This window comes from Streptomyces sp. AC1-42W, assembly GCF_003248355.1.
Lineage (GTDB): Bacteria > Actinomycetota > Actinomycetes > Streptomycetales > Streptomycetaceae > Streptomyces.
Genome location: NZ_QKWY01000001.1, coordinates 115,343 through 571,428, shown reverse-complemented (window position 1 = coordinate 571,428; position 456,086 = coordinate 115,343). Strand labels below are relative to the sequence as shown.

The window sequence follows — 456,086 nt, the reverse complement described above, 5'->3', positions numbered from 1 at the left end:
CGGAGTGCTCCATGGTTCCCCGCTCCTTCCTGTGTGGGTACGCCTGCGAGCCTGGGTCCTGACGTGACGTGAGGTGCAAGTCCACCCCGGTGCGGACGCGTACTCTTTGCCCCTTTTCACGGCTTTTGGATCGCTATGGTGTGGCGATGACGACCGATTCCGCCGTCGCCGAGCCGGCTCCCGCCCGCCGGCTGCTCGCGCTCATCGTGCCCGCCCTGGCCGTCGGGGTGGCCTCGGCCCTGGTGCTGCTCGGGGTCAGCCTCCTCGCGGAGAAGTTGCAGGACGTCCTCTGGAAGACGCTGCCCGACGCGCTGTCGGTCGGCCGGTACTCCTCGCTCTGGATGATCGTCATGCTCACCGTCACCGGCCTGGTGACCGGCCTGGTGGTCAGCACGGTGCCGGGCCGCGCCGGACCGGACCCGGCGACCATGGGCCTCGTCGACCCGCCGCTGCCCCCGTACGTGGTGCCCGGCCTGCTCGTGGTCACCGTCCTGGCCCTGGCCGGCGGCGTCAGCCTGGGCCCGGAGAACCCGATCACCGCCGCCAACATCGCCCTGGCCGCCTGGGCCGGCCGCCGGATCGCCCCCGGCGCGCCCGCACAGCTGTGGCTCGGGCTCGCCGCCGCCGGCACGGTCGGCGCCCTCTTCGGCACCCCGGTGGCCGCCGCCCTCATCCTCACCGAGACGCTGGCCTCCACACCGGGGCCCGGCGCGCTCTGGGACAAGCTGTTCGGGCCGCTCGCGGCCGGGGCCGCCGGATCGCTGACCATGTCGCTGGCCGAACACCCCAGCTTCGACCTGTCGCTGCCCGCGTACGCGCACACCGGCTGGGGCGACCTGCTCGCCGCCGCCGTGATCGCGTCCGCCGGAGCGGTCCTCGGCCTCGCGGCGGTGTACGCGTTCCCGCCGGCGCACCGGTTCTTCCGGGCCCTGCGGCACCCGGTGCTCACCCTGACCCTGGGCGGTCTGGCGCTCGGGCTGCTCGGGGCACTGGGCGGACACCTCACCCTCTTCAAGGGGCTGGACGAGGTGAAGACGATCGCCGCCGATCCGGACGGCTGGTCGGCCGCCGGGTTCGGGACGATGGCGGTGGTGAAGACGGCGGCCCTGGTGATCGCCGCGACCTGCGGCTTCCGGGGCGGCCGGATCTTCCCCGCGGTGTTCTCGGGCGTGGCGCTCGGACTGTGCGCCCACGCGCTGGTGAACGGAGTGCCGGTGGCGCTCGCGGTGACGTGCGCGGTGCTGGGCGTCCTGCTGGCCGTCACCCGGCAGGGCTGGCTCAGCCTGTTCACGGCGGCGGTGCTGGCCGGGGACACCGCCCTGCTCCCGGTGCTGTGCGTCGCCCTGCTGCCCGGCTGGCTGCTGGTCACCGGCCGCCCGCTGATGCAGCTGCGCGAGGACGGCACGCCGATGCGCTGAACGGGGGCCGGGGCGCGGAGCGGGCCGCGCCGGGGCCCGCGCACCGGACGGACCAGCATCGGGTGGCACCCGTACGGGCCGCCCGTATCGTCGGATTCGTCCGGTCTCGCGGGCGCGAGCCGAGAAGGGCAGGTCCGTGATGCCGCTCCACCGTGGCTCCGCGCACGAGGGCGAACCGTCGGCCGCGCAGCGCAGGCTCGCGCTCAACCCGTTCTACGGGGAGGCCGACCCGGTCGCCGGCATGGAGTCCGCGCCGCCCCGGCACCGGATGCCGGACGGACCGCTGCCGCCCTCCATCGCGTACGGGCTCGTCCACGACGAGCTGATGCTCGACGGCAACTCGCGGCTCAACCTCGCCACCTTCGTCACCACCTGGATGGAGCCGCAGGCCGCGGTGCTGATGGGCGAGTGCCGCGACAAGAACATGATCGACAAGGACGAGTACCCGCGCACCGCCGAGCTGGAGCGGCGCTGTGTGTCGATGCTCGCCGACCTCTGGCACGCCCCCGACCCCTCGGCGGCCGTGGGCTGTTCGACGACCGGGTCCAGCGAGGCGTGCATGCTCGCCGCGATGGCGCTCAAACGCCGCTGGGCGGCGAAGAACGCCGACCGCTACCCGGCGACCGCCCGTCCCAACCTCGTGATGGGGGTGAACGTGCAGGTCTGCTGGGAGAAGTTCTGCACGTTCTGGGAGGTCGAGCCGCGCCTGGTCCCCATGGAGGGCGACCGCTTCCACCTCGACCCACAGGCCGCCGTCGACCTCTGCGACGAGAACACCATCGGGGTCGTGGGCGTCCTCGGCTCCACCTTCGACGGCAGCTACGAGCCGATCGAGGAGCTGTGCGCGGCGCTGGACGGGCTCCAGGAGCGCACTGGCCTCGACATCCCCGTCCATGTGGACGGGGCGTCCGGTGCCATGGTCGCGCCGTTCCTCGACGAGGAGCTGGTGTGGGACTTCCGGCTTCCCCGCGTCTCCTCCATCAACACCTCCGGCCACAAGTACGGACTGGTCTATCCGGGCGTCGGCTGGGCGCTGTGGCGGTCGCCCGCCGAGCTGCCCGAGGAGCTGGTCTTCCGGGTGAACTACCTGGGCGGCGACATGCCGACCTTCGCGCTGAACTTCTCCCGGCCCGGCGCCCAGGTCGTCGCGCAGTACTACACGTTCCTGCGGCTGGGCCGGGACGGCTACCGGGCCGTGCAGCAGGCGGCGCGGGACGTGGCGACGGGCCTGGCCGCGAAGATCGAGGAGCTGGGCGACTTCCGGCTGCTCACCCGGGGCGACCAGCTCCCCGTCTTCGCGCTGACGACGAAGCCGGAGGTGACGGCGTACGACGTCTTCGACGTGTCGCGGCGGCTGCGCGAGCGGGGCTGGCTGGTGCCCGCGTACACCTTCCCGGCCGACCGGGAGGACCTGTCGGTGCTCCGCGTCGTGTGCCGCAACGGCTTCTCGTCCGACCTGGCGGAACTCCTCATCGAGGACCTGCGGCTGCTGATGCCCGAACTGCGCGCCCAGCCGCACCCGCTGACCCGCGACCAGAACGCCGCCACGTCCTTCCACCACTGAGGCGCTGTGGGGGCGACGGCGGGCTCAGCCCGTCGCGTACGGGTTCTCCTCGCCCTCGGCGAGCACCCCGATGAAGGGCTCCCCCTCGCCCGCGAAGACGTATGCCCCGCCCTCGATGCGCGCGATCAGCCCGCGCGTCCACTCCGCGCCGGCGTCCGCCGAGTGCACCCAGTAGTTCATGACCTCGCCGATGTGGCCCAGCGCCTCGGGCCCGCCCTCCGGGAGGTAGTGCCGGGTGACGGCGGTGCGCCAGGCGGCGAGGTTCTCCAGCCGCTCACGGAGCAGCGCGACCGCCTCGGCGCGCTCCAGGTCGACGATGAAGCCGATGCCCGCCGAGAGGACGTCCATGCGCTGGTCGTACGAGGTCAGCGAGGTGCGCAGCAGGGCGAGGTACTCCTCGGTGCCGCGCTCGGTGATCTCGTACTCGATGCGCGGCGGGCCGCCCGCCGTGCTCGGGGCCACCTCGTGGGCGAGGAGCATGCCCTGCTTCGCGAGCTGCTTGAGCGCGTGGTAGACGGAGCCGGGCTTGGCGTTGGACCACTCGTGGGCGCCCCAGTACTCCAGGTCGTTGCGGACCTGGTAGCCGTGGGCCCGGCCGTGCTGGCGCACGGCGCCGAGGACCAGCAGCCGGATCGCGGACATGCCCTCACCTCTCTGGTCAACCCGGTGACCAGACTAACGGGAGGGCCGGACAGGGTCAGAAGGGGAAGACGCTGCGGCCGTGCTGGACGGAGATCCACTTCTGGGTGGTGAACGCCTCCACCGCCGCGTCGCCGTTCACCCGGCCGAGACCGGAGTCCTTCTCGCCGCCGAAGGCGATGCCCGGATCGTCGTGCACGGTGGAGTCGTTGACGTGGAACATGCCGCTGCGGATGCGCTGGGCGAACCGGACCCCGCGCCCGGTGCGGGCGGTGTGCACGGCGCCGCTGAGGCCGTACGGGCTGTCGTTGACGATGCGCACGGCCTCGTCCTCGCCGTCGAAGGCGACCAGCAGCGCGACGGGCCCGAAGATCTCCTGGTTCAGCAGCGGGGAGCCCTCGGGCAGCCCGGTGAGCACGGTCGGCTCGACGAGGTTGCCGCGCACCCGGCCGCGGACCGGCGCCTCGGCGCCCTCGGCGATCGCCTGGTCCACCAGGACGGCCAGCGAGTCGGCGTGGAAGGTGTTGATGACCGGGCCGATGCGGGTGTCCGGCTCGCGCGGGTCGCCGGTCTTGAGGGCGGCCACCCGGGCGCAGAACTTCTCGGTGAACTCGTCGGCCACCGCGCGGTCCACGAGGATGCGGTTGGCGGCCATGCAGACCTGGCCGGAGTAGATGAACCGGCTGAAGACGGCGGCGTCCACCGCGTAGTCGACGTCGGCGTCGTCCAGGACCACCAGGGCGCTGTTGCCGCTGAGTTCGAGGATGGTGCGCTTGAAGAGGGCGCCCGCCGCGGCGGCGACATGGCGGCCGACGCGGTCCGAGCCGGCGAAGGAGATCACGCTGGGCACGGGGTGCTCGATGAAGGCGTCGCCTATCTCGGCGATGTCCGTGACGACGACGTTGAGCAGCCCGGCCGGCAGCCCCGCCTCCTCGAAGATCCTGGCGACCAGGCCGCCGCCGACGACGGGCGAGTTCTGGTTGGCCTTGACGACGACCGCGTTGCCGAGGGCGAGCGCGGGGGCGACGGACTTCATCGTCACCAGGAGCGGGAAGTTGAACGGGCTGATGACGCCGACGACACCGACCGGCAGCCGGTAGAGCAGGTTCTCCCGGCCGTCCGCGGCGGAGGGCAGGATGCGGCCCTCCGGGGACAGCGCCTGGCGGATGGCCTCCCGCAGGAACTCCTGGGCGAGGCCCAGTTCGTACTCCGCCTTGGTGCGGGTGCCGCCCAGTTCGTCGATGATCGCCTCGGTGATCTCACCGGCCATGCGCTCGGTGACCCGCAGGGCGCGTTCCAGAACGTCGCGGCGGCGGTACGGGCTGGTCGCGGCCCACTCGCCCTGCGCGCGTTCGGCGGCGCGGTACGCCTCGTCCACCTCGGCGGCCGTGGCGATGGTGATCGCGGCGAGCTTCTCCCCGTTGTACGGGTTGAAATCGATGATGTCCCAGGAGCCGGTGCCCGTCCGCCATTCACCGTCGATGTACTGGCCGGCCAGCTCTTGGAAGAAGGACATGCGATCCCTTAACAGCTCAGGTGCAGACTCCTGTGGGAACGTCATCCTACTGAAATTTCAGGAGAGTTGGAGAAGTCCTCGCAGCAGGTCACGACTCTCTTCCGGACCCGGACTGTCCTCGTGGAGCCGCGTCATCGCCTTTTCGTACTGGGCGACCTCCTCGTCCTTGTCCAGATAGAGCGCACTTGTCAGCTGCTCCAAATAGACAATGTCCGACAGATCGGATTCCGGGAATCGCAGCATCGTGAAGGAACCGCTCTCGCCGGAGTGGCCGCCGAAACTGAACGGCATCACCTGGAGCGTGATGTTCGGCTGCTCCGACATATCGATCAGATGCCGCAATTGCGCCCGCATCACCTCGCGGCCGCCGTACGGGCGGCGCAGCGCGGCCTCGTCCAGGACCGCGTGGAAGCGGGGGGCCCGCTCGGAGACGAGGACCTTCTGGCGCTCCAGGCGCAGGGCGACCCGGCGCTCGATCTCGGCGGCCGGCGCCCCGCGCATGCCGCGCGCGACGACCGCGTGGGCGTAGTCCTCGGTCTGCAGCAGCCCGTGCACGAACTGGACCTCGTAGATCCTGATGAGCGAGGCCGCACCCTCCAGACCGACGTACGTCTGGAACCAGCCGGGCAGTACGTCCCCGTAGCTGTGCCACCAGCCCGCCACGTTGGCCTCACGGGCCAGGGCGAGCAGGGAGTCGCGCTCCGCCTCGTCCGTGACGCCGTAGAGCGTGAGCAGATCCTCGACGTCCCTGGCCTTGAAGCTCACCCGTCCCAACTCCATGCGGCTGATCTTCGACTCGGAGGCCCGGATGGAGTAGCCGGCCGCTTCGCGCGTGATGCCTCGCGAGTCACGCAGTCTCCTGAGCTGGGAGCCCAGCAGGATGCGCCGCACCACGGACCCACTCGACTCGCCTGCCGCCACTGGTCCAACCCTCCCCATCGCTTCCTGGCATCGGGGCTCCCCCTGAACCCCAAGTGCCGGATTCTGCCATCAAAACGCTTCAGCCCGTACTCATTCGATTACGGAAATGGGAAGACCTTGGGAAGTGGGCGAAACACGGGCCGGGAAGAAATGACCCGTAAGGGACGGCGTCGGACAGGTCCGGCGCGTGCACGTGCATCTGCCCTTGCATCTGCTGTGCGCATTCGGAACCATGGAGCCCGCGCACCTGCGTGCTCGTTCGTGTTGTGCCGCTGTTCCCCGGTACGCAGTACCGATACAGCCGCGATTACCGGGAGTGCCTCGCATGGGGACGAATGGATCGACAATGCTCGAGCCGTTACGGCAGGGGCTTCCCCCCATCGATCCCTCAGCCGTCTCCGGATCAGCCACCTGCACACTGCCCGCCCGCTACGAAGCGGTGGGCGGGGCTCGGCAGTTCACCCGGGTGACCCTGGGGGGCTGGGGGCTGAGCGAGCGGTTCGACGATGTCGCGCTCGTCGTCTCCGAGCTGGTGACCAACGCGCTGCGGCACGCCCTGCCGGCGGCCGACGCACCGTGCGAGCCCCAGGAGCGGCCCGTGCGGCTGCATCTGATGCGCTGGACCTCGCGGCTGGTGTGCGCGGTGCGCGATCCGAGCCATGCCAGTCCGGTCGCCTCGGAGGCGGCGGACTCGGCCGAATCGGGCCGGGGCCTCTTCCTGGTGGAGTCGTTCAGCGACTGCTGGGGATGGCACCCGTCGCCCGTACTGAGTACCGAGAGCGTCGCGGGCACCGCCGCGGCGCGAGGCAAGGTCGTCTGGGCGCTGTTCCGGCTCGGCGACCCGGTGTGACGGGGGGCGGTGCGACCGGCCGGCGCACCGCGCAACACACCGCCCGAGAGCCGAACACCGCGGAAATCCGCGCGTGTTCGGCCCTTTGTGGTGTACGGAAGGCGGTTCAGCCCACCAGGTGGTCGAACTCGCCGTCCTTGACGCCGAGCAGCAACGCCTCTATCTCGGCCGGCGTGTAGACCAGGGCCGGGCCGTCCGGGTGGCGCGAATTGCGCATCGCCACTCCCCCGTCGGGCAGTTTCGCGAACTCCACGCAGGAACCCTGGGAGTTGCTGTGTCTGCTCTTCTGCCAGACGACTCCGCGAAGCTCTGTGGCCGCCATGCCGTTGTACACGTGGTGCACAGGACGCTCCCCGAGTTGCAAGGTGCAAGTGTCAACTGTCCGGGATCATAGCTGTGTTCAATTCCTCATGCATGAGCGGATGCACGGGCAGATGCACGTGCACGCGGGGTGTTCCCGCGATTACAGCTCCCTCCCGTAGAGACGCGGAAATGGCCTCTTCGGCTCCCGATCAAGCGAGTTGACCTCACAACAGGCCGTTCGGGCCGCTGATGGCTTGTGGACGGTCACTCAGGTGACCATTCCAATCACGGGGGGAAATCAACATGTACGGGAACGCGCGGACCGGCGCGATACTGACCGCCGGCCTGTTGGCCGCGGTGATGCTCACCGGTTGCGGAAGCGACGGTGACAAGAACGATTCGGGCGCCAAGGGGGCGGGGGACGTGAAGTCCCTGGCGGGCGGCTGGATCAGCCAGAAGGACGGCAAGCAGGTGGTGCTGTCCGTGAACGACGGCATGGCCGGCCTGGTCGCCGACGCCCATGTCTGCACGGGGAACGTCAAGGACGCGGACAAGCCGACGCTGAAACTGGAGTGCGCGGACGGCGACACCACCCGGACGGCGGGGACCGTCGAGTCCAACGACGGCAAGACCCTCGTCATCTCGTGGGACGGCGGGACCCGGGACGAGCTGAAAAAGGCCGCGGCGGGGGTCGACCTCCCCGACCTGCCGGATCTGCCCGACGTCTCCGGCGACATGGAGGACCCCGGCCTGTCCGGCGACCCGGCGGACATGGACGAGGTCCCGGAGGTGCCGGAGCCGTAGTGCCGTGGCGTCACGACGTCAGGCCGCGCGAGAAGTCCTCCAGGGCTTCGAGCAGCAGCCCGGCGCTGTTGCGTACGAGCGGGGCGGGGGCCGGTACGGCGGTCCCCGCCTCCTCGCGCGCCGCGCACTCCGCCTCCCAGCGCTCCAGCGCCTCGCGGACCGGGGTCCAGTCCGGCACCCGGCGCTCGCGCACCGCCTTCGCGCCCCGGTCCGTCGCCCGGCGCAGCGCCTCCGCGAGCCGGGCGGCCCCCGGTACGGGCGTCGCGCCACCGGGCGGGAGGTGGGCCTCCAGCAGCATGGCGACCCGGCCGAACTGGGCCAGGGCGTGCTGAGTGGCATCCGACGCCCCGTGCGACAGGCCCCGGTGGCGCACCGGTTCGTGGCGGGCGGTCGCCACCGCCTCCTGCCAGGCGACCCGTGCCTCGCGGGTGGCGAGCAGGGCCGCCCGTACGTCGTGGTGGCCGCGCGCGGCCGGGTCGCCGTACTGCTCGACGACGGCTGCGGCGTACCGGCCGTCCGCCTTGAGCCAGTCGCCGAGCCGGGTCCGCAGGCGCGGGGTCTCCCAGGCCGGGTAGACGGCGTACGAGATCATCGCCAGGAGTCCGCCCGCCAGGGTGAGGAGCACCCGCTCGAAGACGGTCTGGGAGAGGTCGTCGCCGGCCATGCCGAGCAGGAAGACGACGTACGCGCCGACGCACGCCTGGGAGACCGCGTAGCCGGTCCGCATCAGCAGGTACATCAGCAGGGCGCAGATCACGGCGAGCACGGCGAGGGGGCCGGTGCCGGGGTGGGCGGCCTGGACGATCGCCGAGGCGAGGAAGACGCCGACGAGGGTGCCGCCGAAGCGGGCGACCGCCCGGGAGTACGTCTGGGAGAACTCCGGCCGCATCACCATCACGGCCGCCATGGGCACCCAGTAGCCGTGGCCCAGCGGCAGCAGCCGGCCGACCAGGTAGCCGACCGCCGCGACGACGGCGATCCGCACCGCGTGCCGCAGGATCGGGGAGCCGTGGTGGGCCTCGCGGCGCATCGCCCGCACGATCACCGGCACCAGATGCGGCAGGCCGGGGCGCGGGTGGTGCTCGCGGGGCAGCGGCCCGTCCTCGATGGCCTCGGCGGCCTCCCGCGCCCCGGCCCGCTCCTCCTTCGTGCCGTCGCCCTCGGCGGCCTCGATCACGTCGGAGAGCAGGGCGGCGAGCCGGTCGGCGGCGCGCAGCGGCGGGCCGGCGAGCAGGGCCCCGGTGTCGGGGGTCCTGAGCGCGGCGACGGCCGGGGCGGGCAGCCGGACCGGGTCGCCCTTGCGGATGGCGCGCGCGGCGGCGTCGAGCAGCGAACCGGCGGCGGCCAGCAGTTCGCGTACGCGGTCGCGCTGAGGGCCTTCGGCGGGCACGCCCATGGCGGGGTCGGCGAGGGAGGCGAGGACGGGTCGGATGCGTTCGGCGACCCCGCGTGAGCCGTGGAGTTCGGCGGGGCGGCGGCGGGCCTCGCGGGCGGTGACGGCGGCGGCCCGGCGCGCGACCATCAGCGGTTCCGGGTCGAAGTGGGCGACCGGGTCGTGGCGCAGCCGCCGGGCGTAGTCGGCCTCGGCGGCCAGGGCGTCGGCGAGCGCGTCGCGCTGGGCGCCCCATCTGCGGATCGGGAAGAGCACGATCAGCGCGGCCTGGACGACCCCGCCGAACATGATCATCGCGCCGTGCAGTGCGGCCTGGGCGGCGGAGGTGGGCAGGGTGATGGTGACGAGCATGATCGCGACGTTGGACGCGGCGATGATGCCCCCGGTCGGACCGGCCGCCCAGGCGAGCCCGGCGAGGAACGTCCAGACGACCAGGAGCAGCGTGAAGAGCGCGAGATGGGTGCCGGTGACATAGCCGAGGAAGGTGGAGAGCCCGAGGCTGATCCCGGAGACCAGGGCGAGGACCGGGCGGGGGCGCCAGCTGCGCTGGAAGGTGGCGATGGCGGCCTGGAACGCGCCGAACGCGGAGCCGGCGGCGACCACGGGCCCGAAGAGGGCCAGGCTCACTCCGATGACGAGCGCGAGCCCGGCGGCGCCGCGCACGGCGACGAGCGGTTCGAGGCGCCGCCGCTCGATCGTCAGGCCGGAGCGGGCGGTCTCCTTCAGCGCCCGGAGCCAGCTCATGGACCGAGCCTAGCCGGAATTACCGTTTCGCCCGACTTGCCAGGTCTTGTGGAGTGCTCAGCGGGGGATGCGGCGGGGTTCGGTGCCCATCCGGGCGGCGTCGGCGGCCTCGGTGCCGTGGGTCCAGCCGGCCAGGTCCGTGGCGCCCCGGACGCGGGTGGTCGTGGTGTGCGGGAACAGCTCGTCGGCGGCGCGGGTGACCGCCAGGTCGCGGGCGGCCAGGGCCGGGAGGAGGGCGGGGATGTCCGCCGCGGCCTCGGTCCGGGTCGTCACCGATTCCAGGCGGGTGCCCAGGCGCTGGGCGTAGGCCATCAGGAAGGACTGCCGGAACGTCTTGGTGCGCTTGCGGCCGCCCGCGCGCTGGCCCGCCTCGGCGCGGGTCATCGCGGCCGTGCCCTGCACCAGGAGCGAGGTGTGCAGCAGTTCCACCGCTTCCAGGTCCGCCTCGAAGCCGATGACCGTGCTGAAGCCGAGGTCGCCGTTCCACACGGCGCGGCAGCGGTTCGCCGAGGCCACCGCGTCCAGCAGGATCGCCTTGGCGGTCTCGTAGGGGGCGTCCACGCCGATCCGGCAGGCGGCGGGGGTGCGGTCGCCGGGCGTCCGGGCGGCGAGCAGGGCCTCGTCCACGCTGTGCCGGGCCATCAGTTCCTGGGCCTTGGCGGTGAGCGCCTCCGCCTCCTCCGGGTAGCCCGTCGCCTCCGCCTTCGCCAGCAGGGCGCGGATGCGGGTGAGCATGCGGGGCTCGCCGGCCGCGGGCGGCCGGTGCGGGGCCTCGTGGGCGGCGCCGGGCGGGGGCCCGACCGGCTCGATGGCAGGCAGGTTCAGCAGGAGCCGGTGGAGGGCGAGGAGCGCGGAGGCGTAGGAGAACCGGTCCGGCCGGCCCGCGGGCGGCCCGGCGGGCAGGTCGGCGAGCTGGGCGGCCCAGCGCGGCGGCAGCCCGTCGTAGCCGCGGACCTCGGAGGCGATGAGCCCGGCGGCCAGCCCGGCGGCGTGCTCGCCGAGGTCGCGGCGGACGATGCGGACGACGTCGGCGGGGAGCCAGCCTCGCCGCCAGGCACGCCGGACGAACTCCTCACCCCGGCGCGCCAGCTCCGCGTCGACCTGCGGGGCGGCGGCGAGCAGCGAGGCGCCGGTGTCGAGGCCGGCGTCGCCCTCCGAGTAGAGGGCGGCCGCGAACGCCTGGTCGATCACCGATTCCATGGGATCAGCGTAAGCAACGCGCTGTCCGGGGGGTCTCCGTCCACAGCTGTCTCCACAGGCTGTGGATATCGAACGCGCGCACGAAGCCTTGGCTCCCGGCCGCTGTCAGTGCCGGGTGCCAGACTCGGCCGTATGACCGAACGCTGGGCGCTGGCCGTCACGGAGGACGGGGCCGCGCGCCTCGCCCCGCTGGACCGCGCCGGCCGTCCGTCGGGCCCGGTGCAGACCGCGCCGGACGTGGCGGAGGCGGTCCGCTCCCGGCCGGACGTCGCGCGCTGGGTGTGGCGGTCCACGGCCGCCGTCTACCCCCGGCTGCTGGCCGCCGGAGTGCGGGTGGAGCGCGCCTACGACGTGGAGGCGGCGGAGTCCCTGCTCCTGGGATACGAGGGCCGGCTCGGCGAGCCCCGGTCGGCGGCGGCCGCCCTGGCGCGGCTGCGGGGCGGCCCGGTGCCGCCCGATCCGCCGCCCCGCGCCGCGGAGCCCGGCTCCCAGTCCTCCCTCTTCGAGCCGTCGCCGGGCCCGGAGCCGCCCCTGGAGGCCCTGACCGAGGTGTACGCGGCCCAGCTCGCCCGGCACGACGCGACGGACCGGCCGGACCGGATGCGGCTGCTGACGGCCGCCGAGTCGGCCGGGATGCTGGTCGCCGCCGAGATGAACCGCGCGGGCCTGCCCTGGCGGGCCGACGTCCACCGCGAGGTGCTGCGCGAACTGCTCGGCGAGCGGTACGCGGGCGGGGGCGAGCCGCGCCGGCTGGCGGAGCTGGCCGACGAGGTGTCCGCCGCGTTCGGCCGCCGGGTGCGGCCGGATCTGCCGGCCGACGTGGTGCGGGCGTTCGCGCGGGACGGGGTGCGGGTGCGCTCGACGCGCCGCTGGGAGATCGAGTCGCTGGACCATCCGGCGGTCGGGCCGCTGATCGCGTACAAGAAGCTGTACCGGATCTGGACGGCGCACGGCTGGGGCTGGCTCCAGGACTGGGTGCGCGACGGCCGCTTCCGCCCCGAGTACCAGCCGGGCGGCACGGTGAGCGGGCGGTGGACGACCAACGGCGGCGGGGCGCTCCAGATCCCGAAGGTGATCCGGCGGGCCGTCGTCGCGGACGAGGGCTGGCGGCTGGTCGTCGCGGACGCCGCCCAGATGGAGCCGAGGGTGCTGGCCGCGATCTCGCGCGACCCCGGTCTGATGGAGGTGGCCGGTCATGAGGGCGACCTCTACACCGCGCTGTCCGACCGCGCCTTCCACGGCGACCGGGACCACGCGAAGCTCGCGCTGCTCGGGGCGGTGTACGGGCAGACGTCCGGGGACGGGCTGAAGAATCTGGCGGCCCTGCGCCGCAGGTTCCCGCGCGCGGTGGCCTATGTGGACGACGCGGCCAAGGCCGGCGAGGAGGGCCGTCTCGTCCGCACCTGGCTGGGCCGGACCAGCCCGCCCGCGGCGGGTCACGGGGAGGACGGGGAGGCCGGAATCCCGCAGGAGGAGCCGGTTCCGGCGGACGGGTCGGGCGGCGGCGAATCGGGCTACGGCCGGCAGCCGGGCTACGCCTCGGCGGAGGCGCGGGCGCGGGGCCGGTTCACCCGGAACTTCGTGGTCCAGGGCAGTGCGGCGGACTGGGCGCTGCTGCTGCTGGCGGCGCTGCGGCGGTCGATCGCGGCCGCCGGCCTCCGGGCGGAACTGGTGTTCTTCCAGCACGACGAGGTGATCGTGCACTGCCCGGAGGCGGAGGCCGCAGCGGTGGTGGCGGCGATCCGGGAGGCCGCCGAACTGGCCGGGCGGACGGTGTTCGGCGAGACCCCGGTGCGTTTTCCGTTCACCACCGCGGTGGTGGAGCGCTACTCCGACGCGAAGTGAACGCGCGGTGCGAGCGCGAGGGGGCCAGGGCCTGTATTGAGTTCCCCGTCGTCCGCCCGGAGGGCGGGCGCGGCGGCGGTCGGTGCGTGCGATCGGTGTGCGGCGGTCCAGGTCATGTGGCGGAGCCACCTGTCCTGGGGCGCCGTGCGGCGAGCGTGCGTGCCGGGCGTCGGGGCGCAGACGGGGAACTCAATACAGGCCCTGGGAGGAGGGAGAAGAGATGCGGCCCGAACCGAACCCCCTCCGGTCCGGGCCGTGCGCCCGCCGCGCCTCCGGGGAGAGAGCCCGGAGGCGCGGGGGCGCGGCGGTTACGGCCGCTCGGCCGGTCTGCTCGTCTACCCGCGTTCCCACAACGCGGGGACATTCGGCGGCTCCCAGCCGGTCAGAGCGGTGTGAGCCTGCAGACAGCGGTACGCGACCCCGCCGTATGTGACGCGGTCTCCCGCGGTGTAGGCCGTCCCGGCCGCCCAGGTACCGCCGGTCGGCGGGTCGGTCGGGTCCGGCGGGTCGGTCGGGTCCGGCTGCTGGGCGACGTTGAGGACGAAGTCGAAACTGCCCTGCTTGCCGGAGCCGGCCGTCCGGACGTTCATGAGCAGCGCGGGGTCGTACAGCATGTCGGTGCCGTTGCGCGGCTCGCCCGGGAAGTACAGCTGGGTGGTGAGGATGCCGGAGCCCGGCGCCTGCGCCTTGACGTGGATGTGGCGGGTGCGGCCCGGGTACAGGCCCGGCACGATCGTGGTCAGGGAGAACGCGCCGCTCTGGTCGGTGAACTGGTGACCGCGGAAGTTGTACCCGCTCATGTCGTACTCGCCGTTGTCGTCGGCCTGCCAGAAGTCGAGCAGCACGCCGGGGATGGGGCGGCACTCACGGCCGAAGACGTAGCCGCTGACGGTCAGCGGGACGCCGGGCGTCGAGGAGGTCACCAGGCTGGTGCGGAGGGGCGAGTTGGGCTTGAAGTACGGGCCCTCCATCTGGTCGTGCGTCGGCTCGTCGCCGTCGTCGCAGTCCGGCGTGGGGGCGAGCAGCTCGCCGCTCTTGCCGGCGTCGCGGGCGAGGGCGACCCCACCGCCCGCGAACAGCGGCACGGCGGTGGCCACGAGCGCGGCCTTGAGCAGGGACTTCCGGCTGATGGCCGGGCCGCCTGCGGCTTCGGCGGCTGCCGGTTCGATGGATTCGTTGGGCTCGGGGGACATGGCTGACGGTCTCCTCGGGACGGTGGGGAAGGGGCACGTGCGCGGTGCGGGGGGCCCGGAGCGACGCTGCTCCGGGCCCCGCTCCTCGATCCGGAGAGGGTGGGCCGGTAATGAGGGGTTGTCGCCCGCGTCGCAGGGCCGGTGTCACAGCACCTGCGACGCGGAAGCGGGTGTTACAGCGCCTGCCAGAGGGCCGGAACGTTCGGCGGGGTCCAGCCGGGCTGCGCCAGGTGGCCCTGGAGGCAGCGGTAGCTCGCCGAGCCGTACGTCACGACGTCACCGGCCGCGTAGTTGGTGCCGGCCGCCCAGGTGCCGCCGGGGTTCGGCGGGTCGGTCGGGTCCGGCGGCGGCGTGGTGGGGCCGCCGTTGGTCACCAGGGTCACGCCGTACGCCTGGAGCGCGGCGTTGATGGGCTGGAAGTACGTCACACCGCCCTGCGAGCAGTTGCCGGTGCCACCGGAGGTGACGCCCTGCGCCTGGCTGCCGGAGATGAACGAACCGCCGGAGTCACCGGGTTCGGCGCACACGTTGGTCCGGGTCACGCCGGAGACGGTGCCCTCCTGGTAGGTGACGCTGCTGTTGCGCTGCTGGATGGTGCCGCAGTGCCAGCCGGTCGTGGAGCCCGAGCGGCAGACGGACTGGCCCTCGATCGCCTCGGTGGAGCCGGTGACCGTGACGTCGGCGTTGCCGTAGCCGTTCACCAGGGGACGCGGGGTCCAGTTGGAGTTGGTGGCGACCCAGGAGTAGTCGCGGCCGGGGAACGTCGAGCCCTGGAAGGAGCCCTGGGCCTGCTGGTTGTAGCCGCTCGTGCTGGTGCCGGGGCGGCCGCAGTGCCCGGCGCTGACGAAGCCGCTCTGGGTGCCGCGCTTGACGGGGAAGCCGATGGAGCAGCGGCCGGAGCCGTTCATGTAGTACGCGTCGCCGCCGCGCAGGTCCGCGAAGGTGCGGGGCTGCTCGGTGGAGTGCGCGATCTTCACCAGGGCGCGGTCCACCCCGGCCTTGGCGAGGAACGCCTCGGCGGCGGCGGTCTTGCCGGCCTGGACGACGACCCGGTTGGTGCTGACGTCCACGTACCAGGACGGGACGTTCTTGGGGGCCTTGCGCAGTGCGACCCGGTCCAGGGCGGCCTTGGCGGTGTTCAGCTCCGCCAGGCTGTGGTCGACGACCTCGGCGCGGGCGCCGGTCTTCGCGATGCGGGCGGCGTCCGCGGCGCTGGTGGTGGACACGGTCAGCTTGGCCGTGTCACCGGAGACGCGGGCACCGGCGAAGTTGTCCCCGAGGGAGTACTTCAGCCCGGCGGTGACGGCGGTGGCCTGCGCCTCGTTGGCTATGCGGCTGCGGGCCTCGGACGCGGTCAGTCCGAGGTCCCGCTGCATGGCCTTGAGCAGACCCGGTGAGAGTTGGGCGGAGTCCGCCGCGTCGGTGGGGGCGTGGGGGGCGGGATCGGCGGACGCGGTGCCGGTCAGACCGGCGATCGCGAGCGCGCCGACGGCCACGGTGGCGGTACACGCGGCCAGGGCCCGTCTGCGGAGCATGGATCTCTCCACGGAACTCTCCTTGTTCTGGGGATCGCTTCGGGGGGAAGCAGTGCGGGGGAATTCGCCGCCAAGGTAGCCGCGTACACGTCATCTTCAGGAGATCCCGTCCTCCCCATCGCATCGCGTTATGGGGCCCCCGCGAGCCGCGCCCCGGCGGCCCGCCGGGCCCGGCCTCCCCTCCTGCCCGGAGCCCGAGTAGGTTCCCTTCATGCACATAGGCCAACTGCTGGGCAGCGGACGCAACGCGGATGTGTACGAGCTGGACGAGGCATGGGTGCTGCGGCGTTACCGCGACGGTATGGACGCCGCCCGCGAACTCCCCGTGATGTCCTATCTGTCGGCCTCCGGCTATCCGGTGCCCCGCCTCGGCCCGCAGCCGCCGTCCGCCGGGCCCGGCGATCTGGTCCTCCAGCGGCTGTACGGGCCGACGATGCTGGAGTCCCTGATGTCCGGGGACGTCGGCGCCGAGGAGGGCGCCGAACTGCTGGCCGGTCTCCTCGCCGAGCTGCACACCGTCCCGGCCCGCCTCTCGCCCGACCCGGACGACCGCGTCCTGCACCTGGACCTGCACCCGGACAACGTGATGCTGACGGCGGACGGGCCCGTGGTGATCGACTGGAGCAACACCGAGGAGGGGGCGCCCGCCCTGGACCGGGCGATGTCGGCGCTGGTCCTGGCCCAGGTCGCCGTGGACCCGGCGAACCCTGCGGCGGACGGCGCGCGGCTGCTGGTGACCGCGCTGGTCCCGCGCCTGGCCGCCGACGACGGCCTCCCCGCCCACCACCTCGCCGAAGCGGCCACCCGCCGCACGCTCAACCCGATGATGTCCCCGTCCGAAACGGCCCTGATCCCCGAAGCGACGGACCTGGTCACCGCCCTGAGCGGCCGGTAGCGGCGGACCGGGGGCCCGTACGGGTCACAGATACAACTGGCGGCCGCACTCACCGCAGTGGGTCTTGCCCTCGCGGGGTTCGATCCGCCGGTGCTCGCAGGCTCCGACCACCGTTGTCGCGTGGCGTCGGCGGGGCGCGGCGGCCGGGGCCGCGATGCCGTCCCGGACATGGGCCTGGAGGCGGACCATGCGGGCCAGTTCCGCGACGCACGGGCCGCAGGCGTAGACGTCGCCCGTCGCGCCCGGCGTGGCCACGGCGCCGACCCACAGCACCGCGACCTCCTCACGCCGGCAGTACAGCCAGCACGTGCCCGTCACCCACGCGTTCCCGTCGCCGGCCTGTGCGGCCAGGGGCCACGCGTCGCGCCAGGGGCGCTCGACGGCCGGAGGGAACATCACACCGCGCCGCCCGACCGGAGTGCCACGGCCAGCGCACGGGCCGTGACCACGTTGCACCGCCCCAGATCGATCAGCGCCGACGGGTTCGGCCCGGCGCACGAGATGGCGTCGATCCCCAGCGACGGCAGCTTCAGCCCCGCCTCGCCCAGCGCCTCGCGCAGCTCGTCGCGCGCCCGCTCGGCCTCCGCGACCTTCTCGTCCGCCATCCGCTGCCAGTCGTTCGTTGCCATGCCGTCTCTCCCGTACGCCCTCGTTGCGCCCGCTGCGCTCCGTGTGCGCCGCGTGCTCTCTGTTACCAATTACTCACACCATGACGCCGGAACGCGTACGCTCAACAGGTCTACGGCGATTCCAACGCCCGGTGAATGGTTGGGAGTTGAACAAGTGAGCGAACCTGTGGACCAGGACTGCGAACCCGCGAATGGCGCGGCGTTCTTCGGCGAGGAGGTCAGGGCGTTACGGGAGGCCCTGTCGCTGTCGCAAACGGGGCTCGCGGACCGGCTCCACTACCAGCAGGCGCAGGTCAGCAAGGTGGAGAACGGGGTCATGCTGGCCTCGGAGGCGTTCGCGCAGGCGATGGACCGCGTGGCGGGCACGCCGGGCACGTACAAGCGCCTCCGCGCCAAGCTGAGCAAGCTCGGTCACCCCGAGTGGTTCATCCCGTACATCCAGCTGGAGAAGACGGCGGCGAAGGTCGAGGACTATTCAAACGCCTTCATCATGGGTGCGTTGCAGACCCCGGAGTACGCCGAGGCCGTCTACCGGGCGGGGCATCCACGCGAGACGGACGCTCAGATCAAGCACAGGGTCGAGATCCGGCTGCGCCGTCAGGAAATACTGGAACGTGAGAATCCGCCCCTTCTGTGGGTGATCCTGCACGAGTCCGCACTCCGTACGGTCGTCGGCAGTTCCACCGTCATGGCGGGTCAGCTGGCGCATCTGATCGAAATGGCGGCCGAGCCCCATATCTCCCTGCAAGTACTGCCGTTCACAGCGGGTGCTCCCGCGTCCGGGCTCCCGTTTACCATGCTTACGCAAGCCGATGGGGCAACAGTCCTGTACTCGGAGACGACAGGGCAGGGGCGTGTGAACGACTCCACGGCGGCCGTGCAGGAGTGGACGGCCACGTACGAGCAGCTTCGCGCTTCGGCCGAGTCGGAGGCCCGGTCACTGCGCCTTATTCACTCGATCATGGAGGACCACGCGAATGAGCAGCACCCCGGACCCGCGTGACGTGCGTTGGGTCAGCAGCACCTACAGCGACGCCCAGGGTGGCCAGTGCATCCAGTGGGCGCCCGAACATGCCGTCGCCACGGGTGAGTTCCTCGTCCGCGACAGCAAGGCCCCCAACGGCCCGCACCTGACCCTCTCCCCCACCGGCTTCACCGCCCTCGTGAAGTACGCCAAGAACCACGCGTAACCCACAACCGCCACGCGCCCCGCCGGCCACTACGGCCGGCGGGGCGCGCGCCTGCTCCGGCCCAAGTGATCGGCCAGACCTGTACAAAACTTCAAGGGGCTGTGCATGTGCGGGCCGGGGCGAAGCAGCGGGGACGGCCTGACTTCGGCCTGTGGTTGTTCAACTCCCGGCTGCTACAGCGAAGGCGTGGGGTCGCCGGCCGGAGGCCTGAGCCTGGATCCACCGCGCGATAGTGGGTCTGTGGACGAGGAAATAAGAAGAGGTGCCTGCTGACCTGGGATGATGGGAGTTCCTAGGCTCTCATCAGTCCCACGAAGCAAGGCACCTCGTAAGTGAAAGTCTTCCACAGTCCGGCGGCGCTGTTCGCCGCGTTCGACGACCCCGACCTGATCGCGCATGCCGGGCTCATCCCCACGATCCGGCTGGCCGAGCGGTGCGGCCTGCCCGCCCTGGTGGCCGAGAAGGTGAAGCTCACCGGCGCCAAGAACGGTGCCGGGACGGCCGCCGACGCGAAGGCGCTGTCGATCGTGGGCGGGATGGTGGCCGGGGCGGACAGCATCGATGACCTGGATGTGCTGCGTCATGGTGGGCTGGCCCGGTTGTTCGGCGGGGTGCGTGCCCCGTCCACGCTGGGCACGTTCCTGCGCGCGTTCACCTGGGGGCACGTACGCCAACTGGAGTCCGCCGCCCGGGCGTTCACGTGCAATCTCGCCGCGCACACCGGCCTGGTCCCCACCGCGGACGAGGTGGTGTTCGTCGACATCGACTCCAAGGTCAAGCAGGTCTACGGCCCGGCCAAGCAGGGCGCCTCCTTCGGCTACACCAAACAGCGCGGCCTGCACTTCCAGATCGTCACCGTCAAGACGGGCACCTGCGCGCCGGTGATCGTGGCCACCAGGCTGCGCAAGGGCTCGGCGGGTTCCGGCAAGGGTGCGGCAAGTCTGCTGCGCGAGGCCCTTGCGGTGGTGCGGGCGATGGGCATCACCGCACAGATCATCGTCCGCGCCGACTCCGCGTACTTCTCCCACAAGGTCGTCGACGTCTGCCGCAAGGCCGGCGCACGGTTCTCGCTCGCGGTCGCGGTCAGGAAGAAGATCCGCGAGGCCATCGCCACCGTTCCCGAGGACGCCTGGACACCGATCAAGTACGCCGCCGCCGTCTGGGACGCCGACGAGGAACGCTGGATCTCCGACGCGGAGATCGCCGAGGTCCCCTTCACCGCGTTCACCAGCAAGAAGAAGGCGTTCCACACCACCGCCCGGCTGATCGTGCGCCGGGTGAAGCGCCTGAACCCCAAGAGCGTGCCCGAGGGGCAGGCCCAGCTCTTCGGCGTCTGGCGTCACCACGTCATCTTCACCGACAGCCCCTTCGTCCTGGCCCAGGCCGAACCCATGCACCGCGAACACGCCGTCATCGAGCAGGTCTTCGCCGACCTGGAAAACTCCGCGCTCGCCCACCTGCCGTCGGGGAAGTTCACCGCGAACGCCGCCTGGCTCACCCTCACAGCCACCGCCTACAACCTCACCCGCGCCAGCGGCCACCTCGCCTCCGCCTTCCACGCCAGGGCGAGGACCGGCACCATCCGACGCCACCTGATCAACATCCCCGCCCGGATCGCCACCGGCGCCCGCCGCGTCACCCTCCACCTGCCCGAACGCTGGCGCCGGGCCGACGACTTCACCGACCTGTGGACAGCCACCGGCCAGCGCATGCTCACCTGAACCACACGCTCGACCTGACCGCCCACGACCTGGAAGAACCTCGGAGACCCCGCACCGGACGGCCACCCGGCCCATCGCGCTGCCCGCACCCCGAAAGATCACCCCGAGCCCGCCCGATACCGAAGATCAGAATTCACGCGGTGGATCGAGGCTGAGACCGTGTCTGTGCTGCGTCCACCCTCGCCCGAACCGGGATGTCCCCAACCAAAGACGGGCCGGCACAGCACACCGGACGAAACACGATCATGCAACGGCCCCTGTCCTCTGAACAGAGCCGCAGACGACAACTACCGTGCTCACTCTCAGGCGGATTGCGCGCAACGAGTTCGCGGCCGGGCGGCACGCGCAATCTCCCGCAATCCTTGTGCAGGCGTGCGCGATCCGAAACATTCTGGGTCTCTCATCAGCCAGGACGGAGGCGGACAGATGACACTCAGGTTCATCGGTACGACGTCGGAGCACGGCAACTGCCCCACGCTGTACGAGGTCGTCGAGACGGGCGAGATCCTCGTACAGGGCGAGATCGAGACGGACCCCGAGCATCTCGCGCAGCTTCGGGACGTGAAGCCGAGCGAGACGTTCGTGCGCGTGCCGCGGGAATTACTGACGCGGTTCGCACCGAGCGATGACGAGCCGCAGGTGAAGGAGTAGCGCGTGCCTGGCCTGGTCTCTTTCGACGAGATCGCCCACCTGTTCACGGATTTCGAGCACACGGCATGGCGGTTGGAGACGCGCCGGGGGTATGCGTCGGACCGGGAGGGCGAGCGGTTCAAGGCGTTCGTACGGGGGGTATTGCCGGAGGTGGAGCCGGGGCACTCGTGGAATGTGAATGTGCGGGCACAGACAGCGGCGGGGAAGCGGTTCTCGCGGGTCCGGGTGGTCGACGATCCGCCGACGGATGGGCAGCTGTTCCTCATGGCGACCGCGCGCGGCAACATCGAGTCCGGGGAGGACATCCGGGTGTTGCCTCGGGCCGGGGCGAAGCGGCTCGGACTGCCTGACTTCGACCTGTGGTTGTTCGACTCCCGGGTGCTGGTCCGGTTTCACATCGACGACACCGACACGACGGTCGGTGTCGAGGTGACCGAGGACCCCGTGGAGGTGCTGGCCACGTGTCGGGCACGGGATGCTGCCTGGCATTTCGCGGTGCCTGCGGCGGAGGCGTGGGCACGGGTACGTTCGTCCACGTGAGCACCGACTTCCAGACGGCCCGTGAGGCGCTCGGCGCGCGGCTGCGTGAGCTGCGCGCCGAGGCCGGGTTCGACGGGAAGGGCGTGGCCGCGCTGCTCGGCTGGCAGCGGTCGAAGGTGTCGCGGCTGGAAAACGGGAAGCAGACGGCGACGCCTGCGGATCTCGAAGCGTGGGCCGCGGCCGTGGGATCGCCGGCCGAGGCCGCCGACCTGAAGAGTCGGTTGCGGGGGCTGGAGTCGCAGCACCGATCGTGGCGGCGGCAGCTCTCGTCCGGGCACCGGAGTGTGCAGGATCGGTACGTGGCCGAGTACCGACGTACGTCGACGGTGCGCGGCTACGAGGCGACCGTGATCCCGGGGTTGTTTCAGACTCCGGAGTACGCTCGCCATTTGCTCGTGGGAAACGCCGAGTTGATGCATTCGCCACGGGATACGGACGAGGCTGTCCGGGCGCGTATGAAGCGGCAAGAGGTGCTGTACGAGCCGGGTAAGACATTCCGGGTCCTGATCTGGGAGGGAGTGCTTCACGCCCTGGTGTGTCCGCCGGACGTGATGGCGGGGCAGCTCGACCGGCTCGTCGGGCTGATCGGCATGAGCACGGTCGGGCTTGGCATTGTGCCGTTCGGCGTGCGGCTCAAGCTCAGCCCGAAGCACGGTTTCTGGATGTTCGACGAGGAGAGAGTCGTCGTCGAAACGATCAACACGGAGTACACGTTGGAATCGGCCGAGGACGTCGCCCTGTACGGCCGGGTGTGGGACGGGCTCGACGAGGGCGCGGTGTACGGGGCGCCGGCGCATCGGCTCATCGCTCGCGCACGGGCGTCGCTCGACCTCGTGTGAGCAATCAGCCCCAACCCTGCGGAGGCTCACGCAATCCGGCCCAATCGGCGCGCGGGCGCGCCATCGGATTCCTTACGGTCCTGGTCATGGCCGCACGGACACGCAATCCGAGAACTTGTCATGCGTCCGGCGGCGCGTCCCGGCACGTTTCCCGGTCCGGAAGGAGGGCCACTGATGGCCCATGCTCTGATCGCTTCCCCGTTCCTTGACGGGCACCTACTCCTCAAGCCCGGTGCCCGCGCGGGGGCTCGCATCCCTGCCGATCACTATGAGCAGCTCCGGGACGCTGCTGTGGCTGACCAGGTCGTGCCGGGCTGGCTGTCCGACACCGCGTGGGCAAGCTGGGGCGTGGACGTGGCCGGGCTGCCCGCGCAGGGCACCGTCCTGGTCCGCGAGCCGTCCCCCTACGGCTACTGCCGGGCCTCTTGGGAGATCAACCTCGGCTGCAACTTCGGCTGCAAGCACTGCTATCTCGGTGAACGCCCCTTCTCCGGCCTCCCTTGGGAGGACAAGGTGCGGTTGCTGGACATCATGCGCGAGGCCGGCGTCCTCTGGCTCCAGATCACCGGCGGCGAACCGACCATGGACCCGCATTTCCAGGACGCCTACCGATACGCCTGGCTGTCCGGGATGATGCTCACCGTCTCGACCAACGGCTCGCTGCTGTGGCGGCCGGACCTCCTCGACCTGTTCCGTGACTGCCCGCCGTATCGGCTCGTCGTCAGCATGTACGGTGCGAGCGAGACGTCCTTCGACGCGCTCACCCAGCGGCGCGGCGCGTGGAAGGCGTTCCGGCGGGGCATGGATGCTGCGCGGGAGGCCGGCCTGCCACTGCGTATCAACGTCGTGGTGACCGAGGACAACGCTTCCGAGGCCGATGCGATGACTGCGCTCGCAAGCGAGTGGGACGTCGAGAACCACGCGTACACGAACATGACGCCCACCATCTACGGCGGCGGGGAGCCGCTCCTCGCCCAGTCGGCCGAACACCTGCGCCGACGCAAGCCGTTCGCCGGATGCAATGCCGGCCACACCTTTTTCCACGCCGACCCTCACGCCAAGGTGTCGATCTGCAAGGTCGGCCGCGACGACCGGATCGACCTCATGGCCGAAGGCATCGAAGGACTGCGACGGCTCGGCGCGATCGCCGACCGTCTGATGCTTCGCACCGGAGGGTGCGAGGGCTGCGCCCTGTCCGGCACATGCCGGGTCTGCCGCCCTCTGGCCAAGCACTACCAGAAGGCGAAGGCGCCGCTGCACAGCTACTGCCAGCACGGAGAAAAGGAGAAGGTGACCTCATGACCGGACCCGTACCGGTGCAGATCCTGACCGGTTCGCCCAGTAGTGCCCGCCGCGCCGCGCCCCCGGTGGCCTCGGCCGCCGTCACACTCGTCTCGGACCTGGACGACGTCGTCGAGAGCGCGGAGTGCTCCTGCGACGCGGGGGACGACAACCCCCATTAGCTCCATCCGGCCCGGCCGTGTTCCGGCCCGTCCCCGCCGACGGGCCGGAACACCTCTACGTCCAGCGGTGAGGTGTCCGTATGTTCTTTCGTTGGGAATGGCTGCGGCCTGCGCTCACCGCACCGGTCGTGCCCACCCTCGGGCCCGTTCATCCGCATGCCCTGACCGTCGACCTGTTCGAGGCCACCCTCGTCGCGGCAGCCGCAGGCCAGCATTTCCTGCCGTACGACAAGGACCGCCGCTGGGGCCCGGAGAAGCAGGAGGCCGTCCTTGCCGGGGACGTGGTGCACCACCGCGACCACACGCTCGTCCCCACTCTGGCGGCACGCGGCCGAGGGGCCGTCAGGGTCTTCGCCTACGGCCATCGCCGGGACGTCCTGGAGCAGGCCGCCGAGCTGGCCGCGAAACTCGCCGCCGGCCACGGGGCCGCCACGGCTCGCGTCGTCCGGCCGCTGGGCCCGGAGGCGCCGCCCCCGCACGGCGTCCGCATCCAGCTCCAGGACTTCACCGTGCGCCACTGCCCCGCGCCGGACGGTCCCGTGCGCCCGCTCGACGACTGGCCCGCCCCCGTACGCCGGACCTTCGGCGCCTTCGCCCAGGCCATGGCGGCCGACGGATTCGCCTTTCTCGACCGGCGGATGCGGGCCGGACGTTGCGGACCGGTCCTCACCGCGGTCCTGGGCAACCGCGTGGTCGGCGCGATCGGGCCCATGGAGATCCGGCCCGACCCCACGGGGGCGGCCCAGTTGATGCCGCAGTACTTCGCCGTCCTGCCCGACGCGCGGGGCCGCGGGCTGGGCCGCCTGGTGTGGCGCGCCGCCATGCACTGGGGCCACACACACGGCGCGGCCTACCAGTTGCTCCAGACCGGGATCGGCGGCGCGTCCGACCGGATCTGCCGGAGCGAGGGGCTCACCACCCTTGGTTTCGTCAGCTCTCGCCCAGCGTAAGAACGCCGCATGGCCGGGTGGAGGAAAGCGGCCGTCATCGTGTCGCCCAGCCGGCCGGGCGCCGTGTGCCGGGGCGCAGGCGGTGGCCCGTGCGGGACCAGGGGGCCGGGTGGATCACATCGGCCGGAAGGTCGGCGGCGCGGTGGCGGGCCAGGGCGTGCAGGACGGTGAGGACGGCGGCCAGTTCCTCGGGCGTGGGGTCTCCGGACAGGAGTCGGATGTTCATGCCGGCTGGTTCCCGTGCTTGCGGTGCGGGAGCGCCACCGTCTTCGTGCGGAGCATGGCGAGCCCGGCCGCGAGGACGGAGCGGGTGCGCGCCGGGTCGATGACGTCGTCCACGAGCCCGCGCTCGGCCGCGTAGTACGGGTGCATCAGCTCCGCCTTGTACTCCTTGACCAGTTGCCGCCGGGTGGCCTCCGGGTCGTCGGAGGCCGCGATCCGGCGGCGGAAGATGACGTTGGCGGCGCCCTCCGCGCCCATGACGGCGATCTCGTTGGCCGGCCAGGCGTAGGAGAGGTCGGTGCCGATGGAGCGGGAGTCCATGACGATGTAGGCACCGCCGTACGCCTTGCGCAGGATCACCTGAACGCGGGGCACGGTCGCGTTGCAGTACGCGTAGAGGAGCTTCGCGCCGTGTCGGATGATGCCGCCGTGCTCCTGGTCCACGCCGGGCAGGAAACCGGGCACATCGACCAGCGTGACCAGCGGGATGTTGAAGGCGTCGCAGAGCTGCACGAAGCGTGCGGCCTTCTCCGAGGCGTGGATGTCGAGCACGCCTGCGAGCACCAGGGGCTGGTTGGCGACGACGCCGACCGTGCGCCCGTCGATCCGGCCGAGGGCACAGAGAATGTTGCCGGCCCAGTGCTCGTGGATCTCCATCAGGTCGCCGTCGTCCAGCAGTTCACGGGCCACCCGGCCCATGTCGTACGGGCGCTGCGGGTCGGCCGGGACGAGATCGAGGAGGCTGTCGCCGGAGCGGTCGGTGGGGTCGTCGCAGGGGACGGCGGGCGGCTCCTCGGTGCTGTTGGCCGGGAGCAGGGTGAGCAGATGGCGGACCTCCTCCAGGCAGGTCTCCTCGTCGTCGTACGCGAAATGCGCGACGCCCGACGTGCCCGCGTGGACATCGGCGCCGCCGAGGCCGTTCTGTGTGACCTGCTCGCCGGTGACGGCCTCGATGACGTCGGGTCCGGTGATGAACATCTGCGAGGTGTCGCGGACCATGAAGACGAAGTCGGTGAGGGCGGGGCTGTATGCGGCGCCACCCGCGCAGGGGCCGAGCATGACGCTGATCTGCGGGATCACCCCGGAGGCGCGGGTGTTGCGCTGGAATATGCCGCCGTAGCCGGCGAGGGCGGTGACGCCTTCCTGGATACGGGCACCGGCACCGTCGTTGAGCGAGACGAGCGGGGCCCCGGCGGCGAGGGCGAGGTCCATCACCTTGTGGATCTTCGCGGCGTGCGCCTCGCCCAAGGCACCGCCGAAGATCCGGAAGTCATGGGCGTAGACGAAGACCGTGCGGCCCTCGACGGTGCCCCAGCCGCCGACGACGCCGTCGGTGTGCGGACGGCGGCTCTCCAGGCCGAAGCCGGTCGCGCGGTGCCGGCGCAGCGGCTCGACCTCCTGGAAGGTGTCCGGGTCGAGGAGGAGGTCGATGCGTTCGCGGGCGGTGAGCTTGCCCTTGGCGTGCTGGCGTTCGGTGGCTACGGCTCCCCCGGCCTCCACGGCGGCGTGCAGGCCGTTCAGTTCGGCGGTGCGGGTGCGGAGCGAGAGGAGCGCGGCGGGGGCCGCGAACTCCTGCTCCAGCTCTGCCAAGGTCTGGGTATCCACGGTTCGACTCCCTATTTCCGCGGGTCAGAGGCCGAGGCCGCGGTAGCGGCGCGGCCAGATTCCGTGCTTGCCGGGGGCGAGGATGCCCTCTGCGTCGAGTGCGTCCTTGATGCGTTCACCGAGCCTGCGCACGGCGTGGTCGTTGAAGCCGTACGTTTCGGCGACTTGGTCCATGAGCACCGGATGGGCGCGCTGTACTCCGTAACCGGCCGCCGCTGCCGCCCGGATCAGGGCCCGGCACAGCTCCAGGGTGAGCGCGCGGTCGTCCGGGTCGAGCGTGTCGAACACCGCCGTGAAGCGGTGGTGCAGCTCGCGGACGCCGACCGCGAACGCGCCCAGGTAGTCCTTGCCGTACGCGTGGGCGTGGTCGCGGGCAAGCGCGTACTGGGCGAGGGCGTCCTCACCGGTCGTGGGCGAGACGGGGGTGAGGTCGAGCCGGCCTCCGTTGGGCAGCCAGCGGTCGGGCTCGTCCGCCACCGGTACGCGGTCGAGCCCGTCCCCGGCGCCGCGGAACCGGGCGCCGGGGACCGCGGCCAGCGCGTCCCGGACGACGGACCACTGCGCGTCCATCACGGCGGGCGCCCCGGCCAGTTCCCCGTAGAGGTTCCAGTAGCCGATGCCCAGGTCCGCCCTCAGAGCGCGGACCGCGCTGTCGGGCAGCGGTCCGGGGCCTGTCCCGTGCACAGTCCGGCCCCCGGCCGCCGCCTGCAGGAGCACACTGCGGACGGTGAGGGTGCCGGTTACGGTGCGGTCCGCCAGCAGTGGGCGCAGCGCGTCCACCAGGGGCCCGAGGTCGTCCTCGCGGGGCAGGGCGACCGCGTACGCCCGGCGGGCGGCGGGTTCGAGGCCCAGCCGTACCCCGAGCTTGGTGACGATCCCGAACGCCGACCGGGCGAACATGGGCCCGAGGGCCGGTCCGCAGCCGTACGGCGTCCAGGGCCCGGATCCTGCACCGGTCAGGGCGGCCATGCCCGTGCGTACGACGTCGCCGTCCGCGAGGACGATCTCCATACCGTACGGGCCGGTGTCGGCTCCCTCGTACCCGGCACCGCCGGTGGATCGCTCCAGCGCCTCTCCGACGACGCTCGCCCATCGCGGGCCCCGGAGCTCCGCGGTCACGCGGTGTTCCGGGGCGAGCCCGGCAAGCCGGTCGGCCAGGTCCTGGAAGGTGACGCCCGGCTCGACGACCGCGTAGCCGCCGGCCGGGTCCACCCCGACGACCCGGTTCAGCCGGGCGAGGTCGACGGCGACGGCCCCCGGCAGCCGGGGCGCCGGGCCGCCGAAGCCGGGGTCGCGCCCCGGCAGCACCGGCGAGAGCGGCACCCCGAAGGCTCCGGCGATCCGGACCACCGCCCGGACGTCCTCGACGGTCCCGGGCATCAGAGCGGCGGAGGCGCTGAAGTGGCCGTCGTCCAGCACGGGTTGTGGGTCCGCGTAGCCCGGCAGCCCGACCGCGCCCTCGGTCAGGACCCACTGCCTGCCCAGGGCCACCCGGAAGGCGGCCAGGGCTCGGGTGAAGTCCCGGCCGTCCACTCCGGGCGGGAGCCGGCGGACCATCATGGCGTGTCTGTCCCGATCCGGACCGGGGACCGCTCCGAGGGAACGAACGCCCGGACGTCGACGCGTTCCCATACCCCGGACACGGCGAACGGGTCGCCGGTGGCGAACTCCTCCGCCTCGGCCCGGTCGGCGGCCTCGATCACGATCAGGCTGCCGACCGCGGTGGTGCCGTCCTCGGCCGTCAGCGGCCCGTACAACACGGGCCGTACGCTCGCGGCGCGCAGCCGCGCCGAGTGGGCCGGGCGCTGGGCGGCGCGCAGCTCCGCGCTGCCCGGTGCGTCGACGCAGTGGATCGCCCACAGCATGTTCCCGCTCCTTCCGTCGCGTTTCGAGAGGATGCGCTTATGGATGTCAGGCGGCGGCGCGTTCGGCGCTGACCGCGGGGGCGGACTGCTCGCGGAGCCGGGTCAGCTCGCTGACGACGGCCTGGCGGGCGGCGAGCTTCTCCTGCTTGACGGAGAACCGCTCCGGAATGACCCGGTACTCGGCCTCCACCGAGCTGGCCGGCTTCTCGCCGTGGAAGAAGCCGACCCGGCACCGGAAGACCGATCCGACCGGGCCGCGTCTGTGCTCCAGCAACTCGTACTGGGCGGTCGCGGGCAGCGGGAAGACGAAGCTGTGGAACTCGGAGCTGACCGCGCTGATGACGAAACGGGTGCGCTCGGGTCCGGTGACGAAGAACTGTTCAGTGACCACTGTCCACAGTTGGCGGGCAGCCTCCAGAAGGGTGATCGCCGGGATGTGCTGCCCCGTGAGGTGGTCCTCAAGGACCTCGACCCGCTCGTCGATGACGAGATCCGCGACGAAGCGCTTCTCCCCGATCTGGCCGACCGGGCCGATGAGGACGTTCTTCGCGTCGTGCTTGTGGGTGAGCCGGCGCTCGGCCGGTTCCGGAACGCCGCCCTTGCCCAGCGACACGGTGGACCCGTGCGCCGCGGCGAGGGTGCGTATCTCGGCGAGCTGGCCGGCGCTGAGGCCCTGACCGATGCTGACGGACAGGCTCTCGGGCAGTTCCCCGGCGCGCAGCCGGGCAATCAGCTCGGAGACGGGGACGGTGCCCCGGTTGGCCAGGAAGTCCTCGAAACGGTCCCCGACGGCGATGAGTGCTTCGTGCGACATGTCGATCCCTCCGGAGTTCGGGCTGATGGGTGGGGAGTGGTGCTCAGACGGCGGTGGCCGCCAACTGCTCGACCGTGCGGACGTAGGCGTCGGACAGGGCGCCGACCGTACGGACGTCGGAGATGACGTACTCCTCCTCGAACGGGTCCACTCCCAGCTCCATCTCCAGCTGGATGACCAGGCGGGCCAGCAGCAGCGAGTTGAGCCCCAGCTCGTGCAGGAACTCGGCGCCGGTGAGCGTCGGGTGCGTGGCGCGCTCGGCCTCGGCCAGCAGCGCGTTGATCTCCTGATGGACCACGGCGGTGATGTCGGCTGCGATCAGCATGTGATTCCTCCGTCTACGACGATCGACTGTCCGGTGATGAATGACGATGCGGGCGAGATGAGGTAGAGAACGGCGTCGGCGATTTCGTTCATGGTGCCGAGCCGCCCGAGCGGGGTGCGGTTCTGAATGCGCTCCCGGTTCCGGTCGGTGACGTCCTCGGTCATGTCACTGTCGAAGAATCCGGGCACCAGCGAATTGACGCGGATATTGAAGGCCCCGAGTTCGCGGGCCAGGCTCCGGCTGAATCCGTCGAGCCCGGCCTTGGTGGCGGCGTACACCGCCACGCCCCGGTAGCCGCGGATCGCGTTGATGGACGAGATGTTGAGGATCTGGCCGCCGCCCTGGCGGGCCATCGCGCGGGCGCATGCCTGGGCGATGGTGATCGGGGCGAGGAGGTTGCTCGCGATCAGCGTCTCGGTCTGCTTGCGGGAGGTGGTGAGGAAGAGTTCCTGGTGCAGCACGGCCGCGTTGTTGACCAGCAGATCGACCCGGCCGAAGCGGCGGACCGCCGTACGGACGACTCCGCGCAGTGCGTCCGGGTCGCCGAGGTCGGCGGCCTCCCAGAGGAAGCTCTCGCCCCGCTCGGCCTGGAGGCCCTTGACGAAGTCGTTGGCGGACCGGCTGAAGGTGGCGACCCGCCAGCCGTCGGCGAGGAGGCGCTCGACCAGGAGCCGGCCCAGGCCGCGGCTGCCGCCGCTGACGAGGGCGACACGGTCCTCGCCGGCCGCGCCCTCGGGCGCTTCGGCAGCTTCCGGCGCGCTCACGCGGCGCTCCGGATCTTCTTGTAGCGGTCCGAGTGCTGCGGGGCGGCGGAGACCTCGACCAGGACCGGCACCTTGTACGCCTCCAGGCGCCTGCCGCAGTACTCGCGCACGCGGCGGGTGACGGAGCGCCGGTCCTCGTCCTCGACCAGCCGCACGGTGGCCTTGACGACCATGCCGGTGACCGGGCTCGGGCGGCCGCTGACGGTGGCATCCGCGATGTTCTCGACCTCCAGCAGGACGCTCTCGACCTCGCTGGGGTAGACCTTCTCACCACCCACGTTGATGATCTCGGAGTCGCGGCCCAGGATGCGTACCCAGTCGCCGTCCACCTCCACCACGTCCTGTGTGTTGAAGAAACCGTCCTCGTCGAAGGGCGCGGGGGCGTTGAGGTAGCCGAGCATGGCCATCTCGGAGCGGATCCACAGGATGTTGTCGATGATCCGGTGCTCGAAGCCCGCCGTGCCGAGCTTCACCCACAGGGTGTCGTCGCCGCGCGAGCGGGTCGGCAGGATGCCCAGCTCGGACAGCCCGTACGTCTGCTTGAGCCGTACGCCCGGCAGCATCTCGCCGAGCCGGCGCAGCGTCTGGAGCGGCATGGGCTCGGTGCCGTACGTGATCAGCTTCAGCGAGTCGGTGGCGTACCGCTCGTGGGCGCCGGAGATCAGGACCATGTTCAGGAAGGTCGGCGTGGTCGGCAGGATCTGCACCCGGTGCCGGGCGATCGCCTCGAAAACGGCATCCGGGGTGCGCTCGGCGACCGTCACCACGGTCCCGCCCTGACTCAGCGTGTGCAGCAGGGTGTTGACGCCACCGATGTGGTCCAGGCTCAGGAAAGACAGAATGCGCGAGGGGCGGGTGGGCTCGCCGTAGCGGGCCAGGACCTTGTCGAAGTCGAGCACCGATGCCTTACTTCGGCCGGTCGTACCGGAGCTGAACAGCACCAGGCCGGGCCGAGCCGCGTCCCGCAGCTCCTGGTAGAGCGTGTGGTCCGCGACGCGGCCGGTGCGCTCGCAGCGGTGCACACCGCCCTCGTCCACCTGGATGACGACCTCGACCTCGGCCACGTCCAGGAACTCCGCGCGCTTGGCAGCCGGCAGGACAGTGAGCGGGACGACGACGACCCCGCGCTCGATCAGCGCCAGCAGACCGGCGCACGCCTGCGGCGAGTACGCCCCCTCCAGCGTGACGACCTCGCCGGGGCGAACCTCGTGCCGGTCCAGGAAGCGGCGCCACCCGGCGACGAGCGCGAGCAGGTCCTCGTAGCGGTAGCTGCGGCCCTCGAAAGCGACGGCCTCGGAATCCCGGAAGGATTCCAGTCGGGTCAGAAAAGGATGCGTCATCTTCTTCTCCTGGTGATGAATTCGTTTCGGTTCGTTCTCGGTTCGCTTTCGATGAATTCAAGCTAACCTGCGGTAATTCATCGCTCAATATGGCTTTTATGAGCCCTCGTACGGGGCGGTCGATCGGGGTAGCCGATCGGACATGTAGCGGAAGGGGCATCGACGGGCGCATAGTCGAAGGCGTAACGCACGACTGCCGTGACCTGTCCTGGGATGGCAGCGGGCCGCCGAATCCGGCCGGCCCCGGTGCGCCGGTTCTCCGGCGCGTTGCCCCCAGGAGCAGAAGTGATCCAGCAGATCCTGCCATCCGCCGTCGTCTGCGCCGACGCCACTGCCGACCTCCCCGGAGCCCGAGTGCTGCCGGAGGAGGAGCCGTTGCTCGCGAAGTGCGTGGAGCACCGGCGCCGCGAGTTCACCACGACCCGGCACTGCGCCCGCCGGGCGATGTCGGCGCTGGGCGTACCGCCCGCCCCGGTCCTGCCGGGTGCCAAGGGCGAACCGCGCTGGCCGGCCGGAGTGACCGGCAGCATGACCCACTGCGACGGCTACCGGGCGGCGGCGCTCACCCGCAGCGACCGTTTCCACAGCGTGGGGATCGACGCGGAGCGCCACGCGCCGCTGGAGGAGTCGATGGTGCGGCACATCTCGGTGTCCTCCGAGCGGGAGCACCTGGCCGCGCTGACCCGGGCCAGAAGCGAAGTGCACTGGCCCACGGTGATGTTCAGCGCGAAGGAGACCGTCTACAAGACGTGGTACCCGCTCACCGGCCGGTGGCTCGGCTTCCGGGACGTCCGGCTGGCGTTCGACGCGGAGGCCGGCACGTTCCGGGCCCGGCTGATGGTGCCCGGCCCGGTGGTGGACGGCTCCCGCCTGGGATGGTTCACCGGGCACTGGGCGGTGCGCGACGGGCTGGTGCTCACCGCGATCGCGCTGCGCCGGGGGCGGTGAGCCCGGCGGGCTCCCGGTCGGCGAGGCCGGTCAGCGCGGACGCCTCCCACGCTCCCGCCGTACGCAACTGGCCCGGCGCCGCCGAGAGGACCGGCCAGTCCAGCCGCTGGGCGTGCTCGATCAGGACCCGGTCGGTACCGCCGACGACCACGGGGCGGCCGACCGCGAGAAGCATGTCGAGGTCGCTCGCGTGGTCTCCGTAACAGCTCGACCCGGCGGCGTTCAGGCCACGTTCGGCGATGGTCTCGCGGACCGCGTCGGCCTTGACGGAGCCGATCATCGGACGCTCCACCTCGCCGGTGAGCCGCCCGTCCGGCCCAACGACCGGTTCCGAGCACAGGATCAGGTCCGCGCCCAGGTCCTCGGCCAGCGGTTCCAGGCAGCCCGGGAACGAGCCGGAGACCAGCACCACCAGGTCACCCGCCTCCCGGTGCCGGCTCGCGGCGGCCCAGGTGGCGACGGTGACGGCGGCGGGCCCGCGCCGGTACTCCTCGTACCAGGCGCGCGCGGCGGCCCACAGCTCGTCCCTCGGGACGCCGGCGAACCCGCGGTAGTAGCGGCGGTTGATCTCCGAGCGGTGCACCCCGGAGTCGGCGGCCTCGCGGACACCGGCCATCACGGCCGCGTGGCCGGAGCCGTCGTCGCCGTGGCGGGCCATCCAGAACCGCAGGAAGTCGAACATGCTCTTGGTGTTGATCAGCGTCTCGTCGACGTCGAAGAAGGCGGCACGAGCAGCGCCGTTGACGGGCTTCATCACGTTCCTCACCAGCCGGTTTCGTAGGCGGAGGCCGACTCGTGGGCAGCGGTCGGCGGGGCGTAGGGGTGCGGGGCGGCGGCCGGGCGGCCACACAGGCCCTCGCGCAGGGCACGGGCTGCGGCGAGCGTGCGGTTGGGGCAGTTGAGCTTGGCGAGGATGTTGGCGACCAGCCGCTTCGCCCCGTGCTCGGAGATCCGCAGCCGGCGCCCGATCTGCTTGTTGCTGAGCCCGTCCACGACGAGCGTCAGCGCCTCGCGTTCGCGCGGGGTGAGCCGGGGCACGGCCGGGATCTCCCGGGCGCCGCGCCCGGCGAGCTCCAGCAGGGACCGGGTCAGGGCGGCCGGTATGCGGACCTCGCCGGCCCGCATCGAGCCGAGCGTGTCGGCGAGGGCCGCAGCATCCAGGCCGTCCGAGAACAGCACCGAGGCGCCCGCCACGGAGGCGACCCGGTCGAGGTCCACGGACCGGGCGTCGGGCAGGAGCAACAGCACCCGCACCCCGTACGCGGTGACGCGGTGCAGCACCGAGTCGTGGTTCAGGTCGGCCGGCTCCGGGACGACGAGCAGGAGGTCGGTGCGCGGGTCGTGGACGGCGTCCACGGCGGCGGCCAGCTCCGCGAAGGACCGGCAGCCGGTACCCGGGTCCACGGCGCCGAGCATCCGCTCCAGGCCGTAGCGCTGGAGGTCGTCGCGGACGGAGAGGATGACGTGTGCCGCCTGCCGCGGGAGCAGCTGCGGCGAGGTGGTGCGGCGTACCGGTGGAGAGGCGACTGCCAGAGCCGCGCGATTCTGCGACATTGCCCTTACCCCCATGGGTCCTTGTCGGTGACCGCCGGGGTCACCCGTATGCAAGGAACGCTAGACGCGTCAAGGGCCTCCGCGGCCGTCACTGCCTCCTAGTCCGGGTGGCGGCGGACCGAAAGTGGTAGCCCGGATACCTCGGGGGTACCCGGTCGGTGGGAGTGCCCTCCGGGAGCGCGGGAACGCCCCCGGTGGCGGGAGCCCCTCATGCCGCCGGAGCCACGAGTGGCACGTCGGACAGGGCCTGGCGGGCGAAGGCGACGACATGGGCGCGTAGGTCCAGGCCGCCGGCCTCCGCGTCGGGCCCGAGGATCAGCCGGGCGAGCTGCGGCACCGCGTTGGGCCAGGCCGCGAGCCCGATCAGGCTCAGCAGACAGGCCGCGACGCGCGGTGACGCCTCGGTACCGAAGCTCGCGGCAAGGGCCTCGATCTTCTCCTCGTAGTGGCCCCGGCGGCCCTCCTCATTGGGCAGGACGGCGTCGCGGTAGTGCAGGCCCTCCCAGAAGAAAAGCCGGACCAGGACCGGGTTGTCCCGGTGGAAGTCGTACACCCGGCCGACGTACTCGGCGGGGTCGTCGCCCGCCCGGAGCGGGACGGCGGCGGCCAGCTCGTCCAGCGCACGCCCCACGACGGCGTCGAACAGCTTCTGCTTGTTACCGAAGTAGCCGTAGATCCGTTCCTTGTTCACGCCGGCCAGCTCCGCGATCCGGTCGACGCGTGCTCCGGCGATGCCGTGAGCTGCGAATTCCTCCTTCGCCGCAGCGAGGAGCCGTTCCTTGGTGTGGGTCGTGTCCGAGGTCATGCCACCAGCGTAGAACGGCTCCCCCACATTGCCAACCAACTGGATGGTTGACATCCAACTAGTTGGTTGGCATTGTGGAACACGTCGCCGCGGGCAGCACCACCGCCCAGGCCCCAGGACAGGACCAGCGACAGCGCCGCACCAAGAAGCCCTCACACACCACACAACCCGGATGGGACCCTTCATGACCACCGTCGCCCGCCCCGCCGCCGCTTCCTCCGCCGCCACCGCCACCGACCGGAATCAGCCCCGGACCGCCGCCCCCGCACAGCCGGCCACGCCGCCCTCGGTCCACATGCGCGCTCTGCTCACCTGGATCGCGGTCTTCGGCGCCCTCACCGTCGTCCAGATGCTGCTCGGCCCCTACGTCAAGGGCTTCCCGATGCTCCTGCGCACCCTGGTGATCACCGGCATCGTCGTCCCGGCGGTCGTCTACACGCTGATGCCGAACCTTCTCAAGGTCCGCGCCGCCGTGCGGCGCCGCCTCCGCTGAGCCGCAGGCCGCCTGGCTGATTCCAGCCATCACCGCCACGCAGTCCGCAAATCGGCTTATCCTGCACCGGTTCGGCGCTGGATGAACAGTTGAGCCCCGCGGGAGGAGAGCGTGATGAGAGAACCGGCCCACAGCCGTCTCGGCAGCCGCCAGGGCGGCCCGCCCGCGAAGCGTTTCAGGGCGTACGAGGACGAGGTCATCGCCCTCTACCAGACCCGGCTGCGCGGCATCAGCAGCCCGCTCGCCGCCGATCCGGAAGTATGGGCACAGTGCGAGTTACAGGGCCGGCGGGTCTTCCACGACTGCGCCGACAGTCTGGAGGCCGGCCTCACGGAGGTCTCCGACAGCCAGATCGCCGAAGTCGTCGACCTCGGCGGCACCCGTGTCCAGCAGGGCGTCCACCTCACCCACTCCGTACGGGCCGGTGTCATCCTCTTCGACACCGTCCTGGACCGCCTCCTCGAATGCACTGCGGGCGTCGAGGGCGCCGACCGGGCCTACTCGGCGGCCATCCGGGCTCTTCAGCGGGGCATCGGCCGGCGGCTGGAGGTCGGCTCGATCGCGTACGACTCGTTCATGCTCGCCCGCGTCCGCGAGGTGCACGACAAGGGACACCGCAGACTGGCCCGCGAGATCCATGACCAGATCGGCAACTCTCTCAGTCTCGCCATGCGCCAACTGGAGCTGTACGAGCACCAGATGACCCAGCTGGACACCGATGTGCCCAAGGAGGTGCGGGCCGCCCAGGACGCCATCCTGGAGACTCTGTCCCACACCCGCGAGCTGGTCACCGAACTGCGAAGACCCGCCGTCACCGGCTGCCTGGAGGCGGCGCTCGCCGACTTCGTCGCCTCCATGGGGGACGAGCGCGTCCCCGTACAACTGTGGGTACGCGGCCTGGACGAGTGGATTCCGGCTCCGGTCGCGGAGGAGGTTTTCGTCATGGTCCGCGAGTGCCTGCGCAATGCCTTCCAGCACGCGGAGGCCGGCAACATCGTCGTCCACATCGACATCGCCCCGCACGAGATCCAGAGCGAGATCATCGACGACGGCCTCGGCTTCGACGTGGAACAGGTCCTCGTCGGGGACCGCGCCAACGGCCTCACCGGCCTCCAGGAACGCACCGACCTCCTCGGCGGCACCCTGCACATCGGCTCGTCCACCGGCCGGGGCACTCACGTCACCATGTGGATACCGATCAAGGAGGACCCGTCCCTCCGATGAACACCACCGCCCCCGAATCCGTACGCATCCTCGTCGCCGACGACCACACGCTGCTGCGCGAGGCCCTGTGCGACCTGCTGCGTTCCGAGCCCGGCTTCGAGATCGTCGCCCAGGCGGGCAACGGTGAGGACGCCATCCGGCTCGCCGCCGCGCACCGCCCGGACGTCGTCCTGCTCGACATCGAGATGCCGCGCAACGACCCCCCGGTCACCGTCCGCCGACTGCTCCAGGGCGACCCCGGCCTCCGCATCATCGTCTTGAGCATGTACGACGGCCGTCAACTCGTGGGGGAGCTCCTGCACCTGGGTATCAGCGGGTATCTGCACAAGAGCACCGGCCGCGACACCCTGATCTCCGCCGTCCGCTCCCGCGAGGGCGGCGACGAACTGCGCACCGTCACGGTATCGGTCTCACCCGACAGCCTGCGTGCCCCGCTGCCCGTGCCCGACGGCGCGGGCGGCCTCTCGGACCGCGAATCCGAGGTACTGACCCTGGTGTCCCAGGCCATGAGCAACCGTCAGATCGCGGTGAGGCTCGGCATCGCCGAAGGCACCATCAAGCGGCACATGCGGAACATCTTCACCAAGCTGGACGCCGTCTCCCGGATCGACGCCGTCAACAAGGCCGTCGAACGGGGCCTGCTCCCCCAGCCCGAGCCGCCCCGCCGCCGCTTCTGACACGTCCGCGCCCCGCACACGAGGAGTGCGCGGGGCGCGGACATCCGGTCGGACCGCTTGGTCAGACGGCGAGGAACAGCCCTGCCAACAGGGTCAGATGAACCAGGTGCTGCGTCACCATGAAGGCGCGGTACGGGGTACGGCCCCGGTTCTCGTCACCCTGCGTGGTGGCACAGAGTACGGCCACCACCACGGCCCCGCCCGCCAGCACCGCGGCCGCCGGAATCAGCGGGGTGTACAGGCCGAGCAGCGCGGCGGCCGGGAAGCCGCCGCCGACCAGCAGGGCCCCGGCCCCGCCCACCAGCCGGGCGGTGGTGTCGCCCCAGGCGGTCACCGAGGTACGGCGGCCCGCCGCCGCGTCCCCCCGTACATGGGAGAAGTCCTTGGTCACGGCCCCCACCCCGCACATCCACAGCGACATCGCGGCGGCCAGCACCAGCACCGCCGCCGGCGGACGCCCCTCCTCCACCGCCGTCCAGCCCGCTGCGTAGGTGAGCAGTCCCATCAGCAGCACGGACCCGGAGGTGCCGGCAGCGCTGCGCTTGAGCTGGAAGGGTGCCGCCGAGTAGGCGTAGCCGAGGAAGAGGAACGCCAGGTCGAACGTGATCAGCAGGACGTTGTCGCAGGCCAGCGCGATGATGACGGAGCCGGCCGCGGAGAGCCAGGTCAGCCGGGCGGCGATGGCCGGAGCCAGGTCGCCCCGCGCGATCGGCCGACCGGTGCGGTTGAGCCGGTCCTCCTGGACGTCCGACACTCCATTGATGCCGTACGTGAACAGGGTGGCCAGCACCCAACTGACGGCCGGGGCGATGAGCCGGGGCGCCGCCCCCGCGAACCCGCCCCCGGTGGTGACCGCCGCAGCGGCCAGGAAACGCATCAGAAAGATGATCTGCACACAGACACGCGCCTCTTCGACGAAGAGAACGACGGCGCGTGCCGCACCTGCGATCCGCAGGGTGGAAGTAGGTGTCCCGGAATTGATCTGTGCGGTGTATGCCCCCATGACATGGGACACTAATGACGTGCCCAGGACACACACATGCCCCATCGGCGGTCCTTCCGATACCCCTTTTGGGTAAGGGGTCGTATCGGAAGGACCGCCGGCGGGGCATGTGCGGGGAGGGGCCTGCACGCGGGCCGGATCAGCGTTCCTGCTGGGCGCCGGTCACCGAGGGCAGGTTGACCAGGAGGGCGGCGAGCAGCCCGATGATGAGCCCCGTGAAGTGGACCTGCTGGGCGGCACCGATGTAGATCCAGTAGCCGAAGAACATGCCGCCGGAGAGAAACAACAGGAACAGCCCAGCAAAGGCGCCCAGCGCGATGTTGGCGCGCTGGGTGGTGACCATCCCGGTCTCCTGGCCGAGCGCCCGACGCCACAACCCGTACGCGGCGCGGGCCAGCAGGGCGACGATCAGGACCTCGTAGACGATGACACCGATCAGTGTCGGGGCAGCCATCGACTCGGGGAGCGCGCGCCACTCCAGGCCGTTGCCCCGGATGGGGTCGCTGACCAGGTCGTGCATGGTCAGCATGGAGCCGATGAGCGCCTTGTTGGTGCCGAAGTCGTTGAGGTTGTTGAGCGTGACGAGGCCGAGCCAGAGGGTGAGGCCACTCATCAGGAAGGCGTTGAGCGCGGCCAGCCGGGAACGGACAGCGAGGTCCGGCCGGCCGGTGGTCTGCGGGCCCGCCGTGCTCTTCGTCTCGGTGGGCCGGTCGGCGGTCAGTGCCATGGGAGGACTCCTCGGAGCAGAAGGGGAAGGGAGCGGTGCGATGGCTTCAGCGTGCCGGGGTCCGGGCCGCCCCGGCAGCTCCCTCTTCGAGCTGCCCGGCCGGGGTGGCCGGGCCGCGTGACCACGAGGGACACCCGTACGGGCTGCCCACGCGGGCACGGCGTACGAAGGGACGCACGGCGTACGGGGCGGGGCAGGGTGTGCAGGGCCGCGCTCGGGGGCGAATTCCGTTGCTCGGAGGGGGCTTCGTCCAGCAGGATCGACCCCCGTGACCCACGCAGACACCTTCCCCGCCGCATCCCGTCCGCTCGCCCTGATCACCGGCGTCGGCCGCACCGTCGGCATCGGCGCCGGGATCGCGCGTCAACTCGCCGCCTCCGGCTGGGACATCGCCTTCACCTACTGGACGCCCTACGACCGCCGGATGGACTGGGGCGAGGAGCGGGGCGCGGCCGGGGCCATCGAGGCGTCGCTCGCCGCGCACGGCGCCCGCACCGCCGCGATCGAGGCGGACCTGATCGACCCGGACGCCCCCACCCGGATCTTCGACGAGGCCGAGAGCCGCATCGGGCCGGTCACCGCGCTGGTGCTCAGCCACGCCGAGTCCGTGGACTCCGGCCTCCTGGACACCACCCTGGCGAGTTTCGACCGCCACTTCGCGGTGAACGCCCGCGCCACCTGGCTGCTCATCCGGGAGTACGCGCTGCGCTTCCGGGCCCCCTCGGGCAGCGGCCGGATCGTCGCGCTCACCAGCGACCACACGGTCGGCAACCTGCCGTACGGGGCCAGCAAGGGCGCCCTGGACCGCATCACCCTGGCCGCCGCGCGCGAACTGGCCCACCTGGGAGTCACGGCCAACGTCGTCAACCCCGGCCCGATCAACACCGGCTGGATGACCGAGGAGCTGGCGGAGGAGCTGCGCCTGGGCACCCCGCTGGGCCGGCTCGGCACCCCGCAGGACACCGCCCATCTGGTGGACTTCCTCTGCTCCCCGCAGGGCCAGTGGGTCAACGGCCAGCTCCTCAAGAGCAACGGCGGAGCCGCGTAGGGGCTCACCGGACGCCCCCTGGACCTCTTGACGCGCGCCGCGCCGGTGGCGCGGATCACCCCGGACACCCGCGCCTCCGGCGGCATCTACGCACCGACCCTCCGGCACCACGACGGCCGGTTCTGGCTGATCGTCACCAACGTCGAGGTGGGCAACCTGCTGTTCACCGCCACCGACCCGGCCGGACCCTGGTCCGATCCGGTCCCGCTCCCCGGTGTACCGGGCATCGACCCGGACCTCGCCTGGGACGAGGACGGCACCTGCTGGTGCACCGTCGCCGGGGTCTCCCAGGTCCGCATCGACCCGTACACCGGCGAGACCTTCGGCGAACCCCGGCGCATCTGGTCCGGGGCGTCCGGGGCGAAGGCGCCCGAGGCACCGCACCTCTACCGGATCGGCGACCACTGGTACCCGCTGATCGCGCAGGGCGGCACCCTGCGCAGAACACCGGCCACGGCGACCTGGTCCAGAGCCCGGACGGCTGCGGCGGCCTCGCGGTCCGCCTGGACGAGGCGCACCACTACGCGGTCGAGACGGACGGTGCCGAGATCCGCCTCGTCGCCCGCATCGGCTCCCTGCGCACGGTGGTCGCCGCCGTTCCGGCCCCCGCCGGCCCGGTCACCCCCGGCATCGACGTACGCCGCACCGCGCCGCCCGTCGCGCCGTGCACCGGGCCGGACACGATCACCCTGGGCCACGAGGACCCGGCACCTTCACCGCACTCGGCACGCTGGACGGCCGCTACCTCTCCACCGAGGCGACGGGCGGCTTCACGAGCCGGGTGATCGGCCTGTACGCGGCCGACGGCACGGTCCACTTCGACTGGTTCGCGTACGAGGGGCTGGAGGAATAGGGGCTCTCCTGTCGGATCCGTGGGTCATCGGTTCGCGGGTTGACGTCCTGGTAGGTGGGGTCGGTGTCCGCCGAGGCTGAGCATGGCGAGGGCGATGAGGGCGGTGGGGTTCTTGAAGCCGAAGGCGATGCGGGTGATGAGCCGGATCTTGGTGTTCATCGATTCGACGAGTCCGTTGGACAGGCCGTGCTCGGCCGCTGCGGTGATCGCGTCCCAGTGCCGGACGATGGAGCGTTGCAGGTCGACGAAGGCGTCGATGCGGCAGCGGCGGGCCCACAGCACCCAGTCCCACAGAGCCTCGGGGGTGTCGGTGCCGGACTTCAGGGCGAGACGGAGTCCCTCCTTCAGGAGGTAGGCGCGGTGGAGGACGGGATGGGCCTTGGCGACGAACTCCAGCTGGGAACGCTGGTACTGCGTGAGATCTTCGGGGTTCTTCCACAGCGCGAAGCGGGCCTTCTTCAGCGACTTCGATCCCGGCGTGGCCCGGCCCTTGCCCTTGCGCTCGGCGTTCCAGACCTCACGGCGCACGACGTCCAGGGCGTCGGTCGCCCACTTCACCGTGTGGAAGGGGTCCATCACGCGCACAGCGTCGGGGCAGTGTGCGGCAACCGGGCCGGTGACCCAGTCCGCCGCGTCGGCCGACACATGCGTGATCCCCGCGGAGCGTTCAGGGCCGAGGAGGTCGAAGAACTTGTTCAAGGTGGCCCTGTCCCGCCCGGGTTCGGCCCACAGCAGACGGCCCGAATCATGGTCCACGACGACAGTCAGGTACTTGTGCCGCTTCTTGTAGCTGATCTCGTCGATCCCGATCCGCCGCAGTCCGGCCAGCCGGTCGGCCTGCGCCTCGGCATCCGACCAGACCCGGGCGACCACGGCGCCGACCGTGCGCCATCCGATCCGCATCAGCCGGGTGACGGCCGTCTTCGAGCAGCAGGTGGCCAGCCAGGCGGCCTGCGCGTCGAAGGCGTAGGTGTGGCCGGCCCGGTGCCGGGCCCAGGGCACCGCCGCCACGGTCACCCCGTGCTCGGGGCAGGACACCCGCGGCGCGTCGGCCTCGATGAACGCCTTGAGTACCCCGACGTCCAGGGCCCGCCAGCGACGGCGTCCCTCTCCGGCGTCGTACTTCGCCGCCTTGCGGCCGCACACCCCGCACCGCTGCCGCCGTCCCCGAGCCGGACGGGCATGAGCGACGATCACCAGATCGTCGCCGCTGTCGGCCTCCTCGGCCTCGACCTGCTCGATCACCGTCTTTTCGACATCGAGCAGCCTGGCCCATATCCTCGTGTTCCGCACGCCGTACCTGGTTCTTCCGTTTCGTACCTTCAGCAGTCGAAACGTACTCCGGGTGCGGCGTGTTCTGCGCATACCCCCAGGTCAGCGACCCACGGAAGCGACAGGAGAGCCGGAATAGGGCGGCCGGCCGCAGGCTTCGCGGGGGCGGCTCCGCGAGGGGCGGCGCGCACCGGTTCCGCGCCGGGTAGCCTTCCGGGATGCGCTATTTCATTCAGTATCCCGCCGGTACCAGTGAGCTGGTCGCCGACGCCATGGCGCACTTCGTCGACGGCTTCCGCGCGGAGTACCAGGACGACAGCGCCATGCTCTTCTCCTCGACGTCGCCGATGGAACGCGTGGCCGCCATTCCCTTCGCGAAGAACGCCTTTTCGGTGATCAGCGAAATTCGCCGCGGTGACATCGACCAGAATATCGCGCAACTGGCCGGTTCGCTCAAGAAGTCGCAATTCCCGTCGCTGCCGGGTGAACGCGCGCGGGGTTTCCGGGTCATGGTCCATGTGGACGGCGAACTGGCCTCGGTCGGCGGCGCCGCGAAGCGGGAGATCGAGCGCACGGTCTCCGCGTGCACGGGGATGCGGCTGGAGCCCAGCGGCCGGGGCCAGGAGTACTGGGTCATCGGCCGCCTCGACATGGCCGACCTGATGTTCTGCGCCCGGCTGCCCAAGCAGGCGCGGCCCAAGAAGGCGCGCGGCGCCCTGTCCCACGAGCTGTCGTCGATGCTCGTCCTGGCGTCCGAGCCGCAGCCCGGCGACACCTTCCTGGACCCCTTCGCGGGCAGCGGCTCCTTCGTGGTCAGCCGCCTCGGCCTGCCGGCCCGCGAGGTCGTCTACTCCGACCTGGATCTCGCGGAGCACCGCGAGCAGTTGCCGGACGAGGTGCTGCGCGACCGGCGGCTGCGGCTGCTGGACGAGGACGCCATGACCCTGCCGTCCTTCGACGACGGCTCGGTGGACGTCGTGGTGACCGACCCGCCGTGGGGCGAGCACGAGGAACTGCCCCTCCCGTACGAGGAGTTCGCCCGCACCACGAGCGAGTCACTGGCCCGCGTCCTGCATCCGGAGCATGGCCGGTTCGTGCTCCTGTGCGCCCGCCGGGGCGCGGCCGTCTTCGACGCGGCGTTCTCGGACGCCGGTCTCTCGGTCCGCGCGACGCACGAGATCCTGGTCAACGGGCATCCCGCCACGGTCTTCGTCGGCGAGCGGAGCACCGGAGCCGCGGCGGCGGGGCCGAAGCCGGCAGGTGAGCCCCGCAAGCCCTCGAAACCCTCCCGCCCCCTCCTCATCGGCATGCACACCTACCGCCGCTCCCTGAACCGCTTCGCCCGCTGAACCCGGCCCGTGCCGACCTGCTGGATATAGCCGCGGTATAGATCCCCTCCACGCCGGTATAGAAGCCGCCCGCAAGATGGGGCTCGGCTCGACAGCCGGTGAACATCCCGCTGAACCACATGCCGTTGGGGGAGCGCGCCATGAGCGAGGGGCGAATCAGAGGTCTGGCCACTCTCGAAGACCACCGGGCCGCACCAGGCGGGGCCGTTCACCGCAGCTGAGGTGATCTCCGCGGCCGCCCCGTGCGGTGCGTGACACCGCGAGTAGTCACCTCCGGCAGCCCGCCCTCACCACCGGAGCCGCGCACGGCCCGCGATGAACACCCCCCTTCGCCTTCCCCGTATCGCTGTAGAGAAGAGGACGTTCGCGATGCACCAGTCCCCCAGGCACTACTTCGAGACGAGGCTGCGGCTGACCTCGGACCCCATGGTCGCCGCCACCCGTCTGGCGTCGTCCGGTCTGCACGCGGACTACGTCGTGTACGAGAACGGCGGCACCTGGTCATACGCGGGCGGCGCGCTGGCCCAGATCACCCTGGACCGCGACGGCGCACGGATGCGACAGGCGGGTGAGGTGCATCTGCCCTGGGACGGGCGTCCGTTGCAGCAGGTACGGAGCCTGCTCGACGCCGTCCGGATCAAGGACTGGCGCGCCTACGGCTGGGCGGCCTTCGAGTTGTCGTACGCCAAGGAGGGAGACGTCCAGCACGTAGGCGACCAACGGCTCCTCCACCTCGTCGTGCCGCACACCGAAGTCCGGATCGAGGGCGCGGAAGCGCATCTGCGCGCCGCTGACCAGGGCACCCTTACCGCTCTCCTGGAAGTGCTGGCAGCCGGGGGCACCGAGCGCGACTCCGTGCCGAGCCCCGTGAACGTGAGGCAGGCCGGAGCGGATGCCTACCGCCGGGCGGTCCTGCTCGCGGTCGACGCCATCAACGATCAGCGGCTGCAGAAAGTGATCTACTCGCGGGTGGTCCCGGTCGAGCACGAGGTCGACTTCGTAGGCACGTATCTGGCGGGCCGGCGCGGCAACAGTCCCGCCCGGTCATTCCTGCTCAGCCTGGGCGGCATCGAGGCAGCGGGCTTCAGCCCGGAGATCGTCGTCCATGTCGACCCGGATGGAAAGGTGACCAGCCAGCCCCTGGCCGGGACCCGGGCGCTGACCGGCGACGGGCCCGAGGACGAGCGGCTGTGCGCGGAACTCCTCTCCGACCCCAAGGAGATCTACGAGCACGCCATATCCGTGAAGATCGCGTGCGACGAACTGCTCGACGTGTGCGCTCCCGACACCGTCGACGTGGCGGAGTTCATGACGGTCAAGAAGCGCGGCACCGTGCAGCACCTGGCCTCTCGTGTGAGCGGCCGGCTCGCCGCAGGACGGCACGCCTGGGACGCCTTCCAAGCGGTCTTCCCCGCCGTCACCGCCTCCGGTGTGCCCAAGGACGCCGCGTACGACAGCATCCGCAGCAACGAGTCCGAAGCCCGCGGGCTTTACAGCGGCGCCGTCCTGACGGTGGACGGGGACGGATCAATGGACGCCACTCTGGTACTGCGCAGCGTCTACCGGCAGGAGGGGCGCACCTGGCTGCGCGCCGGCGCGGGCATCGTGGGGCAGTCCCGGCCCGAGCGGGAACTGGAGGAGACCTGCGAGAAGCTCGGCAGCGTCGGGCGATTCCTGGTGCCGGCCGCCGAGCACGTGGGTACCGGCGTGATGACGGGAGGTGCCCGGTCGTGAAGGTCAGCGGGATCCATCTCGCCGGCATAGCGACCCACCTGCCGGCGCGGTACCCGGCACGGCGCGCCGTCGAGAAGAGCCACTACGACGAGCAGGACCGGAGGGACGCCGGAATCGAGTCGGTACCCGTCGCGGGCGAAACACCGGCCCCCGACCTGGCGGTGGCCGCCGCCCGGGCGGCGGTGGCACGATCCGGGCACGCCCGCGAGGACTTCGGCGCGGTGCTGCACAGCAGCGTCCACTTCCAGGGACCCGACGGCTGGTCCGCGCAGCACTACGTACTGCGGCACGCACTGGACCGTCCGGTGACGGCCGTCGAGGTGCGTCAGGGCTGTCTGGGCATGCTCTCCGCACTGGAGATGGCCGCGTCCCGACTGATGGCCGGCGCCGAGGGGGACGCGGTGCTGCTGACCTCCGGCGACAACTTCTCCACCCCGCTGGTGGACCGCTGGCGGGCCTCGAAGCTCTTCCTGCTGGGCGACGCCGGGGCAGGCGCCGTGGTCTCCCGCCGGGGCGGCTTCGCCCGGGTGCTGTCCGTCGGCGCGGTGTCGACCCCGTCGATGGAGGAACTGCACCGCGGTGGAGAGACCTTGTTCCCGCCCGGCCCCACCGTGGGGGGCACACTCAACCTCGAGGAGCGCCGGGAGTTCTGGCGCCAGGAGTGGGCCCGCGGCGTCCCATGGGCGACTTCGGTGACACCGTCGCCACGGCCGCCGACAAGGCACTGGCCGAGGCCGGCCTCGTCATGGGGGACATCCGCCGGGTCTGTCACATCGGCTTCTCCCGGACGCCTCTGCGGGCATGCTTCCTCGACCCCTTGGACATCGACGAGAAACGGGGCGTCTGGGAGTTCACCCGCACGACCGGGCACCTGGGCGCCGCCGACCCGGTCGCCGGCCTCGAACACATCTGGCGAACCGGACAGGTGGCACCGGGTGACTTCGTGATGATCATCGGTGCCTCACCCGGTATGGAGGCGGGCTGCGCCGTCGTCGAGATCACCGAGGCCCACGACCCAGCGGTGGGGAGCGATCATGCTTGAGGGATGCACGCCGTGGCCCGGGGATCGGGCCCACCGCTACCGCACGGCGGGCCACTGGCGGGGCGAGGACCTCGCCGGCCTGCTGTCCGCCACCGTGGCGGACCACGGGAGGCGCACCGCCCTTGTGCAGGGCGGGCGCCGAGTGACCTACACGGAACTCAACGACCGGGTGGCGCGGCTGGCGGCGGGATTCGCCGAGCAGGGCATCGCCGCGGATGACCGGGTGATCGTCCAGTTGCCGAACGTCCCCGAGTTCGTCTCCGTATGCTTCGCCCTGTTCCGGCTGGGAGCCAAACCGGTGTTCTCGCTGGTCTCCCACCGGGCCAGCGAGATCCGTCACCTGGTCGCGCTCTCCGGAGCCGCGGCCTATGTGGTGCCCGGCGTGTACCAGGGCTTCGACCACACGCGCCTGGCCCTCGAACTCGCGGGGCAGTACGACACGCTGCGCAAGGTCTTCGTCCTGGACCCGGTCGCACCGGCAGCGGCCGACGCCCCCGCCGGGATGCTCGTCGCACTGGACGAGGTGGACGCGGAGCCCCGGGGACTGCCCGCGCCCGACCCGTCCGATGTCGCGTTCTTCCTCCTGTCCGGCGGCACGACGGCGCTGCCGAAACTGATCCCCCGGACCCACGACGACTACGCCTACCAGACCCGGGTGACCGCGGAACTGCTCGAACTGTGCTCTGACGACGTCTACTTGGCGGTACTCCCGGCAGAGTTCAATTTCGCCTGGGGCTGCCCGGGTGTGGTGGGTACCCTGTGCGCCGGCGGCACCGTGGTCTTCGCGGACTCTCCCATCGCCGACGAGTGCTTCGAAAGCATCGACCGCGAACGCGTCACGTTCACCTCCGTGGTACCGACCGTGGCCCAGTTGTGTCTGGAGGCCGCCGAGTGGAACGAGGCGGACCTGTCGAGCCTGAAGCTCCTGCAGGTCGGCGGGGCCCGGTTGCCCCGCTCCGTCGCAGAGCGCATCACGCCGGTGCTCGGCTGCCGGCTGCAGCAGGTCTTCGGAATGGCAGAGGGCCTGCTCACCCTCACCCGTGCCGACGACACCGACGAGGCCGTACTGACCACGCAGGGCCGTCCCGTCTCACCCGATGACGAAGTGCGGATCGTCGGACCCGACGGCACCGACCTGCCAACGGGCGACACGGGCGAACTGCTCGCCCGAGGGCCGTACACGCTGCAGGGCTACTACCGGGCGCCGGAGCACAACGCCCGCGCCTTCACCGAGGACGGCTTCTATCGCACCGGCGACCTCGCGCGGCTCACCGACGACGGTGCCCTCGTGATCGAGGGCCGCATCAAGGACGTGATCATCCGGGGCGGGGACAAGGTGTCCGCCGGAGAGCTGGAGGAATACCTCCTGGCCCACCCGTCGGTGGCCGAGGTCGCCGTCGTACCGGTGCCCGACCGGTTCCTGGGCGAGCGGGTCGGCGCCTTCGTCGTACCGGACGGTCCGGCCCCCACCCTGCTGGAGCTGAAGGAGGCGCTGCATGCCGCCGGTCTGGCCGACTACAAGCTCCCCGACTGGCTGGCGATCGTCGGGCAGCTGCCGCTGACCGGACTCGGCAAGGTCGACAAGAAGACCCTTGCGGCCGACGCGGCTGCCAGGGCCGGGGAGGTGATCGGCCCATGAGGCCGTCCGTCACCCGGGGGCCGTCCGTCGGGTCCGGTCCCGCCCACCCACACTCCGCCGACCTCGAAGGACGCAGAGCAACGATGAAAACCACAGCGGACAGCGCGGATCGCACTCCGACGGAGGTGTCCGCAGCGCTGCGCCAGGCCGTCGAGACCCTGATCGGCACCGAGCACGGAACGATCGAGCCGGACGCCAACCTCATCCATGTGGGACTCGGTTCCTTGGAGATGATGCGCCTCGTCAACCAGTGGCGACGGAACGGCCTGCCGGTGTCCTTCCGCGAACTTGCGGCCGAGCCCACGCTGGAGGCCTGGCAGCGGCACCTGAACGCCGTCGCACTGGGGTCCGGGAAGGCCACGGCATGAGCGGGGGCCCGCCGCTCGACGACGAGGGCCTGCCCGCCCGCCCGCCGGCGCTGCTGATCCACGGCGGTCACATCTGCACCGCCGATGCCGCAGGCCGGGTTCACCCCACGGGATCCGTTCTCGTCGTCGGCGACCGGATCGCCGCTGTCGGCCCGGTCGAGGAAGTGACGCGGGCCGTCGCCGGGCTCACCCCCGAGCAGCGGGCCGGTATGCACACGCTCGACGCCTCGGCCATGCTCGTCATGCCGGGCTTCGTGAACAACCACTGGCACGACATGTTCGCCGTCCGGCTCCCCTTCAGGGGAGCCCTGCGCGCACCGGACGACCACGCCGACGAGCCGGGCTTCATGGCCCTGGGCGGGAACATCGCCGAGGTGTCCGCCGGATTCGAGGGATTCCGCCGCCTGGTGGATGCCCTCGCACCCGACGAGGCGGATGCCGTCGCACGGTACGCGCTGTGGACGCAGCTGCGCTCCGGTACCACCACCCTCGGCGACGTCGGCTCTGTCAATCGCCCCGACTCGCTGGCCGACGCGGCCCTGGACCTGGGCATCCGTGTCTCTGTGAGCGCCTGGGTGGCGGACACGGTGTGCGGCACGGGTGGCGCCGCAACTCCCGAGCGGACCCGCGACGCCGACAGCGAACTGGAGTGGATCCAGCGGCTGCTCGACCGCTGCGCGACGGACCGCACCGGTCGGCTGCGTGCCTGGCCCACGGCCCCCTATCTCACCAATATGAGCGACGAGCTCGGCCGCGGACTGGCCCGGCTCGCGCAGGAATACGACGTCCCGTTCGCCACACATGTCTGCGCTCTTCGCAATGAGACGCAAGCGGTGCGCGCATACTTCGGGACCACGCCCGTGCGCCGACTGGACCGGCTGGGACTGCTCAATGAAAAGCTCATGGCGGTGCACTGCGCATTCGCCGACCCGGAGGAGCGGCGCATGCTGCTCGACGCCAAGGTTCATGTCAGCCATTCGCCCGCAAAGTACGGCCCCACCGGAGAGTCCACCCTGACCGAGACGGGGCTCATACCCGACTTCAGGAGGTCCGGGCTCGATGTGTCCCTGTCCACGGACGGAGGCGTGTTTCCGGTCATGGGCATGGCGGAGGAGATGCGGGCCGCCTGGCAGATGTACAACGAACTCGCGGCGGACCACACCGCCCTGCCCGCCAGCGGCGCCCTCGCCATGGCTACCCGGACCGCCGCACGCGGCCTCGGCTGGGAGCGGGAGGTCGGCAGCCTGGAGGTGGGCAAGCAGGCGGACCTCGTGCTCGTGCCTGTCGATGACTGGCGCTATCTGCTCAACCCCCGCCCGCTGGAGGGCTTTCTGACACTGGGCGGCACACCGGACGTGCATACCGTGCTGGTGGCGGGCCGGATCCTGCTGGAGAGCGGCCGCACGCCACATCTCGACGAGGCAGAGATGCGGGACGAATACCTGCGCGCGCTGCGGTCCTTCTCCGGCCGGGTGCTCGGCGTCGCCGACCAGGAGCTGACAGCCCTGTTCGACACCAATCCCCGACTGCGACAAGGGGGGCGGTCCAGGCCTGCCATCGGGTCTGACGCACGCCCCCTCCTCCCCCGCTCGCACTCCTTACGGAGGTAGCGCACACGATGTCCGACAACACCGCCCTGCTGCTCGCCGAGGACGAAGGCGCCGCTCTCTCCTCCGCCGAGATGCGCCGCTGGCGGGCGCTGCCGGCCCGGCAGCAACCCGACTGGCTCAACGATCCGCAACTCGAATCAGTACGCCGACTCCTCGCCGCCCGTCCCGGAGTTGTCAGCCGCGACGAAGTAGCGACGCTTCGCAGCCTGCTGGCCGAGGTCGCCCAGTGCCGGTTCCAGGTGGTGCAGGCCGGCGACTGCGCGGAGGATCCTGCGGAGTGCGCCGCCGGGCCCGTGGCCCGGAAGGCCGAGTTGCTCGACGAACTCGCCGAGGCGATGCGTGCCCGCTCGGGCAGGCCCGTACTGCGGGTCGGCCGGATGGCCGGCCAGTTCGCCAAGCCCCGCTCCCGGCCCTCGGAGCGGGTGGGCGGGCGCGAACTCCCCGTCTACCGCGGCCATATGGTCAACTCGCCCGAGCCCGACGATGTGGCCCGCCGGCATACGCCCGCACGGATGCTGGACTGCTACGACGCCGCCGTCACAGCCGTGGAGGCCCTGCGCCTTCGTGATCCCGGGCCGGCGACGGCGCCGTACGCCCATGTGTGGACCAGCCACGAAGCCCTCGTCCTCGACTACGAACTGCCCCTGCTGCGCCGCGACCGCGAAGGCGGGCTGCTCCTGGCCTCCACCCACTGGCCGTGGATCGGGGAGCGCACCCGGCAGACCGACGGAGCGCATGTGCGGCTGCTCGCCTCCATCCAGAACCCGGTCGCCTGCAAGGTCGGACCGACCGCCGACCCCGACGACCTGGTACGTCTGTGCGGCCTGCTTGACGCCGGACGCACGCCCGGAAGGCTCACCCTGATCGCGCGGATGGGCGCCGAGGCGGTTACCGAGCGGCTGCCCGCCCTGGTGTCCGCAGTGCGCGCCGCGGGCCATCCGGTCAGCTGGCTGTCGGACCCCATGCACGGCAACACCGTGACCGCACCCGCCGGCATGAAGACACGGCATGTCGAAGCGCTCGTGCGCGAGGTCGTCGGCTTCCAGGACGCTGTCGCGGCCGCGGGCGGCGTCGCCGGGGGCCTGCACCTGGAGGCGACCCCGCACTCCGTCACCGAGTGCGTGGCGGACGGATCCGAACCGACGGGCGCGTACACCACGCTGTGCGACCCCCGCCTCAACCCCTGGCAAGCGCTGGAAGTGGTCTCCGCGTGGCACGACCCGATCCGGTGAGGGACAAGGACACGAAGCGAAAGGAGCTCAGCCGATGAAGGACACGATCGCGGTGGTGACCGGTGCGGCAGGCGGCATCGGTGCCGCGGTGGCCGAGGCGCTCGCCGCGCGGGGCGCCTCGGTGGCGCTGCTCGACAAGGATGCCGACCGGCTGGAGAAGGTCGCCAGGGAACTCCGGGAAACCGGGCTCCCGGTGACGGCCTTCCCTGTTGACGTGACCTCCAGCGAGGACGTTGACGCGGTCATCGAGGCGGTCGAGGAGCGCCTCGGTCCGATCGACCGTCTCGTCAACGCCGCCGGCGTGCTGCGCACCGGCGCGGTCGACGGATTCATGGACGAGGACTGGCAGACCACGTTCGCCGTCAACACGGCGGGTGTCTTCCACGTTTCGCGCTCCGTCATTCGCCGGATGCGTCCGCGGCGGCGCGGCGCGCTGGTCACCGTCGCCTCCAACGCCGTGAGCACCGCGCGCATGGAGATGGCGGCGTACGCGGCGTCGAAGGCGGCCGCCTCCATGTTCACCAAGTGCCTCGGCCTGGAGAACGCCGCGTACGGAATCCGCTGCAACGTGGTCGCACCCGGCTCCACGGACACCCCCATGCTGACCGCCCTGTGGGACGACGAGGCCGCGGCCCGCGCCGCCTCGGTCGACGGTGTTCCGGAGGCCTTCCGCGTCGGCATCCCGCTCGCGAAGGTCGCACGCCCCCAGGACATCGCCCACGCCGTGGTGTTCCTGCTGTCCGACGAGGCGGCGCACGTCACCATGCACCACCTCACCATCGACGGCGGGGCCGCGCTCGGCGCGTAGCCCTCGCCATGGAAAGGAGGGGGTTGTGGCGATCCCCGCGATCGAGCCCTACCCGATGCCCGAGGAAGGCGACCTGCCCGCCAACACGGCCTCGTGGACCGTGAGCCCGTCCCGCGCCGTCCTGCTCGTTCACGACATGCAGAACTACTTCCTGCGGCCGTTTCCCGCCGGCCGGTCCCCACTCGACCCGCTGGTGCGCAACGCGGCCCGGCTTCGCCGGGCCTGCGCCCGGCTCGGCGTCCCTGTCGCCTACACCGCTCAGCCGGGCGACATGACCGAGAAGCAGCGCGGACTGCTCAAGGACTTCTGGGGCCCGGGAATGACCGCCGCTCCGCCCGACCGGGCCGTGATCGGGGAACTCGCACCGGGCACGGCCGACACCGTGCTCACCAAGTGGCGCCCGAGCGCCTTCTTCCGAACGAGCCTGCTGGACCTGCTCCGGGACTCGGGACGCGACCAGCTCATCGTGTGCGGCGTGTACGCGCATGTCGGCGTCCTCATGACCACGTGTGAGGCGTACGCACTCGACATCCAGACGTTCGTCGTGGGGGACGCCGTCGCGGACTTCAGGCTGACCGACCACCGTATGACGCTGGAGTACGTCGCGACACGCTGCGGAATGACGCTGGCCACCGACACTGTGCTGCGGCAACTGGAGGAGGTGAGCCGCTCATGACGTCCGGTGCCGACGAGCCGCCGACCTGCGGACCCGGCCCACTCCTGCGGCGGATCCTCGCCGGCGACCCGCCGCCCTTCGCCCTGCTGCACCGGCCACGAACCGCCGGGGCGGACCGGCTCGAACTGATGACGGGCACCGTGTCCGAGCCCGGGTCGATCGCCGAACTCCCGCTGCCGCAGGGCCCCGGCGCCGACCGCCACGACGTCCTCGCCGTGCTGCCCTACCGACAGCTGGCCGAGCGCGGTTTCACCTGTCCCGACGACGGCGCGCCCCTGCTTGCCCTGACGGTCGAGGACCAATGCGGCATATCGCGACAGGAGTTCCTCCGGGACGTCCCGGACCTGCCCATCAGGATGGACGAGCTCGGATTCGACATCGACGACGAAGCGTACGCCCGCACCGTCCGCCGGATCGTCAAGGACGAGATCGGCTGCGGGGTGGGTGCCAACTTCGTTTTCAAGCGCACCTACCGGGTGGATCTGGCGGACTGGTCTGCGGGCACGGCGCTGGCGGTCTTCCGCCGCCTGCTCCAGCGTGAGTCCGGCGCCTACTGGACGTTCCTGATCCACACCGGTGACCGGTGCCTCGTCGGCGCGACCCCTGAAGGGCATGTGAGCCTCGGCGGCGGCGACGTGACCATGAACCCCATCAGCGGCACCTACCGCTACCCGGCGGCCGGCGCCGACCCCGAAGGAGTGAGCCGTTTCCAACCTGACGGGTGGTTGGGCCGGCAGCCCCGGCGGCGGGCATGAAGAAAGCTCCTGGTAGACGGGTTCACGACCAAGATCACCAGTCTGCCAGGAGCTTTCGCGTGCTTGTCTACCCGTCCGGCATCGATCTGTCCAGCCGCGTGCTGCGGCATCTCTCCGGTGTTCTCGCTGGTCACCGCCGTCGGATCGGTTCGCGCTGGCGTCGCCTGAGCTGCGGCCGCCAGGCCCTGCTCGTCCTGGCCCACCTGCGGTGCGGCGACACCTACGCCCGTCTCGCCGCAGGCTTCCGCATCGGAATCGCCACGGCCTACCGCTACATACGCGAGGCCGTCGATCTCCTGGCCGCCCTCGCGCCCACGCTGGAGCAAGCCATGACGACCGTGCGGAAGAAGGCGTACGTGATCCTGGACGGCACCGTGCTGCCGATCGACCGCATCGCCGCAAACCGCCCGTACTACTCGGGGAAGAAGAAGCACCATGGGATGAACGTGCAGGTCCTCGCGGATCCAGCCGGCCGTCTGATCTGGGTCTCGGACGCGCTACCCGGAGCCGTGCACGATCTGACCGCGGCCCGGACCCACGGCATCCCCGCCGCCCTCGCTGCCGACGCCACCAAGTGCTGGGCGGACAAGGCGTACCAAAGCGCAGGTCCTGCGGTCCGTGTCCCGTTCCGGGGCAAGAATCTGCGCGGCTGGCGGCGGCGTCACAACCGCGATCACGCCAAGATCCGCAGCCTCGGCGAACGCGCTATGGCCACCCTCAAATGCTGGCGGCTCCTGCGGAAGCTCCGCTGCAGCACCACCCGGATCACCGCCGTCGTCCGAGCCGTCGTCGCCCTCGAACTCGCTACCTGATCAAGATGGAAAAGGCTCAGTATCGTCCTGGGTTTCTCTGCGACAGGTGAGAGGTCAACGTCGCTCGCTTAGTTCATGATCGCGTAGAGTCTCGGTCTTGTGCCGAGACTCTACGCGATCATGAACTAAGCGAGCGACGTTGGCCTCGAGCCTGCGCAGGCCCGGCGAATCCGTCCGGTGAAACCCCGGACGCGAGGTATTACGCAGACGACGCAGCGGCCGGCCGGAGGAATTTCACGGTCGCCGGTCGCTCGATAAAAGCAGCGCACCCCGCCCGGTAACGGCTCGTAACACCGAATGCTGTTGTGCCTAATCAGAGCATACGCGCCACATTGATCCGCGTTACCCCGTGCTGCACGGTCCAAAGGCGTCCGGTCACCCCTTGGCCGCTGCCCCGCTCATTCACGTAGCCCTCGGGCGAGCGCCACGTGGTGACGCATGACAGGCACGACGCCGGCGCCGGTCTCGGTCTGGTCATGCTCCTCACCGCACACGCAGGTGCTCCAGTCGTCGTTCTCGATCCGGTCGGTGACGGTGTCCACGAGTCCGGCAAGCTCGTCGCGAACTCCCACCGCGGTCTGGGCGGCTCCGTCGTCATGGGCTGCGTCGGCCGTGGGCCGATTTCCGCGACCGACTCCGGGGTCACCATCCGGCCTCGACTCCGTGGGTGAGGAGGACCGCGCTCGAGCGGCACGCTGTGAAGGTCCGTTGTGGCTTCGGGGCAGGGACGTGTCCGACGCCGTCGACCGACTCGAGTCTTCACGAGCCGGACGTGATAAGCGCCGCTCCGGGGCCCGCCCAGCCGTCGCCCTCGCGCCATGCCAGATTGACCGCGAAGGCACCGTCCACCGCTTCTGCAGCCCAAGTCTCGACCGGCGGTTCTCGCAGAACAATCACGAGGTGCTCGGCGCTCTCTCCAGGATGCAGATGAGCAGCCTCCAGGATGTGCAGAACGGCCTCCCGGATATGGGCATACGTACTCTCACCTGCGCCGACCACTCCGAAGAGGGTCAACCCATCCGGTCGCTCGCACCAGGCATCGACGAACTCTCCGCCCTCGCCGACCCCGGTGATGCCACTCTCATACAGATCGGCAAGGAGACGATAGCGCAGCGCTTTGTGCGATCCGTCTGCGCGGGCCTCCCTGATGCGCTGCGCGACCTGTGGCCCGAGCCCCTCGTGGGCGGAGGTGGAGCCCTGTCCCAACCCTGGGGCGGTCACGGTGCCCTTGTCCATCATGGTGTCCTTGTTCGCGGCGTCTGGGTCTGCGTTCGTTTCTTGCGGGTCAGGTACCTGATACCTGGCGGGCGTTCGCGCTTGGAGGACGTAAATGAGTGACCGGCCGTCCACTGCGAGATGCCACTGCAAGGACGCCCCATCGATGAGGATCCGGGAACCCGTCTCAATGACCGCGGCCTCCGCGAGGTCATTGGCCAGCGCAACCTGCATGCCCTGCACGAAATCATCATCGCTGAGGTGACGGCCATCATGGTTGAGGTGTTCGTAGGATTTACAGGCGGCAGCCGTTATGTGCATCTCGGTCACATCGAGGCGGCGCAACGCGCCCTCGTCGAGGGCCGGGCCCATCTGCTCGGCACGCGCGGGGGTGAGGTGGGAGCGGTGTCTCGCCCGCGCGTCCTTGCCTACACGCGAGACGACACCTGCGGAGTGTTGGGCGTAACTCCGCTCCGAGTGAACGGACTCATAGTTGGTGACCGTCGTTGCGTCGCGGCTGAGAGTGAGGCGGAAGCCGTCAAGGGTGAGTACCCACTGCCCGCTCGGCCGTCGGTAGTGGGCGCCCTTTGCGACGAAGGGCACCAGCATGGAGTGCAGTTCTGCGACGGCCTCAGCGGGAGTACCTCGATGGCGCGTCACGAAGGCGTTCCGGGCCCTGGCGCTCACCCGGGTCCTGGGCATCTCGGCCGACGGCAGTTCCAGCTTCACGTGCGAATCGCCGCCGGAGAGCACTGCGAGCTGCCGGAACAGCGGTGCGCCTGGGGGCTCGCTCGTTCGAAACCCCCCGCACGCCGGGGCACGGCACCAGCCGTCAGGCCGGCCTGTGGTTGCGCGGCACCGCGTCCCGTCCTCGTGATAGCGGCTGCACCGGCGCGGTTCCCCCGCTTCGGAGGCCACGCCGGAGGTGCTCGAGGACATCTGCAGTGGGGTTGGAGAAGCCGGAGCGGGGCCACCGAGAGCATGAGGCAGAGGAGCCTGGTGAACGATGGTCAAGGACTGGGTACACCGGGTCAGTGCCACATACAGGTGCCGCAGTCCGTACGGACCGGTGGCTATTGCGCTGGGCTCGACGACGACCACATGGTCGAACTCCAGCCCCTTCGCCTCTGCGGCGGTCAGCACCGCCAGGCCCGAGGGTGTCGCCTCAAAGGCGACAGCCGACGAGCCCTGCGCCGAAACGATCACACCGACAGAACGGCTGTCCGCCGCACCACCCTGGTTGCCAATGAGGTCACCAGCCACCTCCATGGCTCGTGCCATCGGCGCACCGTCATGGTGAACGACGACCTCTGCTGCGGTCTCCCGTACGGACGTAGGGACCGTTGGGCCATCCGCGCAGAGTGCGGCGAGCGGCGCCGCAAACTCCATCACGGCACGAGGAACTCGGAATCCCGTCCGCAGCTCTCTCACTTCCCACTCGTGCCTGCCGGCGAGCGTACTCGCCAACAGATCCCAGTTCTGGTGAGGGTGCACGCCTGTTGCCTGGGCCAGGTCGCCGAGAATGGTCATGGATCCACCAGGGCAGCGCCGAGCGAGCGACCGCGCCTCCATTGGCGTCATGTCCTGCGCCTCGTCAATGACGACATGCCCGTAGACACGCTCCGGACGGCCACTCAGTACGTACTCGAGTTCGTCGAGGCACACGAGATCCTCATGACTGAACTCTGCTGCCCGGCGTCGGCCGGGCTTCCCGCGATGAGCTGTCAGCGTGGCCTGTTCCTCGGGAGTGAGGATTCCCTCGGCAGCATCCGACATGGCCGCGGGTGAGGCCAGCAGGCTATGCAGAGCCTCCCGGCTCGTCAGGTCGGGACATATGCTCGCAAGTAGGTTCCGGACCGCACGGACCTCAGCGACGTGCGGGAGGTAATCGTCATCCGCCGGGCCGGGGAGAGTCCCGACGTACGCGTCAGTGAGTAGCTGGAGGATGCGCAGGACGCAGCCCTCCCGACGAACCGTGTAAGGGCCTTCCCTGGCGAGCGCTGTGACGGCGATGGCGGAAATCGCCTCTACGGACACCACGACCTCACGACGGTTGAGCTCAAAGGTGAACACCGGGCCGTCGACGATGTCCGTGAGCTGCTCCACCGAAGTTCGCGGCCTGCCGTCGACTGCTCTCTGGAGCACGTCCGCCATGCGCGAATCCGACTTCAGCCCAGCCACCGCAGCGTCATCATGGCGCGCCTTCGTCGCGTCCCAAAGCGCGGGGAACTCCAGCATGGTCACTCCACGAGTGCCGAGCTCGTCAAGCGCAGTGCCCACATACTCAAGGAATCCCCGGTTGGGTCCGACGATCAGGATGTCCTTGGCCGAGTTGTGCTCGTTGTGCAGCAACCACGTGACTCGATGAACACCAACTGCGGTCTTGCCCGTACCTGGACCACCCTGGATGACCAGGACGCCGTCAGGCTGGGCTCCGACCAAGCGAAGCTGTTCGCGCTGGATGGTCTCCACGATGTCATGCATGGAACCGTCGCGGGCCCGGTCAAGCTCTTCGAGCAGCGGGTCCCGTAACTCCGGCTCCGCCTCGTCGATGGAGTTCGGCTCCACACTCGTCACGAGGTGGGAGTCGGTCCCATGGACGTCAAGGTAGTTCTGCACCTTCCGCGACTGACAAGTGAGTCGACGCAGGAGGCTGACCTCACCGGGGTTGTGCTCGTCGGTCTCCTGCCACCTCATGGCGGCAGGAGTAGACCAGTGCACGACGATGCGATTACCTTCGTCATCGTTGATCCCGCGTCGCCCGATGTAGAATCTCTCGCGCTCTTCTCCATCACCGACGTCGGCTCTCGCTACGACGAGCGCCCGACCCTTGAGGTCGAGCGACTCGATCTGCCGGTCGTAGCTCTGCCGGAGAGCGATCGAGTCCTTCCCGCTCGCTGCGGCATCCGTGCCCTGGCCCTCCAAGGCCACGACCAGGGTGCGCTCCAGGCATACGTACGCGTGGTCGACCCCCATCTGCTCAGTGGCGATCACTGCCTTGCGACGAGCCTTATTCCCCATCCGTTCCCGCCCACTTCAGGTCGATTGACAATTGACTCACCGTCAGCTACTCGGCCGAGCGCTCCCAGTCAGCAAAGTCGGAGTGTCACTGTGTGGCAATGGCACAGACGCATTAAACGATATCCGCCCCATGGATCAGCGTGCTGCCCCGCTCCGAGGCGGAGCTCCTTCCCGACGGACCAGGTGAGGTGGGGAGACTCATGGGCAGCCTGAAGGCCTTCAAGGTCAGCGGCCGGAAAGTCAGGGATGGAGACCATGCTCGGCATCTGTTTCCAGGCCGTCGAGTACCGCACCGGGCGCCACGGGGGCCGGATCGACTCGCTTGGGCTGGACGAGAACGGCACGCCGGTCATCGTGGAGTACGAGCGGACCCTCGACGAGGCGGTCGTCGTCCGGAGGCTCTCGTACCTGTGCCGGCTCCAGGACCACCCGTATGAGTTCGAGGAAATGGTCAAGGCCCGGTTCGATGCGGAGGCCGCCGGAGAAATCGACCGGAGTGCCCGGGCATCGTGACGTGCGGCTGGAGCCACAGGTGTACTACTTCTCGTAACAGCGGATCAAGAACGTCGCCACGGTGTGCGTCCGGCCGAGGAACAAGCTGCTCGTGGTGAAGCTGCGCCTCGACCCCGACACCGTGGACCTCTGCGACGGCTTCACCCAGGACCTGCGGGGGCTCGGCATTCTGGGGCCGCAGGGCGATGTCGTCGAGGTGCGCGTCGCCTTGTACGAGGGCCTCGACCACGCGACCGAGCTGATCCGGCGCAGCGTCGCGGCCCTGCGGTCCTACCCTCGTTCTCGCCTCTCGGGCCCGGCCAACTCGCAGTCGCCCCGGGTGAGCACCCCACGCAGTCGTTCATTGGCAATGTCGGCGTCGTGGTCGGACAGTCCGATGCCGACGGGCTTCCGGGTGATGTGTACGCGGACCTTGCGGGGCTGGCTCGCGGTGCAGGGGCCGGGCAAGGTAGACCGGGCTCCGGTTGGCGTCGACCGGGCCCTTGGTGCCCCACACGATGTACTCGCAGGGCTGCTTGAGGCGACCGTTCCGCGGACGGGGGGACCGGCTTGCGTCAGACCGGCGTGGCGCGCCAGGTCCAGCCAGCGCAGGAGGCTGAGCCGGAAGCGGTGGGAACGCTGGTCGCGGTTCTCCCCAGGAAGTTGGCCAGGTCGTGTTCGGCGTCACCGGAGGTGTACTTCGCCCGAGGCTGCGGCCGGTGCGCCCGCCGCGCATACGGCGCTCCTGCGAAGAGGAAGAATCACCTCATGCCGTACACCCTGCACCGGGGTGACGCCCTCGCCGCCCTCACCGCTCACCGGCATCCCCGGCCGTTCATGCCGCGTCCGGCGAGACGAATGCATGGCGATGAACAGGCGCTGGATCTCGTTGCAGGTCAGCGGGATCAGGTCGTCCGGCGTGGGGCGGTGCTCGTATTCGACGGCGAGGAAGGGGTGGGCGAGCATGGCGAGGGTGACCCAGCGGGCCCAGGAGGGGTAGCGGCGGACCCGGTGCTCGTCCAGTCCGGCCGAAACCGTTGCCCCTTCGCACCGCGTCCGGCGGAGAGTTTCTGCCAGGCCCGCTCGGGCACCCTCTGCGCCAGGGCATCCACGCGGAACATGCCCGCGCCGACGGGGACTTCGGTCGTGCAGGCTACTGCGAGGACGCAACCGAAGCCGCGTCTCTCCAACGCCGCCCGCGGCTTCGGGTTGCCGCCGTAGACCTCGTCACCCGTGACCCGGCCCACGTGGTGTCTGGCGTCCAGGAGCCGTTCGATCACCACCTGGGCCAGTTCCGGCTTGGTCGCGAGGACCGTGTCCTCGCCGAGCCCTGCCGCCCGGCAGCGGGCCGGGACGCACATCCACGAGCGCGGGATGTACAGCTCCCGATCCACCGCCGCGCGCCCGCGTGCCCGCGTAGACGAGGTAGACCGCGACCTGGGAGTTCTCGATCCTGCCGGCCGTGCCGGTGTACTGGCGCTGAACACCGACGGTGCGGGAGCCCTTCTTCACATCCCCGACCAGCACCGCGGCCTCGTCATGGAGGTGCTCGACGACGGTCCGGCAGTTCTTGCGCGGCAGGGCCGACAGCGGACCCAGTACCGACCGCCCCGCCCCCAGGCAGGGTTCGTACCGCGCTAAGCGGCCCGCCGTCCGTCCCATGGCCACCTCGAACGCCTCCCGCCAACGAGCGGGGTCCATGCTGTGACCTGCGGCTACCGTCTCCTCGTAAGTCCACACAACTCACGATGACCCACGGGGCCACAACCCTGGGGTACCTCCTGTCAGAGCCGGACGAGACAGAACGGGTGACCTGCCGGATCCACGAAGACCCGCCCACCCCGCTTTCTCCCCATCGAGCAGTGGAGCGCCCAGACCGAGAACGTCTTCCTGAGCTTGGCCCAGGTCCTTGATCTCCAGGTCGAGGTGGAACTGCTGAGGCCGTGCGGGATCCGGTCACCGCGGTGTCCGATGGTCTTCCACCCGCTGGAGGCCGGCACGAGCCCGTCCGTGTGGAGCGTCGCCCAGGCCGCGCCGAGCGACCACCGCGGATCCGGCTGGTACACCACGCCACCGAGAAGCGACTGACGGAACCGGGACACTCAACGACATCGGCACAGCCCGACACCACACACTGCAGCTTGGCGATCATGCAAGGCATGCCTGGAGCAGCGCCGCGCACCGGGCTCTCACGAGCCTGACACATACAGCAAACAGATCACCCGTGGAGGGCGCTCTGGCATAAAACAAGAAAAAACACCAGGTCAGAGGGTCCCCTGTCCTGGTGTTTCACTGAGCCGCCTTCGGGATTCGAACCCGAGACCTACGCATTACGAGACCGAGAGCGATCATGTCGCATGGTGCCCCGTCGTAGTGTCCGGTGACGTTTTGCCTGATCAGAGCACGTTCAGCAGGTTGACCTGTGCCACCCAGTGATGCACCGTCCAAAGGCGTCTGTCCACCGGCTGTCCACCGACGGGGCCGCTTGGCCGGCAACCTCTCGCCGTCCCACCGCTTCCGACGAGACCCCTGGCAGGGGCGGAGCCTGACATGAGGACGACTGTCCATTTCTCACATGGAGCGACCGGGCGGTGCTTCACCACGAACGCCGCGGCCTCCATCCACGACGAGACCTCCAGGTCAAAACGATATCTTCCATGGTTGATAAATGGTATCGTTTCACTCGCGAGAGTATCTGCGAAGGGACCGTCCACATGGCCAGAACCGTCATCGACCTCGATGAAGACATGGTCATCGAGGCCATGCGCATCTTCGGGACCAAGACGAAGGCCAAAGCCGTCCGCCTCGCCATGGAAGACGCCGTCAAGCGATACCTGCGACAGGAGTTCTTCGACGCCATGGATGCCGGCGAGCTCGACTTCAGCGAGATCGTCGAAAGCACCGGCCCCCGCAACACCGACGGCTCCCTCAAGCACGACGGTGACCACAACGGGGGCCAGGCCGCCTGATGCAGGACCGCTACCTGATCGACAAGTCCGCCCTCGCCCGCTGGACGAAACCGAGCGTCAAAGAGGTACTCAAGCCCCTGCACGAGCGTTACCTCCTCGCAGTGTGCCAGCCCACCGAGTTCGAGATGATCCACTCCGCACGGGACAGTTCAGAAGCAACACGGATCAGCACCTGGCTCCGTGCCTTCGACTACCTCCGCACCGACGACGACACCTTCACCCGCGCGCTCGAGATCCAGCGCCATGCCCTCAACGCAGGCTTCCACCGCGCTCTGTCCCTCCCTGACCTGCTGATCGCCGCCACAGCGGAACTGAACCGGCGAACGGTCCTCCACTACGACGGAGACTTCGAAATGATCGCCTCCCTCACCGGTCAACCCACCGAATGGGTCGTACCGCCCGGCAGCGCCGACCGATAAGAAACACGGCCGGCCCCACCTCCGACGAACCACCGCCCGATGCCGCTGTCCCTCGTCGGATGGCCGCTGCCGGGCGATGCGGCGGTTGGGCCGCTTCAGTGCACTGATCACCTCGCGTGTCCGGGTGGCTCATGCGGGGGGTGAACGCCGAACGGCACTCTCCCTGGGGCAGATCAAGCCGTCCACCGGAGTCACCGGGTCAGGTGCGGGTGAGGTCGGACAGGAGTGCGGGCAGGAGACGTTCCTCCATGACCGTACTGCCCGACTCCTCCATGGCACGGGCCAGCTCGGGATCCCAGGGGCTGGCCGCGGGCGGCCCGGCGAGTGGCGTGGACTCGCCCTTGCCGAGTGCCGTCGTGTAGTCGGCGGCGGACATCCGCCAAGGGCGGGCGCCGTGTCGGGCCACGGCGTCCGCGGTGATGCGCAGGCCGGCCCAGTCGAAGTCGGCGCGCCAGTACAGCCGGGTGCCCGCGCGTGCGGCGTCGCCGAGCAGTCTGTGGCAGGCAGCTGACGGGACTCCCTCAGTGCACACGAGGGCGGCGCCGGTGTTCTGGAGTTCGCCGGCGGCGGCGCGCAGTACGGCCGGGTTCTCGCAGACGAAGATGGTGCGGGCGGCGGGGACGACGGGATCGGCGGCGAGCTGGTGGAGGGTGAGCCGGAAGGGGATGCCGAAGTCCGCGGCGTCGCGCAGCCAGTCGCAGACGACGGTGTCGCCCCTGGCGCCGATGTTGAGGACGAGGACCTGGCTGGCGAGGTCGTCGGCGATGGCTCCGGCGCTCTCCCACAGGGCGCGCCGCCCGGCCCGCTCGCGTGGGACGGCGCACCCGTCGCCGGCACGCTGGGCGAGGGCACGCAGGACGAGTTGTTCCAGCGGGGCGCCGGGCACGAGGGCCTTGGTGTCGCCGGTGGCCCGTTCGGCGAGCACCGGGAGCGGCAGGACCCCCGGGCCCCGGTTCGGGGAGCCCGCGGACCGGTCCCCGTCACCGGCCAGCGATTCCAGGACGCGTACCGCCGCGTCGAGGAGGGGTGCGTCCCCACGGCGTACCAGACGGGTGAGAGTGCCGTCGGCCGCGATCTGCTCCAGCCAGGCCGCGAACCACCCCTGCCCGGCGAGCCGGCTGGACTGGGCGGACTTCAGGGCCAGTTCGCGGCGGGCGTGCTCGTCGGCCCGTTCGGCAGGCCGGTCACGCAGCGGGCCGTGCAGTCGGCCGAGAGTCGTCAGGAGACCGGTGCCGTAGCGGTCGTGGAGATATCCGTCCAGGTCACGCAGGGGTACGGTGAGACGCCCCACGGTCTCGGGCCGGTAGCGGCCGGTGATCCCGATGACGGTGCGGCGCTCGGCGTCGCTGGGCCTCGTGAGCCCTATGTCGCCGTCGAGTACTCCTGATGTGCGCTCCAGTCTGCGGCGGGCGGCGGCGAGCAGCCGGGTCCATCCCTCGCCGCGCAGCTCGTCGTGCCCGTGGTCCTCACCCCGTTCAGCCGGCAACCGGGGCCTCCTCGGGCGCCGGGGCGCGGCGGGTGCCGGGCGAGCCGAGTGCGGTGGTGAGGTCGCCGGTGTCGTCGGCGAGGAGCCGGTCGCCGTCCCAGACGAGCAGCAGCGCGGAGACGGTGTGCTCGACGGCGCTGTGCGCGAGGTCGTAGTGCGCGGCGGCGGACACCGCGGTGTGGGCGGCCCACAGGTCGTAGCCGGTCATGAACAGGTCGAGGTCGAACTGCGCGGCCAGCGACATGAGTTCGCCGCGCCCGGTGTCGTCCACGCCCGCGAACGCCTCGTCGAGGGCGAGCAGCCGAGGGGCGTGCGGGTCGGCGGAGTTGAGCATGGCGTGCGCGGCGGCGAACAGCGGCAGGTGCAGCGACACGGACTGCTCACCGCCGGACAGCCGGCTGTGCCGGGCGCGGGTGAGCCTCTCCTCCGTCCGGTCGGGCCGTACGAGCTGGAAGGCGAACTGGCGCCAGCGCCGGTAGTCCAGGACCTCGGCGAGGAGTTCACGGTAGGGCTGGTCGCGGTGGCGGGCGCGGGCGGTCTTGATCTGCGCGGCGAAGTGGCCGCGCACCCGGGCGAGGCCGTCGGGGCCGAGGCGGGCGGCGTCGGCGTCGAGGAGGGCGCAGACGGCGCGCTGTTCGTCGTCGAGATGGTCGGCGAGCAGCCAGCTCACGCCGACCGTCGTCCCCGAGGACATCTGCCGCCTGCGCATGTCGGTGTTCATCCGCCGGATCAGGTCGCGGGCGTCGACGGTGCGGTCGTGGATCTGCTGGGCGAGCCGGGTGAGCAGGGCGTCCTCCAGGATGCGCTGCTCGGAATCGGAGAGCAGTTCGGCCTGGTCACGACGGTGCGAGGAGATCTTCTCGGCGAAGGCGGCGACGGGCAGCTGGCCTTCTTCGTCGGCCACGCGGACGAGGATGACGCCGTCGGAGCCGTCCCACTCGGGCCGGTAGTCCTGTCCGGCGGCGGCGAGCTGCGCCTGAAGGTCTTCCAGGGCCTTGGTGAGCCGGGTGACGGACTGCTTGAGACTCGTCTCGGTGGGGGTGAGGTCGCGGGTCGCGGAGAGGATCGCCTCGTGCACGCCGGCCGCGGCCGGCGGCAGTGCCCCGCCGGCCCAGTCGGCCTCCTGGGCGGGCCAGGCGAGGCCGGGCGGGCAGCGCAGGATGTCGAGGAGTTCCCGGGCGGCGTACGGACGCAGGGACCGGGCGGTGTCCTTCTCCTCCGCCGCGGCGACCCCCTCGGCCTCGGTCGCGGCCGTACGGCGGGCCTCGGCCGCCGCGGTGCCCGCGATCGCGCCGTGCTGGGCGGTGCGGGCCGCCTCGGCCTCCGCCACCAGGGCGTCGATGCCGTCCTCGGTCTCCCGCACCTGCCGCATCACCTCCTGCGCCTCGGCCCCGACGGATTCCTGAAGGGCCGCGAGTCCCGCGGCCTCCTCCGTGTGCCGGCGGCGCGCCGCGCGCTCGGTGTCCGCCGCCGCCTCCTCGTCCTCGGCGGCGGCGGTGAGCCGGTCGGCGCCCGCCTGGGCGGCGTCCGCCTGCCGAGCGTGCTCGCGGCGGCGGGAGACGAGTTCGCCGACCGCCGTCTCGAAGGCGCGGGTGGCGGTCTCGACGGCGTCGATCTGTTCCGGGCGCCCGGTTTCGATGCCGTGCTCGGCCGCCGTTCGGCGCAGGGCACGCTCGGCGACCGAACAGGCGGCCACCGACTCGTCGTACGCGGCCCGGGCGGTGTCGGCGGCGTCGCGGGTGGCGCGCAGCCTCGCCGCGGCCCGGTCGAGTTCGCGCAGTGCCTGGGTGATGGCTGTGGTGCGGGGCAGGGCGGCGCGGGCCGCGCTGTACGCGTCGAGGGCTGCTCCCGCACGGGCCTGGGCGCGCACCGACTCGTCGAGCCGGGCGGAGAGTTCGGCCAGCAGCGCCTCGCAGGCCGCGATCCGGGCGGCGCGCCGGCGGTCGCGGGCGGTCGCGCCGACGTACTCGGCGTGCTCCTTGATGTGGGCGCCGACGAGGACACCGGCCGCGTACCGGCCGTCGGGGCCGATGTGCGGGACACCGGCGCCGGGGTCGCCGGTGACGGCAACGGAACGCAGTACGGCGGTGACCCGCTCGGCGGTCGGGACGGCCGCCTCACCCGGGGGGTTCTCCGGGATCTCGGGGCGCAGGAGGCCGGCGAGACTCGGGCCGTCCACCGGGGCTCCGGCACGGAGGAAGCCCTCGCTGCGGCCGGCCGGCACGCGGCCGTCCTCGGCGGTGACGAGCGCGTCGAGAAGGCCCGACGCCTCCAGACCCGCCTCCAGACCCGCCCGCTGACTCTCCGTCAGCGCTTCGTCGAAGTCGACCAGCCGCCACAGCGGTACACCGTCGGCGGGCGCCCGGTCCGCGCCGCGTCCCCGGGCCGGGGGCGGGGCGTCGTCGTGTTCGGCGGCGATCCGGTCGCGTTCGGCCTCGGTCTCGGCGCGGCGGCGCTCGATGTCTGCGTGCCCGGCACGGAGGGAGGCAAGGGTGTCGCGCAGCTCCTGCACGGCGGGTGCGGTGGCCTCGGTGAAGGCGTCGGCGAGCGTGACCGCCTCGGCCTCGCCGGTGAGTTCGAGGGCCTCGGCGAGCCGGGCGGCGCCGGCTTCCGGGAGAAGCGTGCCATGCGCGCCCGTCCACCGGCCGAGTTCCGTACGGGCTTGCTCCCGGGCGGACTCCAGGGCCGACTCGGCCTCGGTCTCGGCTGTCTCGGCGGCGCCGACGGCCTCCTGCGCCCGGTCGAGCGCGGCCTGGGCGAGATCGCGGGTCTGCTCGGCGCCGCGTGCCGTCTGCTGGGCGGCGCGCACGGCCCGGACACCCTCGTGGCGGGCGGCTGCGCGTGCGGCGGACAGTTCGGCGACACGGTCGGGTTCTGCGTCGGCCGGAGTCCAGGGGAGGCCGGCGGCGTGGGCGTGGTCGGCGACGGCGGCGGCGTCCCGGGAGACGGCGGCGTCGAGCTCGGCGGCGAGCCGCGCCGCGTGTTCGGCCTCCGCGCGGGCGCGGCCCGTGGCCGCCGTACGGCGTTCACGTTCGGCGCCCGCCTGCCGGGCGGTCTGCTCGCAGGTGCGTACCAGGCGTTCCAGGTCCGCCAGTTGCTCGACGGCCTGATAGGCGGCGGAGGAGCGCAGCTGGTCGAGGCGGGCGCGCTGCGCGGCGAGTGCGGCGTCGGCCGACTCGGCGCGGGCCTCGGCGGCGGCCTGCCGCTCGCGGGCCGCCGCCAGCTCCTCGGTGGCGGTGCGCGACGCGGCGGCTCGCTCGGCGGTCTCGGTGCGGCGGGCGGTGAGGCGGTCCGCGGCGGCGCGGGCGTGGACCCGCAGGTAGGTGGAGTAGCTGGCGAGGAAGGCGCGGGTGGCGTCGTCCGCGGCGACCAGTCCCTCCAGGGTGCGCTGCACGGACTCCATGTCGTCGAAGGAGCGGGCCGCCTCGGCGATCAGGTCCTCGTCGAGCGGGCGCAGGCCGGCAGTGAGGGTGTCGGAGAGTTTGCCCGGGTCGAGGTTCTTGGCGAGCTGCGGGCGGCGCAGGGTGAGGATCAGGGTGAGCAGTTGCTCGTAGCGCTCCGGGCCGAGGGCGAACAGGCGCCGGTCGACGGCGGCGCGGTAGTCGGCCGTGGAGGCGATCAGCTCGTTTCCGAGTTCTGCTGCCAGTTGCTTCTTCGTCATCGGCCGGTCGTCGTGGGTGAGGAGGGAGAAGTCCTCGCCGACCCGGCCGTCGGTGACGAAGTGCCAGCGGGCCGGCGTGTCGCGGTGCCGCTGGGCGTGCAGCCCGATGCCGCAGGTGACGGCCTCGCCGGTGTCCTGGCGGGTGAACTCGATCCAGACGTAGCCGAGCGCGCTGTCCTGCCCGCGGAAGAGCAGGTTGGACTTCATCGTACGGTCCTCGGCGGCGAACGGGTTGAGCCGCTTGGGGTCGATACGGCCGTCGAGAACGAACGGGAAGAGGACTTCCAGGGCCTTGGTCTTGCCTGATCCGTTGGGGCCGCGCAGCACCAGCCAGCCGCCCGCGAAGGAGAACTCTTCGTCCCGGTAGTCCCACAGGTTGATGATCCCCGCACGGGTCGGAACGAACCGGGCCGCGGGGGCGGACGCCTCGGGGACCGAGGCGGGGGCAGGCGCCGGGGCCTGCGGGGGAGCGGGGGTGCTCACGGAGTGGAGTCCTTGGCGGTGTCGTCGGTGAACAGGGCGGTCTGGGCGGGCGGCTCGGCCGCCGCACGGGTCCTCACGCGGGCCGTCACCCCCCGGTAGCGGGCCAGCAGCGGGAGGGCGAGGGCGCCGCCGTCTACCCGGACGATCAGCGACATGGCGGCCAGCAGGTCGAGCGCCCGGCCCAGGAGCCGGTCCGGGTCGCCGCGCAGATCGGCGGCGAAGCCCGCGCCGTACTCGGCGATGATCTCCCTGAGCCTGCCCCGGAGCCAGGAGTGCGTGACGAAGGGGTAGCGGGTCTCCGCCGGCTCCGGCACCTCGCCGGTGGACGTCTCGTACGGAGGCGTCTCGTCCCGCTCCGCCGGATGGACGAGTTCGGCCACCAGCCCCCGTGAGGGCAGGGCCCCGTCGACCCGCCGGGCACGGTCCGCGAGGCGTTCGGCGGCGGTCGGCGCGGGCAGCGGTTCGAGGGCGTGCCGCCCGGAGCGTTGCGCGGCGGCGCTGATCCGGGCCGCGAGGAGCAGCGCGGCCTGCGCGACGGTGCCGCCGCCGGGGAAGCGGATGTCGGACAGCCGGCCGGAGGTGTCGATGAGCGCGATCCCCTCCGCCCGCCGCTCCACCGTCAGCCCGGTCAGCCGCTCCAGGTCCTCGGCGAGGGCGGGGGCCCGCAGCTGGCCCAGGAGTTCGGTGCCGGCGTCGGCGTAGTACGCGACCGGGTTCTCCAGCACCAGCCGGCGGGCCCGTCGGGCCTGGTCACGGCGCTGGGCGGCGCGGCCCGCGGACAGACCCAGCGCGCCGGAGGAGTCGAGGAGCGCGGTGACGGAGGTCAGGTGCTGCAGGACGCGGGTCGGATGGTGGACGGCGAGCAGGATCTCGCGGTCGATGTCGTACAGGGCCTCGGCGCGCTCGGGATCGCCGGCCCAGGCGGTGGCGGAACCGTCGGCGAGGGTGAGCGCACCGCGTTCGGTCAGCCAGGTGACGGCGTCGACGAAGGCGTCCCGGTCGGGTTTGCGCGCGGTGTCCAGGCCCAGCCCGTCGACGCGCACGGCGTCCGCGGCAACCGCGTCGGCCAGCTCACCCAGCGCCACCTGCGCGCCGTGCCGGCCGAGGGCCGCGAGGGTGAGGACGAGATAGGCGTAGCGGCGCCGGTCGAAGGGGCGGCCCGCCCGGGTGAGGGCCGGGCGGGTGGCGTCCAGACCGTCCTGGGCGCGCTGCAGCCGGGCGGTGTCGGCGGTGGTCACGAGCCGGTAGCCGAGCACCTCCATCAGGTCGGTGCGCAACTGCCCGGCCCAGCGGCGCACGGCCGCCAGCGCCGCCTTGTCCGGGTATACGGGCGTGACCAGCGGATGCCGCAGGACGAGCCGTACCGCCTTCTGGTAGTCGGCGAGTTCGAGCGGGGAGACTCCCTCGGCGACCCGGCTCATGCGGACCTGCCTCGACGACGGTTCATGCGATCCGGTCCTCCGTGACGGTTCGGACGGTCTCCTCCTCCGTGACGGCTCATGAGATCCGGCCCTCCGTGACGGTTCATGCGGAGACCTCCAGGCGCAGCCCGTCGAGGTGGAGACGCCCGCGCACCGTGTCGACGGTGGTGGAGCCCTCGGCAGGGGTGAGGGTGAGCCGCACCCCGTGGGCGGAGCCGGAGGCGGCGGTGACCAGGCGGCTGGCGGGGACCCGGGCGGCGAGCGCCACGTCCAGCAGGGCGAGCAGGGCCCGCGTCTCGGGCTCGTCGAGCGTCCGGCCGTACACGCCGTCCGACGCGAGGGAGTTCGCGGCGCCGCGGCGCTCTGCCTGTTCCTTGAGCTGTTCGGCGCGGAGCAGGGCCCGTCGCTCGTCGTCGCGGTCGATGCGTCCGGGCCCGTGCAGGGCGGGGGTGCGGCCGGACTGGACGAGGGTGCGGGCCAGCTCGACCGGTTCGGCCTCCCACCAGGACGTACGGGACGGGATCCACTCGGGGTCGGCGTAAGGGACGGCGATGTGGCGGGGCGCGCCGAGCCCGAAGACCGCTTGGAACAGGGCGTGCGCGTCCTCGTCGCTCTCGCACGAGGTGAACCACTGGGCGAGATGGCGCAGCTGGCTCTCCCGGCTCACCCCGCCCCGGCGCGCCTCGGTGACCCGGCGCAGCAGGGCGAGGACAGAACGGATCGCGGTGACGGTGGCGTCCTGCAGCCGCTCGGTCTCGCTGTGCTCGCGCGCCGCGAACCAGTGGACGATGCCGTCCCAGCGGTGCCGCCAGTCCGCGAGGCGCTCGGCTGGGCTGCGGAAGAGCCGCTCGTCGGCCTCGGCCGCAAACTCGATCATGCGGTCCACACCGGTGGCCGCGGCCTTCTCGACCGCCTCGGCCAGCAGCGGGGCGTAACGCCCCAGCTCGGCGGTGAACTCCCGCATGTGAGCGAGGAGCGTGTCCTTGTGGGCGAGGAACACCTCGGGCCGGGTGTCGTTGGTGCGGGCCAGGTCGCCCAGCATGAGGTAGAAACGGGCGGCGCGCTGCGCCATCTCGTTCAGCACGGAGTCGAGACGGCCGAGCTTGCGGTACACCTCCTCGCCGTCGCCCGCGACGTTGGCCTCGGCCAGCGTCCGCAGGTCGCCGAGGATGTCGGGGAAGACGAGGCGGGAGAGCTGGGCGTCCTCCAGGCTCGCGCCGAGCACGTCCTCCACCGCCCGGTAGGCCCGGTACCCGGCCTGCGTGAACTGGTACACGTAGTGCCGGTTGCGGTACTCGGCGAGGTTCGCGGCACGCGTCCCGTCGTACGACCTGTCCAGCACCTGCCACTCCGCGAGCGCGTCGAGCAGCGGCTGCACACCGGCCGACCCGCCGACGGCCCCCGCCGCGGGATGATCGGCGGCGAGCCGCTCCAGCAGCCCCACCACGTCCGAGGCGTGCAGCAGCACCTGGTAGTTGGCGCGTCCGCGGTCGAAGGCCCGCAGCAGCCACAGGTACGCGTGACGCTTCTCGGCGGCGGCGAAGTGGAACAGCCGCAGCCGGTCGTCGAGGGAGAACGCGTCGATTCCGAAAGCGCCCTCGTCGAGGGGGTCCGGGCCGTGAGACTCCGGGACGTCGGGCTCGTGTTCCTGTCCCCAGGCGTCGGAGTCATTACTCACGGACTGTGGGCTTCCCTTCTCCCTCTGTTTCGGCCGACGCAGGTCCGGCCGGATGTGTGCCACCGGTTCCACACCAGTGTGCCGCACTCCGACCGGTGTGTGTGAGCCGCTCCTCGGCCCATGCCGCTTGTGCTACCGTGTGCCCGTTTCACGCTCCCTGCCGGGCGGTGGCCTCGTGGGGAGCCGCCCTGCGGCCGGCTCAGCGCCGGAGCGCCGCGTACGCCCCGAGCCACCCCGTCCCCAGCCGGTCACCGCCCCTGGTGAAAACGGCCGCCCCGCTGTTGCCGGCCGAGTTGTCCGAGAGGTCGTCGGGCGGCAGGAGCAAGGTGGTCGCCTCACCGTCGCCGCGGTGCAGGGTGGTGGTCGCGCCGTTCCACAGCCGGATCACCGAACCGGGCGGAGCCGTCACCCGGACCCGGTCCTCCATCAGGTCCAGGCGGACGCCGGTGGCGCGCTCCGCGAGCAGCGCGCGGTAGCGGTCCGGGGGCAGGGCGCAGTCGTTCGGCGGCGCTGCCCCACCCCAGTCGGGGGCGTCGACACCACGGGCGCGGGCCGCGCGCCACATACGGGGGACGAGGTCGGGTGCGAGCGGGGCGGTGGCCATCCGCTCGCACATCCACAGCAGCCGTCCCGCCCCTCTTCCGGGCCCCAGTGCGCGCCACCGGATGCGCTGGGCCAGGTCACCGGCGACGACGGCCGCCCACGGGTGGACCGTGCCGATCGGGCCCTGCGCGCCGAGCCAGGCCAGATAGCGCCGGGCCTCCTCCAGGATGCCGGTCATGGAGTCGACGGGGATGCCCAGCACGTAACCAGGGCGACCGCGGAAGAGGCCCGGGCGGTCGGCGACGAGGTGGAGGACCGCGCGGGCGAGGTCCCCGGCCACCGGCTTCGGCTCGTCCCGCGCGGACTCGTCGGTCTCCTGCGGCTGCTCGTGCTCATTCTCCGCCTCGCGCAGTACGCGACGCAGTGCCGTACGCGCCCGGTCGGTGAACGGTGCCTGTTCCAGCACCGGGAGGCGGGTGCTGAGCAGGGCAGCCAGCGACCGCTCGGCGGTGAGGGCGTCTGCGGGCACCGGGGCCTCTCGCACCGCGGTGGCCAGGTCGTCGGCGAGGGCGGCGTCCACCATGAAGCGGCTGGTCAGCCTGCCCAGCGGGCTCGTCTCCCAGCGGCCCTCGTCGGCGGTGGCAGCACCGACGGCAGCCGCGGCACGCAGACAGCCCGCCGTCGTGAGGAACGCCGCCGCCTCGTGCAGGGGTTCGACGCCGGCGTTTCCCTGGTGGGCGGCCAGCGTCCCCGCCCACCACCGCTCCGCCTCCTCGACACCGGCCACCCGTCCCTGGACGGCCTCGGCCAGCAGGTGGTCGGGCAGGTGGTCGCCCAGCCGTGAACGCACCGTGTATCCGGCGGCGAGCCGGGCCTGCCAGTGCGCCCGCTCCTCCGGATCGGCGAGCAGGAACGCCCATCCCTCGCGCTCCCCTGCGCCGATCCGGCCCGCCCGGCCGAACATCTGCTGGACCATGGACACCTCGATACGGTCCAGGCCGATGGTGGTGTCGGCGACGATCACTGCCCGGGCGGGGAGGTTGACGCCTGCGGCGACGGTGGAGGTGGCGACCAGCACGTCCGCCTCACGGGCTCGGAATGCCTGTTCGGCCTCCCGTTTATAGGGCCAGTCCCGGTAGTGCAGCCGTACGCCTGCCTTGGTGCACAGCCTCTCGACGAGTTCGGCGTCGTCCGCGTCGACGCCCGTGGTCGGCACGCCCCGGTCGGCGGCGAGCGCCAGCGCGGTCGCGCGCACCCGTCTCTTGCTGCCGCAGAACACCAGCACACTGCCGCGGTCCTCGGCCACCCGGCGGGCGATCCGTACGGCGGCCTCGGTGCGGACGGCGGCCCGCGCCGCCCAGTCGGCCTCGTCGGCCGCCGGCAGGTCGGGCAGCTGCCAGGTCAGCCGGGCGGGCCTCCAGCCGGTGCGGATCAGCCGGGCGCCCAGCCAGTCGGCCACCTCGTCCGCGTTGGCGGCCGTCGCCGACAGCCCGACGATCCGCGCCCCCGCACCGTCCTCCCGCACTCGCGCGAGCAGCGCCTCCAGTACGGCTCCACGCACCGGATCGCCGAGGAGATGGATCTCGTCGACGACCAGACAGCCCAGCTCGGCGAGCGCGTCGCGCAGCGATCCCGCACGGCAGATCGCCTCGAACTTCTCCGTCGTCGCCACCCACACGTCGGCCGCCCGGATCAGCTCACTGTCCACCGCGGCCTCACCGGTCAGCCGAACCACGCGCAGACCCCGTCGTCGCCACAGCCGGAACTCCCGGTCGAGTTCGTCGGTGAGCGAGCGCTGCGGCACCAGCCAGGCGGCCTTGCGACCCCGGGCGTGCGCGTCCAGCACCGCGACCATACCGATCGGGGTCTTGCCCGCACCGGTGGGTGCCACCACCATCAGATGCCCACTGCCCTCCCGTACGACGGGCACGGCGGCCGCCTGGGCCGGGTTGAACGACGGATGCGGCAGCAGCACGGCCCACTCGGCGGGCACCAACTCCCCGACTGGCACGTACGTGTCACCGTCGCCCTCCGGCAACTCCTCCAGCGCGTCCCATTGCGCGGCGAAGGTATCCCGGGCCGCCACCGCCCAGGGTCCCGCGGCCGGAACGGCGCCACCCGGACCGACCGTGACCAGATCCGTATCGCCACCCGACTCGTTGATCGTGCCGACCTGTTCGACCTCCTCCCAGTAGCGGCTGACGCGGTACGGGACACCGAGCTCCGCGAGTCGGCCCCGCAGCCCGTCGTACTGCGAACCCTCCGGCAGGATCACCCGCGCGTCCTCCGCCGCCGCGACCGCCTCCTCGGTGGGGCACCAGTCCGGATCGGTCACCTTGCACCACAACAGGGCCCGCTTCTCGGCCTGCTCCGGCACGGCCAGGTCGTCCGGCCACGCCGGAGGATGTCCCCCGTGCATCGCCCCGGTGAACGGCCCGGGGACACGAATCGCGGTCACACTGACGCCGGGACCACTCGGGCAAGGCCCCACCGGCACGGACATGGCCGCCGAAGACGCGGCCGTGAGCTGACCGTACGTCTTCACCCCCAGGTCGGCGAGGCTGAACGCGGTGGGGCAGCCAGGACAGACCAACGCGGCATACCGGTACACCCGCCCCTGCGACTCGTACGGTCTGCGCAGCGCGTGCAGCTCCCCCTCACATACGGGACAACAGCGCTCCACCCGTTCCTCATAGGCCCAGCCGGACTCGGAGAACCGCGCCGGGAGCACCCCGCCCAGGGCGACACCCCACCGCCGTCGCACCACCTCGGCCACGGACCCCTCAGCGCCCGTCCCCGATTGGGCCGGGACACCCTCGTACGTCACTCCGTCCGCACCTCCCATACGCGACTGTGGCATGTCGTGATTCACACCCGCAGACGGTTTCCACGTCTTCCACCACTACGGGTTCCGCCGCCATGCGCGGCCCGCGCCCAGCCGGCCAGGGGAGTCACGACCGCGCCGAGGGCGCCGGAGCCTCCGCACAGCAGATCGCCAGGCCAGCCAACGACACGATCCAGTTCGGTTCGCCCTACTGGGGCGGCCGACAGTGAAGCAGCTTGTCGTCGCCCACGCCCCAAGAAAACCCGGCCGGTCGCACGATTGTCTGGATGGCACGACTCCCATGCGAAAACGGCGAGGCTGACCCAGGAGCCATCCGCACGACCTCTGCACGCCTGGCCGCCAAATGCCACCAGCTCGAACCGGACTGGGCCGGGGAGATCGACAGCCATGAACAAACTCACCGATGAACGTCGCACCCCGGCAGCCAGGACTCCCCCTCAGCCTGTTGGAAAAGCACAAGCCGTAAGCCGCCGACCACCCTTCCCAACGGCACCCGAAAACCCTCGGCTCCCCCGGGACTGCGAGGCGGTTCCGGCGGGCTGTCACGCACGCTTGTCCACCGGCCGTCCACCGGCACGTTCGCCCGTATGGGCATCCGAAGAGCTCGGTACATCAAAATCGCTGGTCAGAGCCTTTTCACGGCTAACTGGCAACCGAGAGCGAACCCGCGACCAACGCATTGCGATGCATAGACCACAAGTGTCCGATCTACCCGAATTCCAAGGTCAACGAAAACAAGAAACCCCAGGTCAAAGGCCCGACCTGGGGTTCACCATGGAGCCGCCTTCGGGATTCGAACCCGAGACCTACGCATTACGAGGGCCCGCAAGATCATCCCGGCTGGTGCCGGGCGGTGCCGCCGAATCCCGTTTCTCCAGGTCAGAGACCTACGCCCTGCAACCCACGTGCCGCCCAATCCGCCCTGTCCCACCCAGTCCGCTCACGCACCGCTCACGCAATGCCGTCGCCCCGGGCAGTCGGGCTGAGCTGCTTCTGGAGCTCCTCGATCCGGCTGCTCGTAGCAGCAGCACGCTGCTGCTGGCTGCGGAGCTGCGCCTTCGCCTTGGTCAGCTCGGCAACGACACGTGCCTGCTCCACTTCACCCCGGGCTGCCTCCACACCATCGTCGTTATATGCGGGTCCGAGCCGCTTGCTCTCGACAACCCCGCGCCGCGTCTGACACTCAGGGCAGTCGACCACTCGCCGGACGTAGGTGTTCTCCCGGTGCTGGATGAAGGTGGTCACGTGATCGCAGGTGAGGATCAGCTCCCAGGCGTCCAGGTCCTTCTTGCGTTCCTCGGCAGAGGGGAAGGACCCCATTCACGTGATCCGGGGCCAGCTGTACCTCAACGAACTACTCCTACTGTCCCTGGCCAAGGCGAACGGTGCCCAGCCCAAGGAGTACCGGGCATGGGCTGGGGAGTTTTTGCGACCCCACTCCCCGCAGTTGCCGGAGTAGCCAGCACTACCCCAACCCCGCTCCGATCGGCGACGCTGCCGAGAGAGCCCTCAACATCATCGTCGGCGGCAACGTGACGGTGAACCCCAAGGCGCACGCGGAGCGCGGCGCAGCAGCCGCCTCCGTCCGTTGTCAGTGTGCGCTGCTAGCCTCGGGCTTTCATGAGGTGGGCTGTCCGAAGCGTGATCGAAAACGTGAGAAGTGCTCCTGACCTGCAACGATGGGACTTGTCGAAGGTCCAGATCGTGCCGTGGAAAGAAGCACTTCTCAGGTGAAGAAGCGTATCGGGTCGTACCCGCGTATCCGCATCGAGGGCGGCGGCCGGGCGGTGGTCTCCCAGGCCGGGGGCGTGCTGCTGGTCGAGACGGTCCGCAAGGCCGGGCTGGACACCGCGATATCCGCGGCGCTGGCGCCGTGGCGGAAGGCTCGGGCGGTGCACGACCCGGGCAAGATCCTGCTGGACGTGGCCCTCGCGGTCGCGCTGGGCGGCGACTGCCTGGCCGATGCCGGGATGCTGCGGGCCGAGCCGGCCGTGTTCGGCCCGGTGGCCTCCGACCCGACCGTCTCCCGCCTCGTCGACACCCTGGCCGAGTCCGGCCCGAAGGCTCTGAACGCGATCCGGTCCGCGCGGGCCGAAGTACGCGAACGAATATGGAAGTTGGCGGGATCCTCGTCGCCGGACGCCTCCGGGCAGGTGATCGTCGACCTGGACGGGGTGCTGGTACTGGCCCACTCCGACAAGCAGGACGCGGCCGCGACCTGGAAGAAGACCTTCGGACATCACCCGCTGGTGGGCTTCGTCGACCACGGAAGCGGCGGCACCGGCGAGCCGGTGGCCGCGCTGCTGCGGCCCGGGAACGCGGGCAGCAACACCGCCGCCGACCACATCACCACGGCCCGACTCGCCCTGGCCCAACTGCCGAACAAGTACCGGCGCGGACGCCAGACGCTCATTCGTACCGACTCCGGCGGTGGCACCCACGAGTTCGTCGCCTGGCTCGCCCAGCGGGGCAGGTGGCTGTCGTACTCGGTCGGCATGACCATCACCGACGCCATCCACCAGGCCGTCCTCAAGATCCCGCCCGCCGCCTGGACAGTGGCCGTCGAACCGGAAGGTGAGATCCGTGACGGCGCCTGGGTCGCCGAACTCGACGGTGACGTCCTCAAGGGCTGGCCGCAGGGGATGCGGCTGATCGTCCGCAAGGAACGCCCGCACCCCGGCGCCCAGTTGCGCCTCACCGATGCCGACGGACTGCGGCTCACGGCGTTCGCGACCAACACCACCGGCGTTCCGATCGCCGCACTCGAACTCCGGCACCGCCAACGCGCGAGAGCCGAGGACCGCATCCGAAACGCCCGCGCCACCGGCCTGCGCAACCTGCCACTCCACGACGCCGCACAGAACCAGATCTGGCTGGAGATCGTCCAAATCGCCCTCGACCTGCTGGCCTGGATGCCCATGCTCGCCCTCACCGGGCAAACCCGCAGGTGGGAGCCCCGGCGGCTGAGGCTCCGACTGTTTTCCGCCGCCGCTCAGCTCGTCACCACCGCCCGCCGCCGACACCTGAGATTCGCAGGCCACTGGCCCTGGACCGACCTGATCACCGACGCCATCGCCCGACTCGAAGCTCTCCCGAACCCCGGCTGACCAGCACGTCCCCGCCCCTGCGAGCAGCACCACCCCGACCGGAGCCGTGGAACCCGGCGCCCACCCGACGCGACAGCCGGGCCATCAGCCTGCCCGCCACCCGCCCGAACAGCCGAAACGGCCCGCCGGAGGAACCGACGGACCGTCACGAAAGATCGAGGCTAGGGTCCCGCCAATTCAGCTACAGGAGTGAGGTGGGGTTGATGTCCCTCGGAGACGACATCCGGTCCGACTTGGGCAAGCTCGTTGGTACACCTTGGACGATCCGGGACGGCCGGGTGGTCCCCGGCACCGATGATGTCAAGCTGTTCTCCAATGACGCGGTGAAGCTCGACGCCGTCTATCTCTACGCCGACCTGCTCGGGTCTACGAAGCTCGCCCGCGACTTCCGCCCCGAGACAGCCGGCAAGGTGATCCGGGCCTCGCTCCGCACGGCATCAAAGATCATCAAGGCGCGGGAAGGCGAGATCCGAAGCTACGACGGCGACCGCGTCATGGCCATCTTCATCGGCGGCTCCAAGAACACCAATGCCGCCAAGGCCGCCCTCCAGATCAACTATGCGATGACGATCCCGTGGGCCGACCCCAACTGCCCGCCTCCAGGGTCCTCCCGCGTGCCCATCGGGTACGGCCCAGTGGTGTATCGAGTGCACTCGGCACACCACTCCACCGGTATACTCATCCGAAGAAAGCGCCTCTTCAGCTGAGGTGCTCGCCAGATTTTCGGTGACCATAGCGGCGAGGAAACGCCCGGTAACATTCCGAACCCGGAAGCTAAGCTTGCCAGCGCCGATGGTACTGCGAGGGGGACCTCGTGGGAGAGTAGGTCGTCGCCGAATTCAGCTTGAAAGGGCCGCTCCAAAACACATGGAGCGGCCCTTTCGTCATACGGCACTCTAAGGGTTGTCCCGTAAATGATCTTTGAGTCGCCTCGGGCATGGTGGGCTGCCGTACCGCCCGTCGGTCTATCCGGCGAGGGCGAGGTTGTGCATCCGGGCGATGCCGAGCATGGCGTGGTGGACGCCGTCGCCTCTGAGGCGGCAGTCGCGGAGGATCTTCCAGGTCTTCATCCGGGCGAAGACGTGCTCGACGCGGGCTCGGACCTGCTTGTGGGACTTGTTGTGTTCCTGCTTCCACTCCGGCAGTTCCTCGCCCTTGCGGCGGCGGTGGGGCATGACGAGTCCGGTGCCTGGATAGCCGCCGTCGGCGATCGTCATGGTCTTGCCGACAGCGGCTTTGGCGCCGGATTCCTCCCACGCCTTGCAGTCGTTGCGGTTTCCGGCGAGCGGCCGCCCGACCACGACGACCAGGCGGGTGTCGGCGTCGATGACGACCTGGTGGTTGGTGGAGTACCGGTAGTTCTTGGACCGCTCGGCGATGCTGTGGTCGCGGGTGGGGACCAGGGTGCCGTCCACGATGAGCACGGTGTCCTTGGCGAACCGCTTGCGGGGCTGGAGCGCGAGCATCGGCCCGAGGTGGTCGATGATCCGGTCGGCCGCCGACTTGGACACCCCGAACAGCGGGGCGAGCTGGCGCATGGTCAGGTTCGTGCGCCAGTACGCCGCCACCAGCAGGGCCCGGTCCTCCAGCGGAAGACTCCACGGCCGGCCCTTGCGGACCGCGTCCGCACCCTCGCGCCGCAGCACCGTCACCAGCTTGGCGAAGGCGCGCGGGCTCAGCCCGGTGAACGGGGCTATCCAGGACGGCTCCGACGCCGTGATCACACCAGTCACACCAAGATCATCTCACCCGTGACCAGCAGTTACGGGACAGCCCTTAGTTGTACGGCCCCAGGAAGCGCTCCCCATTAAAGTGGATCAGGTGCGTTGGATTATCCGCGCACCAAACGTCGGTCTCCCAAGCGATCTCTTTCAGGTATTTACGAAGCTCGACACGCGACGGCAACGCAGAAATGAAGACGAGGCCGGCCGAAGAGCCTCGGAATAGCTCACTGAGCTCCCTGTACCTCTTGGCATCCACTGGACCATGAGAAGACGCCGCCTCGATCAGGACGAGCCAATTCCGATCCCGGAGAAAGACAACAACGTCGGGCATTTTTCCGTGCGAATCAACCTCAACGCCGAGCTTCGCAAGCGATTCCTTTTCGAAGATCGCCCACTTATTGTCGGCGTCACCAATGTAGAGCACCTCACCGTTGGGCGTGTACCGTTCACAGAATTCACCAATGATCTGCACGATCAGGGTGTTCTGTCCGCCAGGGCTGAGGTCGATCTCCTTACCCCCGGGGAGCTGAACCGGGATCCTGTTCATTTCACGCTCCCGCGCATACATTGCCTGCAGGCCGGGGCGCTCTTCGAGGTATTCCGCAAGCCTCTCATCGAACCCATCCTGTCCGAATGATGCAATGAGCCCAAAGGCTGCGGGCTCTATCTGATAGCACCACTTAGGAGAGTTGACCGGCCGGTCCGGCTGATCAGGATTTTGCACAACCAGGCCCGCATCGACGAACTGGTGCAGCGTGAACCTGCGGATCGTCTCTCGACTATTTGCGGCGTAGTCCTTTTCGTAGACTTCGCGCAGCCACTGCATAATCTGGACGGTGCGGAGCATGGACCTTTCAGCCTGCGTCCAGTCCTGATCTGGGCCGAGTTCAAGGAGGGCTAGCAGCACATAAGCCGAACGCTCATTTGATCGCTCAGCATCGAAACCGAGCAGCTGGAGAAGATGACGCGCTTCCGTAAGCTTATCACCACGCGCTCCTCCATTAACTTCGATGACGGTCTGCTCAGACATTGAGTTGTTGGCTCCGATTCTAGATGTTTCGCTCTACAACTTCGTCGATCTTTTCCTGTGCTAGCCATGCACCGCCGTCCCAGCCTTGCCCCATCTTGGAAAGCTGCTCACGGCTCGGATAGCGGAGATTCCTCAAATCGGTGGCATTAACCTGAGTGTGCCCGCTGAACCGTCGAATGAGTCGATCCAGCAATGTAGAGTTCAGCCACAGACAAAGGCCACGCGCAACATCCTTAGGAAGTCCCTGCCCGCCGTCGTGGTAGACATTTACGTGGTTCTCGAATCCGATCCGCTCGCATTCGGTCACGTCTGAATCAAATACAACGGCTACCACACGACGCTTCTCCTCTTTAGAGGAAAGTCGCTTAACGACAACGTAGTGCCCAGAGGGGAAGGTCATCTTCTCGGTGTCGGCGTTAAGCATGATGGCGTTGTTCTTCTTCGCGCCGGGGACGGGCCAGAAGATTCCCCCTTCCCGCATATGGAGCGGGTAGATGAGAGGAACCGCCCCCTCCACCGGGTCGGGGCGCAAATGCTCCTTGCTCCGGAAGTCGACCACACGGCCGGTAGAAACTTGGAGCCCTACCTCGGGAAGTGCGGCTGCAAGCCCTGAGTGAGTTACAGCCAACTGGGTATCTTCCTCGTCGGCGCTGATATGAATGAAACACTCAGGGTCCGCCGGATGCACCATCTCCTCATATGGAACGACCCGTCTACGAACATCGCCTGAGTAGCTATGGCTTGTCGACACCGTCACCGGCCCACGGTCCAGGGAATCGGTTCGGGTCGCCGAGAAGATCACATTTTCCTGGAGCACGTCCGTGTCGGCGAATACCTTATTCCGGGCCTCGAAGACGTGTACGCGGTCGATGTGCATGCGATCGAGAAAGTACCTACGGAACGGTCGAAAATAGGGGCCATTAGCAAAACTGCGAGGCGTAATGGCCACCAGCTGCCCGCCTGGCGCGAGTAGGTGAACGCCGAGGGCCATGAACGCGGAGTAGAGGTTCGAAGTCTCCGTGCATGCTGCCGTGACTGCCCTGCGCGCATGCGAGCCTGCGGCGAGCTTCTTGTACGGCGGGTTCATGATCACAAGATCGAAAGGGCCAGGGGTCTCGCCGAACAGACCTTCGGCCTGAGTGGCCCACTCGATGAAGTCGCCCTGCACAAGGTTCGTCTCAACGTGGCCGCCGGCCTCCCGGGCGGTACTGGCGCAATCTCCAAGGGTGGTCGCCAGAGTGTCGTGCAGCTGGGGGTCGATCTCACAGGCAGTAACGCTGATCCGAGCTCCAGGCCGAAGCTGAAGGATTCGCGCCACCGCGGATGCAGTAAGAGAGCCGGCTCCGGCTCCAGGATCCAGAACCCGGATCGGCTCCGCCTCGTCCAGCCTGGCCAGAGAAGCAATGAAGTCCGCAGCGGGGGCCGGCGTGAAGTACTGCCCGAGCTTCGCGCGCTCCTTGGAGTCAAGCGACGCGGACGATTCCTGCCTCCGTGCTTCCGTTCGCGCCACAAGATCCATTACTGCCGCTGGTGCTTCTGTTGCCATAGGCACAGCCTAGCCAGCGCCCCTCCCGCCTCGGCGAGCCTGTGGATAAAGACATTGAGGCTTTTGTCTCATGGCTGGCTGCTCATCAGCGGGGATGCAGGCCGCTTGCCTGCTGGTTTGCGACGTCGACAACGAGCCCACGGATCAGCCACCTGATCCTCAGTTGCTCTCGCCGAGGGCCCTCAGGTGCACTTCGAAGGTGACGGTCATGCTTTCGAGCAGGGCCAATCCCTTCTCGACCGTGCCGAGGGACGAGAAGCCAACCCCTCCAGACTTGGCGCAGGCGCTCATGCCTTGGGCGAGGAACCAGTGGGCAGGCCCCCGCCATCGTCATCCGTGCGCTCAGACAGCAGAGGGGAGAGCCCGGAGGCGGTCGCGGAACTCTCGCACGGCTGGCACTGCAGAGTGCGGTTCGAGGTAGCGGCTGAACTTGGTCAGGCGGACGTGGGCCCGGTCGGAGCGGACTCGGTTCTCCAGCAGTTCCAGGCCGACGTTGGCGGCGTCCAAGGCGCCGTCCAGGTCCCGGGCGGCCAGTCGTGCGGTGGCAAGGCGGCCGGAGCGGACGGCCCGGTCGCGCGGTACCGCTTGGTCCACCGCGACCGCGAGGGCGCTGGTCGCTCGCTCGGGGAAGCCGGAGCGCAGCATGATCTTGCCCTCGGTCGACTTGAGCTGGGCCTCGCCGTACCAGCCGAGCCAGTCGGGGCGGTCGCCTTCGTGGTGGGTGCCCCACAGGTCGTAGGCGCGGTTGAGGGACTTGCCGGCCGCCTCGTGCTGGGTGTCTCGGGACAGGGCCTCGGCCTGGTGCAGGTAGAGGTACGAGGTCGCCGCCGGCGGGAGGGCCGAGGGGGCGTTGCCGATGGCGGTGTCGATCAGCTTCACGCGTGCGGCCGTGTCGCCGGAGTCGGAGATGTGGACGCCCATCTCGGCGAGGATGAAGGCGCCGAAGCCGTCGTCCTTCGCGCTGTGGGCGCTGCGGAGGGCTCCGACGTAGTAGCGCTGGCCGAGGGAGCGGAGGCCCTTGTCGTAGGCCATCCATCCGGCGAGGTACGACACGCGGGCGGCCGTGGCGTAGAGGCGGTGTTCGATGGCGTCGGTGTAGCGGCCGTGGTCGAGCAGGCTGGTGATCAGTGCGAGGTCGCTGGTGGCCTGGTCCAGGAGGCGGGCGCCGCCCATCTGGTCGTCGAGCGTGCGGAGGGTATCCACGCGCGTTTCGATGGTGGTCACCATCGCGTCGGTGACACGGTCGCCGTCGATGGCCGAGGCGAACGCCTCTGGCGCGGCCGCCCAGTTGGCGGCAACTCCCGTCAGCGCGACGCCGGTGATGGACAGGAAGCCCCGACGATCCATGTGACCGCTCCTGACCAGATCAGCGAATACCTTCACGGTGCCGGCCGGAGTCCACGGGGCCGCCAGGGCCGTCGACTCCCACGCCGGCAGCCACCGCGGCCAGGGCACCGAGCGTACGTGGTCCTCGGGGACGCCCAGCAGGTCGGCGAGCACCCGTTGCGCGTCCGCGTCGGGCGCCTGCCCCTGCTCCCACTTCCAGACCGTCGTCCGGTTGGTGGCCAGCGGTACGCCCAGCTCGGCTCCGCGTTCGCGCATGAGCCGGGCTAACTCGGCCTTGCCCCAGCCCTTGCCTTCTCGCACGTAGGTCAGCGGGTGCAGAGCCATCGGGTCAGACATCCCACCCTCCCCTCAGGTTGGTAGTCAGGAGGCTACTCCCCGTGCGTGCGAGAAACGGGGGTTTCTCTCGCTGGAGGAACCCCCTGGAAACGTTCCGGGCCTGTGGTCCACGGCCGTTCACTGGGCCTCACGCCGTTCGGAGCTGAGCACCCGGGTTAACCGGCTCCCCCGCCCCGCTCCGGACGGCTCCCAGGACCGCAGCCCGTCATCGACGTCCCTCGCGTGGGTGACGGGCTGCACCCCCCGAGGAGGTCGTGATGAGCCAGCCTTTGCCCGTCCGTAGGCCCGGTGCCAGCGGACGACAGCACACGGTTCCCGAGCCGTCGGCCGGTCCGAGCCCAGCCCTCCGCGCCCGCGCCGAGTCGGGATGGGAGAGATTCCTTCGTCGCGGAGCGAGCGACCGCGAGGAGTCCGAGCGGTGAATCCGGTCGATGCCGAAGGCCGGGAGGACCACCCCCTCCTTCACCGCCTGGTCCGCGACATCGCGAGCCGCGGTGAAGGGGAGCTGACGGCCGTCGTCCACGAGAGGCACGGCGGCCGGCTCATCCGTATCGCCCACATCCAGCCCGCGAACGGCATCGCCTGGTCGACGGCCGCCGACAACATCGGGCCCGCCCGATGAGGCAGCGCCTCGCTGTCGTGGCCTACGTGATCGTCGTCAGTGCGCTCGTCGTCACGTTGGCCATCGCCGGAACCCCGAACCACTGAGAAACGGGAGGAGCACCATGAGACGTACCGCGAACCGCGGCTTCAATCACCGCCAGGCCGTGACCGAGGAGTGGTTCCGCACCCAGGTCCTTCCTCGCGTGTCCGGCGTGCGGTTTCTCCCCTACCAAGTGCGGCAGCTGCGGAGCGAGCACCTGCAGGCGATGCTGCGCGACGAGGACAGGAAGAGCCTGGCCCGCATCACCGGGGACTTGGTGAAGGTCTCCGCGCGGTGGCGCTGCCTGCCCTTCCACTACTTCCGCTACGGCGGGTACCGGCGCGAGGTGTCTGCCGAGCGGGCCTGCTCGTACCTGCCGGAGAGCGCCCTGTTCCACCGGCTCCTTCCCCGCGTGAACCGGGACGCGATCAACCTGGACGACAAGACGTCCTGCAAGAGGATCCTCGCCTCCGCTGGCGTCCCGCAGCCCGCGCTCATCGCGAGCGGTGACCGCCGCACGGGTGTGACGTCCGGCGGTGATGTGGTGCCGCTGACGGAGGTCCTCGACCACGCTTCCGGACTCGGCCGCGTGGTGGTCAAGCCCTCCCGCTACTCCAGCGGTGGGTCCGGTGTTGTGATCGTGCGGCCTGGCGAGGACGGCTTCGACCTGCCGGCCTACGCGCAGCAGTGGGGTACGTGGCTGATGGAGCAGCACGTGCCGCAGCACCCCGACCTGGACGTGCTGAACCCGTACGCCCTCAACACGTTCCGCGTGATCACCCTGCTGCGGGAAGGCGTCGCCGAGGTCCTGTACGTGATGTTGAAGCTCGGCGGTACCGAGCGCACCACGGACAACTCGGCCGCCGGCGGCATGCAGATCCGTGTCCATCCGGACGGGCGACTCGACCGCCATGGCTACGACCGGTACCTGAATGCCCACACCCGCCACGGGGTCAGTTCGGTGCCGTTCGCCGACCACCGGATCTCCCGCATGACGGAGGTCCGAGAGCTGGCCGCGCGCTGTGCCCGCCTCTTCCCGCAGGTGCCCTTCATCGGCTGGGACATCGCACTGACGCCCGGCGGACCCGTGGTCATCGAGGGCAACAGCAGCCCCTCCCTCGCACACATCCAGCGCACCCACGGCGGCGTCGCGCTGGAGCTCGTTCCCGCGCTCCGCTCCGTGATGGATCGCCCGATCATCTGACCAAGGAGTTCCCGTGGAAAACCTGAGAACGCAGGCCCGCGCCGCTGCCGGAGGTCTGCTCGACACGCTCAAGACGATGCCCGAGGTCCAGGCGCTCTACGTCCTGTCCTCCTCGGCGGTCGCGCCCCGCAACGTCACCCGGTTCAGCACCGATTCCGACTTCGACCTGGCCGTCATCCTCGATGTCCCGATCAAGGAGGACGAGTGGAGGCCGCGGCCGGCGGACACGTACGCCCTGGTCCGCGACCGGCTCCCCGCCTGGATCCCGGAGTTCAGCTTCCACCTGCCGGTTCCCTGGGGACGCATGGAGGTCAACGTCCACCAGCTCCTCTTCCAGTACGAGGCCGACCCCCGCACGACGTGGAACAGCGACAAGTGCGACGCCTACGGGAACAAGGGCGAGCCGCTGTTCGACCGCGAGGAAGCCTTCGGGGCACTGATCTCCCACAAGACACGCGAGCAGCTCCAGCGCCTGGAGGGCGAGACCTACCGGCTGCACAACCGGCTCACCTGGGACGTGCGCGAGATCCCACTGCGCATGGCGCGGCGGGTCGGAGTGCCCACGGGCCACTTCGTCCTCTCGGGGGCGCTGGACGAGGTCGTGGACTGGATGTACGCCCGCTCGGGCCAACTGCTGCCGAACATGAAGTGGAAGCTGTACTCCCTCGGCGCACTCGGCCTGATCAGCAGCGAGCAGGAGAACCTGCTGATCGAGGCCCAGCAGTGCGACCCGCTATCGATGGCCGACCTGGAGCGGCGGTGCGAGGCCCTGAGCGAGTTCTGCCGCGTGGTCGGGATGGACCTCAGCCCCGGGGCGATCGAGGCCGTGCGGAAGGCGTACCAGCAGGCCAACCACCACCTTCTCGGGGAGGAGGCGTCGGTCTTCGCCACCCTGCCGTCCCCGCGATTCGTCCCCTGCGGCGAGCGCGGCGGTTCCAGTTAGACGCTTATGTCCAGGCGTCAGTACGCTGCGTGATCCGCTTACACAGGAGGCATGATGTCGATCAAGGTCCACAACACGCTGACCGGCCAGACCGAGGAGTTCCGCCCCGAGCGGGAGGCCGAGGTGCGGATGTTCGTGTGCGGACCCACCGTGTACGGCCCCAGCCACGTCGGGCACGCGAAGACGTACACGCAGTTCGACTTCATCGCCCGGTACCTGGAGGCGAGCGGGTACAAGGTCACGTACCTCCAGAACATCACCGACGTCGACGACAAGATCATCCGGCGGTCTGCGGAGCAGGGCGTCCCGCCGGAGGAGATCGCGGCCCTCTTCGAGAAGCAGTACCTGGAGGACATGGCCGCGCTGGGGAACACCCGTGTCGACGTCCATGCGCGGGCGCACGACCACATCGACGCGATCGTGGACCAGATCAAGCGGCTGATCGAGCGCGGCCACGCCTACCAGCTCGACGACGGCTGGTACTTCGACCTGGCCTCTTTCCCCGCGTACGGCAAGCTCTCCGGCCGCACCGATCTCCGCCCCGAGGACTCGGTGTCGCGGATCGACGACAACTCGAAGAAGCGCAACCCGGGCGACTTCGCCCTGTGGAAGGGCCGCAAGGACGGCGAGCCGTTCTGGGAGACCGACCTGGGCCAGGGACGGCCGGGGTGGCACATCGAGGACACCGCGATCACGGAGACCTTCTTCGGGCCCTCGTACGACCTGCACGGCGGTGCCGTCGACCTCATCTTCCCGCACCACGAGGCCGAGGTCGCCCAGATGGAAGCCGCCTCCGGCATCGAGCCGCTGGCCCGCTACTGGATGCACACCGGTCTGCTGCGGGTCGACGGCGAGAAGATGTCGAAGAGCACCGGCAACTTCCTCACCATCCGCGACGCCCTCGCCCGGACGGACTTCCGCACCCTGCGACACGCCTTCCTCTCCCAGCACTACCGCTCCTCCATGGAGCTGAACGACTCCACCCTGGAGCAGGCCCGAGGGGCACGCCGCCGGATCGAGAACTTCGCCCGGACCATCGACCCCGCGCACACCGACAGCCCGGCCAACGCCGCACGCGCGACGGACGCCTGGAACGAGATGCGCGAGCGCCTGGACGACGACTTCGACACCCCCGGTGCCCTCGCCGTCCTGTTCCAGTACATCCGCGAGCAGAACCGCATGGAGGAACCGGCCGGCCCGGCCGCCCTGCGGCTGATCGAGGACGTGAACAACCTCTTCGGAACCTTCGACATCCCCGGCGCCGCCCAGAGCGACGCCGCCGTCGACGAACTCGTGAAGGAACGCGACCGGCTCCGCGCGGCGAAGAAGTTCGCCGAGGCCGACGCGATCCGCGAACAGCTCACCCAGCAGGGCGTCGTCCTTGAGGACTCGCCCGAAGGCACCCGTTGGTGGAAGGAGACCACCTCATGACCTGGAAGAGCCGCTTACCTCTCGTCGTAGAGAGCGCCATCCCCCTCAGCCTCTGCGGAGCGCTGATGGACCACGTGAAGAACCACACCGCCCGCCCCCGCACCTACCAGGGCGTCATCGACGAAACGCTGCGCAAGAGCGAGTACGTCGAGATCCCGACGCACCTGGAGGAGGCGGTCATCTCCCACTGCGCCGCCCACGTCCGCAGCCACTTCGAGATCGCCCCGAAGCGCATACCCACCCAGCCGGCGGTCGTCTACCGCTACGGCCCCGGCGTCGGCTTCGTCGCCCACCACGACGAGGTCACCGACATCGAGCGCGAGCGGGCCCGGACCAACGGACAGCCCATCGTCGGCGGCGACCTCACCCTTGTGGTCTGGCTCAACACACCGGACTCCTACGGCGGCGGCGAACTGTTCTTCGAGAACCCCGCCCAGGAGATCAAGCCGCCCTGCGGCACCCTGGTCGCCTTCCCCGCCACCCGCGAGCACATCCACGGCGTACGGCCGATCACGAGAGGCGAACGAGTGACCCTCGTCGTACGCGTCGACGCCGATTGCCTCTGAGCCGGTCGAGCCGCCTCCGAGGGGGAGACGCCGGCGCTTCGGGCGGGACTCCATCGGTCGCTGCCTGCTCATGGCCACTTGATGGCCATGAGCAGGCAAACGCTAGGCGCGGGCCAGCAACCGAGCGCCTCGCGTGCACGGCCCCGAGACGATCAGATCACCTGATCAGCGAGGGGCCAGCAGGGCCGAGGAGTGAGCGGGGTCACTGGCCCGGCTACGTATCCGGCTGGTAGGCCGTCACGTCGTACCGGTGTGTACAGCCAGATACCTCCAAGGAGTCGTGAAGCGATGCCTCAGCCCCAACAGTCGCCCCTGGCAGGCGGTCTGCCGCAGCCCATGCTCAAGGCTGCCCAGGCCGCACGCCGTGAGTTTCTGGCCGCTCTGGAACCGCTGCGGGGTGAGCTGTTCCAGTACTGCCGTCGCTTGACCGGCAGCGTGTGGGACGCCGAGGACCTGGCGCAGGAGGCGCTCGCCCGGGCGTTCACCCGGGCCGCGCAGACCCACCAGCCGGTCGAACGCCCGATGGCGTGGCTGGTGCGGATCGCGACGAACGCCTACCTCGACCAGGTACGCCGCCCGGCCCCGCTTCTCGTGGAACCGTCCGAGCGCGCCGCCCCTCCTGGCGCTGATCCCGCCGAGGTGCGGGATGCACTCGCGGAGGTGGCCACCCTGCTAGCGCCGCAGGAGCGTGCCGCTGTCGTCCTCAAGGACGTCTTTGACCTGCCGTTGAAGGAGATCGCCGCCATGCTGAACACCACCGAGGGGGCGGTCAAGGCCGCACTGCACCGTGGCCGCGGGCGCCTGGCCGATCCGGAGCGGGCAGCGGCACTCACTCGCCGTACGGCTCCCGACCGGGACACTCTCGATGCCCTCGCGGCGGCGTTCACCTCGTACGACTTGGGCGGGCTGACCAAGCTCTTCGTCGACGACGCAGTCAGCGATGTGATCGGCGTGGCTCACGAGGTCGGGCGGGACCAGATCGCCGCCGGCTCGTTGCACCACACGCTGCACCTGGAGACGTCCGTCCGGTGGCGTGCCGAGGTCCGGGAGTTGGACGGCGACCCGCTGGTGCTGGTGTGGGCTACTCCGGCCGACGGCAGCGGCCCCGAGGCGGTCGAGGACGTCTTGCGTGCGGAGACGGCCGACGGTGGCATTACGCGCCTGCGCTGGTACTACTTCTGTCCGGACGTCCTCACTGAGGTGGCTGTCCGGCTGGGCGTCCCCTGCCGAACCCACGGACACCACGCATAGGCCACTCCGGCACCGCTCCGGGAGCTGCGCGGGGCCCGCTGGCAGCCGATGTTGTCAGACCAGCAGTCAGTTCTGGTGGTGCTGGCGGCGAATGAGACCGTGAGGGTGAGGTCCGCTTACCCCGCCAAGGAAGGAAGCCAAGCTGCCAATATGAGCGGCATGACGACGATCGACGGTGAGGTAGCGCCCGGGTTCGAGCCGGTCCGCGAAGCGTTCATGGAGAACTTCGCCCGGCACGGGGACATCGGCGCGGCCGTGTGCGTCTACCAGCACGGCCGGCTGGTGGTGGACCTGTGGGGAGGGTGTGCCGACCCGGAGACCGGTCGTCTGTGGACACGGGACACCTTGCAGCTGGTCTACTCGGCGACCAAGGGAGCCACCGCGACCGCGGCGCACATGCTGGCAGAGCGCGGCCTGCTGGACCTCGATGCCCCGGTGGCAAGGTACTGGCCGGAGTTCTCGGCGAACGGCAAGGCGGACATCCCTGTGCGCTGGCTCCTGTCCCACCAGGCCGGCTTGGTCGCCCTCGATCAACCGCTCCCGCTGGCCGAGGCGCTGGCCTGGGAACCCATGGCAGCAGCGCTCGCGGCCCAGCGCCCGCTGTGGACTCCGGGCACTGCACACGGGTACCACGGTCGCACCTGGGGCTGGCTGGTCGGTGAAGTGATCCGCCGAGTCTCCGGCCGTTCGCCGGGCCGTTTTTTCGCCGAGGAGATCGCGGGCCCGCTCGGGCTGGACTTCTTCATCGGCCTGCCGGCGAGCGAACGCGATCGAGTCAGCCGCATGGTGTACCGGCGACCGGCCGTCGACCTCACCACCGTGCCCGCCGAGGCCGTTTCCGAGGAACTTCGCGAACAGGTCGCCGCCTGGCGCGACCCGAACTCCTTCAGCAACCGGGCGTACGCGGTGACCGACCCGGCCGCGATCGACTTCGACGCGCCAGAGGTGCAGGCCGCAGAACTCCCGTCCTCCAACGGAATCGGCACCGCCCACGCACTCGCGCGGATGTACGCCTCGCTGATCGGCGAAGTCGACGGCGTGCGCCTGATTGCCCCCGAGACCCTGGCGTCGGCGACCGAAGAGCAGGCCAGCGGGATGGACCAGGTGCTGGTGTTTCCGAGCCGGTTCAGCACCGGATACATGCTCCCCACCGAGGGCAACCTCATGACCGGCCCGAACGCCTTCGGCCATACCGGCCGCGGCGGCTCACTCGCCTTCGCCGACCCCGAGCACGGCATCGCCTTCGGCTACGCGATGAACCACATCATCAGCGGATCTGACGACGTGCGGGCTGCTGCGCTGGCCGAAGCGGTTCGGAGGTCGGTGGCATGAGCGGTCGCCCTCAGGGCCGGCGGCTTTGCTCCGACTCCGAGGGCGTGCTCTGGCTCAGTCCAGGGTGATCAAACGCTGGACAAGGGAACAGGTTGCGGGTGCGAGGCCGCCGAGGACGTCCCGGGCGTGCTGCGTGCCGGGGCGGGCGGCGAGGTCCTGGACAGCGGTCCAGTTCTCGGCGATCAGTTGGAGAGCGTGCTGGGCCCGGTCGATGGTGTCTTGCCGGTGGGCGAGGAACGCTTCGGCGCGCTGGTGTGCCTGGCCCCATGTGATGTCGCCGCGTTCGACGAGCTCGGCCAGGGGCGGGGTGGTGTCGCCGTCCGCGAAGCGCAGGGTGTCGGCATCGATCACGTCCTGCCGGAGCCGTTCCGTCTCCAGCCGCTCGTCGAGTGCCGCTGTCGCGTCGTCGAAGGTGAGGAGGCCCTCGGTGACCTGTGCGGCGAGGTCGGGGGCGTGCTCGCGAAGGCGGTCGTACTGGACCTTGAGTGCGGCAGTCCGGTCTCTCTGCTCGCGGGCGGCGGTGTAGGCGGCGTCGAGGCCGAGTGTGCCGACGCGGACTTGTTCAGCCAGGTGAGGGGCGTGCTTGAGGACGGTGGCGGCGTTCGACAGGCGGGTGAGGCTGAGGCCATGGTGCTTGGCCTGGTCCCGCAGGGAGTGTTCCGAAACGGAACAGGCCATGGCGGTGATCATTGCCTGCTGGCCCTTGCTGGTGTGCCGGCGGACCAGATTGCCGGACATGATCAGCCTCATGTGATCGGTGCCGGTGTAGGTGGTGAAGCGGGGTTCGACGCCGGCGATCTTGCAGGCGGCGAGGCGGTTTCGGCCGTCGAGGAGGACGCCGTCGGTATCGAGGACGATCGGCTCGTGCTGGCCCTCGGTCTTGATCGACTCGGCGAGGTCGAGCAGTTCGTCCTGGTCGAGCATCGGGAAGATGTCGGCGACGGGGTGGATCTTCAGGGCGGGCTCCTTCTTGTCGGCGGCGGTGGTGTAGGTGGGCTGTTGGGTGGCTGTCACAGGGGCTCCTTGTGGCTGTCAGCGGCGTCGGTGGCGTTGATCGGTGGGGGGCGTGGGTGTGGTGGTGGGCTGGGGGTTTCGGGCCTGAGGTCCGCTTGGCGGGAGCGCCATGGTGGAGCGGCGGCGGGCGGCTTCGGCGCGGGGGTTGGGGGCGGGGTTGCGGCTGGTGTGCTGGATGCGGGTGATCAGGACGCGGGCGGGTTGGCGGGCGGTGGTGAGCTCGCGTTGGGCTGCGGCCTCCTTGAGGAGCTGGTGGGGTTTGTGGCCGCCGGCTTCGGCGTCGGCGAGGACAGTGGCGAGGGCCGGCCAGGCGCGGTCGGTGAGGATGCGGTCGGCGTGGTCGGGGACGGCGGCCCGGACGTCGTGGGCGAGGGTCCGGCGGGCCTGGTCACTCGGCCCGCGGGTGGCAAGGTTGTCGACGACGGGCGTGAGGGCTCGGTCGGCGGCGGCCTGGAGGTGGTGGAGGGCCTGGCGGGCGGCATCGGCCTGGTGAGCGTGGTTCTTCGCCTCGTGCCAGCGGGCGGCCACGATCGTGGCCCAGACAAGGGTGCTCAGCAGGGTCGCCAGGGCGCTTGCGTCGGGGCCGGTGGCGGTGTGGGCGAGGTCGCGAGCCGCTCGGCGCAGGGTCGTGGCGGCCTGGTTCTCGGCGCGGACCTGGGAGCGCTGAGCATGGGCGAATGCCCTTGAGGCCGCTCGAAGTTCGGCGTGGAGGCGGGCGGGGGCTTTCTGAGCGGTGGCTTCGATGAGGTCGCCGAGCGCGGTGATGTGGGCCTGGGCATGGGCGTCGTCGGCCATCCCCTGGTGGAGGGTGTCGAGGGCGTCGGTGGCCTGATGCCAGGGGGTGGCAGGCTGGTCGCGGCGGGCGGTCGGGTGCTCCTCCGGCGCGGTCGTCTCCAGGCGGGCCCTGAGCTTGGGGAGGGTGAGGTCGGGGGCGATCTTGCCGCCGGGGTGGAAGATCTGCTCGCCGTCCTTGTTGAGGTCGCCGGGGCGGCCGACGGCGTAGCCGAGGAGGTCTCCGGACGGTCCGCGGCGGGGCTTGACCGCGAGGCCCATGGCTTCGAGGTAGGAGAGGAGTTCCTCCGTGTTGCCGGCGTGGGGGATGGCGGCGCGGATGCGGTCCTGGAGCCAGTCGCGGCTGGTCTGCTCCCAACCGAGGCGCTGGGCCTTGTGCATCTCTGCCTGGGTGGGCCGGCGGCCGGCGGTGCGGTCGCCCTTCTTCAGTTGACGCAGGCCGTAGTCGGTCTCGATCTGGCGGCAGGCGTCGCCAACGCGGATGCCGCTGTCGTGGAGCCTGGGGCGGCGGCCGTCCTCTCGGACGGTGGTGGCGAGGATGTGGATGTGGTCGTCTGCGTGGCGTACGGCGATCCAGCGGCAGGCCAGGTCGTCGCCAGACGGCGCGATGCCGGCGGCTTCGACGATGCGCTGGGCGATGTCGGCCCACTCAGTGTCGGAGAGGTGGCGGTCTTCGGGGGCGGTGCGGACGGGGCAGTGCCAGACGTGGTCGGTGACCTTCCTTCCGAACTCGCTGTTCCGAAGATGGACGGGCTCGTCGAGGTGGCGGGCGAGCTGGGTGAGGGTGGCGTCCGGGTCGCGGCCGGGGTCGGGCATGCCGAGCATGGCGAAGCCGGCGACGATGTGCGGGTCGGTGTGCGGGTCGGTGTGCTCGTCGTGGCGGCCGGGGCCGTAGAGGTAGGCGAGCAGGCCACGGGTGTTGGACCCGGCCGGTTTGATGGCGGCGATCACGCGGCCTGGTCCTTCCTGGATTCGGTCTGCTCGCGCAGGGCCTCGGCGATCAGCTCCAGCAGACGGTGCAGCTCGTCGAGACGGTGGCGGATGTCGGGCGGGGTGAGGTCGCTGTTCAGCGCGCGGGCGATCTGGTTGACGTTGACGCCGATCCGGTTGAGCTCGCGCAGCACCTGGGCGCGGAACATGTGGGTACGGCGGCGGTCCTCGGACAGCGGCAGGTTCGCCGTGAACCGACCGGATACGAACGCGAGGACGATGTCGGCGGCGAAGCCGGATTCCCCCTTGTAGCCGTGCTCGGCAGCGGCCTTATGGAGCGCGTTGTGCTCGTCGCCGGTGAACCGCAGCGGTCCGACACGGACAGTCCGCTTGATGCCGGTGAAACGGCGGATCGTAGGCTGCGCGCTCTGCACCGCTCGCTCGCCAGGCGTCGGCTCGGTGGCGGGTGCGGGGCGGAGGATCTGCCGCTGGACGGCGTGGAGTTCGTCCGGGTCGGGGCCGCCCTCGGTCCCGACCTCCCGGTCCGGCGCCCCCTGGCGTTGGGCCGTCTCCGCCACCCCCGGGGCGGAGATCCCCGAAGACCGGCCTTGAGTCGGACTCGGGGTACTACTGGCTCCGCCAGGAGCAGGCCGTCCGAACGCCAGCCGCAAACGGTCCAGCAGCGTAGGCGACTTCGGCTGGAGGGACGCCATGTCGGTGCCGGCAGTGGCGTCGTCGTGGGAGTCACGGGGCACGGCGTTCTCCGATGCGCGGGACGGGAGCGGGTGCTGGGGGGCAAGGGGAGGACATGTCTCGTATCCACAGGGGCGGCCCCAGGGTGTGGACAAGGGCGCGGTCGGGGTGGCCGGAAGGGTTCCGACCACCCCAACCGGGCTCGGGGTTGGGCCGGTCAGGAGGTTTCGGAAGCGGCCTTCGCCTCGGCCCGGAGGATCTTCATGACCTCGGTCAGTCGCTCGCCGGCCATGCCGAGCCCCTGGTCCCGAGCGGCCTTCTTCACGATGGCTCGCGACAGCTCGCCCTGTTCAGCGGCAGCGGCACGGCCGATCTCGACCAGGTCCTCCAGCGAGGCGTCCGGCGGTCGTCCCCCTCGCCGCTTGGCCTCCGCATCCCCGGCAGGCTGTTCCGGAGCCTCCGTGGTGGTCTCGCGGGTGATCAGGATGTGGAGGTGGACCGCGCCGGCCAGAGCGAGCGGCGCGATGGTGGAGAGGACGCCCACGGTGACGTCACCCAGGTACAGGCCGTCGGATGTGACCTGTTGGTTGAGGCGGAGGGCGTGCAGGGCGTTCGCCCAGATGCTCGCCGTGGTCGCTGTTCCGAACAGGATCCATACGTAGAGGCGGGCTCGGAACGGTGCGGTGCGCAGGACGAGGAGGGCTCGTACCCCGTAGGCGATGAACCCGTCGATCACGAGCGGGAAGAGGTAGGTCAGGAACCCGCGGACGTGGATGGCGACGGCCATCTGCTGGAGTGCGTCGTAGGACAGCGCACACGCGGCGGCGCCGAGGGTCAGGATCGCGGCGCGGTCCCAGCCGGTCGCCTGGTGGGCTGTCCGGTGGTGGGCGGGTATGGCAGGGGTGCTCAAGCGGGAAACTCCTGTGGTGGTGGCGTGATGCGTCTTGGGCGTCTTGGCCGTTGCAAGCGCAGGTCAGGGCCGGTACGGCAGGCCCGGTCGGTGTCCGTCTTGGGTCGCGCCTTGGCGGGGACGGCACGGGTCGGCCTTCCGTCTTGGCCTCATGGCCGGTGGCCTGCGGTGATACGGCGCGTACGTGTGGGACGGCACGAGACGGATGCGGGCGACGTCCCCGCGCTCCACGCGGTCGGTCGTGATGATCGTGTTGCCGTCTTGGGCCCCGTTGCCGTCTTGCGCGTATGCCCTCTGACCTGCGGGATCACGGCAGGGACGGCAAGGACGGCAACCTGGGGGTGGGGTGGGGTCAGCCCTGCGGGAGGGTTGGTGTGGCGTCGACCGGGTGGACGGTCGGGCAGTAGCGGCGCCAGGGGTCGAGGAACTTGTTGCGCATGTAGCCCTTGCGCTGGGTTCCGTCGGCGATGCGGACGTTTCCGGGCTTGATGCCGAACTGCCGGAGCATCGAGCCGAGGTCGCGGGGGCTGAGTCCGCTGCGCCCCCACTCGGCCCACGGGCTCTCCGGGTCCTGGCGCAGGTGGTGGATCAGCTCCTCCGTGGAGATGCTGTCGGCCTCGCGCTGGGCGACGAAGACTCGCCGGATGTCGGCCAGGATGCGGGCCCCGCTGGGGTGGTCCTCTTCAGCTGCCGCCTCGGCGGCGACCATCTGCTCGCACGCGGTACGGGCGCGGCGCGGCCAGGTGCCGGCCGCGAGGTCGGCGACGATGACGAGCGGTTCCCAGGTGTCGGCGGCCCGGTCCTCGACCGGCATGGCCGGTTCCAGGTCGGCGGCCTCGTCCAGCAGAGGTCCCGCCCAGGCGGCGATGCGGTCGCGCAGGCCGTGGAGTGCGGGGATATCCCGCCGTGACCGGAAGGGCCGGACGCTCTCGCCTTCCGCTCGGCGGCGCATGCGGATGACCACCGACCGGTCCATGATCGTGTCGGGCAGGTCGCCGATCCCTGCGATGGCCGCCATGGCGAAGGTGGCGAACCGATGGGGCGTGTGGTCGTTGCCGACCACCCGGGTCACGTAGCGGTTGCGCTGGTGGCCGGCGTTCAGCAGGCCACGCATCTCCTCGTTCTTCTCCGCCTGCTTCGGAGTGCCGAAGATCGTGTCCGCCTCGTCCACGAGGAGCGTGGGCGGCTCCTCGGTGATGGAGCGGAAGACCGCCGCCGGCGTGGTGTTGATGGTGAGCATCGGCTCGTGGACCGTCTCGGTCAGCACGTCCAGCAGCCGCGACTTGCCGCACCGCTTCGCCGGCCCCACCACCGCCAGGCGCGGGGCGTGCTGCCACGCGGGCTGCAGATGCGTCGCCGCCACCCACAAGGTGACCGCGTCGAGCGCCTGCTCGGAGGGCAGGATGACGAACTTCGATATCTGCCCACGCAGTTCGTCGAGCAGCTCCGATCCGTGCGTCGGCTCCGGATCCGTCTGTTCCGTTTCGGGACACCGCCTGGGGTCGAGGTCGGGCCGTTCATTTTCGGGACACCGCTCGGCGGGCGGCGAGGGCTGCGCCAGATCACCGGCGGCCTGGCCGGTCTCGGCTGTGGTCCGGCCCGGCTGGCCGGGCTTGGCGACCGGCGGCCACTCGGGCTTGTGGGGGTCGGAATAGGGCTGAGGTTCGTGGTGTTCCACAGGGCAGCTCCTCGTCTGGCGGTGGCGGGCTCGCACGCCCTTGCCGCCGGGTTGGTTCTTCCAGGGCCGTTCGGGGTTGTTCGGGCCTCCGGCGTCGCACCGCCGGGGGCCCATTCCCTTCTCGCGGGCATCAGGCCACCGCGAGGGACCACGAACCGTACGTCCACGCCTGGCCACAGTCCAGCGCTTCTGTGTCAGCTCAGCGCAGAACGGCCTGCTATGTTGCTTCGCCCTCAAGCGGCCAGCCCCAGCAGATTGAGCAGATCCGCGGTCACCACGCGGTACGCCTTGCCCAGGCGCAGGACCTTGCACGGGTACTCGCCCCGCTTGGCCAGCTCGTAGCCCTTGCTCCGCCCGAGGCCCAGTGCACGGTTCCCGGTATCCAGGTCAACGGCCGCCGGCAGGGCCAACAGCTCCTCGCGACCCATGCCCGTCAGCCTGGTTCCCGTCGCGTTGTCGCGCACGCAGCGCTCCTCTCGTACAGCCGTCGGCGAACGTGGTCGTCACGTCCGGCTCCGGGCTACGAGAAACAAGTCTGACCGAGCTACTGTGTCGTCATGACACAACACGGATTCGATGATGAAGACGAGGACGACGTCCCCGAGTGGGTGGACCAGGTCATGGCGACCGTGGCCAAGGAGGTGAGACGACGCAGGAAGGCATTGGGGATGAGCGCACAGAGCCTGGCCGACGCCTGCGAGGAGATCGGCCATCCGATCCCACGCAACGTGATCGCCAACATGGAGTCCGGTCGCCGAGCCAGCCTCCCCCTGGTCGACGTCATGGTGCTGGCCGAGGCGCTCCACACGAACCCGATCTGCCTGATCTACCCCGTCGGCTACGTCGAAGAGGTCCAGAAGCTCCCCCTGCGGCACAGCCAGCAGACCTGGAGCGCCATGCGGTGGTTCACCGGCGCCGAACCCAGTGACCCATTTGCCCGGAACCTCATGCTGCGCCTGTTCCACCAACACGAGAGCGAGCAGCGGGCCTTGCACGCCGCCGAGTCCAGCGAGCAGGACGAAGCCTGGAAGGCCAAGTCGGCCAGCGACGCCGCTCAACGCGAAGAGGCTCTCAGTGCCCAAGCCTTCTACGCCGAGAGGGCCGCGCTCGCCAAAGAGCGGCTGCGCGACCTCCGGGCCACCATCCGCGAGGAGGGCGGCACGCCCCCACTGATGTGGCCATCCCAGTTCGCCAGCCCATTCGACACCAACCACCTGGAGGAAGGCTTTTGAAGGGTTCCACCTACCGCCGCTGCTCCTGCCGTGACCCGAAGACCGGCAAGGAACTCGGCTCTGCCTGCCCGAAGCGCAACAGCAGGAATCACTGCACGTACTCCATACGCCAGGAGTTGCCTCCCCGCGAGGACGGCAGCCGACGTTCCTTCGCCCGTGGCGGGTACGGCAACCTCAAGGCCGCCCAGGCCGATCTCGACCACGTACGAGCTCTCCTGGGACTCGCCGAAGCCGACGACCCCGAGGGCATCCAACTGGTCGCCGCGATGCTGGCCGAGGTCAGCGGCGAGAAGCTGCCCCTGCCGGACGTGGAGGAGACCCGGCGCCGGCTCAGGGCCGGCCAGGATCTCATCGGCAGCCTGACCGTGGCCGAGTGGCTGGACCGGTGGCTCGCCGGCAAGCGCATCCGGAAGTCGGGCATCAACCGGTACGAGACCGATGTCCGCGTGCACCTCAAGCCGCACATCGGCCACCGGCGTCTCGACCGGCTGCGTGTCAGCCACCTGAGCGACATGTTCACCGCGATCACCGACGCCAACGCCGAGATCCTGGAGCAGAACGCCCAGCGGCGTGCGGCGGTCGAGGAGTTGGCGACCGTCCCGTGGAAGGGTGTGGCGAACCGCGCCCGCCGCAAGACGATGAAGGCGGCGATCGACGCGATGCCGGCCTTCCGCCGCGTCACCGGCCCTGCCACGCGCCAGCACATCAAGGCCACGCTCCGCGCGTCCCTCAACGACGCGATCGGGCAGCAGATCATCACGTTCAACCCGGCGGCCCACGTCGAGATCGACCCGGTGCGCAAGCCGAAGGCGCTCGTATGGACGGACGAACGGGTCGCCAAGTGGGAGCAGACCGGCGAGAAGCCGTCCCCCGTGATGGTCTGGACGCCGGAACAGACCGGCGCCTTCCTCGACTTCGTCGCCGAGGACCGGCTGTACTCGATGTGGCACCTGATCGCCTTCCGCGGCCTGCGTCGTGGCGAAGCGTGCGGACAGCCGTGGTCGGAGACCAACCTCGACCGGCACTCCCTCACGGTCACCGGCCAGCTCGTGCAGGACGGCTGGGAGGTCGAGGCGTCCGAGCCGAAGACGGACAGCGGCTTCCGCGTCGTGGCTCTGGACGACGACACCGTCCACGTCCTGAAGCGGCACCGCGAGCAGCAGGAGGCAGACCGTACGGAGTGGGGGTCGGCCTGGGTGAACACGGGGCTCGTCTTCACCCAGGAGGACGGCTCCTGGCTCCACCCGGGCAAGGTCACCGACCTCTTCGAGCGCCTCGTCGCCGCCTCCGGCCTTCCGCCAATCCGGCTGCACGATCTCCGGCACGGCGCCGCTACGCTGATGCTGGCGGCCGATATCGACATCAAGATCGTGTCGGACACGCTCGGGCACAGCGACACCCGGATCACGCGCGACATCTACCAGAGCGTGCTCCCCCACGTCGGCAAGAGCGCCGCCGAGGCCACCGCGAAACTCGTCCCCCTCCAGCGCAAGGCCGAGCAAGAAGCGCAGGTCCGACAGGCCGCGGAGGAAGCGAAGAAGGCCGCCAAGGCGAAGGCCAAGCGGAAGAAGAAGGCCAAGGCCAAGAAGGCCGCGAAGAAGGGCTGACGGCCGCTCCGCTCACGCATCGCTCACGCAAGCAAAGTCACGGCACTCCGATCGTGTGGCTCGTCATGCCCCGAGCAACAGAAAAGGCCAGGTCAGCTGGTATCTGACCTGGCCTTTCTCTGAGCCGCCTTCGGGATTCGAACCCGAGACCTACGCATTACGAGTGCGTTGCTCTGGCCATCTGAGCTAAGGCGGCGTCGCCCTGTTCGCACCATGATGCGATCAGCGGCGACGCCAAGTCTACACAGTTTCCGGGGGTGCTCCGAACCACCCCGCGGCGGCGGCGTATCCGCAGGTCAGCGGGGTGGGGTGGTGGGTGGGATCAGGTGCACTTCTTGTCGGCGGGGGGCGGGGTGCCCTCCAGGAGGTACGTGTTGATCGCCGTGTCGACGCAGTCGCTGCCGCGGCCGTACGCGGTGTGGCCGTCACCCTCGTAGGTGAGGAGGGTGCCCGAGGAGAGCTGGTCGGCCAGGGACTGGGCCCAGGCGTACGGGGTGGCCGGGTCACGCGTGGTGCCGACCACGACGATGGGGGCGGCGCCCTCGGCCTCGATGCGGTGGGCGGTGCCCGTGGGGTGGACGGGCCAGTAGGCGCAGTTCAGGGCCGCCCAGGCGAAGCCCCTGCCGAAGACCGGGGACGCCTTCTCGAAGGAGGGCAGGGCCTTGTCGACGGCCTCCGGGTCGGCGAAGGCGGGCGGGAGGTCGACGCAGTTCACCGCGGCGTTGGCGAACATCAGATTGGCGTACTTCCCGTCCGGCTCGCGCTCGTAGTAGCTGTCGGCCAGGGCGAGCAGGCCGGCGCCGTCGCCGGAATCGGCGGCGGACAGCGCGTCCCGCAGCTGGGGCCAGGCCGACTCGTCGTACATGGCGGCGATCACCCCCGTCGTGGCGAGCGACTCCCCGAGTTCGCGGGACTCGCCCGTGGGGATCGGCTTCGCGTCCAGCCGCGCGAACAGCTGCTTGAGGCGGTCCGCCGCGTCGGAGGCGGACGTGGTGCCGAGCGGGCAGTCCGCCTGCTTCACGCAATCCTCCGCGAAGGACTGGAACGCCGTCTCGAACCCCGCCGTCTGGTCCCGGTTCGCCTCCACGGACGGGAGCGACGGGTCCATCGCCCCGTCCAGGACCAGGCGGCCGGTGCGACCGGGGAACAGCTCCGCGTACGTCGCCCCGAGGAACGTCCCGTACGACGCCCCCACATAGTTCAGGCGCTCGTCCCCGAGCAGGGCGCGCAGCATGTCCATGTCGCGTGCCGTCTCCACCGTCGAGACGTGCGGCAGGATCTCGCCGGAGCGCTTCTCGCAGCCGGCCGCGAACTTCTCGAAGGCCGCGCTCAGCTCCGTCACCTCGGCCGCGTCGTCCGGGGTCTGGTCGACCTGCGTGTACGCGTCCATCTGCGCCCCGGTCAGGCACTCGACGGGCTCGCTGCGCGCCACCCCGCGCGGGTCGATCGCCACCATGTCGTAGCGGGCGCGCACCTGGGCGGGGTAGCCGATCCCGGCGTAGGCCTGGAGGTAGCCGATGGCCGAGCCGCCGGGGCCGCCCGGATTCACCAGGAGGGAGCCGATCCGTTTGCCGGGGCCGGTCGCCTTCTTCCGGGACACGGCCAACTTGATCTCGTCGCCGTCCGGTTTCGCGTAGTCGAGCGGCGCCTTCATGGTCGTGCACTGGAAGCCGCTGACCCCGCAGTCCCGCCAGCGAAGGTTCTGGGAGTAGAAGCGTTTGAGGGCCGCCGGTACGGGAGAGGGCGAGGCGGAAGCCGCCTCGGCGGAGGACGCGGCACCCGACGACGCGTCTCCGCCGCTGCACCCGGAGACGAGCAGGCCGGCAGTGCCGAGCGCGAGGGCGAGAGTGCGGAACGGGCGCCTGGTGTCCATGCCCGGAGCGTAACCGCACCCACACCGTCCATCCGATTCCCGGCTCTTTCGGGTGATTCGGCGCCATGTCGGTCGTACGGCCTTCACCCGCGGCCGGCTCAGCCCGCGCGCAGCGCCATCGTCATCGCCTCCACCGCCAGCAGCGGCGCCACATTGCGGTCCAGCGCGCGGCGGCAGGCCGACACCGCCTCGATCCGGCGCAGCGTGCGCTCCGGGGTGGAGGCGCGGGCGACACGGTCCAGGGCGTCCTGCGCGTCGGCGTTGGCTATCGCGATCCGCGAGCCGAACTGCAAGGCGAGCACATCGCGGTAGAAGCCGGTCAGTTCGGTGAGCGCGAGGTCGAGGCTGTCGCGCTGGGTACGGGTCTTGCGGCGCTTCTGCTTGTCCTCCAGCTCCTTCATCACCCCGGCCGTCCCGCGCGGCATGCGGCCCCCGGCGGCGGCCCCGAGCGCCGCCTTCATGTCCTCCGTCTCCTTGGCGTCGATCTCCTCGGACGCCTGCTTGGCGTCCTCCGTCGCCGTGTCGATCAGCTCCTGCGCGGCCTTGAGGCACCCCCCGATGTCCTCGACGCGCAGCGGCAGTTTCAGCACGGCGGCCCTGCGCGCCCTGGCCCGCTCGTCCGTGGCGAGGCGCCGCGCGCGGCCTATGTGCCCCTGGGTGGCGCGGGCGGCGGACGCGGCCCGCTCCGGGTCGATGCCGTCCCTGCGGACCAGGACGTCGGCGACCGCGTCCACCGGCGGCGTACGCAGCGTGAGGTGGCGGCAGCGCGACCGGATCGTCGGCAGCACGTCCTCCAGCGAGGGCGCGCAGAGCAGCCACACCGTGCGCGGAGCGGGCTCCTCGACCGCCTTCAGCAGGACGTTGCCCGCGCCCTCGGTGAGGCGGTCGGCGTCCTCCATGACGATGACCTGCCAGCGGCCGACCGCCGGCGAGAGCTGGGCGCGGCGCACCAGCTCACGGGTCTCCTTCACACCGATGGAGAGCAGGTCGGTGCGGATCACGTCGACGTCGGCGTGCGTACCGATGAGGCTGGTGTGGCAGCCGTCGCAGAAGCCGCAGCCGGGCGCCCCGCCCAGCGCGCGGTCCGGGCTGGTGCACTGCAACGCGGCGGCGAAGGCGCGGGCGGCGGTGGAGCGGCCCGAGCCGGGCGGGCCGGTGAACAGCCAGGCGTGCGTCATCTTCGAGCCGGGGGGCACCGACTCTCCCGCCGCACCCGCCGTGACCAGCGCGTCGGCGTCCCGAGCGGCGGCGCTCAGCTGCTCCTGCACCCGGTCCTGGCCGACCAGGTCGTCCCATACGGACATGGGTCACCGCCTTTCCCCTCGCACGACGCGTGGCTCTCGTCGCTCCGGTCTCCCATTGTGGGGGACGCCTACGACAACACGGACGCCGATGGCCCCGTACCAGGGAAAGGTGCGGGGCCATCGGGCATTGTCTCGTGGTTCTCCCGTAAGGGGTCGACCCGGTCAGCGGCGCGGCCTGCGCCCCCGGCCGCCCGAGGACTCCGGGCCCTCGTCGTCGTAACCGCCCAGCAGCTCGTCAGCCAGGCTGGGCAGGTCGTCCAGCGGGGTCTCCTCCGCCCAGTCGGACCGGGGGCGCCGGGAGCGCTGCTCCTCGGCCTGCCGCGGGTCCGCGTGCGGGTCGGTGACCTGCGGCAGCTCGCGGGTCCGCTCGTTGTCGCTGTCCGCCGGCCGCTCGTCCCGGAAGATGCCGCGCGGTACCCGGTCCGCCGGGTCGGACTCCCGTACGGCGTCGCGCCCGGTGTCACGCACCGCGGGCAGCACCGTCGTCTCGTCCGCCGCGCCGGGGGGCTCGGGCGCGTCCGAGATCTTCGGGATCACCGTCGTCTCGTCGTCGTCGGACGGCCACCGCGACGACGGTCCGCCCCGCCGGCCGGAGCCCTCCGGGTCCACGGGCGCGGGAACCGGCTGGGTGATCTCGTTCGGGTCGACGATCGGGGTGGGCACCGTCAGCTCGTTGTCGGGCCCGGTGGGCTCGTCACGCGCCCAGGAGGGCGAGGACGGCTTGGACGAGCGGGAGGAACCAGTGGCACCGGAAGAGCCGGAGGCACGGGAGGAACCGGAAGAGGACCCCCCGCTACCGCTCCCGGAAGCACCGCCGGCAGCACCGGCCGCACCGGACGCCCCCGAGGCCCGAGCCCCGGACGCACCAGCAGATCCAGCAGCCCCAGCAGCCCCCGCCGAGGACGACCCGCCCCGGCGGTCATCGCCCTCCTGCCGCAGCCCGCTCTCCTCCTGCCGCGCGGCACGCGCACGTGCTTCTTCCTCACGCGCGGCCCTCGCACGGGCCGCCTCCTCCTCGCGCGCGGCCCGCGCCCGAGCCTCCGCCTCGGCCTGCGCCTGAGCCTCCGCTTCCGCCTTGCGGCGGGCGGCCTCGGCCCTCAGCAGGGCCTCCTCGGCCTTGCGCTGCTTCTCCAGCCGCTGGGCCTCGGCCTCCTTGCGCAGCCGGGCCTCTTCCTCCGCCTGCCGGCGGAGCCGGGCCTGTTCCGCCTCGTAGGCGGCTTCCTCGGCCTCGCGGCGGGCTCGCTCGGCCTCGGCGACGCGGCGGGCCTCCTCGGCACGCTGCCGCTCCTCCTCCGCGCGCTTGCGTTCCTCCTCCGCACGCTTGCGGGCTTCTTCCTCGGCGCGCTGCCTGGCCTCCTCGGCCTGGCGCTCGGCCTCGCGGCGGCGCGCTTCCTCCTCCTCGCGGCGCTTGCGCTCCTCCTCCTCGGCACGGAGCTTGGCGAGCTGTTCCTGGCGCTCGCGCTCCAGGCGCTCCTCCTCCGCCTTTCGGGCGGCCTCTTCCTCGGCGCGGCGCCTGGCCTCCTCCTCGGCGGCCTTGCGGGCCTCCTCCAGGGCCTTGATCTCGGCCTCGGAGAGGGGCAGGACCTGGTCGAGGCGGTGGCGTACGACGGTGGTGACGGCCTCCGGTTCCTGTCCGGCATCCACCACGAGGTAGCGCGTCGGGTCGGCGGCGGCCAGCGTCAGGAAGCCGGCGCGCACGCGGGCGTGGAACTCGGGCGGCTCGGACTCCAGCCGGTCGGGCGCCTCGGTGAACCGTTCCCTCGCGGTCTCCGGGGCGACGTCCAGCAGCACGGTCAGGTGCGGTACGAGCCCGCTCGTCGCCCAGCGCGAGATGCGGGCGATCTCGGTGGGGGCCAGATCGCGGCCCGCGCCCTGGTAGGCGACCGACGAGTCGATGTAGCGGTCGGAGATGACGACCGCGCCGCGCTCCAGCGCCGGGCGGACCACGGAGTCGACGTGCTCGGCGCGGTCGGCGGCGTACAGCAGGGCCTCGGCCCGGTTGGAGAGCCCGGCCGACGACACGTCGAGCAGGATCGACCGCAGCCGCTTGCCGATCGGGGTCGCCCCCGGCTCACGGGTGACGACGACCTCGTGTCCCTTGGCCCGAATCCACGAGGCGAGCGCGTCGACCTGGGTGGACTTGCCCGCTCCGTCGCCGCCCTCCAGCGCGATGAAGAAGCCGGTCGCGGCGGGTGCGACCGCCGGGTCGCCGCCGCGCAGCGCCTCGCGCAGATCGCGCCGCAGCGGTACGCCGGAGCGGTCGTCCGTCTTCGCGAGCACGATGACCGCGACCGGCAGCAGCAGCGCGCCGACCAGCATCAGGGTGAACGCGGCGCCGCCGTGGGCGAAGACGGAGTCGCCGATGGTCAGCCGGTGGGTGCCGATGGCGGCGGCGACCAGGGGGCCGCCGACCGCGCCGAGCGCGATGAACACCCGGACGACGGCCTGGAGGTGCTCGGCCGTCCTGGTCCGGCGGGATTCCTCGGTCTCCTGGTCGATGAGGACATGACCGGTGTTGGCGGCGACCCCGGCCGCGTACCCGGCGAGTACGGCGAGCAGGACGACGGTCGCGGTGTCCGGCACGAGGCCCATGGCCAGCAGGGCGAGGCCGGTGACGGCAGTGGCGAGGGACAGCATCCGGCGGCGCGACAGCGTGGGCAGCACCTTCCCCGCCGTACGGATGCCCACACCCGTACCGCCGGTGAGCGCCAGGATCAGCAGGGCGAGGGTGACGGGTCCGCCGGCCAGGTCGCTGCCGTGCAGCACGGCGACGGCGGCCGCGGTGGCGATGGCTCCGGCGATCGCCGCGCAGGTGGCGACGACCAGCGGGATGGCGCCGGTGCGGCCCTTGTCGGGCCCGTTCCCGCGGGACGGCCGACGCAACCCTTCCAGCGGCGAGCGCGGCCGGGGCGTCTGGGTGGCGGGCAGCGTCAGGAAGTACAGGGTCGAGATGGAGGCGGAGAACAGCCCGGCCGCGACGTACGAACCGAGGGCCGCCTGGTGGAAGGAGAACCAGTCGAGGCCCGAGCCCAGCAGCCTGCCGACGATCGTGGCGGCCAGCAGGGCGGCGGCGGCCAGCGGAATGGCCGCGAAGTCCGTACGCAGGGAGAGCCGGCGCAGCGGGTCGAGGTGGTCCGGCAGCGGGCGCACGGCGGCGCCCTCGATCGGCGGCGGGGGCAGCAGCGCGGGGGCCGCGCTCTCCTTGGCGATCGTCCACAGCCGTTCGGCCGCCCCGGCCACGAAGACGGTGACCAGGAGCATCGTGAGCGCGTTCGCCGGCGTCCAGTCGATCCACAGGGGCGCGACGACCAGCAGCGCGAGCCGCAGCCCGTCCGTCCCGATCATCAGCCACCGCCGGTCGACCGGCCCGCCCGGTGCGGTGAGGGCGGTCAGCGGCCCCAGGAGTACGGCTCCGAAGAGCAGGGTGGAGATGATCCGGGCCCCGAACACGGCGGCGACGGCGAAGGCCGCCCCCCGGTATCCGGTCCCGAATGAGCCCTCCAGGACCGCTGCTTGCAGCGACAGCAACACCAGCACGAGAAGGGCGAGTGCATCGCCGGTACTGCCGATGAGCTGGGCGCTCCACAACCGCTTGAGCGGAGGGATGCGCAGCAGGGCTCGTACGGCGCGCTCGCGTGAGTCTGCGGCAAGTGTGTCGGAGGTGGGGCTCACGACCGTTGGCTGCTCGGCTCGCGTCATCCGCCCAGCCTAACGGGACGCCGCGTTCCCCCGTGTCCCCACCCGTCAAACAGCGGCCGGGCCCCTTTCGGCCTCGCCGGTGTGCGAGGCGCGGGGCCCGGGGCGGAACGCCTGTTTCGGAAGGGGCGGGAGGGGAAGGGGCTCGCCGCGGTCGGCGGCCCGCCCCTCCCCCGAACGGCTCAGTCCTCCGCGCCCGAAGCGGCGGCCTTCTTCGCGGCGGCCGAAGCGGCCGCGGTCTTCTTCGCCGGAGCCTTCTTGGCCGTCGTCTTCTTCGCGGCGGTCTTCTTCGCCGCCGTCTTCTTGGCGGGCGCCTTCTTGGCGGCGGCCTTCTTCGCCGTCTTCTTCTTCGCCGGCCCCTTCGCCCGCTTCTCGGCGAGCAGCTCGTAGCCCCGCTCCGGCGTGATCTCCTCGACGCTGTCGCCCGTACGCAGGGTCGCGTTCGTCTCGCCGTCCGTGACGTACGGGCCGAAGCGGCCGTCCTTCACGACGACCGGCGCGCCGCTCACCGGGTCCGTGCCCAGCTCCTTCAGCGGCGGCTTGGCGGCCGCGCGCCCGCGCTGCTTCGGCTGGGCGTAGATCGCCAGCGCCTCTTCGAGCGTGATGTCGAAGATCTGGTCCTCGGAGGTGAGCGACCGCGAGTCGGTGCCCTTCTTCAGATACGGCCCGTAGCGGCCGTTCTGCGCGGTGATCTCGACGCCTTCGGCGTCCTGGCCGACCACGCGCGGCAGCGACATCAGCTTGAGCGCGTCGGCCAGCGTCACCGTGTCGAGGGACATCGACTTGAACAGCGAGGCCGTCCGCGGCTTCACCGCGTTCTTGCCGGTCTTCGGCGTGCCCTCGGGCAGCACCTCGGTGACGTACGGCCCGTACCGCCCGTTCTTGGCGACGATCTGGTTCCCGCTCTCCGGGTCCGCACCGAGTTCGAAGTCGCCGCTCGGCTTGGCCAGCAGCTCCTCCGCGTACTCGACGGTCAGCTCGTCGGGCGCCAGATCGTCGGGGATGTCCCCCTTCTGGTACCCCTCGGCGTCCTTCTCGCCCCGCTCGATGTACGGCCCGTACTTGCCGACGCGCAGTTTGATGTCGTTGCCGACGGGGAACGACGAGATCTCCCGTGCGTCGATCGCACCGAGGTCGGTGACGAGCTCCTTGAGCCCGCCGAGGTGGTCGCCGTCGCCGTTACCCGCGTCGGAGGCCGCGCCCGCGCCGGTCGCGTCGCCCTCCTGCGTACCGAAGTAGAACCGCTTCAGCCACGGCACGGACTGGGCCTCACCGCGTGCGATGCGGTCGAGGTCGTCCTCCATGCGGGCCGTGAAGTCGTAGTCGACGAGCCGGCCGAAGTGCTTCTCCAGCAGGTTGACCACGGCGAACGACAGGAACGACGGCACAAGGGCCGTGCCCTTCTTGAACACATAGCCGCGGTCGAGAATCGTCCCGATGATCGAGGCGTACGTCGACGGGCGGCCGATCTCGCGCTCTTCCAGCTCCTTGACCAGCGACGCCTCGGTGTAGCGGGCCGGCGGCTTCGTCGCGTGCCCGTCCGCCGTGATCTCGTCGGCGGACAGCGCGTCGCCCTCGGTGACCCGCGGCAGCCGCCGCTCGCGGTCGTCCAGCTCGGCGTTCGGGTCGTCGGCGCCCTCGACGTACGCCTTCATGAAGCCGTGGAAGGTGATCGTCTTGCCGGACGCGGAGAACTCGGCGTCCCGGCCGTCGCTCGCCCGGCCGCCGATCTTGACGGTGACGGAGTTGCCGGTCGCGTCCTTCATCTGGGAGGCGACGGTCCGCTTCCAGATCAGCTCGTAGAGCCGGAACTGGTCGCCGGTGAGACCCGTCTCGGCCGGGGTGCGGAAGCGGTCGCCGGAGGGGCGGATCGCCTCGTGCGCCTCCTGCGCGTTCTTGACCTTGCCGGCGTACGTGCGCGGCTTCTCGGGCAGATAGTCGGCCCCGTACAGCTGCGTGACCTGCGAGCGGGCCGCGGCGACCGCGGTGTCCGAGAGGGTCGTGGAGTCCGTACGCATGTAGGTGATGAAGCCGTTCTCGTACAGCTTCTGCGCGACCTGCATGGTGGCCTTGGCGCCCAGGCCCAGCTTCCGGCTCGCCTCCTGCTGGAGGGTCGTCGTCCGGAAGGGCGCGTACGGGGAGCGCCGGTACGGCTTCGACTCGACGGACCGTACGGCGAACGCGGTGTCGGCGAGCGCGGCGGCCAGGGCGCGGGCGTTCGCCTCGTCCAGGTGCAGCGTCTGGCCGGAGGCGGACTTGAGCCGGCCGTCCGGACCGAAGTCGCGACCCTGGGCGATGCGGCGCCCGTCGACGGCGCTGAGCCGGGCCGTGAACGTGGACGGGTCGGAGGAGTCGCCGCCGCGCCCGGTGGCGAAGGTACCGGTCAGGTCCCAGTACTCGGCGGAGCGGAAGGCGATGCGCTCGCGCTCCCGTTCGACGACGAGCCGGGTGGCCACGGACTGGACGCGGCCCGCCGAGAGCTTCGGCATGACCTTCTTCCACAGGACCGGCGAGACCTCGTAACCGTACAGACGGTCGAGGATGCGCCGGGTCTCCTGGGCGTCGACCATGCGCTGGTTCAGCTCGCGCGGATTGGCGACGGCGGCCCGGATCGCGTCCTTGGTGATCTCGTGGAAGACCATCCGGTGGACCGGGACCTTGGGCCTGAGCACTTCCTGCAGGTGCCACGCGATGGCTTCGCCCTCGCGGTCCTCATCGGTGGCGAGGAAGAGTTCGTCGGACTCGGCCAGCAGCTGCTTCAGCTTCCTGACCTGGGCCTTCTTGTCGGCGTTGACGACGTAGATCGGCTGGAAGTCATGCTCGACGTCCACGCCGAGCCGGCGCACCTCGCCGGTGTACTCGTCCGGTACCTCGGCGGCGCCGTTCGGGAGGTCGCGGATGTGCCCGACGCTCGCCTCGACGACGTATCCGGGGCCCAGGTAGCCCTTGATCGTCTTCGCCTTGGCAGGCGACTCGACGATGACGAGTCGGCGGCCGCCCTGTGCGGTCTCGCTGGTCGGGGACAACTTCGCTCTTCTCTCCGGTCGACGCTCGGTGGGCATCCGGGGCAGCGCGAGGGCGCTGCCGACAGTGCTGTCGCTGCGGAGTGTGACGGTACAACCCGCCCCCGTGTCAAACGGCAAAAGCCCGCAACGGCCACTCGAACGGTAACCCGACTTCCGTCATTCCTGCCGCCCGGCCCGCTCGGTCCGCTCCGGGGGGCGTTCCCCGCCCATGCGTTTCGCCGGGGCTCCGACCGCCCTCCGGGGGCGGGAGCGGGCGGCGGGCGCTCCGGGCGTGTTCCCGGCGCCGCGCCGGGCCAACCGCTGCGGGCCGGACTCGTACGTGTGGTGCGCGGGCGTACTCAGACGCGACCGAGGCACCAGACCCCGAGGACGAGGAAAAGTACGCCGAACACAGTCGCGAGTGCGGTGGAGACGGCGGGGCTCACCCGGTACGCGACCGGCGCGCGGTGCAGCACGCGCGCCCCCGTCCACAGCAGCAGTGCCGCACCGAACAGTGCGAACGTCGTTCCGGCGAAGACAGCGGGCCCGCTCTCCATTCCGTACGCCTCCCTTTTCCCCTGCCACGTCCTCGGACAACGCAGGGAGGCTCCCATCGCGGAACGTCGCGGACGCCAACACGGGGTGAACAGCAGGGCCCGGCCCTCACATCGGGCGCGCGCCGTCGGCTCCCCCCGTTCGAACACGGCCGGCCGCACGAAGCACCGCAACCGGAATGCGCCGGCCGCGTCGAAGGCGGGCGGCGGACAGGGTGCCGGGGGCGGCCCTCGCGCTCCCGTACACACAGGCTGTGGATATCGGGAGGAGCAGGGGCCCGGCCGCGACGAGTCACATCACATCGCATCACACCGCAGAAACGATTCAGCGGCAGCGGCCGGGGCCGAAACCGGAATCCGCCCGAGGGGCCCGGGCGGCATACGGGTTTCCCCCGGAGGTGAAGCGGGAAGCCGGCTCGATCCGGATCAGCCGACCGGGCGGCCGCCCGGCGGCAGCGGCTCCAGGAAGCCCTCCTCCACCAACAGCCGGATGGCCTGCGGGGTGCGGTCCCGCAGCAGCACCGGGTCCTCGTTCATCAGCTGCGCGATGGCGTCGAGAATGCGGCCGGCCGGCAGCGAGCCGTCGCACACTCCGGCGAACCCGGCGCCGACCGCGTCCACCTTCGTGGCCCGGCGCATACCGCGGTTCTGACGGAGCACCACATGCTCGGGGTCCTCCGCCCCGGGGAGCCCGACCTGCTCCTGCACCACTTCGGCGGCCAGGGTGAAGTGGGCCGACAGCAGCGCCGCGTCGTCCTGCTCGCGCAGATAGTCCTGCCGGACGAAGTGCGCCTCGACCGCGGGGCCGAGCGGCTGTTCGACCGCGTGCGGCCACTCCTCGATCACGACCGAGGGCTTCCCGGCCGCGGCCGCGGCGGATTTCCGCAGCGTGATCCAGCCGAAGCCGACGCCCTTGGTGCGCCGCGCCTCGAACTCGTCCAGCCAGGCGTCGTAGCGCGCCTCGTACTCCGCAGGGTCCGTACGGTGATCGCCGCTGTCGCGCAGCCACAACTCGGCGTACTGCGTGACGTCCTGCACCTCGCGCTGCACGATCCAGGCGTCGCAGCCCTCCGGCACCCAGGCGCGCACCCGGTCCTGCCACTCCTCGTCCCGGGCGTGCTCCCAGTTGGCCAGGAAGTGCGCGAAGCCGCCGTCGTTGAGCCGCTCGCCGGTCTGCTGAACCAGGGTCCGGCACAGGTCGTCCCCGGCCATGCCGCCGTCGCGGTAGGTGAGCCGGGCACCGGGCGAGATGACGAACGGCGGGTTGGAGACGATGAGGTCGAAGGTCTCGGCGCCGACCGGCTCGTACAGCGAGCCCTCCCGCAGGTCGGCGGGGGCGGCGCCGGACAGCGCGAGGGTGAGCCGGGTGAAGGCCAGGGCACGCGGGTTGAGGTCGGTGGCGGTGACCCTGGTGGCGTGCTGCGCGGCGTGCAGCGCCTGGATGCCGGAGCCCGTACCGACGTCGAGCGCGGAGCCCACGGGCTTGCGGACGGTGATCCCGGCGAGGGTGGTGGAGGCTCCGCCGATGCCGAGGACGACACCCTTCTCGCGCGAGCCGATACCGCCCGCACCGCCCACCGCGCAGCCCAGATCGGAGACGATGAACCAGTCCTCGCCGTCCGGGCCGCCGTAGGGGCGCACATCGACGGTCGCGCGCAGCTGACCGTCCGTCTCGGTCAGCCAGCCGTCCGCCACGCACTCCGCCAGCGGGAGCACGGCCGCCGCCCGCGCGGCCGGCACGGACCGCTGGAGCAGGAACAGGCGCACCAGTGTGTCGAGCGGCGACCCGCCCCGCGTCGCGCGCAGCGCCGGCACCGTCTCACTGCGCGCCAGCGCGGCGTACGCGGACGCGCCGAGCAGGTCGAGGAGCCCGTCTGCCGTGAACGCGGCCGCGAGCAGGGCCTCGCGGAGCCGGGGCGTGTGGTCCGCCGAGGGAAGGTCTGCTGCGAAGAGGCTGGTCTTACTCACATGCCCCATTGTGACGGCTGCCACGGACAACGGCAGCGGCCCGGCCCCGCCGGGGGCATCCCGGGAGGGGCCGGGCCGCTCACCCGATGTCCGCAGGCCGTGGCTCCGGCCGCCCGGTCACGCCTTCTTGTCGGCGGCCGGGGACGCTTCCTTCGATGCTTCCTTCGACGGTTCGGTCGAGGACTTGGTGGAGGGCTCGGAGTCGTCCGGCGAGCCGTCCGGGGAACCGGCCTTGGGGGAGGCCGATGCGGTCGGCTTCTGGCAGCCCTTCTGCTCGGCCATCGCGGCGCCGACCTCGCCCGACTGGAGCTTCTTCAGCGCCTGGTCGCCGCTGGCGCCGATCTTGTTCAGCTCGTCCGCGATGCCTCTGAGGCCGTCCGAGAACTTGCCCTGGTCCTTCGTCTCCAGGGCCTCCACCTTCTCCTGCAGCTTCGCGTAGGCGGCGGAGGAGGCGTTGAGCTCCTTCACCGCTTCCTTCTGCGTGGTCTCGCCGTCGTCGACCGGCGGCGGGCCCGCCGATTCCACGGCCGCGCCCAGCGCCTTGTACGCCTGCGAGATCTGCTGGAAGGCGGCCGAGTCGGTCTCCTGGACTTCGGCGGGCTTGCTGTTGTCGGAGGCCTGCTGCTGGATCGCCGCGTTGGCGTTCGCGATCTTCTGCAGCTGGGGCTGGACCTGGTCGCAGACCTCCTTGGCCCAGTCGTTCACCTTGTCGCCGCTGTCGTCACTGCAGCCCGACAGTGCCAGTACGAGTACCGCACCGCCGGACAGCGCGGCTGCAAGCTTCTTGTTCACCGGTTTGGTCCCTTCCAAGGCTCTCGGCCCCGGAACTTACACGTCGGGCACCGTCCATCCGGGTGCCGGGCGTCCGATGCACGGGCTTTTGCAGCCATTTGCACCAAGGGAAATGAGGCATACGCAACTCACCCGGACGGCCCTCACCGAGGGGAACGTATGAACGACCTCTCACTCGTACGAGGAGTTTCCGTGTTCGTGCGCCCGCTGCCGCACAAGCACACCCCACGCGGCGTCAGCCCGCGCACCCGCAAGGGATCTGAGTCATCCTCACCACCGGGCGTGTCGCGGCGGGCTCCAGCCAGGGGAGACGCGCACCGCTCAGGGAAGAACGGCGACCGGTGCCTTGGGCCAGCTCATGCGGATCACGCCGCCGTCCGCACCGGACCTGACCTCCACGTCGTCCACAAGGCCGCTGATGACCGCGAGGCCCATCTCGTCCTCGTCGTCCGCCATCGGCTCGGGGTCGTCGAGCCCGCCGCCGTGCGCGGCACGCCGCCCGGAGACACCGCCCGGAACCGAGCCGTCCGCACCGGGGCCCGGCACCTCGTCGCCGACCTCGATGGCGAAGGTCTTCTCCTCCTCGATCAGGAAGACCGCGACGGGGGCGGTGATGCCATGGCTGCGGTGCAGGCCGACCGCGCGGCTGCACGCCTCGCCCACGGCGAGCCGGACCTCGTCGAGCACGGCCTCGTCCACCCCGGCCCTGCGCGCCACGGCCGCCGCCACGAGTCGGGCGGTCCTGACGTGTTCGGGCTGGGCGCTGAAGCGGAGTTCAACGGTGGCCATGCGATCCCCCTCGAACGTACGAATGTGCATGCCAGGACCGGGCCCCATGGCCCAGGGGCCCCTGGCTCTGTCTGACGAGCCCCCGGCTCTCTCCGGCCGGGCGGACTCCGCCGGGCGAAGCGGAGAGCCGGCAAATAGACCGGCCGCGGGCCACCGACCGGGTGACCCCGCGGGCCCGCGAACACCGGCGCCGGACCGGCACATGACCGGGCCGGCGCCGAGCCGGACGTCAGTCGGTGGCCGCGACGGCCTCGTCGACCGTGGTGTGGATCGGGAACACCTTGGTCAGACCGGTGATCCGGAAAATCTTGAGAATGCGCTCCTGGTTGCACACCAGGCGCAGCGAGCCCTCGTGGGCCCGCACCCGCTTCAGGCCGCCCACGAGCACGCCGAGGCCGGTGGAGTCGAGGAAGTCGACGCCTTCCATGTCGACAACCAGGTGGTAGCTGCCGTCATTCACCAACTCGACCAACTGCTCGCGCAGCTTGGGCGCGGTATACACATCAATCTCGCCACCGACCTCGACGACCGTACGGTCGCCACCAGGGCCGGACACATTGCGAGTCGACAAGGACAGGTCCACGGATCCTCCAGCACCTTGCTATCGAGCGGTCGCCCCTCGGTCTCCCCGACGGAGCCGGGGGACGGATCGCCAGCCGCGATGGCATTCAATCACTTACCGGCAGCCATGCACGACGCCTTGGGACCATTGTCCGCCCCGCCAGTGACACACTCGGTGCCGATGGCCAAGAATCATTGCCCCAGTCGACCCCCGGAGAGTGGGGGCTCCCGCCCCTCTCCGGACATGGTCCTCGACCGGCTCGCCGCCGGGGCGGGCCGCTCCGCGCGCATCACTCATACGGAGCACTTGCCCCCGCGCGAGGGAACCCATGCCGTCTGGCCCGACCGCATCCGTCCGGAAGTGATCGCCGCCATCCAGAAGGCCGGCATCGACCATCCCTGGGCCCATCAGGCGGCCGCCGCGGAGCACGCCCTGGACGGCACCTCGGTCGTCATCGCCACCGGTACGGCCTCCGGCAAGTCGCTGGCCTACCTCGCACCGGTCCTCAGCGCCCTCCTGGACGGCTCCGAGGCCCCCAACGGGCGCGGCGCCACCGCGCTGTATCTCGCGCCCACGAAGGCCCTGGCAGCCGACCAGCGCCGTTCCGTCGCGGCGCTCGCGGCTCCGCTGGGCAACGGCATCCGGCCCGCCGTCTTCGACGGCGACACCCCCGTCGAGGAACGCGAGTGGGTGCGCCAGTACGCCAACTACGTCCTCACCAATCCCGACATGCTGCACCGCGGCATCCTCCCGTCCCACCCCCGCTGGTCCTCCTTCCTGCGCTCCCTGCGCTACGTCGTCATCGACGAGTGCCACACCTACCGGGGCGTCTTCGGCTCCCACGTCGCCCAGGTGGTGCGCCGGCTGCGCCGCCTCTGCGCCCGCTACGGCTCCGACCCCGTCTTCCTCCTCGCCTCCGCGACCTCCGCCGAGCCCGCCCTCGCGGCCGGCCGCCTCACCGGCCTGCCCGTCACGGAGGTGGCCGACGACGCCTCCCCGCGCGGCGAACTGGTCTTCGCCCTGTGGGAGCCCCCGCTGACCGAGCTGCACGGCGAGAAGGGCGCCCCGGTACGCCGTACCGCCACGGCCGAGACCGCCGACCTGCTCACCGACCTCACCCTCCAGGGCGTCCGGTCGGTCGCCTTCGTGCGCTCCCGGCGCGGCGCCGAGCTGATCTCCGTCATCGCCAAGGAGCGCCTCGCCGAGGTCGACCGCTCCCTGCCGCCCCGGATCGCCGCGTACCGGGGCGGGTACCTCCCCGAGGAACGGCGCGCCCTGGAACGCGCCCTCCACTCCGGCCGACTGCTGGGCCTCGCCGCCACCACCGCCCTGGAACTCGGCATCGACGTGTCCGGCCTGGACGCCGTCGTCATATCCGGATACCCGGGCACCAGGGCCTCCCTGTGGCAGCAGGCGGGCCGGGCCGGACGGGCGGGCCAGGGCGCCCTGGCCGTCCTGGTCGCCCGTGACGATCCGCTGGACACCTTTCTGGTCCACCACCCGGAGGCGCTGTTCCGGCAGCCCGTGGAGTCGACCGTCCTGGACCCGGACAACCCGTACGTCCTCGCCCCCCACCTCTGTGCGGCCGCCGCCGAGCTGCCCCTCACCGAGAACGACCTCCGGCTGTTCGGACCGGCCGCGGCCGGTCTGCTCCCCCAGCTGGAGACGGCCAGGCTGCTCCGCAAACGGCCGTCCGGGTGGCACTGGACCCGACGCGAGCGGGCCGCCGACCTCACCGACATCCGGGGCGAGGGCGGCCGGCCCGTCCAGATCGTCGAGGAGGGCACCGGGACGCTCCTGGGCACCGTGGACGAGTCCGCCGCCCACAGCGCCGTCCACGAAGGCGCCGTCCACCTTCACCAGGGCCGCTCCTACCTGGTCCGGAAGCTGGACCTGGCGGACTCCGTGGCCCTGGTCGAGCAGGCCGACCCGCCGTACTCGACCACCGCCCGCGACACCACCTCCATCGCCGTCCTGGACACCGACACCTCGATCCCCTGGGGGGACGGGCGCCTCTGCTTCGGGTCCGTCGAGGTCACCAACCAGGTCGTCTCCTTCCTCCGCCGCAAGCTGATCACCGGCGAGGTCCTCGGCGAGAGCAAGCTGGACCTGCCACCCCGGACCCTGCGCACCCGCGCCGTGTGGTGGACGGTCACCGAGGACCAGCTCGACGCCGCCCGGATCAACCCGGAGATCCTCGGCGGCGCGCTCCACGCCGCCGAGCACGCGTCGATCGGGATGCTGCCGCTCTTCGCCACCTGCGACCGCTGGGACATCGGCGGGGTCTCCGTCCCGCTGCACCCGGACACCCTGCTGCCGACCGTCTTCGTGTACGACGGGCACCCGGGCGGCGCCGGGTTCGCCGAGCGCGCGTTCCACACCGCCCGCGAGTGGCTCACCGCCACGCGGGAGGCCATCGCCTCCTGCGAGTGCGACGCGGGCTGCCCGTCCTGCATCCAGTCCCCCAAGTGCGGCAACGGCAACGACCCCCTGCACAAACGAGGCGCCGTCCGCCTCCTCGCGGAACTCCTCCGCCACGCACCGGGCGAACCGGAGCCTGGGACGGGGTCGGGGTCGGGTTCGGGTTCGGGTTCGGGAACAGGTGAGGCGGGCCCGGAGCCAGCGCCAGAGACAGCACCGGAGCCTGGGCCGCCCGGGCCCGGGTCAACGCCGGCACCGGGGTCGCCGGACCGGCGAGGCCCTTCCCGTCCGGCGTCGGCGGAGGAGCCTCCGACGCAGGGCCCGCCCGAGACCTGACCTCCGGCGCGTACGGCCCGAACCGCGCTCTGGCCGTCACATCGGCGACCTCCCCCACCATCGCGCACCGCACCACCTCCGCCCCTTGCGCCTCGGCCACCTCATCCGCCGACGCACAGGCCGCCGCCTCGCCCTCCAGGGCCCGGTCGGCCGCCGCCAGCGCCGCCAGGTCGGCCGCGCCCCCGGCACGGTGCCGGGCGGCCACCGCCTGCCCCAACGCCAGGACCACCGCGAACACGGCGCACAACGTCGCCGCGGTCACCACCGCCCACACGGTCGCCAGCCCCTGATCACCCCTCGGCTCCTGCCTACCGCCGAATCGCCGGAGGACTCGCAGACCGGGCCCCAGGGGCGGGGGCGGAGCCGGTCGAGGGACCGACCGCCGGTCCACGCGCCCCACGCCCCGCGCCGGGCTCCGGACCAGCCCACCACCGCACCACCTCACCGCTCGCCTCCTCTCCCCGCCGACCCCACGGCCGGGCCCGCCCCCGCGTCCGCCGGGTCGGCGGCCCGTACCGGCGCATCCTCCGCGGCCGCCGCCGCCTCCGCACGCAGAGTCACGGCGAGGCGCCCAGGTCCGGGCGTCGGGGCGGCGATCCTCACCCGCCACAGTCCTCCGGTCCGCTCCACCTCGACCGAAGCCCCGTCGGGCGCGGCGGCGAGCGCGGCCTCCCGAACCTGCGGCGCCGGTTCCGAGCGGGCCGCCGCACGGGCACCGACGCGGGCGGCGTCCACACAGCGGATCTGCGCCGACGCGGCCATGAGCGCCCAGAGCAACGCCAGCGCGAAGGCGACCAGCACCGGAATCACCATGGCGGCCTCGGCCGTAACCGCTCCCCTGTCCCCCGACGGCCCGCCACCCCCCACAGGCCCGCCCCGCCCGGCCCCGTGCCCGTTCACCCGGCCGGCGGCCTCAGAACTTCGCATCGAGGGCGCCCTTCAGCAGCGACTGCAACTGGGACATGACCGCCGCGCTGGTGACCACCTTGTAGAGGACCGCGGCAAAGGCGCACGCCGCGATCGTGCCGACCGCGTACTCGCTCGTCGTCATACCGCCGTCCCCCCGCGAGCGGACAACGCGAGCCACGGACCGCATCCAGTTCTTGATCTTGCGCATGCCTTCGAACCCCCAACAGGTCAGTTGTGTACAGAAACACCCGAAAAATCTTTTACGTGTGCACGCCTCGCTTCACGCGGGCCGCAGCAAGCCCCCGGCCAGCCCGATCACCACCGGCGCGACCCCCACCGCCAGGAAGGCGGGAAGGAAGCAGAGCCCCACGGGCGCGGTGACCATCACGGCCGCCTTCTGAGCCCGTGTCACGGCCGCTCTCGCCCGGTCGGCCCGCAACGCCTCGGCCGTCCGGGCCACCGGCTCCGCCGCCGGCGCACCGGTCGAAGCAGCCCGGTCCAGACAGCGAGCCAGGCCCGCGGCCCCCGGCAGCTCGCCGAACCGCCCCCAGGCGACAGCGGCGTCTTCCCCGAGCCGGATCTCCGCCGCCGTACGGGCGAGCCGTTCACCCACCGGACCGCCCAGCGACTCCCCCACGGCCTCGGCGGCTTCCACCGGACCGGCGCCTGCGGAGCTGCAGGCCGCCAGGAGGTCCGCCGCCATGGGCAGCTGCCGTGCGGCCTCCGCCGATCGCTCCTTCGCCTCTGCGGATGCGGAGGCGCTCCCGAGCCGCTTGCGCCACCACCACCGTGCGCCGTAGGCCGCGGCCAGGCCGGCTGCCCATCCCACCGGGCCGCCCACGAGGAACCACCCGGCCGGCACGATCGCCGCCAACGCCGCCCACTGTCCGACCGCGCCGACCGGAACGGCCCGGCCCGACCTTTCCGACCTGCCCGCCCGAAAGCCGGGCCACCGGGACGAACTCGCGGCACGTTCCGTCGGGGGCACCGTCAGAAGCCGTTCACCCCGGCGCCGTGTCCGTCTGCCGGTCTGCCGCCGGGCCAGCGGCAGAACCACGCGGGCGTAGAGCACCACCGCCAGCCCCAGGGTCTGCGCCACCCGGACGCCTTCACCGCTCGGGGCGTTCATCCCGCTTCCCCCGCCCGGACGATGCGGGCGGCCCAGAGCAGACCGCACACCTCCAGCAGCCCGCCCGTCACCAGGCAGACCAGCCCGGCGGTGCTGTGGAGCAGCACTTCCAGCGGCCGCGCTCCGAGGGCGGCCCCGAGCCCCATGCCGAGTACGGGGAGCACGGCGAGCAGGACCACCGTCGACCACGCTCCCGACAGTTGCGCCCGCAGCTCCTCGCGCCGGCGGCGGTCCGCTCTCAGCGCGCTTTCCAGCCGGGCCAGGCCCGCCGCGAGGCCCGCCCCACTGCCCACCGCCACCCGCCAGCAGGCGGCCACTCCTGCCAGCCCATCCAGCCCCGGCTCGCCCGCCGCCTGGACCAGCGCCCTGGGTACATCGCCACCGAACCGCGCCGCCGCCGACAGCCGTGCCCCGGCCTCGCCCAGCACATCCGTGTCGCGCACCGCGACAAGCAGCGCCTGCCCCGGCTCATGTCCTGCCCTCAGCTCACCCACCAGCGCACCGCAGAGGTCCACCACCCCTGCGCCCTTCGCGTCCTCTTCGCCGCGCGCCCGTCTCTTCTCCAACCACCGTCGTGCCAGGGGAACCGCGACGAGCCCCGCGATCAACGGCAGTACGGATCGACCGAGCAGCGCCACTGCGCAGGCCACCGGGAGACACAGCCACTCCCACCGCCCCCTCAGCCGCTTCTCGACCAGGGCGCGAGCCTTCCACCGCCATTCCTGGAGCGGTGGCTGCTCGCTTGCGCCGAAGAACAGCGTCCGCGCTCTCCGCAGGGAACGACCCTGCGCCCGCACCACCAGCCAGACCGCCATCACCGCGCACAGCACCGCCGCGTGCACCATCGCCGGGGCTTCGGCGGAGGCCGTCACAGCGCGTCCTCGATCAGTGCGTGTAGCCGGCCCCAGCCGCGCTCCCGCTGCCAGCCGTCGACGCCCCAGCGCAGCGCCGGAACCGTCCGCACCAGCCCGGCACCGTCCCGCTCCAGCACATGGATGTCGGCGATCCGCCGGCGCCCCGCGCGATCCCTCGCCAGGTGGACCACTACGGACAGAGCCGCCGCCAACTGGCTGTGCAGTGCCACCCGATCCAGCCCCGCAGCGGTTCCGAGCGCCTCCAGCCTCGCCGGTACATGCCCGGCGGCGTTGGCGTGAACCGTGCCTGAGCCCCCCTCATGTCCTGTGTTGAGAGCGGCCAGGAGCTCGGTGACCTCGTGGCCGCGCACCTCACCGACCACCAGCCGGTCGGGCCGCATGCGCAGTGCCTGGCGCACCAGGTCGCGAAGGGTGACCTGTCCGGCCCCTTCCTGGTTCGCGGGGCGCGATTCCAGACGTACGACATGCGGGTGGTCCGGTCGCAGCTCGGAGGAGTCCTCGGCGAGCACGATGCGCTCATGCGGCCCCACCGCGCCCAGCAGGCTCGACAGCAGGGTGGTCTTGCCCGCCCCCGTGCCGCCGCTGATCAGATACGACACCCGTGCCTCCACCAGGGCCCGCAGCACCCGGTCGCCTCCCGGAGGCACGGTTCCGGCCCCGACCAGCTCCGCCAGCGAGAAGGCGCGAGGCCTGACCACTCGCAGCGACAGGCACGTCGAGCCGACCGACACCGGTGGGAGCACGGCATGCATCCGGGTGCCGTCCGGCAGTCTGGCGTCCACCCAGGGCCTGGCGTCGTCGAGCCGGCGCCCCGCCACGGCCGCGAGCCGCTGGGCCAGTCTGCGGACGGCAGCCGCGTCCGCGAAGGTCACCTCGGTGAGTTCGAGCCCGCCGCCCCGGTCCACCCAGACGCGATCGGGTGCGGACACCAGGACGTCCGTGACACCGGGATCGGTCAGGAGCGGTTCCAGCACCCCGGTTCCGATCAGCTCACCCCGCAGCTCGTCCGCCCGGCCCAGCACTTCCGCCGTGCCGAGCAACCGGCCCTGCGCCCGTAGCGCGGCGGCGACTCCGGCCGGTGTCGGCGCCGTGCCGCTGTGCGCGAGCCGTTGCCTGACGGCATCGAGCAGCGCCTCGCTCATGAGACGCCTCCGGCAACCGGGCTGTGGGCGCCCTCCGCCACGAGCACCTGCTCCCAGAAGGCGGCGCAGAACCGGGCGAGCGGGCCGCGCGCGTTGCCTCCCGGAGGCTGGCCCAGATTCTGTTCGGCCGACAGTCCTCGCTCCCGGGGCACTTCGCCCACCAGCGGCAGACCCATGGCTCGGGCCACCCATCCCTCGTCGAGCCCGGACGCATAGGGGCCGCAGGCCACCACACGGAGATCGTCGAGGACCATACCGGCCATGGACGCCACCCGCTTCGCCGCCGCGACCGCGCGCAGCTCCCCGGGGACGACCACGAGCCCGAGATCGAGCTGGGCCAGGGCTTCGGCCACCGCCTCGTCCACCCGGCGCGGCAGGTCGACCACCACCACTCCACCGAGTCTGCGCGCTGCGGCCAGCACCGCCCGCATCGCGGGCGCGGGGATGACCACCCAGTCGTCGCGACCCCAGCTGAGCACCCTCAGCCCGTGCATCGCGGGCAGCGATTCCTCCAGGGCTCCGCCGCCGACCCGCCCCTCGGAGTGGGCGAAATCAGGCCAGCGCATTCCCTCGGCCCGCTCGCCCCCGAGCAGCACATCGATGCCACCGCCCAGCGGGTCCCCGTCGATGAGCATGGTTCGGTGCCCTGCCCGGGCCGCCGTCACCGCGAGGGCGCACGCCAGGGTGGACGCGCCCGCGCCTCCTCTTCCCCCGACCACCCCCACCGTGAGCGCGGGCCGACCGATGCCTTCCGCCGCATTGGCGATCTGGTCGACGAGCCAGCCCTCCGAGTCGGGCAGCCGGATCACGTACTCGGCGCCGATTTCGACAGCTCGGCGCCAGACCTCGGGCGACTCCCGGTCCCGCCCGACGACCATGACACCGGTCCGGCGCGCCGCGCCGCGGCACCGCACGGCCGCATCGTCGCCGACGAGGACCATGGGGGCCTGCTCCCAGCCTCCTCGCCGGTCGGGCAGGGTGTGATGCACCTCCGGTTCCGTGCCGGCCGCTGCGCACAGCCTCAACAGATCGTCGAGCAGCTCCACGTCCTCGGTCACGATCAGTGGTCCGCCCCGTCGCGCGCCGACGGCCGTCAATCGCTCCCGGGCACTGGATTCAGCCACGCTCATCTCACCACCGCTCCCTCACTCGCCTTCGCCGCGGTTCACGGCGATCTCGGAGCACATCCGAGAACAGCGATTCCGGTACCCGTGGACTTCACGGGTGGAATCACGGTGCGACGGTTCCGGAAATCATGTGGATCTTGCTGGAAAACCGTGGACAACTCAGTGGTTGTGAATAACTCCGTCGCTCGTACCGGTGACTTCCAGGCGCGACACTTTCGCTACCCAGGGTCACGGCGCACGCTGAAGTCAGCAGCCCGCTTACACAGCCGGGCACGGAGTGGAGGGAAGAGAAATGGTTGAATCCGCGCGTCAAACCGCGTCCGGACATGCGACGACCCCCGCCGGGGGGGGAGAGCGGGGGTCGTCCCCACGGCCGACTCGGGGGGGGAGGAGCCGGACCGGGGTTAGCACGGTCGCGAACGATCCGTGACTTCCATGGTGTACCCGAGGGCCTTCTCAGGCAAACCCACGCGCTGGGGTTTACGCCGAATGGCGGGCCCCTATGCTCTGCCATGTGGAAAACCGCTTCTTGCCGCGCACAGCCGCCTTCTTCGACCTGGACAAGACGGTCATTGCGAAGTCTTCGACGCTGACCTTCAGCAAGTCCTTCTACCACGGCGGACTGATCAACCGTCGCGCGGTGCTGCGCACTGCGTACACACAGTTCGTGTTCCTCGCCGGAGGAGCGGATCACGACCAGATGGAGCGGATGCGCGAATACCTCTCGGCGCTCTGCAAGGGCTGGAACGTCCAGCAGGTCAAGGAACTCGTGGCCGAGACCCTGCACGACCTGATCGACCCGATCATCTACGACGAAGCGGCGACGCTCATCGAAGAGCATCACACCGCCGGACGCGACGTCGTGATCGTCTCCACGTCGGGCGCGGAGGTGGTCGAACCGATCGGCGAGATGCTCGGCGCCGACCGCGTCGTCGCCACCCGCATGGTCGTCGGCGACGACGGCTGCTACACGGGCGAGATCGAGTACTACGCGTACGGCCCCACGAAAGCCGAGGCGATCAAGGCGCTCGCGGCCTCCGAGGGCTACGACCTGGCCCGCTGCTACGCGTACAGCGACTCCGCGACCGACGTACCGATGCTGGAGGCCGTGGGGCACCCGCACGCGGTCAACCCGGACCGGGCGCTGCGCCGCGAAGCGACCCTGCGGGAGTGGCCGATTCTCGTCTTCAATCGACCCGTCCGGCTCAAGCAGCGCCTTTCGGCTCTCTCCCTGCCCCCGCGTCCCGCGCTCATGGCGGCCGCAGCGGTGAGCGCCGCCGCGCTCACGGCGGGAGTCGTGTGGTTCGCCGCCCGGCGACGGGCCTCGGCGACTCCCGCCTGACGAGCCCATTGGACCGACTCGTCCGTAATTGAACCTAAAAGTAAAGAAGTGCGGCTCCCACTACCGCTTGTCCCGCCCCTGGAGTACAAAGGAGTCAACGGCCCGCGAGACCAAGGACATCCGAGAGGATGACCTGTTTACGCAGCAAGGCCCCACGGACCGCGCACGGAGACCCGGCACCCACGCGACGTCGACCCGTCGATTACGGGCCAGCCACACCAGGAGCGGGCAAAGACCCCGGCCTGATGGGCACATATCGAGGACGCTTGGTAACCGGATGGACGTGCCAGCGGCGGTACCGGTCCCGGTACCGCCGCAATCATGTCCGCGCTCGCCGGGTGCGGTCGCTACGCGGCACCTCGCTGCAGCGCCTCGCACACCGCCGTCGACTCCCTGACGCCGAGTTCCGCCGAGCGCCCGCAGTGCCCGATCCAGGTCGCCATGCCTTCGGGAGTGCCCGACAGATAGCCCTCGAAGGCCGCCTTGTAGGCCGCGCGCCCCTGTTCGGCGTGTCCGACCTCGGCCGGGCAGATCGACTTGGGGTCGAGTCCGCTTCCGATCAGCACGATCCGCTCCGCCGTACGCGCCACCAGGCCGTTGTGCGACCCGAAGGGGCGCAGGGCCAGCAGTTCTCCGTGGACGACGGCGGCGGTGACCAGGGCGGGCGCTTCGCTCCCGGCGAGAATGAGCCGGCCGAGTCCGTCCAGCCGGCCCGCGACCTCGTCGGCGCTCGGCAGCGGCGCGTCGATCAGCGGCTCGTCCACCGGCTCACCGGCGAGCCGGGGCCGTCCGACGGCGTTCTCGGGTGTGGCGCCGCCCGCCGCGACGAGGTGGAGCCGGGCGAGGACCCGCACGGGTGACTGGCGCCAGATGGAGAGGAGCTGCCCCGCCTCCGCCGTCAGCCGCAGGGCGGCTCCGACCACGCGGGCCTCGTCGTCGCCGCTGAAGTCGGTGCGCCGGCGCACCTCCTCCAGGTTCCAGTCGGCGCCGGAGAGCGCGGCCGACCCTCGGGCGCCCCGCAGCGCGGCCTCCGCGGTGACCTCGTTGCTGCGACGCCGCATCACGCGGTGCCCGTAGACCCGGTCGACGGCCTTGCGTACGGAGTCCACCGCGTCGTTCACGCCCGGCAGAGCGCCCAGGGCGGCGAGCGGGTCCGAGGAAGTCGTACTCATAAGTAGCGAGGCTACGCGCCCTGCCCGTCCCGACCGGTCCGGAGTGGCCTTCTTCACGCAAGCGGAGAACACAAAGCGATCGATCGACTACCCTAGGTGAACATGAAGATCGCTTTCGTAGGGAAGGGCGGCAGCGGCAAGACGACGCTGTCCTCGCTCTTCATCCGCCACCTCGCCGCCAATGAAGCTCACGTCGTCGCCGTGGACGCCGACATCAACCAGCACCTCGGAGCCGCCCTCGGCCTCGACGAGGACGAATCCGCCGCACTGCCCGCCATGGGGGCGCAGCTGCCTCTGATCAAGGAGTACCTGCGCGGCAGCAATCCGCGGATCGCCTCGGCGGCGACGATGATCAAGACGACGCCACCCGGCGAGGGCTCGCGGCTCCTGCGGGTGCGTGAGGACAACCCGATCTTCGAGACCTGCGCCCGCACGGTCCGGCTCGACGACGGAGACATCCGGTTGATGGCGACCGGGCCGTTCACCGAGTCGGATCTCGGTGTGGCGTGCTACCACTCCAAGGTCGGCGCGGTCGAGCTCTGTCTCAATCACCTCGTCGACGGCCCCGACGAGTACGTGGTGGTCGACATGACGGCCGGTTCGGACTCCTTCGCCTCCGGGATGTTCACCCGCTTCGACATGACGTTCCTCATCGCCGAGCCCACCCGCAAGGGCGTCTCGGTCTACCGCCAGTACAAGGAGTACGCGCGGGACTTCGGCGTCGACCTGAAGGTCGTCGGGAACAAGGTGCAGGGCGAGGACGACCTGGAGTTCCTGCGCGCCGAGGTGGGTGACGACCTGCTGGTCACCGTCGGCCACTCCGACTGGGTACGGGCCATGGAGAAGGGCCGCCCGGCGCGTTTCGAACTGCTCGAAGCGGACAACAGGATGGCCCTGCAACGCCTCCAGGACGCCGCGGAGGACTCGTACGAGCGGCGGGACTGGGGCCGGTACACGCGCCAGATGGTTCATTTCCATCTGAAGAACGCGGAGAGCTGGGGGAACGAGAAGACCGGGGCGGACCTCGCCGCCCAGGTCGATCCGGCATTCGTGCTGGACGAGCGTTTCATCCACGCCGAAGCCGCCCAGCCCGCTTGAGGAATGGCGGTTCCGTGCGGCCCATCCGCTGAGCCGCCGAGCCGCCGGAACCACGATGGACGCGACGGCCGGCGCCGGGCACATCTCCTGCCCGGCGCCGGGGGCCGTGCCCGACCTCAGCGTCCGGCCGGATTCCCCGCCGCCGCTGCGGGCGCCTCCGAGGCCGCCCCGTCCCGGCCGGCACCCGCGCCCGCCTTGAGGAACGCGGGCCATCCCGCCTTGGGCGCCTGGCCGACCTGCAGCGTCCGGAGCTTCGCCAGCACTGCGGGGTCCTGGGCGTCGAGCCAGTCCGCCAGCTGTCTGAACGAGACGCAGCGGACTTCCTCCTTGGTGCAGACGGTCGCGATCGTCTCCTCGATGGCCCGCATGTACGTGCCGCCGTTCCAGGACTCGAAGTGGTTGCCGATGATCAGCGGCGCACGATTGCCCTTGTACGCGCGGTCGAAGGCCTGGAGCAGCCCGTCGCGCATCTGGTTCCCCCAGAACTCGCGCTTCGCCGGGTCCCCCTGGGTGGTCCCGGACTGGTTGAACATGAAGTTGTAGTCCATCGACAGCGTTTCGAAGTCGCGCCCGGGAACGGGGACGAGCTGCATGGAGAGGTCCCAGATCCCGTTCTTCTTCGCGGGCCACACCTGGTCGTTGACGCCGCTGGAGTCATAACGGAACCCCATGGTGCGTGCTGCCGCCACCATGTTCTCCCGCCCCTCCAGACAAGGGGTGCGGCCGCCGACGAGTTCCTTGTCGTAGTCGAAGGGAAGCGACTTCTCGGCCTTGAGGAGCGGCGCGTTCGACTTCCAGCTCTTGACGAAGGACTTCGCCTGGCTGATCTCGCTCTTCCACTCCTCGACGGACCAGGTGCCCACGCCGCCGTCCTTGCCGCAGAAGTGGCCGTTGAAGTGGGTGCCGATCTCGTTCCCGTCCTCCCAGGCTCCGCGGAGCTGGGTGAGGGTGTTCCGGATGCCCTCGGTGTCGTTGAAACCGATGTCCGAGCTGCCCGCGTTGTGCTTGGGCGGGTCGTACTGTGCCCGCTTCGTCTCCGGCAGCAGGTACACGCCGCTGAGGAAGTACGTCATCGACGCGTTGTACTTCTTGCCCACTTCGCGGAAGTGCGAGAAGAGCCGCTGGCTGTCCTCGCCCGCACCGTCCCACGAGAACACCACGAACTGCGGCGGCTTCTGCCCCACCGCCAGGCGCTTCACCGCCGGCTGCTCGGGCTGGGCACCCGTGAACGCGGTGGAACCGTCACCGATCGCCCGGAACACGCTCTTGGGGGCCGCCTCGGCGGCCTTCTTCTTCTCGCCCGCGGCGCCATTGACGGCTCCGGGGCCGGAGTCCCCCGACCCGGAACCGATCCCCGAGCATCCGGCCGCCCCCGCGACCAGCGCGGCGGCCATGACACCGAGGGCGATCCTCTTCGTGGCGGCCATCATCCGCCCACCTCTTCCTCGCAGGTAGCTTGCGCCGAGTGCCGACACGGCGCCGTCAAGGTCGCACGCATTGACGAAGAGGGGGAGCGACAGGCCGAATGAAAAGATGCCTATTCACCAGAATGGGTGGCTAGACGGCCTATTTGCCAGCAATCCTGGACACAGATCTTTACTCTCCATTACGGTCTGTTTACCGAGAGTTGGAAATACCTCGCCGCTGCATACCGTCACCCACGGCCGCGTCATCGGGTTCCGAGACCGCGCCGCCCAGGAGGAGACCGGAAATATGTCTGCCTGCGTACCCACTCGTCACGACCACTCATCCCGTAGTTCGCGGCCTTCCCGGTCCCTGGGAGTCAAGCGACCACACAGCCCGCCGCCGCGCGGCGGACGATTCCGCATCGCGGGCGCCGATGTCTCCGCGTCCATCACCGTCTTTCTGCTCGCCATCCCCATGTCGCTCGGCCTGGCCGTGGCCATGGGAGCCCCTCTGGAGGCGGGCCTCCTCTCCGCCGCAGTCGGCGGCATCGTCGCCGGGCTTCTCGGCGGCACACCTCTCCAGGTCTCCGGCCCGTCCGCCGGACTGACCGTGGTGACGGCCCAGACGATCCAGGTCTACGGCTGGCGCACCACCTGCGCCATCACCATCGGGGCGGGCCTGCTCCAACTCGTGCTCGGCTCCCTGCGGGCGGCCCGCAGCGCTCTCGCCGTCAGCCCCGCCATCGTCCACGGCACGCTCGCCGGTATCGGCGTCGCGATCGCGCTCGCTCAACTGCACATCGTGCTGGGCGGATCGCCTCAGAGCTCGGCCATCTCCAACGTCCTGCATCTCCCGGAACAGCTGGCGCGTGTCGATCCCGCCGCCCCGCTGATCGGCGGGCTCACCGTCGCCGTCCTCGTCCTGTGGCCGCTGCTGCCCGGACGTGCCGGACGGCTTCTGCGCCGGGCCCCGGCGGCCCTGGCCTCCGTGGCCCTGGCCACGGCCGCGGCAGCCTGGGCGGCCCCGTCGATCGCCCGTGTGGACCTGCCCTCCTGGAGCTCGCACGCCCTGCCCGAGTTGCCGCACGGGCCGGTGTTCGGCCTGGCCACAGCCGTGTTCACGATGATGCTGGTGGCCAGCCTGGAATCGCTGCTGGCCGCTGTCGCGGTGGACAAGCTGGCCGCCGACCGAAACCGTGCCCACGCCGCGGGCTCCCCCATGGCGCCCGGCCCCGACGCCCCAGATGTTCCCGACCGCTCCGATGCCCCCGCCGCACCGGCCGGCCCCGTTCGTCTCGCGCCGCCCCCGTTGAAGCGCTCCGACCTGGACCGGGAACTGCGCGCGCAGGGCATCGCCAACATGGTGTCCGGGCTGCTGGGCGGGCTCGCGGTCTCCGGAGGAGCCGTGCGCAGTTCGGCCAACGTGAGAGCCGGGGCGACCGGCCGTGCCTCGACCGTGCTGCACGGCGTGTGGATTCTGCTCGCTTCCGGGCTGCTCGTCGCCACGCTGGAGCTGATCCCGCTGGCAGCCCTCGGGGCGCTGGTGATGATGGTCGGCCTCAAGATGGTGAGCCTCGCGCACATCCGCAACGTCCACAAACACCGGGAGTTCCTGGTGTACGGCGCGACGATCGCCGGGGTGCTGGTGGTCGGCGTCCTCAAGGGTGTGGCGATCGGGATCGCCGTGGCGGTGGCCGTCGCGCTGCACCGCCTCGGCCGGACCCGGATCACCATCTCCACACTGAACGGACAGCATCATGTGCTCGTACGCGGCCAGTTGACGTTCCTGGCCGTACCGCGCCTGAGCCGGATGCTGGCAGGACTGCCCCAGGGTGCGGACGCGGTGGTCGAGTTGGACGGCTTCTTCATGGATCACGCCGCCTACGAGGCCATCCAGGACTGGAGCAACGCCCATACGGCACACGGCGGGCAGGTGGCCTTCGCCGGACGCTCGGGCGGCAGGATCGCCGAGCCCGCTGCCGCAGCTCACTCCTGCTGCCGACCATGGACGCCATGGCGCAACCATCACTGTCACGACCGGCCGGAACACGCGCCTCCGCCGCAGACGGCCGACAGCCAACCGCGCCCCGCGTCCACCACCGGCCCCCCGACGACACCCCCAGCCATCGGCGTCATCGCCCCGGCTCCGACTTCCGCCCCGCCCCACCCCGGCACCGGCGCCCCTGCGGATACGGCTCCACAGCCAGCGCACCGCCCACGGCCATCGCCGCCGGCCCCCACCGCCCCCGAAGCCCCCGCCACGCCGGCCACGTCCGCGTCGGCGCAGGCACCCCCCGCCGCCTCCCCCGCGCCGACGCCTCCCGCCCCGCAATCGGCCCCCGCCCCCCACCGTGCGGCCGCCGAGCACGCCGGACCCACCGGGCCCGACGCGGCCGAAAGCCCCACCAGCCCCGCCGCCCACGGCGGACACGGCGGACACCGGCTGGTCAGAGGACTCAGCTCCTTCCAGCGCGATACGGCGCCCCTGGTCCGCGCGGAGCTGGCGCGCCTCGCCAGAGAAGGCCAGCGCCCCTCTCAGCTCTTCATCACCTGCGCGGACTCCCGCCTGGTGACGAGCATGATCACGGCCAGCGGTCCCGGTGATCTGTTCACCGTGCGCAACATCGGCAATCTGGTCCCGCTCCCGGGCCCCGAGCAGGGCGACCACTCCGTGGGGGCGGCGATCGAGTACGCCGTGGATGTGCTCGGCGTCGAGTCCATCACCGTCTGCGGGCACTCGGGCTGCGGTGCGATGAACGCGCTCCTGGCCAACGCCCCGGCCCCCTCGCCGCACGCGCCGGACACCTCACTCGCCCGCTGGCTCCGGCACGGGCTGCCGAGCCTGGGCCGGATGACCGCGGCCGGCGAGGTCCGAGCCCGTATCGCCGGCCGGGAGCCCGCCGATACAGTGGAGCAGCTCTGCCTGACCAACGTCATGCAGCAGCTCGACCATCTGAGGGCCCACCCCTCGGTGGCCCGCCGCATCGCCGAAGGCACCCTGCAGCTCCACGGGATGTACTTCCACGTGGCCGAGGCCCAGTCGTATCTGCTGACCGAAGCAGCGGGTACGAAGGAGGGGCGAGCCGCAGTGTTCGACCCGGTCACGCCCGCCCGTCCGGCCGAGTTGGTCCGTTCCGGGGCCTGAACCGCAGGCACGTCGGGTACGTGAGTCCCAGTGACCCCGCTTCCGGGCCGACCAGGCCGCCGCACTGGCGCAAACACGTCGATTCGACGCGCCGCGCCGGTACGGAAGCGGGATCATGCCTTATACACGAGACACAGGTCTAAACCAATTCCCGGCAGACCCTTGTCACCCGGCCTTCGGACTGATGAGCTATGCCCGGGACACAACGGACACCCTGGGACTGGGAGAAGTCGTGAGCAACGAAAGCCTGGCCAACCTGCTTCGGGAAGAGCGGAAGTTCTCTCCGCCTGCCGAGCTGGCCGCCAACGCCAACGTCACCGCCGAGGCGTATGAGCAGGCCAAAGCGGACCGGCTGGGCTTCTGGGCCGAGCAGGCCCGGCGCCTGACGTGGGAGACCGAGCCGACCGAGACGCTCGACTGGAGCAACCCGCCCTTCGCGAAGTGGTTCGCGGACGGCAAGCTCAACGTCGCGTACAACTGCGTGGACCGTCACGTCGAGGCGGGCAACGGCGACCGCGTCGCCATCCACTTCGAGGGCGAGCCCGGTGACAGCCGCGCCATCACCTACGCGGAGCTGAAGGACGAGGTCTCGCGCGCCGCCAACGCCCTCACCGAGCTCGGTGTCGGCAAGGGCGACCGCGTCGCCGTCTACCTTCCGATGATCCCCGAGGCCGCCGTCGCGATGCTGGCCTGCGCCCGCATCGGTGCCGCGCACTCGGTGGTGTTCGGCGGCTTCTCCGCCGACGCCATCGCGGCCCGCATCCAGGACGCGGACGCCAAGGTCGTCATCACCGCCGACGGCGGATACCGCCGCGGCAAGCCCTCCGCGCTCAAGCCCGCGGTGGACGACGCCGTCTCCCGTATCGACGGCGTGGAGCACGTCGTCGTGGTCCGCCGCACCGGCCAGGACACCGCGTGGACCGAGGGCCGTGACATCTGGTGGCACGACATCACGGGCCGCCAGTCCGCCGAGCACACCCCCGAGGCGTTCGAGGCGGAGCAGCCGCTCTTCATCCTGTACACGTCGGGCACCACGGGTAAGCCCAAGGGCATCCTGCACACCTCCGGCGGCTACCTCACCCAGGCGGCCTACACCCACCACGCGGTCTTCGACCTCAAGCCGGAGACCGACGTCTACTGGTGCACCGCCGACATCGGCTGGGTGACCGGGCACTCGTACATCGTCTACGGGCCGCTGGCCAACGGCGCCACGCAGGTGATGTACGAGGGCACCCCCGACACCCCGCACCAGGGGCGTTTCTGGGAGGTCATCCAGAAGTACGGCGTCACGATCCTCTACACCGCGCCGACCGCGATCCGTACGTTCATGAAGTGGGGAGACGACATCCCCGCCAAGTTCGATCTGTCGTCGCTGCGCGTCCTCGGTTCGGTGGGTGAGCCGATCAACCCCGAGGCGTGGATGTGGTACCGCAAGCACATCGGTGCCGACAAGTGCCCGATCGTGGACACCTGGTGGCAGACCGAGACCGGCACGATGATGATCTCGCCGCTCCCCGGTGTCACGGACACCAAGCCGGGCAGTGCCCAGCGCGCCCTGCCGGGCATCTCCGCGACCGTCGTGGACGACGAGGCCAACGAGGTCCCGAACGGCGGAGGCGGCTACCTGGTCCTCACCGAGCCGTGGCCGTCGATGCTCCGCACCATCTGGCGCGACGACCAGCGCTTCCTCGACACCTACTGGTCCCGGTTCGAGGGCAAGTACTTCGCCGGTGACGGCGCCAAGAAGGACGAGGACGGCGACATCTGGCTGCTGGGCCGGGTGGACGACGTGATGCTGGTGTCCGGGCACAACATCTCGACCACCGAGGTCGAGTCGGCACTCGTCTCGCACTCCTCCGTCGCGGAGGCGGCCGTGGTCGGCGCCGCCGACGAGACGACCGGCCAGGCCATCGTCGCCTTCGTCATCCTGCGCGGTACGGCGACCGCGTCCGACGACCTGCTGGCCGAGCTGCGCAACCACGTCGGCTCGACGCTCGGCCCGATCGCCAAGCCGAAGCGCATCATGCCGGTGGCGGAGCTGCCCAAGACCCGTTCCGGCAAGATCATGCGCCGTCTGCTGCGCGACGTCGCCGAGAACAGGGCGCTGGGAGACGTGACGACCCTGACCGACTCCTCGGTCATGGACCTCATCCAGAGCCAGCTCCCCTCGGCCCCGTCCGAGGACTGAGGGCCCCGGGCCCGATACGGGCTGACCCGACCCGAAGGGCATCCGGCGACACGCCGGGTGCCCTTCGGGCACTGGGGTGAAGATCACCGCTCCCACGCACCCCCCGCCTCCGGGCCCCACGGGTACAGTGGCAGTTGATCGTCAAAAGAAATGAAAATTTCCACAGGGGTGCCGGGAAGTCTGGTCGGCAAGTGCATCAGCCATGCCATCGCTGCCGTACCGACCCGGAGGTCTCCCCCTGTGACCGCGTCCACCCCCGCACCCCCCGGCCCCCGCCGCACCTTTCTGGGGCGGCTTCCGCTGCCCGAGCGCAACTACGTCGCCGAGGCCCTGCGCACGGAGACCGTCGGGGGCGTCATCCTGCTGGTCGCGGCGGTGGCGGCGCTGGTGTGGGCCAACACCGCCGGCAAGAGCTACGAGGCCGTCAGCCACTTCCACATCGGACCCGAGAGCCTCGGGCTGAATCTCTCCGTGGCGCACTGGGCCGCCGACGGCCTGCTCGCCGTCTTCTTCTTCGTCGCCGGCGTGGAACTCAAACGCGAACTCGTGGCGGGCGAGCTGCGCGACCCCAAGGCGGCGGCGCTGCCCGTGGCCGCCGCGCTCTGCGGCATGATCGTCCCCGCGCTCGTCTACACGGTGGTGAACGTGGCAGGCGACGGCTCCGCCAGCGGCTGGGCCGTCCCGACCGCCACCGACATCGCCTTCGCCCTCGCCGTCCTCGCCGTCATCGGCACCTCGCTGCCGGCCGCGCTCCGGGCCTTCCTGCTCACCCTCGCCGTCGTGGACGACCTCTTCGCGATCCTGGTCATCGCGATCTTCTTCACCGAGGACATCGACTTCCTGGCACTCGGCGGCGCCTTCGTCGGCCTGGGCGTCTTCTATCTGCTGCTCCGCCTGGGCGTGCGCGGCTGGTACGTCTACGTACCAGCCGCCCTGCTCATCTGGGGCCTGATGTACAACAGCGGCATCCACGCCACCATCGCCGGTGTCGCCATGGGCCTGATGCTGCGCTGCACCCGCCGCGAGGGCGAGGAGCACTCGCCTGGCGAACGCGTCGAGCACCTGGTGCACCCCCTGTCGGCTGGGTTCGCCGTGCCGGTCTTCGCGCTCTTCTCCGCAGGCGTCTCCCTCTCCGGCGGTGCGTTGGCGGGCGTGTTCAACCGGCCCGAGACCCTCGGGGTCGTCCTGGGGCTCGTCGCCGGCAAGACCATCGGGGTCTTCGGCGGTACATGGCTGACCACCCGGCTCACCAAGGCCGAACTCAACAAGGATCTGGCCTGGGCCGACGTCTTCGCCGTCGCCACTCTCGCCGGCATCGGCTTCACCGTGTCGCTGCTGATCGGTGAGCTGGCCTTCGCCGGTGACGACGACATGATCAACGAGATCAAGGCGTCGGTTCTGCTCGGCTCCCTCATCGCCGCCGTACTCTCCGGTGTACTGCTCAAACTCCGGGTACGGAAGTACCGGGCACTGTCCGACGCCGAGGAGCTCGACGAGGACGGTTCCGGGGTACCGGACGTCTACGAACAGGACGATCCCGCGTACCACCTGAGAATGGCCGCGATCTACGAGGAGAAGGCGGCCGAGCACCGCCGCCGTGCCCGACTGGCGGGGGCAGCGAGCAGCAAGCCGGACAGTCCGGCATGATCTGACATCGGACACGTTGAACGGGAGAGGGAGTCAGGGATGAGCGACCCCGGCAATTACGCGGGCAGCGCCGACCGCAGTCTCGGCCAGTTGGTCGCGTCGGCGACGGCCGAGCTGTCGGCGCTGGTGCACGACGAAATCGCCCTGGCCAAGGCCGAGGTGCGGCAGGACGTCAAGCGCGGCGTCATCGGCAGTGTGGCCTTCATCGTCACGGGCGTGCTGATCCTCTTCTCCATCCCGGTGCTGAGCTTCGCGGCCGCGTACGGCATCCACAATCTGGGGCTCGGGCTGGCCTGGTCGTTCCTGATCGTCGGCGGCGCGTTCATCCTGCTGGGCATCCTGCTCGCGCTGTTCGGCTACGCGAAGATCAAGAAGGTCAAGCCGCCGGAGAAGTCCATCGCGTCCGCCAAGCAGACCGCCGCCGTCCTGCAGGGCGTCAAGCCGCACCCCCGCCCGGAGACCGCCGCCGACGCCATCCTCCCGGTGGGCGGCAGCACCCGCTCCGACCGCGCCATCGAGAGCGCACCGGTCCAGGACAAGGCGTCCGCTGTGGCACGCTCGTCCACATGACCGTCCCCGATTCCAGCGCAGTCGGCCCCCTGGGCCCGGAGGACCGGGCGGGCCGCGCGCGCCCGGCCGCACCGGCGGAATCCGCCCCCTTCGCCCCGGCCGGCGGCCCCGTACGCCTCGACGGGCCGTGGACCCACCGGGACGTCGCGGCGAACGGCGCCCGCTTCCACATCGCCGAAATGGGTGAAGGGCCGCTGGTTCTTCTCCTGCACGGCTTCCCGCAGTTCTGGTGGACCTGGCGCCACCAGTTGCCCGCGCTCGCCGAGGCCGGATTCCGGGCCGTGGCGATGGATCTGCGCGGCGTCGGCGGCAGCGACCGCACCCCCCGCGGCTACGATCCCGCCAATCTGGCCCTCGACATCACCGGTGTGGTCAGGTCGCTCGGTGAGCCGGACGCCGCCCTGGTCGGCCACGACATGGGCGGCTACCTGGCCTGGACGGCCGCCGTGATGCGCCCGAAGCTGGTGCGCCGGCTGGTCGTCTCCTCGATGCCCCACCCCAGGCGGTGGCGCTCCTCGATGCTCTCCGACTTCGCCCAGTCGCGGGCCGGCTCGTACATCTGGGGCTTCCAGCGGCCGTGGCTGCCGGAACGTCAGCTGGTGGCCGACGACGCCGCGTTGGTGGCGCGCCTGATCAGCGACTGGGCGGGTCCGGGCAAGGCGGACTTCCCCGACGAGGCGGCGCTGGGCGTCTACCGGCGGGCGATGAGCATCCCCTCGACGGCGCACTGCTCGATCGAGCCGTACCGCTGGATGGTGCGCTCACTGGCTCGTCCCGACGGCATCCAGTTCAACCGGCGCATGAAGCGGCCGGTCCGGGTGCCGACGCTCCACCTGCACGGTTCACTCGATCCGGCGGTCCGCACCCGCAGTTCGGCCGGGTCCGGCGAGTATGTCGAGGCGCCCTACCGTTGGCGACTTTTCGACGGTCTCGGTCACTTCCCGCACGAGGAGGACCCGGCCGGGTTCTCGGCCGAACTCATCAACTGGCTCAAGGATTCCGAGCCCGACCGCTAGCCGATGGGCACGCGTGTCCGAGAAATGGCCACGTGCCCGGCGCATAGGCCAATTGGCTGACGGACAGACGGTTACGGACCATGAGGCACGGGCAGACGTCCCGGTATGGGCTGGACGCACGACTTCGGTGACGCAGCACGCAACCGTCGCTCGACCGCCACGGCGGTTACGGGCATTCATGAGGGGGACGGCCTCCAGGGCCGGGTGCAGGCTATGCACGTTGTGGACGATCCCCGGCTCGGTATCTCGCGCATCCTGCGCCGCAGGGCCCGCTGGGTCTCGGCGCGGCTGCGCCATCCCCGTAACTGACACCGCGCACGGGACCGCCCGGCGGCGCGCTCCCCAGCGGTGTCCGGCAGACGCCGGCTAGAGCGCGCACCCCTGGCTGTCGACCTGCTGGTTGGCGGTGCGGCCCCGTGCGATGTCCTCGCGGATCTCGTCCGCCGTCAGCGCGTAGCCGGTGTCCGGGTCGTCGAGCGACTTGGCGAACACGACCCCGTACACCTTGCCTTCGGGGGTCAGCAGCGGGCCGCCGGAGTTGCCCTGGCGGACGGTGGTGTAGAGGGAGTACACATCGCGGCGGACCGTGCCCCGGTGGTAGATGTCGGGTCCGTTGGCGTCGATGCGGGCCCGGACGCGCGCGGAGCGTACGTCGTACGAGCCGTTCTCCGGGAAGCCCGCGACGATGGCGCTGTCCCCCGACTCCGCGTCACGTTCGGTGTCGGCGAACCGCAGCGGCTTCGCGTCGAGGTCGGGCACGTCGAGCACGGCGATGTCGCGCTGCCAGTCGTAGAGGACGACCTTCGCGTCGTACAGGCGTCCCTGGCCGCCGATCTGGACGGTCGGCTCGTCGACGCCGCCGACGACGTGGGCATTGGTCATGACGCGGCGGTCGGCGAACACGAAGCCGGTGCCTTCGAGGACCTTGCCACAGCTCGGGGCCGTACCCACGACCTTGACGATGGACTGCTTGGCGCGCGCCGCGACCGGGCTGCCCACCAGGGCCGGGTCGGGGGCCCTGACCTCGGTGATCGGTTCGTTGGCGAAGGGGCTGAAGACCTGCGGGAAGCCGTTCTGCGCGAGGACCGAGGAGAAGTCCGTGAACCAGGTGGACGCCTGGGGCGGCATCACACGGGAGACGCCCAGCAGGACCGAGGAGCTGCGGACCTCCTTGCCGAGCGTCGGCAGCGAGGTGCCCGCCAGGGCGGAGCCGATCAGCCAGGCGACCAGCAGCATCGCCACCACGTTGACCAGGGCGCCGCCGGTCGCGTCCAGGGCGCGCGCGGGCGACCAGGTGATGTGCCGGCGGAGCTTGTTGCCGAGGTGGGTGGTGAACGCCTGGCCCACCGACGCGCACACGATCACGATGACGACCGCGACGACGGCCGCGGTGGAGGAGACCTCCGAACCGTCCGTCAGCTGGTCCCACAGGACCGGCAGGAGGTAGACGGCGACGAGACCGCCGCCCAGGAACCCGATCACCGACAGAATGCCGACGACGAACCCCTGGCGGTATCCGATGACCGCGAACCACACGGCGCCGGCCAGCAGCAGGATGTCCAGCACGTTCACCGTCTATAGCCTCGCAGATTCGTCACCGGGCCCGTACGCCTCCGCGGCTCCGGGCGGGCCCGGACCTGCGGAGCACGGAAGTCAGCCTGTCATGCGCGCCAGTCGAGCGGCACCTGCCTGGCCCTGTCCCACGGGCGTTCCCAGCCCGCGAAGTGCAGAATCCGGTCGATCACGCCGGCCGTGAACCCCCAGACGAGTGCCGATTCGACCAGGAATGCCGGGCCCCGGTGGCCGCTGGGGTGGATGGCCGTCGCCCGGTTGGCCGGGTCCGTGAGATCCGCCACGGGGACGGTGAAGACCCGCGCGGTCTCACCCGGATCGACGACCCCGACCGGGCTGGGTGTACGCCACCAGCCGAGGACGGGCGCCACGACGAAGCCGCTGACCGGGATGTAGAGCCGCGGCAGTACGCCGAAGAGCTGCACCCCGCCCGGATCGAGCCCGGTCTCCTCCTCGGCCTCCCGCAGCGCGGCCCGGAGCGGTCCGGTGGTCGCCGGGTCGCCGTCCTCCGGGTCGAGCGAGCCGCCGGGGAAGGACGGCTGGCCCGGATGGGAGCGCAGGCTTCCGGCCCGCTCCATCAGCAGCAGCTCCGGGCCTCGCGCGCCCTCGCCGAACAGGACGAGCACGGCCGACTGGCGTCCCGCACCGCTCGCGGGCGGCAGGAAGCGGCTGAGCTGCTGGGGCCGTACGGTCCGCGCGGCATGGGCGACGGGGTCGAGCCAGCCGGGCAGGCCCTCTTCCGAGACGGCCACCGGGGAGCCGCCGTACTCGGCGCTTCCGTGCGCCACCGGGGCGCGGCGGTCCGCGTCGCCGTGCCGTTCCTGGCCCTGCCGTTCCGTGCCGGGTTCATGCGTCTTCATGGGCACCCCTCCGTCTCACAACGCCTGTCGTCCCGCGATTCGTTCCGCAGCGGCGGTACGCGTCAGCCGGCGCCGAGCGGAGGGGCCGGGCTTCCCGGATAGTCCGGCGGCGGGTTCAGCCGCTGGCCCGGCCGGCCGCCCATCTCGTACTTCAGCAGCTTGCGGGCCTTCTCCGGGTCGGTCTCGCCCTCGCCGTACGCGGGGCAGAGCGGGGCGATCGGGCAGGCGCCGCAGGCGGGCCTGCGGGCATGGCAAACGCGGCGGCCGTGGAAGATGACACGGTGCGAGAGCATGGTCCACTCGCTCTTGGGGAAGATGGCCGCGATCTCCGCCTCGACCTTCTCCGGGTCCTCCTGCTCGGTCCACTTCCACCGCCGGACCAGCCGCCCGAAGTGCGTGTCCACCGTGATCCCGGGGACTCCAAAGGCATTGCCCAGCACCACGTTGGCCGTCTTCCGGCCGACTCCCGGAAGCTTGACGAGATCCTTCAGCCGCCCCGGCACCTCGCCGCCGAAGTCGTCCCGGAGCATGGCGGACAGGCCGAGGAGCGATTTCGCCTTGGCACGGAAGAAGCCGGTCGGCCGGATCAGCTCCTCCAACTCCTCCGGAACGGCGGAGGCCATGTCCTCGGGGGTGGGGTGGGCGGCGAAGAGGGCGGGGGTGGTCTGGTTGACCCTCAGATCGGTGGTCTGGGCGGAGAGGACCGTGGCGACCAGCAGTTCGAACGGATTCCGGAAGTCCAGCTCGGGGTGGGCGTACGGGTAGATCTCGGCCAGTTCGCGGTTGATCCGGCGAGCCCGGCGGACCATCGCCAGATGCGATTCGGGCCGGCCCGGCTTCCGCTTCGGCCCGGCGGCCCCGGACGCCGGTCCTTCCTTCGCGCTCTTCGCGTCCTTCACGTCTTTCGCGCTCTCTGCGGCCTTCGCGGCCTTCGCTCCGGACCGGCTTTCCGCCGTTTTCTTCAGGTTCTTCCGGTCGCCCGCACCCTGTTCGCCCACAGCGGAATCATGGCCCTCCGACACTCCCTCAGCCCCCTCGGCCTGCGCTCTCACCGGCATCCCGGACTCCCGGCCAGCCTAGAGCCCGGCACTGACATCCACCCCGGTCACCGGTGATCCACCCCCAATCGGCCCCCTGCCGTACCCCTCGGCACGCACGTGCGTCAAACTGGTTTGTGATTGATCGCACTGTTTTACCGTCCGGCATGATGGGGACCACGGTTCCCTGGACAGGCCGACAAGGAGAGAACTCGTGGACGACGTTCTGCGGCGCGCCCCGCTTTTCGCGGCGCTCGATGACGAGCAGGCCGCGGAGCTCCGCGCCTCGATGAGTGAGGTGACCCTCGCGCGCGGCGACGCGCTGTTCCACGAGGGCGATCCCGGCGACCGCCTCTACGTGGTCACCGAGGGCAAGGTGAAGCTCCACCGCACCTCCCCCGACGGTCGAGAGAACATGCTGGCGGTCCTCGGTCCCGGCGAGCTGATCGGCGAGCTGTCGCTCTTCGACCCCGGCCCGCGCACGGCCACCGCCACCGCGCTGACCGAGGTCAAGCTCCTCGGCCTGGGCCACGGCGACCTGCAGCCCTGGCTCAACGCACGCCCCGAGGTGGCCACGGCCCTGCTGCGCGCCGTCGCCCGGCGGCTGCGCAAGACCAACGACCAGATGTCCGACCTGGTCTTCTCCGACGTCCCCGGCCGTGTCGCCCGCGCCCTCCTGGACCTGTCGCGCCGCTTCGGCGTCCAGTCCGAGGAAGGCATCCACGTGGTGCACGACCTGACGCAGGAGGAGCTGGCCCAGCTGGTCGGCGCCTCCCGCGAGACGGTCAACAAGGCCCTCGCGGACTTCGCCGGCCGCGGCTGGCTGCGGCTGGAGGCACGCGCCGTGATCCTGCTGGACGTGGAGCGGCTGGCCAAGCGCTCGCGCTGACCCGTCGCCGTACGCGCCCTCAGATCAGCCCGTGCTCGACCAGGTACTCCAGCTGCGCCCGCACCGACAGCTCCGCCGCCGGCCACAGCGAACGGTCCACGTCGGCATAGACATGGGCCACCACCTCGGCCGAGGTCCGGTAGCCGGTCTCCACGGCCGTCTCCACCTGGGCCAGCCGGTGCGCGCGGTGGGCCAGATAGAACTCGACCGCGCCCTGCGCGTCCTCCAGCACCGGCCCGTGTCCCGGCAGCACCGTGTGCACCCCGTCGTCGACCGTCAGGGAGCGCAGCCTCCGCAGCGAGTCCAGGTAGTCGCCCAGCCGGCCGTCCGGATGCGCCACCAGGGTCGTTCCGCGTCCGAGGATCGTGTCCCCGGTGAGCACCGCCCGGTCGGCCGGCAGATGGAACGACAGCGAGTCCGCCGTGTGGCCGGGCGTCGGCACCACGTACATCTCCAGGCCGCCGGTCGTGATCACGTCACCCGTGCCCAGGCCCTCGTCGCCGAGCCGCATCTCCGGGTCCAGCGCCCGCACCTTGGTCCCGGTCAGCTCCGCGAACCGGGCGGCGCCCTCCGCGTGGTCCGGATGGCCATGGGTGAGGAGCGTCAGCGCGACCCGGCGGCCGGCCCGCTCGGCGGTGTCGACGACGGCCCGCAAATGGGTCTCGTCCAGCGGGCCCGGATCGATGACGACCGCCAGGTCCGAGTCGGGCTCGGCGACGATCCACGTATTGGTCCCGTCCAGCGTCATCGCGGAGGGGTTGGGTGCCAGGACATTGACCGTACGGGCCGTGGCGGGGCCGGAGAGCACACCGCCGCGCGGCTGTCCGGGCAGCGCCGCCGCGTCACTCATCGCGCACCGCCTTCCGCGTCGGCCGTCAGTTCCACGTTGCCCGATTCACCCTCGCCGCGCGTTTCCTCCGCGTCGGCCGCGGAAATGTGCTTCGTGAACTCCGCGTGCCCCGGCCAGCTCAGCACCAGCTCGTCGCCGTCCAGCCGGGCCTGCGCGAGTACGGGGGTGAGGTCCTGCTCCGACGCCGCCTCCAGCGCCCGCGCGGCGGTGGCGTACGGGCGGAGCGTCCGCAGCGTCGCCACGGTCGGCGGCATCATCAGCAGCTCGCCCCGGTCGTAGCCGTCGGCCGCGTCGCCCGGCGTGATCCACACCGTGCGGTCGGCCTCCGTCGAGGCGTTCCGGGTGCGCTGACCCGCGGGGAGCACGGCGACGAAGAACCAGGTGTCGTAGCGGCGCGGCTCGAACTCCGGCGTGGTCCAGCGCGCCCACGCGCCGAGCAGGTCCGAGCGCAGCACCAGCCCGCGCCGCTCCAGGAACGCGGCGAACGACAGCTCGCGCGAGACCAGCGCCGCCCGGTCGGCCTCCCAGTCCTCGCCCGTGGTGTCGGTGACGACCGTTTCCGGCGTCGGTCCGGCGAGCAGGACCCCGGCCTCCTCGTACGTCTCGCGGACGGCCGCGCAGACGATCGCCTGCGCCTCGGCCGGTGTGCCGACGCCCAGCCGCTCGGCCCAGTCCGCCGGCGCGGGACCGGCCCAGCCGACGAGCCGGTCGTCGTCGCGCGGGTCCACCCCGCCCCCCGGATAGGCGTACGCCCCTCCGGCGAAGGCCATCGAGGTGCGCCGGCGCAGCATGTGGACGGCGGGTGCGCCCCCGGCGGCGCCGTCCCGGAGCAGCATCACGGTGGCGGCCCGGCGGGGCACGGCGGCCGTCAGCTCGCCTGCGGCGAGGGCCCTGATCCGGCCGGGCCATTCCGGGGGGTACCACTGACCATTGGACATGGCCGGAGGCTATCCGGAACCGCGCCGATGTTCGAGAGGTAACCCGATCCGTACATGGCGTCTACACCTACATCCGCGCGACCTCCGGAAACACACGATCCCGCCCGGTCGTGACGACCGGACGGGATCGACGGCGGATGCGGGCCGCATCGGGCGGATGCGGGCCGGGTCAGGCTTCGGTCAGCTCGACCTGGATCTCGACCTCGACCGGCGCGTCCAGCGGCAGCACCGCGACGCCCACGGCGCTGCGGGCGTGCACGCCCTTGTCCCCGAGGACCTCGCCCAGCAGCTCGCTCGCGCCGTTGACCACACCGGACTGGCCGGTGAAGTCGGTGGCCGACGCGACGAAGCCGACGACCTTCACGACCCGCGCGATGCGGTCCAGGTCGCCCGCGACCGACTTCACCGCGGCCAGGGCGTTCAGCGCGCAGGTCTTGGCCAGCTCCTTGGCCTCGTCGGGCGTGACCTCGGCGCCGACCTTGCCGGTGACGGCGAGCTTGCCGTCCACCATCGGCAGCTGGCCGGCCGTGTACACGTACACGCCCGACTGCACGGCCGGCTGGTACACGGCCAGCGGCGGCACGACGGCCGGCAGCGGCAGCCCCAGCTCGGCGAGCCTCGCCTCGACGGTGCCCGCCACTACTGCTTCTCCCGCTTCAGGTACGCCACGAGCTGCTCGGGGTTGTTCGGGCCGGGAACGACCTGGACCAGCTCCCAGCCGTCCTCGCCCCAGGTGTCCAGAATCTGCTTGGTCGCGTGCACGAGAAGGGGCACGGTCGCGTATTCCCACTTGGTCATGGCCCGACTGTAATGCCTGCGCAATCCAGGGCACGCGCAGCCTCGTGCGTAGCCTGCGGTGTGACTGGTTAGGCTCGAATACGTGAGCAGGTTCCAGGTCGTCAGCGGCAAGGGCGGTACCGGTAAGACCACGGTCGCCGCCGCCCTCGCGCTCGCCCTCGCGGCCGAGGGCAGGCGCACTCTCCTCGTGGAGGTCGAGGGCAGACAGGGCATCGCCCAGCTCTTCGATGCGGGCTCCCTCCCCTACGAGGAGCGCAGGATCGCCGTCGCCCCCGGCGGCGGCGAGGTCTACGCCCTCGCGATCGACGCGGAGCTGGCGCTCCTCGACTACCTCCAGATGTTCTACAAGCTCGGCAGCGCGGGCCGGGCGCTCAAGAAGCTCGGCGCGATCGACTTCGCGACCACCATCGCGCCCGGCGTGCGAGACGTCCTGCTGACGGGCAAGGCCTGCGAGGCGGTCCGGCGCAAGGACCGGCAGAACCGGTTCGTCTACGACCACGTGATCATGGACGCCCCGCCGACCGGCCGCATCACGCGCTTCCTCAATGTGAACGACGAGGTGGCCGGCCTCGCCCGGATCGGCCCGATACACAATCAGGCCCAGGCCGTGATGAGGGTGCTGAAGTCCCCGGAGACCTCGGTGCACCTGGTCACCCTGCTGGAGGAGATGCCGGTCCAGGAGACCGCGGACGGCATCGCGGAGCTGCGCGCCGCCGAACTGCCGGTGGGCCGGGTCATCGTGAACATGGTGCGCCCGCAGCTGCTGGACGGCGACGCGCTGAGCGCCGCCTCGGGCGGCCGGCGCAAGGAAATCGCCAAGACGCTGACACGGGCGGGCGTGACCGGCGCGGCGGGGCTCGTACGCCCGCTGGTCGAGCAGGCCGCCGAGCACACCCAGCGGGTCGCCCTGGAGCGCGAACAGCGCGCGGTGCTGGCGGGTCTCGGCCTGCCGGGGTACGCGCTCCCGCTGATCGGCGAGGGGGTGGACCGGGCCGGGCTCGACGCGCTGGCGGCCGCGCTCCGCGAACAGGGCGCGGGCCAAGGGAAGACCGGACGAGGGGCGGGTTCATGACAGCGCGTACAGATACCGGCGCGGCGGCCCCCGTACCGGCCCTGGACACCGACGCCCTGATCGACGATCCGGGCATCCGGATCATCGTCTGCTGCGGCTCCGGCGGCGTCGGCAAGACGACCACCGCGGCGGCGCTCGGCGTGCGGGCGGCGGAGCGCGGACGCAAGGTCGTCGTCCTCACCATCGACCCGGCCCGCAGGCTCGCCCAGTCCATGGGCATCGATTCGCTGGACAACGTGCCGCGCCGGGTGAAGGGCATCGAGGGCGAGGGCGCCGGTGAGCTGCACGCCATGATGCTCGACATGAAGCGGACCTTCGACGAGATCGTCGAGGCGCACGCGGACGCGGAACGCGCCCGCGCCATTCTGGAGAACCCCTTCTACCAGTCCCTGTCGGCCGGCTTCGCGGGCACGCAGGAGTACATGGCGATGGAGAAGCTCGGCCAGCTCCGGGCGCGCGACGAGTGGGACCTGATCGTCGTGGACACCCCGCCGTCGCGGTCCGCGCTGGACTTCCTGGACGCCCCGAAGCGTCTGGGCTCGTTCCTGGACGGGAAGTTCATCAAGCTGCTGATGGCCCCGGCGAAAATGGGTGGCCGCGCCGGAATGAAGTTCCTCAACGTGGGCATGTCGATGATGACCGGGACGCTCGGCAAGCTGCTGGGCGGGCAGTTCCTGCGGGACGTCCAGACGTTCGTCGCCGCGATGGACACCATGTTCGGCGGCTTCCGTACCCGCGCCGATGCCACGTACAAACTCCTCCAGGCGCCCGGCACGGCGTTCCTCGTCGTCGCGACACCGGAGCGGGACGCGCTCCGCGAAGCGGCGTACTTCGTGGAACGCCTGGCGGCAGAGGGGATGCCACTGGCGGGACTGGTGCTCAACCGGGTGCACGGCAGCGACGCCGCCCGGCTCTCCGCCGAACAGGCCCTGGCCGCCGCAGAAAATCTTGAAACCGGTGGCATTGTGGATCAGGCGGCCGGGAAGGCTGGACTTCGTAAGCCCGCCGACTCTCCCGCGGCCGGGCGCGCACCCACCGCCGACGCCCCTGGAACCGCCGCTCCCGAATCCGCTACGGACCCCGAGCCCCGGACCGACCGTACGACAACCATCACAACCGAAGAACTGACCGCCGGACTGCTCCGTCTGCATGCCGAACGGATGCAGTTGGTCGCGCGCGAACAGGACACCCGCGACCGCTTCACCGCGCGCCATCCCGAGGTACCCGTCACCGCCGTGGCCGCGCTGCCCGGAGACGTCCACGACCTCTCGGGCCTGCGGGCCGTCGGGGACCGGCTCGCGACCGGATCGGACCCGGCCGGAGCTGCCTAGCCGCTCGTCGTGCGTACGTACGGTGGGGGCCGTACGACGCCCTCGTGCCGGACAGGCGCTAGCCGACGGCGGCGAACGTCTCGTGCAGCTCGCCGTTCTCCAGCCCATTCGCCACGGGCAGCATGCCCGTGGACCGCTCGTACTCGCTGCGGGCGGTCTCCAGCAGCCGACGCCAGGACGTCACGGTCGGCCGCCTGCGCAGCAGCGCGCGGCGCTCCCGCTCCGTCATCCCACCCCACACGCCGAATTCGACGCGATGGTCCAGCGCGTCGGCCAGGCACTCGGTCCGCACCGGGCATCCGGTGCACACCGCCTTGGCCCTGTTCTGCGCTGCCCCTTGTACGAACAGTTCATCCGGATCAGTAGTGCGGCAGGCTGCCTGCGCACTCCAGTCGGTTACCCAGCCCATCCCGGCGCCGTCCTCTCCCGAATCGAGGCTCCCCCACGGCGGCAGCGGCATATTCACCTTCACCGCTGCCAGTTGAGGACGTTACGGAAGGTGGCGACAGCACAACACCCCCTTCGGGCCCAATCTTGAATGGCCCGAACGGACTATGCGTATGCGGCAGATCACCCAGGGGAGTGAGGGGAGGACATGCGGGACCAAGCCGCCCTCATCAGGACAGTCCACCAAAACCGCAACGGGCATTCGGTGACACGCCGGGCGAATTCGGGAACGCCGGGCGCATGGCCGGATCGTGCGCGGGGGTTGATACGTAACCGGACTGCTGTGACAGTTGAGAGCAGCTTAGCCTCGGGCTTTCATGAGGTGGGCTGTCCGAAGCGTGATCGAAAACGTGAGAAGTGCTCCTGACCTGCAACGATGGGACTTGTCGAAGGTCCAGATCGTGCCGTGGAAAGAAGCACTTCTCAGGTGAAGAAGCGTATCGGGTCGTACCCGCGTATCCGCATCGAGGGCGGCGGCCGGGCGGTGGTCTCCCAGGCCGGGGGCGTGCTGCTGGTCGAGACGGTCCGCAAGGCCGGGCTGGACACCGCGATATCCGCGGCGCTGGCGCCGTGGCGGAAGGCTCGGGCGGTGCACGACCCGGGCAAGATCCTGCTGGACGTGGCCCTCGCGGTCGCGCTGGGCGGCGACTGCCTGGCCGATGCCGGGATGCTGCGGGCCGAGCCGGCCGTGTTCGGCCCGGTGGCCTCCGACCCGACCGTCTCCCGCCTCGTCGACACCCTGGCCGAGTCCGGCCCGAAGGCTCTGAACGCGATCCGGTCCGCGCGGGCCGAAGTACGCGAACGAATATGGAAGTTGGCGGGATCCTCGTCGCCGGACGCCTCCGGGCAGGTGATCGTCGACCTGGACGGGGTGCTGGTACTGGCCCACTCCGACAAGCAGGACGCGGCCGCGACCTGGAAGAAGACCTTCGGACATCACCCGCTGGTGGGCTTCGTCGACCACGGAAGCGGCGGCACCGGCGAGCCGGTGGCCGCGCTGCTGCGGCCCGGGAACGCGGGCAGCAACACCGCCGCCGACCACATCACCACGGCCCGACTCGCCCTGGCCCAACTGCCGAACAAGTACCGGCGCGGACGCCAGACGCTCATTCGTACCGACTCCGGCGGTGGCACCCACGAGTTCGTCGCCTGGCTCGCCCAGCGGGGCAGGTGGCTGTCGTACTCGGTCGGCATGACCATCACCGACGCCATCCACCAGGCCGTCCTCAAGATCCCGCCCGCCGCCTGGACAGTGGCCGTCGAACCGGAAGGTGAGATCCGTGACGGCGCCTGGGTCGCCGAACTCGACGGTGACGTCCTCAAGGGCTGGCCGCAGGGGATGCGGCTGATCGTCCGCAAGGAACGCCCGCACCCCGGCGCCCAGTTGCGCCTCACCGATGCCGACGGACTGCGGCTCACGGCGTTCGCGACCAACACCACCGGCGTTCCGATCGCCGCACTCGAACTCCGGCACCGCCAACGCGCGAGAGCCGAGGACCGCATCCGAAACGCCCGCGCCACCGGCCTGCGCAACCTGCCACTCCACGACGCCGCACAGAACCAGATCTGGCTGGAGATCGTCCAAATCGCCCTCGACCTGCTGGCCTGGATGCCCATGCTCGCCCTCACCGGGCAAACCCGCAGGTGGGAGCCCCGGCGGCTGAGGCTCCGACTGTTTTCCGCCGCCGCTCAGCTCGTCACCACCGCCCGCCGCCGACACCTGAGATTCGCAGGCCACTGGCCCTGGACCGACCTGATCACCGACGCCATCGCCCGACTCGAAGCTCTCCCGAACCCCGGCTGACCAGCACGTCCCCGCCCCTGCGAGCAGCACCACCCCGACCGGAGCCGTGGAACCCGGCGCCCACCCGACGCGACAGCCGGGCCATCAGCCTGCCCGCCACCCGCCCGAACAGCCGAAACGGCCCGCCGGAGGAACCGACGGACCGTCACGAAAGATCGAGGTTAGGCCAAGGCATATCCCTGTGTCCGGCGAATGGGAACGCAGCCGCCCCGCACCGCCATGCCACCAGGTCGGAGCCCACGACCGCGCGTGTACACGCCGGTCCGAATGTCACGGTCCGGTACGCGAACGCTCCGAGAAGCACCCGGTCCTACGGAACGCTCATATCTACGGATTAGGCTGCCCCCATGCCAAAGAAGCGCTCGGGCGGGGGTCTCACCAAGACCCAGCAGGCCGCCAAGTTCCTCGGTGTCGCCGCACTCTCGGGAGTCGTCCTCGCGGGTATCGCGCTGCCGGCCGCCGGAGCACTGGGTCTGGCCGCCAAGGGGACGGTCGACGGGTTCGACGAGATCCCGGCCAATCTGAAGACGCCACCGCTGAGTCAGCGCTCCAAGATCCTGGACAGCGAGGGCGGCCTCATCGCCACGGTGTACTCCCGTGACCGCACGGTGGTGCCGCTGACGAGCATCTCGCCGTACATGCAGAAGGCGATCATCGCGATCGAGGACGCCCGCTTCTACGAGCACGGCGCCGTCGACCTCAAGGGCATCCTGCGCGCGATGAACCGCAATGTGCAGGCGGGCGGGACCGCGGAGGGCGCCTCGACGCTCACCCAGCAGTACGTGAAGAACGTCTTCGTCGAGGAGGCGGGCAACGACCCGGACAAGGTCGCCCAGGCCACCCAGCAGACGCTCGGCCGCAAGATCCAGGAACTGAAGTACGCGATCCAGGTCGAGGAAGAGCTCGGCAAGAAGAAGATCCTGGAGAACTACCTCAACATCACGTTCTTCGGGCAGCAGGCGTACGGCGTCGAGGCCGCCTCCCAGCGCTACTTCTCCAAGTCGGCCAAGAACCTGAGCCTGGAGGAGGCCGCGCTGCTGGCCGGGATCGTGCAGTCCCCCAGCCGCTACGACCCCATCAACGACATAGAGGAAGCGACCAAGCGCCGCAACACCGTCCTCCAGCGGATGGCGGACACCGGGAAGATCTCGCGCGAAGAGGCGGAGAAGGCCCAGAAGAACCCGATCAAGCTCAAGGTCAAGCGCCCGCAGAACGGCTGCATCACCGCCGTCAACGGCGCCGGGTTCTTCTGCGACTACGTCCAGAAGATCGTCAAGAACGACCCGGCCTTCGGCAAGACCGAGAAGGAGCGCGCCAAGCTCTGGGCGACCGGCGGTCTGACCATCAAGACCACGCTGGACCCGCGCTCGCAGGCCGCCTCCAACGAGGCCGCCACCTCGCGCGTCAACTCCGACGACAAGGTCGCCGCCGCGGTCGTCCAGGTGCAGCCGGGCACCGGCCGCATACTGGCGATGGCCCAGTCGCGGCCGTACGGTCTGGACCCGTCCAAGCACCAGACCATGCTGAACCTCTCCGTCGACCACGCGATGGGCGGCAGTTACGCCGGCTTCCAGGTCGGCTCGACGTTCAAGCCGATCACCGCCGCCGCGGCGCTGGAGAAGGGCATCAGCCCGGCGCAGAGCTTCGACACGCCCTCCTCGATAACGCTGCCCGCCGACGCCTTCCGCACCTGCGAGGGCGCCCCCGCGGACAACAAGCCGTGGGACGTGGAGAACGAGACGGAGACCGAGAAGGGCATGTTCGACATGACCAGTGCGCTGGGCAAGTCGATCAACACCTACTTCGCCAAGCTGGAGGAGAAGACCGGCCTCTGCGAGACGCTGACCATGGCCAAGAAGGTCGGCTACACGCGCGGTGACAACAAGCCGCTGCTGCAGATTCCCACCACCACGCTCGGCAGCCAGGAGTCGACCCCGCTCGCCATGGCCGCGGTCTACGCGACCTTCGCCAACCGCGGCACGTACTGCTCGCCGGTCGCGCTCCTCTCCGTCAAGAAGGCGGACGGCTCGGCGATCGACGTACCCAAGTCGAAGTGCGACCGCGCGATGAGCGAGCACACGGCCGACACCCTCAACCAGATGCTCAAGGGCGTCGTCGAGGACGGAACCGGTACGCAGGCCGGTCTCAGCGACCGCGACAACGCGGGCAAGACCGGTACCACCGACGAGCGCAAGAACGTCTGGTTCGTCGGCTACACGCCGAACCTGTCCACGGCGGTGTGGGTCGGCAGCGACGGTGCCCGCCAGGAGTCGATGACCAACATCGTCATCGGCGGCCAGTACTACGACAAGGTCTGCGGTGGCTGTCTGCCAGGGCCGATCTGGAAGACGGCGATGACCGGCTCCCTCAGCCCCTCCGAGACCCCCTCCTTCAACGCGGTCGACGTGCCGCGCGCGAAGGAGAAGGAGAAGGAGGACAAGGACAAGAGGAACCGGGACCGCGACAAGCGGAAGCCGGGCGACAACAAGCCCGGTGACGACAACCCGTTCCCCGGCATCAGCATCCCGCCGGACATCCTCGGCGGAACCGGCAACGACAACGGCCACGGCCGCGGCCAGAACGACGGCGGCATGAACGGCCCGTGAGCCGAGACCGCTCACACACGAGGGCGGGGCGCCCCCGGATCACCGGGGGCGCCCCGCCCTCGTTCACGGCGTGGGAAGGGAGCCGGGTTCAGCCCGCAAGGAGCTTCTTCACCGCGGCGGCCACCCGGCCGCCGTCGGCGCGACCGGCCACCTTCGGGTTGACGATCTTCATGACGGCGCCCATCGCGCGCGGCCCCTCGGCCCCGGCGGCCTTCGCCTCGTCGACGGCGGAGGCCACGACCGCGTTCAGCTCGTCGTCGCTCAGCTGCTGCGGAAGGTAGGCGTCGAGGATCTCGCCCTCCTTCTTCTCCCGCTCGGCCTGCTCGGTCCGGCCGCCCTTGGCGAAGGCCTCGGCCGCCTCGCGGCGCTTCTTGGCCTCCTTGGCGATCACCTTCTGCACCTCGTCGTCGGAGAGCTCGCGGGCGGACTTGCCGCCCACCTCCTCCTTGGTGATCGCGGTGAGGGTCAGCCGGAGCGTGGACGAGGTCAGCTCGTCACGCGCCTTCATGGCCGTGGTGAGGTCTTCCTGCAGCTTGGACTTGAGCGTGGTCATGAGGAGATTGTGGCAGGTGCGGGCCGCCGGGCGCCCGCCTGTTTTCCCGCGGCCGGGCACCGTCTGCGACGATGGGCGCATGCGCGCACGCTACGGAGTACCCCTGAAAATCACGGCGGTCACCGCCGCGGCCGGCGCCGCCGGTCTCGTCTACGCGGCAGGCTTCGAGGTCCGCTCGTTCCGTCTGCGCAGGGTCACCGTTCCGGTGCTCCCGCAGGGGGCGCGCCCGCTGCGCGTCCTGCAGATCTCCGACGTGCACATGGTGAGCGGGCAGCGCAAGAAGCGCGCCTGGCTCCAGTCGCTGGCGGGCCTGCGGCCCGACTTCGTCGTCAACACCGGGGACAACCTCTCCGACCCCGAGGCCGTACCGGAGCTGCTGGACGCGCTCGGCCCGCTGATGGAGTTCCCGGGCGTGTACGTGTTCGGCTCCAACGACTACTACGGGCCGAAGCTGCGCAACCCGGTCCGCTACCTGTTCGAGAAGGCGTCGGGCCGGCATGGCCTCAACGGCAACGCCCCGGCGGTGGGCGTCGTCCACAACCCGTGGGAGCCGATGCGCGACGGCTTCGACGAGGCGGGCTGGCTCAACCTGTCCAACACGCGCGGCCGCCTCAAGCTGGACGGCCTGGAGCTGGCCTTCACCGGCCTGGACGACCCGCACATCAAGCGCGACCGGTACGCCGAGGTCGCCGGTGGCCCCGAGACGGACGCCGACCTCTCGATCGGCGTGGTCCACGCCCCGTACCTGCGCTCCCTCGACGCCTTCACGACGGACGGTTACCCTCTGGTCCTCGCCGGTCACACCCACGGCGGCCAGGTCTGCATCCCCTTCTACGGCGCCCTGGTCACCAACTGCGACCTGGACACGGACCGGGTCAAGGGCCTCTCCACGCACACCGCCGCCGGCAACCGCGCCTACCTCCACGTCTCGGCCGGCTGCGGCACCAGCCGCTACGCCCCGGTCCGCGTCGCCTGCCCCCCGGAGGCCACCCTCCTCACCCTGACCCCCCGCGACGCCTGACCTCCGGGCCACCCCGACCGATCACGACAAAAACCGGATTTCGTCTCCGGGCGCCAGTGGGCTAGAGTTATCGATGTCGCCGGGAAACCGCGACGATCGGGGTGTAGCGCAGCTTGGCAGCGCGCTTCGTTCGGGACGAAGAGGTCGTGGGTTCAAATCCCGCCACCCCGACAGTGAAGTACCAGGTCAGGGCCGGTCTCCTTTACGGGAGACCGGCCCTGCTTGCGTTCCGTAAGCGGTCCGGGTGTCAACCAGGTGTGATCTTGATTGGCATCCCAGCCCTGATATGACATGGCCCTGACACCGCCAGGTCGAGCCTCAGTCCAGGCGGGAGTCGATTCCGCTTCCCTGTGAAGCGATGAGCAGATCGTCGTAAAACCTTTTGTACAGGGGGAGTTGTGGGTTTATCTACGCGCGGAGCTACGGCTCCCGACCGATCATTCGGGCAATTCAGGCGGGTTCTCTCCGGGCTATTACCGACTGGTCCCGCGAGCTGCTACAACAGGTGACGCTCACTCAACCCCCCACCCACCCCCCACATTTCGGAGGGCTGACAGCCATGTCAGTACGGAGATTCTGGGCGTCCGCATCCACTCTGCTCCTCGCCGCCGCTGCCGCTCTGGGCTTCGTCCAGCCGGCTTCGGCGGCTTCCCCGGCCGCCGCCGGCGGATACGTCGCGCTGGGCGACTCGTATTCGTCCGGTGTCGGCGCGGGCAGCTATCTGTCCGACAGCGGTGACTGTCGGCGCAGCACCAAGGCCTACCCCTACCTCTGGGCCGCTGCGAACTCCCCGTCGTCGTTCGCCTTCGTCGCCTGTTCGGGCGCCACCACGAGCACCGTGGCCGGCGGCCAGCTCGGGGCGCTCAGCTCGTCCACCTCGCTGGTGAGCGTCACCGCGGGCGGCAACGACGTCGGGTTCGCCGACGTCATGCAGGACTGCGTGCTGTCCGGCGAGTCCGCGTGCATCTCGGCCGTCAACGCGGCCGTCGGGAAGATGAACAACACGCTGCCTTCCCGGCTGAGTTCGCTGTACTCCTCCATCCACTCCAAGGCCCCGCAGGCGCATGTCGTGGTGCTGGGCTACCCGCGCTTCTACAAGATCGGCGGCAGCTGCCTCGTCGGGCTCTCCGACCGGGCGCGCACGGCCATCAACAACGCATCGGACGTGCTGAACGGCGTGATCGCCAAGCAGGCGGCGAACTCCGGGTTCACCTTCTCCGGGGTCGCCGACGAGTTCACCGGGCACGAGCTGTGCTCCGGCGACCCGTGGCTGCACAGCGTCTCGATCCCCCTCTACAACTCGTACCACCCGAAGGCCGCAGGGCAGTCGGGCGGCTATCTGCCCGCTTTCCGCTCCGCGGCGTAGGCGGTACGAGCAGGAGGCTGCGGCGCGGCGGTGTCCCGGTTCTGCGGGGCGTCGCCGCGCCGTCCGTCATGCCGGGCGGGACGCCTTGATCGAGTACATCAAGGGGATGCGCGGACGGTCCGGCGGAAAGCGGAAGAAGTCGTCCGTGCCACGTTTCAGGACGGGGAAACGCGCGAAGAGCGAGACGTCGTGCTCGTGAAGGAACTCGATCCGCAGGCCGGAGGCGGCCAGCGCCGACACCACACTGCCCACCGGGTGCTGCCACTCGACGCTGCGGTTGTGGACGGTCGGGGCGTCGAAGTCCGCGTACGTACCCGGCGTCTCGTCCACCCATGCCTCACGGCTGAAGTAGTCGTGCACGATCCGCGAGCCCGACTCGTCGTCGAGGCAGTCCGTGAGCGGATGGAACTCAGCGAGGTACAGGAAACCGCCCGGCGCCACCAGCGACGCGGCCGTCTCCGCCCAGCGGTCGATGTCCGGCAGCCAGTTCAGCGCGCCGACGCCCGTGTACACGATGTCGTACGAGGAGTCCGGCACGGCCTGGGCCGCGTCGTACACGTCGGCGGCGACGAAGGCCGCCCGGTCGGGGCCCAGTCCCATGTCCAGGGCGAGGGCGCGCGCGGTCTCGACGGCCGGTTCGGAGAAGTCGAGGCCGACGACCTGGGCGGCGCCGTGCCGCGCCCAGGAGATCGTGTCGAGACCGATGTGGCACTGCAGATGCAGCAGCGTCCGGCCGGTCACGTCACCGACCTCGGTCACCTCGAAGGGCCTCAGCGCGTCCTTGCCCTCACGGAAGGAGCCGAGGTCGTAGAAGTCACTGCCTGCGTGGATGGGCACACGCTCATCCCACATCCTGCGGTTGGCCTCGCGCCAGTCGGGCGGTATCGGAGGAGTGGACATGTCCGCGAGGTTATCCACAGGCTGCGGACGAAGCGAACGGATTGTCGGCGGTTCTGCGCAGAATGGGGTCATGACTGAGGCCAGTGGTTCGCCGACGACCGCATCATCCGTACCCCTGTGGGAGCAGCGTTTCCGCGCTCCCCGTGTCTCGCTGCCCGACTGGGCCGAGGACGCGCCGGACCGCGCGTTGTTCGTGTCCAACGCGACGGGGACCTACGAGCTGTACACCTGGGACCGGGCGACCGGCGAGCAGCGCCAGGTGACCGACCGCCCCAATGGGACGACGGACGGCGTGCTGACGCCGGACGGCGAGTCCGTGTGGTGGTTCGACGACACGGACGGGGACGAGTTCGGGGTGTGGATACGGCGGCCGTTCCGCGGCGGGGCGGACGCGGAGACCGCACCGGCCGCCCCCGGCCTCGAACCGTCCTACCCGGCCGGGCTGGCGATCGGCCGGGACGGTACGGCGGTCATCGGCCGGTCGACGGACGAGGACGGCACCACGGTCCACGTCGTACGGCCAGGTGAGGCCCCGGTCGAGATCTACCGGCACCGTGAGTCGGCCGGGGTCGGGGACCTGAGCCGCGACGGCACGCTGATCGCGCTGGAGCACACCGAGCACGGGGACGCGATGCACTCCGCCCTGCGCGTGGTCCGGCCGGACGGGACGACGGTCGCGGAGCTGGACGACACCGAGGGCGGTACCAAGGAGCTGGGGCTCGCGGTCCTCGGATTCGCCCCGGCCGCCGGTGACCCCCGGCTGCTGGTCGGGCACCAGAGGCGCGGCCGCTGGGAGCCGATGATCTGGGACCCGGTGGCGGGCACGGAGACGGATCTGGCCATCGACCTGCCGGGCGATGTGGGCGCCGAGTGGTATCCGGACGGCTCCGCGCTGCTCATCGAGCACGGCTTCGAGGCCCGCAGCGAGCTGTGGCGGTACGAGCCCGTCGCGGCCGACGGCCGGCTGGTGCGGGTGGAGGCGCCCATCGGTACGGTCTCGGGCGCCACGGCCCGGCCGGACGGGACGGTGGAGTACCTGTGGTCGTCGGCGGCCGAGCCGCCCGTCGTCCGCTCCACGACGGGTGCGGTGGTGCTGGACCCGCCGGGGGCCAAGGCGCCGGGGTCGGTGCCGGTCGAGGACGTCTGGGTGGACGGGCCCGGCGGCCGGATTCACGCACTCGTGCAGCGCCCGGCGGCCCCCGCCGAGGGGCCGTTCCCCACGGTCTTCGAGATCCACGGCGGCCCCACCTGGCACGACAGCGACGCGTTCGCGGCCGGTCCCGCCGCCTGGGTGGACCACGGCTACGCGGTCGTACGGGTCAACTACCGCGGCTCGACCGGGTACGGGCGGGCCTGGAAGGACGCGTTGAAGCACCGGGTCGGGCTCATCGAGCTGGAGGACATCGCGGCGGTCCGGGAGTGGGCCGTGAAGTCCGGTCTCGCGGACCCGGCCAAGCTGGTCCTGGCCGGCGGCTCCTGGGGCGGCTACCTCACCCTGCTCGGCCTCGGTACGCAGCCCGGCGACTGGGCCCTCGGCCTGGCCGCCGTCCCCGTCGCGGACTACGTCACGGCGTACCACGACGAGATGGAGGGCCTGAAGGCGATGGACCGCACCCTGCTGGGCGGGACGCCCGAGGAGGTGCCCGAGCGGTTCGAGGCGTCGTCGCCCCTGACGTACGTCGACGCCGTGCGGGCGCCCGTCTACATCTCGGCCGGCGTCAACGACCCGCGCTGCCCGATCCGCCAGGTCGAGAACTACGTGGACCGGCTCAAGGACCGCGGCGCCGTGCACGAGGTCTACCGGTACGACGCGGGCCACGGCTCGCTCGTCGTGGAGGAGCGGATCAAGCAGGTCCGGCTGGAGCTCGAATTCGCCCGGCGCCACCTCGCGGGGGCCTCCCCCGCCGGGTCCGGTGACCCGAGCGGCGAGGAGGCGCCGGCCGGCGGGGCGTAGGGGTGCCGGTCCGCAGGGCGTAGGGGGCGGATAAAGGCGGGCTTTCCGGGTGCCCCCGCTCCGGCCGGCCGGAGCGGAGACCGTACCGTGGAGGGGTGTACCGGTTCCTGCTGACCCCGCGATGGTGGGGGATCAACCTCTTCGTCGTGCTGGCCATCCCGTTCTGCGTGTTCATGGGCACCTGGCAGCTCGGCCGCTTCGAGGACCGCGTGCAGACGCACGAGGCCGCGCAGGAGCAGCCGGAGCCGGGCAGCCGGACGGCCGAGCCGCTCGACGAGCTGCTGCCCGTGACCACGGAGACCTCCGGGCGGCCGGCCACCGCCACCGGCCGGTACGCGGACCGCTTCCTGGTGCCCGGCCGCGAACTGGACGACCGCGAGGGCTTCTACGTCCTGGACATGCTGCGGACCGACAGCGGCAAGGCCCTTCCGGTGGTGCGCGGCTGGCTGCCCGGAGACCCCGGCCGGACCCGTGTGCCGCCCGCGCCGGCCGGTGAGGTCACGGTGACCGGCGACCTCCAGGCATCGGAGAACGCCGGCAGCTCGGGGGTCGGCGCGACGGGCGGGCTGCCGGACGGTCAGGTGGGCATGATCAGCGCCGCGTCGCTGGTCAACCTCGTGCCGTACGACGTGTACGACGCGTGGGTGACGCTCCCGAAGAGCGACGCGGGCGCCTCGGGCACGGCCGCAGGCTCCGGGGCGGGCGACGGCTCCCGGTCCGGCGCGACCGCGCTGCGCCCGGTGCCGGCCTCCGCGCCGGAGGGTGGCGGGCTCGACCTCAAGGCGTTCCAGAACCTGGGCTACACGGGTGAGTGGTTCGTCTTCGCGGCGTTCGTGGTCTTCATGTGGTTCCGGCTGGTCCGGCGCGAGGCCGAGGCGGCCAGGGACGTGAAGCTGGGCCTGGTCCCCGACACGGAGGCCCCTTCCGGGGCGTGAGCGGGGCCGGCCCTCGCCGGGGCCGCCGGCGGGCGCACCGGGCCCGTTCCACCCGCCGCCCCGCCCGGTTGCCGCCCCCGTCCTACGACGAAGGTTCCAGGACCCCTGTGCGGTAGATCGTGCCCGCGCACGCGTTGTCGATCTTCGTCGTCGCGATCGGGGCCCCCGGTTCCGGGGTGTGCCGCACGGAGATGCTGCCCTGCGCGGTGCCCACGCCGTCCGCGGCGCCGAACTGGGGCTCCGTACCCGTCTCGCTCTCGCCCGTGCCGCCGCCGGTGACCGCGGCCCCGGTGGAGCCGCCGTTGCCGGCGCCCGCCGCCCCGTCCGTCGGCGTCGGGGAGGGCGTGGTCCCCGTGGACGGACAGGTGTCCTTGGGCACCCACGCGAACTGCACCTCGTAGACCATGTCCGGCTTCAGCAGCATCATGGCCTCCTCCGTCGCGGGGTCGGGAAGACCGGACGCGGGATCGCCCTCGGTGTGCCGGACGACCTGGATACGGGTCGGGTCGGCGGCGCCCATGGCCTCAAAGCCCACGGTGCCCCCGCTGCTCACCGCGCACTCCTCGCTGGACACGTTGGCGATGCGGAAGGACCCGTACACCGTGCCGTCGGCACCCGCGGCGCCGGTACCGGCCGACTTCACGCCGAGCTGCCCCGGATCGCAGGCGGGCATGGTGCCCTGTGCGCTGGCGGCCGGGTCGGCGGAGGCGCCTGCCGTGTCCCCGTCCTGGCCCCGGACACTGCTGTCGGTCGGGCTCGCGGTGTTCTGCGGAACGCCCTGCCCGCCGTTCGGGTGGCCTTCGCCGGGCTCGCCACCGCCGCCGTTGCCGGAGTCGGTGCCGGGCTCGTCCCCGTTCCCGCCCTGCGCCTGTTCGCCGTGGCCGACGATGGCGGGGCTCGCGGTGCTCGAACCCTTCGAGTTGGCGACATGCACGAACGCGGGGATCGCGGTGCCGATCAGCAGCGCGGCGGCGGCCGCACCCACCAGGGCCTGCCGTCGCCGGGCCCGCCGGGCGGGCACGGCGCGATGCAGCCGGTCGAGGCTGTCCTCGCTCGGCTCCAGGCCCCGCACGGCGCCGCGCATCATGCCGCGCAGCGCCTCCTCGTCGATGCCGCCCCCGCCGAACAGGTCGGCCGGGGCCGTGAAGCCCACCGTGTCGCCGTCCCCGGCAGGACGTGCGCCCGGTTCCTCGTGGTGGCCGTCGCGCCGGCTCATACCTGCGCCTCCATCACCACGCGCAGGGCCGCGATGCCCCGCGAGCCGTACGCCTTCACCGAACCCAGGGATATCCCCAGCGTCTCGGCGACCTGAGCCTCGGTCATGTCCGCGAAGTAGCGCAGGACCAGCACCTCGCGCTGGCGCCGCTGGAGGCCCCGCATCGCCTTGATCAGGGCGTCCCGCTCCAGCTGGTCGTACGCACCCTCCTCGGCGCTCGCCATGTCCGGCATCGGCTTCGAGAGCAGCTTCAGCCCGAGGATGCGGCGGCGGAGCGCGGAACGCGAGAGGTTGACGACGGTCTGGCGCAGATACGCGAGGGTCTTCTCGGGCTCGCGGACCCGGCTGCGCGCCGAGTGCACGCGGATGAACGCCTCCTGCACGACGTCCTCGCAGGACGCCGTGTCGTCCAGCAGCAGGGCCGCGAGGCCGAGCAGCGAACGGTAGTGGGCGCGGTAGGTTTCGGTGAGATGGTCGACGGTGGTGCCGGTTGCCACGCTCTCCTCAGCGCCCTCGCGCTGCGACGGCAGCCCCGTCTGACGCGTGGCGGGCATGGGCGCGATCACGGGCATGCCACCGGCTGCGCGGGCTCGTCGGCGCGGTCGCACCGAAGTGCCGCGCAAGGGGCCCACCACTGTGATATCGAGAACCTCTGCCACGCCAGTTGGACACGCTTCCCCCCGCCAGGGTTGTACGCATTCGGCACCGCGTTTGAAGCCCTGCGATACGCCTTCATACGAACCCGCTCTTCCCAGATGCCCCGCACATGCGCCCCGCCGCGCAAGAAGTGACCGCTTAGACGCCCGGCGTCCGACCAGCGGTTGCAACGAACCGAAAGGTCATCGTCTGTCACGGCGACTGCCCAGCTCAAGAGGTTCAGACCAGCGAGTTGCTCACAGATCGTTCACAGAAAGTGCGAAACGGGTTCGATCCGGACCTCATGATCACGACTGGTCAGGAGCGGGGGAGCTCGGCGGCCACCGACTCCGCGATCTGGGCCACGTTGAGCGCCGCGCCCTTGCGCAGGTTGTCGCCGCAGACGAACAGTTCCAGCGCGCGGGGGTCGTCCAGCGAGCGCCGTACCCGGCCGACCCAGGTCGGGTCGGTGCCGACCACGTCGGAAGGGGTCGGGAAGTCGCCGGCGCCGGGGCTGTCGTACAGCACCACGCCGGGGGCCGTCGCCAGGATCTCGTGGGCCCGGTCGACCGCGACCTCGTTCTCGAAGCGCGCGTGCACGGACATGGAGTGCGTGGCGACGACGGGGACATACACGCAGGTCGCCGACACCCGCAGGGCCGGCAGGTCGAGGATCTTGCGGCACTCGTCGCGGATGGACAGCTCCTCCGAGGACCAGCCGTCCCCCGCGTCCGTCCCGGCCCACGGGACGACGTTGAGCGCGACGGGCGCGGCGAACGGGCCGCCGTGCGTGTCGCCCACGACGCGGCGTACGTCGCCCGGCTTCGTACCGAGTTCGGTACCGGCCACCATCGACAGCTGTTCGCGCAGTACGGCGACGCCGTCGCGTCCGGCGCCGCTGACGGCCTGGTAGGAGGAGACGACCAGTTCCCGCAGGCCGAACTCGGCGTGCAGGGCGCCGACGGCGACGATCAGCGCCAGCGTGGTGCAGTTGGGGTTCGCGACGATGCCGCGCGGCCGCATCCGTACGGCATGCGGGTTGATCTCGGGCACGACGAGCGGAACGTCGCCGTCCATCCGGAAGGCGGCGGAGTCGTCGATGACGACGGCGCCCTTGGACGCGGCGAGCGGCGCCCAGCGTGCGGAGACCTCGGCGGGCACCAGGAAGAGCGCCACGTCGATGCCCTCGAAGACCTCTTCGGTGAGTTCGAGGACCTCGCTCTCCTCACCGCGTACGACCAGTTTGCGGCCGGCCGAACGCGGTGAGGCGACGAGTCTGACCTCGCCCCAGACGTCCGCGTGCTGCGAGAGGATCTGGAGCATGACGCCACCGATCGCCCCGGTCGCGCCGACGACCGCGAGCGAAGGGCGGCGTCCGGTCATCGGCCGGTGCCCCCGTAGACGACTGCCTCGTCGGAGTCGCTGTCGAGGCCGAAGGCGGTGTGCACGGCGCGCACGGCCTCGTTGACGTCGTCGGCGCGGGTGACCACCGAGATGCGGATCTCGGACGTCGAGATCAGCTCGATGTTCACACCGGCGTCGGACAGCGCCTCGAAGAAGCCCGCGGTCACACCGGGGTTGGTCTTCATGCCGGCGCCGACCAGGGAGATCTTGGCGATCTGGTCGTCGTAGCGCAGCGACTCGAAGCCGATGACTCCGCGGTTGCGCTCCAGGGCGTCGATGGCCTTGCGGCCCTCGGCCTTCGGCAGCGTGAACGAGATGTCGGTCAGGCCGGTCGAGGCGGCGGAGACGTTCTGCACCACCATGTCGATGTTGACCTCGGCGTTCGCGATCGTGCGGAAGATCGCGGCGGCCTCGCCCGGCTTGTCGGGCACGCCGACGACGGTGATCTTGGCCTCGGAGACGTCATGGGCGACTCCGGAGATGATCGCGTGCTCCACCTTCTGGTCCCCTTGCGGCTCGTTGCTGACCCAGGTCCCGCGCAGTCCGGAGAAGGACGAGCGGACGTGGATCGGAATGTTGTAACGGCGTGCGTACTCGACGCAGCGGTGCAGCAGCACCTTGGAGCCGGACGCGGCCAGCTCCAGCATGTCCTCGAAGGAGATCCAGTCGATCTTGCGGGCCTTCGTGACGACCCGCGGGTCGGCGGTGAACACGCCGTCCACGTCGGTGTAGATCTCGCAGACGTCGGCTTCCAGCGCCGCCGCGAGGGCGACGGCGGTGGTGTCGGACCCGCCGCGGCCGAGGGTGGTGATGTCCTTCTTGTCCTGGGACACACCCTGGAACCCCGCGACGATCGCGATGTTCCCCTCGTCCAGCGCCGTGCGGATACGGCCCGGCGTCACATCGATGATGCGCGCTTTGTTGTGGACCGAGTCGGTGATCACGCCTGCCTGGCTGCCGGTGAACGACTGGGCGTCGTGGCCCAGGTTCCTGATCGCCATGGCCAGCAGCGCCATGGAGATCCGCTCTCCCGCGGTCAGCAGCATGTCGAACTCACGCCCGGCCGGTATCGGGGATACCTGCTCGGCGAGATCGATCAGCTCGTCCGTCGTGTCGCCCATCGCTGACACCACGACAACCACCTGGTTGCCGCTCTTCTTGGCATCGACGATTCGCTTGGCGACACGCTTGATGCCCTCGGCATCGGCTACGGAGGAGCCTCCGTACTTCTGCACGACAAGGCCCACGTGCGCTCCTCGCTCAGTCCATTACTGCGGTCGGCTCAGTTTAACGAGCAGCCCGGAATCGCCCCGCTGATACCACATGGTGAGATGTCCCGCTCACCACTTGATCGTCGGCGTGTCGCTCCGAACCGCTCGTACCGCCCTGCTGCCCACCGAACCCGTACGCATTCCCCTTTGTGGCCCAGGCCACACACGGTCGGTCGGTGGAGCACCGGCCCCCGGAGGCCGGCCGGGGCCTCCCGCTACTTCACCGGCCGCAGGCCCAGCGGGCCCGCGATCTCCTCGACCATGACGCGGCCCGCCTCCTCGGCCAGGTCCTCGTCGCCGGCGTCCTGGTCGGTGTCCAGGCCGTCCAGCTCCTGGAGGGGCTGGTTGAGGCGGATGTGGGCGATCAGGGACTGAAGGGCGCGCAGGGTGGCCGACGCGGTGGAGCCCCAGTTGGAGAAGTAGGAGAACTGCCACCACCACAGGGCCTCCGTGGTGCGGTCCTCCTCGTAATGAGCCAGGCCGTGGCGCAGATCGGTGACGAGGTCGGCCAGGTCGTCGGAGATACGGGCCGCGACGGGGGCCTTGCGCGGCTCGTACGGGTCGAAGACCTCGGAGTAGACGTCGATCGGCTCCAGGAGGGCCGCGAAGCGCTCCCGCAGGCCGTCCGCGTCGGGCTCGGCGCCGAGATCCGGCTCGTAGCGCTCGTCGGGGAGGATGTCCTCGTACGCGCCGAGCCGGCCGCCGGCCAGCAGGAGCTGGGAGACCTGGAGGAGCAGCACCGGAACGGCCTCTTCCGGCTCCTCGACCCTGGACACCTCGGTGACCGCGACGATGAACGTCTTGATCTGGTCGGCGATCTGGACCGCGAAGTCGCCGGGGTCCTGGGTGACGGTGTTCAACGTGGCGTCAGACATCGAGGAGACCTCCCGTGTGCACGGTCGGAGACGGTGGGTAGACGATAACCGCGCGGAACATAAAGCCCTTGTGAGCCGCGGTGGCGGGCGCCTCAGACATCGAGCAGCCGCCTCCCCTCGAAGGCGCGGCCGAGGGTGACCTCGTCCGCGTACTCCAGGTCGCCGCCCACCGGCAGGCCGCTCGCCAGCCGGGTGACGCGCAGGCCCATCGGCTTGACCATCCGCGCCAGGTACGTCGCGGTGGCCTCGCCCTCCAGATTGGGGTCGGTCGCCAGGATCAGCTCGGTGATGGAGCCGTCCGCGAGGCGGGCCAGCAGCTCGCGGATGCGCAGATCGTCCGGCCCGACGCCCTCGATGGGGCTGATCGCCCCGCCCAGCACGTGGTAGCGGCCCCGGAACTCACGGGTCCGCTCGATCGCGACGACGTCCTTGGGCTCCTCGACCACGCAGATGACCGAACGGTCGCGCCGCTGGTCGCGGCAGATGCCGCACTCCTCCTGCTGGGCCACATTGCCGCAGACCGCGCAGAAGCGGACCTTGTCCTTGACCTCCAGGAGGGCATGGGCGAGGCGCCGCACGTCCGTGGGCTCCGCCTGGAGGACGTGGAAGGCGATCCGCTGCGCGCTCTTGGGACCGACGCCGGGCAGCCTGCCCAGTTCGTCGATGAGGTCCTGAACCACGCCTTCGTACAACGGAACGCCTTCCTGACTGAGTCGGCTGAGTCGTGGTACGTACCGTAGGGGCTACGTACGCTCTTGGGTATGCGGTCGGCGGCCTCGGGTGTACGGCCGGTCAGAACGGCAGGCCGGGCACGCCGCCGCCCAGGCCCTGGGTCAACGGCCCGAGCTTCTGCTGCTGGAGCTGCTGGGCGTTCTCGTTGGCCGCCTGGACCGCCGCGACGACGAGGTCCGCGAGGGTCTCGGTGTCCTCCGGGTCCACCGCCTTCGGGTCGATCACGAGGCCGCGCAGCTCACCCGAGCCGTTGACCGTCGCCTTGACCAGGCCGCCGCCCGCCTGACCGTCCACCTCGGTCCTGGCGAGTTCCTCCTGCGCCCGCGCCAGCTCCTGCTGCATCTTCTGGGCCTGCTGCAGCAGCTGCTGCATATTGGGCTGACCACCACCGGGAATCACGGTCACTCCAGGCATTTCGACGACAAATGTTTCGGTACGCCGAGCCTACGTGGTCACCGGGCGGTACGCCCCACCCGCCGGGACGCAACTCTTTCGAGTGAGATCCGGGAAGTGGTGCCGGGACTCCTATACCTGACCAGAGGCCGTACGCACGCGGGAATACCGCGATTTCGATCCCACGGCCCACCATTCGGCGGTAGGAAGGGCATGCGCCCCGGTACGCACGCGCATACTTCCCGTCACGCATGGTTACGCACGGGGGACTGCCCGTCGCGTCCGGAGGCATGGAGCAGCCAGGGAGCAGAGCAGGGTCCGCCCCGTCGTCGAGTACGCGGTCGAGAGCACGCGTCGCTATATGCAGCATGCAGAGGAGTACCCCGGTGAGTCAGCCGGAGATGCAGCCCGAAGTGCCGCCCCGCAAGTCCGGCACGCCCGGTCAGGCGGGCGCGGCCGCTCCTTCCGGCACGGGCTCCGGCGCCGGGAGCCGCGCGGGGCGGGGCCGTGACCTGACCGGGGAGCCGTTCCCGCTGGGCGACTGGGGCGAACCGTCCCAGCGGCTGGACGAGCTCTACCGCTGGCTGGAGGCGGACGCCCTGCGCACCGCCGACTGGTATCTGAACGACCGGCTGTGGAAGCGGCGGGCCGCCAGGGCGCTGCGGCTGGGCACCGCGGCCGGGGTGGTCGCGGGCGCCGCCCTGCCGCTGCTCGACCTGACGGGAGCGCTGGAGGGCGCGGCGGGCTGGGGCTACCTGTCGCTGCTGCTCGGCGCCGCCTGCATGGCGTGCGACCGGTACTTCGGACTGACCTCGGGCTGGATAAGGAATCTGGCGACGGCGCAGGCCGTGCAGCGCAGGCTCCAGGTGCTGCGGTTCGACTGGTCCTCGGAGTGCGTACGAGAGGTGCTGGGGCCGACCGAGGGGACGGCGAGCGAGGCGACCGAGCGCTGTCTGGGCGTGCTGCGCCGCTTCTCCGAGGACATCACGGAGCTGGTCCGGTCGGAGACGGCCGACTGGATGGTGGAGTTCCGGGCCGGTCCCGCGCCGCTGGGGATGCAGGCCCTGGTCTCCGGCGGCTCGGGGAACGGGCGCCCCGAGCCGGGTACGACGCACCGCTTCCCGCTCCAGTCGATGGGCCGGCCGAACATGCCGCGGCAGCGGCCGCCGGAGTCCCCGCGCTGACCGGTGCGGGGCTCCGGGGCCGGGTCAGCTGAAGACGATCATCGAGCCCTGGGCGAGGCTGCGGGTGACCGCCGCGTGCAGGCCGAGCCAGACGTGGCGCTCGCGGGCGAACGGATCGTCGTCGTACGGGACGGAGTTCGCCGGTTCCTCCAGCTCGGTGGGGGCCGCGGGCGGCAGGGGCGCGGCCGGCGGGTTCGCCGGGTCGATGCCGAGGGCCGGGGCGACGAACTCCAGTTCCCGCAGCAGCCCGTGCGCCGAACCGAGCGGGCCGCCCGCCGCCAGCAGGTCGTCGGTGGAGACGGGGGCGGCGAAGTCGAGCGGGACGTACGCCCCCGCGTGGTCGAAGTGCCACACCAGGTGCGACTGCCGGGCCGTCTGCTCGAACATCTCCAGCAACTGCTCGTAGTCGCCGCCCAGCTCGTCGACCGGGGCGACGGCGAGGCCGCTGAGCTGGAGCAGATAGGCGCGGCGCAGCAGATGCAGCGCGTCGTAGTCGAAGCCGGCCACCGGGGCCACGTCCCCGGTCAGCCCCGGCATGTAGGCGTAGACGGGGACGGGCGGGAGTCCCGCCTCGCCCAGGGCCTTGTCGTAGAGGGCGATCTCTTCGGCGAACGGGTTGTCGGGGCTCTGGCACAGCACATCGACGAGGGGGACCAGCCACAGGTCACAGGCCACGAAGTCTCGCTCTCCATCGGGGGCGTGCGGTGGTCGGGACAGCGTAATGCGGCGGGCACCGCACGCACAGTGGTCGCCCGTGACCTGCGTCCCGAGCGGGGGCGGGGTTCAGCCACCGGCTCCGGGGCCCCCCGCGGCCGTGCCGGGTTCGGAGAGGCGGTCGGCCCAGTTCAGCGCATGGCTGTTGTAGTCGTCGATGGCCGTCCGCAGGGCGTCGCGGTCCCGGTGCGTGATCGCGGCGACCAGGTCGGTGTGGCCGTTCCACAGCCAGTTCCGCAGGTCGGCGTCGCCCCGCAGGTACGGCACGGCGAACACCCAGGCCTGGACGCGCAGCCGTTGCAGGAAGTCGCTGATGTACCCGTTGCCGATGAGCCCGCCCAGTTCCCGCCAGAAGCGCAGGTCGTAGCCGATCAGGATGTCCAGGTCACCGCCGCGCGCGGCGCGGGCGGCCTCCTCGGCCCGGCGCCGTACGGAGACGAGCGCGTCCCGGTAGTCGCCGCGCCGCTCCGGGACGGGGTCGTGGAAGACGTCCCGGATGACCCCGTCCATGACCAGGGCGCGGGCCTCCACCATCGCCCGGTAGTCCGCGATCGAGAACTGGTGCACCCGGAAGCCCCGGTGCTGGTCGGATTCGAGGAGTCCCTGCGCGGACAGGTCGAACAGCGCCTCGCGGACGGGCGTCGCGGAGACCCCGTACTGCTCGGCGATCTGCTTGACGGTGAACTCCCGCCCCGGCAGCAGACGCCCTGCGAGCACCTCGTCGCGCAGCGCGTCCGCGATCTGCTGCCGCAGGGTGCTGCGGGTGACGGCTCCGCTCGCGCACATGGCGCCCCTCCCCCATTCGGTACCGGGTCACCTTAGACCGGGGCCGTACCGGACCGGAGCCCCGGAGGGGCCCCGGCGGGCCGATCCACGCCGCTATTCTCGTCCCCGTCCGGCGTGTTGTCGTACGGGGGAGGCCGCACACCATGGAGAAGCTCGGGTCCACCGACCCACAGCGCATCGGGGCGTACCGCTTGCTGGGGCGCCTCGGCGCCGGGGGGATGGGCCAGGTGTACCTGGCCCGCTCCGACCGCGGCCGCACGGTCGCGCTCAAGCTCGTACGCGAGGAGCTGGCCGCCCAGCAGGAGTTCCGCGACCGGTTCCGCCAGGAGGTGGGCGCCGCCCGCCGAGTGGGCTCCCGGTGGACCGCGCCCGTGCTGGACGCGGACACCGAGGCCGATGTGCCGTGGGTCGCGACCGGATATGTCGCCGGGCCCTCCCTGCACACCACCGTCTCCGGCCGGTCCGGCGCCGCGTCCGGGCAGGCCCCCGGCACGTACGGGCCGCTGCCGGAGCGGTCCGTCCGCATTCTCGGCGCCGGGCTGGCGCACGCCCTCAAGGACATCCACACGGCGGGTCTCATCCACCGGGACCTGAAGCCCTCCAACATCCTCCTCACGATCGACGGTCCGCGCGTCATCGACTTCGGGATAGCCAGGGCCCTGGACACCGTCACGGACGGCGGCCTGACCCGGACCGGCGCACTGGTCGGCTCGCCCGGCTTCATGTCCCCGGAGCAGGTGCGGGGCGAGTGGGTGAGCGCGGCGAGCGACGTGTTCTGCCTGGGGTCGGTGCTGACGTACGCCCTGACCGGGCGGCTGCCCTTCGGCGCCGCGGCCAACGAGATGCACGCCCTGCTGTTCCGCATCGCGCAGGAGGACCCGGACCTGACCGGCGTCACCCCGGGCCTCGACGACCTCATACGGGGCTGTCTGCACAAGGACCCGCGGGCCAGACCGTCCACGGACGACCTGCTGGCGCTGCTGGCGGACGGCGACACCGGCACGGAGCCCTGGCTGCCGGGCGCGCTCATCGCCCAGCTCGGCCGCCACGCGGTGGAGCTGCTGGACTCGGAGGACCCGGAGGACGCGGTGCCGGCCGGGTTCGGGCCGGATGGCGGCGTACTCCTCGGCAAGTCGGCCCCGCCCGCCGTACCAGGCGCGTCCTCCGCCGAGCCCGCCACCGAGGTGCTCGACGCCCCGGCCGGGCCGGCCGTCCCGCCGCAGGCTCCCGCGCAGCCCGCGCCCGGCCCGGTCCACGCGCTCCCCGCCCCGGCCGGGCCCGCCACCCCGCCGAGCGGACCGCCGCCCGTCGCCGTGCCCGCGCCACCGCCCGGCTACGGCTACCCGCAGCAGCCGGTCCAGCCACAGCAGGCCCAGGGCTTCGGCCCCCCGCAGCAGCCCCAGCACGGCCAGGGTTACGGCCACCCGCAGCAGCCGAGTCCGGTCCACGGCTACCCCTACGGCTTCCCCCAGCAGCCCGGCCCCGGCTCCACACCGCCGTACGGCCCCGGCTACCCCACCGGCACCCAGCATCCGGCCCCCGCCCCGGAGCCGGGCCGCAGGCGCAGCGGCTCGACCATCGCGCTGATCGTCGTCGCCGTACTGGTCGCGATCGGGGCCGGCGGGTCCGTCTACGCGCTCATGAACGACAGGGGCGACGCGCCCGCGCCGAAGCCCACCCGCTCGACCGGCCCCACCCCGACCGAGACCGTGGAGGTCTCCCCCTCCCCCGACATCTCCACGAGCCCGTCGCCGGACGTCGATGCGGAGGGCGGCATCCCCGAGGGCTACCTGGGCTCCTGGTCCGGCAGCATCGACAACGCCACCGGGCACTCCACCCGTGAACTGGTCATCCGCCAGGGCGAGGTGGGCGAAACCGTGCTCACCCTGACCGCCGAGGGCCCGCTCGCCGGCGGTGGCACCTACCACTGCGTCTTCGAGGCGGCGCTGACGGAGGAGGCCGCCGAGGGCGAGTCGGTCGACATCGGCCCCTCCACCGTGACGGAGGGCGAGCCCGCGGCCTCCTGTTCTCCGGGCGCGCCGACCACGCTCACCCTGCTCCCGGACGGCCGGCTGAGCCGTGAGAACACGTCCAGCGGCGAGAAGCTCACGTACACGAAGACCGGCTGACGGGCCGCCGGGCCGGGCGGGACGGCCGTCACCGGCCGTCCGCGCCCCCGTCCTCACTGGACCAGCGGCCGGACGGACATGAGCAGGTGCTGGTGGACGGTGTCCCCCGCTCCGTCCGCGGCGGCGGCCGCGTCCTCGTGGTCCGGGTGGCCGGTGAGCATGGCGCGCTGGCCCTGGCCCATCAGCTGGAACCGGACTGTCGGGGCGTCGAAGGAGGCCAGCGCGTCCATCAGGTAGGACGGGTTGAACGCGACGGTGATCTCGTCGGCGCCCAGAAGCGCGGCGGGCAGCCGCTGGGAGGCGACGTCGTCCTCGTAACCGGCCTGGAGCAGGACGGAGTCGGCGGTGAAGGCGAACTGGAGGGGGCTGTCGCCGTCCGCCACCACCGCGACCCGCTTCACGGCCTCGATCAGCGGTTCGAGCTCCGTCACCGCGCTGACCGGCCCGTTCAGCAGGAACAGCTTGTCGTGGCGCGGGAGCCGTCCGTCGAGCAGCCGGACCGTGGTGCGCATGCCCTCCCGCTCGAAGCCGGCCGAGCCGCCGTCCAGGGCGAGGCGGACCGTACCGGGGCGGGCTCCGACCGAGCGGGCGATCTCGCTGAGTCGGCGGGCCGAGACGACGACGTCCGCCGTGACGCCGTGCGAGGCGGGACGCCAGTCGAGCGTTCGGACGGCGAAGCGGTAGCGGTCCGTGGCCGCCAGGGTCATCCGCTCGCCGTCGAGGCCCAGGCGGATGCCGGTGAGCGTGGGGAGGGTGTCGTCCCGGCCGGCGGCCACCGACACATCGGCGACGGCCGCCGCGAACTCCTGCCCGTCCACCTCGCCGAGGATTTCTGGCAGCGGCGGCAGCGCGGGGTAGTCGTCCAGCGGGAGGACCGACAGGCCGAAGCCGGCGTCCCCGCCCTTCACCGTGAACCGCGAGCCCTCGACGGCGCACTCCACCGGCCCCTCGGGCAGCACCTTGCACACGTCCAGCAGCCGGCGGCCCATGACCAGGACCTTTCCCGGCCGGCCGGTCCGGGCGCCGACCTCGATGCGGGCGGACGCCTCGTAGTCCAGGCCGGAGATGGTCAGCCTGTCGTCCGCCGCCTCCAGCAACAGGCCGCCGAGGACGGGCACGGGCGACCTGGTGGGCAGCACGCGGGCGGCCCAGGCCACGGCGTTCGTCAGTTCGCCGCGTTCGATCCTGAATTCCATCGTGGTGACCTCTCCTCGTGCGCCGACCGCCTGTGCCGCTGACGATTCCGACGCTAGAGGCCACCACTGACATTGATGCTGATACTCAGGTCCCGGTGGTCGTGGCTCGACCACTGACTGACGCCCTGCTGGGCTGTCTTCGTGTTGTTCTGTCCGGCTGCCGGGACCCGTTCTCATGGCTCCGGCCGGGCGGAACATGACCTGATAGGAGCTTGGTCAGAAGCCCCCTCAATGTCCTGTCTGCGCCACCCGGCCGGCGCCTACCTTCGGCTGGAAGGCAGCATCAGCATGACATCAGCGGTCGCGGACGACACCACGGACAAGGTCGTGTTCGGCGGGGTCGATTCCCACGCCGACACCGTTCACGTCGCGGTCATCAGCGACAACGGCGGTCACCTCGCGGACGCCGAGTTCGCCACCACCGCCGCCGGATACGCCGCGGCCCTGGCCTTCCTCGGCGCCCACGGCCACGTGAACGCGATCGGAGTGGAAGGCACCGCCTCCTACGGGGCCGGCTTCACCCGCGCCGCCCGCTCGGCGGGCCTTGACGTCGTCGAGGTCAACCGGCCCGACCGGGCAGAACGCCGCCGCATCGGCAAGTCCGACCCCATCGACGCCTACGCCGCCGCCCGCGCCGCCCTGTCCGGACGGGCCTCCAGCGCGCCGAAGGACGACACCGTCACCGGCATACGCGCCCTGCACAACGCCGCCCGCTCAGCCGTCAAGGCACGCACCGCCGCTCTCAACCAGATCACCCACATCCTCGTCACCGCACCCGAAAGCATCCGCGCCAGGTTCGGGCAGCTCAAGGGCGCCGACCGGACCGACGCCCTGGCCCGGCTGCGACCGGCCGGGGACGCGGTCCACGTCGCGGTCCTCACCGCGCTGAAGAGCCTCGCCCGACGCGTCAAGGAACTCACCGCCGAACACCATGCCCTGACCCGGGCCCTCGACAGTGAGGTCACCGCCCACAACCCCGGGCTGCGGGCCGCCTACGGCGTCGGCCCCGACACCGCCGCCCAGCTGCTGGTCACAGCCGGAGGCAATCCCGAACGCCTGCGGACCGAAGCGTCCTTCGCCGCCCTCTGCGGAGCCGCACCCGTCCCCGCCTCCAGCGGCCGCACGAACCGGCACCGCCTCTCACGAGGCGGCGACCGGGCAGCCAACGCCGCCCTCTACCGCATCGCCCTGGTCCGCATGTCCAGTGACCCCCGCACCCGCGACTACGTGGCACGACAGACGGCCGCCGGCCGGACCAAGAAAGAGGGCTCTCCTGTCGCTTCCGTGGGTCGCTGACCTGGGGGTATGCGCAGAACACGCCGCACCCGGAGTACGTTTCGACTGCTGAAGGTACGAAACGGAAGAACCAGGTACGGCGTGCGGAACACGAGGATATGGGCCAGGCTGCTCGATGTCGAAAAGACGGTGATCGAGCAGGTCGAGGCCGAGGAGGCCGACAGCGGCGACGATCTGGTGATCGTCGCTCATGCCCGTCCGGCTCGGGGACGGCGGCAGCGGTGCGGGGTGTGCGGCCGCAAGGCGGCGAAGTACGACGCCGGAGAGGGACGCCGTCGCTGGCGGGCCCTGGACGTCGGGGTACTCAAGGCGTTCATCGAGGCCGACGCGCCGCGGGTGTCCTGCCCCGAGCACGGGGTGACCGTGGCGGCGGTGCCCTGGGCCCGGCACCGGGCCGGCCACACCTACGCCTTCGACGCGCAGGCCGCCTGGCTGGCCACCTGCTGCTCGAAGACGGCCGTCACCCGGCTGATGCGGATCGGATGGCGCACGGTCGGCGCCGTGGTCGCCCGGGTCTGGTCGGATGCCGAGGCGCAGGCCGACCGGCTGGCCGGACTGCGGCGGATCGGGATCGACGAGATCAGCTACAAGAAGCGGCACAAGTACCTGACTGTCGTCGTGGACCATGATTCGGGCCGTCTGCTGTGGGCCGAACCCGGGCGGGACAGGGCCACCTTGAACAAGTTCTTCGACCTCCTCGGCCCTGAACGCTCCGCGGGGATCACGCATGTGTCGGCCGACGCGGCGGACTGGGTCACCGGCCCGGTTGCCGCACACTGCCCCGACGCTGTGCGCGTGATGGACCCCTTCCACACGGTGAAGTGGGCGACCGACGCCCTGGACGTCGTGCGCCGTGAGGTCTGGAACGCCGAGCGCAAGGGCAAGGGCCGGGCCACGCCGGGATCGAAGTCGCTGAAGAAGGCCCGCTTCGCGCTGTGGAAGAACCCCGAAGATCTCACGCAGTACCAGCGTTCCCAGCTGGAGTTCGTCGCCAAGGCCCATCCCGTCCTCCACCGCGCCTACCTCCTGAAGGAGGGACTCCGTCTCGCCCTGAAGTCCGGCACCGACACCCCCGAGGCTCTGTGGGACTGGGTGCTGTGGGCCCGCCGCTGCCGCATCGACGCCTTCGTCGACCTGCAACGCTCCATCGTCCGGCACTGGGACGCGATCACCGCAGCGGCCGAGCACGGCCTGTCCAACGGACTCGTCGAATCGATGAACACCAAGATCCGGCTCATCACCCGCATCGCCTTCGGCTTCAAGAACCCCACCGCCCTCATCGCCCTCGCCATGCTCAGCCTCGGCGGACACCGACCCCACCTACCAGGACGTCAACCCGCGAACCGATGACCCACGGATCCGACAGGAGAGCCAGAAAGAGATCATCCGGCTCCTGAAACGGGCCATCGTCCGGGAGATGTTCCGCTGCCTGACCACCACGGTCACCGTCCCAGGCATCGCCGACCTGCGGCCTCTTCGGCAGTCGAAGAACATCACCCTCACCGCAGCGGCCCGCCACTTCGGAGTCTGGCCCGCCACGATCTCCACCCTCGAACGCGGAATCCGCCGAGACGACGACCTCGCCAACACCTACCGCGACTGGCTCACCGCCGCTTGACAGCCAATAGGAGCATCAACGCGGTGGGGGATGCCCCCGGCCACGAGGCCGGGGGCATCCCCCACACGAGTGAATTCGTCGGTCAGCAGCTCAGGTTGGAGCCGGGCGTGGTGCCGAGGATCTGCACGAACGCCTGGTACTTGGTGATGCGGCTCTGGACCTGGGCGGGGTTGCCGCCGTTGCACTCCAGCGAGCCGTTGATGGAGCGGATCGTCTCACCGAAACCGGCGCCGTTCACCATGGCGTTGTGCGCGGTCATGGTGCCGGGGCCGTTCTGGGTGTTCCAGTACCAGAGGCCGGTCTTCCAGGCCACGGCGGAGTTCTGCTCGACCAGGTAGGGGTTGCCCAGCAGGTCGATGCCGAGCGCGTCGCCCGCGGCCTTGTAGTTGAAGTTCCAGCTGAGCTGGATCGGACCGCGGCCGTAGTACGCGGCCTGGCCGGCCGGGCAGCCGTAGGGCTGGCTGCTGTCGCAGTAGTGCGGGTAGTTGGCGGTGTTCTGCTCCTTGACGTACACCAGCCCGCCGGTCTCGTGGCTGACGTTGGCGAGGAAGGCCGCGGCCTCCTGCTTCTTGACGGTGTCGCTGCCGGTCTTGGCGAAGCCCGGGTAGGCGCCCAAGGCGTCGACCAGCCCGCTGTACGTGTAGAAGGAACTGCGGCTGGGGAACATCTGGTTGAACTGCGCCTCGGTGACCACGAAGTCGGAAGGCGTGCCCGGGTCACCCGGGTCCGTGCCGCCGTCGTTCCCGCCGCACACGCCCTTGTCGGACCACACGTCGGAGTTGCCGGGCTTCTCGTTCTGCGTCCACCACTTGGCGGTCCAGTTGTGCCCGTTGTACGAGGCGGTGCCGCCGCCGGTGTACACGGAGTTGGCGCTCCAGGGGGCAGCGCAGTCGGCGGCCGATGCCGTGGTGGCGGGGAGTACGACGAGTCCCGCGACCACCGCGCCCAGCGCGGCGAGCAGGCCCATGATGCGTCGGTACATCTGCACACTCCTTCGTCGCGGCGCACGGATCGTCGCGGTGCGCCGCTGTGGGGGGTTGCGGTCACTCAAGCGTGATTGGTCTGGACCTGTCAAGGTCTAGACCAGCAAATTGACCCCAAGGAGCGGAAAACCCCGGAACCTGTCCGCGATGCGGGACCGCGGCCGTTCCGGGGTTTGAGAAAGCGTCAGCAGGTGAGGCCGGAGCCCGGGGCGACGCCGATGACATCCGTGATGTGTTCGTACTTGGCGACCCGCGCCTGCACCGAGCCGGGGTTGCCGCCGTCGCACTCCAGCGCGCCGTTGAGCGAGCGGATCGTCTCACCGAAGCCCGCGCCGCCCACCATGGCCTCGTGGGACGTCATGGTGCCGGGGCCGTTCTGGGTGTTCCAGTACCAGAGCGCCGTCTGCCAGGCGACCGACGGGTCGCGCTCCACCATCCACGGGTCGTTGAGCAGGTCGAGGCCGAGTGCGTCGCCCGCGGCCTTGTAGTTGAAGTTCCAGCTGAACATGATCGGGCCGCGCCCGTAGTACGCGGACTGGCCCGCCGGGCAGCCGAACGGCTGGCTGTAGTCGCACTTGATCCAGTAGTTGTCCTCGTTGATCTCCTTCACGTACTGCAGCCCGACCGACTCGAAGTCGGCGTGCGTCAGGAAGGCCGCCGCCTCGCGGCTCCTGGTCTGCTCGGTCCCGGTGTTCGCGAAGCGCGGGTACGCGTGCAGCGCGTCGATCAGGCCCTGGTAGGTGTAGAAGGAGTGGCGCTTGGGGAAGATCTCGTCGAACTCCTCCTCACTGATGACGAAGTCGGACACTCCCCCCGTACACGCGCCGTCGTCCGCCCAGACGCTCGTGGCGCCAGGATTCTCGTTCTGCGTCCACCACTTCGCCGTCCAGTTCCGGCCATGGTGCGAGACGGTGCCGCCCGCCTTGTAGGCCGTCGAGGACTTCCACAGCGGTGCGCACGCCTCGGACGCGACGGTGTCCGGGGCGGCCGGCGCGGCGGTGGCGGCGCCGGGCAGAAAGGCCGCGGTCGCGACGACCGCGCTCAGTACGGTCAGGATGCTCTTGATGCGGTTCAGAGCTGCTCACTCCTTCGACGAGGACGGGCATGGCTCGCCGCACACCTCGGCGGGCGGGCCGTACGGGCACCCTGCACCCAACCGTCGCTGGTCTGGACCTGTCAAGGTCTAGACCAGCCTGCTCCTTCGGCCCGCACACACCGGGCGGCGGGTCCCGATACGCCGGAGGGCCGGGGCTCAACCGCCGCCCCGGCCCTCCGCACATTCCCGCGACTACAGGAAGGAGTTGATCTCGATCGTCTCGGTACGGCCGGGGCCGACGCCGATGGCGGAGATCGGGGCGCCGGACATCTCCTCCAGCGCCTTCACGTACGCCTGGGCGTTCTTCGGCAGGTCGCCGAAGGTCTTCGCCTTGGTGATGTCCTCCGACCAGCCCGGCAGCATCTCGTAGACGGGCTTGGCGTGGTGGAAGTCGGTCTGGCTGTACGGAAGCTCCTCGACGCGCTTGCCGTCGATCTCGTACGCCACGCACACCGGGATCTGCTCCCAGCCGGTCAGCACGTCCAGCTTGGTGAGGAAGAAGTCGGTGAGGCCGTTGACCCGCGTCGCGTACCGCGCGATGACCGCGTCGAACCAGCCGCAGCGGCGGTCACGGCCGGTGGTGACACCGCGCTCGCCGCCGATCCGGCGCAGCGCCTCGCCGTCCTCGTCGTGCAGCTCCGTCGGGAACGGACCGGCGCCGACGCGGGTGGTGTACGCCTTGAGGATGCCGATGACGCGCGTGATCTTGGTCGGGCCCACACCGGCCCCGGTGCAGGCGCCGCCCGCGGTGGGGTTCGACGAGGTGACGAACGGGTACGTGCCGTGGTCGACGTCGAGCAGCGTGCCCTGGCCGCCCTCGAACAGGACGACCTTGCCCTCGTCGATGGCGTTGTTCAGGATGAGCGTCGTGTCGGCGACGTACGGCTTGATCTGCTCCGCGTACTGGAGCATGTCCTCGACGACCTTGCCGGCCTCGATGGCGCGCCGGTTGAAGACCTTGGCCAGAAGCTGGTTCTTCTGCTCCAGCGCCGCCTCGACCTTCTGCTCCAGGATCGACTCGTCGTAGAGGTCCTGGACGCGGATGCCGACCCGGTTGATCTTGTCGGCGTACGTCGGGCCGATACCGCGCCCGGTGGTGCCGATCTTGCGCTTGCCGAGGAACCGTTCCGTCACCTTGTCGACGGTGACGTTGTACGGGGTGATCAAATGAGCGTTACCGCTGATCAGCAGCTTCGACGTGTCCACGCCGCGGTCGTTCAGCCCACTCAGCTCGGAGAGCAGGACCGCCGGGTCGACGACGACACCGTTGCCGATGACGGGGGTACATCCCGGTGACAGGATGCCGGAGGGGAGGAGATGCAGTGCGTACTTCTGATCGCCGACGACCACCGTGTGGCCGGCGTTGTTGCCGCCCTGGTAGCGCACCACATAGTCCACGGAGCCACCGAGGAGGTCGGTGGCCTTTCCCTTGCCCTCGTCACCCCACTGAGCACCGAGCAGCACAAGTGCGGGCACAGGCGTACACCCCTTCCGGGCGGGGCATGTCCAAGGTCAGGGGGCGTACGAGAACGCCGTACATGCCGTACGTCGTTGTACGGCACAGTCCGAACCGTCGAACCGGTTGCCCCGGTATAGACGAAACCCCTGGCGCAATAGCGCAAGGGGCTCTTGCACCAAGATGCTACCCGAGGAAGGTCCGAGGTGTCGGCTGCCCAGCCCCCCGGTAACGGCGCGCCCCATCTGCTGGTGGTGGTCGATCCGGTCGCCCGCCGGACGGACGGCGAGTCCGTACGCATCGCGAAGGACGTGCTGAGCGCGGGCTCGCACGCGAAGATCTGTCTCCCGGACAGCCCCGGCGAATTCGCCCGCGCGCTGGCCCGCCGGGGTGGCCGGCGGCCGGTGGTGATCGGCGACGACCGGGCGCTGCGGCGCGCGGTGTCCCTGCTGCACCGGGAGCGGGAGCCCGCCATGAGCGCGCTCTCGCTGGTGCCGGTGGGCGCGTCGGACACGCTGGAGCTCGCCCACTCGCTGGGGGTGCCGAACGGTGCCGTGGCGGCGGCGCGCACGGCCCTGGACGGGGCGGTGCGCCGGCTGGACCTGCTCGTGGACGACAGCGACGGCGTGGTTCTGGGGGCGCTGCGCATCCCGGCGCTGAACGGCGCGCCGGGGACGGGCGCCGACCGCTCGGGCATGACCGCCGTCTGGGACACCTGCCGCTCCCTGGTTCGCACGCTGGTGCGTCCCGCTCCCCCGGAGCCGACCGGCGGGGCGGCGACGCACCGGCTGCGGGTGGAGGCGGACGGCGTCGTGCTGAACGACCTGGACCGTCCGGTCGCCTCGGTGACGGTGACTTCCGGGTGCGGTGACGGGGGTGTGGCCGCCGTGACGATCGACGCGCCGGACACCGCTCCGGTGACCGCGGAGGCGAAGGCCGTGACGGTGTCGGGGGCGGATTTCCGCTACCGGGCGGACATACAGGTGGCGGGGCCGGTGCGGACGCGGACGTGGACGGTACGGGCGGGGGCCTGGGGGCTGGTGCTTCCGGTGAAGTAACGGGCGCTCCGGGGGCGGGGGCCCTCGTCAGGCGCCCTCGCCCATGGTGCCCGTCGGCAGGTCGAGGGTCTTGCGGTGCTCGTGCCAGCGGCCCATCAGCCCCTCCAGCTCCGCCTGGAGGAACTCGAAGAAGGCTGCCGTCTCGGCGATCCGGGCACCGGCCGGGGTGTGCTCGCCGAGCGTGCGCGCGCCTTCCTTGAGCGTGCGCTCCCAGCGGGTGAGCACCTGGTCGCGGCTGGCGAAGGTGGTGTACCAGATCTCGTTGTGCAGGCGGTAGCGGTCGCGGCGCGAGCCCGGTTCGCGTTCGCGGCCGACCATGCTGACCTGGGTCAGGTAGTTGATCGCGCCGGAGACGGCGGCCGGGCTGATCTGCAGGGCCAGGGCCAGCTCCGCCGACGTCATGGAGGCGTCGTCGTCCGCGAGCAGGGCGGCGAAGACGCGGGACGCCATGCGCTGCATCCCCGCCTCGGTCATCTCGGACGCGAAGCGCTCGACGAAGCGGGCGACCGCCTCCGCGTCGCGGTCCTCCGGCCTCCGGACCACGGCCTTCGGTGCGCTCGCCGCCGCGGATTCGCCGCTCATCCCGCTCCACTCCCTCTGTGGCCACTGTCTGTCACTCCTTCGAGTTTATACGCTTCCTTAACTTCATAAATTTGTGAAAGTAGCGTACGTTCAGAAGCATGACGAAGGCAATCTCCGTGGCCGGACTGTGCAAGTCGTTCGGCCGGACGCAGGCGCTGGACGGTCTCGACCTGTCCGTCGAGACCGGTGAGGTCCACGGCTTTCTCGGGCCGAACGGCTCGGGGAAGTCCACCACCATCCGGGTGCTGCTCGGGCTGCTGAGACCGGACTCCGGTGCGGCTCGGCTGCTCGGCCGCGACCCGTGGCACGACGCGGTGGAGCTGCACCGCCGCGTGGCCTACGTCCCCGGAGACGTCACGCTGTGGCGCAATCTCTCCGGCGGCGAGGTGATCGACCTGTACGGGCGGCTGCGCGGCGGCCTCGACGAGGCCCGGCGGGCGGCTCTCGTCGACCGGTTCGAGCTCGACCCGACCAAGAAGGGCCGGACGTACTCCAAGGGCAACCGGCAGAAGGTGGCCCTGGTCGCCGCCTTCGCCTCGGACGTCGATCTGCTCATCCTGGACGAGCCGACCAGCGGCCTGGACCCGCTGATGGAGGAGGTCTTCCAGAACTGCGTGGCGGAGGAGCGCGAGCGCGGGCGTACGGTCCTGCTCTCCAGCCACATCCTCAGCGAGGTGGAGTCCCTCTGCGACCGGGTCAGCATCATCCGGCAGGGCCGGACGGTGGAGACCGGCTCACTGGCGGACATGCGCCATCTGACGCGGACGAACATCAGCGCCGAGCTGATGCGCGACCCGGACGGCCTGGCCCGGCTCCCCGGCGTGCACGACCTGGACATACAGGGGCGGCGGGTCTCGCTCCAGGTCGATACGGACCGGCTGGACGCCGTCCTCAAGACCCTGTCCGCATCCGGTGTCCGCTCCCTGACCAGCACCCCGCCCACGCTGGAGGAGCTCTTCCTCCGCCACTACGCGACGGACGCCGCGCAGTCGACGGAGGTGGGGGCGCGATGACCGCCGTACCCCTGACCGCGGCGGCCGGTGCGCGCCGGCGGGCCGGTGCCGGGCAGCTCACGGGGACCTGGACCCTGCTGAGGCTCGCTCTGCGACGCGACCGCATCGTCATCCCCGTCTGGGTCCTCGTGCTCGGCGGGTCGTTCTCCTCCGTCGGATCGTCCATCTCCTCGCTCTACGGGACACCCGAGCAGCGGGCCGAACTCGCAGCTTCGATGAACGGCAACAGCTCCGTGCGGGCGATGTACGGGCCCGTCTTCGACGACTCCGTGGGCGGGCTGGTCAGCTGGCGCATGCTGGCCTTCGGCGCGGCTCTGGCCGCCGTGATGAGCCTGGTCGTCGTCGTGCGGCACACCCGCGAGGAGGAGGAGACCGGCCGTCAGGAAATGCTGTCCTCCGCGATGGTCGGGCGACGAGCCCCGCTCACCGCGGCGCTGCTCGCGGCCCTCGTCGCCAATGCCGCCCTGGCCCTGGTGATCGTGGGCGGGATGGCCGGCTCGGGTGCGGGGGGCGCGGGAGCGGTGGCGCTCGCTTCGGCCGTCGCCGGGGTGGGTGTGCTGTTCGCCTGCACCGCCGCGATCGCCGCGCAGTTCACGGAGAGCGCCCGCCTGGCGAAGGGGCTCACGGCAGCCGTGGTGGGGGCGGCGTTCGTCCTGAAGGCGGCGGGCGACTCGGCGGCGGACGACGGCTCCGCCGTCCTCACCCGGCTCTCCCCGCTCGGCTGGGCGGAGAATGTCCGGCCGTACGCGGACGAGCGGTGGTGGGTGCTGCTGCTGATCGCCGGCGCGGTGGTCGTGCAGGCGGCCCTGGCGTACGCGCTGGCCGGGCGCCGGGATGTCGGCATGAGTTTCCTGGCCGCGCGGCCGGGTCCGGCCCGAGGGCGGATGTCGACCGCCTCGGCTCTCGCGTTCCGGCTGCAGCGCGGCGCCCTCCTGGGGTGGACGGTGTCCTTCGCGGTGGTCGGCTTCGTCTTCGGCGGCCTGGCCGACGGGGCGGCGGACCTGGTCGGGGACAACGAGAAGGCCAGGGAGATCTTCGAGCGGATGGGCGGGCAGTCCGGCCTCACGGACGCGTTCCTGGCCTCGATGGTCTCCGTGCTCGGTATGACCGCGGCCCTGTACATCGCCGCGTCGGTGCTCCGGATGCACGGGGAGGAGACCGCCGGACGCGCGGAGCCGGTGCTCGCCGGTGCGACCGGACGGGTCGGCTGGGCGGCCGGGCATCTGCTCATCGCCTTCGGCGGGGCGGCCCTGATCATGGCGGTCGGCGGACTCGGCCTGGCGGCGGGGTACGGGCAGGCGCTGCCCGCGGTGCTCGGCGCCTCACTGGCGCAGCTGCCCGCGATCTGGCTGCTCGGCGGGGTCACGGCCCTGCTGTACGGGGCGATACCGAAGGCGGCGCCCGCGAGCTGGGGCCTGGTGGGGCTGTGTCTGGCGCTCGGCTGGATCGGGCCCGCCCTGGACCTGCCGCAGCAGGTGATGGACGTCTCGCCGTTCACGCATCTGCCGAAGCTGCCGGGGGCGGGGATGGAGTGGGGGCCGGTGGTGCTCCTCACCGTCCTGTCGGCGGCGCTGGTGGCCGGCGCGCTGGCGGCACTGCGCCGCCGCGACCTGCTGACCTGACGGGCCCGCCGGGCGGGCAGAGCGAGCAGAACAGACAAGGCAGGCAGAACGAGCGGGTGGGGCGGACGACGGTGGGGGCTGTCGTCCGCCCGTGGCCTCACACCTCGACCCGCAGCTCCTTCACGCCCCTGATGACGTACCCGGGATTCCACTCGGGTTCGGCGACCAGGCGGAGCCCGGGTGCCTTGCGCAGCAGCTCACCGAAGGAGGCGGCCAGCTCGACGCGGGCCAGCGGGGCGCCCAGACAGAAGTGGATGCCGGCACCGAAGGTGATGTGCGGGTTCTCCCGCCGGGCGAGGTCGAGCGTGTCCGGGTCCGTGAAGCGGGCCGGGTCGCGGTTGGCGGAGCCGAAGAGCAGCGCAACCTCGGAGCCCCGGGGAATGACCGTGCCGTCGATCTCGATGTCGTCCAGGACCCAGCGCTCGAACATCTGGAGGGGGGTGTCGTACCGCATCAGTTCTTCCAGCGCCGTGGGCAGCAGCCCGTGGTCGGCGCGCAGGGCGGCCAGCTGTTCGGGGTGGCGCAGCAGCGTCCACCAGCCGTTGACCGTGGTGTTGACCGTCGCTTCGTGCCCGGCGTTCAGAAGGAGGACACAGGTGGAGACCATCTCCTGCTCGGTCAGCCGCTCGCCCTCGTCGTGGGCGGCGACAAGGGCGGAGATGAGGTCGGGGCCGGGGTTGACCCGACGTTCGGCGATCAGCTCCCGCAGATACTCGGAGAATTCGACGGAGGCGCGGACGGCGGCGCGGGCGGTCTCCTCGGACGGGTTGAGCTCGAACATCCCGCAGATCGCGGCGGACCAGGGCCGCAGCGGTGCCCGGTCGGACTCCGGAATACCGAGCATCTCGGCGATCACGGCGACCGGCAGCGGTTCGGCGACGGCCGCGAGCAGATCGCCTCCGCCCTGCTCGACGAACGCGTCGACGAGTCCGGCGGCCAGCCGCTGGACGGTGGGGACGAGCTGTTCGACGGTGCGCGGGGTGAACGCCTTGGAGACCAGGCGGCGGATACGGGTGTGGTCCGGCGGTTCGAGGTCCAGCAGCCCCTGGCCGTTGAGGGTTTCGAAGGGCTCGTGCTCGGGGGGCGGGGGTGTCCTGCCGAACTCCTCGTGCGTGAACCGGTGGAGGTAGGTGCGCCCCAGCCGCCGGTCGCGCAGCAGGGCCGACACGTCGGCGTAGTGCGGGACGAGCCACTGGTCGGTGGGCTCGAAGTAGTGCGCCCGGCCGGTGGCCCGCAGCTCGGCGTAGGCGGGGTAGGGATCGGCGACGAACGCCGCTGACCAGGGGTCGAACGGTGCGGGGGAGGTGCTGGGCTGTTCCATGACCCGACGCTAACCGGCCACCCCGGACCGGGCCAGCCCTCGGAGTGCCGGGGGACGGCGAAGGTTCAGGAAGGGGTGACCAAGCGGGCTTCGTAGGCGAAGACGGCGGCCTGGGTGCGGTCGCGCAGGCCGAGTTTGACCAGGATGCGGCTCACATGGGTCTTGATCGTGGATTCGGCGACGACCAGGTGCCCGGCGATCTCCGCGTTCGACAGGCCCTGGGCGATGAGGACGAGCACTTCCGTCTCGCGCTCGGTCAGGTCGCCGACCCGGGCCAGGGCCGGGGGACGTGGGGCTGCGGCCAGCTTCGAGAACTCGGTGATCAGGCGCCGGGTGACGGTGGGGGCGAGCAGTGCCTCGCCGGCGGCGACCACGCGGACGCCGTCCGCGAGCCGGCGGGCCGAGGCGTCCTTGAGGAGGAAGCCGGAGGCGCCCGCGCGCAGGGCCTGGTAGACGTACTCGTCGAGGTCGAAGGTGGTGAGGACCAGGACCTTCGCGTCCTCGTCGGCGGCGACGATCTCGCGGGTCGCCTCGATGCCGTTGAGCTCCGGCATCCGGATGTCCATCAGGACCACGTCGGGGCGGAGCACGGCGGCCTGGGCGACGGCCTCGCGGCCGTTCACCGCCTCGCCGACGACCTCGATGCCCGGCATGGCGTTGAGCAGGACGGAGAAGCCCTCGCGGACCATCATCTGGTCGTCGACGATGAGGACCCGGATCGGCGCGGCGGGCGGCGGCGGTGTCGTCGTCATGCCCGCTCCCCCCAAGCCCGCTCCCCGAGAGCACCGGCCGGCCCGGTAGGCGTCCCCGTCCCGGTCGATGGCCCCGTCCCAGTCGGCGTACCGGCCCCGGTCGATGTCCCTGTGTCGGCCGGCTGGGCCGGGATGAAGGCGGTGACCTCGTAGCCGCCCTCCGGGGTGGCCTCGGCGGTCATCTCGCCGTTCAGCATGGTGACCCGTTCCCGCATCCCGGTGATCCCGTGGCCGGCGCCCGGTGACGGCTTCACCGGACCGGTCGGCGGCCCGTTGACGACGCGCAGCCCGAGGCCGCCGAGAACGTAGCCGATCTCCACCCGTGCGGTGGCGCCCGGCGCGTGGCGCAGGCTGTTGCTGAGTGCCTCCTGGATGATCCGGTAGGCCGACAGCTCGACGCCCTGCGGCAGTTCGCGGACCGCTCCGGTCACCGCCTTCTCGGTCGCCAGACCCGCCTCGCCCACGTTGGCGAGCAGCCGGTCGAGGTCGGCGAGGGTGGGCTGCGGGGCGTCCGGGGCCTCGTAGTCGTCGGCCCGGACGACGCCGAGCACCCGGCGCAGTTCGGTGAGCGCGGCCACGGCGTTCTCCCGGATCGTGACGAATGCCTGCTCCAGCTCCGGCGGCGGGTTCTCCACCCGGTACGGGGCGGCCTCGGCCTGGATGGCGACGACGGACATGTGGTGGGCGACCACGTCGTGGAGTTCGCGGGCGATCGTGGTGCGCTCCTCCAGCAGGGTGCGCCGGTCGCGCTCGACGGCGGTCACGGTGCGCTGCACGGTGACCTCGCGCTGCGCCTCCCGCCGGACCTGGACCAGGCTCACGAGAAGCAGGGCGAACGCCGAGGCCACCGCCATGCCCGCGGTGTTCGGTCCGCCGGTCCCGCGGGAAAGGGCGCTCTCGACGACGAGTCCCAGCAGCAGCGTGAGCGTCCACATCCAGGCGGCGGTACGCGGACGGGTCCTGGCCGCGACCACGAACAGCACCACCAGATGGGAGAAGAAGCCGCTCGGCCCCCACGGCTGGTCGCCGCCCACGACAGCGCCCACCGGCACCAGCGCCATCGATATCCAGAACGCCCCGACCGGCCTGATCAGCGTCATCGCCACACAGATGGCGGGGAGCAGCCCGGCCATCAGCACGCCGCCGTTCCCCGCGCTGGTGAATCCCGCCATGAACGTGATCAGCGCCGCGCCCAGGACCGCCGCGTGCGGGGCCCACGCCACCCGCGCGGCAAGGGCCTCCGGCAGCCGCCGGGTCAGCGGCCCGTCCGTGCGCATCGGTCCCATCGGCCGGTAGCCGAAGGCGTCCCGGAAGAGGTCCTGCCGCAGGCCCTCGATGGCCCCTGCGGCGTGCTGGAGTTCCGGGCTTCTGGTCTTGGTCTCGGTCACGCGTTCCACGGTAGGCGGGGCGTCCGGCCCGGTCGTCCGCACCGATACGGATATCCGGGCATCCGTCGCAAGTACTACACGCGGCCGACGGCGGGCACCGCCCGGCGAACCAGCCGGCCCCGGCCACCCACCCGGCCGCCGCCCCGGTCCCCCGCTACCAGGCGAGCTGGGCGATCTCCTCCGCGACCACCGCGCACGCGTCGGCGGCCGGATCGATGAGCGGGAAGTGGCCGACGTCCGGCAGCAGCGTCAGCCCCACCGTCTCGCCCTCCTTCGCCGCCGCGTCCACGAACGCCTCGGAGACGGCCGCCGGCACCGTCAGGTCCGTGGTGCCCTGGACGACGACGGTCGCGATGCCGGTGGGCAGCAGCCGGGCCGGGTCGGCGTACGCGCTCCGCTCGGCGAAGTCCGACTCGGCGCCGAGGAACTGCCCGATCGCCCCCGAGCACACGTCGAGCGCGACCGCCGTCGTGAAATCGGCGATCGGCGCGAGCGCCACGACCCCGCGCAGCGCGGGCGGCCTCGGCAGCCGCCACGGCGACCCCTCCGGCAGTACGTGCCGGGCGGCCGCCCACAGCGCCAGCTGCCCGCCCGCGGAGTGCCCGGTGACGACGATGCGGCGGGGGTCCGCCGCGGGCAGCTCCCGTGCCAGCAGCGCCGGCAGCGCGTCCATCGCGGCGGCCACGTCGTCGAAGGTCTCCGGCCAGCGGCCCGCGACCGGACCGGTCCCCCGCTGCTGCGGAAGCTCGCTGCCGCGCCGGTACTCGACACAGGCCACGGCGAACCCGCGCCGGGCCAGGAAGTCCGCGAACGGCGACACATGCGCCCGGTCGTACGGGGCCCGCCACGCGCCGCCGTGCAGCACCACCACGACGGGCGCGCCGGTGCGGCCCCCGCGCGGGCCGTAGAAGTCGATCACCTGGTCCGGGTGGCTGCCGTAGGCGGCGGACGCGTCGGGGGCGACGGCCGGATGGGAGAAGGCCGACTCGGTCTCGGCGGCGTCCCGCTCGCGCGCGGCAGAATCCGACATCCCGCTCCACTCTCCCTGTGCCCGGGTTCCTCCGGCCCAACTGGCCTGACCTGCGGGGACGGTACCAGTACGGCGGGCGGCCCCGCGCACCGGGAATCGGCGTCCGGCGACGCCCGCGCCGGAGGCCCCACGACGCCGTCCGGTGACCGGGGCGAGCCGGTCACCGGACGGATGCGGAAGCCTACGCCGCCGAAGCGCCCAGGACGTCCGCGAGCACCCGCGCCGCGCGTTCCGCGTCCGCGAACCCCACGTACAGCGGTGTGAAGCCGAACCGCAGCACATCGGGCCGGCGCAGGTCCCCGACCACGCCGCGCGCGATCAGGGCGGCCATCACCGGTTCCGCGTCCTCGCACCGCAGCGCGACCTGGCTGCCCCGTTCCGCGTGGGCGGCCGGGGTGACCGAGGTGACCCGGCCCCCGGGGGCGTACGCCTCGACGCACTCCAGGAAGAAGTCCGTCAGCGCCAGGGACTTGGCCCGGACGGCGTCGATCGCGACCCCGTCCCACACGTCGAGCGACGCCTCCAGGGCCAGCATGGACAGGATGTCCGGCGTGCCGACCCGGCCCCTGACCGCGCCCTCCGCCGGGGTGTAGCCGGGTGTCATCGCGAACGGGTCGGCGTGCGACGTCCACCCCGGCAGCGGGGAGTCGAACGCCGCCTGGTGGCGCTCGGCGACGTACAGGTAGGCGGGCGAGCCGGGGCCGCCGTTGAGGTACTTGTACGTGCAGCCCACCGCCAGGTCCACGCCGTGCTCGTCCAGGCCCACGGGGAGCGCGCCCGCGCTGTGGCACAGGTCCCAGACGGCGAGCGCGCCAGCGCCCCGCACCGCCGCGGTCAGCCCCGGCAGGTCGTGCAGCCGGCCCGAGCGGTAGTCGACGTGGTTGAGCAGCACGGCGGCGGTCCGGGGGCCGACCGTGTCCGGCACATCGGCGGGGGCCACCGGGACGACGCGGTGGCCGGTCATCCGGGCCGCCGAAGCGGCGATGTAGCCGTCCGTGGGGAACGTGCTCGCGTCCACCAGGATCTCGTCGCGGTCCTCCGGCGCCAGCCGGGTCGCGGCGACGAGGGCCTTGAAGACGTTCACGCTGGTGGAGTCCCCGACGACGATCCGGCCGGCCGCGGCCCCAACGATCGGGGCGATGCGGTCGCCGATGCGCTCCGGCGCCGTCCACCAGCCGCTCTCGTCCCAGGACCGGATGCGCAGCTCGCCCCACTCGCGGGTGAGGACCTCCTGCATCCGGGCGGGTACATGGCGCGGCAGCGCGCCGAGCGAGTTGCCGTCCAGGTAGACGGTGTCGTCGAGGGTGAAGCGTTCGCGCAGGGGTGCCAGCGCGTCCTCGGTGTCGAGCGCCTGGGCGCGCTCTCGCAGGTCAGACATGGCTGCGGGCCGTCCACAGCTCGGGGAACACGTTCTTCGTGGCCCGCTTCTCCAGCCAGGCCACGCCCGCCGAGCCGCCGGTGCCGGTCTTGGAGCCCATGGCCCGCCGGGTCGCGAGGAGGTGGTCGTTGCGCCATCGCCACACCAGCTCGCCCACATCGGTGAGCACCTCGCCGAGGCGGACCAGCTCGTCGTTCTGGTCCGGGTTGGCGTAGATCTCCGCCCACACGGCCTCGACCTCGGGCGACGGCTCGTACTTCCGGGTCAGGTCCCGGCCGAGCACGGCCTCCGGGATCGGGTGTCCGCGCCGGGCGAGCAGTGCCAGGGCCTCGTCGTACAGACCCGGTTCCGCGAGCGCCTTCTCCAGCTCCGCGTGGACGCGCGGCGCGCCCCGGTGCGGCACCAGCATGGACGCGGACTTGTCGCCGAGCAGGAACTCCATCCGCCGGTACATCGCCGACTGGAAACCGGAACCCTCGCCGAGCGAGGACCGGTAGGAGTTGAACTGGGCGGGGGTGAGCTGGGCGAGCGGCGTCCAGGAGGCGTTCAGGGCCTCCAGCTCGCGCAGGGACCGCTTCAGCGCGTCCTGCGCGACATCCAGCCGGTCCTCGCGCATCGCGTGCGCGGCGGTCTCCCACTCATGGACGATGACGGTGAACCACAGCTCCATGACCTGGGTGGTGACCAGGAAGACCATCTCGCCGGGGTCGTCCGAGCGGAGGTGCTGGAGGTGGGTCAGGACATCCGCCTGGACGTAGTCCTCGTACGGAGTCTTGCCCTCGAAGTCGAGGTGCGGGGTCGCCGCACCGGTGGCTTCGGGGTCGGGGTGAATCGTCGACATCGCTGTCTCCTCGACACGAGCTTCCGGGTAGCGGTCCGCCCCTTCCCTGCGGAAGTGGAGCCCCGGTCCCCTGTTCGCATCCTAGACTCCGCCCCCGTATGCACGCAGGCCCCGCAGCCGCGGTTGCGGCGGTGCGGGGCCTGCGGTACGGGGTCGGTGGTACCAGGCCGGTGGTACGGGATCGGCCTGATCCGAGCGGATGCCTGGCCGACTAGCCGAGGGTTTCGGCGGCCGTCGGCGAGGAGTCGCGCAGGAACGTCGAGCAGCGCTCGTACTCCTCCTGCTCACCGATGGCCTGCGCGGCGCGCGCGAGGGCGTGCAGGGCGCGCAGGAAGCCGCGGTTGGGCTCGTGCTCGAACGGCACGGGGCCGTGGCCCTTCCAGCCGGACCGGCGCAGCGCGTCGAGGCCGCGGTGGTAGCCGGTCCTGGCGTAGGCGTACGACTCGATGACCCGGCCGCCCTCGAACGCCTCGTCGGCGAGCTGCGCCCAGGCCAGCGAGGAGGTCGGGTACTTCGCGGCGACATCGGCGGGCGCGGTACCGGCGGCGAGCAGCTCACGCGGCTCCGGGTCGTCGGGCAGGTGGGTCGGGGGCGGGCCCCCGAGCAGGTTCTCGTGGATCGACATGCTCCCAGTGTGCCTGTCCCGGCCGCCCCATCAAGCCCCCCGCCCGGCCACCGCCGCCACCCCCCGGATCAGCGCGGCGAGCCCCGCCTCCACCTTGCCGCGCGGGCACCCCACGTTCAGCCGTACGAAGCCGTCCGCCCCGTAGGTGCTGCCGGGCATCACCGCGACCCGTTCCCGCTCGATCAGCACCCGTTGCAGCGCCTCGTCGTCCCGGACGCCCGCGCGCCGCAGATCGATCCAGGCGAGGTATCCGGCCTGCGGCGGCTCCCACTCCAGGGCGGGGAACGCGCTGTTCAGCCGGTCGGCGACCAGGGCGAGGTTCCCGGCGACGTACGCGCGTGCCGCGTCCAGCCAGGGCGCGCCCTCCCGGTACGCGGCGATGTGCGCGGTCAGCGAGAGCACCGCGGGCGAGGCGAGGCCCTCCGCCGTCTCCATCCGGCGCAGATACTCGGCGCGATCATCCGGGCGGCCGATCAGCCCGTACGAGCCGGTCAGCGCCGGGAAGTTGAACGACTTCGAGGCCGAGGTGACGACCGCCCAGCGCCCGTCGCCTGCGACCCTGGTCCACGGCACGTGCGGGCGCCCGCCGTGCACGAAGTCCGCGTGGATCTCGTCGCTGATCACGGCCACTCCGTGGCGCGCGGCGAGCGCGGCCATGCCGGCCAGCTCCGCCCTCGTCCACACCCGCCCGGACGGGTTGTGCGGGGAACACACCACGAGGACCGTGCTGTCCGGGCGCGCGAGTTCCCGCTCCAGCGCGTCCATGTCGCCCAGCGGCACCCCGCGCAGTTCCCGCCCGAGCCCGTGGACCGCCTTGCGGAAGCCGTCGTACGTGGGGGTGTGCAGGACCACGCCGTCCCCCTCGGCCGTCCACATCTGGAGCAGCTGGGAGAGCTGGCTGAGCACGGACGGCCCGTAGACCAGCCGTCCGGTGTCGATCTCGGTGTCGTACCGGGTCGCGTACCAGTGCGCGACGGCCGACCGGAAGTCGCCCAGGCGCCAGTCCGTGTAGCCGAACACGCCGTGGTCGATCCGGGCCCGGAGGGCGGCCAGCACCTCGGGGGCGGTCGCGAAGTCCATGTCGGAGATGGTGAACGGCAGCAGTCCGTCCACGCCGAAGCGGTCCGCGACGCCGTCCCACTGCACGCACCAGGTGCCCCGGCGGTCGATGACGGTGTCGAAGTCGTAGGACGTGCTCACAGCTCTCCCTCGGTTCATGCGTACCGGGTCCGGACATGCCGTGGGCCCGACACCCCTCGGGGTGCCGGGCCCACGCCACACATCCGTACGGAACTACTTCAGCTTGGTGCCGGTGGAGCGCAGGTTGGCGCACGCCTCCGTGACCCGCTTGGCCATGCCGCCCTCGGCGGACTTGCCCCAGCTGCGCGGGTCGTAGACCTTCTTGTTGCCGACCTCGCCGTCGACCTTCAGCACACCGTCGTAGTTGCGGAACACGTGGTCCACGATCGGGCGGGTGAAGGCGTACTGGGTGTCGGTGTCGAGGTTCATCTTCACGACGCCGTTCTCCAGCGCGGTGGTGATCTCCTCGGCGGTGGAGCCGGAGCCGCCGTGGAAGACGAAGTCGAACGGGGAGGTCTTGCCGTACTTGGCGCCGACACCCTCCTGGAGGTCCTTGAGGAGCTCCGGACGCAGGACGACGTTGCCCGGCTTGTAGACGCCGTGGACGTTGCCGAAGGAGGCGGCCAGCAGGTAGCGGCCCTTCTCGCCCAGGCCCAGCGCCTCGGCGGTGCGCAGCGCGTCGTCGACGGTGGTGTACAGCTCGTCGTTGATCTCGTGGGTGACGCCGTCCTCCTCGCCACCGGTCGGGGTGATCTCGACCTCAAGGATGATCTTGGCGGCGGCGGCCTTGGCCAGCAGCTCCTGGCCGATGGCCAGGTTGTCGGCCAGCGTCTCGGCCGAACCGTCCCACATGTGCGACTGGAACAGCGGGTTCAGACCCTTGGCGACGCGCTCGGCGGAGACGTCGAGCAGCGGGCGGACGTAGCCGTCCAGCTTGTCCTTGGGGCAGTGGTCGGTGTGCAGCGCGACGGTGATGTCGTACTTGGCGGCGACGATGTGCGCGAACTCGGCGAGGGCGACGGCGCCCGTGACCATGTCCTTGTTGTACTGGCCGCCCAGGAACTCCGCGCCGCCGGTCGAGATCTGCACGATGCCGTCGCTCTCGGCCTCCGCGAAGCCGCGCAGCGCGGCGTGCAGGGTCTGGGTCGACGTCACGTTGATGGCCGGGTAGGCGAACTTGCCTGCCTTCGCCCGGTCGAGCATCTCGGCGTATGCCTCGGGGGTTGCGATGGGCATCTGTCCGCTCCTTGGGATGTGCGGGTGTGCGTGCTGGGTCCCTGACCTGGGGGCGACGTCATCGTCGCCCCCATCTTCCCAGACTCTGCTTCCGGCTCCACCCGGCGGTGCCCCCAGCGGGGGCGGTTTCCGCTCGCGGGCGTACGGCAAAGGCGGCCGGTTTCACGTGAAACCGGCCGCCTCCAGGAAAAACCGCAGGTCAGCCCAGGTCGAGGTCCGGGACGGTGTAGGCGTGGACGTACGGGAGGCCCGCCTCCGCGATGGCCGGGGCGGCACCGCGCTCCACGATCACGGCCACGGCGACGACCTCGCCACCGGCCTCGCGCACCGCCTCGACGGCGGTCAGCGGCGAACCGCCGGTGGTCGAGGTGTCCTCGACGACGAGGCAGCGCCGGCCCTTGACGTCCGTGCCCTCGATCCGGCGCTGCATCCCGTGGGTCTTCTGCGCCTTGCGGACGACGAAGGCGTCCAGCTCCTGGCCGCGGGCGGCGGAGGCGTACAGCATCGACAGGGCGACCGGGTCGGCGCCGAGCGTCAGGCCGCCCACGCAGTCGTAGTCCAGCTCCGCCGTCGCGTCGAGCATGACCTGACCGACCATCGGAGCGGCCTTGCCGTCCAGCGTGATGCGGCGCAGATCGATGTACCAGTCGGCCTCCAGGCCGGAGGAGAGCGTCACCTTGCCGTGGACCACGGCCTTGTCCTTGATCTGCTGGAGCAGCTCAGCACGTACGTCAGTCATGGCTACGAGGATAAGGCGCGGCCTGCGGCCCACCCGTGCCCCGCCGGTCCGGGCCCTTCGCCCAGCCTCTTCGCCCTGGGCCGGTGCCCGTGCTCAGAGCCGGCGCCAGCTCCAGGTGGTGGCGATCTCCAGCGGCTCGATCGGCGTGACGTAGCGTGGGTCGGTGTTCAGCCCGTTCGGCGGGCCGGACTGCGGCTCCACGCAGACCGCCTCGTCCTGCTCGTCGTAGATCACGACCCACTCGGACCGGCTCTTCACGGTCAGCTCCAGCCGCTGCGGCCAGGTGAGGGTGACGTCGACGCCGTCCGGCATCCCGAAGCAGTCGTCCCACGGGCCGGCCAGCGGCGGAATCCGGCGGCCGGTCGGCAGGTGGTCCTCGCCGCGCTCCTCCTGCCAGGCGGCGTCGAAGTCGATCCGGACCTCTTCCCCGGTGTCCAGGAGGCGGCGGAACCACGGGTGCCAGCCGGCCTGCGCGGGGAAGGAGTTCCCGTACGTCTCGATGCCGAAGGCCAGCGTGAGGGAGTCCTCGGCCAGCTCGAAGGTCTGGGTCACCCGGCCCGGATAGGGCCAGGGGTCGGCCAGGTCGTAGTAGAACGACGCCTGCGTCCCGCTCTCCAGCGCGGTGTGCCACGCCGTGTCGCGTCCGGTGCCGTGGATCGCGTGCGGCGGGGCGGTCAGCGGGAGCTGGTGGACGACGCCGCCGTCACGGAACCGCCCGTTCGCGGTCCGGCCGCACCACGGCACCATCGGGAAGCAGCCGTACCGCTCCCCCTGCCGCAGCAGTTCGGTACCGCCGATCCGCAGGCTGCTGATCCGGCAGCCGTTGACGGGGTCCACGGTCAACTCTGTGTCGCCGACGGAGAGCCGGACGTCCTTCTCGCTACTGCTCACGGAACGACCCTACTGGCGCCGCTACCTCCGGCGCCGCAACGCCCGGCTCACGACCACCGCCGACGCGAGGGCCAGCACCGCCGCCGGGGCGACCCAGCGCAGCGTGGCACCCGCACCGACCGAGTCCGGCGAGGGCACCGGGGCGTACCGGCCGCGCGGCGGCGCGTGGTCGACCTCCTCGGCGCTGCGGCCGATCATGGTGCGCCGGGCGTGGGCTGCCTCGGCGGGCGGCTCGTCCGCGACGGTGAACTCGATCCCGGCGACCGGGTCCAGCGACGACGGCGGAATGGGCGCGTCGTACAGCGAGTCCCGCTCCGGCGCCTCCTCGGCGGCCTCTTCGAGGGCCTCCTCCACGGCCTCCCCGACCGCCGCCTCCTCCGCCGTCACCGCGGCGGCCCCCGCCGCCGCGCCGTCCGCCGAACCGTCCGCAGGGCCGTCCGTCCCGTCGTCGCTCCGGGCGGCCAGGGACTCCGTCACGAGCTGCTGCGCGAAGCGGTCCAGCAGGCGGTGGGCCGCGGCCAGCGCCGCCGCGGGTTCGAGGTCCCGCAGCCGGCCGTCGCCGGTCACCTCGGAGTCGAAGGCGATCGACGTGCCCTCGGCGCCCTCCGTCAGCCGGACGGTCATCGACAGTCGCGCCGAGCCGTCGCCCCGCGCCTCCGTGCCCTCGCCCTCCACCCGGACGGTGTGGACGGAGTCCACGTCCGGGTCGCCGGGCAGCGGGGTGAGGCTCAGCGTGCCCCGGTAGGTGATGGTGTGGCCGCCGGCCCGGATTCTGAGCCGGCCCGTCAGGGGGCCCGCCGACGCGTCGGCGTCCTGCTGGAACCCCGGTACGCAGCGGGCGACCCGGACGGGGTCGTCCAGCGTCCGCCGCAGGGCCGGGACCGGAACGGGTACGAACACCTCATGCTCCATGGGCAACGAGCCTACTCAGCCGCGGCCCACACGTCAGCGCTTCCGCACCCTGCCCCCCCTCACGGGGCATCCGCCTCACCGCTCCTCCCAGTAGCGGGGATGCACCAGCGTGGACGGGGCGAGCCCGGCCAGCCGCCCGGCCTCCGCCCGGCGCCCCGCGTCCAGCAGCCCCGGCACGGTCAGCGAGCGCAGCGCCGGCCCGTCCGGGTCCAGGCCGAGCGTGGGCCGGGACGCCGCCCCGGCCAGCAGGAACCCCCAGCCGCGGTCCCCGCCCGAGTCGTCCCGCGCCCGGCCGGTGCGCACCGCGAAGCCCGAGATGCGCCCGCTGATCCGATAGGGGCGGGGATGCAGCCCGGCCGCCCGGATCGACGCGTCGACCGTCCAGAACGTGCGCGGCCGGCTCCGGGGCGGGCCCGCGTGCACCACGAGCCGCCCGTCCGGGGCGAGGGCCCCGGCGACCAGACCGTAGAACTCCGCCGAGTAGAGCTTGGTACCGGCGGAGATGCCGGGGTCGGGCAGATCGGAGACCACCACGTCGTAGCGGCTGCGGGCGGACCGCAGCCAGGTGAAGGCGTCGCCGGTCACCGTCTTCACGCGGGGGTCGTCCAGCGCGTGGTCGTTCAGCGCGGAGAGCGCGTGGTCCGTACGGGCCAGTCGGGTGACGGCCGGGTCCAGCTCCACGAGGGTCACGCCGCGCACGTCCGGATAGCGCAGCACCTCCCGCGCGGCCAGCCCGTCGCCGCCGCCCAGGATCAGCACCCTGGCATGCGGCCCGTTCATCGCCGGGTGCACCAGCGCCTCGTGGTAGCGGTACTCGTCGCGGGAGCTGACCCGCAGCCGTCCGTCCAGATACAGGTCCAGGGAGCCGCGGCCCTCCCCGGTCAGCACGACCTCCTGCACATCCGTCCGCACGGCGACCCGGACCTGGTCGCCGAAGACCGCGCGCCGCGCCGCACGCTCGAAGTCGTCGGCCAGCACGGCGGCCGTCGCCAGCACGGCGATCACCGTCACATTGGCGGCGATCAGCAGCCACCGGGCACGGCGCGGCACGTCCCGCCGGAACACCCACAGCACCAGCGCCCCGCCCGCCGCCGCGTTCACCGCACCGGTCAGCAGAGCGCCGGTGAGCTGGCCGAGCATCGGCAGCAGCAGGAACGGGAAGGCCAGGCCGCCGACGAGCGCCCCCACGTAGTCAGCCGCGAAGAGATCGGCGACGGCCCCGCCCGCGTCCTGCCGGTCCACCCGCTGGATCAGCGTCATCAGCAGCGGGATCTCCGCCCCGATCAGGACCCCGATCGTCAGCGAGAACCCGACCAGCGCGTACTGCGACTCGCCGAACCAGGCGAACGACGCGTAGAGCACCAGCGCCGAGAAGCCCCCCACCAGGGCGAGCGCCGCCTCGATCAGCCCGAAGCCCACCGCGGCCCGGCCGCGTAAACGTTTCGCGAGCAGGGAGCCGATCCCCATCGCGAACACCATCACGGAGAGCACCACGGACGCCTGGGTGACCGAGTCGCCGATCAGATAGGAGGCCAGCGCGACGAGCTCCAGCTCGTACACCAGTCCACAGGCGGCACAGACGAAGACGGCGGCCAGCACGAGAAAGCGACCGGTCCGCGGTCGGACGGGTAGCCGCGCCGCGCCCCCTCGCAGCGACACCTGCTGGTCGATCATGCCGCGAACGCTACGTGACTCACCACTTACACCACGTCACCCACAAGGGTGCAAGCGGTGCACCCGAGGCGCAGACGGCAGATGTCACAGCGCCGCCGCCGGCATCCGCACGCCCACCCGCGTACGCGTCACGACGAGCCGGCCCTCCTGCGGGTAGGCGTGCCAGGTCCGCCACCGCACCTGGCCCTCGGTGCGCTGGGCGAGCATGGCGGTGAAGGCGTGCGGACTGCCCGGAAACGTACCGGCCAGGCCGTGCGGGTGGTCGGCCACGAGCGCGAGCAGCTCCTGGGCCCGGCCCGCGAACGAGCCGGCGCCCAGCGTCTCGACGCGCGCCGCGAACTCGTACTCCCAGTCGCCGATCCGCTTGGCGACGCCCAGCGGCAGCGGGGTGCTGCTGCCGGGCATACAGGCGACGGTCTCGGAACAGCTGCCGCGTTCCTCCTCCAGGAGGACCTGGTGGGAGGCCCCGAGCAGCCGCAGCTGCATGGTCGCGCCGGCGAGTTCGAGGTCGAGGACGGCCAGGGCCGGGAGCGGTTCGCGCCCCAGCGCCCAGGCCAGATCGGCGGCACGGGTATCGGAATAGGCCGTATGAAGGGTCGTGAGCATGGATCGGCTCCGCAAACACGCGTGGACACGTGGACAGGGGACGCCCCCGCGTGGTGCGCGTGGGAGGTGGGAAGCGCCCGATCAGGTCCAACTGGGGTCCGAGGGCTGAATGTTCTCTCCACCGAGGGAATCACGACTACGGCGCACTCACAGCGTTTTTGCCCAACTTGCCGGGGTTTCCAGCCCCCTCGGGGGGCCGTCCGCTCACGTGTTCACCGCAGACCCGCCGAAGACCTCAACAAAAAGGAACCCGGCGGGACTTGGCGCACGCACCACGTTCCCGCCGGGCCTCACGCGGACCGACTGCCCCGTGTCAGCTGCCTCCGCCGCATCCGCCCCCGCCGCCGCAGGAGGAACCCCCGCCGCACGAGGAACCCCCACCGCAGGAATGCCCGCCGGAATGTCCTCCTGAATGTCCGCCGCCCCCGCACGACGAGCCCCCGTCGCCGCCGCCGGCCCACCAGCTGCCCCCGGCCGCCGAGCCGCGCGCCGTACCGCGCCGCCTGCTGCGCACCGGCGCACGCCTCCGCCCGCCGGACCCCGCCACCATCGCGACGAGCACCACGACCAGTACGACCAGAATCACCCCGGCCAGCACACCGCCCATGACCTCACGTCCTTCCGTCCCCCGAAGCGAGGCCCCCCGCTCCGCGCCCGTTCCGGCGTGAGGGTGAGATGCCCTTGACCGCCCGCCGCCAAAGCGCACTTGAGCAAGTCCAGAGCTTGCGCGCAGGATGGCGGCCATGACAAAGGGACGACCGCTACTCAACCGCCGCCTCGCCGAGTTCGGTACGACGATCTTCGCGGAGATGTCCGCGCTGGCCGTCCGCACCGGAGCCATCAACCTGGGCCAGGGCTTCCCGGACACCGACGGCCCCGAGGAGATCCGGGAAGCCGCTGCCCGTGCCCTGCGCGCCGGCCTCGGAAACCAGTACCCGCCGGGCCCCGGGGTCCCCGAGCTGCGTACCGCGATCACCGACCACCAGCAGCGGCGCTACGGCCTGGCGTACGACCCCGACAGCGAGGTCCTGGTCACCGCCGGGGCCACGGAGGCCATCGCCGCCTCGCTCCTGGCGCTCCTGGAGCCGGGCGACGAGGTCATCGCGCTGGAGCCCTACTACGACTCGTACGCCGCCTGCATCGCCATGGCGGGCGCCACGCGCGTACCCGTCACCCTGCGTCCCGACGCCTCCGAGGGCGTCTACCGGCTGGATCTCGACGAACTGCGCGCGGCCGTCACGCGCCGTACCCGGCTGCTGCTGATCAACACCCCGCACAACCCGACCGGCACCGTCCTCGACCGCGAGGAGCTGGCCGCGATCGCCGCCCTGGCGTGCGAGCACGATCTGATCGTCGTCACCGACGAGGTCTACGAGCATCTGGTCTTCGAGGACGAGCACCTGCCGCTCGCGGGCTTCCCCGGCATGCGTGAGCGCACACTCACCATCTCGTCCGCCGGCAAGACGTTCTCGTACACCGGCTGGAAGATCGGCTGGGTCACCGGGAGCCCCGAGCTGGTGACGGCGGTCCGCTCCGCGAAGCAGTTCCTGACGTACGTCTCCGGCGGCCCCCTCCAGTACGCCGTCGCCGAGGCGCTGCGGCTGCCCGACAGCTACTACGAGGAGCTGCGCGCGGACATGCGCGCCAAGCGGGACCTGCTGTGCGCGGGGCTCGCGGAGGCCGGGTTCGCGGTGTACCGCCCGGCCGGCACGTACTTCGTCACCACCGACATCCGCCCGCTCGACGCGGCCGGTGACGGCATCGCGTTCTGCCGGGCGCTGCCGGAGCGGTGCGGGGTGGTGGCCATCCCCAACGCCGTCTTCTACGACCACCGGGAGCAGGGCGCCCCCTTCGTCCGCTTCGCCTTCTGCAAGCGGATGGATGTGCTCCAGGACGCCGTGGGCCGGCTCAAGCAGCTCTGACACGGGGCGAGGCCCGGCGCGGGATTCCCCGCTCCGGGCCTCGTCACACCTACCGGCGCAACCGGCGTCAGGCCTGCTCCGTGCCCTCCGCGGCCTCGGCAGCCTGCGCGCCCTCCGCGGCCTTGTCCTCGGCCGAGGTCAGGCCCAGGCGCTCCAGCAGCCACTTGTCGAACTCGATGGACGCGCGCACCCAGCTGACCGTCGAGGAGACGAAGTGCTCCAGGGAGACGCCGGTGCCGATGAGCATCTGCGCCTCACCGATCAGCCGGATCGAGGGGCCGGTCTCCGGCGCGCCCTCCTCGTGCTCCTCGTGCTCGTGGGTGTGCGTGTAGACCTTGGGCCACAGGGTGCGGCGGTTCCAGTCGTCGATCGCGTCGAGCAGGACGGGACGCAGGTCCGTGTCGTGCGGGCGGTCGTAGAACGTGCGGACCGAGAAGACCTGCTGCTCGCCCTCGCCGCGGAACATGAAGTACGTGCGGAATTCCTCCCACGGCGCGGCGAGGTCGCCCTCGTCGTCGACGACGTACTTCAGCTCCATCTGGTCCAGCAGCTGCTTGACGAGGTCCTGGTCGGGGACGACGGGGCCTGCGGGTCCTGCCGCCTGCGGTCCGGGCTGGGCCCCGAAATTGGGAATCGAGGACGGGTCGATAGACATCGCTGGTACTCCTGTGGATCTCGTGGTTTCCTGCCGACGACCCTAGCTTCGTTTGGCCGCCGAGGCGTAGACCGTCCGGGCCTACGCCTTTCCGGGAATCATCTCGGCCCCGGTGCCCCTGGCCCGTGACCAGGCCGCGGCGGCCAGCACGGCGCAGACCACCCCGAGCAGCCCGCAGGCCCCGATGGTGTTCGCCGAGGACCCGGTCAGCTCCGTGATCGCACCCCCGGACGCCACGCCGATGCCCTGCATGGCGATCATCCCGGACCGGGCGAGGCCCAGTGCCTGGCCCCGCCGGTCGGCCGGGGTCAGCAGGACGAAGGTGGCCCCGGCGGTGATCTGGTACGCCGAGCAGACCCCGACGAGGAACAGCAGAAGCATCGCCACTTCCGCGCTGGGATCGAGCAGATAGGCGACGAGCGGCACATTCGCGGCGACCGCCAGGGGGCCGAGCAGCCGGCGCCGGTTCTCGTCGCCGACCTCGGACCGCCCCAGCACGGCCGCTCCCAGCACCATGCCCGCCGGATGCGAGGCGAGCAGCAGCCCCACCGCGTACGCCCCGCCGCCGGCCTCGTCCGCGAACGGGGCGGCCAGCCCCTCCGGCAGGACGATGAAGCCCGCGAGCCAGCCCAGCAGGAGCAGCGAACGCAGTCTGCGGTCCGACCAGATCAGCGCGGCGGCGTCGCCGACGCGGGCGCCGAGCTTCGCCGTACGGGCCGCGTCGCTCGTCACCGGGCGGGCCTTCACCCCGAGCCGGATGAGGGCCGCGGAGAGCAGGAAGGTCGCCGCGTTCACCGCCAGCGAGCGGTTGCTGCCCAGCCAGGCGGCGAGCAGCCCGCCCCCGGCGAAGCCGACCAGCTGGCCGACCTGGTGGGTGATCTGCATGATCCGCTGGCCCCGCTCGTAGCGGTCGGCGCCGAGCACGGTGGGCAGCAGCGCGCCCTGGGCGGCGCCGAAGGGCGCCTCGGCCAGTTGCGCCAGCACCAGCAGTCCGGCCAGGAGCGGCAGCGGCATCCCCGGCAGCGCCATCAGCCCGACCAGCGCCATCCGGGTCAGGTCGCAGCTCACCATGACCGTGCGCCGGGGGAACCGGTCCGCCAGACCGGAGAGCAGCACCCCGGAGAGGAGGGCGGGCAGTGTGGTCAGGGCATAGGTCGCCGCGGTCCATCCCGGTGAATCCGTGCGCTCGAAGACAAGCAACGACAGCGCCACACGAGCCAGCTGGTCGCCCAGGATCGACTGAGCATAAGCGGCCCAAAGGGTACGGAATTCACCGAGCTGAAAGAGATTGTCCGAGCCGGGCTTCTTGGGCCCGTTATTTATCTCATCGCCTATCCGCTCGTTCATACGGGCACGCTACCGGCCTGTCTTTGCGACTTCTAACCCCCGTCGCAGGCGGGTTGCCGCAGGTGAAGCACGGTGTCCTGTTTACGTGCACAGCCGGGGCCGGGCGGCCCGGCCGCGCATCCCGAACTCCCTTGCCAGAGGCGGTGCGCACGGGCCGCAACCGCTTCCGGGCGGAGGTCGCGGCACCGAGTGCCGGATGGAATGTTTGGCTCGATTCCGATGCCGAGAATTGACCGGCGGGGGAATATGACAACCGCCTCCCGGGTGTCATATTCCCCCGCGCCGGCCGGGCCGCTCAGGTCGCCGCGCCGACGATCAGGCTGTCCTCGAAGCGGTCCACCCGGACCGTGTCGCCGTCCTGGATGTCGCCGGCCAGGATCTCCTTCGCCAGCCGGTCGCCGATCGCCGTCTGGATGAGGCGGCGCAGCGGCCGGGCACCGTAGGCCGGGTCGTTGCCCTCTTCCGCCAGCCAGGCCAGGGCCTCCGGCGTGACGTCCAGGGTGAGCCTGCGGTCGGCCAGGCGCTTGGCGAGCCGGTCGATCTGGAGGCCCGCGATGTGCGCCAGCTCGTCGCCGGACAGGGCGGAGAACACCACGAGGTCGTCCAGCCGGTTCAGGAACTCCGGCTTGAAGGAGGCCCGCACGACCTCCAGGACCTGCCGCTTCTTCTCCTCCGGCTTGCTCAGCGGATCGGTCAGGTACTGGCTGCCGAGGTTGGACGTCAGGATCAGGATGGTGTTCCGGAAGTCCACCGTCCGGCCCTGCCCGTCCGTGAGCCGGCCGTCGTCCAGGACCTGGAGCAGGATGTCGAAGACCTCGGGGTGGGCCTTCTCGACCTCGTCCAGCAGGACGACGGTGTACGGACGGCGGCGGACCGCCTCCGTGAGCTGGCCGCCCTCCTCGTAGCCGACGTAACCGGGCGGGGCGCCGACCAGGCGGGCGACGCTGTGCTTCTCGCTGTACTCGCTCATGTCGATGCGGACCATGGCCCGCTCGTCGTCGAAGAGGAAGTCCGCCAGCGCCTTCGCCAGCTCGGTCTTGCCGACACCGGTCGGTCCGAGGAAGAGGAACGAGCCGGTGGGGCGGTCGGGGTCGGCGATGCCGGCCCGGGTGCGGCGCACCGCGTCCGAGACGGCCTGCACGGCCTCGGTCTGCCCGATCAGGCGCTTGCCCAGCTCGGACTCCATGCGGAGCAGCTTCTGCGTCTCGCCCTCCAGCAGGCGGCCGGCCGGGATACCGGTCCAGGCGCCCACCACGTCGGCGATGTCGTCCGGTCCGACCTCCTCCTTGACCAGGGTCTCCTTGGGCTCGCGGGCGGCCTCCTGCTCGGCCTCGTCGGCCTCGGCCAGCTCGCGTTCCAGGCCGGGGATCTCCCCGTAGAGCAGCTTGGACGCGGTGTCGAAGTCGCCGTCGCGCTGGGCGCGCTCGGCCTGGCCGCGCAGCTCGTCCAGGCGCTCCTTCAGCTCACCGACGCGGTTGAGGCCCTGCTTCTCCTTCTCCCAGCGGGCGTTGAGGCCGCGCAGCTCCTCCTCCTTGTCGGCGAGGTCGCGGCGCAGCTTCTCCAGACGCTGCTTGGAGGCGGGGTCGGTCTCGTTGCGGAGGGCCAGCTCCTCCATGCGCAGCCGGTCCACGGAGCGCTGGAGTTCGTCGATCTCGACGGGCGAGGAGTCGATCTCCATGCGCAGCCGGGAGGCCGCCTCGTCCACCAGGTCGATCGCCTTGTCCGGCAGGAACCGGGAGGTGATGTACCGGTCGGACAGGGTGGCGGCGGCGACCAGGGAGGCGTCCGCGATCTGCACCTTGTGGTGGGCCTCGTAACGGCCCTTGAGCCCGCGCAGGATCGCGATGGTGTCCTCGACGGACGGCTCCGCCACGAGCACCTGCTGGAAGCGGCGCTCCAGGGCGGGGTCCTTCTCGATCCGCTCGCGGTACTCGTCCAGCGTGGTGGCGCCGACCATCCGCAGCTCGCCGCGGGCCAGCATCGGCTTGAGCATGTTGCCCGCGTCCATCGCGGAGTCGCCGCCGGCGCCCGCGCCGACGACGGTGTGCAGCTCGTCGATGAACGTGATGATCCGGCCGTCACTCTCCTTGATCTCGGAGAGGACGGTCTTCAGGCGCTCCTCGAACTCGCCGCGGTACTTCGCGCCCGCGACCATCGCGCCCAGGTCCAGCGAGACGAGCCGCTTGTCCTTGAGGGACTCGGGCACGTCGCCCTTGACGATGCGCTGGGCGAGCCCCTCGACGACGGCGGTCTTGCCGACGCCGGGCTCACCGATGAGCACCGGGTTGTTCTTGGTGCGCCTCGAGAGGACCTGGACGACGCGGCGGATCTCCTGGTCCCGGCCGATGACCGGGTCGAGCTTGCCCTCGCGGGCCGCGGCGGTGAAGTCCGTACCGAACTTCTCCAGCGCCTTGTACTGGCCCTCCGGGTCCGGAGTGGTCACCCGGCGCCCTCCCCTGCTCTTCTCGAACGCGTCCAGCAGCTTCTTCGCACCGGCACCCTGTCCCGCGAGGATCTCACCGGCCCGGCCGCCCTTCGCGGCGATCCCGATCAGCAGGTGCTCGGTGGAGACGTAGTCGTCGCCCAGGTCCTTGGCGCGCTGCGCGGCGTCCGCGATGACGGCCAGCAGCTCGCGGTTGGGCTGGGGCGGGGCGACGGTGGACCCGGTCACGCTGGGCTGCGCGGCGAGGAGCCGTTCCGTCTCGGTGCGTACGGCGATCTGGTCGGCCTCGACGGCGGCCAGCAGATCGACCAGGTTCTCGTTGTCCTCACCCGCGAGCAGCGCGAGCAGCAGATGCCCCGGGGTGAGATCCGGGTGTCCGTCCTTCACGGCACGGCTGGTGGCCGCGTTGATGGCGTCCCGGCTCCTGTTGGTCAGCTCGGCGTCCACGTGCGCTGTCTCCTCCTTGCGATGGCGGGTCCGTACTCGACTGGTCCGTACTCAACTACTGACACGAACAACGTGCACAAAGTTGAGTCTATTCCACTCAAGGCTGTTTCGGACCCCCGCGACGGGTCGGAGTTGAGTCTCCTCAGCTCAAGGCGGAACCGCGTTCCGCCCCTCCTCCGAGTGAAGCGCCCGGCCCGGACACCCGCCACCGCAGCCGGAAGCGCCCCGCCTACGCTGGGCCCATGGCAGTCGACGTACACCAGCCCGGCCCCGAGTACCTCGCCTTCTGGCGGGAGAACCACGTCTGCACGCTCACCACGACCCGCCCCGACGGCACCCCGCACGTGGTGCCGGTCTGCGTGACGTACGACCCCGAAGCCGGCCTCGCCCGCGTGATCACCAACAAGCACAGCCGCAAGGTCGCCAACATCCTGGCCGCCGGACCGGACGGTGCCCGGGTCGCGGCGTGCCAGGTGAACCGGCGCCGCTGGGCGACGCTGGAGGGCGTGGCCCGGATCAGCACCGACCCGGAGCGGGTCGCGGAGGCCGTACGCCGTCACACCGAGCGGTACGACCGGGTGCCCTCGCCCAATCCGGACCGGGTCGTCATCGAGATCACCCTGGACCGGGCGCTCGGCCGCGCCTGAGCGGGCGGGCCGCGCGCGGCGCTCCCGTCCCGGCACAGCACAACGGCGCCACCGTGTTCAGGTCACGGTGGCGCCGTTGTGTGGGGGAAGTGTCTGAGCGACGTGGAACGACGGGGGATCGCTCAGGCACTGCGGGGGGTGGCGGAAATGGCTTCTGGTTCGAACAGCTGGTGGTCACGCTGTGCGAGATTCACAAAGATCATGTCGTAGCGGATGGCGCAGCGCACCGGCTGCGGCGCTCCCCGCGGCTTGCGGAGGCAACGGTAGGCACGGACCTCTCCGTCGTCCTCGCGGGCGACGACGACCGGGTCGCCGAACAGGGTGACCATCAACGAGTCACCACGGTGGGGCAGAGCCGTGACGAGGTCGATGAAATGCCACCCTGACCGGTAGGCGGTCGCCATCTCACGCCGGAAGGTCCGGTCGTCCGGCGGGGTGGTCATGTCAGGCACCCGCGAGGGTCGGCACCGAGTTCCAGCTGATCTCACCCGGTGTGGCCAATGCGGGGGAGAGCCAGCTGATCTCGCCGGCCGGCTTGACAGCCTGCGTGCTCCAGCTGATCTCGCCGAGGCTGGAGGCAGCCTCCGCACCCGTACTGATCCCGCCGACGCTACCCAGCACGCCGTAGCCCAGGCCAGCGACGAACGAGGCGGCAAGCGCCGAGCGAAGCATTCGCTTATACATAGTCAGCTTCGTCCTCACTTGTGGAATTCTTCTCCCCCGCTCCTAAGACGATGTCTCACCTGGGCACACGAACACCACTGAGTCGATGCATCATGTTCCTGTATGTTCAGGAACCTGGGGGGTGCCGATATGGTCACAAGTGACTCAGAAGAGACACATCGCCATGGGATCACCGAACTCTGCGACGACGGGCAGCGTCTTTACGCCAGCGCATTGCGCTCCGGTCGCATCTCTCGAGCGGAGGCAAGCTCCGCCCCCTGTCTGATGGACTTCGCCCTTCTGCACCCGGACCCCGACGACGCCGATTGGCTCCGCCCGCTCCCTCCGGCCGCAGCGCTGGCCCAGCGTCTTCACCCCATCGAACGCGAGATCCAGGAACGCCGTCGCCGCTCCCTCGAACTGGCCGATTCGTTCGAGCCATTCATGGACATCAGCGCGCAGGTCCCTCCCACCACACACGCCATCACGGTGCTGGAAGGGAAGCACCGGATCAATGCCGCGCTCGATCTGGCCACCGCTGAGTGCCGCACGGAGGTTCTCACCGTCCAGCCGGGGGGCGATCGCGGAGAGGACCGGCTCCGGGAAGGACTGGAGCGAGCCCTCCTGGTGGTCCATCGGGGTGTCGGCATGCGCACGCTCTACCAGCACACCGTCCGGCACAGCCAGGGAACACTCGCCTACGCGGAACGGCTGGCCGACGGGAAGGTGGAGATACGCACCCTTGAAGAGCTCATAGCCCGACTGATCGTCTTCGACCGGACGGTCGCGTTCATCCCCGCGAGCAGCGACGACCAAGTAGCCCTGGAACTGCGCCATCCCGGGCTCGTCATGTACTTGATCAAGGTCTTCGAACAACTCTGGAGCCGCGCGTCCCCCCTCTTGGGCGAGCTGCCGTACGATCCAGCTCCCAAGGGCATCAGCGGTGTTCAGCGCTCCATCGCGCAACTTCTCGTAGAGGGGCACGTGGACGAGGCCATAGCCCGCCGCCTGGGCATGAACGTCCGCACCTGCCGGTCCCACGTGGCCAAGCTGTCCGCCGCGCTCGGCAGCACCAGCCGCGCCCAGCTCGGCTATCTGATCGCCCGGTCAGGAATCCTGGATCAGGACTCCTGACCGGGTCGGCCCCAAAGTTCCCCACCCCCGGGCCGGGCGGGCGCGCCACGCAAGGGGGAGAGCATGGCAACGCCCTTGATCAGTCGGGGGAGTTCCCGGCTCCCCCGGCAGGTCCACCCTGTCGCGGGAACTAGGCTTCCACCACCGTCATCTTGCTGCATTGCCAAAAGTGGGGGGTCACGAATGGGCAATGACGAGGGCAAAACGCACCACCCGCACGGTGCTCTCGAACTGTGCGACATCGGCGTCAGGACGTACACCGAGGCGCTGAGGGCAGGCCGCATACCCCGCTCCGCTCTCGCACCCGCGCCCTGCCTCGTCGAGTTGGCGCTCGTACACCCCGACCCCCAGGACGACGGCTGGATGCGTCCCGTGCCGCCCTCCGCAGCTCTCGCCCATCTGCTCCAGCCTGTCACGCGCGAGATCCACGACCGCATCAGGCTCTCCGCCGCCCTCGCCGACTCGCTGGCTCCGCTGGCCTCCGTCGCCAGCACCGATCCCAACCTGGCCATCACGGTCCTGGAGGGCCTCCCGCTGATCGACGCCGCCATCCAGAACGCCACCGAAGGAGCACGGGAGGAGGTCCTGACCCTCCAGCCCGTCGGCAGCCACCCCGTGGAGCAGCTCAGGAAGGCGCTGGCTCGTGCCCTGGACATGACGGAGCGCGGCGTGACACTACGGCACATCTATCAGCATCCCGCCCGCCACAGCCCGGCCATCAAGGCGTACCTGGCCGATGTGCCCCCGGGCCACATCGAGGTGCGCACCATCGAGCAGACGGCCGAACGCCTCTTCGTCTTCGACCACACCGTGGCCTTCGTCCCGGCCGACGGCCGACGCGACGTCGCCCTGGAGATCCGCCATCCCGCGATCGTTCGCTACCTGAGCCAGGCGTACGAGGTGCTGTGGGCACAGGCCAAGCCGCTCACTGCCCCGTCCCCGACTCCCGCCGCCGTCACCGCTGTCCAGGCGAGCATCGCCCGTCTGCTCGTCGAGGGCGACAGCGACCAGATCGTGGCCCGTAAGCTCGGCATCAGCGTCCGCACCTGCCGCGCCCACATCGCCAAGCTCACCCACACCCTCGAAGCCACCAGCCGCACCCACCTCGGTGCGCTGCTCGTGCAGTCCGGCATCGTGGGATGGGAGCGGTGATGTCTGCCCCGTCCGGACACGGCCACGGCGACCACGAACTGTGCGACAAGGCCGTCAGTCTCTACACCCAGGCGCTTCACCAGGGCGGCATCGCCCGGTCCGCCGCCGTGCCGGCGCCCTGCCTCACCGACAGCGCACTGCTCTCGCCCGACCCCCGCGACAGCCTCTGGCTGCGTCCCCTGCCGCCCTCGGCGGCCCTGGCCCAGCTGCTGCACCCGCTCGCCCGCCAGATCCTGGAACAGGTGCGCGCGATCGACTCCCTGGCCAGGGTCCTCGTCCCTCTCGCCTCCGCAGACCACGAACCTCCCCCTCCCGCCATCCGCACGCTGGAGGGACGATCGACGATTCAGGCATCCATCAACGCCTCCGCGCGCGAGGTGGGGGAAGAGATCCTGACCATCCAGCCCGGCAGCACGCGCCCGCGCGAGCACCTCGAGGTGGCCTTGGCCGGAACGCTGCCCACGGCAGAACGGGGCGTGCGCGTACGCCACATCTACCAGCACTCCGCGCGCTACAGCCCCGACCTCAAGTCCTACTTCAACCAGCTGCCGGACGACCTCCTGCAGGTCCGTACGGCCGAGCAGGCAGTCGACCGCCTCATCATCTTCGACCGGCGCGTCGCCTACCTGCCGGCCACCCCCGACCGCAGTGCCGCCCTGGAGGTCCGGCACCAAGAGGTCGTCCGCTATCTGGCGCAGCTGTACGACGTCCTCTGGGACCGTGCCACACCGTTCAGCGAACCGCTGCCCACCACCGCCCCCGGCACCCCCGTGACCGCCGTCCAGCGCACCATCGCCCGGCTTCTCACCGACGGCTGCACCGACCAGGAGACCGCCGAGAAGCTCGGCATCAGCGTCCGCACCTGCCGCGCCCACATCGCCAAACTCACGCACACCCTCGACGCCACCAGCCGCACCCACCTCGGCGCCCTGCTCATCCGGTCCGGCATCGTGTAGCCGCCGTCCGGCGCGCACGCCGAAGCGGCCCGGCACGCCCGGGGTTCCGGGGTGACGGGCCGCGTGGACGCGGGGTCAGTCCTTGGGGCGCTTCGGGCGCCAGACCACCAGGGCGCTCGCCTGCTGGACGTCCTGGTACGGGACCAGGTCGCGCCGGTACGAGGCGTGGACCTGGGCCTCGCGCTGCCGCATCGCCGCCGCGGCTCCGTCCACGGCCGCCGAGAGTTCGGCGACGCGCTGCTGGAGCGCCGCGACCTGGTTCTCCAGCTCGATGATGCGCTTGATGCCGGCGAGGTTGATGCCCTCGTCCTGCGACAGCTGCTGCACCGTGCGCAGCAGCTCGATGTCGCGGGCCGAGTAGCGCCGGCCGCGTCCGGCCGTCCGGTCCGGGGAGACCAGGCCGAGGCGGTCGTACTGGCGCAGTGTCTGCGGATGCAGGCCCGAAAGCTGGGCCGCGATCGAGATCACGTACACCGGGGACTCGTCGGTCAGTTCGTACGGGTTACGCCGTCGGCCGTCCACCTCAAGCTCCCTTCGCCGCCTGGAACAGCTCCGCCCGCGGGTCCTGGCCCGCGGTCGCCTTCCGGTACGCCTCCAGCGCGTCCGCGGCCTCGGTGCCCAGGTCGGTGGGCACGGCCACCTCGACGGTGACCAGGAGGTCGCCCCGCGTGCCGTCCTTGCGGACCGCGCCCTTGCCGCGGGCCCGCATCGTACGCCCATTCGGCGTACCGGCCGGCAGCTTCAGGGTCACGGCGGGCCCGCCGAGCGTCGGCACCTTCACCTCGCCGCCGAGGGCCGCCTCCGGGAAGGTGACGGGCACGGTGACCGTGAGGTTGTCGCCCTTGCGGCCGAAGACCGGGTGGGCGTCGACGTGGACCACGACGTACAGGTCGCCGGCCGGTCCGCCGCGCTCGCCCGGCGCGCCCTTGCCGCGCAGCCGGATGCGCTGCCCGTCCGAGACGCCCGCCGGAATGCGCACCTGCATGGTCCGCGAGGAGCGGGCCCGGCCGCTGCCCTTGCAGACGTCGCAGGGGTCCTGGGCGATCAGCCCTCGGCCCTTGCAGTCGACGCACGGGTCGGTGAGCGAGAAGCCGCCGCCGCTGCCGCGCGAGACCTGACCGGTGCCGACGCAGGTCGGGCAGACCCTGGGGGTGCCGTTCTTGTCGCCGGTGCCGGAGCACGCCTTGCAGGGGGCCTGGCTGGACATGCGGAGCGGGACCGTGGCCCCGTCGACCGCCTCGGTGAAGCTGAGGGTCACCTCGGACTCGATGTCCTGGCCGCGCCTCGGCTGCACCCGCGTACCGGCGCCGCCGCCGCGGTTGAAGAGGCCGCCGAACACATCGCCCAGGCCGCCGCCGAAACCGCCGGCGCCGCTCTGGCCGCCGCCCGGAGCGCCTCCGAAGAGGTCCCCCAGGTCGAAGTTGAAGTTGCCCTGGGCGCCGCCCGGCCCGGCCCGGAAGCCGCCGTTGCCGAAGAGGGCGCGCGCCTCGTCGTACTCCTTGCGCTTCTTCGTGTCGCCGAGGACGTCATTCGCCTCGGAGATCTCCTTGAAGCGCTCCTCCGCCTTGTCGTCGCCCTTGTTCGCGTCCGGGTGGTACTCGCGGGCGAGCTTCCGGTACGCCTTCTTGATCTCGGCGTCGGTGGCGTCCTTGGGGACGCCGAGAACCTTGTAGTAGTCCTTCTCGACGAAGTCCTTCGTACTCATCGACGTCCCTCCTTCCGGACGACCGGCCGGGAGCCCCCCGTCCGGGCGGCGCCGGGGCGCGAGCCCCTGGCACCGGCCGGACGGGAGGCCCTGGTGGCCGGGCGGTGTGCTGCCAGGTGATCGGACGGAATGTCAGACCTCCTCGCCGCCACCGCTCTCCTCGTCGTCTGCCTTCTCTTCCTTCGCGGCCGCGGGGGCCGCCCCCGGCTGGGGCTCGGCGACCGCGACCCGTGCGGGCCGGATGGTGCGCTCACCGATCCGGTAGCCGGGCTGCAGAATCGCCACGCAGGTCGTCTCGGTGACGTCCGGCGCATAGCTGTGCATCAGGGCCTCGTGGATCGTCGGGTCGAAGGGCTCGCCCTCCTTGCCGAACTGCTGGAGGCCCAGCTTCGCGACGACCGTCTCCAGCGATTCGGCCACCGACTTGAACCCGCCCACCAGCTCGCCGTGCTCGCGGGCCCGGCCGATGTCGTCGAGCACGGGCAGCAGCTCGGACAGGAGGTTCGCGGAGGCGACCTCCTTGACCGCGACCCGGTCCCGCTCCACACGGCGGCGGTAGTTCTGGTACTCGGCCTGAAGCCGCTGGAGGTCGCCGGTGCGCTCGTTGAGCGCCGTGCGCGCCTGGTCCAGCTGGGCGGTCAGGGCCGTCTTCTCGTTCGCGTCCCCGGCCGGGGCCGCCGCCTCCTCCTCGGAGGGGGCGGCGTCCTTCGACTCGGCCTCGTCAGAGGTGGCGCCGGAGGGGACGTCGGGCTCCTCCTCGAAGCCCGGAGTCTCCTCGGTCACGCCGCACCGCCCTTGGAGTCCTTCTCGTCGTCGACGATCTCGGCGTCCACGACGTCGTCCTGGGCGTCGCCCTGGGCCTGGCCGGCACCCGGCTGGCCGTCGGCCTGCGGGCCGCCCTCGCCCGGGGCGTTGGCGTACATCGCCTGGCCCAGCTTCTGGGAGACGGCCGCGACCTTCTCGGTGGCCGTGCGGATCTCGGCGGAGTCCTCGCCCTTGAGCTTCTCCTTCAGCTCGGTGACGGCGGTCTCCACCTCCGTCTTCACGTCGGCCGGAACCTTGTCCTCGTTGTCCTTGAGGAACTTCTCCGTCTGGTAGACGAGCTGCTCGCCCTGGTTGCGCGACTCGGCGGCCTCGCGGCGGGCGTGGTCCTCCTCCGCGTACTTCTCGGCCTCCTCACGCATCCGGTTGACCTCGTCCTTCGGCAGCGAGGAGCCGCCGGTGACGGTCATCTTCTGCTCCTTGCCGGTGCCGAGGTCCTTGGCCGTGACGTGCATGATGCCGTTGGCGTCGATGTCGAAGGAGACCTCGATCTGCGGGACCCCGCGCGGGGCCGGCGGCAGACCGGTCAGCTCGAACATCCCGAGCTTCTTGTTGTACGCCGCGATCTCGCGCTCGCCCTGGTAGACCTGGATCTGCACGGACGGCTGGTTGTCCTCGGCCGTCGTGAAGATCTCGGAGCGCTTGGTCGGGATCGTGGTGTTGCGCTCGATCAGCTTGGTCATGATGCCGCCCTTGGTCTCGATACCGAGGGACAGCGGGGTGACGTCGAGGAGCAGGACGTCCTTGACCTCGCCCTTGAGGACACCGGCCTGGAGCGAGGCGCCGATGGCGACGACCTCGTCCGGGTTCACGCTCTTGTTGGCCTCCTGGCCGCCGGTCAGCTCCTTGACGAGCTCGGCGACGGCCGGCATGCGGGTGGAGCCACCGACGAGAACGACGTGGTCGATCTCGGAGAGCTGGATGCCCGCGTCCTTGACGACGTTGTGGAACGGGGTCTTGCAGCGGTCCAGGAGGTCCGCGGTGAGCTGCTGGAACTGCGAGCGCGTGAGCTTCTCGTCCAGGTGCAGCGGGCCCTCGGCCGACGCCGTGATGTACGGCAGGTTGATCGTGGTCTCCGTCGAGGAGGACAGCTCGATCTTCGCCTTCTCCGCGGCCTCGCGGAGACGCTGGAGAGCCATCTTGTCCTTGGACAGGTCCACGCCGTGGCCGTTGGCGAACTGCTTCACCAGGTAGTCGACGACGCGCTGGTCCCAGTCGTCACCACCGAGCTGGTTGTCACCGTTGGTGGCCTTCACCTCGACGACGCCGTCGCCGATCTCCAGGAGCGACACGTCGAAGGTGCCGCCACCGAGGTCGAAGACGAGGATCGTCTGGTCGTCCTTGTCGAGCCCGTACGCCAGCGCGGCGGCGGTCGGCTCGTTGACGATGCGCAGGACGTTCAGGCCCGCGATCTCGCCGGCCTCCTTGGTGGCCTGGCGCTCGGAGTCGTTGAAGTACGCCGGGACGGTGATCACCGCGTCGGTGACCTTCTCGCCCAGGTAGGACTCGGCGTCCCGCTTCAGCTTCTGCAGGATGAAGGCGCTCATCTGCTGCGGGTTGAAGCTCTTGCCGTCGAGGTCGATCTTCCAGTCCGTACCCATGTGGCGCTTGACGGAGCGGATGGTCCTGTCGACGTTGGTCACAGCCTGGCGCTTGGCGACCTCGCCGACCAGCACCTCGCCGTTCTTCGCGAAGGCGACGACGGACGGCGTGGTCCTGGCGCCCTCTGCGTTGGTGATGACGGTGGGCTCGCCGCCTTCCAGAACGCTGACGACGGAGTTAGTCGTGCCCAGGTCGATGCCGACCGCACGTGCCATTTCGATTCCTCCAACATGACTACTTGAGTGGATCTGACTCAAGGATGCACGACTCCCCTCCGGGAGTCAACAGACCTGAGCCACCCCGACTCAACTTAAGTGCATTCACCCCGCGCCATCGGCGACACCTGGCGCCCCGTGCGCCGCGCACCCCTCTCCCATCATGGCCACATGGGATCGTTCTGTCACAAAATGCCGTGAGCAGCGCAAACCAGGCAGGTGCGAACGATGCGTACACAGGGACGGCCCCGTACCCAGGGACGCTGGAAGCGCCCCCTCGACCTGACTCTCGGCGCGGTCCTGCTGCTCCTCGCCGCCCCCGCGCTGGCCGCCGCCGCCCTGGCCCTCGCCGTACGGGGCCGCCGCCCCACGACGCGCTCCCCGCGCACCGGGCTGCACGGCGCCCCCTTCGTCCTGCGCTCGCTGAACACCCGGCGGCTCGGGCTGGACGCGGTTTCGCGGCTGCACCACGTGGTACGGGGCGAGCTGAGCCTCGTAGGGCCGGAGCCGCTCGCCCCCGGCGACGTACGCAACGCGGCAGGCGGCGCGTTCCCCTGGCGGACGGCGGTGAAACCCGGCCTCACCGGCCTCGCCCAGGTGCGGCGCCGCTCGCCGATGCCGTGGGACGAGGCGGAACTGCTCGACCAGCACTACGCCGAGCACCAGAGCCTCCGCCTCGACCTGGCGGTGCTCGCCGAGGCCGTCCGCGTACCCCTGCGCGGGGCGGCGCAAGCCCTGCGACGGGGCGGCAAGGCACGCCTGAGCGACACAGATCACCGCCTGCCCGGCTACAGGACGGCGGAAGAAGTGGGTAGTGTCGGCCCGGACTGATTAAGTTACTGCTTAGTAGTAGCGATACTCGTAGTCCACGTGGTTACTGGAAGACGCTGTACTCGCTAGTAGACACTGGATCGATCCCACCCTCGCAGGCCCGAGGAGCCCCCAATGCAACTCGCCGCGATCATCGTGTCGCTGGTGCTGACCGTGGTCGGCGTTGCGCTCATCGCCCGAGCCGTCGCGCAGATCTACCGGTTCGTCACGCTCGGACAGCCGGTTCCGGCCGGCAGCCGTACCGACAATCCGAAGCAGCGCACGATCACCCTGGTCAGGGAATTCCTCGGCCACACCCGGATGAACCGGTGGGGGATCGTCGGCTTCGCGCACTGGTTCGTCGCCATCGGCTTCCTGACCCTGCCGCCGACGCTGCTCCAGGCGTACGGGCAGCTCTTCCAGGCCGACTGGGTGCTGCCGATCATCGGCGGCTGGCTGCCGTTCGAGCTGTACGTCGAGTTCATCGGCCTGATGACGACGGTCGGCATTCTGGTGCTGATCGCCATCCGGCTGCTGAACCTGCCCTCCCGCGCCGGCCGCAAGTCCCGCTTCACGGGCTCGGTCGCGTGGCAGGCGTACTTCGTCGAATACGTCATCCTCGTCATCGGCCTCGCGATCCTGACCCTGCGCGGGCTGGAAGGCGCGATCCACCACGTCGACGGCTACGAGGCCGCGTACTTCGTGTCGTACCCGCTGGTCCTCGCCTTCAAGGGGCTGGCCCTCGGCACGCTGCAGAACCTCATCTACTTCGTCGCGATGATCAAGATCGGCACCTCGCTGATCTGGATGATCACCGTCTCGCTCAACACCAACATGGGTGTCGCCTGGCACCGCTTCCTCGGCTTCCCGAACATCTGGTTCAAGCGGAACGCCGACGGCGCGGTCGCGCTGGGCGCGCTGCAGCCGATGACCACGGGCGGCAAGGAGATCGACTGGGAGGACCCGGCCGACGACGCCGTCTTCGGCGTCTCCCAGGTCGAGCAGTTCTCCTGGAAGGGCATCCTCGACTTCTCCACCTGCACCGAGTGCGGCCGCTGCCAGTCGCAGTGCCCCGCCTGGAACACCGGCAAGCCGCTCTCGCCGAAGCTCCTGATCATGTCCCTTCGCGACCACGCGCACGCCAAGGCCCCGTACCTGCTGGCCGGCGGCGGCAAGGACATGGAGGGCGAGGAGAAGGCGACCGCCGAGCAGCTGAAGGACGTGCCCGCGTCCGCCCTCGCCGAGGCCGAGCGCCCGCTGATCGGCACGGTCGAGGAGAACGGCGTCATCGACCCGGACGTCCTGTGGTCCTGCACCACCTGCGGTGCGTGCGTGGAGCAGTGCCCGGTCGACATCGAGCACATCGACCACATCGTCGACATGCGCCGCTACCAGGTGATGATCGAGTCGGCGTTCCCGTCCGAGGCGGGGACCATGCTCAAGAACCTGGAGAAGAAGGGCAACCCCTGGGGGCTCGCCAAGAAGCAGCGCGTCGAGTGGACCAAGGAGGTGGACTTCGAGGTTCCGATCGTCGGCAAGGACGTCGAGGACCTCACCGAGGTCGACTACCTCTACTGGGTCGGCTGCGCCGGCGCCCTGGAGGACCGCGCCAAGAAGACCACCAAGGCCTTCGCGGAGCTGCTGCACATCGCGGGCGTCAAGTTCGCGATCATGGGCGGCGACGAGAAGTGCACCGGCGACTCGGCCCGCCGGCTCGGCAACGAGCCGCTGTTCCAGCAGCTCGGCGCGGAGAACGTCGCGATGCTGAACATGGCCTTCGGCGAGTCCCTCAACGAGGACGGGGGCGTGGACGACTCGACGAAGAAGGCCAAGGCCGCGAAGAAGATCGTCGCGACCTGCCCGCACTGCTTCAACACCATCGCCAACGAGTACCCGCAGCTCGGCGGCGAGTACGAGGTCATCCACCACACGCAGCTGCTCCAGCACCTCGTGGACGAGGGCAGGCTGATCCCGGTGACCCCGGTCGAGGGCCTGATCACGTACCACGACCCCTGCTACCTGGGCCGGCACAACAAGATCTACACGCCCCCGCGCGAGATCATCGCCAAGGTCCCGGGTCTGCGGAACGAGGAGATGCACCGCCACAAGGAGCGCGGCTTCTGCTGCGGCGCCGGCGGGGCCCGGATGTGGATGGAGGAGCGGATCGGCAAGCGCATCAACAACGAGCGCGTCGACGAAGCCCTCGCCATCGACCCGGACATCGTCTCCACGGCCTGCCCGTTCTGCCTCGTCATGCTGACCGACTCGGTCAACGGCAAGAAGAACGAGGGCAAGGCGAAGGAGTCCGTCCAGGTGGTGGACGTGTCCCAGTTGCTGCTCGACTCCGTGAAGACCCCGGCCGACCCGGCGGGCGAGGCGGAGTCGGCGGACGAGCCGGAGCCGGAACCGGCGAAGTAGGCGCGCTGAGCGAAACGGACCGCGCCGCGGCGCGATGAAGCGGCCGGACCTGCCTCGGGGGCAGGACCGGCCGCTTCCGCCTTTCCCGGCCCGGCACGGGGGCGGTCGGCCCGGTACGGCCCGGTACGGGGGACAGCCCCATGGGGGTCCCCTAGGGGATGTCACATCTACGCGTCAAAGGCCGGTACTTCCCCGGCCCCGGGCCCCCGCCCCCGGCGAACCGGGTACGTTCGACAACGTGGCTGGATTCAGGATCGGACGCGGCCGGGACAACCGCACCCCGCAGCAAGGGCAACAGCAACCGCGGCAGCAGCCGTACGGCAACCAGGCGGCACCGCAGCCGCCGTACGGACAGCAGCCGTGGCCGCCCACGGGCGGGCCGCAGCCCGGCGGACCGGGCTACCAGGGAGGGCCCGGACCCGGCGGTCCCGGACACGGGGGCCCCGGACACGGCGGCCCCGGACACGGCGGCGGGCACTACGGGAACTCCGGGCACCAGGGCGGTTACGCCGGCGGCCCGGACGAGCCGGAGTACTTCGGCGAACCGGCCCCCTACCCGTACCCGCAGGGGCCGAACCCCGGCGACCCGTACGCGAACAACCCCGGCCACACGCAGGCGTTCCGCATCGACGAGGAGCCGTACAGCGACGGCAACGCCTACCGGGCCGGCCACGCGCCCGCCGCGCCGATGGGGCCGCGCCTGCACTGGAAGCAGCTGCTCACCGGCATCGTGACGCGCCCGGGCCCGACGTTCTGGCAGATGCGCGACTACGCGGTCTGGGGCCCGGCCCTGACCGTGACGTTCCTCTACGGCCTGCTGGCCCTCTTCGGCTTCGACCAGGCCCGCGAGGACGCGATCCACGCCCCGGTCTCCAGCGCCGTCCCCTTCGTCATCATCACGGGCGTCTGCTTCGTGCTCGGCGGCCTGGTGCTGGGCGCGGTCACGCACACGCTGGCCCGCCAGCTCGGCGGCGACGGCTCCTGGCAGCCGACGGTGGGCCTGTCCATGCTGATCATGTCCATCACGGACGTGCCGCGCCTGGTCTTCGCGATGTTCCTGGGCGGCGAGAACTCGCTGGTCGTCATACTCGGCTGGGTCACCTGGCTGGCCGCGGCGGCGCTGCTGACCTCGATGGTGAGCAAGTCGCACGACCTGCCGTGGCCGAAGGCGCTGGGCGCGTCGGCGATCCAGCTGCTGGCCCTGGTGTCGATCCTGAAGCTCGGCACGATCTGACGACACCGGCGCACGACGCGTACGCGAAAGGGCCCCGGGGAATGGCGAATTCGAGGGGTCGTTGCAACACTGCTGGTCAGCTGGCTAGGTCCAGTAGCTTAGCGAGGCGCTCGGCTGGGGTTTCCCAGCCGAGCGTTTTGCGTGGGCGGCTGTTGAGTTCGGCGGCCACGAGCTCCAGGTGGTCGGGGGTGTGAGCGCTCAGGTCGGTGCCCTTGGGGAAGTACTGCCGCAGCAGGCCGTTGGTGTTCTCGTTCGATCCCCGCTGCCAGGGACTGGCCGGGTCGCAGAAGTAGACGGGGATGTTCGTGGCCACGGTGAAGGCTTTGTGGGCGGCCATCTCCGAGCCCTGGTCCCAGGTCAGGGAACGCCATAGATGCGGCGGCAGGGCCTGGACAGTGGCGGCGAGCGCGTTGCGGGTCGCGACAGCACTGTGCCCGATCGGCAGGTGCACGAGCATCACGTAGCGGGTGGCCCGCTCGACGAGGGTGCCGATGGCGGAGCGGCCGTCCTTGCCGATGATGAGGTCGCCTTCCCAGTGACCGGGGACGGCCCTGTCAGCGGCTTCGGCAGGGCGTTCACTGATCAGGACCATGTCCTTGATGGGGCGGGAGGTGCGCTTGTGGGCCTGGCGCCGCGGACGCCGGCGGGCCCGGCCCGTGCGCAGGGACTTGGTCAGCTCCCGGCGGAGTTCTCCGCGGCCCTGGACGTAGAGGGCCTGGTAGATCGTCTCGTGGGTCACGTGCATCTCCGGCCGGTCGGGGAAGCGTGCCCGCAGAGCCTGGCAGATCTGCTCAGGGCTCCACCGCATCGTGAGGTGGTCCTGGATGAAGTCCCGCAGTTCGGGGTTGTGGCCGATCTTGCCGGTCTTCGGGCGGGGCCGGCGGGCGTCCGCGCGGGCCTGGGCGGTGTGAGGCCGGTAGTACCAGCCTCCCTTGGGCATGGTCCGCCGGTTGCGGCGTATCTCGCGGCTGATGGTGGACGGGCTGCGGCCCAGCTCGGCGGCGATCTGCCGGATGGACGCCCTCTCGCGCAGCCGGTCGGCAATGTGGATGCGGTCGCGCTCCTGGAGAAACCGCGAGGGGCCGCAAGACGGCGCCTCCAGATCTCCCGCAGCCACGGACCCGTGCCCGTGCTGCGGGTAGATCGGAGGAACTGCCTTGCGGCCCCTCTTGTGACCGTTGCGCCACTTCTTGCCCGTGCGGCGGTCGATGCCGACGATCCGGGCCGCTTCCCGGGTGCTGTAACCCTGCTCCATGAGCTGGAAGTATGCGGCCCGTTCCCGGGTCAACGGCTTGCGCCCCTGCCGGTTCCTGTCCTTGCGGATTTCGAAGTCCATGACACCCCTTGAGCTGGGGTGTTGCAACGACCACTAGAACTGAAGCGCTGCCGGGGCCCTTTCACACGCCATGAGGCCCGTGCGTGCCGCTGTTACGCGTCGAGAACCTGCCCACTGCGCCGCACGACGGGCTTCTCCACGCTCCACGGGAAGTTGATCCAGCGATCGGTCTTCTTCCACACGTACTCGCACTTCACGAGCGAGTGCGACTTCTCGTAGATGACCGCGGAACGCACCTCGGCCACATGGTCGATGCAGAAGTCGCGCACCAGCTTGAGCGTCTTGCCGGTGTCGGCGACGTCGTCGGCGATCAGGACCTTCTTGTCCGAGAAGTCGATGACGTTGGGCACGGGCGCCAGCATGACCGGCATTTCCAGCGTGGTGCCCACACCCGTGTAGAACTCGACGTTCACCAGGTGGATGTTCTTGCAGTCCAGCGCGTACGCCAGACCACCCGCGACGAACACCCCGCCGCGCGCGATGCTCAGCACCACGTCCGGCTCGTACCCGTCGTCGGCCACGGTCTGCGCCAGCTCGCGTACGACGTGGCCGAAGCCGTCGTACGTCAGGTTCTCCCGCACATCGTCAGTCATCGAGCCCTCACACCTGCGTCCGGTGGAAATTCAGGAAGGAGCGCGAAGCGGTGGGACCGCGCTGCCCCTGATAACGCGACCCGTACCGCTCGGAGCCGTAAGGGAACTCCGAAGGCGAACTCAGCCGGAACATGCATAGCTGGCCGATCTTCATTCCCGGCCACAACTTTATCGGCAGCGTCGCCAGATTCGACAGCTCCAGGGTCACGTGCCCGGAGAAACCGGGGTCGATGAACCCGGCGGTGGAATGCGTGACCAGCCCGAGCCGGCCGAGGGAACTCTTGCCCTCCAGCCGGGACGCGAGATCGTTGGGCAGTGAAATGACCTCGTACGTGGACGCCAGCACGAACTCACCGGGGTGCAGGATGAACGCGTCGTCCCCCTCCGGCTCGACGGTCCGGGTGAGGTCCACCTGTTCGACGGCCGGGTCGATGTGCGGGTACCGGTGGTTCTCGAACACCCGGAAGTAGCGGTCGAGCCGCACATCGATGCTCGAGGGCTGCACCATCGACGCGTCGAATGGATCAATACGTACGCGTCCGGCGTCGATCTCGGCGCGGATGTCCTTGTCTGAGAGAAGCACCCACCGAGGATACGCAGAACGCGCGGGCCCGCCCCCATCGGGCCGCCCGCGCGCCTGTCACCCGCCTGGCTAAGGGCTGTCCCGTAAATGATCTTCGACTCGTCTCGGGCATGGCGGACTGACGTACGGCTCGCTGGCCTATCCGGCGAGGGCGAGGTTGTGCATCCGGGCGATGCCGAGCATGGCGTGATGGATGCCGTCGCCTTTAAGGCGGCAGTCGCGGAGGATCTTCCAGGTCTTCATGCGGGCGAAGACGTGCTCGACGCGGGCCCGGACCTGCTTGTGGGACTTGTTGTGCGCCTGTTTCCACTCGGGCAGGTCTTCGCCCTTTCGTCGACGATGGGGCATGACGAGTCCGGTGCCCGGGTAGCCGCCATCGGCGATCGTCAGCGTGTTGCCGACGGCGGCTTTGGCGCCGGATTCCTCCCATGCCTTGCAGTCGTTGCGGTTCCCGGCGAGCGGCCGGCCGACCACGACGACCAGGCGGGTGTCGGCGTCGATGACGACCTGGTGGTTGGTGGAGTACCGGTAGTTCTTCGACTGCTCGGCGATGGTGTGGTCGCGGGTGGGGACCAGGGTGCCGTCCACGATGAGCACGATGTCCTTGGCGAACCGCTTGCGGGGCTGGAGCGCGAGCATCGGCCCGAGGTGATCAATAATCCGGTCCGCTGCCGACTTGGACACCCCGAACAGCGGTGCGAGCTGCCGCATCGTCAGGTTTGTGCGCCAGTACGCCGCGACCAGCAAGGCCCGGTCCTCCAGCGGAAGACTCCACGGCCGACCCCTGCGGACCGCGTCCGCACCCTCGCGCCGCAGCACGGACACCAGCTTCCCGAAAGCGCGCGGGCTCAGCCCGGTGAACGGGGCTATCCAGGACGGCTCCGACGCCGTGATCACACCAGCCACACCAAGATCATCTCACCCGTGACCAGCAGTTACGGGACAACCCTTACCGCCGCTCGAGCACCACGGGCACGGCATGCCGCAACCGCGCACATCGGGGACACCTGATCAGTCGGCCGGGCCCGATGCGCCCTGCCCCGAGCTGCTGCATCGGAAACGTGCTGGTAGCGAAAACGTGCCCTTCGGCACAGCGGACGACGGTGCGCTCCATGGAGTCCATCAAGTCCCTTCCCCATCAAGACGTGGACGAGACCGCCACATTAGGGGATGAACGGGACGCCGCTCCACGCGGCACTCCGCCACCCACGCTACGCCCCCAACTCCCGCCCACGCGACGCGATCGAGATGGGGTACAGTGTCCGAGGATGCTCCCCGAAAAGAGCGTCCGAATTTTTCGCGGGTGTAGTTTAATGGTAGAACATGAGCTTCCCAAGCTCAGAGCGCGAGTTCGATTCTCGTCACCCGCTCTTGAAAGAAAGGCCCCGGTCACGGCGAATTCGAGGGGTCGTTGCAACACTGCTGGTCAGCTGGCTAGGTCCAGTAGCTTAGCGAGGCGCTCGGCTGGGGTTTCCCAGCCGAGCGTTTTGCGTGGGCGGCTGTTGAGTTCGGCGGCCACGAGCTCCAGGTGGTCGGGGGTGTGAGCGCTCAGGTCGGTGCCCTTGGGGAAGTACTGCCGCAGCAGGCCGTTGGTGTTCTCGTTCGATCCCCGCTGCCAGGGACTGGCCGGGTCGCAGAAGTAGACGGGGATGTTCGTGGCCACGGTGAAGGCTTTGTGGGCGGCCATCTCCGAGCCCTGGTCCCAGGTCAGGGAACGCCATAGATGCGGCGGCAGGGCCTGGACAGTGGCGGCGAGCGCGTTGCGGGTCGCGACAGCACTGTGCCCGATCGGCAGGTGCACGAGCATCACGTAGCGGGTGGCCCGCTCGACGAGGGTGCCGATGGCGGAGCGGCCGTCCTTGCCGATGATGAGGTCGCCTTCCCAGTGACCGGGGACGGCCCTGTCAGCGGCTTCGGCAGGGCGTTCACTGATCAGGACCATGTCCTTGATGGGGCGGGAGGTGCGCTTGTGGGCCTGGCGCCGCGGACGCCGGCGGGCCCGGCCCGTGCGCAGGGACTTGGTCAGCTCCCGGCGGAGTTCTCCGCGGCCCTGGACGTAGAGGGCCTGGTAGATCGTCTCGTGGGTCACGTGCATCTCCGGCCGGTCGGGGAAGCGTGCCCGCAGAGCCTGGCAGATCTGCTCAGGGCTCCACCGCATCGTGAGGTGGTCCTGGATGAAGTCCCGCAGTTCGGGGTTGTGGCCGATCTTGCCGGTCTTCGGGCGGGGCCGGCGGGCGTCCGCGCGGGCCTGGGCGGTGTGAGGCCGGTAGTACCAGCCTCCCTTGGGCATGGTCCGCCGGTTGCGGCGTATCTCGCGGCTGATGGTGGACGGGCTGCGGCCCAGCTCGGCGGCGATCTGCCGGATGGACGCCCTCTCGCGCAGCCGGTCGGCAATGTGGATGCGGTCGCGCTCCTGGAGAAACCGCGAGGGGCCGCAAGACGGCGCCTCCAGATCTCCCGCAGCCACGGACCCGTGCCCGTGCTGCGGGTAGATCGGAGGAACTGCCTTGCGGCCCCTCTTGTGACCGTTGCGCCACTTCTTGCCCGTGCGGCGGTCGATGCCGACGATCCGGGCCGCTTCCCGGGTGCTGTAACCCTGCTCCATGAGCTGGAAGTATGCGGCCCGTTCCCGGGTCAACGGCTTGCGCCCCTGCCGGTTCCTGTCCTTGCGGATTTCGAAGTCCATGACACCCCTTGAACTGGGGTGTTGCGACGACCACTAGACCCGTACTTCGCGGGTGACCGTTTCAGGTCTGTGGCCAGCGGGTTTGTCCGATGTCGGTGTCGAGGAGGTCGAGGAGGTGGAGTTGGACGCCGCGGTTGATCTGGACGGTTGGCGGGTCGGTGACGTTTCCGATCCGGAGGGTGAGTTCGCCGAGGTGGTAGAGGATCATGCGGCCGGTAGGGCGGACCCGTCGGTTGTCCGGGTAGAGGCCGGCCATGGTCTCGTCGGGGCCCAGAGCGCGTCTGACCTGCCGCTCAATCAGACAGAAGACGAGCAGGGCCAGGCAGATGACCTGGATGAGCGCGGCGACGCGCCGGTTGTGCTGCACGAAGACCGGTGCGACCGCGAGGGGGCCCTTGAAGTCGTGGTAGCGCCGCTCGACGGTGCCCTGGCCCTTGTACTGAATCAGGACGTGGGCGGGTCCGGCCTTCTCGGCCGGGACGCTGGTGATCAGCGCCCACCAGCCGTCAACGGCGGCTTCGGCTTCCAGCACGTCCTGGTCGAAGTGCCAGGTGAGGCCCGGGGTGCCCTGCTCGTCGGCGGTGATCTGCCAGCGCAGGCAGGAGGTGACACGGCGCTTGGCGGTGACGACGCCGATCCGGGCGACGATCTTCTCCCGGGTCTTGTAGTGCCGTCCGCCTGCCGCACCGGCGAGCTTGTCGAGGTCTTCGGCGGCCTTGGCCAGTCGCTTGGCCCGGGCCGCCCGCTGGCCGGCCGCGACGGCGGTGGAATGCACCAGGATCCGGCGCACCGTCAGCGACGGGTCGCTTTTGCGGCGCCCGGTCAGCGTGTGAATGTCCTCCAGGACTCGGTAGGTCTCCCGTTCCGTCTCCGGTTTCCTCTCGTCCCGCCCGGGCACCCAGTCGACGGCCTGCGCCTGCTGGGGATCCAGGACCGCGTAGACCTCGTCCTTGATCTGCGCGGCCGGGACGGGCGCGATGAACTCCACACCGGCCTCAAGCAGGGCGGTGATGTTGGAGTAGGACACCAGTTTGGAGTCGGCGACCATCAGAAACTCGTGGGTGCCGGCCATCGACCGCAGGTCTTTCATCGCCCCGACGACCTGGCTGGCCTCGGCCGCGGCGCCGTCGAAGACCCGGGAGTGGACGGGGATACCGCCGTCGGCCGAGACCGCGAGCCCGGACTGGATCTGTTTCAGATCCACGCGCCGGTCCTTTGGATGCCCGTTGCAGGCGATGAGCGGGTACCGCTCGTCCTGCTCCTCGGCAGGGAAAGCGCCATGGACGGACATGCTGGTCATGTCCCAGTGCAGCCGCGAGACATCGATCCCGAACTCGGTGATCGCCCGAGCGCCGACCGTGCCCGCGATGACCTCCAGCTTCGGAGCGATCGCGTCCAGGGCGCGGGCCAGGCGGTCATCATTGAGGAGGTCCGGCGTGATACCGAAGACCTCCTCCACCGCCCAGGTCCTCGCCCAGTCCCCGACGCGCACCAGTGGTGCGGGCGAGGTCAGCCGGTTGGCCACCAGTGCCTCGATGACCTGCCCGTGCGTCAGATGGGCGCTCGCACCGCCTGGACACACTTCGTCGACGATCCCCGCGACGTCCAGCCGGCGCAGAAACTCGGCAGCGACAGGCAGAGCGCCCAGACGCTTCTCCACCACGGACGTCACCACCACTTCAAGGCGCTGACGCTCAGATCGTGGCCGCGGGGACCGGGAAGTCATCGACACATCCGGACCAACGCCATACGACCGGCCCGGGACACTCCCAGACCGGTCACACCATACGAATCAACGACCCGCGAAGTACGGGACTAGAACTGAAGCACCGACCGGGGCCTTTCTCATTCAGTCGTCCGGGTACGGAGCCGCGACAGGGTATCCGCGACAGGTGTTTCGTACCGGTCCCGGTCCATTTCCCAGAGCGAAAGAACCCGGCCCGCCGCCTCGGCCATGTCCGCGGGCAGTCCGACGGCCCGAAGCGCATCGGCGACCTCCTCCATCTCGGGTGCCCACCGCCAGGCCCGGGCCGCCACGCTCGGCAGGTACTCCGGATCGGAGAGGATCGCGGAGACCATGACCTCCGCCTCGGCCGTCAGCTGCTCGCCGACCCCATGGGCGTCGGCGAGCGCGTGCGCGACGCCGGCGAGCGTACGAGCGGCCTTCTGGTAACTGGCAAAGGCCATCTTCAGAGCGGAAGCGGAACCGACCGCGTCACCGACCCGACACACGTGCAGGGCGGTGTCCGTGAACAACGACGCGACCAGGTCGACGGCGGAGCCGGGGCGGATGCCCTCGGCGATCCGCTGTACGCGCTGAGGGCTGATGGCGTTCACATCGACGTACACCCCGTCGAAACCGTGCGCAGCTACCGCCGCGGCCACGTCCTCCGCCGCCTGCGGTGGGCAGACCGAGAGAACGACCGCGCTACGGGACAGAGCTTCCGCAAGCGAATCGCAGGCTGCGGCGCGGGCCTCCCTCGCACGGCGCCGCGTCTCCGCGCTGCGCTCCTTCGGCACCCACAACACCTCGTGGCCGCCGCCGACCAGCTCGGCGCTGACCGCCGCACCCATGGCTCCAGGGTGCAAGACGGTCACAACGGTCACTGGGCCTCCGGCGGAATGTGATGAGTGGGTCTCATGATCCTCTGCCGTAGTGCAGCACGGCAGAGGACTCGGCGCCTGCTTCGGACGAGCGATCGGTCGCCGGTACGGCACGAGTTCTCTCTCACGCACAGGCCGCGTCATGGGTACCGTGCAGGAGACGAACTCTGTACGGACAGACCGGCGGTCGCGCCGGAACGTCCGGCGGCCTAGAGGTGTCCAGATGCTGGAGGAAGCCGCAGAGATCGGCAAGCGCGCTCGCCGGGCGAGGCTGCGGCTGGGCATGCCGCAGGCCGACCTGGCGACAGCCCTCGGGAAGTCCCAGGGCTGGGTGTCGAAGATGGAGCGTGGCCTGATCGAGCTGGACCGGGTCGGGCTCCTCAACCAGGTGGCCGCCGAGCTGCACGTCCACCCGAACGACCTGATCGGGCACCCGTACAGCAACTCCCCCAACGACAACCAGTGGCAGGTCGCCGCCTCATCGATTGTGCGCGAACTGCGCCGTTACGACCTCGTCCCCGTCTTCGATGGGACTCCGCGACCCTCGTCGCAGCTGTGGCGTGAGGTGACCCGGCTGCACCGCCTGCGGGACACCGCTTCCAACGTGGCGATTCTCCGGGTTCTCCCCGACCTGTTCCGCGAGGCGCGTGCCCTGGCAGAGGAGTCGGAGGGTCACGAGCGGGAGGAGGCGTACGCCGTCTACGCCGTGTGCTGCAAGTGCGCGCACACAGCCGCCCATGCCCTCGGGCATCCCGAACTGGTCGCCATGGCGTGCGAGCGGGCCGCGTGGTCGGCCAGGCTGTCGGGGGACCCCGTCTTGCCCGCCGTCGCCGACTGGACGCGGGTCTGGGACATGTGGGCGACGGCTGATTGGACCGACGCCCTGACGCTCTCGGACAAGGCGATCACCTCGGTGGAGGAGGAGTACGACCGTGGCGAACCGCTGGCCGTACGAGCCTGGGGCACGCTGCAGCTGCGAGCTGCGGTCTCCGCCGCCCGAGCCGGCCGCGCCTCGGAGGCCGAGGACCGGATCGGTCACGCGAAAGCTGCTGCCGAACGCATGGACGCGTACGTCGGAGCGCCGGTGTACGACCGGCATTCGCTGACCTTCTCCGCCGGGAACGTGCAGATCCACGCCATCAGCGTGGCTCTGGAGATGGGCAAGCAGGGCAAGGCCCTTGAGATAAACCGTCGTACCAGCCCAGACCTGGTCGGGTCGCTGCCCAACTCCCGTCAGGGACACCACCACATGGATATCGCGCGAGCCTGGCTGTGGGACGGGAACCGGATAAAGGCCCTGGCCGAGCTGGAGGCAGCCGAGCGGATCGCGCCCCAGCTCGTGCGGAATCATCCCATCGCCCGTTCGACGCTGCGCAGCATCGTCTACGCGGAACGAGCAGTGACACGGGAGAAGTTGCGGCGCGTGTCCGACCGCTTCCACCTGGACGGATAGGGGTCGTATTCCTCCGGCTCATATTCGAGGGTCGTCGTGTCCCTAACTTCAGAGCATGACGCGACAAGCCTCTCCTCATCTTCCTGCGCAGGGAGCCGAGTTAGGTACGGCATCCCCCTTCGTTCCGCGGCTCGGCGACCGCGCCACCGACAGCGCCCGTGAGGGTCGTGTCGGTGTCGTGGTCGCCCTCCCCGGTGAGGGCTCCGCCACGACCTACCACTTGCGCCCGCCCGGAGGCGGAACCCAGTGGTCCGCGCCCGCCGACGGGACGACGCTCAGGCCCGTGCCGGCGAAGGCCACGCATGCCACGCTGCTTGCGGGCGGGAAAGCGGTCTACGACCGGAGGGCCCGGCAGGGGTCGGTCCCCGTCGAGTTCCACTTCGACGACGGCTCGACCCTAGACAGCGCACTCATCCTCACCACGGCGGAGCTGGAGCAGCTGTACGCGCAGACCAGCCGCCTCCTGGAGGCGCACGAACGCGCTCTCGGCGGCACCCCGTGACCGGGGCTCGACACCGCCGCGCCCGAAGCGCTGCATCCATCACCCCACGGCCCGACGGCGGGGACCGGCTCGCGCTCGTGTTCCTGGCCGTCGTCGGCCTGGTCGGTCCGGCATGGGCGCTGCACGAGCAGGCCACTCCGCTTTTCGACGGCGCCGGCCACCGCCCCTCTGCCATCGCAGCGGACGCGAGTCCGTCCTCGGACCGCTGCGGCCGCTCCGGATCCAGCGCGATCGGTCCGCCGCGCAACCGCACCCCGTCAGCCATCTGGAACATCCACGCGTGATTCTTCAGGGAGGAATCGTGGACATCCCGTACATCGTCATCGACCAGCTCGTCCCCGAGCAGCAGCGAGTCTGGAACACCTACTTCGGTGACGCCGACCGCCGACGCTACATCGAGGAGGGCATCTGGCGCCGCACCCAGGAGAAGGACACCGCCGGCCAGTCCGGCTGGGCGACCTCCGACGACGCCCGGCGGCGGATCATTCACTACCGTTACCGGTACGGCCTGGTGCCCACCACAGCGGCACCGGCCATCGGCTTGACCGACCTGTACCTCTACCACTCCACGTCCGCCCCGGCCGACGAGATCGACGCGCACCATGACGCGCTCATGGACTCGCTCGCCGTCGGCGGTTGGAGAGAAGCACCTGGCGGCTTCTTATGGACCCGCCGGGACCTGAAGTGCCGCATCACCGAACACGACGTCCACCCCCAGGACGCGGCTGTCGGCCGCACGCTGCCCCCTGGCTACCAGAGCCTGGACGTACAGATCGCCTCAGTGGCCTATGCCCCTCCGCCCGCAGTCCGGCAACTCCCGTGGAACGTGCTGTCCACCGGTATCCGACGCAAAGACCGCCCAGGCACGCCGACGCGCATCCCGGACCTGTCCGTGCTGGCGGACCTGCGACCGTTCCAGGTGGAGATCGGCTGCGGTACGTCAGTGGAGGCGGGCATCCCGCCCCTGCACCGGCTCCACGAGATCTATCGGGTCACCGACCGCCAGGGGCACGAACCGCGGGAACACCGCTTCACGCTCTCGCCGACGGCTGACTCGCTCCTCCACGAGGTACTGACCGAGCCGGAGGAGAAAGCGGCGGAGTTCGTCGAGATGTTCCGCGCCTGCTTCCTGGCCGAGCCCACCCCGGCGATGCGAGCGCTCAAGGAGCTGAAGGACGCCGGCCACCTCGTCGTTCCGGTCACCGCCCGTGCCGGGCTCGACGAGTGCTTCATGCGCCGGTACGACCAGGCGGTGCCCGATGTCGAATGGGTCGACGGCGCCAAGGCCCTCCTCGTCGTTGGTCTGCATGCCGACCGACGCAAGGTGCAGGCTCGCGCCCGCGAGCGGGGCATGCAGGTCGTCTATCTCGACCCGGAGGGCTTCTGGCACGACGGCGAGTTCATGCCGCACCCGCTGGAAGGGCCCCAGGACGGGGACCTGGTGTGCCGGGCCACCGCCGCAGAAGCGCTGCCCGCTCTCGTCAACGTCCTGAAGCAGCAGCGAGGTTGACCCGCCTGCACGAAGAGGGTCGCGCCGGGTGGGGGCGCTAGCGCGGCGCACTCGGCCGGCCCGGACTCAACGGGCGGGCGAGTACAGGGAAAGGAGCGTCGACCATGCGCGTATCCGTCATCGGCTGCGGCCACCTGGGCATCCCGCACGCCGCCGCCATGGCCGAGATCGGCCACGAGGTCATCGGCGTGGACCTGGACCAGGCCAAGATCGACCGCCTCAACGCAGGCGAATGCCCGATCTATGAGGAGGGCCTGCCGGAACTCCTTGCTACGCACACCGCGTCCGGACGGCTGCGGTTCACGACCAGCCTCGCCGAGGTGGGCGAGTTCGCGGACGTCCACTTCCTCGCCGTGGGCACGCCAATCGATGCGGGCGGCCGGAGTTACGACACCGGGCAGGTCTTCGGCGCCGCCCGCGCTCTGGCGCCGCACCTGACCCGCCCGACGGTGATCATCGGCAAGTCAACGGTCACCGTCGGCACCTCCCGCGATCTCGGCGCACTTCTCGCCCGGCTCTCCCCGGCCGGTGAGGACGTGGAGGTCGTCTGGAACCCGGAGTTCCTGCGCGAGGGCCACGCCATCGATGACACCCTGCGCCCCGACCGGATCGTGGTCGGCGTCCCCTCGGCCCGCGCGGAGGACGTCGTACGCGAGGTGTACGCGCCGCTCCTGGCCGACGGCATCCCGCTGTTCGTCACGGACCCGGCTACCGCCGAGCTGATCAAGGGCGCCGCGAACGCGTACCTCGGCATGAAGATCTCGTTCATCAACGGCGTCGCCGACATGTGCGCCGCGGCGGGGGCCGACGTCCAGCAGCTGACCGAGGCCATCGGCGTCGACCCGCGCATCGGCCGCGGCGGCCTGAACGCCGGGCCGGGTTACGGCGGCGGCTGCCTCCCCAAGGACGTCCGCGCCTTCACCGCTTCCGCCCGCACCTTGGGCGCCGCCGAGGCCGCGACCCTGCTACGCGCGGCGGAGAAGGTCAACGAATCACGGCCCGCCGCCGCGCTGAAGCTCATCGAGCAGACCCTCGGCCGCCCGGTGGACGGCGTACGCGTCACCGTCTGGGGCGCCTCCTTCAAGGCCGGCACCAACGACGTACGCGAATCCCCGGCCCTGGCGATCGCAGCTTTGATGCACCAGCGCGGCGCGACGGTCACGGTCCACGACCCGCACGCCGTACCCAGTGCGCTGCGCCGCAACCCCGAACTCGACTACGCCGACACCCTCGACGCCTCCGTCCAGGACGCCGAACTGATCGTCCTGGCCACGGAATGGCCCCACTTCCGCGAAGCCGACCCCAAGGCTCTCGCCCCACTGGTCGCGGCCCCGGTCCTCCTCGACCTCCGCAACCTCATCGACGCCGACGCCTGGCGCATGGCCGGATGGACCGTACGCCAGCTCGGACGCCCCGCACAGGAATAACCGAACCCATCGATCGGAGGTCCGACGTGGACACCCTGTGGGACAACATCGAGAAGCTCTCCGCCGTCTGCTGTGCGGCAGGCGCCCACCTCCCCGACGAGGAACTCAAAGCCCTCCAGGTCGGCAAGGTCGCCGAAGAGGCCGGCGAAGCCATGCACGCCCTCCACGGCCTGAAGGGCCTCACCACCTGCGACGACGACCACACCTGGTCCGAGGTCCAGAACGACCTGGTCGGCGCCGTCATCGCCGCTCTCCTGGCCATGCACTACATCGACCCCACAGGCGCCCGCACCACCTTCGACGAGGTCCTCCACCGCCGAACGCGCAGAGGGCGCGAGGCCACCACATCGGCGTGACAACCCTCGAGCATGGCCGTCGGCCGCGCCCATCAGTGGTCGACAGCCATGTTCCTCACTGCGACCGCTCCGCGTCTGCAGGCGTGAAGCGGGAGAGACACACCTCCGGCGGCTGGGGCGGGCCAGGGCTTCGGCGTAGTCGCATGACGTCCGGTTCGTGATCATCCGAGGCCCAGGAGTGCGAGGGGGCGGCGAGGGTCGCGGGCGTTGCGGCGGAGGCCGGCCGCGATGTTCTTGACTCCGGCCGTGCGGAGGGCTCCGATGGCGAGGTTGCGCCAGGTGGCCATCGCGCGGGGCGCGTTGCCGGTCCGCAGCTGGGAGGCGTCTTCGGCGAAGGTGGTGTCGCGGACATGGTGCGGGGCCTCGATCTTCCAGTGGTCGCGTACGAGTTCGCCGAGTTGGGCGGCGGTGGCCTGCTCGGCGGTCAGGCTGGTGACGGCGTAGACCGTCTTGACGGTGGTCTTGCCGGTCTTGCGGTCGGTGCGCCGACGCTTGATCTGGACGGCTTGGCGGGCTCCGGGGAAGAGGAGGCTGTTCACGGTTGCGGCCTTGATCCGGCGGATCTCCGCGCGGCCGTGGCCGATGCCCCGGGTGCGTGACTGAAGCGGGATGTCCTTCCAGGGAAGGGACTTGAGCTGACGGCGCAGCTTCTTCTGGTTGCCCTTGACGATCACGATGTAGTGGGCGCCCCGGCCGAGGAGGTAGTCGGCGTGCTCGCGCTGGGTGTGCATCGCGTCGCTGGTGACGACGGTTCCCGCCAGGTCGCCGACGGTGTCCAGCAGCGGCTGGAAGCAGGTGATCTCATTCGTCTTCTCACCGACGTCCAGCTGGGCCAGGACCAGGCCGGTGGCGTGCTCCAGCGCGGCGAGCAGATGGATCTTGCGACCCATCGCTTTGGCCGCGCCGCGCAGGCCCTTGCCGTCCACCGCGAGGCCGCGCAGCCCGGTCGCCTTCGGGCGGCGGTCGGCGAGCCAGCGTCCGACCGCCCGGTCCAGCGCGTCACCGTCGATACGGGCCAGCAGCCGCCGGACCGTCGTTTCCGCAGGCCGGAGCCGCTTCGGCAGCAGTGGGTCCAGGCGTATGCCGAGGCGCTGAAGGATGTGCGGCGACCGTGGGAGAAGCCCGCCGAGCCCGACCGGCTCACCCCGGCCCGAGTTCGCCGGAGGTTCAGAAACCTGTGCCCGCACCTGCACTGCCCGGGCACGTGTTCCTTATGGTGTGATCGCTCGTTGATCCGCGCATGACGGATCTCATGGAGCTGCTGGTACGCGGCATCCCACGGATCGGCCCCATGGACTCCGCCACGGCCGCCCCGTACGCCGACAGCTCCTCGGCCATGCTCCACCGCATGGGGAAGTAGATCAGCGGACCGCCCGTCTCGCCGATCAGCGGCCCTGTTGACCGGGGCGAGGTGTCCTCCTCGTCCTCGGTGGGTCACGCCAGCGCTCAAGCAACGCGGCCACGTAGGCCGCGATGGGCTCGGACGGAGGCTCTTCCACCTCGCTGTCGATGTAGCGGTTCCTCTTGTCTGGACCACATTCAAGGGCGCGGGCCATCAACAGCACTCTGCGCCGGACAAGCGTGGGGGATCGCAGCGCAGACCGCCGGCCCGCGCTCAGGTCCCTTCGGTCCAATACTGATGGAGCCGAGCCACCGCATCCTCCTTGGTCAGCTCGGCCACCGTCTCCTCTGCGAGGCCGACACGATGGATCAGCAGATACACCAGGTCTGTGGGCAGCACCTCCTTCGGCACTGCGGGGGCTCCCCGGTCCGGTAGCCGACCGTCAAGTACACAGTCCCAGAATTCGTCCTCGGAAACGTCGAGCTGGTCCCGCAAGATGTGACCCCACATCCCCGCGCCGTAGACCGTGCGGTCCACCGGGTGGGAGATCCTCGTGCGCAGGATCCGAGCGTTGTGCAGCGTCAGCTCGTAGGTGACGTGGTGAGTACCGGTACGCCCGCGCGCATCTCGTACCCGCTCCCACTCTTCGACGGCACAGAATCTCTCATGGCGCTCACGATCCGGCTGCGGCCGGTTCACCGGCCTGTTCCGGCCAGCCAGTCGGCGAGCTGCTGGTCATCGCTCAGAGCGATCAACTGCACCAAACCCCAATTGTCCTGGTGATTAGGGGCCATGCGCAGGCGGTCCTGCCAGTCCTCGGCATACTCGCGCAGAGCGTCGACCATTTCAGTGATGGCCTCATCGAAGGTCCCTCCGTCCGCCGCCACGGGAAGCCCAGGAATGAAGATCGACCAGCCCCCGGACTCCGCGACAGCCTGCGCCTTGGCCGAGCAGACCAGTGACAGGTAGTAGCGCAGTCGGTCGACATCCACGACGGCAGCACGGCCAGTGTCCCGGCGCACTGTCGCCACCCGGCCCTCCCCGGCCGCGTCGAGAAGATCCTTGAGGTGTGTGCGTGCCTCGGTATAGCTCTCATAGTGCACTGCGGACATGGCGGTCTCCTCAGGGTTCCCTATCAGAATGCCTCCCCCAAATGAGTACGTCAAGTACGTCAAGTACGTGCCTTGCTGGAGAGGGCTCAGCCCCTCCGGTCTACCGAGTCCAGAGGGCGGGACGCGGTCACCGCTCGCTTCATGCCTGGACACACCGGCCTCGCCCTCTTGAAACTCCCAACGGAATGACTTTTGGGTTGGGTCGCCCGGCGGAAGGTGCCGCCTGGCAGCATGGGCGATGGATGTTGAGCAGCCGCTGCCGCGCGAGGTGAAGGTCATCGATTCGGCCTCGTTGTTCAGGCTGGCTGGAGTCGCGGGCGGGGGAATTTCGGTCCGAGCCGGCGGTCGGACCTGACGTGGGTGCGGGCGAATGCGGCGCCCGGCGGCAACCACTATCCGCGGCCGGCCTTGTGGCACACCCTGTCCCACCGCCCTGGCGTTCCCGATCACGTGTCGTGGGAACCGCTGATCACTCTGCGTACGGGAGATCCCGTGGTGAGCCGGCTGGACGTAGTACCCGACTACTTCCCCCCCCCCCCCCCCGCTGCCGAAGGCGACCCGAGCCAAGAGGGAATGCAGGTCGGAGGGCTCCTTGACCAGGCACCTTCGGTCCGGGAACGGCTACTGCGAGAGAGCGGTCCGCCGAACGGGCCACCCTCGCCTGCCTGGCACAGGTCGCGTCGATCTCATCAGCGCTGCCGGCCGCCTTCGGCCACGGGTCTCGCCGTAGGGCCGAGGTGGCGCTGCCCTATGTGAGCCCTCAGGACCACAGGGATCGATCCTCAAGGGAGGTCAGGGTCTCGACTCCACGGCGGCAACGAGCTCAGCACCGCCGCCCGCTCCCGAATGAGCGCTATCTGCGCCCCCCCCCCGGCGAATTTTGACGTTCTCTTCGACCGCTGAGCAACGTGTCGGCGGTAGCGAAGGGTCGCCGCGTCGACCAGAACTCCCTCGGCAGCCGCCGAGGCCGCCATGAGAACGCCGGTGTCTTCCATCCCCTGGAGGGCGGACCATCCGCCGAGCGCCACAAGCAGAGAGCGCCTCCACATCACCCCCGCGGGGTGAACCGGCACCCGGTAGTCGGCTGGGTCCGTCCTCCAGGCAGGCAGGAGTGCCCCCCTGGGCAGAGTGCCGGGCAGAAACGGCAAGGGGTGGTCGACCATTAGCCCGTCAATCATCAGGTCACGGGCATGGCCCACGGCGTAGCCGGCGTCAGGGTGGTCGTTCAGGGCGGTGACGAGGACAGCCAGTGCGTCGGGCTCCAACTCGTCGTCCGCGTCGACGTTCTGGACAAGCGGAGCGGAGGCGCGCCCCAGAGCCACGTTGCGGGTAACGGCCGGCCCTTCCGAGGTGGTGTGGGAGGCGACGAGGACCCTTGGGTCGTCAAGGGCTGCGCACGCGGTGAGAACCGCCCGCGCCTCGCTCGGCGGGCCATCGATCTGGATCAGCCAACGCCATCGCGTATGGCTCTGGTAAAGCAGTGATCGCCATACCGCCGGAAGAAAGCCCGCATGCGAGGCGTGCACAGCTGTCACCACGTCTACCTGCATGGTTCGATCATATGGACCCCACCTCCCGCTGTGCCGTGATAGGCAGGTCTACGGGACGGTCGAGCAGCAGGGGGGAACGCATGGACTCGGGGGCGTACACGGCACGCCTGAACCAGGTTGTCGTCTCGGACTCGCGGGAGTTGGATCGCGTGTGCGAGGAGATCGCGCTGGCTCTGCACCGGGACGGTGTGGAACCCCCCTTCGACGTGGCGTCCTCGGACTTCTCTGCGGATCCATATCTCATCTGCGCCGACCGCTACTGGCGGCTGAGATTTCTGGAACGACCGAGCATCCGGACCGCCGCCGTGTGTTCCCTCTGGATCGGCGCACACGTGTCCCGCGAAGCACGAGTCGAGGTGCTGGAGAAGTGGGCCCTCGGGTACGCCTTCATCACCAAGGACAGTGTCGAGTCCGCCGTCGAGCTTTCCCAGGGGATCGAGGACATCGTCTCCCGGGACACCCCGGCCGGGGATGTCGCCTACTTTGCGACCCTCTACCACGCGGGGAAGCTGCGCTCCGACTTCCTCTTCGAAGAGCTCCATCAGTTCCTCGACGCCTCGCTCCTTTCCCTCGCCGCCGGTACACACCGGCAGTCCGCCCTGTTCACGGCGCTTCGTTCCTTCGCGGCGTTCGGCAGTCGGACCGTCACCACCGAGCATGCCGTCGGACTCCTCGACGAGGCATGGCGCTCCACGGACCGCACCCGACACGTCGTCGACATCTGCCTCAACGGCATCCAGTTCGCGACCCTCTTCGAGGGGCAGGGAGAACTGCTGCGCGAGCGTGCGACCGAGGCCGTTCGGGACCACCCCGGCGACCACATGTTCCACTTTCGGCTCGCCACCGGCCTGCACATGGCCGGCGACCACGACGCCGCCCTGCGAAACATCGATACCGCGCTGCGCCTCCTGCCCGCCGTCGGCTCCCGGGGCAGTCACAAGCTGCTCCAGGAGCAGTACCTCACCAAGCGGGAGGTGATCGTCGAGGGTCGGCAACGTACCGCGCAGGACGCCGCGTACGAGCAGAGGCTGGCCCACCGGGAGGCTGCCCAGCAAGAGCGATGGGCTCGCGCGGAAGAGGAGATGCGACGGCGCGACGTCCACCTGAACAGCGCCCTCCGCGCGAGCGAGGAGTCGGCACGGGCCAACCACGTGCGATCCGTAGAACTCGTCGCCCTCTTCTCGTCCGTCATCGCGTTCGCAGTCGGGTCACTGCAGGTGACACTGACCGGCAACTTCACCCTGCGCGACCGGCTCATGCTCATCAGCGCATGGGGCGTCGCCCACGCACTGTTCGCCCTGCTCGTCATCGGTGGCACATGGCTCATCACGCGACCGCGCCGGTGACGACGAAGTCGGTGATCGGTGAAGTCATGTCAAAAGAGCATCGAGAACATCCGATCGGAATCGGCGCCGTCGACACACAGGGACGGCTGAAGGGGTTTCTCACCATGGCGTACTCCGCACGCGTACGGGGACCGGGTGCACGAGCAACGGCACGGGTGGTTCTCGCGGCACTGGTCGGTTCGACCGTCGGCATCGCCGCGTACTCCATCGCGCAGACCGGGGGGCAGACACTCTCGATCGTGGTCGGCGGGCTGGCTGGTGTCGCGCTCGCACTGGGAGCCCAGTTCTACCGCCAGTCGGGTCGGCTGACCGAGGTCAAGGTCACCTTGCCCGTCGGTGAGATGACCTTCGCGCCCACCACGGACACACGACAAGCCGCCGAGCGCTTATTCTTCCAAGCGGCCACGCGCGTGGCCACCCGTCCCCTGAGCGACGAGGGTGGAAACCTCCGGGCTGCACTCGCCTCGCTCAGGAAACTCGTCGACTTGTACCGGGAGCCGGTGGAATCGGGTACCGCGCCACCACCACCCCCTGCGGGCGACTCCGTCAACGCGCTCGTGCTCACCATCATCAATCACAACCTCGCTCCCTTCCTCGAAGCCTGGCACCCGTGGCTGGACGCCTGGAGCGCCGAGCAGGGCGAGAACGCGGACGAGAGGGCATGGCCCGGTAACGCCGCGTTCCGTGCCGACCTCAAAGAGCTTCAGGACCGCCTGCGGCCGTACGTGATCGGGCTTGGAAACCTGGCCGGTATCCGGAATCCCGAGCAGTATCTACGCCCGCCGGACTGGCGTCCCGGGGCCGGCCGCCCGCCCCTCCCCCACCAGCAGGAGTCCGAGCCCGACGTCCGCTGACTCTCCGGCCGGGCCAGCGATGTCCTTCCTCCAGTGATGAAGCATGATGAGACGGTGCAGACCGACCGATCCGTTCCGCCGCTGCGGGCGTCCGTGAGAAAAAGAGCAAACAGCACCCCCCCCCTGTTTTTCGGGCTGAGCGGGTATGTTGGCGCGCAGGCATGAGTTCCTGCGGGAGGGACTGAGCATGGTCCCTCCGGCAGCGTCCGACTGTGCCTCCGCACCCGTCGCCGTGTGGGACGTATTTCTGAGCTACAGCCGTACCGATGCCGACAAGGCCCGGTCTCTCGCTCGTGCGTTGCGAAGCCGGGGGCTACGCGTGTTCCTGGACGATATGGCGGTCGACGACTTCGCATCGATCACTGCCTCGATCTCCGACGCTCTGGCCCGCTCGAAAGTGCTCCTCGCTCTCTACTCCGCCGACTACCCGCGCCGACGGGCCTGCCAGTGGGAACTCACCTATGCCTATCTGGCCGGCCAGCGCAAGGGTGATCCACGAAGCCGTGTCCTCGTGATCAACCCCGAGCGCTCTGTCGATCACGTCCAGCCCGTCGAGCTCCGCGACGCCAGGCACTGGAACTGGCCCACCGTCCCGGATGCGCTCCGGCGGCTCGCCGAGCAGGTGGCTGCCCACGTGACAGGGGTCGAATCGCCCCTCGGCTCGGTCGGCCTGCCGGCGACAGGAAGCGAGGCGGCATCGACTCCGTGGCTGCCCGCTCCAGCCCGGTCCGGTTCCGTGCGTTTCACGGACCGGCTGGCCGAGCAGTGGCGCATCCATTCGGCACTCGTGCGTCATCGTGCTCCGCTCGTCGCCCAGCCGGGTTCCGGTTCGGGCCGGACGGCCCAGCTCCGCGGAATGCCCGGCATCGGCAAATCCGTACTGGCTCAGGAGTACGCCCTCCGGTTCGGCTCCGCCTACCCCGGCGGTGTGTACTGGTTCGACCTTCACCGGACCCAGAGCTCGCTCCCGACGACGGCCATGGAGGTGTACGCGGAGCAGGTGGCAGTCGTCTGCCACGCGCTCGGCGTGGACCATACGGATGGCACATCCCTCGTTCGGCTCCTCAGCAGGCTCGCCATCCATCTCGGCGAACACGGAATGCCCTGTCTGTGGGTCGTTGACGGGGTTCCCGACGGGCTGAACCAGGAAGAACTTCAACTGCTCCATGGCCCCCATCTACTCGCTTCCACCCTGCTGACCACACGGTCCTTTCGTTACGGATCATCCGCCGAGGCCATCGACGTTCCACCACTCTCCGACGCCGACGGATACCGGCTCATCACCGCACGCCGTACACCGGGCAGCGATGTCGAAAAGGCAACGGCCCTCGCCCTGGTCCACGACGTGGGCGGGCATCCTCACGCCCTCGATCTACTCTCGGACCTGGCCGATACCAGCGATTTCTCGGGCCTGCGGAACCGGCTGCACGCCGCAGGCACCGACATACTCGTCTCTCCCGGGCCTCCACTCGCACGGAGCAGCACGCCGGAACACACACGGATCGCTCTGGCCGCCACGCTCCTCACTCGACCGCTGAGTGGGAAGGGTCCGGTGGACGATGTCCTGCGCTTTTTCGCCCTGGCATCCCCGACGCCGCTCTCCCAAACAGTGCTGGAGAACGCCGTCGCCTCGGTCGACCCGTACGACCCCTGGGAGGCCGGCCCGGCCGTCTCCGACGCCCTCGCCACACTGCTGGGCTCCGGCGCACTGCTGCCCGATCCCATCGTCCCCCGGTCGTGGACCGTCCACGCTCTCCTGGCGCGTGCGGTTCGGCGGCACGACGAGGACACCGCCCGTCAGGAGGACCTGCGACAGGTACTGCTTCATACGCTCGCGGCGCCGCTCACCAGAACGTCCGGGGACAGCCTGCCGCCCCGCCCCGCGCCCATGCCCTTCCCTCCTCTCGACCTGCCTCGTTCGGGGCCGGGTCCAGTGGAACGCGCGGCCGCATTCGATCTCCAGGTGGAACTGGTCACCAGAGTCGGGGTCCAGCCCCTGGGCCCCGAGGACGGTTCGCTGAGGGAGGCCCTCACCTCCCTGCACTCCTTGTTCGCCACGACCAGAGAAGTGCTGCACCGGGTCGCGGCCGAGTCCCCGCCCCCACTGGTCATCCCCCGTATCGCGTTTGTCCTGGCCAACCAGCACCTGCGCCCGTTCCTGGCCACGTGGCACTCCGCTCTCCGGCGACACGAGGACACTTGCCCGCCCGGACGCAGCGCTCTTGAGCACGAACAACTCTGGTCCCGAGCCGCCGATATGCGCGCGCAACTCGCCGACCTCAGAGAACCGCTGACCTCCACCGCCGAAGAGTTGGCGGCCCTGTGCGGGATCGACCTCCTTCATCCGGCAGGGCCCGAGAACAAGTGAGTACCGATCCGCGGCTGTAAGCACTTCCGCTTCCCGAAGCCCTCCGAGACGTACGGACCCTCGTCACCCCGGAGCAGGCCGCCTTCGCCCAGGATGCCCGCTCCGGGCTGAGTGTGGGGTCAGTCGCGGGTGTACATCGTGAACGGGCTGCCCGGGGTGCGGCGGGCGGTGACGAGTTGGTCCTTGTACGTGAACAGGGCTGCCAGTTCGGTGTCCGTGCGGATCATGTCCAGGCCGGTGTCGATCTTCTCCCGCTCGTCGCCGTCGGCCGCGTCGAGGACCCGCAGCTCTTCGTGGCCGTCCTCGCGGGAGCCCTGGTCGGAGAGGACGGTCACCCGGTCACCGGTCACGTCGAGGCCGCGCAGGCCGCCCGCGACGGCCACGTTCTCCAGCCAGAGCCGGCGGCCGTCCTTGAGGTCGAAGGCGACGACGCGGCCCCGGTACGCCCTGCCGGACAGGCCCTCGGCGCCGACGTAGAAGCGCCCGTCCCGGACGGACACGAGGGCCGGTACGTGGGCCCGCAGGTCGCCGTAGTCGCCCTTGAAGTCGATCCGGGCCGTGGTCTTCCCGGCCTCGTCGAAGGCCAGGAAGGCGCCGGGCGCGAGCTCCCTCGTGGCGGTCCGCACCATCGCCGGTTCGGCGGAGACCAGGGCCAGTTGTCCGTCCGGCGCGGGCACCGCGCGGCTGCCGAGCGGCGCGGTCCAGCGCAGCCGGCCATCGTCCGGGGCGAACGCGGCAAGGCTCAGTTCCGTGCGGTCGCAGGCGAGGACGGCGACGACCTGCCGCTTCCCGGCCTCGACCTGCTCGGGCACGCAGCCCTCGGGAACGGCCGCCGTCCAGCGCTCGGCGCCGGTCCGCAGGTCGAAGGCGCGCAGGGCCTTCGCGCCTGGGATGCCGGGCCGCATGTCGATCGCCCAGTCGTCGTCGGCGTCCCGCAGGACGGCCAGCCCACCGCCCGCGGCGACCATCCCGGTGAACGTCTCGGTGAGCGACTCGGTCAGTCGGCCGCCCGCCGTGCGGGCGGTGTGCCAGCGCTCGCGGCCGGTCGTGAGGTCGAGCGCGGCGACGGTCGTGCAGCCCTCGGGCGTGCTGCGGCCCCGTGCGATCAGTACGACGGAGTCGACCGCGTTCCGGCTGACCGCGCAGACGCGTTCCCGGCCGGGCGGGGTGTACTCCCAGCGTGCCTTCCCCGTATCCGCGGCGAAGGCGGTGACCTTGTCGTACCGGCTGCGGACGAGTGTGTCACCGACCAGCCAGGCGCCGTTGCCCCGTTCCTCGACGAGGTTGTCGGCCGGGGCCTCCCAGACGACGCTCAGCGAGCCCCCGAAGGCGGAGCAGCCGGTGGTCGCGGCGACGAGGAGCGCGGCGGCCGTCGCGAGGAGTCGGGTGCGTGCCCTTCTCCGCCGGCCTGCCCGTTCCCGGCCCGATGCCTGTCCCGTACGCGTTGTCATGCCGCCCCCTGCCCCCTGGCCCGAACATTCGGGCGAAGACAGCGTACGGGCACGGCCGGTCGACGTGTCCGCCACCGCCCCGAACCCGGCGGAACCCCTGCGTGGCCGTACGTCGCCGACCTACGCTGGGCCCGAAGGCGGGCGAACCGGAGGAGACCGGTATGGACGCGATCACGGCAGCCGCTCTCACGGCCATGGCCGGCAGTGTCGGCGGGGACGCCGGCCGCCAGGCATGGCAGGGGCTCACCGCGCTGGTCAGACGCCCGTTCCGGCGTGCCTCGCCCGAGGACGGCGACTCCGCCACGGATTCCGGGATCAGCTCCGGCGAGCGGGAACCCGCGGAACTGGAGCGCGATCCGGCCGACCCGCTGCGTGCCCAGGCCCTCGCGACGGCACTCGGTGTACGGGCCGCGCTGGACGGCGAGTTCCGCGCCCTGCTCGACACGTGGTGGCGGGAAGCGCGGAGCGGAACGGGCGGCGATGTGAGCAACAACGTCAGCGGAGGCACGCACAACGCGCCCCTGCTCCAGGGCCGGGACTTCTCGCAGATCACCTTCAACCTGCCCGAACGCGAAGACGACCGCTAGCGGCGCCTCACCGGGCACGCCCCTTCTCCGCGCCCCCTTTTCAGGCTCTCCTGTCGGATCCGTGGGTCATCGGTTCGCGGGTTGACGTCCTGGTAGGTGGGGTCGGTGTCCGCCGAGGCTGAGCATGGCGAGGGCGATGAGGGCGGTGGGGTTCTTGAAGCCGAAGGCGATGCGGGTGATGAGCCGGATCTTGGTGTTCATCGATTCGACGAGTCCGTTGGACAGGCCGTGCTCGGCCGCTGCGGTGATCGCGTCCCAGTGCCGGACGATGGAGCGTTGCAGGTCGACGAAGGCGTCGATGCGGCAGCGGCGGGCCCACAGCACCCAGTCCCACAGAGCCTCGGGGGTGTCGGTGCCGGACTTCAGGGCGAGACGGAGTCCCTCCTTCAGGAGGTAGGCGCGGTGGAGGACGGGATGGGCCTTGGCGACGAACTCCAGCTGGGAACGCTGGTACTGCGTGAGATCTTCGGGGTTCTTCCACAGCGCGAAGCGGGCCTTCTTCAGCGACTTCGATCCCGGCGTGGCCCGGCCCTTGCCCTTGCGCTCGGCGTTCCAGACCTCACGGCGCACGACGTCCAGGGCGTCGGTCGCCCACTTCACCGTGTGGAAGGGGTCCATCACGCGCACAGCGTCGGGGCAGTGTGCGGCAACCGGGCCGGTGACCCAGTCCGCCGCGTCGGCCGACACATGCGTGATCCCCGCGGAGCGTTCAGGGCCGAGGAGGTCGAAGAACTTGTTCAAGGTGGCCCTGTCCCGCCCGGGTTCGGCCCACAGCAGACGGCCCGAATCATGGTCCACGACGACAGTCAGGTACTTGTGCCGCTTCTTGTAGCTGATCTCGTCGATCCCGATCCGCCGCAGTCCGGCCAGCCGGTCGGCCTGCGCCTCGGCATCCGACCAGACCCGGGCGACCACGGCGCCGACCGTGCGCCATCCGATCCGCATCAGCCGGGTGACGGCCGTCTTCGAGCAGCAGGTGGCCAGCCAGGCGGCCTGCGCGTCGAAGGCGTAGGTGTGGCCGGCCCGGTGCCGGGCCCAGGGCACCGCCGCCACGGTCACCCCGTGCTCGGGGCAGGACACCCGCGGCGCGTCGGCCTCGATGAACGCCTTGAGTACCCCGACGTCCAGGGCCCGCCAGCGACGGCGTCCCTCTCCGGCGTCGTACTTCGCCGCCTTGCGGCCGCACACCCCGCACCGCTGCCGCCGTCCCCGAGCCGGACGGGCATGAGCGACGATCACCAGATCGTCGCCGCTGTCGGCCTCCTCGGCCTCGACCTGCTCGATCACCGTCTTTTCGACATCGAGCAGCCTGGCCCATATCCTCGTGTTCCGCACGCCGTACCTGGTTCTTCCGTTTCGTACCTTCAGCAGTCGAAACGTACTCCGGGTGCGGCGTGTTCTGCGCATACCCCCAGGTCAGCGACCCACGGAAGCGACAGGAGAGCCCCTTTTCACCTCTCTGCGCCCTGCCGGAGGGCGTCCTTGCCAGAACGCCGCAAGGTTCTCGCAAGGCTTCCGCCAGGGTTCCGTCCCATCTGCCGGGCATCCCAGCGACACAGGCAGTTCGTGGCACACGGAGGAGAATCAATGGGGGACGCCATGTCGGCGTTGAGTACGACCGGAACGGGCACGAGCGGGGCGGGTACGACCGGAACGGGTACGGGCGGGGCGGGCACGGCTGCGGCAGGCCGGTTCGAACCGGACGCCGTCGAGGCGAGGGGGCCGGAGACACGGCAGTGGCTGACGCTGGTGGGACGGAAACGGGTGCTGGCGGTGGTCCACACCGTGACGTACGGGAAGCGCCTGCTCGACGTCCTGGCGCTGCTGGAGGCCGACTTCCGGCTCCAGATCTTCTTCACGGCGCCGCCGCACGCCTTCGGTGACGGCGTGCCCGCCTTCCTCGCCCGGCTCGGGAGCGTGGTGCTGCCGTGGGAGCAGGCCACGGGCATGACGTTCGATCTCGCCCTGGCCGCCGGGCCGCGCGGCGTGGAGTACGTGAACGCGCCCCTGATCACCCTGCCGCACGGGGCCAACTATCTGAAGCGGGTGAGCGAGGGGGCGAACTCCGGCGTGGCGGGGCTGCGCAGGCAGGACCTGTCCCCCGGCGGCAGGCTCCCCGCGGCCGTGGGCGTGCCGCACCACGACGAGCTGCGCGAACTCGCCCACACCTGCCCGGAGGCGCTTCCGCTGGCCCATGTACTCGGTGATCCGGTGCACGACCGGATCACGGCCAGCCTGCCGCTGCGGGCCGCGTACCGCAGGGCGCTCGGGCTCGCGGAGGGGCAGAAGCTCGTCGTCGCGGTCTCGACCTGGGGAGCCCATTCCTCCTTCGGCCGGTTCGACGCGCTGCTGCCGCGGCTCATCTGCGAGTTACCCGCGGCCCGCTACCGTACGGCGCTGCTCGTCCACCCCAATGTGTGGGCCGGGCACGGCGCCTATCAGGTCCGGTCGTGGCTGTCGCGGTGCGTGCATCTGGGCATGGGGATCGTGCCGCCGGAGGCGGACTGGCGCAGCGTGCTGATCGCGGCGGACTGGATCATCGGCGACCACGGATCGGTCACGCTGTACGGCACGCTCACCGGGGCGCCGATCCTGCTGGCCGCCTCCCCGGAGCACGAGATCAATCCCGCCTCACCGGCCGCGACCCTCGCCGCCCTGGCTCCCCGGCTGTCGCCCACCCACCCGCTCGTGGATCAACTCGCCTATGTGTCGCGGGAGTACCGGGTGGAGGAGTACGCGCCGATCAGATCGCGCATCACCTCGGAGCCGGGCCGGTTCAACCGGAACACGCGCCGGCTCATGTACGGGCTCCTGGGCATCGGCCAGCCCGCGCACGAGCCGGTGACCGTGCCGCTGCCGGAGCCCCTGCCGCCGGCCGCGTGGGCGCCTGGGCGTGGGGAGGCGCTGGCGTGAAGCGGCTGGTCGTGGTCGAGGCGGACCCCTTCCCCGACGTGCTGTGCGCCCGCTGGGACGGTACGTCGTTCAGCGTGCGCCCGGGCCCGTGCGACCGGCCCATCGCGCACCGGTCGCACGGGCCACACCGGTCGCGCTGACCGCACCGGTCGCACTGGCCACACCGGTCGCATGGGCCTCGCCACTCGCACCGGTCGTCGACGAGCACCTGGTCGTCGACGTGGACGCCTGCCGGGACGCCTCGCTGCTGGGGTGCGGGGACGTGCTCCAGGGCAGCCGGGTGTGCTCGGTGGCCGGGGGGCTGCGGCGGCTGGCCCGGCTCCTCGCGGCGTATCCGGGCTGCGGACTGGCCGCGGTGCCGCTGGCCGGGGGTGCCGGCGGCTGGGCCCTCGCCAGTGGGTTCGACCGGTCCGTGGTGCTCGTACCGGACGACCCGCACCACGGGCGGGCGGCAGCCGGAGCGCCGCAGGAGCCGTCCCTGCTGCCGTCCTGCGTGCATGCCTGGCTGGTGGCGGGGCGGACACTGCGGGAATGGCCGTACGCCCGCGCCGCGACGCCCGCCTGATCAGCGCGGCGGCGCGGCCGCACCGGGTCGGGGCGGGGCGGTTCGTTCACGCCCCGGCCCGGACCCGGACCCAACCCCCCGCCACCTCACCCGCCCCCAAGGCGGCGCGCGTCGGCCGGGCTCGTCGTCTCGAACAGGGCGCGGGCCCGCCCCAGCAGCTCCCGCGCGCCGGCCTCGTCGCCCTGCTCCCCGGCGGTCTCCCCCAGCAGCTCCAGGGCGCGGGCCTGCCAGAAGGCCGCGCCGGACCCGGTGAAGACCGCGAGCGCATCCCTCATCATCGCCAAGCCCTCCGCGTACGCCCCGGCGCGCGTGCGGGCGCGGCCGAGCAGGACCAGGGCCCGCGCCGCGTCATGGGGGTCGTCCACCGCCACCAGGGCGGTGTGCGCCCGGCCGAAGAGGTCGGCGGCCTCGCGGGGGTCGTCCGCCGCCAGCGCGATCTCGCCGAGGATGATGCGGGCGAGGGCCGCGCCGCGCGGGTAGCCGCAGCCCTCCCACACGGTGATCGCCCGGTTCAGGAGCTCCACGGCGTCGGCGGGCCGGCCGGCCGCGCGGTGGCAGGTGCCGAGGCCGAGGAGCGCCTGCCCCTCGTCCCTGACGTCCCCGGCCTCGCGCGCGGCGTGCAGGGATTCGCCGTACCAGGTGATGGCCTCCTCCGTCTGTCCGGCGGCGCTGAGGCCGATCGCGCCGGAGTTGAGCATCTGGCGCTCCGCCGTCCGGTCTCCGGCCTGCCGGGCGGATTCCAGGCCGATCCGGTGCGCGCCGATCCAGTCCGCGTAGTGGCGCAGGCGCAGGAAGAGCGGCCACATGGCGTCCACGAGCATCCAGCTCGTGTCGTACCAGCCCTTGTCCGCGGCCAGCCCGACCGCGCCGAGGAGCTGGGTGCGGTACGTGTCGAGCCAGTCGAGCGCGCCGGTGTCGTCGGCGAAGGGGAGCGGGAGGCCGGGCGGGTGGGCGTACGTTCTCGGGAGGGTGTACTGGACCGGGGTCAACCGCTGCTGTGCGGCCGTCGCGGTGTACAGGCACCAGTCGCAGAATCGTCTCAGCGCCTCCTCGCGGGATTCGCTCGTCTCGTCCTCCATGGCGCGGTCGTGGGCGTGAATCCGTAAGAGGTCGTGCAGGCGGCAGCTGTCGGGGCCGGCGTCCTCGACGAGATTCGCCTCGACCAGTTCGTCCAGGCCGCGTTCCGCCCAGTCCAGCGGCTCCCCGCAGGAGGCCGCCGCGATCGTCGCGTCGAAGGTACGCACGGGCAGCAGGCCCAGCGTGCGGTACAGGCGGGCACAGTCGGGACTCAGCACCGCGTACGACGCGTCCAGGGCCTTGCGCACCGAGGTCTCTCCTTCCACTCCGAGGGCGGACAGCCGGCCGCCCTCCGGGTTCCGTGCGAGCGCGTCGACGAACGCCTCGACCGACTGGCGCGGCCGGGTCGCGAGCCGCGCGGACGCCAGGCAGACGGCGAGCGGCAGCCCGCCGCACAGGTCCACCAGCTTGCGTACGGAGCCGAGTTCGCCCTCGACACGTTCGGCGCCGATGCCGCGGGTGAGGAGTTCGACGCCGTCGTCCGGGCCGAGCGCGTCGAGTTGGTGGAAGCCGGCGCCCTGCATCCGCAGGCCGGTCAGCCGGCGCCGGCTGGTGACGACCACGAGGCCGCCTGCCCCCGCGACCAGCAGGGGTCTGATCTGGGCGGCGGTGAACGCGTTGTCGAGCATGACCGCGATCCGGCGGTCGGCGGTGAGCGACCGCCACAGCGGGGCGAGTTCGGCCGCGTCGGTGGACGGGGCCCCGGCGCCCAGGGCGCGGAGGAACTGGGCCAGCACCTCCGCCGGGCCGACCGGATCGCCCTCCGAGTGACCGCGCAGATCCGCGTACAGCTGTCCGTCGGGGAACTCGGGGGCCAGCGAGCGCAGCCATTTGGACACCAGGGTCGTCTTCCCGATTCCGGCCCGCCCGCTGACGACGATCGGTCCGCAGCCCCTGCCGCGTAACTCGTCCAGGGCCCGGAGGTCACTGATCCGATTGGTGAAGTGAGCGGGTACGGGCAGGAGTTGGCGGGGTGGCGCGGGGCGGCCCTGAGCGGTGGGCGCCGAGTGGAAATGCACGCCCCCGTGCACTTCACGGGCCTGGATCGTGGGTCCGTTCAACGTCGTGTCGCCGCTGATCTCATTCCTGTGCGGATCTCGCGCGACCGCGTTCGCGTCATTCATCCGTCCCACCCCCGGAGATCAATTACGCCTGCCCGCCCGTATTCGCGTTCTACCCCGTCGCGACTTCGAATGACCATCGGGAGCGCGACGGATCGCGCCAAGTCCGAGAAGGCTGTATGGCGGTATTCGGCGGGCGGTGTCATGCTCGTGCACCATCCATCGGAGCGGCGGGGGCGCTGGTGGAATTCCAGGTTCTGGGACCGGTAGGACTGCGGCTGGACGGGCGCTGGCTGAAGCTCGGGTCGGACAAGGAACGGGTGCTGCTGGCGGCGTTCGCTCTCGACGTGGGGCGGCCGCTCGCCATCGACGAGTTGATGAACCGGCTGTGGGACGGTGATCCGCCCGCCCGCGCGCGGAACAACACGCACTCGTACGTCTCGCGCATCCGCCGGTACTTACGGGAGGCCGGGACCGGCCCGGACGCGCCGTTCATCGACACCGGGGCGCACACCTACACCCTGCGCACCCCGCGCGGCTCGGTGGACCGCCAGCGCTTCCAGACGTGCGTCGACGCGGCGTACGCCGGGACGGACGACGCCCGTACGGTGGAACTGCTGACGCGCGCCGAGGAGTTGTGGCAGGGCGACGCGCTGGCGGGGCTGCCCGGTCTGTGGGCGGCGACCGTGCGGCGGACGCTGATGGAGTCGCGGCTGAGCGCCAGCACCGCGCGCATCGCGGCCGCGCTGCGGCTCGGCCGGTTCGCCGAGCAGATCGGCGAGCTGACGGCCCTCGTCGACCGGCACCCCGACGACGAGAACCTGATCGGGCTGCTGATGGTGTCCCTGCATGGCAGCGGCCGTTACGGGGAAGCGCTCCGCGTCTACCAGCGCGCCAGACAGTCATTGATGTCGGAGTACGGGGCGCTGCCGGGCGCGGAGTTGAACCTCATCCATCAAGGGGTGCTGGAACGCAGACCGGCGCATGAGCTGCCGCACGGCGGCGATACGAGACGTACAGGAGGGTCGTCGGCCACGGTGCTTCCCGCGCCCGGGGCGGCCGAAACAGCCGAAACGGCCGGGGCGACTGACGTACCTGGTGCGGGTGAGGGGGCCGGTGCGACGGAGGCGTCCGGTGCGGCTGATGGGACCGGGGCGGCCGAATCCGGGGCGGCCGCAGAGCCCACGCCTTCCGAACCGGCCGAGGCGAACACCGCGACCGGGTCCGCCGCATCGGCACCCCTCGTACCGCCCCGCCGCAATCTGCCCCAGCAGCCGCCCCTCGTCGGCCGGCGGTCGGAGTTGCGGGCGCTGACGTCGATGATCGCCGACCGGGTGGCGCGGGGCGATTCCGTCGTCACCGTGGAGGCGGTCAGCGGCATGGCCGGGGTCGGCAAGACCGCCCTGGCCGTCGCCACGGCCCAGCTGCTCGCCGACGCCTACCCGGACGGGCAGCTGTACATCGATCTGCGCGGCCACTCCCCCGCCGAGGACCCGCTCACCGCGAGGGCGGCGCTGGCCACCCTGCTCCGGCTGCTCGGCGCGCCCGCCTTCTCCATCCCGGTGGAGCTGGAAGGACGTACCGCGCTGTGGCGGACCATGCTGGCCGGGCGCCGTGCGGTCATCGTCCTGGACGACGCCACCGGCCCGACACAGGTCCGCCCGCTCCTGCCGAGCGGTGAGTCCTGCCTGACGATCGTCACCAGCCGCCGGCATCTGACCGGGATACCGCAGGCGCTGTCCGTCGCGCTCGACGTGCTGCCGGAGGCGGACGCCATCGAGCTGTTCCGCCGCTTCGCCGGGGAGGCGCGGACCCGGGACACCGGACAGATCGCACGCATCGTGCGGATGTGCGGCCTGCTGCCGCTCGCGATCGAGCTGGTGGCGCACCGCTTCCGCGCCCGCACGTCCTGGACCCTGGGCGTCCTCGCCGAGCGGCTCGCCCGGAGCCCCGAACGGCTCGCGGAGATCCACAGCGCGGATCAGGAGCAGGAGATGGCCCGCGCGTTCGCCCTGTCGTACCGGGGGCTCACGGCGCAGCAGCGGACGGCGTTCCGCCGCCTCGGGCTGCACCCGGGGCCGGAGTTCACCACTCCTGCGGCGGCCGCGCTGCTGGATCTGCCGTACGACACGACGGAGCGGCTGCTCGAAGGGCTGGTGGCCTGCCATCTGCTGCGGGAGCCCGTGCCGGACCGCTACCGCTACCACGACCTGCTCCGGGAGTACGCCTGCTCGCTGAGCGAATCGGCGGACGGTGAGGAGGAGCGCCGCCGTGCGCTGGAGCGGCTGACCGACTTCTACGTCGCCACGGCCGACCTGGCCGACCGGGCGGCCTACCCGCGCCGCGTACGGCCGGCCGTACCGGCGCCCGCCCGGCCGGAGCCGCGCCCGCTCCTGCGGGACGCCGCCGGCGCGCGGTCCTGGCTCGCCTCGGAGCGCGGCAACCTGCTGGCCGTCGAGGAGTACGCCCGCCGCAACGGGGCCGCCGGGCAGGCCGCCCGACTCGCCTGCGTACTGGCCGGGTTCCTCCAGACGGAGTGCCACTGGCACGACGCCCGCAAGCTGCTCGGGCACGCCGTCGCCGTCTGGGACCGGCCGGACGGCGACGCGTCCGCGCTGTGCCACGCCCTGATCGACCTGTGCGCGGCGGACGCGAGCGTCGGGTACTACGAGGAGGCCGCAGAGGCCGGGGAACGGGCCCTGGACCTGGCCCGCACCTTGCGCGACAGGCCCGCCGAGGCGGCGGCGCTGCGTGTGCTCGGCTCGCTGAACTGGCACCTCGGCGAGAACCGGAAGGCGCTCGTCCTGCTCCAGAAATCCTTCGCCCTCGTGTCACGGACGGGCGATACGTGGGAGCAGGCCCGCAGCCGGAACAATATCGCCGTCACCATGCTGTTCCTGGGGGAGCGTGAACGCGCCCTCCACCATTTCCTCAAGGCCCTCGAAGGCTTCCGTAACGCCGACGACAGAACCGCTTCCGCGAAGACGCTGAACAACATCGGTGAATTACAGATGCAGTCGGGTGACGTGACGGCGGCCCGCCGCTCATTCGAGGAATCCCTCACCTTCCTGGAAGCCGGGGGCAATCGATATGACCGTACGACGGTACGGCGAAATCTTGCCGAGACCGTGATGGAATCCGGCGACTCGGAAACCGCGCTCCTCATGTTCGGCGAAGCGCTCACGGAATTCGCCGCGCTGGGCGACCGGAAGAGTCAGGCGGAGACCTTGGTCGGCATCGGCGAGGCGCACTGGCGGCTGGGCCGGGTCGACGAATCCGGTCGCCGGCTCCTGGAGGCGCTGAAGATCGCCCAGAACATCGGGGCAGCTCACCACGAGGTCCAGGCGCTGCGGCGGCTCGGCCGCGCGGACTTCGCCGCCGGCCGGCTGACCGACGCGGCGGACCGGCTCCGGATGGCGGTGGCCGTCGCCGCCCGGACGGACGACGTCGCGGAGGAGACCGCCGCTCGAACGCTGCTGGCGGCGGTACTGCGGGCGGCGGACGACAACCATCGGGAAGTCATCGAACATGCATTTGAAGAAACGTTTGATGAGCACCCCCGCAAGGGTGACGATGATTACTGAATATTCATCTGGTATATGCCATTGACATAAATATCCATTGTCCGCGACGGCTGTTACCTTTCCCCACTCGAACGGTTTTTCTGAGTGGGAAGGAAAGAACCAAAAGTGCGCACCCTCAAGGCGGTCACCGGAATTCTCGGAGTGGCCGCCCTCGCGGCATGGGCGATGAACCTGAACTACGGCTGCATCATGATCCTGATCAGCCCGCACAGCCTGTAGGAAGCCGCCAGGCCGACGCCGCCCGACCGAGCGGCCGCCCGCCCCCTCGCACCCGGCCCCCGCCCATGCGCGCATGGGCGGGTTCGCCGCGCCGGGGGGCATGTCGTCCCAGAGTTGCGGAGCGCCGTGGTTCCGGCGACGCAATTTGCGCCGGCCCGCCAGGACTTACCATCGGGCCCTGTCGATCAGGGGAGTGAGCCGCCGTGACCGTGCCGCGTATCGGGGTCGTCATCGTGACCATGGGGACGCGCCCCCAGGAGCTGGAGGCGCTGCTCGTGTCCGTCGCGAAGCAGGACGTCCCGGCCGCGCGCGTGGTCCTGGTGGGCAACGCCACCCCGCTCGACGACGTGCCGACCGATGTCCTGGACGCGGCCGGGGTCCCCGGCGCGACGGCCGTGACCAAGGTGCCGCTCGCGGAGAACCTGGGCTGCCCGGGTGGGCGCAACGTCGGGCTCCGGATGTTGTGCGACGGCGACGACGTGGACGTCGTCGTGGAGTTGGACGATGACGGGCTGCTCGTCGCGGCGGATGTGTTCCGCGAGATCGGGCGGCTGTTCGCGGCCGACCCGGCCCTGGGGATCATCGGCTTCCGGGTCGCCGACGAGCACGGGCACACGGAGCGGCGCTGGGTGCCGAGGCTGCGGGCGGGCGATCCGATGCGCGGCGGACCGGTGACGGCGTTCCTCGGGGGCGGCCACGCCTTCTCCGTACCGATGCTCCGGCAGATCGGACTGTGGCCCGCCGAGTTCTTCTTCGGCCACGAGGAGTCCGACCTCGCGTGGCGGGCGCTCGACGGGGGCTGGGAGATCCGCTACGTGCCGACGCTCGTCCTCCAGCACCCGAGGACTTCGCCCGCCCGGCACACCGTCTACTACCGGTTCACCGCCCGCAACCGGGTCTGGCTCGCCCGCCGGCGGCTGCCGGCCGCGCTGATCCCGGTCTACCTCGGCGTATGGATCGCCCTGGCCATGCTGCGGATGCGCTCGCTCTCCGGGTTGCGCGCCTGGTGGGGCGGGTTCGCCGAGGGGCTTCGCACCTCGCCCGGCCGGCGGGCGCCGATGCGGTGGGGGACCGTGTGGCGCATGACTCGGCTGGGGCGGCCGCCGATTCTGTAGGGCGGCCGGGGACGGGCGGTGCTCCGGGACGGTCGGCGCCGCCCCGGAGCACCCGTGGGGGGAATCCCGGGGTCAGAACGTGCCGCAGGAGACCGTGGGCCAGGTCCAGGTGCCGTTGGTCTGGATGGTGACGCCGAAGTTGTTGCCGCTGCCGTTGGGCCGGGCGGTCAGCACCTGGGCGCTCGGATAGCTCGCGCTGGTGTTCCAGGTGGCGATGACCTTCTCCGGGGACGGCACGTTCATCGTCACGGTCCAGTTGGAGGAGCCGGAGACCGAGACGTTGAGGTTGTAGCGGTCGCCCCACTTCTGCCCGGCCGAGAGGGTCGCGGTGCAGCCGTTGTTGCCGCCGCCCGTGTCGCCGCCGCCGTTGTCGCCGCCGCCGGAGGTGCTGCCCAGCGTGATGCTGGAGCTGCCGCTGCTCTGGTAGCCCTCGGTGGCCATGATCATGTAGTTGAAGCTGCCGAGGTTCATCCCGTGCGACGCCCAGGCGTCGAAGTGGTTGCCGGTGGTGATGGTGCCGCCGGTGCGCTTGGACTGGCGGACGCTCCAGTACTGCGTAGAGCGCCAGGTAGGCGTTGCCGGAGGGGTTGAAGGAGCCGGAGTACGTGACGCTGCGGCGGCCGCCCGTGCTCCAGCCCTTTCCGGCGACGAAGTTCCCGGTGTTGCGCCACGACGTGCTGTAGCTGCCGCCGGAGCCGAGGTTCATCGAGACGGTGCCGGAGCTGTCCGTCCAGAACGAGTAGTAGTAGCGGTTCATGGGATGTGCGGGGGCTGCGTGCATGGGGGGAGTCCTCTCGTCCTCATGACCAGGTCGTCGTCGGCCGGGCGCCTGCCGACGGCGCTCAGTGTTGGACCACCCCCAGGGGTGTCAATACTTTCGGCACGAGTTGCGAAACTGTCGATCCCGGACATGAAACGAGCGGCGGCGGGCCCTTCCGGTGACCCGCCCACCGCTCGTTTCGAAAGTTTCGAGCCCCCGTCGTGGCCCTACCGGCCCAGCCAGGGGCGGTGTCCCCGGCCCATGGGATGGGTTCCGGTCACCCCCATCACCACCGAGTAGAGGCTCGTCTCCGCCGTGATGAAGAGGCGGTTGCGCTTGGCGCCGCCCCAGGAAATGTTCGACACCGCCTCCGGCACGTTGAGCCGGCCGATCAGCGTGCCGTCCGGGTGGTAGCAGTGCACGCCGTCGTTCATGGCGGCGGCCCAGAGCCGTCCGCCGTCGTCGAAGCGCAGGTTGTCGAACCCGGCCCCCGGGCGGGCGCCCGCCTCGGCGAAGGCCCGCCCCTCGGAGAGGGTGCCGTCGTCCCGTACGTCGAAGACGCGGATCAGGCCGGCCTTGGTGTCCGAGACGAACAACTGCCGTTCGTCCGCCGAGAACACCAGCCCGTTGGGCGCGCCGAGGCCGTCCGCGACGAGCCGCACCTCCCCGGTGTCCGGGTCGATCCGGTAGACGTTGTTGGCACCGATCTCGCTCTGCGCGCGGTGCCCCTCGTAGTCGCTGGTGATCCCGAAGTCCGGGTCGGAGAACCAGATCGAGCCGTCCGACTTCACGGCGGCGTCGTTCGGGCTGTTCAGCCGCTTGCCCTGCCAGTGGTCGGCCAGCACCGTGACCGTGCCGTCGAGTTCGGTGCGCGTCACCCGGCGGTTGCCCTGCTCGCAGGTGATGAGCCGGCCCATCCGGTCCAGGGTGTTGCCGTTCGGGTGCCCCGCCGAGCGGCGGAAGACGCCGACCGCCCCGGTCTCCTCGTCCCAGCGGAGCATCCGGTCGTTGGGGATGTCGCTCCAGATCACCTGCCGCCAGGCCGGCACGTACAGCGGGCCCTCGGCCCACCGGCAGCCCGTGTACAGCACCTCCAGGTCCGCGTCGCCGTTCATGCACCGGCCCGTCCGGAAGCGGTCGTCGAGCGGTTCGTACAGTCGGGGCTTCTCGCTGGTCATGCCGTTCCATCCGTTCACCCGTACGCGGTCGGGGTCAACCGCCGCATGATCGTCACTCCTGGCCGGAAAGATGCCACAGCCCCCTTGCGAACACGCCGTGTTGGGCAGACGGGCCCCGGTCGGCGGGACGGCGGTGGGGTCACGGGCTTCTAGGGTGTGCCGGGTGCTGGTGGGTGAAGAGGTACGGGCGGACGCGGACGGTTCGGCGCGCGGGGCGGTACGGGCGCCGTGGTGGCGGGTCCACCGTGTGCCGCTGGTCTCCGTCGCGGCCGTCGTGCCGCTGTACGCGGTGTGGGCCGCGTTCCTGGCCACCGGGGGCGGCGACCTCGCCGCGCAGTACGCGTGGGCCGGGTTCACCGCGCGCCATCCGGGCTCGGCGTACAACCTGTCGTGGTACGGCGGGACGCACACCGCCAACTACAGCGTCTTCTCCACGTACGCCATGGCCCTGTTCGGGGTGCGGACCGTGTCCGTCGTGTCCGGGCTCGCCGCCACCTGGCTGCTGGCCCGCCTGTTCGTGCGTACGGGCATGCGCCACGCGCTCGCGCCCGCGCTGCTCGGCGCGTTCGCCCTGTGGTGCGACGTCGCTTCGGGGCGTACGACGTTCGCCCTGGGTGTCGCCCTGGCGCTCGTCGCCTGCCGGTACGCCGGCCGGGCCCCGGTCGCCGCGGCGGCGGGGGCGCTCGCGACGATGGCGAGCCCGGTCGCCGGACTGTTCCTGGTCGTCGTCGGCGCGGCGTATCTGCTGGACCGCCGGTGGCGGACGGGTGCCGTGCTCGTCGTCCCGTTCTTCGCCGTCGTCGGGGCCACCACGCTGCTGTTCCCGTTCACCGGCGAACAGCCCATGCACGCCAACCGGTTGTGGGTGCCGCTCCTGGTCTGCGCGGTGCTCGTCGCGGCGGCGCCCCGCACACGGGAGTGGCGGGTGACGCGGTACGGGACCGCCGTGTACGCGGCCGGGGTGCTGCTCACGTTCCTCGTGGCGTCGCCCATCGGCACGAACGTGGAGCGGCTGCTCGGCCTGGTCGCGGTGCCGGTGCTGTGCGCGGCGGCCCTCGACACGCGCCGGGCCGGGGCCCGGGTCCGTACGGGGATGCTGGCCGCCGTCCTCGTGCTGACCGGGCTCTGGCTCGTCGACAAGACCGTGGACGACCTGCGCGTGTCCACCGCCGTGCCGGCCTGGGCCGCCCGGACCGAGGGCGTCACGGCCGCGCTGGACCGGCTGGGCGCCGGCCGGGTCCGCGTGGAGGCCGTGCCCGCGCGCAACCACCGCGAGGCGGCCGTGCTCGCCCCGCACGTCAACCTGGCGCGCGGCTGGAACCGGCAGCTCGACGTCGAGCGCGGGCGGCTGTTCTACGAGGGCGAACTGACCCCGGCTCGCTACCGTGCCTGGCTCGACCGCTGGGCGGTGGGCCTCGTCGCCGTCCCGCACGCCCGGCCGGACGGCCCGGCGGAGGCCGAAGCGGCCCTGGTGGCGGGCGGGCTGCCGTGGCTGGACCGGGTCTGGCAGGACGACGGCTGGACGGTCTACCGGGTCCGGAACGCCACCCCGCTCACCACCCCGCCCGCCGCGGTCACCGCCGCCGACGACGCGACCCTGACCCTGCGCATGCCCCGCCCCGGCACGACCGTCATCCGCATCGCGCACTCCCCCTGGCTCCGCGTCCACGGCCCCGCCGGAGCCTGCCTGAGCCGGTCCGGCGAGTGGACGCGCCTGACGGTCCGGAAGCCGGGCACGTACCGCCTGGACTCCGCCTACGGACTGGGCCGTTTCGGCGGCGGATGCTGAACCCGGCTGCTCCGGTGCCTGCGGCCGGCGTGGGCGGTGCCCCAGAACACCAGGCCGTCCGCCAGGCTCTCGCGCAGGTGCGCGTCGGTCGCCGACCGGTCGGCGCCGAGGGCGAGCGGCGCGGCCACCAGGCAGACGCGGCACGGCGCGCCTGTGCCGAGGAGGACCAGCCAGTCCCGTGATGGCGGGGCAGCGCCATCACGTACCGGTCGTGCCCGTAGTCGAGGGCCGCCCGCCCCCGATGGACGGTGATCCGGGCGCCGATCACCGGCGGCGTTGCGCCGCCGGGTCCGAGCCCCAGGGATGCCGCGAGGCGTCTCATCCCGTCCTGAACGGTCCCGTCCGTCTCGTTGGCGCGGCAGGCACCTGGGTGGGTGAGGAGCAGTTGCGCGAGCTCACCCGTGTCCCCGCGCCGGTGAATCCCGGTCGCCGCCGCGACTGATGCGACGAACCCGGGACCGGGCGGCACATCGAGCCCGGCCGTCGAAGCCGGCGGGTGCGGCGTGATCACGGCGCCTTCACCTCCGCCCATACGGACTTGCCGAACGGGATGTCGTAAACCCCCCAGGCACCGGGGCACAGAGCGTCGAGAAGGACCAGGCCACGCCCTCGCTCCCGTTCACAGGAGACGGGCCGGAGACGTGGATGTCTGCGCACGGGGTCGTGGACCTCGATGCGCGTACGCGCGTCATCCGCGTCGGGCACGACCCGTACGGAGTCGCCGGGTTCGGTGCCGTAGCGGATCGAGTTGGTGACGAGTTCGCAGGCGATCAGGACGACGGTCTCGACGTAATCCCCGGATACACCCGGAACGTGGTACGAGACGAACTCACGCGCGAAATCCCTTGCAGCCTTGGCCGATTGAGGCTCGCCAGCGAGTAACAGAACGCGCGGCGGACCAACGGGAGGTGCACAGAGAGCGGACGTAGAGGCCCGCCATTGCTCGATCATGCGTATCCCCTCACGGGTGAGCGTCAGAGCATGCGTAAGTGCTGTCGCACACTCCAAGAAGCTGCGATCTGTCGTCACACCAGAGTGCTCTTCACGGCACTCTCCGTGCAAGCACAATCACGAGAATATAGAAATTTACACTCAGGGATAGAAGGTTGGACACCAGTGCGAAGTACGCAGGTGACAGGCGATGAGCCATCGCGGCAGACTGTCGAGCACGCCACCAAAGGGGAGGGCAAAGAAGTGAGTGCGCCTACAGTGCGCCGTCGGCGCCTCGGTGCGAAGTTGCGCGCGCTGCGCGGTGAACTCACCCTCGAAGAGGTCGCGGAGCGATCCAAGGGCCAGTTCGTCTACTCGAAGCTGTCGCGGATCGAGACAGCTCGCAGCGCCGCCAAGTCCAAGGACATCGACGCCCTGCTCGATCTGTACGCGGAGATCGGGCGCGAGGTGACCGACGAACTGCGCGCGGCGCTGCTGATGCTGACCAAGGAAGGGGCTCAGCGGGGTTGGTGGCACTCGTACCGAGGCGTTGTCACGCCGGTATACGAGGACCTGATCAGTCTCGAAGCCGAGGCCGAATCGGTCTCGGCGTGGAACGTAGGAGCCATTCCCGGCCTGTTGCATACCGCCGAGTACGCTCGCGAGATCATCCACGCGACGGCGATGTCCGAAGCCATCGAGGCTCGCGTTGACGCCTTGGTCGAAGTACGACTCGCACGGCAGGCGGTTCTCACTCGCGAGGACCCACTCGCCCTGTGGGCGATCATCGCCGAGGGTGCTCTGCGATCTTCATCGAGCGTTGAGGGCCTGATGCATGAACAGCTCGGACGGCTACTCACCATGGGAAAGCGCCCGAATGTCAACCTACAGGTGCTTCCCTCGAACGCACCCTTGCACGTGGGTCAGTTGGGCAGTTTCACCATTCTCGGCTTCGGCGCGCATGCTGACCTGGACGTCGTCCACACCGAAGGCCTGACCTCGGCCCTCTACGTCGAGGAGAGTGACAAGGTGGCTGCGCACCGGGACGCCTGGCAGCGGTTGACTTCCGCTGCGCTCTCCGTCGAGGCGTCGATGAAACTGATCACAGAGATAAGGAAAAGCACATGAGCAGCACCCCCGACGCCTCCGCCCTTCCCCTGACCTGGTGGAAGTCCTCGTACAGCGACACCGGTGCACAGTGCGTCGAGTGCGGCATCGTCGATGACGAAACCGTCGCCGTCCGCGACAGCAAGGACCCGCACGGGCCCGCGCTGCTGCTCGCCCGCACCGCGCTGTCCGCGTTCGCCACCGCCGCCGGCGCCGGACGTTTCGACGTGCGGTAGGAGGCCGGTGGCCCTCAGTCGGTCAGTAGGTCAGTAGGGCCTCGGTCCACTCGTGTGCGCGTTGTTCGATGTAGTCGGCGTCGTTGCGCCAGACGTCGCCGTGGCCCTCTGCCCAGAGTCTCGACCAGGGCTGCGTGCCCAGGGCCGCCTGGTCGCGCAGGAAGTCGTGCATGGAACGCGTACGTCGGGCCAGCAGCGGGACCAGTTCGCGGCGTTCCGCTTCGTCGAGGCCGTAGGCGTTGACGAAGACCGCGAGCCGGTCCGCGGCGTCCCGGCGCTGCCACTCGGGGTCTGCGGACATCGGTATGAACCCGTGGATGGCGTAGGCGAGGTCCCACAGGCGGGAGCCGGGGCCCGCGCAGTCCCAGTCGATGAAGGCCCACTGGGTGTCGTCCCCGATGACGAGGTTCCACGGCGCCAGATCGTGATGGGCGATGATGTCGGCGCCCTCGGCGGGGATCAGTTGCTGCCAGCGGGCGTCGGGCGGTGGGCTGAAGCCCTGGACCGCGTCGTGGAACTCCCGGATCAGCCGGGCGACGCGGGCCAGCCGGGGAGCCGGGTCCAGGTGGGAGAACCGGTCGGGCCAGATCATGTGTCCCGGCATGAAGGTCAGGACCTCGCGCCCCTGGTCGTCGATGCCCAGCGGGCGGGGTGCCGCCCGGAATCCCACCTCGTGCAGGTGGGTGAGCAGGGCGTGGACCGCCGGGGTCCATGGTCCGGCAGGACGCCGGACGGTGTCTCCGACGCGAACGACTCCCTGGCTGACGTTCCCGCCGGACAACGGCTCTTCCTCTGGCTGCATCGGATCAGTGTGCCGGGTCGGCCGCGCGCGATCACCGCATTATCGGGCGGCCAGGTTCGCCTTCGCCGCCGGCCACTCGTCCGCGAGGAGCGAGAAGTACACCGTGTCGCGCCAGGTGCCGTCCTGGCGGCGGCGGTGCCGACGGAGGGTGCCCTCGCGGCGGGCGCCCAGGCGGGCGATCGCGGCCTGGGAGCGGTGGTTGAGGTGGTCCGTCTTGAGCTGGACGCGGCCCATGGCCAGGTCCTCGAAGGCGTGGGTCAGCAGCAGGAGCTTGGTCTCCGTGTTGACGGCGGTCCGCCAGTACGCGCGCCCGTACCAGGTCCAGCCGATCTCCAGGCGCTCGTTCGCCACGTCGATGTCCATGTACGTGGTCCAGCCGACCGCCCGCCCGGTCTCCAGGTGGATGACGGCGAAGGGGAGGTAGGCCGGGTCCGCGAGCAGGGCGGTCAGGGTGGCTTCCAGGTCCTGCGGGGTGCGCGGGGCCGGGGTGCCGAGCCAGCGCCAGACGTCGTCGTCGTTGCCGCCGGCGGCGAAGAGGTCGTCCAGGTGGGCGGGGGTGAGCGGTTCCAGGCGGACATGGCGGCCGGTCAGGATCACGGGGTGCGGGCTCTTTGCGGGCATGACCGGAAGCCTAACGGCCTATGCACTAGCGTCAAGTGAGTTTCGCACTAGTGCGATGAGCCGTGGCGGTTGCCGGCGTCCTCCGTGGCCGCTTCCCCGTCGCGCCCGGCCGCCTCGCGCATGGCCGCCGCCATCGACCGGATCTCCGGCAGCTCGTCGTACAGCGCCTGGCCGGGACAGCGCGTGCTGTACGTGTCGCGGTGGCCGGAGATGACGTTCAGGACGGCCACCTCGCCCTTGGGGTAGCGGCTCGCGTCGTTCGTGGAGCGCAGGCGCACCTTGCCGCGCGGGTCCTCGCCCGGCAGCAGCTTCCAGGCCGCGAGGGCGGCCAGCGAGCGGACGACGGCGGCCGGGACCCTCTCCCCGTCGTGGTAGTCGCCGAGGACCGCGATGCCCACGCTGTCGGCGTTGAAGCCGGTGGTGTGCGCGCCGCGCACGGAGCGGGTGATGCCGCCCGCGCGGCCCTCGTAGATCGTGCCGCAGCGGTCGACCAGGAAGTTGTAGCCGATGTCGTCCCAGCCCCGGCCGTTGATGTGGGCCTCCTCGACGTTGCGGATCAGCTCGGGCGCCTCGGCGCAGTCGTAGTCGCTGGTCTCGCCCGTGTGGTGGATGAAGACCGCCCGCACGGCGCCCGTGTAGGAGGCGTGCTCCCGGACGATGGACTCGTCCGCGTGCCAGGCCGCCCGGCTGACGACGACGGGCTGCGGGGCGGCGGCCGCCCGCGGGTGGGAAGCGGTACGGGGCGGCTCGGCCAGGATGTGGGGCACCGGGGCGTCCCGCGGCACCAGCAGGGCCAGCGGGAGGACCGCGGCACCCAGCCATATTCGGTGGGGCCACATGGCTCCACCCTGCGGCTTCACCGCCCGGCCCGCAGGCGAGGTGGCCGATCGGGTGAAAACGGGCCGCTGCCGGAATAAGGGCGGTGCGCCGGGGAAGACAGCGGCCGCGCGGTCCGGCGCTGCGTGGCCCCGGTCCTCCGCGGTCCGGTCCTCCGTGGCCCGGCGATATCCTGGGGGCAGCAGGGGCCCGTGCGGCCGCTGCGCGGCGGTGGGGCCCGCCGTACCCGAACCGCGGACGCCGAAACGCGCCCGCCAACGGTCCCTACTTGCGCAGAAGCGCGCCCGCGCCCGGCGGGCGCCCCGGCAGGTAGGAGACGTATGCCCGGCACCAGCACCGGCACCGGCACGAGAACCGGCCCCCGCACCGGCAACCCGCAGACCGCGATCGTCGCCGTCGTCGCGCTCGGCGGCGCGGTCGGGGCGTCCGCGAGGTACGGGGCGTCCCTGCTGTGGCCCACCGGGGCCGGCGGCTTCCCCTGGGCGACGCTCGTCGTCAATGTGATCGGCTGCGCGGTGATCGGCGTGTTCATGGTGGTGATCACCGAGGCGTGGGCGGCGCACCGGCTGGTGCGGCCGTTCTTCGGGACCGGGGTGCTCGGCGGGTTCACCACCTTCTCCACGTACGCGGTGGACATCGAACGCCTCGTGGCGAAGGGGCGGGCCGGCACCGGGCTGGCCTATCTGGGAGTGACGCTGCTCGCGGCCCTCGCGGCGGTGTGGAGCGCGGTGTGGCTGACGCGCCGCGCACTGGCGTGGAGGCAGACATGACCACCACAGCGGACATGCCCCCTACAGACGGAACCCCGGCCACCGGACCGGGGCTGCGGCTGACCGTCCTCGTCGGCGAGTCCGCCACCTGGCGCCACCGGCCCCTCTACACGGAGATCGTGCACCGGGCGCATGCCGCCGGGCTTGCCGGGGCGAGCGTGTTCCGGGGCATCGAGGGCTTCGGCGCCTCCTCGATGATCCACACCCAGCGGCTGCTCTCGCTGAGCGAGGACCTGCCGGTGGCGGTGGTCATCGTGGACGCGGAGGCGGCCGTACGCGCGTTCCTGCCGCGGATCGCGGAGCTGACCGGCGGCCGCACGGTCACGCTGGACGCCTGCGAGATCGTGCGCACCGGGGCCCCCGGCATACCGGAGGAGCGGCGGTGAACTGGCTCCTGGTGATCGCCGGCGCGGCCGTCGGCGCCCCGCTGCGCTATCTGACCGACCGGGCCGTGCAGTCCCGCCACGACACCGTCTTCCCGTGGGGGACGTTCACCGTCAACATGGCCGGCTGCCTGGTGCTGGGGCTGCTGACCGGCGCGGCGGCGGCCGGGGCCGCCTCCTCCCAGCTGCGGCTGCTGCTCGGCACCGGGTTCTGCGGGGCGCTGAGCACGTACTCCACGTTCAGCTACGAGACGCTGCGGCTGGCGCAGGACGGGGCCCGGCTCTACGCGGCGGCCAACGCCGTGGCGAGCGTGGCCGTGGGGCTCGGCGCGGCCTTCGCGGGCGTCACGCTCGCCGAGGCGCTCTGGACCTGACCCGGCCGCCCCGCGAGGAGCCGCGCCCGGTGCGCTCGGAGGGCGGGGAGGTGATGGTGACGGGCACGCCGGAGGGCGCCTGCGCGCCGGTGATCCGGCTCAGCTCCTCCCCGCCGGAGCGGACCTCCGCGATGTGCGGGGTGATGCCCGCGTCGGCCATCAGCCGGGTCATCTCGCGGCGCTGGCTGGGCAGCACCAGCGTGACGACGCTGCCGGACTCCCCGGCCCGCGCGGTGCGCCCGCCCCGGTGCAGGTAGTCCTTGTGGTCGCCGGGCGGATCGACGTTGACGACGAGGTCCAGGTTGTCGATGTGGATGCCGCGCGCCGCGACGTTGGTCGCCACCAGGACCGTGACGTGCCCGGTCTTGAAGCGCTCCAGGGTGCGGTTGCGCTGCGGCTGGGACTTCCCGCCGTGCAGCGCCGCCGCCCGGACGCCGCTGTTCAGCAGGTGCTCGGTCAGCTCGTCCACGGCGTGCTTGGTGTCCAGGAACATGATCACCCGGCCGTCGCGCGCCGCGATCTCCGTCGTGGTGGCGTACTTGTCGGAGCCGCGTACGTAGAGCACGTGGTGCTCCATCGTCGTCACGGCACCGGCCGCCGGGTCCACCGAGTGGACCACCGGATCGTTCAGGTAGCGGCGGACGAGCAGGTCCACATTGCGGTCCAGGGTGGCCGAGAACAGCATCCGCTGGCCGTCCCGCGGGACCTGGTTGAGCAGCTGGGTGACCTGGGGCATGAAGCCCATGTCGGCCATCTGGTCCGCCTCGTCCAGTACCGTCACCGCGACCCGGTCCAGGAAGCAGTCGCCGCGCTCGATGAGGTCCTTCAGGCGCCCCGGCGTGGCCACGACGATGTCCGTGCCGCCGCGCAGCGCGGCCGTCTGGCGGCCGATGGACATGCCGCCGACGACGGTGGCCAGCCGCAGCCGCAGCGGCTTCGCGTACGGGGTCAGCGCGGCCGTCACCTGCTGGGCCAGCTCGCGGGTGGGCACCAGGACCAGGGCCAGCGGGTGCCGGGCCTCGGCGCGGCGGCCCGCCGTGCGGGCGAGGACGGCCAGGCCGAAGGCGAGGGTCTTGCCGGAGCCGGTGCGGCCCCGGCCCAGCACGTCGCGGCCGGCCAGCGAGTTCGGCAGGGTGGCCGCCTGGATCGGGAACGGCTCGGTGACGCCCTGGGCGGCCAGCACGGCCGGCACGGCGTCCGGCAGGTCCAGGTCGGCGAAGGCCGCGACGGGGGGCAGCGGCGGCGTGACGGTCTGCGGCAGCTCGAACTCGCCCTGCCGGGCGACGGGCCCGCGGGTGCGGCCGCCGGGGCGGCCCCCCTGGCCCGGCCGGCCCTGGCCGGAGCGGCCCGCGCCCCGGGAACGGAATCCGCCGCCGCCCGCTCGGGAGCCGGCGCCCGCACCGCCCTGGCCTCGGGTACGGGAGTATCGGTCGTGGGAGCGGGGTGTGCGGTCGCGGTTCAAGCGGAACCTTTTCGTCTGGGGGCGAGGGGATGTGCCGTCGCGCGTGCGGTACGCCGTCGAAGGAAGCCGAAGCGAAGTCGAAGGGAGCCGAACGCAGGGGTGCGGTCGCGCGGTCACGGACCGTGTCCTGCGTAGTCCTTCGCAGGGCTTCGTACGGGACCGGCTCCGGGTGCCGCGTCGGGCGGCTCTTTTCGATGGTAACCGGGGCGGCGGGCGCGGCAACGGGTCGCGGGCGGCCGAAACGGGCGGGTTCGTCTGCCGGGAACCGGCAACCGGTGGCGCGCCGGGGCAAGGACACTGACCGGCCGGTCAGTTGATGACTGCCGGGCGCAGGGGCCATAATGCACGGGTAGCCCTTCACGCATCCCCCGTCGTGAAGGGCTACACCCCTGTGCGGCGGAAGAGGCCGCGGCACAGCACCGTTTTCACGGGCAAGGGACTCCCCTCGTGGCCCCCTGCCCGTGTTTTTTCGAGTTAACAGTGACGTAGAGTGTTTGCGCAAGCCCGCTCCGGACACTCGACGAGACTGTTCCACTTCTCGCCATCTCCGGTCTCCCGCCCATGAGACAGCGGTCGGGCGTTCGTTACAGTACGAGCCCGTTGACCGAATCGAGCGCCGCCCCGGAACCGGACAGGGGTCTGCGGCGGACGTGAACGTGGGGGCCGGATGGACAACGGCGAAGAGCGCGCGCCGGAGCTGCGGACGCTGCGCCAGAAGGTCGAGTACATGGTCGAGAAGACCTTCCCCGGCCGCCGGATCTCGGGACGGTTCTTCGCCGACCTGGTCAGGGAGCGGGGCGGCTCGCTCTCCCACAGCTACTTCTCCAACATCCTGGCCGGCAAGGTCACCCAGCCGTCCGAGGAGATCCTTAAGGCGCTCGGCCTGGGCTTCGGCGTGGACTGGCGGTTCTTCAAGGAGGAGTCGGAGGTCGTGGACGACGTGGTGGCCGGGCTGCAGTTCCTGGCCAAGCGGCGGACCGGCGAGATCAGCGGGCTTGCCGGTCGCGGCGTGACCGAGGACGGGCTGCCGCCGGAGCTGCTGCAGTTCGCGATGTCCCTGCTCCGGGACGCCGAGGACCGCAGGCCCCCGGCCGGCGGCGGGCAGCGGGACTGACCCATGTCCATGCGGAAGTTGCGCCGGGAGTGCGAGGAGGGGCTCGCGGAGCTGCCGATCCCCTCACCGTTCTCCATACCGGGCCTGGTGGCCAACATGGAGGCGGCGCGCGGCCGGACCATCGTGCTGCATGAGCTGCCGGACCGGCTGGCGCGCGTCAACGCGGCCTGCGGGCTGCGGCTGAAGGCCGCCGACACCAGCTTCGTCCTCTACCGCAGACGCCCCACCGAGTACCAGACGCAGCACGTCATCCTGCACGAGCTGTGCCACGAGTGGTTCGACCACGGCACCTCGCTGGACGCGGAGCAGCTCCAGCGGCTGCTGCCGGTCTTCGACACCTCGCTCATCTCCCGGATGGTCGGCCCCGGCGCGGAGCTGACCCCGGACGCCGTGCAGGCACGCGCGCAGTACGACACCCACGACGAACGCATGGCCGAATTCGGTGCGTCGCTCATCCCCCGCATGGCCCGCGACGTCACGAGCGATGACATGGTGGGTCGCCTCGCGAACTCGCTCTCGCGCCCGGTCGCGCACCGCCGCGGCGGCCTGTTCCGCCGGATGTGACACCCGTACCGCCGTACGCACCGCCCCGTACCGCCCGTCCCTCCTTCCCCCCACACCCGAGGACTCACGCCGTGACCCCGCTCGACCTCGCCGGCTATCTCATAGCGGGCCTGATGACAGCCGTCGCCCTCTGGCGCATGCCGGCCGCCCTGTGGGGCGACGAGGAGGACCGCAGGCGCCGGGCGCTGTGGGGCTGTTACGCGGGATTCGCCCTGGCGCTGTGGACGAAGACCCGGTTCGTGCGCGTCGGGCTCAACGACAGCCCGGTCACCGACCTCTCCGTGCTCATCAAGCACTACACGGCCACCATCGCGATTCTGGCCATTCTCAGCTACATCGTGGCGATCTACGGGCAGTACGCGGACGAGGGCGACGTGCCCCGGCACGTACGGTTCGCCCGGCTGATCCAGCAGGTGGCCACCAAGGCGTCGGTCGCCACACTGGTGCTGCTGACCGTGCTGTTCTTCACCGTCGTGGACCGGGCCACGCCCTCGGACCGCTTCGTCGCCGACCACGCCGGGCAGTGGGGCGCCACGCTGTACATGAGCGTCTTCTACCTCTATCTCGGCGCCGCGTCCGCCGTCTGCGCCTACCAGTGGGCGCTGGCCACCGCGAGCGCCCGGATGCGTCATCTGCGCGTCGGGCTCGGGATGATGACGTTCGCGATGTTCATCGGCGTCGGCTACACCGTCAGCCGCACGCTGTTCCTCTGGGTCAGCGTCGTGGACGATCCGAGCGGGTCCTTCGCGCTGCGCTTCGACGAGGTCACCGAGGCCGCCCAGGTCGTCCTCTTCGCCTTCTTCGCGGTCGGCGCCTCCGTCCCGGCCCTGAGCAACGCCCGCCGCCGCGCCAAGCTCTGGCGGGCGCAGGCGCGGCTGCACGGCCTCTGGTTCGAGCTGATGACGGCCTTCCCGGACCAGCCCTTCGAGCCCCCGCGCCCGCTGCTGCGGGAGCTGACCCGCTTCGACACCCCGGCCGACCTGCGCGTCGACCGCTGGGCCGCGGACATCGCGGACGCGGTCGAGAAGCTGCGCCACTACGTGCCGGACACCCTGCTGCCCGCCGCCGAGGCCGCCGCCGGGACCGGCCCCGGCTCGCCGCTCGCCGACGCGTACTGGATCAAGGCCGCGCTGCTGGCCCGCGACTCCGGCGCCCCGGCGGGCGAGGCGGCGGCCGTCGCCGCCCAGCACGCCACCGACCAGGACGGCGAGGTCGCCCGGCTGGTCCGGGTCGCCGCCGCCTACCGCACGCTCACCCCGGAGCGGGCCCGCCCGGTCCTGGACGCCTGCGCCGCCACGGACGAGGAGCAGCCGGCATGACCGCCACCGACACCCCGGCCGCCCCCGACCACACCCTCGCGCGCACCGTGACCGACGTCCTCCAGCCGCGCAACCTGCTCCTCGTCGGCATGCCCGGCATCGGCCTGGCGGCGGCCGGGCACTGGACCGGGCTGCTCTGGGGGCTGCTCGGCGCCCTGTGCGCGGGGATCGTGCCCGCCGGATACATCGAGTGGGAGCGCGGGCGCGGCACCTGGGGCGACCGCCATGTCGTGGACCGCACCAAGCGGGCGCCCATCTTCTTCGTCATCCTCGGCTCCATCGGCTCCGGTTCGGCGGTCATGGTGCTGGGCGGGGCACCCACCGGCATCCTGGCCGCGATGCTGGCGCTGTGGGCGATGACGGTGGTGCTGCTGGCCGTCAACACGGTGTGGAAGATCTCCGTGGACGCCTCCGTGGCCTCGGCCGTGGTCGCGCTGCTCGCCGCCGTCCACTCGCCGTGGTGGCTGTGCGGGTACGCGATGACGGCGGCCGTGTCCTGGTCGCGGGTGGCGCTCGGCTACCACACGGTCGGCCAGGTGACGGCCGGTACGGCGCTGGGCGCGGCGACGGCGGGCGCGTTCCTGTTCGTGTGAGGCGGCGCGGGGTTCAGTCCTCCGGGTAGCCGTCGTCCGGTTCCTCGCGGGTCCGGGACGCCATCACCGCGATGTCGTCCTCGGCGCCCGGCGCGAAACGCTCCAGCACCCGGTCCAGCAGGGTTTCCAGATCGCCGCTCTCCGGCAGGGTCAGCTCCGCCAGCCGGGCGACGCACGTGTCGATGTCCTCGCCGCGCCGCTCGACCAGCCCGTCGGTGTACATGAACATCACCGCGCCGGGGCCGCACTCCACCACCGTGGAGCGGTAGCCGCCGAAGCCGGTGCCCAGCGGCGGGGCCTCCGGCACCTCGCAGATCCGGGCGCCGGGCGCGCCGGGGTCGAGCACGACCGGCGGCAGATGGCCCGCACTGGCCACCTCGCACATCCCGCCGTCCCGGTCCACCACGGCGAGCAGACAGGTGGCGGCCCGGTCGATCCCGGAGCGTTCCACCATCCGGTCCAGCTGTTCCAGGATGCGGTGCGGAGGCAGTTCCTCGTCGGCCAGCAGCCGCAGCAGCGAGCGGTAGTGGCTCATCGCGACGGCCGCCTCGACGCCGTGGCCCATCACATCGCCCATCGCCTTGAGGTGGCGCCCGTCCGGCAGCGGGATGACGTCGAACCAGTCGCCGCCCACCAGCACGCTGCGGTCGGCCGGCAGATAGCGGGTGGCGACCTCGATGTGCGGGTGGGGCGGCCGGGGCTCGGAGAGCAGGGAGCGCTGGAGCTCCAGGGCGATGGTGTGCTCGTGGGTGAAGCGGCGCGCGTGGTCCAGGTGGACGGCGGCCTGCCCGGCCAGTTCGCGGGCCACCACCACGTCGTCGTCCGAGAAGACCGGCGAGCCGCCGCCCCGGAACAGCGCCAGCACCCCGATCGGGGTGGAGCGCACGGAGACCGGCACCACGACCGCCGAGTGCAGGCCCATGTCCCGGTACGCCTCGGCCAGTTCGGGCGTGGGGGCGGAGCGGTCCACCTGCTCGTCGTCGGCGAGGTTCTCGACGACGGCCTGGTCGGCGGCCAGGCAGCGCGGTACGGCGGAGCCCTCCCGGTGGTCCACGTAGTCGTCGGACACCGCGAACCGGCCGGCCTTCGGCCGCAGGCCGCGTACCACCGACATGGCGGCCCGCCGCAGCCGCACCACGCCGGGCGGCCCCGGCCGCACCGGCGGGGCGACGTCGCGCGGGAAGACCTCGACCACGGCGACGTCGGCGAGGCCGGGCACGACCAGGTCCGTCAGCTCGGAGCAGGTGGTGTCCATGTCCAGGGTGGTGCCGATGCGGGTGTTCGCGCTGTCCAGGAGGGAGAGGTGGCGCTGGGCCTGGGCGAGCCGGCGCTGTTCGTCGTCGGAGGCCATCACCTCCAGGACGATGCCGACGACCCCGGCGACCCGGCCGTCGACCTCCAGGCGGTGGTAGGCCCCGTGCCAGTAGACGCGGGCGGTGCCGGACTCGGCGGGCAGCCGGCCGCTGGAGGTGACCTCGCGGGCCCGGCCGTCCGCGAGCACGGCGCGCATCAGGTCCTCGCGGGCGTCGATGTCGGGCATGACCTCGCTGGGGCGGCGGCCCAGATGGGCGGCGGGCGGGATGCCGTTGTGGCGTACGAGTGACGGGTTGACGTACAGGTAGCGCAGCTCGGTGTCGAACACGGCCACGCCCGCCGTCGTGCCGTCGAGCACGGCGGCGAGCGCCGTGACGTCGATGGACGGCGGGTGGTCGGCGTACACCGGCAAGACGAACCTCCTGGGGCAGGGCACGGGCCGCCTGCTGCCCGGCCCTTCATCGTCGGTCGCCCCGCCCGCTCCCGCATCCGCAGCTCCGCCGACCGCGCGGCTCAGCGCGGCGGGTCCGCCTGCGCGTAGGAGCCCGGGGTGGTGCCGAAGGCGTGCCGGAACGACTGGATGAAGGCGCTCGGCCCGCTGTAGCCGCAGGCCACCGCCACCGAGGTGACCGAACCGCCGGAGGCGAGCAGCGTCAGCGCGTGGTGGAGCCGCAGCTGGGTGCGCCACTGCGGGAACGACATCCCGGTCTCCGCGCGGAACAGCCGGCTCAGGGTGCGGGGCGCCGCGCCGACGGCCGTGCCCAGCTCGGTGAGGGTGCGGCCGTCCGCCGGGTCGTCCCGGAGGATGCGCGCGATGTCCCGCAGCCGGGGGTCGGCCGGGGAGGGCAGGCAGACCCCGAGCGGTTCGACCCGGCGCAGCTGGTCGAGGGCGACCCGTTCCAGGTTGCGCCGCTGCCGGATGTCGAGGGCCGGTTCGCTCGCGTCGGTGAGGCAGGCGACGACCTCGCGCAGCAGCGGGGTGACGGCCAGGACGGTGGGCCGGTCGAGGCGGAGCGGGTTGTCCGCCGGGGCGAAGCTCAGCGCCCGCAGCTCGGTCGGCCCGTACGCCAGATGGGCGTGGGCGACACCGGCCGGAATCCACACCGCCCGGTGCGGCGGCACGGCCCAGACGCCGGCCGGGGTGGCCACCTCCAGCACGCCGCGCGAGGGGCAGACGAGCTGGTGCTCCACGTGGTGGTGGCGGGCGATGCGCTCCTGGTGCGCGAGCGGCACCCGCGCGGGGCCGTGCAGCGTGCGGCAGGTTGTCGACATAGGTAGGCAGATTATCGCTAGCCCGCTACGGCGGCCGGCCGGAATCCTCGAAGGGACCTTCAGCGAGGAGCACCCTTCATGACCGGCCCGGCCGCCTCCCGGCAGACCCCGCCCGACCCCTCCCCTCCGACCGAATCCCCCCGGTCCCCGGCGCTCGCGTCCGACGCCCCGTCCGCCTGGCGGCGGATGCGGATGTGGGGCGCCGCGCACGCCGTGGACGACCTCTACCAGGGCCTCGTGCCCGCCTGTGTCCCGTACTTCGTGCTCGACCGGGGCTACAGCTATGTGGCCGCCTCCGGGCTCACCCTCGCGGCGGCGATCGGCAGCTCCGTGCCGCAGCCGTTCATCGGCGTCGCGGTGGACCGCTACCGGCTGCCCCGGCTGGCCCCGGCCGGGCTCGCCGTCGCCGGGATCGGGCTGGGGCTGTCGGGCCTGGTCCAGCCGTACGCCGCCGTCTGGCTGCTGATCCTGCTGTCCGGGCTCGGCGTGGCGATGTTCCATCCGGCGGCGGGCAAGGCGGCCCGCGAGGCCGCCGGGGACAGCGCCTCCGCGATGAGCGTCTTCGCGGCGGGCGGCAGCGTCGGCTTCTTCCTGGCGCCGGTCCTGGCGACCCCGGCGCTCGTGGCGATGGGGGTGGGCGCGACGGCGCTGTTCATCCCGCCCGCCGTCCTGATGGCCTTCGTGCTGCTGCGGCACCGCCCGGCGGCGGCCCCGGTGCGCCGGGCCGGCCGGGAGGGGCGGGACCGGTGGCGTCCGTTCCTCTTCCTCACCGGCATCGAGGTGGTGCGCTCGGTGGCGTTCTTCGGGGCGATCACCTTCATCGAGCTGTTCTGGATTCGCCATCTGCACTCCGGCCGGGGCGTCGCGGGCGTCGCGCTCGCCTGCTTCCTCGTCGGCGGGGTCGCCGGGACGCTGCTCGGCGGCCGGATCGCGGACCGCGTCGGCATGGTCCGTACGGTCCAGCTGGGCGGGCTCGCCGCCGTACCGGCGCTGATCGCGCTGCGGCTGACCCCCGGCACCGTGCTGCCGCTGGTCTTCGCGGTCCTGGCGGGGCTCGCGCTCAACGTGCCGTTCGCCGTCCTGGTGAAGCTCGGCCAGGACTATCTGCCCGGCCGCCCCGGCACGGCCGCCGGGGTCACGCTGGGCCTGGCCGTCAGCATCGGCGGGCTGATCGCCCCGGCGCTGGGCGCGGCGGCCGAAGCCTACGGGCCGCAGGGCGTGTTCACGATCCTGTGCGCCATCCCGGTCGTCGCGGTGCTTCTGGGACTCTTCCTCACCGAACCGGAACCGCCGGCGGGCGACTGACCGTCCCCTGTGACGAAGGCGCGCCGGGGGGCCTTGCGGCCGCCCGGCACTCCGGCATCCACGAGGAGTCGAAGATTGCCGGGTTCCGGCAGTGTTGCCACGGGGGCACGTATGGGACCATCCAGCCAGTTCGATGGAAAAGTGTGCGGGGAGCCGAAAGCGGGAGGGGTGAACACGTGACCTTGTTCCTGGGTCTCGGTATCGCGGGGATCGCGCTGCTCGCCCTGTCCCTGATCTTCGACGGAATTCTGGAGGGCCTTTTCGGGGGCCTGCTGGAGGGCCTGTTCGGCGGGCTCGTCTCCCTTCCGGTGATCGCCGGTTTCCTCTCCATGCTCGGTTTCGGCGGCGCCATCGTGCTGGGCACGACCGGCGCGGGCACGCTCGCCGCCACCCTGGCCGGGGTCGCGGCGGGGCTCGTCGCCGCCGTGCTGACCTGGAAGTTCAGCCGTGCCCTGATGCGGGACCAGACCGACGCGACCCCGCGCGACGAGGACCTGGTCGGCACGTCGGGCTCGGTGGTCACCTCGATCCCGGCCGACGGCTACGGCGAGGTCCTGCTGCGCCTGGGCGGACAGCTCGTCAAGCTGTCCGCGAAGAGCCCGGTGCCGATCGCCCGCGGTGCCGAGATCTGGGTCGAGGCGGCCCTCTCCAGCACCTCGGTCCAGGTCCGTCCCGTCGAACGCTGAACCAGTACGCCGGCCCCACCACCGCTCGTCTCACAACTGCCCCCGTCCGGAGGCAGAGGGGGAAGTCGCATGAGTCCCGTAATGATCGCGATCGTCGGAGTCGTCGTACTCCTGTTCCTGCTCGCCCTCGCCGTCATCACCCGCTACAAGGTGGCGGGCCCCAGCCAGGCGTTCATCATCACCGGGCGCCGGGGCAAGAAGTCCGTGGACCCGGTGACCGGCCGGACGAGCATCGACAACAGCGGCCAGAAGGTCGTCGTCGGCGGCGGCGTCTTCGTCGTGCCGTTCGTCCAGCAGAAGTTCACCCTGGACCTGTCCAGCCGGCACATCCCGGTCGCGGTGCGCGGCGCCGTCACCCTGCGCGGTGTGAAGGCCCACCTCGAAGGCGTCGCGATCGTCAAGGTCGGCGGCAGCGAGGACGCGATCCGGGCCGCCGCCCAGCGCTTCCTGCGCCAGCAGGACGGCATCGTCGGCTTCACCCAGGAAGTGCTCTCCGGCGCGCTGCGCGCCATCGTCGGCCGGATGTCCGTCGAGGACATCATCCGCGACCGCGCCGCGTTCGCCGGCCAGGTCGCCGAGGAGGCCGAGGCGAGCCTGTCCGGCCAGGGCCTGATCCTGGACGCCTTCCAGATCCAGGACATCACCACCGAGGGCTCCTACCTGGAGGACCTGGGCCGCCCCGAGGCCGCCCGCGCCAAGCAGGAGGCCGACATCGCGGAGGCCATCGCCCGCCGCGCATCGGAGCAGGCCCGGCTCAAGGCGGCCGAGGAGATCGCGATCGCCGAGCGGACCTTCTACCTGAAGCAGGCCGAGATCAAGGCCGAGACCGAGGCGGCCGCCGCCAAGGCCAACGCCGCCGGTCCGCTCGCCGAGGCCGCCCGCCAGCAGGAAGTCCTCACCGAGCAGGAGAAGGTCGCCGAGCGGCAGGCCGCCCTGACCGACCGCGAGCTGGACACCAAGGTCCGCAAGCCCGCCGACGCCGCTCGCTACCAGGCGGAGCAGGAGGCGGAGGCCCGCCGTATCGCCCAGGTCAAGGAGGCCGAGGCGGCCGCCGAGCGGGCCCGGCTGACCGGTGAGGGCGAGAAGCTGCACCGCTCCGCGCTCGCCGAGGCGGTGCGCATCGAGGGTGAGGCGGAGGCCGCGGCCATCGCGGCGCGCGGTTCGGCCGAGGCCGAGGCCATGCAGAAGAAGGCCGACGCCTTCGCGCAGTACGGCGACGCGGCCGTCCTCCAGATGCTCGTCGAGGTGCTGCCCCAGGTCGTCGCCAAGGCGGCCGAGCCGCTGGGCGCGATCGACAAGATGACCGTCATCTCCACGGACGGCGCCGGCCGGCTGTCCCGTACGGTCACGGACAACGTCGCCCAGGGCATGGAGCTGCTCTCCTCCACCACCGGCGTGGACCTCGGCGCCCTGCTCCAGAACCTCAAGGGCGCGGTGCCCAAGCCGGCGGCCGAGCCGGCCGCCCCGGAGCCGGCGGTCCCGGCCGACCGGAACGGGAAGATCGAGATCGGCGACTGATCCACGCCCCGTCCCCCGCGCGTGCCCGGCCGGTCGAGTCCCCCGGCCGGGCACACGTGCGTCCGGGCCCGGACACCCGGCCGGGATTGGCCGGAACTCGACCCTCTGGGACGGCGTAATCCTCCGGCTAAGGTAATGCGGGTCTAAAAAGTTCGCCAAGTGCCTCGCGCGTACCGCGCCCTCGGGAGGAAGCCATGGGAACCCACCGCACCACGCTGCCCGGAGTCGGCGTCCAGTACGACTACACAACGGAGTCGGGACAGCACATCTCCGTGGTCGTCCACCACGACGGACGGCGGTTCATCGGCTTCTACGACCAGGACGACCCTGATTCGTGCCGCCTCTCCGTACCCCTGACTCCACAGGAGGCGACCGGGCTCGCCCACCTCATCGACGCGGCACCCATCGACGCCGTACGCACCGAGGGCATCGATCTGGTCACCGAGCACATCCCGCTCGGCAGCCGCTCCCCGTACGGCGGACGGCTGCTCGGCGACACCAAGGCACGCACCCGGACCGGCGCCTCGATCGTGGCGGTGCTGCGCACCCACAGCGCACATCCGTCCCCGGGGCCGGACTTCCGGCTGGCCATCGGCGACACCCTGGTCGCCGTCGGAACACGCGAGGGCGTCGACGCGCTCTCCGACATCATCTCGGAGGGCTGACCGTGCATGACACGACCGCACTGCTGGTGGAGCTGGGCTCCGTCATCCTGGGGCTCGGCATCATCGGACGCTTCGCCGGCCGGATAGGGCTCTCACCCATCCCGCTGTACCTACTGGCCGGGCTGGCCTTCGGCGAGGGCGGGCTGCTCCCGCTCCGCGCCAGCGAGGAGTTCACCGCGGTCGGCGCCGAGATCGGCGTCATCCTGCTGCTTCTGCTGCTCGGACTCGAATACAGCGCCTCCGAGCTGGTCACCAGTCTCAAGACGCAATACCCGTCCGGGGCCGTCGACTTCGTCCTCAACGCGACCCCGGGCGCGGTGGCCGCGCTGATCCTCGGCTGGGGCCCGGTCGGGGCCGTCGCGCTGGCCGGGGTCACCTGGATCTCCTCGTCCGGGGTGATCGCCAAAGTCCTCGCGGACCTGGGCCGCCTCGGCAACCGCGAGACCCCGGTCATCCTCGGCGTACTGGTCATCGAGGACCTGTCGATGGCCGTCTATCTTCCGCTGCTCACCGCGATGCTCGCGGGCGTCGGCCTGGCCGGCGGCAGCATCGCCCTGCTGATCGCGCTCGGCACGGTCGGCCTGGTGCTCTACCTCGCGCTCCGGCACGGCCGGCTGATCAGCCGCGCGGTCTCCTCCGACAATCCGGAGATGCTGCTGCTCGTCGTGCTCGGGCTGACCGTCCTGGTCGCCGGAGTGGCCCAGCAGCTCCAGGTGTCCGCCGCCGTCGGCGCGTTCCTCGTCGGTATCGCGCTCTCGGGCGAGGTCGCGGAGGGCGCGCGCAAGCTGCTGACCCCGATGCGGGACCTGTTCGCCGCCGTCTTCTTCGTGTTCTTCGGGCTCTCCACCGTCCCCTCGGACATTCCCCCGGTGCTGCTGCCGGCCGCCGTCCTGGCCGTCGTCACCGTCTTCACGAAGATCGGGACCGGCTGGTACGCGGCCCGGCGCGCCGGCATCGGATCGCGCGGGCGCTGGCGGGCGGGCGGCACGCTCGTGGCGCGCGGCGAGTTCTCCATCGTCATCGCCGGTCTCGCCGTGGCGACCGAGCCCCGCATCGGGCCCCTCGCCACCGCGTACGTCCTGATCCTGGTCGTCATCGGCCCGCTCACCGCCCGCTGGACCCAGCCGGTGGTCGAGCTCATCGAGAAGTGGCGGGGCGGGGAGCAGGCCCCGGCCGCGAAGAGCGCACCGGTCGCCCCGGCCCGGCTGCCGGCCCAGGAAGAGGTCACCGCGTCCTCCCCGGAGTAACCGGAGTAACCGGAGCGCAGGCGCACGGAGTCCAGGCGCACGGCGTACGGGGCGCGGGGCGGGTGCTCCCCGCTCACGCGCCGTGCGCCGCCGGGAGGTCCGGGGTCCAGCCCAGCGGGTAGGCGTCCGCGCCCTCCACCGGGGCCGCCGCCTCGCCGCCCGCGTCCGTGAACGCCCGCAGCGCGTCGATGAGCGCGGCGCGCTGCTCGGGCGCGATGCGCTCGACGATCGAGGCGACCTCCCGGCGGCGGCCGGCCGTGACCTCCCCGACCAGCCGGTGGCCGTCGGGTGTCAGCCGGAGCACCGTCTCGCGGCGGTTGGCCGGGTTGACCTGGCGTTCGGCGAGGCCCGCCGCGATCAGCCGGTCCAGCATGCGCATGGCGGTCGAGGGGTTCACGCCGAGCCGCTCGGCGAGCGTGACGAGCTTGGCGTCGCCGTGCGTCGAGAGCACCACCAGAAGCCGGAACTGGGGCAGCGTCACCCGGTCCTCGACCGCCGCCAGCGACCGCGCCGATACGGCGACCAGCAGCCTGGACGCCGTCAGGACCGCGCACGTCACCGCGTCGACGTCGTCCCGGTCCGGGGCGGTCGGCGGCGGTTCGTCGGGGCATTGTCGGTGCGCGGCCACGCCTCTTTCTACCGCGCCCGGCCGGCCCGCTCGAACGGACCCCGGTCCGATGCGCAACCGGTACCCGCCCGTCAGCGCTCCGCACTGGCACCGATCTTTTGATTGTGCAACGTTTGCACGGTGACGCATGAACCCGCGGCATCGCCCGCTCCCCGGCGCCCGGACCCGCCGACCGGCTGGCGGCGCGGCGCCTTCCGGCTGCCCGTCCATATGTTCCGCATGGGGCTGGGGCCGCTCTTCGGGGGCCGGTTGCTGCTGCTCGTGCACACCGGCCGCGTCTCCGGCCTGCCGCGCCGCACCGCCATCGAGGTCGTGGAGGCGGGCACCCACGAGGGCCGGGCGTGCTGGACCGTGGCGTCCGGGTTCGGCCCCCGCGCCGACTGGTTCCGCAACCTGCGGCAGACCCCGCACGCCACGGTGCAGGTCGGCCGCAGGTTCCACGCGGTGACCGCGCAGGTGCTCGACCCCGACGAGGGCGGCGAGCTGATGGCCCGGTACGCGCCCCGCCACCCCAGGGTCGCGCGTCGGCTCTGCGCGTACATGGGCTTCGAGGTGGACGGCGGCGCGGAGGACTACCGGCGGGTGGGCAGGTCCATCCCCTTCGTCCGGCTCACCGAGGGCCCGGCACGGCCCCCCGGTCGCTGAACGCCCGGCCGGACGCCCCGCTCAGAGGTCCTTGGCGGGCCAGTCCAGCAGCCGGGCGCCGATCACCGCGGTCTGCAGGGCGTAGCGGTGCATGGGGTCGGAGGGGTCGGAGCCGGTCAGCTGGTGGATGCGTTCGAGCCGGTACGTGAGGGCGCGGACGCTCAGCGAGAGCCGGCGGGCCGTCTCGGCGGCGACACAGCCCGCGTCGAAGTAGACCGCGAGCGTCCGCAGCAGCGGTTCGGCGCCGCCCCTGGCCTTCTGGAGCGGGCCCAGTTCGCTGCGTACGAGGTCGGCCATGGCCTGCCGGTCCCGGGTGAGCACGGGGTAGACCAGCAGATCGGCGGCGTACAGCACAGGGTCCTCCAGGTCCATGCGGTCCGCCAGGTCCAGCGCGTCCAGTGCCTCGTCGTACGACTGGACCACCCCGCCGGGGCCCCGGTGGGCGCGGCCGATCGCCACCCGGCCGCCGTCCGTCGCGGCGTGCGCCTGCTTGGCGAAGTAGCGCAGGACGTCGGGCTGGCCGCCGGGCGCGATGCACACCATCCGCCCGTCCTTCGTGGTGAGCAGGATCTTGCGCCCGCTGAACCGGGCCAGCATCGCCGACTCCACGTGCCGGGGCACGGCCTCGGTCTCGGTGTACGCCTCCGGGCCGGAGGCCACCGCTACGGCATGGGCGCGGGCCAGGCGCAGGCCGAAGCGGGTGGCCCGCTCGGCGAGCCGGCCCAGGTCGCTGCGGCCGTAGAGCAGGTCGTCGATGAACTCCCGCCGGGCGGCCTCCTCGCGGCGCACGGTGAGGCGCTGGGCGCGCTCGAACCCGTCCGCGAAGGCGTCGACCGCCTGCTCGGCGGCGGCCAGCACACTGTCGGCGGCGGCGGCCACGACGGCCGGGGTCGCGCCGGGGGCGGAGGCCGGCCAGGCGGTGCGGGTCTCGGCGAGATGCATGCGGACCAGGGCGCGGAGCTGGTGACCGGCCTCGGCGGCCTGTCTGCCCAGGGCGCGGCGGGTGTCCAGCTCCTCGCGGGTCAGCCGCCGCCCGGAAGCGGCCGCCTGCGCCAATATGTCGGCGTAACCCGCCAGAAAGCTGTCGGGAATCTCCGGTTCCGCCACCTGTATCTCTCCGTTTCTCAACCGTCCCACCCCCTGCCCGACGCGCGGGCGGCGATGCCGGTGCCCGGCATCCTGCGGCAGTGAACGTTGCCGCGTTCCGGCAATGCGTCCGGGCCGCCCAGGATGACACGATCCAGTCAGCACCGACCGGGGGACCACGGGGGAAACACGGGGGTGCACGGGGGATCGGGGGGAAGGCCCTGGGTCGTCGCGGTGTCGTCGAGGGTGGCGCCGCGGCACCGGGGCACCGCCCGGTCCGCGCGCAAGACGCCGGCGGCACCCGTCGGCGGGACCGCCAGGGGGTGGAAAACCGATGCGGGAATTCCTGGACGCGACGCTGTCCTTCCCGGCCGTACTCTTCGCCGCGGCGCTGGTCGTCGTCATCGCCTTCTGGCTGCTCGTCCTGGTCGGCGCGGCCGACCACCATTCCTTCGACACGGACCTCGACACCGATCTCGCGGGCGTCGGCGGGGTCCCGGTCACCGTCTCGGTCTCCCTGATGGTCGCCGTGGGCTGGTTCGCCGCCCTGTCGGGTTCGGTGCTGGTGCACCGCTCGGACACCACCGGCACCGTGCGCGCCGTGCTGGCCTGCGCGGTGCTCGCCGGGGCACTGCTGCTCGCCTGGGGCGCGGTGCGGCTGCTCGTCCACCACTTCCGCCGCTTCTTCCCGGACCAGCCCCCGCCATCGCGCCAGGACTTCATCGGCCGGGTCTGCACGATCCGTACCGGCACGGTCGGCTCGGACTTCGGCCAGGCCGAGGTCGCCGCCGCCGACGGGTCCACCGCCGTCGTCCAGGTGCGGCAGCTGCCGCCCGCCGACGCGACGCTGGTCTCGGGCAGCTCGGGCCTGCTGTACGCGTACGACGAGGACGGCGAGTTCTTCTGGGTCGCGGCCTACGACCGGGCGCTCGATCCCGGTCCGCCGCCCTCCCCGCTCCCGCCGCACGGCCGTACGGCCTCCGGCCCCGCCACCTGAGCCGTCACCCACCGCTCACCGGCCCGGGGCGCCCGTCCGGCCTGCCCGGACGCGGTGTGCCGCCGCGCCGTGTTTCACGTGAAACCGCTCATTTCCGCACCACCAGCCGCCAAGGACTGTCATGGAAGCCATCTCCTTGGGCCTCGGCCTGCTCATCGCCGTGGTCCTGCTCATCGCCGTAGCCGTGCTGCTGATCGTCACCCGGCTCTTCCGCAAGGTGGAGCAGGGCAAGGCGCTCATCATCTCCAAGACCAAGAAGGTCGATGTGACCTTCACCGGGGCCGTCGTCCTGCCGGTGCTCCACAAGGCCGAGTCCATGGACATCTCGGTGAAGACGATCGAGATCCGCCGCACCGGGCGCGAGGGCCTGATCTGCCAGGACAACATCCGCGCCGACATCCACATCACCTTCTTCGTCCGGGTCAACAAGACGGTCGAGGACGTCATCAAGGTCGCCCAGGCCATCGGCACCGAGCGCGCCAGCGACAAGGTCGCCATCCAGGAGTTCTTCGCGGCGAAGTTCTCCGAGGCGCTGAAGACCGTCGGCAAGCAGCTCGACTTCGTCGACCTGTACACCAAGCGCGAGGAGTTCCGGGACCGGATCATCCGCGTCATCGGCACCGACCTGAACGGCTACCACCTCGACGACGCGGCGATCGACTTCCTGGAGCAGACCCCGCTGGCGCAGCTCGACGGCGCCAACATCCTGGACGCCCAGGGCATCCGGAAGATCACCGAGCTGACCGCGATCGAGCACGTGCGCACCAACGAGTTCCAGCGCACCGAGCAGAAGGAGATCACCCGTCAGGACGTGGACGCGCGGGAGACCATCCTGGAGCTGGAGCGCCGGCAGGCCGAGGCCGAGATCAAGCAGCGCCGCGAGGTCGAGACGCTGCGCGCCCGCGAGGAGGCGGTGACCGCCCGCGTCCAGGAGGAGGAGCGCCTCGGCGCCCAGGCCGCGTTCATCCGGACCGAGGAGCAGCTCGGCATCCAGCGGGAGAACCAGGCCCGGGAGATCGCCGTCGCCCAGAAGAACCGCGAGCGGGTCATCGCGGTGGAGAACGAGCGCATCGAGAAGGACCGGATGCTGGAGGTCATCGGGCGCGAGCGCGAGACCGAGCTGAACCGCATCGCCGCGACGAAGGAGGTCGAAGCGGAGCGCCGCGAGGTCGCCGACGTCATCCGCGAGCGCGTCGCGGTGGACCGCACGGTCGCCGAGCAGGAGGAGTCCATCAAGACGCTGCGGGCGGTCGAGGAGTCCGAGCGCACCCGCAAGTCGGTCATCATCGCCGCCGAGGCGGAGGCGCAGGAGCGGCTGGTCAAGGACATCAAGGCGGCCGAGGCCGCCGAGGCCGCGGCCACCCACCGGGCGGCCGAGCAGCTGACGCTCGCCGAGGCCCGGCTGAAGACCGCCGACCTGGACGCGCAGGCGAAGCTGCGACTGGCCGAGGGCATCCAGGCGGAGTCGGCGGCGCCCGGCCTGGCGGACGTCCAGGTGCGGGACGCGGCGGCGGAGGTGATCGAGAAGACCGGGCTCGCCGAGGCCGAGGCCACGTCCGCGCGGCTCCGGGCCGAGGCGGAGGGCGCCCGGCTCAAGGCCCTCGCCGACGCGGAAGGCACCCAGGCGCAGGCGACGGCCGACGCGGCGATGATCGGCGAGAAGCTGAAGGCCGAGGCCGCGGGCCTCACCGAGAAGGCGGCCGCGATGGCGGCCCTCGACGACGCGTCGCGCGGGCACGAGGAGTACCGGCTGCGGCTGGCCGCCGAGAAGGAGATCCGGCTCGCGGGGCTCGATGTGCAGCGGCAGGTCGCCGAGGCGCAGGCGACGGTCCTGGCCACGGGTCTGGAGAACGCGGACATCGACATCGTCGGCGGCGAGTCGGTCTTCTTCGACCGGCTGGTCTCCGCCATCTCGATGGGCAAGAGCCTGGACGGCTTCGTCGCGAACTCGGACACGGCGAAGGCGCTGGCCGGGCCGTGGCTGGACGGCGAGTCCTCGTTCACGCAGGACCTGACGCGGGTGCTGTCGTCGGTGTCCTCGGGCGATGTGCAGAACCTGACGGTGTCGGCGCTGCTCATGCGGATGATGGCCGCGCCCGGCGCGGGCGTCGGCGCGGACCAGGTCCGCGCCCTGCTGGACCACGCGAAGTCGCTGGGCATCGCGGACGTCCCGGTCGGCAGTCTGAAGGCGGCCGGCCTGAACGGTACGCCGGTGGCCTGACCGCCACGTCACCCGCACGCCCGTCCGCCTCCGCCCGGCCCGAACTCCGGGCGGGGCGGGCGGGCCGCCCAAGGACACCACCGCTAGGAGCCACCCCATGGACACCGTGCCCCCTCCCACCGCCGGGGACTACGACGTCCTGCGGCGCCGCCTGAGCACCCACGCCGCCGAACTCTCCCGCCGGGCCACCGCCCTCAACGCCCGCCGCACCGAGGCGTTCGGCTCCACCGGGCTGCGCCTGCTGGGCAGCGAGCAGCTGCGCACGGCCCGCCCCGCCGTCCCCCGCGACCTGGTCGCGCTCGGCGGCGAGCTGCTGTTCGGCTTCGAGCGGGGGCCCGGCCACCGCGGCGAACCGGCCGTCGACGACGTCCTGGCGCTGTACGCGGCCGACCTCGCGCCCGGCACCGGCACTCCGCTGACCGACGCCGCGTTCGTCCGCGAGTTCGACGGGCTGCACCGCTACTTCCGGGACGCCCGGCTGCTGCGGCTGCGCCGGACCGAGGGCCGGCTGCTCGCGGTCTTCCGTACCGGCGAGACCGCCGACGACATCCGGGTGCTGCGCTGGGCGCTGAACGCGGACGGCTCCCCCGGCGCGTTCCTCGACGCACGCGGCGAGCGCGACCACGTATTCCCGCCGTCGCACGACTTCACCTGGACCCCCGCCGGACGCGAGTGCCATGTCGCGGGCCGCCACCCGCACATCGCGCTCCCCACCGCGGCGGAGCTGTACGTCGACACGCTCGGCGGCACCCTGACCGTGAAGACGGCCGACGACACGGAGAGCCCGGAGGGAATCTACGAGGAGCCGGTCACCGAACCGCTCCAGTCGCTGGCGGACGCCGAGGTGGAGTACGCCGAGCTGGGCCCGCTGGTGCTGCTGCGGGTGCGCCCGTACAAGGAGGAGACCAGGCGCCACCTCGTCCACAACTCGCTGCTGTCCACGGTCACCCGCCTCGACGGCATCGGCCCGGCCTGCCGGCGGCTCCCCGAGGACCAGGGGATCATCTTCCCCGGCGGCTTCTACCTGACCACCGGCGAGGCCAGGACCTTCGACATCGCGCAGCCGCTCACCGACCCGGTCTTCGAGGAGGCGGTGCGCTCCCCCAACGGCGAGGACGTGCTCTACGTCTTCCGCTCCCGGGAGGACGGCCGGAGCCTGCTGCTGCCGTACAACGTGATCCGCCAGGAGGTCGCGACCCCGCTCCAGGGCCGGGGCCACGCCCTGCTGGACGACGGCACGCTCGTGGTGCTGCGCGACCCGGTGGAGGGCGGCGAGGGCGGCGCGGCGCGGGTGCACCCGCTGCAGCGCTGGGAGACCCCGTACGTCTCCGACACGTACGCCGCGTCCCGCCCGGCGGGCGAGGGGCCGCTCGCCCGCGTCGGCAACGCCGACCTCGTACGCGGCATCTCCGACTGCCTGGCGCTGGCGCACGCCGCGTCCGAGACGGCGCCGACCGCCGCCGTGTACGACCGGCTGGTGGCCGACTGCGTCCGGGCCGGCGACCGCTACCACTGGCTGGACGACCCCGAACTGGGCGGGCTGGCCGGTCCGCTGGGCGAGCTGCGGGAGACCGCGCGCCAGGTCGTCGCGGAGTTCGAGGCCGTCCAGGAGCTGACCCGGCAGGCCGCCGACGCGCTCACCGAGACCGCCGACCGCATCACCGCGCTGGTCCGCCGGGTCCGGGGCGAGGCCCCGCGCACCGCCGCCGAGTGGGTGGAGCGGCTCACCGAACTGCGCGGCGCGCACGGCCATCTGGCGACGCTCGCGGAGATGCGGTACGCGGACACCGCGCGCATCGCCGAGCTGACCGCCGCCACCACCGAGGACATCGAGGCGGCGGCCCGCCGCGCGGTCGCCTTCCTGGCCAGGGACGACGCGTTCGCCGGCTACCACGAGGACATCGCCCGCCTCACCGAGGAGGCCGCCGCGCTCGCCTCCGTCACGGACGCCGCCGCGCTCGGGGACCGGCTGGCCGGCATGACGGACGGGCTGAGCACGGTCACGGACGTGGTGGCCGGTCTGGACATCGGCGACGGCGTGGTCCGTACGTCGATCCTGGAGCGGATCGCGGAGGTGCTCGGGGCCGTCAACCGGGCCCGCGCCACGCTGGAGGCCCGCCGCCGCGAGCTGGCCGACCACGAGGGCCGGGCCGAGTTCGCCGCCGAGTCCGCGCTGCTCGGGCAGACCGTCACGGCCGCGCTGGCCGCCGCCGACACCCCGGACTCCTGCGACGAGCAGCTGGCCAGGCTGCTGCTCCAGCTGGAGAACCTGGAGGCGAGGTTCGCGGAGTTCGACGACTTCCTCGCGGAACTGGGCGAGCGCCGCACAGAGGTGTACGAGGCGTTCTCGGCGCGCCGGCAGAGTCTGCAGGACGCCCTCGCGCGCCGCACCGAGCGCCTCGCGGAGTCCGCCGCGCGCGTCCTGGAGACGGTCGCCCGCCGCAGCACCGCCCTTCCCGACGCGGACGCCGTCCACACCTACTTCGCCTCCGACCCGATGGTCGCCAAGCTCCGCCGCACCGCCGACGAGCTGCGCGCGCTCGGCGACACCGTGCGGGCGGAGGAGCTGGACGGGCAGCTGCTCGCCGCCCGCCAAGAGGCCGGCCGGGCCCTGCGCGACCGCGGCGAGCTGTACACGGACGGCGGGGCGGTGATCCGGCTGGGCCGGCACCGGTTCGCGGTGAACACCCAGCCGTTCGAACTGACGCTGGTGCCGCAGGACGACGGGCTGTCATTCGCGGTGACCGGCACCGACTACCGGATGCCGGTCACCGACCCGGAGTTCGCCGCGACCCGCCCGTACTGGGACCGCACGCTGCCCTCCGAGTCGCCGCTCGTCTACCGGAGCGAGCATCTGGCCGCCCGTCTCCTCGCCGAGCACGGCGCCGACCGGCTCGCCGCCCTGGACGGCACCGAACTGGCCGCGCTGGTGCGCGAGTCGGCGGCGGCCGCGTACGACGAGGGGCATCAGCGCGGCGTCCACGACGAGGACGCGACCGCGATCCTGGCCGCCCTGCTGCGGCTGCACGCGGGCGCCGGGCTGCTCCGCTTCCCGCCGGACGTCCGGGCCGCCGCGCAACTGTTCTGGGCCCACGGCCCGGACGACGAGCTGCGCGCCTCCTGGACCCGCCGGGCCCGCTCGCTGGCCCGCGCCCGCGACACCTTCGGACCGGCCCCGGCGGTCGCCGCGCTCCAGGAGGAGTGGGCGCGGGCGATCCCCGGCGAGCGGACCGGCCCCGTCGCCGCGTACCTCTTCGAGGAGCTGACCTGCGGACCCGAGGGCTTCGCGACGGCCGCCGCGGTCCGCGCGTTCCTGGACAAGTTCCGGCACGCCGCGGGCGGTTCCGGCTACGACGACGACCTCGCCGCCCTCGCGGACGACCTGCCCGCCCGCCGCCAGCTCGTGGAGGGCTGGCTCACCTCGTACGCGGGCGCGAGCGGCACCGAACTCGACCCGGGGGACCTCGCGGAGGCCGTCGCCGTGGAGCTGTGCCCGCCCGGCGTGCTCGACCGGTACGAGGCCGACGCGCCGCTCGCCGAGACCGTCGACGGGCTGCTGGGCGTCCACCCGCGCGTCGAACGCGGCCGGCTCACCGTGCGCATCGACGAACTCCTCTCCCGCACCGAGGAGTTCCGGACCACCGCGGTGCCCGGGTTCCGGGCGTACCAGCGCCGCCGCACCGCGCTGGTCGCCGCCGAGCGGGCCCGGCTGCGCCTGGACGACCACCGCCCGCGCGTGATGTCCGCGTTCGTCCGCAACCGGCTGCTGGACGAGGTGTATCTGCCGCTGATCGGCGACAGCCTCGCCAAGCAGCTCGGCACCGCCGACGCCGACCGCCGCACCGACTCGCAGGGCCTGCTCCTGCTGGTCTCCCCGCCCGGCTACGGCAAGACGACGCTCATGGAGTACGTGGCCGACCGGCTCGGGCTCGTCCTCGTCAAGATCAGCGGGCCGAACCTGGGCCGCGACGTGACCTCGCTCGACCCCGCGCAGGCGGGCAGCGCCACCGCCCGCCAGGAGATCGAGAAGATCAACTTCGCGCTGGAGGCGGGCAACAACACCCTGCTCTACCTGGACGACATCCAGCACACCTCGCCGGAACTGCTCCAGAAGTTCATCCCGCTCTGCGACGCCACCCGCCGCGTCGAGGGCGTACGGGACGGTGAGCCGCGCACCTACGACCTGCGCGGCAAGCGGTTCGCGGTGTGCATGGCGGGCAACCCGTACACCGAGTCCGGCGAGCGGTTCCAGGTGCCCGACATGCTCGCCAACCGGGCCGACGTGTGGAACCTGGGCGAGGTGCTGTCCGGCCGCGAGGACGTCTTCGCGCTGAGCTTCGTGGAGAACGCGCTCACCGCCAACCCGGTCCTCGCCCCGCTCGCCGGCCGCTCCCGCGACGACCTGGCGCTGCTGCTGCGGCTCGCCGCCGGCGACCCCGCGGCCCGCCCGGACCAGCTCGAACACCCCTACCCGGCCGCCGAGGTGGAGCGGATCACCGCCGTACTGCGGCATCTGCTGCGGGCCAGGGACACCGTGCTGGCGGTCAACGCCGCGTACATCGCCTCGGCCGCGCAGACCGACGCCACCCGCACCGAACCGCCCTTCCGGCTCCAGGGCTCGTACCGCAACATGAACCGGATCGCGGAGCGGATCGCGCCCGTGATGAACGACGCTGAGCTGTCCGCCGTCGTGGACGACCACTACGCGGGCGAGGCGCAGACCCTCACCAGCGGCGCCGAGGCGGCCCTGCTGAAGCTGGCCGCCCTGCGGGGCACGCTCACCCCCGCGCAGGCCGAACGGTGGGCCGCGCTCTGCGCCTCGTACGTCCGCACCCAGGCGCTGGGCGGGCCGGAGGGCGACCCGATGACCCGTGCGGTGGCCGCGCTCGGGCTGCTCGCGGACCGCATCGCGGCCGTGGAGACGGCGATCGGACGCGCCGCCGACCCGCGCCACCTCCTGTCGCGGCACCCCGAGGACCGCTGACCCCGGGCGGCCGCCGATCACCGGAAGGGAGCAAGGCATGCTGGGCCACGTGTCCTCATTCCCCCAGCAACCCCAACCCTCCCCGTTCTCCGGCCACATGGTGGTCTGCGGGGACGACGCGCTCGCCCAGCGGCTCGCCGTGGAGCTGCGGTACGTCTACGGGGAGCGGGTCACCCTGGTCGTGCCGCCGGAGCCGGGCGCGGCGGCCCGGCCGGACGCCCCGCTGAACGGACGCGGCCGGGCCGCCGCGCTGTTCGGCCGGATGGCGTCCGCGATGAACCGCAACGGCGGCGGCCTGCCGCACGGTTCGGACGGGGACACCAACGCCGGCGTCGAGCCGGTGCGCATCCTCCAGGCGGCCGAGCCGTCCGACGAGTCGCTGGAGGAGGCGGGCATCGCGCGGGCCTCGGCGGTGGCCCTCGTCTACGACGACGACGAGCGCAACATCCGGGCCGCGCTCACCGCCCGCCGGCTCAACCCGTGCGTCCGGCCGGTACGGAGGGCTCCGACAGCAGCGGCGCCGAGGGCCCGCAGCTGCTGCCGGGCCCTGCGGAGATCGCCGCCGCCACCGGGCGCGGCACGGTCGTCCTGGAGACGGTCACCCAGTCCGGTTCGGCCGCCCCCAAGCCTCGGATGGGCGGCCGCAGCGCCCCGCTGAGCCAGTTCTTCTCGCGCCGGCTGCGCTGGTCGGCGCTGGGCGTCGGCCTCGCGGTCCTCGGCCTCGCGGTGGCCTCGTCGGTCACCACGGGCGACGACGCCCTGCACGCGGCCTACCTCACCCTGCTCGACCTGTTCGCCATGGGCGACCCGGCCATCGGTGAGCCCACCGCCCGCCAGATCATCCAGATCCTCTCCGGCGTCGCGGGCCTGATGCTGCTGCCGCTGCTGGTGGCCGGGGTCCTCGAAATGTTCGGCTCGCTGCGCAGCGCCTCCTCGCTGCGGCGTCCGCCGCGCGGGCTGTCCGGCCATGTGGTGCTGCTCGGCCTCGGCAAGATCGGCACCCGTGTCCTGGTGCATCTGCGGGAGCTGGGCGTGCCGGTGGTCTGCGTGGAGGAGGACCCGGAGGCGCGCGGCATCCCGGTGGCGCGGCGGCTGCATGTGCCGGTGGTCCTCGGTGACGTCACGGACGAAGGCGTGCTGGAGGCGGCCAAGATCGGCCGCTCGCGCGGGCTCCTCGCGCTGACCAGCGCCGACACGACGAACCTGGAGGCCGCGCTCTACGCCCGCTCCCTGAAGCCGAACCTCCGGGTGACGGTGCGGCTGTTCGACGACGAGTTCGCCACGGCCGTCTACCGCACCCTGCGCACGGCCCACCCGCAGGCCATCACCCGCTCCCGCTCGGTGTCCCATCTGGCCGGTCCGTCGTTCGCGGTCGCCATGATGGGCCGGCAGATCCTGGGGGCGATCCCGGTCGAGCGGAAGGTGCTCCTGTTCGCGGCGATCGAGGTCGGCGGGCATCCCCAGCTGGAGGGCCGTACGGTGGAACAGGCGTTCCGTTCGGGTGCGTGGCGGGTGCTCGCGCTGGACGTCGCCCCGCCGCACCCCGCCGCCACCGGCACGGCGGAGCAGGGCGCCCTGGTGTGGAACCTCCACCCCGGTTACGTGCTGCGCCCGACGGACCGCGTGATCATCGCGGCGACCCGCCGGGGCCTGGCCGAGCTGCTGCGCGGGAGCGCTACTTCTTCGCGTGCTCACCCACGTAGAAGAGAACCCAGATGAACCCGGCGAACAGATGCGTGGCGAACACGTAGACCCCTACGCGCAGGGCGACGCCCCGTTCCTTCCAGCGCTCGGTGCCGCCGGCGGCCGGTGAGGCTTCGGTACGGGCCGTGCCGGCCGTGCCCTCGCTCGTCGTGCCGGTGCCGCTCATGGTCCCTCCGTTCGCCGGGGGCCCCTGCGGCCGCCGCCCGTCCAGGGTACGCATCCGCCTGGTCGCACCCTGGCCCCGGGACCGGCGCGGGCCCGAGCGTGGCTACGGCCGCCAGCTCCGGCGGCACAGGACCAGCCGGTATCCATCCGGGTTCCTCCATCCAGAACCGCTCGGCGGCAGCGAGATCACAGGAGGGCCGGGCAAGGCGGACATGCGTCTCGGCGGTGAATGACACGGGCGCCCTTCGGGGACGTCACCACCGACCGTTCCTATTCAGCGAGCAGGAGTGAGTCCTGGATCCATTCCTGCTCACTGCGGACATCCCGAACGGTTTTGGGTGTCCTGGTTGCCCGCGTTCTCGCCGTGTCCGGTGGCACGGATCGTGTCCGTGGTCCGGGGATACGGGGGCGGGGTTCCTCACGCCCAAGGACACGCCGGTCGGCCTGGACGGTCCGATGCCCGTGCGCATCGCTCTGGTGCGCACGGGGCGGTGTCGTCCGACGCCGGATCGGGTGTCCCAGGGCGCGTCGCCCGATCGCGATACCGGCGGCATCGTGACGGGACATTCTGCGGTGGGGTGTGGTCAGCGGCTTCTGCCAGTGCTGCCCACCCCACATCGAGGTGTAGGCCGGGTCGACCGCAATGATCGCGAGACCGTGTTCGGCCGCCATGGAGACGAGCCGAGCCTTGAGCCTGCCGGTCGGCAGGCCGGAGATCAACTGCCGGAAACGCTTCCTGCGCCCGTGCTTCTCCCGCGTCTTCTCCGCCCCGAAGTCCAGGTCCTCGATGGCGATCGCGGTGACGCCGGACCGTGTGGCCCAGTGCAGGAGGCGGGTGAGCGCGTGGCGGACCTGCGCGTCACGATGCCCTGCCGATCCGCTGAGGTCGTAGGGGAAGCGGCGGGGGTTGCCGACCGGGTTGCCATGGAGGTCGAGGCGGTAGGCGGCGAAGTGATCGGCATTGGTGTCCACCCCGATCACACCCCCGGCCCGCGCGGCTTCCAGCGGAACGGTCCGCACGACTGGTTTCTGCCAGGACGCGGTCAGATACCAGCGCCCCCGCCCGGTGTCGTAATGGATGCGATAGGCCACAGCACGGTTCGCCCCGACACGGTCCGCCCACTCCGCACCCCGGTGCGCGAAGGCGACCCTGGAAGTGAGGGTGTAGCGGCCATGCTTGCTGTTGGCCAGGTGAGCCAAGGGGGCGGGGAGCTTGATACTGACCCGGCCCTCCGGAGTGACGCGGATCGTCTCGTTCCCGTACCGCTTCCCCGACTCGCCGTCCGCCGCCAGAAACCACCGCTCCGCCTCCCACCGCTGACGCCACGCCTCCTCGCTCAGCCCGGCCTCGGCGAGATGATGGCGCGTGTTCAACAGACGCTTCCCGCCCCGCACGACCCGTACCCGCCCCGACCGCCAGTCCGCAATGGCAGCCGCCAGCCTGTCCTCCAAGGCTTTGAGGCGACGCGACTTCTGGAACCACTCACCCCTGGACCGATATCCGCCCGCCGCACGCGTCGTGCCTTTGGCTCCGACCGGGAGCGACAGCCGGTGCCTGAGGGTCCTGATCCCGGCCTCCAGGCTGCGGATATGCGCGGCCAGGCACCGCCGGGCCAGCGCTTCCTAATGCTGTTGTCAAACGGCCGCAGTCGCTGAGGGTGTGACTTGATAGCACCGTCGGTCACGGATCAGGGCCCACAGGACGTTGACGCGTCGGCGGGCGAGGGCGAGCACGGCTTGGACGTGCTTCTTCCCCTCGGCGCGTTTGCGGTCGTAGAACTTCCGCGAGTTCGGGTCGTAGCGGACGCTGACCAGCGCGGAGGTGTAGAAGACGCGCTGGAGTCTTCGGTGGTAATTGAGCGGCCGGTGGAGGTTGCCACTGACCTTGCCCGAGTCGCGAGGGGCGGGGGCGACGCCGGCGAAGGCCGCCAGGGCGTCCGGGGAGCCGAAGTCGTCCAGGCTGCCGCCGATAGCGGCGAGGAACTCGGCACCGAGCACGGTGCCGATGCCCGGGACGCTCTGGACTATGTCGGCGAGTTCGTGCTCGCGAAACCGGCCCTCGATGAGCTTGTCCATCTCGGAGATCTGCTCGTTGAGGGCCATCACCTCCTCGGCCAGGGTGTGGACCAGCTTGGCGGTGGTCTTCTCCCCGGGGACGGCGGTGTGCTGTCGCTCGGCGGCCTCAACTGCTGTTTCGGCCAAGGCTCTTGCGTTGCGGACCTTGCGGTTGGCCAGCCATTTGGTCAGCCGCGCGGTCCCGGCGCGGCGGATCGCGGCCGGAGCCTGGCAGCCCGTCAGCAGCCTGAGCGGGCCGGTGTTGGTCACGTCCAAGGCACGCTCAAGGGCCGGGAACATGCTCAGCAGGGTGCCGCGCAGCCGGTTCACCACGCGGGTGCGGTCTTCGACCAGGTCGGCACGGCGTCCGGTCAGCAGCTTGAGTTCGATGGCGGCTTCGTCACCGGGGCGGATGGGCCGCAGGTCACGACGCATCCGGGCCTGGTCGGCGATCACGTAGGCGTCGCGGGCGTCGGTCTTGCCCTCGCCGCGGTAGCCGTCGGATGCCCGGTTCACCAGACGGCCGGGGATGTAAAGGACTTCCTGGCCGTGGTTGATCAGCAGAGCCAGCAGCAGCGCGGGCTCCCCGCCGGTCATATCGATGGCCCAGGTCACCTGGCGGCCGTCGGCCAGGTCGAGGACGTCACCGATCAACTTCAGCAGCTCGGGCTCATCGTTGGCGACCCGCCGCGACAGCAGGGTCTTGCCCCCGGCGTCCAGCGCGAGGCCGTGATGATGGCCCTTGCCACTGTCGATCCCCGCCCATATCCGGCTCATCGTGCTCCTGACGTACGTGTGCGTGCTGTTCGTACCACGGACGACCTCGCCGGCATTGCTCTACACAGCGACTTGTTCGCACTTCCTAATCGGCGGCCGAGTCGTCGTGGGGCGCCGGGCGGCGAAGCGATGGTAGCCACGAAACGGCAGCCCACTGATAGCCACACCCAGCACCCCTGGGCGACCCAACCCTACGAATGGCTCGATCAACCCGATCAAGAAGGTAGAGCCCACTGATCATGCGACGCCTTCGTGATCGCCCCGGCGATCCTCGACGACGACAGCCCAGTCAGACCCCGCTTACGCACAGCCCAGGACTCGGCACCGTGATCCAAACCGTCTGCACACCGTGCCTTCAGATCCCTCGACGCCAGACCGCCCTGATACGCGCCACCAGCCCGCAATACTCGCTCGTCCTCGGCGGTGAGGCGCTTGAGCCGGTCCCGCACCGCGACCCCCGAAGGCCCAGACACCACGAACGGCGACACCAACTCCCGCACGCCACCCATCAACCACACCTCCGCCCCATCACCCAGTACAACGACCGGCTTCCGACAAGGTCACCCATTCGGCATCAGAACATCTGCACCGTCCGTTCAATCCGGCGAGACCCCGAGAATCGCCGTTTGGCCCGTTTTGAATACAGTCGTACGGGAAGGCGTGAGGCGAGCACCAATGCGAGCACCAATGCGAGCACCAATGCGAGCAACGCGCGAGCACAACCGCAGAACCCAGCTGGAGGCAGAAATGGGCAGGATCGTGGTGGGCGTCGACGGCTCCGAGCCGTCGGTCAGGGCACTGCACTGGGCCGTACGCCAGGCGGAGCTGACCGGCGACACGGTGGAAGCCGTCAACAGCTGGGAGTACCCCGCCACCAGCTGGGCGTCGATGATGCCGGGCCTGCCGGAGGACTTCGACCCGCAGGCCATGGCCACGGTGTCGCTCACCGAGACGCTGGAGGAGGCGCTGGGCGCGGCGGGCGCCGCCGCCGTCAGCAAGGTCGTCGTCATCGGCAACCCGGCGCAGGCCCTCCTCGACCGCTCCGAGGGCGCGAACCTGCTGGTCGTCGGCGCCCGCGGCTACAGCGGCTTCAAGGCGACCCTGCTGGGCTCGGTCAGCCTGCACGTCACCCAGCACGCCTCGTGCCCGGTGACCGTCGTCCGCAACTGACTCACGGCATTACGGGGTGGGCCCCCGCACCACGCGTGGCAATGCCGTTGCTTTAGAGGTGCCCAGCGCGTTAGGCCGTTCGTGTTGGTGTCGCGCTTGGAGCGCCTGGGGTTGGGGATCTTGACCCGGTCGTGTCCGCCTGAGCTGGTGGACCGTGTCGTTGCCGAGGCGGGGTGCGGGGAGAAGCGCCGTCGCCTGCTGTCAGCCCGGTTCACCGTGTACTTCGTTCTCGCCCTCTGCCTGTTCCCGCGGGTCGATTACTTGGAGGTTCTGCGCCTGTTGAAGGCGGGTGAGCCGGGGCTGAGGTCGTGGTCGGGGGTGAACAAGTCTTCCCTGACCAGGGCCAGGCAGAGACTGGGGTGGACGGTGATGCGCGATCTGTTTCGCGCGATAGCCCGGCCGCAGAGACATGGCCCCGAGCTCTTTCACGATCTGAGCGTCTTGGCCGTCGACGGAATGCTGCTGGCGGTGCCCGACTCGGCCGGGAACCGGGAAACCTTCGGCAAGTCCGGCTCCCAGCGCAGTCCCATGGGCTATCCGATGGCTCGTGTGGTCGCGGTGGCGGAATGCTCCTCGCATGCCGTGCTGGACGCGGTGATCGGTGGCTGGAAGGACTCGGAGCGGATCGTTTCCGACGAACTGGAGCGGCATGTCGGCACCGGCACGTTGCTCCTGGCTGATCGCGGATTCTGGGGCCTGGCCCGCTGGCACCGACTGCGTGAGCGGGGTGCCCATCTGCTGTGGCGGACGGAACGGCGGATGGCCCGGAGAGTCGAAGACGTCCTCGCGGACGGAAGCTACCTGGCCCGAATCCAGGCGAACAAGCACAGCAAAGCGGCCGGGACCGTCAAGGCTCCGCCGGCCCTGGTGAGGGTGGTCGAGTACCGGATCGATGGCCAGGCCGAGGTGCTCCGGCTGATCACCAGTCTGATGGACCACGAGAAGTACCCGGCTGCCGAGCTCGCAGAACTGTACGCGCGACGCTGGGAGATCGAGCTCGTCTTCGACGAGATCAAGACCCATCAGCGCGACAGACCTGTCCTCCGCTCACAGACACCCGACGGCGTCCGCCAAGAGATCTTCGCCCACCTGATCGTCCACCACGCCACCCGGGACCTGCTCGTCGAAGCCTCCCGCATCGCGCAGTGCCCGCCGGAGCGGACCTCATTCACCCGGGCCCTGCACGTTGTCCGCCGCTCGGTGATCGCACCGGGCGGCTTTTCCCCCCTCAGCGCGCAGACGTGACCGTCGCCTCGGCCTGGTCGAGATCACCAGAGGCTTGCTGCCCCGACGGCGGTCACGTGACTGCCCACGGAAGCTGAAATCGTGCATCACCCCCTTTGGTAGCAAGGCATCCGACGAACCCGCCAGCCAGCACCGCCCAGCCGTCACCATCGCCCTGAACCACAGATGGCAGTAGCCCCTAAAGCAACGGCATTGCCACGCGTGGTGCGGGGGCCCACCCCGTGCTCACAGCTCCACGACGTCCGCCACCGCGCACGCCACGTTGTCGGGCGCGCCGGCCGCCCGCGCCAGCTCGATCAGCCCGCGCACGGCGGTGCCCGGCCCGTCCGCCGCGGCCAGCACCCGCGCCAGCTCCCCGCCGTCCACGACCGCCGAGAGCCCGTCCGAGCAGAGCAGATAGCGGTCGCCGGGCCGCGCGTCCCGGACGTCCACGTCGGGCCCGCCGTACGGGCCGTCCCCGGACAGCGCCTTGAGGAGCATCGCCCGCTGCGGGTGCGAGAACGCCTCCTCCTCCGTCAGCGAGCCGTCGTCGACCATCGACTGGACCAGGCTGTGGTCGTGCGTGATCCGGAACAGCTCGCCCCCGCGCAGCAGATACGCCCGCGAGTCCCCGATGTGCACCAGGCCCAGCCGCGAGCCCGTCCACACCATCGCGGTCAGCGTCGTGCCGGACTCCTCCGGCGCCCCGCTGCCGCCGCTCCCCGCGACCGCCTCCCGTACCGCGAGGGCGACGCGCTCCGCCGCGTCGTGCAGGGCGTTCAGCAGCTCCGCCGCCGGTACCGCCCCCGGCGCGACCGGCTTCAGCGCCTCGATCGCCGCCGCGCTCGCCCCCGCCCCGCTCTCGCCGAACCCGTCGGCGACCGCGAGCAGCCGGGCGCCGGCGTAGACCGCGTCCTGGTTGACCGGCCGTACCGCACCCGTGTCGGTGCCGGCCGCGTAGCGGATTCCGAGTGTGCCCACCGATGTCATGACGTCCTCCGTCGACAGCTGGTCGATGAGGAAGGCCGCGAGGTCACGGCGGGCCGCCGTCTCCGCCTCGACGCGCGCCCAGTACGCCCGGATCGCCGCGGCGGCCGCGCCGGGTTCCAGCGCGATCACCTCCTTGATCCGGGCGAGCGGCATCCCGATCCGGCGCAGCCAGGCCACCAGCCGGGCCGCCCGCACCTGAGCCGGGTCGTAGTACCGGTAGCCGTTCACCGGATCGACCACGGCCGGCGGCAGCAGGCCCAGCTCGTCGTAGCGGCGCAGTGCCTTGGCGGACAGCCGGGACAGCCGGGCGAACGCCCCGATCGTCACCAGTGCCGCACCGGGGCCCCGCCCCCGCCCGTCGTCCGTCGTCACCGCACGCCTCCCCATACCGGGCGGACTTCCCGCCCCGGCACACTCGATCCTTGGCCTTCCCCCGTGGAGAAGGTCAAGGATCGACGACGAGCGCCTGCGGCGCGGGGCGCGCGGGGCTACTCGTGTGTGTAGAAGTAGTAGTACGCGGTGAGCAGTCCGCCGATTCCGAGGAACACCCCGAGCATCGATGCGGCCAGGATGCTGGCGCCGGACAGGCTGTACAGGAAGCCGATGGACCCGCCGGTCAGCACCCCGTACGCGGCCGCCCGCAGTTCGCGCGGCAGCCGGTCCTGAATCCGGCCGAGCCCGAAGCAGAGCACGGCGAGCACGGCGCCGGAGACCAGGCCGAGGGCCAGCCTGGTGCCGGTGAGCACCCCGCCGCCGCGCACGATGGCGGTCGCGTAGCAGCCCAGGATCAGCCCGAGCGTGGCCGGAACGGCCCAGCTCATGACGGGATGGTGCCGGGTCGTACCGGGGCGGTTCCGGGGGGACGCGTGCCTTCCGCGCGCCTGCGCCGAAGCGTGTGAGGCCATGGCAGAGAGCTCCTTCCATCACCCCCCGCTGTCCCTCCAGGGCACACCTGGACGGCCCGTCCGGCAACTCGGATGGCCCAGGGCCCGGAGCGCGGCGCCGCCATCCGGGATTCCCTGGAGAGGTGCGGACGTACTTCTCGGTGGCCCTCTCGGCGGTACTGCTGGTGCTGCTGGCCGTCCTGGTGCCGCTCGCCGCGCTGTCCGCCTGGGTCGATCTGGAGATCGACGACACCGACCGGTACGTGGCCGCCGTCGCCCCGCTCGCCGACGACTCCGATGTGCGGGACACCGTCGCCGATCTGATCACCGACAACGCGATGAAGCAGATCGACGTGGGGCCGCTCCAGTCCACCGTCCGCGAGTTCCTGCACCAGGCCGTGCGCTCCTTCACCACCACCGACGCCTTCCGGGCCGCCTGGACCGCGGCCAACCGCACGGCCCACGAGACGGTCACCGCCGCGCTGGACGGCAGCAGCGGCGAGAGCGTCACCATCGACCTGGCGCCGGTCACGGAGAAGGTGAAGAAGAACCTGGTCGACAACGGGGTGCCGTTCGCCGACCGGATTCCCGTCCAGCACACGGACATCCAGCTGGTCTCCGCCGACCGCGCGGACCAGTTGCGGCAGACCTTCCGGTGGCTGCGCGCCGCGAGCGTCTGGCCGGCCGCGGGCACGCTCGTCCTCGCGCTGCTCGTCATCGCGGTGTCCTGGCTGCGCGGCGGCCCCGCCCGCGGCCTGCGCACCGTGGCCGTCACGGGCGCCGGATTCGCGCTGGGCGCGCTGCTGCTGCGCGGTCTGCTGGCCCTGGCCCGCAACCGCGTCCTGAACGAGGTCCCGGCGAGCGACAAGGCCGCCGCGGCGGCGGTCTACGACGCGCTGACCGCCTCCCTGCGCACGACGGTGTGGATCGTCCTCGGCGTGGGCGTGGCGGCGGCGGTGTGCGCGACGGCGGCGAGGTACCGGACGCGGCGACCGGGGTGAGGGGGCGGCGGGACCGGTGCGGCGGGTCAGTCCGTGGGGCCGGGGCCCAGTCCGCGTAGCCGGTCCATCTCGCGGCGGTCGCGTTTCGTCGGCCGGCCCGCGCCCCGGTCGCGCACCGGGATCTGGATGGCCGCCTCGCGCGGCGGCGGGGGCGGGCTGTTGTCGACGAAGCACTCGGCGGCCACCGGCGGCCCCACCCGCTTCTTCACCAGCCTGGACACGACGACGATCCGGTCCCGGCCCGCGTGCCGCAGCCGCACCTCGTCGCCGACGCGCACCGACTGCGCGGGCTTCGCCCGTTCGCCCGCGACCTTCACATGACCTGCCCGGCAGGCGGCAGCGGCCTGCGCGCGGGTCTTCGTGAGCCGGACCGACCAGATCCAGACATCGACCCGGACACTGCCCTCCGTCTGCGGAGCCTCACCGGAAACCATGCGTCCGACTGTAAGCGGTACGGGCGGCCGGCCCGCCCCCGCGTCAACTCCGCGCCCCCGCCACGCAGGTGACGTGCGGGTTCCGTCAACGCCCGTACCCGCGCCCCGGACCCGCCCCGTGCCCGGCCGACGGCTCCGCGGTCCCACATGCGGGCCGTGCCGCCGGGAGTCCTGATCCGGCCGCTAACCTTACGTATCCGCCCTGGCCAGGGATCAATTCCCGCAGTACGGACATTCATCGCAACCAACTCATGCGAAAGGCTCGCCCATGGGCATTCGGAGCTTGCTGCGCAAGGTGTTCGGCCGTGACCGCACGGAACAGGACGAGCCGACCACGGTCACGGTCCCGCCCCAGGGCGATCGCTCCCGTCCCGCAGAGCCGGAGTCGGTGACGGTGGACGAGCCGGCGGCGGAGGAGAAGACGGAGACGCCCGTCCGGATCTCGGTCCCGGCTCCCGCGTCGTCGGACGACAGCGAACGGGCGGCGGCCGACCTGGTCGCGGCCGCATTCGACAACCCGACCCCGCCCACGGTCCCCGCCCAGGGCAAGGGCCCGCGCGAATCGGCGGACACGGAGGCCACCCCGGAACCGGAGGCCCCGACCGCGACCTCGGAGACGGACACGGAGGTCGTGACTCCTGCGGAACCGGAGGCGCCCGCGAAGGCGGAGGCGGAGGTCGACGCGGACGCGAAGGCCGACGCTGCGGAGGAACCGGTCGCGGAGCCCGAGACGGCCGCACCGGCCGCAGAGGCCGCCGCCCCGGAGCCGGTGGCGGAGGCGCCCGCACCCGAGCCGGTCGCGGAGGCCGCAACCCCGGAGCCTGTCGCCGCGACCCCGGCCCCTGAGCCCGAGCCCGTCGCCGAGCCCGAGCCGGTCGCCCCGAGCGCGGTCCCCGAGCCGGCACCCGTCGCCGAGCCCGAGCCCGTGGACGAGCCGGAGCCGGAGGCCGCCGTGCCTGCGGCGATCACCATCGACATCGACCCGAAGCCGGAGCCCGAGCCCGAGCCCGAGGCGGCCCCGGCCGCCCCCGCCCCGGCCGCCCCCGGCAAGCCCGCGCTGTCCCTCGCCAAGGTCAAGGCGCGGGCGCCCGAGCTGGCCGGACCGTACAAGGCCGCGCAGGCCGGGCTGAAGGCGCACGGGCTGACCGGGCTGCGGGCCACCGTCTACCTGGTCCTGGACCGCTCCGGCTCGATGCGGCCGTTCTACAAGGACGGCAGCGCCCAGCACCTCGGCGACCGCACCCTCGCGCTCGCCGCACACCTCGACGAGAGCGCCACCGTGCAGGTCGTGTTCTTCTCGACGGAGATCGACGGCACCGGCACGGTCGGGCTCGACGGCCACGAGGGCCGGATCGACGAGCTGAACGCGGGCCTCGGCCGGCTCGGCCGGACGAACTACCACCGCGCGGTCGAGGAGGTCGTCGCGCACTACGAGGCGTCCGGCTCGACCGGCCCCGCCCTGGTGGTGTTCCAGACGGACGGCCCGCCGGACGCCCGCCAGGCCGCGCGCCAGGCGCTCGACGAGGCGGCGAGGCTGCCGCTGTTCTTCCAGTTCGTCGCGTTCGGCGAGAAGGACGCCAAGGGCTTCGACTTCCTGCGGAAGCTGGACGCCCCGAACACCGGCTTCCTCCACGCCGGCCCCGCCCCCCGCGAGGTCGCGGACACCGCGTTCTACCGCGAGCTCCTCGCGGCGCTCCCCGCCTGGGTCGCCGGGCGCGGCACGGCCGACGGTTCCTGACCGGCCGGCAGACGTACGGTCACGGCGAGCCCGCCCTCCGGGCCCGGCACCGCCGTGACCGTACCGTCGTGGGCCATGGTGATCGACCGCACGATGGACAGGCCGAGGCCCGACCCCGGCCCCATCCGGTCCCTGCCCTCGCCCCGGCGGAACGGCTCGAACAGGCCGGGGATGTCCGCCGCCTCCACCACGGGCCCCGTGTTGCGGATCTCCAGGAGCACCCCGCCGCCGACCGGCACCGCCGTCGCCGACACGCTCCCGTCCGGCACGTTGTACGTCACCGCGTTGGCCAGCAGGTTCGCCACCAGCTGGGCCAGCAGCTGCCGGTTGCCGCGCACCGGGCAGGGCTGGGTGTCCAGCCGGACGCCCGGATGCCGGGCCGCCTCCTCGGCCACCACGCGCGCCAGATCCACCGGCTCCCGCTCGCTCTTGTCGAGCCCCCGCTCACTGCGTGCCAGGACGAGCAGCCCGTCGATGAGCCGTTCACTGCGCCGGTTGTTGTCCAGGAGCGTCTGCCGGGTGCGTACGAGGTCCTCCGGCGTCGGGTCCTCCAGGCCGATCTGGATCGCCGCGCGCTGGGTGGCCAGCGGGGTGCGCAGCTCGTGGGAGGCGTTGGCGATGAACCGCCGCTGGCTGTCGAACGCCTTCTCCAGCCGGGCCAGCAGCGCGTCCAGCGTGTCGCCCAGCTCCTTCAGCTCGTCGTCGGGCCCGCTGGAGGCGATCCGCTCGTGGAGGGTGTGCGCGGAGAGCTTGCGCGCCTTGGCGGTCATGGCGTGGACGGGCCGCAGCACCCGGCCCGCCGTCCACCAGCCGACGCCCACCGCGCAGGCCGTCATCACCAGCAGCGCTGCCGCCGACCAGATGAGCAGCTGGTGTCCGGCCGCGTCGCTGACGTGGTCGGTGAGGTCGTAGACGGTCGGCGGACCGAGCCGGCGGCGGCTGACCAGCGGGCCGTTCACCGCATAGCCGGGCTGGACCACGGCGGCGGTCTCCGCGATGGCGCGGGCCTGCGAGTCGGTACCGGCGCGGGAGGCCAGGTTGACGGTGGCGAGCAGGGCCGTGCCGAGGATGAGGAAGACCCCGCCGTAGACGAGGGCGATGCGGGTCCGGATCGTGGAGTGCGCCAGCCGGGCCGGCCGCTTCACAGCGCGTACCCCACGCCCTGGACGGTGCGGATCACGGCCGGTTCGCCGAGCTTCTCGCACAGCTTGCCCACGCAGTCCACGACCACCCCGGGGTGGTCGGTGTTGGCGTCCCAGGCCCGCTCCAGCAGCTCTTCGGCGCCGACCGTCCCGCAGTCCGCCTCCAGGAGCAGTTGGAGCACGGTGAACTCCTTGGGCGACAGATACAGGTCCCGCCTGTCCCGGCTCGCCGACCGCCGTACGGTGTCGAGCCGGATGCCGTACCGCTCCAGCTGCGGCGGTACGGGCCGGGCGGTGCGCCGCCGCAGGGCCCGGACGCGCGAGACCAGTTCGGGGAACTCGAACGGCTTGCTGAGGTAGTCGTCGGCGCCCAGGTCGAGACCGGCGACCCGGTCCTCCGTGGAAGCGGCGGCCGTGAGCATCAGAATCCTGGTCCGGGAGCCGGAGGCGACGAGCTCGCGGGCCACGTCGTCGCCGTGCACCCGGGGCAGGTCGCGGTCGAGGACGACCACGTCGTAGTCGTGCAGTCCGAGGTACGCCTGGGCGGCGTCGCCGCTGTAGACGGTGTCGACGGCGAAGCCGGCCCGCCGCAGTCCGGTGGCGACCAGCTCCGCGAGGATTTCCTCGTCCTCGGCGACCAGTACCCGCATCGTGATGTCCCCTGCCTCGTGCATGCGTGTCAGCTCCCTCCCAGCATGCATGGTCGTCGCGGGAACGGGACCTGCCCCGAAGCCCCCGGCTCGGAAACGGAGCCTGCCTCTCAGCGGCTCAGTGACGCCGCGTCCCCCATCACGACGACGGGCGCCAGGGCCGGGTCCAGTACGCCGAGGAGCTGCTTCATCCGGTCCTCGGTGATCGAGACGCAGCCCTGGGTCGGCCCTCCGTGGTCCACATGAATCCAGATGCCGCCGCCGCGCTCCGGGCCGAGGGGACGGGTGGGGTCGAGCGGCGAGGTGCCGGGGACGCGGTTGTAGTCGATGGCGACGACGTAGTCGAAGGAGCCCTCCAGCGGTTCGCCGTGGAAGCCGTCGCCCGTCACGGCGAAGGCGGGGCTCAGGTCGTACGGAAGCGCCGTGTCCGGGGGTGCGAGGCGGCCCCCGGCGGCGGTGAGGGTGAAGACGCCGACCGGTGAGCGCAGGTCGCCCTCCAGATGCTCGCCGGTCCAGCCGTTCAGGGCGTTGTGGGCGGGCCAGGGCCCCAGCGAGGCCCGCCAGCCCGGACCCGTCGGGCCGTCGCGGGTGTAGAGCACGGCGGTCGAGCGGTTGGAGTCCGGGGAGTCGCCGGTCACCACGAACGCCTGCCGCGCACCGGCCGGGATCGCCGCCCGTGTCCGGGGCCCCAGGCCGGGGATCTCCGTGGGCAGCGGCGAGGCCGCGACGGCTCCGGGCGGCCCCGGTACGCCGTTGACCGGTACCCGCTCCGCGAGGGCGTCGCTCGTCCCCGTACCGGCGAAGCCGGCCGCTCCGCAGCCGGTGACCAGCGCCAGCAGGACCAGGGAGCAGACGGCGTGCGGCAGTCGCGGGGATGCGTGCGCAGGGGGCACGGGCACGGCGGGCTCCTCAGCGGTCGGTGCTCCGGTGTCGGCCCACCCAGTCATTGCCGCCCGCGCAGCCGCCCAATCCGGGGAGCGGTCCATCCGGATGTAGCTGTTCAGGTGATTCGTGTGCTTATTCGGAACCGATCGCGGCCCGTCACGCGAACAGCCCCCGGCCACTGGCGGCCGGGGGCTGTTTCACGTGAAACCGCGTACTGCGGGAGGTGGCGCGGTTGATTCCGGGTGCTGCTACTTCTGGGCGTCCTTCGCGGGAGCGGCCTGCTTGCGGAGCTGAATGTTCAGCTCGCGCAGCCGGGTCTCCTCCAGGACGGTGGGCGCGCCCATCATCAGGTCCTGGGCGTTGCCGTTCAGCGGGAAGGCGATGGTCTCGCGGATGTTCGGCTCGTCGGCCAGCAGCATCACGATGCGGTCGACACCCGGCGCGATGCCGCCGTGCGGCGGGGCGCCCAGGCGGAACGCCTTGAGCATGCCCGCGAACTCGCGCTCCACGGTCTCGCGGTCGTAGCCGGCGATCTCGAACGCCTTGATCATCAGCTCGGGCTCGTGGTTCCGGATGGCGCCGGAGGACAGCTCGATGCCGTTGCAGACGATGTCGTACTGCCAGGCGAGGATGTCCAGCGGGTCCTTCTCCTCCAGGTCCTTCAGGCCACCCTGGGGCATCGAGAAGGGGTTGTGCGAGAAGTCGATCCGGCCGGTCTCCTCGTCCTTCTCGTACATCGGGAAGTCCACGACCCAGCAGAACCGGAAGACGCCCTCCTCGAAGTGGCCGGCGCGCTTGGCGGCCTCGACGCGGACGGCGGACATGATCTTGGAGACCTCGTCGAACTCACCGGCGCCGAAGAAGACGGCGTGGCCGGGGACCAGCGACAGGCGCTCGGTGAGCGTCTTGACGTCGGTCTCGGTGAGGAACTTGGCGATCGGGCCGGCCAGTGCGCCGTCCTCACCGACGCGGACCCAGGCCAGGCCCCTGGCGCCGTGCTCCACGGCGTACTCGCCGAGGCCGTCGAAGAACTTGCGGGACTGGCCCGCCGTGTCCGGCACCGGGAGGGCGCGGACGTGCTTGCCGGCGAACGCCTTGAACTCCGAGTCCGCGAAGACGTCGGAGATGTCGACCAGCTCCAGCTTGGCGCGCAGGTCGGGCTTGTCGTTGCCGTACTTGAGCATCGACTCGCGGAACGGGATGCGCGGGAACGGCGAGGTGACGTGGCGGCCGTTGCCGAACTCCTCGAACAGCTCGGTCATGAGCTTCTCGATCGGCTGGAAGACGTCCTCCTGCTCGACGAAGGACATCTCGACGTCGAGCTGGTAGAACTCGCCGGGCGAACGGTCGGCGCGGGCGTCCTCGTCGCGGAAGCAGGGCGCGATCTGGAAGTAGCGGTCGAAGCCCGAGATCATCAGCAGCTGCTTGAACTGCTGCGGGGCCTGCGGCAGCGCGTAGAACTTGCCGGGGTTCAGCCGGGACGGGACGACGAAGTCGCGGGCGCCCTCGGGCGAGGTCGCGGTGAGGATCGGCGTCGCCATCTCGTTGAAGCCGAGGGCCACCATCTTGGAGCGGATCGAGGCGATGACGGCGGAGCGCAGCATGATGTTGCGGTGCATGCGCTCGCGGCGCAGGTCCAGGAAGCGGTACTCCAGGCGCCGCTCCTCGTTCACGCCGTCCTCGGCGTTGATCGTGAAGGGCAGTGGACCGGCCTCGCCCAGCACCTCGACCTCGGAGACCTCGATCTCGATCTCGCCGGTCGGCAGCTCGGGGTTGACGTTCTCCTCGCCGCGCGCGGAGACCTTGCCGTCGATGCGGACGACGGTCTCCTTGGTGAGCTTCGCCAGCGCCTCGTTGCCCGGCGTACCGGGGCGGGCGACGAGCTGCACCAGGCCGTAGTGGTCGCGGAGATCGATGAAGAGGATGCCGCCCAGGTCTCGGCGATTGTGCAGCCAGCCGCTCAGCCGGACGTCGGTGCCGACGTCAGAGGCGCGGAGCTCGCCGCAGGTGTGGGACCTGTACCGATGCATCGTCGTTCATCCAGTCTTCGCGGTTGGGGAGAATTCAGCCCTCCCAGGCTACCGCCCGCGACCGAAGCGTTTCATTGTCATTGTCCGCGTCGGGATCGTCCGCAGATCCACACCACTGCCCTTCACCCCCATGCCGGTTTAAAGTGGGGCAATGCGCACCGAGGATGTGCTGGCCGCGACCGGAACCGGGCTGTGGCGCTGGGACAACGGAGCCGGGACGGTCACGCTCGACGCGGAGGCCGCCCGTCTGCTGGAGCTGCCCCCGAGGTCCGGTGTCTTCCGTGACTCGGAGGTCCGCGCCCGTTTCCACCCCGTCGACTGGAACGAGATCGCCGGGCTGATCAGCCTCGCCGCGGCCGAGAGCACCCTCGCCGAGGCCCGGCTGCGGATCGTGGACGGCAGCGGCCATGTCCTGCGTACCGTGCGCAGCCGCTCCAAGCCCGTCCCCAAGGCCGCCCGGGCCGGGACCGGCCGGGGCTACGTCCTCATCGGCACGCTCCAGGAGGTCACCGAGCCCGAGCCCGGCACAGCGGGCACGCACACGGCGATCACCGGCGACTGGCGGCGTTCCCGCGAGGCGTTCCTGCTGGACGCCGGGCGGGCCCTGGCGGAGGCCGGGTCCACCACGGAGGTGCTGCGGGTCGCCTACTCGCTGTCCATGCCCGGCTTCTCGCCGGACGGCCTCGCGGTCTTCGGCGTCGAGGGCGAGCGGCTGACCATCGTCGGCCAGCACGGGCACAGCGTGGGCACCGAGGGCCCGTTCACGGACATGCCGCTGGACACGGACTACCCGGCCACCGAGGTCGTCCGGACGGGCCGGGCGATCTATCTGGCCACCCCGGACGACTACCGCGACCGCTACCCCGCCACCTGGCCGCTCGCCCGGCGGTTCGGGCGCCGCTCCTGGGCCTTTCTGCCGCTGATCGTGTCCGGGCGCACGATGGGCGCCTGGATGGCCGGGTTCCGGCACCCGGTGTCGTTCTCGCCGGACGAGCGGTCGGTGCTGACGACCGTGGCCCGGATGCTCGCGCAGGCGCTGGCCAGGGCGGGCGCGGCCGACAGCGAGCGGGAGCTGTCGGCGGGCCTCCAGCGCACGATGATGCCCTCGCTGGGCCCCGACATCCCGGGGATGACCGTGGCGGCACGCTATGTGCCGACCGGTGGCGGCCTCCAGATCGGCGGCGACTGGTACGACCTGATCCCGCTGCCCAGCGGCCGCATCGCCCTCGTCATCGGCGACGTCCAGGGGCACGACGTACGGGCGGCCGGGCTGATGGGCCAGCTCCGGATCGCGCTGCGCGCGTACGCCTCCGAGGGGCACCGCCCGGACGCGGTGCTCGCCCGCGCCTCGCGCTTCCTGTCCGGCCTCACCGACCCGGGCGACGGCGACGAGGGCGCGGCGGCCCGGTTCGCGACCTGCCTGTACGCGGAGGCCGACCCGGAGACCGGCACGCTGGAGATCGCGCGGGCCGGCCATCCGGACCCCGTGATGATGACGGCGGACGGCACCGCGGTGATCCGGCAGACCGAGGGCGGGCTGCCGCTGGGCGTCGAGGCGGACGCGGACTACCCGACGACCCGGATCGTGCTGGAGGCCGGGGAGACGATCATGCTGTGCACGGACGGGCTGATCGAGACCGGCGGCCATGACCTCGCCACCGGCTGGGTGCGGCTGCGGCCGATCCTGGAACGGCACACCGGCGACCTGGAGAAGCTGGCGGACGCGCTGGTGCAGGCCGTGCACGGGCCGGGTTCGCACCACACGACGGGGCCGCTCGCCGATCGGCGCGAGGACGACGTGGCGGTCCTGCTGCTGCGCCGCGACGCCTCCGTCACGCCCCCGTCCGTGTCCCGGCGGACCGCGCTCACCATCGCGCAGGCCGAGCCGGAGCGGATCTCGGCGGCCCGTCGGCTGCTGCGGGAGCTGTTGCACGACTGGGCCGACCCCGACCAGGTGGACGCGGCGGTGCTGCTGCTCTCCGAGGTGGCCACCAATGTGCTGGTCCACACGGACGGCGACGCGCTGATGGTCGCCCAGGCGACCGGGCCGCCCGGTGAGCGGTGCCTGCGGGTGGACGTGGCCGACGGCAGCGACGAACTGCCGCACAAGCGGCGGCCGGGCGAGCTGGCGTCCAGCGGGCGGGGCCTGGTCCTGATGGAGATGCTGGCGCACAAGTGGGGCGTCGATCCGCAGGGCGCGGGCAAGTCGATCTGGTTCGAGCTGCACGAGGACCGGCAGCCGGAACCGGCCGTGCCCGACCTGGACGCCTTCGAGGAGCCGGAAGGCATCTGACCCCCGTCAGTCGCCGTCCCCCGGAGCCTCCGGCACGGCCCCCGCACTGCGCAGTTCGCCGATGATGCCGAAGGCCGCCGCGCACAGCGGGACCGCGAGCAGCATGCCGAGGATGCCCGCCACGCTCGCACCGGCCGTCAGGGCGATGAGGATCATGGCGGGGTGCATCTGGACCGTGCGGCTCTGGATCATCGGCTGGAGGATGTGGCCCTCCAGCACCTGCACGGCGAGGACGACACCGAGCACCCAGAGCGCGATCACGAAGCCCCGGTCCGCGAGGGCCACCAGCACCGCGACCGCCCCGGAGATGAACGCGCCGAGGTACGGGATGTAGGCGCCGACGAGCACCAGCGCGCCGAGCCCCACCGCGCCGGGCACCCGCAGGATCAGCAGCCCGATCGTGATGCAGCCGGCGTCGATCAGCGCGATGAGCGTCGTCCCGCGCATGAAACCCTCGACGGCCTCGAAGGCCCGCCGGCCCATCGCCTCGACCATGTCCCCGGTGCCGCGCGGGGCGATGGAGTGGGCGAGGCGCGCCGCGCGGTCGGAGTCGCGCAGGAAGAAGAAGGTCAGCAGCAGCGCGAGGACGCTGGTGGCGACGAGCGAGCCGACGAAGCTGATTCCGGTGAGGAGGCCGCCCGCCGCGCTCGCGCCGAACTTCTCGACCAGTTTGCGGCCGTTGGCCTCCAGGTCGTCCACGCTCAGGTCGCCCGCGACCCGGACGTGGTCGGTGACCCACTGCCCGGCGTCCTTCAGCGAGGCCACGATCTGGTCGCCGGTCTCGACGAGCGCGGAGACCACGATGTAGCCGGCGCCGCCGACCACGGCCAGCAGCAGCGCGCAGGTGATCCCGGCGGCCACCGAGCGGTTGACGCCGTGGGCGGTCATCCGGCGGTGGACGGGACCGAGCAGGGCCGTACCGAGCAGGGCGAGCAGCACCGGGGTGACGGCGGTCTTGAAGACGACGCACAGCCAGACGGCGACGGCGGCGACGCCGGTGACCAGCAGGACGACGCCGCACCAGGCGGCGGTCCGCCGGGCGCCGTCCGGCAGGAGGGGCTCGTGGGTCTGCACGCTGCCAGCCGATCACGCCTCACCGGCGGTGTCCCGCCCGCGCCGCCGTACGAGTGACGGGGTGTCATACGGCGGCGGGGGAGGGAGGGCCGGGCTCCGGCCGCACGGCGGCGGCGCGGGCCCGGCCGCGGCTCACATGCCGTGGACGGCGGGCACGGTGCCGAGGCGGCCGGCCTGGAAGTCCTCGAAGGCCTGCTTGAGTTCGGCCTGGCTGTTCATCACGAACGGCCCGTAGTGCGCCATCGGCTCGCGGATGGGACGGCCGCCGAGGAGCACGACCTCCAGGTCCGGGGTGTTCCCGTCCTGCTTCTCGTCCGCGCGCACGGTCAGCGAGGAGCCGGTGCCGAAGACGGCGGTCTGGCCCATGTGGACCGGCCGGCGCTCCGCGCCGACGGAGCCGCGCCCGGCGAGCACGTACGCGAGGCCGTTGAAGTCCTCGCGCCAGGGCAGGGTCACCTCGGCGCCGGGGCGCACGGTGGCGTGGATCATCGTGATCGGGGTGTGCGTGATGCCGGGGCCCTCGTGGCCGTCCAGCTCACCGGCGATGACCCGGAGCAGCGCGCCGCCGTCCGGGGAGGCGAGGAGCTGCACCTGGCCGCCGCGGATGTCCTGGTAGCGCGGGGCCATCATCTTGTCGGCCTTGGGCAGGTTCACCCACAGCTGGAGGCCGTGGAAGAGGCCGCCCGACATGACCAGGGACTCCGGCGGCGCCTCGATGTGGAGCAGCCCGCTGCCGGCGGTCATCCACTGCGTGTCGCCGTTCTGGATGGTGCCGCCGCCGCCGTTGGAGTCGCGGTGCACGAAGGTGCCGTCGATCAGGTACGTCACGGTCTCGAAGCCGCGGTGCGGGTGCCAGGGGGTGCCCTTCGGCTCACCGGCCGCGTACTCCACCTCACCCATCTGGTCCATCATGATGAACGGGTCGAGGTACTTGTAGTTGATCCCCGCGAAGGCGCGGCGGACCGGGAAGCCCTCGCCCTCGAAGCCGCTCGGCGCCGTGGTCACGGCGAGTACGGGACGGGCCGCGGCGTCGCCGGAAGCGACCACCTTGGGCAGGGTCAGCGGGTTCTCGACGGTCACTGCGGGCATCTGAGCCACCTCCAGGGGAGTGTTCTGCGTTCAATTTAGTTGAATGGTGAACATCCTGCAAGGCGTCGCCCATTCCCGCACGGCCCCGGACAGCCCGAAGGGGCCCGTACCGGCGGTGGTACGGACCCCTTCGAAAGGTCTTCGGGAAGCTGTCGGCCCCGGGCGGATCAGCCGCGGAGGGGCGCGTCAGCCGTACATGCGGCACATCAGCCGTACATGCGGCGCATCGCGAAGTCGACCATCTGCTCGACGGCCTTCGCGTCGAACACGATCCGGTGCTCGCCCTCCATGTCCAGGACGAAGCCGTAGCCGGTGGGCAGCAGGTCGATCACCTCGGCGCCGGTGATCACGAAGTACTTGGACTCCTTGCCCGCGTACAGCCGCAGCTCCTTGAGCGTGGTGAACATCGGGATCACGGGCTGCTGGGTGTTGTGCAGCGCCAGGAAACCGGGGTTGTCGCCGCGCGGGCAGTACACCTTCGACGTCGCGAAGATCTGCTGGAAGTCCTCGGCGGACAGCGAGCCGGTCGTGAAGGCCCGTACCGCGTCGCCCAGCGAGGGCGGCGAGGGCTCCGGGTACAGCGGCTGCTCGCCGTAGCCGCCCCCCATCGGCTGCTGCATAGGCTGCTGCGCGCCCTGGTTCTGGTCGTAGCCGTACATGGGACAAAGAGTAATCGGCCACATGTAGGGCTTGAGGGGTTGCGTCTTATTACTGACGGGTAGCATCATCGTAGAGGTCAGCTGATACGTCCGGGCCACCCCTCCACGGGGCGCTGCGCGCCACTGCTATTGATTACGGAGCCTTCCCATGGGGCACTACAAGTCGAATCTCCGCGACATCGAGTTCAACCTCTTCGAGGTGCTCGGGCGGGACAAGCTGTACGGCACCGGACCGTTCGCGGAGATGGACGTCGAGACGGCGAAGAGCATCCTTGAAGAGATCGCCCGTCTCGCCGAGAACGAGCTCGCCGACTCCTACGCCGACGCCGACCGCAACCCGCCGGTCTTCGACCCGGAGACCAACACCGCGCCGGTCCCCGACACCTTCAAGAAGTCGTACCAGGCGTTCATGGACTCCGAGTACTGGCGTCTGGGCCTGCCCGAGGAGATCGGCGGCACCACCTCGCCCCGCTCCCTGATCTGGGGCTACGCGGAGCTGCTGCTCGGCGCGAACCCGGCCGTCTGGATGTACTCCTCGGGCCCGGCGTTCGCCGGCATCCTCTTCGAGGAGGGCAACGAGGCGCAGAAGAAGATCGCCGAGATCGCCGTCGAGAAGCAGTGGGGCTCGACGATGGTGCTGACCGAGCCGGACGCCGGCTCCGACGTCGGCGCGGGCCGCACGAAGGCCGTCGAGCAGGAGGACGGCTCCTGGCACATCGAGGGCGTGAAGCGCTTCATCACCTCGGGTGAGCACGACATGTCGGAGAACATCCTCCACTACGTGCTGGCCCGCCCCGAGGGTGCCGGCCCCGGCACCAAGGGCCTCTCCCTCTTCCTGGTCCCGAAGTACCACTTCGACTGGACCACCGGCGAGCTGGGCGAGCGCAACGGCGTGTACGCGACGAACGTCGAGCACAAGATGGGCCTCAAGGCGTCCAACACCTGCGAGATGACGTTCGGCGACCGCCACCCCGCCAAGGGCTGGCTCATCGGCGACAAGCACGACGGCATCCGCCAGATGTTCCGCATCATCGAGTTCGCCCGCATGATGGTCGGCACGAAGGCCATCGCCACGCTCTCCACGGGCTACCTCAACGCGCTGGAGTACGCCAAGGAGCGCGTCCAGGGCACCGACCTGTCCGAGTTCATGAACAAGGCCGCGCCCAAGGTCACCATCACGCACCACCCCGACGTGCGCCGCTCGCTCATGACGCAGAAGGCGTACGCCGAGGGCATGCGCGCCCTCGTCCTCTACACCGCCTCCGTCCAGGACGCGATCCAGGAGAAGGAGGCGGCCGGCGAGGACGCCAAGGCGCTGCACGGCCTCAACGACCTGCTCCTGCCGATCGTCAAGGGCTACGGCTCCGAGAAGTCCTACGAGCAGCTGGCGCAGTCGCTCCAGACGTTCGGCGGCTCCGGGTACCTCCAGGAGTACCCGATCGAGCAGTACATCCGCGACGCCAAGATCGACACCCTGTACGAGGGCACGACGGCGATCCAGGGCCAGGACTTCTTCTTCCGGAAGATCGTCCGCGACCAGGGCGCCTCGCTCAACGCGCTCTCCGAGGAGATCAAGAAGTTCCTCGCGGGCGCCCAGGACAACGAGGAGCTGTCCGGCGCGCTGGACAACCTCGCGAAGGCCGCGGTGGACCTGGAGGCGATCGTCGGCACGATGATCACCGACCTCACCGCGACCGGCGAGGACGTCAAGAACATCTACAAGGTGGGCCTCAACACCACCCGCCTGCTGCTGGCCTCCGGCGATGTCGTCGTCGGCTACCTGCTGCTCAAGGGCGCGGCCGTGGCCGCCGAGAAGCTGCCGAACGCCTCCGCGAAGGACGTCCCCTTCTACCGGGGCAAGATCGCCGCCGCGAAGTTCTTCGCCGCGAACGTCCTGCCCGGTGTCGGCACCGAGCGCGCACTCGCCGAGTCCGTCGACAACGCGCTGATGGAGCTGGACGAGGCCGCGTTCTAAGCGCCTTCCGCACCTTCCACGGCCGCCGCCGCCCGGACCCCCGTCCGGGCGGCGGCGGCCGGACGATGCCCGGAGCCGGGCGGGGGCGACGGGGAATCCTTTCGGCCACGTCTGGCTACAGTGAAGAACATGAGTTCCTCCCCCCGCTTCGACCGCGGGCACACCGACGATCTGATGGCCTTCCTGATGGCCTCCCCCTCCCCGTACCACGCCGTGGCGACCGCCGCCGCGCGACTGGAGAAGGCCGGATTCCGGCAGCTGGAGGAGACCGCGGCCTGGGACGGAACCACAGGTGGCACGTACGTTCTGCGCGGTGGCGCGATCGTCGCCTGGTACGTGCCGGAGGGCGCCGGGGCGCACACCCCGTTCCGGATCGTCGGCGCACACACCGACTCGCCGAACCTCCGGGTCAAGCCGCTGCCCGACACCGGCGCGTACGGCTGGCGCCAGATCGCCGTGGAGATCTACGGCGGCACCCTGCTCAACACCTGGCTGGATCGCGACCTCGGTCTCGCCGGCCGGATTTCGCTCCGCGACGGCACGGACCGGCTGGTCTCCATCGACCGGCCGCTGCTGCGCGTCCCCCAGCTCGCCGTGCACCTGGACCGGTCGGTCAACAGCGACGGGCTCAAGCTGGACCGGCAGAAGCACATGCAGCCCATCTGGGGCCTCGGGGACGTGGAGGAGGGCGACCTCATCCGGTTCGTCGCCGATGAGGCGGGCGTCGACGCCGAGGACATCACCGGCTGGGACCTCATGCCGCACCCCGTCGAGCCGCCGTCCTACCTGGGCCGCGACCGCGAGCTGGTGGCCGGTCCACGCATGGACAACCTGCTCTCGGTGCACGCGGCGACCGCGGCGCTCGCCGCCGTCGCGAGGGAGCCCGACGCCGAGCTGCCGTACATCCCGGTGATGGCCGCCTTCGACCACGAGGAGAACGGCTCGCAGTCCGACACCGGCGCGGACGGGCCGCTGCTCGGCACGGTCCTGGAACGGTCGGTCTTCGCCCGGGGCGGGGGATACGAGGACCGCTCCCGCGCCTTCGCCGGTACGGTCTGCCTCTCGTCCGACACCGGCCACGCGGTCCACCCCAACTACGCGGAGCGCCACGACCCCACGCACCATCCGGTCCTCAACGGCGGCCCCATCCTCAAGGTCAACGTCAACATGCGGTACGCGACGGACGGTGCCGGCCGCTCCGTGTTCGCCGCGGCCTGCGAGAAGGCGGGCGTGCCGTGGCAGACGTTCGTCTCCAACAACGCGATGCCCTGCGGCACGACGATCGGCCCCATCACCGCCGCGCGCCACGGCATCAAGACCGTGGACATCGGCGTCGCCATCCTGTCCATGCACAGCGCCCGCGAACTCTGCGGCGCGGACGACCCGTACCTGCTGGCGAACGCCCTCGCGGCGTTCCTGACGGGCTGACGGAACGAGGCCGCGAGCCGGGGGCCGGCCAGGAGCCGGCGGGGGCCCCGGCCCGGCGCACGGTACGCGCCAACCCACGCCCCGCGCATGCTCGTTGCCGCGCAGGGTACGCGCTCCGTACACGGCCCGGAGATGCCGGGCCGCCGAGGAGGCGGGATTCATGGGACTCGGAGGATGCATCATCCTCATCGGCGCGGGGGCGATCCTCGCCTTCGCGACCGACTGGCACATGGACAGCGTCAGCGTCGATCTGGTCGGCTGGATCATGATGATCGTCGGCATCATCGGTGTCTGCGTCTACGCGAGCGTCATCCGGCGCCGCCGCATGGTCGTACCGCCCACCACGACGGTGGTGTCCGACGACGAACGGCACCTGTGACCGGGTACGATCCGGCCATACCCCCGGAACGCCGCGCCGGAGTCCCCGATATTCTGGGCTCTTGCCCGTGACCCGGCACCGGGCGCGTCAGACCCGGGAGGGAAGCCGCTCGTGGAGTTCCGGCTGCTCGGCACCGTCTGTGTGGACACACTGACCGGTCCGCTGCCGCTCGGCCCCGCCAAGCGCCGCAGTCTGCTCGCCGCCCTGCTGCTGCACGCCAACACCCCCGTATCGATGGCCCGGCTGACGGACTGCCTGTGGGACGACGAACCACCGCTGCACGCGCGGACGGTGATCCAGGGCCATGTCTCCCGGCTGCGGGCTCTGCTGGTGGACGCGGACGCGGAGGCGTACGGGGTCGAGCTGGCGACGCTCGGGGACGCGTATGTGCTCCGGGTGCCGGAGACACTGCTTGACTCCCAGCGGTTCGAGGAACTGCTGATGCTGGCCCGCGAGCAGCGGGGCCCCGCGGACACGGTGCTGATGCTGAAGGAGGCCCTGTCGCTGTGGGAGGGCCCCGCTCTCACCGGCACCTACGCCAGCGCCCCCCTGCAGGCGGCGGCCCACGCGCTGGAGGAGTCCCGGCTCTCGACGGTCGAGCAACTGGCCCGTGCGTACGGGGAGCTGGGCGAGCACCACCGCGCGGCGGCGGTCCTGCGCGCGGAGTCGGTCGCCCACCCGCTGCGCGAATCCCTGGCGGCGGGCCTGGTGACGGCCCTGTACCGCTCGGGCCGCCAGTCCGAAGCGCTGGACTGCTTCCACCGGACCCGCCGCCTGCTGGCCGACGAACTGGGCATCGATCCGGGCCGCGAACTGGCCGACGCGTACGCCCGCATCCTGCGGGGCGACGAGGGCCCGGTCCGCCGCACGGAGCCCGCCGGGGCGCCCGAAGCGGTGGCCGCCGGGCCCGTGGCCCCCGGCCCGCAGGCGCCCGACGCCGCCGATGCCCCCGACCCGACCGGCGCGGAGGCCGGGGACCACGGGCCCGGCGCCCCTGCCGCACCCGCCGCGCCCAACGGGGGAGCCGCGCCCGCGGCGGCGCCCGCCCGCGCGCCCGCGGCGGCGCCCGCCCGCGCGCCCGCGGCGGCGCCCGCCCTCGCGGCCGCGCAGGCCGTCGATCTGCTGCCCCGTGCCCCGCGCGGGTTCCACGGGCGCGGCGCCGAGCTGACCGCCCTGTCCCGGGCCGCCGCCGGGGAGGCGCCCGTGTGCCTGGTCACCGGGCCCGCCGGGGTCGGCAAGACCGCGCTGGCGCTGCACTGGGCACGCCGGTCCCCCGCCGCCTTCCCGGACGGTCGGCTGTTCGCCGATCTGCGCGGGTTCGGGGACACCGCCGAGCCGACCCCGCTGGAGGTGCTGCGGGAGTTCCTGCTCGCGCTCGGGGTGGCGCCCCGCCGCGTCCCGGAGTCGGCGGCCGGCGCGGCGGCCCTGTTCCGGTCGCTGACCGACCGGCTGAGCCTGCTCGTCGTGCTCGACAACGCCCGCAACTCGGCGCAGGTCAGGCCGCTGCTGCCGGGCGGGGCGGACTGCGTCACGCTGGTGACCAGCAGGCACCGGCTGGAGGGGCTCATCGCCTCGGACGCCGCCGTCCCCGTCCCGCTGGACATACTGGAGCCGCCGGACGGCACCGCGCTGCTCGCCGGGGTCCTCGGCGAGGAACGGGTCCTGGCCGAACCGGTGGCGGCCGGGCGGCTGGCCGAACTGTGCGGTGGACTGCCCCTGGCCCTGCGGGTGACGGCGGCCCGGCTGGCCGGCCGGCCGCAGTGGACGCTGGCCGCGATGGCCGACGAACTCGCGGACGAGCGGAGCCGACTGTCGTACCTGAACGTGGAGGACACCGGCGTCTCCGCCGCGCTCCGGCTCACCGTGCAGCAGCTGCCCGCGGACGCCGTCCACCACCTCAGCCGGCTCGGCCACCACCCGGGCAGCCACTTCGACCCGTACACCGCCGCCGCGCTCGCCGGGAGCGACCCGGTCACCGCAGGGGCCGCGCTGGAACGGCTCGCCGCCGCCCATCTGGTCACGGAGGCCGGTCCGGGGCGCTGGATACTGCACGATCTCGTCCGGCTGTACGCGCGCGGGCTCGACCCGGAGGCCGGGCCGGACGCGCTCCGGGGCGTGCTCGACCACTACATCGCCACCGCGCTCGCGGCCGCCGACACGGCGGAACCGGGCGGCGAGCCCTGCTTCGTCCTGCCCGACGGCTACCGCGCGCCGGCCGCGATCCGGGACTTCACCGACCGGACGGAGGCCATGCGGTGGCTGGCCGCCGAACGCGAGGACCTGACCCTGGCCGCCGCGGCCGCCAGGACCGCCGGGCTCGACGACCGGGCCTGGCGGATCATCCTGCTCCAGTGGCCGCACATGGTGTGGCGGGTCCGGGACGGCTGGACGCCGATGCTGGAGCTGGCCCTCGCCGCGGCCCTCGACCTCAAGGACCCGTACGCCGAATCACGGGTCCGCAATCTGCTCGGCTGGGTGCTGACGGAGGAGGGCAGGACGGGTGAGGCCGTCGCCATACTCGATCCGTCGCCCGGTCTCGCCCGGCAGTGCGGGGACCGGCTCGGCGAGGCGACGGCGCTGGTCAACCTGGCGATCGTGCAGGCCGAGCAAGGAGACCTCGAACTGGCGATGGAGAGCTGCGAACGGGCGCTGGAGCTGGCCCGGGAGGAGCCCGACGCCCATACGGAGATGCTCGCGCTCCAGCACCTGGCCCGGATGCAGCTCACGGCAGGCCGGCCGCAGGACGCCCTGGACTCCGCCAGGACCGCCTTCGACCTGGGCCCCGAGCAGGAGGAGGCGGCCCGCCGGGTGCTGCTGCTGTCCGTCAGCGGGGAGGCGCGTCTCGCCCTCGGCGCGGAGGAGAAGGGCATCCGCCTCCTGGACGAGGCCGCGTCCGAGGCGGAGCGCACGGGCTACGACGAGGGCGCGGTCCGGGCCCTGGAGGCGCTGCTGCGCGTCACGGCGAGCCCGGACTACGTGCGCCGCCGGGACGAGGCGGCACGCCGCCTGTCAGCCGACGCCTGACCCGTCCTCGTCCAGGCCGGCCAGCACCAGCGGCAGCCGGGCGGCCCCGCCCTCCGTGACGCGGACCGGGACGCCCCAGTCCTGCTGGTGGACATGGCAGGCCGGGTACTCGTTCGCCGGGTCGTCGTCGCAGGACGCGGCCATCGCGGAGACGTGGAGGACGCCCTCGGTGACGCCGTCCGCGAGGACGAGGTCGCGGAACAGGTCGGTGCCCGCGCCGTCGCCCGAGGCCAGCAGTTCCGGCGGAGTGGCGGAGACCAGCAGCCGGGTCGAGGGCCCGTACCGGGTGTCCAGCTTCTGCCCGGCGGGGGCCTGGAAGACGATGTCGAGCCGGAGCGCGCCGGGCGCGACCTCGGTGGCCGCCCGCTGGGTGCGGTGGGCCCGCTCGGCGACGCGTACCGCCTCCTCGGGCAGCCGCAGCCGGGTCAGCCGGTGCCGGGCGGACTCCACGACGACGAGGTCGCCGTCCACCAGGACGGCCCCGCTGGGCTCCCGCAGGTCCGTGGCGAGGGTGGTGACCTCGTCGGTCGCCGGGTCGTAGCGGCGCAGGGCGTGGTTGTACGTGTCGCAGACGGCGACGGACCCGTCCGGGAGGGCGGTGACGCCCAGCGGATGCTGGAACAGGGCCTGCCCGGCCTCCCCGTCCCGGTGGCCGAAGTCGAAGAGCCCGGTGCCCACGGCGGTGTGCACGGCGCCCTCTCGGTCGACCCAGCGCAGCGCGGACGTCTCCGAGTCGGCGACCCACAGCCGCTCGCCGGCCGCCGCGAGCCCGGACGGCTGGGCGAACCACGCCTCCGCGCCGGGCCCGTCGACCAGGCCCTCGTTGGTGGTCCCGGCGGCGGCGCGTACGGTGCCGTCCTCGGGGTCGTACGTCCACAACTGGTGGACACCGGCCATGGCGATCCAGAGCCGGTCGCCGAACCAGGCGACGTCCCACGGCGAGGAGAGGTCGGTCTCGCGGGCCGGACCGCTGGTGGCCGCGCCCTGCCACCACTGGCGGCCGGTACCGGCGAGGGTGGTCGTCTCCCCGGTGGTGAGGTCGAGCGCGCGGAGGGCGTGGTTGACCGTGTCGGCGACCGCGATCCGCCCGTCGGGCAGCAGGGCGAGGCCCTGGGGCTCGCTGAAGCGGACCTGCTCCGGCCCGCCGTCGGCGAATCCGCGCTCGCCCGTCCCGAAGTGCCGGCGCACGGTCTCGCCGTCCGGGTCCAGCTCGACCAGCCGGTGCCGGGTGGTGTCGGAGACCAGGAAGCCGCCGTCCGCGAGGGCCAGCGCCTTGCCGGGGAACCGCAGATGGGTGGCGACCGGCTCCGGCGCGACGTACGGGCCGTCGCCGCGGCGCAGGGTGCCCTTCGCGCCGTGCTCCGCCTCCAGCTCCTCGACCAGCTTCTCGATGGCGTGGGCGTGCCCCTCACCGGCGTGCTGGGCGACGACATAGCCCTCGGGGTCGATGACGACGAGCGTGGGCCAGGCGCGTACGGCGTACTGCTTCCAGGTGGCCAGCTCGGGGTCGTCGAGCACCGGGTGGTGGACCTCGTACCGCTCCACCGCGTCCACGACGGCCTGGTGCTCGGCCTCGTGGACGAACTTCGGTGAGTGCACGCCGATGATCACGACGGTGTCGCGGTGCTTCTCCTCCAGCTCGCGCAGCTCATCGAGGACATGCAGGCAGTTCACACAGCAGAAGGTCCAGAAATCCAGGACGACGATGCGTCCCCGCAGGTCGGCGAGGGTGTACTGCCGGTCGCCTGTATTGAGCCAGCCGCCCTTGCCGACGAGTTCGGGGGCCCTGACGCGCGCACGTGTTGCCATGGCACCAGTCAACATCACCGTGGCCTCCCCGCATTCCGCCGGTGGGTCGGGGAACCTGGGGGCCATGAGACTTCTTGTGCGCGAGCGCCTCCTCGGCATCGGTGACGACTACTGGATCGAGGACACGGAGGGCCGCAAGGTCTTCCTGGTCGACGGCAAGGCCATGCGGGTGCGCGACACCTTCGAGCTGAAGGACGCGCAGGGCCGCATCGTCGTCGAGATCCGCCAGAAGCTCCTCAGCCTGCGCGACACGATGCTGATCGAACGCGACGGCGAGCAGCTGGCCCGGATCAAGCGCAAGCGGCTCTCGCTGCTCCGCAACCACTACCGCGTGACGCTGGTGGACGGTACCGAGCTGGACGTCAGCGGCAAGATCCTGGACCGCGAGTTCGCCGTGGAGTACGACGGTGAGCTGCTGGCCCAGATCTCCCGCCGCTGGCTGACCGTCCGCGACACCTACGGCATCGACATCGTCCGTGAGGACGCGGACCCGGCGCTGCTGATCGCGGTGGCGGTCTGCGTGATCGTGCTGGCGGAGAAGGAGCACGAGGACTGACCGCGCGGTCGTACGCCGAAGGGCCCGTGTTTCACGTGAAACACGGGCCCTTCCGGCTGACGGGTCTATCCGGTCGGGCCCAGGCGCCGGTCCTTGAGCGCGGGGAACTGCTCCCGTGTCGCGGCGACCTTGGCCACGTCGAACTCCACGGTCAGCACCTCCTCACCCGCGCCCGCCTCCGCGAGCACCTCGCCCCAGGGGTCCACGACCAGGGAGTGTCCGGCCTGCGGGACCCCCGCGTGGGTGCCGGCGCAGCCGACGGCCAGCACATACGCCTGATTCTCGACGGCACGGGCCTGGGCGAGCAGGGTCCAGTGGGCGCGGCGGCGCTCCGGCCAGCCGGCGGCGACGACCAGGGTTTCGGCCCCGGCATCGATCAGGCCCCGGAACAGCTCGGGGAAGCGCAGGTCGTAGCAGGTGGCCAGGCCGAGCGTGGTCGTGGGCAGGGCGACGGTCACCAGGTCCTCGCCGGCGCCCATCATGACGGCCTCGCCCTGGTCGAAGCCGAAGCGGTGGATCTTGCGGTAGGCGGCGACCCGTTCGCCCTGGGGGGAGAAGACGAGCGCGGTGTTGTAGAGGGTGCCGTCGTCCGCCCGCTCCACGAGGGAGCCCGCGTGCAACCAGACCCCGGCCTCGGCGGCGGCCTCCGCCATCGCCCGGTGCGTCGGTCCGGTCAGCGGCTCCGCCTCGTCCTCGAACGCCGTGTAGGAGAAGGCGCCGACGGGCCACAGTTCGGGGAGCACCACGAGGTCCGAGCCCCGTTGTCCGACGACCAGTGAGGCGGCGCGCCGCCTGCGGGAATCGACGGATTCGTCCGGGTCTACCGCGATCTGGATGAGGGAGGCGCGCACACTACCACCGTCCTGGCATTCGAGCCGTCGACACGGCCTACGATCGTCACACGAAAGCACTGCCGGGGTGCCTGCTCGCAGCGTAACTTAGCCATCGAACCCAATCGCCGCCCGCAGCCCGCAGCCCGACCGCCCGCGCCCAGTTGCCCATGCACCGCAGAACCGCACGAGGGGTCACGTGACCGTCCATCCCAGCCTTCAGACCTACGCCGACGCCTGGACCCACTCCATCGAGTCGATAGCCGAGCTGGTGGGCCCGCTCACCGAGGGCGAGTGGAACGGCCGCACGCCCTGCCCCAACTGGTCGGTGCGCGACATCGTCTCGCACATCATCGGCATGGAGTGCGAGCAGCTCGGCGATCCGCGTCCGATCCACACCCTGCCGCGCGATCTCTTCCATGTGCAGAGCGACTTCGCCCGCTACATGGAGATGCAGGTGGACGTCCGGCGCCACCACACCGCGCCGGAGATGACCTCCGAGCTGGAGTACACGATCATTCGCCGGGCCCGGCAGCTGCGCAACGAGACGCGGGACCCGGAGACCATGGTGCGGGCGCCGCTGGGTGCCGAGCAGACCCTGGAGACGGCGCTGCGGATGCGCGCGTTCGACGTCTGGGTGCACGAGCAGGACCTGCGCACGGCCCTGGGCCGCCCCGGCAACCTGGACTCCCCCGGCGCCGCGGTCGCCCGCGACATCCTGCTGCTCGGGCTGCCGAAGGTGGTGGCCAAGAGCGCGGGGGCACCGGCCAACTCCGCGGTCGTGCTGGATGTGCACGGGGACCTGGAGTTCCTGCGCACGGTGCGGGTGGATGCCGAGGGGCGCGGTTCGCTGGACGTCGCCCCGTCGCTCGGGCCGGCCGCCACGCTGTCCATGGACTGGGAGACGTACGTACGGCTGGCCTGCGGCCGGGTGCGTCCCGCCGCCGTCGCGGACCGGATCAAGACGGAGGGCGACCAGGAGCTGGCCGACGCGATCCTCCAGCACTTCGCCGTCACCCCGTAACCCCGGACACGGCCCCGGCACACAGCGGCGCCCGCCCCCACGAGGGGGACGGGCGCGCCGCCGTTTCCGGGCCCGCACGGGCTCATACGGGCACGTGCACCGCTTCCACGCGGCTGATCACGTAGGTCTCGCGCTCGCGGCGGGCGGCCTTCCGGCGCAGCCGCAGGATCTGGGTGACGCCGAGCGCCTCCAGGACGAAGACGGAGGAGAACGCCACCCGGTAGTCGTCGCCGGTCGCGTCCAGCAGGATGCCGACGGCCAGCAGGGTGGTCATCGAGGCGATGAAGCCGCCCATGTTGACGATGCCGGACGCGGTGCCCTGGCGTTCCGGCGGGTTGGCCGGGCGGGAGAAGTCGAAGCCGATCATCGAGGCCGGTCCGCAGGCCCCGAGCACCGTGCACAGGACGATCAGCAGCCACATCGGCGCGTGGTCGCCGGGGTGGAGGACCGTCGCCGCCCACAGCGTGGCCGTGGTGCCGACCGTGCCCAGGGCGAGCGGGACGCGGGCCGCGTGGTGGCGGGCGATGACCTGCCCGTAGACGAGTCCGAGCGCCATGTTGGACAGCACCACGAGCGTCAGCAGCTCACCGGCGGTCCCCCGGTCCAGCCCCTGGTCCTCGACCAGGAACGGCATGCCCCACAGCAGCAGGAACACCATGGCCGGGAACTGCGTCGTGAAGTGCACCCACATCCCGAGCCGGGTGCCGGGCTCCCGCCAGGCGGCGGCGATCTGCTTGCGTACGTAGGCCCAGCCGGCGTGCCGCACGGGCGGCGGCTCGTACCCCTCGGGGTGGTCCTTCAGGAAGAGCAGGAGCAGCACCAGGACCACGACTCCGGCCAGCGAGCTGCCGACGAAGGTGGCCGTCCAGCCGAAGCCGTGCAGGGCACGGGCGATGACCAGGGTCGAGACGAGGTTGCCCGCCATCCCGAACAGGGCCGCGACCTGGCCGATCAGCGGTCCGCGCCGGGCCGGGAACCAGCGCGAACCCAGCCGCAGCACGCTGATGAACGTCATCGCGTCGCCGCAGCCCAGCAGCGCGCGGGAGGCGAGCGCCGTGCCGTACGAGGGGGAGAGCGCGAAGCCGAGCTGGCCGAGGGTGAACAGGACGGCCCCGAGGGTGAGGACCCGCTTGGTGCCGAGCCGGTCGACCATCAGGCCGACGGGTATCTGCATGCCCGCGTAGACGAGCAGCTGGAGGATGGAGAAGGTGGAGAGCGCCGAGGCGTTGACGCCGAACCGGTCGGCGGCGTCGAGCCCGGCGACGCCGAGGCTCGTGCGGAAGATGATGGCGACGAAGTAGACGGCGACGCCGATGCCCCAGACCCAGGCGGCGCGCCGGCCGCCCGGCGGGTCACCGGGCAGGGGCAGCGTGGGCGCGGCGGCGGAACTCAACGGTCCTCACCGCCCATGACCAGCGCCCTGACCCGGCCGACGTGGCGGCGCACGACCCGGGCGGCGTCCTCGGCGTCACCGCCCCGGATCGCCTCCAGCAGCTCGCCGTGCTCCGCGATGTTTGCGGCGATCCTGTCGGGGTGGGCCTCCATGACGGCGACGCCCATCCGCAGCTGGCGGTCGCGCAGCTGGTCGTAGAGGCGGGACAGGATCTGGTTGCCCGCGTGCCGGACGATCTCGGCGTGGAAGCAGCGGTCCTTCACGGAGACGGTGGCCAGGTCACCGGCCTCGGAGTGGCGCCGCTGCTCCTCCAGGAGCGCTTCGAGGCGGGCGATGAGCTGCGGGGGCGCGGGCACGGCCTTCCGGGCCGCGAACTCCTCGACCAGCAGCCGGGTCTCCACCACGTCCGCGATCTCCTGCGCGGAGACGGCGAGCACCAGGGCGCCCTTCTTCGGGTAGAGCTTGATCAGCCCCTCGACCTCCAGGCGCAGCAGCGCCTCGCGCACCGGCGTCCGCGAGACCCCCACCGCCTCGGCGAGGCCCCCCTCGGTCAGCAGCGTGCCGCCCTCGTAGCGGCGGGCCAGGACGGCGTCCTTGACGTGCGTGTAGACGCGCTCGGCGGCCGGCGGCCGCTTGGCGGGCGGAGTGGCGGGGGCGGACGGGGCCGGGTGTGCGGCGGGTGCGGGGGGAGCGGAGGGGGCGGGGGCAGGCATGGACACAGCATAGATACAACATGTACGCAAGCGTCGCCCCGGTCCACGATGCGGGCGGCCGCGCTACCGCTCGCAGGTCAGCAGGAGCGTGGTGGTGCCGTCCTCCTCGGCGATGTCCCGGACGTGCCGGAAGCCGACCTTGCGCAGGGCGGCCAGCGAGGCCGCGTTCGGCTCCGCCACCGTCGCGTACACCTGGTCCAGCTCCAGCACCTCGAATCCGTACGCGACGATCCTGCGCGCGAGTTCGGTGCCGAGGCCCTGGCCCCACGCCTCGTGCGCGAGGGCGTAGATCAGCTCATGCCCCTCGACGGCCTTCGACGGCTTGATCTCCGCGTGCCCGACCATCCGGCCGACCCGGCGTACGGCCCAGACGTCGAAGGCGCCCGGCTCGTACACATGCGTGAAGATGCGGGAGAAGAGGGCGCGGCAGCTCTCCTCGGGCTCGGGGCCGTCGCCGATCCAGCGGGAGACCCGGGTGTCCAGGAAGAGGGCGACGAAGTCCTCCTCGTCGGCGGGCACATACGGTTCGAGGACCAGGCGTTCGCTGCACAAGGCGGGGGAAGGGGTCATGCCGGGGGACGCTATCCCAGCCCCTACGCGGAGGGCCCGTCGTTTTCCACCAGCCTCAGCACCGGGCGCTGCGGTGCGAAGTCGCCCAGGCCGAGCGCGGCCTCGCGCCAGTGCGCGGCAAGTTCGAGCAGCCGCTCGTCGTCCTGGTCGTGGGGCGGCGCCGGCACGTCCGGCACGGTCCGCAACAGGATCGTCGCGGCGAACCGGACCGCGTGCAGCGCGGCCGTCGTATGCGCCTCGACCCCGTCGTCCCCCAACTGCCGCAGCGCCTCCAGGCGCTCGGCGAGGGCGAGGAGCTCGCCGTATGCCCTGACGGACTCCTGCGCACGCACGACATCGTCCACGGTTACCTCCGGCCTCCGGGGCGCTCGGCGCACCTGTCGCTGCGGTACACCGGGCCGGCCCGCCGGCCCCCGTGCCAACGGGGGCTCGGATGTGACGCCGATGGTAGCCCCTGGCCACGGCACGTCAGCGCCCCACGCACACCACGAGCCCCGCGACGGCCCCCAGATGTCGTAAAAAATCACCCCCTCGGGGACCACAACCAAGGGGCGGGATCACTCGTCTTATCAGCGCGGCGGTACCTCATGTGGCCGCATTCCAGGGGCATTTGGAGCGTTTAACTTGAAACTCGGCATTAAGGGCATACGGCGCGCATCCGCCACCGCCACGGTGGCCCTCACGACGGGCGCCCTCATCGCGGGTGGTGCCTTCGCCTCCACGGCACAGGCCGCCACGCCGAAGGCGCCCTCGATCGTCGCCAAGGGCGGCTTCGTGATGAACAACGGCACCGGGAAGACGCTGTTCACCAAGGCCGCGGACACCCGCCGCTCCACCGGTTCGACGACGAAGATCATGACCGCGCGTGTGGTGCTGGCCCAGAAGGGCCTGAACCTGGACTCCAAGGTCACGATCCAGAAGGCGTACAGCGACTACATCGTCGCCAAGGGCGCCTCCTCGGCGCGGCTGATCGTGGGCGACAAGGTCACCGTCCGCCAGCTGCTCTACGGCCTCATGCTGCCCTCGGGCTGCGACGCGGCCTACGCGCTGGCCGACAAGTTCGGCTCCGGCAAGACCCGCGCGGCGCGCGTGAAGTCGTTCATCGGCAAGATGAACAGCACCGCCAAGTCGCTCGGCCTGAAGAACACGCACTTCGACTCGTTCGACGGCATAGGGAACGGGTCCAACTACTCGACCCCGCGCGACCTGACGAAGCTCGCGAGCAGCGCGATGAAGTACTCCACGTTCCGCACGGTCGTGAAGACGAAGTCGACGAAGCAGAAGGTCACGACGAAGAGCGGCGGCTACCGCTACATGTCGTGGACCAACACGAACAAGCTGCTGGGCAGCTACAGCGGCGCGATCGGCGTGAAGACGGGCTCGGGCCCGGCGGCCAAGTACTGCCTGGTCTTCGCCGCGACCCGCAAGGGCAAGACCGTCATCGGCACGGTCCTGACCTCGTCCTCCGAGGCGAACCGCACGTCGGACGCGAAGAAGCTGATGGACTACGGCTTCAAGAAGTAGCCGGTACGCGAGTCGGACAGGGCCCCGCACGCCACCGCGTGCGGGGCCTTTCGCGCTCCCGACGACCCCGGCGGCCCCGGCGCTGCCGCCGAAAAACCGCCGGAAAACCGGTGGAACGGCGCCTCGGCGCCCCGCTACCTTGCTCGCCGGGCCAGGCCGTCGCCGGCCGCGCCCGCCATCCGCCGTCCCCGGAAAGGGCGTCCGTTGTACATCGCGTGAGACCTCCCCACTGCTGATCTGTCGCGCGTCGCGCCTGTGCGCCGCGCTGCTTACCGCTGCGGATTTCTCACCTGAAACCGGTGTACTCCTGTGCTCATCCACTGGGCCGTCGTGCCCACCCGTCTGCCCCTCGTCCTGCGCCGCTGCCCCGCCTGCGGGCCCGCCGGCTTCCGCGCGCACGGCAAGTTCCGCGTCAACGCGAACCACAAGCTGCTCGACGCCTGGCTCCTCGCGCTCTGCACGGGGTGCGGGGACACCACGAGGATCACGATCCTGGAGCGGGCCCACGTCCGCTCGATCCGGCCCGAACTGCTGGACCGGATGCACGCCAACGACCCGGCCCTGGCGGCCGAACTCCTCCAGGACGGTGTCGTGCGGCGCCGCAACCACATCGCCCTCGACTGGACGGACGCCTGGCGCCTGGACACGGGTGACGACGCCCCGCCGGACCGGGGGGCCGTCGAGGTGTCGGTGCGCTTCGGGGCGCCGATAGCCGTCCGCCCGCTCCGGCTGATAGCGGACGGCTTCGGCCTCTCCCGCGCCGAGGCGGAACGCCTGCTCGCCGAGGGGCGACTCGTCTCCCCGACGCGCCTGACGGGCCGGACGTCGAACGACTTCGGCTTCCTGCTCAAGCGCTGAGGGCGTCGCGCGGGGCGGGGCCCGCCCCGTCCCGCGCAAGTACGGGGCCCCGTACCCGCGCGGGCCGTCAGTGCGCCGCGAGCCTCCCGACGAGGGTGATCGCGCGGAACAGCAACGCACGCTCCTCCTCGCTCAGTTCCGCGTCGATCGCGCGGGCCGGCCAGTCGGCCCTGCGATGGCGGCAGATTCCTCGGATGTCCCTGACAGCGTGGGGGATCCGGGGTTCCGGCGCCTGCGGAGTAGGGCAGCTCCCCGGCAACCCCGTACCGCCTCGGCTACCGTCCGGGAACGACGATGTGCAGCTTGCCGTCGATCATGGCCCAAGCCACGTCGGTCGGCGCGGACGCGGTCGCACTCTCCTGAAGGGGGAATACGTACAGGCCTTCCCCCGGCACACTGAGATCGCGGAAGAGCGACTTCTCACTGATCCAGGTCTTGCCGTCACCGTCCCAGACCACCGGCGTGCCGTAGTAGAAGTACCCGTGCGAACGAAGTTCGTCCGCCATGTTCTCGGCTTGCCGGCGTATCGCGTCGAGCCGCGCGGAGGCAGGAGCATCCTGGAGGATACTGAAAGCGACGACGTGGTAGATGTTGCCGTCGCCGTAATCACGCGTGGCCAGAACGGTGGCCCGCGCCACACCCTTCTCAGAAGCACGGGCCAGGAGTGCGTGGTTCTTCTTGGCCCGCTTCCCGAACATCCCACCCCCGAAGAGTTCCTTGAGCCCCTCCACGGAGTCCAGTTTGCTTGCCAGCTGAGGGTTCTGCGACATACGGCAGCGCCTTTCAACGAACCTTATTCGTACTGGTGTTCAGGCGGGAACGTACGGCACCCCGCAGACACACGCAACTGCTTCGGCGCGCCTCTACTTGGAACGGGCCCCGGTAGGCTCGCAGGTGGCTTCCACATCAATGACGTTCAGCAGGGCGGATTCGGTGGCCATGGCCAGAGTGTCGGGACGCCCCGCCCGTGCGGGCTCCTCAGCCTCCGCCGGACGCGGCGCGGCCGGCCGGAAGGTTCTCGCGGGTCCACGCGGCCAGCAGCCGCAGCGCCGTCTCCGACGGGGAGCCCTCCTCCACCGTGTGCGCGACGAGCGCCTGGTCCGGGTCGTCGGGGAGGCGCAGGGTCTCGAAGCCGAGGTCCAGTTCGCCGACCACCGGGTGCCGGTAGCGATACCGCCCGTGGGTCTTGTCCTTGAGCCGGTGCTCCGCCCACAGCTCCCGGAACTCCGGTCCGGCGGCCGACAGTTCCTCGATCAGCTCCGCGGTGCGCGGGTCGCCCGGATGGCGTCCGGCGTCCAGCCGGAGATAAGCGGCCACATCTCCGGCCTTGACCCGCCAGTCCGCGTACAGGCTGCGCGTCCCCTCGTCCAGGAACACCAGCCGGGCGAGGTTCCGCTGCCGGGGCGGCAGGGCCCCGAAGTCGGTGATCAGCGCCGCCGCGAGCCCGTTCCACGCCAGCACGTCCACATTGCGCCCGACGATGTACGCGGGCACGTCGGCCGCCGAGTCCAGCAGCCGGCGCAGCCCCGGCCGCACCCGCTGGGCCCCCGGCTCCTGCCCCGGCCGGTCCGGGTCCGACCACGGCCGGGCCAGCCGGTACAGATGCCCGCGCTCCACCTCGCTCAGGCGCAGGGCGCGGGCGACGGCGTCGAGCACCGCCTCGGAGAAGTGCAGGGTGCGCCCCTGCTCCAGGCGGACGTAGTGGTCCACGCTCACTCCGGCCAGCCGGGCCAGCTCCTCCCTGCGGAGTCCGGGGACCCGGCGCCGACCGCCGTAATCCGGAAGTCCGGCCTCCGCAGGGCTGAGCCGGGCTCGCCGGGACCGCAGGAATTCGCCCAACTCCGCACGCCTGTCCAGTGCCATGGGGCCAGTATCCCCGGCGCTCCGGCCGCGTGACCGTGCCGTGCCTGGTCATGCCGTGCCCAGGCACGGGATGCCACTGGGCGGGGAGGCCGCGGGTACCCAGAGTGGGTTGCGCCGGAACGGGTTCCACCCGGCGGCGACCACACCGACTCCCTTCCCGCAAGGAGCACTCGACCATGACCGGCACCCCTCTTCCCGCTCTTCCCCTCGGCACCACCGGTATGGAGATCAGCCGTCTCGGCTTCGGCTCCTGGGCGGTGTCCGGCTCCGGCTGGCAGTTCGGCTGGGGCCCCACCGACGACGCCGAGTCGATGACCGCCATCCGGCACGCGATCGACTCGGGCGTCAACTGGATCGACACGGCCGCCGTGTACGGCCTGGGCCACTCCGAGGAGCTGGTCAGCAAGGCCGTAGCCCCTCTCCCGGAGAGCGAACGCCCGTACCTCTTCACCAAGGCCGGCCTGGTCTGGGACCCGGACAACCCGACGGCCGCGCCCCGCCGGATCATGCGGCCGGACAGTGTGCGGCGGGAGATCGAGGACTCGCTGCGCCGGCTGGGTGTCGAGCGGATCGACCTGTACCAGGTGCACTGGCCGGACACCGGCGAGTCCCTGGAGTACGTGGGCGAGGGCAACGGGCCCGTCTCCGCGAACGCCACCCCGCTGGAGGAGTACTGGCAGGTCATGGCCGACCTCAAGGCCGAGGGCAAGGTGCGGGCCATCGGCCTGTCCAACCACTCGCCGGAGCAGCTGGCCGCCGCGGAGCGGATCAGCCACGTCGACGTCGTGCAGCCGCCGTTCTCGGCGATCCGGCGTTCCGCCGCCGACGAGATCGCCTGGGCACACGCCCACGGCACGGGCGTCATCGTGTATTCGCCGCTCCAGTCCGGGCTGCTGACCGGCGCGTTCTCCGCCGAGCGGGCCGCCGCGCTGCCGGCCGACGACTGGCGGGCCGGGCACAGTGACTTCACCACCGGACTGCCGGCCAACCTCCGGCTCGTGGACGCGCTCCGCCCCGTCGCCCAGCGGCACGGCGCCACCGTCGCGGAGATCGCCCTCGCCTGGGTCCTCGCCTGGCCCGGCATCACCGGCGCGATCGTCGGCGCCCGCAAGCCCGGCCAGGTCGACGGCTGGATCGGCGCCGGCTCGGTGCGGCTGGACGCGGCCGACCTGGCGGAGATCGCGACCGCCATCACCACCTCCGGCGCCGGCACGGGCCCGGCCCGCCACTGACCGCCTCACCTCTCAGGAGAACCCATGCCCCTCACCGTCGTCGCCGAGTGCCTGGCCGCCCCCGGCCAGGAGGACCGGCTCCGCACCGCCCTGGAAGCGATGATCGAACCCTCCCTGGACGAGCCCGGCTGCCTCGCCTACCGCCCCTACGCCGACCCCAACGACGGCGCCCGCATGGTGATCGTCGAACAGTGGACGAGCCCCCAGGCCCTGGCGGAACACTTCACCACGCCCCACTTCCACCACGCGAGCGAAGTCCTCGACCGAATCCTCGCCGAACCAATAAAAATCCACCGCTTGATCCCGGCCTGAACCCCACAGCACGGCAGAAATCCACAAACCTCCGCATTCCCCCTGCGTCCGGCCCTGACATCCACGCAGGGGGACACTCGGGCCGAAGGCCGCGTCCTCGGCTCGCTCGCTCCGTCTTGGCCGGGCGCGCCATACTGCACGTCGTGAATCGCGAAGAGCTGGCCACGGCTCTCGAACGACATGCGACCGATGCCGCCAACGAGGCCGCCCTGGCCTTGCGGGCCGGGGCGGCCTTCAAGGTGTGGGAAGGGCTGCAATCAGCTCACCGCTACCTCGGCATCTACGCATGGCGGGCTGAGTGCATGGCACAAGACGGCATCTCCACCTGCAAGGACTTCGAACAGGGGTTGCCGAATCTTCGCCGTGTGGGAGATGACCCCGTTGCCCTGGGACGTGTCGATACCGCCGAAGGCACCCACCTGGTCTTCCTGGACGCCGACCTGAAGTCATGCGTTGCCGTGCTGTAGGAGGGGCGGATCGCCGCTGCGTGGACCGTGCTCCACCACGTGGTCATCGAGTCGAACGGCTACGGCCGACGCAACGCGCCCTGGAACGCGCCCCACGCGGTAGGACCGAGCACGAGGACAGGCCCATCGGACCGCTTGGAGTCCCGAACGGCGACGACACCGGGCACGTTACGCGCGACCTCGACGCACTCCCGCTCTGCGGTGCTGTAGCTGGACTTGGTGAACCGGAACGCGCTCATTACGGGCCCCTCAGTCGACGGCTGCCTGCCCCAGCGAACACCGAAAAGTGTTCCACGCAGCGGAAGCGACCACCAGTACGCCGCCGCACACCTGCTTGGAGTCACGCACTGCGACAACGCCCCGAACGTTGCGCGCCACCTCGACACACTCGCCGTTTCCACTGCTGTAGCTGGACTTGGTGAACCGGAAAGCAGCCACTCGACCCCCTCAGTGATCGGCGCCCTTGCCGGGGTCCTGGCCCAGCGAGGACCGGAAGGCGGTCCACGCAGTGGGGGCCAACACAAGAACGGGCCCACCGGGCCGCTTCGAGTCGCGCACGGCGACAGCGCCGGGCACGTTACGGGCGACCTCAACGCACTCACTCGCTGTTGCGCTGTAGCTGGACTTTCGGAACTGGAACATAGTCATTACGGGCCCCTCAGTCGACGGCTGCCTGCCCCAGCGAACACCGAAAAGCGTGCCACGCAGCGGAAGCGACCACCAGCACGCCGCCGGCAGTCTGCTTGGAGTCACGGACGGCGACGACACCGGGCACGTTACGCGCGACCTCGACGCACTCCTGACCGGAGTTTCCCCCGCTGTAGCTGGACTTGACGAACTCGTACGCGGGCACGCGGTCTACAGCTCCTTGAGGATTCCGTCGATGAGCACGAGCGAGTTGCGCTGTGCGAGCGCGACCCGAGTCATGCGATCGAAGAGCCGGTCGTGGCGCGCCGCATCAGTATCGCTCTCCAGCCAAAGAGTGGTCGAGGTGGTGTCCATGTGAACCACATCCAGCGCTCCCGGATCAGCGAAGGACACGATGGTGAACGCGCTGGTCATTCCGGGGTGCGCGCCGGCCAGGTACGGCATGATCTGGAGCTTCACGTTCGGGCGTCGGGCCATGTCCAGCAGGTGACCGAGCTGCTCCCTCATCACCTGGCGCCCGCCGACGAGTTGCCGCAGCGCGCTCTCCTGCACGAGCGCCCACAGCTCCAGTGGACGATCACCGACCAGGCGCGCCTGCCGGGCCATACGCGCCTCGACGAACGGTTCGATCTCGTCCGGGTCCTCCCAGGAGCCGTTGCCGACCGCCAGAGCACGGGCGTAGTCGGCGGTCTGGAGAAGGCCAGGCACGATGGCGAGCTGCCAGGTCCGCAGACCCGTGGCGATGTCCTCCAACGCCACGTACTCGACCATCGCTTCGAGACCGGGGTACTGGTTCCACCAGCCGCTGGCCTTGCGGCGTTCGCGATCGGTTTTGGCGAGCGCCAGCAGCCGCGCGACCGTGGTTTCGTCGGTCTCCCCATAGAGGTGACACAGGGCGCGGACATCCGGGTCCCGTATGGGAACGAGCCCACGCTCGATCTTCGCGACCTTGGCGACTGACGCGGTCAGCGCCTCAGCGGCGTGCACCTGGCGCAGCGCACGCGCCTCTCGCATGCGCAGCAATTCGCCGCCCAGGCGGCGTCCGAGCACGGTGGAGACCGTACGCCCCCGATCCGGGTTGGTACCGGCCATGAACAGCTCCCTCCCACACGATCCGCATCAGTCTGGAGTCCCAGCCGCTCGAACACCAATTAGGGCAGAAAATTCTCTGCGTGAATCACTTGCTGCCCGCGCACCGACTCCACTACTTTCAGTTGCACGCAGATCACACAGTGATACGTCGCGGAAGCGCACCGCCCCGCCCTGCCCGCACGGCGCACGACGCACGGCGGCAATGCCACCGCCCCCACCCGAAGGAAGGCTCCCGCCATGACCGCACCCGAAGGCGTCCGCCCGCTGACCGAAGACAACCCCCCGCTCCGCGAAGACCGGCTTGAGTACACGCCCACCGCGCGCAGCGTCAGCCTGGCCCGGCGGCGGGCCGCGCGGCTCGTCGCGGAGTGGGGGCTGCCCGAGCGGGCCGGGGAGGTGGCCCTGCTCGTCGCCGAGTTGGGGGCCAACGCCCTGCTGCACGGCAGCCTGCGGGGGCGCCTCTTCCGCGTACACCTCATGCTCACGGCGCACGCGCTGCGCGTCGAGGTGACCGATCCGCGGGGCGAGCGGCTGCCGGGGATGCGGCCGGCCGGGGCGGACGAGCGCTACGGGCGGGGGCTCGTCGTCGTGGACGCGGTGGCGGACCAGTGGGGTGTCGAACCGCTCACCGTGGGAAAGACCGTGTTCGCCGAACTCTTCCTGCGCGACCGCGACCGCGGCGCGGCAGGACTCGGCGTCACCCGGTAACGCTGGCCGGCCGTCAGTCCTCCGCGTTCCCTTCCGCGAGGTCCTCCTCCGCGAGGGTCAGTGCGTCGGCCAGCATGCGGACCGCGAACCCGCGGTCGTCCGTGATGCGGTTGATCTGCTCGGCGAGCAGGAACGCGGTCACCTCCAGGGGTGCCATCTCCGCCTCGGTCCAGTTCCCGTACTGCATGCGCCAGAGGTTGGGGCTCAGGCCCGTGCCGGCGGCGACGACCATGCCGACCATCGTGGGGATGACCTCGGGAGCCACGCTCCGGGTCATCCGGCTCATCGCCTCCACGAAGCCGGGCACCACGTATTCGAGGACGTCCTTGTCATGGGCCTCGTGGCACTCGCGCAGCCACGTCATGAGCATGTAGATGATCGTGCAGGTGCCGTCCACCAGCTCATAGGCGCCGCCGGGACCCATGGACGCCATGAAGTTCCGTACGAGCATCCGCTGTTCGTCGTCCGGACCACTCTCTCGGTCGTCGCTGTAGATGGTCTTGAGCCGGGAGTCCATCAGCAGCAGGGCCGCGCTCACGTCGCCGGCGGGCGCGTACTGGGGGTCGCAGGTCGAAGGCACGGCGTTTCTCCCTATGTTGACTGCGGTGAGTAGTGCCCCGTGCATCCAGAGTAGCCCCCGGAAGCCGCCCGTACGGTAGGTTCCCGCCCAACTCCCGCTGCCCCCAAGGCGACTCACACCTCCCGGACACGGCGAAGGGCCCGCGCCGACCCCTGGAAGGGAAGACCTCGCGCGGGCCCTCGTGAGCGCTTACGCCCAGGTGATCAGCCGCTTCGGCTGCTCCAGGATCGCCGCGATGTCCGCCAGGAACTTCGAGCCCAGCTCACCGTCGATCAGACGGTGGTCGAACGACAGCGCGAGCGTGGTCACCTGACGCGGCTTCACCTTGCCCTTGTGGACCCACGGCTGGAGCTTGATCGCGCCGACCGCGAGGATCGCGGACTCGCCCGGGTTCAGGATCGGCGTACCGGTGTCCACGCCGAAGACGCCGACGTTGGTGATGGTCACCGTGCCGCCCGCCATCGCGGCCGGGGACGTCTTGCCGTCCCGGGCCGTGGCGACCAGCTCGCCCAGGGACGCGGCCAGCCGCGGCAGCGTCAGGTCGTGTGCGTCCTTGATGTTCGGGACGATCAGGCCGCGCGGAGTGGCGGCGGCGATGCCCAGGTTGACGTAGTGCTTCTGGACGATCTCCTGGTTCGCCTCGTCCCAGACCGCGTTGACCTCGGGGTTCCGCTTGATCGCGACCAGGAGGGCCTTGGCGATGACGAGGAGCGGATTGACCCGCACCCCCGCCATGTCCTTGTCCTCCTTCAGCTCCGCGACCAGCTTCATCGTGCGCGTGACGTCCACGGTCACGAACTCGGTGACGTGCGGGGCGGTGAACGCGCTGCCGACCATCGCCTGCGCGATGGCCTTCCGCACGCCCTTGACCGGGATACGCGTCTCGCGGGCACCCTGCTGGGCGACGGGAGCCTCGCCCGCCGGAGCGGCCGGAGCCGCCGGCTCCACCGAGGGCTCCGGGGCCACCACCTCGGCGACGGGCGCGGCCGCCGCGTGGACGTCCTCGCGGGTGATCACCCCGCCGGCGCCGGTCGGGGTGACCGTCGCCAGGTCGATGCCCAGGTCCTTGGCGAGCTTGCGGACCGGCGGCTTGGCCAGCGGACGGGCGTCCGATACGGCCGCAGTCGCCCGGCCGTTCAGCTCCGCCTGCACGGCGGCCTGCGCGGGGGCGGGGGCGGGGGCGGGCACAGCGGCGGCCGGAACAGCCTGTGCCGGAGCCGCCGCACCCTTGCGGGCCCGCCGCTTCGTCGAGGACTCGGCCACGCCGTACCCCACAAGCACGGGCTGGCGGCCCTTGGGCTCCTCCGCCGGAGCCTCCTGTGCCGGTTCGGCGGCCGGGGCGGCGGGCGCGTCGCCCGAGCCCGGCGCCACGTCCACCGAGATGATCACCTGGCCCACATCGACCGTGGTGCCCTCGGGGAAGCGCAGCTCGTGCACCACCCCGTCGAACGGGATCGGCAGCTCGACGGCGGCCTTCGCGGTCTCGACCTCGCAGACGACCTGGCCGTCCGTGACGGTGTCGCCCGGCTGGACGTACCACTTGAGGATCTCGGCCTCGGTCAGTCCCTCGCCCACGTCGGGCATCTTGAACTCACGGAAGCGAGCAGCGTTGGAAGTGTCGGTCATCGTGGTCACGCTCCTCTCTCCTCAGTACGCCAGCGAGCGGTCGACGGCGTCGAGCACGCGGTCAAGGCCCGGCAGGTACTCCTCCTCCAGCCGCGCCGGCGGGTACGGGGCGTGGTAGCCGCCGACCCGCAGCACGGGCGCCTCCAGGTGGTAGAAGCACCGCTCCGTGATGCGGGCGGCGATCTCGGCCCCGGAGCCGTAGAAAACGGGCGCCTCGTGGACCACGACCAGGCGGCCGGTCTTCTCGACGGACGCCTGCACGGTGTCGAAGTCGATGGGGGACATCGAGCGCAGGTCCACGACCTCGATCGACTTGCCCTCCTCCTGGGCGGCCGCGGCGGCCTCCAGGCAGACCTTCACCATCGGCCCGTACGCGGCCAGCGTCAGATCCGTGCCGGTGCGGGCGACGGACGCGGCGTGCAGCGCGCCGGGGATGGCCTCGGTGTCGACCTCGCCCTTGTCCCAGTAGCGCCGCTTCGGCTCGAAGAAGATGACCGGGTCGTCGCTCTGGACGGCCTGCTGCATCATCCAGTACGCGTCGGACGCGTTGGACGGGGAGACCACCTTGAGGCCCGCGACGTGCGCGAACAGCGCCTCGGGCGACTCGCTGTGGTGCTCGACGGCCCCGATGCCGCCGCCGTACGGGATGCGCACGACGACGGGGAGCTTGATCTTGCCCAGCGCGCGGGCGTGCATCTTCGCGAGCTGCGTGACGATCTGGTCGTACGCGGGGAAGACGAAGCCGTCGAACTGGATCTCCACGATCGGCCGGTAGCCGCGCAGCGCGAGGCCGATCGCCGTACCGACGATCCCCGACTCGGCGAGCGGGGTGTCGATGACGCGTTCCTCGCCGAAGTCCTTCTGGAGGCCGTCGGTGATCCGGAAGACGCCGCCGAGCTTGCCGACGTCCTCACCCATGATGAGGACCTTGGGGTCGGTGTCGAGGGCCCTGCGCAGCGACTCGTTGAGCGCCTTGGCGAGGGACATCTTTGCCACGGCCATGGTTACTCGCCCTCCTCGGCGAACGATGCCTGGTAGGCGGCGAACTGGGCGCGTTCCTCGTCCACGAGCGGGTTGCCGTCCGCGTAGATGTGGTCGAACATCGCCATCCGGTCCGGGTCGGGCATCGCCCGTACCGCCTCGCGGACGCGCTTGCCGAGCGCCTCGCTCTCCTCGTCCAGGGCGGTGAAGAACGCCTCGTCGGCCGCGCCCTGCTTCTCCAGGTACGCGCGCAGGCGCAGGATCGGGTCCTTCGCCTCCCAGGCCGCGCGCTCCTCGTCCGCCCGGTACTTCGTCGGGTCGTCGGAGGTGGTGTGCGCGCCCATGCGGTACGTGAACGCCTCGACCAGGGTCGGGCCCTCGCCGCGCCGGGCCCGCTCCAGGGCGGACCGGGTGACGGCCAGGCAGGCCAGGACGTCGTTGCCGTCCACCCGGACGCCGGGGAAGCCGAAGCCCTGGGCGCGCTGGTAGAGCGGTACCCGGGTCTGCCGCTCGGTGGGCTCGGAGATCGCCCACTGGTTGTTCTGGCAGAAGAAGACGACCGGGGCGTTGTAGACGGCGGAGAAGGTGAACGCCTCCGCCACGTCGCCCTGGCTGGAGGCGCCGTCCCCGAAGTACGCGATCACGGCCGAGTCCGCGCCGTCCTTGGCCACGCCCATGGCGTAACCGGTGGCGTGCAGGGTCTGCGAGCCGATGACGATCGTGTACAGGTGGAAGTTGTTGCTGTTCGGGTCCCAGCCGCCGTGGTTCACGCCCCGGAACATGCCGAGCAGATTGGTCGGGTCGACGCCCCGGCACCAGGCCACACCGTGTTCGCGGTAGGTCGGGAAGACGTAGTCGTCGTCGTGCAGGGCCCGGCCGGAGCCGATCTGGGCGGCCTCCTGGCCGAGCAGGGAGGCCCACAGGCCCAGCTCGCCCTGTCGCTGGAGGGCGGTGGCCTCGGCATCGAAGCGACGGGTGAGGACCATGTCCCGGTACAGACCGCGCAGCTCTTCCGCGGTCAGGTCGATCGAGTAGTCCGGGTGCTCGACGCGTTCGCCCTCGGGCGTCAGCAGCTGTACGAGCTCGGGTGCGGAACCCTCCGGCGCCTTCGCGGGCGTTTTCGCGGCGCTGGTCCGCTTGCTGCTGCGTCGCGGTTTGCGCGCGGCAGTGCTCTCCACGGTCACGTGCGTGCTCCTCCGTCGGTCCGGCCCCCGGGGTCTGCCGGGAGACCAGTGCGGCTCGCCTGTGTCCGTACCCGTGCACGGGGTGGGTGCCGCTCGGTCCGGGAAACAGGCGTGACAGGTGCCCCGGCGAGCGCCCTGTCCAAGGCACGTTACCCAGTGCTTCGCGTAACTGCGAAACCCTTCCTGACCTGCGATTTTGCTTGGATATCCAAGTAAATCGAGGAATTCGGGAAGGCTCGCTGGTCACAGCACTGATCACAGCCTCGCAGGCCGCCGGAACAACGGCACGTTATCCCGCCCGGCAGCGGCAGGGAAGGGGCGAGTGTGTGAGACTGCGATTGTGCGCGAAGAAGGAAAAATCACCGTATTTCTGCTCGATGACCATGAAGTCGTCCGGCGCGGCGTTCATGAACTGCTCTCGATGGAGGACGACATCGAGGTGGTCGGCGAGGCCGGCACGGCGGCCGACGCGCTGGTGCGGATTCCGGCGGTCCGCCCGGATGTGGCCGTGCTCGACGTACGGCTGCCGGACGGCAGCGGGGTGGAGGTCTGCCGCGAGATCCGCTCGCAGGACGACACGGTCAACTGCCTGATGCTGACCTCGTACGCGGACGACGAGGCGCTGTTCGACGCGATCATGGCGGGCGCGGCGGGCTATGTGCTCAAGGCGATCCGGGGCAACGAGCTGCTGACTGCGGTACGGGACGTGGCAGCCGGGAAGTCGCTGCTCGACCCCGTCGCCACCGCGCGCGTGCTGGAGCGGCTGCGCGACGGCAAGGCGGGCCGGGGCGACGAGAAGCTGGCGACCCTCACGGACCAGGAGCGCCGCATCCTCGACCTGATCGGCGAGGGCCTGACCAACCGGTCGATCGGCGAGCGGCTGCACCTCGCCGAGAAGACGATCAAGAACTATGTGTCCAGCCTGCTGTCCAAGCTGGGCATGGAGCGCCGCTCGCAGGCCGCCGCGTACGTGGCCCGGCTCCAGGCGGAGAAGCGCTGAGCCCCGCGCGCGGAACGGGACTTTGGTCCCGGCGGAACCGGGGCCCCGGCCTCTTATCCGCTCCACACGGGTGGCCGACAGTGGAGGCATGTCCCACGAGGAACTCCACGCGATCGACCTGCTCGGCCGGGTCCCCTACGGCCGGCTGGCGACCAGCATGCGGGCCCTCCCGATCCTGACGGTGGCCCGGCACATCGTCATCGACGGCCGCGTCGTGCTCCGGATGCACAGCGGCCTCGGCCATCACGGCGCCTGCGACGGCGCGGTCGTGGCGTACGGCGCGGACAACTTCAACACCGCGCCCGTGGGCACCGAGGACCTGTGGTCCGTGCAGTTCACCGGCCCGGCCCGGGTCGTCGAGCCGACCCCCGCCCAGCGCGAGCGCTTCGGGCCGCCGCCGATCGAGGTGAACGGCGAGCCGTTCGCGCCCTCGTACCTTTGGCTAGAGCCTCACTTCGTCACCGTGCACACTCTGGACTTCCACGCAAGCCAGCAGATCCGCAACGCAGCGTGATCTAACATTTGAAGCGTGTCGCGCTCATCTGTAGCCTCCCCACCGGTTCCCCCGGTCGGCGAGGTGCTTCGCCGTTATCCGCACGCCGGTGAGCCGCTCACCTGCACCCCGCTGTCCCAGGGCCTGCTCAACCATGGTTACCGGGTGTCCACCACCCGTGGGTCGTATTTCCTCAAACATCACTCGGACGATGCGACGCGCGGCCGCGCCACCATCGTCCGCCAGCACCGCGCGACGCGCCGCCTCCAGTCACTCGGGGTGCCCGTCGCCCCGCCGGTGGAGGCCCGCGACGGCGGGACGGTCACCGAGATCGCCGGCCGCCGCTATGCCCTCCACCCGTGGGTGGACGGGCTGCACCGGGGCGGCGCCCAGCTCACCCTCGTCCAGTCGACCCGTCTCGGGACGCTCCTCGGAGCCGTACACACCGGTCTCGAACAGGTGATGGGCGCCGAACGGGATTCCGATACGGGAGCGGGCGGCGGCAGTCCGGCCGGTTACGCGAGTCCGGAGGCGGCCGACACCTACGCGCTGATCGGCGATCTGCTCGCCGCCGCGCGCGGACGCGGCACCCGGGACTCCTTCGACGAACTGGCCGAGCACCGGCTGCGCGAGCGGCGGACCCTGCTGGAACGGTACGCCGACCGCCGGCCGCCCGACCCGGCCGCGCCCGCGACCGGCTGGGTGCACGGCGACTTCCATCCGCTCAACGTGCTCTACCGGGACGCCGAACCGGTCGCGATCCTGGACTGGGACCGGCTGGCCGTCCAGCCGCGGGCGGAGGAGGCGGTCCGGGCCGCGGCGATCTTCTTCGTCCGGCCGGCCGGCGAACTGGACCTGGCGAAGGTACGCGCCTACGCGCGGGCCTACCGGCGGGCGGCCGGCGCGGACCCGGCGGAACTGGCGGCGGCCGTGCACCGGGTCTGGTGGGAACGGCTCAACGACTTCTGGATACTCCGCTGGCGCTACTGCCTGAACGACCGGAGGGCCGACCCGCAGTTCCCCGCGGTGTCGGCCCTGGCGGTCTGGTGGACCCGTGAGTACGAGGCGGTGCGCGAGGCGTTCACGGGGTAGCGGCGCGCGAGGCGCGTACGGGGCTCAGCCGGTGGCCGAGCCCGCGGCCCCCGTGGTCGTCCCGGCGGAGGCCCCTGCGGCGGCGCCGCCCGCGGCCCCGTCCGCACCGCTGGACGCGCCCTGGCTGGTGCCGGCGGACGTGCCCTGGCTGGTGGTGTCGCCGCTGGTGGCGCCGGTGTCGCCGCCCTCGGTGGCCGTGCCGGGGTCGCCGTCGGTGCCCGTACCGGTGTCGCCGGAACCGCCGCCGCTGTCGTCGCCGGTCCCCGTGGTGCCGCCGTCCTCCGTGCCGCCGGTGTCCGTGCCGCCGGTGCCCGGCTGGGGGACGGTCGCGGTGGGGGACTCGGACGTCTCGGTCGCGGTGGGGGACGGCTGCCAGGTGTTGTTCCAGCCGCCGCCGGTGCTGTCGCCGGGCTGCCGGGTCTCCTGGGTGTCCTCCGGGGTCGGCGTCGGCGATTCCTTCTTCGGCGTCGGCGAAACGGACGTCTCGGTGGGCTTCTTCTCGTGCTTCGTACCGCCGTTGTCCGCCGCGTTGAGCGCGATGGCCACGCCCGCGCCGATCGCGAGCAGGGCCAGCACGACGAACAGCAGCACCTTGCCGCGCCCGCTGCCGCCCTGCCGGGTGCTGCCGCCGTCGTAGCCCCCGTCGTCGGGGTTCATCGGCGGCAGGATCGGGGACTTGGAGGTGTCGCCGTGCGGCGCGTAGCCCATGGCGCGGGTGGCGCCGGTCATGCCGCCGGGCGGGGTGCCGGGGCCGTCGTTCAGCAGCACCGGGCCGGTGTTCCACGTACCGGTGTGACCGCCCTGCACCTGGAGCATCTGCAGGCTGTACTGGACCAGCCCGCGCATCTCCTCGGCGCTCTGGAAGCGGTCGTCCGGGTCCTTCGCCAGCGAGCGCATGACGAGCCCGTCCAGCTCCGGCGGCACCGACTCCAGGATGTTCGACGGCGGGATCGGGGTGTCCTGCACATGCTGGTAGACCACCGACAGCGGCGTCTCGCCCGTGAACGGGGGCCGCAGCGCCAGCAGTTCGTACAGCAGGCAGCCGGTGGCGTACAGGTCGGAGCGGTAGTCGACGGCCTTGCCCAGCGCCTGCTCCGGGGAGAGGTACTGCGGGGTGCCCATGACCATGCCGGTCTGCGTCATCGTGGCCTGCCCGCTGTGCAGCGCGCGGGCGATGCCGAAGTCCATCACCTTGACCGCGCCGGAGTGGGTGATGATCACGTTGGCGGGCTTGATGTCGCGGTGCACGATGCCGTGCTGGTGCGAGTAGGCGAGCGCCTCCAGCACCCCGGAGACGATGATCAGCGCCTGCTCCGGCGGCGGCGGCTCGGCGCTGATCAGCAGATCGCGGATCGTGCGGCCCTCGACCAGCTCCATGACGATGTACGGGACGGTCTGCCCGGCCACCGTGTCCTCGCCGGAGTCGTACACCGCCACCACCGCATGGTGGTTGAGCCCGGCGACCGACTGTGCCTCGCGGGTGAAGCGGGCCTTGGAGACCGGGTCCTCGGCGAGGTCGGAGCGGAGCAGCTTCACCGCGACCGTACGCCCCAGCCGGACGTCCTCCGCCGCGAAGACCTCCGCCATGCCGCCCCGGCCCAGCCGGTGGGTCAGCCGGTAGCGTCCGTCGCCGACGACCCCGCCGATGCCCCAGGATTCGGTGCCATCCGGAACGCCGCCGCCGTTTGCTTCGGGTTCGGGTGCCATCAGTCCTCGCCGTCGTATCTGTCCGCGTCCGTTCGCGCGTCGCGGGGTCTCACGGTGCCTTGCTGCGGTGCCGGCCGCGCTGCCGGTCGCATTGCCCCGTCACGCTACAGCCTCAGTCGGACAGGCCGATTCGGCGCCGGACCGGCCATCCAATCGGCTGGCGCGCCACCGGCGCAAATTCCATGCTGATCCTGTAACGCTTCCGAGACGCTTCCAGTGCGTACGGTCACGGAACGGGCACCTGGCTTGACGTGTCGTACCCCTGGGGCAGACTTGGCCGGGTATAGGGATCATCGCGTGAGCCGCGCGCCGAGATCGCGTGGGTCGCGCGCCGAGGGGGAAGCCAGTCATGAGCCAGGACGGTACGCAGGGCCGCTACGCGGGGGGCGCGGTCGCCGGCGGCCGCTACCAGCTGCGCGATCTGCTCGGCGAAGGCGGGATGGCGTCCGTTTATCTGGCGTACGACACCGCGCTCGACCGCCAGGTCGCGATCAAGACCCTCCACACCGAGTTGGGCCGCGAGCAGTCCTTCCGCGAGCGCTTCCGCCGTGAGGCGCAGGCCGTCGCGAAGCTCCAGCACACCAACATCGTCTCGGTGTTCGACACCGGTGAGGACGAGCTCGGCGGCGCGCTGATGCCGTACATCGTCATGGAGTACGTCGAGGGGCAGCCGCTCGGCTCCGTCCTGGCGTCGGACATCCGGGCACAGGGCGCGATGCCGGCCGACAAGGCGCTCAAGGTCACCTCGGACGTGCTGGCCGCGCTGGACACCAGCCACGAAATGGGCCTGGTCCACCGCGACATCAAGCCGGGCAACGTCATGGTGACCAAGCGCGGCGTCGTGAAGGTCATGGACTTCGGCATCGCCCGCGCCATGCAGTCCGGGGTCACGTCGATGACCCAGACCGGCATGGTCGTCGGCACCCCGCAGTACCTCTCCCCCGAACAGGCCCTGGGCCGCGGCGTCGACGCGCGCTCCGACCTCTACTCGGTCGGCATCATGCTGTTCCAGCTGCTGACCGGCCGGCTGCCGTTCGACGCCGACTCCCCGCTCGCCATCGCGTACGCGCATGTGCAGGAGGAGCCGGTCGCCCCGTCCACGATCAACCGCTCGCTGACCCCGGCGATGGACGCGCTCGTCGCCCGCGCGCTCAAGAAGAACCCGAACGAGCGCTTCCCCAGCGCGGCCGCCATGCAGGACGAGATCGCCCGGGTCCTGAGCGCGGGCGGCCCGACCGGCGCCCCGGTGATCGTGGGCAACGGCGGCGCCCCGGCCAACAGCGGCTCGGGCGTCGGCTCGGCGGTCTTCCCGCCGGTCGACCAGTCCGGCGCGGCCCCGCAGGGCGTCCGGACGCCGTACCAGCCGGGCCCGTACCAGACGGCGCAGCCCGGCCCGTACGGACCGGCCACCCCTGCCCCGGCCACGAACCCGTCGTACGGCTACCCGCAGACCGGCGCCCCGGCCTACCGGAGCCCGGCGCCCATGGCCCCGATGCAGTCGACGCCCCCGCCGTACACGATCGCCCCGCAGACGGCGTCCACCGCCGCGCAGGGCGGCTCCAAGCGGAACATGCCGGTGGTCGTCGGCGCGATCGTCGTCGCGCTGGTCGCGATCGGCGGCCTGATCACGGTCATCGCGCTCAACGGCGACAACAAGGACGACACGGAGGCCAAGCCCAGCGCCTCCCCCTCGGGCGAACACCGCGATCCGGAACGCAACCGGACGATCAAGGTCGAGAAGTGCACGGAGGCGAGCGAGGACACGAACGACCCGAGCAAGGTCGACGCCCCGAACTTCATGTACAAGGACATCCTGTCCGTGCGCACCTGCGCGGACGCGGCGGGCTGGACGCTCAAGGTGAAGAAGGTACCGGGCAACGCCTACGCCGAGGACCAGGTCATCAACCAGTTCCCGTCCTCCGGGGCGGCGGTGTCGGAGGTCGGTGCGCACTTCGAGCTGGAGATCGCGACGGGCGATCCCGCGTAGTTCCTCCTCCGTGCGGACGGGCCGCCATCCGTACGCCTCGTCCGGGATGCCGCTCGTACCGCCGCGTGTGACGGTGGCCGCATGGCTTCGGGACAGCTCTCCACGCGCTCCTCACGGGGCGTGGCCTGCCTGGCGCTGACGGCGGCGGCGACGGCCGCGACGCTGGGCGCGGCGGCTCCGGGCTCTGCCGGTTCGCCCGACGCGTCCGCCGCGCCGAGCGCCTCCCGGTCCGCCGAGGTGCAGTCGCCGCTGGCCGGATGGCCCGCCGGGGCCGGGCGGCAGCGGCCGGGCCGGTCGGCCGCCGAACTGGCCCGGCAGGACGCGCTCGCTGAGCGCGCGGAGCGGGAAGCGGCCTCCGAGCCGGCCGCCGTGCCCTCCTTCACCCCCGACCCGGACGACTTCCCCGAGCCCGCCCCCGCCGGGCGCCGGGCCCTGGACGGGGCGACCGTGCACCGGGTGAAGCAGATGTCGCTCGGGGCGGGAATCGCCCTGGTCGGGGCGGGTGTCGGGTTCCTCGCGCTGCGGATGCGCCGCGCCCGCTGACCGTACGCGCCCCCCCTCCGCCCAGCCCTCCGTATCGCGTCGGCGGAGACTTGCCACAACCAACATACTCGGTATACATACTCAGTATGTCGATCCGTCACGGGCTCCTCGCCCTCCTGGAGCGCGGGCCGCGCTACGGCTCCCAGCTCCGCACCGAATTCGAGTCGCGCACCGGCTCCACCTGGCCGCTCAACGTCGGGCAGGTGTACACGACGCTGAGCAGGCTGGAGCGCGACGGCCTGGTCGCCCAGGACGGCGAGGACGACCACGGCCACGCGCTCTACTCGATCAGCGACGCCGGGCGCACCGAGCTGCGCTCCTGGTTCGAGACGCCGGTCGACCGCAGCAGCCCGCCCCGTGACGAGCTGGCCATCAAGCTCGCCATGGCGGTCGGGGCGCCCGGCGTCGACATCCGGGCCGTCATCCAGGCCCAGCGCCACCACACGGTGAAGGCCATGCAGGACTACACCCGGCTGAAGGCGCAGTCCCTCGCCCAGGCCCCCGCCAACCGCGACGAGGTGGCCTGGCTGCTCGTCGTGGAGCAGCTGATATTCCAGGCCGAGGCCGAGGCCCGCTGGCTGGACCACTGCGAGGCCCGGCTGATCCGCCTCGCCGAAGCCGCCGCCACGGAGCCGGTGGAGCCCCCGGCCCAGGGCGCCGCCACCCGCGCCCGCACCCGCCGCTGAGAGCGGCCCGCCGCCCCGTCACCGGGGCCGCCCGCGCCCCGCGTCCGCACGCCGGCCGCTCCCGTACCTCCACGTTCCGAAGGGGAACCATGTCCCTGCACGACCCGTCGCCGGCCGCACCGCCGCTCCCGGTGGACGCACCGGTCCTCGAACTCCGCTCGCTCACCCGCACCCACGGCACCGGCATCGCCGAGGTCCAGGCGCTGCGCGGCATCAGCCTGTCCGTGCACGCCGGTGAACTCGTCGCCGTGATGGGCCCGTCCGGCTCGGGCAAGTCCACCCTGCTGACCCTCGCCGGCGGTCTGGACACCGCGAGCGGCGGCCAGGTCGTCATCGAGGGCCAGGACATCTCCACGCTCGGCCGCAAGGGGCTCGCCGCCCTCCGCCGCCGCAGCGTCGGCTATGTCTTCCAGGACTACAACCTGATCCCCGCGCTGACGGCCGCCGAGAACATCGCCCTGCCGCGCGAGCTGGACGGCGTCCCGGTCCGCAAGGCCCGCAAGGAGGCCCGAGCCGCGCTGGAGGAGATGAACCTCCTGGAGATCGGGGACCGCTTCCCGGACGAGATGTCCGGCGGCCAGCAGCAGCGCGTCGCCATCGCCCGCGCCCTGGTGGGCGACCGGCGCCTGGTCCTCGCCGACGAACCGACCGGCGCCCTCGACTCCGAGACCGGCGAGGCCGTCCTCGCGCTGCTGCGCAACCGCTGCGACCGGGGCGCGGCCGGGGTGATGGTCACGCACGAGCCGCGCTACGCGGCCTGGGCGGACCGGGTCGTCTTCCTGCGGGACGGTTCGATCGTGGACCAGACGCTGACCGCCGGGGCCGACTCGCTGCTGGCCGCCGGGGGAGCCGAGTGAGCGTCTTCACGGGGTGGCGCGCCGCCCTCCGGATAGCCCGCCGCGACGCGCTGCGCGCCAAGGGCCGCAGCGCCCTGGTGGTCGCGATGATCGCGCTGCCGGTCCTGGGCGTCACGGCCGCCGACATCACGTTCCGCAGTGCGGACCTGAGCCCGGCGGAGCAGCTGACGGCCCGGATCGGTGCGGCCGACGCGCTGTTCAACGACGCGGGCATGGGGCCGGTCGAGCAGATGCCCGACGGCAACATGTACAACCCGGTCGGCGAGATGCCCGACGAGGAGCTGCCGCCGATCGACATGCGGGCCGCCTTCCCCCGCGGGGCGCGGGCGATCAGTGAGCAGTCCGTGCCGGGCACGGTCACGACCGCGTACGGGATCGCGAGCGTCGAGATCATCGAGCTGAAGACCTCGGACCGGATGGCCCGCGGCAAGATCGACCTGTTGAAGGGCGCGTTCCCGCGCGGCACGGGCGAGATGGTGGCCACCGAGCCGTTCCTGGAGTCGGCCGGCCTGCGCGTGGGCTCCGATGTCACGGTGACGCCGTCCGGGAGGAAGTACACGATCACCGGCGCGGTGGAGCTGCCCGCCGATCTTGAGGCGAAACTGCTGTACGCCGAGCCGGGCGCGGTGATCGCCCCCTGGCAGAAGCTGGCCGAGGGCGACAAGAAGGTGCCGGAGCCCCATCCGGGCCAGCCGCAGTGGCTGGTCGAGATGCCGGGACAGGCCGGGGTCGGCTGGCAGGACGTGCTGGCGGCCAACAAGGCGGGCGCCGTCGTCTCCTCCCGGCAGGTCTTCGAGAACCCGCCGGCGAGGTCCGAGATCCCGCTGCTCAAGTCGTACCCGGACTACGACCGCGTCGGCTCCGGCGGCGGGGAGGCCGGGGCCGCCGCCATCACCGTCGTCGCGATGGCGCTCCTGGAGATCGTGCTGCTGGCCGGACCGGCGTTCGCCGTGGGCGCCCGCCGGTCCCGCCGCCAGCTGGGCCTGCTGGGCACCTGCGGCGGTGACCGGAGCCAGGTCCGCGCGGTCGTCCTCGGCGGCGGTCTCGTGCTCGGCGGTGCCGGCGCGGTCGCCGGTGTCGCGGCCGGGCTGCTGCTCACGGTGGTGTTCCGGCCGATGATCGAGGGCTGGGCCGGGCACCGCTTCGGCTCGCTGGTGATCCGTCCCACCGAACTCCTGGTCATCGCCGTGCTCGGCCTGGTCACCGGTCTGCTGGCGGCGCTCGCCCCGGCGATCGTGGCGGGCCGGCAGTCCGTCCTGGAGTCGCTGACCGGCCGGCGCGGGGTGCGCCGCAGCTCGCGGGTGCTGCCCGTCACGGGCGCGTGTGTACTCGCGCTCGGCGTGTTCGTCGCCGTGTACGGGGGCACCAGCGGCGATTCCATGCTGGTCGCCGGCGGCTCGGTCGTCGCCGAGATCGGGCTGCTCGCCTGCATTCCGGTGATCGTCGGACTGCTGGGCCGGCTCGGCCGCGGGCTCCCGCTCTCGCCCCGGATGGCGCTGCGGGACGCGGCCCGCAACCGGGGCCGTACCGCCCCCGCGGTGGCGGCCGTGATGGCGGCCGTGGCGGGCTCGGTGGCCATCGCCACGTACATGGCCAGCAACCTGGCCGAGTCCGACTACGACTACATGCCCATGCTGACCGAGGGGACGATCTCCCTGTCGGCGGGTGACGCCGAGTCCGCCGCGCGGCTTCCGGTGGCCCGTGCCGCCGTCGAGCACAACATGGCGGTGACCGGAAGGCGCGCGGACGTCTCGCGCGTCTGGGCGGGCAGCGACTGCAACATCTACTACGAGGAGGAGGACAGCTGCGGCTCCATGGAGCTGGTCAAGCCCGTCGGCAAGGGCCACACCTGCCCGCTCGACGCCGACGGCGCGAAGGAACTGGCCGCACGGCTCTCCGCCGACGAGCACCGCGCGATGATGCGGACCCCGGCCTGTGTGGACGTGCGCGTGTCCACCAGTTCCTTCAACTCCGACGCCAACAACATCGTCGTCGCCGACGCCGCGTTCCTCGACACCTATGTGAAGCTCCACGACCCGGCGGCGGCCGCCGCCCTGAAGGCCGGCACGCCCGTCCTGCTCAACGAGGCGTACGCGGAGAACGGCGAGGTCACCCTCAAGGCCGTCCACCGGTACAACGACAAGGACACGAAGAACCGCGAGCTGCACCCCGGCCCGCCCGAGAAGACCACCGACCGGCTCAAGGTCTACGTGGCGAAGCCGGAGTACGCCACGACGCCCGGCGTCCGCATGATCCTGCCGCAGCCCACCGCCGAACGCCTCGGCCTGCACACCGAGCCGTACGGCAGCGTGTACACGGTGGGCCACGCGCCCACGGACGAGGAGAGCCAGCGGGTGTCGGCCGCCATCGACCAGGCGGGCGGCGGCCTCTGGGTGCAGACCAACTCCGGTGCCAACGACCGGGGCAGCACCATTCTGCTGATCCTCACCCTGTTCGCCGGGGTGGTGACGATGGGCGCCGCCGCGATCACGACCGGCCTGGCCAAGGCGGACGCGGAGGCCGACCTCACCACGCTCAGCGCGGTGGGCGCGCCCCCGCACGTGCGGCGCTCGCTCTCCGGCTTCCAGTGCCTGGTGGTGGCGCTGACCGGGGTGCTGCTGGGGACGGCGGCGGGCCTGGTGCCCGCGGTGGCGCTGCGGCTGGTCGATCTGCGCGAGGCGATGAAGCAGATGCGGATCACGCCCATGGAGTCCGCGTACACGCCGATCGTGGTGCCCTGGGCGACGATCGGGCTGCTGGCCGTGGCGGTCCCACTGCTCGCGGGCGTCCTCGCGGCGGTCTTCACCCGCTCGCGGTCGGCCCTGTCGCGCCGGGCCGGCTGACCGGCTGGGCTGTTCGGTGCCTCCGGGACGGTGGATCAACCGTTCCCGGGGGCACCACAGTGATGAGCGCCGTGTGTGCGAGACAATGACGGCATGGAGATGCCGAGGAATGAACGGTCGCAGGAGCACCCCCAGGTCCTCGTAGTGGGACAGGACGGAATGGCGATCGGCGGCGGTGACACTGACGACGAGTCGCGGGAGGTCCCGGTGACGGAGATGGTCGAGCAGCCCGCGAAGGTCATGCGCATCGGCAGCATGATCAAGCAGCTCCTGGAGGAGGTCAGGGCGGCTCCTCTCGACGAGGCGAGCCGGGTGCGGCTGAAGGAGATCCACGCCGGTTCGGTCAAGGAGCTGGAGGACGGGCTCGCGCCCGAACTGGTCGAGGAGCTGGAGCGGCTGTCGCTGCCGTTCACCGACGACTCCGTCCCCTCCGAAGCGGAACTGCGGATCGCCCAGGCGCAGCTCGTGGGCTGGCTGGAGGGCCTTTTCCACGGCATCCAGACCGCCCTGTTCGCCCAGCAGATGGCGGCCCGGGCCCAGTTGGAGCAGATGCGCCGAGCGCTGCCGCCGGGCAGCGGTCACGAGGAGGACGGCGGAATCGACCCGCACGGCCCGGTCCGTTCGGGGCCGTACCTGTAAGCAGCCCGACCGACGACGTCCCAGGGGCCCGGCAACACTTCCGTGTGCCGGGCCCCGGTTCGTTTCGCGGCGGGGGGGGCGGTACCGGGTCAGGCGGCGGGGGCCTGGAGCAGCACCTTGCCGATGTGCGTGCTGGACTCCATCACGCGGTGCCCCTCCGCCGCGTCCCGCATCGGCACCGTGCGGTCGACGACCGGCTTGACGATCCCGTCCGCGACGAGCGGCCAGACGTGCTCGCGTACGGCGGCGACGATCGCCGCCTTCTCGGCGAGCGGGCGCCCGCGCAGCGAGGTCGCCGTGACGGCGGCCCGCTTCCTCAGCAGCGTGCCGAGGTTCAGCTCGCCCTTGGCGCCGCCCTGGAGCCCGATGACGGCGAGCCGGCCGTTGACGGCGAGGGCCTCCACGTTCCGGTCGAGATACTTCGCGCCCATGATGTCGAGGATGACGTCCGCGCCCGCCCCGGCGGTGGTCTCGCGGATCTCCTCGACGAAGTCCTGCTCGCGGTAGTCGATCAGGATGTCCGCGCCCAGCTCCGCGCAGCGCGCCAGCTTGTCCGGGCTGCCGGCCGTCACCGCGACCCGTGCCCCGACCGCCTTGGCGAGCTGGATGGCCATCGTGCCGATGCCGCTGGACCCGCCGTGCACGAGCAGGGTCTCGGCGGGGCGCAGATGGGCCACCATGAAGACGTTGGACCAGACGGTGGCCGTCACCTCGGGCAGCGCCGCGGCCCGCGCGAGGTCGAGGCCCTTGGGTACGGGGAGGAGCTGACCCGCCGGGACGGCGACCTTCTCCGCGTACCCGCCGCCCGCGAGGAGCGCGCACACCTCGTCGCCGACGGCCCAGCCGGTGACGCCGGGGCCGAGGGCCGCGATCCGGCCCGAGCACTCCAGACCGGGGTAGGGGGACGCACCCGGCGGCGGGTTGTAGAACCCCTGCCGCTGGAGGACGTCGGCCCGGTTGACCGCACTGGACACGACGTCCACGAGGACCTCGCCCTCGCCGGGTACGGGATCGGGCACCTCGGCCCACACGAGCGCCTCGGGGCCACCGGGTTCGGGGATCGTGATCGCATGCATGGCCGCGAGGCTACTCCGTACCGCGCCGCGCACCGGGCCGACCGGGGCGCGGCGCGGCGGCGGGCGTGGCGGGGCGGGACGTGGCGGGGCGTGCGGGGCAGCGGGGCGGGGCGTGGCGGTGCGGCCCGATCGGGTTCAGCCGGGCTCAGTCGGGCTCAGGGCAGCGGGAGGTTCTGGTGCGGCGGGTGGGCGGGCGGCTCGTTCGAGGCGCGCACGATGGTGATCAGGCGGTCCGTCAACTGCAAGGGACTCGCCGCCGGGTCGTCGTAGCCGAGGAGCCGGTGCCCGCGCAGCACGCTGACCACCAGGTCGTCCGTCTCGCGTACGTTCTTGCCGACCTCACTCTTTATCACCGGCCGTTCGACGAGGTCGAGGCCGCTGCCCTGCTGGATGAGGTCCTCCATGACCGTGCCCGCGCTGGGGCTGAGCACCGAGAGGCCGAGGAGCCGGCCGGCCGCACTGGCGCTGGTGATCACGGCGTCGGCGCCGGACTGCCGCAGCAGCGGGGCGTTCTCCTCCTCGCGCACCGCGGCCACGATCTTCGCACCGCGGTTGAGCTGGCGGGCGGTCAGCGCGACCAGCACGGCGGTGTCGTCGCGCTGGGTGGCGATGATGATCTGACGCGCCTTCTGCAGCTCGGCGCGGAGCAGGACATCGCTGCGGGTGGCGTCGCCGACGACTCCGGTGAACCCTTCGGCGTTGGCGATCTCGATCACCTTGGACGCCGGGTCGACGATGACGATCTGTTCCTTGCTCAGTCCGGTGGCGCGCAGGGTCTGGATCGCCGAACGGCCCTTCGTACCGAAGCCGACGACGACGGTGTGGTCACGCAAGTTGGTTCTCCAACGCTTCAGCCGGAAGTCCTCGCGGGTCCGCTCGGTGAGGACTTCGAGGGTGGTGCCGACCAGGATGATGAGGAAGAGCACACGCAGCGGTGTCACGAGCACCACGTTCATGAGGCGGGCGCCATCGCTGTACGGGGTGATGTCGCCGTATCCGGTGGTGGAGAGGGTGACCGTGGCGTAGTACACCGAGTCCAGCAGATCGACCGAGTCGTCGGCGGCGTCGTGGTAGCCGGCGCGGTCGACCCAGACGATGAACACGGTGACGGCCAGCACCATCAGAGCCATCATCAGGCGCTTGGCCACCTGGCGTGCCGGGCCGTCCACGACCCGGCGCGGAAGCATCACCCGAGTAGGGACGACCTGTTCGTCGGCCCGCCTGGCCATCGCGTCATGGCCGGGAAGTTTCACGTGAAACACCCTTCAGTCCACGGCGTCGCCGAGGCCCACGGTAGATCGAGGATCTCCACCTCGGTGCCGGACCGTACCCCGCCCGGCTCCACAACGGCCAGCCCGTCCGCGTCGGCGATCCCGCGCAACATCGCGGGACCGTTGTAACGCAGTGGTACGACGCACTCCGCCCCGCCCCCGGTTCCGGACTGCGTGCCGGCCCGGTACACGACGGGCACGAGCCGGGTGTCCTGCGGATGCCCCTGGACATCGTCGCGCACGGGTGTCCGGTACGGCTCATCGGGGGTACGGCCACCGAGCCCGACGAGCAGCGGCCCGGCGAGGGTGAGAAGCCCGGAGACAGCGGCGAGGGGATTGCCCGGCAGCCCGACGAGATGGCGGCCGGCGGCGTCCAGGCGGGCCAGCAGCATCGGGTGCCCGGGACGTACGGCGACTCCGTCGACCAGCAGTTCGGCGCCGATCCGGGCAAGCACGCGGTGGACGTGGTCCACGGGGCCGGCGGCGGTGCCACCGGTCGTGACGATCAGGTCGGCGTCGGAGCCGGTGAGCGCCTTCCACAGGGCCTCCGCGTCGTCGCCGAGGCGGCGCGGCGGGGCGACCTCGGCGCCGAGCGCCCGCACCCAGGGCACGATCATGGGCCCCAGCGCGTCACGGATCAGCCCGTCCTGCGGCAGCCCCGCGGTCAGCAACTCGTCGCCCAGGACGAGGACCTCGACACGCGGCCGGGCCCGTACGGACAGTTCGTCGTACCCGGCGGCTGCGGCCAGGCCGAGCACGGCGGGGGTCACGATCGTTCCGGCGGGGAGGAGGTGCTCCCCCGCCCGGCACTCCTGGCCGCGCGGCCGGATGTCCTGCCCCTGGACCACGGTCCGCTGGGCGTACAGCAGCCCCTTGGCCTCGTCGGCGTGCGCGTGTTCGCTGCGGATGACTGCGGTGACCTCCGCCGGGATACGGGCGCCGGTGGCGATGCGGACGGCTTCGCCGTCGGGCAGGGGGGCGGGGGTGCCATGACCGGCGAGAATGCCGCCGTCGTCCCGGATGCGCCACGGCCCCGGTCCGGCGACGGCCCAGCCGTCCATGGCGGAGGTGTCGAAGGACGGCAGATCGGTGAGCGCGGCCAGCGGCTCCCCCAGCAGCCGCCCCAGCGCCTCGTCCAGCGGTACCCGCTCACCGCCCACGGCACCCCGCCGGCCGGCCCGCCGGGCGATGTCCCGGGCCGCCCGCCAGGAGACGGCCGACGCTCGGTGGCCGGGGGAAAAGCGCGAACCGCTCACCGGCCCGGCGAGGGCCAGGGCCTGGGCGACGGCCCGCTCCTCGTCCGCGCGGCGCGCCTCCGCCTCGCTCGGCCCGCCGGTGGCGGGGGCGACGCCGCGGCCGCCCACCGCTCCGGCGCCGCGGCCCGTCACGGCGTACCGGTCTCGTCCACCCACCGGAGCGCCAGCGCCGCCGCCTTGCGGGCGGCCTCCGCGACCGCTTCGGGCCCGCCGCCCGCGCCGCTCGCCCGTCCGGCCGCGTACCCGACCAGGAAGGTGGTCAGGGGCGCGGCGGGCCGGGCGACGCCATGGGCGGCGTCGCGGGCGAGGTCGAGCAGGAGGGTCGTGTCGACGTCGAGGTCGAGGCCGAGTTCTTCCTTGACTGCGGTGATCCATTCATCCAGCACCGCCCCATGTTCTCTGATTCGGGCACGGGCGGAAGCGATGTCCTCCCAGGTGTCGCAGTCGAATGAGGCGAGCGGCCCGGCGGGCACCCGGCGCAGCGTCAGTTCCCCTGTGAGGAGGCGCAGTGGCAGCCCGGCGAGCCCGCCGTGTTCGGCGGCGAGGAGTGCCAGTTCGCGGCGCAGGGGCTCGGCGCGGTAGACGGCGACCAGCGGTTGGTCGCGGCCGTTCTCGTCGTGGCACAGGGCGCCTTCCACCCCGGTCTGCGCCGAGGCGGTCAGCAGGGCGCGGACGGTGTCCGTGCCGAGGAACGGCAGGTCGGCGGAGAGCACGAGCACGCTCTGCGCCGTGGTGTGCCGGACTCCGGCGTGGAGCGCTGCCAACGGGCCGCCGCCGGGCGGGGCTTCGCGGGCCCAGGTGACCGGACGCGCGGTGGGCCGCCGGTCCCCCACGACGACCGTGGTGCCCGCGTCGGGGCACGCGGTGAGCACCCGGTCGAGCAGGGTCCGGCCGCCGACCCGCAGGCCCGGCTTGTCGGCGCCGCCCAGCCGGGCGGCGGCCCCTCCGGCGAGAACGATGGCGTCGTACGCGGTCATGCCCCGAGTATGCGGGGGCCGGGGCCGCCGCCCTCTCGCGGCCCTGCCGGACCTGCGGCTCTACAGGCTCCGCAGCAGCAGCGCCGGCCGCTCCACGCAGTCCGCCACGTACCGGAGGAAGCCCCCGGCGGTGCCGCCGTCGCAGACGCGGTGGTCGAAGGTGAGGGAGAGCTGGACGACCTGGCGCACGGCCAGCTGTCCCTCGTGCACCCACGGCTTGGGGACGATGCGGCCGACACCCAGCATCGCGGCCTCGGGGTGGTTGATGATCGGCGTCGAGCCGTCGACCCCGAACACGCCGTAGTTGTTGAGGGTGAACGTGCCGCCGGTCAGCTCGGCGGGGGTCAGCGTGCCGGTGCGCGCGGCCTCGGTCAGCCGGGCGATCTCCGCGCCGATGGACTCCGTGCCGCGGGTGTGGGCGTCGCGGACGACGGGGACGACCAGGCCCCGGTCGGTCTGTGCCGCGAACCCGAGGTGGACCTGCGGCAGCCGTACGATCTCGCGCGCCTCCTGGTCCACCGTGGCGTTCAGCTCCGGGTGGCGGGCGAGGGCCGCCGTGCAGATGCGGGCGAGGAGCGCGAGGACGGACACCTTGGGCGTACCGGGTCCGGCGACGCTGTTCATCGCGGCCCGCGCGGCCATCAGCTCGGTGGCGTCGGCGTCGACCCAGCAGGTGGCGTCGGGGATCTCGCGGCGGCTGCGGGCCAGCTTGTCGGCGACGGCGCCGCGTACACCGCGCAGCGGAATACGCTCATCGCCGGCGGCGGGCGCGGCCTTCGGGGCCGACCCGGTGGCCGCCGGGGCGGGGGCCTCTGGGGCGGTTGCCACCAGGGCGGGAGCCTCGACCGCCGCCTGGATCGCGTTCTCGACGTCGGCCCGCAGGATCAGCCCGTCCGGCCCGGAGCCGGCGAGCCGGCGGAGATCCAGATCGTGCTGTCGGGCGAGCCTGCGCACCAGCGGGGAGACGACCGCGACCGGCCCGGAAGCGGAATCGGGCACGGAGGCCGGGGAAGCGGCGCCGGGCGCCGTGGCCGGGGGAGCCGGGTCGGTCGCGGAGGCCGGGGGAGCGGCCTCGGCGGCGGGCGGCGCGGGCGCGACGGTCACCGCGACGGCTGCCTTCAGCCCCTGCGGGCGCACCCGTCGGCGCCGTACCGGCGGGGCCCCCGTCCCGTACCCCACCAGCACGTTCCCGGACCCGGAATCCTCCGTACCGGAATCGCCGTCCGCACCGGCCCCGGCGGGCTCGGGCGTTCCGACGGCGACGGTCAGCAGGGGCGCCCCCACGGGAAGCTCCGTGCCCTCGTCGCCGAAGCGGGCGGTCACCACGCCCCCGTACGGGCAGGGCACCTCCACCATCGCCTTGGCCGTCTCGACCTCGACGACCGGCTGGTCGATGGCGACGACGTCGCCGACCTCCACCAGCCAGCGCACGATCTCGGCCTCGGTCAGGCCCTCGCCGAGGTCCGGCAGCTTGAACTCAAGAACCTGGGCCATCAGTTGTCCGCCTCCCACTGGAGCCGTGCGACGGCGTCGAGGACCCGGTCCACACCGGGCAGGTGGTGGCGCTCCTGCATGGGCGGCGGGTAGGGAATGTCGAACCCGGCGACGCGCAGCACGGGCGCCTCCAGGTGGTGGAAGCACCGCTCGGTGATCCGGGCCGCGATCTCGCCGCCGGGGCCGCCGAAGCCGGTGGACTCGTGGACGACGACCGCGCGTCCGGTGCGGCGGACCGAGGCGGTGACGGTCTCGTCGTCGAACGGCACCAGGGAGCGCAGGTCGACGACTTCCAGGTCCCAGCCCTCCTCGACGGCGGCCTGCGCGGCCTCCATGCAGACGGGCAGGGACGGCCCGTACGTGATGAGGGTGGCGCTGCGGCCGGGGCGGCGGACGACGGCGCGGCCGATGGGCTCCACGGCGGTGGGGTGCTGCGGCGACCAGTCGGCCTTCGACCAGTACAGCCGCTTGGGCTCCAGGAAGACGACGGGGTCGTCCGAGGCGATCGAGGCCCGCAGCAGCCCGTACGCGTCCTCGACCGTGGCCGGGGTGACGACGTGGAGACCGGGGGTGGCCATGTAGTACGCCTCGGAGGAGTCGCTGTGGTGCTCGACGCCTCCGATGCCTCCGCCGTAGGGAATGCGGACGGTGATCGGCAGCGGCATGGCGCCGCCGGTCCGGTTCCGCATCTTGGCGACATGGCTGGCCAGCTGTTCGAACGCCGGGTAGGCGAAAGCGTCGAACTGCATCTCCACGACGGGCCGCAGCCCGTACATCGCCATGCCGACCGCCGCCCCGAGGATGCCCGCCTCGGCCAGCGGCGTGTCGGTGCAGCGCTCGTCGCCGAACTCCTTCGCCAGGCCGTCGGTGATCCGGAAGACCCCGCCGAGCGTCCCCACGTCCTCCCCGAGGACGTGGACCATGGGGTCCTCGGCCATCGAGTCGCGCAGGGCGCGTCCCAGGGCCTGGGCCATGGTGGCGGGCTTGGCCTTCGCCGTCCGCCGCCCGGCCGTCGCCGCTGCCGTGGTCATCGCGCCGCTCCCCCGTCCGTGCCGTGCTGGTCGTTCTCCGCGTCCAGTTCCTCCCGCAGGCGGGCCGCCTGCTCGCGCAACTGGGCCGTCTGCTCCTCGTACACATGGGTGAAGAGGGACATCGGGTCGAGCACCGGGTCGGCGTTCATCCGTTCCCGCAGCCGTGCCGCCATCGCTTCGGCGGCGGCCCGCGCCTCCTCCTTTCCGGCGTCGTCCAGCAGCCCGCGCCCGGTCAGCTCGCGCTCCAGCAGCAGGACCGGATCGTGGTCCCGCCACAGGTCGACCTCGCTGTCGCCGCGGTACCGGGTCGCGTCGTCGGCGTTCGTGTGGGCGTCCATCCGGTACGTGACCGCCTCGACCAGGGTCGGGCCGCCACCGCTCCGGGCCCGCTGGACCGCCTCGGAGAGCACCTGGTGCACCGCGGCCGCGTCGTTCCCGTCCACCAGCCGGCCGGGCATCCCGTACCCCACGGCCTTGTGCGCCAGCGACGGAGCCGCCGTCTGCTTGGCCAGGGGTACGGAGATGGCGAAGCCGTTGTTCTGCACGAGGAAGACCACCGGGGCCTGCCAGACGGCCGCGAAGTTCAGCGCCTCATGGAAGTCCCCCTCGCTGGTGCCGCCGTCGCCGACCATGGCAAGGGCGACGACGTCGTCGCCCTTGAGCCGGGCGGCGTGGGCCAGGCCCACCGCGTGCGGCAACTGGGTGGCGAGCGGGGTGCAGAGCGGGGCGATGCGGTGCGTCCTCGGGTCGTAGCCGGTGTGCCGGTCGCCGCGCAGCAGGGTCAGCGCCTCGACCGGGTCCAGGCCCCGCGCCACGGCCGCGAGCGTGTCCCGGTAGCTGGGGAAGAGCCAGTCCCGCTCCTCCAGGACCAGGGCGGCCGCGATCTCGCAGGCCTCCTGGCCGGTGCTCGACGGGTAGACCGCCAGGCGGCCCTGCTTGGTCAGCGCGGTCGCCTGGGCGTTGTACCGCCGTCCGCGCACCAGCTCCGCGTAGAGCCGCAGCAGCAGCCCGGAGTCGGTACCGGCCACGGCGTCCGTCCCCAGCACCCGGTAGGGCTCGGGGTCCGGGAGCAGCGGCGCGGGATCGGTCAGCGGCTTCCAGGCCGGGGGCGGCGTGGGCCGGTAGGCGGCCGCGCCGGGCAGCTCTTGGACCGTCATGACGGGCACCTCCGAGCATCGAGGGGTGTCGACATAGGGTGATATATCGAAAACGACATGGGGCACAGGTGTGGCGTGCCTCACCTACCGATTGTTCGGTCGCGAGCGCATTTTGGCTACAGGCACCATCAGCCTGTGGACAAACGGTTCTCCACAGCCTGGGATGGGGACAGGTCGTCCAGGACGGGGAGGCGCGGAAACATGGCAGCTGAACAAATGGCCGACGCGGGCGAGGGAGAGGGCCGGATTCCTCCGCCGCGCCCGCTCGATTCGGTCGACCGCGCCATCCTGCGGCTGCTCCAGACGGACGGCCGTGCCTCGATACGGTCGGTGGCCGATCGCGTCCATGTCTCGCGGGCCAACGCCTACGCCCGGATCAACCGCCTCATCGAGGACGGCGTGATCCGGGGGTTCAGCGCGCGGGTGAACCATGAGCGGGCGGGGCAGGGCGCCTCCGCTTACATCACGCTCAAGATCGTCCAGAACTCCTGGCGGACTGTTCGCGAACAGCTCCAGGCGCTGCCGGGCGCCACGCACATCGCGCTGGTCAGCGGTGATTTCGATGTGCTGCTGCTGGTCCACACGCCGGACAACCGGACGCTGCGCGAACTGGTGCTGACCCGTATTCAGGCCATTCCGGAGGTGCTGTCCACCCGCACGCTGCTGGTGTTCGAGGAGACGGACCTGGCCCCCGGCCCGGACCGTCCCCCGGAGCTCGACTGAGCCGGGCGGGCCGGGTCAGGAACCGTACTTCGCGAGGAAGTCCCGCACGGTGGTCCAGCGCGCGTCGTCGTCGAGCAGCGCCACGCCGTGCTCGCTCGCGTCACGTACCTGGATCGCCTTGTGCTCGGCCGACTTCACGCTCTTCTTGTTCATCTCCACGGCGTCGGCGGCGAAGTTGCCGTCGAGCTCGCCGGCCATGTACAGCACGGGCGAGGTCACCCGGGGCACCGCCTGCACGGCGTTCATGTTCCTGTACTGCGCCGGGGCGGACAGCGCCACGACGGCGTCCGGCTGGGGCGTCAGCCGGGGGGCCGCGGTGAGCACGGAGGTGCCACCCTTGGAGGCGCCCATCAGCAGCAGCTTCCCGGCGCCCTTCTCCCGCAGATAGCCGACGGCGGCGACGACCTCCGCGACCTCCTGCCCGTTGGAGTTGACCGCGAGCACCCGGTAGCCGGCCTTGCTCAGCTCGTCGGCCTTGTCCTTCCACTGGCAGACCGTGCCGTCCGCCTGGTGGGCGAGCACGATGCCGGCGCCCGTCCCGCCACGAGGCGCGTACGCACCCGTCTCGGAGCCGTCTTCGAGGGTGAAGGTGATCGAGGACGCCTTGGCCTCCTCGGCCGTCAGGCAGTCGAAGTCGTCCGCCTTCTCCGCCGGCGCGCTCTTGCCGGCGCCCTTGTCCCCGTCGTCCCCGCCGTCGGAGGAGCAGCCGGCCAGGGAGGCCGCGACGAGCAGCGTGGCGGCACAGAGGAGTCCGGGCATCCGGAGCGCAGCGGTCATGGCCGCGATATTGGTTCGTACCAATGCGCTAGTCAACGTCGGCCGGACGGGACTTCATCCCGTCGAAGGCCAGTTGCACCACGGTGTCCGCGAGACGGTCCCCTTCGGCGGCGCCGCCGGGCAGCGGCCGGTACCACTCCACCAGCGAGTTCACCATGCCGAACAGCAGCCGCGTCGCGAGACGTATGTCCACGTCAGAGCGGAGATCACCCTCGTCGACGGCCGCCTTGAGCAGCTCGGCGACCCGCTGGTCGAACTCGCGGCGCCGCTCCAGCGCCCAGCGCTCGGTCTTCGTGTTGCCGCGCACCCGCAGCAGCAGGGTGACGTAGGGGAGTTCGGCTATCAGCACCTCGACGGTACGACGCGTGACGTACTCGACCCGCTCGATCGCACGGCCCCGTGTCGCCCCCGACTCGTCGAGGATCTCGAACAGCCCGTCGAGCGCCCGGCTGACCGCCCGCCGCAGCAGCTCCTCCTTGCCCGCCACGTGGTGGTAGATGGACGACTTGGAGATACCGGCCGCCTTCGACAGGTGCTCCATGGACGTGCCGTCGTAGCCGCGCTCGTTGAAGACACGGACGGCGACGGTCAGCAGAGTCTCCGGTGTGTACGTGTCCCGCTTGGCCGTGGTCATGCCCGCGATCCTCCCCTACGAGTTGTCCACAGGTTTCGTGGGGCCCCTTGTACCGACCGATCGTTCGGTTACTCTAACTCTGTCCGCCCGTCCCTGCCCAGCTCGATGAGGAGTTGGTCCGCCATGGCCGCCGAGCTCTCCCCGCACCTGCTGTCCGAGAGGCACCGCCCCACGCTGGACCGGGCCCTGGAAGCGATCCGTACGCGTGACTACTGGTCCCCGCACCCCGAGCACCCGAAGGCGTACGGGGAGGGCGGCGCCCCGGGCAGCCTCGGTGCCGCCGAGGGCAAGGCCGCCTTCGACGCCGTGCTGCGCACCAGGCTCGACTGGGACCAGGCGGGCACCGACGGCTGGACGGGCGGCGAGGTCTCTCCGTACGGCCCCGAGCTGGGCGTCGAGTACCCGCACGCGGACCTGGACGTGCTGCTTCCGGCGATGCGCGCGGGCATGCCCGCCTGGCGGGACGCGGGCCCGGAGACCAGGGCCCTGGTCTGCCTGGAGATCCTGGCGCGGATCAGCGCCCGCACCCACGAGTTCGCGCACGCCGTGATGCACACCAGCGGCCAGGCGTTCATGATGGCGTTCCAGGCGGGCGGGCCGCACGCCCAGGACCGCGGCCTGGAGGCCGTCGCCTACGCCTACGAGGAGCAGCTCCGCGCGCCCCGGAGCGCCGACTGGTCCAAGCCGCAGGGCAAGCGCGACCCGCTCGCGCTGCACAAGTCGTTCACCCCGGCGGGCCGGGGCATCTCGCTGCTGATCGGCTGCAACACCTTCCCCACGTGGAACGGCTACCCCGGCCTCTTCGCCTCGCTGGCCACGGGAAACCCGGTCCTGGTCAAGCCGCACCCCCGCGCGGTCCTCCCGCTGGCCCTCACCGTCCAACTGGCGCGCGAGGTGCTCACGGAGGCGGGCTTCGCCCCCGACCTCGTCGCCCTGGCCGCCGAACGGCCCGGCGAGGGCATCGCCAAGACGCTGGCGGTCCGCCCCGAGGTCAAGATCATCGACTACACCGGCTCCACGGAATTCGGGGACTGGCTGGAGGCCAACGCCCGCCAGGCCCAGGTGTACACGGAGAAGGCCGGCGTCAACACCGTCGTCGTGGACTCCACGGACGACTACCGGGGCATGCTCGCCAACCTGGCGTTCTCGTTCTCCCTGTACAGCGGCCAGATGTGCACCACCCCGCAGAACGTGCTCATCCCCCGGACCGGCATCGCCACGGACGCCGGCGACAAGACCTACGACGACGTGGTCGGCGACATCGCCGCCGCCGTCACCGGCCTCCTCAGCGACGACGCCCGTGCGAACGGCCTGCTCGGCGCGCTGGTCAACCCGGACGTCAAGGCCCGCCTGGAGGCGGCGGCGCGGCTGGGCGAGGTGGCGCTGCCCTCCCGCGAGGTGACCAACCCCGACTTCCCGGACGCCGTCGTCCGCACGCCCGTGATCGTGAAGCTGGACGCCGCCAAGACGGAGGGCGAGCCGCCCTACCTCTCGGAATGCTTCGGCCCGGTCTCCTTCGCGGTCGCGGTGGACTCCACGCGGGACGCCCTGGAGCTGCTGCGCCGTACGATCCGCGAGAAGGGCGCGATGACGGTCGGCGCGTACACGACGTCCCCGGACGTGGAGCGGGCCGTGGAGGAGGTCTGCCTGGACGAGTCGGCCCAGCTCTCCCTGAACCTGACCGGCGGCCTCTACGTCAACCAGACGGCGGCGTTCTCCGACTACCACGGTTCCGGCGGCAACCCGGCTGCGAACGCGGCACTCTGCGACGGCGCCTTCGTCTCCAACCGCTTCCGCACGATCGAGGTACGCCGCCAGCGCTGATCGGCCCGGCCCTTGAGAACGGGGGAGCGCGGGGGCCGGGCGCGGTGGGCGGCGGCCCCGGCCCCCGCCTCAGCCCGGGATCACCGCGTACCGCGCCACCCACGCGTGCATGGCGATCGCCGCGGCCGCTCCCGCGTTGATCGACCGCGTGGAGCCGAACTGGGCGATCGAGCACACCATCGCCGCGTGCCGCCGCGCCTCCTCCGTCAGCCCCGGCCCCTCCTGCCCGAACAGGAGCACGCACCGCCGGGGCAGCTCGGTCCGCTCCAGCGGCACCGCGCCGGGCAGGTTGTCGATGCCGATGACCGGCAGGTCCTCGGCGGCCGCCCAGGCGGTCAGGCTCGCGGTGTCGGGGTGGTGGCGGACGTGCTGGTAGCGGTCGGTGACCATCGCCCCGCGCCGGTTCCAGCGCCGCCGTCCGACGATGTGCACCTCCTTGGCCAGGAAGGCGTTGGCGGTGCGCACGACGGACCCGATGTTGAAGTCGTGGCCCCAGTTCTCCACGGCCACGTGGAAGTCGTGGCGGCGCAGATCGAGGTCGGCGACGATCGCCTCGCGGGTCCAGTAGCGGTACTGGTCGCCCACATTGCGCCGGTCGCCCCCGGCCAGCAGCTCGGGGTCGTACCGCTCGTCCTCGGGCCAGGGCAGCGGATGCGGCCCGACACCGATCTGGGCGCCGAACCCCTCGTCGTACTGCGCGGGCTCCTCGCCGGCAGGCTGCCCGTCCACGGGCTCGCCGTCCGCGGGGCTCCCGTTGCTCCTGGTACCGGTGCTGCCGGTCTCGCTGCTCACCCGACGAGGGTATGGCTCCCGCCTCCGCCGGGCCCAGCCGCCTCCGTCCCGTCCCCCGGGGCCCGGGGCGCGGGCACCTCGACGGCACGCCGCCGCTGGAACAGCCGCTGTCGCCCAAGGGTCACCCGGCCGCCCAGCCACACCAGGAACACGGTCGGCAGGAAGACGGCGTCGGCGGCGATCATGGCCATCGAGAAGAACGGCAGCCCCAGCAGGATCGCGATCCCCGCGTGCTCGCAGATCATCGCGACCAGCAGGACGTTCTTGACCCGCCGGTTGAAGAGGGTGAACGGGAAGGCCACCTGCACGATGACCGTGGCGTACGACAGCACCATCACCATGACGCCACTGGAGGCGAGCAGGTCCGACAGGGCGGGCCACGGGGTGAAGTACTCCAGCTTGAGCGGGTAGTACAGCGCGGTGCCGTCCTGCCATCGCGAGCCCTGAATCTTGTACCAGCCGGCCGTCGCGTAGATCAGGCAGACCTCGGCCATGATCACGACGAGGGCGGCGTTGTGGGCGAGGTTGGCGATGACGTCGAGGAGCGTGCGGGGCTCGCCGGACGGCGCGTAGCGGTTGGCGGCCCACCACGCGGCCTGCCCCACCCACAGGCACCACAGAAGGATCGGCAGCCACAGCGTTCCCCCCAGACCGCCGGCCGCGGTGGCCACGACGAGTACGCAGCCGAGCACCGCCCACAGCACGATCCCGGCAAGCTCACCGGGGGCCCGCCGCGCGGCGGGTTCCCGGCCCCCGGCAACCACCGCTTCCTCGACGCTCCGTGCCTCGTCGCGCGCGTGGCGCCGTGCCCGCCTGGCGTCCAGCGACCAGACCTGACCGCAGCGGGTCAGGACCAGATAGAGGGCCATCAGATGGATGACGTTGTCGCCGCCGTCGCCCATGAAGATGCTGCGGTTCTGCAGCGAGAGGACCCCGGCCATGAAGAGGACGGAGGTGGCGCGGGTGTGCCAACCCAGCATGAGCAGAAGGGACGAGAGCATCGCCAGCGCGTAGACGACCTCGAACCAGAGGCTGTTGTCCGACCACATGAGGACCGTGAACGCCTGGTTCCCGGATATCAGCTGTTGCGCCAGGTCCCAGCGCCAGGGCGCGTCGGGGCCGTACATCTCGTGGCGGTGGGGCAGTTCGCGGAGCAGGAACGCCAGGAAGGTGGCGCCGAAGCCGATCCGGACGACGGCGGTCTGGTACGGGCCCAGGGCCGTGGCCGTGACGCGCTGGATGGAGCGGGCGAGTGCGCGGTCCGGGCGGGGTGTGCTCACCGTGCCGCCTCCTCTGATCCGGCGGCGCCCCGGGGCAGGTCGTCCGGGGTGACCTTCCACCAGGGCAGGACGCGGTAGGACGGGCCGGTGCTGATCTTCTCGTCACTCCACTCGGGCGCCGGAACGGCCCGCACCTCGGACCTGATCTGGATACGGAGGACGGCCTCTCCCTCGTGGTACGCGCCGAGCCGGAGCATCACGAGGCGGCGGACGTACTTCTCGGAGAGGGTGCCGCGCAGGCCGTTGGGGCGGTTCTTGTCGTCGTGCGATCCGACGTAGAAGTCCCAGGCCCGGCGGAGTTCGTTCTGCTGCACATGGCTGGGCAGCAGATTGCCGCGTATCGCCCGGCCGTCCTCGGCGGAGAGATTGCGCCAGGCCGAGGTGCGCGGGCCGCTGGGACCGGCGGTCTCGGTGCGGACCTGCACCGAGACGTTCTGCTGGAGCGGATTGGGGGCGAACAGCTTCCAGTTCTGCTCGAACTCGGGGTAGACCCACTCGTCGACGGCCGCGCCGTGCTTCTTGGTCAGCGTGTTGGACGGCGCGACGTGCAGGAACACCATGGCCAGCTGTACGCAGGCGAGCACCGCGAAGACCCCGAGGGCCACCGCGGCGACGATTTGGTACGGAAACGAGAGCGCGGCCATTCCGCCGCCCCCGCCGACGCCGCTGTCGTCGTCCGAATCCATCCCGCCCCGATCGCGCCGCTCGTCCACTCGGTTATCCACAGGGTTGACACCCTACGGGCCCCGGACACACCATTGAAGACGTTGAACCGAACGATCGGTCGGTAGGGAGTCGGGATGGCGGCAGGGACTGCGAGCCGGGCAGCGCGGGCGGCGGCGGACGGTGCACAGGGGGCGGACGCCGCCCTGCAGGCGGCCTTCGACGCCGCGGTGGCGGCCGACGAGCGCATCGAGCCGCGCGACTGGATGCCGGACGCCTATCGCGCGTCGCTGGTCAGGCAAATGGCCCAGCACGCGCACTCCGAGATCATCGGCATGCAGCCGGAGGCCAACTGGATCACCCGCGCCCCCTCGCTGCGCCGCAAGGCCATCCTCATGGCCAAGGTGCAGGACGAGGCGGGCCACGGGCTATATCTGTACAGCGCCGCCGAAACCCTCGGCACCAGCCGCGACGAACTGCTCGACAAGCTGCACGCGGGCCGCCAGCGGTATTCGTCGATCTTCAACTACCCGACGCTGACCTGGGCGGACGTGGGCGCGATCGGCTGGCTGGTGGATGGCGCCGCGATCACCAACCAGGTCCCGCTCTGCCGCTGCTCCTACGGCCCCTACGCCCGCGCGATGGTCCGCGTCTGCAAGGAGGAGTCGTTCCACCAGCGCCAGGGCTACGAACTGCTCCTCGCGCTGAGCAACGGCACCCCCGCGCAGCACGAGATGGCCCAGGACGCGGTGAACCGCTGGTGGTGGCCCTCCCTGATGATGTTCGGCCCGCCGGACGACGCCTCGGCCCACTCGGCGCAGTCGATGGCCTGGAAGATCAAGCGCCACTCCAACGACGAACTGCGCCGGCGCTTCGTGGACATCTGCGTCCCCCAGGCCGCCGCGCTCGGATTGTCCCTCCCCGACCCGGACATCCGGTGGAACGAGGAGCTCGGCCGCCACGACTTCGGTGCGATCGACTGGACGGAGTTCCAGGAGGTCCTGAAGGGCAACGGGCCGTGCAACGAACAGCGCCTCGGGCAGCGCCGCCGCGCGCACGAGGAAGGTGCCTGGGTCCGCGAGGCCGCCGCAGCGTACGCCCGCAAGCACACGTCCGGCGCGGGTCCGGCCGTACCGAAGGGAAAGGCGACAGCATGAGCAGCTCGACGGACTGGCCGCTGTGGGAGGTGTTCGTCCGCTCCCGGCGCGGGCTCTCCCACACCCACGCCGGCAGCCTGCACGCACCGGACGCCGACATGGCCCTGCGCAACGCGCGGGACCTCTACACCCGCCGGTCCGAAGGGGTCTCGATATGGGTCGTGCCGTCCGCCCACATCACGGCTTCCTCGCCGGACGAGAAGGACTCCTTCTTCGAGCCCGCCGGTGACAAGCCCTACCGGCACCCCACCTTCTACGAGATCCCGGACGGGGTGAAGCACCTGTGACCGCGGCCCTCGCCCTCGGCGACGACGCGCTGGTGCTCTCGCACCGGCTGGGGGAGTGGGCGGGCCACGCCCCGGTCCTGGAAGAGGAGGTGGCCCTCGCCAACATCGCCCTCGACCTGCTGGGCCAGGCCCGGCTCCTGCTCTCCCTCGTGGGTGACGAGGACGAACTGGCCTATCTCCGCGAGGAGCGCGCATTCCGCAACGTCCAGCTGGTCGAGCAGCCGAACGGCGACTTCGCCCACACCATCGCACGGCAGCTCTACTTCTCCGTCCACCAACAGGGGCTGTACGAGCAGCTGGCCGCCGGCGACGGCCCGTTCGCGGCGATCGCGGCCAAGGCCGTCAAGGAGGTCGCCTACCACCGGGACCACGCCGAACAGTGGACGCTCCGCCTCGGCGACGGCACGGACGAGAGCCACGAGCGGATGCAGCGGGCGGTGGACGCGCTGTGGCGCTGCACCGGCGAGCTGTTCCAGCCGGTCGAAGGCGTCGACGTGGACTGGCAGGCCCTGCACGACCGCTGGCTGGAGACCGTCGGCGACGTCCTCGGCCGGGCGACCCTGACCGTCCCGGCGGGCCCGCAGTCCGGCGCCTGGTCGGCCGGAGCGGGCCGGCAGGGCATCCACACCGAGCCGTTCGGGCGGATGCTCGCCGAGATGCAGCATCTGCACCGCAGCCATCCGGGGGCGTCATGGTGACCTGGACCTCCCTGGAGGAGGAGCTGCTGTTCCTGGCGGGCTCGGTGCCCGACCCCGAACTGCCCGTGCTCACGCTGGAGGACCTGGGCGTGGTCCGGGGCGTGGACGTGAGCGAACCGGGCCGGGTCACCGTCCGGCTGACGCCGACCTACTCCGGCTGCCCGGCGATGGAGGCCATGTCCGCCGACATCGAACGCGTGCTGCACGCCCACGGGGTAGCCGAGGTGTCCGTGGAGACGGTCCTGTCCCCCGCCTGGTCCACGGACGACATCACGGCCGAGGGCCGGCGCAAGCTCGCCGAGTTCGGCATAGCGCCGCCCCGGCCCCGCGACACCGCGTCCGACGGGCCCGTGCCGCTCACCCTGGCCGTGCGCTGCCCGCACTGCGGCTCGACGGAGACGGAGCTGCTCAGCCGGTTCTCGTCCACCGCCTGCAAGGCGCTCCGGCGCTGCGTGGCGTGCCGGGAGCCGTTCGACCACTTCAAGGAGTTGTAGATGTTCCATCCGCTCCGGGTCAGCGGGATCGAGCGGCTCACGGACGATTCGGTGGCCGTCACCCTCGCCGTCCCGCCCGACCTGCACGACACCTTCCGGCACCGGCCCGGCCAGCACCTCAACGTCCGCTACACCGTGGACGGCGAGGAGGTCCGCCGCTCGTACTCGATCTGTGCCCCGGCTCCCGAGAGCCCGGCCGCTCCGGCGCTGCGGGTGGGCATCCGCCTCGTGGACGGCGGCGCGTTCTCCACGTACGCGCTCAAGGAACTGCTCGTCGGGGACACGGTCGAGGCGATGCCGCCGATGGGCCGCTTCGTGCTGGAGCCCCGCCCCGGCCGGTTCGCGGCGATCGTCGGGGGCAGCGGCATCACCCCGGTCCTGTCGATGGCGGCCACGCTGCTGGCCCGCGAGCCGGACGCCACGTTCTGCCTGATCCGCAGCGACCGCACCGCGGCGTCGACGATGTTCCTGGACGAGGTCGCCGACCTGAAGGACCGCTACCCGGACCGGTTCCAGCTGGTCACCGCCCTCTCGCGGGAGGAGCGGCAGGCAGGTCTGCCCTCGGGCAGGCTGGACGGCGAACGGCTCGCCGGGCTGCTGCCCGCGCTGCTGCCGGTGGCCGGGATCGACGGCTGGTACCTGTGCGGGCCGCTGGGCCTGGTCCGGGCCGCCGAGGGCGCGCTGCGGGAGCTGGGCGTGGACCGCTCACGCGTCCATCAGGAGATCTTCCACGTCGAGGACGGACCGACGGCGCCCGCCGGCCCCCGGATCGAGGCCCCGGCCGGCAGCACGCTCACGGCGACCCTCGGCGGCCGGTCCGGCTCGTGGCCGGTGGCGGAGGGCGAATCGCTGCTGGAGACGGTGTTGCGCAGCCGGTCGGACGCGCCGTACGCGTGCAAGGGCGGCGTCTGCGGCACCTGCAGGGCGTTCCTGGTCTCGGGCGAGGTGCGGATGGACCGCAACTACGCCCTGGAGCCGGAGGAGACGGAGGCGGGCTATGTGCTGGCCTGCCAGTCCCGCCCGGTCACCGAGGAGGTCGAACTCGACTTCGACCGCTGAGCGGCCGGGCCGGGCCGGGGTGTCCCCGGTGGTCGGGCCGGCCGGCGCGGGCGTCCCGGCCCCCGGGCGTGGTCGGGCGACGCGTGGAAGCTCCTATAGATCGTCAAGCGGTCTGTGGGAGCGGTTTGGTGGTGTGGATCACATGGGGTAGGTGGCGGTAGATCTCGCGGGCGACGAACCGTTTCAGGCACCGGATGACGTCCTTCTTGACCATGCCTTCGGCGGTGCGTCGGGCGACGTAGTCCCGTGTGCGCTGGTCGTACTTCATGCGGACCAGGACGATGGTGTGGAGGGCGTTGTTGGCCTGGCGGTCGCCGCCGCGATTGAGGCGGTGGCGGTTGGTGCGGCCGGAGGAGGCCGGGACCGGTGCGGCCCCGCAGAGGTGGGCGAAGGCTGCTTCGGAGCGGAGCCGGTCGGGGTTGTCGCCCGCGCTCGTCAGCAGCTGGCCGGCGGTTTCGGGGCCGAGGCCCGGCAGGGCGATGAGCCTCGGGGCCGCCTTGGTGACCAGCGGTCCGATCTCCTTGTCCGCGTCCTTGATCTCCTCGTCCAGCGCCTGGTAGCGGCGGGCGAGCCGCCGCAGGACGGTCTTCACCGCGCAGGCTGGATCGTCGAGTTCACCGGCCGGACGGGAGCGGGCCAGGGTGTCGATCAGCTCCCGCGTGGACAGTCCCCGCAGCTTGTCCCGCACCACGGAGGGAGCGGTGACGATGAGGGTGCGGATCTGGTTGATGGTCTGGGTGCGGACCTTGACGGCGCTCTTGCGGACGACCCGCAGGGCGCGGATCGCCTCCACGATCCCGTTGCGCGCCTTGGGTGTTCCTCCGGCCCGGCCGGAGAGGACCGCGGTCGCGGCCCCGTAGGCGTCGATCGGGTCGGATTTGCCGTTGTCGCGCCTCGCCTTGCGGTCCGGCCGGTCCACCTCGACCACTGCGACCCCGTTCGCGGTGAGGAAGCGTGCGATCTCGGCGCCGTAGGCACCGGTCCCCTCGACCCCGACGGCAAGGACCTCACCGTGGGACCGGAGCCAGTCCAGCAGCCGCCGGTATCCCTCCGGCGTGGTCTCGAACCGCTTGGTGGCCAGGTGCCGGCCAATGCTGTCGATGACCGCTGCCTGGTGGAGGTCGGTGTGGGTGTCGATCCCGCCGACCACCGCTATCTCGTCTGCCATGCTGGTGTGTGCTGCCCTTCCAACGCTCAACGGTGGGAGGGCGCGAGCCGGTCGGGCAGACAGACAAGACAGTGATGGGACCTTTGGCCGGGCTCCTATGAAGTCACGGAAGCCCGACCGGCCACGCGCCAGACGGCATCGCCCGGCAGGCCGACGATTCCCCAGAAGGACAACCGAAGCGTCAGTCAGGCGGAGAGTCAGACCCCCGGGCGATGCCATGGCTAATCCTCACTGTCAGGCGACGAAGGCCTGGGCGCCGTTGTCGGTGACCATCGGGCGGCCCGCGCCCTCCCAGGCGAGCATGCCGCCGTCGATGTTCACGGCGTCGATCCCCCGCTGCACCAGGTACTGGGTGACCTGCGCGGACCGGCCGCCGACCCGGCACATCACATGCACGCGCCGGCCGTCCTCCACCGCCTCGGTCACCTCACCGAAGCGGCCCACGAAGTCGCTCATCGGGATGTGCAGGGCGCCCTCGACGTGTCCGGCCGCCCACTCGTCGTTCTCGCGGACATCGAGCACGAGGCCGTCCGCCGGTACCGAGGCGACGTCGACGGTGGGAAGCGGGCCGAAATTCATGGGTCATGCCTTCTCTCGTCAGGACGCTCCGGAGTCACCGAAAACGCTACTGCACCAGAGCCGCGAGTTCCGCCTCGCGCTTCGACACCTCACCGAGCAGTTGCTCGGCGATCTCCTCCAGGAGCTGGTCCGGGTCGTCGGGGGCCATCCGCAGCATGGCGCCGATCGCGCTCTCCTCCAGGTCCTGGGCGACCTCGGAGAGCAGTTCCTTGCGGCGGGTCAGCCAGTCCAGCCGGGCGTACAGCTCGTCGGTCTCGCTCAGTTCCGGCTGCGGGGCGGTCGGCCCGGCCGCCCACTCGTCGGCCAGTTCCTCGAGCAGGGCCTCGTCCCCGCGCCCGTAGGCGGCGTTGACGCGGGCGATGAACTCGTCCCGCCTGGCCCGCTCCGTATCGTCCTGGGCGAGGTCCGGGTGGGCCCGGCGGACCAGGTCGCGGTACAGCTTGCGGGCCTTCTCGGTGGGCCGGACGCGCTTGGGCGGCCGGACCGGCTGATCGGTCAGCATCGCCGACGCCTCCGGGGACAGCCCGTCGGAGTCCATCCAGTCGTGGAACAGCTCGTCCACGCCCGGCATGGGCATCACGACGGACCGCGCCTCCTCCGCCTTGCGCAGGTCCTCCGGGTCACCGGTCCTGGCCGCCCGCGCCTCGGCGATCCGCGCGTCCAGCTCGTCGAGCCGGGCGTACATGGGGCCGAGCCGCTGGTGGTGCAGCCGGGAGAAGTTCTCCACCTCGACCCTGAACGTCTCGACCGCGATCTCGAACTCGATCAGCGCCTGCTCCGCCACCCGCACGGCGTGCGCGAGCCGCGCCTGGGGCCGCGCCGGCCCGGCGGTCTCCGCCGCCTCGTCGCGGCCGGCGTCCGGTCGTGCCTCGTCCTGCAGGTCTTCGTCGTTCCGGGAGGTCGGCGCCCCGGCGGCTTCGTGGCTCACCCGTCCAGCGTATGGCCCCGCGCGGCCCCCGTGGACTACACCCCGCTCTCCGCCGCCATGCGTCCCGCCGCTATCGCCCGCACCAGTTCGGCGTGGTCCGCCTCCGTGCGGTCCGCGTAGGTCACCGCGAAGGCCGCCACCGCCTCGTCCAGTTCGTCGTTCTTGCCGCAGTAGCCCGCCAGCAGCCTCGGGTCCGCGCTGTGCGCGTGGGCCCGCGCCAGCAGGGCCCCGGTCATGCGCCCGTAGTCGTCCACCTGGTCGGCCGCCAGCGCGGCCGGGTCGACGCTGCCCTTCCGGTTCCTGAACTGCCGGACCTGGAAGGGCCGGCCGTCCACCGTGGTCCAGCCCAGCAGATGGTCGCTGACGACCTGCATCCGCTTCTGCCCGAGGACCACGCGCCGTCCCTCGTGCGCCACCTCCGGCACCGGGAAGCCCACGGCGGCCAGATGCGGGGCCAGGACGGAGGGCCTGGCCTCCTTCACCTGGAGCACCAGCGGCTCCCCCCGGTGGTCCAGCAGCAGCACCACGTACGAGCGGGTGCCCACGCTGCCCGTGCCCACCACCCGGAACGCCACGTCGTGTATCGCGTAGCGGGCCAGCAGCGGCTGCCGGTCCTCGGAGACGGTCCCCAGGTAGTCGCCGAGCCCTTCGGCCACGGCGGCCGCCTCGTCGTCCGGGACCCGGCGCAGCACCGGGGGCGCGTCGACGAAGCGGCGGCCGCCGTCCTCGCACTCCTCCGTGGACTTCGCGGCGAACCGGGCGCTGGTGTTGTTGCGGGCCTTCTCGGACACCCGCTCCAGGGTGCCGAGCAGGTCCCGCGCGTCGGCGTGGGAGACCAGCTCCTCGTCCGCGATGGCGTTCCACGCGTCCAGCGCGGGCATCCGGGCCAGCAGCCGCATCGTCCGCCGATAGGCGCCCACGGTGTCGTACGCGGCCTTGCGGCAGACGTCCTCGTCGGCGCCGACCTCGCGCCCGGCGAGCACCAGGGACGTCGCCAGGCGCTTGAGGTCCCACTCCCAGGGGCCGGACACGGTCTCGTCGAAGTCGTTGAGGTCGATGACGAGGCTGCCTCGGGCGTCGCCGTACAGCCCGAAGTTGGCCGCGTGCGCGTCGCCGCAGAGCTGCGCGGCCACGCCGGTGACCGGGGTGCCCATGAGGTCATGGGCCATCAGGCCGGCCGAACCGCGCAGGAAGGCGAACGGTGTGGCGGCCATCCGGCCCACCCGTATCGGCGTCAGCGTCGGCACCCGGCCCCGGTTGGACTCCTCGACCGCGCGCACCGCGTCGGGCCGGCCGGCGGGCAGGGTCAGCGACGCGTGCGTGGACCGGGGCACCCGTGCCCGCAGCGCCTTGCCCCGCTCCTTCAGGCCCCCCGCGCCCTGCGCGTACGCCGTGTCCGTACGGCGCACGAACCCCGGCACGGCCGGTATGCGCGGCCCGCCCGGGCCTGCCGGGCGCGCGGCCCGCGCCCCCGTCGCCGCCTCCACACCGCCGGGCCCGTCCCGCCGTACCCGCGGCGGTGCCGTTTCGATTCGGTCCATGGCGCGCAGCCTCCCCCACCCCTGCCCGGCGCGGCCGCCGGGTCCCTGCCCCACAACAACTGCGCCGACGGTACCGCCGTACCCCGACCGCCGTCTCCCCCTGTGGATAACTCCGGCCGGCCTCTTCTCCCGCAGGTCAGACCGCCACCGCCTCCGCCATCTCCTCTTCCTCCTCGGCCGGCGCGACCGCCCCGGCGGCTGCCGCGGCGACGGCGGCAGGAGCAGCGGCAGGGACGGCCGCCGAGGCGGCGGAAGGAGCGGCCGCGGCCCGGCGCCTCCTCTCGGCCAACCCGGCGAGCCCCGTCATCACCACGCCCGCGGCGAACCAGAGGGCCAGCACCAGTACGTTCCCGCCCAGCGCGTGACCGCCGAAGTACACATGGCTGCGGACGCCCTCCACGAAGCCCGCGCCGTTCCAGAAGGAGTGCAGCGCCCCGAAGAAGCCCGGCTGCAGCTCCGGGCGGAAGATCCCGCCGGAACTGGTGAAGTTGAGCATCACGAACAGCACCATCACACCGAGCGTCGTCCAGCGCTTGAGGAAGGTGTGCAGCCCCACGCCGATCAGCAGGATGCCCGCCGAGTAGAGCCAGGCCATGGCCCAGAGCCCCGCGAGCCCCTGGTCCACCAGCCCGAACAGCGGCCCCGCGAACAGCGCGCCGATGGCGCTCACCACCAGCGAGGCACCCAGCGCCAGCGCCGCCCGTACCCTCAGCCGCAGCATCGCTCCGGCTCCGCCGATCACGGCGACGGAGGCGTACGAGCCGATGCTCACGGCGACCAGCAGGAAGAAGATGCCCTGGCCGGTCGGGTCGCCGTCAGCCGTGGGCGCCGTGTCGGTCACCTTCAGCGGGGCGCCCTGCCCGGCGGCGACCCGTGTGAAGACCTTCTCGACAACCGTCGCGCTGGTGTCGGACGAGGCGGAGGCGACGAGCAGTTCGGGTGCTTCGCCCGGCAGGTAGGCGCCGTAGCCGGCCTGTGTGCGCAGATGCTCCGCCGCGGTGGCGCGGTCGGGGACGGTCCGCACGCTCAGCGCCCCGTCCCCCTCGTCCTGGAGGGTCTGCGCCAGCACCTGGGCGCTCGTCCCCGAGCCGACCACGTCCACCCGCAGATCGTGCGGCTGCGGGGCGTGGAAGGCGCCGAGGTAGGCGAGCCCCATCCCGACGCACATCAGCAGCGGGGTGACGAGATGGGTCAGTACGTGACGCAGCGCGCCCGCCGGTGAACCGGTGGCGGCGCTCGGGCCTGCGGACATGGGGACTCCAGACAACCGGCCAACCGTTGGCTTCTCCAACTCAACTGGTTGGCTTTTACAACTTCAATTCCGTTGTACTATACAACTGAACTTTTGAGGAAGGCGAGCCCGTGCCAGGCACCCCCGGAGACCGCGAGGATTCGCTGGATGTCATCCAGCGCGAACTGACCGCCTTCGCCCGCCGCGCGCGGGCCGCGGCAGCCCGGCTCCATCCGGAGCTTCCCCTCGTCTCGTACACGCTGCTCGCCCACATCGACGACCAGCAGGGATGCCGGGCAACCGATCTGGCGGCCCACTACATGCTCGACAAGTCCACGGTCAGTCGGCAGGTCGCCGGTCTGGAGAAGCTGGGCCTGGTCGAGCGCCACCCCGACCCGGACGACCACCGCATTCAGGTCCTGCACCCCACCGAGGCCGGCACCCAGGCCCTCGCCGCCAGCCAGGCCAGCCGCCGCGCCGCCTATCAGGAGCGCCTCGCGGACTGGACGGCGGACGACCTTTCCCGGTTCGCCGCCTATCTGCTGCGCTACAACGCGTCGGGCGACGCGCCACAGGCGTAATCCGGGCGTTTCACGTGAAACCAAACACACGGGAGCCCGCTGGGTTGGCATACGAAGAAACCCCCCGGGCGATGCCTGGGGGGCTTCCTTCTTGTGCGCGAGGGGGGATTTGAACCCCCACGTCCATAAGGACACTGGCACCTGAAGCCAGCGCGTCTGCCGTTCCGCCACTCGCGCAAGAGTGGTGCTTCCAGACTCTCTCACCTGTTGGTGCGAGCGCCTGGCGACATCCGGAAGATTAGCACGCTGGACAGGGTGGATTCACATCCGTTGTTTCGCCCGCCGCTCCCGGGGCACTCTCCGCACGCCCGGCCCCGGCGAGGAAGCGCCCGGGCCGAAGTTCGCGGAACGTCCGAAAGGAACCGGGAACCCGGAACGGTCGCCCCCACTCCTCCTGAGTGCGTCCAAGGTGCGGGACACTGTGAGGAGGCCACCTCTACGATCCGTGTGAGGGGGGACACTCGTCCCCAAGGCAGACAAGGGGAACCAGCCGATTTCCCGACGCGTGGATACGATCAGTAAGCAGTACAGGGACGATGACACCGGAGGAGGTGCCCCATGGGAGTGATGAAGCGCTTCGAGCAGCGTCTCGAAGGTCTGGTCAACGGCACTTTCGCCAAGGTCTTCAAGTCCGAGGTCCAGCCGGTCGAGATCGCGGGTGCCCTCCAGCGGGAGTGCGACAACAACGCCACCATCTGGAACCGTGAGCGCACCGTCGTCCCCAATGACTTCATCGTCGAGCTGAGCGCGCCCGACTACGAGCGTCTGAGCCCCTACTCCGGCCAGCTCGGCGACGAGCTGTCCGGACTCGTCCGGGACTACGCCAAGCAGCAGCGGTACACCTTCATGGGCCCGATCAAGGTGCACCTGGAGAAGGCGGAGGACCTCGACACCGGCCTCTACCGCGTCCGCAGCCGCACCCTGGCGTCCAGTTCGTCACAGGGTCAGGGGCAGGGACCGGGCCAGAGCTACGGCGGCCAGGCCCCCCAGCAGGGCTACCCGAACCACGGTCGCCCCGCCCCGCAGGCTCCCGGCGGCTACGGCTACCCGCCGGCCTCCGCTCCGCCCATGCCCTCGGCCCCGCCGCCGGGCGCCGGGCGCCCCGGCGGCCACGACCGGCGCCCGCCGGCCACCCCCACCTCCCCGCCGAACGCACAGGTGCGACGCTGGATCGAGATCAACGGCACCCGCCACCAGATCTCCCGCCCGACCCTGGTCATGGGCCGCAGCACCGACGCCGACGTGCGCATCGACGACCCCGGCGTGTCCCGCCGGCACTGTGAGATCAGGACCGGAACGCCCTCGACGATCCAGGATCTCGGGTCTACCAACGGCATCGTGGTAGACGGGCAGCACACCACCCGCGCTACGCTCCGCGACGGCTCGCGGATCGTCGTGGGCAGCACCACCATCGTTTACCGGCAAGCCGAAGGGTGAAGCGGGGGCAATGTCAGAGCTGACCCTGACGGTCATGCGGCTAGGTTTCCTGGCTGTTCTGTGGCTGTTCGTGATCGTGGCCGTCCAGGTCATTCGCAGCGACCTGTTCGGAACGCGCGTCACGCAGCGCGGCTCACGCCGCACCGCTACCGACGCGCGTCCGCCCCAGGGACGCCAGAACGCGGCACCGCCGCAGCAGCGCCAGCAGTCCGGCCGCCAGCGCCGGGGGGCGCCGACCAAGCTGGTCGTCTCCGAGGGCACGCTCACCGGCACCACGGTGGCGCTCCAGGGGCAGACCATCACGCTGGGCCGCGCCCATGATTCAACGATCGTGCTGGACGACGACTACGCGTCCAGCCGGCATGCCAGGATCTACCCCGACCGTGACGGCCAGTGGATCGTCGAGGATCTCGGGTCCACCAACGGCACCTACCTGGACCGGACCCGCCTCACCACCCCCACGCCTGTTCCGCTGGGCGCGCCGATCCGGATCGGCAAGACCGTCATCGAGCTGCGGAAGTAGTACGACAATGAGCGAGCGGAGCGAGCGAGCCTCGGGCATCCGGGCATCGGACCCGGCCGGGCTCCCGACCGGAGGGTGGGCAGTGTGGCTCGAGACCGGCGGTACACCGAACCGACGGGTGAGGTGCGCATGAGTCTGTCCCTGCGCTTCGCCGCCGGATCGCACAAGGGCATGATCCGGGAGGGCAACGAGGACTCCGGCTACGCCGGCCCCCGCCTTCTCGCGATCGCCGACGGCATGGGCGGCCAGGCCGCCGGTGAGGTCGCCAGCTCCGAGGTGATCTCCACCCTCGTCCAGCTCGACGACGACGTGCCGGGCTCCGACATCCTCACCTCGCTCGGTACGGCGGTCCAGCGGGCCAACGACCAGCTGCGGATGATGGTCGAGGAGGACCCGCAGCTGGAGGGCATGGGCACCACGCTCACCGCCCTGCTCTGGACCGGTCAGCGCCTCGGCCTGGTCCACGTCGGCGACTCGCGCGCGTACCTGCTGCGCGACGGCGTGCTCACCCAGATCACGCAGGACCACACCTGGGTCCAGCGGCTGGTCGACGAGGGCCGGATCACGGAGGAGGAGGCCACCACCCACCCGCAGCGCTCCCTGCTGATGCGCGCGCTGGGCAGTGGCGACCACGTCGAACCCGACCTCTCCATCCGTGAGGTCCGGGCCGGCGACCGCTATCTGATCTGCTCCGACGGCCTCTCCGGCGTCGTCTCCCACCAGACGATGGAGGAGACGCTCGCCAGCTACCAGGGCCCCCAGGAGACCATCCAGGACCTGATCCAGCTCGCCCTGCGCGGCGGCGGACCGGACAACATCACCTGCATCGTCGCCGACGTCTTCGACGTCGACAGCAACGACACCCTGGCCGGGCAGCTCAACGACACCCCGGTCGTCGTCGGCGCGGTCGCCGAGAACCAGGCGGCCCAGCTGAACGACGGCGGCGCGATGCAGACGCCCGCCGGACGCGCGGCCGGCCTCGGCCGCCCCGTGCCGCCCCCGGCCGGCAGCTTCGGCCCGCCCGGCAGCGGTGACGACTCCGGCTACGGCGACATGCCCGACGGGGCGTTCTCCTCGTACACCGACGACGACTTCGACAAGCGCGGCGGCCGCAAGTGGCTCAAGCGCTCCCTCTACATCGCGCTCGCCCTGGCCGTGGTCGGCGGCGGTCTGTACGGCGGATACCGCTGGACCCAGACCCAGTACTACGTCGGCGCGAAGAACGACAACGTCGCGCTGTACCGGGGCATCAGCCAGGACCTCGGCTGGCTGTCGCTCTCGAAGGTCGAGACCGACCACCCCGAGATCGAACTCAAGTACCTCCCGCCCTACCAGCGCAAGAAGGTCGAGGACACGATCGCCGAGGGCAGCCTCGCCGACGCCCGCGAGAAGATCAGCGAGCTCTCCGTCCAGGCCTCGGCCTGCCGGAAGAACGCGGAGCGCCGCGCGGCCGAGAAGGCCCACGGCGACGAGGGCCAGGCGCAGGGCACGGACGGCGACGCCACCAAGGCGTCGAAGTCCGACAAGAAATCCGGTGGCGACACCAAGTCCGAGCAGACTTCCACGACTCCCACTCCTGGGCCCAGCCTCTCGGAGGAAGAGAAGAAGCTGGTCCCGCAGTGCGGTAAGAAGTAGAGCCGTAGGGGGCCTTCAGCACCATGAGCGTTGTCACCAACACGACCACGATCGGCGCCATCGACGCGCCGAGCAGACGCAACACCGAACTGATGCTGATGGTCTTCGCCATCGCCATCTCGGTGTTCGCCTACGCCAACGTGGGCCTGGCCCTCGACGGCAAGCTCCCGTCCGGCATGTTCGGTTACGGGGCGGGGCTCATCCTGCTCGGCGGTGTCGCCCATCTCATCGTGCGGAAGTTCGCCCGGTACGCGGACCCGCTGCTGCTGCCCCTGGCCACGCTGCTGAACGGTCTGGGGCTGGTGCTGATCTGGCGGCTGGACCAGTCGCCCAGGCTGATCCGGCGTGCCGAGATCCTCTACGGCGTCTTCACCCCCTCCGCACCGCGCCAGTTGATGTACTCCGCCATCGGCGTGGCCCTATTCGTCGGCGTACTGCTGCTGCTGAAGGACCACCGCATCCTTCAGCGCTACACGTACATCTCGATGGTCGTGGCGCTGTTCCTGCTGATCCTGCCGATGTTCTTCCCGGCCAAGTTCGGCGCGAGGATCTGGATCAACATCGCCGGCTTCTCCATCCAGCCGGGAGAGTTCGCGAAGATCATCATCGCCGTGTTCTTCGCCGGCTATCTCATGGTCAAGCGCGATGCCCTGGCGCTGGCCAGCCGGCGCTTCATGGGCCTGTACCTGCCGCGCGGACGCGACCTGGGCCCGATCCTCGTCATCTGGGCGCTGTCGATCCTGATCCTGGTCTTCGAGACCGACCTCGGTACCTCCCTGCTGTTCTTCGGCCTTTTCGTGATCATGCTGTACGTGGCCACGGAGCGGACCAGCTGGATCGTCTTCGGACTGCTGATGTCGGCCGCCGGCGCCGTGGGGGTCGCGACGTTCGAACAGCACGTCAAGTCCCGTGTAAACGCCTGGCAGGACCCGTTCGCCTGCTTCTCGACGGACACGAGCGGCGCCTGCGAGCAGATCGGAAACGCCATCATGTCGTTCGGTTCGGGCGGCACGCTCGGCAGCGGCTGGGGACAGGGCCACTCCGACCTGATCGGCTTCGCCGCCAACGCCGACTTCGTCCTCGCCACCGTGGGTGACGAGTTGGGCCTCGCCGGAATGATGGCCGTCCTGCTGCTCTACGGCCTCATCGTCGAGCGCGGCATCCGCACGGCGCTCGCCGCCCGCGACCCCTTCGGCAAGCTGCTCGCGATCGGGCTCTCCGGCGCCTTCGCCATCCAGGTCTTCGTCGTCGCCGGCGGCGTCATGGGCCTCATCCCGCTCACCGGCATGACGATGCCGTTCCTCGCGGCCGGCGGTTCGTCCGTGATCGCCAACTGGGCCCTCATCGGCATCCTCATCCGCATCAGCGACACGGCCCGCCGGCCCGCGCCCACCCCCGCACCCTCGACCGACGCCGAGATGACCCAGGTGGTCCGCCCGTGAACAAGCCCCTCCGCCGGATCGCGATCTTCTGCGGCGTCCTGATCTTCGCCCTGCTCGCCCGGACGAACTACCTGCAGTACGTGAAGGCCGACGAGCTCAACACCCGCGACGAGAACCGCCGTGTACGCATCGAGCGGTACGCGCACGAGCGCGGCAACATCATCGTGGACGGCAAGTCCATCACCGGCTCCAAGGAGACCGAGGACAGCGACTTCAAGTACAAGCGGGTCTGGAAGAACGGTCCCATGTGGGCCCCCGTCACCGGCTACTCCTCACAGGCGTTCGGAGCCACTCAGCTGGAGAGCATCGAGGACGGCATCCTCACCGGCAACGACGACCAGCTGTTCTTCAACCGCACGATGTCGATGTTCACCGGTGACGACAAGCAGGGCGGCAACATCGTCACCACGCTCAACGGCGCCGCGCAGAAGGCCGCCTTCGAGGGCCTCGGGAAGAAGAAGGGCGCCGTCGCCGCCATCGACCCGCGCACCGGCGCCATCCTGGCGCTCGCCAGCACCCCCTCGTACGACCCCTCGACCTTCGCCGGCAACGGCTCGTCCGACACCAAGGCCTGGCAGGCCCTGCTGAAGGACAAGGACAAGCCGATGCTCAACCGGGCGCTGCGCGAGACGTACCCGCCCGGCTCGACGTTCAAGGTCGTCACCGCGGCCGCGGCCCTGGAGAACGGCCTCTACACGGACATCGACGACGCCACCGAGTCGCCGCTGCCGTGGCGGCTGCCGCAGTCGCGTGACGACCTGAAGAACGAGGGCAACATCCCGTGCGAGAACGCCTCTCTGCGCGAGGCGCTGCGCTACTCCTGCAACACCGTCTTCGGCAAGATCAGCGATGACCTGGGCAACGAGAAGATGATCGAGGAGGCCGACAAGTTCGGCTTCAACAAGAAGATCTTCACCCCGGTCCGCGCGGAGATCAGTGTCTACCCGGAGGACAACCGGCCGCAGAACGCCATGGCGGGCATCGGCCAGGCGTCCAACCGCGCCACTCCGCTCCAGATGGCGATGGTCGCCGCCGCCGTCGCCAACGACGGCAAGCTGATGCAGCCGTACATGGTCGCCGAGCGCAAGGCACCCAACCTGGACGTCATCTACACGCACGAGAAGGAGGAGCTCAGCCGGCCCCTCTCGGGCGAGAACGCCCAGAAGCTCCAGGAAATGATGGAGACCGTCGTCGAGAAGGGCACGGGAACCAACGCCCAGATCCCCGGCGTCACGGTAGGTGGCAAGACCGGTACGGCCCAGCACGGTCTGAACAACAGCGAGAAGCCCTACGCCTGGTTCATCTCGTACGCGAAGACCGACAACGGCTCCCCGGTGGCCGTGGCCGTCGTCGTGGAGGACAGCGACGCCAGCCGCGCCGACGTCTCCGGTGGCGGTCTGGCCGCCCCGATCGCCAAGGCGGTCATGAAGGCGGTCATCGACAGCGAGAAGTGAGACCGCTCACACCTGACCGCAAATGCGCACCTGCGGATACCGGTCGGATATCAGGTATTGCCCAGGGGCCGATCAGCTGATGCGCGGCCGGTAGCGTATGCGCGAACAGCACACCGCCGGACCGCGCACCGGTGCGGTCAGGACTGACGGAGAGGGCTGGAACAGTTATGGAAGAGCCGCGTCGCCTCGGCGGCCGGTACGAGCTGGGCTCGGTGCTCGGCCGTGGTGGCATGGCCGAGGTCTACCTCGCGCACGACACCCGGCTCGGCCGCACCGTGGCTGTGAAGACGCTCCGGGCCGATCTCGCCCGCGACCCGTCCTTCCAGGCCCGGTTCCGCCGTGAGGCCCAGTCCGCCGCCTCGCTCAACCATCCGGCGATCGTCGCGGTGTACGACACCGGCGAGGACTACGTCGACGGGGTCTCCATCCCGTACATCGTCATGGAGTACGTCGACGGTTCGACGCTCCGCGAGCTGCTGCACTCGGGGCGGAGACTGCTGCCCGAGCGCACGCTCGAAATGACCGTGGGCATCCTCCAGGCGCTGGAGTACTCGCACCGCGCGGGCATCGTCCACCGGGACATCAAGCCCGCCAACGTCATGCTGACCAGGACCGGACAGGTCAAGGTCATGGACTTCGGCATCGCCCGCGCCATGGGCGACTCCGGTATGACGATGACCCAGACCGCCGCCGTCATCGGCACCGCCCAGTACCTCTCCCCCGAGCAGGCCAAGGGCGAACAGGTCGACGCGCGGTCCGACCTCTACTCCACCGGCTGCCTGCTCTACGAGCTGCTGACGGTCCGTCCGCCGTTCATCGGGGACTCCCCGGTCGCGGTGGCGTACCAGCACGTACGGGAGGAGCCGCAGCCGCCGAGCAACTTCGATCCCGAGATCACGCCCGCCATGGACGCGATCGTGCTCAAGGCCCTCACCAAGGACCCCGACTACCGCTACCAGTCGGCCGACGAGATGCGGGCCGACATCGAGGCGTGCCTCGACGGCCAGCCGGTCGCCGCCACCGCCGCGATGGGCGCGGCCGGTTACGGCGGTTACGCCGGCGGATACGACAACGACCAGCCCACCACCGCCCTGCGCGCCGCCGACCAGGGCGGCGAGCGTACGTCGATGCTGCCGCCGATCAACCCGGACGACGGGGGCTACGGCTACGACGACCGCCCCGACCGCCGCAGGCAGAAGAAGAACCACACCTCGACCGTCCTGCTGGTGATCGCGGGCGTCCTGGTCCTGATCGGCGCCATCCTCATCGGCAAGGCGATCTTCCCCGGCGACGGCGGCGACGAGGGCGCGTTCGACGTACCCAACATGGTCGGCAGCACGGTCAAGGACGCGCGGACGCTCGCCGACAACGCGAACGTCGTGCTCAAGATCGGTCCCGAGGAAGAGTGCAAGGACCAGCCCAAGGACAAGATCTGCCGGCAGACGCCGACGTCGGACGAGCAGATGAAGGAGCGGGAGACCATCACGGTCTTCGTCTCCAGCGGCCCGCCGAAGATCAAGGTCCCTGACGTGACCACCCAGTCCGAGGAGGACGCGCGCAAGAACCTTGAAGCCAAGGGCTTCACGGTCAATGTCACCTCGGTCGAGTCCGATCAGGCCAAGCCCGACACCGTCCTGGAGCAGTCGCCCAAGGGCGGTTCCAAGGCCGAGGAGAACTCCGAGGTCGAGCTGAAGATCGCCACGGAGAAGCTGCTCTCCATGCCGCCCGTGACCGGCCGCTCCTACGAGGACGCGGTGAACCAGCTGAAGGGCGTGGGCTTCACCAACATCGGCAAGTCCGAGGAGGACTCGGACAAGCCGGCGAACCAGGTAATCGGCCAGAGCATCGAGGCGTACCAGAAGGTCGGCAAGGACACCGCGATCATCCTCAAGGTCTCCAAGGGCCCGACGCAGCCCCCGACGGTCGCCATCCCCGAGGTCCGCGGCCACAAGGTCTCCGAGGCCAAGCAGCTGCTGACCCAGGCTGGCTTCACGAACATCCAGTTCGCCGAAGGCAGCTCGGACGACGACAACGCCATGGTCGCCAACGCCGACCCGCAGCCAGGCACGCAGTCCGACCCGGCCAACACCACGGTCACTCTCACCACCGTGGGCGGAGGCAACATCTTCGGCGGGCCAGATGGCCAGTAGGGACGCCCTGCACTAGGCACGAACAGAGGACCCCGGTCACCGCCAAGGCAACCGGGGTCCTTTCGCTACGGTGTCATACACCGAAACAATTGTCCCTCCACGCGGAACCCCACACTGAGGGACCTAGAAATTTTTCAGCCATTGAGAATCAAGAGCCACTCCCGACTCCGCCACCTTACCCCATATACATCCACGCCTTACAAGAATTCAGAAGGGTATCCCCCTCAAACCTGGCCACCTGAATCCCGACATCGAAGATTCCCCGATTGTCGATGGCATGAGAATTTAGCGTGACCCAACCGTTGTTTGCACCATTCGTATCGCTGTGCCACTTCCAATACACCACAGCCCCGCTGGCAGTCTTCGTCATAAGGCGCGCTCGCGCATGATGACCGTCAGGCAGGGAATCCTTAATCTCCATATGGAAGTCGATTCGATCCGTAGCCCCCTTGAAGTTGTATACGGTTACATCACCAGACGCACCCGTAGTGCCGCAGTCAGCAATCCTATCCTTTGCACTGGCCGGATTCACAGTGACTAGAAAAAACACCAACGTCGCCCCTCCGACAGCGATCGGACGAACAAACCTGCGAAGTTTCGGTGTGATTTTCTCCATACCGTTACGATCGCATTAGCAGGCTTCATCGGTAAGAGCATTTCCGGACAGCGCGTCACGTTAAGTGGCCAATTCGGATCAGAACGCCCCGGACCTCGCTGAAGTGACTTACATCAGTGCCGTCGACTGAGTCACCACTGCCAAGCGCCGCCCGTCGGCGACAAGCTCGCAGCCACCGAGCAGACGGCGAAACGCCCCTGCCAGCAAAATTGACGCAGGAAGGGTGTCAAAACTGAAGGTCTAGTAGGTTTTCACATATCCCATATTAGCGTTATCTCCAGAGCATCCCCACTCTGGAGAAGTAATACCGAGAACACTCAGTGACCACATCCTGACATGCATTGCCTCGGTTCGGGGACCGCAAACCCTTCCGCTATACCTACTTCCGTGCCAGCCCAACCCACGGTTCGACACGTCGTGGCACGAGGACGCATGGATTCTATTCAATAGGCGATTGACTTGCTGCCGCATTTCCTCGGAGAACGGTACTGAAAGTACACCTGTTACAAACAATCGATTACAACTTCACATTCACGGCAATCCTGTGATCTTGCGAAAATCCAGGCTGGCCGGGCCGACACCGGCTGGCCTCCTAAGCCGACCTCAGAAGGTTGAATCACGAGCGCAGCTCCGCCGGTGGTGTGCGGTCGCGGTCGACCTTCTCCGTGCGGACCAGCTCGCCCCAGACGATGTAGCGGTACTTCGAGGTGAAAACCGGGGTGCAGGTCGTGAGCGTGATGTAGCGGCCGGCCTTCTTGGCGCCGGAGCCCTTGGGGATCGGCTTCAGCACGTCCACGTTGTACTTCGACGTCTCCGGAAGCTCGTTGAAGACCTTGTAGACGTACCAGGTGTCCTTGGTCTCGAAGACGATCGCGTCCCCGGTGCGCACCTTGTCGATGTTGTGGAACTTGGCCCCGTGCCCGTCGCGGTGGGCGGCCAGCGTGAAGTTGCCCTCCTTGTCGGAGGGCAGCGCGGATTTCACCGGATCGGTGTAATAGCCGGCGACGCCGTCGTTGAGGGTCTCGGTGTCGGTGCCCTTCTTGACGAGCACTTCGCCGTTCTTCATCGAGGGGACGTGCAGGAAGCCGATGCCGTCCTTGGTGTCCAGGGCGCCGGGTCCGTCCGCCCAGCCGTCACGGACGCTGTTGCCCTGCTTGGTGGCCTCGCGGTCGGCGAGCACATTCGTCCACCACAGCGAGTAGACGACGAAGAGCCCGAGCACCAGACCTGCGGTGATGAGGAGTTCACCGAAGACGCTGATGGCGGTCGCGACGGGGTGCCGGCCGCCCTTCCGCTCGGGGGGCGCGGACTCGTCGGTCAGCTCCTGGTCCTCGGTCGTCGCTGTCATAGCACCGCCCTGTCGTCATGGCGTCGAGCCCGTTCAGTCCACGAGCACGTCGGGCTTCCCCTTGCTGCGCGGCCGTTCGTCGACCATCTTGCCCCAGACGATCAAACGGTACGTACTCGTGAATTCGGGCGTACACGTCGTCAATGTGATGTACCGGCCGGGCTTGGTGAAGCCGGACTGCGGCGGCACCGGGCCGATGACGGAGACGTTGGACGGCGAGGTCTGCGGCAGAGTGCGCGTCATCTCGTAGGTGTAGTACGCCTCCTGCGTCTCGACCACGATCGGGTCGCCGGGGCGCAGGCGGTTGACGTAGCGGAACGGCTCGCCGTGCGTGTTGCGGTGGCCGGCCAGCGCGAAGTTGCCCTGCTTGTCCGAGGGCATCGCCGTGCGCAGCGGTTCCTCGCTGTAGTGGCCGACCATGCCCCGGTCGAGGACCTTCTCCTTGCTGATGCCCTCGGCGATCGGCGTGACGACGTCGAGCTTGGGGATGTGGAGGATGGCGAAGCCCTGCCCCGGCTCGAACGCCTCGGGTTTGCTGCCGCCCTTGGCCCAGTTGTCCTGGATCTTGTGCGTCTCGCGCCCGGCGATCTGGTCGGCACGCACATTCGTCCACCACAGCTGGTAGGTGACGAACAGCAGCATCAGGACGCCGAGGGTGATGAACAGTTCGCCGATGCCCCGGCTGATGACGACCGCGGGGCTGTCCTTGGCGGCCTTGGCCGCGCGGCGCGCCTCCATGCGCGTCATGGGCTTCGCCGGGGCTCCGTCCGCCGCGGCGGCGTCCGGCCGTGGCGCGGGGCGGCGCCGGCCGCGCCCCTTGGCGTTGGCGGCCCGCCTGCGCTCGGCACGGCCGCCGGCGGGCGGCGCGGGCGTGCCGGGAGCGCCGGTGCCGGGTACGTCCCCGGGCTCGTCGGTCCCGGTGTACGCGTCGGGCTCCGGGCGGGGCGTCGACGCGGCCGGGTCGTACGGTTCGTACGGGTCTATTCGGTGGAACACCTCCGTGGGTGGCTCGGCGGCGTCGCCGCCCGGGGGCTGCGGGCCCGCCGGAGGCCGCTGCACGGGCTCCTGGTGGCCGTACCAGTCCCGTTGGTAGCCCTCCGGGTCGTACCACTCCTGCGGGCCCTCCTGGGCGCCCTGGAGGCCGTACGGCGCCTGCTGCCGCGGGGGGAAGGGCCCCGATCCGGGCAGCGGGTCGTTCAACGGGTCCGACAGCCGGTGCGCCGCCGCCTCGAACGCCGCCGGGTCCTCGTACGCCCGCGCATCGTGCGGGTCGTCCTGCCCGGCCCCGGCTCCGTGGCGGGGCGGGGTCACGCGACGGCCTTGCCCACCACCGGAGCGAGCCCCGCCGACCTCTCGACGGCTCCGGTGTCCCCGCAGCGCACCAGCCAGTTGGCCAGCATCAGATGGCCGTGCTCGGTGAGCACCGACTCCGGATGGAACTGCACGCCCTCGACGGCCAGCTCCCGGTGGCGCAGGCCCATGATGATGCCGTCCGCCGTCCGCGCGGTGACCTCCAGCTCGGCGGGGACCGTGTCCGGTTCGGCGGCGAGCGAGTGGTAACGGGTCGCGGTGAAGGGCGAGGGCAGTCCGGCGAACACGCCCGTGCCCTCGTGGAGCACCGGGGACGTCTTGCCGTGCAGCAGTTCGGGGGCGCGGCCGACGACACCGCCGTACGCGACGGCCATGGACTGCATGCCCAGGCAGACGCCGAAGACCGGGACGCCGGTGGCCGCGCAGTGCCGCACCATGTCGACGCAGACGCCCGCCTCCTCCGGGGTGCCGGGGCCGGGGGAGAGCAGGACGCCGTCGAACCCGTCCTGGGCGTGGGCGGTGGTCACCTCGTCGTTGCGCAGCACCTCGCACTCGGCGCCGAGCTGGTAGAGGTACTGGACGAGGTTGAAGACGAAGCTGTCGTAGTTGTCGACGACCAGGATGCGGGCGCTCATCGTCCGGCCCCCGTCGCCGCGCTCGCGCCGTCCACCGTCACGTCACCGAACGGGAGCAGCGGTTCCGCCCACGGGAAGACGTACTGGAACAGCACATAGACGACGGCCAGGGCGAGCACGAGCGAGATGAACGCACGCACCCACACGTTGCCCGGCAGATGGCGCCAGATCCAGCTGTACATCAGACCCTCCATTCGGTACGGGACCAGACTAAAGGCCGCGGGGCCCGGCGCGGGTCGGCTGTGGAAAACCTCGCGGGCCGCCCGTCCGGGCCCGGCCGCCGGCTACTCCACGGGCTCCGCGTAGTGCAGGTCCACCGTGCCCGAGTAGCCGGGGAGGGTCACCGAACCCTGCTCGTCCACGTCCCAGCCGAGCCCGTACGCCTTCACGTACAGCAGGTAGTTCTGGATCGCCGGCGAGGCGTCGAGCGCCTTGCGCAGCGCGCCGGGGTCCCCCACGGCGGTGATCTTGTACGGGGGTGAGTAGACGCGGCCCTGGAGGATCAGGGTGTTGCCGACGCAGCGCACCGCGCTGGTGGAGATCAGCCGCTGGTCCATGACCTTGATGCCGCGGGCGCCGCCCTGCCACAGGGCGTTGACGACCGCCTGGAGGTCCTGCTGGTGGATGACCAGGTCGTTGGGTTGCGGATCGGGGTAGCCGGGGCTCGCGGTGGCGTTCGGCGGGGCGTCGTTGAGCGTGACGGACACGGCGCTGCCGGTCAGCTTCGTGGTGCCGGCGGTCCGCTCCAGGGCCTTGAGCCGGGCGGCCTCCGCCTTGGTGCTGCCGTTGTCGCGCTGGGCGAGGCGGTCGATGTCCCCGCGCACGGAGGCGGCGGACTCCTCCAGGGCCGCGTTCTTGCCGCTGCGCTGCTGGATGAGGTCGGAGAGCTTGAGGAGCGAGGCGTCGGTACGGATATTGGTGCCCTTGGCCGTATTCGCGCTGGTTACGAAGATCAGACCGGCGAGGGCGAAAACGGCAGCGGTGAGCACTCTGGCCGGGTGCCGGAAGGGGCTCCGGACCGGGCCGGCGGGAGAGTCGGCAGAATTGCTCAACGTACCCTTATCTCCTTCGGTGCCACGGAAGGACTACGCTAACGGACGTCCGGGAGAGGCCACATTCCCCCTCGCGCCCCGCCCCGGCGCCAGCCAGAGATCCCTGCGCGGTCACGCAGCGCATCGACAGGAGAGTTCCTCGTGCCGAAGTCACGTATCCGCAAGAAGGCCGACTTCACGCCGCCTCCGGCGAAGCAGGCGACCAACATAAGTCTGACCAGCCGCAGCTGGGTGGCGCCCGTGATGCTGGCGCTGTTCCTGATCGGCCTGGCCTGGATCGTCGTCTTCTACGTGACCGACGGCGACCTGCCGATCCCCTCGCTCGGCAACTGGAACATCGTCGTGGGCTTCGGCTTCATCGCCGGTGGCTTCGGCGTCTCCACCCAGTGGAAGTAGCCTCCGCGCCCACCGCGTAGACCACGGAGCGGCATCGCCGCGCAACCCCTGCCCTGAGTTACCCACAGCGTTATCCACAGGCGGGGGAAAAGGTCAGACGATCTGTGGATAACTCACAGGCCGTTGACGCCGGTGTGACTGCGGCCGGGCTCGCCCCCGGTCGGTACGCCCCTTGTCCTGTCTGGAAAAACCCAGCTCAGGGACAAGGGGCACAGTTGTGCCCGCACTATGCACAAGATCGGGATCACGCTGTGGAATCCTGTGGACAACTTCGGTCACAAACGATCCACAACGATGCCTGCGCCGGTACCCGGAGCGGCGCTGCCCGCAGCGCGCCCTAGGTCAGTGCGGCCGTTCTGGCCACCACGATGACGACGGTGGCCGCCAGGACCGCGGCGCAGGTGCCGAACTGCACGAGGTCCCGCCGCTCGCGCGGGGCGTGCACCATCCCGATCCCGATCAGCACCCCCGCGATCAGCCCGCCGATGTGCGCCTGCCAGGCGATCCCGCCCCAGGGGTTGAAGGTGATCACCAGGTTGAGCGCGACCAGCGCGAAGACCGGACGCATGTCGTAGTTCAGCCGGCGCATCAGCACGGCGGTCGCGCCGAGCAGGCCCCAGACGGCGCCCGAGGCCCCCAGCGAGGGCTGGTTCGGCGCCGCGAGCCAGTACGTCAGAGCGCTCCCCGCCAGCCCCGAGAGCAGATAGAGCGAGAGATAGCGGACCCGGCCCAGCACCGCCTCCAGCGGGCCGCCCAGCCACCAGAGCCCCAGCATGTTGAACGCGATGTGCCACGGCTCCTCGTGCAGGAACATCGCCGTGACCAGCCGGTACCACTGGCCCTCGGCGATGCCTTCCACGGGCCCGTGGTCATGGACGATGGCCCGGCCCAGCAGCATCAGGTCGTCGAGCAGCGCCTTGTCCATCGCCGCCGCGACGAACACGGCGATGTTGATCCCGATCAGGATCTTGGTGATCAGCCGGGGGTCGTCCGCGACGACGCCACCGGCCAGCGTGCGCGGCCGGGCGGCGGTCGCGCCGTGGCCCGTACCGGACCCCTGCCGGACGCAGTCCGGGCACTGGAAGCCGACCGAGGCGCCGATCATGCATTCCGGGCAGATGGGCCGCTCGCACCGGACGCACCGAACGCCCGTGGGCCGGTCCGGATGGCGGTAGCAGACGGCCGGGCCCTCCGCGGGCGGGGGCGGTCCGGACGCGCCGGGCGGCTGCTGGTCCATCGGTCCCATGGCTTCCGGTCCCCTCGGTCCTCGTCCTGCGGTCCTTCTCGTACGGTCCCCGTCGGCGCGCGGGACGCACGCGGCACCGCCCCGCGCGTCCGTTCTGTCAGGAGATACGGACGAGCGGGGCGGTTGGTTCCCCGAACACGGAATCGGAGAGTGACCGGGCGGTGACGAAGGGCGCTCAGCGCGTCTCGACGGTCACCGACTCGATGACGACGTCCTGCACCGGCCGGTCGGTGCGGGCATTGGTCTCGGCCCCCGCGATGGCGTCCACGACCCGCTTGCTCGCGTCGTTCGTCACCTCGCCGAAGATGGTGTGCTTGCCGGTCAGCCAGGCCGTGGGCGAGACCGTGATGAAGAACTGCGAGCCGTTGGTGCCGGGGCCCGAGTTCGCCATGGCGAGCAGGTACGGCTTGTTGAAGGCGAGATCGGGGTGGAACTCGTCCTTGAACTTGTAGCCCGGACCACCCGTGCCGTTCCCCAGCGGGTCACCGCCCTGGATCATGAAGCCGCTGATCACGCGGTGGAAGACGGTGCCGTCGTACAGCCGGTCCGTGCTCTTCGCGCCGGTCGCCGGGTGGACCCACTCCCGTTCCCCGTTGGCGAGCTCGACGAAGTTCCTGACCGTCTGGGGAGCGTGGTTCGGCAGCAGCCGGATCTCGATGTCGCCCTGGTTGGTCTTCAAGGTGGCGTAAAGCTCTTCGGCCACGATCTGCCTTCCGTGAGTCTGCACGTGTGCTCTGCGCGGCCGTGCCGCGCGTCGGCCCGCCCCGCAACCGGTCCGGTCCCGACGCCCCGATCCTCGCACGGGGCGCCCCGGCGGCGCCCGAGGCGAGCGCCGGGCGGCTTCCCGCGCCGCCCCCGTGTGAACCGTGCCGCCAGGTGCGCGCCGAACCGGGGCGGAGCGGACGGAAGCGTGGCATGGTCGGCCGAAGGCTCCCCCTTGCCCCGGATGACCCGAGACATCCCTTGCGCGCCCCATACCCCGGATGCCCACTCCACGTGCCGCACCGGCCTCACGCAGGCATGATTTCGAAATGGGTGGAAAGGCGGAGTACTTACCCGCCACCAAGGAGGAGGAATCCCGTGACCCGCATCGACAGCGTGCGTGCCGCAACCGACTCGGCGAGGGACAGCGTGCAGCACGCCGCGGACGTGGTGGCGCCCTACGCCGACAGCGCCAGGGAACAGGCCGTTCACTACGCGCACGAAGCACGCACCCTGCTGGCGCCGAAGGTGTCGAAGGCAGCCGCGCAGGCCCGTGTCCAGTACGGCGCACACGTCGCCCCCCGTATCGAACTCGCCCGCACACACGTGCCCCCGAAGGTCGACGAGGTCGCCGCACGCGCCGCCCTCCAGACCCGCCGGGCCGCCCGCAGCGCCGCGGACTACACCGTCCCGCGCATCGAGAGCGCCATGGCCGCCGCCCAGCCGGTGGCCGAGGAGGCCGCGGCCCGCAGCGCCGCCGCGGTCGCCGCCCTGCGCGGCCAGGTCACGGCGAAGCAGATCCGCAAGCTCGCCCGCAAGCAGCACCGGCGAGCCAGGCTCGGCATGGCGTTCAAGGGTGTGGCCGTGACCGGGGTCCTCGCGATCGCCGGGTACGCCGCCTGGCGCTGGTGGGACAAGCAGGCCAACCCGGAGTGGCTGGTGGAGCCGCCGGCCCCCACCGAGGTCGACGACCGCGCCCCACTGTCCTCCGTGGACGGCAGCCCGCACTCCTCGTCGCTCCTGGACCCCGAGGTCGAGGCCAAGCAGGCCGACGCCGAGGCGGCCGGCGAGGACGGCCCGGACGGCGTGGGCGGCACGGACCCCGACGAGCGTCCCTGATCCTCGCGGCCGACCGGCTCCGCCGGCGTGGGCGACCGCTCTCACCGACGGGACCCCGTCGACCGGCGCGTACTTCGTCCCCGGCATATGCAAAGAGCTCCCCCGACCCACGTTTCCGCAGGTCGGGGGAGCTCTTGGGATGTGGAGCCTAGGAGATTCGAACTCCTGACATCTGCCTTGCAAAGGCAGCGCTCTACCAACTGAGCTAAGGCCCCGACAGCACGCAGCCCTGAACGCCTCGACGTTCGGCCACCGCCGCAGAACAGAGTACCGGCTCACCCCCGTATTCCTGCAAAAATACGGGGACTCCCCGTGCGCGACCACGCTCCGTAAGATGCTGGTCGAGGTTCGCAGCAGCGAAGCCGATGCGAAGGGGAGACGCAATGGATGCAGCGCAACAAGAGGCGACGGCCAGAGCCAGAGACCTCCAGCGCAGTTGGTACGGAGAGCCGTTGGGCGCGCTCTTCCGCCGGCTGATCGACGATCTCGGACTCAATCAGGCCCGGCTCGCCGCGGCCCTCGGACTCTCCGCTCCCATGCTCTCCCAGCTCATGAGCGGTCAGCGCGCGAAGATCGGCAACCCGGCGGTCGTTCAGCGCGTGCAGGCCCTCCAGGAACTGGCCGGTCAGGTCGCCGACGGCAGCGTCAGCGCCGGCGAGGCCGCGGCCCGCATGGAGGAGATCAAGAAGTCCCAGGGCGGCTCGGTGCTCTCGGCCACCGGGCAGACCACCTCGACCGGCGGGGCACCCACCGTGCGCCGGGTGGTCCGGGAGATCCAGTCGCTGCTGCGCTCGGTCGCGGCCGCCGGTGACATCATCGATGCGGCGGACTCCCTCGCCCCGACCCACCCGGAACTGGCAGAGTTCCTCCGGGTGTACGGGGCGGGGCGCACCGCGGAAGCGGTGGCGCACTACGAGAGCCACCAGAGCTAGACCCCGAGCGGTACAGGGGCACGGGCCGAAACAGGAACGGGGAGCGGGCGCAGCGTCATGGGTGAGGTCTTCGCCGGACGGTACGAACTGGTCGATCCGATCGGGCGCGGTGGGGTCGGTGCCGTCTGGCGCGCCTGGGACCACCGCCGCCGCCGCTATGTGGCGGCCAAGGTCCTCCAGCAGAGCGACGCGCACACGCTGCTCCGCTTCGTCCGTGAACAGGCGCTGCGCATCGAGCATCCGCACGTCCTGGCACCGGCCAGCTGGGCCGCCGACGACGACAAGGTCCTGTTCACCATGGACCTCGTCAGCGGCGGCTCACTCGCCCATGTCATAGGCGACTACGGCCCGTTGCCCCCTCGATTCGTCTGCACCCTGCTCGACCAGCTGCTGTCCGGCCTCTCGACGGTGCACGCCGAGGGCGTCGTGCACCGTGACATCAAGCCCGCCAACATCCTGCTGGAGGCCACCGGCCGGGGCCGCCCGCATCTGCGGCTGTCCGACTTCGGCATCTCCATGCGCAAGGGCGAGCCCCGGCTCACCGAGACGAACTACGTGGTGGGGACGCTGGGTTATTTCGCGCCCGAGCAGATGATGGGAGCGGAGCCCGACTTCCCGGCGGACCTCTTCGCGGTCGGCCTCGTCGCCCTCTATCTCCTCCAGGGCACCAAACCCGACTCCCAGGAGCTCATCGAGCACTTCGCCGAGCACGGTACGCCGAGCGCGCCCGACGGCGTCCCGGAGCCGTTGTGGCAAGTCATCGCGGGGCTGCTGCAGCCGGACCCCCAGAACCGTTTCCGCACCGCCACGGGGGCGCGCAAGGCGCTGACGGCCGCCGTGGAGATGCTGCCCGAGCCCACGGGCACCGAGGAGCCGGTGGAGGTCTTCGACCAGATCGGCCCGCTGCCCGAGGGCTTCGGCCCGGACGGGCCCGTGGCGCCCGGGTCCACGGCACCGGCGCCCGCGCCAACCCCCGCGCCGGATCTCCCGACGCCCTCCTCGCAGACCGGGTCCACCGCCGCCATGTCCGAGACGGGCAGCTTCCACCTCCCGCCGCCCGAGCCGGCCGTTCCCGCGCCGCACGCTCCGCAAACCGCCGCCCCCGCGCCCCCGTACGGCTATCCGGCCCCCGCGCCGGCCGCGTACACCCTCCCCTACACCGCCCCGCAGCAAGGAGCCCCCTTCCAGGGCCAGGCACCCGGCCAGACGCGGTCGCCGGGACACGTTCCGGAGCCGGCGCCCCACGCCGGAACGCGGCCGGGACCGTCCCCGAAGGTGGCGGTCCCGGTCCTGCTGGTGGCGCTGGTCTGCTTCGCCGTGGGCATCTGGGCGCTGACCCGGATCTGAGGGCGGCCGCCCCAACCCGGTCACCAGGCCTGGGGCGGGCCCCCGTACGGATACGGTCCGGCGTTCGCCGGGGCGGCGGGCACGGCTGCCGCACGGCGGCGCGCGACCAGCGTCCACACGCCGAGCCAGAGCACCAGCAGCGTGCCGGTGCCGATCCCGGCCGCCGCGACGACCTTCATCGTGCCGCTGTCGGCGCCGGCCGCGGCCTGCGCGCCGCTCCGCCCCTTGCGCGCCGCGTCCTTGTCGTCCTGTGTCACGGCGAAGATCCCTGCGTCACCCTTGTACGGCGACTCGCCCGCTTCCCCCTCGACACTGATCTGAAGCGTCAGCGTGATCGGTTTGTCGCCGTACGCCGAGGCGATCTGGGGGCTCAGCGACACGGAGAGGTAGTACCAGCCGGCGAACCTCATGCCACCGACGTCGTCGCTGGAGTCGTACCGGTTCTCGTACGCCACCGGGGGCAGCGGGTCGAAGGAGGCGGAGGTCGGCTTTCCCGAGTACGACATCGGCGAAACCGCGGTGACGTGCCCGAGCGCGGGGTTCTCCAGTGACACCGCGAGCGCACTGCTGACGTACGGGTTCTTCGCGGAGGTGCTGTTGCTCAGCCCGGCCGTGGCGAAGAGCCGCTGCCCCCAGTCCACCGGAACGCGGTAGAAGAGGGTCTGGCCCGGCTCGATCCGGTCCTTCCACTCCCCGGTCTCCAGGCTCGTGGCATCGTAGTAACCGGCGCCGCCGTGCCGGGTGTTGTCCGCGGAGGCGGCGGGCGGCGGCGGCGAGGCGGAGGGCCAGGACGTCGGGGCGTCGGTCGGCTCGGACGAGGGGTTCGCGAGGGCCGGCTCGGAGACGTAACGCAGTTCCAGGTCCCACTCCCCCTGGTCGGACGTCGCCTTGCTCTCCCGCTCGACGAGCACGTAGTACGTACCGGCCTCCTGGCAGCTGCCGTCCTTGTCGATCCGCCGGGAGGCGTAGGCGGATATGGGGCGCGGATACTGCGCGGACCCGAAGACGGCGTCCTGCGAGCTGCACTCGTCGTCCGAGCTGTTCCGGATGCTGATCGCGACGCCGTCCCCGTACGCCACGCTGCCGCCGCCCCTCGGCACGACGACGGCGGAGACATAGGCGTTCGTCTTCGCGTCCAGGTTCAGCCGGTAGTACAGCTTCTGGTTGCCCGAGATCGCGCTCCGGTAGACGGTGTCCGGCCGCAGGGCCACCGCGTCGGCGCTGACCTCCTCGCCCGCGACCGTGTCGGCGTCCGGATCGAAGGCGTACGTTCCCGTCTCACCGGCCGCGTACACCTGTCCGGGCAGCGCCGCCACCGCGAACACCGCCGCCACCGCCGCCAGCGCCCCCCGCACCCTGCTGCGCCGCCTCATCACGCGCTTCCCCTCGTCATCCCCGCGGCTGCCCCGCAGCCATCACGTACACATCGAACACGGCCGGAAACACGGCCGGGACGGCGCCCCAGCGCCCACAGCCGCAACGACGGCCCATCCTGCCCCTCCCGCCCCACCACTGTCTGCGGCGGCAACCGAATCGTGCTGTCGGCCCGCGCCCGGAGTTTGCTCAAGCAAGCCGTTGATTCACGGAAGCGAACCCGCGAGCACAGCCGTCACGGTCCCGCAACAGCACGAAGCCCCGGCCGCTTCAGCGACCGGGGCTCGTACCAAGCTGTTCCGTCTCAGACACCCGAACCTGCGGGCACGGAGTCGGTCGCCTCCGTCCACAGATCCTGCTCGGCGCGATCCGCCTGGATCTGGCGGTACACGAGGAGCCCGCCGATGGCGGCCAGTGCGACCAGGAGAAGCTTCTTCACCGCGCGACCTCGTCTTTCGTTGGCGTAGGGGACTTCTGCCGCCCGACTATACACACCGGCCGATATCGACCGGTGACCTCCCCGCAACCCAATCGGCGCCTGCGGACGTGCGGTCCGCGCCCTTGTGTGCGTCCCCCTCCTGCGGCCGCGGAGGCCGCCCGCCGGAAGCCGGGAAGGGCCGGTTGAACCATACGAGTGGTGTTCATCTGAAGATCGGCGCATCCGCGGCGTCGATCCATGAAATCGGGGGCCCGATGCACATCATCGGAAAGGTAAGCAAACCGGACCACCTGAAAGTGAGGGGCCATGAGCACCGTCACGGCCAAGAGCATCTGGACCGCCTTCATCACCGCGTTCTTCGCCCTCCTCGCGTCGCTGGGCCTCGCCGGCTCCACCGCCGCCGCCGCGGAATCCACGCACACGAACACGGAGCGGGCGGCGACAACCCCCGTACACACGCCCGCCGCCCGCGCAACCGCTACCGGTCCTTCGGTCCGATGGACCCTTCCGCGTGACCGGGCGCTGCCGCCCACGATGAAGCAGCGCATCCGCGCCGAGGCCCATGGCTCCTCACCCGCCACCCGGCATCTGTCCGTGGACGCCGCGAACGCCGTGAACACCACCGGTACCGCCCGCTCCTCGCACGGCGCCCCGGAGCAGGACGCATCGCTCCTGCCACCGTGACAGCGCCACCGCTGATCCTCTTGAGCCCCCGGGCCGGTAGCCACCGGACGGGGGCTTTCCCGTGCTCCCCGGCACGTACACCCGCCGGGATGAGTACTCGTACTCACGCCCGACGCCCGGCCGCAGGGCGAATATGAGCGGCACCACAGCGCACAGCACCGCACACCGGGGGAATCCATGCACGCTCGCGCCCTGCTCCGCCTGACCTTCGGCAATCCCGCCTCCGCGATCTACCTCGGCGTCGTCGCCGCGACCGTCGTGTTCGAGGTGGCCGCCGCGACCATCGGAGACCCGGGCATCGTGGGGATCTGGACGTTCCTCGTCACCGCCCCGGCCTCCCTGCTCTTCGCCATGCTGGGCGAAGCGATCTGGGGCATCGACGACACGTCCGTCTGGTACCTGGTCGCCGGAGTGGCCCTCAGCGCCCTGATCCAGGCGTTCGTCCTGGGCGCGCTCACCGAGACCGTACGCGGACGCCTCCGGCGCACGGCCACCGGCTGAACCGCCCGGCCCGGGACCACACCCCGGTACGCCGAAGGCCACCTACTCAGCCGAGGAGGTGGCCTTCGTACTGGTGGGGCTAACAGGATTTGAACCTGTGGCCTCATCCTTATCAGGGATGCGCTCTAACCAACTGAGCTATAGCCCCGCCGCGCTTTTCCGTCGCGCTGACTTCTGAAGATTAGCGCACGTCGGGGCCAGTCCCAAAATCGATACCCGCCGGGCTACTCGTCCTCGGCCAGCGTGAGCTCCACGCCGCCCACGAAGCCCGCCGACAGGTTGTAGATGAAGGCGCCCAGCGTCGCCAGCGCGGTGGCCAGGACCACGTCGATCACGGCGATGACCGACGTGAAGATGAGGACCCTCGGCAGCGACAGGAACGCCTGGAGGTCGAAGCCGTTGCCCTCGTTGGAACCGGTCGCCTCGCTGATGGTGCCGCCCACGGTGGAGAAGACCCCCATCGCGTCCATCACCATCCACAGGACCGCCGACGCCACCACCGTGCAGATGCCGAGCGCGATGGACAGCAGGAAGCTGACCTTCATCACCGACCACGGATCGGCCTTGGCGACCCGCAGACGCGCCTTGCGGGTACGCGGAGTGGTCCGCGCCCCGGTCCGCGGCTTGCGGGCCGTCTGAGCCGGTCCCACGCCCTGCGGGCCGCCGTAGGAGCGCCCCCCGCCGTGCGTGGCGCCCGGAGGCGACGGGTATGCCTGCGGCGGGTGGTACGGGCCCGCCTGGCCCGGTGCGGGTTCCCGCTCGCCGGGCAGCGGCCCGGTCGCGTAACCCTCGTACTGGGGCTGAGGGCCCCGCGTATCCGTCACAGTGCCCCCTTGGGAGTCCGTGGCGGGGCCACGGGCACCGTTACCTCCGGCTCCGGAAGCGGCCGAACCGGCGCCCGTGGCTCCACTCACGCTCTACTCCTCGTGCTCCCCGGTCGAGGACGACGTGTCCTCGACATTGCTGTCGACCGTGCCGCCGGCGGCCGCCTCGGCCTCCGCCGCGGTCGTCCCGCCCTCGGCGTCGGCGTCGTCCGGCCCGTGCACCTCATGGGCCTCGCTGCCGGCTTCGGCGTTGCGGGCAATGCCGACGACGGCGTCGCGCTTGCCCAGATTGATCAGTTGGACGCCCATGGTGTCACGGCCCGTCTCCCTGACTTCGCTGACTCGCGTGCGAATCACACCGCCGCCGAGCGTGATGGCGAGGATCTCGTCGCTCTCCTCGACCACCAGCGCGCCGACCAGCATGCCCCGGTCCTCCACGATCTTGGCGGCCTTGATGCCGAGGCCGCCGCGGCCCTGGACGCGGTACTCGTCGACGGCGGTCCGCTTCGCGTACCCGCCGTCGGTGGCAGTGAACACGAAAGTACCGGGCCGGACGACATTCATCGAGAGCAGTTCGTCTCCATCGCGGAAACTCATGCCCTTGACGCCCGAGGTCGCGCGGCCCATCGGGCGCAGCGCCTCGTCCGTGGCGGTGAACCTGATCGACTGGGCCTTCTTGCTGATGAGCAGCAGATCGTCCTCGGCGGAGACCAGCTCCGCGCCGATCAGCTCGTCGGCCGTGCCCTCGGCACCGTGGTCCGTCTCGCGGAGGTTGATGGCGATGACACCGCCGGAGCGCGCCGAGTCGTAGTCCTTGAGCGCGGTCTTCTTCACCAGACCGCCCTTCGTGGCCAGGATCAGGTACGGCGCGGCCTCGTAGTCGCGGATGGCCAGGATCTGGGCGATCCGCTCGTCCGGCTGGAAGGCCAGCAGGTTCGCCACGTGCTGGCCGCGGGCGTCCCGGCCGGCGTCCGGCAGCTCGTACGCCTTGGCGCGGTAGACGCGGCCCTTGTTGGTGAAGAACAGCAGCCAGTGGTGCGTCGTGGTCACGAAGAAGTGGTCGACGATGTCGTCTTCCTTGAGCTTCGTGCCGCGCACACCCTTGCCGCCGCGCTTCTGCGAGCGGTAGTCGTCCGTCTTGGTCCGCTTCACATAGCCGCCGCGGGAGATCGTGACGACGATGTCCTCCTCGGCGATCAGGTCCTCGATGGACATGTCGCCGTCGAAGGGCACCAGCTTGGAGCGCCGGTCGTCGCCGAACTTGTCGACGATCGCCGCCAGCTCCTCGCTGACGATCTGGCGCTGCCGCGCGGGCGAGGCCAGGATCTCGTTGTACTCGTTGATCTTCGCCTGGAGCTCGTCGTGCTCGGCGGTGATCTTCTGGTGCTCCAGCGCGGCCAGCCGGCGCAGCTGCATCTCCAGGATCGCGTTGGCCTGGATGTCGTCGATCTCCAGCAGGCCCATCAGGCCCTCACGGGCGATCTCGACGGTCTGGCTGCGCCGGATGAGGGCGATGACCTCGTCGATGGCGTTCAGGGCCTTCAGCAGGCCGCGCAGGATGTGCGCGCGCTCCTCGGCCTTGCGCAGCCGGAACTTCGTCCGCCGGACGATGACCTCGATCTGGTGCGTCACCCAGTGGCGGATGAACGCGTCGATCGACAGGGTGCGCGGCACCCCGTCCACCAGCGCCAGCATGTTCGCGCCGAAGTTGGTCTGCAGATCGGTGTGCTTGTACAGGTTGTTCAGGACGACCTTGGCGACCGCGTCCCGCTTCAGCACGACGACCAGGCGCTGGCCCGTGCGCGAGGAGGTCTCGTCGCGGACGTCGGCGATGCCGCCGATCTTGCCGTCCTTCACCAGGTCGGCGATCTTCTGCGCGAGGTTGTCCGGGTTGGTCTGGTACGGAAGCTCCGTCACGACCAGGCACTGGCGGTTCTGGATCTCCTCGACCGCCACGACCGCGCGCATCGTGATCGAGCCGCGGCCCGTGCGGTACGCCTCCTCGATGCCCTTGCGGCCGACGACCAGGGCGCCGGTCGGGAAGTCCGGGCCCTTGATCCGCTCGATCAGGGCCTCCAGGAGCTCCTCCTGCGAGGCCTCCGGGTTCTCCAGGTACCACTGGGCGCCGGCCGCGACCTCGCGCAGGTTGTGCGGCGGGATGTTGGTCGCCATGCCGACCGCGATGCCCGCGGAGCCGTTGACCAGCAGGTTCGGGAAGCGCGCCGGCAGGACCGTCGGCTCCTGGTTGCGGCCGTCGTAGTTGTCCTGGAAGTCGACGGTCTCCTCGTCGATGTCCCGGACCATCTCCATGGACAGCGGCATCATCTTGCACTCGGTGTACCGCATGGCGGCGGCCGGGTCGTTGCCCGGGGAACCGAAGTTGCCGTTGGAGTCCACCAGCGGCATGCGCATCGACCACGGCTGCGCCAGGCGGACCAGGGCGTCGTAGATCGAGGAGTCGCCGTGCGGGTGGTACGTACCCATGACGTCCCCGACGACGCGGGCGCACTTGTAGAAGCCCTTCTCGGGGCGGTAGCCGCCGTCGTACATCGCGTACAGCACCCGGCGGTGGACGGGCTTGAGGCCGTCCCGTACGTCGGGCAGCGCACGCGAGACGATGACGGACATCGCGTAGTCGAGGTAGGAGCGCTGCATCTCCGTCTCGAGCCCGACGGGCTCGACGCGCATGCCCACGCCCTCGACGGGCGGAACCTCTTCGGGCGTCACGGGCACAGGGGTGTTCTCGTCGGCCATTGCTGGTCAAAATCCTTTCGCGCTGCGGCTTGCTGGGAGGGCCGACTCAGATGTCGAGGAAGCGGACGTCCTTGGCGTTGCGCTGGATGAACGAGCGCCGCGCCTCGACGTCCTCGCCCATCAGCACCGAGAACAGGTCGTCGGCCTGCGCCGCGTCGTCGAGCGTGACCTGGCCGAGCACCCGGTGGTCGACGTCCATCGTGGTGACGCGCAGCTCCTCGGCGTTCATCTCGCCGAGGCCCTTGAAGCGCTGGATCGAGTCTTCCCTGACCCGCTTGCCGTTCTGCTTGCCGAGCGCGACCAGGGCGTCGCGTTCCCGGTCCGAGTACGCGTACTCGTGGTCGTCGCGGCCCCACTTGATCTTGTAGAGCGGCGGGCGCGAGAGGTAGACGTGCCCGGCCTCGACCAGCGGGCGCATGAAGCGGAACAGGAACGTCAGCAGCAGGGTGTTGATGTGCTGGCCGTCGACGTCGGCGTCCGCCATCAGGATGATCTTGTGATAGCGGAGCTTGTCGATGTCGAAGTCCTCGTGGACCCCGGTGCCGAACGCCGAGATCAGCGCCTGGACCTCGGTGTTCTGCAGGATCTTGTCGACGCGCGCCTTCTCGACGTTCAGGATCTTGCCCCGGATGGGCAGGATCGCCTGGTACATCGGGTTGCGCCCGGACTTGGCGGAGCCGCCTGCGGAGTCACCCTCGACGATGAAGATCTCGCACTTGGTGGGGTCGTTCGACTGGCAGTCGCTGAGCTTGCCGGGGAGCGAGGCGCTCTCCAGCAGGCCCTTGCGCCGGGTCAGGTCGCGCGCCTTGCGGGCCGCCACCCGGGCGGTCGCGGCGGCGATGCCCTTGCGGATGATGTCGGCGGCCTCGTTGGGGTTGCGGTCGAACCAGTCCGACAGCTGCTCGTGGACGATCTTCTGCACGAAGGTCTTGGCCTCCGTGTTGCCCAGCTTCGTCTTCGTCTGGCCCTCGAACTGCGGCTCGCCCAGCTTCACCGAGATGATCGCGGTCAAACCCTCGCGGACGTCCTCGCCGGCGAGGTTGTCGTCCTTCTCGCGCAGCAGCTTCTTGTCGCGCGCGTACCGGTTGACGAGGGAGGTCAGCGCGGCGCGGAAGCCTTCCTCGTGCGTACCGCCGTCATGCGTGTGGATCGCGTTGGCGAAGGAGTAGACACCCTCGGTGTACTGCGCGTTCCACTGCATGGCGATCTCGACCGACAGCAGCCGTTCCTTGTCCTCCGACTCGATGTCGATCACCGACGGGTGAACGACATCGTTCTTGCGGGAGTTGAGGTACTTGACGTAGTCGACGATGCCGTTCTCGTAGTGGTACGTGACCGAGCGGGCCGTCTCCTCCTCGGGGACGTCCGACGCCTCCGAGCTGTCCGCGCCGGCCGTGGCCTTCGCCGACTCGCGCTCGTCGGTCAGCCGGAGGGTGAGGCCCTTGTTGAGGAAGGCCATCTCCTGGAAGCGGCGCGACAGCGTCTCGAAGGAGTAGTCGGTCGTCTCGAAGATGTCGCCGTCGGCCCAGAAGGTGACGCTCGTACCCGTCTCGTCGGTGGCCTCGTTGCGCGCCAGCGGGGCGGTCGGGACACCGAACTTGTAGTCCTGGGTCCAGCGGTAGCCGTCGGTCTTCACGTCGACGGACACCCGCGTGGACAGGGCGTTGACGACGGAGACACCGACGCCGTGCAGACCGCCGGAGACGGCGTAGCCGCCGCCGCCGAACTTGCCGCCCGCGTGCAGGACGGTGAGCACGACCTCGACGGCCGGCTTTCCTTCGGACGGCACGATGCCGACCGGGATGCCGCGGCCGTTGTCGACCACACGCACCCCGCCGTCGGCGAGGATCGTGACGTCGATGGTGTCCGCGTGCCCGGCCATGGCCTCGTCGACCGAGTTGTCGACGACCTCCTGCACGAGGTGGTGCAGACCGCGCTCACCGGTCGAGCCGATGTACATGCCAGGTCGCTTGCGGACGGCGTCCAGACCCTCCAGCACGGTGATCGCGCTGGCGTCGTACGAGGTCTTCGCCTCGGCCGGGACGGGAGCGGCGTCGCCCTGAGTGGACGGAATGTTCTCGTTGGGGTTGCCGGAATCGGCCACGAAGCGCCCTTTCTGGCACAGCACAGGCCGTTCTCCGGGCAGGCGGGAGCGGCTGCGTCGTTCGGCTTGTATCGACGAATCCCGCAAGACGCGGGATTGTGCACCAGTCTACCGGTAGCGGCGACCCGAATGGGGGTTTGCAGGCACCTGAGTACGCATGTGCCGCCCTCAACCAGCGCCTGACGACTCCCCATATCAGGGACGGGGCCTCAAGAGGCTCACACGGGCTTGGAGCGCTTCGGCCTGTCAGCCTCCCGCTACGGTGAGGGACGCCCGCCCGCCGCCATCCGGTTTCAGAGGCCACGCAATTCGGTCCCAGCACGCCCGCAGCACCCGCGCCGTGCCCCGAGCCCCTCGCGAAACACCCGCCGACCCTCGTGAAAAGCGCAGGTCAGAGGGGGTCAGCCATAGGTGTCACCGGGGCCGGTGCTCCCCGGCGCCCGCAGCGGACCGAACCTGCGCTGCGGCCCGCCCGGACCCAGCACCTTGATCATCCGCACCGTGCCGTGGCCCAGGTCCGCGTTCAGCCGGGCCACCAGCTGGGGCGCCAGCAGCCGCAACTGCGTCGCCCACACCGTCGAATCGCACTGCACCGTCAGCACCCGCTGATCCGGCTCCTCGTCGTACCGCACGGGCACACAGTGCAGCGCGAGGTCGTCACCGACGATCTGCGGCCAGCGGCCCATCACCCCGCCCACCGCCGCCGGGGTCTCCCAGCCGCGCTCGGTGATCAGCCGGTTGATCGCCGCGCCCAGCGGCAGCGGATCGCGGCCGTCCGCCCGCGCCCCGGAGCGCAGCCCACCGCCCCGCCGCGCCTGCTTCTTCTGCTGCGCCGCCGCGCCCCGCGCCCGCGCCTGCTCCTTCGCCGCGCGCAGGGCGACCCGGGCCAGGTCCACACCGGACGGCTCGGCCTGCTTCGCCCGGTCGTCCCGGTTCTCAGAGTTCTCCCGGTTCTCCCGGTCGGGGCGATCGCCGCCCGCGGCCGTTCCCTCTCCCGCGCCGTTCACACCCGTTCCACCTCACCGGCGGTGACCGCGTACCGCGCACCGGCGAGCGCGCCCGGCACGTCGTCGTCCACCGCGGCCGTCACCAGGACCTGCTCGGCCGGGGCCACCAGCTCCGCGAGCCGCTCCCGGCGGCGCGCGTCCAGCTCGGCGAACACGTCGTCCAGTACGAGCACCGGCTCATTGCCCTCGCCGCGCAGCAGCTCGTACGAGGCCAGCCGCAGCGCCAGCGCGTACGACCAGGACTCCCCGTGGCTCGCGTACCCCTTGGCGGGCATGGCGCGCAGGCCGAGCACCAGGTCGTCGCGGTGCGGGCCGACCAGGGTCACGCCGCGCTCGATCTCCTGCTTGCGGACCTGGGCCAGGGCCTCGATGAGCTGCGCGTACAGCTCCTCGCGGCCGCGCGCCGGGTCCGCGTCCGGGCCGATACTGCCGCGGTAGTCGAGGCTCAGCGGCCCGCCGCCCGGGGCCACGTCGCCGTACGCCTTGTCCGCCAGCGGCTGGAGCGTGGCGATCAGGTCGAGGCGCTGGGCGAGCAGCTCAGCGCCGACCCGCGCCAGGTGCTGGTCCCACACGTCGAGCGTGGAGAGGTCCAGCGAGCGGCCGCCGTGCCTGCGGGCCATGGCCGCGGACTTGAGCAGGGTGTTGCGCTGCTTCAGCACCCGGTCGTAGTCGGACCGCACTCCGGCCATCCTCGGGGACCGCGCGGTGACCAACTCGTCCAGGAACCGCCGGCGCTCGCCGGGGTCGCCCTTCACCAGGGCCAGGTCCTCCGGCGCGAACAGCACCGTCCGCACGATGCCGAGCACATCGCGCGGCCTGACCTGCGAGGACCGGTTGATCCGGGCGCGGTTGGCCTTGCCCGGATTCAGCTCCAGCTCGACCAGCTGCGAGCGCTCGCCCTGGGTGACGGCCGCCCTGATCACGGCCCGGTCGGCGCCCATGCGGACGAGCGGGGCATCCGAGGAGACGCGGTGGCTGCCGAGCGTGGCGAGATAGCCGACCGCCTCGACCAGGTTCGTCTTGCCCTGGCCGTTGGCACCCACGAATGCGGTGACGCCCGGATCGAGGGGCACCTCGACGCGGGCGTACGAGCGGAAGTCGGCCAGCGACAGATGCGTGACGTGCATGGTGTGCGCCGACCTTCCCGGCTTCCTGCTCCGTGCTCCGGCGGTGCGGGAGAGGCGGTCGGCCCCTCCCGCACCTCGTTGCGGGTTACTTCTTGTTCTCGACCGCGTGGCCGCCGAACTGGTTGCGCAGCGCGGCGATCATCTTCATCTGCGGGGAGTCGTCCTGGCGCGAGGCGAAGCGCGCGAAGAGGGACGCGGTGATCGCGGGCAGCGGCACCGCGTTGTCGATCGCGGCCTCGACCGTCCAGCGGCCCTCGCCCGAGTCGGCCGCGTAGCCGCGGAGCTTGTCGAGGTGCTCGTCGTCGTCCAGGGCATTGACCGCCAGGTCGAGCAGCCAGGAACGGATGACCGTGCCCTCCTGCCAGGAGCGGAAGACCTCGCGCACGTCGGTGACGGAGTCGACCTTCTCCAGGAGCTCCCAACCCTCGGCGTACGCCTGCATCATGGCGTACTCGATGCCGTTGTGGACCATCTTGGCGAAGTGGCCGGCGCCTACCTTGCCCGCGTGGACCGAGCCGAAGTCGCCCTCGGGCTTCAGTGCGTCGAAGATCGGCTGGACCTTCGCCACGTCCTCGGCGTCGCCGCCGTACATGAGCGCGTAGCCGTTCTCCAGGCCCCACACGCCGCCGGAGACGCCGCAGTCCACGAAGCCGATGCCCTTGGCGCGCAGCTCCTCCGCATGCTTCTCGTCGTCGGTCCAGCGGCTGTTCCCGCCGTCCACGACGATGTCACCGGGCGAAAGCAGCTCGGCCAGCTCGTCGATGGTGGACTGGGTCGCGGCTCCGGCCGGAACCATCACCCATACGACCCGCGGACCCTTGAGCTTGCCCACCAGCTCTTCCAGGCTGTGGACGTCGGCGAGATCCGGGTTGCGGTCGTAACCGATGACGGTGTGGCCTGCGCGGCGGATGCGCTCGCGCATGTTGCCGCCCATCTTGCCGAGGCCGACGAGACCGAGCTCCATCAGAGATTCCTTAGCGTTGTGCCGATTCGTACCCACGTCCGAGCCTACGCCCGGAGGGGGACAGGACGCCGGGCGTGCTCGGCGCTGAACACGCCCGTCGGGCCCCGCCGGAGCGGGGCCGGTGAGGGTCCGGTCAGCCCGAGAGGCGGACCGGCATGATCAGGTACTTGTAGGCGTCGTCCGCCTCGGCGTCCACGGCGGGGCGGCCGCTGAGCAGCGCCGGCTTGGTGGAGGTCGTGAAGGAGAGCTGGGCGACCGGGGAGTCGATGGCGCTCAGGCCGTCGAGCAGGAAGGTCGGGTTGAAGGCGATCGAGATGTCGTCGCCCTCCAGTACGGAGTCGACCCTTTCCACAGCCTGTGCGTCGTCGCTGGAGCCCGCTTCCAGGATCAGGACGCCCTGCTCGAAGGTCAGCCGAACCGGGGTGTTGCGTTCGGCCACCAGGGCTACGCGCTTGACGGCCTCGACGAACGGCGCGGTCTCGATCACGGCCACCGAGTTGAACTCGGTGGGGAACAGCGTCCGGTACTTCGGCAGGTCGCCTTCGAGCAGTCGGGTGGTGGTACGCCGTCCGGCGCCCTCGAACCCGATGAGCCCCTCGCCCGCGCCCGAGCCGGCCAGCGCCAACGTGACCGTGTCGCCGCTGGTAAGCGACTTGGCGGTGTCCAGCAGCGTCTTGGCGGGCACCAGGGCGACGGCGGACGCCTCCGGGTCCTCGGGCTTCCAGAGGAACTCGCGGACGGCGAAGCGGTAGCGGTCGGTGGAGGCGAGGGTGACGGTGTCGCCCTCGATCTCGATGCGCACACCGGTCAGGACGGGCAGGGTGTCGTCGCGGCCTGCGGCGATGGCGACCTGGGCGGCGGCCGAGGCGAAGACCTCACCGGGCACGGTGCCGGTCGCGGTCGGCATCTGCGGGAGGGCCGGGTACTCCTCCACAGGCAGGGTGTGGAGTGTGAATCGCGAGGAGCCGCAGGAGACGGTCGCCCGTACACCGTCTGTGGAGATCTCCACCGGCCGGTTGGGCAGGGCGCGGCAGATGTCGGCGAGCAGCCGACCGGAGACGAGGACCGTGCCGTCCTCCTCGACCTCGGCCTCCACCGAGACCCGCGCCGAGACCTCGTAGTCGAAGCTGGAGAAGCTGAGCGCTCCGTCCTCGGCCTTCAGCAGAAGGCCCGCGAGAACGGGCGCCGGCGGACGGGCCGGGAGGCTGCGGGCCACCCAGGCCACCGCCTCCGCGAGGACATCGCGCTCCACCCGGATCTTCACCGGAACCGCCTCCTGCTGGTTTCGCCCTGCTTGCGTTCGTCGTCTGGTCGGGCCGCTCCGCCGGTGAGAGGGGGAGGACGCCGGGGACCAGTCTGACGCACGGCACCGACACTCGGTGCGGCTCGGGGTCAAATCGCGGCGGGAGGTCCGGAGCGCTCCGAGGGCGAGTTGTGCACAGGCCCCACTTCGAAACGGAAACCGGGCTAACTATGAGTGGTGGTAGTAGTAGGGCCTGTGGAAACCGTGGATAACCCCGTTTTCGCAGGTCAGAGCCCGTTTTTTATCCACCGGGCCTGTGGGTGGAACCAGTGGACAACTCGGGCTCTCTGTGGACACCCGGAAGTTGTGCACAAGCCGTACACAGGGGCGGCCACTTTCTCCCCAGGTCTGTCCCCAGCTTTACCCACGTTCCCCACAGGCCAACCGCCCCTCTTGGTGTGACGCCTTTCACTCGCTCCGGTGACAGGGCCTGTCGTGTTGCCGAACAGTGGACAGCGATGTGGAGAAGCGGCCTTCGGCTGGGGAAAACGGCCTCAGACCTGTGGGTAGCCGGTGGACAACGCAGAGCGGTCCCTGTGGACGAAGATTTTTTCCACAGGCTGTGGATCATCGTTGACCACAAATCCCCAACCCTCTGAGCTGGCCCGATGTCCTCAGACCCGTCCTGCCTGTGGATGCAGTATGGACAACTTTTGGATCCCCAGGCTGTGGAGGGAAAAAAGTCCACGGATCTGTGGAGAACACCCGTGACCTCACGGGTAATCGAACAGAACGGGTGCGTCGGTGGCGGGCCGGAGCGGAGGTCGGCCGGCCACCGGGCACGCGGAAGGGCGCTGTGCGGGCTCCTGACGAGTCCGCACAGCGCCCTTCCGCGCCCCTTCCGAGGGGTCTGTGCGAGGGTGCCGTGCCGTGTGGGAAGAGGCGGCCGGCAGGTGGAGCGGTGGCGCTCTCAGCCGTTCTTGATGCGGTTGGTGAGCTCGGTGACCTGGTTGTAGATGGACCGCCGCTCGGCCATCAGCGCCCGGATCTTGCGGTCCGCGTGCATCACCGTCGTATGGTCCCGGCCGCCGAACTGCGCGCCGATCTTCGGCAGCGAGAGATCGGTCAGCTCACGGCACAGATACATGGCGATCTGCCGGGCCGTCACCAGCACGCGGCTGCGCGACGATCCGCACAGGTCCTCCACCGTCAGGCCGAAGTAGTCCGCGGTCGCCGCCATGATGGCCGTCGCCGTGATCTCGGGCGCCGTGTCCTCGCCGCCGGGAATCAGATCCTTCAGCACGATCTCGGTGAGCCCCAGGTCCACCGGCTGCCGGTTGAGACTGGCGAAGGCCGTCACCCGGATGAGCGCGCCCTCCAGCTCACGGATGTTGCGGGAGATACGGGAGGCGATGAACTCCAGCACCTCCGGCGGGGCGTTGAGCTGCTCCTGCACCGCCTTCTTGCGCAGGATCGCGATACGGGTCTCCAGCTCGGGCGGCTGTACGTCGGTGGTCAGCCCCCACTCGAAACGATTCCGCAGCCGGTCCTCCAGAGTGACCAGCTGCTTCGGCGGCCGGTCCGAGGAGAGCACGATCTGCTTGTTGGCGTTGTGGAGCGTATTGAAGGTGTGGAAGAACTCCTCCTGCGTCGACTCCTTGCTCGCCAGGAACTGGATGTCGTCGACGAGCAGGATGTCCACATCGCGGTACCGCTTGCGGAAGGTGTCGCCCTTCCCGTCGCGGATCGAGTTGATGAACTCGTTGGTGAATTCCTCGGAGCTGACGTACCGCACCCGGGTGCCCGGGTACAGGCTCCGCGCGTAGTGCCCGATGGCGTGCAGGAGATGGGTCTTGCCGAGCCCAGACTCCCCGTAGACGAACAGCGGGTTGTACGCCTTCGCGGGCGCCTCGGCCACCGCGACGGCCGCGGCGTGCGCGAAGCGGTTCGAGGCCCCGATGACGAAGGTGTCGAAGAGGTACTTCGGATTCAGCCGGGCGTGCGGCTCGCCGGGGCCGGGGGCCGGGGACGGCTGGGCGCCCATCGGGCCGGTGCCTCCGCCCGGCCGGCCGGTGCCCGCGCCGGGGCGGTGCTGCGGCTCCGGCAGCTCGGGGCGGGAGCGCTCGGTGTGCGACGACTCGTACCCGTGGCGCTCGGGCGGCTGCGGACGGTAGTCGTGCTGCGACTGCTGCGGACCCCGGCCGCCGTACGGCTCGCGCCACTGGTCGGGGCTCGGCTCGCGGTCCTGGAAGCCGCCGAGCCGGGGCTGCTGCCAGGACAGGTCCTCCTGGGTGCGCGGCCAGGCGCCGGGCTCCGGGCGCTGCTGCTGGTAGTCCGGGTAGGCGGGGCGCGCGGTCGGCATGCCGTCGTCGGCGGACCGGTTCCCGTAGCCGTCGTACGCGTCGCCGTGCCGGCCCTCGTCGTGCTGGGGGCCCTGGTAGCGGTGGGGCGGCTGGGGGGACTGGTGCATCGGGGGCGCGGGCGGGCCCGACGGTTCGCCGGCCGAGTCGTCCACCGTGATCGCGATCCGGATGGGGCGCCCGCACTCGCGGCTCAGCGTCTCGCTGATGAGTGGGGCGAGGCGGCCCTCCAGGACCCGCTTGCCCCACTCGTTGGGGACGGCCAGCAGCGCGGTGTCGGCCACCAGGGCGAGCGGCTGGCAGCGCTCGATCCACTGCTTGTCCTTCGGCTCGATGCCCTGCTGCCCCTCCCCGAGGAGTTGCTCCAGCACGCGTGGCCACACTGCGGCAAGATCGGCAGGTACGTCAGCCACAAGGCACGCTCTCTCGCTGGTCCCACGAATGTGTGGTTCTCGGGACGGTTGGGGTCGGGGTGGGTGAGGACCGGCAGGCGGGAAGAAAAAGAACCGGAGTTCAGTCACGGTAGTCAGCACGACCCGCGTCGTTCAAGTCGTTGTCCACAGGCTGTGCACAATGGGAGGCCCGGCAGGGTCGGTTTGACCGGATGGCGTAGCCGCGCGTACCGTGACCAGGTCGAGTTGTCGATGGCTGCTGCCGCCTGCCTCCGATGGGCAAAGTCACGATCAGTGATCGTGAAGCGGTGCACTAGAGCGTTTACGCGAGTCCTTCGTGGGCGCACGGTGACAGCCAGGCGATGTCCCGCCAACACCCGAGTCATTTCTGGAGCCCCCGAGTGAGCAAGCGCACCTTCCAGCCGAACAACCGTCGTCGCGCGAAGACCCACGGCTTCCGGCTGCGGATGCGCACCCGTGCCGGCCGCGCGATTCTCGCGTCCCGCCGCAGCAAGGGTCGCGCCAGCCTGTCCGCCTGATCGCGTACAGGTCGTCATGACGTGCTGCCTTCCGAGAATCGGCTGAGGCGGCGCGAGGACTTCGCGACCGCAGTACGACGAGGACGCCGGGCCGGTCGTCCGCACCTCGTCGTCCATCTACGCAGCGGTGCAACCGACCCGCACGTGACTGGGGAGAACGTTCCCCCGCCGCGTGCGGGTTTCGTTGTCAGCAAGGCCGTGGGTGGTGCGGTCGTACGCACTGCGGTGAAGCGCAAGCTTCGTCACCTGGTCCGAGAACGGCTCGCCCTGCTGCCCCCCGGTAGCCTGGTTGTGGTGCGAGCGTTGCCCGGAGCGGGTGACGCCGGCCATGAACAGCTGGCCCGAGACCTGGACGCCGCGTTTCAGCGGCTGCTGGGAGGGGGCGTGCGATGAAGTACCCGCTGCTGGCTCTCATCAAGCTGTACCAGTGGACGATCAGCCCACTCCTCGGGCCGGTCTGCCGGTACTACCCGTCGTGTTCCCACTACGGGTTTACGGCGATCGACCGGCACGGAGCGATCAAGGGAACAGCGCTGACGGCCTGGCGCATCCTGCGATGCAACCCGTGGTCCCCCGGCGGCGTGGACTATGTGCCACCACGCAAACGTCCGCGTTGGCACGAGATGCTGCGCAGCGCCATACGCGGCAGCAAGGGCGGGGACTCCGCCGCTGACGTGCCTTCCGGGGGGTCGGCCAACGACCTCCCGAGTTCGGCCGCAGAGACTTCGCCCAATGCTCAAGGAGCTTGATTAGTGGACACGATTGCCAGTCTGTTCAGCTTCATCACCTGGCCCGTCTCCTGGGTCATCGTCCAGTTCCACAAGTTGTACGGGGCGATCTTCGGCCCCGACACGGGATGGGCCTGGGGTCTGTCCATCGTGTCCCTCGTGGTGCTGATCCGTATCTGTCTGATCCCGCTGTTCGTCAAGCAGATCAAGTCGACGCGGAACATGCAGCTGCTCCAGCCGAAGATGAAGGCGATCCAGGAGCGTTACAAGAGCGACAAGCAGCGTCAGTCCGAAGAGATGATGAAGCTGTACAAGGAGACGGGTACCAACCCGCTCTCCTCGTGCCTCCCCATCCTCGCGCAGTCGCCGTTCTTCTTCGCGCTCTACCACGTACTCTCCGCGATCGCCTCGAACAAGAAGATCGGCGTCATCGACCAGTCGCTGCTGGACAGCGCGCGTCAGGCGCACATCTTCGGCGCCCCGCTGGCCGCCAAGTTCATGGACAGCGCGGAGAAGGTCCAGAGCCTCGGCGCCTCGCTGACCGACGTCCGGGTCGTCACCGCGGTCATGATCGTGCTGATGTCGGCCTCGCAGTTCTTCACGCAGCGCCAGCTGATGACGAAGAATGTCGACCTCACGGTCAAGACGCCGTACATGCAGCAGCAGAAGATGCTGATGTACATCTTCCCGGTGATCTTCGCCGTCATGGGTATCAACTTCCCCGTCGGTGTCCTCGTCTACTGGCTGACCACCAACGTCTGGACCATGGGTCAGCAGATGTACGTGATCAACCAGAACCCGACGCCGGGCAGCAAGGCCCAGGACCACTACCTTGAGCGGCTCCTCAAGAGCGTCACCGCCCACGGCGAGGTCCGCGGCCGGACCCGGCGCAACACCGTCAAGCGGATCGTGGCCAAGGGCCCGGACCGCAACGACATCGAGCGCAAGTTCGTCGTCGGCCTGGCCAAGCTCGGTCTCGCCCCGCAGGAGGACGGCACCGTCGCCAAGAGCGACACGGCCATCGCCGACGCCGAGGGCAGCGGTGCACAGCGCCGCCAGCCCAAGCGGCAGACCAAGTCGCAGCGCCAGACCGGTGCCGCACACCCGGGTGGGACCAAGGACGGTGTCTCCGGCGAGACGGCGTCCAAGACCTCCCTGCAGAAGGGCGCCGCGCAGGGCGCCAAGCCGAAGCCGGCGGGCAAGGCCGCGTCCGGTTCCTCACGCCAAGCCAAGTCCGGACAGCGCAAGGGTCCGCAGGGGCCCAAGCACCCGTCCAAGAAGTAAGAAGGAGTCCATCCGTGACGGAAGGCACCACCTCCACGGCCGCTGAGGGCAGCGACACTCTGACTCGCCTTGAGCAGGAAGGCGAGATCGCAGCGGACTACCTCGAGGGCCTGCTCGACATCGCCGATCTCGACGGCGACATCGACATGGACGTCGAGGCGGACCGGGCCGCGGTCTCGATCATCAGCGAGTCGGCGCGCGATCTGCAGAAGCTCGTGGGGCGCGACGGCGAGGTCCTGGAGGCCCTCCAGGAGCTGACGCGGCTGGCCGTGCACCGGGAGACCGGCGACCGGAGCCGTCTGATGCTGGACATCGCCGGGTTCCGGGCCAAGAAGCGCACGGAGCTCGCCGAGCTGGGTGCCAAGGCGGCGGACAAGGTCAAGAGCACCGGTGAGCCGGTGAAGATGAAGCCGATGACCCCGTTCGAGCGCAAGGTCGTGCACGACGCGGTTGCCGCGGCGGGTCTCCGCAGTGAATCGGAGGGCGAGGAGCCGCAGCGCTTCGTCGTCGTTCTGCCGGCCTGACCGGCTCCTTTACCTGTCGGCCCCGTCTGTTCGCAGACGGGGCCGATCTTTGTCAGCCTGATAGACAGCCACCCATGGTGCGGTAGTGCGGTATGGAAGGACGGTCCCCCGTGACGGAGGAAGTAACGCTTCCCGAGGCGCCGGAAGAGGCCCGGACAGTATTCGGTGAGAGCTTTCCCGAAGCTGTCCGGTACGCGGAACTGCTGGCGGACGCGGGGGTCACACGCGGTCTGATCGGTCCGCGCGAGGTTCCGCGCCTGTGGGAGAGGCATCTGCTGAACTGCGCGGTGCTCTCCGAGGTCGTCCCCGAGGGGGTCACGGTCTGCGATGTCGGCTCGGGTGCGGGGCTGCCGGGCATCCCCCTGGCGCTGGTGCGCCGGGACCTGAAGATCACCCTGCTGGAACCGCTGCTGCGCCGGACGAACTTCCTCCAGGAGGTCGTCGAGCTGCTGGGCCTCGACCATGTGACGGTCGTACGCGGCCGGGCCGAGGAGGTCCTCGGTTCTCTGCAGCCCGTGCATGTGGTCACCGCCCGCGCGGTGGCGCCACTGGACCGGCTGGCTGGCTGGGGCGTGCCCCTGCTGCGACCCTATGGCGAGATGCTCGCGCTCAAGGGCGACACCGCGGAGGAAGAGATCAACGGTGCCCGTGCCGCGCTCAGCAAGCTGGGTGTGGTGGAGACCGAGGTGCTGCATGTCGGCGAAGGCGTGGTCGATCCGCTGTCCACGGTGGTCCGTGTGGTTGTCGGCGAGAGTCCGGGGGGTGTGAGGTTCGCCGCAAAGCGGGCCAAGGCCGCCCGGAGCAGCCGGACACGGCGCCGCCGCTGAGCCACGTGCCGGCCTCGTGCCCCATGGGCGTGGAGCGTACGGGGCCCACGCGGAGTGTCGTGACTCCGTGGCTACGCTGCGGAGGCATCGTGTTTCACGTGAAACGTCGTTCGCTGCTGCATGGAATCATCGGTCGCGGTCATGAGGCAGCCGCCCCTCCCCATCGCAGGCCCGTTAGGGCTACGGAGTTGTCCACAGAAGTGGTTTCATCCACAGAAGAGCGGGCCTCGCTGGTTCACGACCCCGAAACCATGACAGGCTCTGCTCATTGCGAGCCTGAAGTCGAGGAGAGTGAATCCTTGCGGTCCGACGCCAACATCGCGGGGCCGATGACCGATCCGGTCCCCGGCCCCCGAACCGAATCGGCGGGAGACGGTGTTTCACGTGAAACACCGCCGCCGATGGACGACACCCCCATCGGTCGCGCGGCCCAGCTGGCGGTGGAAGCCCTTGGCCGTGCCGGTGAAGGGCTGCCGAGGCCCGAGCAGACGCGCGTCATGGTGGTGGCCAACCAGAAGGGCGGGGTGGGCAAGACCACCTCCACGGTCAACCTCGCCGCGTCACTGGCCTTGCACGGTGCACGTGTCCTGGTGGTGGACCTCGACCCGCAGGGCAACGCCTCCACGGCGCTGGGCATCGACCATCACGCCGAAGTTCCCTCGATCTATGACGTCCTGGTGGAGAGCAAGCCGCTCTCCGACGTGGTCCAGCCCGTGAAGGACGTCGAAGGCCTCTTCTGCGCCCCGGCCACCATCGATCTCGCCGGTGCGGAGATCGAGCTGGTGTCGCTGGTGGCGCGGGAGAGTCGACTCCAGCGCGCCATCCAGGCGTATGAGCAGCCGCTGGACTACATCCTGATCGACTGCCCGCCCTCTCTGGGCCTGCTGACGGTCAACGCACTGGTGGCCGGTGCGGAGGTACTGATCCCCATCCAGTGCGAGTACTACGCGCTGGAGGGGCTGGGGCAGCTCCTGCGCAACGTCGAGCTGGTACGGGGCCACCTGAACCCCGATCTTCATGTGTCGACGATCTTGCTCACCATGTACGACGGCCGTACCCGGCTGGCGTCGCAGGTGGCGGAGGAGGTGCGCAGTCACTTCGGCAAGGAGGTGCTGCGGACCAGCATCCCCCGGTCGGTCCGTATCTCCGAGGCGCCGAGCTACGGGCAGACCGTGCTCACCTACGACCCCGGTTCCAGCGGATCGCTGTCGTACCTCGAAGCCGCTCGGGAGATCGCGCTGCGCGGGGTCGGGGTGCATTACGAGGGCCAGCACGCCCACACGGGCGGTTCGATCAGTCAGCAGAGCAATTCGGAGGGGATCCAGTGAGTGAGCGTCGTCGAGGGTTGGGGCGAGGGCTCGGTGCCCTGATCCCTGCCGCTCCGCAGGAGAAGCAGCTGCCGTCCACCGGGGCCGGGTCCGGCTCGCCGGTTCTCACCACGGAACGCGGTGTGGCCGCTGCCAAGGTGACCACGCTGGGGGCCAACCCGGTGGTGCCGGAGCCGAGCGCGCCGGTCTCGGATGCACAGGTCGCGGGCGACGTGGCCGGTGCGTACTTCGCCGAGGTACCGCTCGACTCCATCACGCCGAATCCGCGTCAGCCGCGTGAGGTCTTCGACGAGGACGCGCTGGCGGAACTGGTCACCTCCATCAAGGAGGTGGGTCTGCTCCAGCCGGTCGTGGTGCGGAAGACCGGGGCCGAGCGCTTCGAGCTCATCATGGGCGAGCGGCGCTGGAGGGCCTGCCGGGAGGCCGGCTTGGAGCGCATCCCGGCCATCGTCCGTGCCACCGACGACGAGAAGCTTCTGCTGGATGCCCTTCTGGAGAACCTGCACCGGGCTCAGCTGAACCCGCTGGAGGAGGCGGCCGCGTACGACCAGCTCCTCAAGGACTTCAAGTGCACGCATGACCAGCTGGCCGACCGGATCGGAAGGTCCCGGCCCCAGGTGTCCAACACGCTGCGGCTGCTGAGGCTGTCGGCGCCGGTCCAGCGCAGGGTCGCCGCAGGAGTGCTGTCGGCGGGCCACGCGCGAGCCCTGCTCTCGGTGGACGACTCCGAGGAGCAGGACAAGCTGGCCCATCGCATCGTGTCCGAGGGTCTTTCGGTGCGTGCTGTCGAGGAGATCGTGACGCTCATGGGCTCCGGGCCCACGAGCACCAAGAAGACCAAGGGCCCTCGGGCGGGCGCCCGGGTGTCCCCGGCGCTCTCCGATCTGGCGTCCCGGCTCTCCGACCGCTTCGAGACCCGGGTGAAGGTCGACCTGGGGCAGAAGAAGGGCAAGATCGTCGTCGAGTTCGCCTCGATGGAGGACCTGGACCGCATCCTCGGCAGCCTCGCGCCGGGCGAGGGCCGGGTACTGGACCGTGCCCAGTCCGAGGAGCCGGCCGAGGACGACGAGAGCTGATTTCCCCCTGGACGCTGATGCTGCGGGCGGGCTGTTTCCGGTTCACGGAATACAGCCCGCCCTTTGCTATCTCACGGTGTCGGCTTGATTCAGGGGTAGTTACGATGCGTTGTGGCAGGGCATTTCCGTCCACGACGCAGTGGGCGAGAGAAGTGAGGAACAGCCTTCATGGGGCGTCGGCTCGTACCGCTCACGCTGGACAACCTTCCCGACCTTCCCCGGCGCTGTCGCTCCTGTGTGTTCTGGGAGCTCGACCCGGTCAGCGGTGAGGCCGCCGTCAAGAACGGAACGGCCGACCGGGAGAAGGAGGCGTGGATCTCCGGAGTGCTTCTGGAGTGGGGCTCCTGCGGGCGTGTGGTGTACGTCGACGATGTACCGGCCGGCTTTGTGCTCTACGCCCCGCCCGCCTATGTCCCGCGAGCCACCGCCTTTCCGACGAGTCCGGTCTCCTCCGACGCCGTGCAGCTGATGACGGGGTTGATCATGCCGGGGTACCGGGGGCAGGGGTTGGGACGGGTCATGGTGCAGACCGTGGCCAAGGACCTGATCCGCCGAGGCTTCAAGGCGATCGAAGCCTTTGGGGACGCCAGCTGGAAGGAGCCGGCCTGCGTACTGCCGGCCGACCATCTGCTGGCGGTGGGGTTCAAGACCGTACGGCCGCACCCGGTTCACCCCCGGCTGCGGCTGGAACTGCGTACGACGCTCTCCTGGAAGGAAGACGTCGAGATGGCTTTGGACCGGCTCCTCGGAGCGGTACAGAAGGAGCCTGCGCTGCGGCCGTTGTGAGCCGTTCCCCCGAGGCATGCGGTGAGCAGGGGCGCCGGAGCATGAGAAACGGGCCCATCCTTGGCCTTCAGTTCTAGTGGTCGTTGCAACACCCCAGTTCAAGGGGTGTCATGGACTTCGAAATCCGCAAGGACAGGAACCGGCAGGGGCGCAAGCCGTTGACCCGGGAACGGGCCGCATACTTCCAGCTCATGGAGCAGGGTTACAGCACCCGGGAAGCGGCCCGGATCGTCGGCATCGACCGCCGCACGGGCAAGAAGTGGCGCAACGGTCACAAGAGGGGCCGCAAGGCAGTTCCTCCGATCTACCCGCAGCACGGGCACGGGTCCGTGGCTGCGGGAGATCTGGAGGCGCCGTCTTGCGGCCCCTCGCGGTTTCTCCAGGAGCGCGACCGCATCCACATTGCCGACCGGCTGCGCGAGCAGGCGTCCATCCGGCAGATCGCCGCCGAGCTGGGCCGCAGCCCGTCCACCATCAGCCGCGAGATACGCCGCAACCGGCGGACCATGCCCAAGGGAGGCTGGTACTACCGGCCTCACACCGCCCAGGCCCGCGCGGACGCCCGCCGGCCCCGCCCGAAGACCGGCAAGATCGGCCACAACCCCGAACTGCGGGACTTCATCCAGGACCACCTCACGATGCGGTGGAGCCCTGAGCAGATCTGCCAGGCTCTGCGGGCACGCTTCCCCGACCGGCCGGAGATGCACGTGACCCACGAGACGATCTACCAGGCCCTCTACGTCCAGGGCCGCGGAGAACTCCGCCGGGAGCTGACCAAGTCCCTGCGCACGGGCCGGGCCCGCCGGCGTCCGCAGCGCCAGGCCCACAAGCGCACCTCCCGCCCCATCAAGGACATGGTCCTGATCAGTGAACGCCCTGCCGAAGCCGCTGACAGGGCCGTCCCCGGTCACTGGGAAGGCGACCTCATCATCGGCAAGGACGGCCGCTCCGCCATCGGCACCCTCGTCGAGCGGGCCACCCGCTACGTGATGCTCGTGCACCTGCCGATCGGGCACAGTGCTGTCGCGACCCGCAACGCGCTCGCCGCCACTGTCCAGGCCCTGCCGCCGCATCTATGGCGTTCCCTGACCTGGGACCAGGGCTCGGAGATGGCCGCCCACAAAGCCTTCACCGTGGCCACGAACATCCCCGTCTACTTCTGCGACCCGGCCAGTCCCTGGCAGCGGGGATCGAACGAGAACACCAACGGCCTGCTGCGGCAGTACTTCCCCAAGGGCACCGACCTGAGCGCTCACACCCCCGACCACCTGGAGCTCGTGGCCGCCGAACTCAACAGCCGCCCACGCAAAACGCTCGGCTGGGAAACCCCAGCCGAGCGCCTCGCTAAGCTACTGGACCTAGCCAGCTGACCAGCAGTGTTGCAACGACCCCTCGAATTCGCCGGCGGACGGGCCCGTTTCACGTGAAACAAGCAGACGCGGGTTCTGCCTTACTCGACGATGAAGCCCGAGAGCTCGCGAAGGATCGCGGCCTTCGGCTTGGCGCCCACGATGGTCTTGGCGACCTCGCCACCCTGGTAGACGTTCAGCGTCGGAATGGACATGACGCCGTACTTGGCGGCCGTGGCCGGGTTCTCGTCGATGTTGAGCTTCACGACCTCGATCTCGCCGTGCTCCGCCGCGATGGCCTCCAGCGACGGGGCGATCTGACGGCACGGGCCGCACCAGGCGGCCCAGAAGTCCACCAGAACCGGCTTGTCGCTCTTGAGGACATCCTGCTCGAAGGAGTCGTCGGTCACGTTCTTCAGGGCGCCGGCCACGGCGTCCTCCTTAACTTCGTGGGGTGTGGGTGGGGAGGTGAATGAGGCGCGGGTCAGACGGTGGCTGCGGAAGCGGCCTTCTCGTCGTCGGCGAGCGCAGCAAGGAAACGCTCGGCGTCGAGGGCGGCGGAGCAGCCGGTGCCGGCTGCGGTGATCGCCTGGCGGTAGGTGTGGTCGACGACGTCGCCGGCGCCGAAGACCCCGGTCACGTTGGTGCGCGTCGAGGGGGCGGCGACCTTGAGGTAGCCCTCGTCGTCCAGGTCGAGCTGCCCCTTGAACAGTTCGGTGCGCGGGTCGTGGCCGACGGCGATGAACAGACCGGTCACGGCCAGCTCGGACGTCTCGCCGGTCTTGGCGTTGCGGAGGGTCACCCCGGCCAGCTTCTGCTCGCCGTTGACGCCGGCGACCTCGCTGTCCCAGGCGAACTTGATCTTCGGGTCGGCGAAGGCGCGTTCCTGCATGGTCTTGGAGGCGCGCAGCGTGTCACGGCGGTGGATGATGGTGACCGACTTGGCGAAGCGCGAAAGGAAGGTCGCCTCCTCCATCGCGGTGTCGCCACCGCCGACCACGGCGATGTCCTGGTCCTTGAAGAAGAAGCCGTCGCAGGTCGCGCACCAGGAGACGCCGCGTCCGGAGAGCGCGTCCTCGTTGGGAAGACCGAGCTTGCGGTGCTGCGAGCCCGTCGTCACGATGACCGCCTTGGCACGGTGGACCGTTCCGGCGGTGTCGGTGACGGTCTTGATGTCACCGGTCAGGTCGACGGAGACCACGTCGTCGGGGACCAGCTCGGCACCGAAGCGCTCGGCCTGGGCGCGCATGTTGTCCATGAGCTCCGGGCCCATGATCCCGTCCTGAAAACCGGGGAAGTTCTCCACATCGGTGGTGTTCATGAGGGCGCCACCGGCGGTGACGGCTCCCTCGAAGACCAGCGGCTTCAGCGAGGCGCGCGCGGTGTAAAGGGCGGCTGTGTAGCCGGCCGGGCCAGAGCCAATGATGATCACATTACGCACGTCGCTCACGGGTTTCTTCCTCGTCTCTGCAGACTGCCTACTGTCCACGCCTACTGGGGCCGGTTCAACGACTCTCACCCCACCCAACGGATTTTATGGGGGATGCATTCCCGATGTGTCGGGGCGGCTGCAGTGTGCTGTCAGGGACGTGTGTAGGGGTGTGTCAGCAGCAGCTTTCCCTTGGTGGGGGGCTCGGCGCCGACACAGGCGGCATCCACCACATAGGCCTGGACGCTGGTCGGGTCCGTGGGGTGCGGCAGGACGACGAGGAACGCGGCGACGCCTTCGTAGGTGCCCTTCTCGATGGCGAGGGCGGGGGTGTCCTGCCCGATGCCCTTCGTCACGCACTCCGGAACCGTCACAGAGGGCGCGCGGAACGGGGAGTCGGACGCTGTGGAGTCGGAGGGGGCCGTCTGGAGTGAAGGCTCGCTCTGGGGGGAGGACTTCGATCCGACGGACGGGGCGTGCTCCTTGGAGCCCGAGTCCGGGGCGGTGGGCGGGGCGGCGTGCGGTTCCAGCAGAGCGTGTACCTGGTCCTGGAGAGAGGACTGGGTGAACGTGGTGGAACGGCCTTCGGCTGCGGTGTCCCGGCTCAGTGCGGGGGCGTTGCTGCTGCTCTGGGCGGCAGGCATGTTCTGGAGCAGGAAGACACCCATGCCGGCCAGGGCAGCGGCCCCGAACGCGGTGGCGAGTACGGCGGTGCGGTGCCGGTGGCGTCCGGTACGGCGACCCGGCCCGGTACCCGCACGGGCGTGCCCGGCCGGCCGGCCCGCCGATTCCGGCCGCGATGAGGAGACTGGGGCTATGGGCTGGGGCTTGGTTTCACGTGAAACATCGGCGGCCGGGCCCGATTCCGTGAGCCGGGCCAGGGCCTCGGCGGCGAGGGCGGCATCGAGGCGTTCGGCGATGACTGCAGGCATGGGCTCCGGCGTGGGCAGATCGTCGAGCAGCCCGCGGATCTCCTCCAGCGACGCGAGAACGTCTTCGCAGGGTTCGCAGACAGCGGTGTGGTCGCGCACCTCGGCGGCGCGGAGGTCGGAGAGCAGGCCCTCGGTCAGGTCGGAGATCTCCGAGACATCCGGGTGCTGGGTCATGTCGGCTGTTGATGTCATCGGTGTCCACCTCCGCCCTTCATCGCTGTGGGACCGCTGGTGTCGGTGTCTCGTGGCCCGGCTGCCGGTGGGACGGATGTTCTGCGAGTCCGGTTCCCTTGCGGCTCGGCTGCCGGTTCGCGGTCACCTCCGTCGCTGCGGAGGTGGGCCAGCAGAGGGGCCAGGCGGGCGCGTCCTCTGGCGCACCGGCTCTTCACGGTGCCCACGGGTACGTCGAGGATGTGGGCGGTCTCGGCCACCGGGTATCCCTGCATGTCCACGAGGACGAGGGCCGCGCGTTGTTCGGCGGGGAGTGTGGCTAGGGCCGCCAGGAGTTCGCGGTGGAGGTCGTGGCGCTCCGCCGGTGCCTCCGCCGACTCGTGGGGCTCCAGGAGCTGGTCCAGTCGTTCCGGATCGTCGACCGGCGAGGTTTTCCGTGACGCGGCCTTGCGGACCCGGTCGAGGCAGGCGTTCACCGTGATGCGGTGCAGCCAGGTGGTGACGGCGGACTGGCCGCGGAAGGTATGGGCGGCGCGAAAGGCGGACACCAGGGCGTCCTGGACCACGTCGGCGGCTTCCTCCCGGTCGCCCAGTGTCCGCAGGGCCACGGCCCAAAGACGGTCGCGGTGACGTCGCGCCAGCTCCCCGAAGGCTTCCGGATCACCGGCGACGTGCCGAGCCAATAGATCCTGGTCGGTCGTCCGACAAAGATCATCAGCCATTGGCTCCAAGCCCCCCCCCGCCGTCATCGACCTTACACGTATTCAAACCAGTCCGTCCCCGAAAGTAAATGACCGGTACTGCATACGCACCAATCGTTGACCCGCCTGCCTCATCTATCCGGGCTGAATAACAATCTACAGGAGGCATCCTAAGAGCTCGTAGCGTGACCTTCGACCGTTGGATTCAGCACCGCATATACCCGGCTTCTTACTTGCTCGCGGCACTTGGGCCACGAATAACAGGGAGTAATCCGTTTCGCCGGAGCCGCTAGTGTCTTGTGATCCGGTTCGTGTCAGTTCGAGTTGTTATTGACGAGTTTCCTCACTCTGGTCGCGACGAGCCGGACCTTTGCGAGGATCTCGCCGGTGGTCGCGGTCCAGGTGAAGGGTTTCGGGTTCTGGTTCCAGGAGTTGATGTAGTCGCGGATCTGCTTGACCAGGACGTGGACACTGGAGAAGGTGCCGCGACGGATGGACTGCCGGGTGATGATCCCGAACCAGATCTCGATCTGGTTCAGCCAGGAAGAGCCGACGGGGGTGAAATGGAAGTGCACGTGAGGGTTCTTCTCCAGCCACGCCATCACGTCCGGGGTGGTGTGCGTGGACAGGTTGTCCAGCACGATATGGATCTCCTTGCCGGCGTGCGGTTTCACCACCTTCTTCAGGAAGGCCAGGAAGTTCGCCCCGTTCCGGTTCGGCTTGCATTCGCCGAGTACTTCGCCGGTGGCGATATTCAGCGCGGCGAACAGGTTCGTGGTGCCGTGCCGCACGTAGTCGTGGGTGCGCTTCTCGGTGGCGGCGAAGGCCACGGGCAGCACCGGCTGGGTCCTGTCCAACGCCTGCACCTGCGTCTTCTCGTCGACCGACAGGACGACAGCGCCCCCGGGCGGGTCCAGGTACAGACCGACGATATCGGCGACCTTCTCCGCGAACGCCGGGTCTTTCGACAGTTTGAAAGTGCCCGACCGGTGCGGCTTCAGGTTCTCCTCCCGCCAGACACGGGCGATGTAGTGGAAGGACACCTTGATGCCCTCGCGCCGCTTCAGGTGATCGGCCAGTGTGCGCGTGGACCAGTGCGACAGTCCCGATTCCGGTGGCGGAGTCATCCGCGTCAGCGCGATCACCCGGCTGCGGGTCTGCGGCGGCACCTGCTCCTTTCCGCCACCGCGCTTCCTTTCCACCAGGCCCGCCACACCGTTCTCCACGTACCGGGTCCTGGTGCGGTCCACCGTTCGGGCGGACACCCCCGCCAGTTCGGCGATGTCCTTACGGCGGCGGCCCTCGCCCGCCCACAACACGATGCGGGCTCGCAGAGCCACATCCGCAGTCACATGCCGGTCCGCCGCCAACGTCCGCAATTCCGCGGCCTGTTCCGAAGAGAGGTTCACACAGTGTCCAACGAACCAAAGAGCTTCAGGTGACATGAACCAGATCACAAGACACTAGAGGGTCCGGAGTTATCTTTCGAATCACCCAGGGCCTCGGATGGTAGAGAGCTTCGACTTCTTGATGCAGATCGACTGAGTCTCTCCCGTTCTCGAAAAATGGGTAAGCTGCTAGTTCTCTGAGTCAGTAGTTCTTATGAGATAACCGACGGTTGAGCAAGTCGTCGCCGGCCAGAAAGACGAATCAGCTGCGTCGGCGGAACTGCCTGATGAAGTTGACCTCACTTGTGTGTGATGAGACCCCGACATGTGTTTGGCGCAGATGAGGATGGTGCGCACTGTGCTCTCGTATCGCTGAGGTCGAACTCGTGGAGTTGCGGGGGTCAACGCTCTGCCGTCCCTGCGATATTACCGGGTCATACGGGACCCACATGGGGGTGGGGTGATCGCCGAACGGCGTGTAGTGGTGCCGCAAGGGGGCGGTACACATAATCCCTGCCCTGCTGGCCATATTCTGCTTTCATCGGGAGCGTCGTGACAGAGGATTCCAGGCCGATATCTGCACCTGTCATTGACCTGAGCGGTTCGCGCGACCTCATCAGATCAAAGCCGTAATATACTGACACATCGCCATAAGTGCTTGTGATCGTGGTGTTTCATACCCATGGCTAAATTTGGCTGTATAAGTCGCCGACCAGCGCCGAACCGGTACTACAGCTGCCGTGACAGACTGCGTTTGGGATGATCCAAGTTGTTGCAGCTTGATGCCTTATCAAGGGGAACCTGGCGTTTTGGTCGTCTTGACAAGGCTATGTGGATCATGAAAATTTTACAGCTCCACCACAATTTCGTAGAAAGGCTTTTCATGAAAAGGGTGATTTCTTCAGTCGTCACGGTCGCGGCTACGGCGGGAGCTTTCGGTTTTATTGCAGCTCCCTCGGCGTCGGCGGTTGAGTGCACTGTCGAGTATGCGTACGACAAGATATGTCTGTTTGAGAACGGCGGCCAGTATCTCAACGGAAAGCTGAGGATCGATTTTTATTCCCGGAGTTCATGGGCGAACATCACTTACACTGGAACAAGTACGGCCCTCTATAAGGGTGACGGGGTCCTTACGAACGTCAGTGGGGCGATCAATGGGGATCCGGACAGCCGTGTGGCCATTTATTACAACTCAAACTATGCAGGCCCCTGTTTCACGATCAAGCCGAACGGTAGCGTTTTTTTCAGGAATGTAGGATTGAGTAACGGGAGGCTCGCCAACGACAATATGAACTCTCACCGATTCAATGTTACTTGCGGGTCGATCTACGGTTAGTATTAACAGTCGGCGGCGCCCTCCCTATAAAGGTGGGGCGCCCTTTTTCTTGTGAAGGTCATGAATCTCCGACGGTATTTTTTTTGCGCACTTCCAATGGTCAGTCTCTTTGTGACTGGTTGCTCTTCGGCTACTGTGCCGTCTGACCCACACACTACGCCAACAGAACGCGGTAATCCCAGATCCTCGGGAGGTGTGGTAATGCAGGGATCCGATATCAGGCTTCCCATGGACGCGTATGTGGAATCGCCTGAGCAGGCCAAAGTGAATGACCTTGCAGTTCAGGAGCTGGCCTACTTGTGCATGAAGGAACGTGGTTTCAACTGGCCTGAACCCAACGTCGCTCGCTTAGTTCATGATCGCGTAGAGTCTCGGTCTTGTGCCGAGAGATCACATAGTTGGTGAGACGTACCCGGAGCGGGTCCGGATGGGGGTGCTGTCGCGTACGTTCACGCCCGAGCTGGTCGACTTCGTGGTCGATGAGGCGGGGGCGCGCGAGGAGCGGACCCGGTCGTTGCCGGCCCGGCTGATGGTGTATTTCGTCCTGACGATGTGGCTGTTCAGCGGTGACGGATACGGCCTGGTGCTGCGGGAGTTGGTGGAGCACTGGCCGCGCCGGGCGCGGGAGGTGTGGCGTCCGGCGCGCACGGGGTCTCTGACAACGGCGCGGGCCCGGCTGGGTGCGGGGCCGCTGCGACTGCTCTTCGACCGGGTCGCCGGTTGCACCGGCACTGCGGCCACGCCGGGGGCTTTCTGGCGCGGGCTGCGGCTGACCTCCATGGACGGCACACTGCTGGACGTTCCTGACAGCGAGGCGAACGCTGCCGCCTACACCCGTGCCTCCAACGGAAATCGGCCTGGACCGTACCCGCAGGTGAGGCTCCTCGCGCTGGTGGAGTGCGGCACGAAGGCGTTGATCGGTGCGGTCTTCGACTCCTTCGCCGTCGGCGAGCGCACCTTGGCCGCCCGCCTCCTGGTGCACCTGCGGGAAGGCATCCTGTTGATGGCCGACCGGGGCTTTCCAGCCTATGAGCTGTGGCGGGCAGCCGCGGTCACCGGGGCCGAACTCCTGTGGCGGGTCTCGGATTCCTTCACCCTGCGGCCGCATGAGGTTCTGGCCGACGGCACCTTCCTCACCCGCCTGAACGGGCCGCGCGGCGCCCGGATCACCGTGCGCGCCGTGGAGTACACCGTGGTCACCACCACGATCGGCGCGGACGGCGACAGTGAGGAGACCTCGGAGCTGTTCTGCCTGATCACCACGCTCCTGGACCCCGAGGCGGCACCCGCCGCAGAGCTGGCAGAGCTGTACACCGCCCGCTGGACCAGCGAGACGATCTTCAAGCACATCAAGATCGAACAGCGGGGAGGACGCACCGCGACCCTCCGGTCCAACAGTCCCGCCATGGTCGAGCAGGAACTGTGGGCCATGCTCTGCGTCTACCAGGCCGTACACGACCTGGCCGTGGACGCCGCCCACCACGCGAACCTCCCCGTCTCGCACATCAGCTTCAAGAACACCCTCGCCGCCGCCCGACGTTCCGTCGGCGCGGACTTTCCCCCCTCGGCAACTGGCCGCCAGGATCCGTGACATCCAGGCCGACCTGACCCGCGAGGCCGTCCGTCCCCGCCCCGGACGTGCCGCACCCCGCGCCACCAAACGCAGCACCACCGGATACCGCACCCTCAAACCGGACGAGCCCGCCACCACCAAGGTCACCCACACGATCAGCCTCTCGCTCTTCCCCGAAGAACGACGACCACGCAAGCCGCGGGCGAAGCCGAGACCCCTGCAACTCGCCCCGCAGGAAACGACGTCACCGACACTCAAAGACATGGCGACGGCCATCTAATAGAGCGACGTTGGGCCTGAACCAGTAACAACTAAGATAGATGGAATGCCTCAATCCCCCATGAACGCCCGTCGGTACGGTGTCATAGAGGAATCAGAGGTGCGTAAGTGGGGCTACCATCCGCCTTCTGATCCTGAGTCTTCTGATCCTGAGTCTGATTCTCTGGATCGCAAGAATTCCGAGGAGGAATTTAAGCCAACTCCCAGGTCTATTGAGGCATACACGGGGAGGGCGCCTGATGAGGATTTGAGTAACGAAAGGATCCCATCCAAGAAAGGTTGCTTGGGGCAGGCGCAGAGGGAAATTTTTGGGGAAAGGGAAGAAGGATCAAAATGGAGGGAACTGCTGAAGTATCATTCTCGATCCTTCCTCGATGCGAGTCGAGATTCCAATGTCATCAAGGCGATGGCTCGATGGAAAACCTGCATGGAAGGTCTTGGATACAAGTATGCTGATATTTGGGAAGCGAATAATGATCCCAGATGGCAGGTGAGTGAGGCTAGCGCTACGGAAATATCGACTGCAATAAATGATGTGCAATGCAAGGGGAAGTCTCGCATTGCCGAAATTCTGCTATCTGTGGAGACCGAGCTTCAGTCGGATTACATTCGAAAAAATGCGGCAGAATTCTCCAAGATCAAACTCGATCTTGTGAAGGCCTATGAGAATTCACTTGACGTGGTGAGAACTTCCGATCTGCGCGCTGACGAGTGAAGATCACTGGTATGCCTCGTGGTGAAGTTTGCCAGGGCCATGGCCAACGTCGCTCTATTAGATGGCCGTCGCCATGTCTTTGAGTGTCGGTGACGTCGTTTCCTGCGGGGCGAGTTGCAGGGGTCTCGGCTTCGCCCGCGGCTTGCGTGGTCGTCGTTCTTCGGGGAAGAGCGAGAGGCTGATCGTGTGGGTGACCTTGGTGGTGGCGGGCTCGTCCGGTTTGAGGGTGCGGTATCCGGTGGTGCTGCGTTTGGTGGCGCGGGGTGCGGCACGTCCGGGGCGGGGACGGACGGCCTCGCGGGTCAGGTCGGCCTGGATGTCACGGATCCTGGCGGCCAGTTGCCGAGGGGGGAAAGTCCGCGCCGACGGAACGTCGGGCGGCGGCGAGGGTGTTCTTGAAGCTGATGTGCGAGACGGGGAGGTTCGCGTGGTGGGCGGCGTCCACGGCCAGGTCGTGTACGGCCTGGTAGACGCAGAGCATGGCCCACAGTTCCTGCTCGACCATGGCGGGACTGTTGGACCGGAGGGTCGCGGTGCGTCCTCCCCGCTGTTCGATCTTGATGTGCTTGAAGATCGTCTCGCTGGTCCAGCGGGCGGTGTACAGCTCTGCCAGCTCTGCGGCGGGTGCCGCCTCGGGGTCCAGGAGCGTGGTGATCAGGCAGAACAGCTCCGAGGTCTCCTCACTGTCGCCGTCCGCGCCGATCGTGGTGGTGACCACGGTGTACTCCACGGCGCGCACGGTGATCCGGGCGCCGCGCGGCCCGTTCAGGCGGGTGAGGAAGGTGCCGTCGGCCAGAACCTCATGCGGCCGCAGGGTGAAGGAATCCGAGACCCGCCACAGGAGTTCGGCCCCGGTGACCGCGGCTGCCCGCCACAGCTCATAGGCTGGAAAGCCCCGGTCGGCCATCAACAGGATGCCTTCCCGCAGGTGCACCAGGAGGCGGGCGGCCAAGGTGCGCTCGCCGACGGCGAAGGAGTCGAAGACCGCACCGATCAACGCCTTCGTGCCGCACTCCACCAGCGCGAGGAGCCTCACCTGCGGGTACGGTCCAGGCCGATTTCCGTTGGAGGCACGGGTGTAGGCGGCAGCGTTCGCCTCGCTGTCAGGAACGTCCAGCAGTGTGCCGTCCATGGAGGTCAGCCGCAGCCCGCGCCAGAAAGCCCCCGGCGTGGCCGCAGTGCCGGTGCAACCGGCGACCCGGTCGAAGAGCAGTCGCAGCGGCCCCGCACCCAGCCGGGCCCGCGCCGTTGTCAGAGACCCCGTGCGCGCCGGACGCCACACCTCCCGCGCCCGGCGCGGCCAGTGCTCCACCAACTCCCGCAGCACCAGGCCGTATCCGTCACCGCTGAACAGCCACATCGTCAGGACGAAATACACCATCAGCCGGGCCGGCAACGACCGGGTCCGCTCCTCGCGCGCCCCCGCCTCATCGACCACGAAGTCGACCAGCTCGGGCGTGAACGTACGCGACAGCACCCCCATCCGGACCCGCTCCGGGTACGTCTCACCAACTATGTGATCTCTCGGCACAAGACCGAGACTCTACGCGATCATGAACTAAGCGAGCGACGTTGGGGCCATGGCGGCGTGGGCGAGTGACGTCAGGAAACGAGGTAACCAGGTGCGTCAAGGGTGGCATCAGGGCGGACATGAGTCTTCTTGCTCCGACCGGTCCGCAGTACTACCGCAAGAGGAAGGCTCATGCCGCAGCCCTACTGCCACTCGATCGGACCCGATCAGAATTACCAAGTGGAACCCGCCGCGTAGGGCAGGTCGAGGGGGCCCCGTCCGAGAATTCACCTAATGTGGCGAGGTGCCAAGGAATGAGACATCGGTTATTCCTTGTTTGTATCCGGCCTGACTGTATTGATCGCCATCGGCGTACGGCGCGGCAGTTATCCACAGAAGTACATAGCGTGATTTCACAGGGGTTTTTGCTTGTGGCTTCATCAGGGTGATCGACGTCGTCGACTCGGCGATTTTTCTCAGCGAGGTGATGGGTTTCGCAGGTGTCAACGAATCCACTGCATAAAGCGAGATCTTGGTGTGATCGCCTCCGTATCGGAGTGCGATGGAGGCACCCGAGACGTTCTGAGGCGAGCCGAGATCATAAATGATGCCGACTCCCTTCTTGAACGGGGCGAGTACAGGGCCGTCGTAGTAGGTCTTGGTACGCCAGAACGACGTGCGGTCCTTGTCGTAGGTGCTTGTGACACCGTCGATGTTCTGTGGCGACCCGTCCGGATAGAACTCGCTGGCGGTGCGGATGGGCAGGATTTTCGGTGTTGCCTGCTTGGCATGCCCCTTTTCACCGTCCGGGTTGGTCTGGGTGGTGCCGGGGTCGTCGCTCGAGTTGTTGTTGCGGTCGATGAGTGTTTCGGCGAGCTGCCAGCTGCCCAGGCCCAGTGCGGCGATCAGCAGTGCGGAGACGGCCCACTTCAGGGCTCGCCCGGTGCGGCTCTGCAGCGGGGCCGGCGGCACGGGGACGACGGGCTGGGTCACCCCGGCGCCGGGCATGGCCGGCCTGCCGTACGTGCCCTGCTGGTAGGTGGTCCGCTGGTACTCGGGCGGGGCGGTGAAGACGGGCTCGGGCGGCCGGATGCGGGGCATCGCCGCCACGGCCTTGGCCAGCTCGTCCGGTGTGGTGCAGGGCTGTTCCTGGCGGGACGCGGTGGCCCCGTCGTTGGCGAGGGCCCGCATGGCGATCTCGGACAGGCCTCGGTGCACCCCCGCCCGCACCTGGTCGGGCGGGAGCAGACCCATGCCCTTGGGCAGCCCGGTGAGCCCGTACGCGTCGCTCTCGTACGGCCAGCGCTGGGTCAGCGCGGCGTACAGCAGGGCGCCGATGGCCTCTGTGTCGGCGCGCTGGGGGCCGTCGGAGGTGATGCCCCGCAGCGCGGCGTTCACCGCGAGGCCGCGGATGCGGTACTGGCCGGACGAACTGCGCAGCACCGCGCCGGGGGTCAGTCTGAGGTGGGCCAGGCCCTCCCGGTGTGCGGCGGCCATGGCCTGGGAGACCTGGCTGACGAGCTGGTAGGCGTCATGGGCGTCCATCGGGCCGGCGCCGAACAGGGCCGTCAGCTCGGTGGCGTCGGGGAGCCATTCGTGGACGACGTAGACGAGGTCGTCCTCCTCGACGGCGTCGAGGACCTGGACGAAGCGTGGGTCGCCCAGCAGGGCGGCGGACCGGGCGGCGGCCAGGACGGAGCGGGCCCTGGGGTGGTCCGCGGTGAGCAGGTGGACGCCGACCGCGCGGCGCAGCTTCTCGTCCACGGCCCGCCAGCTGCTGAAGCCGTCCAGCCGGGTGACGCACTCCTCCAGCCGGTAGCGGCGGGCCAGTCTGTGTCCGCTGTGCAGGTCCGGGGCGGCCGGGTAAGTCTCGGAAGCGGTCTGCCCGCCGTCCTCCCCCTGGGAGTCCGTGTCCGCCGCGTCCTGCGCTTCTGCCGTCCCGTCGGTCGTGGCCTCGTCCGCCTTGGCGGTCAGCGGCTCGTCCCCGCTGTCTGCGGCCACGTCGACGGCGGCCGTGCTACGTTCCGCCACCGTCGTTCCTGCCTCCCCATCCGTTGCGCGATGCCAGCCAGCTCTGCACAGTCACGCCAATTGTGCCCACACTCCGGCGCTATGCACGACACGCGGAGACCGGCGATGGTTGTGCGGTGCGGCCGTTCTCAGCGGCCGAGCCGTCCCCTGACCATGCCGACCATGCCGTTGATCTCCTCGATGCGCATCCTCTTGGCGGCGACGAAGAACACTCCCAGGAGCAGGGCCCCGCCGCACACCAGAGCGACGAGCGAACCGAGCGCGCCGTTCCCCAGCACGTTCAGCAGCCCGAAGCCGACCGCCCCGCCCACCACGGTGGCGGGCAGCGCGGCGAGGCACAGCCGGGCGTAGGTGCGGACGACGTGCGCGCCGTCCAGGTCGCCGCCCAGGCGGTTGCGCAGCCGGCGCCAGGCGATCCCGACGCCCACCGCGTACGCGAGGCCGTAGGAGGCCGCCATGCCGACCACGGCCCAGCGGGCGGGCAGGACGACGTAGCAGAGGGCCGAGGCCGCCGCGTTGACCAGAGCGACGATGACGGTGTTGTAGAAGGGCGTACGGGTGTCCTCGTACGCGTAGAACCCGCGCAGCACCACGTACTGCACGGAGTACGGGATCAGGCCGAGGCCGAAGGCCATCAGGATGAAGCCCATGGAGCGGGCGGCCTCGGGGCCGGTGGAGGCGTAGAGCAGGGTGCACATCGGAACGCCCAGGGCGAGGAACGCGAAGGCGACCGGCACGATGGCCACGGCGGAGTTGCGCAGCCCCTGCGAGATGTCGTCGCGGACGGCGCCCGGGTCGTTGTCGTGGGCGGCGCGGGAGATGCGGGGCAGCAGGGCGGCCATGACCGAGACGGTGATGATCGCCTGCGGCATGCCCCAGATCAGCTGGGCGTTGGAATAGGCGAGGAAGCCCGCTCCGTCCGTACCCGAGGCCTTGCCGGCCGAGGTCGCGAGCTGGGTGACGACGAGCACACCGGCCTGGTTGGCGAAGACGAACAGGACCGTCCACTTGGCGAGCTTGACCGTCTTGCCGAGCCCGTGGCCCTTCCAGTCGAACCGGGGGCGGAAGCGGAACCCGGCCTCGCGGAGGTACGGGATCATGGCCAGCGCCTGGACGACCAGGCCGAGCAGGGTGCCGATGCCCAGGAGGCGCACCCCGTCCGGCGGGATCGTGTCCACACCCATCTGGGACTCGTGGGAGGTGCCGTAGACCCAGATGAACATGCCGAAGGTGAAGATCATGACGATGTTGTTCAGGACCGGGGTCCACATCATCGCGCCGAACTTGCCGCGGGCGTTGAGGATCTGGCCCATCACGACGTGCACACCCATGAAGAAGATGGTGGGCAGGCAGTAGCGGGCGAAGGTGACGGCGACGCTGTTGGCCGCCGGTTCGTCCGCGATCGTCGAGGACATCAGCCGGATGAGCCAGGGAGCCGCGAAGACCGCCACGGCGACGATCAGGCCGAGAGCGACCATCACCAGGGTCAGCAGCCGGTTGGCGTACGCCTCGCCGCCGTCCTTGTCCTCCTTCATGGAGCGGACGAGCTGCGGGACGAAGACGGAGTTGAGGCCGCCGCCCACGGTGAGGATGTAGATCATCGTGGGCAGCGTGTAGGGGATGGTGAAGCTGTCACCGAGCAACGCGGCGCCGAGTGCCGCGGTGATCACGAGGCTGCGGACGAAGCCGGTGAGGCGCGAGACGAGCGTGCCGGCCGCCATGACCGCACTGGACTTCAGCAGGCCGGAGGCGCGGCCCCCGGACTTGGGCGGCGCGGGGGCGGGCTCGGGCTGTGCGGGTGCCGGGGAGGCGGCGGGGCCTTCCTGGTCCCGGAAGAGGTGGGCGAAGGCGTCGGGCTCGTCGTGGTCGGCGGAGGCCTGCGTGACGAGATCGTCCACGCCGACGAACTGGGTCGTCGCGGCGTTGTCGCCGTACGGGAGGTGGCGGGAGGGTCCGGCGGGCTCGGGCGGCGGGGTCTGCGCCCAGATCCGGGGGTCGGGGGCGTACTGGGCGGCCGGGGGCTGCTGGTAGAGCGGCTGCGGCTGCTGGTAGGTGCCCGGGGGCGGCGGCGGGTGCGCGGCACGGTCGTACAGCGCCTCGTTCACCGGGTCCTGGGCGGAGAGGTCCTGCGCCCGGTAGGGGTCGTAGTCGTACGCGGACTGCAGATACGGGTCCGGTGCCGGCTGCTGTTCCGGCCCAGGGGGCACCGGAGGACCGCCGGAGTAGCCGGCCCCGCCCGTACCCTGACCGCGGTCACCGTCGTACGGCGCGTTCATCGAAACCCCACCTCATCGTCCCCGGCCGACCGGCCACGACAGACATCGCTCAACGGTCCACTTTCTCACCCGTGCCGGACGGCTCCGTGCTTTCGGGACCGGTGTCCGGCGTCGGGTCACTCGGCTGCTCGGGTTCACCGCCGCCGTCGCCCGTCGCGCCGCCCGCGTTGGCGCGCTTGCGGTGTGCATACATCCTGATGCCCGCCAGGACCAGCAGCAGCAACCCGCCGGCGATCACCAGGAGCACCGTCGGGGTGATCTCGGAGACCTTCACGGTGAAGGCCATTTCCTCACCGTAGGGGGTGCCGTCCTTCGTGTAGAGCTGTGCGGTCATCTGGACCTGGCCATTGATGTTGGCCGCCGCGTCGAACTTGACCGACTGGCTGTGCCCGGCGCCGATCCGGATGGGCTGCTCCGCGATGCTCCCGCCGTCGTTCAGCTTGAGCCGGGTCGCGTTGTCCGACTTCAGTCGCAGCACCAGGTTCTCCACGTCCTGGAGCAACCTGTTCTGCACGGTCACGGGGATCGTGGCGCTGCGCCCGGACAGGGTGATGTCGGACTTCGGGACGAGCTGCACCTCGCCGACGAGCCCCTGCAGATAGGTGCGCACCGAGTCCCGGTACTGCTGGGCCTTCAGCGGCTTGCCCCGCCATGTGGTGGACATGGACCGGTTGACGGCGTTGCCGAAGGGCGTCACGACCCGCTCGGGGTGGGTGAGGATGACCTGGAAGTTGTCGAGCGAGGACTGAATGGACTTGATGTCCTGGAACGCCTGGGAAAGCAGCTCCTGGTGGCGCAGCTTCTTCGGGTACCGGGAGGCGGGGGGCACCTTGGTGGTGGCCTCGGTGTCCGGTTCGGTGGTGGACGCGCGGGTCAGATCCTGGGCCCGGGTCCAGCGGTCGTCGTTCAGTACATGGAGGGCACGGGCCATCGACTGTGCCTGGGCGATCGTCGGCATGCGCTGGGGCGCGACGACGACGGAGCGTTCCTTGTCCGTGTCCTGCTCGGCCAGGGCGAGGGTGAGGGCCAGGAACTTCTGTACGGCGAGCGTGGAGTTCCCCGCGTTGCCCATGTCGCCCTGGAAGGCCGTGGAGAGCCGTGCGTCGGCGACCACCGCCGTGGTGCCGCCGCCGATGGGGCGGGCCGCGGAGGGCGTGTACGTGAGGTTCCCGGTCTCTTCGAGACTGTCGCTGCGGGCGATCACGTGATGGGCGCCGGCCGAGGTGGCGACGTCCACGATCGACGGATCCACCGCGCCGTCCACCGGCCATGCGAAGTCGGTCGAGGGCTTCAGGTGGAGGATCGTCTCCACCGTCATCGCGGCGACCTCGCTGGCGTTCTGCAGATGGCTGAGAGTGCCCGAGACGTTCTTGCCCCGGTGGGCGATGGAGGCCAGGTCCGGGTCGCCGAAGGGCAGGGCCACGACCTTGCCCTCGGAGACGGCGGCCTCCAGCGAGGTGAGCCACTTCTTGGCGACCGCCTGGTTGGTCCCGGCGACGGTGGTGTCGCCCGACCTGACCCGGTACGGCTTGGTCATCGCGTCGACGCTCGCCAGCAGGTCGGGATCGATGACCCAGGTCACGGGCAGCTGCCTGCCCAGCGACACCATCTGCTCCAGGCGGCCGCCCGGTGCGATCTCGGCGGCGAGGTCGTCGTCGGCGAACACCGGGGTCTGCTGCTCGTCCGAGCCGGTCTCCGCCGTGAGGTGCGAGGAGGCGATCAGCGGCCAGAGGTAGCTGAGGCCGATCCTGGAGTCGCTCTCCCCGTCCTGCCACGGCAGAAAGGTCCGCTCGATGCCGAGCACCTGGTCGTACACGGTGTGCGAGGTGCGACCGGTCAGAGAGACACCCAGCTGGTACACGCCGTCGTCCCCGAGCCCCAGCTTGCTGACGGGCACCGAGAGCGTGAAGTCCTGGCTGATACCCGAGCGCAGCTTGTCGATCTCGACCGTGTACTTGCCGCCGATCGGATACGGGTCCGAGCCGGGCAGGTATCCCGTGCGGCGGTCGGCCGTGTCGATGGCGGTCCGGCTGTAGAGCCGGGGGCCGACCCGAAGGTCCACCTGGGCGTCGGTGACCGTCTCCTTGCCCTTGTTGGTCAGGGTGCCGGAGATCCGCAACGTGTCCCCTTTCTCAGGGGCGCTGGGAGTCAGCTCGTCCAGCGCGATCGCGACCGTGCTGGAACCTGTCGGGGCCTTGCTCGCCGCCTCTGCGCGGGCCTGCGGCGCGGCGGCACCGGCCAGCAGGGCTGCGACGAGCGGAGCCCCGGCGAGCACGGCGGCTGTGCGCCGCAGCCACCGGCGGGCAGGAGAGGGATGCATCCCCTGGATGTGTGCCGCCTCGGCCACGCGTACCCGTCCCTCGTCTTCGTCAGCTGCTGTCGAGCATCGTCCGTTGCTGCGTCCCCGCATGGTAACGAGGTGCGCGGGGGCTAAGTGCTGGGGTGTCTGCCGCATGATCGGGAGAGTCTCGCAGGGCGGGGGAAATGCGTGACGCCCGGACCGGCCGGGGCACGTACCCTTTTCTGTTGTGCCGAATGCCAACGAAGACAACCCCAGCGCCCTGACCCAGGTGCAGCACCGCGCAGTCAGCGAACTGCTGCGGGTCTCCCCGGTCGCCGACGACCTCGCCCGCCGATTTCAGGATGCCGGGTTCAGTCTCGCACTGGTCGGCGGATCGGTTCGTGACGCACTTCTCGGCCGGCTGGGGAACGACCTGGACTTCACGACCGACGCCCGCCCCGAGGCCGTGCTGAAGATCGTCAGGCCATGGGCCGACTCCGTGTGGGAGGTCGGCATCGCCTTCGGCACGGTGGGGGCCCAGAAGAACGGCTACCAGATCGAGGTCACCACGTACCGGTCGGAGGCGTACGACCGGACCTCGCGCAAGCCGGAGGTGTCCTACGGCGACTCCATCGAGGACGACCTCGTGCGCCGCGACTTCACGGTCAACGCCATGGCCGTCGCCCTGCCCGAGAAGGACTTCATTGACCCCCACGGGGGCCTGGAGGACCTGTCCGAGCGGGTGCTGCGCACTCCAGGTACGCCCGAGGAGTCCTTCTCCGACGATCCGCTGCGCATGCTTCGTGCGGCACGGTTCGCCGCGCAGCTCGACTTCCAGGTCGCTCCCGAGGTCGTCACCGCCATGACGGAGATGGCCGGCCGGATCGAGATCGTCTCCGCCGAGCGGGTGCGCGAGGAGCTGAACAAGCTGCTGCTCTCCGCGCACCCCCGGAAGGGCCTGTCCCTCCTCGTGGAGACCGGGCTCGCTCAGCAGGTGCTGCCCGAGCTGCCGGCGCTGCGGCTGGAGAGCGACGAGCACCACCGGCACAAGGACGTGTACGAGCACTCGCTGACCGTCCTGGAGCAGGCGATCGACCTGGAGGCGGACGGGCCTGATCTCGTTCTGCGCCTGGCAGCCCTGCTGCACGACATCGGTAAGCCGAGGACGCGGCGGTTCGAGAAGGACGGGCGGGTCTCCTTCCACCACCACGAGGTGGTGGGCGCCAAGATGACCAAGAAGCGCATGACGGCGCTCAAGTACTCCAACGAGATGGTCAAGGACGTCTCGAAGCTGGTGGAGCTGCATCTGCGCTTCCACGGCTATGGGGACGGCGAGTGGACCGACTCCGCGGTGCGCCGTTATGTAAGGGACGCCGGACCGCTCCTGGAGCGGCTGCACAAGCTGACCCGGTCCGACTGCACCACCAGGAACAAGCGCAAGGCCGCCGCCCTCTCGCGCACCTATGACGGGCTGGAGGAGCGCATCGCCCAGCTGAAGGGCCAGGAGGAGCTGGACGCCATCCGGCCGGACCTGAACGGCAACGAGATCATGCAGATCCTGGGCGTGGGGCCTGGCCCGGTCATCGGCAAGGCATACGCGTTCCTGCTGGAGCTGCGGCTGGAGAACGGGCCGCTGGAGCATGAGCAGGCGGTTGAGGAACTGAAGAAGTGGTGGGCGGCGCAGAGCTGAAGCCCTGCCGCGCTCCCCTCTGTGTGTGTCGGAGGTGCTCATGTTTCACGTGAAACATGAGCACCTCCGCGTATGCCGAGGGCGTTGTTTCACGTGAAACAACGCCCTCGGTGGTGTGCTGAGGCAGCCGCTCAGTCGGCCGTCTTGAGCGGCGTCAGGCAGAGCACCACACTGCTCCGGCTCTTACGACGGCCCGAACTCTCGGTGTAGGCGACGTACTTCTCCGCGTCGCACAGGTCCGTGTCCGTCGTGTTGTCGTGAACTTCCTCGACCCGGTACTCCGCAGCGGACGAGCCGCAGTCGGCGGACTTCATGTCCGGGTTGAAGTTGGTCCCCTTGTTCTCCAGGCAGTCGCCCACCGCAGCGGCCTTGGCGTCGGACTCGAATATCTCGGACCAGCCGAACTTCAGGCCGATGAGTACGACGATGCCCACGACGATGATGATGATGTTCCGCGTGGCGAGGAACGCCTTCTTACCGCCGGACGGCTGCGAAGGCCCCTGGGGGCCGCCCCAGCCCTGCGGCTGCGGCTGGCCCTGGTGCGGGGGATACGGCTCTGCTGGGGAGCGCCCCAGCCCTGCTGCGGCTGTTGGGGCGGGAAGCCGTAGCCGCCCTGCTGAGACGGGTAGGGCTGAGCGGGCTGCTGGCCGTATGGGCCGTTGCCTTGCTGTGGCGGGTAAGTCATCTGGATGCCCCCGTGAATCGCGTGTCTGATTTGACGCGGGCACGCTATAGGACAGCACGGCCCCGACTCCAATGCGCGAGGTACAGGGCAGAGCCTGCGTACAGTACCGCCACGCTGCCCAGCAGAGCCGCCGACCGCCCGTCAGGAGGCAGCATCAGCGCGGCCGCTGCGGCAGCGGCGACGAAAGCCACGTTGAACAGCACGTCGTAGAACGAGAAGGCCCTGCCCCGGTAGGCGTCGTCCACGGCCGTCTGCACCACGGTGTCCGTGGCGATCTTCGCGCCCTGGGTGACCAGACCGAGCACGAACGCGGCCACCAGCATCGGCACCGGCGCGAACCACAGCCCCAGGGCCGGTACGAGAACCGCGGCCGTCGCCGCGCACACCACCATCCAGCGGAGCCGCCCGAACCGCGCCGCAGCCCAGGGGGTCAGCACGGCCGCGGCGAAGAACCCGGCACCGGAGGCCAACACCGCCGCACCGAGCAGGGCGAGCCCGTCGTCATCGCTGTCCGTCCAGGCGTACCGGCAGAGCATCAGCACCATGACGGTCAGTGCTCCGTAGCAGAAACGGATCACCGTCATCGCGGCCAGCACCCGCGAGGCGCTCCGGTGCTGCATCACATGCCGCAGCCCGTCCAGGAGCCCACCGGCCGCGGTGGCGAGCGCGGCGCGCAGCGGCACCGGAGGCGCGGCACGGTCCGGTCCGAGCAGCCTTGCCGCCAGGCTCAGGGCAGCCAGCGCCGAGGCGAGGTAGAGCACCGCCCCCAGCAGCACCACGGCGGTGTCGGAGTCCGCGAGGACCACCCGGACGACAAAGGCGAGCCCGCCGCCGGCCGTGGCGGCGAGGGTGCCCGCGGTCGGCGACAGCGAGTTGGCGAGCACCAGTTGTTCCCGGGGGACCACGCGCGGCAGTACGGCCGAAAGCCCGGCGAGGACGAAGCGGTTGACCGCGGTGACGCACAGCGCCGAGGCGTAGAAGAGCCAGAGAGGGGCCGCTCCGGTGAGCAGGAGCGCGGTGCAGCAGGCGAGGGCGGAGCGCAGCAGGTTGCCGTACACGAAGACCTTGCGCCGCGGCCAGCGGTCCAGCAGGACGCCCGCGAACGGGCCAATGAGCGAGTAGGGCAGCAGGAGCACGGCCATCGCGGAGGCGATGGCCGCTGCGGAGGTCTGTTTCTCCGGCGCGAAGACCACATGCGCGGCGAGGGCCACCTGGTAGACGCCGTCGGCCGACTGGGACAGGACCCGCACGGCCAGAAGGCGGCGGAAGTCGCGTAGGCGCAGGAGTATGCGCAGGTCATGCACGACGGGCATGGAAGCAAGGGTCACACACGGCGAGGGCCCCCGAGCGCATTGCCCGGGGGCCCTCAAAGGCACGGCAGTCGACAGGCGTTGCCGCCCGTCAGCCGCACGGCTGACTCAGATGAGTCAGTGGGAGACCTCACCGCGGATGAACTTCTCGACGTTCTCGCGGGCCTCGTCGTCGAAGTACTGCACGGGCGGCGACTTCATGAAGTACGACGATGCGGAGAGGATGGGGCCGCCGATGCCGCGGTCCTTGGCGATCTTCGCGGCGCGGAGGGCGTCGATGATGACACCGGCCGAGTTCGGGGAGTCCCACACCTCGAGCTTGTACTCCAGGTTCAGCGGGACGTCACCGAAGGCGCGGCCCTCGAGGCGCACGTACGCCCACTTGCGGTCGTCCAGCCAGGCCACGTAGTCCGACGGGCCGATGTGGACGTTGTCCTCACCGAGCTCGCGGTCACGGATCTGCGAGGTGACGGCCTGCGTCTTGGAGATCTTCTTGGACTCCAGGCGCTCGCGCTCGAGCATGTTCTTGAAATCCATGTTGCCGCCGACGTTCAGCTGCATCGTGCGGTCCAGGACGACGCCCCGGTCCTCGAAGAGCTTCGCCATCACGCGGTGCGTGATGGTGGCGCCGACCTGCGACTTGATGTCGTCGCCGACGATCGGGACACCGGCCTCGGTGAACTTGTCCGCCCACTCCTTGGTGCCGGCGATGAAGACCGGGAGGGCGTTGACGAACGCGACCTTGGCGTCGATGGCGCACTGGGCGTAGAACTTCGCGGCGACCTCGGAGCCCACCGGGAGGTAGCAGACGAGGACGTCGACCTTGCGGTCCTTGAGGATCTGGACGATGTCGACCGGGGCCTCGGTCGACTCCTCGATGGTCTGGCGGTAGTACTTGCCCAGGCCGTCGTGGGTGTGGCCGCGCTGGACGGTGACACCGGCGTTCGGCACGTCGCAGAGCTTGATGGTGTTGTTCTCGCTCGCGCCGATGGCGTCCGAGAGGTCCAGGCCGACCTTCTTCGCGTCGACGTCGAAGGCGGCGACGAACTCGACGTCCCGCACGTGGTAGTCGCCGAACTGGACGTGCATCAGACCGGGCACCTTGCCGGCCGGATCGGCGTCCTTGTAGTACTCGACGCCCTGGACCAGCGAGGCGGCGCAGTTGCCCACGCCGACGATGGCTACGCGAACCGAACCCATTCCGGTTGCTCCCTGTGTGTAATGGATGTTTCTGATGAGCCCGCCGCAGTATGCGGTGAGCTCACTTGGCGGTGTCGCCGGACGGATCCGACGGGTTGTCTCCCCGTCGGGGCAGGCCGTCCGGCTCTCCTGCGGTGTTCTGCTGAGCTGAGCTCTCGGGCGAGGATCGTCGCTGATCCCGTCCCGACCGCTCGCTCTCGATGAGCTCGTTCAGCCAGCGCACTTCGCGCTCCACGGACTCCATGCCGTGTCGCTGCAGCTCAAGTGTGTAATCGTCGAGACGCTCGCGGGTGCGGGCCAGAGAGGCGCTCATCTTCTCCAGGCGCTCCTCCAGCCGGCTGCGACGGCCTTCCAGCACCCGCATCCGCACCTCGTGCTCCGTCTGCCCGAAGAAGGCGAAGCGGGCAGCGAAGTGCTCGTCCTCCCAGGAGTCGGGGCCGGTGTGCGAGAGCAGCTCCTCGAAGTGCTCCTTACCTTCCGCCGTCAATCGGTAGACGATCTTGGCGCGGCGTCCCGCCAGGGACGAGGCAGGAGCGACGGCCCGGCCGGAGCCGGACGCCGATTCCGTCGGAGGGGTCCCCGGTTCCTCGATCAACCAGCCGTTGGCGACCAGCGTCTTGAGGCAGGGGTAGAGGGTTCCGTAACTGAAGGCACGGAAGATGCCCAACGAGGTGTTGAGGCGTTTGCGCAGCTCATAGCCGTGCATCGGGGATTCGCGGAGCAGTCCGAGGACGGCGAACTCAAGGATGCCGGAGCGTCTGCTCAACCTTGCCCCTCCTTCTTCGAGTGCTGCCGCGGTCCCTGGTGCCGAGCCGATGTACCGGTCTGATGTATCGGCTCGATACATCAGCACGATAGATCGCGTTGCTCGTGCCGACAAGGGGAGCCTCAGTGAGCGGCGTCACATCACTAATTCGTAGGAACCGACTTGCGTTATTTGGGGTGAAGTTCGGTCCTGGAAGGGTTTTGACCGTGCGTAGTCTGTGCGGCATGCACACCACCGGGAACCGTGAGACACGCGCACGCGTCAGTGCTCGCGGAGCAGCCGGATGCATTGCGGGCGGGCCTGTCGCCGGGCCGGCCCGTCGTTCGGGGGACCGGATCTCACCTGCCGCTTCCAGGCGCTCTCGCCTGCCCGAGGAGTAGTCGTTCGATGAGCGAGCACCGTCGCAAGACGTCGCAACCGCAAGGTGGCGGACGTGCCGCGGCCCGACGAGCCGCCCAGCAGTCCTCCGGACGCCGCGCAGCGCCGTCACGCGGAGTAACTTCGGCCTCACCTTCCGCCTCGCACGGCGAGGAGGCCCCGTACGCAGGTCGTGCCGCGGCCAGACGGGCGGCCCAGCGGGGCGGCGCGGGCCGCGGCGGCTCGGACGGCGGCGGCGGTGGTCGGCGCCGCGGGGGCGGGGACGGCGGGGCGGAGGGGCGTGGCGGCCGGCGCCCGGGCAAGAAGCGCTTCATCGACTACCCGCGGGCCGGTCGGGACGGTCTGCGGCGCTGGATTCCGTCCTGGAAGCTGGTCTCCAGCCTGTGCATCGGTTTCCTGGGCCTGCTGATGGGCCTCGCGGGTCTCGCGTACGCGATGGTGGCCACCCCGGACATCAACGATGCGGCGGACGCGGAGAACAACGTCTACTACTGGAACGACGGTACCCAGATGGTGGCCACCGGCGGTGAGGTCAACCGCCAGGTCATCGACTACGCGCAGATCCCCAAGGCGATGCGCAACGCCGTCATCTCCGCCGAGAACAAGTCCTTCGACTCCGACCACGGCATCGACCCCATGGGTATCGCCCGCGCCGTGTTCAACATGGCCAAGGGCGGCGAGACCCAGGGTGGCTCGACGATCACCCAGCAGTACGTCAAGAACTCGTGGCTCTCGTCGGATCAGACCCTGACCCGCAAGTTCAAGGAACTCTTCATCACGCTCAAGGTCGGCAGCGAGATGAAGAAGTCCGAGGTCATGGCCGGGTACCTCAACGTCTCGTACTACGGACGTGGCGCCTCCGGCCTCCAGGCCGCGGCCCGTACGTACTACGGCAAGGATGCCAAGGACCTCGACCCGAGCGAGTGCGCCTTCCTGGCCAGCCTCCTCAAGGGCGCCACCTACTACGACCCGGCCGGTGCGCCGGAGATCGACCCGGTGCAGGCCACCGCCGAGAAGAACCTCGCCCGCGCGACGAAGCGCTGGAAGTGGATTCTTGACGAGGAGGTGAAGGACGGCCGGATGACGCAGAAGGAGCGGGACAAGTACACCGAGTTCCCGATGCCCGACAAGCCGAAGCGCAACGCTCAGCTGGGCGGTCAGATCGGCTACCTCGTCAACATGGCCAAGGCCGAGGTGGTCAACAACACCAAGATCACTACGGACATGCTCGACACGGGCGGCTACGAGATTCACACGACCTTCGACAAGAAGAAGGTCGACCAGCTCAGCAAGGCCGTCAAGCGGGTCTATGACGAGAACATCGATCCCAAGAAGCGTCCTGAGGACACCCACGTGCAGTTCGGCGGTTCGTCGATCGACCCGAAGACCGGGGCGATCAGGGCAATCTACGGTGGTGCGGACGCGACCAAGCACTTCACCAGCAACGCCGGCCCCACCGGTGCCGCGGTCGGCTCCACCTTCAAGCCGTTTGTGCTCGCCGCCGCCATGGAGTACGGCAAGCGGGACCCGTCCGGCGGCCCGGACCAGAACGAGTCGCAGCGTACGAAGGTCTCGCCGCTCAGTATCTACAACGGCGACGACAAGCTGAAGATCAAGAAGTACAACGGCGACATCTGGACCGACGAGGACGGCAAGGAGTGGCTCCAGACCAACGACGACCACCAGTCGTACGGCAACATCACCCTGCGTGAGGCCATGCAGTGGTCCGCCAACTCCCCGTTCGTGCAGCTCGGCATGGACGTCGGTACGGACAAGGTGAAGGCCGCGGCCATCTCGGCCGGCCTCAAGGACGACCGGTACATGGCGGACGCCAGCGTGCCGTCTTTCTCCATCGGTACGTCCTCGCCCAGTACGACCCGCATGGCGGGTGCCTACGCCACCTTCGCTGCCCGCGGCCAGCAGCGCGAGCCCTTCTCCGTCACCGAGGTGAAGAAGCGCGGCGCGCCCGTCTACCGCCACCGGGTCGTCACCAGGAGCGCCTTCGACAGTGCCATTGCCGACAACGTCACGGACGTCCTCAAGAACGTCGTGGACAAGGGAACGGGTACGCCCGCCCGCCTTCCGGGCCGTGACGTCGCGGGCAAGACCGGTACGACCGATGACAACCTGTCGGCGTGGTTCGTGGGCTACACGCCGCAGCTGTCGACCGCGATCAGCATGTACCGGCTGGACGACGACGAGAAGAACAAGAACCGTAAGTTCGAGTCGATGTACGGCACCGGTGGCAAGGACAAGATCCACGGTGCCTCGTTCCCCGCGCAGGTCTGGCACGACTACATGGCCGAGGCCATGAAGGGCGCGAAGTACGAGAAGTTCCCCGAGGCGGAGCCGATCGGCGAGGAGGTCTACGGTGGCGGCGCCTCCAAGAAGCCCTCGCCGACACCGACGCCCACCCCGACCAAGACTGAGACGAAGGAACCGACCCCGACGACGCCCACGCCCACGCCCGACGTCCCTACCCCGGACCCGACCGACACCTGCGGTACGTGGGACTGGGACTGCCAGAACAACAACGGCGGCAACGCGAACACGGGCACCAGCCAGGGCAACGACGGCGGCAATACGGACATGGGTACCGCCATCCAAGGCAACGACGGTGGCAATACGGACACTGGCACCTCCACCGGTACGACCGGCGGTGACGGCGGTACGGACGGTTCCACCGAGACCGGCGGGAACACCACCACCACCACCACCACCGGCGGCGGCGGAAACACCAACGGGAACAACAACAGCACCGGTAACACCAACTGGTGGGGCGGTACGGGCGGCTAGTGCCCGGCACGCACCACTTCCCCCGCCGCGCGCGAGGTGAAGCCGGTGAGAGAAGAGGGCCGCGGCACCTTGGTGCGGCGGCCCTCGTTGTTTCCACAGCGCCGTACGGCAGGATGTGCGACATGCCAAGCGCAGAGGACACGAGCGTGCACGAGGAACGGTCCGTCGTACGGCCCACGCACCGGGACGAGGTCGCGGCGGCCGGCAGCGAGCTGATCGGCGGGAGGTCGGGGCGCTGGGCGCGGCTCGGCGGCACCGCGCTCACGCCGGTGGCAGCCGTCGCCCTGGTGGCCATCGGCATGTTCGCGCTCGGCATGGTGCAGAAGCTGCCCTGCTACAACTGGGCGTGGTTCCGGGGCGCGGCCTCCCAGTACACCCACGCCTGCTACTCGGACATCCCGCATCTGTACTCGGGGCGCGGCTTCGCGGACGGCCTGGTGCCGTACTTCGACCGGCTGCCCGGTGACATGCAGTTTCTGGAGTACCCCGTTCTCACCGGGGTGTTCATGCAGGTCGCGGCCTGGCTGACGCCGGGCGGCGGCTCCCTCCAGGCGCAGGAACAGGCGTACTGGCTGGCCAACGCCGGCATGCTGATGATCTGCACCGCGGTGATCGCCGTCTGTGTCGCCCGCACGCACCGTCGGCGCCCCTGGGACGGCCTGCTGATGGCGCTCGCGCCTGCCTTCGCGCTCACCGCCACGATCAACTGGGACCTGCTGGCCGTCGCCCTGACCGCCGCGGCGATGCTCATGTGGTCCCGCAGCCGTCCGCTGGCCTTCGGCATCCTCATCGGGCTGGCCACGGCCGCCAAGCTGTACCCCGTGCTGCTGCTGGGGCCGGTCTTCGTGCTGTGCTGGCGGGCCGGGAAGTGGCGCGCGTTCGGCGCGGCGCTGCTGGGGGCGGCCGGCTCCTGGCTGGTGGTCAATCTGCCGGTCATGATCCTGGCGCCCGAGGGGTGGAAGAAGTTCTACACCTTCAGCCAGGAACGCGGCATCGACTTCGGATCGTTCTGGCTGGTCATCACACAGCGCTCCGGCGAGGCGATCGACGTGAGCACGGTCAACACCGTCTCGACGGTGACGACGCTCGTGCTGTGTCTCGCGATCGGCGCCCTGGCCCTGACCGCGCCGCGCCGGCCGCGGTTCGCCCAGCTCGCGTTCCTCGTCGTCGCGGTCTTCATCCTCGTCAACAAGGTCTACTCACCGCAGTACGTGCTGTGGCTCATCCCGCTCGCCGCGCTGGCCAGGCCCCGCTGGCGGGACTTCCTGATCTGGCAGACCTGCGAGGTCCTGTACTTCCTGGGGATCTGGATGTACCTCGCGTACACGACGAGCGGCGACAAGCACCAGGGACTGCCCACGGAGGGCTACCAGATGGCGATCATGCTGCATCTGGTGGGCACCCTGTACCTGTGCGCCCTCGTCGTACGGGACATCTCGATGCCGGAACGCGACGGGGTACGGCACGACGGCTCGGACGACCCCTCGGGCGGGGTGCTCGACGGGGCCGAGGACGTCTTCGCGCTGACCCACATCGCCCAGCCCGGCGCCGTACGCGGTGATGAGGGGGCGGACGACGGGGCCGGGGCGGCCGGATCGCGGGTGGAGTGGGGTACGGCCGGGGCGCCCGCCGCCGACTGAGCGGGGCGGGCGTGCGGGCTCAGCGCTCGACGAGGCGGTCGTACTGGGTGGTCGTGTGGCGCAGGTGCGCCACCAGTTCGTCGCCCACCCGGGGCTCCTCGGCGTCGGCCGGTACGAACAGGATCGACACCTGCATGTGCGGGGGCTCGGCGAACCAGCGCTGCTTGCCCGCCCAGACGAAGGGCGACAGGTTGCGGTTCACGGTCGCCAGGCCCGCGCGGGCGACGCCCTTGGCACGCGGCATCACGCCGTGCAGCGCCTTCGGCGCCTCCAGGCCCACGCCGTGCGAGGTGCCGCCGGCGACGACGACCAGCCAGCCGTCGGACGCGGCCTTCTGCTGCCGGTAGCCGAACCGGTCGCCCTTCACGACGCGGGTGACGTCGAGCACGGCGCCCCGGTACTCCGTCGCCTCGTGGTCCCCGAGCCAGAGCCGGGTGCCGATGCGGGCGCGGAACCGGGTCTGCGGGAACTGCTGCTGCAGCCGGGCCAGCTCGTCGGCGCGCAGATGGCTGACGAACATCGTGTGCAGCGGCAGCCGGGCCGCCCGGAGGCGGTCCATCCACGCGATGACCTCCTCGACGGCGTCCGAGCCGTCCGTACGGTCCAGCGGCAGGTGCAGGGCGAAGCCTTCGAGGCGTACGTCCTCGATGGCGGCGTGCAGGAGGCCCAGTTCCTCCTCCTTGACGCCGTGGCGCTTCATCGAGCTCATGCACTCGATGACGACACGGGCGCCCACCAGGGCGTGCACCCCGTCCACGGACGACACGGACCGTACGACGCGGTCGGGCAGCGGCACCGGCTCCTCACCGCGCCGGAACGGGGTGAGGACCAGCAGATCGCCGCTGAACCAGTCCTTGATCTGGGCCGCCTCGTAGGTGGTGCCGACCGCGAGGATGTCGGAGCCGAAGCGGATCGCCTCGTCGGCCAGCCGCTCGTGGCCGAAGCCGTAGCCGTTGCCCTTGCAGACCGGCACGATGCCCGGGAACTGGTCGATAACGGACTTCTGGTGCGCCCGCCAGCGCGCGGTGTCGACGTACAGGGAGAGCGCCATGGCCGGTCCGGAACCCTTCTGGTGGCTGAGGTGGAACGGATGGGAAAGCGTGTTCAGGCCCCATTGAAACGAATGAAGCCCGTTTCGTCAGCTCCGGGGCGTGATCAGCGGCTCTTGGGTGGTGATCAGCGACGCGACATGTAGATGTCGAGCGCCTTGTGCAGGAGCTTGTTGAGCGGGAAGTCCCACTCGCCCAGGTACTCCGCCGCCTGCCCGCCGGTGCCGACCTTGAACTGGATCAGGCCGAAGAGGTGGTCGGTCTCGTCCAGCGAGTCGGAGATACCGCGCAGGTCGTAGACCGTGGCGCCCATGGCGTACGCGTCGCGCAGCATCCGCCACTGCATCGCGTTCGAGGGGCGGACCTCGCGCTTGTGGTTGGCGGAGGCGCCGTACGAGTACCAGACGTGGCCGCCGACGATCAGCATGGTTGCCGCCGCGACGTTCTCCCCCTCATGACGGGCGAAGTAGAGCCGCATCCGGTTGGGGTCCTCGCTGTTGAGGGCCGTCCACATGCGCTGGAAGTAGCCGAGCGGGCGCGGGCGGAAGCGGTCGCGCTCCGCCGTGATCTCGTACAGCCGCTGCCACTCGGCCAGCTCCGCGTAGCTGCCCTGGACGACCTCGACGCCGGCCTTCTCGGCCTTCTTGATGTTGCGCCGCCACAGCTGGTTGAAGCCCTTGTGGACGTCCTCCAGCGAACGGTTCGCCAGCGGCACCTGGAACACGTAACGCGGCTGGACGTCGCCGAACCCGGCACCGCCGTCCTCGCCCTGTTGCCAGCCCATCTTCCGAAGCCGGTCGGCGACCTCGAAGGCGCGCGGCTCGATGTGGGTGGCCTCGACGTCACGCAGGCGCTTGACCTCCGGGTCCTGGATGCCGGACTTGATGGCCGCCGCGTCCCAGCGGCGGATGACGACCGGGGGGCCCATCTTCACGGAGAAGGCGCCCTGCTGCTTGAGGTGCGCGAGCATCGGCTGCAGCCAGTCGCTCAGGTTGGGGGCGTACCAGTTGATGACCGGGCCCTCGGGCAGATAGGCCAGGTACCGCTTGATCTTGGGGAGCTGCCGGTAGAGCACCAGGCCCGCGCCGACGAGCTGGCCGGTCTTGTCGAACCAGCCCAGGCTCTCCGAGCGCCACTCGGCCTTCACATCCGCCCATGCCGGGACCTGCATGTGACTGGCCGCGGGCAGACTCTGGATGTAGGCCAGGTGTTGCTCTCGGCTGATGGTCCTCAGGGTCAGGCTCATGCGGGGCGCTCCTCGGCAGGTGTGTCCCCATCGGTCAGGGGCTCCGGCTCTCGCGCCGAAGCCTACTGTGGCCGGGAAGCGAGCTGTCTGGCCCCGTCGCGCACCACCTGTTCCGCGCCCGGCGTGCGGTCGGCGTGCGGGGGCGGCCCCGTCGGTGACGGAGCCGCCCGGACCGGGACCGCGGGGGTCAGCCGATCACGCCGCCGAAGAGTCCGCCGTGGGCCATGCCGAGGAAGAACCCGATGGCGGACGCGCCCATGCCGATGATCAGGGGGAACCTCTCGCGCGTCGTCGCGGAGATGTACTGGCCGTAACCACCGGTGAGGATGCCGATGAGTCCGGCCCATGAGCTGAGCAGATGCAGGTTGTGGAACATCGCCGTGATGAAGGCGAGGGCGCCCAGCACGAGCGTGACCACCACGAGCCCGTTCTGGAGCGGATGGGGCCTGCCGTCCGTGGCGAAGAGGGAGACGGAGGGGCGGGTCCGCGATACGTGTGCCATGGAGTACCTCCTGGCCGACATGCGGCGCGGTTGTGGCGCCGCTCACACCCGATGTGTACAGATTGCGTCCCCTGACCACCGGATTTCAACCGGAAGCGGGTCTGCGGGTACTCTGGTCGGTCTGCACCGGTGTCTGCCCAGGTCGGCACGGACCGCTCCTCCTCATCGAGGGCGCTGTCAGTGGCGGCTGTTTTACTCGGGCACCGTTGCTCAACGCATCACGACCCTCCTGCCACGGAACGACCGTGGCCGCTGAGTCCAAAGGAGGTGGGTTCCACATGCGTCACTACGAGGTGATGGTCATCCTCGACCCCGATCTCGAGGAGCGAGCAGTCTCCCCGCTGATCGAGAACTTCCTCTCCGTCGTCCGTGAGGGCGAAGGAAAGGTTGAGAAGGTCGACACCTGGGGCCGTCGTCGTCTCGCTTACGAGATCAAGAAGAAGCCCGAGGGCATCTACTCGGTCATCGACCTGCAGGCCGAGCCTGCGGTCGTCAAGGAGCTCGACCGCCAGATGAACCTGAACGAGTCGGTCCTCCGGACCAAGGTCCTCCGTCCCGAGATTCACTGAGCTTCCGGCTCAGTGGTCATCGGGTCCGAGTAGCAACAAGCAGCCAAGAAATCCCCGCCGAGAGGTTCACCCATGGCAGGCGAGACCGTCATCACGGTCGTCGGCAATCTCGTCGACGACCCCGAGCTGCGCTTCACCCCGTCCGGTGCGGCGGTCGCGAAGTTCCGTGTCGCGTCCACTCCCCGCATCTTCGACCGGCAGACCAATGAGTGGAAGGACGGCGAAGGCCTGTTCCTCACCTGCTCGGTCTGGCGGCAGGCGGCGGAGAACGTCGCCGAGTCGCTCACGCGAGGCATGCGCGTTGTCGTGCAGGGCCGGCTGAAGCAGCGGTCGTACGAAGACCGCGAGGGCGTCAAGCGCACGGTCTACGAGCTGGACGTCGAGGAAGTCGGCCCCAGCCTCAAGAACGCCACGGCCAAGGTCACCAAGACCACCGGTCGCGGTGGCCAGGGCGGCCAGGGTGGATACGGCGGCGGCCAGCAGGGCGGCGGTAACTGGGGCGGCGGTCCCAGTGGTGGCCAGCAGGGTGGTGGCGGCGCTCCCGCCGACGACCCGTGGGCCACGAGCGCGCCGGCCGGCGGCCAGGGCGGGGGACAGCAAGGCGGAGGCAGCTGGGGTGGTAACTCCGGCGGCGGCTACTCGGACGAGCCCCCCTTCTAGGGGGAGTTCGTACCCCCACTTCTTGATCACACAGGAGAAACACCATGGCGAAGCCGCCTGTGCGCAAGCCTAAGAAGAAGGTCTGCGCGTTCTGCAAGGACAAGACCCAGTACGTGGACTACAAGGACACGAACATGCTGCGGAAGTTCATTTCCGACCGCGGCAAGATCCGTGCCCGGCGCGTCACCGGCAACTGCACGCAGCACCAGCGTGACGTCGCCACGGCAGTCAAGAACAGCCGTGAGATGGCGCTGCTGCCCTACACGTCCACCGCGCGATAAGGGAAGGGTGACCGAATCATGAAGATCATCCTCACCCACGAGGTCACCGGCCTCGGTGCTGCGGGCGACGTCGTCGACGTCAAGGACGGGTACGCCCGTAACTACCTGGTTCCGCGTGGCTTCGCCATCCGCTGGACCAAGGGTGGCGAGAAGGACGTGGCGCAGATCCGCCGCGCCCGCAAGATCCACGAGATCGCCACGATCGAGCAGGCCAACGAGGTCAAGGCCAAGCTGGAGGGCGTGAAGGTCCGTCTGGCCGTCCGCTCCGGCGACGCCGGCCGCCTCTTCGGCTCCGTCACCCCGGCCGACATCGCCTCGGCGATCAAGGCCGCCGGTGGTCCGGACGTCGACAAGCGTCGCGTCGAGCTCGGTTCGCCGATCAAGACGCTCGGCGGGCACCAGGTGTCCGTGCGTCTGCACCCCGAGGTCGCTGCGAAGCTCGGCATCGAGGTCGTTGCCGGCTGATCGGGCCGCACCTCAGCAGAACAGTGAAGGGCCGCACCCCGAGGGTGCGGCCCTTCGCCGTTTCACGTGAAACACCCGGTACGGACTCCGGTGGGTCAGCGGGTCGCGCCAGTGACCAGCCACTTCCCCGAGCGGGTACGGAGCCAGAGCGTCGCCATCCGTACGAGCATCATCAGCGCCATCGCGCCCCACAGGGCCCCCAGCCCGCCGCCCAGCGTGGGGACCAGCAGGGCCGCAGGAGCGAAGACGGCCAGGGTCAGCAGCATCGCCCAGGCCAGGTACGGCCCGTCCCCGGCGCCCATCAGCACACCGTCCAGGATGAAGACGACACCGGCGATCGGCTGAGTGGCGGCGACCACCAGAAGCGCGGGCAGCAGGGCGTCCTGGACTGCGGTGTCGCTGGTGAACAGGGGCACGAAGAGCGGGCGGGCCAGGACGATCAGCACGCCCAGGACCACGCCGGACGCGACGCCCCACTCCACCATCCGGCGACAGGCCTCGCGCGCTCCCTGCGCATCGTTCGCGCCGAGGTACCGCCCGATGATCGCCTGCCCGGCGATCGCGATGGCGTCGAGCGCGAAGGCCATCAGGCTCCACAGGGACAGGACGATCTGGTGCGCGGCGATGTCGGTGTCACCGAGCCGGGCGGCCACCGCCGTGGCGATGAGCAGGACGGCGCGGAGCGACAGGGTGCGGACCAGCAGGGGAGCGCCCGCCTGGGCACAGGCCCGGATGCCGGCGGCGTCGGGGCGCAGTGACGCGCCGTGCTTGCGGGCGCCGCGTACGACCACGACGAGGTAGGCGGCGGCCATCGCGACCTGGGCGATGACCGTGCCCCAGGCCGAACCGGCGATTCCCAGTCCGGCGCCGTAGACGAGGGCGGCGTTGAGGACCGCGTTGGCGGCGAAGCCCCCGATGGCGACGTAGAGCGGGGTCCGGGTGTCCTGGAGGCCGCGGAGGACGCCGGTCGCCGCCATGACCACCAGCATCGCGGGGATGCCGAGGCTGGAGATACGGAGATACGTGATGGCGTGGGGCGCCGCTGTCGAAGAGGCACCGAACATCTCGACGAGCCAGGGGGCCAGGGGGAGCGTCAGCGCGATGACGGCGGCCCCCAGCAGGATCGCCAGCCAGATGCCGTCCATGCCCTGGCGGATCGCGGCGGCCAGATCACCGGCGCCCACCCGTCTGGCGACCGCAGCCGTGGTGGCGTAGGCGAGGAAGACGAAGATGCTCACCGCGGTCGTCAGCAGGGCGGCGGCGACGGCCAGACCGGCGAGTTGGGGAGTGCCGAGATGGCCGACGATCGCACTGTCGACCATCACGAACAGCGGCTCGGCCACAAGGGCGCCGAAGGCCGGGACGGCGAGCGCGATGATCTCGCGGTCGTGGCGGCGACGACGGGAAGAAGGGGTTCCCGGTGGCTGGGTCATGGCAGCCAATCTAATCTTCCACAGGTAACAGATGCAATCGGCTTGGAGTCCTTACATTTGCTCCGCTGTGGGTCACTCCCGCGTGGGACGAGCCAGGATCATGGCCGGACTGCCAATTTTTTTCTCCCCCACAGCCCGTGGATGGAAAAACCGCAGGTCATGGCGGTATTTGCAGGAGGGCTATGAGTTTGTCCACAGTGCTGTCCCCCGGTCCGTGCACAGGTTCTGCGGAGTTCTCCACAGCATCGGGGCGCTCGTCCACAGGGCCTGTGGATAACCAGATTGGCTGACGGTGCGGAGCCGCCTACCGTAGTCCGGCGCCCCCACCCTGTTTCGGCTCTGCGACACCGCAGGACTCGACACACCGGAACCGGAGTCGGGGCCGTTGTTTGTCGGTGCCGTGCCGTAAGAAAGAGGAGCACGGCTAGGTCCGCGGAGCGGACGGGAGGAGGTGGCCGGGTGAGCATTCCCGAACCCTTGGACGACCCCTGGGCGGACACCGGCCCCAGTGACCGGCTGCCCGTCTCCCGCCAGCGCAGGAGTGAAGACCGGGACCGGGGCGAGCGGCACGACCGCGGGCGCGAGAGCCACGACTGGGAGGGCGGTTCCGCAGGCTTCGAGCGGGTGCCGCCCCAGGACCTCGACGCGGAGCAGTCCGTGCTCGGCGGCATGCTCCTGTCCAAGGACGCCATCGCGGAGGTCGTGGAGGTCCTCAAGCCCCACGACTTCTACCGCCCGGCACACGAGACCGTCTATCAGGCGATCCTCGACCTCTACGCCAAGGGCGAGCCGGCCGACCCGATCACCGTGGCCGCCGAGCTGGTCAAGCGCGGCGAGATCACCAAGGTCGGCGGGGCGCCCTATCTGCACACCCTGGTCCAGTCGGTCCCCACGGCGGCCAACGCCTCGTACTACGCGGAGATCGTCCACGAGCGAGCGGTCCTGCGGCGACTCGTCGAAGCCGGTACGAAGATCACGCAGATGGGATACGCGGCGGACGGCGATGTGGACGACATCGTCAACTCCGCGCAGGCGGAGATCTACGCCGTCACCGAGCAGCGGACCAGCGAGGACTACCTCCCGCTCGGCGACATCATGGAGGGCGCCCTCGACGAGATCGAGGCGATCGGCTCCCGCAGCGGCGAGATGACGGGCGTGCCCACGGGCTTCACCGACCTCGACGCCCTGACCAACGGCCTGCACCCCGGTCAGATGGTCGTCATCGCGGCCCGCCCCGCCATGGGTAAGTCCACCCTCGCGCTGGACTTCGCCCGTGCCTGCTCGATCAAGAGCAACATGCCCAGCGTGATCTTCTCCCTGGAAATGGGCCGCAACGAGATCGCCATGCGTCTGCTGTCCGCCGAGGCGCGGGTGGCCCTGCACCACATGCGCTCCGGCACGATGACCGACGAGGACTGGACGCGGCTGGCCCGGCGGATGCCGGACGTCTCCGCCGCGCCGCTCTACATCGACGACTCCCCCAACCTCTCCATGATGGAGATCCGGGCGAAGTGCCGGCGCCTGAAGCAGCGCAACGACCTCAAGCTCGTGGTCATCGACTACCTGCAGCTGATGCAGTCCGGCGGCTCCAAGCGCGCCGAGAGCCGCCAGCAGGAGGTCTCCGACATGTCGCGAAACCTCAAGCTGCTGGCCAAGGAGCTGCAACTCCCGGTCATCGCGCTCTCCCAGCTGAACCGTGGCCCCGAGCAGCGCACGGACAAGAAGCCGATGGTCTCCGACCTCCGCGAGTCCGGCTCCATCGAGCAGGACGCCGACATGGTGATCCTGCTGCACCGCGAGGACGCGTACGAGAAGGAGTCGCCGCGCGCCGGCGAGGCGGACCTGATCGTGGCCAAGCACCGAAACGGTCCGACGGCGACGATCACGGTCGCCTTCCAGGGCCACTACTCCCGCTTCGTGGACATGGCCCAGACCTGATCGAAGCGCACGCACGGCACGGGGGATACGGAGCTGCTTCCGCGGCGGGTCCGTGCGGTGGCGGGGAAATGGAGTCGCCTTCCGGGGGCGCGGGCGGTAGTTGTTGATGATGACTTCTCCCGCTGAACCGTTGCTCCCCGGTACCCGGCGTGCGTTGCTGCACCGCATCGCCACGGCACAGGCCGAAGGGCGTGCCCCCTCCCTGGTCGCCGCGGTGCGGCGGCAGGGGCAGACCGTCTGGGACGGCTCGCGCAGCTGTGTCGACGGCCATGCCCCGGACTCCGACACGCAGTTCAGGATCGGGTCCCTCACCAAGACGTTCACCGCGGTGCTGGTGCTTCGGCTGCGCGACGAGGGGCTGCTCGACCTGCCCGATCCGCTGGAGAGGCATCTGCCCGGCACCGGTGCGGGCGAGGTGACCATCCACCAACTGCTGGGGCACAGCGCCGGCCTCGGAGCCGAGACGACCGCGCCGTGGTGGGAGCGGACCCCCGGCAGCCTGCGCCCGACTCTCGCGGATGTGCTCGGTGAGCAGATCGCCATGCACCCGCCCGGTCAGCGCCACCACTACTCCAATCCGGGATACACGCTGCTCGGTTCGCTGGTCGAGGCCGTGCGCGGGGCCTCCTGGGAGGAGGTACTGCGGCGGGAGGTCCTGGAACCCCTCGGCATGCACCGCACCGGCTCCCTTCCCCGGGCTCCGCATGCGGGCGGCTGGGCGGTGCACCCGTGGGCCGACGCGATGCTTCCCGAACCGGCGGAGGACCTGGGGCTGATGGCGCCGGCCGGGCAGCTCTGGTCCACCACCGCCGATCTGCTCCGCTTCGCCGCCTTTCTCGCCGAGGGCGACGACCGGGTGCTCGGCGCCGCGTCGGTCGAGGAGATGAAGCAACCGTCCGCCGCTCCCGAGACCGCAAGCCTCGACCAATACGGCCTGGGGCTCCAGCTGATCCGGCGGAAGGGCCGCACCTTCATCGGGCACACCGGCTCGCTCCCCGGCTTCCTGGCAGCCCTCTGGGTGAGCGCCGAGGACGATGTGGCCGCCGTGGTGCTCGTCAACGCGACGTCCGGGGTGGCGATCGGTGAGGTGGCCGCCGACCTCGTGGACATCGTCGCCGAGGCCGAGCCCCGTATCCCGGAGCCGTGGCGCCCGCTGCCCGAGATCGACGCGGAACTCCTCGCCCTGACCGGTGCCTGGTACTGGGCAACGCGCCCCACCCTCCTGCGCTTGACCGCTGATCGCGGGCTGGAGCTGCGGCAGGTGAACGGCCAGGGCAGGGGCGCCCGCTTCGTGGCACGTCCCGATGGCACCTGGGTGGGGCTGGACGGCTACTACGCGGGGGAGACGCTGCGGATCGTGCGGAACCCGGACGGCAGCGTGAGCCACCTCGATCTGGGGTCCTTCGTCTTCACGCGTGAGCCGTACGATCCGGCGGCGGCCGTACCCGGCGGCGTGGACGAGAAGGGCTGGCGCGGACTGGGGGACCAGGGCGCGTCCTGAAAGTCCCGCCTGTCGGGCGGCGTCCGGCACGCCCTGGGCGCCGCCCGGCGGGTCATGGCCGGAGGAGAGAAGGCATCCGGCTGTTTCACGTGGAACAGCCGGGCCCCTGCTTCATGCCGTCAACTCCCGTTCCAGGGGTGTCCGGAAGCGCGGGGTGACCCGTGCGTCTCCGACCCAGGACGCCAGCCGGGACGCCTCGGTCTCGATGGCGGACGTGGCCTCCGCACCGGGATCGGTCAGCAGCCGCCACACCGGCTCGCCGTCACCGCGCTGTGCCCAGCCGCCCACGATCCGGCCGTTCCACCAGACCGTGGGTCCGATGTTGCCCGAGCGGTCGAAGAGGGCTGCCCGGTGCTCGGCCGGCAGGTGGAAGGCCCGGTCCGCCCAGCCCATACCGCTCGGGTCGAGCGCGGGCAGCAGGGCCGCCCATGGGGCGGGGGCGGGCTCGGGCTCCGTGTCGCCGGGGGCGACCCAGGCGACAGCGCCGTCTTCGAGTCGCACCTCCACGGCTCCGGCTGCCGCCAGCGCCGTACGGACCTCGCGCGTCCCCCACCCGGTCCACCACTTGAGGTCGCCCTCGGTGCCCGGCCCGTATGCGCGGAGCCAGCGCAGGGCCAGCTCCGCCTGGGCCGGAGCGGTCTCCTCGACCGGCCGGGGGAGGGCCGGCGCCCAGCGGAACTGGCTGGAGGTCCAGGAGCCGCGCGGTCGGTCCCGGCGAATCCTGCCCTCTGCGGCCAGCACCCGGATCACCCGGGTCGCGACCTCCTGGACCGTCTCCTGCTTCTTCCCGGGGAACACGGTGATCTTGGTGCGAAGGGCAGCGACACCGGCGGCGAGTTCGCTGCCCGAGACCGGTCCGCTCCGGTCCAGGAACGCGAGGGCGCTCCGCTCGGCCTCATCGAGCCAGCGTTCGTCCAGGCCGTTGCCGTCCTCCCGCAGGTGCTTGAGCAGGGTACGGCGCTCCTTGGCGGCCACGGCACGCGCGTTGGCGGCCTCGACGTGCGGGGCCGTCTCCTCCGATACGACGAAGAGGGTGTTGCGCAGGGACAGCATCCGCACCAGCGAGACGTCCTCGTAGAGGCACCGCTCCACCGCGGCGACGCCGGGTTCGGCGAGGCGGGCACAGACGGACAGGAACACCGTGGCCGCGTCGGTCGCGTGGAGCGCCACCAGGGCGTCGGCCACGTCCACGGGCGACGAGGCCCGTGCCTCGGGGGTCAGCAGATGGCGGCGGCCGATCCGGATGCGCCGTTGTTCGTCACTGATGCGTTGCACGGCGACTCCCAGGGAACGCGGTGAGGTCAGAGAGCGAGCTTGAAACCCACGTGGCTGGCGATGAAGCCGAGGCGCTCGTAGAAGCGATGCGCGTCGGTGCGGGTCGTGTCCGAGGTGAGCTGCACCAGTTGGCAGCCCTGGCGGCGCGACTCGTCCACGGCCCACTGGATCAGCCGGGTACCGAGGCCGCTCCCCCGTTCGTCCGCGTGGATGCGGACGCCCTCGATCAGGGAACGGGTCGAGCCGCGCCGGGACAGGCCGGGGATCACCGTGAGCTGGAGGGTCCCGACGATGCGCTCCCGGCGCACGGCGACCATCAGACGCTGATTCGGGTCGTCGGCCAGCCGCCGGAGTGCCGTCCGGTAGGGGGCGAGATCGTCCGGCGACTCGCGCTGGGCGCCCAGCGGGTCGTCGGCGAGCAGTGCCACGATCGCGGGCAGATCGTCAGCGGTCGCACGCCGTATGTCCAGGTCGCTCATGTGCGGCAGCCTACGCAGTTCGGCCCGCCGCTATACGGGGACGGCCTTCAGTTCTTCGACGGCCCTGACCAACGGGGCCAGCTCGGGGTTCTCGGCGGCCTCGTCGAGCGCGGCCCGCAGGGCGCTGTCGTTGGTCGGCCGGGCGTCGGAGAGCAGGGCCAGGCCATCGGCGGTGACGTCGGTGTAGATGCCTCTGCGGTCGGTGTCACAGAGGTACCGGGTGAGCAGTCCCCGGTCCTCGAGGCGGGTGACCAGCCGGGTGGTGGCGCTCTGGCTCAGTCCCACGGCGTCCGCCACCTGCTTCATCTGGAGGTGTCCGCCCGGACCGCTGTGCTGCCGGCTGAGCACGTCCAGCAGGGAGTACTCCCGCACGCTGAGGTCGTGGCCGCTCTGCAGGGCCCGCTCGATGCGGCTCTCGATCCTGCCGTGGAGCAGGGAGAGCGCGATCCAGCCCTGGGAGAGGGCGGTCAGGGCCGGGTCCGTGGCAGTCATGGTCTCTCCTCCGTGCCGGAGCTGCTTACGACCAGGGTAGCCGACGTCCGCAATAGTCCGCGCTTGCAATTAACTTGCGTTTGCAATTATTGTCTACGCATGTAAGGCGCAGTAGCAATTTTTCGGGAAGGTATACCCATGCCACTCGCACTTCTGGCCCTGGCCATCGGGGCCTTCGGAATCGGAACCACCGAGTTTGTGATCATGGGATTGCTTCCCGAGGTGGCCGCCGACTTCCAGGTCTCCATCCCGGCCGCCGGCTTTCTCGTCACGGGGTACGCGCTCGGCGTGGTGCTGGGAGCCCCGCTGATGACGGTGCTCGGCACCAGGGTCAGCCGCAAACGGATGCTGATGATCCTCATGGGCCTGTTCGTCGCGGGCAATGTGGCCACCGCGACCGCGCCCGTCTTCGAGGTGATGGTCGCAGGCCGGGTGGTCGCCTCGCTCGCCCATGGAGCCTTCTTCGGCATCGGAGCGGTGGTGGCGGCCGATCTGGTGGCTCCGCAGAAGAAGGCGGGAGCCATCGCCCTGATGTTCACCGGCCTCACCGTCGCCAACGTCGTCGGTGTACCGGCGGGGACGTACATCGGTCTGCACTCCGGCTGGCGGGTCACCTTCTTCGTCGTCGCGGCGCTGGGCATCCTCGGTCTGCTCGGTGTGGCCCGGCTCGTCCCCGAGCAGCCTCGCGCCGAAGGGGTCAGGCTGCGGCAGGAAGTCGCCGCCTTCCGTAACGTCCAGGTCCTTCTCGCCATGGCGATGACGGTCCTCGGCTTCGGCGGTGTCTTCGCGGCGATCACCTACATCACGCCGATGATGACGAAGGTCGCCGGATACCCGGCCTCCGCGGTCACCTGGCTGCTGATCCTCTTCGGGGTCGGCATGCTCGGCGGCAATCTGCTCGGCGGCAGGCTCGCCGACCGGCACACCATGCCGCTGCTGCATGCGGCGCTGGCCGGCCTCGCCCTGGTCCTGGCCCTGTTCACCTGGACCGCCCACAACAAGATCACGGCCGCCGTCACCCTCGTCCTCATCGGGGCGCTCGGCTTCGCCACCGTGCCCCCGCTGCAGAAGCGGGTGCTCGACCACGCGGCAGGCGCCCCGACCCTGGCCTCGGCAATGAACATCGGCGCCTTCAACCTCGGCAACGCGCTCTCCGCCTGGCTCGGCGGCCTCGTCATCGGGGCGGGCCTCGGTTACACCGCGCCCAACTGGGTCGGAGCGGCGCTGGCCGCGTCGGCCCTGGTGCTTGCCGCCGTCTCCAGCGCCCTGGAGCGCCGTACGGCCACCCCGAGCAGGCTCGTCGCCACCCACACCCCGGAGCCGGGACGCACTCCGGAACCCGCGGACACCCCGGAGCCTGCCCACACCCCGGAACCGGCGCAGATCCCGGCGGCGCGGAGCTGATCCGGGGCCCCGGTCCCGGAGCCGGTCCGCGCCCGGGGTCAGCCCGTCGCCAGGCTGAAGGGTGCGAAGTACCGGGTCCAGTCCCCGTGCCGGTCCCCACCGAGGACCATCACCGTGGTCTCCGAACCGGTCCCCAGCCCGCAGGCACCGAGCCAGTCGACCAGGTCCTCGTGGCGGGCGTCGATGTCCGCACGCAGTGGCCGGTCCGTCGCTTCCGCCAGCGAGGCCAGAAGCAGCTTCGCCGTAGCCGTGTCCGCGGCGACCAGGGGCCCGACCGCATGGTTTGCCGCGCTCGGGGAGAGCGCGGCGTATCCGATCAGCTCCCCGTCCCTCTCGGCGACCCTCATATGGTCGGCGAACGTGGGGAGCCGGGTCAGCAGATGCGTCCGGTCGAGCCCGAACACGACCGAGTCCAGTTCCACCAGGGCCCGCAGATCGTGGGCGGAAGCGGGGCGGACGACGGTCCCCGGGTCACCGAGCGGGCCGGTTGCCGCAGGCGCCTGGAAGAAGCCGTTCAGCCGGAGGGCGCGCCCCACCGGGACGAAGCCGAGCTCCTCGTACAGGGGGCGTCCCGCCGAGGTGGCGTGGAGGCTGAGCGGGGTTTCTCCGGCGGCCTCGATCACCCTTTGCATCATGTACCGGCCGATCCCGCGCCGGGCATGGCGCCCGGCGACCAGCAGCATGCCCACGGCAGCCATGCCGGTGCCGTACGAGACCACCACGCAGGTCGCCATCAGCCCCTTGCTGTCGGGGTCGTCGATTCCGTAGCCCGTTCCGGCGGCGAGCAGCAGCGCCCAGCGCTCCTCGTCGCGAGGCCAGCCGCGGTTCTCGCTGAGATCGGCGCAGGCGACCAAGTCGTCCCGAGTGAGGCGCCGGATGGGTAGATCGGACAGCGGGCGGGGCAGTGAGCTGGGCATACGGGTTAGGCTGTCCGACGCGATGATCGCCCGTCCACCGCTTTACCGGAACTGGCCGAGACGCGCAGCCGAAAATTGGGCCACAGCGGGCGGCACACACGGTTTCACGTGAAACACGACGCCCTGACCCGCGCGGAGCCACGTGCGCCGGACCATGCGTGCCGAGCCGCCTGCGCCGAGTCGTGTGCGCCGAGACACCGCACCGATCGCCGCGTCAGCCCAGATCGGCGGCGTGCAAGGCGCGTACCCCTTCGATATTGCCGTCGAGATAGTGCCGCAGCGACAACGGCACCAGGTGCACGGCGGCGATGCCGACGCGGCTGAAGGGCACCCGGACGATGTCGTACTCCCCGCAGGGGTCGTCGATCTCGGGGCCGTGGCGCAGGGACAGGTCCATGGAGTCGAGGCGGCAGACGAAGAAGTGCTGGACCTTGACGCCCTTCACCCCGCCCTCCTCGATGTGTTCCACGGTGTCGACGAAGCAGGGCACCACATCGGTGATCTTCGCGCCCAGCTCCTCGTCCACCTCGCGGTGCAGGGCATCGACCACGGTGGCGTCCTCGGGCTCGACCCCGCCGCCCGGTGTGATCCAGTACGGGTCCACTTCGGGTTTGGTGCGCTTGATGAGGATGAGGTCGTCACCGTCGAGCAGGATGGCACGTGCGGTTCGCTTGACCACAGGACGTTCGGTCATGGCAGAAGCGTGGCCCAAGAGACGCGTTCTGAAACACCGGGGCGCGGTCCGGCGTTCGCGATGTCACCAGTCGGCGGCGGCCCGGAGCAGCCCTTCGTGGGCCCGTGAGAGACGCGGGAGGGCGAGTGTGCCGGTGCGCGCGGCCAGGAAGTAGGTGCGCAGCGGCGGGACCGGGGGGTCGAGCAGCGCCACCACCTCGCCGCGCTCCAATGCGCCTTCGCACAGATAGCGCGGCAGAACGGCCAGCCCGGCGCCGGCGGCCGCGCACTCCAGGACCGCGCGCAGGTCCGGCGTGATGACGGTGCCGGTGGCCGCGGGCGGGCTGTCGAAGACGGCGGACCAGTACCGGGAGACCAGCGGCAGGCTTTCGTGCACCTCGACCACGGGGAGCTGTTCCAGGACCACCGGGCCGTTGCGCCGCAGCGTTCCCGGACCGAGTCGGCGGGCCCAGCGGGGTGCGGCGACCAGGACGTGCTCCTCGTCCCAGAGCGGAGTGGTGGAGAGCAGTTCCCCGCGCGGCCGGGCCGTCACGACGGCCAGGTCGTGGTGCCCGGCGGCCAGGCCCTCCAGGGTCTCGTCGGTGTCGGCGGAGAACGAACCGCGCAGCGCGAGGCCCTGGGCGATCAGCGGGGTGAGCGCGGGCAGGACCCGCAGCGAGAGGAACTCCGGGGGCCCCGCCAGATGCAGGGTCTGTACGCCCGCCTCCTCGTCGAGGCCGGTCTCGGAGATCTCGACGAGCGCGTCGAGATGGGGAGCGGCCCGGTGGGCGAGTTCGTCGCCGATCGTCGTCGGCGTCACGCCGCGGGCACGGCGCAGGAAGAGCGGCCGGCCCAGCTGCCGTTCCAGCGTGCGTATCTGCGAGGTCACCGCGGGCTGGGAGAGGCCGAGGAGCGCGGCGGCGCGGGTGAAGGAGCCGGCGCGGTGCACGGTGACGAAGGTGCGCAGCAGGGCCAGATCCACGTGTCGTCCCTCCTCGCCCTCCCATGTGACGCATCCGATGCGCCCCGGTCAACGATAAATATGTCGATAGGTCGCTGCCGCTACTGTGATTGGACACTGACGCAGAGTCAACTAGCCTTGTCGAGGCGGTTCTTCCGAGGGCGAACGAGAAGAGCCGAGGGCGGTCCGAGCCACGAGGGGGGAGGCTCGGACCGCCCGTACCGCGCTGCGGACCAGGGCCGCGACGTCAGTTTCCGCCGGTGGCCGCGGCCAGCGCCTGTGCGACATCGGCCAGCAGGTCGTCCGTGTTCTCGGCGCCGACGGAGAAGCGGATGAACCCTTCCGGCACGGCGTCGCCGCCCCAGCGGCCCCGCCGCTCGGCGGTGGAGCGCACCCCGCCGAAGCTCGTGGCGTCATCGACCAGCCGCAGGGCCGCCAGGAAGCGCTCCGCGGTCTCCCGGTCGGCCAGTACGAACGACACCACCGAGCCGAAGCGCCGCATCTGCCGCACCGCGTTCGGATGCGAGGGGTCGGTGGGGAGACCGGGGTAGCGCAGCCCGGAAACGGCCCGGTGTCCGGCGAGCGCCTCGGCGAGTGAGAGGGCGTTGGCGCACTGCCGTTCGATCCGCAGTTCCAGGGTGGCCAGCGCCCGGTGCGCCAGCCAGGCTTCCATCGGGCCGGGGATGGCGCCGACGATCTTGCGCCAGTGCCGTACGCCCGCCGCGAGTTCCGGATCGCGGCAGGTGACGTGGCCGAGCAGCAGGTCGCCGTGGCCCGTCATGCCCTTGGTGTCACTGGCCACCGAGAAGTCGGCGCCCAGTTCGAGCGGGCGCTGGCCGAGCGGGGTGGCGAGGGTGTTGTCGACGGCGACGAGCGTGCCGCCGGCGTGTGCGGCCTCCACCAGCCGCCGTACGTCGCAGACGTCGAGCCCCGGGTTCGAAGGCGTCTCGATCCACAGGAGCTTGGCGCCCTCCAGCACGGCCAGCTGTGCGTCGCCGCCGGTCGGCGCGGTCCGCACCTCGACTCCGTACGCCTCCAGCTGGGCCCGCAGCAGAGGAAGTGCCTGGTAGCCGTCGTCGGGGAGGACGACGGTGTCGCCGCTGCGCGCCCGGGAGAGCAGGACGGCCGAGATCGCCGCCATTCCGGAGGCGAAGACGGTGGTCTCCACGCTCTCCCCCGGTGCTTCGAGCTCCCCGATGGCCCGTTCCAGATGTGTCCAGGTCGGGTTGGTCTCCCGGCCGTAGGCATAGGGGCCGGTCGGCTCGCCGGACAGGTGGTAGTGCGCGGCGAAGACCGGTCCGGGGAGGGTGGGCTCGTACTGCTGCGGTTCCGGCAGGCCCGCGCGTACCGCACGGGTTCCGTCGCCCATGGTGCTCATGTGTCGTCCTCGCTTCTCTCCCCGGCCGGTCCTCGGTCCCGGCCGCACTGTTTCGGTTGGACGCGGGGCGTGCCCCGCCGGGCGGCTCAGTCCTCGTCCGGGAGGACGACGTTCAGCGCCCAGGACACGATGGAGACGATCAGGCCGCCGAGAACGGCGGTCCAGAAGCCGTCGACGTGGAAGCTCAGGTCCAGTACGCCTGCCAGCCACGAGGTGAGCAGGAGCATCAGCGCGTTCACCACGAGGGTGATCAGGCCCAGCGTGAGGATGAAGAGGGGCAGGGTGAGCAGCTTCACAATCGGCTTGACCACGAAGTTGACCAGGCCGAAGACCAGCGCGACGAGGATCAGGGTCAGGGCCTTGCGGCCGGTGCTGCCGCCGGTCAGCGTGATGTCCTGGAGCAGCCAGATGGCCACGGCCAGCGCACCCGCGTTGGCGATCGTCTTGACTACGAAATTCTTCATGTGTCTGATCGTGGCAGACATGATCGGTGGCGGACACCGGCTGAGCAGAGGCAAGGGGCGGACGGGCC

Annotated in this window: 398 protein-coding genes, 6 tRNA genes, 1 rRNA gene and 11 pseudogenes (1 of these 416 cut by a window edge); 186 read left to right on the top strand and 230 right to left on the bottom strand. The window is 70.7% G+C overall.

Annotation, left to right across the window (positions count from 1 at the left end):
- Positions 1–13: pseudogene (locus tag DNK56_RS02605) on the bottom strand (MerR family transcriptional regulator) (it extends 543 nt beyond the left edge of the window).
- Between the two features lie 133 nt (positions 14–146).
- Here DNK56_RS02605 and DNK56_RS02600 point away from each other — a divergent pair.
- Together DNK56_RS02600 and DNK56_RS02595 are read left to right on the top strand one after the other, a co-directional pair.
- Positions 147–1,418, top strand: a complete 1,272-nt coding sequence (locus DNK56_RS02600) for an ion channel protein (protein WP_111330086.1) — start codon at positions 147–149, stop codon at positions 1,416–1,418.
- A gap of 139 nt (positions 1,419–1,557) precedes the next feature.
- On the top strand, positions 1,558–2,982 hold the full coding sequence (locus tag DNK56_RS02595; protein ID WP_111330085.1) for a glutamate decarboxylase: 1,425 nt from the start codon (positions 1,558–1,560) through the stop codon (positions 2,980–2,982).
- Positions 2,983–3,006: 24 nt separating this feature from the next.
- On the opposite strand, the gene DNK56_RS02590 is transcribed toward DNK56_RS02595, so the two are convergent.
- The 3 genes from DNK56_RS02590 to DNK56_RS02580 are packed head-to-tail and all read right to left on the bottom strand — an operon-like array spanning position 3,007 to position 6,076.
- Positions 3,007–3,624, bottom strand: a complete 618-nt coding sequence (locus tag DNK56_RS02590; RefSeq protein WP_111330084.1) for a PadR family transcriptional regulator — start codon at positions 3,622–3,624, stop codon at positions 3,007–3,009.
- A 55-nt stretch (positions 3,625–3,679) separates the two neighbouring features.
- A complete protein-coding gene (locus DNK56_RS02585) occupies positions 3,680–5,137 on the bottom strand; it encodes an aldehyde dehydrogenase family protein (RefSeq protein ID WP_111330083.1) in 1,458 nt (485 codons plus the stop codon).
- A gap of 57 nt (positions 5,138–5,194) precedes the next feature.
- Positions 5,195–6,076 (bottom strand): helix-turn-helix domain-containing protein, encoded by an 882-nt coding sequence (locus tag DNK56_RS02580; RefSeq protein ID WP_111330082.1) that lies wholly within the window; start codon positions 6,074–6,076, stop codon positions 5,195–5,197.
- 328 nt (positions 6,077–6,404) lie between these two features.
- Here DNK56_RS02580 and DNK56_RS02575 point away from each other — a divergent pair, with 328 nt between their 5' ends.
- Positions 6,405–6,908, top strand: a complete 504-nt coding sequence (locus DNK56_RS02575; RefSeq protein WP_111330081.1) for an ATP-binding protein — start codon at positions 6,405–6,407, stop codon at positions 6,906–6,908.
- Positions 6,909–7,014: 106 nt separating this feature from the next.
- Here DNK56_RS02575 and DNK56_RS02570 read toward each other — a convergent pair whose 3' ends face one another.
- Positions 7,015–7,251, bottom strand: a complete 237-nt coding sequence (locus tag DNK56_RS02570) for a DUF397 domain-containing protein (protein ID WP_111330080.1) — start codon at positions 7,249–7,251, stop codon at positions 7,015–7,017.
- A gap of 263 nt (positions 7,252–7,514) precedes the next feature.
- Between DNK56_RS02570 and DNK56_RS02565 the strand changes: the two genes are divergently transcribed.
- On the top strand, positions 7,515–8,015 hold the full coding sequence (locus DNK56_RS02565; RefSeq protein WP_111330079.1) for a hypothetical protein: 501 nt from the start codon (positions 7,515–7,517) through the stop codon (positions 8,013–8,015).
- Positions 8,016–8,025: 10 nt separating this feature from the next.
- Here the strand turns inward: DNK56_RS02565 and DNK56_RS02560 are convergent, their stop codons facing one another.
- Both DNK56_RS02560 and DNK56_RS02555 read right to left on the bottom strand, forming a co-directional pair.
- Positions 8,026–10,152, bottom strand: coding sequence for an FUSC family protein (locus tag DNK56_RS02560; RefSeq protein ID WP_111330078.1), 2,127 nt, complete (start codon positions 10,150–10,152; stop codon positions 8,026–8,028).
- A 57-nt stretch (positions 10,153–10,209) separates the two neighbouring features.
- Positions 10,210–11,352, bottom strand: a complete 1,143-nt coding sequence (locus tag DNK56_RS02555) for a DUF2786 domain-containing protein (RefSeq protein WP_111330077.1) — start codon at positions 11,350–11,352, stop codon at positions 10,210–10,212.
- A 132-nt stretch (positions 11,353–11,484) separates the two neighbouring features.
- Between DNK56_RS02555 and DNK56_RS02550 the strand changes: the two genes are divergently transcribed.
- The gene (locus DNK56_RS02550) at positions 11,485–13,197 is read left to right on the top strand and encodes a bifunctional 3'-5' exonuclease/DNA polymerase (RefSeq protein WP_111330076.1); all 1,713 of its coding nucleotides are present in this window, start codon (positions 11,485–11,487) and stop codon (positions 13,195–13,197) included.
- A gap of 335 nt (positions 13,198–13,532) precedes the next feature.
- On the opposite strand, the gene DNK56_RS02545 is transcribed toward DNK56_RS02550, so the two are convergent.
- Together DNK56_RS02545 and DNK56_RS02540 are read right to left on the bottom strand one after the other, a co-directional pair.
- Positions 13,533–14,390, bottom strand: coding sequence for a dioxygenase family protein (locus tag DNK56_RS02545; protein WP_111330075.1), 858 nt, complete (start codon positions 14,388–14,390; stop codon positions 13,533–13,535).
- Positions 14,391–14,563: 173 nt separating this feature from the next.
- Entirely contained in the window at positions 14,564–15,937 is a 1,374-nt protein-coding gene (locus tag DNK56_RS02540; RefSeq protein ID WP_241989730.1) for an alpha-lytic protease prodomain-containing protein, read from the bottom strand.
- 199 nt (positions 15,938–16,136) lie between these two features.
- On the opposite strand from DNK56_RS02540, the gene DNK56_RS02535 reads away from it, so the two are divergent.
- Positions 16,137–16,820 (top strand): phosphotransferase, encoded by a 684-nt coding sequence (locus tag DNK56_RS02535; protein WP_111330073.1) that lies wholly within the window; start codon positions 16,137–16,139, stop codon positions 16,818–16,820.
- Between the two features lie 24 nt (positions 16,821–16,844).
- Here the strand turns inward: DNK56_RS02535 and DNK56_RS02530 are convergent, their stop codons facing one another.
- Both DNK56_RS02530 and DNK56_RS02525 read right to left on the bottom strand, forming a co-directional pair.
- Positions 16,845–17,216, bottom strand: a complete 372-nt coding sequence (locus DNK56_RS02530; protein WP_199563906.1) for a hypothetical protein — start codon at positions 17,214–17,216, stop codon at positions 16,845–16,847.
- Positions 17,216–17,449, bottom strand: a complete 234-nt coding sequence (locus DNK56_RS02525; RefSeq protein ID WP_111330072.1) for a hypothetical protein — start codon at positions 17,447–17,449, stop codon at positions 17,216–17,218. Before DNK56_RS02525 ends, DNK56_RS02530 begins: the two co-directional genes overlap by 1 nt.
- A gap of 154 nt (positions 17,450–17,603) precedes the next feature.
- On the opposite strand from DNK56_RS02525, the gene DNK56_RS02520 reads away from it, so the two are divergent.
- From DNK56_RS02520 to DNK56_RS02485, 9 genes are all read left to right on the top strand, one after another.
- On the top strand, positions 17,604–18,452 hold the full coding sequence (locus tag DNK56_RS02520; RefSeq protein ID WP_241989729.1) for a helix-turn-helix domain-containing protein: 849 nt from the start codon (positions 17,604–17,606) through the stop codon (positions 18,450–18,452).
- Positions 18,427–18,639 (top strand): DUF397 domain-containing protein, encoded by a 213-nt coding sequence (locus tag DNK56_RS02515; RefSeq protein ID WP_111330070.1) that lies wholly within the window; start codon positions 18,427–18,429, stop codon positions 18,637–18,639. The genes DNK56_RS02520 and DNK56_RS02515 overlap by 26 nt, the downstream gene beginning before the upstream one ends.
- A gap of 332 nt (positions 18,640–18,971) precedes the next feature.
- Positions 18,972–20,360 carry an IS1380 family transposase gene (locus DNK56_RS02510; RefSeq protein ID WP_111330069.1) on the top strand — a complete coding sequence of 463 codons (1,389 nt, stop codon included), beginning with the start codon at positions 18,972–18,974 and terminating at the stop codon, positions 20,358–20,360.
- A gap of 426 nt (positions 20,361–20,786) precedes the next feature.
- The gene (locus DNK56_RS02505; RefSeq protein ID WP_111330068.1) at positions 20,787–21,011 is read left to right on the top strand and encodes a hypothetical protein; all 225 of its coding nucleotides are present in this window, start codon (positions 20,787–20,789) and stop codon (positions 21,009–21,011) included.
- A 3-nt stretch (positions 21,012–21,014) separates the two neighbouring features.
- Positions 21,015–21,551, top strand: coding sequence for a DUF6879 family protein (locus DNK56_RS02500; protein WP_111330067.1), 537 nt, complete (start codon positions 21,015–21,017; stop codon positions 21,549–21,551).
- Positions 21,548–22,390, top strand: coding sequence for a helix-turn-helix domain-containing protein (locus tag DNK56_RS02495; RefSeq protein WP_111335373.1), 843 nt, complete (start codon positions 21,548–21,550; stop codon positions 22,388–22,390). The genes DNK56_RS02500 and DNK56_RS02495 overlap by 4 nt, the downstream gene beginning before the upstream one ends.
- Positions 22,391–22,564: 174 nt before the next feature.
- The gene (locus tag DNK56_RS02490) at positions 22,565–23,692 is read left to right on the top strand and encodes a radical SAM protein (RefSeq protein ID WP_111330066.1); all 1,128 of its coding nucleotides are present in this window, start codon (positions 22,565–22,567) and stop codon (positions 23,690–23,692) included.
- Positions 23,689–23,853: a hypothetical protein gene (locus tag DNK56_RS35210; protein WP_199563907.1), complete on the top strand. Its 165-nt coding sequence runs from the start codon at positions 23,689–23,691 to the stop codon at positions 23,851–23,853. Before DNK56_RS02490 ends, DNK56_RS35210 begins: the two co-directional genes overlap by 4 nt.
- 80 nt (positions 23,854–23,933) lie before the next feature.
- Complete coding sequence (locus tag DNK56_RS02485; RefSeq protein ID WP_111330065.1) at positions 23,934–24,803, top strand: GNAT family N-acetyltransferase; 870 nt, start codon at positions 23,934–23,936, stop codon at positions 24,801–24,803.
- 34 nt (positions 24,804–24,837) lie between these two features.
- Here DNK56_RS02485 and DNK56_RS02480 read toward each other — a convergent pair whose 3' ends face one another.
- Genes DNK56_RS02480 through DNK56_RS02445 form a run of 8 tightly spaced genes read right to left on the bottom strand, consistent with a single transcriptional unit; the run spans position 24,838 to position 31,738 of the window.
- Positions 24,838–25,029 (bottom strand): acyl-CoA carboxylase subunit epsilon, encoded by a 192-nt coding sequence (locus tag DNK56_RS02480; RefSeq protein ID WP_111330064.1) that lies wholly within the window; start codon positions 25,027–25,029, stop codon positions 24,838–24,840.
- Positions 25,026–26,606, bottom strand: a complete 1,581-nt coding sequence (locus DNK56_RS02475) for an acyl-CoA carboxylase subunit beta (protein ID WP_111335371.1) — start codon at positions 26,604–26,606, stop codon at positions 25,026–25,028. The genes DNK56_RS02480 and DNK56_RS02475 overlap by 4 nt, the downstream gene beginning before the upstream one ends.
- 48 nt (positions 26,607–26,654) lie before the next feature.
- Complete coding sequence (locus DNK56_RS02470; RefSeq protein WP_111330063.1) at positions 26,655–28,190, bottom strand: FAD-binding oxidoreductase; 1,536 nt, start codon at positions 28,188–28,190, stop codon at positions 26,655–26,657.
- Positions 28,187–28,495 (bottom strand): YciI family protein, encoded by a 309-nt coding sequence (locus tag DNK56_RS02465; RefSeq protein WP_111330062.1) that lies wholly within the window; start codon positions 28,493–28,495, stop codon positions 28,187–28,189. Before DNK56_RS02465 ends, DNK56_RS02470 begins: the two co-directional genes overlap by 4 nt.
- A 46-nt stretch (positions 28,496–28,541) precedes the next feature.
- Positions 28,542–29,309, bottom strand: a complete 768-nt coding sequence (locus DNK56_RS02460) for an AfsA-related hotdog domain-containing protein (protein ID WP_111330061.1) — start codon at positions 29,307–29,309, stop codon at positions 28,542–28,544.
- 43 nt (positions 29,310–29,352) lie between these two features.
- Positions 29,353–29,634 (bottom strand): phosphopantetheine-binding protein, encoded by a 282-nt coding sequence (locus tag DNK56_RS02455; protein ID WP_111330060.1) that lies wholly within the window; start codon positions 29,632–29,634, stop codon positions 29,353–29,355.
- The gene (locus DNK56_RS02450) at positions 29,628–30,398 is read right to left on the bottom strand and encodes an SDR family NAD(P)-dependent oxidoreductase (RefSeq protein WP_111330059.1); all 771 of its coding nucleotides are present in this window, start codon (positions 30,396–30,398) and stop codon (positions 29,628–29,630) included. Before DNK56_RS02450 ends, DNK56_RS02455 begins: the two co-directional genes overlap by 7 nt.
- Positions 30,395–31,738: an ANL family adenylate-forming protein gene (locus tag DNK56_RS02445; RefSeq protein WP_111330058.1), complete on the bottom strand. Its 1,344-nt coding sequence runs from the start codon at positions 31,736–31,738 to the stop codon at positions 30,395–30,397. Before DNK56_RS02445 ends, DNK56_RS02450 begins: the two co-directional genes overlap by 4 nt.
- Before the next feature lie 285 nt (positions 31,739–32,023).
- On the opposite strand from DNK56_RS02445, the gene DNK56_RS02440 reads away from it, so the two are divergent.
- On the top strand, positions 32,024–32,686 hold the full coding sequence (locus DNK56_RS02440) for a 4'-phosphopantetheinyl transferase family protein (protein WP_111330057.1): 663 nt from the start codon (positions 32,024–32,026) through the stop codon (positions 32,684–32,686).
- Here DNK56_RS02440 and DNK56_RS02435 read toward each other — a convergent pair.
- The 3 genes from DNK56_RS02435 to DNK56_RS02425 form a co-directional block, all read right to left on the bottom strand.
- Positions 32,655–33,452 carry an HAD family hydrolase gene (locus DNK56_RS02435; protein WP_241989728.1) on the bottom strand — a complete coding sequence of 266 codons (798 nt, stop codon included), beginning with the start codon at positions 33,450–33,452 and terminating at the stop codon, positions 32,655–32,657. The two genes, DNK56_RS02440 and DNK56_RS02435, sit on opposite strands and share 32 nt — an antisense overlap.
- Positions 33,449–34,240: a helix-turn-helix transcriptional regulator gene (locus DNK56_RS02430; protein ID WP_111330055.1), complete on the bottom strand. Its 792-nt coding sequence runs from the start codon at positions 34,238–34,240 to the stop codon at positions 33,449–33,451. Before DNK56_RS02430 ends, DNK56_RS02435 begins: the two co-directional genes overlap by 4 nt.
- Before the next feature lie 208 nt (positions 34,241–34,448).
- A complete protein-coding gene (locus DNK56_RS02425) occupies positions 34,449–35,045 on the bottom strand; it encodes a TetR family transcriptional regulator (protein ID WP_111330054.1) in 597 nt (198 codons plus the stop codon).
- A gap of 172 nt (positions 35,046–35,217) precedes the next feature.
- Here DNK56_RS02425 and DNK56_RS02420 point away from each other — a divergent pair, with 172 nt between their 5' ends.
- The 3 genes from DNK56_RS02420 to DNK56_RS02410 all read left to right on the top strand — a co-directional run bounded on the left by DNK56_RS02420 (position 35,218) and on the right by DNK56_RS02410 (position 37,439).
- Positions 35,218–35,538 (top strand): hypothetical protein, encoded by a 321-nt coding sequence (locus DNK56_RS02420; RefSeq protein ID WP_241989727.1) that lies wholly within the window; start codon positions 35,218–35,220, stop codon positions 35,536–35,538.
- A 114-nt stretch (positions 35,539–35,652) separates the two neighbouring features.
- Positions 35,653–36,762, top strand: coding sequence for a sensor histidine kinase (locus tag DNK56_RS02415; RefSeq protein ID WP_111330052.1), 1,110 nt, complete (start codon positions 35,653–35,655; stop codon positions 36,760–36,762).
- Positions 36,759–37,439: a response regulator transcription factor gene (locus DNK56_RS02410; RefSeq protein ID WP_111330051.1), complete on the top strand. Its 681-nt coding sequence runs from the start codon at positions 36,759–36,761 to the stop codon at positions 37,437–37,439. Before DNK56_RS02415 ends, DNK56_RS02410 begins: the two co-directional genes overlap by 4 nt.
- Positions 37,440–37,500: 61 nt before the next feature.
- On the opposite strand, the gene DNK56_RS02405 is transcribed toward DNK56_RS02410, so the two are convergent.
- Together DNK56_RS02405 and DNK56_RS02400 are read right to left on the bottom strand one after the other, a co-directional pair.
- The gene (locus DNK56_RS02405; RefSeq protein WP_241989726.1) at positions 37,501–38,334 is read right to left on the bottom strand and encodes a UbiA family prenyltransferase; all 834 of its coding nucleotides are present in this window, start codon (positions 38,332–38,334) and stop codon (positions 37,501–37,503) included.
- Between the two features lie 247 nt (positions 38,335–38,581).
- Entirely contained in the window at positions 38,582–39,169 is a 588-nt protein-coding gene (locus tag DNK56_RS02400; protein ID WP_111330049.1) for a DUF2165 family protein, read from the bottom strand.
- 268 nt (positions 39,170–39,437) lie between these two features.
- On the opposite strand from DNK56_RS02400, the gene DNK56_RS02395 reads away from it, so the two are divergent.
- Together DNK56_RS02395 and DNK56_RS02390 are read left to right on the top strand one after the other, a co-directional pair.
- Positions 39,438–40,217 carry an SDR family oxidoreductase gene (locus tag DNK56_RS02395; protein ID WP_111330048.1) on the top strand — a complete coding sequence of 260 codons (780 nt, stop codon included), beginning with the start codon at positions 39,438–39,440 and terminating at the stop codon, positions 40,215–40,217.
- 51 nt (positions 40,218–40,268) lie between these two features.
- Positions 40,269–41,070 (top strand): annotated as a pseudogene (locus DNK56_RS02390) (family 43 glycosylhydrolase); the annotation flags it as partial.
- Positions 41,071–41,094: 24 nt separating this feature from the next.
- Here the strand turns inward: DNK56_RS02390 and DNK56_RS02385 are convergent.
- A complete protein-coding gene (locus DNK56_RS02385) occupies positions 41,095–42,363 on the bottom strand; it encodes an ISL3 family transposase (protein ID WP_111329909.1) in 1,269 nt (422 codons plus the stop codon).
- Positions 42,364–42,560: 197 nt separating this feature from the next.
- Between DNK56_RS02385 and DNK56_RS02380 the strand changes: the two genes are divergently transcribed.
- From DNK56_RS02380 to DNK56_RS02330, 12 genes and pseudogenes are all read left to right on the top strand, one after another.
- On the top strand, positions 42,561–43,691 hold the full coding sequence (locus DNK56_RS02380; RefSeq protein ID WP_111330047.1) for a TRM11 family SAM-dependent methyltransferase: 1,131 nt from the start codon (positions 42,561–42,563) through the stop codon (positions 43,689–43,691).
- A gap of 369 nt (positions 43,692–44,060) precedes the next feature.
- The gene (locus DNK56_RS02375) at positions 44,061–45,425 is read left to right on the top strand and encodes a salicylate synthase (RefSeq protein WP_111330046.1); all 1,365 of its coding nucleotides are present in this window, start codon (positions 44,061–44,063) and stop codon (positions 45,423–45,425) included.
- 341 nt (positions 45,426–45,766) lie between these two features.
- Positions 45,767–45,895: pseudogene (locus tag DNK56_RS35705) on the top strand (3-oxoacyl-ACP synthase); the annotation flags it as partial.
- 209 nt (positions 45,896–46,104) lie between these two features.
- Positions 46,105–46,467: a 3-oxoacyl-[acyl-carrier-protein] synthase III C-terminal domain-containing protein gene (locus tag DNK56_RS35700; protein WP_241989725.1), complete on the top strand. Its 363-nt coding sequence runs from the start codon at positions 46,105–46,107 to the stop codon at positions 46,465–46,467.
- On the top strand, positions 46,460–48,106 hold the full coding sequence (locus tag DNK56_RS02365; protein ID WP_199563909.1) for a (2,3-dihydroxybenzoyl)adenylate synthase: 1,647 nt from the start codon (positions 46,460–46,462) through the stop codon (positions 48,104–48,106). The genes DNK56_RS35700 and DNK56_RS02365 overlap by 8 nt, the downstream gene beginning before the upstream one ends.
- An 83-nt stretch (positions 48,107–48,189) precedes the next feature.
- A complete protein-coding gene (locus DNK56_RS02360) occupies positions 48,190–48,474 on the top strand; it encodes a phosphopantetheine-binding protein (protein WP_111330045.1) in 285 nt (94 codons plus the stop codon).
- Positions 48,471–50,084, top strand: coding sequence for an amidohydrolase family protein (locus DNK56_RS02355; RefSeq protein ID WP_111330044.1), 1,614 nt, complete (start codon positions 48,471–48,473; stop codon positions 50,082–50,084). Before DNK56_RS02360 ends, DNK56_RS02355 begins: the two co-directional genes overlap by 4 nt.
- A gap of 71 nt (positions 50,085–50,155) precedes the next feature.
- The gene (locus DNK56_RS02350; protein WP_199563936.1) at positions 50,156–51,316 is read left to right on the top strand and encodes a 3-deoxy-7-phosphoheptulonate synthase; all 1,161 of its coding nucleotides are present in this window, start codon (positions 50,156–50,158) and stop codon (positions 51,314–51,316) included.
- 34 nt (positions 51,317–51,350) lie between these two features.
- The gene (locus tag DNK56_RS02345) at positions 51,351–52,124 is read left to right on the top strand and encodes a 2,3-dihydro-2,3-dihydroxybenzoate dehydrogenase (protein ID WP_111330042.1); all 774 of its coding nucleotides are present in this window, start codon (positions 51,351–51,353) and stop codon (positions 52,122–52,124) included.
- A 25-nt stretch (positions 52,125–52,149) separates the two neighbouring features.
- Positions 52,150–52,800, top strand: coding sequence for an isochorismatase family protein (locus tag DNK56_RS02340; protein ID WP_111330041.1), 651 nt, complete (start codon positions 52,150–52,152; stop codon positions 52,798–52,800).
- On the top strand, positions 52,797–53,555 hold the full coding sequence (locus DNK56_RS02335) for a chorismate-binding protein (RefSeq protein ID WP_111330040.1): 759 nt from the start codon (positions 52,797–52,799) through the stop codon (positions 53,553–53,555). Before DNK56_RS02340 ends, DNK56_RS02335 begins: the two co-directional genes overlap by 4 nt.
- 59 nt (positions 53,556–53,614) lie before the next feature.
- Complete coding sequence (locus DNK56_RS02330; protein ID WP_111330039.1) at positions 53,615–54,367, top strand: transposase family protein; 753 nt, start codon at positions 53,615–53,617, stop codon at positions 54,365–54,367.
- A 398-nt stretch (positions 54,368–54,765) separates the two neighbouring features.
- Here DNK56_RS02330 and DNK56_RS34880 read toward each other — a convergent pair whose 3' ends face one another.
- Together DNK56_RS34880 and DNK56_RS02325 are read right to left on the bottom strand one after the other, a co-directional pair.
- Positions 54,766–54,909 (bottom strand): hypothetical protein, encoded by a 144-nt coding sequence (locus DNK56_RS34880; RefSeq protein WP_158558556.1) that lies wholly within the window; start codon positions 54,907–54,909, stop codon positions 54,766–54,768.
- Between the two features lie 217 nt (positions 54,910–55,126).
- Positions 55,127–58,576 carry a HelD family protein gene (locus DNK56_RS02325; RefSeq protein ID WP_158558557.1) on the bottom strand — a complete coding sequence of 1,150 codons (3,450 nt, stop codon included), beginning with the start codon at positions 58,574–58,576 and terminating at the stop codon, positions 55,127–55,129.
- A 282-nt stretch (positions 58,577–58,858) separates the two neighbouring features.
- Between DNK56_RS02325 and DNK56_RS02320 the strand changes: the two genes are divergently transcribed.
- A complete protein-coding gene (locus tag DNK56_RS02320) occupies positions 58,859–59,116 on the top strand; it encodes a hypothetical protein (RefSeq protein WP_146610534.1) in 258 nt (85 codons plus the stop codon).
- A gap of 840 nt (positions 59,117–59,956) precedes the next feature.
- Here the strand turns inward: DNK56_RS02320 and DNK56_RS02315 are convergent.
- Together DNK56_RS02315 and DNK56_RS35695 are read right to left on the bottom strand one after the other, a co-directional pair.
- Positions 59,957–60,757, bottom strand: a pseudogene (locus DNK56_RS02315) (IS701 family transposase); the annotation flags it as partial.
- A gap of 122 nt (positions 60,758–60,879) precedes the next feature.
- Positions 60,880–61,247: pseudogene (locus DNK56_RS35695) on the bottom strand (VOC family protein).
- 562 nt (positions 61,248–61,809) lie between these two features.
- On the opposite strand from DNK56_RS35695, the gene DNK56_RS02305 reads away from it, so the two are divergent.
- Both DNK56_RS02305 and DNK56_RS02300 read left to right on the top strand, forming a co-directional pair.
- Positions 61,810–62,064 carry a type II toxin-antitoxin system VapB family antitoxin gene (locus DNK56_RS02305; RefSeq protein WP_111330036.1) on the top strand — a complete coding sequence of 85 codons (255 nt, stop codon included), beginning with the start codon at positions 61,810–61,812 and terminating at the stop codon, positions 62,062–62,064.
- Positions 62,064–62,483 carry a PIN domain nuclease gene (locus DNK56_RS02300; RefSeq protein WP_111330035.1) on the top strand — a complete coding sequence of 140 codons (420 nt, stop codon included), beginning with the start codon at positions 62,064–62,066 and terminating at the stop codon, positions 62,481–62,483. Before DNK56_RS02305 ends, DNK56_RS02300 begins: the two co-directional genes overlap by 1 nt.
- Positions 62,484–62,682: 199 nt before the next feature.
- Here the strand turns inward: DNK56_RS02300 and DNK56_RS02295 are convergent, their stop codons facing one another.
- The 6 genes from DNK56_RS02295 to DNK56_RS02270 form a co-directional block, all read right to left on the bottom strand.
- Positions 62,683–63,969, bottom strand: a complete 1,287-nt coding sequence (locus DNK56_RS02295; protein WP_111330034.1) for a TIGR02679 family protein — start codon at positions 63,967–63,969, stop codon at positions 62,683–62,685.
- Positions 63,959–68,113 carry a TIGR02680 family protein gene (locus tag DNK56_RS02290; RefSeq protein WP_111330033.1) on the bottom strand — a complete coding sequence of 1,385 codons (4,155 nt, stop codon included), beginning with the start codon at positions 68,111–68,113 and terminating at the stop codon, positions 63,959–63,961. The genes DNK56_RS02295 and DNK56_RS02290 overlap by 11 nt, the downstream gene beginning before the upstream one ends.
- Positions 68,110–69,534, bottom strand: coding sequence for a TIGR02678 family protein (locus DNK56_RS02285; protein ID WP_111330032.1), 1,425 nt, complete (start codon positions 69,532–69,534; stop codon positions 68,110–68,112). Before DNK56_RS02285 ends, DNK56_RS02290 begins: the two co-directional genes overlap by 4 nt.
- Positions 69,535–69,637: 103 nt before the next feature.
- On the bottom strand, positions 69,638–71,212 hold the full coding sequence (locus tag DNK56_RS02280; protein WP_199563910.1) for a TIGR02677 family protein: 1,575 nt from the start codon (positions 71,210–71,212) through the stop codon (positions 69,638–69,640).
- 199 nt (positions 71,213–71,411) lie between these two features.
- Positions 71,412–74,213, bottom strand: coding sequence for a DEAD/DEAH box helicase (locus DNK56_RS02275; RefSeq protein WP_342211074.1), 2,802 nt, complete (start codon positions 74,211–74,213; stop codon positions 71,412–71,414).
- Positions 74,214–75,551: 1,338 nt separating this feature from the next.
- The gene (locus DNK56_RS02270; RefSeq protein ID WP_111330031.1) at positions 75,552–75,920 is read right to left on the bottom strand and encodes a hypothetical protein; all 369 of its coding nucleotides are present in this window, start codon (positions 75,918–75,920) and stop codon (positions 75,552–75,554) included.
- 410 nt (positions 75,921–76,330) lie between these two features.
- Here DNK56_RS02270 and DNK56_RS02265 point away from each other — a divergent pair, with 410 nt between their 5' ends.
- The 3 genes from DNK56_RS02265 to rrf all read left to right on the top strand — a co-directional run bounded on the left by DNK56_RS02265 (position 76,331) and on the right by rrf (position 78,546).
- On the top strand, positions 76,331–77,707 hold the full coding sequence (locus tag DNK56_RS02265; RefSeq protein ID WP_111329981.1) for an IS1380 family transposase: 1,377 nt from the start codon (positions 76,331–76,333) through the stop codon (positions 77,705–77,707).
- Between the two features lie 203 nt (positions 77,708–77,910).
- Entirely contained in the window at positions 77,911–78,414 is a 504-nt protein-coding gene (locus DNK56_RS02260; RefSeq protein ID WP_111330030.1) for an adenylate/guanylate cyclase domain-containing protein, read from the top strand.
- Between the two features lie 15 nt (positions 78,415–78,429).
- Positions 78,430–78,546 (top strand): 5S ribosomal RNA (rrf, locus tag DNK56_RS02255).
- A gap of 126 nt (positions 78,547–78,672) precedes the next feature.
- Here rrf and DNK56_RS02250 read toward each other — a convergent pair.
- The 4 genes from DNK56_RS02250 to DNK56_RS02235 form a co-directional block, all read right to left on the bottom strand.
- On the bottom strand, positions 78,673–79,440 hold the full coding sequence (locus DNK56_RS02250) for a transposase (RefSeq protein WP_111330029.1): 768 nt from the start codon (positions 79,438–79,440) through the stop codon (positions 78,673–78,675).
- A gap of 43 nt (positions 79,441–79,483) precedes the next feature.
- A complete protein-coding gene (locus DNK56_RS02245) occupies positions 79,484–80,461 on the bottom strand; it encodes a BsuBI/PstI family type II restriction endonuclease (protein WP_111330028.1) in 978 nt (325 codons plus the stop codon).
- Positions 80,462–80,480: 19 nt separating this feature from the next.
- A complete protein-coding gene (locus DNK56_RS02240) occupies positions 80,481–82,007 on the bottom strand; it encodes an Eco57I restriction-modification methylase domain-containing protein (RefSeq protein ID WP_241989724.1) in 1,527 nt (508 codons plus the stop codon).
- 342 nt (positions 82,008–82,349) lie between these two features.
- Positions 82,350–83,690: a helix-turn-helix transcriptional regulator gene (locus DNK56_RS02235; protein WP_111330026.1), complete on the bottom strand. Its 1,341-nt coding sequence runs from the start codon at positions 83,688–83,690 to the stop codon at positions 82,350–82,352.
- A gap of 418 nt (positions 83,691–84,108) precedes the next feature.
- On the opposite strand from DNK56_RS02235, the gene DNK56_RS02230 reads away from it, so the two are divergent.
- The 7 genes from DNK56_RS02230 (at position 84,109) to DNK56_RS02200 (ending at position 91,060) form a co-directional block, all read left to right on the top strand.
- Positions 84,109–84,312 carry a hypothetical protein gene (locus DNK56_RS02230; RefSeq protein ID WP_111330025.1) on the top strand — a complete coding sequence of 68 codons (204 nt, stop codon included), beginning with the start codon at positions 84,109–84,111 and terminating at the stop codon, positions 84,310–84,312.
- Positions 84,313–84,415: 103 nt separating this feature from the next.
- Entirely contained in the window at positions 84,416–85,537 is a 1,122-nt protein-coding gene (locus DNK56_RS02225) for a sugar-transfer associated ATP-grasp domain-containing protein (RefSeq protein WP_111330024.1), read from the top strand.
- A 13-nt stretch (positions 85,538–85,550) separates the two neighbouring features.
- Positions 85,551–86,480, top strand: a complete 930-nt coding sequence (locus DNK56_RS02220) for a hypothetical protein (RefSeq protein WP_111330023.1) — start codon at positions 85,551–85,553, stop codon at positions 86,478–86,480.
- 54 nt (positions 86,481–86,534) lie between these two features.
- Positions 86,535–87,911, top strand: coding sequence for a cysteine--tRNA ligase (cysS, locus tag DNK56_RS02215; RefSeq protein WP_111330022.1), 1,377 nt, complete (start codon positions 86,535–86,537; stop codon positions 87,909–87,911).
- A complete protein-coding gene (locus tag DNK56_RS02210) occupies positions 87,908–88,477 on the top strand; it encodes a 2OG-Fe(II) oxygenase (RefSeq protein ID WP_111330021.1) in 570 nt (189 codons plus the stop codon). Before cysS ends, DNK56_RS02210 begins: the two co-directional genes overlap by 4 nt.
- A gap of 288 nt (positions 88,478–88,765) precedes the next feature.
- Positions 88,766–89,728 carry a sigma-70 family RNA polymerase sigma factor gene (locus tag DNK56_RS02205; protein ID WP_111330020.1) on the top strand — a complete coding sequence of 321 codons (963 nt, stop codon included), beginning with the start codon at positions 88,766–88,768 and terminating at the stop codon, positions 89,726–89,728.
- A gap of 159 nt (positions 89,729–89,887) precedes the next feature.
- Complete coding sequence (locus DNK56_RS02200) at positions 89,888–91,060, top strand: serine hydrolase domain-containing protein (protein ID WP_111335360.1); 1,173 nt, start codon at positions 89,888–89,890, stop codon at positions 91,058–91,060.
- Between the two features lie 54 nt (positions 91,061–91,114).
- On the opposite strand, the gene DNK56_RS02195 is transcribed toward DNK56_RS02200, so the two are convergent.
- The 6 genes from DNK56_RS02195 to DNK56_RS02170 all read right to left on the bottom strand — a co-directional run bounded on the left by DNK56_RS02195 (position 91,115) and on the right by DNK56_RS02170 (position 97,505).
- Positions 91,115–92,074: a ParB/RepB/Spo0J family partition protein gene (locus DNK56_RS02195; RefSeq protein ID WP_111330019.1), complete on the bottom strand. Its 960-nt coding sequence runs from the start codon at positions 92,072–92,074 to the stop codon at positions 91,115–91,117.
- An 18-nt stretch (positions 92,075–92,092) separates the two neighbouring features.
- Entirely contained in the window at positions 92,093–93,817 is a 1,725-nt protein-coding gene (locus tag DNK56_RS02190; protein ID WP_111330018.1) for a relaxase/mobilization nuclease domain-containing protein, read from the bottom strand.
- Positions 93,814–94,374 (bottom strand): MobC family plasmid mobilization relaxosome protein, encoded by a 561-nt coding sequence (locus DNK56_RS02185; RefSeq protein WP_111330017.1) that lies wholly within the window; start codon positions 94,372–94,374, stop codon positions 93,814–93,816. The genes DNK56_RS02190 and DNK56_RS02185 overlap by 4 nt, the downstream gene beginning before the upstream one ends.
- Positions 94,375–94,706: 332 nt before the next feature.
- Positions 94,707–95,399, bottom strand: a complete 693-nt coding sequence (locus DNK56_RS02180; protein ID WP_111330016.1) for a DUF2637 domain-containing protein — start codon at positions 95,397–95,399, stop codon at positions 94,707–94,709.
- A 352-nt stretch (positions 95,400–95,751) separates the two neighbouring features.
- A complete protein-coding gene (locus DNK56_RS02175) occupies positions 95,752–96,843 on the bottom strand; it encodes a DUF3631 domain-containing protein (RefSeq protein ID WP_446750454.1) in 1,092 nt (363 codons plus the stop codon).
- 467 nt (positions 96,844–97,310) lie between these two features.
- Complete coding sequence (locus DNK56_RS02170; protein WP_107484910.1) at positions 97,311–97,505, bottom strand: hypothetical protein; 195 nt, start codon at positions 97,503–97,505, stop codon at positions 97,311–97,313.
- A gap of 129 nt (positions 97,506–97,634) precedes the next feature.
- Between DNK56_RS02170 and DNK56_RS02165 the strand changes: the two genes are divergently transcribed.
- Together DNK56_RS02165 and DNK56_RS02160 are read left to right on the top strand one after the other, a co-directional pair.
- Positions 97,635–98,309 (top strand): helix-turn-helix domain-containing protein, encoded by a 675-nt coding sequence (locus tag DNK56_RS02165; protein ID WP_111330014.1) that lies wholly within the window; start codon positions 97,635–97,637, stop codon positions 98,307–98,309.
- Entirely contained in the window at positions 98,306–99,916 is a 1,611-nt protein-coding gene (locus tag DNK56_RS02160) for a tyrosine-type recombinase/integrase (RefSeq protein ID WP_111330013.1), read from the top strand. The genes DNK56_RS02165 and DNK56_RS02160 overlap by 4 nt, the downstream gene beginning before the upstream one ends.
- A gap of 122 nt (positions 99,917–100,038) precedes the next feature.
- Here DNK56_RS02160 and DNK56_RS02155 read toward each other — a convergent pair.
- The 10 genes from DNK56_RS02155 to DNK56_RS02110 form a co-directional block, all read right to left on the bottom strand.
- Positions 100,039–100,112, bottom strand: a tRNA-Thr gene (locus tag DNK56_RS02155).
- Between the two features lie 126 nt (positions 100,113–100,238).
- On the bottom strand, positions 100,239–101,789 hold the full coding sequence (locus DNK56_RS02150; protein ID WP_111330012.1) for an alpha/beta hydrolase: 1,551 nt from the start codon (positions 101,787–101,789) through the stop codon (positions 100,239–100,241).
- 98 nt (positions 101,790–101,887) lie between these two features.
- Positions 101,888–103,093, bottom strand: coding sequence for a DNA polymerase III subunit delta' (locus DNK56_RS02145; protein WP_111330011.1), 1,206 nt, complete (start codon positions 103,091–103,093; stop codon positions 101,888–101,890).
- Positions 103,094–103,255: 162 nt separating this feature from the next.
- Entirely contained in the window at positions 103,256–106,792 is a 3,537-nt protein-coding gene (tmk, locus tag DNK56_RS02140) for a dTMP kinase (RefSeq protein ID WP_241989723.1), read from the bottom strand.
- 179 nt (positions 106,793–106,971) lie between these two features.
- Positions 106,972–109,815, bottom strand: coding sequence for a type I DNA topoisomerase (topA, locus tag DNK56_RS02135; RefSeq protein ID WP_111330009.1), 2,844 nt, complete (start codon positions 109,813–109,815; stop codon positions 106,972–106,974).
- Between the two features lie 338 nt (positions 109,816–110,153).
- Positions 110,154–110,351: a hypothetical protein gene (locus DNK56_RS02130; RefSeq protein ID WP_111330008.1), complete on the bottom strand. Its 198-nt coding sequence runs from the start codon at positions 110,349–110,351 to the stop codon at positions 110,154–110,156.
- 423 nt (positions 110,352–110,774) lie between these two features.
- Positions 110,775–112,325 (bottom strand): DUF7059 domain-containing protein, encoded by a 1,551-nt coding sequence (locus DNK56_RS02125; RefSeq protein WP_111330007.1) that lies wholly within the window; start codon positions 112,323–112,325, stop codon positions 110,775–110,777.
- A gap of 108 nt (positions 112,326–112,433) precedes the next feature.
- Entirely contained in the window at positions 112,434–113,108 is a 675-nt protein-coding gene (locus tag DNK56_RS02120) for a small secreted protein (protein WP_111330006.1), read from the bottom strand.
- A gap of 321 nt (positions 113,109–113,429) precedes the next feature.
- Positions 113,430–113,897 carry an ATP-binding protein gene (locus tag DNK56_RS02115; RefSeq protein WP_111330005.1) on the bottom strand — a complete coding sequence of 156 codons (468 nt, stop codon included), beginning with the start codon at positions 113,895–113,897 and terminating at the stop codon, positions 113,430–113,432.
- Positions 113,898–114,126: 229 nt separating this feature from the next.
- Positions 114,127–114,480, bottom strand: coding sequence for an STAS domain-containing protein (locus DNK56_RS02110; RefSeq protein ID WP_003967428.1), 354 nt, complete (start codon positions 114,478–114,480; stop codon positions 114,127–114,129).
- A gap of 78 nt (positions 114,481–114,558) precedes the next feature.
- On the opposite strand from DNK56_RS02110, the gene DNK56_RS02105 reads away from it, so the two are divergent.
- Positions 114,559–117,216 carry a DEAD/DEAH box helicase gene (locus DNK56_RS02105; RefSeq protein WP_199563911.1) on the top strand — a complete coding sequence of 886 codons (2,658 nt, stop codon included), beginning with the start codon at positions 114,559–114,561 and terminating at the stop codon, positions 117,214–117,216.
- A gap of 40 nt (positions 117,217–117,256) precedes the next feature.
- On the opposite strand, the pseudogene DNK56_RS36540 reads toward DNK56_RS02105, so the two are convergent.
- From DNK56_RS36540 to ssd, 7 genes and pseudogenes are all read right to left on the bottom strand, one after another.
- Positions 117,257–117,454 (bottom strand): annotated as a pseudogene (locus tag DNK56_RS36540) (Rv3654c family TadE-like protein); the annotation flags it as partial.
- Between the two features lie 203 nt (positions 117,455–117,657).
- Positions 117,658–118,143 carry a TadE family type IV pilus minor pilin gene (locus DNK56_RS02095; protein WP_111330003.1) on the bottom strand — a complete coding sequence of 162 codons (486 nt, stop codon included), beginning with the start codon at positions 118,141–118,143 and terminating at the stop codon, positions 117,658–117,660.
- Positions 118,130–118,333 carry a DUF4244 domain-containing protein gene (locus DNK56_RS02090; RefSeq protein WP_111330002.1) on the bottom strand — a complete coding sequence of 68 codons (204 nt, stop codon included), beginning with the start codon at positions 118,331–118,333 and terminating at the stop codon, positions 118,130–118,132. Before DNK56_RS02090 ends, DNK56_RS02095 begins: the two co-directional genes overlap by 14 nt.
- 72 nt (positions 118,334–118,405) lie before the next feature.
- On the bottom strand, positions 118,406–119,254 hold the full coding sequence (locus tag DNK56_RS02085) for a type II secretion system F family protein (RefSeq protein ID WP_241989722.1): 849 nt from the start codon (positions 119,252–119,254) through the stop codon (positions 118,406–118,408).
- Complete coding sequence (locus tag DNK56_RS02080; RefSeq protein ID WP_446750449.1) at positions 119,251–120,126, bottom strand: type II secretion system F family protein; 876 nt, start codon at positions 120,124–120,126, stop codon at positions 119,251–119,253. Before DNK56_RS02080 ends, DNK56_RS02085 begins: the two co-directional genes overlap by 4 nt.
- Entirely contained in the window at positions 120,123–121,271 is a 1,149-nt protein-coding gene (locus DNK56_RS02075) for a TadA family conjugal transfer-associated ATPase (RefSeq protein WP_111330001.1), read from the bottom strand. The genes DNK56_RS02080 and DNK56_RS02075 overlap by 4 nt, the downstream gene beginning before the upstream one ends.
- Positions 121,268–122,329 carry a septum site-determining protein Ssd gene (gene ssd, locus DNK56_RS02070; RefSeq protein ID WP_241989932.1) on the bottom strand — a complete coding sequence of 354 codons (1,062 nt, stop codon included), beginning with the start codon at positions 122,327–122,329 and terminating at the stop codon, positions 121,268–121,270. The genes DNK56_RS02075 and ssd overlap by 4 nt, the downstream gene beginning before the upstream one ends.
- Positions 122,330–122,900: 571 nt before the next feature.
- Between ssd and DNK56_RS02065 the strand changes: the two genes are divergently transcribed.
- Positions 122,901–123,740: an HAD family hydrolase gene (locus DNK56_RS02065; protein WP_111329999.1), complete on the top strand. Its 840-nt coding sequence runs from the start codon at positions 122,901–122,903 to the stop codon at positions 123,738–123,740.
- A gap of 347 nt (positions 123,741–124,087) precedes the next feature.
- On the opposite strand, the gene DNK56_RS02060 is transcribed toward DNK56_RS02065, so the two are convergent.
- Positions 124,088–124,912: an oxidoreductase gene (locus DNK56_RS02060; RefSeq protein ID WP_111329998.1), complete on the bottom strand. Its 825-nt coding sequence runs from the start codon at positions 124,910–124,912 to the stop codon at positions 124,088–124,090.
- A gap of 102 nt (positions 124,913–125,014) precedes the next feature.
- Between DNK56_RS02060 and DNK56_RS02055 the strand changes: the two genes are divergently transcribed.
- Positions 125,015–126,010, top strand: coding sequence for an ATP-binding protein (locus DNK56_RS02055; RefSeq protein WP_111335352.1), 996 nt, complete (start codon positions 125,015–125,017; stop codon positions 126,008–126,010).
- A gap of 116 nt (positions 126,011–126,126) precedes the next feature.
- On the opposite strand, the gene DNK56_RS02050 is transcribed toward DNK56_RS02055, so the two are convergent.
- Positions 126,127–127,440: a hypothetical protein gene (locus DNK56_RS02050; RefSeq protein ID WP_111329997.1), complete on the bottom strand. Its 1,314-nt coding sequence runs from the start codon at positions 127,438–127,440 to the stop codon at positions 126,127–126,129.
- A 283-nt stretch (positions 127,441–127,723) separates the two neighbouring features.
- On the opposite strand from DNK56_RS02050, the gene DNK56_RS02045 reads away from it, so the two are divergent.
- The 6 genes from DNK56_RS02045 to DNK56_RS02020 all read left to right on the top strand — a co-directional run bounded on the left by DNK56_RS02045 (position 127,724) and on the right by DNK56_RS02020 (position 136,291).
- Positions 127,724–130,561, top strand: a complete 2,838-nt coding sequence (locus tag DNK56_RS02045; protein ID WP_111329996.1) for a bifunctional SulP family inorganic anion transporter/carbonic anhydrase — start codon at positions 127,724–127,726, stop codon at positions 130,559–130,561.
- A 184-nt stretch (positions 130,562–130,745) separates the two neighbouring features.
- On the top strand, positions 130,746–132,749 hold the full coding sequence (gene acs, locus DNK56_RS02040; RefSeq protein ID WP_111329995.1) for an acetate--CoA ligase: 2,004 nt from the start codon (positions 130,746–130,748) through the stop codon (positions 132,747–132,749).
- 240 nt (positions 132,750–132,989) lie between these two features.
- Positions 132,990–134,396 (top strand): Na+/H+ antiporter NhaA, encoded by a 1,407-nt coding sequence (nhaA, locus tag DNK56_RS02035; RefSeq protein ID WP_111329994.1) that lies wholly within the window; start codon positions 132,990–132,992, stop codon positions 134,394–134,396.
- Between the two features lie 39 nt (positions 134,397–134,435).
- Positions 134,436–134,966, top strand: a complete 531-nt coding sequence (locus tag DNK56_RS02030) for a phage holin family protein (RefSeq protein ID WP_111329993.1) — start codon at positions 134,436–134,438, stop codon at positions 134,964–134,966.
- Positions 134,963–135,982 carry an alpha/beta fold hydrolase gene (locus DNK56_RS02025; protein WP_111329992.1) on the top strand — a complete coding sequence of 340 codons (1,020 nt, stop codon included), beginning with the start codon at positions 134,963–134,965 and terminating at the stop codon, positions 135,980–135,982. The genes DNK56_RS02030 and DNK56_RS02025 overlap by 4 nt, the downstream gene beginning before the upstream one ends.
- Before the next feature lie 105 nt (positions 135,983–136,087).
- On the top strand, positions 136,088–136,291 hold the full coding sequence (locus DNK56_RS02020; protein WP_111329991.1) for a hypothetical protein: 204 nt from the start codon (positions 136,088–136,090) through the stop codon (positions 136,289–136,291).
- A 57-nt stretch (positions 136,292–136,348) separates the two neighbouring features.
- On the opposite strand, the gene DNK56_RS02015 is transcribed toward DNK56_RS02020, so the two are convergent.
- The 3 genes from DNK56_RS02015 to nth form a co-directional block, all read right to left on the bottom strand.
- Positions 136,349–137,554 (bottom strand): MarP family serine protease, encoded by a 1,206-nt coding sequence (locus tag DNK56_RS02015; protein ID WP_111329990.1) that lies wholly within the window; start codon positions 137,552–137,554, stop codon positions 136,349–136,351.
- 89 nt (positions 137,555–137,643) lie between these two features.
- Positions 137,644–138,414 carry an NUDIX hydrolase gene (locus DNK56_RS02010; protein WP_111329989.1) on the bottom strand — a complete coding sequence of 257 codons (771 nt, stop codon included), beginning with the start codon at positions 138,412–138,414 and terminating at the stop codon, positions 137,644–137,646.
- 62 nt (positions 138,415–138,476) lie between these two features.
- Positions 138,477–139,412 (bottom strand): endonuclease III, encoded by a 936-nt coding sequence (gene nth / locus DNK56_RS02005; protein WP_111329988.1) that lies wholly within the window; start codon positions 139,410–139,412, stop codon positions 138,477–138,479.
- 253 nt (positions 139,413–139,665) lie between these two features.
- Here nth and DNK56_RS02000 point away from each other — a divergent pair, with 253 nt between their 5' ends.
- On the top strand, positions 139,666–140,340 hold the full coding sequence (locus DNK56_RS02000) for a Crp/Fnr family transcriptional regulator (RefSeq protein ID WP_014046869.1): 675 nt from the start codon (positions 139,666–139,668) through the stop codon (positions 140,338–140,340).
- Between the two features lie 19 nt (positions 140,341–140,359).
- Here the strand turns inward: DNK56_RS02000 and DNK56_RS01995 are convergent, their stop codons facing one another.
- The 4 genes from DNK56_RS01995 to DNK56_RS01980 all read right to left on the bottom strand — a co-directional run bounded on the left by DNK56_RS01995 (position 140,360) and on the right by DNK56_RS01980 (position 142,926).
- The gene (locus DNK56_RS01995) at positions 140,360–141,190 is read right to left on the bottom strand and encodes an MBL fold metallo-hydrolase (RefSeq protein WP_111329987.1); all 831 of its coding nucleotides are present in this window, start codon (positions 141,188–141,190) and stop codon (positions 140,360–140,362) included.
- Positions 141,187–142,128 (bottom strand): NUDIX hydrolase, encoded by a 942-nt coding sequence (locus DNK56_RS01990; RefSeq protein WP_241989721.1) that lies wholly within the window; start codon positions 142,126–142,128, stop codon positions 141,187–141,189. Before DNK56_RS01990 ends, DNK56_RS01995 begins: the two co-directional genes overlap by 4 nt.
- A 169-nt stretch (positions 142,129–142,297) precedes the next feature.
- Complete coding sequence (locus DNK56_RS01985; protein ID WP_111329986.1) at positions 142,298–142,768, bottom strand: RidA family protein; 471 nt, start codon at positions 142,766–142,768, stop codon at positions 142,298–142,300.
- Complete coding sequence (locus tag DNK56_RS01980; protein ID WP_003991873.1) at positions 142,768–142,926, bottom strand: DUF4177 domain-containing protein; 159 nt, start codon at positions 142,924–142,926, stop codon at positions 142,768–142,770. The genes DNK56_RS01985 and DNK56_RS01980 overlap by 1 nt, the downstream gene beginning before the upstream one ends.
- A gap of 82 nt (positions 142,927–143,008) precedes the next feature.
- Here DNK56_RS01980 and DNK56_RS01975 point away from each other — a divergent pair, with 82 nt between their 5' ends.
- Together DNK56_RS01975 and DNK56_RS01970 are read left to right on the top strand one after the other, a co-directional pair.
- Complete coding sequence (locus DNK56_RS01975) at positions 143,009–143,998, top strand: ArsA family ATPase (protein ID WP_111329985.1); 990 nt, start codon at positions 143,009–143,011, stop codon at positions 143,996–143,998.
- Complete coding sequence (locus tag DNK56_RS01970) at positions 143,995–145,329, top strand: ArsA family ATPase (protein WP_111329984.1); 1,335 nt, start codon at positions 143,995–143,997, stop codon at positions 145,327–145,329. The genes DNK56_RS01975 and DNK56_RS01970 overlap by 4 nt, the downstream gene beginning before the upstream one ends.
- A gap of 58 nt (positions 145,330–145,387) precedes the next feature.
- Here the strand turns inward: DNK56_RS01970 and DNK56_RS01965 are convergent, their stop codons facing one another.
- On the bottom strand, positions 145,388–145,738 hold the full coding sequence (locus DNK56_RS01965) for a WhiB family transcriptional regulator (RefSeq protein WP_199563912.1): 351 nt from the start codon (positions 145,736–145,738) through the stop codon (positions 145,388–145,390).
- 465 nt (positions 145,739–146,203) lie between these two features.
- Between DNK56_RS01965 and DNK56_RS01955 the strand changes: the two genes are divergently transcribed.
- Together DNK56_RS01955 and DNK56_RS01950 are read left to right on the top strand one after the other, a co-directional pair.
- Positions 146,204–147,580, top strand: a complete 1,377-nt coding sequence (locus tag DNK56_RS01955) for an IS1380 family transposase (RefSeq protein ID WP_111329981.1) — start codon at positions 146,204–146,206, stop codon at positions 147,578–147,580.
- A gap of 347 nt (positions 147,581–147,927) precedes the next feature.
- Complete coding sequence (locus tag DNK56_RS01950; protein ID WP_111329980.1) at positions 147,928–150,186, top strand: transglycosylase domain-containing protein; 2,259 nt, start codon at positions 147,928–147,930, stop codon at positions 150,184–150,186.
- 88 nt (positions 150,187–150,274) lie between these two features.
- Here the strand turns inward: DNK56_RS01950 and DNK56_RS01945 are convergent, their stop codons facing one another.
- Positions 150,275–150,739, bottom strand: coding sequence for a GatB/YqeY domain-containing protein (locus tag DNK56_RS01945; RefSeq protein WP_111329979.1), 465 nt, complete (start codon positions 150,737–150,739; stop codon positions 150,275–150,277).
- A 79-nt stretch (positions 150,740–150,818) separates the two neighbouring features.
- Here DNK56_RS01945 and DNK56_RS01940 point away from each other — a divergent pair, with 79 nt between their 5' ends.
- The 3 genes from DNK56_RS01940 to DNK56_RS01930 all read left to right on the top strand — a co-directional run bounded on the left by DNK56_RS01940 (position 150,819) and on the right by DNK56_RS01930 (position 153,126).
- A complete protein-coding gene (locus DNK56_RS01940) occupies positions 150,819–151,760 on the top strand; it encodes a metallophosphoesterase (RefSeq protein ID WP_111329978.1) in 942 nt (313 codons plus the stop codon).
- Positions 151,761–151,857: 97 nt separating this feature from the next.
- Positions 151,858–151,931, top strand: a tRNA-Pro gene (locus DNK56_RS01935).
- A gap of 388 nt (positions 151,932–152,319) precedes the next feature.
- Positions 152,320–153,126 carry an SGNH/GDSL hydrolase family protein gene (locus tag DNK56_RS01930; RefSeq protein ID WP_111329977.1) on the top strand — a complete coding sequence of 269 codons (807 nt, stop codon included), beginning with the start codon at positions 152,320–152,322 and terminating at the stop codon, positions 153,124–153,126.
- A gap of 66 nt (positions 153,127–153,192) precedes the next feature.
- Here the strand turns inward: DNK56_RS01930 and DNK56_RS01925 are convergent, their stop codons facing one another.
- Entirely contained in the window at positions 153,193–154,026 is an 834-nt protein-coding gene (locus DNK56_RS01925; protein ID WP_111329976.1) for a class I SAM-dependent methyltransferase, read from the bottom strand.
- Positions 154,027–154,096: 70 nt separating this feature from the next.
- On the opposite strand from DNK56_RS01925, the gene DNK56_RS01920 reads away from it, so the two are divergent.
- Positions 154,097–155,980, top strand: coding sequence for a S9 family peptidase (locus DNK56_RS01920; RefSeq protein ID WP_241989720.1), 1,884 nt, complete (start codon positions 154,097–154,099; stop codon positions 155,978–155,980).
- Between the two features lie 95 nt (positions 155,981–156,075).
- On the top strand, positions 156,076–156,915 hold the full coding sequence (locus tag DNK56_RS01915) for an SURF1 family protein (protein WP_111329974.1): 840 nt from the start codon (positions 156,076–156,078) through the stop codon (positions 156,913–156,915).
- Positions 156,916–156,997: 82 nt separating this feature from the next.
- On the opposite strand, the gene DNK56_RS01910 is transcribed toward DNK56_RS01915, so the two are convergent.
- From DNK56_RS01910 to DNK56_RS01880, 7 genes are all read right to left on the bottom strand, one after another.
- The gene (locus DNK56_RS01910) at positions 156,998–158,131 is read right to left on the bottom strand and encodes a hypothetical protein (protein WP_111329973.1); all 1,134 of its coding nucleotides are present in this window, start codon (positions 158,129–158,131) and stop codon (positions 156,998–157,000) included.
- Positions 158,128–158,703, bottom strand: coding sequence for a SigE family RNA polymerase sigma factor (locus tag DNK56_RS01905; protein ID WP_111329972.1), 576 nt, complete (start codon positions 158,701–158,703; stop codon positions 158,128–158,130). The genes DNK56_RS01910 and DNK56_RS01905 overlap by 4 nt, the downstream gene beginning before the upstream one ends.
- Positions 158,704–159,085: 382 nt before the next feature.
- Positions 159,086–160,150 carry an aspartate-semialdehyde dehydrogenase gene (locus tag DNK56_RS01900; RefSeq protein ID WP_111329971.1) on the bottom strand — a complete coding sequence of 355 codons (1,065 nt, stop codon included), beginning with the start codon at positions 160,148–160,150 and terminating at the stop codon, positions 159,086–159,088.
- Complete coding sequence (locus DNK56_RS01895) at positions 160,147–161,418, bottom strand: aspartate kinase (protein WP_111329970.1); 1,272 nt, start codon at positions 161,416–161,418, stop codon at positions 160,147–160,149. Before DNK56_RS01895 ends, DNK56_RS01900 begins: the two co-directional genes overlap by 4 nt.
- 239 nt (positions 161,419–161,657) lie before the next feature.
- On the bottom strand, positions 161,658–162,317 hold the full coding sequence (locus tag DNK56_RS01890) for a DUF5063 domain-containing protein (protein ID WP_111329969.1): 660 nt from the start codon (positions 162,315–162,317) through the stop codon (positions 161,658–161,660).
- Positions 162,318–162,409: 92 nt separating this feature from the next.
- On the bottom strand, positions 162,410–163,009 hold the full coding sequence (recR, locus tag DNK56_RS01885) for a recombination mediator RecR (protein WP_018514171.1): 600 nt from the start codon (positions 163,007–163,009) through the stop codon (positions 162,410–162,412).
- A gap of 100 nt (positions 163,010–163,109) precedes the next feature.
- Positions 163,110–163,448: a YbaB/EbfC family nucleoid-associated protein gene (locus DNK56_RS01880; RefSeq protein WP_111335347.1), complete on the bottom strand. Its 339-nt coding sequence runs from the start codon at positions 163,446–163,448 to the stop codon at positions 163,110–163,112.
- Between the two features lie 395 nt (positions 163,449–163,843).
- On the opposite strand from DNK56_RS01880, the gene DNK56_RS01875 reads away from it, so the two are divergent.
- Positions 163,844–164,626, top strand: coding sequence for an SLATT domain-containing protein (locus tag DNK56_RS01875; protein ID WP_111329968.1), 783 nt, complete (start codon positions 163,844–163,846; stop codon positions 164,624–164,626).
- 24 nt (positions 164,627–164,650) lie between these two features.
- Here DNK56_RS01875 and DNK56_RS01870 read toward each other — a convergent pair whose 3' ends face one another.
- A complete protein-coding gene (locus DNK56_RS01870) occupies positions 164,651–165,301 on the bottom strand; it encodes a hypothetical protein (protein ID WP_111329967.1) in 651 nt (216 codons plus the stop codon).
- Positions 165,302–165,409: 108 nt separating this feature from the next.
- Positions 165,410–166,126 (bottom strand): GntR family transcriptional regulator, encoded by a 717-nt coding sequence (locus DNK56_RS01865; protein ID WP_111329966.1) that lies wholly within the window; start codon positions 166,124–166,126, stop codon positions 165,410–165,412.
- Positions 166,127–166,269: 143 nt separating this feature from the next.
- Between DNK56_RS01865 and DNK56_RS01860 the strand changes: the two genes are divergently transcribed.
- Positions 166,270–168,255, top strand: a complete 1,986-nt coding sequence (locus DNK56_RS01860) for a protein kinase domain-containing protein (protein WP_111329965.1) — start codon at positions 166,270–166,272, stop codon at positions 168,253–168,255.
- Positions 168,256–168,308: 53 nt separating this feature from the next.
- On the opposite strand, the gene dnaN (DNK56_RS01855) is transcribed toward DNK56_RS01860, so the two are convergent.
- Positions 168,309–169,451, bottom strand: coding sequence for a DNA polymerase III subunit beta (gene dnaN, locus DNK56_RS01855; RefSeq protein WP_111329964.1), 1,143 nt, complete (start codon positions 169,449–169,451; stop codon positions 168,309–168,311).
- 231 nt (positions 169,452–169,682) lie between these two features.
- Between dnaN (DNK56_RS01855) and DNK56_RS01850 the strand changes: the two genes are divergently transcribed.
- The 3 genes from DNK56_RS01850 to DNK56_RS01840 all read left to right on the top strand — a co-directional run bounded on the left by DNK56_RS01850 (position 169,683) and on the right by DNK56_RS01840 (position 172,365).
- Complete coding sequence (locus DNK56_RS01850) at positions 169,683–170,747, top strand: IS110 family transposase (protein WP_111329963.1); 1,065 nt, start codon at positions 169,683–169,685, stop codon at positions 170,745–170,747.
- 81 nt (positions 170,748–170,828) lie between these two features.
- A complete protein-coding gene (locus DNK56_RS01845; protein WP_111329909.1) occupies positions 170,829–172,097 on the top strand; it encodes an ISL3 family transposase in 1,269 nt (422 codons plus the stop codon).
- 67 nt (positions 172,098–172,164) lie between these two features.
- Positions 172,165–172,365 carry a helix-turn-helix domain-containing protein gene (locus DNK56_RS01840; protein WP_111329962.1) on the top strand — a complete coding sequence of 67 codons (201 nt, stop codon included), beginning with the start codon at positions 172,165–172,167 and terminating at the stop codon, positions 172,363–172,365.
- A gap of 82 nt (positions 172,366–172,447) precedes the next feature.
- Here DNK56_RS01840 and DNK56_RS01835 read toward each other — a convergent pair whose 3' ends face one another.
- From DNK56_RS01835 to DNK56_RS01825, 3 genes are all read right to left on the bottom strand, one after another.
- Positions 172,448–173,347, bottom strand: coding sequence for a glycoside hydrolase family 19 protein (locus tag DNK56_RS01835; RefSeq protein ID WP_111329961.1), 900 nt, complete (start codon positions 173,345–173,347; stop codon positions 172,448–172,450).
- Between the two features lie 185 nt (positions 173,348–173,532).
- Positions 173,533–174,423, bottom strand: a complete 891-nt coding sequence (locus DNK56_RS01830) for a glycoside hydrolase family 19 protein (protein ID WP_199563940.1) — start codon at positions 174,421–174,423, stop codon at positions 173,533–173,535.
- A 213-nt stretch (positions 174,424–174,636) separates the two neighbouring features.
- Positions 174,637–175,920: an adenylosuccinate synthase gene (locus DNK56_RS01825; protein ID WP_111329959.1), complete on the bottom strand. Its 1,284-nt coding sequence runs from the start codon at positions 175,918–175,920 to the stop codon at positions 174,637–174,639.
- Between the two features lie 186 nt (positions 175,921–176,106).
- On the opposite strand from DNK56_RS01825, the gene DNK56_RS01820 reads away from it, so the two are divergent.
- Positions 176,107–176,958 carry a diacylglycerol kinase gene (locus DNK56_RS01820; RefSeq protein WP_111329958.1) on the top strand — a complete coding sequence of 284 codons (852 nt, stop codon included), beginning with the start codon at positions 176,107–176,109 and terminating at the stop codon, positions 176,956–176,958.
- A gap of 27 nt (positions 176,959–176,985) precedes the next feature.
- On the opposite strand, the gene DNK56_RS01815 is transcribed toward DNK56_RS01820, so the two are convergent.
- Positions 176,986–177,540: a GbsR/MarR family transcriptional regulator gene (locus DNK56_RS01815; RefSeq protein ID WP_111329957.1), complete on the bottom strand. Its 555-nt coding sequence runs from the start codon at positions 177,538–177,540 to the stop codon at positions 176,986–176,988.
- Between the two features lie 98 nt (positions 177,541–177,638).
- Here DNK56_RS01815 and DNK56_RS01810 point away from each other — a divergent pair, with 98 nt between their 5' ends.
- Together DNK56_RS01810 and DNK56_RS01805 are read left to right on the top strand one after the other, a co-directional pair.
- Positions 177,639–178,553, top strand: a complete 915-nt coding sequence (locus DNK56_RS01810) for an ABC transporter ATP-binding protein (RefSeq protein WP_111329956.1) — start codon at positions 177,639–177,641, stop codon at positions 178,551–178,553.
- Positions 178,550–180,175, top strand: a complete 1,626-nt coding sequence (locus DNK56_RS01805) for an ABC transporter permease (RefSeq protein WP_111329955.1) — start codon at positions 178,550–178,552, stop codon at positions 180,173–180,175. The genes DNK56_RS01810 and DNK56_RS01805 overlap by 4 nt, the downstream gene beginning before the upstream one ends.
- A 97-nt stretch (positions 180,176–180,272) precedes the next feature.
- Here the strand turns inward: DNK56_RS01805 and DNK56_RS01800 are convergent, their stop codons facing one another.
- The 14 genes from DNK56_RS01800 to DNK56_RS01735 form a co-directional block, all read right to left on the bottom strand.
- On the bottom strand, positions 180,273–181,496 hold the full coding sequence (locus DNK56_RS01800) for a cytochrome P450 (protein ID WP_111329954.1): 1,224 nt from the start codon (positions 181,494–181,496) through the stop codon (positions 180,273–180,275).
- 65 nt (positions 181,497–181,561) lie between these two features.
- Positions 181,562–182,248: a response regulator gene (locus DNK56_RS01795; RefSeq protein WP_111329953.1), complete on the bottom strand. Its 687-nt coding sequence runs from the start codon at positions 182,246–182,248 to the stop codon at positions 181,562–181,564.
- Positions 182,245–183,636, bottom strand: a complete 1,392-nt coding sequence (locus tag DNK56_RS01790; RefSeq protein WP_199563913.1) for a sensor histidine kinase — start codon at positions 183,634–183,636, stop codon at positions 182,245–182,247. Before DNK56_RS01790 ends, DNK56_RS01795 begins: the two co-directional genes overlap by 4 nt.
- A gap of 154 nt (positions 183,637–183,790) precedes the next feature.
- Positions 183,791–184,666 carry an alpha/beta hydrolase family protein gene (locus DNK56_RS01785; protein WP_111329952.1) on the bottom strand — a complete coding sequence of 292 codons (876 nt, stop codon included), beginning with the start codon at positions 184,664–184,666 and terminating at the stop codon, positions 183,791–183,793.
- Between the two features lie 181 nt (positions 184,667–184,847).
- On the bottom strand, positions 184,848–186,044 hold the full coding sequence (kynU, locus tag DNK56_RS01780; protein ID WP_111329951.1) for a kynureninase: 1,197 nt from the start codon (positions 186,042–186,044) through the stop codon (positions 184,848–184,850).
- Positions 186,037–186,885: a tryptophan 2,3-dioxygenase family protein gene (locus DNK56_RS01775; protein WP_111329950.1), complete on the bottom strand. Its 849-nt coding sequence runs from the start codon at positions 186,883–186,885 to the stop codon at positions 186,037–186,039. Before DNK56_RS01775 ends, kynU begins: the two co-directional genes overlap by 8 nt.
- A gap of 211 nt (positions 186,886–187,096) precedes the next feature.
- Positions 187,097–187,510, bottom strand: coding sequence for a DUF3151 domain-containing protein (locus DNK56_RS01770; protein ID WP_111329949.1), 414 nt, complete (start codon positions 187,508–187,510; stop codon positions 187,097–187,099).
- A 30-nt stretch (positions 187,511–187,540) separates the two neighbouring features.
- Entirely contained in the window at positions 187,541–188,710 is a 1,170-nt protein-coding gene (locus tag DNK56_RS01765; protein WP_111329948.1) for a MalY/PatB family protein, read from the bottom strand.
- A 93-nt stretch (positions 188,711–188,803) separates the two neighbouring features.
- Positions 188,804–189,826 carry a class II fructose-bisphosphate aldolase gene (gene fbaA, locus DNK56_RS01760; RefSeq protein WP_111329947.1) on the bottom strand — a complete coding sequence of 341 codons (1,023 nt, stop codon included), beginning with the start codon at positions 189,824–189,826 and terminating at the stop codon, positions 188,804–188,806.
- A 199-nt stretch (positions 189,827–190,025) separates the two neighbouring features.
- On the bottom strand, positions 190,026–190,565 hold the full coding sequence (pyrE, locus tag DNK56_RS01755) for an orotate phosphoribosyltransferase (protein ID WP_111329946.1): 540 nt from the start codon (positions 190,563–190,565) through the stop codon (positions 190,026–190,028).
- A gap of 93 nt (positions 190,566–190,658) precedes the next feature.
- A complete protein-coding gene (locus DNK56_RS01750; protein ID WP_111329945.1) occupies positions 190,659–191,456 on the bottom strand; it encodes an aldose epimerase family protein in 798 nt (265 codons plus the stop codon).
- A 21-nt stretch (positions 191,457–191,477) separates the two neighbouring features.
- The gene (locus DNK56_RS01745) at positions 191,478–192,368 is read right to left on the bottom strand and encodes an SRPBCC domain-containing protein (RefSeq protein ID WP_199563915.1); all 891 of its coding nucleotides are present in this window, start codon (positions 192,366–192,368) and stop codon (positions 191,478–191,480) included.
- A 75-nt stretch (positions 192,369–192,443) separates the two neighbouring features.
- The gene (locus tag DNK56_RS01740; RefSeq protein WP_111329943.1) at positions 192,444–194,042 is read right to left on the bottom strand and encodes a polyamine aminopropyltransferase; all 1,599 of its coding nucleotides are present in this window, start codon (positions 194,040–194,042) and stop codon (positions 192,444–192,446) included.
- An 84-nt stretch (positions 194,043–194,126) separates the two neighbouring features.
- On the bottom strand, positions 194,127–194,648 hold the full coding sequence (locus DNK56_RS01735) for a DUF2617 family protein (protein ID WP_111329942.1): 522 nt from the start codon (positions 194,646–194,648) through the stop codon (positions 194,127–194,129).
- A gap of 743 nt (positions 194,649–195,391) precedes the next feature.
- Between DNK56_RS01735 and DNK56_RS01725 the strand changes: the two genes are divergently transcribed.
- Entirely contained in the window at positions 195,392–196,570 is a 1,179-nt protein-coding gene (locus DNK56_RS01725; RefSeq protein ID WP_111329940.1) for a pyridoxal phosphate-dependent aminotransferase, read from the top strand.
- A 67-nt stretch (positions 196,571–196,637) separates the two neighbouring features.
- Here the strand turns inward: DNK56_RS01725 and DNK56_RS01720 are convergent, their stop codons facing one another.
- From DNK56_RS01720 to clpB, 3 genes are all read right to left on the bottom strand, one after another.
- A complete protein-coding gene (locus tag DNK56_RS01720; RefSeq protein ID WP_111329939.1) occupies positions 196,638–197,225 on the bottom strand; it encodes a YbjN domain-containing protein in 588 nt (195 codons plus the stop codon).
- Positions 197,226–197,306: 81 nt separating this feature from the next.
- A complete protein-coding gene (locus tag DNK56_RS01715) occupies positions 197,307–198,572 on the bottom strand; it encodes an MFS transporter (protein WP_111329938.1) in 1,266 nt (421 codons plus the stop codon).
- Positions 198,573–198,867: 295 nt separating this feature from the next.
- Positions 198,868–201,462: an ATP-dependent chaperone ClpB gene (gene clpB / locus DNK56_RS01710; RefSeq protein WP_111329937.1), complete on the bottom strand. Its 2,595-nt coding sequence runs from the start codon at positions 201,460–201,462 to the stop codon at positions 198,868–198,870.
- 242 nt (positions 201,463–201,704) lie between these two features.
- Between clpB and DNK56_RS01705 the strand changes: the two genes are divergently transcribed.
- Entirely contained in the window at positions 201,705–202,109 is a 405-nt protein-coding gene (locus DNK56_RS01705; protein WP_111329936.1) for a pyridoxamine 5'-phosphate oxidase family protein, read from the top strand.
- 122 nt (positions 202,110–202,231) lie between these two features.
- Here the strand turns inward: DNK56_RS01705 and DNK56_RS01700 are convergent, their stop codons facing one another.
- Together DNK56_RS01700 and DNK56_RS01695 are read right to left on the bottom strand one after the other, a co-directional pair.
- Positions 202,232–202,552, bottom strand: coding sequence for a hypothetical protein (locus DNK56_RS01700; RefSeq protein WP_018522262.1), 321 nt, complete (start codon positions 202,550–202,552; stop codon positions 202,232–202,234).
- A gap of 1 nt (position 202,553) precedes the next feature.
- Positions 202,554–202,811, bottom strand: coding sequence for a hypothetical protein (locus DNK56_RS01695; protein ID WP_111329935.1), 258 nt, complete (start codon positions 202,809–202,811; stop codon positions 202,554–202,556).
- A 111-nt stretch (positions 202,812–202,922) separates the two neighbouring features.
- Between DNK56_RS01695 and DNK56_RS01690 the strand changes: the two genes are divergently transcribed.
- The 3 genes from DNK56_RS01690 (at position 202,923) to DNK56_RS01680 (ending at position 206,014) form a co-directional block, all read left to right on the top strand.
- On the top strand, positions 202,923–203,906 hold the full coding sequence (locus tag DNK56_RS01690; RefSeq protein WP_111335342.1) for a helix-turn-helix transcriptional regulator: 984 nt from the start codon (positions 202,923–202,925) through the stop codon (positions 203,904–203,906).
- A 183-nt stretch (positions 203,907–204,089) separates the two neighbouring features.
- Positions 204,090–205,058, top strand: coding sequence for a LuxR C-terminal-related transcriptional regulator (locus DNK56_RS01685; protein WP_111329934.1), 969 nt, complete (start codon positions 204,090–204,092; stop codon positions 205,056–205,058).
- Positions 205,058–206,014: a helix-turn-helix transcriptional regulator gene (locus DNK56_RS01680; protein WP_111329933.1), complete on the top strand. Its 957-nt coding sequence runs from the start codon at positions 205,058–205,060 to the stop codon at positions 206,012–206,014. The genes DNK56_RS01685 and DNK56_RS01680 overlap by 1 nt, the downstream gene beginning before the upstream one ends.
- 75 nt (positions 206,015–206,089) lie before the next feature.
- On the opposite strand, the gene DNK56_RS01675 is transcribed toward DNK56_RS01680, so the two are convergent.
- The 4 genes from DNK56_RS01675 to dnaK form a co-directional block, all read right to left on the bottom strand.
- Positions 206,090–206,536 (bottom strand): heat shock protein transcriptional repressor HspR, encoded by a 447-nt coding sequence (locus tag DNK56_RS01675; protein ID WP_111329932.1) that lies wholly within the window; start codon positions 206,534–206,536, stop codon positions 206,090–206,092.
- A 1-nt stretch (position 206,537) separates the two neighbouring features.
- Entirely contained in the window at positions 206,538–207,719 is a 1,182-nt protein-coding gene (gene dnaJ / locus DNK56_RS01670; protein ID WP_111329931.1) for a molecular chaperone DnaJ, read from the bottom strand.
- Positions 207,720–207,851: 132 nt separating this feature from the next.
- Positions 207,852–208,502, bottom strand: a complete 651-nt coding sequence (gene grpE / locus DNK56_RS01665; RefSeq protein WP_111329930.1) for a nucleotide exchange factor GrpE — start codon at positions 208,500–208,502, stop codon at positions 207,852–207,854.
- On the bottom strand, positions 208,499–210,358 hold the full coding sequence (dnaK, locus tag DNK56_RS01660; RefSeq protein ID WP_111329929.1) for a molecular chaperone DnaK: 1,860 nt from the start codon (positions 210,356–210,358) through the stop codon (positions 208,499–208,501). Before dnaK ends, grpE begins: the two co-directional genes overlap by 4 nt.
- A gap of 228 nt (positions 210,359–210,586) precedes the next feature.
- On the opposite strand from dnaK, the gene DNK56_RS01655 reads away from it, so the two are divergent.
- The 3 genes from DNK56_RS01655 (at position 210,587) to DNK56_RS01645 (ending at position 214,820) form a co-directional block, all read left to right on the top strand.
- The gene (locus DNK56_RS01655; protein WP_199563917.1) at positions 210,587–211,189 is read left to right on the top strand and encodes a sugar transferase; all 603 of its coding nucleotides are present in this window, start codon (positions 210,587–210,589) and stop codon (positions 211,187–211,189) included.
- Between the two features lie 114 nt (positions 211,190–211,303).
- Complete coding sequence (locus tag DNK56_RS01650; protein ID WP_111329928.1) at positions 211,304–213,586, top strand: (Fe-S)-binding protein; 2,283 nt, start codon at positions 211,304–211,306, stop codon at positions 213,584–213,586.
- Between the two features lie 238 nt (positions 213,587–213,824).
- Entirely contained in the window at positions 213,825–214,820 is a 996-nt protein-coding gene (locus DNK56_RS01645; RefSeq protein ID WP_111329927.1) for a Yip1 family protein, read from the top strand.
- 76 nt (positions 214,821–214,896) lie between these two features.
- Here the strand turns inward: DNK56_RS01645 and DNK56_RS01640 are convergent, their stop codons facing one another.
- From DNK56_RS01640 to DNK56_RS01625, 4 genes are all read right to left on the bottom strand, one after another.
- Positions 214,897–216,156 carry an IS30 family transposase gene (locus tag DNK56_RS01640; protein WP_111329923.1) on the bottom strand — a complete coding sequence of 420 codons (1,260 nt, stop codon included), beginning with the start codon at positions 216,154–216,156 and terminating at the stop codon, positions 214,897–214,899.
- A 92-nt stretch (positions 216,157–216,248) separates the two neighbouring features.
- Entirely contained in the window at positions 216,249–216,749 is a 501-nt protein-coding gene (locus DNK56_RS01635) for a phosphoribosyltransferase (RefSeq protein ID WP_111329926.1), read from the bottom strand.
- A gap of 7 nt (positions 216,750–216,756) precedes the next feature.
- Positions 216,757–217,332: a dCTP deaminase gene (dcd, locus tag DNK56_RS01630; RefSeq protein WP_111329925.1), complete on the bottom strand. Its 576-nt coding sequence runs from the start codon at positions 217,330–217,332 to the stop codon at positions 216,757–216,759.
- 138 nt (positions 217,333–217,470) lie between these two features.
- Entirely contained in the window at positions 217,471–218,238 is a 768-nt protein-coding gene (locus tag DNK56_RS01625; protein WP_111329924.1) for a transposase, read from the bottom strand.
- A gap of 393 nt (positions 218,239–218,631) precedes the next feature.
- Here DNK56_RS01625 and DNK56_RS01620 point away from each other — a divergent pair.
- Positions 218,632–218,702, top strand: a tRNA-Gly gene (locus DNK56_RS01620).
- Positions 218,703–218,758: 56 nt separating this feature from the next.
- Here DNK56_RS01620 and DNK56_RS01615 read toward each other — a convergent pair.
- The 3 genes from DNK56_RS01615 to DNK56_RS01605 all read right to left on the bottom strand — a co-directional run bounded on the left by DNK56_RS01615 (position 218,759) and on the right by DNK56_RS01605 (position 222,625).
- Complete coding sequence (locus tag DNK56_RS01615) at positions 218,759–220,018, bottom strand: IS30 family transposase (protein ID WP_111329923.1); 1,260 nt, start codon at positions 220,016–220,018, stop codon at positions 218,759–218,761.
- 61 nt (positions 220,019–220,079) lie between these two features.
- A complete protein-coding gene (locus DNK56_RS35690; protein WP_241989718.1) occupies positions 220,080–221,681 on the bottom strand; it encodes an IS1634 family transposase in 1,602 nt (533 codons plus the stop codon).
- 182 nt (positions 221,682–221,863) lie between these two features.
- Entirely contained in the window at positions 221,864–222,625 is a 762-nt protein-coding gene (locus DNK56_RS01605) for a DUF1932 domain-containing protein (protein ID WP_111329922.1), read from the bottom strand.
- 220 nt (positions 222,626–222,845) lie between these two features.
- Here DNK56_RS01605 and DNK56_RS01600 point away from each other — a divergent pair, with 220 nt between their 5' ends.
- The 5 genes from DNK56_RS01600 to DNK56_RS01575 all read left to right on the top strand — a co-directional run bounded on the left by DNK56_RS01600 (position 222,846) and on the right by DNK56_RS01575 (position 227,870).
- Entirely contained in the window at positions 222,846–224,075 is a 1,230-nt protein-coding gene (locus tag DNK56_RS01600) for a helix-turn-helix domain-containing protein (protein WP_111329921.1), read from the top strand.
- A gap of 283 nt (positions 224,076–224,358) precedes the next feature.
- Positions 224,359–224,577, top strand: coding sequence for a hypothetical protein (locus tag DNK56_RS01595; protein WP_199563918.1), 219 nt, complete (start codon positions 224,359–224,361; stop codon positions 224,575–224,577).
- A gap of 301 nt (positions 224,578–224,878) precedes the next feature.
- Positions 224,879–226,087 carry a hypothetical protein gene (locus DNK56_RS01585; RefSeq protein ID WP_111329919.1) on the top strand — a complete coding sequence of 403 codons (1,209 nt, stop codon included), beginning with the start codon at positions 224,879–224,881 and terminating at the stop codon, positions 226,085–226,087.
- A gap of 104 nt (positions 226,088–226,191) precedes the next feature.
- On the top strand, positions 226,192–227,514 hold the full coding sequence (locus DNK56_RS01580; protein ID WP_111329918.1) for a UDP-glucose dehydrogenase family protein: 1,323 nt from the start codon (positions 226,192–226,194) through the stop codon (positions 227,512–227,514).
- Positions 227,515–227,540: 26 nt separating this feature from the next.
- On the top strand, positions 227,541–227,870 hold the full coding sequence (locus tag DNK56_RS01575; protein ID WP_111329917.1) for a MazG-like family protein: 330 nt from the start codon (positions 227,541–227,543) through the stop codon (positions 227,868–227,870).
- 320 nt (positions 227,871–228,190) lie between these two features.
- Here the strand turns inward: DNK56_RS01575 and DNK56_RS01570 are convergent.
- The 4 genes and pseudogenes from DNK56_RS01570 to DNK56_RS01545 all read right to left on the bottom strand — a co-directional run.
- A pseudogene (locus DNK56_RS01570) lies at positions 228,191–228,865 on the bottom strand (ISAs1 family transposase); the annotation flags it as partial.
- Positions 228,866–229,485: 620 nt separating this feature from the next.
- On the bottom strand, positions 229,486–229,911 hold the full coding sequence (locus tag DNK56_RS01560) for a cytotoxic translational repressor of toxin-antitoxin stability system (protein WP_111329916.1): 426 nt from the start codon (positions 229,909–229,911) through the stop codon (positions 229,486–229,488).
- A complete protein-coding gene (locus tag DNK56_RS01555) occupies positions 229,908–230,324 on the bottom strand; it encodes a prevent-host-death protein (protein WP_111329915.1) in 417 nt (138 codons plus the stop codon). Before DNK56_RS01555 ends, DNK56_RS01560 begins: the two co-directional genes overlap by 4 nt.
- 782 nt (positions 230,325–231,106) lie before the next feature.
- Complete coding sequence (locus DNK56_RS01545; protein ID WP_111329914.1) at positions 231,107–231,874, bottom strand: glycosyltransferase family 2 protein; 768 nt, start codon at positions 231,872–231,874, stop codon at positions 231,107–231,109.
- 80 nt (positions 231,875–231,954) lie between these two features.
- Here DNK56_RS01545 and DNK56_RS01540 point away from each other — a divergent pair, with 80 nt between their 5' ends.
- From DNK56_RS01540 to DNK56_RS01530, 3 genes are all read left to right on the top strand, one after another.
- Positions 231,955–233,220 carry a hypothetical protein gene (locus DNK56_RS01540; protein ID WP_111329913.1) on the top strand — a complete coding sequence of 422 codons (1,266 nt, stop codon included), beginning with the start codon at positions 231,955–231,957 and terminating at the stop codon, positions 233,218–233,220.
- Complete coding sequence (locus tag DNK56_RS01535) at positions 233,193–234,074, top strand: hypothetical protein (protein ID WP_146610535.1); 882 nt, start codon at positions 233,193–233,195, stop codon at positions 234,072–234,074. Before DNK56_RS01540 ends, DNK56_RS01535 begins: the two co-directional genes overlap by 28 nt.
- A gap of 145 nt (positions 234,075–234,219) precedes the next feature.
- Entirely contained in the window at positions 234,220–236,442 is a 2,223-nt protein-coding gene (locus DNK56_RS01530) for a TIR domain-containing protein (protein WP_446750457.1), read from the top strand.
- 119 nt (positions 236,443–236,561) lie between these two features.
- Here the strand turns inward: DNK56_RS01530 and DNK56_RS01525 are convergent, their stop codons facing one another.
- Positions 236,562–237,893 (bottom strand): outer membrane protein assembly factor BamB family protein, encoded by a 1,332-nt coding sequence (locus DNK56_RS01525; RefSeq protein WP_111329911.1) that lies wholly within the window; start codon positions 237,891–237,893, stop codon positions 236,562–236,564.
- Between the two features lie 161 nt (positions 237,894–238,054).
- Between DNK56_RS01525 and DNK56_RS01520 the strand changes: the two genes are divergently transcribed.
- Complete coding sequence (locus DNK56_RS01520) at positions 238,055–238,480, top strand: hypothetical protein (RefSeq protein ID WP_111329910.1); 426 nt, start codon at positions 238,055–238,057, stop codon at positions 238,478–238,480.
- 66 nt (positions 238,481–238,546) lie between these two features.
- On the opposite strand, the gene DNK56_RS01515 is transcribed toward DNK56_RS01520, so the two are convergent.
- A complete protein-coding gene (locus DNK56_RS01515) occupies positions 238,547–239,815 on the bottom strand; it encodes an ISL3 family transposase (protein WP_111329909.1) in 1,269 nt (422 codons plus the stop codon).
- A 414-nt stretch (positions 239,816–240,229) separates the two neighbouring features.
- Between DNK56_RS01515 and DNK56_RS01510 the strand changes: the two genes are divergently transcribed.
- Together DNK56_RS01510 and DNK56_RS01505 are read left to right on the top strand one after the other, a co-directional pair.
- A complete protein-coding gene (locus tag DNK56_RS01510) occupies positions 240,230–241,393 on the top strand; it encodes a hypothetical protein (RefSeq protein ID WP_111335335.1) in 1,164 nt (387 codons plus the stop codon).
- An 88-nt stretch (positions 241,394–241,481) separates the two neighbouring features.
- Positions 241,482–241,958, top strand: a complete 477-nt coding sequence (locus DNK56_RS01505; RefSeq protein WP_241989716.1) for a hypothetical protein — start codon at positions 241,482–241,484, stop codon at positions 241,956–241,958.
- Positions 241,959–242,044: 86 nt separating this feature from the next.
- Here the strand turns inward: DNK56_RS01505 and DNK56_RS01500 are convergent, their stop codons facing one another.
- Positions 242,045–244,159, bottom strand: a complete 2,115-nt coding sequence (locus tag DNK56_RS01500; protein WP_111329908.1) for a tetratricopeptide repeat protein — start codon at positions 244,157–244,159, stop codon at positions 242,045–242,047.
- A 179-nt stretch (positions 244,160–244,338) separates the two neighbouring features.
- Here DNK56_RS01500 and DNK56_RS01490 point away from each other — a divergent pair, with 179 nt between their 5' ends.
- Positions 244,339–247,680 (top strand): AfsR/SARP family transcriptional regulator, encoded by a 3,342-nt coding sequence (locus DNK56_RS01490; protein ID WP_241989715.1) that lies wholly within the window; start codon positions 244,339–244,341, stop codon positions 247,678–247,680.
- Between the two features lie 422 nt (positions 247,681–248,102).
- Positions 248,103–249,014 (top strand): glycosyltransferase family 2 protein, encoded by a 912-nt coding sequence (locus tag DNK56_RS01485; RefSeq protein WP_111329907.1) that lies wholly within the window; start codon positions 248,103–248,105, stop codon positions 249,012–249,014.
- A 72-nt stretch (positions 249,015–249,086) separates the two neighbouring features.
- Here DNK56_RS01485 and DNK56_RS01480 read toward each other — a convergent pair.
- Together DNK56_RS01480 and DNK56_RS01475 are read right to left on the bottom strand one after the other, a co-directional pair.
- A pseudogene (locus tag DNK56_RS01480) lies at positions 249,087–249,768 on the bottom strand (glycoside hydrolase family 11 protein); the annotation flags it as partial.
- A 233-nt stretch (positions 249,769–250,001) separates the two neighbouring features.
- The gene (locus DNK56_RS01475) at positions 250,002–250,952 is read right to left on the bottom strand and encodes an SMP-30/gluconolactonase/LRE family protein (RefSeq protein WP_111329906.1); all 951 of its coding nucleotides are present in this window, start codon (positions 250,950–250,952) and stop codon (positions 250,002–250,004) included.
- 247 nt (positions 250,953–251,199) lie between these two features.
- Between DNK56_RS01475 and DNK56_RS01470 the strand changes: the two genes are divergently transcribed.
- Positions 251,200–252,741 carry a hypothetical protein gene (locus DNK56_RS01470; RefSeq protein ID WP_111335332.1) on the top strand — a complete coding sequence of 514 codons (1,542 nt, stop codon included), beginning with the start codon at positions 251,200–251,202 and terminating at the stop codon, positions 252,739–252,741.
- Between the two features lie 507 nt (positions 252,742–253,248).
- Here the strand turns inward: DNK56_RS01470 and DNK56_RS01465 are convergent.
- A complete protein-coding gene (locus tag DNK56_RS01465; protein WP_111329905.1) occupies positions 253,249–253,692 on the bottom strand; it encodes an ATP-binding protein in 444 nt (147 codons plus the stop codon).
- A 243-nt stretch (positions 253,693–253,935) separates the two neighbouring features.
- Here DNK56_RS01465 and DNK56_RS01460 point away from each other — a divergent pair, with 243 nt between their 5' ends.
- Positions 253,936–254,799, top strand: coding sequence for a helix-turn-helix domain-containing protein (locus DNK56_RS01460; protein WP_111329904.1), 864 nt, complete (start codon positions 253,936–253,938; stop codon positions 254,797–254,799).
- Positions 254,796–255,014 (top strand): DUF397 domain-containing protein, encoded by a 219-nt coding sequence (locus DNK56_RS01455; protein ID WP_111329903.1) that lies wholly within the window; start codon positions 254,796–254,798, stop codon positions 255,012–255,014. The genes DNK56_RS01460 and DNK56_RS01455 overlap by 4 nt, the downstream gene beginning before the upstream one ends.
- A 22-nt stretch (positions 255,015–255,036) precedes the next feature.
- Here DNK56_RS01455 and DNK56_RS01450 read toward each other — a convergent pair whose 3' ends face one another.
- Genes DNK56_RS01450 through DNK56_RS01440 form a run of 3 tightly spaced genes read right to left on the bottom strand, consistent with a single transcriptional unit; the run spans position 255,037 to position 257,276 of the window.
- Positions 255,037–255,816, bottom strand: a complete 780-nt coding sequence (locus tag DNK56_RS01450; RefSeq protein ID WP_111329902.1) for a phosphotransferase enzyme family protein — start codon at positions 255,814–255,816, stop codon at positions 255,037–255,039.
- A 39-nt stretch (positions 255,817–255,855) separates the two neighbouring features.
- Positions 255,856–256,437 carry a GNAT family N-acetyltransferase gene (locus DNK56_RS01445; RefSeq protein WP_111329901.1) on the bottom strand — a complete coding sequence of 194 codons (582 nt, stop codon included), beginning with the start codon at positions 256,435–256,437 and terminating at the stop codon, positions 255,856–255,858.
- A gap of 47 nt (positions 256,438–256,484) precedes the next feature.
- On the bottom strand, positions 256,485–257,276 hold the full coding sequence (locus DNK56_RS01440) for an N-acetylmuramoyl-L-alanine amidase (RefSeq protein WP_111329900.1): 792 nt from the start codon (positions 257,274–257,276) through the stop codon (positions 256,485–256,487).
- A gap of 318 nt (positions 257,277–257,594) precedes the next feature.
- Here DNK56_RS01440 and crcB (DNK56_RS01435) point away from each other — a divergent pair, with 318 nt between their 5' ends.
- From crcB (DNK56_RS01435) to crcB (DNK56_RS01425), 3 genes are read left to right on the top strand one after another with little or no spacing between them, the layout of a single operon-like run.
- A complete protein-coding gene (gene crcB, locus DNK56_RS01435; RefSeq protein ID WP_199563921.1) occupies positions 257,595–258,044 on the top strand; it encodes a fluoride efflux transporter CrcB in 450 nt (149 codons plus the stop codon).
- The gene (locus DNK56_RS01430) at positions 258,041–258,430 is read left to right on the top strand and encodes a DUF190 domain-containing protein (protein WP_241989714.1); all 390 of its coding nucleotides are present in this window, start codon (positions 258,041–258,043) and stop codon (positions 258,428–258,430) included. Before crcB (DNK56_RS01435) ends, DNK56_RS01430 begins: the two co-directional genes overlap by 4 nt.
- Positions 258,427–258,801: a fluoride efflux transporter CrcB gene (crcB, locus tag DNK56_RS01425; RefSeq protein WP_111329899.1), complete on the top strand. Its 375-nt coding sequence runs from the start codon at positions 258,427–258,429 to the stop codon at positions 258,799–258,801. The genes DNK56_RS01430 and crcB (DNK56_RS01425) overlap by 4 nt, the downstream gene beginning before the upstream one ends.
- Here the strand turns inward: crcB (DNK56_RS01425) and DNK56_RS01420 are convergent.
- Positions 258,773–260,263, bottom strand: a complete 1,491-nt coding sequence (locus DNK56_RS01420; protein WP_111329898.1) for a DEAD/DEAH box helicase — start codon at positions 260,261–260,263, stop codon at positions 258,773–258,775. The two genes, crcB (DNK56_RS01425) and DNK56_RS01420, sit on opposite strands and share 29 nt — an antisense overlap.
- A gap of 667 nt (positions 260,264–260,930) precedes the next feature.
- Between DNK56_RS01420 and DNK56_RS01415 the strand changes: the two genes are divergently transcribed.
- The 4 genes from DNK56_RS01415 to DNK56_RS01400 all read left to right on the top strand — a co-directional run bounded on the left by DNK56_RS01415 (position 260,931) and on the right by DNK56_RS01400 (position 263,853).
- Positions 260,931–261,377: a hypothetical protein gene (locus tag DNK56_RS01415; protein ID WP_111329897.1), complete on the top strand. Its 447-nt coding sequence runs from the start codon at positions 260,931–260,933 to the stop codon at positions 261,375–261,377.
- Between the two features lie 3 nt (positions 261,378–261,380).
- The gene (locus DNK56_RS01410; RefSeq protein WP_111329896.1) at positions 261,381–261,941 is read left to right on the top strand and encodes a toxin; all 561 of its coding nucleotides are present in this window, start codon (positions 261,381–261,383) and stop codon (positions 261,939–261,941) included.
- A gap of 71 nt (positions 261,942–262,012) precedes the next feature.
- Positions 262,013–263,260 (top strand): MAB_1171c family putative transporter, encoded by a 1,248-nt coding sequence (locus DNK56_RS01405; protein WP_111329895.1) that lies wholly within the window; start codon positions 262,013–262,015, stop codon positions 263,258–263,260.
- Complete coding sequence (locus DNK56_RS01400) at positions 263,257–263,853, top strand: hypothetical protein (protein ID WP_111329894.1); 597 nt, start codon at positions 263,257–263,259, stop codon at positions 263,851–263,853. Before DNK56_RS01405 ends, DNK56_RS01400 begins: the two co-directional genes overlap by 4 nt.
- 13 nt (positions 263,854–263,866) lie before the next feature.
- On the opposite strand, the gene DNK56_RS01395 is transcribed toward DNK56_RS01400, so the two are convergent.
- Both DNK56_RS01395 and DNK56_RS01390 read right to left on the bottom strand, forming a co-directional pair.
- Positions 263,867–265,579 carry a SpoIIE family protein phosphatase gene (locus tag DNK56_RS01395; protein ID WP_111329893.1) on the bottom strand — a complete coding sequence of 571 codons (1,713 nt, stop codon included), beginning with the start codon at positions 265,577–265,579 and terminating at the stop codon, positions 263,867–263,869.
- Positions 265,580–265,680: 101 nt separating this feature from the next.
- A complete protein-coding gene (locus DNK56_RS01390; protein WP_111329892.1) occupies positions 265,681–266,439 on the bottom strand; it encodes an AraC family transcriptional regulator in 759 nt (252 codons plus the stop codon).
- A 78-nt stretch (positions 266,440–266,517) separates the two neighbouring features.
- On the opposite strand from DNK56_RS01390, the gene DNK56_RS01385 reads away from it, so the two are divergent.
- From DNK56_RS01385 to DNK56_RS01365, 5 genes are all read left to right on the top strand, one after another.
- Positions 266,518–267,744: an MFS transporter gene (locus DNK56_RS01385; protein WP_342211075.1), complete on the top strand. Its 1,227-nt coding sequence runs from the start codon at positions 266,518–266,520 to the stop codon at positions 267,742–267,744.
- Positions 267,745–267,920: 176 nt separating this feature from the next.
- Positions 267,921–268,430 (top strand): hypothetical protein, encoded by a 510-nt coding sequence (locus DNK56_RS01380; protein ID WP_111329891.1) that lies wholly within the window; start codon positions 267,921–267,923, stop codon positions 268,428–268,430.
- Positions 268,431–268,499: 69 nt separating this feature from the next.
- Positions 268,500–269,948 carry a flotillin family protein gene (locus DNK56_RS01375; protein WP_199563922.1) on the top strand — a complete coding sequence of 483 codons (1,449 nt, stop codon included), beginning with the start codon at positions 268,500–268,502 and terminating at the stop codon, positions 269,946–269,948.
- A 194-nt stretch (positions 269,949–270,142) separates the two neighbouring features.
- Positions 270,143–270,613, top strand: coding sequence for a cation:proton antiporter regulatory subunit (locus DNK56_RS01370; protein ID WP_111329889.1), 471 nt, complete (start codon positions 270,143–270,145; stop codon positions 270,611–270,613).
- Between the two features lie 2 nt (positions 270,614–270,615).
- On the top strand, positions 270,616–271,860 hold the full coding sequence (locus DNK56_RS01365) for a cation:proton antiporter (RefSeq protein ID WP_111329888.1): 1,245 nt from the start codon (positions 270,616–270,618) through the stop codon (positions 271,858–271,860).
- A 73-nt stretch (positions 271,861–271,933) separates the two neighbouring features.
- On the opposite strand, the gene DNK56_RS01360 is transcribed toward DNK56_RS01365, so the two are convergent.
- On the bottom strand, positions 271,934–272,488 hold the full coding sequence (locus tag DNK56_RS01360; RefSeq protein ID WP_111329887.1) for a MarR family winged helix-turn-helix transcriptional regulator: 555 nt from the start codon (positions 272,486–272,488) through the stop codon (positions 271,934–271,936).
- Positions 272,489–272,608: 120 nt separating this feature from the next.
- On the opposite strand from DNK56_RS01360, the gene DNK56_RS01355 reads away from it, so the two are divergent.
- A complete protein-coding gene (locus DNK56_RS01355) occupies positions 272,609–273,133 on the top strand; it encodes a nitroreductase family deazaflavin-dependent oxidoreductase (protein WP_111329886.1) in 525 nt (174 codons plus the stop codon).
- Positions 273,134–273,154: 21 nt separating this feature from the next.
- Here the strand turns inward: DNK56_RS01355 and DNK56_RS01350 are convergent, their stop codons facing one another.
- Complete coding sequence (locus tag DNK56_RS01350; protein WP_111329885.1) at positions 273,155–274,240, bottom strand: PucR family transcriptional regulator; 1,086 nt, start codon at positions 274,238–274,240, stop codon at positions 273,155–273,157.
- A 313-nt stretch (positions 274,241–274,553) separates the two neighbouring features.
- Between DNK56_RS01350 and DNK56_RS01345 the strand changes: the two genes are divergently transcribed.
- The 4 genes and pseudogenes from DNK56_RS01345 (at position 274,554) to DNK56_RS01330 (ending at position 284,140) form a co-directional block, all read left to right on the top strand.
- Complete coding sequence (locus DNK56_RS01345; RefSeq protein WP_111329884.1) at positions 274,554–275,216, top strand: hypothetical protein; 663 nt, start codon at positions 274,554–274,556, stop codon at positions 275,214–275,216.
- Between the two features lie 121 nt (positions 275,217–275,337).
- Positions 275,338–277,437, top strand: a complete 2,100-nt coding sequence (locus DNK56_RS01340; RefSeq protein WP_111329883.1) for a flotillin family protein — start codon at positions 275,338–275,340, stop codon at positions 277,435–277,437.
- A 97-nt stretch (positions 277,438–277,534) separates the two neighbouring features.
- A complete protein-coding gene (locus DNK56_RS01335) occupies positions 277,535–282,421 on the top strand; it encodes a DNA repair ATPase (RefSeq protein ID WP_111329882.1) in 4,887 nt (1,628 codons plus the stop codon).
- A 37-nt stretch (positions 282,422–282,458) separates the two neighbouring features.
- Positions 282,459–284,140 (top strand): annotated as a pseudogene (locus tag DNK56_RS01330) (NAD-binding protein).
- Here the strand turns inward: DNK56_RS01330 and DNK56_RS36640 are convergent.
- From DNK56_RS36640 to DNK56_RS35685, 4 genes and pseudogenes are all read right to left on the bottom strand, one after another.
- Positions 284,097–284,291 (bottom strand): DUF6126 family protein, encoded by a 195-nt coding sequence (locus DNK56_RS36640; RefSeq protein ID WP_111329881.1) that lies wholly within the window; start codon positions 284,289–284,291, stop codon positions 284,097–284,099. The pseudogene DNK56_RS01330 and the gene DNK56_RS36640 overlap by 44 nt on opposite strands.
- 269 nt (positions 284,292–284,560) lie before the next feature.
- Positions 284,561–285,910 (bottom strand): annotated as a pseudogene (locus DNK56_RS01315) (IS200/IS605 family accessory protein TnpB-related protein); the annotation flags it as partial.
- A 15-nt stretch (positions 285,911–285,925) separates the two neighbouring features.
- Positions 285,926–287,122, bottom strand: a complete 1,197-nt coding sequence (locus DNK56_RS01310; RefSeq protein WP_111329880.1) for an IS110 family transposase — start codon at positions 287,120–287,122, stop codon at positions 285,926–285,928.
- Positions 287,123–287,346: 224 nt separating this feature from the next.
- Positions 287,347–287,631: pseudogene (locus DNK56_RS35685) on the bottom strand (IS200/IS605 family accessory protein TnpB-related protein); the annotation flags it as partial.
- A gap of 238 nt (positions 287,632–287,869) precedes the next feature.
- On the opposite strand from DNK56_RS35685, the gene DNK56_RS01300 reads away from it, so the two are divergent.
- Both DNK56_RS01300 and DNK56_RS01295 read left to right on the top strand, forming a co-directional pair.
- A complete protein-coding gene (locus DNK56_RS01300) occupies positions 287,870–288,292 on the top strand; it encodes a universal stress protein (RefSeq protein ID WP_111329879.1) in 423 nt (140 codons plus the stop codon).
- 147 nt (positions 288,293–288,439) lie between these two features.
- Positions 288,440–289,537: an IS4 family transposase gene (locus DNK56_RS01295; RefSeq protein ID WP_241989713.1), complete on the top strand. Its 1,098-nt coding sequence runs from the start codon at positions 288,440–288,442 to the stop codon at positions 289,535–289,537.
- A 225-nt stretch (positions 289,538–289,762) separates the two neighbouring features.
- Here DNK56_RS01295 and DNK56_RS01290 read toward each other — a convergent pair whose 3' ends face one another.
- Both DNK56_RS01290 and DNK56_RS01285 read right to left on the bottom strand, forming a co-directional pair.
- Entirely contained in the window at positions 289,763–290,893 is a 1,131-nt protein-coding gene (locus DNK56_RS01290) for a MerR family transcriptional regulator (protein ID WP_111329878.1), read from the bottom strand.
- Positions 290,894–290,994: 101 nt separating this feature from the next.
- On the bottom strand, positions 290,995–291,411 hold the full coding sequence (locus DNK56_RS01285; RefSeq protein ID WP_111329877.1) for a hypothetical protein: 417 nt from the start codon (positions 291,409–291,411) through the stop codon (positions 290,995–290,997).
- A 122-nt stretch (positions 291,412–291,533) separates the two neighbouring features.
- On the opposite strand from DNK56_RS01285, the gene DNK56_RS01280 reads away from it, so the two are divergent.
- Positions 291,534–292,391, top strand: a complete 858-nt coding sequence (locus DNK56_RS01280; RefSeq protein ID WP_111329876.1) for a hypothetical protein — start codon at positions 291,534–291,536, stop codon at positions 292,389–292,391.
- Between the two features lie 26 nt (positions 292,392–292,417).
- On the opposite strand, the gene DNK56_RS01275 is transcribed toward DNK56_RS01280, so the two are convergent.
- Entirely contained in the window at positions 292,418–292,825 is a 408-nt protein-coding gene (locus tag DNK56_RS01275; protein WP_111329873.1) for an RNA-binding S4 domain-containing protein, read from the bottom strand.
- A gap of 268 nt (positions 292,826–293,093) precedes the next feature.
- Between DNK56_RS01275 and DNK56_RS01270 the strand changes: the two genes are divergently transcribed.
- A complete protein-coding gene (locus tag DNK56_RS01270; RefSeq protein ID WP_199563923.1) occupies positions 293,094–294,563 on the top strand; it encodes a VWA domain-containing protein in 1,470 nt (489 codons plus the stop codon).
- Here the strand turns inward: DNK56_RS01270 and DNK56_RS01265 are convergent.
- The 4 genes from DNK56_RS01265 to aspS all read right to left on the bottom strand — a co-directional run bounded on the left by DNK56_RS01265 (position 294,497) and on the right by aspS (position 299,270).
- A complete protein-coding gene (locus tag DNK56_RS01265; protein ID WP_111329870.1) occupies positions 294,497–295,708 on the bottom strand; it encodes a sensor histidine kinase in 1,212 nt (403 codons plus the stop codon). The two genes, DNK56_RS01270 and DNK56_RS01265, sit on opposite strands and share 67 nt — an antisense overlap.
- Positions 295,705–296,355, bottom strand: coding sequence for a response regulator transcription factor (locus DNK56_RS01260; RefSeq protein ID WP_199563942.1), 651 nt, complete (start codon positions 296,353–296,355; stop codon positions 295,705–295,707). Before DNK56_RS01260 ends, DNK56_RS01265 begins: the two co-directional genes overlap by 4 nt.
- A gap of 110 nt (positions 296,356–296,465) precedes the next feature.
- Positions 296,466–297,254: a L,D-transpeptidase family protein gene (locus tag DNK56_RS01255; protein WP_111329864.1), complete on the bottom strand. Its 789-nt coding sequence runs from the start codon at positions 297,252–297,254 to the stop codon at positions 296,466–296,468.
- Positions 297,255–297,488: 234 nt separating this feature from the next.
- Positions 297,489–299,270: an aspartate--tRNA ligase gene (aspS, locus tag DNK56_RS01250; RefSeq protein WP_111329861.1), complete on the bottom strand. Its 1,782-nt coding sequence runs from the start codon at positions 299,268–299,270 to the stop codon at positions 297,489–297,491.
- Positions 299,271–299,421: 151 nt separating this feature from the next.
- On the opposite strand from aspS, the gene DNK56_RS01245 reads away from it, so the two are divergent.
- Positions 299,422–301,563, top strand: a complete 2,142-nt coding sequence (locus tag DNK56_RS01245) for an ATP-binding SpoIIE family protein phosphatase (protein ID WP_111329859.1) — start codon at positions 299,422–299,424, stop codon at positions 301,561–301,563.
- A gap of 6 nt (positions 301,564–301,569) precedes the next feature.
- Here DNK56_RS01245 and DNK56_RS01240 read toward each other — a convergent pair whose 3' ends face one another.
- From DNK56_RS01240 to DNK56_RS01230, 3 genes are all read right to left on the bottom strand, one after another.
- Positions 301,570–302,637, bottom strand: a complete 1,068-nt coding sequence (locus tag DNK56_RS01240; RefSeq protein WP_111329857.1) for an AI-2E family transporter — start codon at positions 302,635–302,637, stop codon at positions 301,570–301,572.
- 132 nt (positions 302,638–302,769) lie between these two features.
- Positions 302,770–303,726 (bottom strand): pirin family protein, encoded by a 957-nt coding sequence (locus tag DNK56_RS01235; protein WP_111329855.1) that lies wholly within the window; start codon positions 303,724–303,726, stop codon positions 302,770–302,772.
- 206 nt (positions 303,727–303,932) lie between these two features.
- Complete coding sequence (locus DNK56_RS01230; protein WP_111329853.1) at positions 303,933–304,385, bottom strand: SseB family protein; 453 nt, start codon at positions 304,383–304,385, stop codon at positions 303,933–303,935.
- A gap of 148 nt (positions 304,386–304,533) precedes the next feature.
- Here DNK56_RS01230 and DNK56_RS01225 point away from each other — a divergent pair, with 148 nt between their 5' ends.
- The 4 genes from DNK56_RS01225 (at position 304,534) to DNK56_RS01210 (ending at position 311,191) form a co-directional block, all read left to right on the top strand.
- On the top strand, positions 304,534–306,360 hold the full coding sequence (locus DNK56_RS01225) for an acyl-CoA dehydrogenase (RefSeq protein ID WP_111329851.1): 1,827 nt from the start codon (positions 304,534–304,536) through the stop codon (positions 306,358–306,360).
- A gap of 129 nt (positions 306,361–306,489) precedes the next feature.
- Positions 306,490–307,788, top strand: coding sequence for a M18 family aminopeptidase (locus DNK56_RS01220; protein ID WP_111335320.1), 1,299 nt, complete (start codon positions 306,490–306,492; stop codon positions 307,786–307,788).
- Positions 307,789–307,948: 160 nt separating this feature from the next.
- Complete coding sequence (locus tag DNK56_RS01215; RefSeq protein WP_111329849.1) at positions 307,949–308,167, top strand: DUF6458 family protein; 219 nt, start codon at positions 307,949–307,951, stop codon at positions 308,165–308,167.
- A 111-nt stretch (positions 308,168–308,278) separates the two neighbouring features.
- The gene (locus DNK56_RS01210) at positions 308,279–311,191 is read left to right on the top strand and encodes an AfsR/SARP family transcriptional regulator (protein ID WP_111329847.1); all 2,913 of its coding nucleotides are present in this window, start codon (positions 308,279–308,281) and stop codon (positions 311,189–311,191) included.
- Here the strand turns inward: DNK56_RS01210 and DNK56_RS01205 are convergent.
- Positions 311,177–313,000: an NHL domain-containing thioredoxin family protein gene (locus tag DNK56_RS01205; protein ID WP_111329845.1), complete on the bottom strand. Its 1,824-nt coding sequence runs from the start codon at positions 312,998–313,000 to the stop codon at positions 311,177–311,179. The genes DNK56_RS01210 and DNK56_RS01205 overlap by 15 nt on opposite strands.
- 64 nt (positions 313,001–313,064) lie before the next feature.
- Here DNK56_RS01205 and DNK56_RS01200 point away from each other — a divergent pair, with 64 nt between their 5' ends.
- Positions 313,065–313,556 carry an LURP-one-related/scramblase family protein gene (locus DNK56_RS01200; RefSeq protein WP_111329843.1) on the top strand — a complete coding sequence of 164 codons (492 nt, stop codon included), beginning with the start codon at positions 313,065–313,067 and terminating at the stop codon, positions 313,554–313,556.
- Between the two features lie 65 nt (positions 313,557–313,621).
- Here the strand turns inward: DNK56_RS01200 and DNK56_RS01195 are convergent, their stop codons facing one another.
- Positions 313,622–314,407 (bottom strand): carbon-nitrogen family hydrolase, encoded by a 786-nt coding sequence (locus tag DNK56_RS01195; protein ID WP_111329841.1) that lies wholly within the window; start codon positions 314,405–314,407, stop codon positions 313,622–313,624.
- Between the two features lie 178 nt (positions 314,408–314,585).
- On the opposite strand from DNK56_RS01195, the gene DNK56_RS01190 reads away from it, so the two are divergent.
- Positions 314,586–315,410, top strand: coding sequence for a maleylpyruvate isomerase family mycothiol-dependent enzyme (locus DNK56_RS01190; protein WP_111329839.1), 825 nt, complete (start codon positions 314,586–314,588; stop codon positions 315,408–315,410).
- 82 nt (positions 315,411–315,492) lie between these two features.
- On the opposite strand, the gene DNK56_RS01185 is transcribed toward DNK56_RS01190, so the two are convergent.
- The 4 genes from DNK56_RS01185 to DNK56_RS01170 form a co-directional block, all read right to left on the bottom strand.
- A complete protein-coding gene (locus DNK56_RS01185) occupies positions 315,493–316,803 on the bottom strand; it encodes an MFS transporter (protein ID WP_111329837.1) in 1,311 nt (436 codons plus the stop codon).
- Complete coding sequence (locus DNK56_RS01180) at positions 316,800–317,516, bottom strand: GntR family transcriptional regulator (RefSeq protein WP_111335317.1); 717 nt, start codon at positions 317,514–317,516, stop codon at positions 316,800–316,802. Before DNK56_RS01180 ends, DNK56_RS01185 begins: the two co-directional genes overlap by 4 nt.
- Before the next feature lie 63 nt (positions 317,517–317,579).
- A complete protein-coding gene (locus tag DNK56_RS01175) occupies positions 317,580–318,086 on the bottom strand; it encodes a GNAT family N-acetyltransferase (RefSeq protein WP_111329835.1) in 507 nt (168 codons plus the stop codon).
- A gap of 23 nt (positions 318,087–318,109) precedes the next feature.
- A complete protein-coding gene (locus DNK56_RS01170) occupies positions 318,110–318,430 on the bottom strand; it encodes a hypothetical protein (protein WP_111329833.1) in 321 nt (106 codons plus the stop codon).
- Between the two features lie 280 nt (positions 318,431–318,710).
- Here DNK56_RS01170 and DNK56_RS01165 point away from each other — a divergent pair, with 280 nt between their 5' ends.
- Together DNK56_RS01165 and DNK56_RS01160 are read left to right on the top strand one after the other, a co-directional pair.
- Entirely contained in the window at positions 318,711–319,610 is a 900-nt protein-coding gene (locus tag DNK56_RS01165; RefSeq protein WP_199563924.1) for a D-alanyl-D-alanine carboxypeptidase family protein, read from the top strand.
- Positions 319,611–319,919: 309 nt separating this feature from the next.
- Positions 319,920–320,468: a DUF1062 domain-containing protein gene (locus DNK56_RS01160; RefSeq protein ID WP_111329831.1), complete on the top strand. Its 549-nt coding sequence runs from the start codon at positions 319,920–319,922 to the stop codon at positions 320,466–320,468.
- 275 nt (positions 320,469–320,743) lie between these two features.
- On the opposite strand, the gene DNK56_RS01150 is transcribed toward DNK56_RS01160, so the two are convergent.
- Positions 320,744–321,238, bottom strand: coding sequence for a hypothetical protein (locus DNK56_RS01150; protein WP_111329829.1), 495 nt, complete (start codon positions 321,236–321,238; stop codon positions 320,744–320,746).
- A gap of 208 nt (positions 321,239–321,446) precedes the next feature.
- Positions 321,447–322,331 (bottom strand): helix-turn-helix transcriptional regulator, encoded by an 885-nt coding sequence (locus DNK56_RS01145; protein WP_111329827.1) that lies wholly within the window; start codon positions 322,329–322,331, stop codon positions 321,447–321,449.
- 176 nt (positions 322,332–322,507) lie between these two features.
- On the opposite strand from DNK56_RS01145, the gene DNK56_RS01140 reads away from it, so the two are divergent.
- From DNK56_RS01140 to DNK56_RS01130, 3 genes are all read left to right on the top strand, one after another.
- Positions 322,508–323,563 (top strand): aldo/keto reductase, encoded by a 1,056-nt coding sequence (locus DNK56_RS01140; protein WP_111329825.1) that lies wholly within the window; start codon positions 322,508–322,510, stop codon positions 323,561–323,563.
- A 24-nt stretch (positions 323,564–323,587) separates the two neighbouring features.
- Entirely contained in the window at positions 323,588–323,875 is a 288-nt protein-coding gene (locus DNK56_RS01135; protein WP_111329823.1) for a putative quinol monooxygenase, read from the top strand.
- A gap of 143 nt (positions 323,876–324,018) precedes the next feature.
- Complete coding sequence (locus DNK56_RS01130) at positions 324,019–324,342, top strand: hypothetical protein (protein ID WP_146610537.1); 324 nt, start codon at positions 324,019–324,021, stop codon at positions 324,340–324,342.
- 59 nt (positions 324,343–324,401) lie between these two features.
- On the opposite strand, the gene DNK56_RS01125 is transcribed toward DNK56_RS01130, so the two are convergent.
- From DNK56_RS01125 to DNK56_RS01105, 5 genes are read right to left on the bottom strand one after another with little or no spacing between them, the layout of a single operon-like run.
- Positions 324,402–324,581: a DUF397 domain-containing protein gene (locus DNK56_RS01125; protein ID WP_111329819.1), complete on the bottom strand. Its 180-nt coding sequence runs from the start codon at positions 324,579–324,581 to the stop codon at positions 324,402–324,404.
- Positions 324,582–324,591: 10 nt separating this feature from the next.
- Positions 324,592–324,780: a DUF397 domain-containing protein gene (locus tag DNK56_RS01120; RefSeq protein WP_111329817.1), complete on the bottom strand. Its 189-nt coding sequence runs from the start codon at positions 324,778–324,780 to the stop codon at positions 324,592–324,594.
- A 9-nt stretch (positions 324,781–324,789) separates the two neighbouring features.
- The gene (locus DNK56_RS01115) at positions 324,790–324,984 is read right to left on the bottom strand and encodes a DUF397 domain-containing protein (protein ID WP_446750463.1); all 195 of its coding nucleotides are present in this window, start codon (positions 324,982–324,984) and stop codon (positions 324,790–324,792) included.
- Between the two features lie 16 nt (positions 324,985–325,000).
- Positions 325,001–325,195 carry a DUF397 domain-containing protein gene (locus tag DNK56_RS01110; protein ID WP_111329813.1) on the bottom strand — a complete coding sequence of 65 codons (195 nt, stop codon included), beginning with the start codon at positions 325,193–325,195 and terminating at the stop codon, positions 325,001–325,003.
- A 5-nt stretch (positions 325,196–325,200) separates the two neighbouring features.
- Positions 325,201–326,082: a helix-turn-helix domain-containing protein gene (locus DNK56_RS01105; protein WP_111329811.1), complete on the bottom strand. Its 882-nt coding sequence runs from the start codon at positions 326,080–326,082 to the stop codon at positions 325,201–325,203.
- 237 nt (positions 326,083–326,319) lie between these two features.
- Here DNK56_RS01105 and DNK56_RS01095 point away from each other — a divergent pair, with 237 nt between their 5' ends.
- Positions 326,320–326,790 (top strand): ATP-binding protein, encoded by a 471-nt coding sequence (locus DNK56_RS01095; RefSeq protein ID WP_111329807.1) that lies wholly within the window; start codon positions 326,320–326,322, stop codon positions 326,788–326,790.
- A 13-nt stretch (positions 326,791–326,803) separates the two neighbouring features.
- Here DNK56_RS01095 and DNK56_RS01090 read toward each other — a convergent pair whose 3' ends face one another.
- The 4 genes from DNK56_RS01090 to pdhA (DNK56_RS01075) form a co-directional block, all read right to left on the bottom strand.
- Positions 326,804–327,370: a hypothetical protein gene (locus DNK56_RS01090; RefSeq protein ID WP_111329805.1), complete on the bottom strand. Its 567-nt coding sequence runs from the start codon at positions 327,368–327,370 to the stop codon at positions 326,804–326,806.
- A gap of 189 nt (positions 327,371–327,559) precedes the next feature.
- Positions 327,560–329,005: a dihydrolipoamide acetyltransferase family protein gene (locus DNK56_RS01085; RefSeq protein WP_111329803.1), complete on the bottom strand. Its 1,446-nt coding sequence runs from the start codon at positions 329,003–329,005 to the stop codon at positions 327,560–327,562.
- 12 nt (positions 329,006–329,017) lie between these two features.
- A complete protein-coding gene (locus DNK56_RS01080; protein ID WP_111329801.1) occupies positions 329,018–329,998 on the bottom strand; it encodes an alpha-ketoacid dehydrogenase subunit beta in 981 nt (326 codons plus the stop codon).
- A 2-nt stretch (positions 329,999–330,000) separates the two neighbouring features.
- Positions 330,001–331,161 carry a pyruvate dehydrogenase (acetyl-transferring) E1 component subunit alpha gene (gene pdhA, locus DNK56_RS01075; RefSeq protein ID WP_111329799.1) on the bottom strand — a complete coding sequence of 387 codons (1,161 nt, stop codon included), beginning with the start codon at positions 331,159–331,161 and terminating at the stop codon, positions 330,001–330,003.
- Between the two features lie 340 nt (positions 331,162–331,501).
- On the opposite strand from pdhA (DNK56_RS01075), the gene DNK56_RS01070 reads away from it, so the two are divergent.
- From DNK56_RS01070 to DNK56_RS01060, 3 genes are all read left to right on the top strand, one after another.
- Positions 331,502–332,161: a response regulator gene (locus tag DNK56_RS01070; RefSeq protein ID WP_111329797.1), complete on the top strand. Its 660-nt coding sequence runs from the start codon at positions 331,502–331,504 to the stop codon at positions 332,159–332,161.
- An 88-nt stretch (positions 332,162–332,249) separates the two neighbouring features.
- Entirely contained in the window at positions 332,250–332,675 is a 426-nt protein-coding gene (locus DNK56_RS01065) for a pyridoxamine 5'-phosphate oxidase family protein (protein WP_111329795.1), read from the top strand.
- A gap of 63 nt (positions 332,676–332,738) precedes the next feature.
- Positions 332,739–333,746: a phosphotransferase gene (locus tag DNK56_RS01060; protein ID WP_111329793.1), complete on the top strand. Its 1,008-nt coding sequence runs from the start codon at positions 332,739–332,741 to the stop codon at positions 333,744–333,746.
- A 24-nt stretch (positions 333,747–333,770) separates the two neighbouring features.
- Here DNK56_RS01060 and DNK56_RS01055 read toward each other — a convergent pair whose 3' ends face one another.
- The gene (locus DNK56_RS01055; RefSeq protein WP_111329791.1) at positions 333,771–335,453 is read right to left on the bottom strand and encodes a protein kinase domain-containing protein; all 1,683 of its coding nucleotides are present in this window, start codon (positions 335,451–335,453) and stop codon (positions 333,771–333,773) included.
- A gap of 349 nt (positions 335,454–335,802) precedes the next feature.
- Here DNK56_RS01055 and DNK56_RS01050 point away from each other — a divergent pair, with 349 nt between their 5' ends.
- The 6 genes from DNK56_RS01050 to DNK56_RS01025 all read left to right on the top strand — a co-directional run bounded on the left by DNK56_RS01050 (position 335,803) and on the right by DNK56_RS01025 (position 343,008).
- Complete coding sequence (locus DNK56_RS01050; protein WP_111329789.1) at positions 335,803–337,440, top strand: protein kinase domain-containing protein; 1,638 nt, start codon at positions 335,803–335,805, stop codon at positions 337,438–337,440.
- 81 nt (positions 337,441–337,521) lie between these two features.
- Positions 337,522–337,983: a hypothetical protein gene (locus tag DNK56_RS01045; RefSeq protein WP_241989711.1), complete on the top strand. Its 462-nt coding sequence runs from the start codon at positions 337,522–337,524 to the stop codon at positions 337,981–337,983.
- 86 nt (positions 337,984–338,069) lie between these two features.
- The gene (locus tag DNK56_RS01040) at positions 338,070–338,669 is read left to right on the top strand and encodes a PadR family transcriptional regulator (RefSeq protein ID WP_111329787.1); all 600 of its coding nucleotides are present in this window, start codon (positions 338,070–338,072) and stop codon (positions 338,667–338,669) included.
- An 89-nt stretch (positions 338,670–338,758) separates the two neighbouring features.
- Positions 338,759–339,526, top strand: a complete 768-nt coding sequence (locus DNK56_RS01035) for an ABC transporter ATP-binding protein (protein WP_111329785.1) — start codon at positions 338,759–338,761, stop codon at positions 339,524–339,526.
- Entirely contained in the window at positions 339,523–342,369 is a 2,847-nt protein-coding gene (locus tag DNK56_RS01030; protein ID WP_111329783.1) for an FtsX-like permease family protein, read from the top strand. Before DNK56_RS01035 ends, DNK56_RS01030 begins: the two co-directional genes overlap by 4 nt.
- A gap of 93 nt (positions 342,370–342,462) precedes the next feature.
- Complete coding sequence (locus tag DNK56_RS01025) at positions 342,463–343,008, top strand: bacterial proteasome activator family protein (protein WP_111329781.1); 546 nt, start codon at positions 342,463–342,465, stop codon at positions 343,006–343,008.
- A gap of 89 nt (positions 343,009–343,097) precedes the next feature.
- Here the strand turns inward: DNK56_RS01025 and DNK56_RS01020 are convergent, their stop codons facing one another.
- From DNK56_RS01020 to pdhA (DNK56_RS00990), 7 genes are all read right to left on the bottom strand, one after another.
- Complete coding sequence (locus DNK56_RS01020; RefSeq protein WP_111329779.1) at positions 343,098–344,084, bottom strand: NAD(P)H-quinone oxidoreductase; 987 nt, start codon at positions 344,082–344,084, stop codon at positions 343,098–343,100.
- A gap of 155 nt (positions 344,085–344,239) precedes the next feature.
- Positions 344,240–345,313, bottom strand: coding sequence for a potassium channel family protein (locus tag DNK56_RS01015; RefSeq protein ID WP_111335306.1), 1,074 nt, complete (start codon positions 345,311–345,313; stop codon positions 344,240–344,242).
- Positions 345,314–345,333: 20 nt separating this feature from the next.
- Positions 345,334–346,743: a molybdopterin molybdotransferase MoeA gene (locus DNK56_RS01010; protein WP_446750450.1), complete on the bottom strand. Its 1,410-nt coding sequence runs from the start codon at positions 346,741–346,743 to the stop codon at positions 345,334–345,336.
- Positions 346,740–347,588 (bottom strand): NTP transferase domain-containing protein, encoded by an 849-nt coding sequence (locus DNK56_RS01005; RefSeq protein WP_111329777.1) that lies wholly within the window; start codon positions 347,586–347,588, stop codon positions 346,740–346,742. The genes DNK56_RS01010 and DNK56_RS01005 overlap by 4 nt, the downstream gene beginning before the upstream one ends.
- A gap of 60 nt (positions 347,589–347,648) precedes the next feature.
- Positions 347,649–349,082, bottom strand: coding sequence for a dihydrolipoamide acetyltransferase family protein (locus DNK56_RS01000; protein WP_111329775.1), 1,434 nt, complete (start codon positions 349,080–349,082; stop codon positions 347,649–347,651).
- The gene (locus DNK56_RS00995; RefSeq protein WP_111329773.1) at positions 349,082–350,113 is read right to left on the bottom strand and encodes an alpha-ketoacid dehydrogenase subunit beta; all 1,032 of its coding nucleotides are present in this window, start codon (positions 350,111–350,113) and stop codon (positions 349,082–349,084) included. The genes DNK56_RS01000 and DNK56_RS00995 overlap by 1 nt, the downstream gene beginning before the upstream one ends.
- The gene (gene pdhA / locus DNK56_RS00990) at positions 350,110–351,270 is read right to left on the bottom strand and encodes a pyruvate dehydrogenase (acetyl-transferring) E1 component subunit alpha (protein WP_111329770.1); all 1,161 of its coding nucleotides are present in this window, start codon (positions 351,268–351,270) and stop codon (positions 350,110–350,112) included. The genes DNK56_RS00995 and pdhA (DNK56_RS00990) overlap by 4 nt, the downstream gene beginning before the upstream one ends.
- 216 nt (positions 351,271–351,486) lie before the next feature.
- On the opposite strand from pdhA (DNK56_RS00990), the gene DNK56_RS00985 reads away from it, so the two are divergent.
- Positions 351,487–351,993, top strand: a complete 507-nt coding sequence (locus DNK56_RS00985; RefSeq protein ID WP_111329769.1) for an Lrp/AsnC family transcriptional regulator — start codon at positions 351,487–351,489, stop codon at positions 351,991–351,993.
- Positions 351,994–352,008: 15 nt separating this feature from the next.
- On the opposite strand, the gene DNK56_RS00980 is transcribed toward DNK56_RS00985, so the two are convergent.
- Complete coding sequence (locus tag DNK56_RS00980) at positions 352,009–352,770, bottom strand: alpha/beta hydrolase family protein (protein ID WP_111329767.1); 762 nt, start codon at positions 352,768–352,770, stop codon at positions 352,009–352,011.
- A 28-nt stretch (positions 352,771–352,798) separates the two neighbouring features.
- A complete protein-coding gene (locus DNK56_RS00975; protein WP_111329765.1) occupies positions 352,799–353,404 on the bottom strand; it encodes a TetR/AcrR family transcriptional regulator in 606 nt (201 codons plus the stop codon).
- Positions 353,405–353,527: 123 nt separating this feature from the next.
- Between DNK56_RS00975 and paaN the strand changes: the two genes are divergently transcribed.
- The gene (gene paaN, locus DNK56_RS00970) at positions 353,528–355,228 is read left to right on the top strand and encodes a phenylacetic acid degradation protein PaaN (RefSeq protein WP_111329763.1); all 1,701 of its coding nucleotides are present in this window, start codon (positions 353,528–353,530) and stop codon (positions 355,226–355,228) included.
- A gap of 69 nt (positions 355,229–355,297) precedes the next feature.
- Here the strand turns inward: paaN and DNK56_RS00965 are convergent, their stop codons facing one another.
- From DNK56_RS00965 to DNK56_RS00955, 3 genes are read right to left on the bottom strand one after another with little or no spacing between them, the layout of a single operon-like run.
- Entirely contained in the window at positions 355,298–356,020 is a 723-nt protein-coding gene (locus DNK56_RS00965) for a TrmH family RNA methyltransferase (protein ID WP_111329761.1), read from the bottom strand.
- A complete protein-coding gene (locus DNK56_RS00960; protein ID WP_111329759.1) occupies positions 356,017–357,300 on the bottom strand; it encodes an HTTM domain-containing protein in 1,284 nt (427 codons plus the stop codon). The genes DNK56_RS00965 and DNK56_RS00960 overlap by 4 nt, the downstream gene beginning before the upstream one ends.
- Complete coding sequence (locus DNK56_RS00955; RefSeq protein ID WP_111335304.1) at positions 357,297–357,986, bottom strand: DUF5819 family protein; 690 nt, start codon at positions 357,984–357,986, stop codon at positions 357,297–357,299. The genes DNK56_RS00960 and DNK56_RS00955 overlap by 4 nt, the downstream gene beginning before the upstream one ends.
- Before the next feature lie 114 nt (positions 357,987–358,100).
- Between DNK56_RS00955 and paaA the strand changes: the two genes are divergently transcribed.
- The 5 genes from paaA to DNK56_RS00930 are packed head-to-tail and all read left to right on the top strand — an operon-like array spanning position 358,101 to position 361,658.
- A complete protein-coding gene (gene paaA / locus DNK56_RS00950; protein ID WP_111329757.1) occupies positions 358,101–359,120 on the top strand; it encodes a 1,2-phenylacetyl-CoA epoxidase subunit PaaA in 1,020 nt (339 codons plus the stop codon).
- Positions 359,117–359,407: a 1,2-phenylacetyl-CoA epoxidase subunit PaaB gene (gene paaB / locus DNK56_RS00945; protein WP_111329755.1), complete on the top strand. Its 291-nt coding sequence runs from the start codon at positions 359,117–359,119 to the stop codon at positions 359,405–359,407. Before paaA ends, paaB begins: the two co-directional genes overlap by 4 nt.
- A complete protein-coding gene (gene paaC, locus DNK56_RS00940) occupies positions 359,404–360,105 on the top strand; it encodes a 1,2-phenylacetyl-CoA epoxidase subunit PaaC (RefSeq protein WP_111329753.1) in 702 nt (233 codons plus the stop codon). The genes paaB and paaC overlap by 4 nt, the downstream gene beginning before the upstream one ends.
- Entirely contained in the window at positions 360,099–360,599 is a 501-nt protein-coding gene (paaD, locus tag DNK56_RS00935; protein WP_111329751.1) for a 1,2-phenylacetyl-CoA epoxidase subunit PaaD, read from the top strand. Before paaC ends, paaD begins: the two co-directional genes overlap by 7 nt.
- Positions 360,600–361,658 carry a 2Fe-2S iron-sulfur cluster-binding protein gene (locus DNK56_RS00930; RefSeq protein ID WP_111329749.1) on the top strand — a complete coding sequence of 353 codons (1,059 nt, stop codon included), beginning with the start codon at positions 360,600–360,602 and terminating at the stop codon, positions 361,656–361,658. It abuts the gene before it with no gap.
- 103 nt (positions 361,659–361,761) lie between these two features.
- Here DNK56_RS00930 and DNK56_RS00925 read toward each other — a convergent pair whose 3' ends face one another.
- The 5 genes from DNK56_RS00925 to DNK56_RS00905 all read right to left on the bottom strand — a co-directional run bounded on the left by DNK56_RS00925 (position 361,762) and on the right by DNK56_RS00905 (position 367,126).
- Entirely contained in the window at positions 361,762–362,826 is a 1,065-nt protein-coding gene (locus DNK56_RS00925; protein WP_111329747.1) for an IS110 family transposase, read from the bottom strand.
- 234 nt (positions 362,827–363,060) lie between these two features.
- A complete protein-coding gene (locus DNK56_RS00920; RefSeq protein WP_111329745.1) occupies positions 363,061–363,405 on the bottom strand; it encodes a rhodanese-like domain-containing protein in 345 nt (114 codons plus the stop codon).
- Positions 363,406–363,451: 46 nt separating this feature from the next.
- Complete coding sequence (locus DNK56_RS00915) at positions 363,452–364,333, bottom strand: hypothetical protein (protein ID WP_111329743.1); 882 nt, start codon at positions 364,331–364,333, stop codon at positions 363,452–363,454.
- Positions 364,334–364,368: 35 nt separating this feature from the next.
- Positions 364,369–365,874: a DUF2252 domain-containing protein gene (locus DNK56_RS00910; protein WP_111329741.1), complete on the bottom strand. Its 1,506-nt coding sequence runs from the start codon at positions 365,872–365,874 to the stop codon at positions 364,369–364,371.
- Positions 365,875–366,010: 136 nt separating this feature from the next.
- Positions 366,011–367,126: a hypothetical protein gene (locus tag DNK56_RS00905; RefSeq protein ID WP_111329739.1), complete on the bottom strand. Its 1,116-nt coding sequence runs from the start codon at positions 367,124–367,126 to the stop codon at positions 366,011–366,013.
- A gap of 110 nt (positions 367,127–367,236) precedes the next feature.
- Between DNK56_RS00905 and DNK56_RS00900 the strand changes: the two genes are divergently transcribed.
- Positions 367,237–367,686: a MarR family winged helix-turn-helix transcriptional regulator gene (locus DNK56_RS00900; protein WP_111329737.1), complete on the top strand. Its 450-nt coding sequence runs from the start codon at positions 367,237–367,239 to the stop codon at positions 367,684–367,686.
- Positions 367,687–367,780: 94 nt separating this feature from the next.
- Here DNK56_RS00900 and DNK56_RS00895 read toward each other — a convergent pair.
- A tRNA-Leu gene (locus tag DNK56_RS00895) sits at positions 367,781–367,863 on the bottom strand.
- Between the two features lie 381 nt (positions 367,864–368,244).
- On the opposite strand from DNK56_RS00895, the gene DNK56_RS00890 reads away from it, so the two are divergent.
- The 6 genes from DNK56_RS00890 to pknB all read left to right on the top strand — a co-directional run bounded on the left by DNK56_RS00890 (position 368,245) and on the right by pknB (position 376,327).
- Complete coding sequence (locus DNK56_RS00890; RefSeq protein WP_111329735.1) at positions 368,245–369,123, top strand: FhaA domain-containing protein; 879 nt, start codon at positions 368,245–368,247, stop codon at positions 369,121–369,123.
- Positions 369,124–369,133: 10 nt separating this feature from the next.
- Complete coding sequence (locus tag DNK56_RS00885; protein ID WP_111329733.1) at positions 369,134–369,646, top strand: FHA domain-containing protein FhaB/FipA; 513 nt, start codon at positions 369,134–369,136, stop codon at positions 369,644–369,646.
- A gap of 129 nt (positions 369,647–369,775) precedes the next feature.
- On the top strand, positions 369,776–371,281 hold the full coding sequence (locus tag DNK56_RS00880; protein WP_111329731.1) for a Stp1/IreP family PP2C-type Ser/Thr phosphatase: 1,506 nt from the start codon (positions 369,776–369,778) through the stop codon (positions 371,279–371,281).
- Between the two features lie 23 nt (positions 371,282–371,304).
- Complete coding sequence (locus DNK56_RS00875) at positions 371,305–372,723, top strand: FtsW/RodA/SpoVE family cell cycle protein (protein WP_111329729.1); 1,419 nt, start codon at positions 371,305–371,307, stop codon at positions 372,721–372,723.
- A complete protein-coding gene (locus DNK56_RS00870; protein ID WP_111329727.1) occupies positions 372,720–374,177 on the top strand; it encodes a peptidoglycan D,D-transpeptidase FtsI family protein in 1,458 nt (485 codons plus the stop codon). The genes DNK56_RS00875 and DNK56_RS00870 overlap by 4 nt, the downstream gene beginning before the upstream one ends.
- Before the next feature lie 167 nt (positions 374,178–374,344).
- Positions 374,345–376,327: a Stk1 family PASTA domain-containing Ser/Thr kinase gene (gene pknB, locus DNK56_RS00865; RefSeq protein WP_111329725.1), complete on the top strand. Its 1,983-nt coding sequence runs from the start codon at positions 374,345–374,347 to the stop codon at positions 376,325–376,327.
- A 1,232-nt stretch (positions 376,328–377,559) separates the two neighbouring features.
- Here pknB and DNK56_RS00860 read toward each other — a convergent pair.
- The 5 genes from DNK56_RS00860 to DNK56_RS00840 form a co-directional block, all read right to left on the bottom strand.
- Positions 377,560–378,291: a class E sortase gene (locus DNK56_RS00860; protein ID WP_111329723.1), complete on the bottom strand. Its 732-nt coding sequence runs from the start codon at positions 378,289–378,291 to the stop codon at positions 377,560–377,562.
- Between the two features lie 33 nt (positions 378,292–378,324).
- On the bottom strand, positions 378,325–379,602 hold the full coding sequence (locus DNK56_RS00855) for a class E sortase (RefSeq protein ID WP_111329720.1): 1,278 nt from the start codon (positions 379,600–379,602) through the stop codon (positions 378,325–378,327).
- Positions 379,599–380,237: an aminodeoxychorismate/anthranilate synthase component II gene (locus DNK56_RS00850; RefSeq protein WP_111329718.1), complete on the bottom strand. Its 639-nt coding sequence runs from the start codon at positions 380,235–380,237 to the stop codon at positions 379,599–379,601. The genes DNK56_RS00855 and DNK56_RS00850 overlap by 4 nt, the downstream gene beginning before the upstream one ends.
- On the bottom strand, positions 380,234–380,419 hold the full coding sequence (locus DNK56_RS00845; protein WP_111329717.1) for a hypothetical protein: 186 nt from the start codon (positions 380,417–380,419) through the stop codon (positions 380,234–380,236). Before DNK56_RS00845 ends, DNK56_RS00850 begins: the two co-directional genes overlap by 4 nt.
- 102 nt (positions 380,420–380,521) lie before the next feature.
- A complete protein-coding gene (locus DNK56_RS00840; RefSeq protein ID WP_199563926.1) occupies positions 380,522–381,289 on the bottom strand; it encodes a DUF881 domain-containing protein in 768 nt (255 codons plus the stop codon).
- A 141-nt stretch (positions 381,290–381,430) separates the two neighbouring features.
- On the opposite strand from DNK56_RS00840, the gene crgA reads away from it, so the two are divergent.
- Positions 381,431–381,685 carry a cell division protein CrgA gene (crgA, locus tag DNK56_RS00835; protein ID WP_111329713.1) on the top strand — a complete coding sequence of 85 codons (255 nt, stop codon included), beginning with the start codon at positions 381,431–381,433 and terminating at the stop codon, positions 381,683–381,685.
- Between the two features lie 337 nt (positions 381,686–382,022).
- Here crgA and DNK56_RS00830 read toward each other — a convergent pair whose 3' ends face one another.
- The gene (locus DNK56_RS00830) at positions 382,023–382,922 is read right to left on the bottom strand and encodes a rhomboid family intramembrane serine protease (protein ID WP_111329711.1); all 900 of its coding nucleotides are present in this window, start codon (positions 382,920–382,922) and stop codon (positions 382,023–382,025) included.
- Between the two features lie 184 nt (positions 382,923–383,106).
- Positions 383,107–383,634: a peptidylprolyl isomerase gene (locus tag DNK56_RS00825; RefSeq protein ID WP_111329709.1), complete on the bottom strand. Its 528-nt coding sequence runs from the start codon at positions 383,632–383,634 to the stop codon at positions 383,107–383,109.
- Between the two features lie 377 nt (positions 383,635–384,011).
- Between DNK56_RS00825 and DNK56_RS00820 the strand changes: the two genes are divergently transcribed.
- Positions 384,012–384,752: a DUF5324 family protein gene (locus DNK56_RS00820; protein WP_111329707.1), complete on the top strand. Its 741-nt coding sequence runs from the start codon at positions 384,012–384,014 to the stop codon at positions 384,750–384,752.
- 142 nt (positions 384,753–384,894) lie between these two features.
- Here DNK56_RS00820 and DNK56_RS00815 read toward each other — a convergent pair.
- Positions 384,895–384,967, bottom strand: a tRNA-Ala gene (locus DNK56_RS00815).
- 168 nt (positions 384,968–385,135) lie between these two features.
- On the opposite strand from DNK56_RS00815, the gene DNK56_RS00810 reads away from it, so the two are divergent.
- Together DNK56_RS00810 and DNK56_RS00805 are read left to right on the top strand one after the other, a co-directional pair.
- On the top strand, positions 385,136–385,684 hold the full coding sequence (locus DNK56_RS00810; protein WP_111329705.1) for a helix-turn-helix domain-containing protein: 549 nt from the start codon (positions 385,136–385,138) through the stop codon (positions 385,682–385,684).
- Positions 385,685–385,741: 57 nt separating this feature from the next.
- On the top strand, positions 385,742–387,031 hold the full coding sequence (locus tag DNK56_RS00805; RefSeq protein ID WP_111329703.1) for a serine/threonine-protein kinase: 1,290 nt from the start codon (positions 385,742–385,744) through the stop codon (positions 387,029–387,031).
- A gap of 20 nt (positions 387,032–387,051) precedes the next feature.
- Here the strand turns inward: DNK56_RS00805 and DNK56_RS00800 are convergent, their stop codons facing one another.
- Both DNK56_RS00800 and DNK56_RS35675 read right to left on the bottom strand, forming a co-directional pair.
- Complete coding sequence (locus tag DNK56_RS00800) at positions 387,052–388,404, bottom strand: hypothetical protein (RefSeq protein ID WP_241989710.1); 1,353 nt, start codon at positions 388,402–388,404, stop codon at positions 387,052–387,054.
- Positions 388,405–388,709: 305 nt separating this feature from the next.
- Positions 388,710–388,844 carry a DLW-39 family protein gene (locus DNK56_RS35675; RefSeq protein ID WP_003958712.1) on the bottom strand — a complete coding sequence of 45 codons (135 nt, stop codon included), beginning with the start codon at positions 388,842–388,844 and terminating at the stop codon, positions 388,710–388,712.
- A gap of 306 nt (positions 388,845–389,150) precedes the next feature.
- Here DNK56_RS35675 and DNK56_RS00790 point away from each other — a divergent pair, with 306 nt between their 5' ends.
- Positions 389,151–389,528 carry a DUF6344 domain-containing protein gene (locus DNK56_RS00790; protein ID WP_111329699.1) on the top strand — a complete coding sequence of 126 codons (378 nt, stop codon included), beginning with the start codon at positions 389,151–389,153 and terminating at the stop codon, positions 389,526–389,528.
- Positions 389,529–389,705: 177 nt separating this feature from the next.
- Positions 389,706–390,029: an SCO4225 family membrane protein gene (locus tag DNK56_RS00785; protein WP_111329697.1), complete on the top strand. Its 324-nt coding sequence runs from the start codon at positions 389,706–389,708 to the stop codon at positions 390,027–390,029.
- A 71-nt stretch (positions 390,030–390,100) separates the two neighbouring features.
- Here DNK56_RS00785 and DNK56_RS00780 read toward each other — a convergent pair.
- From DNK56_RS00780 to dnaA, 9 genes are all read right to left on the bottom strand, one after another.
- Positions 390,101–390,177, bottom strand: a tRNA-Ile gene (locus DNK56_RS00780).
- A gap of 76 nt (positions 390,178–390,253) precedes the next feature.
- On the bottom strand, positions 390,254–390,853 hold the full coding sequence (locus tag DNK56_RS00775; RefSeq protein WP_111329695.1) for a DUF3566 domain-containing protein: 600 nt from the start codon (positions 390,851–390,853) through the stop codon (positions 390,254–390,256).
- Between the two features lie 93 nt (positions 390,854–390,946).
- Positions 390,947–393,607: a DNA gyrase subunit A gene (gyrA, locus tag DNK56_RS00770; protein ID WP_111329693.1), complete on the bottom strand. Its 2,661-nt coding sequence runs from the start codon at positions 393,605–393,607 to the stop codon at positions 390,947–390,949.
- 46 nt (positions 393,608–393,653) lie between these two features.
- Positions 393,654–395,735, bottom strand: a complete 2,082-nt coding sequence (gyrB, locus tag DNK56_RS00765; protein ID WP_111329691.1) for a DNA topoisomerase (ATP-hydrolyzing) subunit B — start codon at positions 395,733–395,735, stop codon at positions 393,654–393,656.
- A gap of 377 nt (positions 395,736–396,112) precedes the next feature.
- On the bottom strand, positions 396,113–396,718 hold the full coding sequence (locus DNK56_RS00760) for a DUF721 domain-containing protein (RefSeq protein ID WP_111329689.1): 606 nt from the start codon (positions 396,716–396,718) through the stop codon (positions 396,113–396,115).
- Entirely contained in the window at positions 396,715–397,845 is a 1,131-nt protein-coding gene (gene recF / locus DNK56_RS00755; protein ID WP_111329687.1) for a DNA replication/repair protein RecF, read from the bottom strand. The genes DNK56_RS00760 and recF overlap by 4 nt, the downstream gene beginning before the upstream one ends.
- A gap of 85 nt (positions 397,846–397,930) precedes the next feature.
- A complete protein-coding gene (gene gnd, locus DNK56_RS00750) occupies positions 397,931–398,809 on the bottom strand; it encodes a phosphogluconate dehydrogenase (NAD(+)-dependent, decarboxylating) (protein ID WP_111329685.1) in 879 nt (292 codons plus the stop codon).
- Between the two features lie 133 nt (positions 398,810–398,942).
- Positions 398,943–400,073 (bottom strand): DNA polymerase III subunit beta, encoded by a 1,131-nt coding sequence (gene dnaN, locus DNK56_RS00745; RefSeq protein WP_111329683.1) that lies wholly within the window; start codon positions 400,071–400,073, stop codon positions 398,943–398,945.
- A 949-nt stretch (positions 400,074–401,022) separates the two neighbouring features.
- Positions 401,023–402,825, bottom strand: a complete 1,803-nt coding sequence (gene dnaA, locus DNK56_RS00735) for a chromosomal replication initiator protein DnaA (RefSeq protein WP_111329681.1) — start codon at positions 402,823–402,825, stop codon at positions 401,023–401,025.
- 380 nt (positions 402,826–403,205) lie between these two features.
- On the opposite strand from dnaA, the gene rpmH reads away from it, so the two are divergent.
- The 10 genes from rpmH to DNK56_RS00685 all read left to right on the top strand — a co-directional run bounded on the left by rpmH (position 403,206) and on the right by DNK56_RS00685 (position 411,266).
- Positions 403,206–403,343 carry a 50S ribosomal protein L34 gene (gene rpmH, locus DNK56_RS00730; RefSeq protein ID WP_006348049.1) on the top strand — a complete coding sequence of 46 codons (138 nt, stop codon included), beginning with the start codon at positions 403,206–403,208 and terminating at the stop codon, positions 403,341–403,343.
- Between the two features lie 21 nt (positions 403,344–403,364).
- Positions 403,365–403,736 (top strand): ribonuclease P protein component, encoded by a 372-nt coding sequence (gene rnpA / locus DNK56_RS00725; protein WP_111329679.1) that lies wholly within the window; start codon positions 403,365–403,367, stop codon positions 403,734–403,736.
- Positions 403,733–404,092, top strand: a complete 360-nt coding sequence (yidD, locus tag DNK56_RS00720) for a membrane protein insertion efficiency factor YidD (RefSeq protein ID WP_111329677.1) — start codon at positions 403,733–403,735, stop codon at positions 404,090–404,092. Before rnpA ends, yidD begins: the two co-directional genes overlap by 4 nt.
- 3 nt (positions 404,093–404,095) lie before the next feature.
- Complete coding sequence (yidC, locus tag DNK56_RS00715; protein ID WP_111329675.1) at positions 404,096–405,355, top strand: membrane protein insertase YidC; 1,260 nt, start codon at positions 404,096–404,098, stop codon at positions 405,353–405,355.
- A gap of 14 nt (positions 405,356–405,369) precedes the next feature.
- Positions 405,370–405,879 (top strand): Jag family protein, encoded by a 510-nt coding sequence (locus DNK56_RS00710; protein ID WP_111329673.1) that lies wholly within the window; start codon positions 405,370–405,372, stop codon positions 405,877–405,879.
- Between the two features lie 110 nt (positions 405,880–405,989).
- A complete protein-coding gene (gene rsmG / locus DNK56_RS00705) occupies positions 405,990–406,706 on the top strand; it encodes a 16S rRNA (guanine(527)-N(7))-methyltransferase RsmG (RefSeq protein WP_111329671.1) in 717 nt (238 codons plus the stop codon).
- 251 nt (positions 406,707–406,957) lie between these two features.
- A complete protein-coding gene (locus DNK56_RS00700) occupies positions 406,958–408,034 on the top strand; it encodes a ParA family protein (RefSeq protein ID WP_111329669.1) in 1,077 nt (358 codons plus the stop codon).
- The gene (locus tag DNK56_RS00695) at positions 408,031–409,110 is read left to right on the top strand and encodes a ParB/RepB/Spo0J family partition protein (protein WP_199563927.1); all 1,080 of its coding nucleotides are present in this window, start codon (positions 408,031–408,033) and stop codon (positions 409,108–409,110) included. The genes DNK56_RS00700 and DNK56_RS00695 overlap by 4 nt, the downstream gene beginning before the upstream one ends.
- A 168-nt stretch (positions 409,111–409,278) precedes the next feature.
- Positions 409,279–409,896: a GNAT family N-acetyltransferase gene (locus DNK56_RS00690; RefSeq protein WP_111329665.1), complete on the top strand. Its 618-nt coding sequence runs from the start codon at positions 409,279–409,281 to the stop codon at positions 409,894–409,896.
- A gap of 110 nt (positions 409,897–410,006) precedes the next feature.
- Entirely contained in the window at positions 410,007–411,266 is a 1,260-nt protein-coding gene (locus DNK56_RS00685; protein ID WP_111329663.1) for an IS30 family transposase, read from the top strand.
- A gap of 80 nt (positions 411,267–411,346) precedes the next feature.
- On the opposite strand, the gene trxA is transcribed toward DNK56_RS00685, so the two are convergent.
- The 5 genes from trxA to DNK56_RS00660 all read right to left on the bottom strand — a co-directional run bounded on the left by trxA (position 411,347) and on the right by DNK56_RS00660 (position 415,818).
- Positions 411,347–411,676: a thioredoxin gene (gene trxA, locus DNK56_RS00680; protein ID WP_111329661.1), complete on the bottom strand. Its 330-nt coding sequence runs from the start codon at positions 411,674–411,676 to the stop codon at positions 411,347–411,349.
- 53 nt (positions 411,677–411,729) lie between these two features.
- A complete protein-coding gene (gene trxB / locus DNK56_RS00675; protein ID WP_111329659.1) occupies positions 411,730–412,695 on the bottom strand; it encodes a thioredoxin-disulfide reductase in 966 nt (321 codons plus the stop codon).
- Between the two features lie 131 nt (positions 412,696–412,826).
- Entirely contained in the window at positions 412,827–413,798 is a 972-nt protein-coding gene (locus DNK56_RS00670; RefSeq protein ID WP_111329657.1) for an anti-sigma factor family protein, read from the bottom strand.
- Positions 413,795–414,499, bottom strand: a complete 705-nt coding sequence (gene sigM, locus DNK56_RS00665) for an RNA polymerase sigma factor SigM (protein ID WP_111335301.1) — start codon at positions 414,497–414,499, stop codon at positions 413,795–413,797. Before sigM ends, DNK56_RS00670 begins: the two co-directional genes overlap by 4 nt.
- A gap of 293 nt (positions 414,500–414,792) precedes the next feature.
- Positions 414,793–415,818 carry an IS630 family transposase gene (locus tag DNK56_RS00660; RefSeq protein WP_241989709.1) on the bottom strand — a complete coding sequence of 342 codons (1,026 nt, stop codon included), beginning with the start codon at positions 415,816–415,818 and terminating at the stop codon, positions 414,793–414,795.
- Between the two features lie 820 nt (positions 415,819–416,638).
- Here DNK56_RS00660 and DNK56_RS34605 point away from each other — a divergent pair.
- The 3 genes from DNK56_RS34605 to DNK56_RS34600 all read left to right on the top strand — a co-directional run bounded on the left by DNK56_RS34605 (position 416,639) and on the right by DNK56_RS34600 (position 419,769).
- Positions 416,639–417,202, top strand: coding sequence for a hypothetical protein (locus DNK56_RS34605; protein WP_146610538.1), 564 nt, complete (start codon positions 416,639–416,641; stop codon positions 417,200–417,202).
- Positions 417,203–417,629: 427 nt separating this feature from the next.
- Positions 417,630–418,793, top strand: coding sequence for an IS4 family transposase (locus DNK56_RS00655; protein ID WP_111329449.1), 1,164 nt, complete (start codon positions 417,630–417,632; stop codon positions 418,791–418,793).
- A gap of 361 nt (positions 418,794–419,154) precedes the next feature.
- Positions 419,155–419,769, top strand: a complete 615-nt coding sequence (locus DNK56_RS34600) for a hypothetical protein (RefSeq protein ID WP_146610478.1) — start codon at positions 419,155–419,157, stop codon at positions 419,767–419,769.
- 319 nt (positions 419,770–420,088) lie between these two features.
- Here DNK56_RS34600 and DNK56_RS00650 read toward each other — a convergent pair whose 3' ends face one another.
- The 4 genes from DNK56_RS00650 to DNK56_RS00635 form a co-directional block, all read right to left on the bottom strand.
- Positions 420,089–421,252 carry an IS4 family transposase gene (locus tag DNK56_RS00650; protein ID WP_111329449.1) on the bottom strand — a complete coding sequence of 388 codons (1,164 nt, stop codon included), beginning with the start codon at positions 421,250–421,252 and terminating at the stop codon, positions 420,089–420,091.
- 318 nt (positions 421,253–421,570) lie between these two features.
- Positions 421,571–423,310: a protein kinase family protein gene (locus DNK56_RS00645; RefSeq protein ID WP_111329446.1), complete on the bottom strand. Its 1,740-nt coding sequence runs from the start codon at positions 423,308–423,310 to the stop codon at positions 421,571–421,573.
- Between the two features lie 128 nt (positions 423,311–423,438).
- A complete protein-coding gene (gene murJ, locus DNK56_RS00640) occupies positions 423,439–425,586 on the bottom strand; it encodes a murein biosynthesis integral membrane protein MurJ (protein ID WP_111329444.1) in 2,148 nt (715 codons plus the stop codon).
- Between the two features lie 49 nt (positions 425,587–425,635).
- On the bottom strand, positions 425,636–427,933 hold the full coding sequence (locus DNK56_RS00635; RefSeq protein ID WP_199563677.1) for a DUF6049 family protein: 2,298 nt from the start codon (positions 427,931–427,933) through the stop codon (positions 425,636–425,638).
- Positions 427,934–428,114: 181 nt separating this feature from the next.
- On the opposite strand from DNK56_RS00635, the gene DNK56_RS00630 reads away from it, so the two are divergent.
- On the top strand, positions 428,115–429,557 hold the full coding sequence (locus DNK56_RS00630) for a CCA tRNA nucleotidyltransferase (protein WP_111329441.1): 1,443 nt from the start codon (positions 428,115–428,117) through the stop codon (positions 429,555–429,557).
- Between the two features lie 131 nt (positions 429,558–429,688).
- On the opposite strand, the gene DNK56_RS35670 is transcribed toward DNK56_RS00630, so the two are convergent.
- From DNK56_RS35670 to DNK56_RS00610, 4 genes are all read right to left on the bottom strand, one after another.
- The gene (locus DNK56_RS35670; protein WP_241989700.1) at positions 429,689–429,991 is read right to left on the bottom strand and encodes an LppU/SCO3897 family protein; all 303 of its coding nucleotides are present in this window, start codon (positions 429,989–429,991) and stop codon (positions 429,689–429,691) included.
- Between the two features lie 295 nt (positions 429,992–430,286).
- The gene (locus DNK56_RS00620) at positions 430,287–431,555 is read right to left on the bottom strand and encodes an MFS transporter (protein ID WP_111329653.1); all 1,269 of its coding nucleotides are present in this window, start codon (positions 431,553–431,555) and stop codon (positions 430,287–430,289) included.
- 114 nt (positions 431,556–431,669) lie between these two features.
- On the bottom strand, positions 431,670–432,752 hold the full coding sequence (locus tag DNK56_RS00615) for an inositol-3-phosphate synthase (RefSeq protein ID WP_111329439.1): 1,083 nt from the start codon (positions 432,750–432,752) through the stop codon (positions 431,670–431,672).
- A gap of 61 nt (positions 432,753–432,813) precedes the next feature.
- Positions 432,814–433,518, bottom strand: coding sequence for a PadR family transcriptional regulator (locus tag DNK56_RS00610; protein ID WP_111329651.1), 705 nt, complete (start codon positions 433,516–433,518; stop codon positions 432,814–432,816).
- A gap of 387 nt (positions 433,519–433,905) precedes the next feature.
- On the opposite strand from DNK56_RS00610, the gene DNK56_RS00600 reads away from it, so the two are divergent.
- Positions 433,906–436,692, top strand: coding sequence for a transglycosylase domain-containing protein (locus DNK56_RS00600; RefSeq protein WP_199563676.1), 2,787 nt, complete (start codon positions 433,906–433,908; stop codon positions 436,690–436,692).
- Between the two features lie 122 nt (positions 436,693–436,814).
- Positions 436,815–438,332, top strand: a complete 1,518-nt coding sequence (locus DNK56_RS00595; RefSeq protein ID WP_241989708.1) for a glycosyltransferase family 87 protein — start codon at positions 436,815–436,817, stop codon at positions 438,330–438,332.
- A 19-nt stretch (positions 438,333–438,351) separates the two neighbouring features.
- Here DNK56_RS00595 and DNK56_RS00590 read toward each other — a convergent pair whose 3' ends face one another.
- The 3 genes from DNK56_RS00590 to DNK56_RS00580 form a co-directional block, all read right to left on the bottom strand.
- Complete coding sequence (locus DNK56_RS00590) at positions 438,352–439,383, bottom strand: alanine racemase (protein ID WP_111329645.1); 1,032 nt, start codon at positions 439,381–439,383, stop codon at positions 438,352–438,354.
- A gap of 125 nt (positions 439,384–439,508) precedes the next feature.
- Positions 439,509–440,627 carry a lipid II:glycine glycyltransferase FemX gene (locus DNK56_RS00585; RefSeq protein WP_111329643.1) on the bottom strand — a complete coding sequence of 373 codons (1,119 nt, stop codon included), beginning with the start codon at positions 440,625–440,627 and terminating at the stop codon, positions 439,509–439,511.
- Between the two features lie 187 nt (positions 440,628–440,814).
- A complete protein-coding gene (locus tag DNK56_RS00580; protein ID WP_111329640.1) occupies positions 440,815–441,129 on the bottom strand; it encodes a hypothetical protein in 315 nt (104 codons plus the stop codon).
- 278 nt (positions 441,130–441,407) lie between these two features.
- On the opposite strand from DNK56_RS00580, the gene rpsF reads away from it, so the two are divergent.
- The 4 genes from rpsF (at position 441,408) to rplI (ending at position 443,104) form a co-directional block, all read left to right on the top strand.
- Entirely contained in the window at positions 441,408–441,698 is a 291-nt protein-coding gene (rpsF, locus tag DNK56_RS00575; RefSeq protein ID WP_018101872.1) for a 30S ribosomal protein S6, read from the top strand.
- Positions 441,699–441,770: 72 nt separating this feature from the next.
- Positions 441,771–442,358: a single-stranded DNA-binding protein gene (locus DNK56_RS00570; RefSeq protein WP_111329638.1), complete on the top strand. Its 588-nt coding sequence runs from the start codon at positions 441,771–441,773 to the stop codon at positions 442,356–442,358.
- Positions 442,359–442,402: 44 nt separating this feature from the next.
- On the top strand, positions 442,403–442,639 hold the full coding sequence (gene rpsR, locus DNK56_RS00565; RefSeq protein ID WP_003967857.1) for a 30S ribosomal protein S18: 237 nt from the start codon (positions 442,403–442,405) through the stop codon (positions 442,637–442,639).
- Between the two features lie 18 nt (positions 442,640–442,657).
- Positions 442,658–443,104, top strand: coding sequence for a 50S ribosomal protein L9 (gene rplI / locus DNK56_RS00560; protein ID WP_111329636.1), 447 nt, complete (start codon positions 442,658–442,660; stop codon positions 443,102–443,104).
- Positions 443,105–443,199: 95 nt separating this feature from the next.
- On the opposite strand, the gene DNK56_RS00555 is transcribed toward rplI, so the two are convergent.
- Positions 443,200–444,537, bottom strand: a complete 1,338-nt coding sequence (locus DNK56_RS00555) for an MATE family efflux transporter (RefSeq protein WP_111329634.1) — start codon at positions 444,535–444,537, stop codon at positions 443,200–443,202.
- A gap of 459 nt (positions 444,538–444,996) precedes the next feature.
- On the opposite strand from DNK56_RS00555, the gene dnaB reads away from it, so the two are divergent.
- Both dnaB and DNK56_RS00545 read left to right on the top strand, forming a co-directional pair.
- Positions 444,997–446,475 carry a replicative DNA helicase gene (dnaB, locus tag DNK56_RS00550; RefSeq protein WP_111329632.1) on the top strand — a complete coding sequence of 493 codons (1,479 nt, stop codon included), beginning with the start codon at positions 444,997–444,999 and terminating at the stop codon, positions 446,473–446,475.
- 109 nt (positions 446,476–446,584) lie between these two features.
- Positions 446,585–447,976, top strand: coding sequence for a serine hydrolase domain-containing protein (locus tag DNK56_RS00545; RefSeq protein ID WP_111335299.1), 1,392 nt, complete (start codon positions 446,585–446,587; stop codon positions 447,974–447,976).
- A 111-nt stretch (positions 447,977–448,087) separates the two neighbouring features.
- Here the strand turns inward: DNK56_RS00545 and DNK56_RS00540 are convergent, their stop codons facing one another.
- From DNK56_RS00540 to DNK56_RS00530, 3 genes are read right to left on the bottom strand one after another with little or no spacing between them, the layout of a single operon-like run.
- On the bottom strand, positions 448,088–449,251 hold the full coding sequence (locus DNK56_RS00540) for a winged helix DNA-binding domain-containing protein (RefSeq protein ID WP_111329630.1): 1,164 nt from the start codon (positions 449,249–449,251) through the stop codon (positions 448,088–448,090).
- A gap of 26 nt (positions 449,252–449,277) precedes the next feature.
- The gene (locus DNK56_RS00535) at positions 449,278–449,730 is read right to left on the bottom strand and encodes a GNAT family N-acetyltransferase (RefSeq protein ID WP_111329628.1); all 453 of its coding nucleotides are present in this window, start codon (positions 449,728–449,730) and stop codon (positions 449,278–449,280) included.
- A 30-nt stretch (positions 449,731–449,760) separates the two neighbouring features.
- Positions 449,761–450,222 carry a MarR family winged helix-turn-helix transcriptional regulator gene (locus DNK56_RS00530; RefSeq protein ID WP_111329626.1) on the bottom strand — a complete coding sequence of 154 codons (462 nt, stop codon included), beginning with the start codon at positions 450,220–450,222 and terminating at the stop codon, positions 449,761–449,763.
- Between the two features lie 138 nt (positions 450,223–450,360).
- Here DNK56_RS00530 and DNK56_RS00525 point away from each other — a divergent pair, with 138 nt between their 5' ends.
- Positions 450,361–451,626 carry an MFS transporter gene (locus DNK56_RS00525; RefSeq protein ID WP_111329624.1) on the top strand — a complete coding sequence of 422 codons (1,266 nt, stop codon included), beginning with the start codon at positions 450,361–450,363 and terminating at the stop codon, positions 451,624–451,626.
- 38 nt (positions 451,627–451,664) lie between these two features.
- On the opposite strand, the gene DNK56_RS00520 is transcribed toward DNK56_RS00525, so the two are convergent.
- The 5 genes from DNK56_RS00520 to DNK56_RS00500 form a co-directional block, all read right to left on the bottom strand.
- Positions 451,665–452,543: a GNAT family N-acetyltransferase gene (locus DNK56_RS00520; RefSeq protein ID WP_111329622.1), complete on the bottom strand. Its 879-nt coding sequence runs from the start codon at positions 452,541–452,543 to the stop codon at positions 451,665–451,667.
- 214 nt (positions 452,544–452,757) lie between these two features.
- Entirely contained in the window at positions 452,758–453,237 is a 480-nt protein-coding gene (locus DNK56_RS00515; protein ID WP_111329620.1) for an NUDIX domain-containing protein, read from the bottom strand.
- Between the two features lie 63 nt (positions 453,238–453,300).
- Positions 453,301–454,197, bottom strand: coding sequence for a LysR family transcriptional regulator (locus DNK56_RS00510; protein WP_111329618.1), 897 nt, complete (start codon positions 454,195–454,197; stop codon positions 453,301–453,303).
- A gap of 226 nt (positions 454,198–454,423) precedes the next feature.
- The gene (locus DNK56_RS00505; protein WP_111329616.1) at positions 454,424–455,554 is read right to left on the bottom strand and encodes a cystathionine gamma-lyase; all 1,131 of its coding nucleotides are present in this window, start codon (positions 455,552–455,554) and stop codon (positions 454,424–454,426) included.
- 86 nt (positions 455,555–455,640) lie between these two features.
- On the bottom strand, positions 455,641–456,018 hold the full coding sequence (locus tag DNK56_RS00500) for a phage holin family protein (RefSeq protein ID WP_111329614.1): 378 nt from the start codon (positions 456,016–456,018) through the stop codon (positions 455,641–455,643).
- Positions 456,019–456,086: the final 68 nt, after the last annotated feature.

What these genes read in the sequence shown, in the direction of transcription:
- recF (WP_111329687.1), bottom strand. Translation starts at nt 397,845, where the DNA reads ATGCACGTCACGCATCTGTCGCTGGCCGACTTCCGCTCGTACGCCCGC.
- pyrE (WP_111329946.1), bottom strand. Translation starts at nt 190,565, where the DNA reads ATGACTGACGTACGTGCTGAGCTGCTCCAGCAGATCAAGGACAAGGCC.
- DNK56_RS01225 (WP_111329851.1), top strand. Translation starts at nt 304,534, where the DNA reads ATGGGGCACTACAAGTCGAATCTCCGCGACATCGAGTTCAACCTCTTC.
- DNK56_RS02125 (WP_111330007.1), bottom strand. Translation starts at nt 112,325, where the DNA reads ATGGGGCATGTGAGTAAGACCAGCCTCTTCGCAGCAGACCTTCCCTCG.
- DNK56_RS01445 (WP_111329901.1), bottom strand. Translation starts at nt 256,437, where the DNA reads ATGCCCGCAAAGAGCCCGCACCCCGTGATCCTGACCGGCCGCCATGTC.
- DNK56_RS02585 (WP_111330083.1), bottom strand. Translation starts at nt 5,137, where the DNA reads ATGTCCTTCTTCCAAGAGCTGGCCGGCCAGTACATCGACGGTGAATGG.
- DNK56_RS01345 (WP_111329884.1), top strand. Translation starts at nt 274,554, where the DNA reads ATGCGGGAATTCCTGGACGCGACGCTGTCCTTCCCGGCCGTACTCTTC.
- DNK56_RS01650 (WP_111329928.1), top strand. Translation starts at nt 211,304, where the DNA reads ATGCAACTCGCCGCGATCATCGTGTCGCTGGTGCTGACCGTGGTCGGC.
- DNK56_RS01705 (WP_111329936.1), top strand. Translation starts at nt 201,705, where the DNA reads ATGGCAGTCGACGTACACCAGCCCGGCCCCGAGTACCTCGCCTTCTGG.
- DNK56_RS00785 (WP_111329697.1), top strand. Translation starts at nt 389,706, where the DNA reads ATGCACGCTCGCGCCCTGCTCCGCCTGACCTTCGGCAATCCCGCCTCC.
- DNK56_RS02285 (WP_111330032.1), bottom strand. Translation starts at nt 69,534, where the DNA reads ATGAGCCGGGTCGCCGAGGGAGTCTCCCCGCTCGAACTCGCCGACTAC.
- DNK56_RS00535 (WP_111329628.1), bottom strand. Translation starts at nt 449,730, where the DNA reads ATGAGCGACCTGGACATACGGCGTGCGACCGCTGACGATCTGCCCGCG.
- DNK56_RS01600 (WP_111329921.1), top strand. Translation starts at nt 222,846, where the DNA reads ATGCTGGAGGAAGCCGCAGAGATCGGCAAGCGCGCTCGCCGGGCGAGG.
- DNK56_RS01900 (WP_111329971.1), bottom strand. Translation starts at nt 160,150, where the DNA reads ATGACCGGACGCCGCCCTTCGCTCGCGGTCGTCGGCGCGACCGGGGCG.
- DNK56_RS00830 (WP_111329711.1), bottom strand. Translation starts at nt 382,922, where the DNA reads ATGGACCAGCAGCCGCCCGGCGCGTCCGGACCGCCCCCGCCCGCGGAG.
- DNK56_RS02055 (WP_111335352.1), top strand. Translation starts at nt 125,015, where the DNA reads ATGAAGATCGCTTTCGTAGGGAAGGGCGGCAGCGGCAAGACGACGCTG.
- DNK56_RS01910 (WP_111329973.1), bottom strand. Translation starts at nt 158,131, where the DNA reads ATGAGCCGGCGCGACGGCCACCACGAGGAACCGGGCGCACGTCCTGCC.
- DNK56_RS01615 (WP_111329923.1), bottom strand. Translation starts at nt 220,018, where the DNA reads ATGGACTTCGAAATCCGCAAGGACAGGAACCGGCAGGGGCGCAAGCCG.
- DNK56_RS01230 (WP_111329853.1), bottom strand. Translation starts at nt 304,385, where the DNA reads ATGTACGGCTACGACCAGAACCAGGGCGCGCAGCAGCCTATGCAGCAG.
- yidD (WP_111329677.1), top strand. Translation starts at nt 403,733, where the DNA reads ATGAAGTACCCGCTGCTGGCTCTCATCAAGCTGTACCAGTGGACGATC.
- DNK56_RS00860 (WP_111329723.1), bottom strand. Translation starts at nt 378,291, where the DNA reads ATGACAGCGACGACCGAGGACCAGGAGCTGACCGACGAGTCCGCGCCC.
- DNK56_RS02360 (WP_111330045.1), top strand. Translation starts at nt 48,190, where the DNA reads ATGAAAACCACAGCGGACAGCGCGGATCGCACTCCGACGGAGGTGTCC.
- DNK56_RS02485 (WP_111330065.1), top strand. Translation starts at nt 23,934, where the DNA reads ATGTTCTTTCGTTGGGAATGGCTGCGGCCTGCGCTCACCGCACCGGTC.
- DNK56_RS02270 (WP_111330031.1), bottom strand. Translation starts at nt 75,920, where the DNA reads ATGGGGTCCTTCCCCTCTGCCGAGGAACGCAAGAAGGACCTGGACGCC.
- rpsF (WP_018101872.1), top strand. Translation starts at nt 441,408, where the DNA reads ATGCGTCACTACGAGGTGATGGTCATCCTCGACCCCGATCTCGAGGAG.
- DNK56_RS01840 (WP_111329962.1), top strand. Translation starts at nt 172,165, where the DNA reads ATGTTCCGCTGCCTGACCACCACGGTCACCGTCCCAGGCATCGCCGAC.
- DNK56_RS01370 (WP_111329889.1), top strand. Translation starts at nt 270,143, where the DNA reads ATGGGAACCCACCGCACCACGCTGCCCGGAGTCGGCGTCCAGTACGAC.
- kynU (WP_111329951.1), bottom strand. Translation starts at nt 186,044, where the DNA reads ATGTCTGACCTGCGAGAGCGCGCCCAGGCGCTCGACACCGAGGACGCG.
- DNK56_RS01465 (WP_111329905.1), bottom strand. Translation starts at nt 253,692, where the DNA reads ATGATCGAGCAATGGCGGGCCTCTACGTCCGCTCTCTGTGCACCTCCC.
- DNK56_RS01525 (WP_111329911.1), bottom strand. Translation starts at nt 237,893, where the DNA reads ATGACAACGCGTACGGGACAGGCATCGGGCCGGGAACGGGCAGGCCGG.
- gnd (WP_111329685.1), bottom strand. Translation starts at nt 398,809, where the DNA reads ATGGAGCTCGGTCTCGTCGGCCTCGGCAAGATGGGCGGCAACATGCGC.
- DNK56_RS01065 (WP_111329795.1), top strand. Translation starts at nt 332,250, where the DNA reads ATGTCCCACGAGGAACTCCACGCGATCGACCTGCTCGGCCGGGTCCCC.
- DNK56_RS00905 (WP_111329739.1), bottom strand. Translation starts at nt 367,126, where the DNA reads ATGTCCGCAGGCCCGAGCGCCGCCACCGGTTCACCGGCGGGCGCGCTG.
- DNK56_RS01795 (WP_111329953.1), bottom strand. Translation starts at nt 182,248, where the DNA reads ATGACGACGACACCGCCGCCGCCCGCCGCGCCGATCCGGGTCCTCATC.
- DNK56_RS00810 (WP_111329705.1), top strand. Translation starts at nt 385,136, where the DNA reads ATGGATGCAGCGCAACAAGAGGCGACGGCCAGAGCCAGAGACCTCCAG.
- DNK56_RS01095 (WP_111329807.1), top strand. Translation starts at nt 326,320, where the DNA reads ATGACCGCACCCGAAGGCGTCCGCCCGCTGACCGAAGACAACCCCCCG.
- DNK56_RS02205 (WP_111330020.1), top strand. Translation starts at nt 88,766, where the DNA reads ATGCCTCAGCCCCAACAGTCGCCCCTGGCAGGCGGTCTGCCGCAGCCC.
- DNK56_RS01680 (WP_111329933.1), top strand. Translation starts at nt 205,058, where the DNA reads ATGTCTGCCCCGTCCGGACACGGCCACGGCGACCACGAACTGTGCGAC.
- DNK56_RS00880 (WP_111329731.1), top strand. Translation starts at nt 369,776, where the DNA reads ATGAGTCTGTCCCTGCGCTTCGCCGCCGGATCGCACAAGGGCATGATC.
- DNK56_RS02455 (WP_111330060.1), bottom strand. Translation starts at nt 29,634, where the DNA reads ATGCTGATCGCAGCCGACATCACCGCCGTGGTCCATCAGGAGATCAAC.
- DNK56_RS00650 (WP_111329449.1), bottom strand. Translation starts at nt 421,252, where the DNA reads ATGGGGGTGCTGTCGCGTACGTTCACGCCCGAGCTGGTCGACTTCGTG.
- DNK56_RS02555 (WP_111330077.1), bottom strand. Translation starts at nt 11,352, where the DNA reads ATGGAATCGGTGATCGACCAGGCGTTCGCGGCCGCCCTCTACTCGGAG.
- DNK56_RS01720 (WP_111329939.1), bottom strand. Translation starts at nt 197,225, where the DNA reads ATGTCTATCGACCCGTCCTCGATTCCCAATTTCGGGGCCCAGCCCGGA.
- DNK56_RS01125 (WP_111329819.1), bottom strand. Translation starts at nt 324,581, where the DNA reads ATGAGCGCGTTCCGGTTCACCAAGTCCAGCTACAGCACCGCAGAGCGG.
- DNK56_RS02460 (WP_111330061.1), bottom strand. Translation starts at nt 29,309, where the DNA reads ATGTCGCACGAAGCACTCATCGCCGTCGGGGACCGTTTCGAGGACTTC.
- rplI (WP_111329636.1), top strand. Translation starts at nt 442,658, where the DNA reads ATGAAGATCATCCTCACCCACGAGGTCACCGGCCTCGGTGCTGCGGGC.
- DNK56_RS00655 (WP_111329449.1), top strand. Translation starts at nt 417,630, where the DNA reads ATGGGGGTGCTGTCGCGTACGTTCACGCCCGAGCTGGTCGACTTCGTG.
- DNK56_RS00520 (WP_111329622.1), bottom strand. Translation starts at nt 452,543, where the DNA reads ATGCCCAGCTCACTGCCCCGCCCGCTGTCCGATCTACCCATCCGGCGC.
- DNK56_RS01050 (WP_111329789.1), top strand. Translation starts at nt 335,803, where the DNA reads ATGAGCCAGGACGGTACGCAGGGCCGCTACGCGGGGGGCGCGGTCGCC.
- DNK56_RS00580 (WP_111329640.1), bottom strand. Translation starts at nt 441,129, where the DNA reads ATGGCACACGTATCGCGGACCCGCCCCTCCGTCTCCCTCTTCGCCACG.
- DNK56_RS00700 (WP_111329669.1), top strand. Translation starts at nt 406,958, where the DNA reads ATGACAGGCTCTGCTCATTGCGAGCCTGAAGTCGAGGAGAGTGAATCC.
- DNK56_RS00515 (WP_111329620.1), bottom strand. Translation starts at nt 453,237, where the DNA reads ATGACCGAACGTCCTGTGGTCAAGCGAACCGCACGTGCCATCCTGCTC.
- DNK56_RS01905 (WP_111329972.1), bottom strand. Translation starts at nt 158,703, where the DNA reads ATGCCCGTGATCGCGCCCATGCCCGCCACGCGTCAGACGGGGCTGCCG.
- DNK56_RS01000 (WP_111329775.1), bottom strand. Translation starts at nt 349,082, where the DNA reads ATGGCCCAGGTTCTTGAGTTCAAGCTGCCGGACCTCGGCGAGGGCCTG.
- gyrA (WP_111329693.1), bottom strand. Translation starts at nt 393,607, where the DNA reads ATGGCCGACGAGAACACCCCTGTGCCCGTGACGCCCGAAGAGGTTCCG.
- DNK56_RS02595 (WP_111330085.1), top strand. Translation starts at nt 1,558, where the DNA reads ATGCCGCTCCACCGTGGCTCCGCGCACGAGGGCGAACCGTCGGCCGCG.
- DNK56_RS00595 (WP_241989708.1), top strand. Translation starts at nt 436,815, where the DNA reads ATGCCAAGCGCAGAGGACACGAGCGTGCACGAGGAACGGTCCGTCGTA.
- DNK56_RS02590 (WP_111330084.1), bottom strand. Translation starts at nt 3,624, where the DNA reads ATGTCCGCGATCCGGCTGCTGGTCCTCGGCGCCGTGCGCCAGCACGGC.
- DNK56_RS01930 (WP_111329977.1), top strand. Translation starts at nt 152,320, where the DNA reads ATGTCAGTACGGAGATTCTGGGCGTCCGCATCCACTCTGCTCCTCGCC.
- DNK56_RS01450 (WP_111329902.1), bottom strand. Translation starts at nt 255,816, where the DNA reads ATGCAGCCAGAGGAAGAGCCGTTGTCCGGCGGGAACGTCAGCCAGGGA.
- DNK56_RS01835 (WP_111329961.1), bottom strand. Translation starts at nt 173,347, where the DNA reads ATGTACCGACGCATCATGGGCCTGCTCGCCGCGCTGGGCGCGGTGGTC.
- DNK56_RS00525 (WP_111329624.1), top strand. Translation starts at nt 450,361, where the DNA reads ATGCCACTCGCACTTCTGGCCCTGGCCATCGGGGCCTTCGGAATCGGA.
- DNK56_RS01215 (WP_111329849.1), top strand. Translation starts at nt 307,949, where the DNA reads ATGGGACTCGGAGGATGCATCATCCTCATCGGCGCGGGGGCGATCCTC.
- DNK56_RS00790 (WP_111329699.1), top strand. Translation starts at nt 389,151, where the DNA reads ATGAGCACCGTCACGGCCAAGAGCATCTGGACCGCCTTCATCACCGCG.
- DNK56_RS01970 (WP_111329984.1), top strand. Translation starts at nt 143,995, where the DNA reads ATGACAGCGCGTACAGATACCGGCGCGGCGGCCCCCGTACCGGCCCTG.
- DNK56_RS01200 (WP_111329843.1), top strand. Translation starts at nt 313,065, where the DNA reads ATGAGACTTCTTGTGCGCGAGCGCCTCCTCGGCATCGGTGACGACTAC.
- DNK56_RS00555 (WP_111329634.1), bottom strand. Translation starts at nt 444,537, where the DNA reads ATGACCCAGCCACCGGGAACCCCTTCTTCCCGTCGTCGCCGCCACGAC.
- DNK56_RS36640 (WP_111329881.1), bottom strand. Translation starts at nt 284,291, where the DNA reads ATGAGCGGCACCGGCACGACGAGCGAGGGCACGGCCGGCACGGCCCGT.
- DNK56_RS01685 (WP_111329934.1), top strand. Translation starts at nt 204,090, where the DNA reads ATGGGCAATGACGAGGGCAAAACGCACCACCCGCACGGTGCTCTCGAA.
- DNK56_RS01205 (WP_111329845.1), bottom strand. Translation starts at nt 313,000, where the DNA reads ATGGCAACACGTGCGCGCGTCAGGGCCCCCGAACTCGTCGGCAAGGGC.
- DNK56_RS01235 (WP_111329855.1), bottom strand. Translation starts at nt 303,726, where the DNA reads ATGCCCGCAGTGACCGTCGAGAACCCGCTGACCCTGCCCAAGGTGGTC.
- DNK56_RS01390 (WP_111329892.1), bottom strand. Translation starts at nt 266,439, where the DNA reads ATGTCGACAACCTGCCGCACGCTGCACGGCCCCGCGCGGGTGCCGCTC.
- DNK56_RS02350 (WP_199563936.1), top strand. Translation starts at nt 50,156, where the DNA reads ATGCGCCGCTGGCGGGCGCTGCCGGCCCGGCAGCAACCCGACTGGCTC.
- aspS (WP_111329861.1), bottom strand. Translation starts at nt 299,270, where the DNA reads ATGCATCGGTACAGGTCCCACACCTGCGGCGAGCTCCGCGCCTCTGAC.
- DNK56_RS00885 (WP_111329733.1), top strand. Translation starts at nt 369,134, where the DNA reads ATGTCAGAGCTGACCCTGACGGTCATGCGGCTAGGTTTCCTGGCTGTT.
- DNK56_RS02025 (WP_111329992.1), top strand. Translation starts at nt 134,963, where the DNA reads ATGACCGTCCCCGATTCCAGCGCAGTCGGCCCCCTGGGCCCGGAGGAC.
- DNK56_RS02130 (WP_111330008.1), bottom strand. Translation starts at nt 110,351, where the DNA reads ATGGAGAGCGGGCCCGCTGTCTTCGCCGGAACGACGTTCGCACTGTTC.
- DNK56_RS01770 (WP_111329949.1), bottom strand. Translation starts at nt 187,510, where the DNA reads ATGTCGATCCACGAGAACCTGCTCGGGGGCCCGCCCCCGACCCACCTG.
- DNK56_RS01015 (WP_111335306.1), bottom strand. Translation starts at nt 345,313, where the DNA reads ATGGCCAGGCGGGCCGACGAACAGGTCGTCCCTACTCGGGTGATGCTT.
- DNK56_RS02410 (WP_111330051.1), top strand. Translation starts at nt 36,759, where the DNA reads ATGAACACCACCGCCCCCGAATCCGTACGCATCCTCGTCGCCGACGAC.
- DNK56_RS02425 (WP_111330054.1), bottom strand. Translation starts at nt 35,045, where the DNA reads ATGACCTCGGACACGACCCACACCAAGGAACGGCTCCTCGCTGCGGCG.
- pdhA (WP_111329770.1), bottom strand. Translation starts at nt 351,270, where the DNA reads ATGACGGTCCAAGAGCTGCCCGGCGCGGCCGCCTACCGGCCCACGCCG.
- DNK56_RS01080 (WP_111329801.1), bottom strand. Translation starts at nt 329,998, where the DNA reads ATGGCCGTGGCAAAGATGTCCCTCGCCAAGGCGCTCAACGAGTCGCTG.
- DNK56_RS00985 (WP_111329769.1), top strand. Translation starts at nt 351,487, where the DNA reads ATGGCCGACGCGGGCGAGGGAGAGGGCCGGATTCCTCCGCCGCGCCCG.
- DNK56_RS01640 (WP_111329923.1), bottom strand. Translation starts at nt 216,156, where the DNA reads ATGGACTTCGAAATCCGCAAGGACAGGAACCGGCAGGGGCGCAAGCCG.
- DNK56_RS00530 (WP_111329626.1), bottom strand. Translation starts at nt 450,222, where the DNA reads ATGACTGCCACGGACCCGGCCCTGACCGCCCTCTCCCAGGGCTGGATC.
- DNK56_RS00570 (WP_111329638.1), top strand. Translation starts at nt 441,771, where the DNA reads ATGGCAGGCGAGACCGTCATCACGGTCGTCGGCAATCTCGTCGACGAC.
- DNK56_RS02530 (WP_199563906.1), bottom strand. Translation starts at nt 17,216, where the DNA reads ATGTTCCCTCCGGCCGTCGAGCGCCCCTGGCGCGACGCGTGGCCCCTG.
- DNK56_RS01540 (WP_111329913.1), top strand. Translation starts at nt 231,955, where the DNA reads ATGGACTCGGGGGCGTACACGGCACGCCTGAACCAGGTTGTCGTCTCG.
- DNK56_RS01530 (WP_446750457.1), top strand. Translation starts at nt 234,220, where the DNA reads ATGTTGGCGCGCAGGCATGAGTTCCTGCGGGAGGGACTGAGCATGGTC.
- DNK56_RS01940 (WP_111329978.1), top strand. Translation starts at nt 150,819, where the DNA reads ATGCGCGCACGCTACGGAGTACCCCTGAAAATCACGGCGGTCACCGCC.
- paaN (WP_111329763.1), top strand. Translation starts at nt 353,528, where the DNA reads ATGGCCGCCGAGCTCTCCCCGCACCTGCTGTCCGAGAGGCACCGCCCC.
- murJ (WP_111329444.1), bottom strand. Translation starts at nt 425,586, where the DNA reads ATGAACGCGCCGTACGACGGTGACCGCGGTCAGGGTACGGGCGGGGCC.
- DNK56_RS00995 (WP_111329773.1), bottom strand. Translation starts at nt 350,113, where the DNA reads ATGACCACGGCAGCGGCGACGGCCGGGCGGCGGACGGCGAAGGCCAAG.
- DNK56_RS01045 (WP_241989711.1), top strand. Translation starts at nt 337,522, where the DNA reads ATGGCTTCGGGACAGCTCTCCACGCGCTCCTCACGGGGCGTGGCCTGC.
- DNK56_RS02020 (WP_111329991.1), top strand. Translation starts at nt 136,088, where the DNA reads ATGGGCTGGACGCACGACTTCGGTGACGCAGCACGCAACCGTCGCTCG.
- DNK56_RS02575 (WP_111330081.1), top strand. Translation starts at nt 6,405, where the DNA reads ATGCTCGAGCCGTTACGGCAGGGGCTTCCCCCCATCGATCCCTCAGCC.
- DNK56_RS01335 (WP_111329882.1), top strand. Translation starts at nt 277,535, where the DNA reads ATGGACACCGTGCCCCCTCCCACCGCCGGGGACTACGACGTCCTGCGG.
- DNK56_RS02470 (WP_111330063.1), bottom strand. Translation starts at nt 28,190, where the DNA reads ATGATGGTCCGCCGGCTCCCGCCCGGAGTGGACGGCCGGGACTTCACC.
- DNK56_RS02090 (WP_111330002.1), bottom strand. Translation starts at nt 118,333, where the DNA reads ATGCGCAAGATCAAGAACTGGATGCGGTCCGTGGCTCGCGTTGTCCGC.
- DNK56_RS00615 (WP_111329439.1), bottom strand. Translation starts at nt 432,752, where the DNA reads ATGGGTTCGGTTCGCGTAGCCATCGTCGGCGTGGGCAACTGCGCCGCC.
- DNK56_RS02465 (WP_111330062.1), bottom strand. Translation starts at nt 28,495, where the DNA reads ATGCTGTGGGCGATCCACTGCGTCGACGCACCGGGCAGCGCGGAGCTG.
- DNK56_RS02115 (WP_111330005.1), bottom strand. Translation starts at nt 113,897, where the DNA reads ATGGCCACCGTTGAACTCCGCTTCAGCGCCCAGCCCGAACACGTCAGG.
- DNK56_RS02535 (WP_111330073.1), top strand. Translation starts at nt 16,137, where the DNA reads ATGCACATAGGCCAACTGCTGGGCAGCGGACGCAACGCGGATGTGTAC.
- DNK56_RS01635 (WP_111329926.1), bottom strand. Translation starts at nt 216,749, where the DNA reads ATGACTGACGATGTGCGGGAGAACCTGACGTACGACGGCTTCGGCCAC.
- DNK56_RS01475 (WP_111329906.1), bottom strand. Translation starts at nt 250,952, where the DNA reads ATGACCAGCGAGAAGCCCCGACTGTACGAACCGCTCGACGACCGCTTC.
- DNK56_RS01700 (WP_018522262.1), bottom strand. Translation starts at nt 202,552, where the DNA reads ATGACCACCCCGCCGGACGACCGGACCTTCCGGCGTGAGATGGCGACC.
- DNK56_RS01850 (WP_111329963.1), top strand. Translation starts at nt 169,683, where the DNA reads ATGTCCTGTCTGCGCCACCCGGCCGGCGCCTACCTTCGGCTGGAAGGC.
- DNK56_RS01715 (WP_111329938.1), bottom strand. Translation starts at nt 198,572, where the DNA reads ATGAACGAGCGGATAGGCGATGAGATAAATAACGGGCCCAAGAAGCCC.
- DNK56_RS01310 (WP_111329880.1), bottom strand. Translation starts at nt 287,122, where the DNA reads ATGAGCCGGATATGGGCGGGGATCGACAGTGGCAAGGGCCATCATCAC.
- DNK56_RS01415 (WP_111329897.1), top strand. Translation starts at nt 260,931, where the DNA reads ATGGACAACGGCGAAGAGCGCGCGCCGGAGCTGCGGACGCTGCGCCAG.
- DNK56_RS00590 (WP_111329645.1), bottom strand. Translation starts at nt 439,383, where the DNA reads ATGGCGCTCTCCCTGTACGTCGACACCGCGCGCTGGCGGGCGCACCAG.
- DNK56_RS02525 (WP_111330072.1), bottom strand. Translation starts at nt 17,449, where the DNA reads ATGGCAACGAACGACTGGCAGCGGATGGCGGACGAGAAGGTCGCGGAG.
- DNK56_RS02075 (WP_111330001.1), bottom strand. Translation starts at nt 121,271, where the DNA reads ATGAGCGAGGCGCTGCTCGATGCCGTCAGGCAACGGCTCGCGCACAGC.
- tmk (WP_241989723.1), bottom strand. Translation starts at nt 106,792, where the DNA reads ATGACGCGAGCCGAGCAGCCAACGGTCGTGAGCCCCACCTCCGACACA.
- DNK56_RS01375 (WP_199563922.1), top strand. Translation starts at nt 268,500, where the DNA reads ATGAGTCCCGTAATGATCGCGATCGTCGGAGTCGTCGTACTCCTGTTC.
- DNK56_RS00980 (WP_111329767.1), bottom strand. Translation starts at nt 352,770, where the DNA reads ATGACCGCTGCGCTCCGGATGCCCGGACTCCTCTGTGCCGCCACGCTG.
- DNK56_RS01865 (WP_111329966.1), bottom strand. Translation starts at nt 166,126, where the DNA reads ATGTGCGCGAGCGGAGCCGTCACCCGCAGCACCCTGCGGCAGCAGATC.
- DNK56_RS00690 (WP_111329665.1), top strand. Translation starts at nt 409,279, where the DNA reads ATGGGGCGTCGGCTCGTACCGCTCACGCTGGACAACCTTCCCGACCTT.
- DNK56_RS00925 (WP_111329747.1), bottom strand. Translation starts at nt 362,826, where the DNA reads ATGGCAGACGAGATAGCGGTGGTCGGCGGGATCGACACCCACACCGAC.
- DNK56_RS00955 (WP_111335304.1), bottom strand. Translation starts at nt 357,986, where the DNA reads ATGGATTCGGACGACGACAGCGGCGTCGGCGGGGGCGGCGGAATGGCC.
- DNK56_RS01455 (WP_111329903.1), top strand. Translation starts at nt 254,796, where the DNA reads ATGAGCAGCACCCCCGACGCCTCCGCCCTTCCCCTGACCTGGTGGAAG.
- DNK56_RS02245 (WP_111330028.1), bottom strand. Translation starts at nt 80,461, where the DNA reads ATGTCTGAGCAGACCGTCATCGAAGTTAATGGAGGAGCGCGTGGTGAT.
- DNK56_RS02375 (WP_111330046.1), top strand. Translation starts at nt 44,061, where the DNA reads ATGCACCAGTCCCCCAGGCACTACTTCGAGACGAGGCTGCGGCTGACC.
- DNK56_RS01220 (WP_111335320.1), top strand. Translation starts at nt 306,490, where the DNA reads ATGAGTTCCTCCCCCCGCTTCGACCGCGGGCACACCGACGATCTGATG.
- DNK56_RS00600 (WP_199563676.1), top strand. Translation starts at nt 433,906, where the DNA reads ATGAGCGAGCACCGTCGCAAGACGTCGCAACCGCAAGGTGGCGGACGT.
- cysS (WP_111330022.1), top strand. Translation starts at nt 86,535, where the DNA reads ATGTCGATCAAGGTCCACAACACGCTGACCGGCCAGACCGAGGAGTTC.
- DNK56_RS02505 (WP_111330068.1), top strand. Translation starts at nt 20,787, where the DNA reads ATGACACTCAGGTTCATCGGTACGACGTCGGAGCACGGCAACTGCCCC.
- DNK56_RS01175 (WP_111329835.1), bottom strand. Translation starts at nt 318,086, where the DNA reads ATGACCCCTTCCCCCGCCTTGTGCAGCGAACGCCTGGTCCTCGAACCG.
- pknB (WP_111329725.1), top strand. Translation starts at nt 374,345, where the DNA reads ATGGAAGAGCCGCGTCGCCTCGGCGGCCGGTACGAGCTGGGCTCGGTG.
- DNK56_RS00975 (WP_111329765.1), bottom strand. Translation starts at nt 353,404, where the DNA reads ATGACCACGGCCAAGCGGGACACGTACACACCGGAGACTCTGCTGACC.
- DNK56_RS01815 (WP_111329957.1), bottom strand. Translation starts at nt 177,540, where the DNA reads ATGAGCGGCGAATCCGCGGCGGCGAGCGCACCGAAGGCCGTGGTCCGG.
- DNK56_RS02305 (WP_111330036.1), top strand. Translation starts at nt 61,810, where the DNA reads ATGGCCAGAACCGTCATCGACCTCGATGAAGACATGGTCATCGAGGCC.
- DNK56_RS01020 (WP_111329779.1), bottom strand. Translation starts at nt 344,084, where the DNA reads ATGCATGCGATCACGATCCCCGAACCCGGTGGCCCCGAGGCGCTCGTG.
- DNK56_RS02355 (WP_111330044.1), top strand. Translation starts at nt 48,471, where the DNA reads ATGAGCGGGGGCCCGCCGCTCGACGACGAGGGCCTGCCCGCCCGCCCG.
- DNK56_RS01245 (WP_111329859.1), top strand. Translation starts at nt 299,422, where the DNA reads ATGCGCACCGAGGATGTGCTGGCCGCGACCGGAACCGGGCTGTGGCGC.
- DNK56_RS02065 (WP_111329999.1), top strand. Translation starts at nt 122,901, where the DNA reads ATGCTCTGCCATGTGGAAAACCGCTTCTTGCCGCGCACAGCCGCCTTC.
- DNK56_RS01745 (WP_199563915.1), bottom strand. Translation starts at nt 192,368, where the DNA reads ATGGAGCATGAGGTGTTCGTACCCGTTCCGGTCCCGGCCCTGCGGCGG.
- DNK56_RS02050 (WP_111329997.1), bottom strand. Translation starts at nt 127,440, where the DNA reads ATGATGGCCGCCACGAAGAGGATCGCCCTCGGTGTCATGGCCGCCGCG.
- DNK56_RS01920 (WP_241989720.1), top strand. Translation starts at nt 154,097, where the DNA reads ATGACTGAGGCCAGTGGTTCGCCGACGACCGCATCATCCGTACCCCTG.
- DNK56_RS02335 (WP_111330040.1), top strand. Translation starts at nt 52,797, where the DNA reads ATGACGTCCGGTGCCGACGAGCCGCCGACCTGCGGACCCGGCCCACTC.
- DNK56_RS02030 (WP_111329993.1), top strand. Translation starts at nt 134,436, where the DNA reads ATGAGCGACCCCGGCAATTACGCGGGCAGCGCCGACCGCAGTCTCGGC.
- DNK56_RS01735 (WP_111329942.1), bottom strand. Translation starts at nt 194,648, where the DNA reads ATGCTCACGACCCTTCATACGGCCTATTCCGATACCCGTGCCGCCGAT.
- paaB (WP_111329755.1), top strand. Translation starts at nt 359,117, where the DNA reads ATGAGCAGCTCGACGGACTGGCCGCTGTGGGAGGTGTTCGTCCGCTCC.
- paaA (WP_111329757.1), top strand. Translation starts at nt 358,101, where the DNA reads ATGGCGGCAGGGACTGCGAGCCGGGCAGCGCGGGCGGCGGCGGACGGT.
- DNK56_RS02235 (WP_111330026.1), bottom strand. Translation starts at nt 83,690, where the DNA reads ATGTCTGACCCGATGGCTCTGCACCCGCTGACCTACGTGCGAGAAGGC.
- DNK56_RS00685 (WP_111329663.1), top strand. Translation starts at nt 410,007, where the DNA reads ATGGACTTCGAAATCCGCAAGGACAGGAACCGGCAGGGGCGCAAGCCG.
- DNK56_RS01105 (WP_111329811.1), bottom strand. Translation starts at nt 326,082, where the DNA reads ATGGCCGGTACCAACCCGGATCGGGGGCGTACGGTCTCCACCGTGCTC.
- DNK56_RS02345 (WP_111330042.1), top strand. Translation starts at nt 51,351, where the DNA reads ATGAAGGACACGATCGCGGTGGTGACCGGTGCGGCAGGCGGCATCGGT.
- DNK56_RS01410 (WP_111329896.1), top strand. Translation starts at nt 261,381, where the DNA reads ATGTCCATGCGGAAGTTGCGCCGGGAGTGCGAGGAGGGGCTCGCGGAG.
- DNK56_RS02210 (WP_111330021.1), top strand. Translation starts at nt 87,908, where the DNA reads ATGACCTGGAAGAGCCGCTTACCTCTCGTCGTAGAGAGCGCCATCCCC.
- dnaK (WP_111329929.1), bottom strand. Translation starts at nt 210,358, where the DNA reads ATGGCACGTGCGGTCGGCATCGACCTGGGCACGACTAACTCCGTCGTC.
- DNK56_RS01285 (WP_111329877.1), bottom strand. Translation starts at nt 291,411, where the DNA reads ATGGCCTCACACGCTTCGGCGCAGGCGCGCGGAAGGCACGCGTCCCCC.
- DNK56_RS01055 (WP_111329791.1), bottom strand. Translation starts at nt 335,453, where the DNA reads ATGGCACCCGAACCCGAAGCAAACGGCGGCGGCGTTCCGGATGGCACC.
- DNK56_RS00930 (WP_111329749.1), top strand. Translation starts at nt 360,600, where the DNA reads ATGTTCCATCCGCTCCGGGTCAGCGGGATCGAGCGGCTCACGGACGAT.
- DNK56_RS01300 (WP_111329879.1), top strand. Translation starts at nt 287,870, where the DNA reads ATGGGCAGGATCGTGGTGGGCGTCGACGGCTCCGAGCCGTCGGTCAGG.
- DNK56_RS01150 (WP_111329829.1), bottom strand. Translation starts at nt 321,238, where the DNA reads ATGTCGCAGAACCCTCAGCTGGCAAGCAAACTGGACTCCGTGGAGGGG.
- DNK56_RS02600 (WP_111330086.1), top strand. Translation starts at nt 147, where the DNA reads ATGACGACCGATTCCGCCGTCGCCGAGCCGGCTCCCGCCCGCCGGCTG.
- DNK56_RS01890 (WP_111329969.1), bottom strand. Translation starts at nt 162,317, where the DNA reads ATGTCTGACGCCACGTTGAACACCGTCACCCAGGACCCCGGCGACTTC.
- DNK56_RS00500 (WP_111329614.1), bottom strand. Translation starts at nt 456,018, where the DNA reads ATGAAGAATTTCGTAGTCAAGACGATCGCCAACGCGGGTGCGCTGGCC.
- DNK56_RS01035 (WP_111329785.1), top strand. Translation starts at nt 338,759, where the DNA reads ATGTCCCTGCACGACCCGTCGCCGGCCGCACCGCCGCTCCCGGTGGAC.
- DNK56_RS02150 (WP_111330012.1), bottom strand. Translation starts at nt 101,789, where the DNA reads ATGGACACCAGGCGCCCGTTCCGCACTCTCGCCCTCGCGCTCGGCACT.
- DNK56_RS01440 (WP_111329900.1), bottom strand. Translation starts at nt 257,276, where the DNA reads ATGTGGCCCCACCGAATATGGCTGGGTGCCGCGGTCCTCCCGCTGGCC.
- DNK56_RS02400 (WP_111330049.1), bottom strand. Translation starts at nt 39,169, where the DNA reads ATGGCACTGACCGCCGACCGGCCCACCGAGACGAAGAGCACGGCGGGC.
- DNK56_RS01775 (WP_111329950.1), bottom strand. Translation starts at nt 186,885, where the DNA reads ATGTCGACGATTCACCCCGACCCCGAAGCCACCGGTGCGGCGACCCCG.
- DNK56_RS02480 (WP_111330064.1), bottom strand. Translation starts at nt 25,029, where the DNA reads ATGAACATCCGACTCCTGTCCGGAGACCCCACGCCCGAGGAACTGGCC.
- DNK56_RS02105 (WP_199563911.1), top strand. Translation starts at nt 114,559, where the DNA reads ATGGCATTCAATCACTTACCGGCAGCCATGCACGACGCCTTGGGACCA.
- DNK56_RS01385 (WP_342211075.1), top strand. Translation starts at nt 266,518, where the DNA reads ATGACCGGCCCGGCCGCCTCCCGGCAGACCCCGCCCGACCCCTCCCCT.
- DNK56_RS01290 (WP_111329878.1), bottom strand. Translation starts at nt 290,893, where the DNA reads ATGGGGAGGCGTGCGGTGACGACGGACGACGGGCGGGGGCGGGGCCCC.
- DNK56_RS01980 (WP_003991873.1), bottom strand. Translation starts at nt 142,926, where the DNA reads ATGACCAAGTGGGAATACGCGACCGTGCCCCTTCTCGTGCACGCGACC.
- DNK56_RS01135 (WP_111329823.1), top strand. Translation starts at nt 323,588, where the DNA reads ATGCCCCTCACCGTCGTCGCCGAGTGCCTGGCCGCCCCCGGCCAGGAG.
- DNK56_RS00670 (WP_111329657.1), bottom strand. Translation starts at nt 413,798, where the DNA reads ATGACATCAACAGCCGACATGACCCAGCACCCGGATGTCTCGGAGATC.
- DNK56_RS01800 (WP_111329954.1), bottom strand. Translation starts at nt 181,496, where the DNA reads ATGGAACAGCCCAGCACCTCCCCCGCACCGTTCGACCCCTGGTCAGCG.
- DNK56_RS01655 (WP_199563917.1), top strand. Translation starts at nt 210,587, where the DNA reads ATGCGTACACAGGGACGGCCCCGTACCCAGGGACGCTGGAAGCGCCCC.
- DNK56_RS35210 (WP_199563907.1), top strand. Translation starts at nt 23,689, where the DNA reads ATGACCGGACCCGTACCGGTGCAGATCCTGACCGGTTCGCCCAGTAGT.
- DNK56_RS00910 (WP_111329741.1), bottom strand. Translation starts at nt 365,874, where the DNA reads ATGGACCGAATCGAAACGGCACCGCCGCGGGTACGGCGGGACGGGCCC.
- paaD (WP_111329751.1), top strand. Translation starts at nt 360,099, where the DNA reads ATGGTGACCTGGACCTCCCTGGAGGAGGAGCTGCTGTTCCTGGCGGGC.
- DNK56_RS01740 (WP_111329943.1), bottom strand. Translation starts at nt 194,042, where the DNA reads ATGATCGACCAGCAGGTGTCGCTGCGAGGGGGCGCGGCGCGGCTACCC.
- DNK56_RS01260 (WP_199563942.1), bottom strand. Translation starts at nt 296,355, where the DNA reads ATGCGGGTACTGGTCGCCGAGGACGAGGAAATCCTCGCGGAGCTGGTC.
- crcB (WP_199563921.1), top strand. Translation starts at nt 257,595, where the DNA reads ATGCCCGGCACCAGCACCGGCACCGGCACGAGAACCGGCCCCCGCACC.
- DNK56_RS02415 (WP_111330052.1), top strand. Translation starts at nt 35,653, where the DNA reads ATGAGAGAACCGGCCCACAGCCGTCTCGGCAGCCGCCAGGGCGGCCCG.
- DNK56_RS02225 (WP_111330024.1), top strand. Translation starts at nt 84,416, where the DNA reads ATGAGACGTACCGCGAACCGCGGCTTCAATCACCGCCAGGCCGTGACC.
- DNK56_RS00545 (WP_111335299.1), top strand. Translation starts at nt 446,585, where the DNA reads ATGACTTCTCCCGCTGAACCGTTGCTCCCCGGTACCCGGCGTGCGTTG.
- DNK56_RS01860 (WP_111329965.1), top strand. Translation starts at nt 166,270, where the DNA reads ATGGAGAAGCTCGGGTCCACCGACCCACAGCGCATCGGGGCGTACCGC.
- DNK56_RS01545 (WP_111329914.1), bottom strand. Translation starts at nt 231,874, where the DNA reads ATGCAGGTAGACGTGGTGACAGCTGTGCACGCCTCGCATGCGGGCTTT.
- DNK56_RS02430 (WP_111330055.1), bottom strand. Translation starts at nt 34,240, where the DNA reads ATGTCGCAGAATCGCGCGGCTCTGGCAGTCGCCTCTCCACCGGTACGC.
- DNK56_RS00620 (WP_111329653.1), bottom strand. Translation starts at nt 431,555, where the DNA reads ATGCCCGTCGTGCATGACCTGCGCATACTCCTGCGCCTACGCGACTTC.
- DNK56_RS35700 (WP_241989725.1), top strand. Translation starts at nt 46,105, where the DNA reads ATGGGCGACTTCGGTGACACCGTCGCCACGGCCGCCGACAAGGCACTG.
- DNK56_RS00875 (WP_111329729.1), top strand. Translation starts at nt 371,305, where the DNA reads ATGAGCGTTGTCACCAACACGACCACGATCGGCGCCATCGACGCGCCG.
- DNK56_RS02060 (WP_111329998.1), bottom strand. Translation starts at nt 124,912, where the DNA reads ATGAGTACGACTTCCTCGGACCCGCTCGCCGCCCTGGGCGCTCTGCCG.
- DNK56_RS01875 (WP_111329968.1), top strand. Translation starts at nt 163,844, where the DNA reads ATGCAGCCCGAAGTGCCGCCCCGCAAGTCCGGCACGCCCGGTCAGGCG.
- DNK56_RS01275 (WP_111329873.1), bottom strand. Translation starts at nt 292,825, where the DNA reads ATGGTTTCCGGTGAGGCTCCGCAGACGGAGGGCAGTGTCCGGGTCGAT.
- DNK56_RS01500 (WP_111329908.1), bottom strand. Translation starts at nt 244,159, where the DNA reads ATGAATGACGCGAACGCGGTCGCGCGAGATCCGCACAGGAATGAGATC.
- DNK56_RS01965 (WP_199563912.1), bottom strand. Translation starts at nt 145,738, where the DNA reads ATGGGCTGGGTAACCGACTGGAGTGCGCAGGCAGCCTGCCGCACTACT.
- DNK56_RS01005 (WP_111329777.1), bottom strand. Translation starts at nt 347,588, where the DNA reads ATGACCGCGTACGACGCCATCGTTCTCGCCGGAGGGGCCGCCGCCCGG.
- DNK56_RS00920 (WP_111329745.1), bottom strand. Translation starts at nt 363,405, where the DNA reads ATGAATTTCGGCCCGCTTCCCACCGTCGACGTCGCCTCGGTACCGGCG.
- DNK56_RS02320 (WP_146610534.1), top strand. Translation starts at nt 58,859, where the DNA reads ATGCTCGGCATCTGTTTCCAGGCCGTCGAGTACCGCACCGGGCGCCAC.
- DNK56_RS01725 (WP_111329940.1), top strand. Translation starts at nt 195,392, where the DNA reads ATGACAAAGGGACGACCGCTACTCAACCGCCGCCTCGCCGAGTTCGGT.
- DNK56_RS02010 (WP_111329989.1), bottom strand. Translation starts at nt 138,414, where the DNA reads ATGAAGACGCATGAACCCGGCACGGAACGGCAGGGCCAGGAACGGCAC.
- DNK56_RS02420 (WP_241989727.1), top strand. Translation starts at nt 35,218, where the DNA reads ATGGGACCCTTCATGACCACCGTCGCCCGCCCCGCCGCCGCTTCCTCC.
- DNK56_RS02145 (WP_111330011.1), bottom strand. Translation starts at nt 103,093, where the DNA reads ATGTCCGTATGGGACGACCTGGTCGGCCAGGACCGGGTGCAGGAGCAG.
- DNK56_RS00845 (WP_111329717.1), bottom strand. Translation starts at nt 380,419, where the DNA reads ATGTACAGCTGGATCTGGCGCCATCTGCCGGGCAACGTGTGGGTGCGT.
- DNK56_RS00800 (WP_241989710.1), bottom strand. Translation starts at nt 388,404, where the DNA reads ATGAGGCGGCGCAGCAGGGTGCGGGGGGCGCTGGCGGCGGTGGCGGCG.
- acs (WP_111329995.1), top strand. Translation starts at nt 130,746, where the DNA reads ATGAGCTATGCCCGGGACACAACGGACACCCTGGGACTGGGAGAAGTC.
- DNK56_RS02240 (WP_241989724.1), bottom strand. Translation starts at nt 82,007, where the DNA reads ATGGCAACAGAAGCACCAGCGGCAGTAATGGATCTTGTGGCGCGAACG.
- DNK56_RS01140 (WP_111329825.1), top strand. Translation starts at nt 322,508, where the DNA reads ATGACCGGCACCCCTCTTCCCGCTCTTCCCCTCGGCACCACCGGTATG.
- rpsR (WP_003967857.1), top strand. Translation starts at nt 442,403, where the DNA reads ATGGCGAAGCCGCCTGTGCGCAAGCCTAAGAAGAAGGTCTGCGCGTTC.
- DNK56_RS01555 (WP_111329915.1), bottom strand. Translation starts at nt 230,324, where the DNA reads ATGTCCGCAGTGCACTATGAGAGCTATACCGAGGCACGCACACACCTC.
- DNK56_RS02380 (WP_111330047.1), top strand. Translation starts at nt 42,561, where the DNA reads ATGCGCTATTTCATTCAGTATCCCGCCGGTACCAGTGAGCTGGTCGCC.
- DNK56_RS02580 (WP_111330082.1), bottom strand. Translation starts at nt 6,076, where the DNA reads ATGGGGAGGGTTGGACCAGTGGCGGCAGGCGAGTCGAGTGGGTCCGTG.
- DNK56_RS02085 (WP_241989722.1), bottom strand. Translation starts at nt 119,254, where the DNA reads ATGAACGCCCCGAGCGGTGAAGGCGTCCGGGTGGCGCAGACCCTGGGG.
- DNK56_RS01690 (WP_111335342.1), top strand. Translation starts at nt 202,923, where the DNA reads ATGGTCACAAGTGACTCAGAAGAGACACATCGCCATGGGATCACCGAA.
- DNK56_RS02200 (WP_111335360.1), top strand. Translation starts at nt 89,888, where the DNA reads ATGACGACGATCGACGGTGAGGTAGCGCCCGGGTTCGAGCCGGTCCGC.
- DNK56_RS02490 (WP_111330066.1), top strand. Translation starts at nt 22,565, where the DNA reads ATGGCCCATGCTCTGATCGCTTCCCCGTTCCTTGACGGGCACCTACTC.
- DNK56_RS02045 (WP_111329996.1), top strand. Translation starts at nt 127,724, where the DNA reads ATGTCTGCCTGCGTACCCACTCGTCACGACCACTCATCCCGTAGTTCG.
- DNK56_RS01145 (WP_111329827.1), bottom strand. Translation starts at nt 322,331, where the DNA reads ATGGCACTGGACAGGCGTGCGGAGTTGGGCGAATTCCTGCGGTCCCGG.
- DNK56_RS00805 (WP_111329703.1), top strand. Translation starts at nt 385,742, where the DNA reads ATGGGTGAGGTCTTCGCCGGACGGTACGAACTGGTCGATCCGATCGGG.
- DNK56_RS02565 (WP_111330079.1), top strand. Translation starts at nt 7,515, where the DNA reads ATGTACGGGAACGCGCGGACCGGCGCGATACTGACCGCCGGCCTGTTG.
- sigM (WP_111335301.1), bottom strand. Translation starts at nt 414,499, where the DNA reads ATGGCTGATGATCTTTGTCGGACGACCGACCAGGATCTATTGGCTCGG.
- DNK56_RS01785 (WP_111329952.1), bottom strand. Translation starts at nt 184,666, where the DNA reads ATGTCGGATTCTGCCGCGCGCGAGCGGGACGCCGCCGAGACCGAGTCG.
- DNK56_RS01805 (WP_111329955.1), top strand. Translation starts at nt 178,550, where the DNA reads ATGACCGCCGTACCCCTGACCGCGGCGGCCGGTGCGCGCCGGCGGGCC.
- DNK56_RS01950 (WP_111329980.1), top strand. Translation starts at nt 147,928, where the DNA reads ATGCCAAAGAAGCGCTCGGGCGGGGGTCTCACCAAGACCCAGCAGGCC.
- DNK56_RS01945 (WP_111329979.1), bottom strand. Translation starts at nt 150,739, where the DNA reads ATGACCACGCTCAAGTCCAAGCTGCAGGAAGACCTCACCACGGCCATG.
- DNK56_RS02445 (WP_111330058.1), bottom strand. Translation starts at nt 31,738, where the DNA reads ATGACGCATCCTTTTCTGACCCGACTGGAATCCTTCCGGGATTCCGAG.
- DNK56_RS02515 (WP_111330070.1), top strand. Translation starts at nt 18,427, where the DNA reads ATGAGCAGCACCCCGGACCCGCGTGACGTGCGTTGGGTCAGCAGCACC.
- DNK56_RS00505 (WP_111329616.1), bottom strand. Translation starts at nt 455,554, where the DNA reads ATGAGCACCATGGGCGACGGAACCCGTGCGGTACGCGCGGGCCTGCCG.
- DNK56_RS02165 (WP_111330014.1), top strand. Translation starts at nt 97,635, where the DNA reads ATGACACAACACGGATTCGATGATGAAGACGAGGACGACGTCCCCGAG.
- DNK56_RS01580 (WP_111329918.1), top strand. Translation starts at nt 226,192, where the DNA reads ATGCGCGTATCCGTCATCGGCTGCGGCCACCTGGGCATCCCGCACGCC.
- dnaN (WP_111329964.1), bottom strand. Translation starts at nt 169,451, where the DNA reads ATGGAATTCAGGATCGAACGCGGCGAACTGACGAACGCCGTGGCCTGG.
- DNK56_RS01925 (WP_111329976.1), bottom strand. Translation starts at nt 154,026, where the DNA reads ATGTCCACTCCTCCGATACCGCCCGACTGGCGCGAGGCCAACCGCAGG.
- DNK56_RS01040 (WP_111329787.1), top strand. Translation starts at nt 338,070, where the DNA reads ATGTCGATCCGTCACGGGCTCCTCGCCCTCCTGGAGCGCGGGCCGCGC.
- DNK56_RS01810 (WP_111329956.1), top strand. Translation starts at nt 177,639, where the DNA reads ATGACGAAGGCAATCTCCGTGGCCGGACTGTGCAAGTCGTTCGGCCGG.
- DNK56_RS01400 (WP_111329894.1), top strand. Translation starts at nt 263,257, where the DNA reads ATGACCGCCACCGACACCCCGGCCGCCCCCGACCACACCCTCGCGCGC.
- DNK56_RS02560 (WP_111330078.1), bottom strand. Translation starts at nt 10,152, where the DNA reads ATGAGCTGGCTCCGGGCGCTGAAGGAGACCGCCCGCTCCGGCCTGACG.
- DNK56_RS02170 (WP_107484910.1), bottom strand. Translation starts at nt 97,505, where the DNA reads ATGGGTCGCGAGGAGCTGTTGGCCCTGCCGGCGGCCGTTGACCTGGAT.
- DNK56_RS01340 (WP_111329883.1), top strand. Translation starts at nt 275,338, where the DNA reads ATGGAAGCCATCTCCTTGGGCCTCGGCCTGCTCATCGCCGTGGTCCTG.
- fbaA (WP_111329947.1), bottom strand. Translation starts at nt 189,826, where the DNA reads ATGCCCATCGCAACCCCCGAGGCATACGCCGAGATGCTCGACCGGGCG.
- DNK56_RS01535 (WP_146610535.1), top strand. Translation starts at nt 233,193, where the DNA reads ATGGCTCATCACGCGACCGCGCCGGTGACGACGAAGTCGGTGATCGGT.
- DNK56_RS01990 (WP_241989721.1), bottom strand. Translation starts at nt 142,128, where the DNA reads ATGTCCAATGGTCAGTGGTACCCCCCGGAATGGCCCGGCCGGATCAGG.
- DNK56_RS01025 (WP_111329781.1), top strand. Translation starts at nt 342,463, where the DNA reads ATGGAGATGCCGAGGAATGAACGGTCGCAGGAGCACCCCCAGGTCCTC.
- DNK56_RS02260 (WP_111330030.1), top strand. Translation starts at nt 77,911, where the DNA reads ATGTCCCTCGGAGACGACATCCGGTCCGACTTGGGCAAGCTCGTTGGT.
- DNK56_RS02095 (WP_111330003.1), bottom strand. Translation starts at nt 118,143, where the DNA reads ATGCGAAGTTCTGAGGCCGCCGGCCGGGTGAACGGGCACGGGGCCGGG.
- DNK56_RS02300 (WP_111330035.1), top strand. Translation starts at nt 62,064, where the DNA reads ATGCAGGACCGCTACCTGATCGACAAGTCCGCCCTCGCCCGCTGGACG.
- DNK56_RS02545 (WP_111330075.1), bottom strand. Translation starts at nt 14,390, where the DNA reads ATGTCCCCCGAGCCCAACGAATCCATCGAACCGGCAGCCGCCGAAGCC.
- DNK56_RS01270 (WP_199563923.1), top strand. Translation starts at nt 293,094, where the DNA reads ATGGGCATTCGGAGCTTGCTGCGCAAGGTGTTCGGCCGTGACCGCACG.
- DNK56_RS01520 (WP_111329910.1), top strand. Translation starts at nt 238,055, where the DNA reads ATGGACGCGATCACGGCAGCCGCTCTCACGGCCATGGCCGGCAGTGTC.
- DNK56_RS00585 (WP_111329643.1), bottom strand. Translation starts at nt 440,627, where the DNA reads ATGAGCCTGACCCTGAGGACCATCAGCCGAGAGCAACACCTGGCCTAC.
- DNK56_RS02550 (WP_111330076.1), top strand. Translation starts at nt 11,485, where the DNA reads ATGACCGAACGCTGGGCGCTGGCCGTCACGGAGGACGGGGCCGCGCGC.
- dnaJ (WP_111329931.1), bottom strand. Translation starts at nt 207,719, where the DNA reads ATGAGTACGAAGGACTTCGTCGAGAAGGACTACTACAAGGTTCTCGGC.
- DNK56_RS00850 (WP_111329718.1), bottom strand. Translation starts at nt 380,237, where the DNA reads ATGAGCGCCCGCATCCTGGTCGTCGACAACTACGACAGCTTCGTCTTC.
- DNK56_RS00890 (WP_111329735.1), top strand. Translation starts at nt 368,245, where the DNA reads ATGGGAGTGATGAAGCGCTTCGAGCAGCGTCTCGAAGGTCTGGTCAAC.
- DNK56_RS01115 (WP_446750463.1), bottom strand. Translation starts at nt 324,984, where the DNA reads ATGTTCCAGTTCCGAAAGTCCAGCTACAGCGCAACAGCGAGTGAGTGC.
- DNK56_RS01180 (WP_111335317.1), bottom strand. Translation starts at nt 317,516, where the DNA reads ATGCCTGCCCCCGCCCCCTCCGCTCCCCCCGCACCCGCCGCACACCCG.
- DNK56_RS01430 (WP_241989714.1), top strand. Translation starts at nt 258,041, where the DNA reads ATGACCACCACAGCGGACATGCCCCCTACAGACGGAACCCCGGCCACC.
- DNK56_RS02365 (WP_199563909.1), top strand. Translation starts at nt 46,460, where the DNA reads ATGCTTGAGGGATGCACGCCGTGGCCCGGGGATCGGGCCCACCGCTAC.
- DNK56_RS01995 (WP_111329987.1), bottom strand. Translation starts at nt 141,190, where the DNA reads ATGAGTGACGCGGCGGCGCTGCCCGGACAGCCGCGCGGCGGTGTGCTC.